The sequence below is a fragment of the Bradyrhizobium sp. Ce-3 genome, assembly GCF_022835695.1.
Classification (GTDB): domain Bacteria; phylum Pseudomonadota; class Alphaproteobacteria; order Rhizobiales; family Xanthobacteraceae; genus Bradyrhizobium.
The window spans coordinates 1-420,063 of sequence record NZ_BQUV01000009.1; the positions used below are offsets into that span (position 1 = coordinate 1).

Genomic DNA, 420,063 nt, shown 5'->3' on the forward strand with positions numbered 1-420,063 from the left:
TCAACCTCGATCCCCGCATGGCCAAGCTCGCCGGCGGCGTCCACCGCCTCGACGGCCAGCTCATGGTCGTCCTCGATATCGATCGCGTGCTCGAACTGGTGCCCGACGCCAAAGCGGCGTGAGTGGGCCGACAGAACTGAAGAACTGAAACATCCCACCGGGGATGAGGAAGTAGAGGTCGCAGATGAGAACCTGTCTTGTTGTCGATGACTCAAGCGTCATTCGCAAGGTCGCCCGCCGCATCCTGGAAGGGCTCGATTTCCAGATCGTCGAGGCCGAAGACGGCGCCAAGGCGCTCGAAGCCTGCAAGCGCGCGATGCCCGAGGCCGTGCTGCTCGACTGGAACATGCCGGTCATGGACGGCTACGAGTTTCTCGGCAATCTCCGCCGCATGCCCGGCGGCGATCAGCCCAAGGTCGTGTTCTGCACCACCGAGAATGACGTCGCGCATATCGCCCGCGCGCTGCATGCCGGTGCCAACGAATACATCATGAAGCCGTTCGACCGGGACATCGTCACCGCGAAGTTCCAGGAAGTCGGGCTCATCTAGAGCATGATCCGGAAAAGTGGGAACCGGTTTTCCGAGAAGATCATGCTGACTTAAGTTTTTACGTTCGATCCGGCGGCAGAAGCCTTCGGCTCAACGGTTGTTGTGCGTCGGGTTGCGTCGCTGGTGAAGTCATGAGTGTTGCGTTGACAAGTTCTGCGGTTCCGACATCGACCCGTTCCGACAAGGTGCGGGTGATGGTCGTCGACGATTCCGTGGTCATCCGAGGGATGATCTCGCGCTGGATCGGCGCCGAGCCCGACATGGAGGTCGTGGCTTCGCTGCGCACCGGCCTCGATGCCGTCAACCAGCTCGAGCGCATCAACCCCGACGTCGCGGTGCTCGATATCGAGATGCCCGACCTCGACGGCATCTCGGCGCTGCCGCAGTTGCTGGCGAAGAAGCGCGATCTCGTCATCATCATGGCCTCGACGCTGACCCGCCGCAATGCGGAGATCAGCCTGAAGGCGCTGTCGCTCGGCGCCGCCGATTACATTCCGAAGCCCGAAAGCACGCGCGAGGCCACCGCCGCGGAGACCTTCCGCCACGACCTGATCCAGAAGATCCGTCACCTCGGCGCCAAGGCGCGGCGCAGCACCGTGCACACCACGGCGAGCCCGCCGCTTGCGCCGCGCACGGGGCTGGCCCCCGTCGCAGCGCCGGCGGCGCCGGCACAGATCGCGCGCCGTTCGTTCGGCCTGCTGCAGCCGAAGGTGCTGCTGATCGGCTCCTCGACCGGCGGTCCGCAGGCGCTGATGTCGCTGGTCGCGGAGATCGGCTCGGTGATCGATCGCGTCCCGGTGCTGGTCACCCAGCATATGCCGCCGACCTTCACCACCATTCTCGCCGAGCACCTGGCGCGCGCCAGCAAGCGGCCGGCCCATGAGGGGATCGACGGCGAGACCATCAGGCCGGGCCAGATCTATCTGGCGCCGGGCGGACGCCACATGCGCATTGCCCGCCACGGCATCGACGCCACGATCGCGCTCGACGACGGACCGCCGGTCAATTTCTGCAAGCCCGCGGTCGATCCGATGTTCACCTCCGCGATCGATGTCTGGGCGGGCAGCATCATGTCGGTGATCCTGACCGGCATGGGCTCCGACGGCATGCGCGGCGGCAAGGATATCGTCGCCGCCGGCGGCAGCGTGATCGCCCAGGACGAAGCCACCAGCGTGGTGTGGGGCATGCCCGGTGCGGCAGTCAATGCCGGCATCTGCGCCGCCGTGTTGCCGCTCAATCAGATCGGATCGAAGCTGGTTCGCGTGTTTGCGGGAGACCGCTCGTGACGCCGCTGGACTATGAGTATCTGCGCAAGCTGCTGAAGGAACGTTCCGGCCTCGATCTGTCCGCCGACAAGCAATATCTGGTCGAGAGCCGTCTGCTGCCTTTGGCGCGCCGGTCTAACCTCGCCGGCATTCCCGAGCTCGTACAGCGGATCAAGGGCGGCGCCGACAGGCTGACGTCGGAGGTGGTCGAGGCGATGACCACCAACGAGACCTTCTTCTTTCGCGACAAGGTCCCGTTCGACCACCTGAAGGACGCGGTGCTGCCGGCGCTCGCGCAGGCACGCGCCGCGCGGCGCGCCTTGCGGATCTGGTGCGCGGCGTCGTCGACGGGGCAGGAGCCGTATTCGATCGCGATGCTGCTGAAGGAAATGACCGCGCTGTTTTCCGGCTGGCGCCTCGAGATCATCGCCACCGACCTGTCGCAGGCGGTGCTGGAGAAGTCGAAGGCGGGGCTGTTCAGCCAGTTCGAGGTGCAGCGCGGCCTGCCGATCCAGCTGCTGCTGAAATATTTCGTGCAGCAAGGCGAGCTCTGGCAGCTCAACGCCGATATCCGCGGCATGGTGCAGCACCGCCAGCTCAATCTGCTGCAGGACATCTCGCATCTCGGCACTTTCGACGTGATCTTCTGCCGCAACGTGCTGATCTATTTCGATCAGCAGACCAAGGCCGCGATCTTCGGCAAGATCGCCCGGATGCTCGAGCCCGACGGTGTGCTGGCGCTGGGCGCAGCGGAATCGGTGGTCGGCATCACGACCCTGTTCAAGCCCTATCCCGACCGCCGCGGGCTCTACCAGCCGAGCGTCGTTCCCGTCGCGCGCGCCGGCGCCGCGGTCCATGCGCTGAAGGCGGTTGCGTCCGCGGCGCGGTGAGGCGGGACACCCCGCTTCATCCCCGTCACCCTGAGGAGCCGCGAAGCGGCGTCTCGAAGGGTCGACGGCCACCAGCCGGGCCGTGCATCCTTCGAGACGCGCTGCGCGCCCCCTCAGGATGACGGGGTGAGAAAAATTACAAAATCGCGTGCGGCAGGAAGCGCGAGGTGTTGCCGGTGATCGGGTTCTCGTCTTCGCGGATCGACAGTCCGCACGGCGTGCCGTTCACCAGCCAGCTGCCGAGCACCGGGTACTGCCCGGAGAAATTCGGCAGTGGCGCCAGTGCCTGGCGGATGAAGCCTTCGGCGCCGTAGGGACCTTGCTCGGCGACCAGCGTGACGCCGGCGCTGACCAGTTCGACATTGGCGCCCTCGCGCGAATAGATCGGCTTGCGCACGAACGAGGTGCCGAGCCGGGCGGCCTGCGGATCGTCCTCGAAATAGGCCGGCAGCAAATTGGGGTGGTTTGGGAACATCTCCCACAGCAGCGGCAGGATGCCCTTGTTGGACAGGATCGCCTTCCACGGCGGCTCGATCCATTGCGTCGGCGCGGCCGAAAGGTTCTTGCCGAATGCGTCGTGAAACATCCACTCCCACGGATAGAGCTTGAAGGCGAGCCGGATCGGGCGTTCGTCGAGGTCGACGAACTGGCCGTCGTCGCGCAGCCCGATCTCTTCGATGTCGAGCAGCGTGGTCTTCAGCCCGGCCTGCGCCGCGGTGTCCTCAAGATAGGCGAGCGTGCCGGCGTCCTCGGCATTGCCGGTCAGTCCGGTGAGATGCAGCGGCTGGGTCGCGCCGATCTTCTTCCAGGCCTCGATCAGCGCCTCATGGATCGAGTTGAACTGGTCGGCGCGCTTCGGGATGATGTTGCGTTGGATCGCCTGTTCGAGCCAGGTCCATTGAAACACCGCGGCCTCGAAGATCGAGGTCGGCGTGTCCGCATTGTATTCGAGCAGCCTGGCCGGGCCGCGGCCGTCGAATGTGAGATCGAGCCGGCCGTAGAGGCTCGGATTGTTACGGCGCCAGCTCGTCGCGATCAGGTCCCAATACGCCTCGGGTATCTTCAGGCGGCGCAGGGTGCGCTCGTCCTTGACGGCGCGTCCGGCGAGCTCGAGGCACATCGCGTCGATCTCGCCGGTCGGCGTCTCGATCGAGCGCTCGATCTCGTCCAGCGTGAAGGCGTAATAGGCGCGCTCGTCCCAGTAACGTTCGCCGTCGATGGTGTGGAAGGTGAAGCCGGCGTTCTCGGCGGTCGCCTGCCAATCGTCGCGCTCGGGACATGCGATGCGTTGCATGAGGGGACCGTGATCTTGAGACGACTCAATCTCGTTGATTTGAGTATGATCCTTTCGGAAAACCGCTACACACTTTTCCGGATCATGCTCTAGCGTCAGCTTCGTGTCAGCTGCCGCCGTGCGAGACATCGCCTTCGCCGTAGCGGGCGATGGTGCGCGGTGCGCCGCCGAAGCCGCCGGAGGGTGACGATTGCACGGGCTTTTTCTTCGGTCGGCGCGCGGCATGGTGACTGCGGGCCTGGCCAGGCGTCACGCCCATCGAGGCTGCGCCGATCGCGATACTTCCCATCAATTTCAGCCATATGCGGCGCGAGCGTTTCATGGACGCGATCCTGCCTTCTGCCTTGTCTGCGGAGCCGCGCCGAGTGTCCATCAGCTGCGATCGCCGGGCAAGCGAAAGCGCGATGACGCATCGATGACACCGCAAGCTGGGTGTCAGCCGCCGCCGAACCCGAATGCATGTGCGAACGATCCGAAGCCGCCGCGGCTCACCGACGAGCTCGACGACGAACTCGACGAGGAGGACGAGCCGCCCGACGAGGAGCCGCTGTAGAAGCTGCTGCGCGACGAGCCGCCGCCGCTGCCGCCCGATCCGGACGATGAACTGCGCGAGGTGCAATCGGCGCCGGGTTGCAGCGGGATCGGCGCAGGAGTGCCCGGTGTGGTGACGCCCGGTGGCGGCTGGATCGGCTGGCAATTCGTCCGCGGCATCAGCGCATAGGCGCTGCCGCCGACCGCAAGCGTGCCCATCACGAGCAGCGCGACATGGTTGGAGCGCTTGGTGGGCGGATCCGGCGGCGGCACCGCCGGCACGACCGGCCGCCGTTTGCCAAATTCCGGGTTCGGTTTGCGCGCCATGGTCAGCCCTATGGCTCAGTAGATCATGCAGGCCGCGTTCAGCGCGCCTGCGGCCAGCGAGGACAGCCCGAGCCAGATCGCCGCCGCCATTTCACCGGCGGCGATTCGCGCCGACAGGTTCGGCACCGGGATCTTCACGATGTAATAGACGATGATCTGCACGATCAGCGCGATGATGCTCCAGATCAGGCAGTCGATCACATTGGCGGAATGCGCGATCGCGCTGACCACCGGCAGCACGAAGCCGAGCAGGCTCAGGCCGAGCGCAATCGCCGCCGCCGGATCGTTGTCGCGGATCAGCTGGAATTCGTCATGCGGGGTAACGCGGGTGTAGACGAAGAGGTAGGCGACCACGGCGATCAGCGCCGTGCAGAAATAGACCAGGAACGCCGGCAGGCCGGCGAGGGATTGCAGGATCATGTCGGGGCGGTCCGGAGTTTGTCGGGATTCGCGCGACGGAGGATTGCACGTTCCTTTGGTCGGTGCATGCAGGGTGCGGGTTCAATCCCAAACAAAAACCCCGCCATTTGCGGCGGGGTCCAGGTCGAAAGCAAAGTCGGGAGGTCAGGCGGGAATGCGCTCGTCGGCCTCGTGCGGCTCGCGCAGCACGTAGCCGCGGCCCCACACGGTCTCGATGAAGTTGCGGCCCTCGGAGGCGTTGGCGAGCTTCTTGCGGAGCTTGCAGATGAAGACGTCGATGATCTTCAGCTCCGGCTCATCCATGCCGCCGTAGAGATGGTTGAGGAACATTTCCTTGGTGAGCGTGGTGCCCTTGCGGAGCGAGAGCAGCTCCAGCATCTGGTATTCCTTGCCCGTGAGGTGCACGCGCTGGCCGCCGACCTCGACCGTCTTGGTGTCGAGATTGACCACGAGGTCGCCGGTCTGGATGACCGACTGGGCGTGACCCTTGGAGCGGCGCACGATCGCGTGGATGCGGGCAACCAGCTCGTCCTTGTGGAACGGCTTGGTCATGTAGTCGTCGGCGCCGACGCCGAGACCCTTGACCTTGTCCTCGATGCCGGCGAGGCCGGAGAGGATCAGAATGGGAGTCTTGATCTTCGAGACCCGGAGCTGCTTGAGCACGTCGTATCCGGACATGTCGGGCAGGTTGAGGTCGAGCAGGATGATGTCGTAGTCGTAAAGCTTGCCGAGATCGACGCCTTCTTCACCGAGATCCGTCGTGTAGACGTTAAAGCTCTCGGATTTGAGCATCAATTCGATCGACTGCGCGACGGCGCTATCATCTTCAATCAGCAAAACGCGCATGCCAGTCCCCTATAGTCGCCGCTCCGGGCGTCAGGTCGGCCGCACTTGCGGCACTCACAAAACGCCTTTGAACAACTGATTCGGATCCTGACGAGATATGGTTAACAAAAACTGATTCCTCGACGCAAGCTCTAACCGTGCAATTTTTGTCGAATCGCCCTAAGATATTGCGTAGAAGAAGCTTTTCCTAACCGCGCTCGTTCAGTTTCCACATTAAGAGCCGGGCCTAACCGACTCTCGCGACTCGCCCTTCTTCTGATGGGCGAGCGACCTCAGTCACCAAAGACAGTGACGCAATGATTAATGATGCGGGTAAACACGAAGTTAAGCGGCCGGAGCAAAATCGTGGAAACTTAAGGTTTTCGCAATGAAGGCGCTCGCGGAGCAGATCGGCGACATCGACGGCGTCAATATTTATGGCCGTGTGGTGGGCGTACGCGGCCTGATGGTCGAGATCGCCGGCCCCATTCATGCGATGTCGGTCGGCGCCCGCATCGTGATCGATGTCGGCGCCGGCCGCTTCATCCCGGCCGAGGTGATCGGCTTCTCCGGCGAGAACGCGGTGGTGATGCCGTTCGGCGGGCTCGAGGGTGTCAGGCGCGGTTGCCGCGCCGTGATCGCCAATGCCGCGAGCCAGGTGCGGCCGTCGCCGGCCTGGCTCGGCCGCGTCGTCAACGCGATGGGCGAGCCGATCGACGGCAAGGGCCCGCTGGTGCAGGGCGCCTCGCCGATGTCCTACCGCAACTCGCCTCCGCCGGCGCATTCGCGCAGGCGGGTCGGGCCGCCGCTCGATCTCGGCGTGCGCGGTCTCAATACCTTCCTGACCTGCTGCCGCGGCCAGCGGCTCGGCATCTTCGCCGGCTCCGGCGTCGGCAAGTCGGTGCTGCTGTCGATGCTGGCGCGCAATGTCGACGCCGCGATCTCGGTGATCGGGCTGATCGGCGAACGCGGTCGCGAGGTGCAGGAATTCCTCCAGGAGGATCTCGGCGAGGAGGGGCTGGCGCGCTCGGTCGTGGTGGTCGCGACCTCCGACGAGCCGGCGCTGATGCGGCGCCAGGCGGCGTATCTGACGCTCGCCATCGCCGAGTATTTCCGCGACGAGGATCAGGACGTGCTGTGCCTGATGGACTCGGTGACGCGCTTTGCGATGGCGCAGCGCGAGATCGGGCTCTCGGCCGGCGAGCCGCCGACCGCCAAGGGTTACACGCCGACCGTGTTCACCGAATTGCCGAAGCTCCTGGAGCGGGCAGGGCCGGGCACCGGCGACGGCACCATCACCGCCATCTTCACCGTGCTGGTCGACGGCGACGATCATAATGAGCCGATCGCGGACGCGGTGCGCGGCATCCTCGACGGCCATATCGTGATGCAGCGGGCGATCGCCGAGCGCGGCCGCTATCCCGCGGTCAACATCCTCAAGTCGGTGTCGCGCACCATGCCGAAGTCGGCCGACCCCGACTTCCTCCCCTTCATCAACAAGGCGCGGCAGGTGATGGCGACCTATGCCGACATGGAGGAACTGATCCGGCTCGGTGCCTACCGGCCGGGTTCCAGCCCGGAGGTCGACGAGGCGATCCGGCTGCACGAGCCGCTGGAGAGCTTCCTGCGCCAGGCCAAGGACGAGGCCACCAGCCTGGGCGACGGCTACCGGCAACTCGCTCAAATCCTTTCGGGTTTGGAAACGGAACGCTAACTTTGTCAGGCCATCATCCCCGGCACACCATAGCTATGCCGGCGGGGCCCAGCGGGGAGCCGGCTCTGTCCCGCGTTCAGATTTGGGACTTCTGGGGAGTATGAGTCGATGAAGTCACGTGAAACGCTGATCCGCCTGAAGAAATTTCAGGTCGATGAAAAGCGCCGTCGAGTTACCCAGATCGAAGGCATGATCGCCGACTTCCAGCGCATGTCCGTCGAACTCGAGCGCGAGATCCAGACCGAGCAGGAGCGTGCCGGGATCAACGACCCCACGCACTTCGCCTATCCGACCTACGCCAAGGCCGCGATCCAGCGCCGCGAGAACCTGACCCGTTCGGCCGACGAACTGCGCGCCCAGCTCGACGACGCCAAGGCGCTGCTGTCGGAGGCATTCGAGGAGTTGAAGAAGGTCGAACTGCTCGACGAGCGCGACCAGGCGCGCGAACGCGCGGAGGAGAGCGCGCGCGAGCAGGCCGACATGGATTCGATCGGCCTGATGCGGGCCCGTCTCGGCGTCATCGCCTGATAACTCGCTCCCTCCGCCGACCAGATCTGAGAGCCCGGGCCGATCGCCCGGGCTTTTTGCTGGGCGCTGTCCACAAGCCGGCGGCTCGGCGGCCCCTTGTTATCCCCGTGTTATCCCCTTGGCGGATCGTGCTGTCCCAAAATATGCTACCACCGGTCCAGACCATGATCGGCGGCGCGGTGGCAATGAAGCGATGGGGGATGCAGGCTTGGAGGGCGCTGGATGCTGACGCCGGCTGAGCTGGTCTGGCTGATCGCCGCCGTCGCCAAGGGGGATGAGGCCGCTTTCGAGCGGCTGTACGCCGCGACCCGCGCGAAACTCTTCGGCGTCGTGCTCCGTATCTTGCGGCGTCAGGACCTCGCCGAGGAGGTCATTCAGGAGGCTTACGTCAAGATCTGGAACAGCGCCGGGCAGTTCAACCCAGCCCTGTCTTCCCCGATCACGTGGATGACGTCGATCGCGCGCAACCGCGCCATCGACGTGGTGCGCAAGCGCGGCGAGGCCTCTCTGGAGGACGAGCCGGCGGCGATGGAAGTCGCAGCCGACCAGCCCGATCCGCTGGCGCGACGGGAGATGACGGAAGAGTTGAAGCGATTGCTGGAGTGCGTCGGCCGTCTGGAGCCGGATCGTCAGAAGCTCGTGCTGCTCGCCTATTACAACGGCTGGAGCCGCGACCAGCTCGCCGCAAAGTTCGAGACACCGGTGAATACGGTGAAGACCTGGCTGCGCCGCAGCCTGATGGATATTCGGGAGTGTCTTGGACTCTGATTGATGGCCACTAGCGAAGACCATATCGCGCTCGCCGCGGAATATGCGCTCGGTACGCTCGATGCCGAGGAGCGCACGCAGGTCGAGACCATGATGGCCATCGACAGCGAGTTCGCAGCCCTGGTGCAGGCCTGGGAGTTCAGGCTCGGGCCGCTGAACCAGATGGTCGGCCTGGTCGAGCCGCGTCCGGTGGTCTGGGACAACATCAAGGCGGCGATCGGCCATGCCGGTGCGGCGCAGGCGCCGCTGGTGCTGCCGGAGACGCCGGCCGCGACGGCGGCGCCGCCGCCGATCACCGACGATCCCGGGTTCGGCTCGGCGTTCGATCCGGAGCCTGCGCAGTCAGCCGAGATCCGGCGGCTACCCGAGGCCCGGCAGCCGCGGGTCATCTTCGACGAACGCAACGTGACGGCGCTGACGGGCCGCGTGAAGCGCTGGCGCGGCATCGCCTCGGCCGCGACCGCGATCGCGGCCGCTTTGCTGGTGACGCTAGGCCTGCAGATCTACAGGCCCGACGCGTTGCCGAATGCGATCCGGCCGAAGCCGCGCATCCAGACCGTCGAAGTGAAGACGCCGGCGCCGGCATTGACGCCGTCGGCGCAGTATGTCGCGCTGCTGCAGGGGCCGAATGGCGGGCCGGCCTTCATCATGACCATCGACGGCGCCAGCAAGAACTTCACCGTCCGCAAGGTCGGCGCCGCGTCCGAGCCCGGCAAGAGCTTCGAGCTCTGGCTGATCTCCGACAAGCTGCCGCAGCCGCGCTCGCTCGGCGTGATCGGCGCGGATGATTTCACCGCACGCCCGGTGCTGTCGGGCTACGATCCCGACGTGATCAACGGCGCCACTTACGCGGTGACGGTGGAGCAGGCCGGCGGCTCGCCGAACGGCCAACCGACCTCGGCGCCGATCTTCACCGGCAAGCTGATCGAGACCGTGCCGCCAGGGTCGGGCTCGACGCCGCGATAGGCTAGTGGACCTCGTCGTCAGAGGCCCCGTCATTGCGAGCGAAGCGAAGCAATCCATCATTCCGCATGCTCGGTGACAATGGATTGCTTCGCTTCGCTCGCAATGACGTGGATAGAACTTGTGCGCCGCCTGTCACCTGCACAGTTGAGCAGCACCATCCGCACAAAAAGAAAACGCCCGTGGGGAGCGGGCGTTTTCGGTAGTCAACTTGGGGGTAGTTGGGGGTCTTAAATATCCACGTAGCGACTTTGGGGGGCTGTAAAGAACACCACGTGAATTCGTGAAACTCTCCTGTTAGCGGACCAGCGACGTGCCCGAGCTCGTGATCGCGACCGGCTTGCCGGCCTTCATGACCCGCGCCGTCTGGGTGTAACCCTCGTCCGACGAATTATGCGCCGAGATGCCAAAACCGGCGACCAGGATACCGGCGACCAAAGCCACCACCACAATCTTCAGGTGCGTCGTACGGTCAGCGCTGTAGATCGAGTGGTTCATGGAAGTCTCCTGCCGCCTTCCTGCTCTCTGTAAATCTGTCGGGTCGGTCTGTTGTCCGGTTCAACGTCTCGTGCCCCGCTAACGTAGGATTTGCCGATTCCGTTCCCTAGAGGGCATCACAAGGGCGTGATGAGACGTGATCCGGCGCGATCTAACATGACCCTTTGGTAACCCGGAACAGCATTAAACGTTTGTAATTTCAGTAGCTTGAATGAGCGCTGGAATGTTGCACCCCAGATGGGGCCGTTCCGGCCTGTTCCACATAAATCAGTTGCCTGTGGCGAGAAAACACAGGCGAAAACGCAAGTGATTTGCGGCCCCTAGAGCGTTTTTCGAGCACAGGGGAGGCCCGGTCCGCGTCAAAGACGACGTGTCAAACGACAACCTGACGCTCCGGTTCCGGCTCAGGCAGAACCGAAACTCCTACACGCTGCCGACGGTCTTCAGGCGGGCACGGGGATGAATCTCGGCCTGCGACAACACGGTGGTCTGCGAGCGGAACCGTTCCACCAGCGAGCGAACGAAGGGCCGGATCGCGGCCGACGTCACCAGCACCGGCGCCTCGCCTTCGCGCGCCGCCTGCTCGAAGGCGTTGCGCACGGCGGTCATGAATTCCGAGAGTTTCGAGGGCTGCATCGCCAGGCTGCGGTCGTCGCCTTGGCCGACGATCGACTCGGCGAACGCCTGCTCCCAGCGCGCCGACAGCGCGATCAGTGGCAGATAGCCGTTCGGCGAGGTGTTCTGCGCGCAGATCTGCCGCGCCAGCCGGGCGCGGACGTGCTCGACCATGGTGGCCGGATTGCGCGAGAACGCCAGCGCGTCGGCGATGCCTTCGAGGATGGTCGACAGATCGCGGATCGAGATCCGCTCGGCGAGCAGCAATTGCAGCACGCGCTGGATGCCCGACACCGTGACCTGGCTCGGCACGATGTCCTTGATCAGCTCGCCTTGCTCCTTCGGCAGGTCCTTCAAGAGCTTCTGCACCTCGCCATACGACAGCAGGTCGGCCATGTTGGTCTTGAGCAGCTCGGTGAGGTGCGTCGACAGCACCGTGGCGGCGTCGACCACGGTGTAGCCCTTCAGCGCGGCCTCTTCCTTCAGGCCGGCGTCGACCCAGGTCGCGGGCAGGCCGAAGGTCGGCTCGATGGTGTGGACGCCGGGCAGCTGCACCTGGTTGCCGGCGGGATCCATCACCATGAACTGGCTCGGCCAGATCTTGCCGGTGCCGGCGTCGACTTCCTTGATCTTGATGACGTAGCTGTTGGCCTCGAGCTGCACGTTGTCGAGGATGCGCACCGCCGGCATCACGAAACCCATCTCGATCGCGAGCGAGCGGCGCAGCGCCTTGATCTGCTCGGTGAGGCGGTCGGTGCCGTCGGGCCCGTTGACCAGCGGCAGCAGCGCGTAGCCGAGCTCGATCTTGAGGTCGTCGATCTTCAGCGCGGCTGCGATCGGCTCTTCCGCGGCGGCAGCGGCGGCGGCCGCGGCTGCAGCCGGGGCGGCGGCTGCTGCGGTTTCGGCCGCCTTCGCCGCCCGCTTCTGCTTGCGCGCGTTCCAGGCGAGCATCCCCGCGCCGGAGCCCAGCGCCAGGAACGGCAGCGTCGGGATGCCCGGCAGCAGCGCCAGCACCAGCATGACGCCGGCCGACATGCCGAGTGCCTGCGGATAGCCGGAGAGCTGGCGCATCAGCGCCTTGTCGGCGGCGCCGGTGATGCCGGCCTTGGAGACCAAGAGGCCGGCGGCGGTCGAGACGATCAGCGCCGGCACCTGGGTGACGAGGCCGTCGCCGACCGTCAGCACGGTGTAGGTGCGGGCGGCTTCGCTGAAGGAGAGACCCTGCTGGGCGACACCGATGATGATGCCGCCGACGATGTTGATGCCGACGATCAAGAGGCCGGCGATAGCGTCGCCGCGGACGAATTTCGAGGCACCGTCCATGGCGCCGAAGAAGCCGCTTTCGTCTTCCAGCGCCTTGCGGCGCTCCTTGGCGGCCTTCTCGTCGATCAGTCCGGCGGACAAATCGGCGTCGATCGCCATCTGCTTGCCGGGCATCGAGTCCAACTGGAAGCGCGCGGCGACTTCGGCGATGCGGCCCGAACCCTTGGTGATGACCACGAAGTTCACGATCACCAGGATCGCGAACACGATGATGCCGATCACGAAGTTGCCGCCCATCACGAAGTTGCCGAACGCCTCGATGACGTGGCCGGCGGCCGCGGTGCCCTCGTGGCCATGGCTCAGGATCAGCCGGGTCGAGGCCATGTTCAGCGACAGCCGCAGCATGGTCGAGATCAAGAGGATGGTCGGGAACGACGAGAATTCCAGCGGCGCCTGGATGAACAGCGAGGTCATCAGGATCAGGATCGAGACCGTGATCGAGACCGCCAAAAAGAGGTCGAGCACGATCGAGGGCAGCGGCAGGATCAGCACCACCAGGATGGTGAGGACGCCAAGCGCCAGCGCGAGATCGCCGCGCTTCAGGATATCGCCGATCTCGCCGAGGCTCGGCAATCCGCTCTTGCCTGCCGTGCCTTGACCCGCCGTGACGTCGACCATGGTAGCCGCTCTCCCCCGCGACTGGCGGCCGCGGCCGCCAAGCGTCTGCGCGACGGCCGCAGGGCCGCCGTTCCGAAAGTGAGGCACCGCGCTGGCGTTCACGGGGATCTCCGCCCGTTAGACGCGTTCGACGACACTCGACTTCACTCGGCAATTCTTGCCGGGTGTATGGTTAGCAAAGGGTTAATAAGTGCCATTTCGGGACCCGCGCAGGACGTCGCAGGCGCCAGGCACGCGGGATTCCCGGCCGGGGGCAGGCGAGACCGTCCGGCCGCTCCGGGGAGAGGGGGCGCGGCTTATCTCAGCGCGCCGAGCACGACGCCCGAGGCAGCGATGATGCCGAGGGTGATGACGCTGGCGCGCCACAGCCATTGCTGCCGGGCGGCGCGCCGGTCGTGGAAGGCCAGCCAGTCTCGAACGAAGCCCGCAGGGATGTCGAACACGACGGCCGGCTCGTTGTGATATGCGTCTCGTGCTCGGAATACATCGTCCGGACCGTCGGGACACCAAGCCGCTCAAGCTCGCAATGCCACTCCCAGGCATGCTTGCCGTTGGTCCAGCGATTCTCGAAGGGGATCACGTGTGATTCCATGACGAGCCTCCTGGCTCACCTGAACCCACCTGATCATTCTAGCCCAAGATTTGGGCCGGCGCGAGGATCGGCGCCGGCCGTCGCGCCGCAATCATGCCGCGGCTCGGGCCCCGTTCCGATCGAATCGGAACGGTGGTCTAGATTGCTGTTTGACGCGTTTTCTTCGCGCGAACCGGTCTCCGCTTCGCTGGAAAACGCGCTAGTTGGCGGACCGTATCCATCTGCGCCAATGCGTCGGCTGGATGTCGAGATGCCTGCTGCTGGCATGATCGACCCATTCGGTGCCGTCCCGGTGGCACGGGAACATGAGCGCGTGGACCATGCCGTCATAGTCGATGACACAGACCTCAAGCTCGCGGTCCGCTGGTGCTGACGCAACGGGTAACCACTCTGCTGGCGACGAATGCATGACGACCCTCCGACAGTTAAGCGCTTCGATCCTTGCTCTTGCGAGCTGCGCGCCATCCGGCGGGATGATAGGTCCGGACGGCGAGCCGCCTATGTGAACCGGCTCGCACTGTAGCAGTTTCTCGTCAGGATGGATCATCGTTCCACGCGCGATATTCCTGGGGCGGCCGGATTGAACTTGCCACAGCCCGGGCCCGACGAAATGCAGATTGAACGTCATGGTCGGGGATATCGGATGCCGCGCCGCACCACCGCATTGAACGGAGCGAAAGCGCTCGTGCGGCACTGCCTTGTCGCAGCCATTTGCATTTGCGCTGCGACGGTCGCAGCCGCCAAGCCGCCCGGCACCGAGGCGGTGATGATCCGCATGATCGCCTGCGACGGCGAGGGTGTCCGGATGGAGGTCTATCTGCCGCTCTCGGTCGATCGCCATATGCGGGGCGGGCAATCGGTGATCGGCTACTACACGCTGGATCTGACCGACGTGAACAAGGGCAAGCCGCTCGAGCCGGTGCGGGTTACGCTCAGTGCCGACGAGAAGACCGTGACCGTCGATCAGTACCTCCGGGGTCTGCCGCCGACCCGCATTCCGGTCGCCGGCGCCACCGTCGACTTCGACCAGCGGTTCGCCAAGCACGCGAAATGCGGCCCGTTCCAGTCGCAGGATCCGAATTTCGGCAATTGATCCGCGGCGCGCCGCCGCGAGCGTCCCCTTGCTGCTGCATGCCTAATCTCTCGGCAATGTGGCTTGACCCCGAGGCAATTGCCGACGAAGTTCCGGCTGCCGTGGCAATTTCTTCTGAATTTTCCCCCGAAGCTACAATATTCATTCCCGACTCGCGCCGGGCGTGGCTCCGCTTGATCGTGGCCGTGGTGATCGGCTCGCTCGGCAGCGTCGGCATGTGGTCGGTCGTCGTGGCGCTGCCGGTGGTGCAGACCGACTTCGGCGCCACCCGCGGCACCGCCTCGCTCGCCTTCACCATGGTGATGCTCGGCTTCGGCATCGGCCAGGTCGTGACCGGCAAGATCAGCGACCGCTACGGCATCGTTGCGGCGATCGGCGCCGGGATCGGCATTCTCGGCCTCGGCTATATCGGTGCCGGCTACGCGCCGTCGATCTGGGCCTTCATCCTGCTGCATTTCGCCATCGGCCTGTCGTCGGCCGCGACCTTCGGCCCGCTGATGGCGGAGGCCTCGCACTGGTTCGAGCGCTACCGGGGACTGGCGGTCGCGATCGCCGCGAGCGGCAATTATGTCGGCGGTACGGTGTGGCCGCCGCTGGTCAATTACGGCATGCAGAGCATCGGCTGGCGCACCACCCATATTGCGATCGGCATCTTCACCGCGGTCGCGATGACGCTGGCGCTCGCCGTGCTGCGCATGTTGATGGGGGCGGCGACCCGGCGCAGCCACGTCAATGCGGCGCCGCCGCGGGTCGATCTGCGGCTTTCCACCAATGCGCTGACCGCGATCCTGTCGCTGGCATCGATCTCCTGTTGCGTGGCGATGTCGATGCCGCAGGTCCACATCGTCGCCTATTGCGGCGATCTCGGCTACGGCGTGGCGCGCGGCGCCGAGATGCTGTCGCTGATGCTCGGCTTCGGCATCATCAGCCGGATCGGCTCCGGCTTCCTGGCCGACCGGATCGGCGGTATCCGCACCCTCCTGATCGGCTCGATCGCGCAGGGCGCAGCGCTGTTGTTCTATCTGTTCTTCGACAGCCTGACCTCGCTTTACATTATCTCGGCGATGTTCGGCCTGTTCCAGGGTGGCATCGTGCCGAGCTACGCCATCATCGTGCGTGAGGCGATGCCGGCCTCGGAGGCCGCGACCCGGATCGGCATCGTGATCTTCGCCTCGGTGTTCGGCATGTCCTTTGGCGGCTGGATCTCGGGCGTGATCTTCGACGCCACCGGCTCCTATGCGGCGGCCTTCACCAACGGCCTAGCCTGGAACCTGCTCAATGTCAGCATCATCCTGCTGCTCCTGATGCGGGCGCGGCAGCGGCTGGCCATCGCATGATCCGGAAAACTGCGCAGCGGTTTTCCGAAGGGATCATGCGCAACCGAGAGCATGATCCGGAAAACTGCGCAGCGGTTTTCCTCGCGACAAGCGTGCGAAGCGTCTGCGCGGGCGTGATTCGCAATCATGATTCGCAAATAGCAGCCTGATCCGGCACGGCGGCGGATTTCGGCGATGCCTCAAATATCGGCCGAGATTCTCGCGATCGCCTTTTCCAGGCGGGTCTTGATCGAATCCATCTTGCCGGTGAGCTGCTGCAACTCCCGCAGATCCAGCTCGGCATAGACGAACTCGTTCAGATCCTTGCGCTGCGAAGACAGGTTCGCCATCTGCTTCTTGGCGTGCTCGGTGAGCGACAGATTCACGACCCTTGCATCCTCGGTCGAGCTCTTGCGGCGCAGAAGGTTCTTCTTCTCAAGCAGTTTCGACTGCGTGACCACGAATGACTGATCGACACGCAGCGCCCTGGAAACCGCACCGACCGGCAGGCCGACATTGCGGTCCTCGGCATTCGCCAGCACCGTCATGATCATCCATTGCGGACCGGTGATTCCGATCATCTTGGCCCAGATGCTGCGCAGCTCCTCGAGGCGGACGCTGGTCGACACGATCTCCCAAGCCAATCGTTCGGCCGCGTCCTGCAGTTTGTCGGTCGATCTGCGCTCGGTCATGGCGTTCCTTAACAAAAATTCATCTTCACAGATATCGAGCGATTTTTGAAGCTGGCCTGACAAAAATGTTGGTCGATGCGTTGCCTGAATGACACATGGGTGCGCAAACATAGAATGACTAACTAATATAAGTTGAATATGTGACCACCCAATTGCATTGTTCCGCCCGTAGATGGGGGGCATCCACCATCTCACGCCTGCAGTGGCCGAGTTGACCACGCGCATCTTGAAAATGGCTGCGGCGCAGCGGTTTTCGGGAAGGGAACGTTTGTCGCTTTGCCAGCAGTGCAAGGCATCACTTGGAGGATAGCATGAAAATCGTTAGGGGCCTTTTGTTGGGCTCGGTGGCAACTCTGGTCGCGAGCAGCGGCGCCATGGCGGCCGACCTTCCGGTCAAGGCCAAGGCAGTCGAATACGTGAAGGTCTGCTCGCTCTATGGTCCGGGCTTCTACTTTATTCCCGGTACCGACACCTGCATCAAGCTGGGCGGCTATCTGCGTGTCGACGTTCTGGCCAACACCAACTCCGACCACACCGGCAACTACGGCGGCGCGGCGGGCGCACAGAACCGCTTCACCAACGGCTATACCTGGCGTTCGCGCGAAGACCTGAACGTCGACACCCGCACCGCGACCGAATACGGCGTGGTTCGTACCTTCTTCGATGCCACCTTCAGCTGGACCTCGGACAATTATGGCGCGGGCGCCGCGGCCGGCTCGACGGTCTACTCGCCGATCGGAACCAACGCTGCGCCGAACAACGCCAGCGCGGGCGGTGTCGCCGCCGGCACGGTCGGCGTCTACTACGCCTTCATCCAGTTCGCTGGCTTCACCATGGGTAAGGCGGTCTCGCAGTTTGCGACGCCGTGGGCCAACTATCCGGGCAACAACTTCGACGGTCTCGTCGGCGGCGGCGGCACGATCACCGGTGTGAACCAGTTCACCTACACCGCGCAGTTCGGCAACGGCGTGTCGCTGGCCCTGTCGGCGCAGGATCAGTCGGCCTACACCCAGGCCGGCGTGCAGAATCTCGGCGCGCTCGGTACCGGCGCTCTCGGCATCTACGGCGCGAGCGACTATGCCGGCACGATCGCTCCGGACCTGATCGCGTCGCTGCGCGTCGACCAGGCCTGGGGTCTGTTCCAGGCGTCGTTCGCAGCGCATGACAACCATGCGGCCTACTACGGCGGCACCGAGTTGACCGGCCATCCGGACGACAAGTGGGGCTGGGCTGGTCAGCTGGCCCTGTCGATCAAGAACATCCCGACCGGACCCGGCGACACCATCAACGTCCAGGGCGTCTATACCAACGGCGCGACGCGCTACAACATCCAGGATCTCTCGGGTGCCGGCGCGTTCACCTACTTCGGCAACACCAACGTTGCCGGTGCCTACCAGAGCATCGGCTTCGGCATCGCGCCGGACAGCGTGTTCGTCACCGGCGGCCAGCAGCAGCTGATCACGACCTACGGCATGCGCGGTGCGTATGTCCACAACTGGAACCCATACTGGAACACCAGCATCTACGGTGCCTGGGCCCAGGTGAACTACAACGGCACCGCCAAGAGCTACATCTGCGGCCCGGGCGGAACGGGTGTCGGCGGATCGTTCGGTGTCCTGATCGGCGCCACCTCGAACCTGACCTCGTGCAATCCTGACTACAGCATTGCTCAGATCGGTACGCAGACCCAGTGGACTCCGGTGAAGAACCTGACCTTCTCGGCCGACTTCACCTACACCCATCTGGATCAGAACTACGCCGGGACGGTCACCTATCCTGGTAGCGCTGCGATCGGCAAGCCGGCCGCTGTCTACTCTCTCAGCAACCAGGATACCTACATGCTGCTGCTCCGCGCGCAGCGCAACTGGTAAGGCCCGGTCGATCCGGACTTGATCGCCAAGCAAAGCCTCGACGGGAAACTGTCGAGGCTTTGATTTTGAAGAAGAGTATTATTGTATGATTTACTAACATTATTCTATCATGTACAAAGCTGGTGCCGGTTGCTCTGCCGGCCATGATGATGAGGAGATATTAGACATCTTCATGAACTAGCCTCCAAAACCTCCGGCAATGCCCTGCCGGAGGTTTTTCATTGAGCGCTGCGCGATCGCGCGATCAGCGCGCATTCAGGCGAATCGAGCGGCCGATGCAGCGCCGCAAGGCCAATCCCGCTCGCGCAGCGCTGACACGCACGGCCTCGTGAAGCCCGGGATCGCAAACCGCCGCGCATCGTGATCTGCGATACCGACGAAGGGACGGCGTCGTCTGGACGGAGTATGCCGTGTCAGTTATATGACTATATCATCTAATTACGCATGATCCGATCAGGAAGCGTCGCTCGGTATGCCGAAGGCAATTGCAAAACCAAGCCGCAGCCGCAAACCTTCGACGGCCGATTTCCAGACCGCGTTCCCCGCGGCTGCTTCAACCCGGCGAATTGCCAAAGCGACCGAACTGCAATTGCAGCGCCTCGCGGGCTGCCTGCATTCGCTGTCATCGCGCCACCATCATCTGACCCAGGGCTATGCAGCGCATGCCGGCATCGCCGGCGTTCAGTACACCATCCTGACCACGATCCGTTATCTCGAGACCAGGGGCGACGTCTTCCCGGTCACCATCGCCGAATACCTCCGCTTGACCAGCGCGGGTGTCACGAAGGCGATCCAGCATCTGACCGAGCTTGGACTGGTGGAGAAGGCCGGCGATCTGGATGATCGCCGCCGCACCAAGCTGACCGTCACCCAAAGCGGCTGTGCCCTGCTGCATTCGCTGTCGCCGATGCAGTCGAAGGTCAACGACGTGTGGCTGGACTGCATGAACGATGAGGAATTCTCGATCTTCCTCGATCTCGTCGAGCGATTCATCAGGTCGAGCGATCGCGCGCTGGCGATGCAGGACTACCTGGTTAAATGACACCGTCCTTCGACGCGCGCGGCCGCTGATTGGCTTGCGCCGCGCCAAGTCTCGGTCACAGTCGAGTGACCGGCAAAGCCCCAACTGTCGCGGCTTCGTGATCGTCCTTGCGTCTCGCAAGCTCGCCACGCGAGACAGGCGAGTCGTGGCTTCGTTCTCAACGCAACCGAGCATTTGCCCGGCAACGATTGCGGCGGCAACGATCAACTGTCAGGCATAAGCGCAACGCATCCCTGCGCCGCCATATCGACGATTGCCGCTGCCGAATTACTTCAATTATATGAAGCAGCATTGGAATAATTTTTTTGGGAGAGCTGGGTGATTGGCGTTTGCGATTTCGGCGCCAATGTCACGCGGCCACCGCAATGGTGCTTCGTCGACGCGAACTGGCGGACTCGTATCATTAACGCGTGCCGGCAGCAGAGCCGGGTGCGAACGAGTTGACGAACCATGCATGATCATCGTGAGGCGCAAGGCGCCGCGTCAAGCAGCGTCGAGTTCGATGACAAGGGCTGGCCTGTCTGGCCGGATCGCGAAGACCTGTCGGCAGAGTTCATCAGGCTGTTGGCCGCGGCGCAGGAGGGCGGTTCGACCGTTTCCGAATGCTGGCTGACATTGAGCAAGATCAACCTCGGTTCGGAGAGCTCATGGTCCGGCGAGTGGATCAAGACCGCGGAACTGAACGAGGCGAGAGCCGAGCTCGCATTGCTGAGCGGCAACATGATTACGGCCCGCCGCAACTGGCTTCGGGCCACGACCTACTTCCACGCGGCCGCAAGGCCTCCCGGATACGCCAATGATCTGTTGAGGCGCGCCGTCGACGGCATGCGGCGCTGCGCGGCCAATTTCCTGAAGAGCCGGGTTCCGGCCGGCCAGGTGCTCTCGATTCCCTGGACCGACGAGCTGTCGCTTCAGGCCTACTACCTGCCGTCGGCGTTTCGCGACGATGGGCCCGTGATCGTCTGCATCGGCGAGCCGGGTTCCTACAAGGAAGAATTGCTCACCAAATACGCCGGCCATGCGGGCGAGCGCGGGCTCTCGCTGCTCGCCGTGGATCTGCTGGGGACGCAGACGGCCCTGGCGCCGGAGCGGCTCGAGGGCCACAAGTTCGAAGCTGCCATGAGCCGCGTGCTGGACTTCCTGTCGGAGATGCCGGGCGTCGATGACACGCGGATCGCCGTCATCGCGGACGCCTGCAATTCCTCGCTGGTCGCCCGCGCGGCAGCCAGCGACGCCCGGTTTGCCGCGGCGGTGTGCGACGCCGGCCTGTGGGATTTGCACGAGAGAAGCTTCTTTCATCGGCAGGCGGGCGACGACGCGCAAATCTGCTGGATTGAGGAAGCCAACGCGATTTCACGCAGCATCGAATGTCCGCTGCTGGTCACTGCCGGTGAAGCCGGCTGGTTGCTGCCGGGTGCCCTGGCCAAATTTGGCGACCAGCTGAGCAGCATGCATCGTGACGCCAGGTTGATCCTGTTCCGGCGTACTGAGACCGCCGCGATGCAGGGGCATATCGACAACCCGACATTGGCCAATGAAGTCATCTTCGACTGGCTCGAAGACCGGCTGGGCCTGCGAAAGGGATTGGCCTGAGTGGCGGAGCCGATCGCTGATCCGATCCTTGCCGTCACACCGACTGGCCGGCCTTGAGCAGCGAGCAGCCGGTGATCTTCAGGCTGCCGTCGGCCTGCCGCTCCAGCGTGTAGAGCGCCTCCCACGCCTCGCCATTGGCATCGACGATATGGACGCGTTGCGCGATCCGGTCGCCCTCGCTCTGCGCCTCGCCGAACTCGAAGCTGCGGTGGCGATAGACCGGCGCGTATTGGTTCTGCACCATCGACATGAAGATGTCGGCCCGCGGAAAGATCTGCCGGATCGCGGGCGCGGCGTAGGAATAGGCCGCCGCGGCGTCGTCGCGGCCGAATGCCTGCTCCTGGGCGCGGATCACGTCCTTGGCGCCGCCGAAATCGTCGGCGCCGGCTGATGAGGCGAGGGCGAACAGAACGGCGGCAATGACGGCGATCGCGCGCATGCGGGGCTCCATCTCGGACACCAGCAGGTACGTATCCTATCACATGCCGGTTTCGGTCGGGACGGTGTTGGCGTGCGGCCTCGCCACGGTCAGCGGATCGAGCCCTTGAAATTGTCGATGTCGGGCGAGGGGCGGGCGGGAAACAGCCGCGCGGTCGAGGAGATATCGAGCCGGCGCTTGCATTTGGCCTCGTCGGCGTCCTTGTTCTCGGTGCCGTCCTTGTTGGAGTAGCGCTTCTTCGCGAACCCATCGTCCTGCCGGTTGACGATCAGCATGGCATGATCGCGCTCGAGCGTGTCAGGGTTCTTGCGCTGCTCGTCGGAGCGGAACGTGCCGCCGCTGATCTTGCCCGTCATCTCGTAGTCGCAGCCGGCCTTCCAGTCGCCCTGGTCCCACTTCCATCCGACAGCCTTCAGCGTGCCGTCCTTCTCGGCGGTGATCTTGATCACGGCGTTGTAGGCGAGCCAGGTGCCGGCAAGCCCGCTGCGCTTGTCGTCAAAGCCGTCGAGCAGCGCCAGCCGTTCGCGCTGCAATCCGTTGACGTGATCGCGCGCGTCGACCGTGAAGTGGACCTGCGAGCTCTGCTTGTTCCAGGCCGGGTGCAGGAATTCCGGGAATTGCTCGGTCTGGCTCTTCACCCAGTTGCGCTGGTCCTCGATCAGCGCGCGCCGCGTCGCCTCGTCGAGCCGCGGCTGCAACGCCTTCCAGGCGCGGTTCAGCCGCTGGTCGTTGTCGGCGAGATCAGGATCGGCGCAGATCTCCTCGTCGGTCGCGGTCTCCGGCCTGGTGCAGTCGAAGGTCGGCGCGACGAACGCGGTGTCGGCCTTGTCGGATGCGGTGTCCTTGCCGGCGGCGAAATAGCTGCCGGTGACCTGCCACATCGACGAGCAGTCGCCGAGCCCGTCAAACTCCTCGTCGTCGATGCTGCCGACGATCCGCAAGGTCTCGCCCTGGCGGCGGAGCTTGATTGATGGCGGCTTGGCGGGGGCGGCGGCCGTGTCTGTCTTGGGCTTGTCGGCGGATGCGTTGGCTTCGATCACCACGGGACTGGAGAGCCAGCCCGTCCCCGAAGGCTTCAACTCGGCGGTCAGCCTGCAACTCCGCCGGCGGTCGCCGCCATAGTCGCCGCGCAGATCGGCGGCGAGGCGATAGGCGCCGCTGTCGGCCGGCGTCAGCGTGATGCTGCCGAAGGCATTGACCCAGGTGCCTGACAGGCCGGGCCGGCCGGACACGATTCCGTCGAGTGCCGCCGCGCGGCGCCGCAACGCCTCGGCAAAGCTCGCTTTCAGCTCGTCCTCGTCGGTATCGGCCAGCACCTCGGCGGCGTCGACGATCATCTCGTTGAACCAGGCCTGGTCGCGCTTCAGCAACGGCTTGACGGTCGCCGGCAGCTTGCCGAGCGCCGTACCGAACGCCTTGTCGATCTGCGCCACCAGCCGGTCGGTGCCGGCCTTCCTGCAGTCGGCGGTCTTGATCTTGTTATCGCCGCCATCGCCGCACAGGCTGATCGCGGTCGGCGCGCTGCTCGATGCGCGCAGATAATCGTCCATCGCAACCGACGGCGCGGAGCCAAGGACCGAGATGGCCGCGACGGCGGCGGCAAGCCGTGGAGAGCAGGGCATCGACGTCATCCGTGAGGCCGAAATCGTCGGCCCTTGCCGCTTGGGTCGTCCGCCGCCCACGCCGGGTTCAAAATGTCGGCGGCGTGCAGGCCGAGATCACCTCGCACGGCTTGGCGCCGATGCAGCGGAAGCGGTGCGGGCGGCGGCTTTCGAAGTAATAGGCATCGCCGGCATTGAGCACCCGCCGCTCGTCGTCGACGGTGACCTCGAGCCGGCCCGAGATCACGATGCCGCCTTCCTCGCCCTCATGCACCAGCGGCACCCGTCCGGTGTCGCTGCCGGGCTCGTAGCGCTCCTTCAGGATCTGCAGCGCCCGGCCGAACAGGCTGTCGCCGATCTGCAGGTAGGAGATCGGCTTCTTGCCGATCTCGGTCAGCTCGTCGGCGCGGTAGAACGCCTTGCGCGGCCGCTCCGGCTCGATCGCGAAGAATTCCGCGAGCCCCATCGGAATGCCGTCGAGGATCCGCTTCAGCGCGCCGACCGACGGGTTCATCTGGTTGGATTCGATCAGCGAGATCGTCGAATTGGTCACGCCGGAGCGCTTGGCGAGCTCGCGCTGCGACAGCTTGTGCCGGGCGCGGATGAATCGAAGCCGACCGCCGATGTCGACGCTCATGGCAATCCCTTTGGAAAATCCGTGTTGCAGGTGTTGCGGATCGAACAAATCTTGGCAGACCGCCTCAACAAGATCAATGGCTTGCCGTGCGACAGAAAAGGACTTGTTGAGTGCCCTGAAGAGTGGTCCGACTAGGTAAACCCAGCCCATGGAGTGCACCGTGACCGTTCATCAGATTCCGAACACCATCAAGACCGATTCGTTCTGGATGCCCTTCACGGCCAACCGGCAGTTCAAGAAGGCGCCGCGGCTGTTCTCCTCTGCCAAGGGCATGTACTACACCTCGGTCGACGGCCGGCAGGTGATCGACGGCTCCGCCGGTCTCTGGTGCGTCAACGCCGGCCATGGCCGCCCGCAGATCGCGGCCGCGGTCGAGCGGCAGCTGTCGACGCTGGACTTCGCGCCTTCGTTCAACATGGGCCATCCGCTGGCGTTCGACTTCGCCGAGCGCCTCGCCGAGATCGCCCCGAAGGGGCTGGATCGGATCTTCTTCACCAATTCGGGCTCTGAATCGGTCGACACCGCGCTGAAGATCGCGCTGGCCTATCACCGCGCCGCCGGCCAGCCGACCCGCACGCGCCTGATCGGCCGCGAGCGCGGCTATCACGGCGTCGGCTTCGGCGGCATGTCGGTCGGCGGCATGGTCGCCAACCGCCGCCAGTTCGCCACCCATCTGCCGGGTGTCGATCACATCCGTCACACCCACGATCTCGCCCGCAACGCCTTCGCCAAGGACCAGCCGGACCACGGCGCCGAGCTCGCCGACGACGTCGAGCGGATGGTGGCACTGCACGGCGCCGACACCATCGCCGCCGTGATCGTCGAGCCGGTGCCGGGCTCCACCGCAGTGCTGCCGGCGCCGAAGGGCTATCTGCAGCGCCTGCGCGAGCTCTGCACCAAGCACGGCATCCTGTTGATCTTCGACGAGGTCATCACCGGCTTCGGTCGCCTCGGCACCCCGTTCGCCGCCAATTTCTATGGCGTCACGCCGGACATGATGACGACCGCCAAGGGCATCACCAACGGCACCGTGCCGTGCGGCGCGGTGTTCGCCAGCCGCCAGGTCCATGACGGGCTGATGGTCGGCCCGGATAACGCCATGGAGCTGTTCCACGGCTACACCTATTCGGCGCATCCGGTGGCCTGCGCGGCCGGTCTTGCCACGCTCGACATCTACAAGGACGAGGGCCTCTTGACCCGCGGCGCGTCGCTCTCGGACTACTGGCGCGATGCCCTGCATTCGCTCAAGGGGCTGCCGAACGTCGTCGACATCCGTAACCAGGGCCTGATGGGCGCGGTCGAAGTCGCGCCGCGCGATGGCGCCGTCGGCGCGCGCGGCTACGACCTCATGGTCGACTGCTTCAACCGCGGCCTCTACTTCCGCATGAGCGGCGACTCGCTGGCGCTGTCGCCGCCTTTGATCGTCGAGAAGTCGCATATCGACGACATCGTCTCGATCCTCGGCGACGCCATCAAGCGCGTGGCCTGATAATTGCTAGCTGGATTGTAGCTAGCTCTACAAATTGCTGTCGCCGTTGCGAAGCAGAGTGGTTTCGCAGCGGCGATTGCGTTTTCGTTGCAGGATGTGAGGAAAAGTGAAGGTCCTGGTTCTCGGCAGTGGCGTGATCGGCGTCACCTCCGCCTATTATCTCGCGCGCGCCGGCCACGAGGTGACGGTGATCGACCGCCAGCCGAAGCCCGCGCTCGAAACCTCGTTCGCCAATGCCGGCGAGGTGTCGCCGGGCTATTCGTCGCCCTGGGCCGGCCCCGGCGTGCCGGTCAAGGCGGTGAAGTGGCTGTTGATGAAGCATGGCCCGCTGGTGATCCGCCCCAAGCTCGATCCCGTGATGTGGCTGTGGCTCTTGAAGATGCTGCGCAACTGCACCACGGCGCGCTACGCCGTGAACAAGAGCCGGATGATCCCGATCGCGGAATACAGCCGCGACTGCCTGCAGACGCTGCGCAGCGAGATCGGCATCAAATATGACGAGCGCGCGCGCGGCACGCTGCAGCTGTTTCGTTATCAATCGCAGCTCGATGGCACCGGCGACGACATCGCGGTGCTGAAGCAATACGGCGTGCCGTTCGAGGTGCTCGACCGCGACGGCTGCATCAAGGCCGAGCCGGCACTGGCCGGCGTGAAAGAGAAGTTCGCCGGTGGGCTGCGCCTGCCGCACGACGAGACCGGCGACTGCCACATGTTCACGCAGGCGCTGGCGCTGGAAGCCGAGAAGCTCGGCGTGCGCTTCAACTTCAATGTCGGCATCGACGGCTTGAACGCCGATGCCACCCGCATCACCGGCGTTGCGACCAGCGCCGGCCTGATGACCGCCGATGCCTATGTGCTGGCGCTCGGCAGCTACTCGCCGCATCTGGTGCGGCCGCTCGGCATCTCGCTGCCGGTCTATCCGGTGAAGGGCTATTCGATCACGGTGCCGATCAAGGATGCGTCGGGCGCGCCGGAATCGACCGTGATGGACGAGAGCTACAAGGTCGCGATCACCCGGCTCGGCGATCGCATCCGGGTCGGCGGCACCGCCGAGATCTCGGGCTATTCGACCAAGCTCTACGCGGCGCGGCGCGCGACGCTGGATCATTCGCTGACCGATCTGTTTCCGCGCGGCGGCGATCTTGCCAAGGCCACCTTCTGGTGCGGCCTGCGCCCGATGACGCCGGACGGGCCGCCGGTGATCGGCGCGACGCGCTTTGCCAATCTGCACCTCAACACCGGCCACGGCACGCTCGGCTGGACCATGGCCTGCGGCTCGGGCCGGGTGCTGGCGGACATGCTGTCAGGGAAGAAGCCCGAGATCGACACCAAGGAGCTGTCGATCAACCGCTACGATTACAGGTTCGGGTAGGTCTCGTCGTCGCACGCGAATGGCTACTCGGCGGCGTTCTTCAACGGCGGTTCGGCATCGTCGTCCCGCTTCGTTGCCGTCCAGCTCGACAGCGCGTTCGAGAATCTGTCGAGATAGAGATACACGACCGGCGTGGTGAACAGGGTGAGCGCCTGGCTCACGATCAGGCCGCCGACCATCGCATAGCCGAGCGGCTGGCGGATTTCCGATCCCGTCCCGGTGCCCAGCATCAGCGGGACGCCGCCGAGCAGCGCCGCCATCGTCGTCATCATGATCGGGCGGAAGCGCAGCAGCGCCGCTTTCCGGATCGACTCATGCGGTGACAGATGTTCCTCGCGTTCCGCGGCGATCGCGAAGTCGACCATCATGATGCCGTTCTTCTTCACGATCCCGATCAGCAGGATGATGCCGATCAGCGCGATCAGGCTGAAATCGAACCCGAACGCCATCAGGATCGCCAGCGCGCCGACCCCGGCCGACGGCAGCGTGGACAGGATCGTGAGCGGGTGGATATAGCTTTCATAGAGGATGCCAAGGATCAGATAGACCACGACCAGCGCGGCCAGGATCAGCAGCGGCACCGAGCTGAGCGATTGCTGGAACGCCTGCGCGGTGCCCTGGAAGCTCGAGCTGAGCGTGGCCGGTGCGCCGAGATCGGCGACGGCGTTCTGGATCGCGTCGGTGGCCTGGCCGAGCGCCACGCCTTGGGCGAGGTTGAAACTGATCGTGGTCGCAGGAAACTGCCCCTGATGGGCGATCGCGAGCGGACGCACCGGAACCGTGGTCCATTTGCAGAACACCGAGAGCGGCACCTCGTCGCCCGTCGTCGGTGATCTGATGTAGAGCTTGTTGAGCGTGTCGAGCTTGCCCTGCAATTCGGGGAGGATCTCGATGATGACGTGATAGCTGTTGAGCTGGGTGAAGTATTGCGTCACCTGGCGCTGGCCGAACGCGTCGTACAGCGTGTCGTCGATCAGTTGCGGCTGGATGCCGAAGCGCGACGCGGTGTCGCGATCGATGGTCATCGTCAGCGTCGTCCCCTCGGTCTGCTGGTCGGTGGCGACGTCGCGCAATTGCGGCAAGGTCTTCATTCTGGCCAGAATCTTCGGCGCCCATTCGTTCAGCTCGGCGAGATTGGCGTCCTGCAGGGTGTATTCGAACTGCGTCCGCGTGGCGCGGCCGCCGAGCCGGACGTCCTGCGACGCCTGCATGTAGAGGCGGGCTCCCTCGACCGCCTCGAGCTTCGGCCGCAGCCGCGCGATGATCTGCTCCGCGCTGGCTTCGCGCTCCTCGCGCGGCTTCAGCGTGATGTACATTCGGCCGGAATTCAGCGCGGTGCCGCCGCCGCCGATGAACTCGGCCATGCTGTCCACCGCGGGATCGGCCCGGACGATCCGGCTGAGCTCCTCCTGATGCTGCTTCATGTCGGCAAACGAGATGTCCTGGGCCATCTCCGACACCGCGTTCAAGAAGCCGTTGTCCTGTTGCGGGAAGAATCCCTTGGGGATGATCACGAACAGATAGACCGACAGCGCCAGCGTCGCGAAGAAGATGCACAGCGTGGTCCGGCTCCAGCGCAACGCCAGATCGAGCCCGCGTTCATAGCCATGCAGCATCCGGTCGAATGCCGCCTCGCTCCATTGGTAAATCCGGCCGTGCCGGGTTTCGCCATGCGCGCGCAGGAAACGCGATGCCATCATCGGCGTCAGCGTCAGCGACACCACCAGCGAGACGAAGATCGCCATCGCCAGCGTCACCGCAAATTCGCGGAACAGCCTGCCGATCACGCCGCCCATCAGCAGCAGCGGGATCAGCACCGCGACAAGCGAGATACTGATCGACAGGATCGTGAAGCCGATCTCGCCGGCACCGCGCAGGGCCGCGGCCAGCGGCCGCTCGCCCTGCTCGACATATCGCGTGATGTTCTCCAGCATGACGATGGCGTCGTCGACCACGAAGCCGACCGCGATCGTCAGCGCCATCAGCGACAAATTGTCGAGTGTGTAGCCGAACACCCACATCAGCGCGCAGGCCCCGAGCAGGGCGAGCGGCACGGTGACGGCTGGGATCACCGTGGCCCAGAAGCTGCGCAGGAAGATGAAGATGACCATCACGACCAGCACGATGGTGATCAGCAGCGTGATCTGCACGTCCTCGACGGCGGCACGGATCGTCAACGTCCGGTCGCTGATGATCTTGATCTTGATGGCGGGCGGGATGGCGGCAATCAGCCTCGGAAGCTGCGCCTTGATCCGGTCGACCGTGCCGATGACGTTGGCGCCGGGCTGCTTGAAGATGACGAGGAACACGCCGCGTTTGCCGTCCGCCCAGGCGGCCTGCTTCATGTCTTCCGGCCCCGCGACGGCCTGGCCGATGTCGCGGATCCGCAACGGGCCGCCGTTGCGGTAGGCGACGATGACGTCATTCCAGTCCTTGGCCTCCGTGAGCTGATCGTTGGCGTAGATCGTGTAGGCGCGGCTCGTGCCGTCGATGTTGCCCTTCGGACTGTCGACGGTCGTGATGGCGATCTGGCCGCGGATGTCCTCCAGCGACAGTCCCTTGGCGACCAGCTTGGCGGGATCGATCTGGACGCGGATCGCGGGCTTCTGCTGGCCGCCGATGAACACTTGGGCGACGCCGGAGATCTGACTGATCTGCTGCCCGAGCTGGGCGTCCACGGCATCGCTCACCCTGATCAGCGGCAAAGTATCCGAGGTCGCCGACAGCAGCAGGATCGGCGAGTCCGCCGGATTGATCTTGCGATAGGTCGGCGGCGACGGCAGGTTCTTGGGCAGCTGGCCGCCCGCGGCATTGATCGCGGCCTGGATGTCGTTGGCGGCGCCGTCGATGTTGCGGTTCAGGTCGAACTGGATGGTGACCGCGGTCGACCCGAGCGAGCTCGTCGAGGTCATCTGCGCGATGCCGGGAATCTGCGCGAATTGCCGCTCCAGCGGCTGCGCGACCGAGGAGGCCATGGTTTCCGGGCTGGCGCCGGGCAGGCTGGCCGAGATCTGGATAGTCGGAAAGTCGACCTGCGGCAGCGGCGCGACCGGCAGCAGCGGATAGGCGACCATGCCGACGAACAGAATGCCGGCCATCAGCAGCGAGGTGCCAATCGGGTAGCGGATAAACGGAGATGAGATGCTCTCGTTCATTTCTGCAATCCAAATGAACGGCAGGCGCATCTTTTCCCGAACGCCGGGAGTCTTGCTCGAAAGCTCGAGCGCGAACGCGCGTTTTCCTCGCCATGGCCAATCGGCAGATCGCGGAGGTGGTCTCCGCGTCTACCTGTTTTTTGCCAGCATACCCATTGTTGCGGACGGCACGCGAATGGAAACGTCGGATGCCCCATTCGACCTTCGTTCAATTGCCGGAATTGGTGCGACCAAAACGTGTCCTTCGTCAAATATATCTGCTTACGATATATTTGTGAGCTGGGGCGCTTCGTTCGATCTTCTTCGCGGCGCAGCGGGGCATTGCGAAAAGCCCGGCACGATGGCCGGGCTGGATCGCAAATATTCATTCCGCATTGGCAATGCCGCCATCTAGCGCGATCGTCGCCGTCTACTCTGTGCGCTTCCGCACATTGCCCGCAGCCCTATGCGGCGCTTATGCCGCGGAGCCCGCAGCGCTCTCGAATTCATATCCCGCCCCGAAGATATTGAGCCCGATTGAAGCGCCTCCGGCGGCAAGCCAGGGCTTGTTCGAATGCGTGAGCGCGAACCGAACAGGTGATGTCATGTCTTCGCTTGAATTTACGACCGGCGACAGGATCCTCGAGCCGATGATCGCGCTGGCCGGCTGCTCGACGCAGCAGTGGATCGTCGTCGCCGGCGCGAAGAGCATGGAATTGATGTTCGAGCTGCACCGGCGCGGCTATGCGCGCGCGGCGGCGTCGGGCAATTGCGGCCGCCCCGCCGGCCAGTACGATGTCGCGCTGGTCGATTGGCGACGCCGTACGCTTCACGCCCTGGAGCCGGCCTTGGACTGGTTGACGAATTTCCTCAGCGCCCGCGCGGTGCTGGTGGTCTGGGTCGACGCGCAGAAGGCCTCGGCCAACCAGAGCCTGCGCGGGGCGCTGGAGCGGCGCGGCTTCGTCGTCGAGCAGGGCATCGTGCATCAATACGGTTGCGCGCTGTCGGCGCGGCGGTCGCAGGCTCACCCGCTGCAGCTTGCGGCCTGACGCGCTGCCGATGGCGCGACCGCGACCGCCGCTGGTCTTGAAGGGAAATCCAGATGTCCAAGGTCCGACGCGCGGTGATCCGCGAATGGATGTTGCTGGCGCGCGAGAGGCGGCAATCCAGCGAACAGGCCGCCACCTTCGCAACGGCGGCGCTGCAGCGCCACGCCCTGCCGCGCAGCCGGCGAGCGCCGCACGCGATCATCATGCGGTGGCTGCGGCCCCGCACTGGGCGACCTTGATTTCAGCGCGACGGCGGGCGACCGGCCTCGACGGCATAGCCCGGATGAGCGACGCGATATCCGGGGCCGCTGGTCCCGCATGTTGCTGCGCTCATGCGAGCTACGATGGCGAGCGTGACGGCTTTGAGGTGACCTTCTTCGCAGGCTTTGCCGTGGCTGCCGCCTTGGCTGGCGGCTGCACCCGCAAGCCGTCGACGAACACATCCAGCAGCCGGAGCGCCGTGGTCTGCCAGCCCGGCTGGTCGTGCATGTAGCACATGCCGATCAACGCACGCAGCACGTCCTCGGCGCTGATGTCGCTGCGGATCGCGCCGGCGGCGACGGCGCGTGCGAGCAGGGTGCCGATCGCCTTGGTCAGGCGATCGAACGAATAGGCGTGCAGCTCGCTCGAGCCGGCCGCGACCAGCGCGAGCGCTGCGACCATGCCCTTCTTGGTGGCGACGAATTGCACATTGGCGCGCAGCCAGCGCCGCAGCGCCGCGACCGGCTCGGGTGCGTTCTGCAACTGCTCGGCCAGGTCGCCGAGCTGCTCGACCTCGCGGCGATAGACCGCCTCATACAGCGCCTCGCGGGTCGGGAAATGGCGATACAGCGTGCCGATGCCGACGCCGGCATGGCGCGCGACGGCCTCCAGGCTCGCCTCGCTGCCGCCGGCCGAGAACACGGCCTTGGCCGCTGCCAGCACGCGCTCACGGTTGCGCACCGCGTCGGCGCGCGGCTTGCGGACAATTTCTGGTGATGACCCGGCCATTCCTTTTTCTTCTCACCCTCCCTTGTAAACGGAGGATGCCTCCGTATATGGCGACCAGCACCGGGCCTGACAAGGCGCGCCGATCATGCATCGGCGGCCACGGGTTCGCGTTGCCTCGATTCAACCCCGACCATACACGGATCGGAGCCCCGCATGAATCTTCCACTCAGTCTCACCATCAACGGCGTCCGCCGGGAAATTGTCCTCGACGACCCCCGCGTGACCCTGCTCGACCTGCTGCGCGAGCGGCTCGACCTCACCGGAACCAAGAAGGGATGTGACCGCGGCCAGTGCGGCGCGTGCACCGTCCTGGTCGACGGCCGCCGCATCAACTCCTGTCTCGCGCTGGCGATCAGTCATGACGGCGCCGAGATCACCACGATCGAAGGCGTCGGGCACGGCGGCGAGCTGCATCCGGTGCAGGCCGCCTTCATCGCCCATGACGGCTTCCAGTGCGGCTTCTGCACCCCGGGCCAGATCATGAGCGGCATCGGCCTGATCCAGGAAGGCCAGGCGGGCGACGATCCCGAGCGGGTGCGCGAATGCATGAGCGGCAATCTCTGCCGCTGCGGCGCCTATCAGGGGATCACCGAAGCCGTGCTCGAGGCCCAATCCAACATGACCGCCAGCAAGCAGAGGCGCTCCGCATGATGAACTTCGATTATGTCAGGCCGGCCAATGTCGCGGACGCGATCGCGGCGGCATCCGAGAAGGGCGCGAGCTATCTCGCCTCCGGCACCAATCTGCTCGACCTGATGAAGGGCGGCGTCAGCCGGCCGAGCCGTCTCGTCGACGTCACGCGGCTGCCCGGGCTCGACCGCATCGAGCGTCTCGCCGACGGCAGCCTGCGCATCGGCACGCTGGTGCGCAATGCCGATCTGGCGCATGACGCCGAGTTCGCGCGCACCTATCCCGCGGTCGCCGAGGCTCTGCTGTCGGGCGCATCCGCCCAGCTGCGCAATGCCGCGACCGTCGGCGGCAATCTGATGCAGCGGACGCGCTGCGCCTATTTCTATGATGCCGGCAGCGCCTGCAACCGGCGCTGGCCGGGCGCCGGCTGCGACGCGCTGCAGGGCGAGAACCGCCTGCACGCGGTGCTCGGCTGGAGCGAGGGCTGCATCGCGACCCATCCGTCGGATTTCTGCGTGCCGCTGGTCGCGCTTGATGCCATCGTCGAGATCGAGGGCAAAAGCGGCCGGCGCGAGCTGCCGCTGGAGGCGCTGCATCGGCTGCCCGGCGAGACGCCGGAGCGCGAGACCGCGCTGGAGCGCGGCGACCTGATCGTCGCGCTGCGGCTGCCGGCCGAGGCGAAAGACTTCGCCGGCCATGCCCGCTACGTCAAGGTGCGCGAGCGGACGTCGTATGCCTTTGCCGTGGTCTCGGCCGCAGCCGCCTTGCGCATCGAGCACGGCAAGATCCGCGAGGCGCGGCTTGGGCTCGGCGGCGTCGCCGCCAAGCCGTGGCGCGCGCGCGAGGCCGAGCAGGTGCTCGCAGGCGCCGCGCCGGATGCAGCGGTTTACAGTGAGGCTGCGCGCGCCGCGCTGTCAGACGCAAAACCGTCCGGCGACAACGCCTTCAAGATCGAGCTCGCGCAGCGCATTCTCGTGCGCGCGCTCACCCTTGCCGCCGCAGGCACGCCGGATCGCATCCCCGCGCTGCCCGGCTCTCCCTTCTCGTCCGTTGCAGGAGCGTAACGCATGACGGTTGAACTCAGTCTGACCCGCGATCCCGCCCATCTCAGGCATGGCTCGAACATCGGCCAGCCGATGACCCGCACCGACGGCGTGCTCAAAGTCACCGGCAAGGCCCGCTATGCCGCCGACAACCATCCACCCGGAATGGTCTATGCCGTGATCGCGACCAGCTGCATCGCGCGCGGCCGCGTCAAATCGCTCGACGTCGCCGCCGCCAAGCGCCATCCCGGCGTGATCGACGTGATGACGCCGGCGCACAAGCCCGAACTGGCCGAAGACCCCGACGCCAAGGGCAATCCGTTCGCCTTCCGCATGGAGCTGTTGCAGAGCGACGCGGTGCGCTACGCCAACCAGGCGATCGCGGTGGTGATCGCCGAGACGCTGGAGGCCGCGACCGAAGGCGCGGCGCTGCTGTCGCCGCGCTACCAGGTCGAGATCGCGCGCGTCGGCCTCGACGCCGGCGAGGCCTATGCGCCGCCGGTGGTCGGCATCGGCAATCCCGCCGAAGTCCGCCACGGCGATATCGATGCCGGCATGGCTGCGGCCGCCAAGCTGACCGATGCGACCTACGAGACCCCGGCGCAATATCACAACGCGATGGAGCCGCATGCGATCGTCGCGGTGTGGGATGGCGACCGGTTGTTCATCGATACGCCGAGCCAGGGCATGGGCTTCGCACAGATGCGCGTCGCCGGCCTGTTCGGCATTCCGCCGGCGAATATCCACATCAACAGCCCGTTCCTCGGCGGCGGCTTCGGCTCCAAGGGGCTGATCTCCGGGCCGCAGGTGCTCGGCATCATGGCCGCCAAGCTGATCGGGCGCCCGGTCAAGCTGGTGCTACGCCGCAGCCAGATGTATGGCCCGGTCGGCCATCGTCCGCCGACCCGCCAGCGCATCCGGATCGGCACCGACGATGCCGGCACGCTGACCGTGATCAATCATGAGGCACGGATCACGACGTCGAGCTTCGACGATTTCTACGAGCCCGCGGCCGACGCCTCGCATACGCTCTACGCCAGCCCCGCGATCCGCACCGCGCATGAAGCGGTGCGCGTCGACACCGGCACGCCGCTGTTCATGCGCGCGCCGGGCGAGGCCACCGGATCGATCGTGCTGGAAAGCGCGATCGACGAGGCGGCGTTCGCCCGCGGCATCGATCCGCTGGAGTTCCGGCTGAAGAACTATGCCGAGGTCGAGCCGACCACCGGCAAGCCATTCTCCTCAAAGGCGCTGCGGCAGTGCTATGCGAAGGCCGCCGAACGGTTCGGCTGGGCGGGGCGTCCGTTGCTGCCGAAGCAGATGCGTGACGAGTACGGCTTCCTGGTCGGCTGGGGCATGGGCACCGCGACGTTCCCGGCGATCATGTTCCAGGGCAATGCGCGTGCCGTGATCCGCGCCGACGGCAGAGGCGTGATGGAGACCGGCGCGCACGACATGGGGCAGGGCGCCTGGACCGCGCTGGCGCAGATCTCGGCCGATTCGCTCGGTCTCGATTTCGACCAGCTGACGTTCCGTTCCGGCAGCTCCGATCTGCCCGATGCCGGCATTGCCGGCGGGTCGGGGCATACCGCAACCGTCGGCGCCGCGATCCACAACGCAGGTGCTGCCGTGATCGCAAAGCTTGCCGAGCTCGCGACCGCGGACCAGCGCTCACCGCTGTTCGGCGCCGGCAATGCCGGCGTGGTGGCGCGGTCCGGGCGGCTGCATCGCCGCGACGATGATGCGCGCAGCGAAAGCTATGCCGACATCCTCGCGCGCGCAGGCATTGCCGAGCTCGATGGCACCGGCAGCGGCGCCGCCGATGCGGCGGCGCAGTCGCAATATGCGATGCATGCGCATGGTGCCGTGTTTGCCGAGGTCAAGGTCGATCCGCAGCTCGGCCAGATCCGCGCCACGCGGCTGGTCGGCGCCTTCGCGGCCGGCCGCATCATCAATCCGTTGATGGTACGGAGCCAGCTCTACGGCGGCATGATCTGGGGCCTCTCGTTCGCGCTGCATGAGGAGGCGGTGATGGATCGTCGTTCGGGCCGCATCCTGAATGCGAACCTCGCCGAATACCATGTGCCCGTGAATGCCGACGTGCCGCCGATGGATGTCATCACGGTCGACGAGCACGATCCGCACGTCAATCCGCTCGGCATCAAGGGCGTCGGCGAGATCGGCATCACCGGCAGCGCCGGCGCCGTCGCCAACGCCGTCTTCCACGCCACCGGCATCCGGGTGCGGAATTTCCCGATCAAGATCGAGGAAGTGGTGATGGGGTTGGCGGGATAGCTTCACCCTCCCCTGGAGGGGGAGGGTCGATAAGCATCGCGCGAAGCAAGATGCTTAGCGGGGTGGGGTGACGGACTCTCCACGCGCGTGCTTCCCGTGGGGAGAGATCACCCCACCCCGGCTCGCATTTCGCTGCGCTCAACGCGATCCGACCCTCCCCCTCCAGGGGAGGGTGGCAGCGGGGGCTTACCCCGCCGCCGTCACGCAGTTCACCCACAGCACCACGGCGTTGGCATCGCGCGCGGGATTGGAGAAGCGGTGCGGCCTGCGGCTGGCGAAACGAAAACTGTCGCCCTGCTTCAGCGTCCAGGTCTCGGTGTCCACCGTCAGCGTCATCTCGCCTGACAGCACGAGGCCGGCCTCTTCGCCGTCATGGGTATAGAACTCGTCACCGGTGTTGCCGCCGGGCTCGAGATGCACCAGGAACAGATTGAGCCGGCTTTCGCTGCCGGCGGGGCTGAGCAGCTGCTTTGAGATTCCGGTGCGCCACAGCTTCAGCTCGGCGCGCTGCACTTCGCGGGTCACGACGCCGCCGGCGCCGTCGTCCCTGGGCGATGCACCGAACAAGGCGGCGATGCCGACGCCGAGCACGTCGGCCAGCGTTGCCAGCACGCGCAGCGAGGGCGACGACAGGCCGCGCTCGATCTGGCTGATGAAGCCGATCGACAGCTCGGTGCGCGCGGCGACCACCTCCAGCGACATCTCCTTCGCGCGGCGCAGGTCGCGGATGCGGCGTCCGACCGCAAGATCCATCGCGGGCTCGGCCGGCTTCCTGGCAGGTTTCTTTTCGAGTTCCTTGGCCGCCTTTTTGCCGGCGCGGCGGGCCGTCGCAGGCTTTGCTGCCGCGCCTTTGCGCATTCTCTTGCCGCCGCTCACGTCAGTCCGCTTCCTTCATGTGCATGAAAACCGCTTGCATTGGCCGCGGTTTCGTGACCACAATTTCATATTGGTGAAAATAGGCCGGAACGGCGTCGCCCGCAACCAAAAGCGCTGACACAGCGGGCGAGACGGCGCCAAGGCCAGCTACGGGAGGTCGTGCGATGTCCTTTCAGCGTCTCGTCCAGGCCGCGGCTGCGGTGCTTGCCCTTGCTGTGAGCGCGCCGTCAGGGGCGCAGCAGGTGCTGAAGGTCGGCTCGACGCCGACCGGCATTCCCTTCACCTTCCTCGACACCAAGACCAATTCGATCCAGGGCATCATGGTCGATCTCGCCACCGAGATCGGCAAGGACGCCGGCTTCACCGTGCAGATCGAGCCGATGCAGTTCTCGGCGCTGATCCCCTCGCTGACCGCAAACAAGATCGACATCATCGCGGCTGCAATGTTCGCCACCGCGGCGCGCAAGGAGGTGATCGACTTCTCCGAGCCGGTCTACACCTATGGTGAAGGTTTGGTGGTGCCGAAGGCCGACACCAAGGCCTATGCCTCGCAGGAGGATCTGAAGGGCACCGTGGTCGGCGCCCAGGTCGGGACTGCCTTCGTCGACGCGCTGAAGAAGACCGGGCTGTTCAGCGAGGTCAAGGTCTACGACACCATTCCCGACATCCTGCGTGACGTGAATGCCGGTCGCCTCAAGGCCGGCTTCGCCGACTATCCGATCCTCGCCTACAATCTGCAGCAGGGCAATTTCGCCGATGTCCGGCTGGTCGACGGCTACAAGCCGGTCACCGTCGGCACGGTCGCGATCGGTGTCCGCAAGAGCGACACCGAGTTGCTCGGCAAGATCAACGCCTCGCTGGCGAAGCTGAAGGCCAACGGCACGATCGCGAAGATCCTGGAGAAATGGGGCCAGAAGGCCAGCGCGTCGTGACGCGCGTGTGCCCGATGTAATCCGTCATCCTGAGGAGCGCGTAGCGCGTCTCGAAGGATGCACGGCCCGGCTGGTGGCCGTCGACCCTTCGAGACGCGCTGCGCGCTCCTCAGGGTGACGGGGACGTATTCGAGCACGTGACCGGACTGGATACATTGAGCTAATGCAAAAATTCTTCCATGACGCCATCGAGTTCGTGCCGATCCTGTTGCAGGGCGTCTGGCTGACCATCGTCGTCACGATCGGCTCGCTGTTGCTGTCGACCGTGCTCGGGCTGATATGGGCGCTGATGCGGGTGTCCGGCATAGGCATCCTCACCGGGATCAGCGCCGCGCTGATCAATGTGATCCGCGGCATCCCGATCATCGTGCTGCTGTTCTACATCTATTTCGTGATGCCGGATTTCGGCATCGCGCTATCGGCGCTGCAGGCCGCGATCATCGGGCTCGGCATTGCGTACTCGGCCTATCAGGCGGAGAATTTCCGCGCCGGCATCGAGGCGATCGACAAGGGCCAGATCGAGGCGGCGCAGACCATCGGGATGGGCTGGTGGCTCACCATGCGCCGCGTGGTGCTGCCGCAGGCGGTCAGGATCATCCTGCCGCCCTACGGCAACATCATGATCATGATGCTGAAGGATTCCTCGCAGGCCTCCACCATCACGGTGGCCGAGCTCGCGCTGCAGGGCAAGCTGATCGCCTCCTCGACCTTCAAGAACACCAGCGTGTTCACCCTGGTGGCGCTGATGTACCTCACCATGAGCATTCCGCTCATCCTGCTGGTTCGGCACTTCGAGAACAAGGCGAACCGCAAATGATCGAGCTCAACGACGTCCACAAGAGCTTCGGCAAGGTCGAAGTGCTGAAGGGCATCACCGCCTCGGTCGCCAAGAGCGAGGTGGTCTGCATCATCGGCCCGTCGGGCTCCGGCAAGTCGACCATCCTGCGCTGCATCAACGGGCTCGAGAGCTACGATCGCGGCGAGATCAGTGTCGAGGGCGCGCGCGTCGACAGCAATGACCGCTCGATCGTCGCGATCCGCACCCAGGTCTCGATGGTGTTCCAGCGCTTCAATCTGTTTCCGCACCGGACCGCACTCGAGAACGTCATCGAGGGCCCGCTTTACGTCAAGAAGGAGCCGCGCGGGCAGGCTGTGGCGCGCGGCCGGGCACTGCTCGCGCAGGTCGGGCTCGCCGACAAGGCCGAGGTGCATCCGCCGAAGCTCTCCGGCGGCCAGCAGCAGCGCGTCGCGATCGCGCGGGCGTTGGCGATGCAGCCGAAGGCGATCCTGTTCGACGAGCCGACCTCGGCGCTCGATCCCGAGCTGGTTGGCGAGGTGCTGTCGGTGATGCGCAAGCTCGCCGATGACGGCATGACCATGGTGGTCGTCACCCACGAGATGGGCTTTGCCCGCGACGTCGCCGACCGCGTACTGTTCATCGACGGCGGCGTCATCGTCGAGCAGGGCGCCGCCAAATCCGTCCTCAACCAACCGCAGCACCCGCGTACTCAGGATTTCCTGCGCCGCGTGCTGCATCCGCTGTGATCAGGTCACCTGCAATGAATGCGCCCGCCCGCCTGAAGCTGCCGCCGAGCCTCTACGCCGACACCGCGGTGGAAGCGACGCCGACACCAGCGCTGACATCGGACAAGAGCGTGCCGGTCGCGATCATCGGCGGCGGCTTCACCGGCCTGTCGACCGCGCTGCATCTTGCCGAGCAGGGCATATTCGCCACCGTGCTGGAAGCGCAGCAGCCGGGCTGGGGCGCCTCCGGCAACAATGGCGGCCAGACCAATCCCGGGCTGAAGCACGATCCCGACCAGATCGAGCAGGATTTCGGCGCCGATCTCGGCCGCCGCATGATCGATTTCTCCTACGGCACCACCGATTTCACACATGAGCTGATCCGCCGCTACCAGATCCCCTGCGAGGCGCGGCAGAACGGCACGCTGCGCGCCGCCTACAATGAGGCCAGCGCCGCCGCGATCGCGACCACCGCGCAGCAATGCATCCGGCGCGGCATGCCGGTAAAGCTGCTCAATGCCGCCGAGATGCGCGCGATGACCGGCAGCGACCGTTACCTCTGCGCCATGCTCGATGCCCGCGGCGGCGATCTGCAGCCGCTGAGCTATGCGAGGGGACTGGCGCGCGCCGCGATCGGGGCCGGCGCCGCCGTCCACGGCGAGACGCCGGCGCTGTCGCTGCGTCGCGACGATGGCCGCTGGCGGATCGAGACCCCGCGCGCAACCGTGCACGCCGACAAGGTGCTGCTCGCGACCAATGGCTTCACCGACGATCTCTGGCCGGCGCTCCGCCGCAGCATCGTGCCGGTGTTCTCGTCGATCGTGGCGACCGCGCCGCTGCCCGATGCCATCGCGGGCGCGATCATGCCGAGCCGGCCGGTGCTCTACGAGAGCGGCCACATCACGGTCTATTACCGCATCGACCAGCACAACCGGCTTTTGATGGGCGGCCGCGGCCCGATGCACTGGATCAGCAAGCCGGCCGACGTCGCCTATCTGATCCGCTATGCCGAGCGGCTGTGGCCGCAGCTTGCGGGCGTCAGCTGGACCCACGGCTGGAACAGTCGTCTCGCCATCACCGCCGATCACTATCCGCATGTCCATGCGCCGGCTGAGAACCTGCTGATCTCGCTCGGCTGCAACGGGCGCGGCGTCGCGCTCTCGACCGCGATGGGCGCCCAACTGGCCCGCCGCTTGATCGGCGGCCCCAAGGCCGAGATCGACATGCCCGTGACCGGCATCAAGCCGATCCCGATGCACGCCTTCTGGCGGGTCGGTGTCACCACGGCGGTGCTGACCGGCCGGGTGCGCGACCGGCTCGGTGTGTGAAGCATTTAACACAATTACAGAATGTGCTGGGCTAATCTGCCGCGTCGGATATATTCGCAGTCTTTACTGAAAGGCTGTTTATGCAGTGCGAGCGATGCGGTCATGCAAACCGGGCTGGCAACGATTATTGTGAAGATTGCGGTGCGCCGTTAGGCCTCAAATGTGAATCCTGTCACCATGTGAACGGGCCCTCCAGCCGTTTCTGCGGCCGCTGCGGGACCGTGCTCGCTGCGGTGGGGGCTCGTCCCGATGCGCCCTCGCAGCGGATGCTGCGTTCGCTCAGCACCAAGGGCGGCGAGCGCAAGAACCTCACTTTGCTGTTTGCCGATATCCGCAACTCGACCAATCTGATCGACAGCCTCGGCGATCCCGAACTCGGGATGCGGCGCCTGGAGCCGGTGCTCGACCTGATGAAGGAGGCTGTCCACCGCTACGACGGCATCGTCAACAAGATCCAGGGCGACGGCGTCATGGCGCTGTTCGGCGCGCCGCCGCGCCCGCATGAGGACCATGCGGTCCGCGGCTGTCTCGCCGCGCTCGCCATGCAGGATTCGGTGGCACGGCTGGCCGATCCCGGCATGCAGATCCGGGTCGGGCTGCACACCGGCGAAGTCGTCGTGCAGACGGTGGAAAACACCATCTACCAGACCTACGACGCCGCCGGCGCCAACGTCCATATCGCGAACCGGATGGAGCAGATGGCCGATGAGGGCGCGATCCTCATCACACGGGACACCTATCTCGGCGCCAGGCAATTCGTCGAGGTCATGCCGCTCGGCATGCAGACCATTCGCGGCATCTCCGCGCCGGTGGAGGTGTTCAAGCTGACCGGGCTGCTCAGCGCGCCCGCCAGCGACGTCTTCCGCAGCGGCCGGCGCCTGACCTCGATGGTCAACCGGACCGAGCAGATGGCGGCGCTGGAGCATGAACTGTCGCGCGCGGTCGGCGGCGACGGCCGGGTCGTCGGCATGGTCGGCGACGCCGGCATCGGCAAGAGCCGGCTCTGCTTCGAGTTCGCCGAAAACTGCCGCCGCAAGGGCATTCGTGTCTACGAAGCCCGCGTGCTGGCGCATGGCCGTGCAACGCCGTTCCAGCCGGTGCTCGAACTGTTGCGCGACATCTTCGGCATCCGCGCCAAGGAGCCGATCGAGACATCCCGGCGCCGCGTCATCGATCGTTTTGCCGAGATGGCCTCCTCGGACCAGGAGCTGCTGGTGCTGCTCGAATTCCTGGGGCTGGCCGATCCGGAGCATCCGGCCCCGAAGCTCGATCCGCGCGCGCTGCGGCTGGCGTTGCTCGATCTGGTTCGCACGCTGGTGCGGGCGCGCCCCGGAGACACGCCGGCGGTCGTCCTGATCGAGGACCTGCACTGGATCGACGCTGCGAGCGAGGAGTTCGTCGAGACGCTGGTCGATGCGATCGTCGGCACCGCGACGTTCCTGGTGGTCAACTTCCGGCCGGGCTTCACCGCGCCCTTCATGCAGCGGTCCCACTACCGCCAGATTGCAATCCCGCCGCTGCCGTGGTCCGATTCGAACGAGCTGCTCCGCGAGCATTTCGGCAAGCATCCCTCGCTGACTTCGCTGAGCAGCAACGTCATCGAACGCGCGCAGGGCAATCCGTTCTTCATCGAGGAGCTTGCCAACTCCGTCGTCGAGCGCGGCAATGTGGAAGGCGAACGCGGCAATTACCGGCTCAAGCATGGTGTCGATGCGGTGCCGCTGCCGGCGACGGTGCAGGCCGTCGTGGCGGCCCGCATCGATCATCTCGAGGAGGTCGCCAAGCAGGTGCTCGAAACCGCAGCCGTGATCGGCCGGCTGGTCGCGATGTCGGTGCTGCGTCCGGTCGCAGCGCTGCCGAACGACGATCTGCTGAACGCGATCGCGCAGCTCCGCCAAGCCGAGTTGCTGTACGACCTGCCGCCCTACGACAAGGGGCTGCTGGCGTTTCGCCATCCGTTGATCCAGGAGGTGGCCTATGCAACCCAGTTGCGGTCGCGGCTGACCACGCTGCATGCGACTGTCGCCAAGGCGATCGAGGGCTTCGACTGGGGCAAGCTCGACGAGTTTGCCGGATTGCTCGCCTATCACTACGAGGCCGCGGGCCAGCCGCTGGAGGCGGTCACCCATTTACAGCGAGCGGCGCGGTGGATCGGCAAGACCAACTCCGCCGAAGCGATGAAGAGCTGGAAGAAGGTGCGCGCGCTGCTGCAGGACCTGCCGTCGTCCGAATATGTCGACCGGCTCAGGGCGATGTCGAGCGGCCAGATCCTCAATTTCGGCTGGCGCGAGGGCATGTCCGCCGAGGAGGTCAAGCCCTACGCCGAAGAGGCGATCAAATACGCACGCGCCGCGGACCCGGTGCACGAGCCGATCCTGCTCGGTGCCTATGGCCGGATCCTGGCCGCGACCGCGGCGGCCGACGACTATGTCAATCTCGTCCAGGGCGCCTTGAAGCTCACCTCCGGCACCGGGGACGTCGGGCGGTTTGCGACGGTCAACGCCATGCTGAGCCAGGCGTTCTTCCTGTCGGGCCGGCTCGCCGAGGCGCTCGACGCCGGGCAGGTCGCGGTGGCGGCCATTGCCGAGCAGGGTGGCTTTCACAACAACGTCACACTCGGCCTCAACCCGAACCAGATTCTCGGCTTCGACGTCGAGCACTGGATCAGGTGTCTCGGCACCAGAATTCTGGTCCGGCTGGGACGCTTCGAGGAGGCCGAGCGGCGGATTGCCGAGGTGCTGCGGGCCGAACCGGAACGCTTCGCGGCCGTCGTGCAGTTCATTCCGCATTTCGCGATGGTGGAGATGGGCTGGAGCCGCGGCCGGCCGGAACTCGCCAAGCCGCACGCGGCGAGGATCGCCGAACTGGCCGAGCAGTCCGGCACGCCTTATCTGCGGGTTGCCGCCATCGCCAGTGCTGGCCTCGCCAGCGGCGCCGCCGGCGACTTCAAGGTCGGCGCCGCCCAGCTTCGGGAGGCGATCGACTTTGCGCGCTCGGCGCGCGCCGGCCTGGAATTCGAGGCCCGCATGCTCGCCGATCTGGCCGAAGCGCTCTATCGCGCGGCCGACCATCACGCGGCCCTGCAAGCGGCGGACGAGGCGCTGATGGTCGCGCGGCGAAGGACCGATCGCATCGCTGAGCTGCATGCGACCGTGCTGCGCGGCCTGATCATCTGCGCCCTCGGCAGCACGTCACATGACGAGCTTGACGAGATTGTCGGCGGCGCTCAGAATTTGCTCGATGTCTCCGGGGCAGTCTACTTCACGCCACAACTCGATCAGCTTCGATTGCACCTCGAGCGACGTCGCTAGACGCGACGATTTTTCATTTCTGGAAACAAAGTATTGAGGGGGTTTTGATGGGACGGATGATTCAAGACGATACGACGCGCGATGTGCTGGACATGCTGAACAAGCGGTTTGGTCCCGGCGGGATCATGGAGATGGTCGAACTGCAGAAGGAGTTCGATATCTTCTCGCCCAGCCACCCGCTCGAACAGTCGTTCCGGCTGATCGGAATCGAGCCGGCGGACCGGATCGAACGGCAGCGCTGGTACACCTTCCTCGGCACGCTGAAGGACTATCCGTCCGACCAGTCCAATGTGAGCGGATACAAGCGGGTCGTTCAGGCGTTCCGGCAGGCGCTCACGCAGGCCCCGTATCTGCCGGTGCTCGTCACCGTCCACGTCATGAAGGAAAACCCGCAGGTGACGTTCGCGGCCGAGGCCAGCATGCCGCTGATCTACTCGACCCAGTCGTACCGGGTGCTGTCGATCCCGACCAAGCCAAGCCAGGTCGCCCGCAAGGAGCTTGCGGCGGCAGCCAAGCAACGGCGCGCCAAGAAGAAGTGAGCAGGAAGTGAGCAATAAATGAGCATCGCAGCGGAGACCGCAGGTTCCGGCGCTGAAGGCGACCGGGCGCGGTTCTCCGACCTGTATGCCAATGTCGAGTCCTACTACAGCGCGCGGGTCGCCAAACACGGCGCCACCCCGCGCGGGGTGGACTGGTCTTGCCAGGCCACCCAGGACCTCCGCTTCGTCCAGTTGCTGAAGCTCTGCGACTTCTCCGCGCCGTTCAGCCTGAACGACATCGGCTGCGGATATGGCGCGCTGTGCGCCTATCTCGCGCGGCGCCACCCGCAGGCCGCGATCGACTATCTGGGGATCGACCTGTCGCTCGCCATGATCAGCCGCGCGCGCCGCCGCTTCTCGGCGCCGGGACGCCGTTTCAAGGTCGGCAAGGCAGGCCCGCGCCGCGCGACCTATTCGGTCGCGAGCGGCATCATGAATGTCAATGTCGGCGGCTCCCGCGCCTCCTGGGAGGTGTTGGTCGCCGAGATGCTGGCCGATTTGCGCCGCGCCAGCCTGCGCGGCTTCAGCGTCAACTTCGTCACCGAGGCCGCAGCCGCGGCGGATGCCAATGCAGCGCCGGTGCAGCTCTATTGCACCAGCCCCGAGCCGTGGATCCGCTATTGCGAACGCGATCTCGGCTGCGCGGTCGAGATGATCGATGGTTACGGAATGAACGAATTCACCCTGCTGGCGCGATGTGGGGATTGCTGATCGCCCGGCGTTCGCGCTTAGTGCGCGGCGGCCTCGCCCAGATGCTTTCTGAAAAACGCGATCGCCTCGGCATGGAAGCGCCGATGAAATGCGGCGCGGTCGAAGCCTGGCGCATCGGTGCAGATATTGGCAAACTTCTCCGTCTCTTTCGGCGTGCAGGGTGCAAGGAAGGAGAAGTGCCTTGCGTCCTTCACAAAATGATAGTCGAGCGGTGACGGTAGCTCGTCCTTGACAGCGGCGGCGCAGCAGCCCGACAGGCCGTCGCCGTTCTGCGCGGGGTCCGAGCTCCACAGTTGCACGGGGACCGTCAGGCCTTTCAGACTCCCGCTTTGGAAAAAGAATACGGGAAATGGATCGACGATGATCGCGGCCTTGATCCTCGGATCACGGACGACCGGCCCGCTCGGAACGAGTCCAGCTTCGAGTTCCTTGCAGGCTCGCAAGCTCGAGGTCTGGCAGGTCGGCAGTCCCTTGCGGAGATCGGGTGTGGCGCCGATCGCGGCGAGACCGGTGTAACCGCCCCATGAGAACCCATAGAGACCGATGCGCTCCGCATCGATGCGCGCCGCGTCGGGCCAGCCTCCGAGTGCGTAATCGATCGCACGCTTGATGTCGGCCGGCCGTTCGACCGTGACGGCAAGGCTGTCGGTGCCGCTGGTGTCGCGCTCGGTATCGGTCGGATGATTGATCGTGAGAACGATGAAGCCGGCATCCGCCAGCGCAGCGGCGGTGTCGTGATGACCGCCTAGCCAGCCGCGCCGTCCATGCGAGATCACGATAAAAGGCAGCTTGTCTCCAACGATCGGGCAGTCATTGACGCCGAAGAACGCTCGGCCGCCGCGGGCATCGATCTCGTGCGGCGGCTCCGCACAGGGATGCCATATCAGCCCTCGGATCGCGGGGCCGTCAGGGCCGGCGGGCACGTCAAAGGTCCGCAGCCCGGCGGCCTGTGCCGCAGAGAGGCCAAGCAACAGCAGCGCGGACAACATCAAGGGAAGATGGCGCATGGCTATCGCTTGCCCGACTTCAAGCCGCTTTCGGAAACAGCGGCCGGAAGAACGACCGTTCGTAGCGCGTGAAGCAGCCCGTCTCCTTTGCGAAGGCGATCGCTTTCTGCACATCCGGATCGGCGGCGGAATCCATGCGGTATTGCTCGTAGGCCGCAAGGCTCGGAAAGCTGAACATCGCCAGCGCGACGTCGCTCGCGCCTTCGGATGGCAGGAAGTAGCCGTGATGGACGCCGCCAAACCGCGGCAACAGGTCAAGCCACATGGCGGCGTACGCTTCGAACTCGGCGAGCTTGCCCAATCTGACCTCATAACGCAGGTAACAGGTAATCATCCCGTAATGCTCCAGCGCATCGTTGACCAAGGCGTCTCACTATATCCCGACGGCGAATTCGCGCCACACAGCGCTGTTGACATCGTGCATTGCGACCCATTCGGATCGTCGTCCTGGCGAAAGCCAGGGCCCGTCACCCCGAATGCGAATTGTTGCGCGAAACTGCGTCCTCAATTTCAACTGTCATCGCCCGGCTTGACCGGGCGATCCGGTACGCCGCGGCCACTAAGCACAGCCGTCTCTGGAATACTGGATCACCCGCTTTCGCGGGTGATGACATCGGGGGTGTTGCAATCGCACCCCATTCTCATCGTCGTCCCGGTCCCGTGCGCAGTCGCGCACTGCGCCCGGACGACGCGGGGAAGCGAGCCGCGCCGTCACCCCTCCGCGATGGCATCGGCCCACGGATGAAACGGCTCGGTGGCGCCGCTGTTTGTGGTGCCGTCGCGCAGCACGACGCTGGGGCAGGCGAACTTCTTCGGCTGGGTCTGGATGCGCGCTTCCTCATAGTCGAAGCGGCTACGCAGCGCGTCACGCACGGTTTGCGGCAGGCGGACATCGCCGATCACCACATTGCCTTCGCTGGCGTCGATCCGCGGCTGGTGGATCGCGGCGTCGAGATCCATGCCGAAATCCATCACGAAGGAGAGCAGCTGCGACACCGCGGGCAGGATGCGGCGGCCGCCCGATGCGCCGACAGCGAGACGGCGGCCATCGGCCGCCTCAGCCACCACCGGCGTGTAGTTGGTCAGGCAGCGCTTGCCGGGCGCGAGCGAGTTCGGCGCGCCTTGCGTCGGGTCGAACCACATGATGCCGTTGTTCATGGTGAGGCCCGTGTTCGGCGTCACGAATTTGGAGCCGAAGGTCGACAGCAGCGTCTGCGTCACCGCGGCCATGTTGCCGTCGCGGTCGACCGCGGAGAAATGCGTGGTGCAGCTCGGCGCGACCGCCTCGGCGCCGAGCGCGCGGCGGCCGTCGACATCGCCCATGTCCTTCAGCCGTTCGCGATAGGCGGCTTGCAGCGCCTCCGCATAGGCCGCGTAGGTCACAGCATCCGGGCCGCCTTGCGCGGGCGCGAGCGCCTGCTGCAACAGGCCGAGGGTGCGCGCCATGGTCGGACCCGCGGTCAGTTCCGGCGTCGCATAGACCGTGCCGCCGCGATAGGGAATTTTCAGCGGCTCGCGCAGATGGGCGCGGAACGCGGCGAGATCGCGCACCGACAGCGTGCCGCCGGCGGCCTGGATATCGTCGGCGAGGCTGCGCGCCAGATCGCCCTCGTAGAAGTCGCGCGGACCCGCCGCGGTGAGCTGCGCCATCGCCGTCTTGAGCTTGTCCTGCGGCATCCGGACCACCGATTTGATGCCCCATTGCGCATTCGGCGGCAGGCCATCCAGCAGATACGCCGCGGCGCTGGCCGGATAGCGCCGCAAGTCGGCAGCCGAGCTTGCGATCATGTCGGTGGTCCACCAATCCACCAAGAGGCCTTCGCCGGCGAGCTTGACGCTCGGCGCCAGCAGGTCCTTCCACGGCATTTTGGCGTGGCGGCGATGCGCCTCCTCCATGCCTGCGACCACGCCCGGCACCGCGATCGAGCCGGGGCCGTGCAGGTTGCGGTCGTCCTTGACCCGCGCCCAGGGGAACAGGTCGGAGGCCGCGCCGCCGGTCAGCGGATAATCCTCCAGGCGCAGGCCGTCGGGCGCGCGCATGCCGTAGTCGATCACCTCGACGCGGTTCTCCTTGGCGCGGTACAGCACCATCGCGCCGCCGCCGCCGGCGCCGCTCATCCAGGGCTCCAGCACGCCGAGGGCAAAGGTGGTTGCAATCACGGCGTCGACGCAATCGCCGCCCGCAGCCAATACCTCCGCGCCGACTTCGGCCGCCTTGCGCGATTGCGCGGCGACGATGCCACCTTTGGCGCTGACGGCGGGCTTGCGGATCACTTGCGAGTTGGAGAACTGGTCGGACATGGCGTTGCTTTCGCTGTTCTTGTTGCGGGCGGGTCGCGTTGGCGTAGCATGCCAAGCAGGGCACTGTCAGTGCAACAACAAGAACCAATTTCAGGGAGCGGAAAATGAGCGGTGTGAAGCGCGAGCGGGACGGCAAGGTCGGGATCCTGACGCTCAACGACCCCGCCAGCCTGAACGCCATGACGCCGGACCTGCTCGGCGATCTCGCGCAGGCGGTCGGCGAGATGAGCCACGATCCCGGCATCCGCGCGCTGGTGCTGACCGGGGAGGGACGCGGCTTCTGTTCCGGGCAGAACCTCAAGGCGTTCCAGTCGCTCGGCGACAACATCTACACCGGGGTGATGAAGCATTACTGGCCGGCGATGCAGGCGCTGCGCGAATGCCGCATGCCGGTCGTGGTCGCGGTCAACGGCGTCGCGGCCGGCGGCGGCTTCAGCCTTGCGATGTCGGGCGACATCATCCTGGCGGCGCGCTCGGCGAGCTTCATCCAGGTGTTCAGCCGGATCGGCCTGGTGCCCGATCTCGGCTCGACCTGGCTGTTGCCGCGGCTGGTCGGACGGCAGCGCGCGCTCGACCTGATGCTGCTGAACGAGCCGCTGTCCGCCGAGCGGGCGAAAGAGTGGGGCCTGGTGCGCGACGTGGTCGATGACGTCAAGCTGCACGACGAGGCGAAGGCGCTGGCCGGCCGTCTCGCCGACGGCCCGACCCGCGCGCTGGTCGCGACACGGCTGCTGCTCGAAGAGAGCGAGCACGCCAGCTATGCCGATCAGTTCCGCCGCGAGATCGAGCTGCAGCAGGTGATCCGCGAGAGTGCCGACGCCAAGGAAGGCCGCCAGGCCTTCGTCGAGAAGCGCAAGGCGCAGTTCACGGGACGCTAGGCCAGCATGCTAACGCATGATCCGGAAAAGTGCGAAGCGGTTTTCCGAAAAGATCATGTGCAAACGAAAGGCTAAAGCGCGATGACGATTCAAACCCAATCTCATCGCGCTTTAGCCGATCGCGATCGCGACCTTGCCGAAATGCGCGCCGCTCGCCATGTGAGCGAACGCGTCCTTGACCTGATCGAACGCGAACACCTTGTCGATCACCGGCTTGACGCCGTGCATGCTGATGCCGTCGCACAGCGCCTGCAGATCCTCGATCGAGCCGACGGTGACGCCCTGCAGCCGCTGCTGCTGCATCACCATCAGCGGCAGCCGGGTGTCGGCGGGGGCCGGCCCGGCAAGCACGCCGATGAAGGCGATGGTGCCGCCAATCTTCGTGGCGCGGATCGATTCGTTCAGCGTGCCGACGCCGCCGACCTCGACGACGAGATCGACGCCGCGCCCGGTCAGTTCGCGCGCCTTCTTGCCCCAGTCCGGCGTGGTCTTGTAGTTCAGCGTGACGTCGGCGCCGAGCTCTTTCAGCCGCGCGATCTTGGCGTCGCTGGAGGAGGTCGCGATGACGCGGGCACCGCACATCCTGGCGAATTGCAGCGCGAACAGCGAGACGCCGCCGGTGCCCTGGGTCAGCACCGTCTGTCCCGGCTTGATGTCGCCGAGCTTGACCACCGCGCTCCATGCGGTGAGGCCGGCGCACGGCAGCGCCGCGGCCTCGACGTCGTTGAGATGTTCCGGCGTGCGCACCAGCGCATGCGCCGGGAAGACGCGATATTCGGTCAGCACGCCGTCGACGCTGCCGCCGAGCGCCGCGCGCATCCGCGTCTCGCTCGGTTCGCCGCCGAGCCAGCTTTCGAAGAAGCTGCCGATCACGCGATCGCCGGGCGCGAAGCTCTTGACCCCGGTGCCGACCGCCTCGACGACCCCTGCGCCGTCGGAGACCGGCACCAGCGGAAACTTCTGGCGCGAGCCGTAGCCGCCCTTGACCGTGAGCAGGTCGCGATAATTGAGCGTCGCCGCTTTCAGCCGCACCAGCACTTCGCCGGGACCGGCCTGCGGAACCGGCTTGTCGACCAGCGCCAGAGCGTCGACGCCGCCGGGGCCTTGCAACTCATAGCATTTCACGGGACGTCTCCTGCTGGATGTTGTGATCTTGGGCCGCGCGCGCGGCGCCGCCGCACATGCGCTCAGCATATGTCAGGCCTGCCGCGCGTGGCCAGAGCGCGCGGTGCGGCCGAGCGAATGGCGCCCATGCCCGAACGGGTTGGCGCCGCCGCGAAATACCGCCGATCTGTGCCGGCGATGCAATGACCGGGCGGAGGTGACCATGGCTGCCTTGCTTGAGACGAAACGCAATGTGATTGCCGCGCTCGCGCGTAGCGTGGCTTACGCGCTGCTGGCCGCTGCACTCATCTGTTGCGGCGGCGCGCTGGCGGCAGACGACAGCCTCTACCGCGCGCAGACCGTCGTCACCGGCCAGGGCGAGCCGAATCGCATCATCGGCTTCGCGGCGTGCCTGGAGGACGTCCTGATCAAGGTCTCCGGTCAACCGATGCTGGCAGGCGACCGCCGGCTTGCCGCATACAAATCGAGGGCCAAAGAGTTCGTCAGCAGTTTCGACTATCACGACCAATATGCCGGCAAGCCGCATCATGACGAGCAGGGCACCCGCGACCGGCCCTACGACCTGACGGCGGCTTTCGACGCCAAGAAGGTCGACGGCATTCTCGGCAGGCTCGATCTCAAGCCGTGGCGATCGCAGCGCCCGGTGCTCGGCGTCTTCGCCGAGATGCAGCACGGTCCGAAGGACACCATCGTCACCTCGGACGGGAGAGATTCCGATTTGCAGCGCGACGCGCTTGCCGCCGCGGCGGTGAAGCGCGGCATGCGCTTCGTGCTGCCGGATGCGTCGGCGCTGACGAACGCCGACGTCACCGCGGCCGGGCTCCTGAAGGTGCCGCCCGCCAGGCTGAGCGCGATCGTGGCGCCGCAGGGCGGCGAGGCCATCCTGGTCGGGCGGCTGGTCTGGGACGACAAGGATCTCGGCTGGGCCACGCAGTGGCGGATGGCCTGGCACGGCCGGGACTACGCATGGCAGTTCCGCGGCGTCACCTTCGATGAAGCCTTCCGCCGCGGCGTCGGCGGCGCGGCGCAGGTGCTGTCGGGCAATGGCGATCCGGCGCGGTCGAGATGAGCTTGCGCGAGCTTGGATCTAGCCGTAGCCGAGCGTTTGCGACGGGTATTCGCCGAACATCGCGCGGTAGTATTGCGAGAAGCGGCCGAGCTCGATGAAGCCCTGCTCGATCGCCACCTTGGAGACGGTGGTCTGCTCCGGCGTGCTCTCGCGCAGGATCGAGCGGATCGCGCACAGCCGCTTGTAGCGCAGGAAAGTCACCGGGCCGACGCCGAACACCTCGTGGAAGGCGCGGTGCAGGCTGCGCCGCGACAGCCGAAGCTCGGTGCAGATTTCGGCGACGTGAACCGGGCGGGTGCCCGCCGCGCGCAGATAGTCCTCGACCTGGCCCACCAGCTTCATCGCCGACGGCAGATAGCTCGATCCGTCAGGCGGCAGCGACGTGACGACCGTCGCCGTCACGCAGTCGATGATGGCGCGCTTCCAGAATTCTGCCGACGCCTCCGACAGCGCATCCGGATAGCGCGCGAGGCGCTCGACGATCTGCGGCAGCCGGTCCGCGGCTCTCATGCCGACGGCGCGGTCTGCGCGAAAATGGTTCTTCGCACTCCATGTTTCGGCATCGGCAAGCCGCGGCTCGCCGCCGAACACGTGGGGCAGATCGGTGAGATCGAAGCGGATGGCCGCATAGGACGACGCGCTGTGAAAGATCCCGTCATGCTCGACCCCCGGCGGAATCACCAGCACGTCGGCCGGCTGCATGTCGAATGCCCAATGCGTGACGCGGTTGGTCGCCTGCAGCAGCATTCCGATGATCAGCTTGGGATCGGTCGAGATGCGCTGGGTGCGCACCCCGACATTGAACGCGCCGATGCTGAGCGAGAAATCGCCGATCCCGACGTGAGACAATGTGCCGCGCAGCTTGCCGCGCTCAAGCTGCATGACTTCGACATGCGAGCCTTTGACGGCGTCGTGGAGTCCCTCGAAGCCGTCAAGCTCGCCAGTGCTAACAGTCAGGTGCTTGCCCATATCCACGCTCACAACGTAGCGCGATTATTCTACAAATACCAAGTGCTTGAAGCCGGTACGAAATATGTCTCGTGCACGACGGACCCAGCCTGATTTGATTCGCATGGCGATATCGCGTTGCGCAATTTCAAACGGGCGGATTTTCGCTTGTTTTTCCGAGAAGGCAAGAACGCCGACGGCACCGGATTGATCGAATTGGGACATCTTTCATTAAGCGTGCACGCCTTGGGGTTGCGATTGGCACAAAGTGCACATGCCACGCCTGGCGCGTTGGGCTATCGTTTGATCTCAAAGCGAAATCGGTCTGTGACAGTGTCCGGTCAAACGGATCACGCGCCGCGAGAGCGGCTGCGCCCGCAGTTGTGCGCGCGAACGGCGAGAGGAGAAAGGGAAGCAGGGCTGACGAATCAACGCTGCCGAAAAGTGCAGCACAGAAAATGGAAGGGCGCGACAATGCAATCGAGCACCACGTTCGGTCATCAAGACCCCAGGGCTACGATCTTCGCCGGGATTTTCCGCGTGGCGGCCGTCGGCGCCGCCGCGATTGTCGCGCAAGCGAGGCCGGCAGCGGGCATGTGCCGGGACTACACCGACCGGTCGCGATCACAGGGCTTCTGGGATTACTGCCCCCGATAATGCGTGAACGGGTGCATCGCCATGTTTCGCGCCGAGACCACCGCCGCTGAACCCGAGCCGGACGACCGCGTCGAGACCGACGACATGGTCTGGATTCCCGGCGGCACGTTCCGCATGGGCTCGGACCATCATTACCCCGAGGAGGCGCCGGCGCATCGGGCGTCGGTCGACGGCTTCTGGATCGACCGCACGCCGGTCACCAACGCTCAATTCCGCGAATTCGTGCGCGAGACCGGCCACATCACGGTCGCCGAGAAGCCGCCCGATCCCGCGCAATACCCGGGCGCGCTGCCGCATATGCTCTACGCCGGCTCGCTGGTGTTTTCTCCGCCGCGCCGGATCCACACCCTGCGCGACTGGAGCCAATGGTGGAGCTTCATGCGCGGCGCGAACTGGCGTCATCCCCAAGGCCCGCGCAGTAGCATCAACGTGCTCGGCAGCCATCCGGTCGTCCACGTCGCCTATGCCGATGCGCTGGCCTACGCCAGATGGGCCGGCAAGGAGCTTGCGACCGAAGCGGAATGGGAGTTCGCGGCGCGCGGCGGGCTCGAGGCCGAGGAATATGCCTGGGGCAATGCCCTGACGCCCGGCGGCAAGCACATGGCCAACCTTTGGCAGGGCAATTTCCCGATGCAGAATCTCTGCGAGGACGGTTTCGACCGGACCTCGCCGGTGACCGCGTTCCCGCCGAACGGCTATGGCGTCCACGACATGATCGGCAATGTCTGGGAGTGGACCGCCGACTGGTGGTCGGCCCGCCACGAGGCCGACGCCGCGAAGCCGTGCTGCATCCCGCAGAATCCGCGCGGCGGCCGCGAGGACGCGAGCTACGATTCCGGCCAGCCCGCGATCAGGATCCCGCGCAAGGTGCTGAAGGGCGGCTCGCATCTCTGTGCACCGAACTACTGCCGCCGCTACCGCCCCGCCGCCCGTCATGCCGAGCCGGTCGATACCTCGACCAGCCATGTCGGCTTCCGCTGCGTGGTGCGGTCATCCGCTGCCGTTTCTCACCCGCCGAAATGAAAGCCTTTGCAATGTAGGGAGTTGGTCATGAGCAACGACGCCGACGACAACAAGCAGAACGGCAAGAGCCAGGCGATCGATCGTCGCAATTTGCTGCTGGGGACGTCGACCCTGGTGGCCGCAGCGACGCTGACGTCCAACGCGTTGGCGCAAGCGCAGAAGGCTGCGCCGGCCGCGAGTTCGGCTCCGGTGGCGGCCTCGGGACGCAAGCCGAACATCCTCGTGATCTTCGGCGATGATATCGGTCTGGCGAACATCAGCGCCTATTCGCACGGCCTGATGGGCTACCAGACGCCGAACATCGATCGCCTGTCGCGCGAGGGCATGATGTTCATGGACTACTACGCCGAGCAAAGCTGCACCGCGGGGCGATCGAGCTTCATCACCGGCCAGGCGACGCTGCGCACCGGCCTGTCCAAGGTCGGCATCCCCGGTGTCAAGGTGGGATTGCAGGCGCGCGATGCCACCATCGCGGAAATGCTCAAGCCGCTCGGCTATGCCACCGGCCAATTCGGCAAGAACCATCTCGGCGATCGCAACGAATTCCTGCCGACCGTGCACGGCTTCGATGAATTCTTCGGCAATCTCTACCACCTCAATGCCGAGGAAGAGCCGGAGAATTTCAACTACCCGAAAGATCCCGCCTTCCGGGCAAGCTTCGGTCCCCGCGGCGTCATGAGGTGCAAGGCCAGCGATCGCGATGACCCGACCGAGGATCCACGCTTCGGGCGCGTCGGCAAGCAGACGATCGAGGATACCGGTCCGCTCACCAGGAAGCGGATGGAGACCATCGACGACGAGACCTCGGCCGCCGCGATCGATTTCATCGACCGCCAGTCCAAGGGCAACAAGCCGTTCTTCTGCTGGTTCAACTCGACGCGGATGCATTTTCGCACCCATGTGCGCGCCGATCATCGCGACCAGCCCGGCATATCGGCGCGAACCGAATATGCCGACGGCATGATCGAGCACGACAATCATGTCGGCCTGCTGCTCAAGAAGCTCGATGACCTCGGCATCGCCGACGACACCATCGTGATCTACACCACCGACAACGGCCCGCACATGAATTCATGGCCGGACGGTGCCATGACCTGGTTCCGCAGCGAGAAGAACACCAACTGGGAAGGCGCGTTCCGCGTCCCCTGCATGATCCGCTGGCCCGGTCGGATCAAGCCGGGGCTCTCGCACGAACTCGTCAGCGGCCTCGATTGGTGCCCGACGCTGCTTGCCGCTGCCGGCGAGCCCAATGTGAAGGACAAGCTGCTCGCCGGCTACCAGGCCGCCGGCCAGACGTTCAAGGTCCATCTCGATGGCTACAATCAGCTGCCTTATCTGACGGGACAACAGGACAAGTCGGAGCGGCCCTACTTCATCTATTTCAACGACGACGCCGATCTGGTCGCGATGCGGTTTGCCAACTGGAAGCTGGTATTCGAGGAGCAGCGCGCGCCAGGTACGCTCCTGGTTTGGGGCGAGCCGTTCACCAAGCTTCGCATTGCCAAGTTCTACGACCTGCATGCTGACCCGTTCGAGCGTGCCGACATCACCTCGAATACCTATTGGGATTGGTTGATGGATCACGCCTACATCCAATATGGCGCGGTGGCGGAGATCGCGAAGTATCTGGACACTTACAAGGACTATCCGCCGAGCCAGAAGCCCGCGAGCTTCTCGGTCGAGGGGCTGATGGAGGACATGCATCGCGCGGTCGATTCCAAGATTCCGAAATAGCCGGCAATGAAGTCGTCGGCCGGCGCCGGTGCCGGCTGGCGCCCGTGACCGTCGCGCCTTTGCAATTGGCGATGCCATCAAGCCGAGACCATCGTAGCGACGTCAATCAATTCCGAGGTGATCCAATGCGAGTAGCCGTAGCCATCATGAAGCCAATCGCTCTTGCCGCGTTCGCGATGGCCTCGACCCTCGCCCCGACCTCGGCGCAGACGACGCCGGAGGAGGCCCGGACAATCGCGCGGGACGCCTATGTCTACGGCTATCCACTGGTCGACAATTATCGTGTTCAGCATTCCTATTTCGTCGACCGTTCCGGTCCGGAATACAAGGCGCCCTGGAATACGCTGTACAACAACGCGCGCGTTTATACGCCCGACGACAAGGCGATCCAGACACCGAACTCGGACACGCCGTACTCCTATGTCGGCGCGGATTTGCGCTCCGAGCCGCTGGTCTTCACCGTGCCGGCCGTGGAGAAGGGCCGGTACTACTCGCTGCAGTTCCTCGACCAGTACACGTTCAATTTCGCCTATGTCGGCAGCCGCGCCACCGGCAACGGTCCGGGAAATTATCTGCTGGCCGGACCCGGCTGGAAGGGTGAGGCGCCCAAGGGCATCAGCGGCGTGCTGCGGTCCGAGACGGATTTCGCGTTCGTGTTGTACCGGACGCAGTTGTTCGGTCCTGACGACATCGATAACGTGAAGAAAGTCCAGGCCGGTTACAAGGTGCAGCCGCTCTCGCAATTTCTCGGCAAACCTGCTCCCGCAGCCGCGGCGGCGATCGACTTCGTCAAGCCGCTGACACCGCAGCAGCAGAAGAGCTCGCCCGAATTCTTCAACGTCCTCAATTTTGTCCTGCAGTTCTGCCCCGTGAATCCTTCGGAGGCCGCGCTGCGGGCGCGATTCGCGAAGCTCGGAATCGTTGCCGGCAAGCCCTTCAATGCCGAACAGCTGGCACCTGACATCCGCCAAACGGTGCAGGACGGCATCACTGATGCGTGGAAGCAGTATGAGGCGGCCGAGAAGAAGATGACGACCGGCGAGATGACCAGCGCCGAACTGTTCGGGACCCGCGCGTTTCTGAACAACGACACCCTCAAGCGCATGACGGGCGCGGTCGACGGTATCTACGGCAATTCGAAGGAAGAGGCGTTCTATCCCGGCTACGCCATCGACGCCGCGGGACAACGCCTCGACGGGACGGCCGGCCGCTATACCCTGACGTTTGCGCCCGGCCAGCTGCCGCCGGTCAATGCATTCTGGTCGCTGACGATGTACGACCTGCCACAGCGCTATCTCGTCGCCAACCCGCTGCATCGCTATCTGATCAACTCGCCGATGCTGCCGAACCTGAAGAAGAATGCCGACGGCGGACTAACGCTCTACGTCCAGCGCGAGTCGCCCGGAGCGGACAAGGAGCAGAACTGGCTGCCGGCGCCGAATGGCCCGTTCGTGATGGCACTTCGGCTGTACTGGCCGAAGGCCGACGCCTTCAATGGCAAGTGGAACCGGCCGCTGCTGCAGCGGGTGGCGGAGGCCACGGTGGGAGCTGCGCAGGCCGCCGACGCGCCGGTTCCGGTCACGGTCGATAATTTCGCCCGCGCTGAATCCGATCTCTATATGAATAACCTCGCCAAGGACGCGGGCCTTGGCAAACTCAGCCACCGCCGCGAGCCGGCCAGCATCGACAAGCAGTCCGTCATCCGGCTCAATCGCGACACGCTCTATACATCCGGGGTGTTCGACCTCGATGCGGGTCCGGTGACGATCACGATGCCGGGCTCCGGAAAACGTTTCATGTCGCTGCAGGTGATCAACGAGGATCACTATGTGCCCGCGGTGTATTACGGTGCGGGAAAACGCACATTGACGCGCGAGAATGTCGGCACGCGCTACGTGGCGGCCGGGATTCGCACGCTGGTCGACCCGAACGACCCGAAGGACCTCGCGCAGGTGCATGCGCTGCAGGACGCCATCAAGGTCGAACAGAAAGCACCGGGCAAGCTGGAGCTGCCGAGCTGGGACCAGGCCAGCCAGAAGAGCATCCGCGACGCGCTTCTGGCGCTGAATGATTATACCGGTGGCTTTGCCCACGCGTTCGGGCCCAAAGGGCAGGTCGACCCGGTGAGACATCTGATCGGGACTGCTGCCGGTTGGGGCGGCAATCCTGATAAGGACGCCTCCTATCTCAGCATCACGCCGACGAAGAACGACGGCAGCACGGTCTACAAGCTCACCGTCAAGGAGGTGCCGGTCGACGCCTTCTGGTCGATCAGTGTGTACGACGCGAAGGGATACTTCGAGAAGAATCCCTACGATGCGTACACGCTGAACAACATCACGGCGAAGAAATCCGCCGATGGCTCGATCGCGATCCAGTTCGGCGGCTGCGACGGCAAGATTCCGAATTGCCTGCCGATCATGAAGGGTTGGAATTACACGGTCCGGCTCTACCGGCCGCGTCCGGAGATTCTGAACGGCAAGTGGAAGTTCCCGGAGGCGCAGGCGACGAATTGAAACGGATGCGAATCCGTTACGGTGTCTTGAACGAGGTGGGGAGGTTCAGATGACAATGGTCGACCGTCACAAGGGCGCTTTACTCGGCGTTGTTGGCGCACTTGCTCTCGCGGCAATGCCGCGCACAGCGCTGGCCGATGCCGGTGGATTGAGCTTCTGGCTGCCGGGCGCGTTCGCCAGCCTGACGGCGGCGCCGGCGATGCCGGGATGGGCGTATGAGACGATCTACATCCACCTCGGCCAAAGCGCCAATGCGGGCAAGAATTTCGTCATCGGCAACCGCGTGCCGGGATCGGTGGTCGCCGGTCTCAATGCCCATGCCGACGTGCTGATCGAAGGCTTCACCTATACCTGGGCGCAGTCCGTGCTGGGCGGGCAGGCGGCGATCACCTTCCTGACCGCGCCGGGAAATATCGGCGTCGGCGTCGACGCGACGCTGACCGGCCCGCGCGGCAACACGCTCTCGGGTGTCGCAACCGACAACCGCACCACGGTCTCCGACGTCTTCTACCAGGGCACGCTGAAATGGAATCAGGGCGTCAACAACGAGATGTTCTACATCTTCGGCAACATCCCGAGCGGGACCTATGACAGCACGCGGCTTGCCAATCTCAGCTTCGGGTTCGTCGCGATCGACGTCGGCGGCGCCTACACCTTTCTCAATCCGCAATCCGGCCAGGAGTTCTCGGTGCTGGCCGGCGTCACCTACAATGGAATGAACAAGGATCTGCAGTACCAGAACGGCATCGACTTCCACGTCGACTGGGGACTTTCGAAGTTCATCGAGAAGAACGTGCATGTCGGCGTCGCCGGCTACTATTTCCAGCAGCTCACCGGCGACAGCGGCGCCGGCGCCAAGCTCGGCGATTTCAAGGGACGCGTCGCCGGTATCGGCCCGCAGGTCGGATTCATCTTTCCGGTCGGCGAAGGCTATCAGGGCTATCTGAACCTCCGCGGCTACAAGGATTTCGCCGCCGAGAACCGCGCCGAGGGATGGACGACCTGGGTGACGTTCCAGCTCTCGACGTCAGCGCCGCAGACGGCGCCGGCGAAGCCGATCGTGCGCAAATATTAGAGCTTCGGTTCTGATTGAACCGAAGCTCTACCTTTGTTTGACGCGTTTTCTTCACGCGAACCGGTGCCCACTTCGCGCGAAAACGCTTTGAAGGAGGCGAGCGACAGACCCGATGAGTGACCTGCGTGCGACCAGCCGGAGGCCGGTTCGTATCGGCTTCCGCACCTCGATCATCACGGTGTTCATCGCCGCCGTGCTGGTGGTCGGGCTGACGCTGGTCTATCTCAGCTTCCGCCGGGTCTCGTCGATCACGCAGATGGCCGCGAGCACCTTCATCGACAAGGTGGGGCAGCTCGGCGCCGACCGCATCGACGCGCAGTTCAAGAACGTGCGCGACAGCCTCGATATCCTGGCGGGACTGCCGGCGATCCAGGAGGCCGACATCGCCGACAACACCAGGCTCTACGGCCTGCTGGCCTCGATGCTGCGCAACAATCCGCAGATCTTCAATCTCTATGTCGGTTATGAAGACGGCTCGTTCCTGGAGATGGACGTCATCGATCGCGCCAAGCCACAATTCCGCACGGCGCTCAATGTCGACGCCGACGCGGTCTACCGCGTCGTCGTGATCGCCCGCACCGGGGCGGCCGCAGCAGCGCCGGTGACGCTGTTCCTGTCGGAAAACCTGATCCAGGTCGCGGAGGTCGCAGGACCCGACAGCTACGACCCGCGGCAGCGGCCCTGGTATGTCGAGGCCTTCAAGGATCGCAAGACGCTGCTCACCGGACCCTATGTGTTCTATGCGACCGGCGAGCCCGGCTACACGCTGCGCATTCCGCTCAGGGAGGGCCGCCGCGGCGTGGTCGCCGCCGATCTCCTGCTCAACCGGCTCGAGGAGATGCTGAGCCGGCAGAAGCTCGGCAAATCCGGGCTGGCGTTCCTGTTCAACGACGCCGACCGCATCGTCGGCCATCCCGAGATGCGCGATCTGATGGCGGAGCGCCGCGACGCGCTGCCCCGGATCGAGGCGCTCAAGCTTCCCGGCCTGGCCGCGGCGATCGCGTCCTGGCGCGGCGACGGCGGCGGCCAGCAGTTCTTCACCGACGGCGACGGGCGGACGCTGGTCGCAGCCTTTCACCGCATCGAGACGGCCGGACCGGCCAACATCCGCCTCGCGGTGATCGCCCCGCTCGACGAGTTCTTTGCCAAGATCATCTCGGAGCGTCGCGCGCTGTTCGCGATCGCGCTCGGCTTCGTGATCGCGATGCTGCCGTTCGCGTTCTGGCTCGGCTCGCTGCTCGCGCGCTCGCTACGCGAGCTGGCGCGGCAGACCGACGAGATCCAGCGCTTTCAGCTCGCCGACCGGCCGCGGATGCAATCGGCGATCGACGAGATCGACGAGCTCGGCCGTTCGGTGTTCACGATGCGCACCGTGGTGCGCAACTTCTCCAGCTTCATTCCGCAGCCGATCGTCCGTCAGCTGATGGCGTCGGGGGCCTCGCTGCGGCTCGGCGGTGTCAGGCGCGAGGTCACGGTGCTGTTCACCGACGTCGCCGACTTCACCGCGAAGACCGAGAAGGCGGACCCGTCACAGGTGATGATCTTCACCTCGCGCTATTTCGCCGCGATGTCGGAGGCGATCATGAAGCACCACGGCACCATCGACAAATTCATAGGTGATGCGGTGATGGCGCTGTGGAACGCGCCGGACGATGATCCCGATCACGTCATTCATGCCTGCGAGGCCGTGCTGGACTGCCTGCAGCGCAATGCCGAGCTGAACAAGGCGTTCCGCAGCGAGGGCTGGCCGGCCTATACCACGCGGTTCGGCCTGCATCTCGGCGACGCCGTGGTCGGCAATGTCGGCTCCGCCGACCGCATGAACTACACCGCGCTCGGCGCCACCATCAATCTGGCCTCGCGGCTCGAGGGGCTCAACAAGAACTACGGCACCCAGGTCCTGGTCAGCGCGGCGGTGCGGGCGCGGGCCGAACACGCCTACGCATTCCGCAGCGTCGACCAGATCCGGCCGAAGGGCTTTGCCGAGGCAATCACGGTCTACGAGCTCTGCGGCGCGCGCGGCGATTGCGAGCAGGCGTTCTGCGCGCGCTGGGAATCGGTCTACGGGTCGATCAGGTCCGCCGGGCCTGCCGCGGCGCTGCTGCGCATTGCCGACTTCCTGGTCGAATACCCCTGGGACGGTGTCGCGCAATACCATGCCGAACGGCTGCGCAATGCGGTTCAGCAGCCGCTGCTCGATCTGCCGGTGCATTGAGATGCAGAGCGGGGCCACACCGTTGTCGTCGAGGATCAGCCGACGGCGTTTGCTCGCCGGAGCGGCGCTGGGGGCCGCGGCGCTCGCTTCACCTGCCATTGCCGGGGACCGGGTTCGGCTGCGGCTCGGCTATCTCCATGTCGTCGCCGTCGACGGCCAGATCCTCACCGGGCTCGACCGCGGCTCGTTCGACCAGCAGGGGATCGATTTCGATCTGGTCGAGTTCAACACCGGCTTCGAGGTGGTGCAGGCGATGGCTGCCGGCAAGCTCGACGTGCTCTCGGCCGGCGGCGTGATCTCGAGCCTGCTGCCGCGCGGCGGTTACACCGCGTTCCTCGTCAACGACATCGAGATCGCGACCGCGCAGCTATGGGTGCGGCCCGACAAGGGCGTGCGCGCGTTCGCGGATCTGCGCGGCAAGCGCATCGCAACCGTCAGGATGACCACGGCCCACATCTTCCTGGATCGCGCATTGCGCGCCAACGGTCTCGCGCCCGCCGATGTCGAAATCGTGAACAGCAACATGTCCGCGGCGGTGAACGCGTTCATTGCCGGCGAGGTGCCGGCCGTCGCGCTCTGGGTTCCCTTCAATATCGTGGTGCGCGACAAGGTGCCCGGCGCCGTCAAGCTGGTGGACGCATCCGCCTACTATCCGCAATCGGCCGTGGTCGGCGGCTGGGTCGCCCGGCAGGAGTACTTTGCGGCCAACCGTGACGTCTTCGCCCGGCTGATCCGCGGCTGGGCGGATGCCAACGACCACATGCTTCGCAACGGCAAGGCCGTGGCCGGCGCGTTGCAGAAGAACCATTATCCGCAGGCATCGGTCGCCGATATCGAGGAGGCGCTGGCGGCGCAGAAGATGTTCTCGTCGCGGGAATGGAAGCGGCTCTACGCCGACGGCAGCGTGGCCAGATGGCTGCAGCAGGTCAGTGACTTCTTCGCGACCGAGGCCACGATCGCGACTGCTGCGCCGGCCACGCAGTATTTCGACCCGAGCCTTTATCTCTCGACGATCTAGCCGTCTCGGGAGCGGCCGCCGGATCGCGCGATGGCGGCAACGCAATCGCGCAGCGTTGGCCGCTAGGCCGCCATCAGATGCTCGAGCGCAACCGCCTGCTCGCGGGTCTGGAATGCGATGGCGGTGTGGGTGAAGCCCGACGAGGCCTGGGTCTGCGCGATGTGATTGAGCACCTCGGTGCCCTTGACCACGTGAAGATCCATCCCGGAATCGGCCGGGAAGATGCCCAGCACGACGTCGTAGGCATCGACGATGGCCTTCAGCGCGCCACCCTTGTCTTCCGACGCGTCGATAAAGATACGAACATCCGCGGCGATACTACGAAGTTCGTCGAAGTCGATCACTGGAAGTCTCCCATACGCAACGCACTGATCGATCCTAGCTGCAACTTGCTTACTGAAACCTAAATTACGCCGGGTTCCTCCCCCGACAACTAACTGCGCGCCGGCGGTCTGCGCCGGGCAATCCGCTTGAGCGGGGCATGGGCCGGCACGGTATCCCCGGACTGATCGGCCATGTGCGGAATGCGGTGCTCGATGTGATCGACGACACGGAAGAAGGCATCCAGCGCCCTGGCATCGAGGCCGGCGGTGAGGTTGCTGTGCCGGCGCAGGATTTCGTCGAGGCTGCGGTCGAGCAGGGCCGCGCCCGAAGCCGTCAGCCGGATCTCGGTCCGGTTTCTCGCGCTGCCCCGGACCGGTGTCAGTTCGATCAGGCCCTTCTTCTTCAGCGACGTCGTCTCGCGGCTGACGACGGCCTTGTCGAGCTGCGCGTTGGTCCAGATGTCGTAGGCGCTCGCGGGCTCATGCTCCCTGAGAAAGGACAGCACCCGCCATTCCGCGAGCGACACGCCGTAGGCCTGCGGGAAGAACGCATTGGCATTGGCGCGCAGTTTCGCGACCAGGCTCGAGAGCACGGTCGGCACGTAACGTTCGAAGTCGATCACCAGCTCCGAGTCCGCGTCCCCTTGCGGGGCGCGGCGTGGGGCAGGGGCCTTGGTGCGGTTGGCGGCAGTGCGGCTTTTCATTCTTTCACGAGTTGAGTGCGCGCGATCAGGACCAGCGCCGCCGCGACGAGGAGAACGCCTGTTACCACGAGGAATCCGGTGGTGAAACTGCCCGAGGCGTCCTTGGCGCGTCCGATCACGATCGGGATCGTCGCACCTCCGATGCTGCCGATGGTGCTGACCAGGCCGATCGCGCCCGGCGCGCTCTGCCGCGACATGTAGGATTGCGGGATGGTCCAGAATACCGCCTGCGTGCCATAGACGCCGACATTGGCAACCATGAAGCCGATGATGATCCAGAGCGGTGATGTCGAAAACGCCGCGATGGCGAAGCCCGCCGCCGCGATCACGAAGGTCATGGCCGCATAGTAGAACCGCTCACCGACGCGGTCGGAGTGCCGCGACAGCACGATCATGCCGATCAGCCCGGCGACCGGCGGGATCGCGGTCACGAAGCCGACCTGTGAGTTCGGCAGGCCGAACGACTTGATGATCTGCGGCAGCCAGGGGAACAGCGAAGCCAGCCCGCAGAACAGGCCGAAATTGCACAGGCCGAACAGCAGCACCATCGGCTTGGTGATGGTCCTGAGCACGCCCTCGGCATGCACCACGCCGGTGGCCTTGGCATCGCGCTCCAGCGCGCCCATCAGCCAGTTGCGCTGCGCCGCCGACAGCCAGCTCGCCTGCTGCGGGCGGTCGGTCAGATAGAAGATGCCGACGATGCCGAGCACGATCGGCGGCAGGCCCTCGAGGATGAACAGCCACTTCCAGCCCGAGATGCCGAACGTCCCGTTCAGCTCGAGGATGGCGCCGGAGATCAGCGAGGCGAAGATGTAGGAGATCGGCACCGCATAGTTGAACATCGCGTTGTAGCGGGCGCGGTAGCTGAACGGAAACCAGAGGCTGAGCAGCAGCATCACGCCGGGAAACAGGCCGGACTCGGCAAAGCCGAGGAAGCCGCGGAATGCATAGAGGCTGAGCGGGCCCTGGGTGAAGGCCATCAGCACCGTGGCGATGCCCCACAGGATCGCGATCCGCGTCAGCGTAATGCGCGCGCCGTATCTGGCGAGGATCAGATTGCTCGGGATCTCGAAAATGGAATAGGTGAAGTACATGATGCCGACCGCGATGCCGAACTTCTCGGCATTGAGCCCGAGCTCCTTGTTCATCTGCAGCGCGGCAAAGGAGATGTTGCCGCGGTCGAGAATGGCGAGGAAATACATCGCCATCACGAACCACATCAGGCGCAGCGCGACCTTGCGGATGGTGCCGCGTTCGATTTCCGGATCGGCGGTCGTACTCGCCGCCTTGTCCATCACGATTTCCGTCATCCCTGCTTCCCCCGATTTTTGATTTTTGAGCGGTTGCTCTATGCCGGCAGGCAGACTTCCAGCCGGTCGCCCGCCACGCGGACGGAATAGGTCCGGATGTCGATCTCGACCGGACTGGTCAGCGCCTCGCCGGTCCTGATGTCGAAGCGGCCCATATGCAGCGGGCATTCGATCTCGCAACCGTCCAGCATGCCGTCGGACAGCAGCGCCTCCGCATGGGTGCAGATGTTGCTGGTGGCGTAGTATTCATTGCCGACGCGATAGAGCGCGATGTGATGGCTGCCGATCTCGATGCCGTATGGCTCGCCCTCGTTCAGCGCGCCGAGCGCGGCAGCGTCGTGCCAGGTTCCTTCGTCCGCCATGTGTCCCCTCAGATGCTGTAGAAATCGAGCACGGTCGGGACGCGGTCATTGACCAGCGTGATGACCTTGCGCGCGATCTTCCAGGTCTCGCCGTCACGCCGCAGCGTGTGTTCGTAGCGTCCATGGCGGAGGTGTTCCCTGGCGACGCGCTGGTCGTAGACATGGACCGAGAACACCGAATGGCAGGTGATCTCGCCGGGCCCGGTCTCCGACGCTTCCAGGTTCGAGATCTGGTGCACGGTGCGCGGCAGCGGCAGCGCGGTGATCGATTTGCGCGATTCGATGCGCGCGATCCGCTCCTCCAGCCCGCGGCGGGCGTCGTGGTAGAGCAGCGAGACCTGCGTACCGGGATCGCTGGTGGTGGTGTATTCGTCGAGCCAGCCCGGCACCCAGAACACGGCATCCTCGCTGTACATCGCGACCCAGTCGGCCCATTCGCCGGTGTCGAGCAGGCGAGCCTCGCGAAAGACGATCGCGGCGGCGATCGCGTGAACGTCGGTGTGTTCGATTGCGTTGCCGGCCATCACGCCGTCTCCCCTGCGGCGCGCTGCAGCAGCCTGCGCCACTCACGATAGCCGGGATGGAAATTGGTCTCGCCGCCAAAGCTGGTGGGGCCGAACGACCATTCGGTTGGGGTGATGCCGAGCTCGCTTGTATGCGCGCTCGCGCCGTGGCCGATGTCTGCTGTGCCGCGCAGATAGCCTTGCGTCGGCGCGGCGGTGGTTGCCTCATAGCCGGTCTGGCAGAATTCATACATCACGTTGTCGTCGGAGCTGGCGAGCCCGGAGGCGTTGAAGAAGTCTTCGTAGTTGCGGATCCGCAGCGTGCGCGCCGCGGCGCTTTCGCCGACCGGGGCGAGGCAATGCGACACCATCTCGGTCTTGTCCGGCGCCAGCGGCCGCCAGGTGCGCACCTGCGCCGACAGGATGTCGATCACCTGCAGGTTCGGGAAAATCGTGAGATTGCGTTGCCGGAGCATCCACTTGGCGCGGGTGCTGCCGACCCGCTGCCGCACGGCGTCGAGCCGCGCCGGATCCATGCCGAGCGGCCGGCCATAGAGCTGCGTGCGCTTGATCGACCAGTTGACGGCATGGCCATAGTCGAAGCTGAAGCTGCCTTGCCCTTCCTGCTCGCCTTCGGGCTCCGCGGTGAATCCGGCGTCGGGTCCGGCGGTGGCGTTGCGCTTCTTCAGGATGTCGACGTAGGAGCTGTGGGTGGTCGCGAAATGGTAATAGTCCAGCCCGTTCTCGAACTGCAGCTTCCAGTTTGCGTCGAACGTGTAGGTGCTGGCCCCGGGCACGAACTCGACTTCACCGCTGTCGCTCTGATCGATGATGAGATCGAGGAAGGCGCGGGTGTCGCCGAGAAACTCGTCCAGCGGCGGAACGTCGGCCGAGAGGCTTGCGAACAGGAAGCCGCGATACGAGCCGAGCCGCGCGACCGGGAGCAGGTCGTGATTCCGGTTCGAGAAGGACGGCGGATATTGCCCGCTGGCTTCCTCCGTCACCGAGATGTTGCGGCCGCCTGAATCGTAGGCCCAGCCGTGATAGCGGCAGACATGGAATTTCTGCCGGCCCTGCTTGAACGGGCAGACGATCGTTCCGCGATGCCGGCAGGTGTTGAGGAAGGCGCCGACCTTGCCCTCGGCGCTCCGCATCACCAGAATGGGATGGCGGCCGATGTGGGTGGTGACGAAGTCGTTGGGCCGCGCGATCTGGGATTCCAGGCCGATGAAATTCCACGTCGCCTCGAAGATATGCCGAAGCTCGGCGTCGAACACCGCGGGATCGGTGAAGATCCGGCGATCGACTTCGAAGATGCGTTCGGCAGGCCGGTCGTCAATGAGCCGGGAAATCTCCCGCAGCCGTGCCGCGTGGTTCTGCGAAGCAGCGTTCATCAGGTCCTCCCTTCGACTTGCCGCCGGCTGTGCCAGGCGGACCGGTTCACGGTTCGCCCGTCCACGGCGGGAACAGCCGGCTTGATCGCCAATCTTGGAATGACTCTATAGTTGTCATGACAACTATGGTCAAGACGGTTGGTCGACCGAAGAGCGTGAGCCGGACGCGAGAGGGCCTGCCCGGTTGCCTGGAGCGGGCGGCGGGATGCAGCGAATGGTGCCCCGCGCGCGGGGCATCAGCGCGGAATGATCAGATCGTTGGCTTGGTGCGGCGTGTTCAGGTCTTGCGCGCCGGCGCAGTCAGGATAATTCCGTCATCGATCAGAGTGCGGCAGATTTTCTTCAAGGCGGCAATCGCTTCACGCGTGGCCCGACTGACCGGCCGTCCGCGCGGCAGCGCCAGGACGCGATCGGCGCGCATCCACGGCAACAGCGCTGCCGATAGCACGCCGGCGGCGACTTCCTGGTGAATGCCGGAGAAGGGCAGCAGGGCATAGCCGATGCCCGATGCCACCATGCGCTTCATCGGCGTGCTGTTGTCGACCCGTACCGCGCAGAGCATGGTCGACGGGAACGGGTTGCGGCTGAGCGGACCAACAGCGGATGGCAGGGCGTCGAACTCCTTGCGGGTCAGCCTGCCGCGCTTCAGTCGCGGATCGCGCGGCGGTCCGATCAGGAATACCTGTTCGAGCATGAGCAGTTCATAGTCGAGGTGATCGTTGGGAGGCGGCGTCGTCACGATCGCCAGATCGAGCTCACCCCGCAACAGGCGTTCGGATGCGTTCTCGGTCAGGCCCTCGCTCAGTTCGAGCCGCACGCGTGGAAACTGCTTCACGAAGGCCTGAGCCAGCGGCGGGTAGAGGATATCGCCGAGGCTCGGCGGCGCGCCGATCCGCACCGTGCCGCTGGGCTCGCGATTTTCCGTGCGCACCTCGGCCTTGATGTCGTCGATGGTGCCAAGCAGCCAGCGGCCGCGCGCGAGCAGCACCTTGCCGGATTCCGTAACCGAGACGCCGCGTGCGCCGCGTTCGAGCAGCGCGCCGCCCAATTCGGCTTCGAGTTCCTTGACGTGGCGGCTGAGCGCCGACTGGGCGACGTTCAGCGTGCTCGCGGCGGCGGCAAAGCCGCCACGCTCGGCGACGGCCACGAAATAACGGATCTGCCGCAGGTCCATGACGGGCGCTCCATCTCAAATCGAGATGGATACCATATCAAACATATTCTTGTGAGATACCAAAAAGAGCGCAGTCTCTCGCCAACGATCAAACGGAGGAGAGACGAGGATGGGCATCGCTACCGATGAGGCACGCCAGACGTCCGTATTCATCGCCGGCGGCGGGCCGGTTGGGCTGGCGATGTCGCTGCTGCTCGATCGCTTCGGCATCGACTGCGTGGTGGTCGAGAAGAGCCCGACCACGACGGATCATCCCAAGTCGCGCGGCTGCTGGGTCCGCACCATGGAGATCTTCCGGCAGTGGGGGATCGAGCAGGCGATCCGCGACCGCGGCCTGCAGGACAATTCCGACATGTTCGTGTTCCTCGACAGCATCGCCGGTCACGAGTTCGGCCGCACCCGTCCCGAGCCGAATGTCGGGCACACGCCCGCCTGGAAGAGCCTGGTCGCGCAGGACGCCGTCGAGGAGGAAATCCTGCGGGTGGTCGAGAAGTCCAGACACGCCACGGTGCTGTTCAACACGGCCTGTGAATCGTTCGAGGAGACCAACAGCGGCGTCAACGTCACGACACGTTGCGAAAAGACCGGCGAGGTGACGCAGTGGACGGCGACCTATTTGATTGCCGCCGATGGCGCGGGCAGCCAGACCCGGCGCAGCGCCGGGATCGAGATGGTCGGGCCCTCGACGCTGGCGGTGATGTCGAACGAGTACTGGCGGGCCGATCTGTCGCGGCTGCCGATCGCACGCGAGGCCGCCGGCTTCATCATCGTCCCAGAGAGGCCGGATCTGCCGCGCGCCGCCATCCTGAACACCAACGGCCGGGACCGCTGGCTCACCGTGACGCAAATCGGCCTGACCAAGGACGATCGCGAGCGGCCATGGACCGACCAGGAGTTCATCGAGATCGCGCGCGGCCATGTCGGCATTCCCGATCTCGACGTCACGCTTTTGAACCGCTCGATCTGGCGCGTCAGCATGCAGGTGGCCGAGACCTTTCGAAAGGGCCGGGTGTTTCTGGTCGGCGACTGCGCCCACCGCTTTCCGCCGACCGGCGGCTTCGGCCTGAACTCCGGCGTGCAGGACGCGCATAATCTCGCCTGGAAGCTCGCCTTCGTGCTGAAGGGCCTTGCGGATGAAAAGCTGCTCGACAGCTATTCCAGCGAGCGCCGCCCGATCGCGCAATCCAATGCCAATTTCAGCTACGGCAACCGGCTGCGCTTCGGGCTGACCGACGACGCCGTGCGGTCGCGCAATCCGGACCGGATCAGGTTCTGGATCAACGACATGGATAATCATTTGCACAGCATCGGGCAGAACCTCGGACACAATTACGAGGAGGGCGCATTGATCCCCGATGGCACCGTCGCGAAGGCGTTGAACTCGCGTTACTACACGCCGACCGATCGTCCCGGCGCGCGCTTTCCGCACATGTGGCTGGAGCCTTCGCGCAAGAAATCCACGCTCGACTGGTTCGACAAGCAGTTCACCGTCGTCACCGGGCCGCTCGGCAGCGAGTGGCTGGAGGCGGGCAAGCAGGTGTCGGAGAAAACCTCTTTGCCGCTGTCGCTGAAGCAGTTGCCGTCAGCCGACCCCGCCGACGGCTTCCAGCTCGGCATGCGCGGCGCCGTGCTGGTGCGCCCCGACGGACATGTGGCGTGGCGGATGCCGTGGCTGCCCTCCGATCCGGCGAAGGAATTGGCCGGCGCGCTTTCAACGCTGCTGCATTGACGGAGGCTCCGATGCAATCGTTCGAATCCAATGGCGTCGTCACGGCCTTCGAGAAGACCGGACGCGGCGAGCCGATCGTGCTGCTGCATGGCGGCGAGGCCGATCATGCGATGTTCGACGGCCTTGCGCCGGTGCTGGCGGCGCATTTCACCGTGATCGCCTATGACCAGCGCGACACCGGCGCCACCAGGAATCCCGCCTCGTCCTATTCGCTGGCCGACCTGGCTGATGACGCCGCGGCCTTGATCACGGGGCTTGGCTACGATCGTGCCCATGTGTTCGGGACCTCGCTGGGCGGCCAGATCGCGCAAGTGCTGGCGGCGCGCCATCCCGGCAGCATTGATCGCCTGATCCTGGGCAGCACCTGGAAGGTCAACAGGAGCCCGCTCGACGTCAATGCGGACGTCTTCCGCACACTCGCGTCCTACCGCGCGGACACCGCCGACAACGCGCCGAAGATCGCCGAGTTCTTCTTTCCGCCGGACTATCTGCGCGCGCGGCCCGAACTGATCGACATCTTCCGCGGCTCGAGCCGCGACGACGGTCAGAAGGCGCGGCGCGGCGGCTTGCTTGCGCAACCTGTCGCCGCCGATCTGACCGGCTTTGATCGCCCGACCTTGCTGCTTGCGGGCGGCGACGACCGGCTGATCCCCAATGCGGAGACATTTGCGCTCGCCCGCGATCTTGCCCGCGCCGAGACGATGACCATCGCGGGCGTCGGCCATGTCGCGTCGATCCAGGCTCCCGAGCGGGTGGCGCAGACGGTGACGGCATTTCTGAATCAAAACAAGAAGGCGGCTTGACAACAACAGGGGGAGACCATGGCAGAGCAAGCGAACGCAGTGCCGTTCGACGAAGCGCCGGTGACGACGCGCTATTGGCTATCGATCATCATCTTCGCCGTTGCCGGCGTGGTCGATTTCTTCGATTTCTTTGTGGTCGGATTTCTGGTCTCGGTGCTGGCGCCGAAATGGCATCTGACGTTCGGGCAAACTTCGATCATGCTGATGAGCGCCGGGATCGGGGCGATGCTGGGCGCGTTCATCGCGGGCGTCCTAGCAGATCGTTTCGGACGCAAGCCGCTGGCGATATCAGGCGTTCTGCTCTGCGGCCTGACCTCGGGCGCGATCGCGTTCATTCCGGAAGACGGCTGGGTCGCATTTGCGATCCTGCGCTTCTTCGTCGGCTTCGGCCTTGCCGCTGGAGCTGCGGCGGCGGTGCCCGCCATCGTCGAGTTTGCCCCGACCCGCCATCGCACGCTGGTCACCAGCCTCGTGGTCGTGCCGGTGGCCTTTGGCGTACTCTCGGCGTCGGTGACGGCAAGCTTCCTGCTGCCTTTGGTCGGCTGGCGCGGCCTGGCGGCGGTCGGATTCCTGCCGATCCTCCTCGCAATTCTCACCATGATCATCATGCCGGAATCGCCGCGCTGGCTGATCAGCAAGGGCCGCGTGCGCGAGGCGCAGGCGAGCATCCGGAAACTCTACCGGGTCGGCGGCGATGAGTTCGCCTTGCCGACGCTGCCGCCGGCGAACCCGGCGACCTTCGCTGATCTGTTCGCCGAGCAACGGCGCTTCTGGCTGACCGTGCTGGTCTGGTTCGGCGCCAGCACCGCGAACTACGGTGTCTTCCTGTGGGGGCCGACCATCGTAGCGCTGCTGCTCGGCGTCGCGCCCCCGGAGGCGGCGAAGATGTTCATCTATGTCAGCCTCGCCGGCGTGCTGGGCCGAACCGGCTTTGCCTTCCTGGCCCATCGGATCGGCCGCAAGCCGTGCGGCCAGTTGATGGGCTACGGCGCCGCGGTGTCGCTGGCGCTCGCCGCCTGGTTTCACAACGACTTCGCCGGCTCGGTACCATTGTTCCTGGTCTTCCTGATCATCGGCGCGTTGTTCTTCGACGGTGGGTTCTCGAACATCGGGCCCTATCCCGCGGAGATCTTTCCGGTCCAGCTTGCGGGCCGCGCGGTCGGCCTTGCCCAGCTCTCGAACGGGGTCGGCAAGATCGCAGGTCCGCTGTGTCTCGCATTGATCGCCGGCGCGGACAATCTCGTGCATCCCAGCGCAACGGCCGCAGCGGTGATGCCGGCGTTCTGCTTTCTTGCCGGCGCGGGCCTCCTGATCGGGCTCGCCTTTACATTCCTCGGCGTCGAGCCGCACGGACGCCCGGTGGCGCTGTTCGGCGACAACGCCGGCGCAAGCACGGCACCGAAGCCGCTCGCGGCGAAAACAGCAACTTGAGACGGAGGGGCATACCATGGATCATGCGCTCGACTCGATCGCAACGGCGGCGCCGTTCGATACGGCGAAGCTCGATCGGCTGATGGACGAGGCGGGGCTTGACGTTCTGATTGCCACCTCGCGTCACAACGTCCAGTACCTGCTCGGCGGATATCGTTTCTTCTTCTTCGACGTCATGGAGGCGATCGGCACCAGCCGCTATCTGCCGGTGTTCGTCTATCAGAAGGGGCATCCGGAGAATTCCATCTACGTCGGCAATCGGATGGAGAAGTTCGAGCATGAGCTCGGACGGATATCGGCACCGATCGTCAAGGCGGGCGCGTGGGGAACGCTCGATGCGATCGGCCTCGCGATCGATCATGTGAGAAAGCTCGGAGGCTCCGCCAAGCGCGTCGGCATCGAGGCCGGCTTCCTGCCGGCCGATGCCAGGGATCATCTGCGCGCCGGCCTTGGCGATGTCGAGCTCCGTGAGGCCCATTTCACGCTGGAACGGCTTCGTGCCGTCAAATCTGCCGCCGAACTGGACCTGATCAGGGAGGCGTCCGAACGGGTCGTCGATGCGATGATGGCCACGTTCAGGGGCTGTGCGCCGGGCATGACCAAGCACGATGTCGTCGCCCGTTTGCGCCGCGAGGAACAGGAGCGCGATCTCGTCTTCGAATATTGCCTGATTGCCGCGGGCAACAGCCATAACCGTGCGCCGTCGAACCAGCGTCTCGAAGAAGGCGACGTGATCTCGATCGATTCCGGCGGAAATTACCGGGGCTATATCGGCGACCTCAGCCGCATGGGCATTCTCGGCGAGCCCGACAGCGAGCTGCGCGAGTTGCTGCAGGAGATCGAGGACATCCAGCAGGTGGCCCGGCGTGCGATCCGGCCGGGCGTCATGGGTGGCGACGTCATTGCGGCGGGCGAGGCCGCCGTGAAAGCGTCTCCGCATCGCGCCGCGCTCGACTTCACCGCACACGGCATCGGGCTCGTCAGTCACGAAGCGCCGCGCCTCACCGCGACCGGCCCGGTGCCTTACGCGCCGTACGACGCCGACCGGCCGCTCGCATGCGGGATGGTGATCTCGATCGAAACCGCGCTGCTGCATCCGGCGCGCGGTTACATCAAGCTCGAGGACACCCTGATCGTCTCCGAGGTGGGCTGGGAGGCGCCCGGCGACCATGGCAGGGGATGGAATTCGGCACGTCTCATGGCGTGACGCGGGCAACGCCAGGGCTGCATCTTCGGCTGGGTCACCGATTCAGCCGCGGTGTCGGAGGTGGTCGCTGGCGGCCTTCGGAATATTAGAAATGTACCCCTGAGTTGCCCGACGTGTCAAGTGGCCCGGTCGACGGCGGCCGCCGCCGGCTACTGTGCATGGGGTTGTTTTCGATATTTTGGCAGCGGCGGTCTTTGCTTCACGCGAGCCTCCGGTCATGCGATGCTTCGAACTGGAAGCAGCGACCGGCTTCGTGCCGTCCGCTCGCCGGGTCGGCGCCGACGATGGTAAGGTGCAACCGATATCGATTGCGTTCCCATCGACAGAAGCGACCCGATGACTGCTGCCGCCAACGCGCTCCGCGACTACGCCCAAAGCATCCTGACCGCCCGTGTCTACGACGTGGCGGTCGAGACGCCGCTCGATCCGATGCCGCGGCTCTCGGAGCGCCTGTCGCGCGCCGTGCTGCTGAAGCGGGAGGATTTCCAGCCGATCTTCTCGTTCAAGCTTCGCGGCGCCTACAACAAGATCGTCAGGCTGCCGGATGCGCAGCGAAGACAAGGCGTAATCTGCGCGTCGGCCGGCAACCATGCCCAGGGTGTGGCGTTGTCGGCGCGCAAGCTCGGCATTCCCGCGACGATCGTGATGCCGCGGACGACACCCGCGATCAAGGTCGAGGCCGTCCGTCGTCTGGGCGGCGACGTGGTGCTGCATGGCGACACCTTCGACGATGCTCAAACCAAGGCCCGCGAGATCGAGGTCGCGCGCGGCCTGACCTTCGTGCATCCGTTCGACGATCCCGACGTGATTGCCGGCCAGGGCACCGTGGGGATGGAGATCCTGCGCCAGCATCCCGACACGATCGAGGCGATCTTCGTGCCGATCGGCGGCGGCGGGCTTGCGGCCGGCGTCGCCGCGTTCGTCAAGTTCCTCAACCCCGCGATCAAGGTCGTCGGTGTGGAACCGGCCGACGCGGCTTCGATGGCGGCGGCGCTCGCCAAGGGTGGCGTCGTCGCGCTGGATCAGGTCGGGCTGTTCGCCGACGGCGTCGCGGTCCGCAAGGTCGGCGCCGAGACGTTCCGGCTCTGCCGCGACCTGCTTGACGAGGTCGTCACCGTCGATACCGACGCGATGTGCGCGGCGATCAAGGATATCTTCGACGATGTGCGATCGGTGGCCGAGCCCTCGGGGGCATTGGCGCTTGCCGGGCTGAAGGCCTATGCCGAGCGCGGCGCGCTCAGCGACGGCAGCCTGATTGCCGTCAACAGCGGCGCCAATCTGAATTTCGACCGGCTGCGAACCATCGCCGACCGCGCCGAGGTCGGCGAACACCGCGAAGCGCTGCTCGCCGTGACGGTGCCGGAGAAGCCGGGCAGCTACCGGCACTTCATCCGCATCCTCGGTTCGCGGGCGATCACCGAATTCAATTACCGCTTTGCCGAGACCACCGCGCCGGCACAGCTGTTCGTCGGCATCGCGCTGAGCCGCGGCGAGGCCGAGAAGCGCGAAGTCATGGAGCTGCTGCGGCGCGAGGGCTATCCGATCCTGGATCTGAGCGAGAACGAGATGGCCAAGGACCATGTGCGCTACATGGTGGGCGGCCGCGCGCCGCTGCTCAAGGACGAGTTGATCTACCGCTTCGAGTTTCCGGAGCGCCCCGGCGCGTTGCTGACCTTCCTCGAGAGCCTGGCACCCGACTGGAACATTTCACTCTTCCACTACCGCAATCACGGCGCCGACTACGGGCGCATCCTGGCGGGAATCGAGGTCAAGCCGCAGGAGCGCACCCGGTTCGTTCAGGCGCTGGACGCGCTCGGTTATCCCTACTGGAACGAGAGCGAGAATCCGGCCTATCGCCTGTTCCTGTCGGCCGAGAAGGCGTGACGCTGCAGGCGGGGGCTGGCGTCAGCGATCGGCGGTCAGTTGCTGGCGATAGCGCTCGGCGTTCCAGTTGAGCAACGCATGCTCGTTCTCCGCCGTCAGATAGTTGACACGCGCGGTCAGCGGCAGGCGGCAGGTGACCAGTGCGAGACAGCTCAGCATGACTTCCGCGCCGTCGCTCGCGTCCTCGCGGAGCAGGCTGCCGATGCCGGGAACGAGGAGCGCCACCGGTGGCGCCAGCCCGTTCGCCGTGCTCCGCGCGATCATGACGTGCAGGCTCTCACGATGCTCCAGCACCGGCAGGCCCGGGCCCAGAAACACGACGTGATCGGGATAGAGCGAGCCGCTGGTCGCGATCGCACGGCTGTAGCGGTCGGTGGCAATGTCGTGGCCGCGCGGATCCTGCGGCAGGCGATAGGTCGTGCCGGCGCAGATCGCCCGGAGCGCGTCATGATCCGCGGCCGGCGCGCCACGCTGCTCCAGCGCGAGACGTTGCTCGACCTCGGCGACCAGCGCCTCCGCCGCGTCGCAGGTTTCTGCGCCAACCACCAGGCCGTGATTGCCGAGGACCAGCACGTCGGCCGCCTCCTGCGCGATCGCCGCGCCGACCGCGCGTGCGAGCGGCAGGCCTGGATGGTGATAATCGAGATAGTGCCAAGCCAGTCCGTCCAGCCGCCGGGCAAACTCGTCGCGGGCATCGGTTCGCACCGCCCATGCGATGGTGTTGACGGAATGGACGTGCAGCACGATCCGGTGCGGCATCAGCGCATGCAGCGAGGTCTCGATCGAGGCGCGCAGCGTCGTTCCGGCATTCGGCGCGAGCGGCACGCGTTCGTCGCCTTGGGCCAGTGCCGCACGCGCCGCCGACAGCGCGACCGGCACGAAGATCTCCCTGTCCTCGGCATCGGCCAGCCAGGTGCCTGACGCCTTCACCCACAGCACGTCGCCGTCCTTGACCGACGAATTACCGCCGGCGCCCTGCACCAGCAGGATGTTGCTGCCGATTCGTGCCGACATCCGGCGCAGTTCGTTGAGCGTTTCAGGCGGTCGCATCGGCTGTTCTCACCAGGTCAGACGGTCCATCGTCCAGTGCGGCATCCGCGCGGCTGCGCCGGCGACAGCCTTGATCGCCTGCGGCAGATCGCTCGCCTGCGACAGCGTCGCACGATGCGCGCCAGAGCCGATCAGCAGGGTCAACATCCCGGTGCTGCGGCCACCGGCAATATCGTGATCGAGGGAATCGCCGATCACGAGCATCCGTTCCGGCGGAGGATGTCCCAACTGATCGCGCGCGGCGGCGAACATCGGCGGATACGGCTTGCCGACGAACAGCACGGTGCCGCCGAGCGATTGATAGAATGCAGCGAGCGCGCCCGGCGCCGGGATCAGCCCCGCGACGCCGAACATCACGAGGTCGGGATTCGCGCACAGCATCGGCAGTCGCCGCGCGGTGGCCGCCGTCAGTCGCGCACGCCAGCGCTCGGGCTCGGCCGCGTCATCGTCGAGCCCGCCGAGCAGGATGAAATCGGCCTCACGGATGTCCGGGACCACCACGAGGTCGGTGCCGTCGACGATCGAGCGGTCGCCGTCGCGTGAAATCAGGAAGCAGGCGCGTCCGAGCTCGGCAAAGGGCGCCTGCTCGCGTGCATGCAGGCCGCGCCAGGTGACCTCGCCCGAGGACAACACGCCGTCATAGGCCTCCGGCGGCAGGCCGAGTGCCGCGAGGCGCCGCTGGTTGCTGCCGGCGCGCTTGCCGGAGTTGGAAAGGATCAGGATGCGCTTGCCGGCCTCACGCAGCCGCGCCACGCAATCCAGCGCTGCGGGGAACACCGCCATGCCTTCATGCAATGTGCCCCATTGGTCGAGCAGCACATGATCGAAGCGGTCGGCGATGACGTGAAGGCCGGCGATCGCGGTCGCATCGGCCGTCATGGCGGACCTCCGTTCAGCGCGAGCAGCGCGGCGCCATAGCTTGCTTCGGTCTGCTCGGCGACCGAGACCGGGACACCGAGCACGCGGTGTCTGATCCTGGTCCATGCATCGTTCTTGGCGCCGCCGCCGATCCCGATGACGCGGCGCAGATCCGGTGCACCGAGCCGCGCCAGCTGGCGGTAGGCGAGGGCCTCGACCGAGGCGATGCCTTCGAGCAGGCCCTGGAAGAAGCGGCAATCCTCCGCCGGGCGCGGCGTGATCCGCGCGGCCAGCGCAGGATCGGCGATCGGGAAGCGCTCGCCCGGTTTTGGCAGCGGATAGTAGTCGAGCCCGGTCGGCGCATCCGGCCTTACATGCGGCGTCAGGCGCTCCATCTCGTCGGCGCTGAAATGCATCAGCAGCGCGGCGCCGCCGGAGTTCGAGGCGCCGCCGGCGAGCCAGCGTTCGCCGAGCCGGTGCGAGTAGACGCCCTGGTCGGCCGCGAAGATCGGCTGGGTCGCAAGCTGCTTCACCACCAGCGTGGTGCCGAGCGAGGTGACGGCATCGCCCGGCTGGTCGGCTCGCGTCGCAATGAAGGCCGCAACGCCATCGGTGGTGCCAGCCGCGACATGGGCCGTGGCGGGCAGCCCGAGCGAGTGCGCGACCTGCGGATCCAGCTCGGAAAACGGCGTTCCCGGCACCAGCACCTCGGGAAGCAGATCGTCGCGCACGCCGAGCTGTTCGAGCCAGGAGGGCCAGGCGCGCGCGACCGGGTCGTAGCCGAGCTTCAGCGCGTTGTTCTCGTCGCTGATGCCATGATGGTTGGCGAGCCGGCCGGCGATCCAGTCGGCCTGATGAACGGCGTGGCGCGCATCGCCGACATAGCCGTCATTCTGAAGATAGAGCAGCTTGGCGAGCGCGCTGCTCGCGCCATGCGCGCCGCTCTCGCGCGGTGCGATCGCCGCCACGCGCGCCGCTTCACGGGTGGCGCGTGCATCATTGTACATCAGCCCCGGAGAGCAAGGGCGGCCGGCCGCATCGACCAGCAGCAGCGTGCCCGACGTGCCGTCGACGACGATGCGCGTGACGTCGCCGAGTGCGACGGTTTCGCCGAGCTTGCGAATGGCCGTCACTGTTGCCTGCCACCACAGCTCCGGGTTCTGGTCGATGGCGTTGCCGTCGACGCGCGGTGCCGGCAGTGCGGCTGATGCGAAGCCGCGGATGCCGGCCTGTGGATCGATCGCGCAGGCGCGGACGCCGCCGGTTCCGACATCGATGCCGAGAAACAAACCTCCCATCCGACTTCACCGCTCTCTGGTGCCTGCGCATCGACGTTGGTTGCGCTGCAGCACGTTTGGGGGATTGACGCCCCGCTCGGCCTCTGCAATTTTTTGCAGGACGTGAAGAAATTTGCAAGCGGACTTTTCCGGACATGGCTACCCCGCCCGACAGGCTGCCGGTGATCGACGGCGAGGCGTCGCTCGCGACGCGCGCGGCGTGGCTGTATTTCGCGGCGGGGCTGACCCAGTCGGAGGTCGCGGACCGCCTCAATATCCAGAGCACCAAGGCGCACCGCCTGATCGCGCGCGCCAGCCGCGAGGGCATGATCCGCGTCTTCGTCGAGGGACCGGTCGCCGAATGTGTCGCGCTGGAGAACGATCTCGCGCAGCGCTTCGGTCTTTCGTTCTGCCGCGTCGCGCCCGATCTCGGCGAAGGCGATTGGCCGCTGAAGGCGCTGGCACTGGAAGGCGCGAGCTTCCTGCGCCAGATCCTGGAGCGCGGCCAGGACAAGGTGATCGGCGTCGGCCATGGCCGCACGCTCGCCGCCGTCGTCGAGCAGATGCCGCAGACCCCGGCGCGCGACGCGCAATTCGTGTCGCTGCTCGGCGGATTGACGCGGAAATTCGCCGCCAATCCGTTCGACGTGATCCACAAGCTCGCCGAACGCACCGGCGCGGACGCCTATCTGTTGCCGGTGCCGGTGTTCGCCAATTCGGTCGCCGACCGCGCCGTGCTGATGCAGCAATTCGGCATCGCCGACGTGTTCGCGCTGGCGCGCAAGGCCTCGCTGCTGTTCGTCGGTATCGGCCAGGTCAGCCGCGACGGCTTTCTGGTGTCGAGCGGCATGATCAGGCCCGACGAGGTCGTCGAACTGAAGCGGGTCGGCGCCTGCGCCGACCTGCTTGGGCATTTCTTCAGCGCGGACGGAACGGTGCTGGACACCGACCTCTCGGCCCGCGCCACCTCGATGAGCATGCCCGATCTCAGGAAGCACCGGATCGTCGCCATCGCCGGCGGCCCGGCCAAGGTGACCGCACTGCGCGGGGTGCTGCGCAGCGGCGTGCTGCACGGCCTCATCATCGACGAGGTGACCGCAAAGGCGCTCGCAACAGACAAGCCGGAGACCACATCCGGCAAGGCAAGAAGCAAGACCCGGAAGGACACATAAAACAAAGCGTCAACAAGGAGAGGAAATACATGTTCGATCGCGAGAAGAATCTGTTCGACTCCTACGCTGCCAAACGCATCAGCCGCCGCGATCTCCTCGACGGCGCCGCCAAGCTCGGCATCGCGGGCATTGCCGCCAACGCCGCCTTTGCCTCCTCGATGTCGAAGGCGATGGCCGCGGATTTCAACTGGAAGGCCCAGAGCGGCAAGAGCGTCAAGCTGCTGCTCAACAAGCACCCTTACGTCGACGCGATGATCGGCGACATCGAGGCGTTCAAGTCGCTCACCGGCATGAACGTCACCTACGACATCTTCCCGGAGGACGTCTATTTCGACAAGGTGACCGCGGCGCTGTCGTCGAAGTCGGACCAGTACGACGCCTTCATGACCGGCGCCTACATGACCTGGACCTACGGTCCGGCGGGCTGGATCGAGGACCTCAACACCTACATCAAGGATCCCGCCAAGACCAACCCGGCCTTCGCCTGGGACGACGTGTTGCCCGGCCTGCGCGCCTCCACGGCGTGGGACGGCGTCGCCGGCTCCGAGCTCGGCTCGGGCAAGGCCAAGCAGTGGTGCATCCCGTGGGGCTATGAGCTCAACAACATCACCTACAACCGCAACGTCTTCGACAAGGTCGGCGTCAAGCCGCCGAAAAACCTCGACGAGATGCTGGAGGTCGCGGCCAAGATCACCAAGGACGCCGGCGGACCTTACGGCGTCGGCGTGCGCGGCTCGCGGTCCTGGGCGACCATCCATCCCGGCTTCCTGTCGGCCTATTCGAACTTCGGCCAGAAGGATTTTGTGATGGAGGGCGGCAAGCTGAAGGCCGCGATGAACACCAAGGCCTCGAAGGATTTTCACGACAAGTGGGTCAAGATGATCCAGACCTCCGGCCCGAAGAACTGGTCGACCTACACCTGGTACCAGGTCGGCACCGATCTCGGCGCCGGCGCCTCCGGCATGATCTTCGACGCCGACATTCTCGGCTACTTCATGAATGGCGGCGACAACAAGGAGAAGGGGCATCTCGGCTACGCGCCGTTTGCGGCCAATCCGGCCGCCAAGGCGCCGACTCCGAATGTCTGGATCTGGTCGCTCGCGATGTCGAGCTTCTCCAAGCAGAAGGACGCCGCCTGGCTGTTCATGCAATGGGCTGCGTCCGTCGAGCATGATCTGTTCGGTGCGCGCAAGATGGACTTCGTCAACCCGGTGCGCGCATCGGTGTGGAAGGACAGTGAGTTCCGCGACCGGATCGCGAAATCCTATCCCGGCTATCTCGAGCAGCACGACATGTCGTCGCCCGGCGCCAAGATCTACTTCACGGCGCAGCCGCTGTTCTTCGACCTCACGACCGAATGGGCCGCCTCGCTGCAGAAGATGGTGGCCAAGGAGGTCAGCGTCGACGAAGGACTCGACAAGCTCGCCGACAGCATCAACCGCCAGCTCAAGCAGGCCGGTCTCGGCTGACCGATCAACTGTGCGGTGCAAATCCCCCGCACCGCACCCATCCGCCGGCTCGGACTCTTGTCCCGTCCGAGCCGGCGGCGTTTGCCAGCGGAGCGCGATCTCTTATCATCATGAGCATGGTCCAACTTCTCCAGACGAACGCGCAGGCAGCGCCGGCCAAGCCAAGGCCGCGCGTGCGTCTGTTGCCCTATCTGCTCAGCCTGCCGGCGTTGCTCGTCTGCGTGGCGATCCTGGTTCCGTTCGTGACCGCGGCGGTCTATTCGCTGCAGCGCTACCGGCTGAACCTGCCCTATCTGCGCGGCTTCATCGGCGCGGGCAATTACATCGACTTCCTGACCGATCCGGCGTTCTGGAATACGCTCCAGATCTCGATCACCTATACGGCGGTGACGGTCGTGGTCGAGCTGCTGCTTGGTCTCGGCATCGCGCTGCTGCTGCGGCGGCCGACCCGCTTCCACAACGCGGTGTCGATCATGCTGCTGCTGCCGCTGATGACGGCGCCGGCGATCGCCGCGCTGATGTGGAAGCTGATGACCAATCCGAGCTTCGGTATCCTGTCCTATTTCGTGGGCCTGTTCGGCGTCACCGATTTCAAATGGGCGTCCGATCCGTCGACGGCGTTGTTCACGGTCGTGCTGGTCGACGTCTGGGTCTACACGCCCTTCATCATGATCCTGCTGCTGGCAGGCCTGCGCTCTTTGCCGCGGCAACCGTTCGAGGCCGCGGCACTCGACGGCGTACCGGCGAGTTTCGTGTTTTTCCGCATCACGCTGCCGATGCTGGCGCCCTACATCATCACGGCGTCGCTGTTCCGGCTGCTCGATTCGATCCAGCAGTTCGATATCATCTATGCGATGACGCAGGGCGGGCCGGGTGACCGGCTGATGGTGTTCCAGGTGCAGGCCTATCTGGAATTCTTCCAGTACACCAATGTCGGCAGGTCGGCGGCGCTGCTGATGATCCTCTGGTTGATCACCAACATCCTGTCCAACATCTTCATCAAGAACTGGCTGCGGTTGCGCGCGCGTGCGCACGGCCACGCGTGACGGGGAGGGGCGCGATGGAACATTCCAGCCTTGCCGGTCGCATCTTCCGCGGCGTGGCGCTCTCGCTGATCCTGATCTTCTTCATGTTTCCGATCGTCTGGATCTTCCTGATGTCGTTCCAGAACAACGATCAGATCTTGCGGATTCCGCCGCGGATCCTGTTCGAGCCGACGCTCGCGAATTACGAGGCGCTGATCTCCGGCCAGCTGCGTACCGCAGCCGGCAATCTGCAGATCTCGTTCATGCGCAACCTGTTCAACAGCGTGGTGCTGTCGAGCGCGGCGGTGCTGCTGGCGCTGCTGCTCGGCGTGCCTGCAGCCTACGCCTTTGCGCGCTTCAAATTCCGTCTCGGCGAGACCATCGCCTTCACGCTGCTGTCGTTCCGCTTCGCGCCGCCGCTGCTCGTGCTGCTGCCGCTCTCGCTGTACTACCAGGAGCTCGGACTCAACGACACCTACTTCGGCATCGTCTGGGTCTATCAGTTGATCGCGCTGCCGTTGATCCTATGGATCGTGCGCGGCTATTTCGAGGATATCAGCCCTGACATCGAGCACGCCTACCGGCTGGCCGGTCACTCCTGGCGCGAGGCCTTCACCCGGATCGCGGTGCCGCTGGCCGGACCGGGGATCGCCGCGGCGGGGCTGCTGTCGTTCATCTTCTGCTGGAACAATTTCGTCTTCGCCCTGATCCTGGCTTCCGCGGACAAGCAGCCGGTGACGGTCGGCGCGCTCGCTTTCGTCACCGCGTCTGGAATCCAGTACGGCCAGATCGCGGCGGCGATCGTGCTGTCGGTGACGCCGACCCTGCTGCTTGCGCTCTATGCGCAGCGCTATCTGGTCGAGGGGCTCTCGCTCGGCGCGGTGAAAGGCTGACCGGATGGCACGTCTCGAGATCAATTCGGTGAGCAAGGCATTCGGTGCGGCACGGCCCGCCGATGGGCTGTCGCTGGCGGTCGAGCCCGGCGAGATCGTGGCGGTGTTCGGGCCCTCCGGCAGCGGCAAGACCGTGCTGCTGCGCATGATCGCGGGCATGTTCGAACCGGACGACGGCGACATTACCGTCGGCGGCCGCTCGGTGGTCGGTGCGCCGCCGGAGCGGCGCGGCATCGGCATGGCGTTCCAGAATTTTGCCCTGTTTCCGCACATGACGGCGCGCGACAATATCGCGAGCGGCCTGCGTGCCGGCGGCAACGAAGTCGCGAGCCGGGTTGCCGCGATCAGCAAGCTGCTCAAGATCGAGCACGTGCTCGGCCACACGCCGCGCGAATTGTCGAACGGGCAGAAGCAGCGGACCGCGCTGGCGCGGGCGCTGATCGGCAATCCGGACGTGCTGCTGCTCGACGATCCCTTGCGCAACGTCGACGCCAAGCTGCGCTACGAGATGCGGCTCGAGCTGCCGAACCTGCTGCGGCGCGGAACTGCCGCGGTGCTCTACGTGACCCAGGACTATCGCGAGGCGATGGCGATCGCCGACCGCATTGCGGTGCTGATCGACGGCCGGCTCGCCCAGGTCGCGACACCGGCCGATATCTATGCCCAGCCGGCGTCGGTCGCGATCGCGCGCCTGTTCGGTGATCCCACCATCAATCTTGCCGAGGTTTCGCCGGTCGCGGAACACGGCATGCTGTCGGCCATGGTCGCCGGCGCCAGGATGCGGGTCGGTGCCGCCGATGGTCTGGCGTCTCTCGGTGCATGCTGGCTGGGCGTCCGGCCGGAGGATCTGGTGGTGTCGTCTGCATCCGCTGACGACGCCATCCCGGCGCGCATCCTCGCGATCACGCCGATGCACGAGAAGGCGGTGCTGCTGCTCCGTCTCGCCGATGGAACGGAATGGCTGGCGGCGCTGCCGCCGGATGCGCCGCAAGGTGCCGCCGACGATGGCGTGTTCGTCCGCTTCGCCCCGGATGCGGCGATGCTGTTCGATCGCGCGACCGGGCTGCGGATCGGGCCGTCGCACCGGCTCAAGGCGGCATAGGAGCGGATGGTCATGGACATGCTCGAGCTTCGAGGCATCGACAAGGTCTACCGCAGCCGCGGCAAGCCGCCGGTGCATGCGGTGCGCGCGCTCGACATGGCGGTCGAGAAGGGCGAGATCGTCGCGCTGTTGGGATCGTCGGGTTGCGGCAAGACCTCGACCTTGCGCATGATCGCGGGGTTCGAGGACGTCTCGGCGGGGTCGATCGCGCTCGGCGGGCGGCGGATCCACGAGCTGCCGCCGGCCCGGCGCAAGGTCGCGATGGCCTTCGAGGGCTACTCGCTCTATCCGCCGCTCACCGTCCGCGAGAACATCGCGTTCGCGCTGAAATCCGCCCAGCTGTCGCGCAGCGAGGTGACGCGTCGCGTCGAAGAGATCGCCCGCCTGGTCGAGATCGAGGACATTCTCGACGGCTATCCGCGCGCGATCTCCGGCGGCCAGCAACAGCGCGTGTCGCTGGCGCGGGCGCTGGTGCGTGACGCCGACCTCTATCTGCTCGACGAGCCGATGGGGCAGCTCGAACCGCAGCTGCGCGCGGTGCTGCGCGGCCGCATCAAGAGCCTGCTCGCCGAGCGCGGCATGACCGCGATCTTCGTCACCCACGACCAGACCGAAGCCAGCGCGCTCGCCGACCGCATTGCGGTGATGGAAGGCGGCGTGCTGCAGCAATTCGCCAGCGAAAAGGAGCTGAAGGGCCGGCCGGCGAATTTGTTCGTCGCGAGCTTCATCGGCGAGCCGCCGATGAACCTGCTCGACGCCGAGGTGACGCGGTCGGATGGCGGCTTTCGCCTGTCGGTCGGAACCGACATGGGCTTCAACATCGGCGGCGCCGGGCTCGACAACGCTGCGGCAAAGGCGCTCGCGGGCACGCCGCAGGTGCGGATCGGGATTCGTCCGCAGAAGGTCGCGGTCGGGACCGGTGACGTCAGGGTCAAGGTCGTCTCCAACCAGTGGCTCGGCGACCAGTCGCATGTCGCCGGCGACTGCGGCGGCCGGATGCTGATCGCGGTGACGCCGGGCCGCGTCGCCGCGCGTCCGGGCGACACGATTCAGTTCGCGCTGGAGCCGCATCACCTGCACATCTTCGGCAGCGACGGAAGCTGCATTCGTCATGCGGAGGTGTCGTGACAATGACCGCCTCCGCAAGCCGCGACGTCATCATCGGCATCGATGCCGGCACTTCGCTGATCAAGGCGGTGGCGTTCACGCTGACCGGCGAGCAGCTTGCCGATGTCTCGCAGCCGAATGCGTATAGCAGCCTGGCGGGCGGCCATGTCGAGCAGGACATGGCGCGGACCTGGACCGATACGGTGGCGGTCATCCGCGCGCTCGCGAAGTCTGTGCCCGACCTGTCCGCGCGGATCGCGGCGATCGCGGTGACCGGGCAGGGCGACGGCACCTGGCTGATCGATGACGACGGCCGGCCGGTTGCGCCGGCGCTGCTGTGGCTCGATTCGCGCGCCGGACGGCTGGTCGAGGAGATCCGCGCCAGCGAGCGCAACGCGGCGCTCTACCGCCGCACCGGCTCCGGGCTCAATGCCTGCCAGCAGGGGCCGCAACTGGTGTGGCTGCAAGCGCACCTGCCCGATACGATTGCCAGGGCGACCACAGCCTTCCACTGCAAGGACTGGCTTTACTTCCTGCTCACCGGCGAGCGCGCCACGGATCCGTCGGAAGCCACGTTCTCCTGCGGCGATTTCCGCAAGCGCGGCTTCGATGCCGAGACCGCGCGGCTGATCGGGATCGCCGAGCTGACGCGCCTGTTCCCGCCGGTCGTCGATGGGGCGGTCATGACGCATCCGCTCAGCGCCGCGGCCGCCATCGAGATCGGCCTGCCGGAAGGCGTGCCGGTCTGCCTCGGCTATGTGGATGTGATCTGCAACGCGCTCGGCGCCGGGCTTTACGATCCGTCGCCTGACGTCGGCTGCACCATCATCGGCTCGACCGGTATGCATATGCGTCTGGTCTCCAGCGCAGATGCGGTGACGCTGAATCGCGAGGCAACCGGCTACACCATGGCGTTCCCGGTGCCGGGTCACTATGCGCAGATGCAGTCCAACATGGCCGCGACGCTGAACATCGATTGGATGCTCGACCTTGCATGCGACCTGCTGGCGGCGGAAGGCGTGACGCGCACGCGCACTGAGTTGATCCGCCGGCTAGACGATCAAGTGCTGCGGGCCAAGCCCGGCGAGGTGCTGTTCCACCCTTTCATCTCGGATGCCGGCGAGCGGGGTCCGTTCGTCGCGCATGAGGCCAGCGCGCAATTCTTCGGCCTGCGCTCGCGCCATCGCTACGGCGATCTGATGCGCGGTGTGATGGAGGGCCTGGCCTTCGCCGCGCGGGATTGCTACGCAGCGATGGGCTCGCTGCCGCGCGACGTCCGGATCACGGGCGGTGCGGCGAAGAGCCGTGCGCTTGGCGCCATCCTCGGTGCCGCGCTGGATTGTGACGTCCGGATCTGCAGCCGTGCCGAGGCCGGCGCGGCGGGAGCAGCGATGATCGCGGCGGTGGCGATCGATGCCTATCCCGACATGCGCGCCTGCGCCGGACAGTGGGTGACGCCGCATCTGAGCGTTCCGCAATCGCCTGACGCAGCGCTTGCAAAGCGCTACGCCAGCATCTTCCCGACCTATCTCGATGCAAGGCTGGCGTCGCGGCCGGTCTGGAAGCAACTTGCCGCACTGCGCGCCGGAGGCGACCATGTCTAGATCCATCGCCATCATCGGCGACCGCTTCATGCTGCCCTCGGTGTTTGCCGACCACATCCGGACCGCCTGCGGCAATGGCGTCCATCTCCGCACCCTGGAGCAGCCCTGGCCGGACGAGCCGATGGAGCACGGCTATGCCGGCTCGAAGCTCGATGGCCTGAAGGAATTCATGGGCCAGCCGGACGAGATCATCGGCTTCATCGGCGATGCCGAGTTGCTCGTTACCCATTTGGCGCCGATCTCGCGCTCGATGCTGGAGCGGCTGCCGAAGCTGAAGTTCATCGCGGTGTCGCGGGGCGGGCCGGTCAATATCGACATGGAGGCGGCGCGCGATCATGACGTGCTGGTGGTCAACACGCCCGGCCGCAACGCGAGCGCGGTGGCGGAGTTCACCATCGGCGCCATTCTCGCCGAGACGCGGCTGATCCGCAGCGGCCATGAGGCATTGCGCGGCGGGGAATGGCGCGGCGATCTCTATCGCGCCGACCGCACCGGGCGCGAGCTCGGCGAGATGACGGTCGGCATTGTCGGCTACGGCGCGATCGGCAGCCGCGTGGCCAAGCTGCTGAAGGCCTTCGGCTGCAAGATCCTGGTCGCCGATCCCTATGTCCAGCTCAGCGTCCAGGACCGCAATGACGGCATCGAGCATGTCGCGATCGGTGAACTGCTCGGCCGCGCGGACGTCGTCACGCTGCACGCCCGGGTCACGCCCGAGACCACCCGCTTCATCGGGCGCGACGCGCTGGCGCGGATCAAGCCGGGTGCGTTCCTGATCAACACCGCGCGGGGGCCGCTGGTCGACTACGAGGCGCTGCACGATGCGCTGGCATCGGGGCATCTCGGCGGCGCCATGCTCGACACGTTCGCGGTCGAGCCGGTCCCTGCGGACTGGCCGCTGCTACGGCTCCCCAACGTCACGCTGACGCCGCACATCGCCGGCGCCTCCGTGCGTACCGTTACCGTGGCCGCCGAGCAGGCGGCCGAAGAGGTTCGCCGCTTCCTGGCCGGCGAGCCGCCGCGCAATCCGTGCTGAAGAGGCAATTCGTGTTGAAGGGAAAGGCAGTCCGTATGACCCGTGAGGAACGACAATTGCGCGAGGCGATCATTGCCAAGTGCCGATGGATGAACGCGTCGGGTCTCAACCAGGGGACATCAGGCAACATCTCCGCCCGCTACAAGGACCGGATGCTGATCACGCCGTCGGCGACGCCCTACGATTCGATGAAGCCGGAGATGATCGCGTCGATGCCGCTCGAGGGCGACTATGGCAGCTGGGAGGGGCCGCTGCAGCCGTCCACCGAATGGCGCTTCCATCTCGACATCACCCGTGCCCGGCCCGATGTCGGCGCCATCGTCCACACCCACTCGACCTATGCGACGGTGCTCGCGATCGCGCGCAAGCCGATCCCGGCCTGCCACTACATGATGGCGGCGTTCGGCGGCACCGATATCCGCTGCGCCGGCTATGCGCGCTACGGCACCAAGGAATTGTCGGATCATGCGATCTCGGCGCTGGAAGGCCGCAACGGCTGCCTGCTCGCCAATCACGGCATGATCGCGCTCGGCGCCAATCTCGACAAGGCGATGTGGCTCGCCGTCGAGCTCGAGACCATCGCGCGGCAGTACTACCTCTCGCTCGCACTCGAATCGCGGATCATCCTGAGCGACGAGGAGATTGCCGACACCGCCAAGGGGTTCTCCACCTATGGCTTGCAGGCGCCGAAGCCGAGCAAGGCCCGCGCCACGGCCAAGGCGGCGCCGCGCCGCGCCGAGAAACGGCGCAGCAGCAAACGATGACGGGCGCTGCGCCGGTCGCAGGCACCGATCACGGGCTGGTCGATATCGCTGTCATCGGTGGCGGCATCAACGGTGCCGGCATCGCCCGCGACGCCGCCGGCCGCGGGCTGAAGGTGCTGCTCTGCGAGAAGGATGATTTCGCCGAAGGTACTTCGTCGCGTTCCGGCAAGCTGATCCATGGTGGGCTGCGCTATCTCGAATATTACGAGTTCCGCCTGGTGCGCGAGGCGCTGATCGAGCGCGAGGTGCTGCTCGCGTCCGCGCCGCACATCATCTGGCCGATGCGCTTCGTGTTGCCGCATTCGCCGGAGCAGCGGCCGGCCTGGCTGGTCCGCACCGGGCTGTTGCTCTACGACCATCTCGGCGGCCGCAAGCAGCTGCCGGCGAGCCGCAGCCTGGACCTGTCGCGGGCGCCCGAGGGCGCGCCGCTACACCAGGAGTTCAGGCGAGGCTTCGAATATTCGGATTGCTGGGTCGATGACAGCAGGCTGGTGATCCTCAATCTGATCGATGCCGCGCAGAACGGCGCGCGCATCCTGCCGCGCATGCGGGCGATGCGTGCACGCCGCGACGGCGAGACCTGGCTGCTGGAGATGCAGGGCGACGATGGCACGACGCAGGTGGTGCGGTCGCGCGCGCTGGTCAACGCCGCCGGGCCGTGGGTTCAGGATGTCATCCAGGGCGTGGCCGGACTGAACTCCGCCCAGAGCGTGCGGCTGGTCAAGGGCAGCCACATCGTGGTGCCGAAATTCTGGGATGGGCCGCAGGCCTATCTGCTGCAAAACACCGATCGCCGCGTGATCTTCGTCAATCCCTATGAGGACGACCTCGCGTTGATCGGCACCACCGACATTCCCTATCAGGGCCGTGCCGAGGACGTCGCGATCGGCGAGGACGAGACCGATTATCTGTTGCAGGTGTTGCGGCGCTATTTCCGGACGCCGCCGCAGGCGAGCGAGATCGTGCATGCGTTCTCCGGCGTCCGGCCGCTCTACGACGACAACGCCGACAATCCGTCGGCGGTGACACGCGATTATGTGTTCGAGGTTCACGGCGAGGGCGCGCCGCCGCTGCTGTCGATCTTCGGTGGCAAGATCACGACCTACCGCCGGCTGGCCGAGCAGGCGCTGCAGCGCCTCGCGCCGTGGTTTCCGAAGCTGTTGCCGGCCTGGACCGCAGCCCGGCCACTGCCCGGCGGCGACATCGGCGGCAGCTTCGACGATTTCTCGAATCGGCTGGCACGCGACTATCCCGATCTGCCGCGAACGCTGGTCCATCACTATGCCCGTCTCTATGGGACACGCGCGCGCGACCTGCTGGGGCCGGCCCGCATCATCGCCGATCTCGGCCGTCATTTCGGCGGTGACTTCTACGAAGGCGAAGCGCTGTATCTCCGCGATACGGAGTGGGCAAAAAGGCCGGCCGACTTCCTGGACCGGCGCACCAAGCACGGCCTGCATCTGACGCCGGCACAGCGGCTCGCGTTCGAGGGTTATATCTCCTGCAGCGCCTGATCGAGCGTCTCGACCAACAGGTCGGTGTGCTCCGAGCCGAATGTAAGCGGCGGACGAATCTTCAGCACATTGGCACCGGGACCGGCGGCGCTGATCAGGACGCCCCGGCGGCGCATCGCGTTGACCAGTTTCGCCGTCTCGGCAACGGCGGGTGCTCCGCCGCGGCGGAGCTCGACGCCGATGAACAGTCCGGCACCGCGAACCTCCGCGATGAGCTCATGCTTCGCGCGCAGCGCGGTGAGCCGCGTGCGCAAATCGGTGCCGGTACGCCTGGCATTCTCGATCAGGCTTTCCCGCTCGATCACGTCGAGCACGGCCATGCCGGCGGCGGCGGATACGGGATTGCCGCCGAAGGTGTTGAAATAGCGCGAGCGGGCGCCGAACTCCTTCAGCAACTCGGGCCGCGCGGCCATCGCCGCGATCGGATGGCCGTTGCCCATCGGCTTGCCCATCGTGACCATGTCGGGAATGACGTCGTGGCGGGCAAAGCCCCACATGCCCTCTCCGCAGCGGCCGAAGCCGGGCTGCACCTCGTCAGCGATGAACAGCGCGCCAGCCGCGCGTGTGGCCTCGACCGCCGGCCGCAGGAAGCCGGGCGGATCGGCGAACACGCCGTCGCTGGAGAAGATCGTATCGACCAGCAGCGCGGCCGGTCGGATGCCGCTGCGTGCCATATCGGCGAATGCGGCACGGACGCCGCTTGCGAAGATCTCGCCTGTTTCATCGCCGGCGGACTGCGGCGCCGGCACCAGCCGGACATGGGGGGCGGTCGGCTCGGGCAGGCCGAGCGACGGCGACAACTCGGCGAGCGCGCCGGTGACGCCGTGATAGGCGGTCCGGGTGACGACGACGCCGGTTCCTCCCGTACAGGTGCGGGCGACGCGGAGCGCCAGATCGTTGGCCTCGCTGCCGGTGCAGGTGAACATCGCCTGGCCGATCTCGGCCGGAAAGGTCGCGAGCAGCCGCTCGGCGTAGTCGAGGATGGTCTCGTGCAAATAGCGGGTGTGGGTGTTGAGCACCGCGGCCTGCCGCGCGATCGCCTCGATGACATGCGGATGGCAGTGGCCGACGCAGGCGACGTTGTTGTAGGCGTCGAGATAGCGGTTGCCTGCGGCGTCGTGCAGCCAGACCCCTTCGCCGCGCACCACATGCACTGGCTGCTCGTAGAACAGCCGGTAGGCGGGCCCGAGCAGACGGTTTCTGCGTGCGATCAGCTCCTGGGTCGAGGTTTCGGCCGGCATTGTGTCACTCTCCCTGGCAGGCACGCTCGATCTGCCGCGCGGCTTCCGTTCGCGTCAGTGTTGCGATCCGGGCGAGCCGGGCCGACGCCTGCCTGTTGTTGCGCAGAATATACCCGCTGTTCTCCGGATAGCGAACGGCCCTGATGTTGCTGATCACGATCGTCATGACCATGCGGGTCGCGATCAGGTCGAACAGGATGCCGCGCTCGCGCGACTCGAGCGGCGAGACCGCGTGATAGGCCGCAACCAGATCGAGCGCCGGCGCCAGCGGATCGTCGCTGTCGGTCACCTGATAGGCCGCCGCGATTGCCAGATCATTGATCCGGGCCGTCGCGGTCAGGTCGCCGAAATCGATGATGCCGCAGACGCGCGTCTGCGAGTCCGCGTCGACGACGATGTTGTGCGGGTTGAGATCGTTATGCAGGGGCTGCCGTGGAAGCTGCGCCAGCACAGGTGCGGCGTCGGTCTCGAAATGGTCGAGGACGCGCGCGACGAGGTCGCGCTGGGCAGGTGGGACCGCGTCGAGCAGCGGCCGCAGTTCGACGGCATGCTGGATGTCCCAGAGCAGCTTGTGGCCGGCTCCGGGATGGACGAAATCGCGCAGCGCAAGGGCGAGCCGCGCCGCGCACTGGCCGACATCGCGGCGCAACGCCGCTGATGGCGGCGCCTGATGCATCGGCGTTCCCGCGAGGAACGTCAGCAGCCGCACCACCCTTGTCGAGCCGTCGTCGAAGCGGATGTCGAGCTCGGCCGCGCCATCCTGCGCCGGAGTGACGCGCGGAATCGGCAGCAGCGGATCACGGTCCGCGACGTGGCGCAGCGCTTCGGTCTGTAGATTGGTGACGGCGCGGTCTTCAGTGGGATTGGCGATCTTGAGGACGTATTCGAGCCCGTCTGGTGTGCGCAGCCGGAAATTCTGGTCCCGCTCGCTGTCGAGCCGGCGGATCTCGGCCGACAGGCCGTAATGCTCGCTGACAAGCTTCTGCGCCTGCGCCTCCGTGATCGGCCCCGCGGCGCGCAGCCCGTCGAGCGGGTGCGCGGCATCGGCGGACGAACGGTTCTGCATCTGACGTGGCTCCGTGTCGCAATCAATAGCCGCGTGCGCGGTCGATCGCATGCGGCGGACGCCGTCCGGCGCGGATCGCATCCGCGGTCGTCGCAAGCGTGGTTGCGACGGCGCTCACACTGACATCGCTGGCGTCGTGCGGGGTGATGGCGATCCGCGGATGATGCCAGAACGGATGCGCCTTGGGCAACGGCTCGGTCGCGAACACGTCGAGCGCAGCTCCTGACAGCTGGCCGCTGTCGAGTGCGGCGAGCAGATCGTCCTCCACCAGATGCTCGCCGCGGCCGACCTGGATCAGGTAGCCGCCGCGGCGCATCCGGCCGAACAGGTCGTGATCGAGGATGTTGCGCGTCTCTACAGTCAGCGGCAGCAGATTGACCAGCACCTCGGTCTCGCCGAGCATCGCGGCAAGCCCGGCCGGGCCGTGGAAACTGCGGCCCGCCGATGAAATGGCCTTGGCGGTCCGGCTCCAGGACATCACGGGAAAGCCGAGATGGGCGAGGTCGACGGCGACGCGACGGCCGATCTCGCCATTGCCGAGGATGCCGACCGGAACGTCCTGCGTGCGTCGTTGCGCGCGGCGCTGCCAGATCCGGTCGCGCTGCTGGGCGCTGAAGGCGGCAAAGCCGCGCTGATGCCCGATTGCATGCCAGGCGATGAAGCCTGACATCATCTGCCCCTGGCCGGGATCGACCACGCGCACCACGTCGACGCCGGGCGGCAGGCTCGGGCACGCCATGATGTTGTCGACGCCGGCGGCGATCGAGCACACCGCCTGCAGGTCCGGATAGCGTGCGAACGCGTCGTCGGGCGGATGCCAGGCCAGAGCGAGACGTATATCCGCGGCCCCGCCGGCATGATCGACCACCTCGAGCTGCGGCGCAATGCGCGCCAGCTCCGCGCCGAAATAGTCGCGCAGATCGAGGCTGCTGCTGATCAGGACGCAACGCATTTGTCAGGCCGCACGCGATGAGGAGATCTGGCCGGGCACCGCGGCGAGCAGCTCGCGGGTGTAGGGATGCTCGGGCGCCGAGAACAGCGCCGCGGTCGGCTTCAGCTCGACGATTACGCCGCGCTGCATCACCGCGATGCGGTCGCAGATCTGCGCCGCCACCCGCAGGTCGTGGGTGATGAACAGCATCGACAGGCCGAGCCGCGCCTTGAGGTCTTCCAGCAGGTTCAGCACCTGCGCCTGTACCGAGACATCGAGCGCCGAGACGGCTTCGTCGGCAACGATGATTTCCGGCTCGAGCGCCAGCGCGCGGGCGATGCCGATGCGCTGGCGCTGGCCGCCGGAGAATTCGTGCGGATAGCGTTCCATCGCGCTGGCGTTCAGGCCGACGAGGCCGAGCAGTTCGGCGGCACGCTGACGTGCGACCGCCGGCTCGGTGCCGTGGGCGATCGGCCCGTCGGCGATGATGTTGCCGACCTTGCGGCGCGGGTTGAGCGAGGCGAACGGATCCTGGAAGATCATCTGGATGCGGCTGCGCTGCTTGCGCAGCGCGCGGCCGGCGATCCGGGTGAAATCGGTGTCGCCGAGCCGCACCGTGCCCTGGTCGGGCTCGATCAGCCGCATCACGAGCCGGGCGACGGACGATTTGCCGGAGCCGGATTCGCCGACCAGGCCGACGGTCTCGCCTTGCAGGATATCGAAATTGACCTGCTTCGCGGCCTGCACCCGGCGTTCCGGCTGCAACCAGCCGCCGCCGCTGACATAGGTCTTGTCGAGGCCAACCACTTCGACGGCCCTGGCGCGATCCGCGAGCGGCGCGCGCGATGGCGGCTGCATCGAGGGCACGGCGGCGAGCAGCGCCTTCGTGTAGGGATGTTGCGGCCGGCGCAACACGTCATCGGCCGCGCCCTGTTCAACCACCTTGCCGTGCTGGAGCACGACGACGCGATCGGCGATATCGGAAACGACGCCGAAATCGTGGGTGATGAACATGACCGCCATGTTGCGGCGGCGCTGCAGGTCGCGGATCAGCTCGAGGATCTGCGCCTGGGTGGTGACGTCGAGCGCGGTGGTCGGCTCGTCGGCCACCAGCACGGCCGGCTCCAGCGCGAGCGCCATCGCGATCATGGCGCGCTGGCGCTGACCGCCCGACAGCTGATGCGGGTAGGCGCGCACCGTGCGTTCGGGTTCAGGCAGGCCGACCTCACGCAGCAGCTGCAACGCCTTCTGCTTGCGTTGCCGCGGCGTCAGCAGATCGTGCGCCTCGAACATCTCGGCGATCTGGTCGCCGATCCGCATCAGGGGATTGAGCGCGGTCATCGGCTCCTGGAACACCATCGCGATATGGCGGCCGCGCAACGCAAGCCAGCCGGCGTCGTCGAGAGTGAGCAGGTTCCGGCCGTCATAGGCGATCTCGCCGGCTTCGCGGCTGATGGTGTCCGGCAACAGCCCCATCAGCGCATGTGCGCACATCGATTTGCCGGAGGCGGACTCGCCGACCACGCAGAGGATCTTGCCGGGCACGAGATCGAAGGAGACGCCGTCGACGGCGTAGGGGCGGTCGGAGCCGGACGGCAGCGCGAGCTTCAGGTTCCTGATCGAAACGGTTGTCGCGGCGGACATGCGTCAACGTCCTTCCTTGTTGAGGCGCGGGTTAAGCGCGTCGTTGAGTCCTTCGCCGATCAGGTTCAGCGCCAGCACCGAGAGCAGGATCGCGACGCCGGGGAACAGCGTGATCCACCAGGCCTGACGGATCACGGTGCGGCCGGCGCCGACCATGTAGCCCCAGGACATCAGATTGGGATCGCCGAGGCCGAGAAAGGAGAGCGAGGATTCCAGCAGGATCGCGGTCGCAACCATCAGCGAGGCCAGCACGATCACTGGCGACAGCGCATTGGGCAGGATCTCGCGCCAGATGATCCAGCTGTGGCTCTGTCCGGTGACGATCGCGGCCTGGACATATTCGCGGGTGCGCAGCGACAGCACCTCGCCGCGGACCAGGCGCGCCACCGGCGGCCAGCTCACGATCGCGATTGCCAGCACGATCGAGACGATCGAGGGCTGCAGGATCGCGACCAGCACGATGGCGAGCGCGAAGCTCGGCACGGTCTGGAAGAATTCGGTGAAGCGCATCAGGGCGTCGCCGATCTTGCCGCCGAAATAGCCGGCCAGCGCCCCGACGGGAATTCCGACCGCAAGCGCGGCCATGGTCGAGACCAGGCCGACCAGCAGCGAGACACGGGCGCCATGGATGATGCCGGCGAGCACGTCACGGCCAAGTGCATCGGTGCCGAGCGGCAGGCCGGACACCGTGAACGGCGGCAGGAACGGCCGCTGCACCATACGCCAGGGCGAGGTGGGAAACAGCAGCGGTCCGAAGATTGCGATCGCGATCGCCAGCAGCAGGATCACGAGACCGATCGCGCCGCCGGGGTTGCGCAGCATGGTGCGCCAGAACTTGCTCATGACGCGAACTCGATGCGGGGATCGACCGAGCGGTAGATCAGGTCGGTGATCAGGTTGAAGGCGAGCACCATCGCCGAGCACACCACAAAGACGCCGAGCAGCAGATTGTAGTCGCGCTGCAGCAGCGCCTCGTACATCAGGCGGCCGATGCCGGGCCATGCGAACACGGTTTCGGTGAGCACGGCGCCGCCGACCAGCGTGCCGGCCTGCAAGCCTGCCAGCGTCACCACCGGCAGCAGCGCGTTGCGCAGCACGTGGCGGCGCTGGATCACGGCGTCGCGCAGGCCCTTGGCGCGCGCAGTCTTGACGAAGTCGTGCCGCTGCACCTCGAGCATCGAGGCGCGGGTCATCCGGGCATAGGTGGCCATGAAGAACAGGCCCATCGTCGTCGCCGGCAGAATCAGATGAGCGCCGACGTCGAGCACATGGGCGAGACCGGTGTAATTGGCGCCGACGGTCTCGTAACCGAAGCTCGGCAGCCAATCCATCGAGACCGAGAACAGAAGGATTGCCATCAGCGCCACCCAGAACAATGGAGTGGCATAGAAGATCAGCGCCAGGATCGTGATCGCGGTATCGGCCCAGGTGCCGGCAAAGCGCGCGGCCAGCGTTCCGAACAGGACGCCGAACAGCAGCGAGATCGCGAATGCGGTGCCGGTCAGCAGCAGCGTCGCCGGCAGCCGCTCGGCGATCAGCTTGGCGACCGGCATCTGCTGGCGGAACGAGAAGCCGAGATCGAGCGTCACGACGCCCTTGACGTAGCGGTAGAGCTGAACCGGCAGCGGCTGGTCGAGCCCGAACTTCTCGCGCAACTGCGCGACGAAGATCTGGTCGCTGGCGCCCGCCTCGCCCGCCATCACCATCGCCGGATCGCCGGGCGCCATGCGGATCAGCATGAAGTTGAAGACCACGATCGCGAGCAGCACGACCACGGCCTTGGCAAGTCGCTGGGCAATGAAAGAGAGCATGGGTGACGTCGTTGCGTTCGAGGAAACGGCAGAAACCGCGGCGCTGGACGGCGCCGCGGCGGGAAGCGTCGTTACTTGTCGAGCCAGGCGTCGCGGAAGCCGTCATTGACGCCGATCGCGGTCGTCACGAGGTTCTTGACGTTGCAGCGGGTGATGGTCGGGAACTGGAGCTCGAGCTGCCAGGCCACCGGCACGTCGTCGGTCAGGATCTTCTGCGCCTTGAGATAGACTTCCTCGCGCTTGGAATCGGGAAAAGCGGTGGCGCCGTCGGCGAACAGCTGATCGATCTCGGGGTTCGAATAGCCCTCGACGTTGTTGAAGGGCGATCCCTTGGAGATCTGGCTCGAGATGTAGTTGCGGCCGACGCCGAGTGCGGGATCGCCATATTGATAGAGATAGGTGAAGGCGATGTCGTAGTCCCAGTCGGAGACCTTCTGGTTCCAGCCCGGCACGTCGGTTGCGATCATCTCGACATTGATGCCGACGTCCTGCAGGTTCTGCTTCACCGCTTCGGCCCAGCGTTGCCAGGTTTCGCCATAGGGCAATGGCAGCAGGCGGACCTTCTCGCCCTTGTAGCCGGCTTCCTTCAGCAACGCCTTGGCCTTGGCCGGGTCATAGTCGTAGGTGGTCACCTTGTCGGTGTAATACTTGATCGTGGAGGCCGACGGGCCAGTCGCGACCTTGGCGAGGCCGTTCCAGATCACGTCCTTGGCGAAGTTGCGGTCGATCGCATACATCAGGGCCTGGCGGAATTTCTTGTTCGCGGTCGGGCCCTGCCGGTTGTTGAGCCACAGCCAGGAGTGTGGGCTGAAGAATTCCCAACCCGCGCCGGTGACGCAGACGTTCTTCAGCTTGGTGAGGCGCGGCACATCGAAATTCTCGACCGAGCCGCCGGGCAGCACGTCGACCTTGCCGGTCTCGAACGCCACCGCGCGCGCGGCGGCGTCGGGGATCACGTGCCAGTAGATCTCGTCGAGATGCGGCAGGCCCTTGATGTAGTAATTCGGATTCTTGACCAGGCGGATGAACGAGCCCTTCTGCCATTCCTTGAACATGAAGGGGCCGGTACCAATAGGCGTGTTGTTCGCCGGATTGGTCTTGTAGTCGGTGCCTTCGTAAATGTGCTTGGGGATCATCGGCAGCGAGCCGACCTCGAAGATGCCGAGGAACGGACCGAACGGCTGCTTCAGCGTGAACACGACCGTGCTGTCGTCCGGCGTCTCGACCTTGTCGAGCTGGGCGAGGTTGCCGCGGGCGCGCGGATGGGTCTGCTTGAGGAAATCGATCGAGAAGGCGACGTCGGCCGAGGTGAACGGCTTGTTGTCGTGCCAGGTGACGCCCTTGCGCAGCTTGAACGTATAGGTCTTGCCGTCCTCGCTGACGTTCCAGCTTTCGGCGAGGCCGGGCAGCGGCTCGAGCTTCGGCGAATAGCGCAGCAGGCCTTCATAGATGTTGCCGGCGATCATCTGGGTCGGGCCGTTCTGGACCAGGCCGACCATCAGGCCCGGCGGCTCCGGCTGGATCACCGCGTTGATCACGCCGCCGGATTTCGGCTCCTCGGCAAATGCCGCGGTGCTCAGGGCACTCGCCAGAAGAAGGCTCAGCAGAACTCGCTTCAACATTTTCAATCTCTCTTGTTGAAATTTCCCGGCGGCGGCGTGGCCTTCCGATGACTAGTTCACGAAATCCGGATCGGTGCGCGCGAGCATGCGCTTGAAGGCCGCCCACTCGCTGTCGGGCACGCCTTTGGTTTCGATGGCGTCATAGAAGGTTGCGTATTGGCCGGCGGTCTTGTGCGCGACCGCATCCGACAGCGGTGCGATCTCGGCGCCGGTGGACTGGATCGCAAGCTGCGCGCGGCAGGAGCGCTCCAGATTGTGCATCAGCTTGAAGGCCTCGGCGACCGAGCGGCCGCAGGTCAGCATGCCGTGATTGCGCAGCACCATCACGAATTTGTCGTCGAGATCGGCGACCAGGCGCTGGCGTTCGTCGAGATCGAGCGCGATGCCTTCATAGTCGTGATAGGCGAGGCACCCGGTGAACTGCATCGACCATTGATTGAGCGGCAGCAGTCCCTGCTTCTGGCAGGACACCGCGACGCCGGCGACGGTGTGGGTGTGCAACACGCAGGCGACATCCGGCCGCGCCGCATGGACCGCGCTGTGGATGGTGAAGCCGGCCGGATTGATGCCGAGCCCGAGCGGGTCGTCGATCACGACGCCGTCGAGGTCGACGGTGACGAGGCTCGAGGCCGTCACCTCCTCGAAGCGCATGCCGTAGGGATTGATCAGGAAGCGGTCATGATTGCCGGGCAGCCGCACCGAGATGTGGGTGTAGATGCTGTCATCGAGACCGAGCCGGTGAATCAACCGGTAGGCTGCGGCGAGGTCGATGCGGAATTGCTGGTTCTGGTCCTTTACGGCGTCGGGCCGCACATGCGTCGTCATCGTTGCTGCTAGTCCCTGTCCGCGGGCCGTTATTGTTGCGCTGCAATGCCCGCGTCACTAAACTGTCGACAATCTAAGGCTTGATCAAGTCTAAACTGTCGACAGTCGGCGATTAAATAATGTACAAGGGTCAAAACGGACCCTTTTGATGCGCACGATTTCCCCTCCTGTCGGCTTGCCGGCCCTCAACGAAACGGACCTGGTTGGCCAGGTCGCCCGGCGTCTGACCGAAGCCATCGTTCAGGGACGGCTGCCGCCGGGATCAAAGGTGGTCGAAGCCGGAATCGCCCGCGAACTTGGGGTGAGCCGCGCGCCGGTGCGCGAGGCCGCACGGCTGCTCGAGCAGCAAGGTCTGCTGGTCGCCAATCCGCGCCGCGGCTTCTTCGTCCGGCAGTTTGCCGCTGACGATATCGACGAGATCTACGATCTGCGTCTCTGCGTGGAGCGTCACGCCGCGGTGCTCGCCGCGCGCAACCTGACGGCAGAGACGCGCGACATGCTGCGCCGGCAGATCGATGTGCTGCACGAGACGGCCGATCTCGACGACCCGGCGCGGCAGGTCGAGGAGGACTATCGCTTCCATCGTCTGATCTGCGAGATCGCCGGCAACCGGCGGATGCTGCGGCTGTTCGACGATCTCGCCTCGGAGCTGCGCATGGTGATCGGCCTGATCGGCCGCCTCTATGACGATCCGCACGAGATCGCGCGGACGCATGAGCCGGTGCTCGCCGCGATCGAGGCCGGTCATCCCGAACGCATCGTCGCGCATGTCGACTATCACATCGGCCATGCCTGGCGCGAAGTCGGGCGGCTGGTGCGCGAGATTCCGCCGTGGCCTGCGGCGGCGAAATAGCCGCGGGTGATGTTGCGATCTTTCTGATTCATCCAACAGGAGTGTCCCGTGAAGGCCGTCTACAGTGATCTGCACCGCAGCCATGATCCGCAGTTCTTCCTGGTCCGCGGCGTGGTCCAGCGCACCACCGAACAGCCCGAGCGCGCCGATCGGCTGCTGGCAGGCCTGAAGGCCGGCAAGCACACGCTGATCGAGCCGACCAGGTTCGGGCAGGGGCCGCGCGCCCGCGTGCACAGCCCGGAATATCTGGGCTTTCTCGCCGAGGCCTGGGATGCGTGGTCCGCGCTCGGCGATGCCGGGCCGGAGATGATCGCGAACATCCATCCGGTGCGCAACGCCGCCACCTATCCGACCCATATCGTGGGCAGGCTCGGCTGGCACACGGCGGATACCGCAGCGCCGATCGGCAAGGGCACCTGGGCCGGCGCCTGCGCGTCGAGCGATGTCGCGGTCACCGCCGCGCAGATGGTGCTCGACGGCGAGGATGCGGTTTATGCGCTGTGCCGTCCGCCCGGCCACCACGCCTATCGCGACATGGCCGGCGGTTTCTGCTTCCTCAACAACAGCGCGATCGCGGCCGAGCATCTGCGCCAGAAGCATGAGCGCGTCGCGATCCTCGATGTCGACGTGCATCACGGCAACGGCACACAGGGCATCTTCTACGAGCGGCCGGATGTCTTCACCGTGTCGATCCACGCCGATCCGTCGTTCTTCTATCCGTTCGTCTGGGGCTATGCGCATGAGCGCGGCGCCGGTCCCGGCCTCGGCGCCAATCTCAACATTCCGCTCGCCAAGGGCACCGGCGACGACGACTACATGAAGGCGCTCGCGACAGCGGAGAGGGCGATCCGTTCCTTCGCGCCGACCGCGCTCGTGGTCGCGCTCGGCCTCGATGCCTCCGAGAAGGATCCGCTTGCGGGTCTCGCCGTCACCACCGATGGCTTCCGGCGGATCGGCGAAGCCCTGGCGCGTTTCGGACTGCCGACGGTGCTGGTGCAGGAGGGCGGCTATCTCTCGGATATCCTCGGCGCCAATCTGACGGCGGTGCTCGGCGGATTCGAAGCCGCGCGTTGATTCCGTGGTGGGCCCGGCAGGACTCGAACCTGCAACCAGACCGTTATGAGCGGCCGGCTCTAACCATTGAGCTACAGGCCCCGCCGCCTTGCGGGCCGCGGGGTGCGGCCGGCAACGGTGCGGGCTCCGTTTACAGGGTGCGTCGGGTTTCGGCAATGCCGGGCCCCGCGCCGCCCCGGTGATCGCGCCTTCAGTCCACCGAGACGCCGGCGAACTCCACGACCTTGCGCCATTTCTCGGTCTCGTCGGCCACCAGTTTGCCGAACTCGGCCGGGGTCATCGGCTTCGGGATGCCGCCCACCTCGGCGAGGCGGGCCACCAGCTTGGGATCCTTCAGGGCCTCGCCGACCGCCTTGTTGAGGGTCTCGATGACCTCCGGCGGCGTTCCCTTCGGCGCCGAGATGCCGTAGAAGCCGACCGCCTCGAAGCCCGGCACGGTCTCGGCGATCGCCGGCACGTCGGGCACACCCGGCCAGCGCTGCGGCGAGGTAACGCCGAGCGCGCGCACGCTGCCGCCGCGTGACTGCTCCAGCGCCGACGGCAGATTGTCGAAGATCAGCTGCACCTTGTTGGAGATGATGTCGGGGAAGGCGATCGCGGATCCCCGGTACGGCACGTGCTGCATGTCGCACTTGGTCATCGCCTTGAACAGCTCGGCCGACATGTGCACCGAGGTGCCGTTGCCCGACGAGGCGTAGGCGATCTTGCCCGGATTGGCCTTGCAGTAGTCGATGAACTCCTGAACCGTCTTCACCGGCATCGCGTTCGAGACCACCAGCATGTTGGTGAGCTGCATGATGCTGGCGACCGGCGTGGTGTCGCGCAGGAAGTCGTAGGGCAACTTCTTGTAGAGCGAGGTCGAGATCGCGTTGTTGGGCGCGACGAACAAGAGCGTATAGCCGTCGGCCGGCGAGTTGATCGCGGCGGCGGCTGCGATGTTGCCGCCGCTTCCGGCGCGGTTCTCGACCACGAATTGCTGGCCGAGATGATCCGACAGCCATTGGCTCATGATGCGGGCGACGATGTCGACCGGGCCGCCGGCGGCAAACCCGATCAGCCAGCGCACCGGACGGTTCGGATAGTCGGATGCGGAGGAGGGGGCAACCGAGGCAAGGCAACACATCAAACCAAGCAACGCGGCACGTGCGAACCGGAACATCGTCTCTCCCGTCATTTTCTTGTGACTGTTGGCTTCATGGTTTCATAAAACGCCGGCTTTGCCTACGACCCCGCCCGTGCGACGATAGTCTTGCTCACGTGCAATGCTTGAGGCTCGGGATGAAATTCGCTGTTATGATTTGCGCCGGCGCGCTGCTGCTCGCGGGCGGCGCGGCGGCGCAAGAGGGGAGCAAGACGATTTCCAAAACCACGATCAGTTTCGCCACGGCGACGCCGGGTGGCGGCTTTCCGCTTTATGGCAATGCCCTCGCCGAGGTGATCAATGCGGTCGACCCGACATTGTCGATCGAGCCGCGCAACACCAAGGGCTCCAACGAGAACATCCCGCTGCTCGAGGCCGGCAGTGTCGACATCGCAACCGTCGCCGGCGAGCCGTCCTATGAGGCCTTCATGGGCATCGGCCGGCCGAAGGCGACCGGGCTGAAGATCCTCACCGCGATGTATTCGAGCCCGGGCATGTTCGTGGTGCGCGCTGACAGCCCGTACAAGACGATCCAGGACCTGGTCGGCCAGCCGGTCGCGTTCGGCGCCAAGGGCTCCGGCCTGCCGATCCTGTCGCGCTACATCCTCGACGGCATCGGGCTGAAGCAGGACGAGGACTTCAAGTCGATCTATCTTGATCGTGCCGGTGACGGCCCTGCAATGGTCGAGGACGGCCGCGCCGCCGCGCTGTGGGGCGCCGGCATCGGCTGGCCCGGCTTCAGCAAGATGGCCGAGAGCGCGACCGGCGCGCGCTTCATCGCGCCGACCGCGGACGAGATCATGCGCATCCGCGCCAAGCACACCTTCCTGAAGCCGCTGACGATCCCAGCCGGCAGCTACCCGAAGCAGACCGCTGCGATCGCCTCGGTCGGCTCCTGGAGCTACATCCTGGTGCGCGAGACCTTGCCCGACGATGTCGCCTATCGGCTGGCGAAGACGCTGCACGGTGTCGAGGCTGACTTCTGCAAGAAGCTCGCCCAGGCTTGCGAGACCACGGCCGTGAACACCGTCGCTGCCGCGCCCGATATCAATCTGATCCACCCCGGCGTGCTGAAATACTTCAAGGAGATCGGGGTGGCGAAGTGACCGCTGCATGGACGCTTTATCGCGTCCATGCAGAGGTCATTCCGGGGCGCGCGAAGCGCGAGCCCGGAATCTCGAGATTCTCGGGTGCGCAAGTGCGCACCATAGTTCGATGCTGACGCATCGCCCCGGAATGACGACCTTCGGTCGTCATTTTTTCACCATCGAACACGCCGGGTCGGGCGGGCCGAACGCGTCCTCGCCCGAGATCTTGGCCAGGATCTTGTAGTAGTCCCACGGATATTTCGACTCGGCCGGGGTCTTGACCTGCACCAGCCAGAGATCGTGCACCATCAGATTGTCCTCGCGCAGCTTGCCGTTGCGGGCGAAGAAATCCTCGACCGGTTTCTCGCGCATCTTGGCCGCGACCTTGAGCGGATCGTCGGTGCCGGCCTCCTTGATCGCGTTCAGATACGCGGTCACCGAGGAATAGACGCCGGCCTGCCACATCGTCGGCATCCGGTTCATCTTGGCGAAATAGCGCTTCGACCACTCACGGGTCTTGTCGTCCATGTCCCAGTAGAACGAGGTGGTCAGCAACAGGCCCTGCGCGGCCGACAGGCCGATCGAGTGGACGTCGGTGATCAGCGCCAGCAGCGCGGCCATCTGCTGGCCGCCGGCGAACACGCCGAACTCGGCGGCGGTCTTGATCTCGTTGGTGTTGTTCGGCGGTCCGCCGGCAATGCCGATGATCTTGGCCTTCGAGGCCTGCGCCTGCAGGATGAAGGACGACAGGTCGGGCGTGGCGAACGGCGGCCGTACCGCGCCGAGCACCTTGCCGCCGTTCTTGGTCACGATCGCGGAGGCGTCCTTCTCCAGCGAATGGCCGAACGCATAGTCGTCGGTGATGAAGAACCAGCTGTCGCCGCCGCGCTTCACCACTTCCTGCGCGGTGCCGACCGCGAGCGCGCGGGTGTCGAACACCCACTGCATCGCGTAGGGTGAGCAGAACTTGCCATGGAAATCGGTGGCGCCGGTCGAGTGTGTGATGAACAGCTTTTTCTTCTCGTTGGCGATGTTCTGCACCGCAAGCCCGACCGCCGAGACCGGCACGTCGACGATCAGGTCGACCTGATCGACGTCATACCAGCGCCGCGCGATGGTCGCGCCGATATCCGGCTTGAGCTGGTGATCACCGACGATCACCGTAACAGGCTTGCCAAGCACCTTGCCGCCGAAATCGTCGACCGCCATCTGCGCGGCGGTGACCGAGCCCTGTCCGGTCGGCGTCGAGGCCGGGCCGTTCATGTCGGTCAGCACGCCGATCTTGACGATGTCGTCGGATACCTGCGCCGATGCCGCCGAAGAGGCCAGCAGCGCCGCTGCGAGCGTCCCGAACATGGCGAGTCTGGAGCCAATGCCGTTCCGATTGAATCGGAACGGCGCTCCAGATTTTTGTTTTGACGCGTTTTCTTCACGCGAACCGGTAGCCACTTCGCTCGAAAACGCTCTGATGGCGTTCATTCTGTCTCCCTCCTGAATTGGCGCATTGGCCATTATGGTTGTGCCGGGCCTCTGGAACCCGGTCATATTGGTTTCTTTTGCAACTACTTTGGGGTCCGCGTCAACGCGCCATCGGTCTAATGGAGGTGCCCCGGCACGGTGCAAGCCGGTTTCCTTCAGGGCCGATTCAGTCCATAGCGGGCCATGGTTACCGCCCAGCGTCGTCCCGCTTCGCTCACCCCGCTCGATGCGGCGCTGGCTGCCGTGCTGCGCGACCTCGCGCCGGTCGAGCCGATCGAGCTGCCGCTGGCTGACGCCCTGCACTGCATCGCCGCCGAGATGCCGGCCCTGCGCACCTATCCGCCGCACGACGTCGCCGTCGGCGACGGCTGGGCGATGCGCGCCAATGATCTGGTCGGCGCGTCCTCCTATGCGCCGCTGCCGCTGGCGGCACTGCCGGTCTGGGTCGAGGCCGGCGCGGCGATGCCGGATGGCACCGACTGCGTGGTCGATGCCGACGCTGTCGACGCCTCCGGTCCGCTGCCGCAGGTGCTCGCCGAAGCCGTCCCCGGGCAGGGCGTCCGGCGTGCCGGCAGCGACATTGCCGCCGGGCGCGCCGTGATCGCGGCGGGTGAGCCGCTGCTGCCGCGCGGTCTGCTGCTCGCGCGCGCGGCAGGATTGGCGCTGGTGCGCGTACGACGACCGCGGCTGCGCATCGTCAACATCGGCAACGGAAAGCTGACCGCGCAACTGACCGCCGACACCGCATGCCTCGCCGGCGCCGAGGTCGTCCCCGCCGAGGCGGCGCCCGATGCGACAGCGATTGTAAGCGCGCTCGACGCCGCCGGCTGCGATCTGATCATCACGATCGGCGGCACCGGCGTTGGTCACGCCGATGCGGCGGTCAATGCGTTGGCGACGCGCGGCGCGCTGATCGCGCATGGCATCGCCCTGCAGCCCGGGCGTACCACGGCGGTCGGCCGGATCGAGGCAACGCCGGTCATAGCCTTGCCGGGCGCGCCGGATCAGGCCTTCGCGGCGTGGTGGGCGATTGCGCTCCCGGTGCTCGACCGCCTGTCGGGCCGGCGCCCGCGCACAACGCTGGCGCTGCCGCTGGAACGCAAGATCGCCTCCGGCGTCGGTATTGCAGAGGTGGTCTTGCTGGCGCGCCGGCAAGACCACTGGGCCGTGCTTGCGATCGGGGACCTGTCGCTCGAGGCCATCGCGCGCGCCGAAGCCCTGCTGATCGTGCCCGGCGGCGCCGAAGGCTTCGCTGCGGGCAGGCTTGTCGATGCCTATATGTTGCGGGAGTGAGTTCCCGAGATGACCCAGACGTTCACGCCGAAACCAAACGCATCCGTCGCGCAGGACCAGTTCCTGACCATCCTGTCGCGCGAGGAGGCGATCGCGCGCTTCGAGGCGGCGCTGTTCCCGCGCCAATTGCCGTCCGAGCGACGGCTGCTCGCCGACGCGCTCGGCCGTGCGCTGGCGGAGGACGTGGTGGCGCCGATCGACGTGCCGCCATTCGATCGCTCCAATGTCGACGGCTTTGCCGTGCGCTCGGCCGATTTGACGCGCGCCGGTGAGGCCGCACCGGTGCAGCTCGCGCTGAACGACGAGATCATTTCGTGTGGCACCGCGCCGACCCGGCCGGTGCTGCCGGGTACCGCGACCGCGATTGCGACCGGCGGCCCGGTGCCGCGCGGCGCGGACGCGATCGTGATGGTCGAGCACACCCAGCCCGCCGGTCATGATGCGATCGAGGTCCGCCGTGCGGCGTCGCCCGGGCAGTTCGTGTCCTATGCAGGCTCCGACATCGCGCGCGGCGAGGCGCTGCTGCGCGCGGGAACGATCATCGGCTCGCGCGAGATCGGCATGCTCGCGGCCTGCGGCATCGCCGAGATTGCGGTCGTGCGCCGGCCGCGCGTTGCGATCCTCTCGACCGGCGACGAGCTGGTGCAGCCGGGCGAGACGCTGCGGCCGGCCGCGATCTACGACACCAATGGCGCGATCGTCACCGCGGCGATTGCCGAGAACGGCGCCGACCCATCGTTCCTCGGCGCGATCGCGGACAATGAGGCGATGCTCGAGGCCGCGATGCGCAAGGCGCTGGCGGACAGCGACATGCTGGTGCTGTCGGGCGGCACCTCCAAGGGCGCGGGCGACGTCTCGCACCGGATCATCGGCAGGCTCGGCAAGCCCGGCATCATCGCCCATGGCGTGGCGCTGAAGCCGGGCAAGCCGCTGTGCCTTGCGGTCTGCGACGGCAAGCCGGTGGTGATCCTGCCGGGCTTTCCGACCTCGGCGATGTTCACCTTCCACGACATGATCGTGCCGGTGCTGCGGCGGATGGCCGGGCTGCCGCCGCGCTCCGATGCCAAGGTGGCGGCGAAGGTGCCGGTGCGGATCGCCTCCGAGCTCGGGCGCACCGAGTTCGTGATGGTGTCGCTGGTCGAGGGCGCCGACGGCCTGATCGCCTATCCCGGCGGCAAGGGCTCGGGCGCGATCACCTCGTTCGCGCAGGCCGACGGCTTCCTGAATATCGAGGCGCTCGCCGACCAGCTGCCGGCCGGCAGCGAGGCCGAGGTGACGCTGTTCACGCCGCATGTGCGGGTGCCCGATCTCGTCATCGTCGGCAGCCATTGCACCGGGCTCGATCTCGTCACCGCGCCGCTGGCACGTGCCGGCCTGGTGGTGCGCTCGATCGCGGTCGGCAGCCTTGGCGGGCTCGCCGCCGCCAAGCGCGGCGAATGCGATCTCGCTCCGATCCATCTGTTCGACGACAAGACCGAGACCTACAACACGCCGTATCTCGCCGACGGCCTCGAGCTCGTGCCGGGCTGGCGGCGCATGCAGGGCATCGTATTCCGCAAGGACGACACGCGCTTCGCCGGCCTGAGCGCCGAAGAGGCGGTGCGCGCCGCGCTCGCGGATCCCGCCTGCATCATGGTCAACCGCAACCAGGGCGCGGGCACCCGCATCCTGATCGATCGCCTGCTGGCGGGCAGCCGGCCCGATGGCTACTGGAATCAGCCGCGCTCGCACAATGCGGTCGCGGCCGCGGTGGCGCAGCATCGCGCCGACTGGGGCATGACCATCGCGCCGGTCGCGGCAGCCTCCGGCCTCGGCTTCATTCCGCTTGCCGAAGAGCATTACGATTTCGCGCTGGTCACCGCGCGCAGGCAACGGCCCGCAGTGCAGGCGTTTCTCGACGCGCTGGCCTCGGATGAGGGCAGGGCGGCGTTGGAGAAGGCGGGGTTCAGGCCGGCGTAGGCGAGATCCGCGACACCCAACACTGTCGTCCTGGCGAAAGCCAGGACGACATCGAATCTGTGGCGCAGCCTGCATCCACAATCATCGTCCCGGCGAAGGCCGGGACCCATACGCCGCGGCTTGTGTTGTGAATGGGACTCGTCGTTTCGCGATCGTACAACAATGACCATTTGTGGTTATGGGTCCCGGCCTTCGCCGGGACGACGGTGAGTTGTGTGGCGCGGTCTGTGAATCATGGCTCCGCATTCTCGCGGCATGCTCCGCCCGAGTTTTGCGGCTCGTTCCGCCCTCTCTCTCAGAGGGCGCAGGGAAAGCCGGGTGCCGATCGCACCCATGGGCCCCGTGCAAAAGGTAGAAAGCACGGGGGTAGGACCACAGGTGTAACCGGAAACAACCCGGCTTTCCCTGCGCGATGGGCTACGGCTTACTTCGTGCTCTCCCCGGCGAGACTGGGCTTGCTTGTCACCGTCTTCGCAACGCGCGACCTGCGCAATCGGAAAAGACACCTGCCACCAGGGCGTCAGGACCACACGACTTCACCGTCCGCGTCATGCGCACTCGTCAGTTGCGCAATTCGCGTCCACCGCATCCCGACCCGCGTTCGTGACGACCGCGAAGCGCCCCTCGTGTCGGGCGAGACGGGTGGACCATACACTGTGTCGCCCTTCGGATAAAACGAAATATTTTTGTGCGCGGTGGTTGACAGGTTTTCGCTGTGTTGCCCGACGGGTAGTTTTGCCGCGCGGCGCGGCTGCGGCTCCGGCTCAGTGCCGCATGGCCATCTCGACGAACTCCAGCACGGAGCGCGGGACCTCGTCGTATTCGACGAAACGGCGCCGAAGCTCGTCGGCAATATCGGTCGTGACGTCGCGCGACCATCCTTCGCTGGTGTTGAAGGCGATGATGCGGACCGGATGGTTGTAATGATCATCCAGCAGACGGCGGATCAGCGTTTTCCGGTCGGTGCCTTCATCGGTTTCGCACCAGGCGCGGCCAAGCCGGCCGAAATCGTTCAGCACCAGATAGGTGTCGTGGTCGATTTGATGCGGCACGATCGACGGTGCGCGAGCCATGCGAGATCCTCCGGCGATAATTTTATCGCGTTCCGGTCGCTCCATGCATTGGAAACTTCGAGGTATATCCGCTGGTAGTCGGACGGCGCGTGAAATGAGACGAAGGCCGCGATGGTTCCTGAGCCCGCCGTCCCGTCGCAAGTGGGCGCAGCTGCTCCCGGGCTTTCCGAAGGCGCTCCACGAGCAGCCCGCCCGATTCGTCAATCCATTGGCGGGGCTGGCATGACATTGCGCCAAGGCTGATATAAGCAGCGTGGACGCTATGGTTTCGGAGACGCGTATGAAAGTGATTGGCCTCGCCGGATGGAGCGGTGCCGGCAAGACCACCCTGCTGTCGCGGGTGATCCCCTATCTGCTCGGCCGGGCCTTGCGGGTCTCCGTGATCAAGCATGCCCACCACGAATTCGATGTCGACGTGCCGGGCAAGGACTCCTGGGTGCACCGGCAGTCCGGCGCGACCGAGGTGCTGGTGTCCTCGACGCGGCGCTGGGCGCTGATGCATGAGCTGCGCGGCGCCCAGGAGCCGCGGCTGCCGGAGCTGCTCGCCAAGATGGCGCGGGTCGATCTGGTCGTGGTCGAGGGCTTCAAGCGCGAGCCGGTCAACAAGATCGAGGTGTATCGCTCCGCCAACGGCAAGCCGCTGCTGTTTCCCGACGACCCGCGCGTGGTCGGGATCGCCAGCGACATCGCCGTCGAAACCACGCTGCCGGTCGCGCATCTCGATGACATCGCCGACGTCGCCGAATTGATGCTGCGCTCGGCGATCCCGGTCGACGATGTGCTCGCTGCGGCTCCGGCCGACAGCTGACCAGGCGAGGGGTGCCGCGTTGACGATGCATGACGGCTTCGCCATGGTCGAACCATGACAACGACAAAGCTCGACCTCACCGGCCTGAAATGCCCGCTGCCCGCACTGAAGACGCGCAAGGCGCTGAAGGGCGTGACCGCGGGAGACTTCCTCGAAGTGCACTGCACCGATCCGCTTTCGGTGATCGATATCCCGGCCCTGATCCAGCAGACCGGCGACAAGGTCGAGATCACCGAACGAAGCGACGTCCGGATCGTTTTCCTGATCGAGAAGGCGAATGGAACGATAGATAATTCAAATGCTGCAGCGCCGCGTACGCGCTAGATCCGGCTTGATATCTACCTTTTGCCTATCGACACCTATTTTCCATTCTGCGCGAATTGATAATGTCCACCGGGTTGTGGAGATGAAGTCGTGCCCTGACCAGGGCACGTGGGGCAGTAGAGGGCAGGCCTAACGTTCAGAGCGCGCCGTGCGGCCGGGCATATCCGGCAGCATCGGGGGTTAGCATTTCCGGAATGCGCGTGGCTGATCCCGGCGCAGGCAGGGAATGGGCGGAGCAATGTGATTGCGCCGCAAAGGGGTGGACACGGGATCGAACACGGCAGAGCGCCTGACGTAATGGCGGCTGCAGGGAGGTTTCAATGACGACGATGAGCAGCGCCGGACGCGTATCGGCTGCAGGCGCAGGTTTCCTCGACAAGGAACACACGATCGCGACCGCCGGCTTCAACCGCTGGCTGGTGCCGCCGGCGGCGCTGTGCATCCATCTGTGCATCGGCATGGCCTACGGCTTTTCGGTGTTCTGGTTGCCGCTGTCGCGCGCGATCGGGTTGACCGCGCCGAAGGCGTGCCCGGACATTTCGCTGGTCCAGGAGCTGTTCACGACGACCTGCGACTGGAAGGTCGCGAGCCTCGGCTGGATGTTCACGCTGTTCTTCGTGGTGCTCGGCGTCGCGGCCGCGGTGTGGGGCGGCTGGCTCGAGAAGGTCGGCCCGCGCAAGGCCGGCTTCGTCGCCGCGCTGTGTTGGTGCGGCGGCCTCGTGCTCGGCGCGATCGGTATCTACTTCCATCAGCTGTGGCTGATGTGGCTCGGCTCCGGCGTGATCGGCGGCATCGGGCTCGGCCTCGGTTACATCTCGCCGGTGTCGACGCTGGTGAAATGGTTCCCGGACCGCCGCGGCATGGCGACCGGCATGGCGATCATGGGCTTCGGCGGCGGCGCGATGATCGGCGCGCCGCTCGCCGACAGGCTGATGACCTACTTCAAGACGCCCACCTCGGTCGGCGTCTGGGAAACCTTCCTCGCAATGGCGGTGATCTACTTCGTGTTCATGATGATCGGCGCTTTCCGCTACCGCCTGCCGCCGTCTGGCTGGCAGCCGGATGGCTGGACGCCGCCGTCCAAGACCAATGCGATGATCTCGACCAAGAACGTCCATCTCGACAACGCGCACAAGACGCCGCAGTTCTGGCTGATCTGGTGGGTGCTGTGCTTGAACGTGTCGGCGGGTATCGGCGTGATCGGCATGGCCTCGCCGATGCTGCAGGAGATCTTCGCCGGCAAGCTGATCGGGCTGCCCAACGTTCCCTTCAACGGGCTCGATACGGCGCAGAAGGCGCAGATCGCGGCGATCGCCGCCGGCTTCGCCGGCCTGCTGTCGCTGTTCAACATCGGCGGCCGCTTCTTCTGGGCCTCGCTGTCCGACAAGATCGGCCGCAAGAATACCTATTACACGTTCTTCGTGCTCGGCATCGTGCTCTACGCGCTGGCGCCGACCTTCGCCGTGATGGGCTCGAAGCTGCTGTTCGTGCTCGGCTTCGGCATCATCCTGTCGATGTATGGCGGCGGCTTCGCCACCGTGCCGGCCTATCTCGCCGACATGTTCGGCACCCAGTTCGTCGGCGCGATCCATGGCCGCCTGCTGACGGCGTGGTCGACCGCGGGCATCATCGGTCCGGTCGTGGTGAACTACATCCGTGAATTCCAGCTGGCTGCCGGCGTGCCGCGCGATCAGCTCTACAACACCACGATGTACATCCTGTGCGGCATGCTGATCGCGGGCTTCATCTGCAACTACATGATCAAGCCGGTCGATCCGAAGTGGCACATGAGCGACGCGGAAGTGGCGAAGCTGCAGGCGGCGACGGCGACCGGCGGCAATGGTGCGACCGGCTCGTTCGGCATCGGCAAGGGCGGTTTTGACGGCAGGGCGGCGCTGTTCTGGCTGTTCGTCGGCATTCCGCTGGCCTGGGGCATCTACATGACGCTGCTCAGCGCGGTCAAAATCCTCTGATCGCGACCAACATCGCCGCGGGTTGCCGAGTCTCGGGCGCCCGCGGCGTTCGCTTTATTCAATGAACAGAAATCGGATTGGGGGATTTCAAAATGTCTTGCACCCGGATTTGCCTTGCCGCCGCGCTGCTTGCCATCGGGCTGCATGCCGCGTCGGCCCAGACTGCGGCACCGGCAGCACCAGCGCCGACCGCCGCCACCACCACGGCCAAGCCGTCGAAGATCAAGCTGACGATGGAGAAGCTAAGGGCGATGAAGGCGCAGTGGCGCGCCAACAAGCCGAAGCTCAAGGCCTGCCGCAAAGAGGTGAAGCAGAAGGGGCTGACCGGCGACGACCGCTGGTTCTATATCTCGGACTGCATGGCCAAGAGCTGACCCCGTCCGGTTCGCCGTCACGGCGTGCGGCTCGGCCGACGAGAAAGCCAACGCGAATATCAAGTCAGTAACGCTGTCGCATTACTGCAAATAAGGTTGAGGCGTCGGACATCGGGAAGGCGTTATGGCTGTGCTGTCCGCATGCGAGAAGGAGTGTCGCGGCGACTACTACACCCAGAAGCAGGCAACACATGGAGGCCTAGCCATGTCACGTCACAACAAGATGCCGCCGATCCCGCCCGCCAATCGCAGCAACAGGGGAACGGGCGGCGAAGCGGACGTCAAGAAGGATACCTCATCGAAGAAGGCGGTCGATAACTTTGCGGAGCAAGGCGACACCGCCAACGTCAAGCAGAACACAACCAACGCCGGTTTTTTCAAGGGGCGTCGGGTCAAGTAGTTGGCCGAAGCACTGCTGGCGTTGAAGAGGGGCGTGATGACTTTCTCTTTGAATCGTCATCGCACTCAATCTTCTTCTTTGAGCATGATCTCGCGCCAATACCTTCGCGTCTGTCGCGAGGGAAAGCCGGTGTCGACTCCTCGAGGTCATCCCCTAACCCGCCGGCGATGGCCTCACTCCGCAGCCGCAGGCGTCGCCTTGGCGGGCTCGAGCGCTGCGGCGATCGCCTCGTCGACGCGTTCGAGCCAGATGAATTCCAGCTTGGCGCGGGCGCCGGCGGGGATGTCGTCATAGTCGCGCTTGTTGCGCGCCGGCAGCATCACCCGGGTGAGGCCCGCGGCCGCGGCGGCAACCACCTTCTCCTTGATGCCGCCGACCGGCAGCACGAGGCCGCGCAGCGAGATCTCGCCGGTCATCGCGGTGTCGCTGCGCACCGTGCGATCGGTCAGCAGCGAGGTGAGGGCGGTGAACATCGCCACCCCCGCGCTCGGGCCGTCCTTCGGCGTGGCACCGGCGGGAACGTGGATGTGAATGTCGTTCTTCTCGAACATGCCGGGGTCGATGCCGAGCTGTGTCGCGCGGCTCTTCACCAGCGTCATCGCGGCCTGCACGCTCTCGCGCATGACGTCGCCGAGCTGCCCGGTGATCATCAGGGCACCGCGGCCCGGCGTGCGCGAAGCCTCGATGAACAGGATGTCGCCGCCGACCGGGGTCCAGGCCAGCCCGGTGGCAACGCCCGGGATGCTGGTGCGCATCGCGATCTCGTTCTCGAACCTCGGTTGGCCGAGCAGCGACACGATGTCCTTCGGCGCGATGGTGACGTGGCTGGTGCTGCCTTCGGCGATCTGCACCGCGACATTGCGCAACACCTTGCCGATCTCGCGCTCCAGATTGCGGACGCCGGCCTCGCGGGTGTAGCTCTTGATGATCAGCCGCAGCGCATCCGGTTCGATCTCGACCTGGTCGGCCTTGATCCCGTTGGCCTCGAGCTGGCGGCGCACCAGATAGCGCTTGGCGATCTCGAGCTTCTCGTCCTCGGTGTAGCCGGCGAGGCTGATCAGCTCCATGCGGTCGAGCAGCGGCCCGGGCACGCCGTCGAGCATGTTGGCGGTGGCGATGAAGACGACGCGCGACAGGTCGAACGGCACGCCGAGATAATTGTCGCGGAACGTGCTGTTCTGCTCGGGATCGAGCACCTCCAGCATCGCGGCCGACGGATCGCCCTGGATGCCGCGGCCCATCTTGTCGATCTCGTCCAGCATCATCACGCAGTTGCGCGCGCCGGCCTTCTTGATGGCCTGGATGATGTTGCCGGGCAGCGCGCCGATATAGGTGCGGCGATGGCCGCGGATCTCGGCCTCGTCATGCACGCCACCAAGGCTGACACGAACGAACGGCCGCGACATCGCGCGCGCGATCGACTGGCCGAGCGAGGTCTTGCCGACGCCGGGGGGACCTAAGAAGCAGAGGATCGGCGCCTTGCCGCCGGGCGCGAGCTTGCGCACCGCGAGATATTCGATGATGCGGCTCTTGATCTTCTCCAGCCCGTAATGGTCCTGGTCGAGGATCTTGCGCGCCTCCGCGATGTCGATCGGCTTCTCGTCCGGCAGGCTCCAGGGCAGGTCGATCAGCCAGTCGAGATAGCTGCGCACCATGCCGGACTCGGCGGCGGCCTCCGGCATCCGCTCGTAGCGGCGCAATTCCTTCTGCGCCTGGCTCTCGGCCTCCGGCGGCATCTTGGCCTCGACGATCGCCTTGGTCAGCTCGGCGACCTCGGCGGCCTTGCCGTCGCCCTCGCCGAGCTGGCGCTGGATGGTCGCCATCTGCTCGCGCAGGATCGCCTCGCGCTGCCGCTCGTCGAACACCGCCTTGGTCTTCTGTCCGATCTCCTGGCTTAGCCTGAGCACCTCGATGCGCTCGGCGAGATGTCGCGAGACCTTGTCCATCCGCGCCACGAGGTCGACGGTCTCCAGGATGTCCTGTTTCTCCGCCGGCTTGATGTCCATGTAAGAGGTCGCGAGGTCGGCGAGTGTCGCCGGCGAGGTCGTGCCCTGCAGCGCGGCGATCAGTTCGGGCGGCGTCTGCGGCAGCAATTGCGCGGCCTCCAGCGCCTGGCGCTGCAGATTGAGGAAGCGCGCCTCGATCTCGGGCGAGGTGGTGGTCGGCTCGGGGATCTGCAGCACGCGGGCGGCGAGGAACGGCGTGCCGGGCAGATAGTCGAGCACGCGCATGCGCTGCACGCCCTGGCAGACCAGATGGTGGGTGTCGTCGGCGCCGGTGATGTAGCGCACGATGTTGGCGACGGTGCCGACCCGGTAAAGCCCGTCCGGGCCGGGATCGTTGGTCTCGGGATCACGTTGCAGCAGGATGCCGATCGGCCGCTGCTCGCGCACCGCCTGCTGGGCGGCGGCGATCGAGGTCGCGCGCGCGATCGTGATCGGGATGATGACGTCCGGAAACAGCACGGTGTTGCGGACCGGGACGATGATCGTCGCGTCGCTTGGGATCGGCGCCGAGGTCGATGTCGGGCTTGAAATGTCTGATGCGGCCATGTCGAAATCCCCTCAGCTCGATTTGCCGAGCCGCAGGCCGACGCAGCCATGCGCGGCAAAGCGGCTGATGGTGTAGCGGCCGGTCGGCAGCGCGATGCGGCGCTCGAAGCGGCCCTGCGGCAGCTCGAGACGGAGGATGCGGGCGTTGCGCAGCTCGGACGGCAAAGTGCGGCGGCCGGAGATCACCAGCGTGCCGCCGTCGAGCGCGGCCTCGACCTCGTCGGGATCGACCCCGGGCAGCGCGACCAGGATCAGGATTTCCTCCTCGGTCTCGATCACGTCCATCGGCGGTTCCCAGCTCGGCTCGCTGGTACCCGCGCGCGGGCGCAGATTGAGGAAGCTCTGGTGCAGTCGCTCGGCGCGGGCGAGCGCCTCGATCGCGTCTGTGAGCATCCAGTTGATCGGATCCTTGGGGCCCATCGGCACTCTCCACGTCGTCTTGGAAGGCGACGTTAGCGGTCTTGCGGCCGACCGTAAACCGGCCCCTCGCGCCGCGGATCGCGGGTCAAATTGTCCGAATTGTTCGCAATTTGCACATGTGAGCGGTGCGCCGCTGCAGGGCCGGACGGTGCGATGCTCGGATTGTTGCCTACAGCCAGCCGGACCGCCTGAACCGCCAGAACAGCCCGCCGCATGCGACCAGCATCAGGCCCATCACGACGAAATAGCTGTACTCCCATTGCAGCTCCGGTATGTATTTGAAATTCATGCCGTAGATCCCGGCGACGGCGGTCGGCACCGCAACGATCGCAAGCCATGAGGCGAGCTTCTTGGAGATCGCCGTTTCCTGCGCCTGACCGACCAGCAGGCTTGCTTCAAACGCGAAGGCGAGCACCTCGCGCAGCGAGTCGATCCGTTCCTGGATGGTGCGGACGTGATCCGTGACGTCGCGGAACAGCGGACGCATGGTGGCGCGCACCATCGGCAGGTCGTCGCGCTCGAGCCTGCGGCAAACCTCCACCAGCGGCCCGACCGCGTTGCGCAGCCGCAGCAGGTCACGCCGCAGCAGATAGAGCCGCTCGATCTGCGCCCGCGTCATCGCGCTCGCCAGCACCTCCGCCTCCATGGCCTCGACCTCGTCCTGGATGGTCTCGAGCACCGGCGAATAGTTGTCGACGATGAAATCGAGAATGGCATAGAGGATGTAGTCCTCGCCCCGGGCAAGCGCGCGCGGGCAGCTCTCGCAGCGTTCGCGGACCGGCGTGTAGGACGTCGAGGCGCCGTGCCGCACCGAGACGATGTAGCCCTCGCCGACGAACAGATGCGTCTCGCCGAACGCGATGCTCTCGCCCTCGAGCTGGGCGGTGCGCGCCACGATGAACAGCGCATCGCCGTATTGCTCGATCTTCGGCCGCTGATGCGCGTGATCGGCGTCTTCGATGGCGAGGTCGTGCAGCTGGAATTGCCGCTGCAGGTTGCTCAGCAGCGCCATGTCGGGCTCGTGCAGGCCGATCCACACCACGTGATCGGGCTTGTTGCGCCAGCTCGCGGCCTCCTCGATCGCGATGTTGGCGATGCGGCGTCCCTCGACATAGACGCCTGCAGCGATCACGCCATCGGAGGGGACGGGACCGGCGCTTGCGACGCTTGGCGATGCGAGGTTCATGGTCTGCACCCTCGGTTATCCGAAAGGCTAGCACCGAATGGGCGCTGGTCAACACGGCCAGAGACGTCGTGTTCCGGCCTGTACGGGCCGGCACAGCCGGTCCCATCGCGGGTCGGCCGATCCTTATGCCGTTCCTATGCCGCGCCGCGGCGTGCCCTCTCGAATTCCTACGCTCTTCCCAGCATCTTGTGGTGTGACGCGGTGCGCTCGCGCGCTGCCAACAGGAAGGTGGGACATGACCTTGCTCCAATTACACGATGTCCGGCCCCAACGTTCAGCCGGAGCCATCCGTCCCGTGTTGAGGCGGACAATCCGGCGGATCGGCGCTGCATTCAGGACCGTCCACCGCGCGATCGCCGCGGCCAAGATCCACCGGCTGCGCAACGAGCTGTTGCTGCATCGCGGCCATGAGGATTGGGCACGAACCCATCTCCATGCCGGCATGCTCGGCGGCGATGCCGAGAGATATCCGCGCCCGCCGGTCGTGCTCGGCGAGAAGTGGGACTACTGACATGAGCGTGGTTTCTTGCATCGCCGCCCTGCTGCGCCGCGCGGCGGAGGGATTTTTCAAATTCCTCGCCTGGATCGGCGAGGAGCCGATCAGCCGCTACCGGCCCGAGGCGCATTACATGCGCGGCCCGGGACCGGCCTGGCGGGCCAAGCATCACGGGCATTAGGAAGCGGATCACGTCGGCGCTTCACCTCGGCGTGTCAGGTGATCGAGCAGGTTCATCGGCAGAGGGAAGACCACGGTCGAGGAGCGCTCGCCGGCGATGTCATGGAGCGCTGCGAAATAACGCAGCTGCATCGCCTGCGGCTCCTGGGCGAGGATCCGGCCGGCTTCGACCAGCTTCTCGGCGGCCTGCTGCTCGCCCATCGCATTGATCACCTTGGCGCGCCGCAACCGTTCGGCCTCCGCCTGCTTGGCGATCGCCCGCACCATGGTTTCGTTGAGGTCGATATCCTTGATCTCGACCGCGTTGACCTTGATGCCCCAGACGTCGGTCTGCTTGTCGAGGGTCTCCTGGATGTCGGCGTTGAGCCGGTCGCGTTCCGCCAGCATCTCGTCGAGCTCGTGCTTGCCGAGCACCGAGCGCAGCGTGGTCTGGGCGAGCTGGCTGGTCGCCGCCATGTAGTCGCTGACCTTGATGATGGCGCGCTCGGGATCGACGATGCGGAAATAGAGCACGGCGTTGACCTTGACCGAGACGTTGTCGCGCGAAATCACGTCCTGCGGCGGCACCACCTGCACCACCACCCTGAGATCGACCTTCACGAGCTGCTGCACCACCGGGATCAGGATGATGAGCCCCGGACCCTTGACCCCGGTGAATCGGCCGAGCGTGAAGATGACACCGCGCTCGTATTCGCGCAGCACGCGCACCGCCTGGGTCAGGAAGATGATGATCAGCAGGGCGATCGCCGCATAGGTGAAATAATCAAGCATCATGCTGTACCTCCTTCGCCGGCGGATGCCGGCGCACGCCGCACGACCAGCGTCAAATCGATGATGTTGGCGACCTCGACCGTCTCGCCCGCCTTGAATGGCTCGCTGCCGCGCGCCTGCCAGCGTTCGCCATTGGTGAAGACGTGACCGGATGTCCCGGACCAGTCGAGCACCTCGGCCGATAGCCCGCGCATCGCTTGCGCACCTGTCCGCAGCGGGCCCCTGCGGGCGCGGCGCAGCGCGCCGAGCACGACCAGGATGAGGCCTGCGAACATCGCCGCGACGATGCCGATCACCGGCCATGACAGGGCGTATCCGGGCGCCTCGATCCGAAACAGCATGGCGGCGCCCAGCACAAAGGCGACGATGCCGCCGAGGCCGATCACGACGGTCGGGTTGAAGGCCTCGATCGCGAGCAGCGCGATCCCGACCAGCATCAGGGCGAAACCGGCATAGTTGATCGGCAGCATGTTGAGCGCGTAGAGGCCGAGCAGCAGGCAGATCGTCCCGACCACCCCGGGCGCCACCGCACCGGGCGACATGAATTCGAAGATCAGGCCGTAGATGCCGACCATCAGCAGAATGAACGCGATATTGGGGTCGGTGATCACAGCGAGCACGCGCGCCACCCAGGAGGGATCGATGGCTTCGATCACGGCGTCCCTCGTCGCCAGGCGTTGGGTCTTGCCGCCGGCGAGCTCCACCGTCCGGCCATCGACCTGCCTGAGCAGGTCGGCCGCGTCACGCGCGGTGAATTCGATGACGTTGGCCTGCAACGCGGCGTTGGTGGAGAGGGTGGCGGCGTCGCGCACCGCCTTCTCGGCCCAGTCGGCGTTGCGGCCGCGCAGTTCGGCGAGGCTGCGGATGAAGGCAACGGCATCATTGGTCACCTTCGCCGTCATGGCATCCTTCGGCTCGGCCGCGTTGCCGTCCTTGTCTTTACCGCCCTTGTCCGGCGTGCTGCCCGGCAGGCCCGGCAGCGGGCCGCCGATCTGCACCGGCGTCGCCGCGCCGATATTGGTGCCCGGCGCCATGGCCGCGAGGTGGGCCGCGTAGAGGATGTAGGTCCCGGCGCTCGCGGCGTGGGCGCCGGAGGGCGCGACGTAGCCGATGACGGGAACGGGCGAGGCCAGCACGTCGGTGATGATCTCGCGCATGCTGGTGCTGAGACCGCCCGGCGTGTTCATGCGCAGGATGACGATCTCGGCGTGCCGCTCGGCCGCCTTGGCGAGGCCGTCCTTGACGTAGCTGGCCGATGCCGGCCCGATCGCGCCGTCGATTGAAATGGTCAGGGCAAGGCGGTTGTTGTCCGCGGCCGTACCGGGACCGATGGAAACAACCAGAGCGACCAGGACGGTCGCCACAACGAGAGCCGCCTTGAGGGTCTGCACGGCAAGCACTCCCTTGCCGTGGATATGGGGCGCCGTTTGGCAACCTCAATATGGCGCGCTGTCACGGACGCGGTGTGGCCGATCCCGTGGTCCGATTCCATTGTGCGTCGCGGCACGCTCAGCGCGCGACAGCCAGATATTCATCGGCTATGTCGGTCATCGCTTGGGCGATCTCGGCCTTCGCCGCGCCGTCGAGCTGGACGATCGGCAGCCGCGTCGCCGGCTGCATGAACCCCAATAGCGCCAGTGCGAATTTCAGGGCGGCGGGGTGCTCGCGCTCGAGCAGCGTCGCGAGCGGCACCAGGCGCTGATGCAGCTCGCGCGCTTGATACAGCCGGCCCTCGCGCAGGTGCCGGGCCACCGCCACGCACAGATCGGGCGCGACATTCGAGACCTGTGAGATGCAGCCATCACCGCCGGCGGCCATATAGGCCAGCGAAACGGTGTCGTCGCTGGTCAGCATCCGGAACGTTGCCGGCAGGCGGGGACGCAGCCGCCTGAGCCGGGCGACGTCGCCACTGCCGTCGCGCAGTCCGATGAAGCGTGGAGTGTGCGCCAGCTCCAGCAGCGTCTCGTCGGCGAGCCCCTTCACCGTCCGCGCCGAGACATCGTGCAGGATGATGGGCAGCGCCGTGGCCGCAGCCACAGCGCGGAAATGCGCCGCCATGCCCTGCGGCATCGGCTTGTTGTAGTAGGGCACGACCGACATGATGGCGTCGGCGCCGGCGGCCTCCGCGGCCCGGGTGAAGGTGACGGCGCGCTCCGTCGCGTTCGACCCGGCGCCGGCGATGATGCGGACCCGCTTGCGCGCCACACTGGCAGCGATGCGAACCAGCTCGGCGCGTTCCGCGGGCTCCAGCGTCGCGTTTTCACCCGCGGTCTCGCCGACCACCAGCGCCGAGGCGCCGGCTGCGATCTGACGCTCGCACAGCCTCCCGAACGCCTCGGTGTCGATCTTGTCCTGGTGGTTGAAGGGGGTCGGAAGATCGGGGATGAAGCCCGACAGCCACGCCGCCGAATCCGCTTTCGCAACCGTCGTCGCAATGACTTGCGCAGTCGCTTTCAGAGTCATGGGCGTGCTCAGGCCACGCGGCTGGCGGGGAGGGACGCGGTCTCGCCGCGCATATCGAGCTCGAGCTCGCGCGACAGCTCGACGATCATTTCGGGATGCTGGCCGTTCTCGAACAGCGCGTATTTGACGGCCTGGGCGCGGTCGACGAACAGGCCGCCATAGAGGCCGTTCTGCTGCTGGGCGACCCACTGGCCGCGGTGGTTGCGGCCGATGAAGACGATGGTGGACGCGGCGCTACACGAGGGAGGTTCGACGAGTTTCACGGTGAGTGTCCTTGAGGTGGAAGTCACGCGACCAATGTCTGATTGGCGGGATATGAAATCGAGCGCGTGCGACCGGCAACTTCATAGGAGCGGCATAGGATTTTGCGGGCCTAGATATGCTGGACGATGCCGGTGCCGAGCGCGCACAGCGCGACATAGGCGGTCATCTCGTCCCAGTGATTGAGATCAGCGGCAAACGGCATCTCGCGCTTCACCAGTCCCGCGAGCGCACAGATCAGTGCCGACATCCACAGCAGCGTGACGATCCCCCTGCCGAAGCCTGCGCCGGCGAACACGGCGAAGCCGATCATGATGGCGAGTCGGAAGCCGAACCGGACCATGACCTGGACCGACTGCAGCTGCTGCGGCAGTTGTTTGATGTTCACGGCCGCGCCGCCGTCAGCCGATACTGTCGACGAACAGCGGCTCATACAGCGAGCGCGGTTCGCGGCGGACGGTCGGCACGCTGGTGCGGTTCTCGGGCGCAGAGATCCGCTGCGCCTCGACGAAGGCAATGATGATCGCGAGTGCGAGATCGGAGTGGTGGGTCTCGATCGACTGGTCGAGCCAGTCGGGCAGCTCGCGTTCGCGCGACAAGGCGCAATGCCACTCGCCCTCGTCATAGACCAGGCGGCGGACCTGCCATTGCGGCAGTTCGAGATCGAGCAGCGCGATCGCGGCATCAGTCCAGGCGCCGGACTGGATCAGGCGCTCGACGCGCGAAGTCTTGCCGCTCTGCCCGACCGACGGAAAGCGCCGGCAGGTCTGGCTGATGATGTCGGCCATGAATTCGGCGGTGACGGCATAGGCGTCGCGCAGCCGTTCGCCGAGGTCGGCCGAGGTGGGGTGGGAAAGCACGGACATGGCGTCATCTCGTCTTGGGTGCGGCCCAAAGATGGTTCAAGGCATTGGCCGCAGGCCCAAAATGGCCGGAGTGCCATTTGAAAACGAGATGAGGCGAAGGGCGGAGATATAGGGATTCCATAAAGATGGGGCGGACCCCTTCACCCTCCCCTGGAGGGGGAGGGTCGCTTCACATCGCGTTAGCGATGCGAAGCGGGGTGGGGTGACGGTCCCTCCGCGTCTGACAGCGCCCGTGTTGAGAGATCACCCCACCCCGTTTCGCATTCCGCTGCGCTCCATGCGAACCGACCCTCCCCCTCCAGGGGAGGGTGACGCAGTAGGCAGCTTTGGGTCGATGTGGTGCGGGACGACGGCGGAGAGCGGGCTGGGCACTTATACGATTCCTATAACGTCCTTATGCGCCACATCTCGAAAACCTATGCCCCGGGTGGCACGTCACCACCATCCGGCGCGGAGCGCTTATACGATCGCCCTGTGCCCTTCGGATGCATAGGAGTTTCTCATGATGGACATTCTGATGGCGGCGCTCGCGATCGGGTTCTTCGCCGCGGGCATCGGCTACGCCTACGCCTGCGAACGGCTGTAACGGAGGCGGCGATGATCTTCGATTACTCGCTTGCCGGCCTCGTCTCGCTTGGCCTGCTGTTCTACCTCACCTACGCGTTGCTGCGGCCCGAACGCTTCTAGGCGGCCGGCGATGCTCACACTCTGCACAATTCTGTTGGCCGACGCGGCGCTGACCGGGCTGCTGCTCGGCGTGTTCGCGTCGCTGCTGCGCTTCGCACCCATTCGAAAGGTTTGACGCAATGACCGTCATCGGCTGGATTCAAATTATTCTGTTTTGCGCGATCGTGGTCGCGCTGGTCAAGCCGCTCGGCTGGTACATGACCCGCGTGTTCAACGGGGAGCGCACCTTCCTCTCGCCCGTGCTGCGCCCCCTCGAGCGCGGCATCTACTGGGTCGGCGGTGTCGACGAGCGGCGCGAGCAGCACTGGCTGACTTATACCGTCGCCATGCTGCTGTTCCACGTCGGCGGCTTCGCCCTGATCTACGGCCTGATGCGGCTGCAGGCGGTGCTGCCGTTCAACCCGGCCGGCCAGGGCGCGGTTGCCGAGGATCTCTCCTTCAACACCGCGATCTCCTTCATCACCAACACCAACTGGCAGAACTACGGCGGCGAGAGCACGCTGTCCTATCTGGTCCAGATGCTGGGCCTGACCCACCAGAACTTCCTGTCGGCGGCGACCGGCATCGCGCTGGCGATGGCGCTGATCCGCGGCTTCACCCGTTCGTCGATGCGCACGGTCGGCAATTTCTGGGTCGACGTCACCCGCTGCACGCTTTACGTCCTGCTGCCGATCTGCGTCGTCTACGCGCTGTTCCTGGTCTGGCAGGGCATGCCGCAGACCCTCGGCGCCTATGTCGACGCCACCACGCTGGAGGGCGGCAAGCAGACCATCGCGCTCGGACCGGTGGCTTCGCAGGTCGCGATCAAGATGCTCGGCACCAATGGTGGCGGCTTCTTCAACGCCAACGCCGCGCATCCGTTCGAGAACCCGACCGCGCTGTCGAACCTCGTGCAGATGATCTCGATCTTCGCGCTCGGTGCGGCGATGACCAATGTGTTCGGCCGCATGGTCGGCAACGAGCGCCAGGGCTGGGCGATCTTCGCCGTGATGGGCATCCTGTTCGTCGCCGGCGTCGCCGTCACCTATTGGGCGGAGGCCAACGGCACCTCGCTGCTGCAGGCCTACGGCCTCACCGGCGGCAACATGGAGGGCAAGGAGGTCCGCTTCGGCATCGTCGCGTCGTCGCTGTTCGCCGTGATCACGACGGCCGCCTCCTGCGGCGCGGTCAACGCCATGCATGACTCATTCACCGCGATCGGCGGCATGATCCCGCTGATCAACATGCAGCTCGGCGAGGTCATCATCGGCGGCGTCGGCGCCGGTTTCTACGGCATGCTGCTGTTCGTCGTGCTGGCGATCTTCGTCGCCGGCCTGATGGTCGGCCGCACCCCGGAATATGTCGGCAAGAAGATCGAGGCCCGCGAGGTCAAGATGGCGATGCTCGCGATCCTGGTGCTGCCGCTGATGTATCTCGGCTGGACCGCGGTCGGCGTGGTGCTGCCGTCGGCGGTGGCCTCGATGGCCAATGCCGGACCGCACGGCTTCACCGAGGTGCTCTATGCCTTCACCTCGGCGACCGGCAACAACGGCTCGGCCTTCGCCGGCCTCACCGGCAACACCCTGTTCTACAATCTGACGCTGGCGTCGGCGATGTTCGTCGGCCGCTTCTTCATGATCGTGCCGGCGATGGCCATTGCAGGTTCGCTGGTCGAGAAGAAGTCGATCCCGGCCTCGGCGGGCACCTTCCCGACCACCGGCGGGCTGTTCGTCGGCCTCGTCATCGGCGTGATCCTGATCATCGGCGGCCTCACCTTCTTCCCGGCGCTGGCGCTCGGGCCGATCGTCGAGCACCTCGCGATGAACGCCAACACCCTGTTCTGATCGAATTGTCCGGAGTGACAACCATGGAAACCACAAGACTGCAGAAACAGGTGACGGCGTCGACCATGCTCGACCCGAAGATCCTGGTGCCGGCGATCAAGTCGGCCTTCGTCAAGCTCGATCCGCGGCTGATGGCGAAGAACCCGGTGATGTTCGTGGTCGAGGTCGTGGCGGCGCTGACCACCGTGATCTTCGTCCGCGACCTCGTCACCGGCAGCGCCAATCTCGGCTTCACCTTCCAGATCATCCTCTGGCTCTGGTTCACGGTGCTGTTCGCCAACTTCGCCGAGGCCGTCGCCGAAGGCCGCGGCAAGGCGCAGGCGGAATCGCTGAAGAAGACCCGTACCGAGAGCCAGGCCAAGCTGCTCACCGGCACCGACCGGACCTACCGCATGGTGCCGGGCACCTCGCTGAAGGTTGGCGACGTCGTGCTGGTCGAGGCCGGCGACAACATCCCGTCGGATGGCGAAGTGATCGAAGGCGTCGCCTCGGTCAACGAAGCCGCCATCACTGGCGAGTCGGCGCCTGTCATCCGGGAATCCGGCGGCGACCGCTCGGCGGTCACCGGCGGCACCCAGGTGCTGTCGGACTGGATCCGCGTCCGCATCACCGCGGCGCAGGGCTCCACCTTCATCGACCGCATGATCAAGCTGGTGGAGGGCGCCGAGCGGCAGAAGACGCCGAACGAGATCGCGCTCAACATCCTGCTCGCCGGCCTCACCATCATCTTCGTGTTCGCGACGGTGACGATCCCGAGCTATGCGGCCTATGCCGGCGGCTCGATCTCGGTCGTGGTGCTGGTGGCGCTGTTCGTCACACTGATCCCGACCACGATCGGCGCGCTGCTGTCGGCGATCGGCATCGCCGGCATGGACCGCCTGGTGCGCTTCAACGTGCTGGCGATGTCCGGACGTGCGGTGGAAGCCGCCGGTGACGTCGATACGCTGCTGCTGGACAAGACCGGCACCATCACGCTCGGCAACCGCCAGGCGACCGCGTTCCGGCCGATCCGTGGCGTCTCCGAGCAGGACCTCGCCGACGCGGCGCAGCTTGCCTCGCTCGCCGACGAAACGCCGGAGGGCCGCTCGATCGTGGTGCTCGCCAAGGAGAAATACGGCATCCGTGGCCGCGACATGCATGAGCTCGCCGCGACCTTCGTGCCGTTCACGGCGCAGACCCGCATGAGCGGCATCGATGCCGGCACCTCGTCGGTCCGCAAGGGCGCGGTCGACGCGATCCTCGCCTATGTCGACGGCGGTTCGTCGCGCGCGCTGGCTTCGGGCAATACGGTCCGCGCGGTCGCCGCGACGATGAGCGCGGAAGCCCGCGAGGTCCAGTCGATTGCCGACGAGATCGCCAAGGCCGGCGGCACGCCGCTGGCGGTGGCCAAGGATGGCAAGCTGCTCGGCGTCGTGCACCTGAAGGACATCGTCAAGGGCGGCATCCGCGAGCGCTTTGCCGAATTGCGCCGCATGGGCATCCGCACCGTGATGATCACCGGCGACAATCCGATGACCGCGGCCGCGATCGCGGCCGAGGCCGGTGTCGACGACTTCCTGGCGCAGGCAACGCCCGAGGACAAGCTCAAGCTGATCCGCGACGAGCAGTCCAAGGGCAAGCTGGTCGCAATGTGCGGTGACGGCACCAACGACGCGCCGGCGCTCGCGCAGGCCGACGTCGGCGTCGCCATGAACACCGGCACCCAGGCCGCCCGCGAAGCCGGCAACATGGTCGACCTCGATTCCAACCCGACCAAGCTGATCGAGGTGGTCGAGATCGGCAAGCAGCTGCTGATGACCCGCGGTGCGCTGACCACGTTCTCGATCGCCAACGACGTCGCGAAGTACTTCGCGATCATCCCGGCGATGTTCCTCGCGTTCTATCCGCAGCTTCAGGTGCTGAACATCATGCACCTGGCGAGCCCGCAAAGCGCGATCCTGTCGGCGATCATCTTCAACGCGCTGATCATCATCGCGCTGATCCCGCTGGCGCTGAAGGGCGTCAAGTATCGCGCGGTCGGTGCCGGCGCGCTGCTCAGCCGCAACCTGATGATCTACGGTCTCGGCGGCATCATCATCCCGTTCATCGGCATCAAGGCGATCGACCTCATCGTCGCCGCTTTGGGCCTGGCTTAACAGGAGCCGTCATTGCGAGCGCAGCGAAGCAATCCATCCGTCCGCGAAGAAAGTGTGGATTGCTTCGTCGCTTCGCTCCTCGCAATGACGGCCTAAAATTCGGAGACACATCATGCTTAGAGAAATCCGCCCCGCCATCCTCGTGCTGGTCCTGCTGACCGCGATCACGGGCCTTGCCTATCCGCTCGCCATCACCGGGATCGCCGGCGTCATCTTTCCGCGGCAGGCGCAGGGCAGCCTGATCGAGAAGGACGGCAAGGTGATCGGCTCCGCCCTGATCGGGCAGGAGTTCAAGGAGGATAAATACTTCCACGGCCGGCCGTCGGCGACGGTCGCGCCCGATCCGAACGATTCCACCAAGACCGTGCCGGCGCCGTACAACGCGGCCAATTCCGGCGGCTCCAACCTCGGCCCGACCAGCAAGGCGCTGAACGACCGGATCAAGGAGGATGTCGAGAAGCTGAAGGCGGAGAACCCGACCGCCAGCGTGCCGGTCGATCTCGTCACGACCTCGGCCAGCGGGCTCGATCCGGACATCTCGCCGGACGCGGCGCTGTTCCAGCTGCCGCGGGTCGCGAAGGCGCGCGGCATGTCCGAGGACGCGGTGCGCGAGCTGGTGACGCAGAACACGCAGGGCCGCTTCGCCGGCGTGATCGGTGAGCCCCGCGTTAACGTTCTTGCGCTCAACCTGGCGCTCGACGCGGCAAAGCCGAAATAGGGGAGTAGGCCCGCTCTCGCAGGATGACTATATTGCGGTATGGCCAATCAGCGCGACCCCGATAAACGACCCTCGCCGGATGCGCTGCTGGAGGCGGCGCGCCGGGAGACCGATCGAGCGGGGCGGCTGAAGATCTTCATCGGCGCCGCCCCCGGCGTCGGCAAGACCTACGAGATGCTTTCGAGCGCCCACGCCCGCCTCAAGGCGGGCGTCGACGTCGTGGTCGGCGTGGTCGAGACCCATGGACGGGCGGAGACCGAGGCGCTGCTCAGGGGTCTCGAAGTGGTGCCGCGGAAGCGGCTGGCCTATCGCGACCAGAGCCTCGAGGAGATGGACCTCGACGCATTGATCGCGCGGCGGCCGCAGCTCGCGCTGGTCGACGAGCTCGCCCATACCAATGCCCCGGGCAGCCGCCACCCCAAGCGTTATCTCGACGTCGAGGAGCTGCTGTCGCACGGCATCGACGTCTACACCGCGATCAATATCCAGCACATCGAGAGCCTCAACGATGTGGTCGCGCAGATCACCCATGTGCGGGTGCGCGAGACCGTCCCCGACTCGGTGGTCGATCGCGCCGATGCGATCGAGCTGATCGACCTCACCCCCGACGATTTGATCCAGCGGCTGAAGGAGGGCAAGGTCTATGTGCCGAAGCAGGCCGAGCGGGCGCTGGAGCATTACTTCTCGCCCGGCAATCTGACTGCGCTGCGCGAGCTGGCGCTGCGCCGCACCGCCGAGCGGGTCGACGAGCAGCTGCTCAACCATATGCAGGCCAATGCGATCCAGGGGCCCTGGGCCGCCGGCGAGCGCATCCTGGTTTGCTTGAGCGAGGATCCGCGCGCCGCCGGTCTCGTGCGCTACACCAAGCGCCTGGCCGACCGGCTGCACGCGCAATGGACCGCGGTCAGCATCGAGACCCGGCGCAGCCTGCAATTGACCGACGAGCAGCGCGACCGGCTGGCCGACACCATGCGGCTCGCGGAATCGCTCGGCGGCGAGGCGCTGACGCTTCCCGGCGTCGGCCGCCGCATCGCCGACGACGTCATCAATTTTGCCCAGGCCAACAACGTCACCCAGATCATCATCGGCAAATCGACGCGCTCGCGCTGGTTCGAGCTGACGCACGGCTCTGTCGTGCACGATCTGGTGCGCCGGGCCGGCAATATCAGCGTCAACGTGATCGCCGGCGACGAATTGCCGGTCGGCAAGGCGGCGGTGCAGACCGCGCAGCGGCAGGAGCCGTTCAATCCGCGGCCCTATCTGATGTCGCTGCTGCTGGCGGCGATCGGGCTCGGCGCGGCCAAGCTGATCCAGCCGTTCTTCGGCATCGAGAATGTCGACCTCGTGTTCCTCACCGCCGTGGTCGGTGCCGCCGCGCGCTACGGCCTGGGGCCGTCGCTGCTGGCCAGCGTCGCGGCGTCGCTGTGCTACAATTTCTTCTTCCTGCCGCCGGTCTATACCTTCACCATCACCGACCCGACCAATGTCGCGGCGTTCTTCTTCTTCATGCTGATCGCGTTCCTGGTCTCCAACGTCGCGGCGCGGGTGCGCATCCAGGCCGATACCGCGATCGGCCGCGTCCGCACCACCGAATCGCTCTACGCCTTCAGCCGCAAGCTCGCCGGCACCGCGACGCTCGACGACGTGCTGTGGGCGACCGCCTACCAGATCGCGCTGATGCTCAAGGTGCGCGTGGTGCTGCTGCTGCCGGAAGGCGGCATGCTGACGGTCAAGAGCGGCTATCCGCCGGAGGACCAGCTCGATCAGGCCGATCTCGCCGCCGCCAACTGGGCCTGGGGCAACGATCGCCCGGCCGGCCGCGGCTCGGACACGCTGCCGGGCGGAAAACGGCTGTTCCTGCCGATGCGCACCGGCCGCGGCCCGATCGGGGTGATCGGCATCGACGACGACCGCACCGGCCCGCTGTTGACGCCGGACCAGCGCCGGCTGCTCGATGCGCTGGTCGACCAGGGCGCATTGGCGATCGAGCGCGTGCTGCTGGTCGAGGACATGGACCGCGTCAAGCGCACGGTGGAATCCGACCGGCTGCGCGGCGCGCTCTTGACCTCGATCTCGCACGATCTCAAGACGCCGCTGGCCTCGGTGCTCGGCTCGGCCTCGGCGCTGCGCGATCTCGGGGCGAGCCTCGACGATGCCCAGAAGCGCGACCTGCTCGCGACCGTGATCGATGAGTCGGAGCGGCTGAATCGCTTCATCGCCAATCTGCTCGACATGACCAAGCTGGAATCCGGTGCGATCGTGCCGAACACCGCGCGGCACGATGTCGGAGAGATCGTCGGCAGCGCGCTGCGCCGCGCCGCCAAGATCCTGGTGCATCACCGGGTGTCGCTGGAGATCGCGGCCGACCTGCCGATGCTGGAGCTCGACGCGGTGCTGTTCGAGCAGGTGTTGTTCAATTTGCTCGACAACGCCGCCAAGTACGCCCCCTCGGACACCACGATCTCGATCCGCGGCGCGCGCGACCGCGATGCCGTGACGTTGCAGATCCTGGACGAGGGCAACGGCATTCCGGCCGCCGAGCTCGAAAGCGTATTCGACAAGTTCTATCGCGCCGAGAAAGGCGACCATGTCCGCCCCGGCACCGGACTTGGGCTCGCGATCTCGCGCGGCTTCGTCGAGGCGATGCGCGGCACCATCCAGGCTGCCAACCGCGCCGACCGGAGCGGCGCCGTCATCACCATCCGTCTGCCGGTTACCGCCGACACCAACGCGCTGGACACTGCTGCATGAACGCAACGCCGATCAAGGTCCTGATCATCGACGACGAGCCGCCGATCCGCAAGCTGTTGCGGATGGGGCTGAGCACGCAGGGATACGACATCCTCGAGGCATCCAACGGCAAACTGGCGCTGGAAATGCTGGGCGAGGGGCCGGCGCTGATCATCCTCGATCTCGGGCTGCCCGATATCCAGGGCCACGACCTTTTGCGCATGATCCGCGGCCGCAACGAGAGCGTCCCGATCGTGGTGCTGTCGAGCCGCGGCGACGAGGCCGGCAAGGTGCAGGCGCTCGATCTCGGCGCCGACGATTATCTCACCAAACCGTTCGGCATGGACGAATTGCTGGCGCGGCTGCGCGCGGCGCTGCGCCACCAGCTGCAGGTGCAGGGCGAGCGGCCGGTGTTCCGCTCCGGCGACCTCTCGGTCGATCTGGTGCGCCGGATCGTCAAGGTCGGTGACAGGGAGATCAAGCTGTCGCCGAAGGAATACGATCTGCTGCGCGTGCTGGTTCAGCACGCCGGCAAGGTACTGACGCATCGTTTCCTGCTGAAGGAATTGTGGGACGAATTGACCGACGCGCAATATCTGCGGGTCTATGTGCGCCAGCTCCGCCAGAAGATCGAGGCCGATCCCGAGCGTCCGCAATTCGTGCTGACCGAGACCGGCATCGGCTATCGGCTGCGCGCGGCGGATTGAGCTGTCTCCGCTGCCATGCCCCGCGAAGGCGGGGCATCCAGTACGCCGCGTCCTATCGGCTCAAGCACTACTGTCTCTGGAATGCTGGGTCGCCCGGTCAAGCCGGGCGACGACATCAAACGGAACTTTCGCTCCCATCGAGGCTTGGTTTCCCCTATTGGGAGAGAGCCATGGCAAGAAAATACTCGCGGAAGGCATCAGGCGATGTCGAGCGTGTGATGAAGAAGCGCAAGGCCGGGACGCTGCGCAGCGGCCGCTCCAAGAAGAAGGTGAAGAGCCGCAAGCAGGCGATTGCGATCGGCCTGTCCGAGGCGCGCGCCAAGGGGAGGAAGGTGCCGAAGAAGGCATCCAAGAAGAAGACGGCGAAGAAGCGCAAGACGTCGAAGAAGCGCAAGGCCGCGAAGAAGCGGTAACGCCTGTCCCCGTCATTACGAGGAGCGAAGCTCAATCCATCCCTCCATGCACTCAGGGAGATGGATTGCTTCGCTTCGCTCGCAATGACGGGGAGAGAGCTTAGCCAGCCTTGCGCGATCGCGCGCTCGAGCGGTGCGCCTTCTTCGCCGCACGGCGATGCGCGGTCGGACGCCGACCGGTGGCGTGCGACCGCCGGGCGCCGCGTTTCCCACTCTTCAGGCTCTGCTGCAGCGCGTCCATCAAATTCACCACGTTGCTCGGCTTCTCCTCGCGCGCCGCGGCCTTGATCGGCTTGCCGGCGGCCTTGCGGCGCACCAGGGCCTTCAGCGCGGTTTCGTATTCGTCCTTGAATTTCGTCGGATCGAAATGCGCGGCCTTGCTGTCGAGGATGTGGCTCGCAAGCTCGATCATGTCCTTGGTCACCTTGGGGCTCTTGATGTCGTCGAAATAGTCGTCGGCATCGCGCACCTCATAGGGGTAGCGCAGTGTGGTGCCGAGCATGCCCTTGTCGAGCGGCTCGATCGCGATCACGTGCTCGCGGTTGGTCAGCACGATCCGCGCCAGCGCGACGCGGTCCTGGTCCTTCATGGCGTCGCGGATCACAGCGAAGGCGTCGGCGCCCGCCTTGCCGTCGGGCCTGATGTAATAGGGGTGGTCGAGATAACGCTTGTCGATCTCGCCCTCGGGCACGAAACTGTCGATGTCGATGGTGTGGTTGCTCTCGATCTGCACCGCCTCGAGCTCGTCCTTCTCGATCTCGACATATTTGCCTTTGCTGACCTCATAGCCGCGGCCCTTCTGGTCGGCCTCGACGACGTCGCCGGTCTCGGTGTCGACCATCTGCTGCTTCAGCCGGTTGCCGGTCTCCCGGTTGATCATGTGGAAGCGAGTCTTCTCGACCGTGGTCGAGGCCGGGTAGAGCGCCACGGGGCACGACACCAGCGAGAGTTTGAGCGTGCCTTTCCAGTAGGCGCGGGGAGCGGCCATGATCGCCTCCAAACAGCTTGAGTTTGGAACTTGAACGGATACCGTAGGTTTTGGTTCCTGAAGGCCGCGCCGAGGCGGCCGCCGCCGTTTGCGCCGAGGCCTGGACGTATCGCTGGGAAATCACGTGCCGCTGAGAAATCTCACCACCTATCGAAAGAAGCGCGACTTCGAGAAGACCAATGAGCCGTCGGGCGAGGTCAAGGTCGCGCCTGGCAAGCAGCGCCGCTTCGTGATCCAGAAGCATGACGCGACGCGGCTGCATTATGATTTCAGGCTGGAGTTCGACGGCGTCTTCAAGTCCTGGGCGGTGACGCGCGGGCCCTCGCTCGATCCGCACGACAAGCGCCTCGCGGTCGAGGTCGAGGATCATCCGCTCGACTATGGCGATTTCGAAGGCACCATCCCCGAAGGCCAATATGGCGGCGGCACGGTGCAGCTGTGGGATCGCGGCACCTGGGAGTCCGACGATCCCGAGCGCGGCTTCAAGAAGGGCGACCTGAAGTTCACGCTTGATGGCGACAAGCTGCACGGCAGCTGGGTGCTGGTGCGGATGAAGAACGACCGCTTCGGCGGCAAGCGCACCAACTGGCTGTTGATCAAACACCGCGACGAATATGCCGTGGAGGGCAACGGCGAAGCGATCCTCGACGAGGACCGCTCGGTTGCTTCGGGACGCTCGATGGCGCAAATCGCAGCCGGCAAGGGCCGGGCGCCGCAGCCGTTCATGCTGGCCAAGGGGAACGGGAAGGGCAACGGCAAGGCCAAAGCCGATGCGGTCTGGCAGTCCAATCACGGCATTGCCGCGGATGCGCGCGTTAGGACCAAGGCGCCGGCGCCCAAGGAAAAGCTGAAGGCGCAAGCGAAGGCGCCGCCAAAGGCGAAGCCGAAGCATGTCGCGGAAATGCCGGATTTCGTCGCGCCGCAGCTCTGCGCCGCGGTCGAGAGTCCGCCCAACGGCGCGGGCTGGTGCCACGAGATCAAGTTCGACGGCTACCGCGTGCAGCTCCGCGTCGAGGGCGGCGAGGCCGTACTGAAGACCCGCAAGGCGCTCGACTGGTCCGACAAGTTCGGCGCGATCGCCAAGGAGGCCGGCAAGCTGCCGGATGCGCTGATCGACGGCGAGATCGTCGCGCTCGACAAGAACGGCACGCCGCACTTCTCGACGCTGCAGGCGGCGCTGTCCGACGGCAAGACCGACCAGCTGATCTACTACGCGTTCGACCTGCTATATGCCGGCAACGAGGATCTCCGCCCGCTGCCGCTCACCGAGCGCAAGGCGCGGCTGCAGGCGCTGCTCGCGGCGCGCAAGGGCAAGAATCCCCTGATCCGTTATGTCGAGCATTTCGAGGAGCGCGGCGACGCGGTGCTGGATTCCGCGCGCAAGCTCGGGCTGGAAGGCATCGTCTCAAAGAAGCTCGACGGTGCCTACCGCTCCGGCCGATCCGACGACTGGACGAAAGCAAAAATCCGCGCCGGCCATGAGGTGGTGCTCGGCGGCTGGAAGGACACCAACGGCAAGTTCCGCTCGCTGATGGCCGGCGTCTATCGCGGCGATCATCTGGCCTTTGTCGGCATCGTCGGCACCGGCTTCGGCCAGGACACCGTTCGCCGCATCATGCCGGCGCTGAAGGCGGCCGCGTCGGACAGGAGCCCGTTCGGCGGCAAGGACGTGCCGAAGAAGACCCGCGACGTGCACTGGCTGAAGCCCGAGCTGGTCGCCGAGATCGAGTTCGCCGGCTGGACCGATGCCGGCAATATCCGCCAGGCGGCGTTCAAGGGCCTGCGCCAGGACAAGCCGGCGCATGAGGTCGAGGCCGAGCGGCCCGTCGTAACCAAAGTGGTGAAGCCGATGGCGAAAGCAAAATCCGGCGAGGTCATGGGCGTCGCGATCTCCCATCCGGACAAGGCGTTGTGGCCGGATGCCGGCGACGGCGAGCCGGTGACGAAGCTCGACCTCGCCAACTATTTCGAGGCGGTCGGCGGTTGGATGATCGGTTACCTCAAGGGCCGGCCGTGCTCGATCGTGCGGGCGCCCGACGGCATCAAGGGCGAGACGTTTTTCCAGCGCCACGCGATGGCCGGCACCTCGAAGCTGCTGAAGCTCGCCAAGGTTTCCGGCGACCGCAAGCCGTATCTGCAGATCGACCAGGTCGAGGGCCTGGCGGCGGTCGCGCAGCTCGGCGGCCTCGAGCTGCATCCCTGGAATTGCGCGCCGGACGCCTATGACACGCCGGGCCGGTTGGTGTTCGATCTCGATCCCGCGCCCGATGTCGATTTCGCGGATGTGGTCGCGACCGCCAAGGACATGCGCCGGCGGCTCACCGCGGTCGGTCTCGAGAGCTTCTGCAAGACCACCGGCGGCAAGGGCCTTCACGTCGTAACGCCGTTGCTCACAGGTGCGAAGGACAAGGTGACCTGGAAGGAGGCCAAGGCGTTCGCGCAAGGCATCTGCCAGTGGATGGCGCAGGACGAACCCGAGCGCTATCTGGTCAACATGTCGAAGGCCAAGCGCACCGGAAAAATCTTCCTCGACTATCTGCGCAACGACCGGCTCTCGACCGCAGTCGCGGTGCTGTCGCCGCGGGCGCGTCCGGGCGCCACGGTGTCGATGCCGCTGACCTGGAGCCAGGTGCGCGGCGACCTCGATCCGAAGACATACACGGTGCGGTCGGTGCCGGCGCTGCTGGCGAAGACCAAGGCCTGGGACGGCTATGACGACGCGGCATCGTCGATCAAGGCGGCGATCAAGAAGCTGGCGGGAAAGTAGCACACGTTCGGGCAAGCTTGTGCCGCTGGCTTAGTCGTCATACCCCGCGAAAGCGGGGTATCCAGTACGCCGCGGCTCATCGGTTCAATCGCTGACGCCTCTGGAATACTGGATCGCCCGCCTTCGCGGGCGATGACAGTCATGGAAGTGGGGAGGGGACAACACGTCCCCACGCGCTACAATCGTCCGAGCAGCAGCAGGATCAGCAGGATCACGATCACGAGGCCGAGGCCGCCGCCGCCATAATAGCCGGTGCCGTAGAACGGTCCGCCGCCAATGCCGCTGAAGCCGCCAAGCAGCGCAATGACCAGAATGATAAGAATGATCGTTCCAAGTGACATCTCAACTCTCCTCAGCCCGCGGGCCTGTTGTCGCTGCCCTTCGGGAGAGGAAACATCCCGTGAGTATGAAGGTTCCGGGTCGGGCGGTGCGATAAACCTGTGCGGTCTTCCGTTTGCGTTGGAACAGAACTACATCAACGGAATCCATGGAGGAGTGCACCGCGATGTCGGCTCCGCTGATCGTCTCGATACCCCACAGCCTCGGCCGCGATGAAGCCATGCGCCGGCTGAAAACCGGTCTGTCGCGCGCGGCGGTCAACATGCCGATGCTGAGCGTCGAGGACGAGCGCTGGGACGACAATCGCATGAGCTTTCGCGTCCGCGCGCTGGGGCAGGTCGCGGCCGGACATGTCGACGTCGAGGACGCGCAGGTGCGGGTCGAGGTGACGCTGCCGTGGCTGCTGCAGCGCTTTGCCGAGCTCGCCCAGGTGGCGATCCAGAAGCGCGGGCAGTTGCTGCTGACCAAGCGCTGACGCGGCGCTTAATCTACGCGTGGGCCCGCCTCGCGGCTTGCCTGGCGCCTGCCGCGGCCTTCGCCTTCAGCACCGCGACCGGCAGTTTGGCGAACAGCGTCGCGAGCTGGATCTTGCTGCCGCCGCCCGGGAGCGCGTATCCGGCCAGCTCGATCTCACCCTCAAAGGCGTCCCCGCGCGGCCAGCTGCGTCCGCCCTGCGTGAACGGCGCAAATGATTTCGCCACCGCGACGATGACCGCCTCGCGGCCATGGCGTCGCGCAAAAGCAATGACATGATCGCGATGCGCCCCGGTTACGGCGAGCGGTTGGTAGCTGCCATTGGTGAAGACGTCCGCTATCTCGTTGCGCAACCGCAGCAGATGCCGCGTCCATGCGAATTTGAGGCGGCCGTCGCGCCAGCCCTCGGCCAGCGCGTCCCAATCCGGCGTCTCCAGCGACGCGAGCAGCGCCGCGCGTCCGGCAAAGTCGACCGGACGTCGGTTGTCGGGGTCGACCAGCGAAAGATCCCAGCTCTCGGTGCCCTGGTAGAAGTCCGGCACGCCGGGCATGGTCGCCTTCAGCGTGATCTGGCTCAGCGAGTTCAGCGCGCCGATCAGCGCCGCGCGTTCTGCCAGCGTACTGAGCGCATCTAGGAATTCGGGTGAGGCCTTGCGGTCGAGGATTCGATCGATGAACGTCTTCACGCCCGCCTCGTAAGCCTCGTGCGGATTGAGCCAGCTGGTCTCCTGCTTGCCCTCGCGCGCCGCCTTGAGCGCATAGGCCTGGATGCGCCCGACCAGCGATGGATCGTCCGGGTCCCAGGCGCCGAGCAGGGCCTGATACAGCATGTATTCGAACGTCGCCGATGGCGCTCGCATCTCGCCATCCAGCACCAGATGCGGCGCGTTCAGCACCTTCCAGCGCGCCACCGCGCTGGTCCATTCGCCGGGAATCTCCGCAAGCGTCATGATGCGGGCGCGGGCGTCCTCGCCGCGCTTGGTGTCGTGGGTCGCGGTCGCCGTCATGCCGTGCGGCCAATCGCGGGCGCGGGCCTGCATCATGGCGTGGAAGGCTTCGGGCGCGATCGCGCCGGCCGCCGGATCGCCGCCGACCTCATTGAGCGCGAGCAGGCGGTGGTAGCGATAGAAGGTGGTGTCCTCCAGCGACTTCGCCATCATCGGCCCGGTGAATTGCTGCACCTTCAGCGCAAATCGCCGCACCCGCGGCGTGCTGTGCGGCAGCCGGCCGGGCTTCAGCAGGTCCATGGTGAGGGCATCGCGCAGGAAGTCGAAGATGCCTTCGTCGGCGGCGAACCAGTCGGCACGGGCGCGCTCGACGGTCTCGCTGATCAGCGCGCGGTCGTGCGCGGTGGGACCGGACGCGGTCAGATAGGTGCGATAGACCGGGAAGTGCAGCACGTAGAGCTCGAGCGCCTGCCGCAGGCTGTCGGCGGAGAAATCGCGGGTCGAATAGTGGCCGCTGGCGATGCGCGCGACGAGCCGCGCCAGCACGGTGAATTCGCTGGTCAGCAAGGTCTCCAGCACGCGGCGCTTGGCCGCGCGCAGCACCGGCGTCAGGTTCGGCGACTGGTTGCTGATCTGGCGCCAGATCTCGTTCAGCGGATCGAGGCCTGCACCGTCGACCAGCACCTGGCTGATCGTGTTCATCCACTCATAGCCGGTGGTGCCATGGACGCCGCTGAATTTTGCGAGCTTCTCGTCCTCGCCGAGGATCTTCTCGATCACCATGTAGAACGGCCGTGCCTTGGCGCCCTGCGCCGAGCGGATCAGGCGGCGCAGCCGCTGGAAGTATTGCGCGGGATCGCGCAGGCCGTCGATATGGTCGAGCCGCAGGCCTTGCAGCCGGTCCTCCGCGATCAGCCGCTTGACGAGGCTGTGGCTCGCCTCGAACGTCGCGACGTCCTCGACCCGGAGGCCGGCCAGCGTGTTGACGTCAAAGAAGCGGCGGTAGTTGATGTCGCTGGAGGCAAGCCGCCAATGGCCGAGCTTGTAGTGCTGGCGTTCCAGCAGATGATGCAATGCCAGCGTCTGGGTTGGCCGATCCTCGCCCGCACGATAGGCATCAAGCCCTCGTTCAATGATCCCGGCACTGCCTTCGATTGATTGGATCGACGCCTTCAGCGCCGGCGCCTCCTTGCGGTTCGGATGACGCAGCCCGCGATACCTGGCGGCGAGCTCGAGCAGCGCGTGTCCGGCAGGACCGTCTTCGGCGCCGGCCTCGCGGACGATGGTCCGCAGCACCTCGCCATAGCGCTCCGGTGCGATCGGCAGGCGGTGCTCGAAATACCAGGCGGAGAAGCTGCCTTCGTTCGCGTCGTAGCGCAGCGCGATCTCGCCGCGTTCCAGCGCCTGACCATAGGACGAGCCGAGGATCGGCAGCAGCACGCCGCCGCGCGCGCGATAGGGCAGCAAGTCCCAGTCGATGTCGAAGGAGACCGCGTGCGGCGACACCGGTCCCCATTCCAGCACGTCGAGCCACCACGGATTGTCGGCGAAATGCACGCCGACATGGTTCGGCACGAAATCCAGGATCAGCCCGAGGTCGCTTTGCTTCAGCGCATTGCTGAACCGCGCAAAGCCGTCCTCGCCGCCGAGTTCCGGATTGAATTTGGTGTGGTCGACGACGTCATAGCCATGGGTCGATCCCTTGCGCGCCTTCATGAAGGGCGAGGCATAGACGTGGCTGATGCCGAGCGCCTTCAGGTACGGCGCCACGGCGGCTGCGGCATCGAAGTCGAAATCGGCAGTGAGTTGCAGTCGGTAGGTCGCGATCGGGATCGCCGGAGGCATTATGCTATCCGATGTGCCAGCGCACCGCCCAGCCGGGGAGGTCACCCGACAACGCGGCGCCCCAGATCGCGGTTCCCTTCGGCATCCCTGCGCCGCTGATATCCCGGTCCGACAAATTGGCCGCGAGCCACAGCGTGCGGCCGTCGCCCATCCGCCAATGCGCGGTCAACAGATCGCCCATAACGCTGTCGCCGCCGAACCGTGCCCCTGGGAGAAGCGGCGTGATCTCGCGCCGGCGCACGGCGAGCAGGTCGCACACCAGCTTTAGCCGCGCGCGGGCCGGGTCGTGGCCAAGCGCCGTCCAGTCGAGCACGGCCGAACGCACCGTCGCCTCGGCAAGCGGGTCGGGAATGTCGTCGCCATATTTGGCATAGGCCCAGGCGAACTCCTTGCGCCGCCCGGCGCGGACAGCGTTGGCGAGATCGCCCTTGAAGTCGCAGAAGAACGGGAAGGGCGTCGTCGCGCCCCATTCCTCGCCCATGAACAGCATCGGCGTGTTGGGCGCGATCAACGTGACCGCCAGCGCCGCCTCGATCGCCGCAGGCTTTGCCAGGCTTTCGAGCCGATCGCCGAGCGGCCGGTTGCCGATCTGGTCGTGGTTTTGCAGGAAGTTGATGAAGCAGGTCGGCGACAGCTCACCGCTCGGTTCGCCGCGCGCCTTGCCGCCCCAGAACTCCGAGACTTCGCCCTGGTAGATGTAGCCCGACGACAGCGCGCGCGCGAGATCCTGCTTCGGCGCCCGATAGTCGCCGTAGTAGCCCTGCCTCTCGCCGGTCAGCAGCACGTGCCAGGCGTGATGATAATCGTCGTTCCACTGGCCGCGGAATTTGCCGTGCGGCGGGTCCTCGGCGGCATCGAGCAGGCTTGCGATGTTGTCGCCGTTCTCCAGCACGAGGTTGATCTGCCGGCCGGTCTCCGTAGCGAGCCGGCCTGCGGCCTTGCTGAAGTCATGCAGGATGGAGATCTCGCCGGCTTCGACGATGGTGTTGACCGCATCGAAGCGCAGTCCGTCGAAGCGATAGTCGCGCAGCCAGCTCACGACGCTGCCGATCGCGAATGCCCGCACCTCGGGCACGCGATAGTCGATCGCGCTGCCCCACGGCGTATGCGCGTCGCTGAAGAAGGCGGGCGCATAGCGGCCGAGATAATTCCCCTCGGGTCCGAAATGGTTGTAGACCACGTCGAGCATCACCATCAGCCCGCGCAGATGTGCCTCGTCGATCAGGGTCTTGAGGTCTTCGGGGCGGCCGTAGGCGCTGTCGGGCGCGTACCACAGCACGCCGTCATAGCCCCAGTTGCGTTTCCCTGCGAAATCCGCCAGCGGCATCAGCTCGAGCGCGGTGATGCCGGTTGCCACCAGATGATCGAGCTTGTCGATCATGGAAAGGTAAGTACCTTCCGGCGTGAAGGTGCCGACATGGGCCTCGAGAACGACGGCCTCGTGCCAGGGGCGTCCGCGCCAGTCGGTCGCGCGCCATTTGAACGCCGTGTGGTCGATCACCTCGCTCGGGCCGAACACGTCGTCCGGCTGGAACGCGGAGGCCGGATCGGGCATGTCGACCTCGTCATCGATGCGGAATTTGTAGCGGGTACCCGCGCGCGCACCCGGAATCTCGGCGACGTACCAGCCGGCCGCATCGCGCGTCAGTGCGTGCGCATCGCGGCTTCGCGTATGCGGCTTGTCGAGCAGCAGGTCGACGCGCCTGGCCGCCGGTGCCCAGAGCCGGAAGCGCGCGCCGTCCGGTGTCAGCTCAGGGCCGAAATGCTGGACACTCATGCGGAGCCTGCAAATGCCAGCACCGAGCGCGGCGGCGCCGTCATATCGGCACCGGACGCAAACTGCTCGGCCGATTGTTTGGCTTTGGTCGTGTTCAAGACCTGCTGCCAGCTCCTGTATTCCGCCATCCTCGGCATCCTGAACACGATCTCCTGCGGCGCGGCATTGAGCACGATAAAGATCGGCGCCTGTCCTGGTTCCATCGGCCCCAGCACGTAGGCCAGGAACCGGCTCTCGGGGAATTTCCAGTCGGATTCCTTCATCTCTTCCGCAGCCGGCGTCAGCCAAATCACGCCATAGCTGCCGTCGGCGCGGCGGCCGTCGAGCCAGCGCTGGCAGCGGATCTGGCCGAAGCGCCGGCGCAGCGCGACGAGATGACCGATGAAATCGATGGCGTCGTCGTCGGTGCCGAGACTGTCCCAGCCGACCCAGCCGGTCTCATTGTCCTGGCAATAGGCGTTGTTGTTGCCGGCTTGGGTGTTGGCGACCTCGTCGCCGGCCAGGATCAGCGGTGTGCCTTGTGCAAGCAGCAGGCAGGCCAGCGCATTCTTCCTGAGCTGGCGGCGCAGCGCGATGATGGCGGGATCGTCGGTCGGGCCTTCATGGCCGCAATTGTTGCTGTGGTTGTCGTTGGAGCCGTCGCGATTGTCCTCGCCATTGGCCTCATTGTGCTTCTCGTTGTAGCTGAACAGGTCGGCGAGCGTGAAGCCGTCATGCACCGTGATGTGGTTGACGCTGGCGCGGGTGGCGCGGTTGTCGTGGTGAAACAGATCCGAGGACGCCGTCATGCGGCCCGAGATATCGCCGATCAGGCTGCCTTCGCCGCTCCAGTAGCGCCGCATCGCGCTGCGGTAGCGGTCGTTCCATTCCGACCATTGCGACGGAAACGCGCCGACCTGGTAGCCGCCGAGACCGAGGTCCCACGGCTCGGCGACCATCTTGGCGGTCGCCAGCACCGGGTCCTGGCGGATCGCGGCGAGGAAGGGATGGTTGCGATCGAAGCCGTTCGGCCCGCGCGCCAGCGTGGTGGCGAGATCGAAGCGGAAGCCGTCGACATGACAGACCTCGACCCAGTAGCGCAGCGAATCCATCACCATCTGCAGCACGCGCGGATGGGTGAGATTGACCGAGCTGCCGCAGCCGGTGAAGTCGTCGTAGAAGCGCGGGTTCTCGCGGTTCAGCCAGTAATAGGAGGCATTGTCGATGCCGCGGAAGCACAGCGTCGGGCCCATATGGTTGCCCTCGGCGGTGTGGTTGTAGACGACATCGAGCAGCACCTCGATGCCGGCGTCGTGCAGCCGTGCGACTGTTGTACGAAACGAATCCAGCGCATTGTCCTGGGCGTAGCGCGCTTCCGGCGCGAAGAACGCGATCGTATTGTAGCCCCAGTAGTTCGACAGCTTCTTCTCGACCAGGATGCGGTCGTCGATCAGGCCGTGGATCGGCAACAGCTCGATGGTGGTGACGCCGAGCCGCTTGAGGTGGTCGATCATCGCCGGCGACGACAGGCCGCCATAGGTGCCGCGCAAATTCGGCGACACGTCCTCACGCTTCTGGGTCAAGCCCTTGACGTGGGCTTCGTAGATGATGGTGTCTTCCCAGGGAATATGCGGCCGGATCTCGCGGCGGCCCCAGTTGAAGGTCTCGTCGACCACCACCGCCTTCGGCATGCCGCGCGCATTGTCGCGCCGGTCGAACGACAGGTCCTCGCGCGCGCTGCCGGTACGGTAAGCGAAATGCGCATCGCTCCACACCAGCCGGCCGGCGAGCCGCTTGGCATAGGGATCGAGCAGCAGCTTGTTGGCGTTGAAGCGGTGGCCGCGTTCCGGTGCGTAGGGCCCTGAGACGCGATAGCCGTAAAGCTGGCCCGGCGAGACGTCGTTGAGATAGCAATGCCAGACGTCCTCAGTGCGCTCCGGCATCTCGATCCGCTCGAGCTCGCGGCGGCCCTGGCCGTCGAACAGGCACAGCTCCACCTTCTCCGCATTGGCCGAGAACAGCGCAAAATTGGTGCCCCTGCCGTCCCAGCTTGCACCGAGCCGTGCGGACGTTCCTCCGGTCAGTCGCATCAATCAGCTTTCCGGTACGAGGAAGATCGCAGCCAGCGGCGGAATGGTCAGGTTCAGCTCGGGCGTGGCGCCCTCCGAGGCACGGACCTCGCCGACATTGCCGACATTGGTGCCGCCGTAATGGGCGGAATCCGAGTTGAACACCTCGTGCCACTTGCCGGCGAACGGCACCCGGACGCGATAGTTGCGATAGACGTTGGGCGAGAAGTTCAGGACTACGAGGCAGCGGGCGCGCTCGGCATTGCCCTTGCGGATCCAGCCGAACACATTGTTGCTGGCGTCGTCGGTGATGACCCATTCGAAGCCGGCCTGGTCGCAGTCGAGCTCATGCAGCGCCGGCAGCGCGCGATACAGCCGGTTGAGGTCGCGGACCACGTTCTGGATGCCGCTGTGCTTCGGCTGTTGCAGCAGGTGCCAGTCGATCGAGTGGTCGTGATTCCACTCGCGCTCCTGGCCGAACTCGCAGCCCATGAACATCAGCTTTTTGCCGGGATGGCCGAACATGAAGCTGTAATAGGCGCGCAGGTTGGCGAAGCGCTGCCAGTCGTCGCCGGGCATGCGGCCGAGGATCGAGCGCTTGCCGTGCACGACCTCGTCGTGGGACAGCGGCAGGATGAAGTTCTCCGAGAAGGCGTAGTGCAGGCCGAACAGGATGTCGCCGTGATGGAATTTGCGGTGGATCGGATCCTTGCCGATGTATTTCAGCGTGTCGTGCATCCAGCCCATGTTCCACTTGTAGCCGAAGCCGAGCCCGCCATATTCGACCGGGCGCGACACCTGCGGCCATGCGGTGGATTCCTCCGCCGCGGTCGTCGCCTGCGGGAAGTGCGCGAACAGCTCGGTGTTGAAGCGGCGCAGGAAGTCGATCGCCTCGATGTTCTCCCGCCCGCCATATTTGTTCGGGATCCAGCCCCCGGCAGGGCGGCTGTAGTCGAGATACAGCATGGAGGCTACGGCATCGACGCGCAGCCCGTCGATGCCGTAGCGATCGAGCCAGAACAGCGCGTTCGACACCAGGAAGTTGGTGACCTCGGTGCGCCCGTAATTGTAGATCAGCGTGCCCCAGTCGAGATGACGGCCCTGCAGCGGATTGGCGTGCTCGTAGAGCGCGGTGCCGTCGAAATTGCCGAGGCCGTGCGGATCGTCGGGGAAATGCCCGGGCACCCAGTCGAGCAGCACGGCGAGCCCCGCGCCGTGGCAGGCATCGATCAGCGCGGCGAAATCGTCGGGCGAGCCGAACCGGCTGGTCGGGGCGAACATGCCGGTCGGCTGGTAGCCCCAGGAGCCGTCGAACGGATGCTCTGATATCGGCAGGAATTCGATATGGGTGAAGCCCATGTCGCTGGCATAGGCCGGGAGCTGCTCGGCCATCTCGCGATAGCTCAGCCACTCGTTGCGGCCCTTGCGGCGCCACGAGCCGAGATGGACCTCGTAGATCGACATCGGCGAGCTCAGCGCGTTGACGCGATCGGGCGCCGGGCGCGGGTGCGGGATCTTGCGCTCGTCGATCACGATCGAGGCGGTCTTCGGGCGCACCTCGGCGGCGAACGCCAGGGGGTCCGACTTCAGCGGCAGGTGCTGGCCGTTGCGACCGATGATCTCGAACTTGTAGTGGTCGCCGACCCGCGCGCGCGGGATGAACAGCTCCCAATAGCCCGGGCCGCGCACCCGCATCGGGTGCCGCCGTCCATCCCAGAAATTGAAGTCGCCGACCACGCTGACCCGCCGCGCATTCGGCGCCAGCACCACGAAGCCGATGCCGTCGACGCCGTCGAGCGTCATCGGATGCGCGCCGAGCGTGTCGTAGACGCGCTGGTGGGTGCCCTCGCCGAGCAGATAGAGATCGAAATCGCTCAGGATCGGCGGAAAGCGGTAGGCATCCTCCAGCTCGACGACGTTGTCGCCGAACCGCGCCCGAAGCTGGTAGCGCGTCGAGCCGTTCGGCAAGGGCCCTGCGAACAGGCCGGCATCGTGGATCCGCGCCAGCGGTGCCGTCTCGCCATGCTCGCCGATCGCCTCGACATTGGTCGCATCAGGCAGGAAGGCGCGCACGACATTGCGATCCCCCTCGGCGTGGAGGCCGAGATAGTGGAACGGATCGGAATGGCGGCCTTCGATGATGGCATAGGCTTCGGCGGGCAGTTTGTTCATGCAACCTCTTGCGGCTGTTGCGCCAGGATCCTCAGCAGGCCGGTGAGCGGCACCCGCAGCCAATCCGGCCGGTTGGCCAGCTCATACTCGATCTCATAGAAGGCTTTCTCAAGCAGGAAAAAGTTGAGCAGGCGGTCGGCCGCCCTGGCCTCAGTGGGCCACAGGCGCTGCCCGGCCATGGTCTCGCGATAGGCGGCCAGCAGGGTGTCCGCGGCCTGGTCGCGCCACCCGGCCAGAGCAAGGCTCAGCCTGCCGCTCTCGTCGGGGGCGACCTTGAGCGCGCGTTCCAGCGCGGCGGTCGCGGCATAGTCGATCGAGCGGATCAGCCCGGCAACGTCGCGCGCCGGCGGTGCCTTGCGGCGCCGCTCGGCGATGGTGCGGCCCGGTCCGCCGTCGAAATCGATGATGAAGACGTCGTCCTTGACCACCAGCAGCTGGCCGAGATGCAGGTCGCCGTGATGGCGGATGCTGAGCCCGTCGGTCTCGCGCGGCAGCAGCGCCTTCAGCCGCTCCGGCAGCATGTCGTGCTGGGCCTGCAATTGATCGGCGAGCAGCCGGTCGGCCTCCTTCAGCGCGCCGCGCCGCTGCTTCAGCGTGTCGAACACGCGCTCGGCGCGCGCCATGATCTCGTCGTTCCAGCGCTGCAGATCCTCAGGTCTGGTCGGCTCCGGCGCGAAGTCCGGCAGGTCGCGATTGCCGGCGAGCGCGATGTGCAGCTCGGCGAGGCGCTTGCCGCTGTGCGACAGGTGGCGCAGGTAAGTCGCATGATCGCCGTTCTCCTCCGGATGTTCGCTCGCCGCCAGCAGGCGCTGCCGCTCGATGAGGCGGTCGAGATGCGATGCGCCGACATTCCAGAGGTCGCCCTGGTTGACGACCATGGCGTGCAGCACCGCGATCGCGCTGCGATTGTCGCCGTCCACCAGTTCGGAGGTGCCGAGCAGGGCGGGCGTGTTGGGGAAATTGACCACTTCGGTGAGGAAGCGGCCCATCTCGATCTCCGGATTGATGCCGACCTCGAGCTTGCGGTAGATCTTGGTGACGTACTCGTTGTCGACCAGCGCGGTCGAATGCGGTTGATCGTTCTCGAACACGCGGATCCGCTCCGGCTGCCGCACCGGGCGGTCGGAGAAGCGGCTGGTCGGCCGGAATTCGAGCTTGAGACCTTGCTCGCCCTCGTCGACCGTGAGGTTTTCCCGCAGATTGCGCAGGAACAGGCCGGTGAAGATCTGGTCGGTCGAGACATCGAGCAGCGTGCCCTCGCGTGCGCCCTGACGGACCGCGGCAAAGGCGCGCGGGTTGTAGCGCTCGCGGTCGAAGCGCACCCATTCGATCTGCATCGGCAGCACGTAGCGGCTGGTGATGCCGCGCTCCGTGGTTTCGAAGAAGATCAGCCAGGGCCGGTTGTCGCCGATGTCGCAGAACGGGATCGCAGACACCAGCGTCGGCTGGATCGCCTTCGCGGAATGCTCCGGGTACCAGCGCGTGCGGGAGAGATGGCCGGGCAGCACGTCGTGCTCGAACACGCCGCGCTCCCGCGCCAGCGAGGTCCAGGTCGAACCGAGCGGCACCACCAGCGTTTCGAACTCCGGCACCGCCCGCGGCTTCACCGGCTCGGACTTGTCGCGCTCCTGCAGCTGGAACCAGTAGAAGCCGTAAGGCGCCAGCGTGATCATGTAGGGCAGCTCACCGATCGCCGGGAAGCGCGTGCGTCCGAGCATCTCGAGCGGAATGCGGTCCTTGAAGGCGGAGAGATCGAGCTCGGTGGCCTGCGCTGAGCGCGACAGGTTGGCAACGCACAGGATCGCCTCGCCCTGGTACTGCCTGACATAGGCGAGCACCGAGCGGTTCTCGGGGCGGATGAAGGTCATGGTGCCGCGCCCGAAGGCGAGCGTCGACTTGCGCACCGCGATCAGCCGCTTGGTCGCCGACAGCAGCGACGACAGGCTGCGCGACTGCGCCTCGACATTGACGGCCTCGTAGCCGTAGACCGGGTCCATGATCATCGGCGCGTAGAGCCGCGCCGGGTCGGCGCGCGAGAAACCGCCGTTGCGATCGGGCGACCATTGCATCGGTGTCCGCACGCCGTTGCGGTCGCCGAGATAGATGTTGTCGCCCATGCCGATCTCGTCGCCGTAATAGATGATCGGCGTGCCGGGGAACGACAGCAACAGCGAGTTCATCAGCTCGATCTTGCGGCGGTCATTGTCCATCAGCGGCGCGAGACGGCGACGGATGCCGACATTGATGCGGGCGCGCGGGTCGTTGGCATAGGTCGACCACAGATAGTCGCGCTCGACGTCGGTGACCATCTCAAGCGTCAGCTCGTCGTGATTGCGCAGGAACAGCGCCCATTGGGCCGCGGCCGGAATGTCGGGCGTCTGCCGCAGGATATCGGTGATCGGAAAGCGGTCTTCCTGGGCGATCGCCATGTAGATGCGCGGCATCAGCGGGAAGTGATAGGCCATGTGGCATTCGTCGCCATGGCCGAAATATTCCTGCACGTCCTCCGGCCATTGATTGGCTTCGGCCAGCAGGATCTTGCCCTTGGCGTAGGCGTCGAGCTCCTGGCGCAGCCGCTTGATGATGGCGTGCGTCTCCGGCAGGTTCTCGTTGTTGGTGCCGTCGCGCTCGCACAGATAGGGGATGGCGTCGAGCCGAAAGCCGTCGACGCCGGTGTCGAGCCAGCGCTTCATCACCTGCACGATGGCGCGCACCACGCGCGGATTGTCGAAGTTCAGATCCGGCTGGTGCGAGAAGAAGCGGTGCCAGTAGAACTGGCCGGCTTCCGGATCCCAGGTCCAGTTCGACTTCTCGGTATCGGTGAAGATGATCCTCGTATCGAGGTATTTCTGGTCGGTATCGCTCCAGACGTACCAGCTGCGCGCGCTCGAATTCGGCGGGCTGCGGCGCGCACGCTTGAACCAGGCGTGCTGGTCGGAGGTGTGATTGACGACGAGCTCGGTGATGACGCGCAGGCCGCGCTTCTTGGCTTCCTGGATGAAGCGCTTGAAATCCTTCATCGTCCCGAAATCGGGATTGATGTCGCCATAGTCGCCGATGTCGTAGCCGTCGTCGCGGCCCGGCGAGGGATAGAACGGCAGCAGCCACAGCGCGGTGACGCCGAGTTCCTGCAGGTAGCCGAGCTTCTCCGTCAGGCCCGTGAAGTCGCCGATGCCGTCATTGTTGCTGTCGGCGAACGCCTTGACGTGCAGCTGGTAGATGATGGCGTCCTTGTACCACAGCTGGTCCGCGGTCTCGGTTGCGATCTTCACCTCGGTGTTGACGGAGGAGAAAACGTTCATGGCGGCTCCTTCAGGCGACACAGCGCAACAGCAACGCGGGATCGCGCGCAGGATCGATACGCAGGCGGATGCCTCCCCATTCGAGCGCATGGCGCTCGCCGGTGACAAGGTCTTCCACGGCGGTGGCGGCGCGGCGATCGTCGCCACGGCCGACCATGACGTCGCCGAGCGGCAGCCAGACCTCACGCGGCTCGGCCGACAATGCAATCGCAGCCGCGATCACATTGCCCTGATCGGCCGCCTCCTTGACGAAACCGATCACGCCGCCATCATCGACAGGGATAAAGCGCAAATCGGCGAATTGTTGCAGGGCCGGGTTGCCGCGCCTGATTTGATTGAGCGCGGCGATATAGGGCTTGATGTTCCCGGCCTGATCCCAGTCGCGGACCCTGATCTGGTATTTCTCGGAATTGAGATAGTCCTCGCCGCCGGGGACCGGCGTGTGCTCGCGCAGCTCGAAGCCGCTATAGATGCCGTAGTTGCTGGAAAGCGTCGCGGCCAGCGCGAGACGCGACTTGAACATCCAGGATTCGCCGCTTTGCAGGTGGAAGGGCAGGATGTCGGGTGTGTTGACGAAGAAATTCGGCCGAAAGAAGTCACGCTCGGGATAGGCGATCAACTCGCCGAGATACTGTTCGAGCTCGAAGCGCTGGGTACGCCAGGTGAAATAGCTGAAGGACTGCGTGAAGCCGAGCTTGGCGAGACCCTTCATCAGTTTCGGCCGCGCGAAGGTCTCCGCAAGGAACAGCACGTCGGCATCGCGGTCCTGCACCTCGCGAATCAGCCATTCCCAGAATGCCAGCGGCTTGGTGTGCGGATTGTCGACCCGGAAGATCTTGACGCCCTGCTGGACCCAGAACAGCACGACGTCGCGCAGCGCGCGCCACAGCGCGGCGGCATCCGCCGATCCGAAATCCGGATTGACGACGTCGTCCCAGCGCTGCGGCGGATGTTCGGCGGCACGCATCGAGCCGTCCGGGCGCCGCTTGAACCATTCCGGATGCGCGGTCAACCAGGGATGATCCGGCGAGCATTGCACCGCGAAATCGAGCGCGACCTCGAGGCCATGGGCATGACAGGCCGCAACGAAGGCGCGGAAATCCTCGAGGGTGCCGAGCTCCGGATGCACGGCATCGTGACCGCCCTCCGCCGATCCGATCGCATAGGGGCTGCCGGGATCGCCCGGCTGCGCGATCGCGGCATTGTTGCGGCCCTTGCGGTGCGTGCGCCCGATCGGGTGGATCGGTGCCAGCAGCACGACGTCGAAGCCCATCGCGGCGATGTCGGGCAATCGCGCAATGCAGTCGTTGAAGGTCGCGTGCGCGCCCGGCATCTTGCCCTGGCTGCGCGGAAACATCTGATACCAGGCCCCGCTGCGCGCCCGCGGCCGGTCGGCGGTCAGGGGGTAGAGCTGCGATCGCATCAGGTCGCGGCGGAACTGGCTGCCCGCCATCGCTGCCTGCAATTCCGGTGCGAGCAGGGCGCCGGGCTCGCCGGTCTGCAGAAAGCTTTCGCACTGCCGGATGATGACCGCGGCGGCCGCCGGCCCGCCGGCCTGGGCCTGGGTCAGCATGCCCGCGCCCTCGATCGCATCCAGCGTGTGGTCGCCGCCGTCGCGCTGCTTCTGCTCGAAGCGGTGCCGCCAGCTTGCGAACGGGTCGGTCCAGGCCTCGATCGCGAAGCTGTAGCGGCCGGGCCGGTCAGGCACGAAGCTGCCGCCCCAGCGGTCGTCGCTGTGCGGCGTCATCGGCGCAGCCTGCCATTCGGTGTCGCCGTCGCGCCGCCACACCAATGCCGCCGATATCACGTCATGTCCGTCCCGATAGATGTCGGCCCAGACCTCGACAGCTTCGCCCGCGATGCGCTTGACGGGGAAACGGCCGCCATCGACCGACGGATAGACGTCGGTGATATGAAAAGTGCCATGGGCACTCTCGACAGGCCGGAGGGTTTTGTTCACGGTGATGCCGCCATTGAAAATGCAAATGACGTCCCGACGCCGGGAAGGAGGCGCGCCAGACCCATATAGAAAGCCGCTCGCCGGGCAATGGTTCCCGGTGGGAACGCCGGATAGGGTAGAGCGTTGAACATCAACTATCCCTTTCCCGTATCTGTACAATTTAGCAACGATCCCGATACCGTTGCGAGCAGGCAGCGTGCCGAATGGACCTTTACGCCAAAGCCCAGACCCTGGGAATCCAGACCGAGTATATCGATGGGAGCGGTCACCGCCGTGTGACAACCCCTGAGGCGCTGACGGCGATCCTCGCGGGGCTGCCGCCCCAGACGCCGCGGCGGATCGTCGCCGATCCCGTGGTCGTCAGAGGCGGCCAGGCTGCGCAAACGCAGCTCGCGGAGGCGGCGCGGCTTCCAGTGCAATGGAAGGTCATGAACGGCACTGCGGTGCTCGCGCAGGGCGAGGCGCATGAACGGAGCGTGACCTGGCCGTCCGGTCTGCCCGAAGGCGTGCACCGCCTGCAGCTCACCGACGCGTCGGGCAGCGAGGAACTGCCGCTGCTGGTGGCGCCGGAGGGCGCATTCGGCGGCGAGTTCGACCGCTGCTGGGTGATCGCGGTCCAGCTCTACGGCGTGCGGTCCGCGCGCAATTGGGGCATCGGCGACTTCACCGATCTGCGGGGCCTGCTCGAATTCGCCCGCCGGCTCGGTGCCGACGGCATCGGGCTCAATCCGCTGCACGCGCTGTTCGACGATCGGCCCGGCGATTGCAGTCCGTATTCGCCGAACAGCCGGCTGTTCCTCAACGCGCTCTACATCGACGTCGAGCAGATTCCCGAATTCCGCATCGATGCCGAGACGCAGGCCGCGCTGGCGCAGCTCCGTGGCCACGATCTGGTCGACTATGTCGGTGTCGCGGCGCTGAAATGGCCGGCGCTGCGCGCGGCGTTCGCGGCCTTCAAGGCCAATCCCGGTCCCGGCCGCAGGCAGGATTTCGAGGCCTATCGCAACGAGCAGGGTGCGCTGCTGTCGCGCTTCGCCTGCTTCGAGGCGATGCGGCACAAGTTTAACACGCCGTGGTGGGAGTGGCCGGACGAATGGCGGCAGCCCAGTGACGCGGCCTGCGCCAAATTGCGGGAGGCGCGCGACTCTGCCGCCGAGGTCGAGTTCGTCGAATTCGTGCAATGGACCGCGGACCGCCAGCTCGGCGCCTGCCAGGCGCTGGCGCACAGGCTCGGGATGCGGGTCGGGCTCTATCTCGACGTCGCCGTCGGCGTGCAGTCGGACGGCTTCGACGCCTGGAATGAGCAGACCGCGATCTCGCGCCATCTCGGCGTCGGCGCGCCGCCGGACCCGCTCAACACCGCAGGCCAGGACTGGGGATTGGCCGGCTTCAACGCCGCAGGCCTCGAACAGCGCCTGTTCGAGCCGTTCAGGCAGATGCTGCGCGCCTCGATGCACCATGCCGGCGCGATCAGGCTCGACCATGCGTTCGGACTGAAGCGGCTCTATCTGGTGCCGCGCGGCTTCGGCCCGGCCAATGGCGCCTATGTGCTGATGCCGTTCGAGGCGCTGCTGGCGGCGACCGCGCAGGAAAGCACAGCCAGCCGCTGCGTCGTGATCGGCGAAGACCTCGGCACCGTGCCGCCCGGGTTCCGCGAGCAGATGAACGGCTGGGGCATCTGGTCCTATCTCGTGATGATGTTCGAGACCGACGACCGGGGTGTGTTCCGCAACGTCGATTACTATCTGCCGAACGCGCTGGTCACGTTCAACACCCACGATCTGTCGACCTATGCGGGCTGGCGTTCGTTCAGCGACCTCAAGACCAAGCGCGCGCTCGGCATCGACCCCGGCGAGACCGACCAGGGGCGCTGGGATGCGCTCGGCCATCTCGACGACGTGCTGCGCCGGCACGACATCCATCACAACGATTTTTGTTCGGTGGTGAGCTTCATGGCGCGGACGCGGTCGCGGATGCTGGCGGTGTCGATGGAGGATCTGCTCGGCATCGTCGAGCAGCCGAACATCCCGGGCACCGTCTACGAGCATCCGAACTGGAAACGGCGGCTGCCGGTCTCGCTCGAGCATCTTTCGTCGGCGATCGACATCGATGCGCTCAAGCGCGCCACCCGCGAGCGGTCGCACGCGGGATAACGCGGAGCACGGCGCGTGGCCTCTCGCATCGAAGATTATGGACTGATCGGCGATTGCGAGACCGCAGCGCTGGTCGGCCGCGACGGCTCGATCGACTGGCTGTGCTGGCCGGCATTCGATTCCGATGCCTGCTTCGCGGCGCTGCTCGGCACGTCGCGGAACGGCCGCTGGCTGCTGGCGCCCACTGGCGAGATCAGGCAGACCTCGCGCCGCTACTGGGACGATACGCTGATCCTGGAGACCCGGTTCGAGACCGAAGGCGGCGTGGTCGCGCTGGTCGACTTCATGCCGCCGCGCGGCAACGCTTCCGACGTGGTGCGTCTCGTCCGCGGCATCAGCGGCCGCGTCAAGATGCACATGGAGCTGGTGATCCGCTTCGGCTTCGGGGTCGACGTGCCCTGGGTGAAGAAGAACCCGGACGGCGAGGGGCTGCTCGCGATCAGCGGGCAGGACATGACCGTGCTGCGCACGCCGGTCGAAACGACAGGCAAGGACCTGACCACGATCGCCGATTTCGAGGTCGGCGAGGGCGACACCGTGCCGTTCGTCCTGACCTACGGCGCGTCGTTTCAGCCGGTGCCGGAGCCGATCGATCCCGCGGCGGCGCTGAAGGACACCGAGGACTACTGGAAGGAATGGTGCAGCCGTTCGACCTATGACGGCAGCTATCAGCGCGGCCTGGTGATGCGCTCGCTGATCACGCTGAAGGCGCTGACCTTCCGGCCGACCGGCGGCATCGTCGCGGCGCCCACCACGTCATTGCCGGAAAAGCTCGGCGGCGCGCGCAACTGGGACTACCGCTTCTGCTGGTTGCGCGACGCCACCTTCACGCTGCTGGCGCTGATGAATTCGGGCTACACCGAGGAGGCGGCGGCCTGGCACAACTGGTTGCTGCGCGCGGCGGCCGGCGCTCCCGCCAACATGCAGATCATGTACGGCATCCTGGGCCAGCGGCGCCTGCTGGAATGGGAAGCCGGATGGCTGCCCGGCTATGAAGGGGCGCAGCCGGTGCGCGTCGGCAATGCCGCGCATGCGCAGCTGCAACTCGACGTCTATGGCGAGCTGATCGACGCCTTCCACCAGTCCCGCATGGCCAAGCTGAAGCTCGACGAGGAGAACTGGTCGCTCGAATGCACCGTCGTCAGTCATCTCGCCGACGTCTGGGACGAGCCGGATCACGGCATCTGGGAGCGCCGCGGCACTCCCAGGCACTACGTGTTCTCCAAGGTGATGTGCTGGGTCGCCTTCGATCGCGCCATCAAGAGCGCCGAACGCTTCGGCTTCAAGGCACCGCTGCTCAAATGGCGGGTGCTGCGCGAGGCGATCCATCGCGACGTCTGCCGGCGCGGCTTCGATCCCGGTCTCGACAGCTTCGTCGAGAGCTACGGCTCAAAACTGCTCGACGCCAGCCTGCTGCTGTTGCCGTCGGTCGGCTTCCTGCCGCCGGACGATCCGCGCATCCGCGGCACGATCGCCGCGGTCGAGCGGCACATGATGCGCGACGGGTTCGTGCTGCGCCACGATCCGCGCGAGGTGTCCGACGAAATCCAGCCGATCGAGGGCGCGTTCCTGGCCTGCAGCCTGTGGCTCGCCGACGCTCACGTGCTGGCGGGAGATCTCGACAAGGCGCAGACCATGTTCGACCGCGTCGTGGCGGTTGCCAACGATCTCGGACTGCTGGCGGAGGAGTACGACTCCGGCGCCGGCCGGCAGACCGGTAACTTCCCGCAGGCATTGACCCATATCGCGCTGATCAACACCGCGCACAATCTCAGCGCCGCCAGGGCCGACGCCGAGAAGCCTGCGGTGCAGCGGTCGACCTGAGGCCCGCTCGCGGGACCGCCGCCAAAATATCGAAACAACCCCATGCAAAGGAGCCGACGGCTGCCGGCGTTCGACTAAAGCGCGATGAGATGAGGTCGAATCGCCATCGCGCTTTAGCTCTATGTTTAAGCAGGATGTTTTCGGAAAACCGCTTCGCACTTTTCCGGATCATGCTTTACGCAGCTTGACACGTCGGGCAACTCAGGCGTACATTTCCAATATTCCGAAATTGTGCAACGGCCGCTCGCCCGCCACGGCGGGGCTTTATTCGACCCAAAATCGGCTCGCGCCGGTTCGTCAGGTGAGGTCGACCGGCGGGTACGGCGTTCCCGGCGGCACTCCGAGATAGAGATACTCGAGGCCGAACTTGGCAGCGAACGCTGAGGCGGTGTCGTCGAGCAGGATTTGGCCCCCTGCGTTCAGATGCAGCTCCGGCCGTGTGAAGCCGTTGAGGGTGAAAGCCGGCAGCGTGTTCTCGTTGACGAACAGATCGTCGAATGTGTGAGATACGTTGCCGAGGTTGGCGAGGTTGCCGGCGAGGTCGCTCACAGCTGCGCCATTGGCATTGAAGCCGGTGATCGCCAGCGGCGCCGTTGGCGGATTGCCGGCCGCCACGACATGGTCGAATACCAGCTTGCTAGCATCGCCGAGCAGGGCGGTGGCCGCGGCATCGAAAGTCGCCGTGCCGCCGTCGTTCAGCGAGAGCGTCGGCGATCCGCCCGCGAGTTTTACCGCCTCGTCGAAATCGAGGGTGAACTGGATCAGCGATCCGGCGGTCTGGGTGCCGCTCGCCGGCGTCGCGGTGATCTCAGTCAATTGGGGCGCGATCGTATCGATCTGCAGGATGCCGGCCGGATTGCCGATCGCACCTGCGAGGTCGGCGTCGTTGCCGGCCTGGTCCTTGATCGAGCCGCCGTCGAGGCTCGAGCCGGTCACGGCGAGATCGGCGGTGTTCTCGCCGGCACCGACGACATACTGATAGGTCAGCGTGCTGCTGCCGCTGCCGCCGACATAATGCGCGACGCCGCCGTCATTGAGCGCCAGCGTCGGGATGCCGGTGACGCTGACGGCTTCGTCGAATGCAACCGCGAACGTGACGATCGAGCCTGCTGCCTCGTGTCCGTCCGACGGCGTGACGGCGACGCTGGCGGCATGCGGTGCGGTGGTGTCGATCTGCAGCGTGCCGGCCGGATTGCCGATCGCGCCGGAAAGATCGGCATCGTTGTTGAACGGGTCCTTCATCGTGCCGCCATTCAGGTCGGAACCGATGACGGCGAGGTCGGCCGTGTTTTCGCCCGCGGCGACCGTGTATTGGTAGGTCAGGGTGTTGGTCCCGCTGCCGCTCACAAACGAGGCGACGCCGCCGTCGTTGAGCAGCAGATGCGGCTGGCCGGTGACGGTCACGTTCTCGTCGAACGTCACCGTGAAGGTCACCACATGACCGGCATTCAGATCGCCGGACCCCGCCGTGATCCCCGTGCCCGAGGTCGTCACCGCGGTGACGCCGGGGCCGCCGAAGATGAAGTCATCGTTGCTGAGGTCGGTCTTCGTCACATTGTCGAGCGTCAGGACGTTGCCGCCGCCGAAATCGATCACCGTGTCGGCCCCGACCGGCGTGGCCAGCGCGAGCACGGCCGTCAGGTCGTGAATGCCCGCCGCCTTGAACGCCCGAAGATCGATCTCGTCGTCGGTGCCTGCGCCGGCGACGAAGTCGGCGATGACGTCGGATCCGGCCCCCGGCTTGAAGACGTAGGTATCGTCGCCGGCCCCCAGGATGATCTGGTCGTTGCCGGCGCTGCCGGTGATGACATCGTTGCCCGCGCCGCCGTCGATCGTCAGCTTGATCGTCGCGGCGCCGAGCCCGGACGCATCGATGATGTCGGCGCCGCCAAAACCGTTGATGGTCAGCGAGTCGTTGGCGGCTTCCTGACCCAGGATCGCGACCTCCGCAGGCAGGCCGTCGACCAGAATGGTCCCGCCGTTTTGGCTCACTATGATCTGATCGACCCCGCCGGTGCCCTCGACCGTCACGGTGTCGGCCGCGCCGTCGCCGGTGCCGCTGCCGGGGGTCGCGGAGAGATCGATGAGGACCTGCTTGACGTCGGTACCGGTCAGGTCGTTGACGGTGACGTGATCCGCTCCGCCGCGGGCAAAGAAGGCAATCTTCTCGATGCCGTTGAGGTCCATGGTGATGTTGGCGACATCACGGGTCAAGCGCACCCGCGTGCCATTGGCCGAGATGTCGATGTTCTCGGCGATGTTGGCGCCATTGAACTGCAGCGTGTCGGTGCCGGCCTGTCCTTCGACCGTGTCGCTGCCGTCGCCGGGATTCCAGATATAGGTGTCGTCGCCGCCGCCGAGCAGCGCGACGTCGCTGCCTTGGCCGCCGGTGACGATGTCGTTGCCGCCGCTGCCGATGATGACGTCGTCGCCGGCGCCGCCGTTGATGGCGAGCGCGATCAAGCCGGCGGCGACGCCGGACGCGTCGATATGGTCATCGCCGCCCAGGCCGTTGATCTGCAGCACGTCGGTCGCGTCCTGGCCGTGCACCACGATCTCTGCGGCAAGGCCGTTGACCAGGATGTCGCGGCCGCTCCCGGTCACGGTGATGGTGTCGGCGCCGGCGGTGCCGTTGGCGATCACGGTGTCGAGCGCGCCGTCGGGGTTGCCTCCCGTGACGGACAGGTCGATCAAAACCTGTTGCACGTCGGTGCCGGAGAGGTCGTTGACCGTAATCGTGTCCGCGCCGCCGAGGGCGTGGATATCGATCTTCTCGATGCCATTGAGGTCCATCGTGATGTTGGCGACGTCGCGGGTCAGCCGAACACGGGAGCCGTTGGCGGAGATATCGAACGTCTCCGCGATATTCGCGCCGTTGAACACCAGCGTGTCGGTGCCGGCCTGTCCCTCGACGACGTCGCTGCCGTCGCCGGGATTCCAGATGTAGGTGTCGTCGCCGGCGCCGAGCAGGGCGGTGTCGTCGCCGCGGCCGCCGGTCACGGTGTCGTTGCCGTCGCCGGCGAGAATGACGTCGGCGCCCTGGCTGCCGATGATCGTATCGTTGCCGTCACCGGCATCGATGGTGAGCGCGAGTTGCCCGGCGGGCAGCGCGGATGCGTTGATGGTGTCGTCGCCGCCGAGTGCGTTGATCGTCAGGGAGTCGTTGGCGGCTTCCTGGCCGACGATGGTGACATCAGCGGAGAGGCCGCTCACCACGACGTCGGAGCCGACCAGCGCGACGGTGATCTGATCCGCATTGCCGGTGCCGACGATAGTCACTGCATCGGCGGCACCGTCGCCACCGCCGCCGGCGGCCTGCAGGTCTATCGTGACGTGCTTGACGCCGGTGCCGCTGAGGTCGTTGACGGTGACCTGGTCGGCGCCTCCCAGCGCCTTGAAGTTGATATTCTCGATGCCGTTGAGGTCCATCGTGATGTTGGCGACATCGCGCGTGAACCGCACGCGGGAGCCGTTGGCCGAGATGTCGATCTTCTCGGCGATATTGGCGCCGTTGAATTGCAGGGTATCGTTGCCGGCGCCGCCCTCGACCGTGTCGCTGCCGTCGCCTGGATTCCAGATGTAGGTATCGTCGCCGTCGCCGAGCAGCGCGGTATCGGCGCCGCGTCCGCCGGTGACGATGTCGTTGCCGTTGCCGCCGATCAAGAGGTCGTTGCCGTCACCGCCGGTGATGGTGTCGTTGCCGTCGCCGCCGTCTAGCGTCAGCGAGATCAGCGCCGCCAGCCCGTTGCCGGCCGTGATGACGTCGTCACCGCCGCCGGCATGGAGAACCAGATTCTCGGTGGTGCTGATGTCGACGGAGAATGGATCGGGGCTGGTCCGGTTGACGCTGACATGGGTGCCGTTGGCAGCGATGACGAAAGTCTCGCCGGTGTCCTCACCGTCGATCATGGCGGTGTCGGTGCCTGCGCCTCCATCCAATGCGACCGGCGGCAGGGCGCCCTGGCTCGCATCGAGTGTGATCGTGTCATTGCCATCCTGGCCGAGGATGTCGATCGCCGTGGTGTTGGCGATGGTGGCCGGTCCGCCGGTGATCGGAACCGCGCCTCCATTGACCGTGATGACGCCCGCCGGGTCGCGGCCCGTGGTGATGGTGTCGTCGGCGGCATCGCCGGTGACGGTGAGGACTCCGGCGGCGAGGTTGGCGGTCACGGCCATGAATTGCACTCCAGCAAAATTTGGCGTGCCCGGGGCCGGACTCGCCGAACTAATGGGATCGGCTGCCTCAGGAAAAATTCCTGGATGCGAGCGGCAGCGAACGAATGTGAGGAAAGTGTTTCGAACTCCTCGATTGGCGGGCGACAGACCAGTATTTCGATAGGTCGAATGGAACCGCGGATTGGTCGGGCGACGGACATCGCCGCGACAAATGGCCGCGTGATCGGTGTGATGCGATCACAGCATCAGAGTGACACGATCGGATGTCGTGGACTGTAACGGCGATCACGCTGCGGCCCGCGTTCGATCACGCGGGGGGCGCTCGTCGGTGGGCGTCAGCGCAGCTGCAGCGCCGTGTCCATGGCGCGCGCGAAACCGTCGCGCTCGTTGGTATCGGTCACATGCGTGGCGCGCGCCTTGACGTCGTCGCTGGCATTGCCCATCGCAAACGAGACGCCGCTTCGCGCGAACATCGGCAGATCGTTTTGCATGTCGCCGATCGTGGCGACGCGCTCGAGCGGCACGCCGAGGCGCTTGGCGATGCCCTCGACGAAAGTGCCCTTGTCGTGGCCCGGGGGGGTGACGTCGAGATAGTAGGTCTGCGAGCGCACCGCGGTCGCATCGTGGCCGACCATCTGCTGCATCTCGACTTCGCAGCGCTGCAGCAGCGCCGCATCGGAGCTCGCGCCGACGATCTTGCAGGCCTGGCCGAGATAGGGCGTGAAGTCGTCGACGATGGTCGGATCGTGCTTGATGGTGTGCTGCTCGTGCGCGGTGTATTCGCCGTCGGGATTGCGGGTCAGCCAGCGGTCGTTGGTGAACAGCCAGATGTCGACGCCGTGGTCGCGCAACAGGTCGACGCAGCGTCTTGCCGCCGCCGCGGGGATCAAATGCTGCTCGAGCGGCTTCAATTGCGGATCGACGATCGACGAGCCGTTGAAGGCGCCGATCGGCAGCGTGATCGCGAGCGGCGCGACCAGGAAACCCATCCCGATGGTCGGCCGGCTGGAGACGACGGTGAAACCGATGCCGGCCTCGTGCAGCCGGCGCACCGCCGTCCTGGCGCCGTCGGTCAAGGTCTTGTCCTTGGTGAGCAGCGTGCCGTCGACATCGGATACGACAAGGGCGATGCGGGTGGCGGTGTGGTTCATGGGCGGCCCAGCTTCAGTTGAGTGACGATGTCTTCGATGATGGCATCGACCGAACGATCGATCGCGACCGTGATCGGGCGTTCGTCCGGCGTCGGCGGCTCCAGCGTCCTGAACTGGCTGGCGAGCAGGCCCGGCGGCATGAAATGGTCCTTGCGCGCGGCGAGCCGCGTCGCGATCAGCTCCTGCGTGCCGTCGAGGAAGACGATGCGGATATCGTCGCGGCCGTGCACCAGGATGTCGCGATAGGCGCGCTTCAGCGCGGAGCAGGCGATGACGGCGCGCTCACGGACGCCGCAGGTGCGGTCGATCTCGGCGGCGATCGCGCGCAGCCAGGGCCAGCGATCCTCGTCGGTGAGCGGCTGGCCGGAATGCATCTTTGCGACATTGCTCGGCGGATGAAAGCTGTCGCCGTCTTCGTAGCGCCAGCCGATCCTGATCGCGAGGCGGTCGGCGATGGTGCTCTTGCCAGAGCCGGAGACGCCCATCACGACCAGTGCGCAGGGGTTTTGCCCGTCACCCAAGAAAGTCACCCAACAAGGTCATCCACGAGTTCCCTCCGGCAGCGCTGCCTGATCGATCAGCCAGACGGTTTCGCCCAGCGATCGTGCGCGGTTTGCCGGCAGGTTCTCGCCTGCGAACAGGCGCGTCAAGATCGCGCGCTTGTTTTCGCCCGCGACCTCGAACAGCATCTCGCGGCAGGAGGCGAGCGCGGGCAGGGTCAGCGACACCCGCGGCACGAACGGCTCGACATTGGCTTTGGGCACCCCGACCACCCAGCGCTGGGTTTCCTCGACCGCCGGGAAGCCGGGAAACAGCGAGGCGGTGTGGCCGTCGGGCCCGATGCCCATCAGCACCAGGTCGAACAGCGGCCGCTTCGGATCGAGCTGCTCGGCGCCGTAGAACGCCATCAGCTCGTTCTCGTAGAGCGCCGCGCTGACATCGGGATCCCTGAGGTCGGCGGTGTCGGTCGCGATCGGGTGGACATTGGCGGCCGGGGCGCAGCGGTCGAGGAAGGCCTGACGCGCCATGCTCATATTGTGCAGCCTGTCCTTGCGCGGCACCAGGCGCTCATCGCCGATGAACCAGTCGATGCGGTCCCACGGAATCCGCTGGCGATAGTCCGGCGTCGCCAGTAGCTCGTAGAGCGCCTTGGGGCTGGAGCCGCCGGTCAGGCACACCGCGATCCGGCCGGGGTTCTGGTCGATCCTGGCGATCACCCGCTCGGCGGCCGTCTTCGCCAGGGCCGCGGGACCCGCGACCGTGATGATTGTGCGCTCGCCGGGCGTGGTCATGTCAGCCGAGCTTCCGCCAGCCGCGGCCGTCGCGCGTCAGCAGCGCGTTGGCCGCCTCGGGGCCCTCGCTGCCGGCCTTGTAGGGCTGCAGGCCGCGTCCGCCGGCGCTCTTCCAGGCATCGATGAACGGCTGCACCGCCTGCCATCCGGCCTCGACGCTGTCGGCGCGCTGGAACAGCAGATTGTCGCCGATCATGCAGTCATAGATCAGCGTCTCGTAACCGGTCGACGGCTCCGCCTTGAAGTAGTCCTTGTAGCGGAACTTCATCTCGACGCCGTCGATGTTGATGGTAGGGCCCGGCACCTTGGTGTTGAATTGCAGCTCGATGCCTTCGGTCGGCTCGGTGGAGATGACGAGGTAGTTCTGCGACAGGCGGTCGACCGCGGTGTCGCGGAACATCGCGAACGGCGCCTGCTTGAACTTGATCGCGATCTCGGTGCGCTTGGTGTTCAGCGCCTTGCCGGTGCGCAAATAGAACGGCACGCCGGCCCAGCGCCAATTGTCGATGGTCAGCTTCAGCGCGGCATAGGTCTCGGTCGAGCTGTCCGGCTTGACATCCGGTGTCTTGAGATAGTCCTCGATCTCGGTGTCGCCGATCCGCCCGGCGCGATACTGGCCGCGCACCGAATTGGACAGCGCCTCCTGCTCGCTCTGGATCTGGATCGCGCTCAGCACCTCGGCCTTTTCCGAGCGCACCGCATGGGCGTCGAAGCGCGCCGGCGGCTCCATCGTCACCAGCGACAGCAGCTGGAACAGATGGTTCGGCACCATGTCGCGCAACGCGCCGGTGGCATCGTAGAAGCTGCCGCGGTGGCCGACGCCGAGCTTCTCGTCGACGGTGATCTGGACGTGATCGATATGGTTGCGATTCCAGATCGGCTCGAACATGCCGTTGGCGAAGCGCAGCACCAGGATGTTCTGGACGGTTTCCTTGCCGAGGTAATGGTCGATCCGGTAGATCTGATGCTCGTCCATCAGCTTCAGCAGCGCGGCATTCAGCGCCCTGGCCGACGCCAGATCGGTGCCGAACGGCTTTTCGACGATCAGCCGCCGCCAGGCGCCGTTCTCCTCCAGCATGCCGGTGCGTCCGAGCTGCTCGCTGATCGGCATGAAGGCGCTCGGCGGCGTCGCCAGATAGAACAGGCGGTTGCCGCCGGTGCCGCGGGCTTGCTCGAGCTTGCCGAGCCGTTCGTTCATGGCATCGAAGGACGCCGGATCGCGCGGATCGGCCTCGATCGAGGTGACGCATTCGAACAGCCGCTTGGCGATCGCCTCGTCCACCGGGCGGGTGGCGAACTTGCGCAGTCCCTGCATCAGGCTGTCGGTCAGCTGCTCGCTCGACATGCCCTTGCGGACGATGCCGACGACGCAGAATTTCTCCGGCAGCAGGTCGCCGGCGGCGAGATTGTAGAGCGCCGGGACCACCAGGCGGTGGGTCAGATCACCGGTGGCGCCGAAGATGATGAAGGAGCAAGGATCGGGTTTTTTCTGCACGTGACCTTCCGCGGTTATCTTCTAGACGCGTTTTCTTCACGCGAACCGGTGCCCATCCCGCATCACGTGCGGGACAGGCCCCGCTTGAAAACGCTTTAAGCCTTCTTCGGCGGCTCCTTGTGGCCGCCGAAACCTGCGCGCATCGCCGAGAGGATTTTCTCCGCGAAGGTGTGGTCCTTGCGCGAGCGGAAGCGCGTGTAGAGCGCGGCCGTCAGCACCTCGGCCGGCACCGCCTCGTCGACCGCTGCATTGACGGTCCAGCGGCCTTCGCCGGAATCCTCGACGAAGCCGGAGTAATTGTCGAGCGTCTGGTTCTGCGCCAGCGCCGAGGCGGTGAGGTCGAGCAGCCAGGACGGGATCACGCTGCCGCGCCGCCAGACTTCGGCGATGTCGGCGATGTCGAGATCGAAGCGATGGTCCGGCGGCAGCGCCTCGATATTGGCGTTCTTCAGGATGTCGAAGCCCTCGGCATAGGCCTGCATCAGGCCGTATTCGATGCCGTTGTGGATCATCTTGACGAAATGCCCGGCGCCGACGGGACCTGCGTGGATGTAGCCCTGTTCGATCCTGGCATCGCGGCCCTCGCGGCCGGAGGTGCGCGGGATGTCGCCGATGCCCGGCGCCAGCGTCTTGAAGATCGGGTCGAGCCGGTCGACCACTTTCTTGTCGCCGCCGATCATCATGCAATAGCCGCGTTCGATGCCCCAGATCCCGCCGCTGGTGCCGACATCGACATAGTGCAGTCCGCGTTCCCGCAGCGCCTTGCCGCGGCGGACGTCGTCCTGCCAGAAGGTGTTGCCGCCGTCGATGATGACATCGCCGGGCTGCATCAGCTTCGACAGCGCCTCGATGGTGGCTTCGGTGATCTTGCCGGCCGGCAGCATCACCCAGGCGGTGCGCGGCGCTTCCAGCTTGAGGACGAAATCCTCCAGCGACGAGGCGCCCGTCGCATTGTCGGCGACGAGTGCCGCGACGGCCTTCGGGTCCTTGTCGTAGACCACGGTGGTGTGGCCCTGGGTCATCAGGCGGCGGACGATGTTGCCGCCCATCCGCCCGAGGCCGATCATGCCGAGTTGCATTGCTCGCCTCCGTCAGTTCAGCGCGGCCGAGATCGCGGCATCGAGCGCCGCCAGCCCGGAGCTGAGATCGCCCTTCAGGTGGACGCGCAGCGCCCGCCGGCCACGCTCGGTGAGCACGTCGAAATCGCCGCGCGCCTGCGCCGCCTTGATCACGCCGAAGCTCGCCTTCTGGCCGGGCACCGCCAGGTCTTCGGTGTCCTCGGTCGTGACCTGGAGGAACACGCCGCTGTCGGGCCCGCCCTTGTAGGCCTGCCCGGTCGAGTGCAGGAAGCGCGGGCCGAACTCGGCACAGGTCGCAAGGTGCCTGGCATCGCGGACCTTCAGCCGCATCGCCTGCATGGCGTCGATGGTGTCGCCGTCGCGCTCGATATAGGCGAGCAGGGCGACATAGTCGCCGCGGCCGGAGCGCGACAGATGCGCCTTGATCCAGGAGTTGAGGTCGCCATTGGCGCCGGCCTTGCGCAGCTCCTCGGCGTTCTGCGCGTCGGTGTAGAGATCGACGCCGTCGACTGAGACCACCGGCTGCTCGGCCGGCAGCGACCCGGTCTTCTCGAATGCCGCCGTCAGCTCGCGGGTCTTGATCTTGGCAGCCTCGACGTCGGGCTGGTTGAACGGGTTGATGCCGAGGATCGAGCCGGCGACCGCGGTCGCGATCTCGAAGCGGAAGAATTCCTGGCCGATATGATCGATTCCCTTCATCACGATGCGGACCACGGGATGGCCGGCGGCCTCGAGCGCGGCGAGCTTCGCCTCATGCGCGGCGTCGCTCTCGGCCTCGGTGCGCAGGTCGATGAAGAAGCGGTCGTTGCCGTAGACCGCAGCGTCGCCGATGGTCTCGCCCTCGATCGGGATCAGGCCCTTGCCGTCCTTGCCGGTCGATTCCGCGATCAGCTGCTCGGCCCAGGCGCCGAAATCGGCGACGTCGGGCGAGGCGAAGATCGTCACCTTGTCGCGGCCTTCGAGCCCGGCGATGCCCATCGCCAGCCCGAGCTGGACGCCCGGGTTTTCCCGCGGCGGCACGTCGGCGCCGCAGGAGCGCACCATGGCGAGCGTATGGCCGAGCAGGCTGCGGAGGTCGATGCCCGCGGCGGCCGCCGGCACCAGGCCGAATGGCGACAGCACCGAATAGCGGCCGCCGATCGCGGGATCGCCGTAGAAGATGCGGGCAAAGCCCTGCTTGATCGCGACCTTCTGCAGCGACGAGCCCGGATCGGTCACCGCGATGAAGCGATGGCCGGCCTTGTCCTTGCCGATCGCCTTGGCGACGCGGTCGAAGAAATAGTCCTTCATCACGTTCGGCTCAGTGGTGCCGCCGGATTTGGAGGAGACGATGAACAGCGTCTTGGCGATGTCGACATACTCCTCCATCGCGCGCACCTGCGCCGGATCGGTTGAATCGAGCACGTGCAGCCGCGGGAAGCCGGATTTGTGCGGGAAGGTCTGGGCCAAGACCTCGGGCCCGAGGCTCGATCCGCCCATGCCGAGCACGACGGCGTCGGTGAAGTTCTGGCCCTTCACGCGCTTGGCGAAATCCTCGTAGTCGGCGACGTCGGCGGAGGCGGCGCTGTTCAGCCAGCCCAGCCATTTGTCCTCGTCATCGCCGGTCCAGACCGACTTGTCCTTGTGCCAGAGCCTGCGGATCTTGGCCGCGGCGCGCCATTCCTCGGTGCTCTTCTCGACCGCCTTCTCGATGGTCGCGCCGAGCGCCAGCTTCTGATGGTCGATGCCGCCGCCGAGTGAGGTCGCGCGCTTGTGGGCCACCGCGCCGTACAGCTTGTCGGCCGCGTCGGCGAACAGCTTGACGCCGTCCTTGACCAGCTCCTCGGTGATCGCATCGAGCGAGATGCCGGACTTCTCCAGCTCCTCCAGCACGTGGCGGGCGTCTTCGACATTCTCCTCGAGGCTGTCGCGGACCTTGCCGTGGTCGCGGAAGGCGTCCAGCGTCGCCGGCGGCACGGTGTTGACGGTGTCGGGGCCGATCAGCTCCTCGACATAGAGCACGTCGCTGTAGTCCTTGTTCTTGGTGCCGGTCGACGCCCACAACAGCCGCTGCGGCTTGGCGCCCTTGGCGGTGAGCTTGTCCCAGCGCGGGCCCGAGAACAGGCGCTTGTAGTCCTGATAGGCGAGCTTGGCGTTCGCGATCGCGACCTTGCCCTTCAGCGCGGCCAGCCGCTCCTTCTCGGAGGGATCGTTGGCGCGGGCGATCTTCTCGTCGAGCTGCTTGTCGACGGCGCTATCGATGCGGCTGACGAAGAAGCTCGCCACGCTCGCGACATGGGAGGGATCGCCGCCCTTGGCGACGTATTTCTCGAGGCCCTTGAGATAGGCCTCCGCGACCTGGCGATAGACCTTCTGCGAGAACAGCAGCGTGATGTTGATGCTGATGCCTTCGCCGATCAGGTGCTCGATCGCCGGCAGGCCCTCCGGCGTCGCCGGCACCTTGACCATCAGGTTCTTGCGGTGGACGTCCTTCCAGAGCCGCTCGGCCTCGGCGATCGTGCCCTTGGTGTCCATCGCGAGATAGGGCGAGACTTCGAGGCTGACGAAGCCGTCGCCGCCATGGCTGTGGTCGTAGACCGGGCGCAGCACGTCGGCGGCATGTTGGATATCCACGACGGCAAGATGCTCGAACAGGTCGGCGACCGAGCGGTCGCCCTTCTTCAGGGCCTGCCCGATCGCCCCGTCATACTCGTCCGAGCTGCCGATCGCCTTCTCGAAGATCGAGGGGTTGGACGTCACGCCTTTGACGCCGTCGGTCTCGATCAGCCGCTTCAGGTCGCCCTTGGCGACGAAGCCGCGGGCGAGGAAGTCCAGCCAGACGGCCTGGCGGTGATTTTCGAGTGCTTTGACGGGGTTCATGGGTGCCTGTTCTCGTTCGATCGAGGGTCGATTTTTGGGTTCCCGGGCAGCTTTCGGGGGCAGGGGCGGATTGTCAACATGGCTGGGGGCCCGGGCGGAATATCAACATTCCCAAGGGATAACGCCATTCACAACAGTTCGATCCCCCAGGAAGCGCGGCGGCGAGCAGACCCTGATCTCGGCACATTTTTATGACGCGTGCGGCGCACGCGCGTGCGTCAGGGCCGCAAATAGAGGTAGCCGCGGGATTGCAGCTCGGCGAGGCGGACCACGCCGCCACGCTCGGCGGCGACGAAGCCGGGAAGCAGGTCCTTCAGGGCGATGTTCTGCGACTTCATGGTGTTGGCGCAGGCGGCGAGCTCGATCCCGTCCCTTGTGAACTGCCCGACATGCCTGGACAGGTCGGGATTGGCGGCTGCTGCATGAAACGCCTTCAGCGCCTGGCCGTGCACCACGAGCGCGATCGTCACGTTGCCGGGACCGCCGACGCCGTCGAGATGGTTCTGGATGTTGCCGATCACGAAATTGACCTTGGCGAGGTCGTCGAGGTGGTAGGCCACCTTCAGCTTCTGCGGCGGAGCCTCGGTGGCGTTCGCCTTTGACGCTGCGAACGCGGCGCCGATCGCCGAGAGCGTGCCCCACAGGATGCTGCGTCGGTGCATGGCGTCCCTCGCGCAATTATTGTTGAACGCGCCAACCTATCACTTGTGGCGGAGTGCGGCGAGTTCCTTGCGGTCGGTCACGAGTTCGGCGCATTCGCGCGAGTCCGCACGATCGAGGCGAAAGATCTTGTCGTCGGCACCGGCGAGCAGCGCTTCGCCCGCGTCGTCGTCGGGCTTGTTGCGATTCCACATCCTGATGCTGGCGAGGCGCGCGATCGCGGACTTGTCGTCTTTCGACAGCGCCACGCTGATACCGCCGCCTTCGCAATCCACGCCGCATTCAAAGCGTATTTCGTGACCGGATTCGGTTGCGAGTGCGTGGTTGCAGAAGCCGCTGGAGTCGAAATTGCCGGAGCGATGGCGGTAGGTGACGCCGAGCCGGAACGAGTAGTTGGTGGTCTCGTCCTCCGGCGCGTCTTCGGCCGACACCAGAAGCTTCATCGTGCCGACCTTCTGCTTCGGATGCTGCGCGAGATGATTTGCATCGTATCGCCGCACGAAGCAGGCATAGGCTTTCGCGCCGGGCGGGCCTGCGAACATCCTGTTGTCGAAGGCGGCCGCCAGGCCCTTGTCGACCGCCTTGTCGACGTCCTCCTGCGCCTGGGCGGTTGACGTCGCGGCGGTGCAGGCTGCGACGGCAAGTGCGACAACGAGAAACGCCTGCTTCATGACCGTCTCGGGAATAGCCCGCGCCTCCAAGGTGTCATCTTTACAGCGCGGCAATGGTGCCGCGCGGAACTGCGCGGGCTCGTTGCCTTAGTCGCGGCGAGAAGGAGGCACGTTCAACGGCTTCTGAATGTTTGTTCATCCGAATCTGTGACGCGCGCATCTTGACGCCAAGGCTGGACAGCCACACGTTTTCAGGGAGCCCAACGTTCATCGCCGGACGGGGAAGTTGCCCCGCTCGGATATCCGCCTCGGAAGCCTGGGCCCCGGTAAACCACGGATGTGGCTGAGGAGTTACAACCGTTAAAAACAGGCTACCAACGGGGGATATTGATGAACCATTAAGCTTCCTGCCTGTTGATAAGGCAGAGGCTGCACGCGCCGTGCATTGCCGAAATGAGTCGGTCGAGTGTCCAATGGACCCAGCGTGCCGACGCTGATTCGATCCTAGGACGCTCTTGTTACGACTCGTGTCAGTCGTGCGGCGATACATATCGTGGAGAGAGGGATCATGTACAACGATTCTTTGTTCAACGCCTTCGCAAGGTCGTTTGAAGCGCGAAGCCAGACCGACATGTCGATGGCCGAGTATCTGGAGTCGTGTCGAAGTGATCCGATGCGATACGCCAATGCGGCCGAGCGGTTATTAGCGGCAATCGGTGAGCCCCAGATGATCGACACGGCCAAGGACCCACGCCTTGGCCGTATCTTTTTGAACCGTACGATCCGGTCGTATCCGGCCTTCGCCGGCTTCTACGGCATGGAGGACACGATCGAGCGCCTCGTCGGCTTCTTCCGCCACGCCGCGCAGGGCCTCGAAGAGCGCAAGCAGATCCTCTATCTGCTCGGACCGGTCGGCGGCGGCAAGTCGTCGCTCGCCGAGCGCATCAAGGCGCTGATGGAGATCCATCCGATCTATGTGCTGAAGGCGGGTGACGAGTTGTCGCCGGTATTCGAGAGTCCGCTCGGGCTGTTCGACCCCGAGCAGCTCGGGCCGATGATCGAGGAGAAGTACGGCATTCCGCGCCGCCGGCTGAGCGGGTTGATGTCGCCCTGGGCCTACAAGCGGCTCGAAGCCTTTGGCGGCGACATCTCGCAATTCCGCGTCGCGCGCATCCAGCCGTCCCGGCTGCGCCAGATCGCGGTCGCCAAGACCGAGCCCGGCGACGAGAACAACCAGGACATCTCCTCGCTGGTCGGCAAGGTCGACATCCGCAAGCTCGAGACCTACGCCCAGAACGATCCGGATGCGTACAGCTACTCCGGCGGCCTCAACCGCGCCAACCAGGGCGTGCTCGAGTTCGTCGAGATGTTCAAGGCGCCGATCAAGATGCTGCACCCGCTGCTGACCGCGACGCAGGAGGGCAACTACATCGGCACCGAGAACATCGGTGCGATCCCGTTCACCGGCATCATCCTCGCGCACTCCAACGAGGCCGAGTGGCAGAGCTTCAAGACCAACAAGAACAACGAGGCCTTCATCGACCGCATCTGCGTCATCAAGGTCCCGTACTGCCTGCGGGTCACCGAGGAGCAGAAGATCTACGAGAAGCTGATCCAGAGCTCCGAGCTGGCAGCCGCGCCGTGCGCGCCGGCCACGCTGGAAACGCTGGCCCGCTTCTCGGTGATGTCGCGGCTGCGCAAGCACGAGAACTCGACGCTGTTCGGCAAGATGCGGGTCTATGACGGCGAGAGCCTGAAGGAATCCGATCCGAAGGCGCGCAGCGTGCAGGAATACAAGGACGCGGCCGGCGTCGACGAGGGCATGGACGGCGTCTCCACCCGCTTTGCCTTCAAGGTGCTGGCCTCGACCTTCAACCACGACACCACGGAGGTCGGCGCCGACGCGGTGCATCTGATGTATGTGCTGGAGATGGCGATCCGCCGCGAGCAGCTGCCTGACGAGACCGAGAAGCGTTATCTCGAATTCATCAAGGCCGACCTCGCGCCGCGCTATGCCGAGTTCATCGGCAACGAGATCCAGAAGGCCTATCTGGAATCCTACGCCGACTACGGCCAGAACCTGTTCGACCGCTATGTCGACTACGCCGATGCCTGGATCGAGGATCAGGACTTCAAGGATCCCGACACCGGCCAGCTGATGAACCGCGAGCTGTTGAACCAGGAACTGACCAAGATCGAGAAGCCGGCCGGCATCGCCAACCCGAAGGACTTCCGCAACGAGGTGGTCAAGTTCTCGCTGCGTTCGCGGGCGCACAATAACGGCAAGAACCCGAGCTGGACCTCCTACGAAAAGGTTCGCGACGTGATCGAGAAGAGGATATTCTCGCAGGTCGAGGATCTGCTTCCGGTGATCTCGTTCGGTTCGAAGAAGGACGGCGAGACCGAGAAGAAGCACGGCGAGTTCGTCGAGCGGATGGTGGAGCGCGGTTATACCGAGCGCCAGGTCCGTCGGCTCGTCGAGTGGTATATGCGGGTGAAGCAGGCCGGCTAATGCACGATCCGGAAAGCCGGCAACGGCTTTCCGTCCCGTCTCGTCCCGTCCAATAAGAATGCGATGCGACTGGTCATGATCGCATCCGGTGAGGCAGATGCAACGTGGTCATGCATATCGTCGATCGGCGGCTGAATCCGGGTAGCAAGAGCCTGGAGAACCGTCAACGCTTCCTCCGGCGCGCCAAGGCGCTGGTGCAGGGAGCCGTCAAGAAGTCGTCGCAGGACCGGGACATCAAGGATGTCCTGGAGGGCGGCGAAGTGACAATCCCGCTGGACGGCATGGATGAACCGCGGTTCCGCCGCGAGGGCGGCACGCGTGACATGGTGCTGCCCGGCAACAAGAAGTTCGTCGAGGGCGACTGGCTGCAGCGCCCGAACCAAAGCGGCGCCAAGGGCTCCGGCGCGGGCGAGGGCGACAGCGAGGACGCCTTCCGCTTCGTGCTCAGCCGTGAGGAGTTCGTCGACCTTTTCCTCGACGACCTCGAGCTCCCGGACCTCGCCAAGCGCAAGCTTGCGGAAACCGAGAGCGAGGGTATCCGGCGCGCCGGTTATGCGACCTCGGGCTCGCCCGCCAACATCTCGATCAGCCGCACGGTGAGCCGGGCACTGGCGCGCCGCGTCGCGCTGCGCCGGCCGCGCAAGGACGACATCGAGGCGCTCGAGGCGGAGCTGGCGGAGTGCGAGGACGAGACCCGCCGCCGCGAACTGCTCACGCTGCTCGAAGGGCTGAAGGCCAAGGTCAAGCGGATCCCGTTCATCGATCCGATCGACATCCGCTATCGCCGCTTTGAGACCGTGCCGAAGCCGGTGGCGCAGGCCGTGATGTTCTGCCTGATGGATGTCTCGGGCTCGATGTCCGAGCACATGAAGGATCTGGCGAAGCGGTTCTACATGCTGCTCTACGTGTTCCTGAAGCGGCGCTACAAGCATGTCGAGATCGTCTTCATCCGGCACACCGACCGCGCCGAGGAGGTGGACGAGGATACGTTCTTCCACGGACCGGCGTCCGGCGGCACACTGGTGTCGAGCGCGCTGGTTGCGATGAACGACATCGTCCGCACCCGCTTCCGTCCCGCCGACTGGAACATCTACGCCGCCCAGGCCTCGGACGGCGACAACATGACCTCCGATAGTGGGCTGACCGGACAGCTGCTGACCGACAAGATCCTGCCGGTCTGCCAGTTCTTCGCCTATCTCGAGGTCGGCGAGGCCGCCAACTACACCTTCGACATGCCGGACTCCTCGCTCTGGACGCTCTATGAACGTCTGCGCAACGAGGGCGAGCCGCTGTCGATGCGCAAGGTGAGTGAGCGCGGCGAGATCTTCCCGGTGTTCCAGGACCTGTTCAAGCGCCGCACCGCCAGTCAGGAAAGGGTATAGGTTGATGGGGTCTTCCGGCGAACGGCTGTTCGAGGGCGCCGACTGGGATTTCCAGACGCTGCAGCGGATTCACGATGCCTGCGAGGAGATCGCGCGCAAGGAGCTCGGGCTCGACGTCTATCCCAACCAGATCGAGGTGATCACCGCCGAGCAGATGCTCGATGCCTATTCCTCGGTCGGCATGCCGCTGTTCTACAAGCACTGGTCGTTCGGCAAGCAGTTCGCCTTCCAGGAAGCGTCCTATCGCAAGGGCCTGATGGGCCTCGCCTATGAGATCGTGATCAATTCCTCGCCGTGCATCTCCTATCTGATGGAGGAGAACACGGCGACGATGCAGACGCTGGTGATCGCGCACGCGGCGTTCGGCCACAATCACTTCTTCAAGAACAACTATCTGTTCAAGCAGTGGACCGACGCCGACGGCATCCTCGACTATCTCGAATTCGCCAAGGGCTACATCGCGGCCTGTGAGGACCGCCATGGCCGCGAGACGGTGGAGCGGACGCTCGATGCCGCGCATGCGCTGATGTCGCATGGCGTCGACCGCTATCCCGGCAAGAAGACGCTCGACCTGCGGGCCGAGGAGAAGCGGGCCGGCGAGCGCCGGCAGCACGAGGAAGCGGTGTTCAACGATCTGTGGCGGACGGTGCCGAACGCCAAGGCCAAGAGCAAGGCGACACTCACCGCCGAGCGCCGCCGCGCGCTGCTCGGCCTGCCGCAGGAGAACATCCTCTACTTCCTCGAGAAGACCGCGCCGCGCCTTGCCCCCTGGCAGCGCGAGCTGATCCGCATCGTGCGTCACATCGCGCAGTACTTCTACCCACAGGGCCAGACCAAGGTGATGAACGAGGGCACCGCGACCTACGTGCATTACCGCATCATGAGCCGGCTGCATCAGCAGGGCCGGATCACCGACGGCAACTTCCTCGAATTCCTGCAGTCGCACACCAACGTGGTGTTCCAGCCCGAGTTCGACGATCGCCGCTATTCCGGCTTCAATCCTTATGCGCTCGGCTTTGCCATGATGCAGGACATCGAGCGCATCGTGAAGACTCCGGAGGACGAGGATCGCGACTGGTTCCCCGACATCGCCGGCAAGGGCGACGTCGAGGGCGTGCTGCGCGAGATCTGGAGCAATTACCGCGACGAGAGCTTCATCAACCAGTACCTCAGCCCGGCGCTGATCCGCCGCTTCCGCATGTTCCACCTGCACGACGACCCCGCGGAAAGCCAGGGCATCAAGGTCGATGCGATCCATGACGAGCGCGGCTACCGCCGGGTGCGGCGCGAGCTGGCGCGGCAATATGATGTCGGTTTCGTCGACGCCAATATCGAGGTCATGGATGTCGATCTCGACGGCGATCGCCGGTTGATGCTGCGTCACACCACCGTGAAGGGCGCGCAGCTCAACGAGACAGACACGCGGCGCGTGCTGCAGCATCTCGCCGATCTGTGGTCCTACGACGTTGCGCTGACTGAAGTCGACGGCACCGACAAGGTGCTGAAGGAATACGTGGTCAGCCCGCGTGCGGCGGCGGTCGCGGCCTGAGGATCACGCTCTCGCGATCGTGAGCGCGGCGCAGACCGCCGCGCGGAATGCTGGTCTTGCTCGGTGAACCTTCGTTTCCATCGAAGGCTCACATCATGAACATCACGGCAACAATCCGGGTTTGCAATCGCATCACGTGCCATGCGCGAACGCGATGCCGTCATGCGGGCATTTCGCGAGGCGTTCTTGGTGATTGCCTGCGCAGGCGCGGTTGATAAGGTGCGCCGCGTCAAGAAAACCAAGAAAAGGATATGCCCTTGTCAACTCGCTCCCGCCTGGCGGGCTTCCTCGCCGTCGCCGCGCTCGCGACTTCGTCGAACTCGCCATCCATCGCAGCCGAAAGCGTCATCAGGATCGGAAACACCGCGCCCTACAGCGGCCCCGCGTCGGCCTACGGCACCATCGCACGCGCCGAGGCCGCCTATTTCCAGATGCTCAACGATCAGGGCGGCATCAACGGCCGCAAGATCGAGTTCGAGAGTCTCGACGACGCCTATTCGCCGTCGAAGACGGTCGAGCAGACCCGCAAGCTCGTCGAGCAGGACGAGGTGCTTGCGATCTTCAGCGCGGTCGGCACCGCGCCGAACATCTCCGTGCAGAAGTACCTGAACATCAAGCATGTGCCGCAGCTGTTCGTATCGTCAGGCGCGACGCGCTGGAACGATCCGAAGCAGTTCCCGTGGACGGTCGGTTTCAATCCGACCTACGAGCTCGAAGGCCGGCTCTACGCAAAATACATCCTGCAGACCAAGCCGGACGCCAAGATCGCCGTCATCACGCCGAACGAGGATGCCGGCAAGGACTATCTGAAGGGCTTCAAGGACGGGCTCGGCGAGCATGTCGGCCAGATCGTCGCGGAGACCACCTACCTCACGACAGATCCGACCATCGATTCCCAGATGGTGACGATGCGCGAGTCCGGTGCCGACGTGTTCTTCGCCGAGGCGACGCCGAAATTCGCAGCGCAGGCGCTGCGCAAGGCGGCGAGCATGGGCTGGAAGCCGCTCACGATCCTGCCGACCGTCTCCAACTCGGTCTCCGCCGTGCTCGAGCCGGCCGGGCTCGAGAACGTCATCGGCGTCGTGACCGGGCTCTATCTGAAGGACCCGACCGATCCGCGCTGGGCCAACGATCCCGCACAGCAGGAGTTCTCCGCCTGGATGAAGAAGTATCAGCCGAATGCGAGCGCGGGCGATCTGTTCAACGTGCAGGGCTACACGGTCGCGCAGGTGATGGCGGCGGTGCTGAAGAACTGCAACGGCGATTACAGCCGCGACAACATCATCAAGCAGGCGACCAATCTGAAGCCGCTCGAACTGCCGATGCTGCTGCCGGGCATCAAGGTGCAGACCGAGCCCGACAACGTGACGCCGATCCGCCAGATCCAGATGGCGCGGTTCGACGGCAAGTCCTGGGCGCTGTTCGGCGACGTGCTGAGCGACAAGTAGCCGGATGAACGCAACCGGGCCTTCCGACAGCGTTCGGAAGGTCCGATCTCAGCCGGTTGGCGGCCACGATCAGCGATAGGTTTCGATCGGTTATAGAAATGCAATTTTAACGCGTGCCGGACCAGTGTGGATCATCGAGACTGCTGGTGTCCGGGAGTGCGTCCAAGCCATGCGACCTGGTCAATATCTGCCTGATGTCGAGATCGGCAATTCCTTCTGGCGAATGCTTGGCCTGTTGTTCGCCGGCGTCGCTCTTACGCTGATTAGCACGGCCATAGTGTTTGATCGTTTTTCCGGCAAAGCGCCCGAGACCGGCACCGTCGTGGCCGGCTATGTCGGTCTTGTTTTCTTTGGGCTCGGAGCTTGCGTCGCTGGCTGGAACCTTTTGTCGCCCAAGACACCAGTGCTTTTCATCACCCGCGATGGCATCCGCGATACACGGTCGTCATGGAAGTTCCTGCCCTGGCAGTCGGTCGAGGCAATCTCCACTTGGCAGGTTCGTCGCGAACAGTTTCTTGTGCTGAAGTTGAGTCCGGCCGCGATGAGCCAATCGGCTACGACTACCACCGGGCGCACGCTGATCGCCCTGAACAAGATGCTCGGGTTGGAGGGCATCCCAATCAGCACCGGCACGCTGGCGGTCAATGCCGACGAGTTGCTCAGGACCTGCAACGCCTATCTCGCCGCCGCCCGCGCGCGGAAGACGAGACCGGTCGTGTTCTCGTCACCGCAAGCTGGCGTTGATCTTGTCGAGCACGGCTGAGCCGGGGCACAGCGCCTGTTCGTCCAGCGTGTTGAGCGGCGTCTCGACAGTGTCGAGATGGGTGTGCAAATCCTCGGCATCCGGATCGACGTAAAGCAGCCCGGTGACGATCTGGCCCTTGGCCGCGTGCTTCTGCAGGAAGGTCTGGGCGCCGAGCCGATCATGCGGATCGTAGTCGGCATCGAGCTTGCGCAGCGCCAGCCTGGAGCCGTCGTGCTGCTCGACCACCTGCACGGTGCCGGGCGCGTAGTCGACGCTGATCGGTTCGCGGCCGACCAGCACGTCGAGCCGGTTCACCGCGTCATTGTGCTCGCGGACATAGTCAAAACTCTTGGTCGAGCCGGCGTGGTTGTTGAAGGCGATGCAGGGGCTGATCACGTCGATGAAGGACGCGCCCTTGTGGCGGATCGCGGCGGCAATCAACGGAACCAATTGCGTCTTGTCACCGGAGAAGCTGCGCGCCACGAAGGTGGCCCCGAGCTGCAGCGCGATCGCGACCAGGTCGATCGCGTTGTCGGTGTTGGTGACGCCCTTCTTGGACTTCGAGCCACGGTCGGCGGTGGCCGAGAACTGGCCCTTGGTCAGGCCGTACACGCCGTTGTTCTCGACGATGTAGGTCATGTTGACGGCGCGGCGGATCGAGTGCGCGAACTGGCCGAAGCCGATCGAGGCGCTGTCGCCGTCGCCGGAGACGCCGAGATAGATCAGGTCGCGGTTGGCGAGGTTGGCGCCGGTCAAGACCGACGGCATGCGGCCATGCACCGAATTGAAGCCGTGCGAATTGCCGAGGAAATAGTCCGGCGTCTTCGACGAGCAGCCGATGCCGGAAATCTTCGCCACCCGGTGCGGTTCGATCGAGAGCTCGTAGCAGGCCTCGATGATCGATGCGGTGATCGAATCGTGGCCGCAGCCGGCGCACAGCGTCGAGATCTTCCCCTCGTAGTCGCGATGGGTGTAGCCCAGCTCGTTCTTCTTCAGGCCGGGATGATGAAACTTCGGCTTTGCGATGTAGGTCATGTCACGGCCTTGCGGAGAGGGGTCACCTTGAGATGATCCTGGTGGTCGCCGATCGAATTGGCGATGAAGCGCGCGGTGATCGGCGTGCCGTCATAGTGCAGGATCGGCACCAGCCTGACGGGGTCGATGCCGTTCTCGTTGACGATCAATTGGCGAAGCTGCGCGTCGCGGTTCTGCTCGACCACGTAGACGAAGTCGTGGTCGGCGATGAAGCTCGCGACGCTGGAGTGGAACGGGAAGGCGCGGATCCGCATGCGGTCGAGCTGATGGCCGCGCGCCTCCAGGATCCCGATCGCCTCGTCCATCGCGGGCGAGGTCGAGCCGAAATACAGCACGCCGTATTTGGTCGGCTTCGCCGCATTGGCCTGCAGCGGCCGCGGCACCATGTCCTGCGCGGTCTCGAACTTGCGCACCAGGCGCTGCATGTTGTCGGCGTAGACCGCGCCTTCCTCGGAATAGCGCGCGTAGCGGTCGCGCGAGGTGCCGCGGGTGAAGTAGGAGCCCTTGGTCGGATGCGTGCCGGGATAGGTGCGATAGGGGATGCCGTCGCCATCGACGTCGAGATAGCGGCCGAAGTCGCGGCCTTCCTCGAGCATCTCCGCCGTCATCACCTTGCCGCGGTCGTACTGCTTGGCGTCGTCCCATTTCAGCGGGCGGCACAGCCGGTGGTTCATGCCGATGTCGAGATCGAGCATCAGGAAGATCGTGGTCTGCAGCCGCTCGGCGAGATCGAACGCGGCAGCGGCGAACTCGAACGCCTCGGCCGGATCTTCCGGGAACAGCAGCACGTGCTTGGTGTCGCCATGCGAGGCATAGGCGCAGGCGATCACGTCGCATTGCTGGGTGCGGGTCGGCATGCCCGTCGAGGGGCCGGCGCGCTGGATGTTCATGATCACGGCCGGGATCTCGGCGAAGTAGGACAGGCCGATGAACTCGGTCATCAGCGAGATGCCCGGGCCCGAGGTCGCGGTGAAGGCCCGCGCGCCGTTCCAGGAGGCGCCGATCACGATGCCGATCGAGGCGAGCTCGTCCTCGCCCTGTACGATCGCGTACTTCGCCTTGCCGGTCTCGCCATCGTGGCGGTACTTCTTGCAGTGGCTGGTGAAGGCTTCCGCCACCGACGATGACGGCGTGATCGGATACCAGGCGCACACCGTGGCGCCGCCATAGACGGCGCCGAGCGCCGCGGCGCTGTTGCCCTCGATGAAGATGCGGTCGCCGACCTTGTCGGACTTCTTCACCCGCAGCCCGAGCGGGCATTTCAGGTTCTGCAACGCCCAGTCGCGGCCGAGATGCAGCGCGTGGACGTTGGAGGACAGCAGCTTCTCCTTGCCCTTGTACTGCTCGCCGATCAGCTGCTCGACCAGCTTGGGATCGAGGTCGAGCAGCGCGCAGAGCGCGCCGAGATAGATGATGTTCTTGAACAGCTGGCGCTGCCTGGGATCGGTGTAGGTCGAATTGGTGATCGCGGTCAGCGGCACGCCGATCACCGTGATGTCCTCGCGGAATTTCGACGTCGGCATCGGCTTGGTCGAATCGTAGAACAGGTAGCCGCCGGGCTCGATTGAGGCGACGTCCTTGTCCCAGGTCTGCGGGTTCATCGCCACCATCATGTCGACGCCGCCGCGGGCGCCGAGATGGCCGTCCTCGGTGACGCGCACCTCGTACCAGGTCGGCAGGCCCTGGATGTTGGACGGGAAGATGTTGCGTGGACTAACCGGCACGCCGTGGCGCAGGATCGAACGCGCGAACAGTTCGTTGGCGGAGGCCGAGCCCGAACCGTTGACGTTGGCGAAGCGGACGACGAAGTCGTTTACGCTGCTGATCGGGCTTTGGACTGACATGTTGATCCCGCTTGAACCATATCGATGAGGTACTTCTGCATGTCCCAGGCGCCGGTCGGGCAGCGCTCGGCACACAGTCCGCAATGGAGGCAGACGTCTTCGTCTTTCACCATGACGCGGCCGGTCTTCAGGTCGCCGGAGACGTAGAGCGCCTGGTCGTGATGCGGCGAGGGCGCCTTCAGGCGCTGCCGCAAATCATCCTCCTCGCCGTTCTCGGTGAAGCTGATGCAGTCCATCGGACAGATGTCGACGCAGGCGTCGCATTCGATGCAGAGCGGCGCGGCAAACACCGTCTGCACGTCGCAATTCAGGCAGCGCTGCGCCTCGCCGAGTGCGAGCTTGAGGTCGTAGCCGAGCTCGACCTCGGCGCGGATGTCCTTCAGCGCGACCACCTTGTCGCGATGCGGCACCTTGAAGCGCTTGTCGGCGGAGATGTCGTTGTCGTAGCTCCACTCATGGATGCCCATCTTCTGCGAGGAGACGTGCACCTCGGGCAGCGGGCGCTCGTTGATGTCCTCGCCGGACAGCATTTTGTGAATGGAAAGCGCCGCATCGTGGCCGTGCGCCACCGCCCAGATGATATTCTTCGGCCCGAACGCCGCGTCGCCGCCGAAGAACACCTTCGGATTGGTCGAGACGAACGTCTTGGGGTCGACCTTCGGCATGTGCCACTTGTCGAATTCGATGCCGCAATCGGCTTCGATCCAGGGGAACGCATTCTCCTGGCCGACCGCAACGAGCACATCGTCGCAGGGGATGGTCTCGTCCGGCTCGCCCGAGGGCACCAGGTTGCGCCGGCCCTTGTCGTCGTATTCGGCCCTGACCTTCTGGAAGGTGACGCCGATCAGCTTGCCGGCGACATGCTTGAATGACACCGGCACCATGTAGTTGAGGATCGGAATGTCCTCGTGGATGGCGTCTTCCTTTTCCCACGGCGAGGCCTTCATTTCCTCGAAGCCGGAGCGGACGACCACCTTGACCATCTCGCCGCCGAGCCGGCGCGCGGTGCGGCAGCAATCCATCGCGGTGTTGCCGCCGCCGAGCACGATGACGCGGCGGCCGATCTTGTCGACATGGCCGAACGACACGTTGGCCAGCCACTCGATGCCGATATGGATGTTGGCGGCGGCCTCCTTGCGGCCGGGAATGTCGAGCTCGCGGCCGCGCGGCGCGCCGCTTCCGACGAAGATCGCGTCATAGTTCTCGGCGAGCAGCTGCTTCAGACTGTCGACGCGCTGGCCGCCCTTGAACTCGACGCCGAGGCCCAGGATGTACCCGGTCTCCTCGTCGATCACGCTGTCGGGCAGGCGGAATTTCGGAATCTGGCTGCGCATCATGCCGCCGGCCTTGGGATCGCCGTCGAACACGGTGCAGTGATAGCCGAGCGGAGCGAGATCGCGCGCCACGGCGAGCGAGGCGGGGCCGCCGCCGACCAGCGCGATGCGCTTGCCGTTCTTCGGTCCGGGCTTCGGCAGCCGATGCTTGATGTCGTCCTTGAAGTCGGCGGCGACGCGCTTCAGGCGGCAGATTGCAACGGGGGTCTCCTCGACGCGCCCGCGCCGGCACGCCGGCTCGCATGGACGGTCACAGGTGCGCCCGAGAATCCCGGGGAACACGTTGGACTGCCAATTGATCATGTAGGCGTCGCTGTAACGCCCCTCAGCAATCAACCGGATGTACTCGGGAACAGGGGTGTGTGCGGGGCAGGCCCATTGGCAATCGACTACTTTATGAAAGTAATCCGGCGCCGAGATATCAGTCGGTTTCATTCCTACCTTTGACCCGCGCGAAAATGCCTGACCGCGCGGCCTTATCGTTGACGACGAACGCTCACGTGGCGTTGTTCTGGTTTTTGAATTGGATCATAGGCTTATCTTATTAGAGCCGTTCCAGAGAAGGCAAAGGCTAAATTGTCCGATCATCAGCTTTCGCGCGGCTGATGCGCGTGTAGCGTTAATCTCGATTGCGTTATGTGGCGGTGCAGCATGAGCGCGCCGCCACATCACGCTGTCACGCGCACGGAAGATCGCTCTTCGCGATATCCCACAACAGCCTGTAGACGCCGCTGGTGACCACGAGCGGCTTCAAGGCAGCGTTGCCGGTAATGCTTGCTGCGGCAGCAGGGACCACGCCGACATCGGTGGCGTCGATCAGGACGAACCAGTCGCCGGCGCCGGGATCGGCCTTGTCGGCGTCCGGCGTCAGCGGCTTCGACAACACGGGATCATTCTCCAGCAGGTGCATCGAGATGATGCCGTCGCGCGCGGCTGGATCGAGTTGCTCCCGCAATGCAGCGCGAAGTTTGTCGGCGCCGTCGGCCGGCGGGCGCAGGCGGATGATACCAAGTGCCGCACCTCGGCCGACGCCGCGGCTGATCGTGATGCGCGCCACGCCGCGGATCATGTTCTGGAAGCGCGCGATGTTGGCCTTCGACCACTCGGTCTGGCTGGCGAGGGCCTTGCGGTAGGCCGGGCTCTCGAGCACGTCGAAGGTCGCGGTCGAATACAGGCTTAGATATTTCGGCTTGCCGTCCTGGGCGACGTAGCGGCGGGCCTCCAGGAATCCGTCGATCGCGACGCGTTCTTCGAGATGCTCGCGGTCGTACCAGCGATTGAATTCAGCTTCGTGTAAGCTGTCGATATCCATCGAGGTCAGCAGCATGCCTTGTCCGGCGATTGGCATCGAGCGCTCCTTTTTTGCCTGTTTTATCTGCACAATATCGCTGACCTGCGCACGCCGGGGAAGCCGGTTCCCGTTTGCCCGAGACCGTGCAGACGGAGGATTGCCACAATTGCTGCCGTGCTGTTCAGCGCCGGTTCACAGAGGTAGCATTTCCATTCGTTTCGCCAACGCTTGAGAACAAAAGGAACGACCGCCATGGCGCGCATTCTGTGGGCATTGATCGTCGGGATGCTGTCGCTCGCGTCGCTTCCCGTCCACGCAGAGGATCAGGAGAAGCGCCTCGCGCTCGTCATCGGCAACGGCGCCTATCAGGCCGGTGCGTTGCAGACCGCGGCCAACGATGCCGGGTTGATCGCACAGACCTTGCAGGCCGCCGGCTTCGACGTGATCGGCGCGCGTGATCTCGACGGCGAGACGCTGCGCAAATCGTTCCGCGACTTCATCCAGAAGGTGCAGGACGCCGGGCCCAATGCGGTGGCCTTCGTCTACCTCGCCGGTTACGGCGTGCAGCTCACCGGCGAGAACTACTTCGTGCCGGTCGACGCCAAGATCGCCCGCGACACCGACGTGCCGGTCGAGGCGATCCGTATCTCAGATTACAGCCATCAGCTCTCGGCGCTGCCGATCAAGGCCGGCGTGATCGTGCTCGATGCGGCGCGCAGCAATCCGTTCGCCAAGGACGGCCAGCCGCTGGCCGGCGGTCTTGCGCTGGTCGATCCGGACCCAAAAATGCTGATCGCCTTCAACTCGGCGCCCGGCACCGTTGCCGCCGACGGTGCGCCGCCCTACGGGCCCTATGCGCAGGCGCTGGCAGAAATGATCCGCGCCGGCGGCCTCACCTTGCCCGAGGTGTTCGACCGCGTTCGCCTGCGCGTCAACGAGATGACCAAGGGCGCCGAGATCCCGTGGAATGCGCAGAAGGTCGATACGCCCTTCATGTTCTTCGAGCGCAAGCCGGATGCGCCGCCGCAGCAGGTCGATGCCGGACTGCGCACCAAGCCGATCCGCGACTTCCCGGCGCAGGACGCCTATGCCGCGGCGCTGGAGCGCGACACGCTGCAAGGCTATGAGGATTATCTGCAGGCCTATCCGACCGATCCGCTGGCCAAGCGGGTGCGCGCGATCGTGGCGGCGCGGCGTGAGGCCATCACCTGGCGGCGCACCTACAACGCCGACACGCCCGATGCGTACTGGTCGTATCTGCGGCGCTATCCGCGCGGGCCGCATGCTTACGACGCAAGGCGCCGGCTCGCCTATTTGTCGGCCGCACTGGAGCCGCCGGCGCAGTTCACGGCGCTCGACTACGACGTGCCGCCGCCGCCGCCCGACGAGATCGTCTATGTCGACCGCCCGGTGCTTTACTACAGCGATCCGGTATTCGCCTTCGCGCCGCCCCCGCCGCCGCCGGTGTTCTTCCTGCCGCCGCCGCCGCCGGACTTCGTCGTGCTGCCGCCACCGCCGCCGCCGATCGGCCTGTTCGTGCTGCCGACGCCGTTCTTCGTGGCGATGCCGGCCTATGTCGCCGCGCCGGCCTATGTCGTGCCGCCGCAGAACAACATCGTGTTCAACAACATCCACAACACGACGGTGATCAACACGGTGATCAACAATCCGAACCCGACGCCGGCGCAGCTCCATGCCGCTGGTGTGACGGCGGCAATGGGCGGCGCACCGGTGACGGCGGCACCGCAACTGCCGGCCGCGGCGATGCAGCGCGCCAATCTGGCGCGGCCGGGCGGTCCGCAAGGCGTGACGCCCGCACAGGGCGCGGCGATGGGCGCACCCGGTGCTGCGCCGAACGCCGCCACCGCGCCGAATGCGATCGGCGCGCCGGGTGCGCACACCTTGCCGGGTGCGAAGAATGGACCGCCGCTGCCGCAATCGGCGACCGCGCCGGCCAATGCGACGCCGCAGCATGGCGCCGTGCAGCCGGGCGCTACACAACCTGGCACCGCGCAACCCGGCACCACGCAGCCTGGCGCAAAGCCGAATGCGGTCACGCCCGGCAAGCCGGCGACCGCCATGGCGCCTGCCACGACGCAACCGGCTGCTCCGGGCAAGCCCGGCCCTGCTCCCGCGACCAACGCGCCGGCCTCGCCGGCGACCGCCGGCAGGCCGGGGCGGCAACAGCTCAACCATGCCGCGACCGCGCCGACTGCAAACGTGAAGCCCGCGACGGCGCCGCCGCCGGCGAACCGCGCGACATCGGCACGGCCGACACCGGCTGCGCGCACGGCACCCGCGCATGCCACAGTATCGCCGCCACCGGTCTCGCGTCCGGCACCGCCGCGTGTCGCAGCGCCGCCACGCGCCGCGCCTCCGCCGCCGCGTGCCGCAGCCGTTGCGCCCCGTCCGGCACCCGCTCCGGCGCCACGCGCTGCGCCGCCGCCACCGAGGCCGGCGATGCAGGCGCAACGTGCAGCACCGCCGCCAAGGCCCGCGGCACCCCGCGCCGCGCCGGCATGCCCTCCCGGCAAATGCAAACACTGAGGGCCTGACACCATGAGCCGGGCAGGTCAGCCTTCATGAGCATCACGGCCACACTCGGATTACGGACTTCAGCGAAACTGGTGATCGGAGCGATCGCGGGGCTGGTGGTTTTCCACCAGCCGGCGCGGGCGGCCGAGCTCACGGCGCAGGATATCGCGCTGCTCGATCGCCTGAGCTGGGGCGTCAGCGCCTCGAGCGCGGCGCATCTGCGCGAGATCGGCACCGAACGCTGGCTGCAAGAGCAGCTGCATCCGGCCAACTCCGTCTTGCCGGCCGCCGTGCAGAAGCAGATCGAGGCGATGCCGGATGTGCATCGCTTCCCGTTCGATATCGCGGTGACCTTCGACCTGCAGGCGAAGTCGGCCAACCAGGTCGCCGACCCCGAGCAGCGCCGGGCGGCGCAGACGGTGTTTCAGCAGGGGATGAACGATCGCGTCAAGCAGGCCGCGGCGCGCACCATCCTGCGCGCGCTGTATGCGCCGGATCAACTCCGCGAGCGGATGACCTGGTTCTGGTACAACCACTTCAATGCGTTTCAGTACAAGGCCATGATCCGCGTGCTGATCGGCGACTACGAGGATCACGCGATCCGCGCCTATGCGCTCGGCAAGTTCCGCACCCTGCTGTCGGCGACGCTGCATCATCCGGTCATGCTGCGCTATCTCGACAATGCCGACAATGCGGCCGGCCACCTCAACGAGAACTACGCCCGCGAGATCATGGAGCTGCACACGATGGGCGTCGGATCCGGCTATACCCAAGCCGACGTCGAGGCGCTGGCGCGGATCCTTACCGGCGTCGGCGTCGATTTCGCGTCGGAAGACCCCAAGGTGAAGCCGGAGCTGCAGTCCCAGCTCGTTCGTGAAGGCGGCTTCGAGTTCAATCCGGCGCGCCATGACTATGGCGACAAGACCTTCCTCGGCCATCAGATCAAGGGCAGGGGTCTCGCGGAGGTCGACGAAGCCCTCGACATCCTCTGTCATCACCCGGCAACCGCGACGCACATCGCAAGGCAGCTCGCCACCTACTTCGTATCCGACAACCCGCCGGACGCGCTGGTTCAGCGCATGGCGCAGACCTTCCAGCAGAGCGACGGGGATATCGCGGCCGTGATGTCGACGCTGGTGCATGCGCCGGAATTCACCGCGACGCTGAAGGATGGCGCCAAGTTCAAGGATCCCGTGCTCTACGTGATCTCGGCCGTGCGGCTCGCTTACGACACCAAGGTCATCCTCAACACGATGCCGATCCAGGGCTGGCTCAACCGCCTGTCGGAAGGACTGTTCAACCACGAGACGCCTGACGGCTACTCGATGCTGTCGACGGCCTGGAACGGCCCAGGGCAGATGATGTTGCGGTTCGAGATCGCGCGCGCGGTCGGCTCGGGCTCGGCCGGGCTGTTCAAGCCGAACGAACCCAATGCCGTCGACCAGCCCGCGTTTCCGCAGGTCATGAACGGACTCTATTTCAGCAATCTCAGGCAGACGCTGAGCCCGACCACGCTCGCCGCGCTCGACCAGGCGGTCTCGCCGCAGGACTGGAACACGCTCTTCCTGTCGTCACCCGAGTTCATGCACTGAAAGGGGAGGTTCGCCAATGAACCGCCGTGAACTGATCAAGGCCTTCGCTGCTTCCGCCTCGCTCACCGTTGCCGGCCGGGTCTGGGCGGCGCCCGCGACCGATGCGCGCATGCTCGTCGTGTTCCTGCGCGGCGCCTATGACGCGGCCAATGTGATCGCACCGGTCGGCAGCGAGTTCTATTACGCCGCGCGCCCGACGCTCGCGGTCGCGCGGCCCGATGCCGGCAATCCGAACGCGGCGCTGGCGCTCGATGCCGAATGGGGCCTGCATCCAAGCTTGCGCGATTCGATCTATCCGTTGTGGGCCAAGCGCGAGATCGCGTTCGTGCCGTTCGTCGGCTGCACCGACGACCTCTCGCGCAGCCATTTCGAGACCCAGGACACGATCGAGCTCGGGCAATCGGTCGGCGGTGGCCGCGATTATCGCTCCGGCTTCATGAGCCGGCTGGCACATGAACTGGCACGGGTGAAGCCGATCGCCTTCACCGATCAGCTGCCGCTGATCTTCCGCGGCCAGGCCCAGGTCCCAAACACCTCGATCGCGAGCGTCAGCAAGCCCGGGGTCGACGACCGTCAGGCGCAGCTGATCAAGGGGATGTACACGCAGGGCAGTCTTGCGAACTCGGTGTCGGAAGGCTTTCGCGTCCGCGACGACGTCTATAAATCCGTCTCCGAGGAAATGGCGGCGGCGAACCGCGGTGCGGTGTCACCGCATGGCTTCGAGCTGTCGGCGCGACGGATCGGGCACCTGATGCGCGAGCAGTTCAACCTCGGCTTCGTCGACGTCGGCGGCTGGGACACCCATGTCGCGCAGGGTGCGGCAACCGGCTATCTCGCCAACCGGCTCGGCGAGCTTGGCCGCGGCCTTGCCGGTTTCGCCGAGGAGATCGGACCCGCGATGTGGCGCGATACCGTCGTGGTGGTGATCTCCGAATTCGGCCGCACCTTCCGCGAGAACGGCAACCGCGGCACCGATCACGGCCATGGCAGCGTCTACTGGGTGATGGGCGGCGGCATCAATGGCGGTCGGATGGCCGGCGAGCAGGTCAAGGTCGCGGAGGCGACGCTGTTCCAGAACCGCGATCTGCCGGTTCTGACCGACTACAAGGCGTTCTTCGGCGGCCTGATCCAGCGCGTCTACGGCCTGCAGCAGGCCAGCATCGATCGCATCTTCCCCGGCATCAAGCCGAAGGATCTGAATTTGGTTTAAGGAAGTTGAGCGGCGGCATTTGCTTCACCTCGCCCCGCGCGCGGGGAGAGGTCGGATCGTATCGAAGATGCGATCCGGGTGAGGGGGACCCTCCACGAGTCCATCTCTCACCGTCGGTGCGGAGCTAGCCCCTCACCCCAACCCTCTCCCCGTAAGAACGGGGCGAGGGAGCGCAATCTCGTCGCGGTTGTTATTCGACCAACGCTCATACGGCTTTCGCGGCCAGATCCGCGATTGCCTTCATCACGGCGTTGCGGATGCCGGGATCGTACAGGATGTGGCCGGCGTCATCGACGATGCGGACCTCGCTGCCCGGCCAGCGCGCGGCCAGTGCGTGCGATGTCGCGGGCGGACACAGCAGATCGTAGCGGCCCTGCACCAGGATGCCGGGAATGCCTTTGAGCCTGCCGGCGTCCTCCATCAGCTGGTTCGGCCGCATGAAGCAATTATTGGCGAAGTAATGCGCTTCCATGAACGGCGTCGAGGGCAGGGCGCCCGATGCCTTGAGGTCAAGCCGGGTCTGCTTCGGCGTGTGCTCCGACAGCACGCGTTCGGTGTCGTGCCAGGCGCGCGCGGCCTGCGCATGCACGGCGGCGTCGGGATCGAGGATCCGGCGGTAATAGGCCGCAAGCGGGGCTGCGCGCTCGTCCTCCGGCAGGAAGTTCAGGAAGTCCTCGTAGAGCGAGGGATAGAAGCGCGGCAGGGCGCGCAGGAACACATCGTCCAGTTCCTCAGCCGTGCCGAGAAACGTCGCGCGCAGCACCAGGCCGCTGACCTGCTCGGGATGCGCTTGCGCATAGGCCAGCGCCAGCGTCGCGCCCCAGGAGCCGCCGACCACCATCCAGCGCGCAAAGCCGAAGCGCTCGCGGATCTTCTCCATGTCGGCGATCAGATGCTGCGTCGTGTTGTGGTCGCGGCTGCCCTTCGGCCGGCTGCGGCCGCAACCGCGTTGGTCGAACAGCACGGCGTGAAAGCGCTCGGGATCGAACAGCCGGCGATGATCGGGCTGGCAGCCGCTGCCGGGACCGCCATGCAGGTAGACCGCGGGGATGCCGCCTTCGCGCCCGACGCTCTCGACGTGCAAATTGTGCCCGTCGCCGACATCGAGCCATTCCGATGTGAGTGGAGCAAAGGGATCGGCGCGCCTGGCAGCCTTGCCGGCATCAGCGTCAGGCGCCATGAGATTTGTCCTGGGATTTGTCCTGAGATTTGTCCTGGGACTTTTCCTCGTCCGTCTCCAGCGTGCCGCCGGCGAAGTTGCGATAGAGGAAGCGGTTCTGCGTGCCGGCGGATTCCTGCTCGGCCTGCTTGAAGATCTCCTCGTGCCGCGGCGACAGTGCGCAGGCCGGGTCGGTGTTGCCGGCATCGCCGGTCAGCGCAAAGGCCTGGCAGCGGCAGCCGCCGAAATCGTCCTCGCGGAATTCGCAGGACTTGCACGGCTCCGGCATCCAGCCGGTACCGCGATAGCGGTTGAAGGCCTCCGAGTTCTGCCAGATCCAGGCGATCGAATGGTTCGAGCGCACGGACTCGAATTCGAGCCCGGTGATGCTCTCGGCGGCGTGGCACGGCAGCACCTTGCCGGCCGGCGAGATGTTGAAGAACTGGCGGCCCCAGCCGCCCATGCATTTCTTCGGCCGCAGCGCGTAGTAATCCGGCACCACGTAGTCGATCGCGAGCGTGCCCTTCAGGCGCACTTGCGCGTCCTCGACGATGCGGCTGGTCTCCTCGATCTGCTCGATGGTCGGCATCAGCGCGGCGCGGTTCTTCAGCGCCCAGCCGTAATACTGCACGTTGGCGACTTCGAGCCGGTCGGCGTCGAGATCGACCGCCATCTGGATGATGTCGGGGAGCTGATGCAGGTTCTGCCGGTGCATCACGGCATTCACCGTCAGCGGCATGTCGAGCTCGCGGGTCCATTTCGCGACCTCGAGCTTCTTCTTGTGCGCGTCCTTCAGCCCTGCGACACGGTCGGCGACGTTGGGCTCGTTGCCCTGAAAACTGATCTGCACATGGCTGAGGCCGGCATCGGCCAGAGCCGACAGCTTGTCTTTGGTCAGCAGCACGGCCGAGGTGATCAGGTTGGAATACAGCCCGACGTCGGACGCATGCTGGACCAGCTCGACGATGTCCTTGCGCGCGGTCGGCTCGCCGCCGGAGAAATGGACCTGCAGCACGCCGAGCTCGGCGAGCTCGCTCAGCACCTTCTTCCATTCCTCGGTGGTGAGCTCGGTCGAGCCGCGGTCGAGCTCGACCGGGTTCGAGCAGTAGGGGCATTGCAGCGGGCAGCGGTGGGTGACCTCGAGCAGCACCGCGAGCGGGATGCCGTAGGTCTCGGCCGCCGAGCGCGTTTGCTCGAGCACCGCGAGCCCGTCGGTCGGGCCTGCCGTCGCTGTCTTGTTGCCGGCGAGCGTGTCAGTCATGCCGTGCTCTCGCGCGCTTCGGTGAGAAAGCCCTTGTCGGCCAGATCCTGCAGCATCGTGATCACGTCGGTCGCGATCGCCTCGCGTGGCGCGGCGTATTTTTCCGCGAGCTGGTCCACCATGTCGGCGACGCTGCGCACGCCGTCGCAAAGCTGCAATACCTCGACCGCGATTTCGTCCGGCGCCAGCACGCGCTCCGGCGCCAGGATCACCCAGACCTGCCGGGTCTCGTCGAATTTCAGCTTGGTATGGCGCGGCAGTTTCGGCCGGCTGGTCTCGCTGACGCTGATGTTGCGGCTGGCCATGATGCTTTGTCTCTAACTTGTCTTCGGCACGAAGGCGCCGGGCGGGATCTGGCCGTCGACATACGCATGATAGAGCGCGTCGAGCTGCACCCACAGCACGTTGGTCTTGAAGATCAGCGCATTGCAGACCGCCTCGCGCTCTGCGGGCGTCTTCGCATGCTGCTTGACATAGTCGAGCGCGAAGCCGGCGTCGCGCGGCGCCTGGGTCAGGCGGCGGCTGAAATAGCTCATGATGTCGGGGTTGACGAAGTCGTAATGCTTCAGCATCCCCGAGATGCGCTCCTCGTGCAGGTTCGGCGCGAACAATTCGGTGAGCGAGGAGGCGATCGCCTCCAGCGGGCTGCGGTCGCGGCAGAAGTGCACATAGGCCTCCACGGCAAAGCGCGTCGCCGGCAGGATGCCTTCGGTGGATTCGACATAGGCGGTGTCGAGGCCGAGGCCTTCGGTCAGCTTCAGCCAGCGCTCGATGCCGCCCTCATTGCCGAGATCGCCGTCATGATCCTCGATGCGGTGGCGCCATTCGATCCGCGTGTTGCGGTCGCGGAAGCGCGAGATCACCATCGCGTCCTTCAGCGGGATCGTGCTCTGGTAATAGTAGCGGTTCAGCGCCCAGGCCTGGACCTGGCCCTTGTTGAGCTTGCCGCCGTGCAGCAGGCGGTGGAACGGGTGCAGGCTGTGGTAGCGCGTCGCGCCGATCGTGCGCAGCGTCGCCTCCATCTCCTCGGCACTGTCGAGCGTGATGCCCTTGCCGATCGAGAGCGCGGTCATTCCGTTGGTTGGCACCACATTCACAGCACGATCTCCGTTCCGTCGGAGGGAATCTGCCAGCCCGCCTGTTCGGCCGCCTTGCGTTCGGCCGAGGTCCCAAGCAGCGCCGGGTTGGAGTTGTTGATATGCAAAAACACTTTTCGTCCGATGTCGAGCCCGGCGAGGCTTTCGATCGCACCCTGATCGCCCGACATCGCGATATGTCCCATGCCCTGGCCGGTCTTGTTGCCAAGACCCGCCGCGATCAGCTCGTCGTCGCGCCACACCGTGCCGTCGAAGAACACCAGGGGCGCGCCCTTGATCCGTGCTTTCAGGTCGTCGGTCACTCGGGCGCAGGCAGCCAGGAAGTAGAAGTATTTGCCGCTGCGCTTGTCCGCAATACGCAGGCCGAGCGTATCACCGACGCCGTCGGCGCCCGCCGGATGCGCCTTGCCCTCGAGATACCAGGCGCCCTTGCCGGGAACCTCGAACGGCAGCACCTCGAGTCCCGACGGCGATCCGTCGGGCAGGGCCGGCTCGAAGGCCTGGTCGACCGCGATCGGCAGGCGGGCGACGTTCTTCTCGCTCAGCACGTTGAAGATGCTGTTGGAGCGCAGGATCGCCAGCACGCGCTCATGGGCGTAGATCGCAAATGGCGAGCCCTCGCGCATCGACAGCAGGCCGGTGACCGCATCGATCTCGCCATTGGTGAGGACGACGCCGGCGATCGGGCTGTGGCGCAGGGCGCCGGGCTTCGGATGCAGCTGCGGCGTCGCGGTTAGTTGCTGGCGCAGATCGGGCGACGCGTTGACGAGGAACCAGTGTGCGCCGTCGCCGCTGACGGCGATCGAGGCTTGCGTGCTCTGCAATTGCGGATGGTCGCTGCGTGCGGTCCTGCACACGGCACAGCCGCAGTTCCACTGCGGAACGCCGCCACCCGCCGCGGCACCCAGGACGACGACACGAAGCATGATCCGTCCCCTGGAGAGCTTTTACTTGGACCCAGAAACGTTACGAGGTGGACCCCGGATTTGAAACACACCCCCGTGTTCGGGAGCGCGTCACGCCCGGATGTCCACCTGCGCTAAAACGCTAAACGTGTATAGGGCGCTGCCGCTTACTTGCGGGTGGCGCACATATACATGTTGATTTCCATGCCGACCGACACTTCGACGATCTTCGGTGCTTTCCAGGCCATTTGGCTCTCCTTGTTGCAACCGGACGAACTTTCCGCCCTGGAGGGTAAACTACTGTGGTTGGAAAAGTTCGCCACTTAAATTTTTCGCAAGGTGGCCCTGCCGACGGACATGCTGCGCTGCAAAAAGCGGATCCGGCCCACTCACAAATTTGTGCACGCCTTTCCCGTCAAAACCCGGTGGCGTCAGACCTTTTTCCTGTTGTTCGCCACACGGCGAATGGTGATCTTGGGTTAAGAGACAGGAGCCCTGCGGTCCTCCCAAGGTCCTGGTGACTAAACTGTGCTTTCCCGTGACGGAAAGCGACTAACCGAGCCGAGTTCGCCGATGCCACGCTATTTCTTCAATACCCGTATCGGCGACGAGCTGATCTCCGATCCCGACGGCGAAATCCTGCGGGATCCGGATCGTGCGTGGGAAATGGCGCGGGCGATGATTCGCGAATTGCTCAAGACCGAAGGCGCCGACGGCGCGCTGCTCAGCGCCGTCATCGAGGTGACTGACGACGAGGGCGAGATCGTGCTGGAGTTTCCCTTCACCGAGGCAATCCTCGATCGCCCGGACCGCTCGATGACGCGGCACTGACGCGCGCCGGCTGGGCCGTCTGGTCACAACCATGCGTTGGCCGATGTCAGCATGTTTCCGATTGCAATTGTCCGGACAAATTCGCAAGACTATGAACGGAAAGCCGAACGGCGCCGCGCGACGTCAATGGCGCAATCAACAACGGCTTCCACCCAGGGGAGATCATCCATGAAAAAACACTCGTTCGCACCGCGCAGCCTGCTGCTCGCGGGCGTCATGCTGGGGGCGTTGACGCTCTCTGCTGCGGCGCAGCAGCCGGCCGCACCGGCGGCAGGCGCCGCGCCCGCCGCGCAGCCGCTGCCGCCGGGCTCGCCCTTGATCGGGCGTCCCGACAATGAAGCGGCCGCCAAGCTCGCCCCGGTGGCACCGCCGCCGCTGCCGTCCGCGCCCGACAAGCTGCCGCTCGCCAAGCTCAAGGTGCCGGCCGGCTTCAATGTCGAGGTCTATGCCGCCGGGATGGCCAATGCGCGCTCGCTGGCGCTCGGCGACAAGGGCACCGTGTTCGTCGGCAGCCGGCTGGTCGACAAGGTCTATGCCATCGTCAACAAGGACGGCAAGCGCTCGGTCAAGGTGATCGCCTCCGGCCTCTACCGCCCGAACGGCGTCGCCTTCAAGGACGGCACGCTGTACATCGCCGAGCTGTCGAAGGTCTCCAAGATCGACAAGATCGAGGACAATCTGGACAACCCGCCAAAGCCTGTCGTCATCTACGACAAGCTGCCGAAGGACGAGGCGCATGGCTGGAAGTTCATCGCGATCGGTCCCGACAACAAGCTCTACGTCCCGGTCGGCCAGCCCGGCAACAACGTGCTGCACGACGCCGACCACGGCCAGATCCGCCGCATGAATCTCGACGGCTCCGGCGCCGAGATCTACGCGCTCGGCGTCCGCAACTCGGTCGGCTTCGACTGGAATCCCGAGACCAAGCAGATGTACTTCACCGACAACGGCCGCGACTGGCTGTCGGAGACGGTGCCGGAAGACGAGCTCAACCGCGTCACCAAGGCCGGCGAGGATTTCGGCGCGCCGTTCTGCTACCAGGGCAACATCATCGACCAGGAGCTCGGCTGGGGTAAGTCCTGCAAGGACTACACCGCGCCGGTCGGCCTGATGGGCCCGCACACCGCCTCGCTCGGCATGCGCTTCTACACCGGCAGCCAGTTCCCGAAGAGCTACAAGAACGCAATCTTCGTCGCGCGTCACGGCTCCTGGAACAAGTCGCAGAAGCAGGGCGGTGACGTCGTCGTCGTCAAGCTGAACAAGGACGGCACCGTGAAGTCGATGGAGCCGTTCCTGACGGGCTTCCTCGAGGACAACAAATATGTCGGCCGCCCGGTCGACGTGATGCTGCTGAAGGACGGCTCCCTGCTGGTCTCCGACGACTGGAACGGCGCGGTCTATCGCGTCAGCTACGGCAAGCCGAAGGTCGCGAACCAATAAGCTGAAACCAGGGATCGGGGGCAGCGCGTGCTGCCCCCGATTTCTTTTTGAACTGCATGCAAGGATGGACCGATGCGTAGGCTCGCAATCGCCGCGGCGCTGGCCGCTCTCAGCTTCTCGGCAAACGCCGAGACCATCCAGGAACGCACTGTCGCGTGCTTTGCCTGCCATGGCGAGCATGGCACGTCGGAAACCGAGAACACGCCGTCGCTTGGTGGCCAGACCGCGCCCTATGCGCTGATCCAGCTGTTCATGTTCCGCGAGAAGCTCAGGGTATTCGAGCCGATGAACGAGATGGCGAAGCCGATGACCGACGACGATCTGCGCGCCTTCTCCGATTTCATCGCCACTCTGCCGAAGCCTGTGCCGCCCACCGATGCCGGCGATCCGGCACGGATGGCGCGCGGCCAGGCCTTGGCGCAGCAGAACCGCTGCAACAGCTGCCACAACACCGATTTCTCCGGCAAGGACAACGTCCCCCGCATCGCCAACCAGCGCGAGGACTACCTCGCCAAGACGCTGGCCGAATACAAGGACAACAGCCGCCACGGCTATGATGCCACCATGGCCGACGTGATGCAGACGGTCACCAAGGAGCAGATCGGCGACCTTGCCTATTACATCGCGCATGTCCGGTGAAACATCAGGCGGCGTGCCGCTGGCCTTGTTCTCCGTCCTCTTCGTTCGAGCATGATCTTTTCGGAAAATCCGCTACACACTTTTCCGGATCATGCTGTAAAACGCCTCCGTCACACGGAGTAGCACATGCAGGATCTCTGGCGTCTGTCGGCAACCGAGCTCGCCGGCCTCATCAAATCGAAGCAGGTATCGGCGAAGGAGGCGGCAGAAGCCGGGCTCGCCCGGCTCGATGCGGTCAACCCGAAGATCAACGCGGTGGTCGATCACCGGCCGGACGACGTGCTGGCGCAGGCCGCATCGGTCGATGCGGCAATTGCGCGCGGCGAGGCGGTCGGGCCGCTGGCCGGCGTGCCCGTCACCATCAAAGTCAATGTCGACCAGGAAGGCTGCGCCACCACCAACGGGCTGAAGGCGCAGCGCGACCTGATCGCCAAGGTCGACAACCCCGTGGTCGCCAATCTGCGCAAGGCCGGCGCGGTGCTGCTCGGCCGCACCAATTGTCCGGCGGTGTCCTATCGCTGGTTCACCACCAATCTCATTCACGGCGACACCAAGAACCCGCGCGATCCCGGCATCACCCCGGGCGGCTCGTCGGGCGGCGCGGGCTCCGCGGTCGCCGCCGGCATCGGCCATATCGCGCACGGCACCGACATCGCCGGCTCGATCCGCTATCCGGCCTATGCCTGCGGCGTGCACGGCCTGCGGCCGAGCCTGGGCCGCATCCCGGCCTTCAACGCCGCACTGCCGGAGCGTCCGATCGGCCCGCAGATCAGCGCGGTGTCGGGCCCGCTGGCGCGCACCGTCAATGACCTGCGCATCTCGCTCGCGGCGATGTCGGCGCCGGATTATCGCGATCCCTGGTATGCGCCGGTACCGCTCGATGGTCCGCCGCGCGAGAAGCGCGTTGCGATGTGCCTCAATCCGGATGGCCTCAACCCGGTGCCGGAAGTCGTCGCCGCGGTGGCCGATGCCGGCAAGCGCCTGCGAGATGCCGGCTGGATCGTCGAGGAAGTCGCCAACACGCCGTCGTTGCGCGAGGCGGCCGAGATCCAGACCCGGCTCTGGCTCGGCGACGGCTATGAGGCGCAGCTTGCCTTCGCCGAGCGCGAGGGCGATCCCGGCGCGCTGGCCTGCCTGCGCGGCGTCCGTGCGCGGGTGCATCCGTTCGATCTGTCGCAGGCGCTGACCCGCCGCGCCACGCTGACGCGCGAATGGTTCGCCTTCCTCGACAAATATCCGGTGCTGCTGATGCCGGTGTCCGGCGAACTGCCGTTCCCCGATCATCTCGATCGCAAGGACGAGGCGTCATTCGCGCGGGTGTGGCACGCGCAGCTGCCGCAGATCGCGATCCCGTTCATGGGGCTGCCGGGGCTCGTCGTCTCCACCGGCCTCGTCGGGCGGATTCCGGTCGGCGTGCAGCTGGTCGCCGCGCGCTACCGCGAGGATCTCTGTCTTGCCGCGGGCGAGGCGGTCGAGGCCGGCGGCACGCCGTCAGCTGCGATCGATCCGGTGAGCTGACATGGCCACGGTTTTCGATTTCACCGCAAAGTCGCTTGCCGGCGACGACATGCCGCTGCGGCAGTTCGAGGGGCAGGTGTTGCTGATCGTGAACACGGCAAGCGCCTGCGGGTTCACGCCGCAATACAAGGGCCTGCAGGAGCTGCACGCCGGGCTGTCGCCGCGCGGCTTTGCCGTGCTCGGCTTTCCCTGCAACCAGTTCGGCGCCCAGGAGCCGGGGACGGCGGCGCAGATCGCCACGTTCTGCGAGACCAACTACGCGGTGACGTTTCCGATGTTCGCCAAGATCGACGTCAATGGCTCGGCTGCGCATCCATTGTACGAACACCTGAAACGTGAGAAGTCCGGCCTGCTCGGGCCGGCGATCAAGTGGAACTTCACCAAGTTCCTGGTCGATCGCGCCGGCAAGGTCGTGGCGCGGCATGCGCCGACCGCCCGGCCCGAAGGATTGAAGAAGGATATCGAGGCGCTGCTATGAGCGACGACACCAACGACCAGTTTCCCGACCGCCTCTCGGTCGACCCGAACAGCCCGTACTACAATGCGGAGATTCTTTCGCGCGACGTCGGCATCCGCTTCAAGGGTGCCGAGAAGACCAATGTCGAGGAGTACTGCATCAGCGAAGGCTGGGTGCGGGTCACCGCCGGGAACGCCAAGGACCGTTACGGCAATCCGCTGACCATCAAGGTGCACGGGCCGGTCGAGCCGTATTTCAGGGACAAGAAGTAACCACCGTCATTCCGGGATGGTCCGAAGGACCAGACCCGGAATCTCGAGATTCCGGGTTCGATGCTGCGCATCGCCCCGGAATGACGTGCCTAACAACTCCGAAGGCAACTCCCAATGTCCGTCCGCATCGTCGACGTCCGCGAGGTCACGAAGCCGATCTCCTCGCCGATCCGCAACGCCTATATCGACTTCAGCAAGATGACCTCGAGCCTGGTCGCCGTGGTCACCGACGTGGTGCGCGACGGCAAGCGGGTGGTCGGCTACGGCTTCAATTCCAACGGCCGTTACGGGCAGGGCGGTCTGATCCGCGAGCGTTTTGCGCCGCGGTTGCTTGAGGCCGATCCCAAATCGCTGCTTGATGCGACCGGCGATAATCTCGATCCGGACAAGGTCTGGTCGACGCTGATGTCGAACGAGAAGCCGGGCGGCCATGGCGAGCGCTCGGTCGCGGTCGGCACCATCGACATGGCGGTGTGGGACGCGGTGGCGAAGATCGCGGGCAAGCCGCTGTTCCGGCTGCTCGCCGAGCGCCACGGCGTGAGCGCCAATCCGCGCGTCTTCGTCTACGCCGCCGGCGGCTATTACTATCCGGGCAAGGACCTCGGGGCGTTGCGCAAGGAGATGCGCGGCTATCTCGACCGCGGCTACAACGTCGTGAAGATGAAGATCGGCGGCGCGCCGCTCGCCGAGGACCGCGAACGGATCGAGGCGGTGCTCAACGAGATCGGCAGCAGCGCGCAACTCGCGGTCGATGCCAACGGCCGCTTCGACCTGGAGACCGCGATCGCTTACGCCAAGATGCTGCGGGAGTATCCGCTGTTCTGGTACGAGGAGGCCGGCGATCCGCTCGATTACGCGCTGCAGGCCGCACTGGCCGAATTTTATCCCGGCGCGATGGCGACCGGCGAGAACCTGTTCAGCCATCAGGATGCGCACAATCTGATCCGCTACGGCGGCATGCGGCCGGACCGCGACTGGCTGCAATTCGACTGCGCGCTGTCCTATGGGCTGTGCGAATATCAGCGCACGCTCGCGGTGCTGAAGACCCATGGCTGGTCGCCGAGCCGCTGCATCCCGCATGGCGGCCATCAGATGTCGCTCAACATTGCCGCCGGCCTCGGCCTCGGCGGCAATGAGAGCTACCCTGATTTGTTCCAGCCCTATGGCGGCTTCCCCGACGGGGTGCGGGTCGAGAATGGCCACATCACGATGCCCGAGCTTCCCGGCATCGGCTTCGAGGGCAAGTCGGATCTCTACAAGGAGATGAAGGCGCTCGCCGATTAGCCGGTGCCGTCCGGCCGACCGGCAGGCTTGAATCCGCTCACAAACTAATTTGAGCGACGCTCAATAAAATGTTGAACGTTGCTCACGCTTCGATATACTCATGCAGCAGAGGCGCCTCTGCCGGGTCACCGGGGAAGGCGCCGGAACCGGCCATGAGGATCGCCGCATGCCATATTCAGCGAAAAGTCTCCGGGAAGCCGCCGATGCCGGAGTGATCAGCGCCGCTGATCTGGACCGGCTGCTCGCCTTCCTGGCAAGCCAGGAAGGACAAGGCCCGGCGGGCGACGCCAGCCCGGCCGCCAAATTCGATGCCGCGCATGTGCTCTGGTACGCCGGCGCATTGATCGTGATCGGCGCCATGGGGCTGTTCTCGACCCTGGCCTTCACCCAAATGGGCGGCCGGGCGCTGACGGCCTGCGCGATCGCCTACGCCACCGCCTTCGCCGTGGCTGGCCACCACCTCTGGTACGGCAAGAATCTGCGGGTTCCCGGCGGCTTGCTGATCGCGATCGCGGTGTCGATGGCGCCGCTCGCGGTCTACGGCATCCAGGACGAGCTCGGCTGGTGGGGCAAGTTCGGCAAGCCCGGAACCGTGCACGACTTCTATGTCTGGGTGAAGGGCAGCTGGCTCTTCATGGAGATCGCAACCGTCGCCGCCGGCGTCGTGGCGCTGCGCTATTACCGCTTCGCCTTCATCGTCGCGATCATCTCGGTCGCGCTGTGGTTCATGTCGATGGATCTGGCGCCCTGGTTCAGCGGCATGGAGTACGCCGATTTCGAGACGCGCCGCCGGGTTTCGATCTGGTTTGGCCTCGCCGTGCTCGCGGTCGCCTGGATCATCGACTATCGCAGCCGCAACCGCGACTTTGCGTTCTGGCTGCATCTGTTCGGCCTGATGGCGTTCTGGGGCGGTATCACCGCGTCCGAAGGCGCGACCGAACTGGGCAAGGCGGTCTATTGCATGCTCAATGTCGGCCTGATCGCGATCGCCGTGATCCTGGCGCGGCGTGCCTATGCGGTGTTCGGCGCCTTCGGCATCTGCCTCTATCTCGGTCATCTCGCCGACGTCGTGTTCAAGGACTCGCTGTGGTTTCCGTTCTCGCTGTCGCTGATCGGAATTGCGGTGATCGCCGCCGGCCTGCTCTACCATCGCAACCAGCGCGCGATCACGGCCTGGATCGATGCGCATCTGCCGGCGGGGCTGCGGCCGCGCTCCGCGACCGCATGATCGAAGCGACGCGATCGTTTAGAACCGCTACAATCTGGAATCCCTACAAGGAGAGCGGCGCGCGAGCGCCGCTCTCCGTTTCCGGGCGCAAAACAGGAAGCCGACAGAAACCATTTGCATCCTTGACTTTTCCAAGCCTGCGCGCGCCGCGCGCAGCACTCGCGGGCTGTCGTCGCGATTTTATTCCGTCGTGACGCAAAAATTTTCCCGGGCGCGTCGTCTGGACGCAGCACGCCTCTCGTCTCTAGAGGACGGCGCATCGCCTTTACGCAAGGCGAGAGTTGCTTGGGGACGGCGTCATGACATCAAGATCAAAAAACAATCGTCGCACGATTTTGCCCGCGAAGCTGGCGCTGCTCACGGCGAGCTATCTCGCCCTGAATGTCCCGCTCGCGACCACAGCCGCGCAGGCGCAGTCTGCGCCGCCACAAGCCGCCGCCTCGGCGCTGCCGCCGGTGACGGTCACCCCGCCGGCCACGCAACGCCGGCGCAGCGCGCCATCGACGTCGCGCAACACCGCCGCCGCGCGTGGCCGGCGCAGCCAGACCGCGCGGCGGATCGAGCCCGCGGCTGCGGCAAAGCCGTTCACGGAATCGCAGGATGCCCGCACCGGCACGTCAGGCTATTTCGCCAACAGCACCTCGGTTGCGACCAGGACCAACACTGCGATCGTCAACATCCCGCAATCGCTCAACGTCATCACCCGCGAGCAGATCCGCGACCAGAACTATCAGGGCGTCACCGACGTCACCCGCTATGTCCCCGGCGTCGCGGTGCATCAGGGCGAGGGCAATCGCGACGAACTCGTGATCCGCGGCGTCGATTCCAGCGCCAATTTCTTCGTCAACGGCTTTCGCGACGACGTTCAGTATTTCCGCGATATGTACAACGCCCAGAGCATCGAGGTGCTGAAGGGGCCGAGCGCATTGACCTTCGGCCGCGGCGCCGGCGGCGGGCTGTTGAACCGCACGCTGAAGGAGGCCGACGGCAACCGGGTCTACGAGGCGACGGCACAGACCGGCTCGTGGGGCGATCGCCGCGTCAGCCTCGATGCCGGGCAGGCGATCAACGAGAATGTCGCAGCCCGGCTCAACGTGTTCTACGAGGGCGCCGATGCGTTCCGCGATTTCAACCATCTCGAGCGCTACGGCATCAACCCGACCGTGACGCTGAAGCCCGACGACAACACCAAGATCAAGCTGAGCTACGAGTATTTCCACGACGAGCGCACCGCCGATCGCGGCAATCCCTCGCAGGGCGTGCCGGGCGGCGCGACCCGCTTCAACCCGACCACGCCGTTCGCGCCGAATGGCGACTTCTCGACCTTCTTCGGCAGCCCGAGCCTGAACACCGCGCAGGCGACGGTGCAGACCGGCATGGCCATCATCGAGCACGACTTCGAGAACGGGCTGACGGTGCGCAACGGCACCATCGCCGCCGACTACCAGAAATTCTACCAGAACGTCTATCCGACCGGCGGCGCGCTGGCCGGCGCGGTCAACCCGGCCGATACCGCCGTCAATCTCGGTGCCTATCAGCACACCACCAACCGCGACAACGTCTTCAACCAGACCGATTTCACCTACAAGACCTGGACCGGTCCGCTATTCCACACCGTCGGCTTCGGTACCGAGTTCGGCCGCCAGACCGGCGTCGACATCCGCAACACCGGCGTGTTCCCGAACGGCACCAACACCATCGTGCAGAATCCGTTCGCGCCGACTTACTTCGGTCCGGTGACGTTCATTCACCATTTCACCGGCACCAACTCCGATGGCGTCACCACGCCGGATTCCAACAGCCGCTATGCGCTGAACATCCAGTCCGGCTATGTCAGGGACACCATCGAGATCTCCCGCGGCGTGCAGATCATCGCCGGCGCCCGGTTCGACCGCTTCGACATGTCGGCGACCGACATGAACACCAACACCAATCGCGGCCGGGTCGACAATCTGGTGTCGCCGCAGGCCGCGCTGATCATCAAGCCGATCGAGCAGATGTCGGTCTACACGGCCTACAGCATCTCCTATCTGCCGGCCTCGGGCGATCAGTTCAGCTCGCTGACCGACGGCACGCTGATCCTGCAGCCGCAGCGCTTCGAGAATGTCGAGCTCGGCATGAAATGGAACATCAATCCGAAGCTGCTGTTCTCGACCGCGGTCTACAATCTGAACCGCACCAACCAGCCGATCCCCGACGGCAACAACCCGGGCTTCTTCTTCCCCTCGGGCAGCACGCTGACGCGGGGCATCGAGGCGAGCCTGACCGGGCATGTCACCGAGCAGTGGCAGTCGTCGCTGGCCTACGCCTACACCGACGCCAGGATCACCGGGGCCACCTCGGCGACCGTCGTTCCCGGCAATCGCGTTCAGCTCGTGCCGTACAATCAATTCGCGTGGTGGAACAAGTATCAGTTCACCCCGATGTGGGCGGCCGCGCTCGGCGTGATCTATTTCGGCGATTCCTTCGCTTCATCCGACGACACCGTGCGGCTGCCGAGCTTCGTCCGCTTCGACGCGGCGGTCTATGCCAAGATCGACGAGACCTGGAGCGTCCAGCTCAATGTCGAGAACATCTTCGACAAGGGCTATTGGGCATCCGCCGATGGCAACAACAACATCTCGCCGGGACAGGGACGGACGGTGCGGCTGACGGCACGGGCGAGGTTCTGAGTGACGGCCATGATCAATGCGGGATGATGGTCTGAGAATTGTAGCGAGTGGCCTCCCCACGCCGTCGCCCTGGCGAAAGCCAGGACCCATAACCACCGGATTCGATTGAGAGTGAAATAGTGGACTCAGCATCGCACAACAACAAGCAGTCGGGGCAATGGGTCCTGGCTTTCGCCAGGACGACGCTGAATACATTCACATTCTCTCACGATGACGGTGTTGGAATGCGAGCGCTCCCTGTCGTTGTTGCAATGACGGGGAGGGAGCGGCGTCCTACCCCAACCGCATGTCCAGCAGCCGCCGGCCTTCGCCCTTGAGCAGCTTCTTCACCGCGCTGGAGGCGATCACCTCGCCGTTGTTGGCGTAGGCCTCGTGGTTCTTCTCGATGTCGTCGAGGCGATAGAGGTAGTTGACCATCACGCCGGCGGATTCGCGCAGGCCCTTGGGCGAGAGGTCGCCGGCCCAGTTGATCCGCTCCAGCCGCGCGCCGTTGCCGAGATGGAAGCGCGCCACCGAATCGATCAGCCGGCCCTTCGGCGTGCGCGCCTTCAGGAAGTAATAGGCGGCGAGCGGCTCCAGCACGGCGCGCAGCTGCGCGGCGAGCTCGGCGTTCTCGAACCAGTCGGGCTTGCCGAGGCTTTCCAGCAGCTGGCGGTCTTCCTCGGTCAGCGGCACGTCGTCGGCCTGCTTGACCCACTGCATGAAGCCCGGCACCGGCGACAGCGTCACGAAATGGTCGAGCTTGGGCAGTTCGCGGCGCAGCTCCTCGACAACCTGTTTGATCAGGAAGCTGCCGAACGAGATGCCGCCGAGCCCACGCTGGGTGTTGGAGATCGAATAGAACACCGCGGTGCGGGCCTTCTCGACCGGCACCGGCTCGCGCTCTTCCGCCAGCAGCGGCGCGATCGCGCCCGGGATGGCCTCGGTGAGTGCGACCTCGACGAAGATCAGCGGCTCGTCGGCCAGCGCCGGGTGGAAGAACGCGTAGCAGCGGCGGTCCACCGGATCGATGCGGCGCCGCAGATCGTCCCAGTCGCGGATCTCATGCACCGCCTCGTAGCGGATGATCTTCTCCAGAATATTGGCCGGCGACGACCAGTCTATCCTGCGCAGCACGAGGAATCCCCTGTTGAACCAGGACGAGAGCAGATGCACCACGTCGCGATCGAGCGCGGCGAGGTCCTTGTTGCCCTTCATCAATGAAAGCAGATCCGAGCGGATCGACACCAGCTCGCCGGTGCCGCCCGGGGCGCGATTGAGCCGGCGGATCAATTCCTGGCGGCGCGGCTCGGAGGCGAAGTGCAGGTCGCTGGCGTCGTCGCCATTGGCTTTGGCGCGCCAGCTCTCGATGGCCTGCGCCAGCCTGGCGTGATCGGGGCCGAAATCGCGGGCCAGCGTCTGGAAGAACGACAGGCGGCCGGCGGCATCGAGGTGATGGTAGCGGTCGAGCACTTCGCGCGCCATCGCGGTGCCGGAGGCCTCGCCGCGGCCGGACAGCAGCGCCTCGCACAGTTCCAGCAGTTCGGACGCATCCTGCTTGTCGTCGGCCGGGCTGGCGCGGCCGAGCAGGACGCGGCCGCGTTCGGAAATCGTCGAGAGCAGGTCGGAGAAGAAGGCGTTGGCCATGAGCAGGTCGTATCCAGCGGGTCGCATTCAGTGAAGCCCGACCTTACACGGGATTTAAGGTCGGCAGAAATGCAATCAAGCGCATGGATCGTACGGAAATATGTCGCGGCGCGACAGCGGTATAATTCGTCGTCGCTGCGCCCGGTGACAAAGCCCGTTCACGTTTTCTCCGCGAATGCGGTCGGTGTCTTGCCGGTAACCTGACGGAACGCGTGGGAAAATGCCGGCACGCTGGCATAACCGAGATCGGAGGCGACCTGCTTGACCGAGACATTCGCACTGGTCGACAGCCGCTCGATCGCGGCCGCGATGCGGGCGCGCTGGCACCAGCTCTTGAACGACAGCTGCGTCTCCGCCGCGAACAGCCGCGACAGCGTCCGCGCCGAGGTGCCGACCGTGCGCGCCAGCGCATCGATCTCGTGATCCCTGGTCGGGTCGGCCAGCACGATGTCGGCGGCGCGACGGCAGCGCGGCTCCTGCGGCAGCGGGATGAAGGTCGCGGAGTCCTCGGCCTGGTGCAGCTCGAGCATCACGAGCCTGATCAACAGATCGGTGCGCTCGCGTCCGCATGACGCGTCGAACAGCGCGAGGATCGCCTGGTGCACCAGCGGCGACACCCGCACCACGAATTCATGGCCGAGGCTGTCGCTGCGCTTTTCGCGCGCGAGCCAGGCCTGGTCGAAATAGAGCGTGCGCATCTCGATGTCGGCGAGCACGTCGATCGCGTGCGGCAAGAGGGCAGGGACCCACACCGCGCGGTCCGGCGGCACCAGCCAGCGGCCCTTCGGCGTGGTCACCTGCATGGTGCCGCTGGCGGCATAGACCAGCTGTGCCTCGCGGTGCATGTGCGGGTCGAGCCGGATGCCCTTGCGGTAGCTGCGCGCGACCATGTGCACGCCGTCGCCGGTGACGCGGCGGTCCTCGTGGAGGGCTCTGATTGGCGGCTCAGCGATAGTCATTGGCGACATCCCGTCAGGACAAGCACCTATAACCTATTTTCGAGCAATGGAAGAATCGCGTGAAGAGACGTGTCTATGAACAGTCCAAGCAATAGTCCTGGCCGGGTGATCACCTTCGTCAACGCCGCCCATTTCATCGACCACTATGCGATGCTGATTTTCGCGGCCGCGGTCATCATCATGGGACCGGCGCTCGGCATGGCCTATTCGGAACTGCTGCCCTACGCGACGCCGGGCTTCATCGCCTTCGGCGCCGGCTCGCTGATCACGGGCTGGCTCGGCGACCGCTGGAGCCGCCGCCACATGATGGTGATCTTCTTCGTCGGCATCGGTCTGTCGATGATCTCGGTCGGCTTCGTGCAGACGCCGCTGCAACTCGGCGCCGCGCTGCTGGCGATCGGCATCTTTGCCTCGATCTACCATCCGGTCGGCACCGCGATGATCGTGTCCTATGCCGAGAAGCTCGGCGCCCAGATGGGGATCAACGGCGTCTGGGGCAATCTCGGGGTTGCCTCGTCGGCGCTGGTCACCGGCGTGATCGGCCAGTATCTCGGCTGGCGCTGGGCCTTCATCGTGCCCGGCACGGTCACCGTGCTGGTCGGCATCGTCTTTGCGATGACGGTGGTGCATGAGGACCGCAAGGGCTCCAGGCAGGCCGCGGCGCAGGCGCGGGTCGCCAAGGAAGACATGTGGCGCGTGGTGCTGTCGCTCCTGATCGTGGTGATCGCGATCTCGACCACGTTCAACGCGGTGACGGTGGCGCTGCCGAAACTGTTCGCCGAACGGCTGGCTGATCTGACCGCGAGCCCGGCGCTGCTCGGCGTGATCGCGGCCGGGGTCTATGTGTTCGGCGCGATGACGCAGTACACGATCGGCAAGCTGCTCGACCGGCATTCGCTGAAGACCGTGGCGCTGCCGCTGTCGTTCATGCTGGCGCCGTTCCTGTATCTGGCGGCGAGCCTGTCCAATCTGCCGCTGATCGTGGTCTCGATCGGCATCGTGATGGGCGCCTTCGGCCAGGTGACGGTGAACGATGCGATGGTCGGCAAATACACCACCGAGGAATGGCGCTCGCGCGCCTATGCGGTGCGCTATTTCGTCGGCTTCACCGCGGCCGGCGCGTCGGTCGGCCTGGTGGCCTGGCTGTACGACCAGGGCGGCTTCTCGATGATGCTGCGCGCCTTTGCCGCGCTGTGCCTGCTGGCGATCGCGGCCGCGATCATCTTGCCGCGCGAGATCCGCACCCCGGCCGCGCAAGGGGGCTGATCCCGCCCCCTTTACGCCGTTTGCCGTGAGCAATGCGCGCCCGCGGGTGCGCTGCTCGGCGCCGGCGGCATCCGTGACCTGGTCACGCTTCAGCAACTTTGTTCCAACCCGCAGCTGTGGTAGCTTTAGCTGGGCCTCGGGGACGAAGGCGTCGGTTGCGCCTCTTTGCACGTATTTTGGAGCAGCCGGAGCGCCATGGGCGAGATTCGCGACTTCAAGTCAGGCCGACCACAGTCCGACAATACGCAGCCTCCGGGCACCTCAATGCCGCGGCGCCTGGCGGCGATCGTCGCCGGCGATATCGCCGGCTACAGCCGGTTGATGCAACTCGACGAAGAGGGCACGCATACCCGCGTCAAGCGGACCTTGCGCGATCTCGTCGAGCCCACCATTGCCGAGCACCATGGCAAGCTGGTCAAGACCACCGGCGACGGCTTCATCGCGATGTTCGATAGCCCGGTCGAGGCCGTCCGGTGCAGCATTGTGATCCAGCAGAACATGATCGGCCGCAACGCGGCGATCGCGCGGGATAACTGGATCGAGTACCGGATCGGCGTCAACCTCGGCGACGTCATCATCGAGCCCGACGACATCTATGGCGACGGCGTCAACGTGGCCTCGCGCCTGGAAGGGATTGCGGCGCCCGGTGAAGTCTTCATCTCGGGCGGCATCTACGAGCAGATCAAGCACAAGATGGTCTGCGGGTACGAATCGCTCGGCGACAAGAAGGTCAAGAACATCACCGATCCGGTCCGGGTCTATCGGGTGCTGCCGGATGCCGCCGCGTACCAGCGGACCCGCCGGCGCCGCGAGTCGATCCTGCTGACGCTGCTCGGTTTGGCGATCGCCGTCATCGCCGGCGGTGTGCTCTGGTACATGCTGGCGCAACCGCGCGGCAAGCCGGCTGACGTGGCGCAGGCGCCTCCGCCGCCGGTGGCATCGCCCGCCGTCCAGCCGCCGGCCCCGAGCCCGGCTCCGGCGCCAAGCCAGGCTGCAAGTCCGGCCCCCAGTGCCACGCCGACGCAGCAGGCGTCACCTGCCCCTTCGGCAAGCCCTGCCGTCACGACGCCGGAGCCCGAAATGGTCTCGCTGCAGGGCGGCAGCTTCTCGATGGGCAGCAATGACGACCCGTCGGAGCGGCCGATCCGCAAGGTGACGGTCAAGCCGTTCGCGATGGGCAAATACCCCGTCACCGTGCGCGAATGGAATGCGTGCGCGGCGGCCAAGGCCTGCGGCTTTACGGCCAGCGGCAAGGACGACGTTCCGGTCACCAATGTGAGCTGGAGCGATGCGAAGCAATACGTGGCGTGGCTCGCCGAGGCGACGAAGAAGGCCTACCGGCTTCCGAGCGAGGCCGAATGGGAATATGCGGCGCGCGGCGGAACGCAGTCGAAGTACTGGTGGGGCGACCAGATGCAATCGGGCCATGCCGGCTGCAAGGATTGCGGCGGCGACGCCGCAGCCGAGCAGCCGGTCAAGGTCGGCAGCTTCAAGCCGAACCCGTTCGGCCTCTACGACATGGGCGGCGGGGTCGATCAGTGGGCCGAGGATTGCTGGCACCGGAATTACCAGGGCGGCCCGGCTGACGGTGCGGTGTGGTCCGGTGGCGACTGCGCCTCCCATGTCATCCGTTCCGGTTCCTGGAAGAATGACGCGCGCTATGTGCGTCCGGCCAATCGCGACAATTACGACACCAATGTTCGCTACCCGACCCACGGTTTCCGGGTCGCGCTGTCTCCCTGAGCGATCGTCCGCAATCGCCAGGTTTCATGGAGGGGCTATGAAAAGTGCAGGCCTGATCATGTTCGCTGCGGCGCTAACGCTGCTCGCTGCCCCGGCCGTTGCGCAAAACAAGCCGGCAGGGAAAGACACCAAACTGTATTTCATCTGGCCGCGTGACGGCGCCAGGCTCAAAAGCCCGTTCGCGTGCCGCTTCGGGCTGCGCAACATGGGCGTCACCCATGCCGGCGACGAGTACCCGAACAGTGGCCATCATCACCTGCTGATCGATGTGGCCGAGCCGCTGAATCCGAATGAACCGATCCCGTCCGACAAATCTCATCTGCACTTCGGCGCGGGCCAGACCGAGACGCAGCTCGACCTGGCGCCCGGCAAGCATACCCTGCAGCTGGTGCTGGGCGACGCCAAGCACTATCCGTTCAACCCGCCGGTCGTTTCCGAGAAAATCACCATCCGGGTCAAATAGACCGATACGGATATCTCCCTTGCGCGAACCGCAGCTTGCGCAAAGCGGTCGCGTGCGGTTTGTTGCGCGCCGCCGGACAGCAAGACCGGCGTGGAGGACGTCCGATGTCGTCTCGACTGCTGCGTCTGGCTGGCCTCGTTCTGGGAGTGATTGTGATGGCCACATCAGCGAACGCCGACGCCTTGAAGGATCAGATCGCGCCGACCGGAAAGCTCCGCGTCGCGATCGCGATCAGCCCGGCAGGCGGCGCGTTCTGGTCGACCAGGACCGACAATGGCTATGCCGGCGTTCCCGTCGATCTCGGCAAGGCGATGGCTGCGCAGCTCGGCGTATCAGTCGAATATGTCGTGCATCAGAATTCCGGCCAGATCACCGACGCGGCGGCGAAGGGCAGCTGGGACGTCACCTTCCTGCCCAAGGATCCCGAGCGCGAAACCAAGATGACGTTCGGGCCGGTCTACGAGGTCGCCGACGCCACCTATATCGTCAGGCCCGGTTCCAAAATCACGAACTTCGCTGCGCTCGACCAGGACGGCGTCAAGGTCGCCGCCGTCAACAACACCACGACCATGCGTGGTGCGATCGCGCATCTCAAGCATGCCAAGGTCACCGGCTATCAGACCTATGACGAGATCTTCCATCTGCTGGAGAACGGCGAGGTGGACGCGTTCGCGCTGTCGCGCGACCAGCTCATGGCGATGGCGAAGAAGATCCCGGGCAGCTGCGTGCTGGACGAGACCTTCAAGCAGACCGTCACCGCGGTCGCGGTGCCGCTCGACCATCCGCTCGCCGCGGCGTTCGTCGCCAAGTTCATGACGGATGCGATCGCCAACGGCACGCTGCGCAAGGCCTATGACGCCAACGGGCTGAAGGACACGCCGGTGCGGACCGGGGTGAAGTGACGTCGCGCGGCGCTGCGCATAGACTCTCTCTCCGTCACCCTCAGGAGCCGCGCAGCGGCGTCTCGATGGGTCGACGGCCACTAGCCGGGCCGTTCATCCTTCGAGACGCGCTTCGCGCTCCTTAAGGATGACGGGGTGGAGATGCGCGCATCCAACGTGGGCGACATCTGGGCATGCTGCATAATTCCGCGCCATCGCGCCGGACGGTTCCGGTGCTGGCTATCTAACTCATTGTATTGATATTGATTTTTGTCCCGTCGGCGCCGTCGCCGCTTGGCACATCCATTGCTTTTGCTTCTATCAGTCAATGACGACTGCCGTTTCTCCGGATGGCCGAAGCCAGTGCTGGCCGAGGTGAGGGGACCAAGGCGCCCGGACCGGGCGCTGCGAGCAATCGTCAACCCCGATCTCCCCGGACGGACGAGCATTTCAACCAACCCGCGTCGCTACCGGCAGGCAGCCGGCGCGGCCAAATTGCGCAAGGGGAATTTACGAATGGCCTATCTCGCACCGTCCGAGTTCGTCACCAAGATGGTCGACGCCGGCGAATCCAAGATCTTCATGTCGACGCGCGACACCGTGATCCGCGCCTACATGGCCGGCGCGATCCTCGCCCTGGCGGCCTGGTTCGCGGTGACGATCAACGTCAACACCGGGCAGCCGATCGTCGGCGCATTGTTGTTTCCGGTCGGCTTCGTCATGCTCTATCTGCTCGGCTTCGATCTGTTGACCGGCGTGTTCGTGCTGTCGCCGCTCGCACTGCTCGACAAGCGTCCGGGCGTCACGCTCGGCGGCGTGCTGCGCAACTGGGGCCTCGTTTTCATTGGCAATTTCGCCGGTGCGCTCACGGTCGCCTTCATGATGGCGTTCGTGACGACGTTCGGCTTCACGCAGGAGCCCGACAAGGTCGGCATGACCATCGGCAACGTCGGTGAGGCGCGAACACTGGGCTACGCGGCGCATGGCGCGGCGGGCATGGCCACCCTGTTCATCCGCGGCATGCTCTGCAACTGGATGGTCTCGACCGGCGTCGTCGGCGCCATGATCTCCACCACGGTGCCCGGCAAGGTGATCGCGATGTGGATGCCGATCCTGGTGTTCTTCTACATGGTGTTCGAGCATTCGGTGGTGAACATGTTCCTGTTCCCGTCGGGCTTGATGCTGCATGCGAAGTTCTCGATCATGGATTACCTGATCTGGAACGAGATCCCGACCGTGCTCGGCAATCTCGCCGGCGGTCTCGCCTTCACCGGGCTGACGCTCTACACCACGCATGTGAAGACGGCGCCGAAGCGCCAGCGCCTCGCGGCTTGATCCTGAGGGGCTTATGGGGCTCTCCTGTCACGGAGAGCCCTATTCGCATCGGGACGGTCGATGCCGCGCGCGCTGAAAATATCGGTCGGGCAATTCTCTGATCAGGGCCGCAAGGACACCAATCAGGATTTCCACGGCGTCCTGATCCCCGACGAGCCGCTGCTCGGCCTGAAGGGCATCGCCGTGGTGCTCGCCGACGGCATCTCCTCGAGCAGCGTGAGCCGCATCGCCGCCGAGTCCGCGGTCAAGAGCTTCCTGACCGACTACTATTGCACCTCGGAATCCTGGTCGGTGAAGACCTCGGCGCAGCGGGTGCTGGAGGCGACCAATTCCTGGCTGCACGCGCAGACCCGGCGCAGCCAGAACCCCTACGACAAGGACAAGGGCTATGTCTGCACGCTCAGCGCGCTGGTGATCCGCTCGACCACGGCGCATCTGTTCCATGTCGGCGACAGCAGGATCTACCGCGTCGCCGGCAACAGCCTCGAGCAACTGACCAACGACCACCGCGTCGTGATCTCCTCGCAGCAGAGCTATCTCGGCCGCGCGCTCGGCGTGAACCCGCAGCTCGAGATCGACTACCAGAATCTCCCGCTTGCGCGCGGCGACACCTTCCTGCTGGTCACCGACGGCATCTACGAGCATGTCTCGGCGCGCCAGCTCGCGAAGACGATCAGGGACGGTGCCGCCGACCTCGATACCGCCGCGAAGTCGATCGTCGCGCAGGCCTATGACAACGGCAGTCCGGACAATCTCACCGCGCAGATCGTCCGGATCGACGAATTGCCTGACGGCGACGCCAGCGAGGTGTTCGGCCAGCCGAGCGAGCTGCCGCTGCCGCCGCTGCTCGAGGCGCGGATGCTGTTCGACGGCTACCGGATCGTGCGCGAGCTGCATGCATCGCACCGCAGTCATATCTATCTCGCGGTCGATGAGGAGAGCGGCGCCACGGTGACGATCAAGATCCCCTCGATCGACCTGCGCGACGATGGCGCCTATCTGAAGCGCTTTGTGATGGAGGAGTGGGTTGCAAGAAGGATCGACAGTCCGCATGTGCTGAAGCCATATCTGCCGCAGCGCAAGCGCAATTTCCTCTATGTTGCGATGGAATATATCGACGGCCAGACCCTGACGCAGTGGATGACGGACAATCCCGCGCCCGCGCTGGAGACCGTGCGCGACGTCACCGAGCAGATCGCAAAGGGGCTGCGCGCGTTCCACCGCAAGGAGATGCTGCACCAGGACGTCAGGCCCGACAACATCATGATCGACAACACCGGCACGGTGAAGATCATCGATTTCGGCTCGACCCGGATCTCCGGCGTTGCCGACGCGGTGCCCGCGGGTGTCGAGGACATTCTGGGCACCCAGCAATACACCGCGCCGGAATATTTCCTGGGCGAGGGCGGCACCGCGCGCTCCGACCTGTTCTCGCTCGGCGTCGTGACCTATCAGATGCTGACCGGACGCTTGCCCTATGGCGCGCAGATCGCGCGGGCCCGGACGCGATCCGATTTCAACCGGGTGGTCTATCGTCCGGCCGCGCATCGCAGCCGCGCGATTCCGAACTGGGTCGACGGCACGCTGGAGCGCGCCGTGCATCCCAATCCGCTGAAGCGCTACGACAGCTTTTCCGAGTTCCTGTTCGACCTGCGCAATCCCAACGCCAAATATCTGACGACGTCATCGACCCCGCTGATCGAGCGCAACCCGGTGCTGTTCTGGAAGTCGACCACGCTGCTGCTGGCGCTGGTCGTCGTGCTGCTGCTGGCTTACGGTGCGCATCATTTGCGGTAGGGGCTCCAAATCCGCCAATCTATCTCCGTCATCCCAGCGACAAAGGCGAAGCCTTTGCGCGGGGATGACGGGGATAGAGTTGGCGATGCCTCGCTAATGCGTCGCGCCCGCCGCAATCGGATCCAGCCCGCTCTTGACCAACGCGTCGTGTGCATCCGATGACGCGAGGAAGCTGATCAGCGCCTTGCCGGCCTCACGCTCCTTCGAGACAACAGCGATCCCGGCGGAGAACACCGTGATCTTCTGCAACGGCTCGGGCAGCGGGCCTATGATGTCGATGCCGGCGACCGGCTTCAGCTCCGAGATCTGTTGCAGGCCGATCTCGGCCTCGCCCTTGGCGACGATCTCGCCGACCGGGGTCGCTGGGATCATCCGCGCCTTGTCCTTCATCTGGTCGGCGATGCCGAGCTTTGCGAACATCTCGGTCGAGACATAGACGCCGCTGGCGCTGTCGGAATAGGCGACCGATTTCGCCGTAAGCAGCGCCTGCTTGACGCTGTCGGCCGAGCTGATGTCCGGCTTCGGCGCGCCGGCTTTGACCGCGATGCCGATCGGCGACTTCACGAGGTCGACACGGCTGTCGGCCACCACCTTGCCCTGCTTGATCAGGTCGCCGAGCGCATAGCCGACCATGATCAGCACGTCGGCCGGCTCGCCACGCTCCAGCCGCACCGGAATCGCATTGGTCGTGGTGCCCATCGACGGCCCGAAGGCGGTCACCACCTTGTGCCCGGTCTTGCGCTCGAACTCCGGCACCAGCGCCTTGTAGGCCGCGGTCAGCCCGCCCGAGATCATGACATGGACTTCGGCGGCGGATGCGGCGGACGTGAAGGCGAGGGCGCCGATCAAGGCGAGCGCGAGGGTACGGAAGGCGGTGGCGCGCATGGAGTTTCTCCCTGGACGATTCTTGGGGCGCGGGGGTCGTCGTGGCCGGGACACTACTGCGCGTGGGGATGCATGGCTAGCCATCCACCGTCATGGCGAGGCGTGCAACGACGGGAGGTAGGAATTCGTAGCCCGGATGAAGCGCAGCGTAATCCGGGGCCGGCTTCTCCGCGGAAACACTTTCCCGGATTGCGCTGCGCTTCATCCGGGCTACGGGATCGCCGTCACGAATTCACATGCACGAAATCGCGCAGCAGCGGGTAGATCTCGGTGTTCCAGCGCTTGCCGGAGAACACGCCGTAATGGCCGACGCCGGCCTGCATGTGATGCACCTTGCGATAGGTGCGCACGCTGGTGCAGAGATCCTGGGCGGCGAGCGTCTGCCCGATCGAGCAGATGTCGTCCTTCTCGCCTTCGACTGTCATCAGGCCCATGCGCCGGATCGCCGCCGGGTTCACCGCGCGGCCGCGATGCATCAGCATGCCCTGCGGCAGCAGATGCTCCTGGAACACGTCGCGCACCGTCTCGATGTAGAACTCCGCCGGCAGGTCCATCACGGCGAAATATTCGTCGTAGAAGGTCTTGATCACCGCGGCCTTGTCGGTCTCGCCCTTGGCGATGTGGTCGGCGAGGTCGATGTGCTGCTTGATGTGGCGCTCGAGGTTCATCGACACGAACGCCGTCAGCTGCACGAAGCCGGGATAGACCTGACGCAACGCGCCCTTGCACTGCATCGGCACGTAGTTGATCAGATTGTCCTCGAACCACTTGATCGGTTTGCTCTTGGCGAATTCGTTCACCTTGGTCGGCAGGACCCTTGTGTCGATCGGCCCGGCCATCAATGTCAGCGACGCCGGCCGCGCCGGATGATTGTCCTCCGACATGATCGCGGCGGCCGCCAGCGCCGAGACCGACGGCTGGCAGATTGCCACCATATGCGCGCGCGGGCCGAGCTGGTCGAGGAAGTCGATCAGATGATCGGTGTAGTCCTCGAGCCCGAAGCGGCCCTCGCTGCGCGGGATGTCGCGCGGATTGTGCCAGTCGGTGATGTAGACGTCGTGGTCCTGCAGCAGCGTCTTCACGGTGCCGCGCAGCAGCGTCGCGAAATGTCCGGACATCGGCGCCACCAGCAACAGCCGCGGCTGCTCCGGTCCGTCCACCTTCCTGAAATGCAGCAGCGAGCCGAACGGCGTCGCGTAGGCGACCTCTTCGGTCACCTGGTATTCCCTGTTGCCTGAGGACACGCTGCCGATGGCGTAGTCGGGACGGGCATAGGTCAGGGTGGAGCGGGAAATCAGCTCGAGCGCGGCGGCGAGCCGGCCGAAGGTCCGGTCGGACGTGCCCCGCGGCACCAGATTGAGATAGCGCAAGGCCGCCGCGGCACCGGTCCGCCACGGTGCCGTGAAGTCCATATGGTTCTGATAGGCCTGGTACAGCATCGACATCATACGCATCCGCCCCTGCCTGGCTCGCTATGCAATATCGACGCCAGAGGCGGGCCGGCTGCCCGGCAAATTGGCACGTGGCTTGCTGCAAAAACGAACGGCTCCGGGCGCGCGGCGGCCGGACCGGCGCGCGGTATCCGGGAGTTCAGGACGCGTTCAGGCGTGAGGATCCGATATGGCGAAAGCGACACTCACCATCAGCAGCAAGAATTACTCGTCCTGGTCGCTGCGCGGCTGGCTGCTGGTGAAATTCGCCGGGCTGGACTTCGAGGAGGTGGTCACCGCACCCGATGACCCCTCGGCGCGGGCCGAATTGCTGCTGCTGTCGTCGTCGATCCTGGTGCCCTGCCTGCGCCATGAAGGCGCGACCGTCTGGGATACGCTGGCGATCGGCGAGTATCTCAACGAGATCATGCCGCATGCCGGGCTGTTGCCGGAGGACCGGATCCAGCGCGCGCATTGCCGCTCGATCTCGGGCGAGATCCATTCCGGCTTCACCACGCTGCGGTCCTCGCTGCCGGTCAACCTCAAGGGGCATTTCCCCGGCTTCAAGATCTGGTCGCGCGCGCAGGCCGATATCGACTGCGTCTGCACCATCTGGCGCGACTGTCTCGGCATGTCGGGCGGGCCGTTCCTGTTCGGCGAACGCCGCACCATGGCGGACGCGATGTATGCTCCCGTCGTGACCCGCTTCATGACCTATGACGTCAAGCTCGACCCGGTGCTCGCGGCCTATGCCGGCACCATCATGGGGATGGGCGAGATGCAGCAATGGATCGAGGCCGCGAAGGCGGAGCCCGCCGACGTCGAGGAGCTCGAGGTCGAATATTAGGCAGCCGCTCGTCCGGCCTGCCCGCGCCGGCGGCTCAAGCTCAAGGCAAGCCTTGCTCAATCGACGTGCCCTCCGCGCCGGGGACGGGCTGTGCGCGGCTTGCCTGCCCGCCAGCCGGCGAACGCAAATATGCGCCTTGCGCCAGATGCTTCGCCGGCAATGCCAGCATATCGCGAGACCCAGCGCCGCGGCCCGACCGGGCTGGCAAGGATTTCGCATAGCAATATTCGAGCTGTGACCGCGACGATGCGACGCTGCCGAAAATTTGGACGCCAAGCCGCGCCGCGATCTCGCGAACACGAGAACCGTGGAGGCTTGAAATGAACCAGCACGCCATCGTCAGCAAATTCTCCCACGTCAAACCCGGCGACACCGACTTCAAGGGCGGAGGTCTGCGCGACTTCTTCCTGTATCGCGACCTTGGCATCGCCGATGCCACCGGCGGGCAGGTGATCTGCCATCTGGTCAAGGCCAATCCCGACATGCCGCCGGAGCAGGGCACCGGCTGGCACAAGCATCTGTGCGATTTCCAGATCGTCATCATGACCAAGGGCTGGGCGCGCTTCATGTACGAGGACAAGGAGACGCTGGTCGAGGCCGGCGACGTCATCCATCAGCGCCCCGGCATCACCCACTATCTGTTCGATTACTCGAAGGACATGGAATATCTCGAGATCGTCAGCCCTGCCGATTTCAAGACCGTGGACGTGCCGCCGGCGACCGAGACGGTGCCGCCGATCACGCCGTGGAAGTGAACGTGAGAGGGGATCGCAAATGTCGTCTGCGGAGGAGTTAACCTTTGTCGTCGGCCGCTGGCTGCGGCCGATCGTCATGCTTCTGTATGTGGTGCGCCGCATCGGACTGATGACCACATCTAGCCGTGAACAACGGAGTACGTTGCTCGATCAGTGATTCGGACGCGGTTCGTTCCATCCGCGTTCCAAATCTTAAAGTCCGGCGCGAGCGCGTCGCGTTTTGAAACAGCGCGCTCGTCCGCCTTCAGGCCGCTCCGGCCTGTTTGAGGCGCGGCATCCGCCAGGCGATGACGTTGACTTCCAGCGGGCCACCGGTTGCGTCATTGCGCCACTGGCCGTCGATGAAACGGCAGGCGAACGGCAGCTGATACGTTCCGCTGTGATCCTCGCAAAGCACTTCCACGCGTTGTTCCGGCGAAGGTTCGCCGTTGCCATCGAATTGCGCCAGACGTTTTTCGCGCGTTGCCATGCGATCTATCTCCACTGCCCAAGGTCGAGCCAAACGGGTCGAACCAAACAAGTTCCGAAGGCCCCCGTCCCCACGAGTAGTCCCCGTAATGAATCAAGCACACCGCTCGAATGCGGTTTCAGTGTGGTATGTCTGCCCGGCTTTCAGCGTCGTGAGCACAAAACTGTGAATGACGCATATGATTGGGGATGCCGATGATCGCTCGTTCCGTTCTTGTCCTGGTTGCGCCGATTGTATTTTGCGTGACTACAACCGTGCATGCGCAGGACGTTCCCGGCATCGAGATCTGCACCGTCGAGAAGACCATGGAGCGGCGCACCAGCTGCCTGCAGAGCAATGTCGATTTCCTGCAGAAGACGATCAGCAAGCTCACAACAGACCATCAGCAGAAGCTCGATGCCGCCAACCGGCAGATCGCGAGCTTGCAGAGCGCGGCGGCTAGCCTGCAAAAGCTCGTGGCCGATCTGCAAGCGGCGCAGCTCAAGCTGACTGAGGACATCAAGAAGAAAGCCGATGCGCCGGCGGCCAAGGATGCGACACCGGCCGCGAAGGACGGGACAAAGTAGGGATCGTCATTGCGAGCCAACGGGTCACGCGAACGCGCGCCCGACGACGGGCTCCGCGAAACAATCCATTCCACCGCGTATGCGGTCCGATGGATTGCTTCGCTTCGCTCGCAATGACGGGGCGGGCGTACTTGCGCCCTCACGCCACCCGATACTTCTCCATCACGTCGCGGTCCGGCTCGTAGCCGAGCCCCGGGCCCTGCGGCACGGCGACGCGGCCGCTGGCGTCGACGTCGATGCGGTCGCCCCACAGGCAGGCAGGGCGTTTCATGAAGAACATTTCGATCAGCCCTGCGTCGCGGATCGCCATCAGATGCAGCGTGGCGAGGAAGCCCGGCCCGAAATAGGGCGAGTGCGGAATCACCTGGACGCCGAACTCGTCGGCGAGCACGGCCACGCGCAAGAATTCGGTGACGCCGCCGACCTTGATCACCGACGGCTGCGCGTGACTGACGGCGCCCGCGGTCATCATCTGGCGGAATTGATGCACGGTGCAGGCGTTCTCGCCGGCGGCGATATCGAGCCGGCCTTCCCGTCGCACCTCCGCGAGCGTCGCAAAATCCTCCGGCGGCCAGACCGGCTCCTCCAGGAACAGCGGCGCCGCCTGCTTGCAGTCGCGGGCGAACTGGATCGCCGCCGGTCCGTCCAGCGGGCAATTCATGTCGACCATCAACGGCACGTCGGGGCCGATCGCCTCGCGCGCCGCAGTGACGGCGGGCACGGTGGTCTCGTGCAGCTTGATCGCGGCGTAACCGAGCTTGATCGCCTTCTTGCATTCGGCGGCGATGTACGCGGGATTGCCGATCCGCATCAGGCTCGCATAGGCCGGGATCGCGCTGCGCTTGGCACCGCCGATCAATTGATGCAGCGGCACGCCCTTCACCTTACCGGCGAGATCCCACAACGCGATGTCGAGCGCCGAGATCGCAAACATCGTGATGCCGTAGCGGCCGAACAGGTGCAGATTGCGCTGGATCTGCTCCATCGCGGCGGGGATTTTGGCGGCGTCGGGCACCTCCAGGCCGCGGGCCTGCGGCGCGATCATTTCGGCCACCGCCATGCAACTCGTCTTCGGGCAGACATAGGCGAAGGCATCGCCCCAGCCGGTCAGGCCGGCATCGGTCGAGACCTCGACCAGCACCATGTCGAGCGCCGAGATCGCGGACGCGCCCTGGCGGAAGCTCGCGGGTCCAGCGTCATAGGGAATGCGGATATGGTGGGCGCGGACGTCGGTGATCTTCATTGTTGTTGTCCTTCCGATCGCAGGACGTGCCTGGAGCCGTATTGGCCGGACAGTTCAGCCTCGAGAAGGCGTCGCTGGGCTCGCCCGGGTTCCGGCCATCCCAAATCTTGCTTGTGACAAGTCTTGCGCGTGATGAGCGTGACAAGTTTTGCGCGTGAATCGTGTCGAAGACGTGGATGCCCGGCGCACGGCCGGGCATCGCAAAGCCCAAAGTTGCGGCAAAAGCTTTAGCTGCTCTTCTCGCCACTCATGACCGGGCCGAACCGCTCCCAGCTTTCGCCCTTGAAGCGCATCAGCTGCAATTGCTCGATCGGTGCGTAATCGTCCGGCCCGGTCTTGATCTTGGTGCCGGGCAGATAGATGCCGATCTCGAAGTTGAGGCTGGCCGCCTGCTTCATCAGGTTCTCTCGGGTAAGGTTGTCGCCGCATTGCCGCAACACCTGCTCCAGCCCCTTGGCGACGCCGTAACCGAACACGGTCGAGGCGTCGTTCTGATCACCCTCGGGGTACCATTTGGTCATGAAGGCACGCCACTCGTTCATGGCCGGATCGTTCTTCCATTCGTGATCCGCCGGATCCTTCAGATACTGGGTCGAGAGGATGTTCTGGCTCGCCTCATAGCCGGCCGGCTTCATCACGCCGCCGATCGAGACCGAGACGTTGGTCAGGAACTGGACCGGATGCCAGTCGAGCTCGGCGGCCTTCTTGATCGCCTGCGCCGCGAATTTCGGCGTCGCGATGTTGACGAAGATGTCGGGGTTGGCACCCTTGATCTGCACGATCTGCGAATCCACCGTCGGCGACGAGGTCTCGTAGGAGGATTCGACGACGATCAGCTTCTTGGCCGCATCGCCGAGACCTTCATGCAGGCCGATCAGATAGTCCTTGCCGAAGTCGTCGTTCTGATAGAGCACGCCGATGGTCTTGCCGGGATATTTATCGAGGATGTACTTGGCGTAGATGCGCGCCTCGACCTGGTAGCTCGGCTGCCAGCCCATGGTCCACGGAAAGTTTTTCGGATCGTTCCACTTGGCGGCGCCGGTGGAGACGAACAGCTGTGGCACCTTCTTGGCGTTCATGTATTTCTGGATCGCCGTGTTGCCCGGCGTGCCCAGCGGATTGAAGATCAACAGCACCTCGTCGCTTTCGACCAGCTTGCGGGCCTGCTCGACCATCTTCGGCGGGCTGTAGCCGTCGTCGTAGGAGACGAAGTTGATCTTGCGGCCGTTGATGCCGCCTTCGCTGTTGAGCTTGTTGAAATAGGCCGCCTCGGTCTTGCCGATGGTGGCGTAGGCCGAGGCCGGGCCCGAATAGGGCATGATGTTGCCGACCTTGATCTCGGTGTCGGTCGCGCCCGGATCGTATTTCTTCTGCGCGCTGGCGGCGCTGGCGACGGCGATCGTCAGCAGCGCGGCAAGCGCCGCAGACTTGGCGCAGTTGGCATAGCTCGAACGGTGGTGATGCATCCTTGTCCTCCCTGACATGCTGGCCGCGGCTCGTGCAGTCTTGATTTTCGGGCAGCTTGATGAGCCGTCGGATCGATGCAACTGCGAGTATGCACGATTGCAACGCTGTTGCCAGCGACGGCTTTGCGGTAAAATTTCGCGGAGCGGAACCAGGGTTTCGCCGCTGCGCAGCAAGGACTGTCAAATGCGCGCGCCGCAGCCATGCATGATGCCGGAGCTTTGCAGGAAGGCCGTCGTCCAATGAATCCAGCCCAGAAGGCGCTCTGGTACATCGAGGGCCACCTCCACAGGTCGCTGACGCTCGACGACATCGCTGCCGTCGCCAGGGTCTCGCGCTTCCATCTGGTGCGCGCGTTCGCGGAGGCGACCGGGTTTTCGGTGATGCGCTACGTGCGGGCGCGCCGCCTCAGCGAGGCCGCGCGCGAGCTCGCGGCCGGTGCGCCCGATATTCTCACGCTGGCGCTGGATGCGGATTACGGCTCCCACGAAGCATTCACCCGTGCGTTCCGCGACCATTTCGGCGTCACGCCCGAAACGGTGCGTGCGACGACGTGCCTGACCAAGCTCAAGCTGCAGGAGCCGATCACCATGATCTCGACCGCTCTCGATCACATCGATCCGCCGCGCATTGAGACGGGGAGGGCCTTCCTCGTCGCCGGGCTCGGCGAGCGCTACAATCACACCAATGACAGCACGGCCGGCATTCCGAACCAGTGGAGCGGCTTCCACCAGCAATCCGCGCATATTCCGCGCCGGGTCGGCATCGGCGCCTATGGCGTCTGCTGCAACGGCGACGACGCCGGCAATTTCGACTACATCGCCGGCGTCGAGGTCGCCGATTTCTCCGACCTGCCGCGCGAGTTCGCGCGGGTCCGGATCCCGGCGCAGAAATACGTGGTGTTCAGCCACGCCGACCACATCTCCACCATCCGCCGCACCGTCAACACGATCTGGAACAGGTGGCTGCCGCAATCCGGCCTGAAGGTCGCGGATGCGCCGAACTTCGAGCGCTACGACGAGAAGTTCGACAAGAACACCGGCAATGGCGGGCTTGAGATCTGGGTGCCGGTGGAGGAGTAGGCGCGCGCTGGTCCGGCAATCTCTGGCGTCGTCCTTGCGAAAGCAGGGACCCATAACCACCGATGCAAGTTGTCGCGCGGCGCTGGGACCACGATCTCCTTCACAATCAAATTCGGTGGCTATGGGTCCCGGCTTTCGCCGGGACGACATTGTGGGTGCGGCGAGCCTAATGCGATCTTGCCAGGCAGAACGCGACGACCTGTTCCAGCGCCGTTTTCATCGGCGAGGGCGGGAACAGTGCCAGCGCGTCGACGGCCATCGCGCCGTAGTGCTGGGCGCGGCTGATGGTGTCTTCCAGCGCGCGGTGCTTGGTCATCAGGCCGATGGCGTGGTCGAGGTCGGCCGATCCGATCTCGCCGCGCTCGAGCGCGCGGATCCAGAACTTGCGCTCGGTGTCGTTGCCGCGGCGGAAGGCGAGCACCACGGGCAGCGTGATCTTGCCCTCGCGGAAATCGTCGCCGACATTCTTGCCGAGCTTGGCGGACTTGCCGCCATAGTCGAGCACGTCGTCGACGAGCTGGAAGGCGATGCCGAGATTCATGCCGACCGAGCGGCAGGCGGTCTGCTCGGCCTTCGGGCGGTTGGCGATCACGGGGCCGACTTCGCAGGCGGCGGCGAACAGCTCGGCGGTCTTGCCGCGGATCACGGCGAGATATTCGTCCTCGGTGGTCGCGGTGTTCTTGGCGGCGGCGAGCTGCATCACCTCGCCCTCGGCGATGGTGGCGGCCGCCGCGGAGAGAATGTCGAGCGCACGCAGCGAGCCGACCTCGACCATCATGCGGAACGCCTGGCCGAGCAGGAAGTCGCCGACCAGCACGCTGGCCTCGTTGCCCCACAGCATCCGCGCGGACAATTTGCCGCGGCGCAATTCGCTCTCGTCGACCACGTCGTCATGCAGCAGGGTCGCGGTGTGCATGAACTCGACCGCGGCGGCGAGCTTGATATGGCCGTCGCCGGAGTAGTCGGCGAGCTGGGCCATCGCCAGGGTCAGCATCGGGCGCAGCCGCTTGCCGCCGGAGGAGATAAGGTGGTTGGCGACCTCGGGGATCATGGTGACTTCGGAGCCGGTCCGCGAAAGGATGGTCGCGTTGACGCGCTCCATGTCGGCGGCGACAAGTCCCACCAGCCCGTCGATCGAAGCATTGGACGGGCTTTCGAAGGGTACAATAACCGCCACGCTGGTCTCCAATTTTGCCGAATTCGCACTATCCTCAGCTATAACAATAGAAACTGCGAAGGTTTGCGGCAAGGCCTCGAAGTTGTTGACATGTGGCGCAAGTGCCGCAAGGCCGGGGCGACAGGAGAGCGTATTTTGCGGGAATTGGTACGGACCAATGACATGGTGCTGGTCTCCGCGATCGGCGCGCTGCTCGACAGCGCTAACATCCATCATCTGGTGCTGGACCAGAACATGAGCATCATCGAGGGCTCGCTCGGCGTGCTGCCGCGGCGGATCCTGGTGCATGAGGACGACAACCAGGAGGCCCGCCAGCTCTTGACCGATGCCGGCCTTGGCCACGAATTGCGGGCCGATGATTAAAGCGTTTTCAAGCGAGGTGGATCCCGGTTCGCGTGATGAAAACGCGTCAAAAAAGGCGTCTTGGGCCGCCGAGATCACCGAGGACGGATTCCTCGGCGGGCAATTGCGGCTGCGGCAGCCCCGCAGCGGCCATCGGGTCGGCCATGATGCGATCCTGCTCGCCGCGGCGACGCCGGCGCGATCGGGCGACCGCGTCGTCGATCTCGGCGCCGGTGTCGGCGCCGCCGGGCTTGCGGTGGCGCGGCGGGTCGGGGGGATCGATCTGGTCCTGGTTGAAATCGACCCGGCATTGGCCGAACTGGCCCGGAATAACGCCATCGCCAACGCGATCAAGGCCGACGTGATCGTGCTCGATGTCGAGGCCGGCGCGTCCGCGTTCGATGACGCCGGCCTCGCGCCCGACAGTGCCGATGTCGTGCTGATGAACCCGCCGTTCAACGATTCCACCAGGCATCGCGCCTCGCCGGATGGCGTACGGGAGCGCGCCCATGTCGCGACCGCGACCACGCTGGCGGCCTGGGTTCACGCGGCGCGGCGGATTCTCAGGTCGAACGGGCAGCTTGCGATGATCTGGCGGGCCGACGGGATCGCCGAGGTGCTGGCCGTGCTGGACCGCGGCTTCGGCAGCCTCGAGATCCTGCCGGTGCACGGCGAGGCGGCGTCGCCGGCGATCCGAATCCTGGTGCGGGCCACCAAGGGCGGCCGGGCGCCGACGCGGCTGCATGCCGCGCTGCTGCTCAATGAAGCGACAGCTGTGCCCAATAAATGGGTGGAGGAGATCTTGGCTGGGAAAGGAGAATTGCCGCTGGCGCGGCGCTGACGGGCAGCAAACCTGCCCGCGTCACTGGCACTAAATTACTGCGAGGCCGTTTCCGACTGGCGGTCCGGCCTCGATGTGAAGTGGATCGCCGTCAGGAGCGTACCGATCAGCATAATCAGCAGATAGATCTTCATGAGTCCCTCTCCGCCGCGAATTGCAACCCCAATGACAAAACCCCAATGGCAAAATGCAAAACGCGTTCCACGGAATCCAATGACAGTGGCGTGATAAAAAGTGGTTAATTCGAGGTAACGGCATGAGTGAACAAATAAGTGATCACCAAGTACATTCCGGAGGACGTTCGGGACTGCTCGATCGTGTGCAGGGAATGTTGCCGGCACGTTTCCGGCGCGGCATGGCCGTGGTGCCGGTGGTGCGGCTGTCGGGTGTGATCGGCGCGGTGACGCCGTTGCGGCCCGGCATGACGCTTTCGGGCGTTGCCAAGATGCTGGAGCGCGCCTTTGGCACGCGTAATGCCAAAGCGGTGGCGCTGGTGATCAATTCGCCCGGCGGCTCGCCGGTGCAGTCACGGCAGATCTATCTGCGCATCCGGCAATTGGCCGCCGAGAAGAAGCTGCCGGTGCTGGTGTTCGCGGAGGATGTCGCGGCCTCCGGCGGTTACATGATCGCGTGCGCGGGTGACGAGATCTATTGCGACCCGTCCTCGATCCTCGGCTCGATCGGCGTGGTCGGCGGCAGCTTCGGCTTCCAGGAGGCGATCAAGAAGATCGGGGTCGAGCGGCGGCTGTACACGGCCGGCAGCCACAAGGCGATGCTCGATCCGTTCCTGCCGGAGAACCCTGATGACGTCGCCCGGCTGAAGACGATCCAGCGCGAGATCCATGCGACCTTCATCAACCTGGTGAAGCAGAGCCGCGGCAGCCGCCTGAAGGCCGCCGACGACGTGCTGTTCACCGGTGAATATTGGGCCGGCGAGACCGCGATCGGTCTCGGGCTCGCCGACAGCATCGGCGATCTCCGCTCCGTCTTGCGGGCCCGCTATGGCGAGAAGGTGCTGACCCCGGTGATCGCGCCCGCCAGCGGCATGCTGTCCGGCCTGCTCGGCCGCAGGGCGCCCGGGGCGGGGTCGCTGGCGCTGGACGGGCTGGCCGGCTTGCCGGACGATCTGATCTCGGCGCTGGAAACAAGGGCGATTTGGGCCAGATTCGGGCTCTGAACACGGGGATTTGAGCGCGCCATTTAGCCCTAAAACCGCGATTGCGGCGCAGCCCGCCTTGCGCAAGAATGGCTGCCATTGGGGGCCTGACAGACGTGAACGACAAGGATCGACCGATGCCGCCGCTGATTGCATTCGCAGGCGTCCTGGGTGGCCTGGCCGTGGTCCGCTGGGCATACAAGACGGCCATTCGGATCAACCAGGAACTGGAAGAGGCGCGATTGTCCCGCGTGGCCGAGGCCTCGCGTGCGAGCGAAATCAAGACCCTGCGCCGCGACCCCGTGACCGGGGCCTATCGCCTGGGCTAGCGCTTGGATCTCCCTCGCCCCGCTCTTGCGGGGAGAGGGCTGGGGTGAGGGGCTGTTTCCGCGAACTCGAAAGACGAGAGTATGCGGAGAGTCCCCCCTCACCCGAAATCCGCGCGTTGCGCGGATTTCGACCTCTCCCCGCAAGCGGGGCGAGGTAAGAGGCCGCCGAAACATCCCCCATCGCCTTGATTCCATTGGCCGCCGCCGATACGGTCCCGCGCGTTTCACACCCCCTCGCGAGATCGATTCCAACGATGGACGCCCTGCCTGACCACATGCGCCCGGAACGTTCGTTCCAGGGCTTCATCCTGGCTCTCCAGCGGTTCTGGGCCGAGCAGGGTTGCGTCATCCTGCAGCCCTACGACATGGAAATGGGCGCCGGCACCTTCCATCCCGCGACCACGCTGCGCGCGCTCGGGCCCAAGCCCTGGAACGCGGCCTATGTGCAGCCCTCGCGGCGGCCCAAGGACGGCCGCTACGGCGAGAATCCCAACCGGCTGCAGCACTACTATCAGTTCCAGGTGATCATGAAGCCGTCGCCGCCGAACCTTCAGGAATTGTACCTGAAGTCGCTGGCCGCGATCGGCATCGATGCCGCCGTCCATGACATCCGCTTCGTCGAGGACGATTGGGAGAGCCCAACGCTGGGCGCCTGGGGCCTCGGTTGGGAATGCTGGTGCGACGGCATGGAAGTCAGCCAGTTCACCTACTTCCAGCAGGTCGCCGGCGTCGAATGCGCGCCGGTCGCGGGCGAACTCACCTACGGACTCGAGCGGCTCGCGATGTATGTGCAGGGCGTCGACCGGGTCTACGACCTCAACTTCAACGGCCGCGAGGGTGCCGAGAAGGTGACCTATGGCGACGTCTTCCTGCAGGCCGAGCAGGAATATTCGCGGCACAATTTCGAATATGCCGACACCGCGATGCTGTTCGAGCAGTTCAAGATGGCGGAAGCGGCGTGCCGCAAATATCTCGCCGCCGGCTGGCGCGACGGCAGCAACATGAAAGAACATCTGATGGCCCTGCCGGCCTACGACCAGTGCATCAAGGCGAGCCACGTGTTCAATCTGCTCGATGCCCGCGGCGTCATCTCGGTGACCGAGCGGCAGAGCTACATCGGGCGCGTGCGCGATTTGGCGAAGGCCTGCGGCGAGGCATGGATCCACACTGAAACGGGCAGGGCGGTCTGATGCCCGATCTTCTCCTCGAGCTGTTCTCCGAAGAAATCCCCGCGCGCATGCAGGCCAAGGCGGCAGACGATCTGCGCCGCATGGTGACCGACAAGCTCGTCGCCGAGGGCCTCGTCTATGAAGGCGCCAAGGCGTTCGCGACCCCGCGCCGCCTTGCGCTCACTGTGCACGGCATTCCCGCGCGCCAGCCCGACTTGAAGTCTGAACGTCGCGGCCCGAAGATCGGCGCCCCGGATGCGGCGGTGCAGGGCTTCCTGAAAGCGACCGGTCTCAAGTCGCTGGATGAAGCCAAGATCCAGAAGGATGCGAAGGGCGACTTCTACATCGCGCTGATCGAGAAGCCGGGCCGACCCGCGATCGACGTCATCGCGGAAATGATCCCGGTGATCATCCGCACCTTCCCCTGGCCGAAATCGATGCGCTGGGGCGCGCGCTCGGCCAAATCGGGCTCGCTGACCTGGGTGCGGCCGCTGCACTCGATCATTGCGACCTTCGGTCTGGAGACCGAGGAGCCCGATGTCGTCAAGTTCGCGGTCGACGGCATCGAGGCCGGGCAGACCACCTACGGCCACCGCTTCATGGCACCTGGCGCGATCAGCGTGCGCCGCTTTGAGGATTACGAGGCCAAGCTGAAGGCCGCGAAAGTGATCCTCGATCCGCAGGCGCGCAAGGACATCATCCTCGAGGACGCCAAGGAACTGGCATTCGCGCAGGGCCTCGAACTGGTCGAGGACCAGGTGCTGCTCGACGAGGTCTCGGGCCTCGTCGAGTGGCCGGTCGTGATGATGGGATCGTTCGAGAAGGAATTTCTGTCGATTCCGGACGAGGTGATCCGCGCCACCATCCGCAACAACCAGAAGTGCTTCGTGGTCAGGGATCCCAAGACGGGCAAGCTGACCAACAAGTTCGTGCTGACCGCCAACATCGAGGCGCCCGACGGCGGCAAGACCATCGTCGCCGGCAACGAGCGCGTGATCCGTCCGCGGCTGTCGGATGCGAAGTTCTTCTACGAGACCGACCTCAAGACCAGGCTCGAGGACCGGCTGCCGAAGTTCGAGCAGATCGTATTCCACGAGAAGCTCGGCACCCAGGCTGAGAGGATCAAGCGGATCGAGCGGCTTGCCGCCGAGATCGCGCCGCTGGTCGGCGCAGATGTCGAGAAGACCAAGCGCGCCGCGCGCCTTGCCAAGGCGGATTTGTTGACCGAAGTCGTCGGCGAATTCCCCGAGCTGCAAGGCCTGATGGGCAAGTACTACGCGCTGGCGCAGGGCGAGGATGCCTCGGTCGCCGCCGCGAGCGAGGAGCACTGGAAGCCGCAGGGGCCGACCGATCGCGTGCCGACCGATCCGGTGAGTGTGGCGGTGGCGCTGGCGGACAAGCTGGACACGCTGGCGGGATTCTGGGCAATCGATGAAAAGCCGACCGGCTCGAAGGACCCGTACGCGCTGCGTCGTGCGGCGCTAGGTGTGATCAGGATCATTCTAGAGAATGGTTTGCGTCTTCGACTCGCAGATATCTGCGGCCCTTCGTTCTGGCAGGCAGCGACAGAAAAGCGTGCGCGCGAGGTGCAAAACGAGACAAAACAGCCGGATGGTACTGAAAGCCCTCGCTTCACAAAATTCGTTGTGCGCGTGGACACGGAGACGTTTGGCAGGCGCTCCGTCCCGGCGGGGGTAGTTGATCTGATCACCTTCTTCGCCGATCGCCTGAAGGTCCAGCTCCGCGAGCAGGGCGCGCGGCATGATCTTGTCGATGCTGTTTTCTCAACGTCTCCGTCACCTTGGTGGAGAGCCGATGCGGCGCGTAGCGCGGGCAAGCTTGACCTCATCGAGACAGCAGGGAGCGAAGCAGCCCTTGATAGTAACCCTCCGCCGGAAGAGGAAATGCAAGACGATCTCCTCATGGTCGTCCGCCGCGTCGAGGCGCTCGGAAAATTCCTCGACAGCGATGACGGCAAGAACCTGCTCGCGGGCACCAAACGCGCCAGCAACATCCTCGCGATCGAGGAGAAGAAGGACAAGCGCAGCTTCGACGGTGCGCCTGATGCTGCGCTCTACAAGCTCGACGAAGAGAAGGCGCTGGCGGCGGCGATCGACCAGGTGAAGGCCGAGGCCTCCGCCGCCGTCGCCAAGGAGGACTTCGCCGCCGCGATGAGTGCAATGGCGAAGCTGCGCCCGGCGGTCGATGCGTTCTTCGACAAGGTCAAGGTCAATGACGACGATCCCAAGGTGCGCGAGAACCGCCTGAAGCTGCTCAACGAGATCCGCGCCGCAACGCGCGCGGTGGCGGACTTCTCCAGGATCGAGGGCTGACCGATGGACCGCGCAACGCTCGCCGCATACGACAAGGATGCGGCGGCGTTTGCGCAGGACTGGCACGACCAGCCGGCACCTCGCGATCTGCAGGAGATCGTCGGGCAATTCTTCCTCAAGGGCGGCGCAACCGCCGACATCGGCTGCGGCAGCGGCCGCGAGGTGGCGTGGCTGAATGCCAACGGTTTTCCGGCCGAAGGGTTTGACGCCTCCGAGGGCCTGCTCGCGGAAGCCCGCACCCGCTACCCGGCGCTGCGCTTCACCCGCGCCGAATTGCCCGACCTCCCCGGTATCGCCTCCGGTAGTTTCGACAATGTGCTGTGCGAGACCGTCATCATGCATCTCGATCCCGCGTTGATCGTGCCGTCGGTGCGCCGGATGTTCGAGCTCGTGAAGCCCGGCGGCGTGTTCTATCTGAGCTGGCGCGTGACCAGAGGCGACGACGCGCGCGATGCGCACGGCCGGCTCTACGCGGCGTTCGATACCGCGCTGGTTCGGGCTGAACTGGCGGCGGCCGTATTGCTGCTCGATGAGGAGGTCGTCAGCGTCTCCTCCGGCAAGGTCATTCACCGTATCGTTGCGCGGAAGCGCGGCTGATCCGACTATCGGAAATATTTAGACACAATTTGCAATTTGTTAACCATGCCCTGCGAAGGTCCTGACGGATCAACGATTTCTTAAGAAATCGCCCCTCGCGCCAATGCAGGGACCGCCCCGATGACCTCGATCGGCACCTCACCCAATCCCTACGCCCAATATGGTTCGGCCTATGCGCGCGCGGCGGCGACGCCCTCGCTGGCGGCGACCCTGTCGGGCGACGGCACCGCCGGCGATCTGTCTTCGTCCGCGACGCCGAACGCCGCGACCAACCTGACGCTGTCGGATGCTGCCCGCGCGCAGCTCGCCAAGGCGCCGCCGCCGGATTTCGCGACCGTCACCAACGACGCGCGCACCACGCTCGACCGGCTCTACACGGTCGCGGGCGTGAAGGCGCCGATCGTCGACGGCAAGACCACGATCGATCTCTCGACCCTGGACCGCCGTTCGCTGTTTGCGATCTCGACCAACAATGGCGGCAAGTTCACGCCCGACGAGCAGGCGGTCGCCACGACCGAACTGAAGCAACGCTTCGACAAGGCACTCGCGCCGTCGCTTGCGACCACGCGCCTGACCGGCGACTACAGCGTCAGCTACAAAGCTGCGCTCGATTATCTCGACGGTGCCAGCGACGAGGAGAAGGCCACCGCGACCTGGGCCAGCCAGCGCGCCGCGGTGCTGAAGGGTGTCCAGGCGACGCAGCAGGATCCGACCACGGCGCCGACGGGAATTGCAGGCGATCCGATCGCGGCCGCGCTGGCGGGGACGACGCCTCCCACGACAACCAAGCCACGCGATTTCAGCAGCGTGGCGAGCGACGTGCGCGCCTTCCTCGATCGGCAGAAGAGCGAGGCGGCGAAGGGCGGCAAGGAGCTGGTGTACGATTCCCGCCGCAAGACCGGACAGCTCGCCGACCTGTCCTCGCTCGACAACCGTTCGCTGTCGGCGATCTCGCTGAACCAGGACAAGAAGTTCTCAGGCGAGGAGATCTTCGCGGCCAAGCAGGAACTCAACACGCGGACGCGTTTGGCCGTGCTCGATGCGCTGAAGCAGAGCCAGTCCGCCGGCGACCCGCGCCAGTTCTCACTCGGCATCCTCAAGCAATATTCCTCGATGAGTGCGGAGGAGCGCCAAGCGGCCAACTGGACGCAGGATTTCCAGGACGCCGCGATCAAGAGCTACAAGTCGACCTCGACGCTGCTCTCGATCCTTAAGTCGTAAGCTGCGCGACATCTGACGACACAACAGAAGAGCCCCGCCTGGAGGGGAGGCCAGGCGGGGCTTTCTGGTCCGGTCGATCTTCGCGCACATCCGCTTGCGCGGCGCCCGGACTGTTCGTTCAGGCGATCGTGCTCAGTTTACGCTACTCGACCACCTGAACGATCCGTCGCGAACGCGGCTCGACCAGCACGGTCTCGCCATTCACGACGGTGTAGCGATACGGCGTCGCGCCGAACCGCTGCGGCACGTCGTACGTGGTCACGCCGGCATCCGGCAGCACGGTGCCGACGATGACGCGATCCGGAACGGTGTAGTTCGGCACGCGCTCGCGCACGATATATTCGCGGAATGCGGGGCGCTGCTCGACGGCAATGCCCTCGTCATCCTCGACTGCAACCGGCGGGCCGCCGCGGACGACGCCAACGGTCTGGGCCTGTGCGGCAACAGCCGGCACCGTGATCGCAGCAGCAACCGCTGCAACGGCAAGTATTCTGTTTCGCATGGCTCGCTCCATTCTTTTCACGCGCGCGCCGGCCTTCGCCGATGCGCACGGCGAGCCAATGCATCGGCCGCGGTGATGTTCCGGAAAACCGCGGCCACATACGCGGCAATTTGGAGCAATTTTCGTGAGTTGCGGGAACTCTCAGGCCGTGCGGACGTCTTGATGTGGGAACCCGCGCAGCGGATAAACTGCCGCTCGATTCGCTCTTCCAAAAACCGCCGGAGAACACTTCAATGGTCATCACCGCTGCGCATCTGCCTGCCATCGTCGCTCTGATCGCAGGCATCCTGATCCTGATCATGCCGCGGCTGCTCAACTACATCGTCGCGATCTACCTGATCTTCGTCGGGCTCGTGGGGATGGGTCTGTTGCGCTGGCTGCACCTGTAGCGGGAAAGCGGGGTTTCGCGGCTTGCGCGGAACCCCTCAAAATGGTGTAAGGCGCGCATCTTCGACCCCTCCTTCCGGATTGTTGTCTGACATGGCCAAAGCCGTCGCGAAGTCCAAGAAAAACGCTGTGAGAACTGCCGAGAAAACAGCAGCGAAATCAAAGCCCTCCGCCGCAGCCCGCAAGGCCGCGCCGGCGCGCAAGGCGCTGAAGAAGAGCGCCCCGAAGGCGGCGCCGAAAGCTGCCCCCAAATCGTCGGCAAAGCCGGCCGCAAAACCCGCCAGCAAGGCCCCCGTGAAGGCGGTTGCGAAGAAGGCGGCTCCGCCTGCGATCAAGGCCGGCAAGTGGGTCTATACGTTCGGTGACGGCAAGGCCGAGGGCCAGGCGACCTTGCGCAACCTGCTCGGCGGCAAGGGCGCCAACCTCGCGGAAATGGCCAATCTCGGCCTGCCGGTGCCTCCAGGCTTCACCATTCCGACCTCGGTCTGCACCTATTTCTACGAACACGACAAGACGTATCCGAAGGAATTGAAAGCACAGGTTGAGAAGGCGCTCGACTATGTCGGCAAGCTCGCCGGCAAGACCTTCGGCGACGCCAGGAACCCGCTGCTGGTCTCGGTGCGCTCCGGCGCGCGCGCCTCGATGCCGGGCATGATGGACACCGTGCTCAATCTCGGCCTCAACGACCGCACCGTCGAAGCGCTCGCCGAGCTCTCCGGCGACCGCCGCTTCGCCTATGACAGCTATCGCCGCTTCATCACGATGTATTCGGACGTGGTGCTCGGCTTCGAGCATCATCATTTCGAGGACATCCTCGACACCTTCAAGGACGGCCAGGGCTACTCGCTCGACACCGACCTCACCGGCGACGACTGGGTCGAGCTGGTCGGCAAGTACAAGGAAGCGGTCGCCAAGGAGACCGGCCACGACTTCCCGCAGGATCCGCACGATCAGCTGTGGGGCGCGATCGGCGCGGTGTTCTCATCCTGGATGAACGCGCGCGCGGTGACCTACCGCAAGCTGCACGACATTCCGGAATCCTGGGGCACCGCCGTCAACGTGCAGGCGATGGTGTTCGGCAACATGGGCGAGACCTCGGCGACCGGCGTTGCGTTCACCCGCAATCCCTCGACCGGCGAGAGCAAGCTGTACGGCGAGTTCCTGATCAACGCGCAGGGCGAGGACGTCGTCGCCGGCATCCGCACGCCGCAGGACATCACCGAAGAGGCGCGCAAGGAATCCGGTTCCGACAAGCTGTCGATGGAAGCCGCGATGCCGGCCGCGTTCAAGGAGCTGACGCGGATCTACACGCTGCTCGAGAAGCACTACCGCGACATGCAGGACATGGAGTTCACGGTCGAGCAGGGCAAGCTGTGGATGCTGCAGACCCGCGGCGGCAAGCGCACCGCGAAGGCGGCGCTGCGCATCGCGGTCGAGCTCGCCAATGAGGGCCTGATCTCGCGCAAGGATGCGGTGACGCGGATCGATCCGGCCTCGCTGGACCAGCTGCTGCACCCGACGATCGATCCCGCCGCCAAGCGCGACGTGATCGCGACCGGCCTGCCGGCGTCGCCCGGTGCTGCCTCGGGCGAGATCGTGTTCTCGTCGGATGAAGCGGCCAAGCTGCAGGCCGACGGGCGCAAGGTGATCCTGGTCCGCATCGAGACCAGCCCGGAAGACATCCACGGCATGCACGCGGCCCAGGGCATCCTGACCACCCGCGGCGGCATGACCTCGCACGCGGCGGTGGTCGCGCGCGGCATGGGCAAGCCCTGCGTCTCCGGCTGCGGCACCATCCGCGTCGATTACGGCCGCGGCACCATGAGCGTGGGTACGCGCACCTTCAAGACCGGCGACGTCATCACCATCGACGGCTCGGTCGGACAGGTGCTGGCCGGCCGCATGCCGATGATCGAGCCGGAACTGTCCGGCGAGTTCGGCACGCTGATGGGCTGGGCCGACGAGGTCCGCAAGCTCGGCGTCCGCGTCAACGGCGACACGCCCGATGATGCGCGCACCGCGGTGAAGTTCGGCGCCGAAGGCATCGGCCTGTGCCGCACCGAGCACATGTTCTTCGAGGAGACCCGCATCCGCACCGTGCGCGAGATGATCCTCTCCGAGGACGAGCAGTCGCGCCGCGCCGCGCTGTCGAAGCTGCTGCCGATGCAGCGCGCCGACTTCGTCGAGCTGTTCGAGATCATGAAGGGCCTGCCGGTCACGATCCGTCTGCTCGATCCGCCGCTGCACGAGTTCCTGCCGCACACCCAGGCCGAGATCGAGGAAGTGGCGCGCGCCATGAACACCGATCCGCGCAAGCTCGCCGACCGCGCCCGCGAACTGTCCGAGTTCAACCCGATGCTCGGCTTCCGCGGCTGCCGTCTCGCGATCGCCTATCCGGAGATCGCCGAGATGCAGGCGCGCGCGATCTTCGAGGCCGCCGTCGAGGCCGGCAAGCGCACCGGCAAGCCGGTCGGTCTAGAGGTGATGGTGCCGCTGATCGCGACCAAGGCCGAGTTCGATCTGGTCAAGGCGCGGATCGATGCGACCGCCAATGCGGTGATGAAGGAAACCGGTGCCAAGCTGACCTACCAGGTCGGCACCATGATCGAGCTGCCGCGCGCCTGCCTGATGGCCGGCGAGGTGGCGGAGACCGCCGAGTTCTTCTCGTTCGGCACCAACGACCTGACGCAGACCACTTACGGCATCAGCCGCGACGACGCCGCGAGCTTCCTCGGCACCTATGTCGCCAAGGGCATCCTCGAGATCGATCCGTTCATCTCGGTGGATCGCGACGGCGTCGGCGAGCTGGTCAAGATCGGCGTCACGCGCGGCCGCAAGACGCGGCCGAACCTCAAGGTCGGGATCTGCGGCGAGCATGGCGGCGATCCCGCATCGGTCGCGTTCTGCCACGAGGTCGGGCTCGACTATGTCTCCTGCTCGCCCTATCGCGTGCCGATCGCGCGTCTCGCCGCAGCGCAGGCCGCGCTCGGCAAGGAGATCGCCAGCCAGGCGTAAGCGATCGATCGGTTCAGAGAATGCAAATGGCCGGGACGATGTCCCGGCCATTTTGTTTGTTGAGCGGTGCCGGAAGACATCGTCATTGCGAGCGAAGCGAAGCAATCCATCTCACCAGGAAGAGCTGTTCACTCACCACTCTCCGCCGTCATCGCCCGGCCTGTGCGCAATTGCGCACATGGACCGGGCGATCCAGTACGCCGCGGCCTCTCAGCTCAAGCATTGCAGCCTCTGGATTACTGGATCACCCGCTTTCGCGGGTGATGACAGCGAACGGCATATGCAGACCGATCGACTGCTTCGCCGCGAGCGCTCCTCGCATCGACGGTGCAATTGGCGGTCACCGCCTGCAACACTTCGTTCACCATCCGCGTTGACCTCTTGTTTACGACTTTCATGCGCCGCGCATTTACCAAGGCGCGTGATGCAGTGCGCGAAAGCTCCGCGATCGCTTGAGTGTAGCGCGCGGGCAACGCCGATTAACTCCGCGGCAACCTAAACAAGTTAGCAACGGCAAAGGTCGAATTGCGCGGATGTACCGCGTTCGATTGCACTCAGTAAGCGTTGCGTGAGCGTACGATGTTTGTGTCGCGTAACCAGCCGAAGGGCGCACGTCTTGCGCTCTTCGGTCTCGGTCTCAGCATCTTCGCCTTGATGCCGACCGAGCTCGGATATCAGGATATTGCCTCGCTCCTGGCCCGGCAGCCCGGCGTCGCCGAGCGCTGGCAGAAGCGCGTGTTCTCCTCCGCGGTCGGCTCGATCCAGGTCGCGACCTACAGCTTCGGCCGTCCGATCGGAACCTCCGTGCCGCAGGATCCGCAGATCCTGCTCGCGAGGCTCGACAGTTCGAGCGTCGATGTCACCGGCACGGTGACGCGCAATCCGATCACAGCAGTGCCGCCGCGCTACCAGGCCTCGGACTTTCCCAAGGTCGATCGCACCATGAAGGGCGATCGTCTCGCGGTCAGGCGGCCCGACCAGGCCGATCCCGCAGAGCCCGCAAGCCCGGCTCCCGCGAGCGAGGATCCGGCGACGTCGAATTCGTCGGTCAGGGGGATGAAGACCGCCACCGCGCCGGCCGACAGCGCGCCGCTCGATCCGGAATTGCAGGAGGCGCTGCGCGCCCCGCCACTGCCGCAATATGCCAAGCCGTCGCCGCAGCAATACGACGTGTCGATGTCGCTCGAGGCCAACCCGCTCGACGACCTGAAGCCGGCGCCCGCAAAGCCCGCCGCGGCGCCCGCCGACACGGCGCGCGAGCGCGATCCATTTGCATTCAAGACCGCCAGCCTGTTCTTCGGCTCGTCGCTCGGCACGCCGGAGAATCTCGAGCGCTGGCAGCCCGGTGAGGCGCCGGTGGTCGTGACGCCGGCAGCGCAGCCCGATCCCGACATGAAGGTGATGGCCTCGCTGCCGGTCGATGCCGACGGTCCGGTCAAGGCCGGCGAGATGGGCGAGAGCATCGCGCCGAAGGGCGAGGTCAATGCCGACGACCAGCACACCAAGACGCCGGCGGAGCGGCTCGGCCTGTTCGACGAGAAATCGCGCGCCAAGTCGGAGAAGTGCCTGGCGGAAGCGGTCTATTTCGAGGCGCGCGGCGAAGCGGTGCGCGGCCAGATCGCGGTCGCCCAGGTGGTGCTGAACCGCGCCTTCTCCGGCAAGTATCCGGAGACGGTGTGCGGCGTGGTCTACCAGAACAAGAACCGCCACTACGCCTGTCAGTTCACCTTCGCCTGCGACAACACGCCAGACGTCGTCCGCGAGCCCGACATGTGGGACCGCGCCAAGAAGATCGCGAAGGCCATCCTCGACGGCAAATTGTGGCTGCCGGAGGTCGATCGCTCGACCCACTACCACGCCTATTGGGTGCGGCCGTCCTGGGTCAGCGAAATGAAGAAGATGTACAAGTTCGGCGTCCACACCTTCTATCGCCCGCGCGCCTGGGGCGACGGCAGCGACGCACCGAGTTGGGGCAATCCGGCGGAGACCGCCAAGATCTCGGCGCAGCTCGCCGAAGCCGCCCAGAGTTCGGCCGAGCGGGCCAGCGCCAGGCGGTAACCACCTCCCCTTGAAAAGGGGAGGTCGCTTTGCTCGTCAGAGCAAAGCGGGTGGGGATCATCTCTGTCCGCTTGCAGCGTAGTTTGCGGCTGACCCCCATCCCGACCTTCCCCCCTTCAGGGGGAAGGGGAAGACGGCACGCCCCCGGAATGACGCTCATCATGCTCTCGGATTCTGCAAGGCAGCTCTGCGGGCGAATATTTTTCTCCGCTCCCTCTTGGGATCTTCATGCAGCTGCATTAACTCCCGGTAATGTTTGGCGGGGTCGCTCCCCGCGCAGCCATTGCGGGGGGAAGACAACATGGCCGTGACCACCGGGGATCTGCGACCGACATCCGCCACCTGGCGCACGCCGCTCGTGATCATCGTCTGCGGCTGCGCGATTGCGCTGCTGAGCTTCGGCCCGCGCTCCAGCCTCGGTTTCTTCGTGCAGCCGATGAGCCATGAATTCGCCTGGGGCCGCAACGTGTTCGGCCTCGCGCTGGCGCTGCAGAACCTGCTGTGGGGTCTCGGCCAGCCGATCGCGGGCGCGATCGCCGACCGCTTCGGCCTGCTGCGCGTGATGGTCGTCGGCGCGCTGCTCTACGCTGCCGGCCTGCTGTTGATGCGCTATTCGACCACGCCGCTGTCGCTCGATATCGGCGCCGGCGTCCTGATCGGCTTCGGCCTGTCGGGCTCCTCGTTCAACCTGGTGCTGTCAGCGTTCAGCAAGTTGTTGCCATCAGCGCAGCGCGGCATCGCGCTCGGTGCCGGCACCGCGGCCGGCTCGTTCGGCCAGTTCCTGTTCGCACCGTTCGGCGTCGCGATGATCGACAATTTCGGCTGGCAGACCGCGCTATTGGTGTTCGGCGCATTGATGCTGCTGATCGTGCCGCTGTCGCTCGCGCTGTCGACGCCGCCGGCGGAGACGGCGGATGCCGCGCCCGCGGATCAGCAATCGTTCAAGACCGCGCTCGCCGAGGCCTTCGGCCATCGCTCCTATGTGCTGCTGGTGCTCGGCTTCTTCACCTGCGGCTTCCAGCTTGCCTTCATCACCGTGCATCTGCCGGCCTATCTCGCCGACCGCGGCATTCCGGCTTCGACCGGCGGATGGGTGATCGCCGCGATCGGCCTGTTCAACATCATCGGCTCGCTCAGCGTCGGCTGGCTGCAGAACATCTTCCCGAAGCGCTACATCCTGTCGGTGATCTATTTCACCCGCGCGCTGTCGATCATCGCCTTCATCTCGTTTCCGATCACGACCTTCTCGGCGATTGCATTCGGCGCGATCTCCGGCCTGACCTGGCTCTCCACGGTGCCGCCGACCTCGGCGCTGGTGGCGCTGATGTTCGGCACGCGCTGGTTTGCGACGCTGTACGGCTTCGCCTTCGTCAGCCATCAGGTCGGCGGCTTCCTCGGGGTCTGGCTCGGCGGCCTCGTGTTCGAGGCGTACGGTTCCTACACCCCGATCTGGTGGCTGTCGGTGGTGTTCGGCGTGCTGTCGGCGCTGATCAACCTGCCGATCGTCGAAAAGCCCGTCGTGCGCCCGGTTGCGCAGCCCGCCTGATGCTCTTTGTAGTGAGCATGATCTCCGCGCAAACGCGTTCCGCGTTTGTCGCGAGGGAAAACCGGTTTCCACTTTTCCGGATCATGCTCTAAACACTCCCCGAAACCAAGATTACGGGGAGTGCTCATCGTGGCAACGTTCAAGGCAATCAGGATCGACAAGGCGGACAAAGGTACCACCGCCGCACTCACCCAGTTCGACGAGGCCGAGCTGATGGACGGCGACGTCACCGTCCGGGTCGAATGGTCGACGCTGAACTACAAGGACGGCCTCGCGCTGACCGGCAAGGCGCCGGTGGTGCGCCGGTTCCCGATGATCGCCGGCATCGATTTCGCCGGTACCGTCGAGCAATCCAGCCATCCCGACTGGAAGGCGGGCGACAAGGTCGTCTGCAACGGCTGGGGCATGGGTGAGACCCATCTCGGCGCCTATGCGGAGAAGGCCCGCGTCAAGGGCGACTGGCTGGTGCGGCTGCCGGACGGCATTTCGGCCCGCGACGCGATGGCGGTCGGCACCGCCGGCTATACCGCGATGCTGTCGGTGCTGGCGCTGGAGAGGCACGGCCTCACCCCGAAGAGCGGCCCGATCGTGGTGACCGGGGCTGCCGGCGGCGTCGGCTCGGTGGCGATCGCGGTGCTCTCGAAGCTCGGCTACCATGTCATCGCCTCGACCGGGCGGATGTCGGAGGCCGAATATCTCAAGGGACTCGGCGCCAGCGAGGTGATCGACCGCGCCGAGCTGTCGGGTGCGCCGAAGGCGCTCGCCAAGGAGCGCTGGGCCGGCGGCGTCGACAGCGTTGGCTCCACCACGCTCGCCAACCTGCTGTCGATGACCAGGTATGGCGGGGCGATTGCGGCCTGCGGCCTGGCGGCCGGTATGGACCTGCCGTCGTCGGTCGCGCCCTTCATTTTGCGCGGTGTGTGCCTTCTCGGTATCGATTCAGTGATGTGCCCGATCGAGCTCAGGCGAACCGCCTGGCGTCGCTTGGCCAGCGATCTGGACAAGGCGAAACTGGCTGATATCACTCACGAAATCGCCTTGGACGAAGTCATGCCCTATGGCGCCAAGATCCTCGGCGGCGAGGTCCGCGGCCGCATCGTGGTAAAAATAGTCTGAGGACGTTCAGACTTTACCAACCAAGCTGCTCCAATGTTGCCACGGTTGGTATGGTAAGCAGCGGGTAAAGAGAGTTGCAGCGTGATCCCGGGGGGCCGGGTTACCCCGCGCAGACGCTAAGGCGCGTCGGTTGCGGGGATCATGCTCAAGGAGCGGGTGCCCGCGCTCGTAAGTGGAGTAGCTCATGCTTGCGCGTTTGGTGTTGGGGGCCGTCACGGCCGGAGCGATGGTCGTGCCGGCATTCGCGGGCATGATGAACGCCGATGAGGCCCGCAGGTTCGTCGCAGGCAAGGTGTTCGCCTTCACCTGTTTCGATGGCACCCGCGGCGCCGGCCGAATCCTCGACGACCTGGGCGCGGCAGGCTCGATCCAGTTCTCCGGCTCCGGTCCGATCCGCCATGTGCGCCTGCCCGGCAATACGCTGCAGATCCGCGGTCAGAGCGTTTGTGCGTCGCTGAAGGGCATTCCGTTCGAACCGTGCTTCAATCTCGACAAGCAGGATGACCGTACGTTCCGCGGTTCGGTCTCCGGCATGGGCTTCGCCTATTGCGATTTCCATCACCAGGGCGGCCAGCAGATGCTGATGGCGCGCGCCGCGGCCCGCCCGCGCTCGCTGCATCCGCGCACCCGATCAGCGGATGCCTCGCAGACCGAAGTGTCGCGCGTTGAGACGCCGCAGGTCAGCAGCTCGAAGCTCGAGCCGGTCAAGGCCGAGCCTGCGAAGGCCGAGAGCGCCCCGGAACTGCGCCGCTCCACCGACTAGAGCCTATCCGTTCCGATTGAAGCGGAACGGGGCTCCAGATTCTTGTTTTGACGCGTTTTCTTCACGCGAACCGGTATCCACTTCGCTCGAAAACGCTCTGACGTCTCATCTGCGCGCTAGCGGGAATAGCTGCCGAGCCGTAGTCATACGGATGGCGGTCTCCACGCGTTGATCGCTACTCAATAGCCTAGCGTTCGCCGCGAGGCGGGATGGTGGGGACACCGATTTGAGTAGTCATATGGCGCAATATTTTTTTCGTATCAGTGATGGCAATTACGCCGGTGCGTCCGACCACGCGACGGAGTTCGAGAGCCGTGACGTGGCCTGGGCCGAGATGACCAAGGTGTGCGGTAATTTCCTTGGCAGCATTTCGCGCAACATGAAGCAAGACAGCGAGTGGCACATGGAGCTGCTCGACGAGAGCCGCAAGCCCGTGTTCAGGATTCGTCTGGTCGCCGAATCCGTCGACTGAGGCGCTCGCTTCAACAAACTCTAAGCCTCCGCCTGCGGCACGGGCGAAGCGGCCCGCCTGCGGAACAGGATGCGCTGATACAGCCAGCCGATCGCGACCAGCACGATGCCAAGGCACATGAACGACAGCGCCCGGTACACTCCGGTGAGCGTCGACATGTCGACCAGGAACGCCTTCAGGATCGTCAGCCCGATCACCGCAGCCGACGCAAGCCGCGCCCGCTGCGAGTTGACGACGATGCCGATGCCGAGCAGCGCGACGCCGAACATCAGCCAGGCGATCGAGTAGGTGTATTGCTCCGCGCCAGTGGTGCCGCCGCGTGCCAGCACCGGCCCATGATAGAGCCTGCGAATCTCGAGCGTCACATAGGCGAGCGCAAGCACCAGCGCAGCGGCCGCGATGGTGTTGGCGTAGCTTGCCGGACGATGGCCGGCCACCGCATAGGACAGCAATAGCGCCAGCACGGCCGGCAGCGCATAGCCGAGCAGCAGCAGGTTGAAGAAGCCGCCGCCGACGTCCTGCGCCCACAGCATCGGGTTCTCCAGAAACAGCAGCCCGAACAGGCTGGCAAGCCCGGCGAACGCGGTCAGCAGCACCGCAGCGACATTGTGCACGATGCTGCCGCTGCGCAGCCGCAGCCGTTCCAGTCCGATCGCCATCGCAAGCGTCACACCGACCTGCAGCGCGACCTCAGTCAGCCCGGCGCTGTCGTAATAGACGTCGCCGGCATTGACCGCATGCCGGATCTCCATGAAGGCGAGCAGCACCGTGAACAGGATCGCGGCTGACTCGACCATGCGAAGCGGGACGTCGTCGCCGTTGCGGCGCAGAAAATGACTGCCGGCCCAGAACGACAGCGCCGGGACGCCATAGCCCCACAATAGCCAGTTGAAGATCGGTGTGGTGCCGACCGCATCGCCCGCGATCCGAGGGTCGTAGCCGATGCGCAGCACGACGATGCCGGCCAGGATCGCGGCGAGCCAGCGCAGGAACGGGATCGGCCGCTGCACCGACAGCCACGCTGTACCCATCGACACCAGCGCCAGCGCGATGGTGAGCCAGCCCTTGTCGAGCGCGAAGGTGAGTGCCAGCGCCAGCGCGGCGAGGGCGCCGGTCGCCGACAGCGCGATCGAGGGCGACTGCTCCGGCCGCTCGCCACGCCGGGTCAGCGCTTCGGTCGCGGCGGCATAGACCGCTGCGAGCAGCACGGCGAGGACCGCGAACGGAATCGAGCGGTCGAGATGCGCGATACGCGCATACAGCGCAACCAGCAATGCGATCGGCGTGAAGACGGCCGCAGCGGCCCAGGTCACCGTGATCTTGGTCGTGGTGAAACGGAATTGCGCGAGGAAACCGGCGATGCCGAAGGCGGCTGCGAAGATCGCCGCGGTGACCAGATGCAACGAGACCGAGCCATCGGTCGCGGACGGGCCGATGCCCGGGATCGCGCCGCCCGGCAGCACCAGCATGTCGACGTTGCGGCGCACCGCCCACTCGCCGAACACCACGAAGACAAAGGCCGACGCGGCGCCGATCGCGCCGGCGGAAGCGGGCGCGCGCCAGGCGACGAACAGGCTGCCCGCCGTCAGCAGTGCGAAGCCGATCATCGCGATGTCGGCGTGCGCGCTGTTGAGCACGATCAGCATCGCACCGAACAGATAGGCCGCGAGCGAGCCGGAGGAGATCGGTTCGATTTCCTCACCATCGCCGTCGGGACCGAACATGAAGCCGCAGACCACCAGCAGCGCAGCCAGCACGAAGCCGGCGATGGCATGGAAGACGTGCGGCGCGATCATCTCCGGGCCGCATTGCAGGCATGGGAAGGTCCACAACAGCGCGAAGGCGATCGTCGTGACCGCAAGCCAGCGCCACAGCCGAATGCGCGCGAGCCCGAACGCCGCCGCGGTGACGATCGCAAGATAGATATAGAGCGACCAGAAGTCGGGCTTGTCCGAGGAGACCAGGATCGGCGTGACGAACGCGCCGACGATGCCGAGCCCGGCCAGCGCAGGCCCGTGCAGCAGCGCCGCGGCGAGCGTGCCGAGCGCGACCATGCCGAGCAGGATGAAGGCGGTTGCCGGCGCGAGGAAATCATATAGCGCGTAGGCGGCGTAGACGGTGGCGAAAGCGACCGCGGTGCCGGCCGCGGTGAGGATCGCCGGAATGTTGGCGATCGGCAGCGCCGCGATGTTGGAGATGCTTTCCTGGCGCCGCGTCCATTCACCGGCGCCGAGCAGCGCCAGCGCGAACAATCCGCCGAGCAGCGTGCGCACGCCGGGGCCGAGCAGTCCGGCCTCGATCGAGTAGCGCACCATGAAGAAGCCGCCGAGCGCGAGCGTCAGGCCGCCGATCCACACCACCCAGCGGGTGCCGAGCGTCTCCTCGAAGCCCGGTGCAGGCTGCGGCGGTGCGGGCGGCCCTGGCAGGGGCGGCGGCGTGGCAGCGTCAGCGGCCGGCTCGTCCGGTGCGCCGGGCGCGGTCTCCGGGAGCGGCGGCGGCGCGATGGGAGGTGCCGCGGGCAAGGTCTGCTCGAACGCCTCGAACGGCGCCAGCGGCGGCGGCATGGCCGTCCGCGCGGTGGCCATGCCCGCGGCCTCGACCACATCCAGCCGGCGCTGCAGCACCGCGATCTGGCCCAGCGCCTTGCGCGCGAAAATAATCGCGACAATGGCGATGACGAGCGTCAGGAAATCGAACGGCGAATCGAACATCGGGCCTCCGGCAAAGCGCGCCGGACCATCGGCCAGCCGGCCGCCCGTCGCAACCTAGTAGTGCCGTTGGGAGGACCGGAAGTTCAAGCCACCGGGCTTGGCACGTGGGTGCTAGTCCAGATCGATGCGGAAGGGCCGGCCTTCGACGCTCATGCTGCCGGGACCCATCGCGTCGAGCGCGCGCAGCATCCGGCCCTCGCGCCCCAGCGCCTTGTCGGCGAGGCTGACGATCAGCCGGTTGGGCGCTGCGATCGGCGAGGCCGCGCGGATCAGCCGGGCGATGGACATTTCGTCGCGGTGCGGATTGAGCGCGCAGACGGTGGCGAATGCGCTCGCGGTCGAACGGCTGATGCCGGCGTAGCAATGCACCACCATCGGCGCGCGGCGATCCCAGCCGCGCACGAAGGCCAGCACGCGCTCGATATGCGTCTCGTTCGGCGCCACGAACCCGTCCATCTGTTCGACGATGTCGTCCATCGACACCTTCAGATGGTTGGCCGGAAGCACGGAGGGCGGCCGCTGCACCTGGTCGACATTAGCCATCACGGTCAGCACATGGCTGGCGCCGGTGGCACGAACCGTGTCGGAGAGCGCGGCAAGCGAGCAGACGTGAAGCATGATGGTCCTTGGCTATCGGTATGCCCGATTATAACGGCTGCTCCCGGGTGGGCAAAGCCGCGCGGCGCCATGCCTGCTGTTCGTTTTGCGGCGCAACCGGCGGCGCGTCTCGGTGCCGCCTATGACCCGTGCAAGGTCTTGAAGCGCTCGAGGAACTGCTTTTCGGCCCGCGCTGCGGTCCAAGGCGTCAGATAATCGCGCTCAGTCGCCTCCGGCAATTCCGGGTCGCGACCGAACAGCCGCTTGGCTTCGGCCTGCGAAAATCCCGCCAGATGCGTCGCCTCGAGATAGGCGGCGCCGCGATCGGCGGCCTTGATCTGCTGGGTGATCTCGTCCGCCAGCACCGCAGGCAGGCCGAAGCGGATATGGATCGCCGACAGCAGCCGCTTCTCCACCGCCTTGTATTCGCCGGCCAGCACCGCCTTGAACGGCGAGATCATGTCGCCGATGACGTATTCCGGTGCGTCATGCAGCAGTGCGGCGAGCCGATGGCTGATGTCGACGCGCGGCGTCTGCTGGCGCATCACGGCTTCGACCAGCAGCGTGTGCTGCGCCACCGAGAAGATGTGCGCGCCGGAGGTCTGGCCATTCCAGCGCGCGACCCGCGCCAGGCCGTGGGCGATGTCGGCGATCTCGATGTCGAGCGGCGAGGGGTCGAGCAGGTCCAGCCGGCGTCCCGACAACATCCGCTGCCAGGCGCGGACCGTCACCGTCGAGTTGCGCGCGGTCATTTCTTCTTGAGTCGCGGCGTACGGAGCTTGCCGCTGCAGGTCTGGTGGCAGAAGCAGGTGACGAGGTGATCGTTGACCATGCCGGTGGCCTGCATGAAGGCGTAGACGATAGTGGGACCGACGAATTTGAAGCCGCGCGCGCCGAGCTCCTTGGAGACCTTGATCGAGACCGGCGTCGAGGCCGGCACGCTCGCGGTGGTCTTGAACAGATTGACCTTCGGCTTGCCGTCGACGAAGTCCCACAGGAATTTCGAGAAGCCGGGGCCCTTCTCCATGATCTCGAGATACGACTTTGCGCTCGCCACCGTGCCTTCGATCTTGGCGCGGTTGCGGACGATGCCGGCGTCGTTCATCAGCGCATGCACCTTCTTGTCGGTGTAGCGCGCGATCTTCTCGGGCTGGAAATCGTCGAACGCTTTGCGAAAATTCTCGCGCTTGCGCAGGATCGTGATCCAGGACAGGCCGGCCTGGAAGCCATCGAGGATCAGCTTTTCATAGAGCGCGCGGTCGTCATATTCCGGCACGCCCCATTCATTGTCGTGATAGGCGACATAGAACGCGTCCTCGCCCGGCCACGGGCAGCGCGTCTTGCCGTCGGGATGCAGTTGCGCGGTACGGCTCATGCGACGGTCTGCTTGGGTGTGATGCGAACAGCGTTCGGGTCGGCGAGATGCAGCGCCAGGCCGCCCGCTGTCAGCGGCAGGCCGGCGTCGAGCGCATCGGCGACGCGGTCGATGCGGACCAGCGCCAGGCCGCTCTCGCCGGCGGTCGAGCCCATGGTGCCGACCTGCTTGTCGCCGGCGAGGATCGTCGCGCCGGTCTCAGGCGCGGGGCCGTCGAGCACGACCTTCACGGTACGCGTGCGCGCCGTGCCGCGATGCTGCATGCGTGAGACGACCTCCTGGCCGACATAGCAGCCCTTGTCGAAATCGACGCCGTGCAGGTGGTCCATGTTGGTCTCGTGCGGGAAGGCGTCGCCATACATGAAGTCGAGCCCGCCGCGCGGCACGCCGGTCGCGATCCGATGCGCCTCATAGGCGCTGCTATCGACGAGATCGGCGCCGATCAGGTCAGCGAGCTTCTGCTTCAGGTCTTCCGGGATCAGGATACGCCAGCCGAGCGCGCTGTTGCGCGGATCGGCGAAAGCGAGATCGGGTGTCGCGGCCGGCTCGCCATCCCAGGCCGCCAGCACGCCGAGGCTGTCGGAGAGGTTCTCGACCACGACCTTGGCGCGCAGCTTGTAGAAGCCGAGCTTGTCGGCGAGCCCCTTGGCGAGCGCGCGCGGCGCATCGATTAGGAAGCCGCCGCCATGGCCAGCCGGCACCTCGGTGATCAGAAAATCGACGATGATCTTGCCCTGCGGCGTCAGCAGCGCGCCGAACCGGGCCTGTCCCGGCTGCAACTGTTCGACGTCGGTCGTAACGAGGCCGTTGAGGAAGTTACGGGCGTCTTCGCCAGAGACCTTGATCACGCCCCGATCTGGAAGAAACGCTGCTTTCATTCGCAAAATTGGCTCTTTTTCCAAGTTCCTTGGGAAACGCGGTTCTCGCGGATATCCCCAGCCAAGCTAAGGCGCTACAGTGCGCCGAACAAGGCCCGCGCGACACCCGAAAGCGGGCGCCGAGGACCGATGAATCAGCATTTTGACACCATTCTAAAATCCGGCACCGTGGTCAATCAGGACGGCGAGGGCGTGCGCGATATCGGCGTCACCAATGGCCGCATCGCCGCGATCGGATCGCTCGGCCAGGCCTCGGCCGGCGAGGTGATCGACTGCAAGGGCCTGCACATCCTGCCCGGCGTGATGGACACGCAGGTGCATTTCCGCGAGCCCGGCCTGACGCAGAAGGAAGATCTCGAGACCGGCTCGCGCAGCGCCGTGATGGGCGGGGTGACCGCTGTGTTCGAGATGCCGAACACCAATCCGCTGACGGTCACCGAAGAGGCGTTCACCGACAAGATCAAGCGCGGCCACCATCGCATGCATTGTGATTTCGCGTTCTTCATCGGCGGCACCCGCGAGAACGTGCAGGACCTGCCGGAGCTGGAGCGCGCACCGGGCTGCGCCGGCGTCAAGGTGTTCATCGGCTCCTCCACCGGCGCGCTGCTGGTCGAGGACGACGAGAGCCTGCGGCGGATCTTTCAGGTGATCCGGCGTCGCGCCGCGTTCCACGCCGAGGACGAATACCGCCTCAACGAGCGCAAGCCGCTGCGCATCGAGGGCGATCCGCGCTCGCATCCGGTGTGGCGCGACGAGACCGCAGCCCTGATGGCGACCGAGCGGCTGGTCAATCTCGCGCGCGAGACCGGCAAGCGCATCCACGTGCTGCACATCTCGACCAAGGAAGAGATCGTCTATCTGCGCGACCACAAGGATGTCGCCTCCTGCGAGGCGACGCCGCATCACCTCACGATGGCCGCGCCCGAATGCTATGAGCGGCTCGGCACGCTGGCGCAGATGAACCCGCCGGTGCGTTCGGCCGATCACCGCGCCGGCATCTGGTACGGCATCGAGCAGGGCATCATCGACGTGCTCGGCTCGGACCACGCGCCGCATACGCTGGAGGAGAAGCAGAAGACCTATCCGGCCTCGCCGTCGGGCATGACCGGCGTGCAGACGCTGGTGCCGCTGATGCTCGATCACGTCAACGCCGGGCGGCTGTCGTTACAGCGCTTCGTCGATCTCACCAGCGCGGGTCCGGCGCGGCTGTTCAACATCGCCTGCAAGGGCCGCATCGCGGCGGGCTACGATGCCGACTTCACCATCGTCGATCTGAAGCGCAGCGAGACCATCACCAACAAATGGGTCGCCTCGCGCGCGGGCTGGACGCCCTATGACGGCGTACGGGTGCAGGGCTGGCCGGTCGGTACCTTCGTGCGCGGCAAGCGGGTGATGTGGCAAGGCGAACTGACGACGCCGTCGACAGGCGAACCGGTCCGGTTCCTGGAGACGCTGAAACCGTAGAGGGGGTTACTGCCGGGCGAGCGCCAGCGAGAACTCGCCGTTGCGCACCCGCGCGGCGAGGCCCTCGGCGAACTTCGCCACCGCGTCCTCGCCATAGGTGCCGACCAGTTCGGCTAGCGCTGCGAACAGGCTCGCCTGCGCCAGGCAGTCGCCATCGACGCCGTCGTGACGCGCTTCCGCCCAGGCCTCGTTCAAATAGCCCAGCGCGGCCTGCTTCTGCTCGTGATCGGGACGCGGATCGTCGTGATGATGGGGGAAGGACGCTGGATGGCGCATGAAACTCTGCAAAAATGTATGCGCGCGGTCCGAGGAGCGAACCACTGCGACGTGCGAGATGTACCACGCATGCGGGTACCGCCTAGCCCACATCTTTCGAAAAGGTTAACGGCCGCTTCGGCATTTAAAGGGGAATTCCTGGTATCCCCGCCGCGATCAGCCAAATGAGCTGTGGATATGGTCCAGCACCGCGCGCGGCGAGGCGCACAGATGGCTGGCGCCGGCCTCGGTCAGCTCCTCCGGCGTACCGTAGCCATAGGTGACGCCGATCGCGCGGACGCCGTTTCGCGTCGCCCCGATCACGTCATGACTGCGGTCGCCGATCATCAGGGCGCGCGCCGGATCGGCTCCGGTCCGCTGCAGCGCATAGGCCAGCAGGTCGACCTTGTTGACCCGGGTTCCGTCGAGCTCCGAGCCGAACACATGGTCGAAATAACCGCTGAGGCCGAAATGGGCGATGATCCGGGTCGCGAACACATGCGGCTTCGAGGTCGCCACGAACATCCGGCCCGGCCGCCCGCGCAGCTCCGCCAGCACCTCGGCGATATCGGGATAGACGGCGTTCTCGAACAGCCCGACATCGCCGAACCGCTCGCGGTAGAGCTCGACCGCGCGGTCGGCAAGCTCCTCGCCGCCGAGCAGCATCGCAAAGCTCGCCCTTAAGGGAGGCCCGATGCACCAGGTCAGTTCATCCTGCGACGGAACCGGGCGGCCGAGCTTTTCCAGCGCATACTGGATCGAGCCGGTGATGCCGGGCTTCGGGTCGGTCAGGGTGCCGTCGAGGTCGAAGAAGATCGCGCGGTCAGTTGGCATAGCGGGCCGTCAGGTCGCGGGAGATCTTCGAGCCTTCCTCGATGTAGCGGCGGATCGCCACCGTGGCTGCGGGGGTGCAGGTCCGGTAGGTCTGCTGGAAGCCGTTATAGCCGCGGTTGAAGCCCGCAACCATGCGGGCGCGGCGGTCGCCGGACGGGGTCTCGGCATCGATCAGCGCCTGCATCTCGTTGCGCCATTTGGCGCCCTCGTTGGAGCCGCAGATGCCACGGAGATAGTGCAGGGCACCGAGGATCTCGGCCAGCCGCTGCAGGTCGCCGTCGAACGGCGCAGCCGCGTCCTGCGCCCGGGCGGGCGTCGCAAGGCATGCCGACATCAGGATCACAACGGCGAGAAAGGCTTTGGTCATCAGGGGTTCCGGAACGGCCGTGGTATGCCCCCTCAATGCGCCCGAGGCAAGGCGGCAGAGGCCGCCCAAGCGCCCCAAAAGGGGCCTCAGACCAGCCGCCGGGCGGCCGCAATCACCTCATGGAGGCCGCCGGTGACCTTGAGGTCGCCGATCTCTTCCGGCGCCAGCCATTTGAAATCGTCATGCTCGTCGTTGAGGACCGGCTCGCGCGAGGCCCAGCGCGCCGCGAAGCTCATGATCAGATAATGACCGGTGCCCGGACCGGTCGGCAGCACCTCGCGCCAGCCGGCCAGGCCTAAGATCTCGACCCGCAGCCCAGTCTCCTCGTCGATCTCCCGGTGCAGGGCGGTGTGCAGCGTCTCGCCGAACTCGACCCGGCCGCCGGGCAGCGAATAGAAGCCCTTGCCCGGCGAGCGGGCGCGGCGGACCAGCAGCACCTTGCCGTCGCGGAAAATCACGCCGGAGACGGCGAGCTGCGGGCGGGTCGGGGGTTCGGGAGAGGTCAAGGCAATCGGCAACCGGTTTCAGGAGCATGATCCGGAAAAGTGGGGACCGGTTTTCCGAAAAGATCATGCTCAAGCAAGGAAATTCCATCTTGCCCGATATCTCAGGCGCTCGCCATGATGCTGTCGACATCGGCCTCTGCGGCGCCGTTGATGATGCCGGCGGTCTGCATCACCAGCGGCTTGACCCAGACGATGGCCTGCTCGGCGAGCGCAACCCGGCTCTTGTCCTGATGCAACTGCCGCATCGCGGCGCCGACCTCGGTCAGGATCCTGGTCATGCTGGCGGTGAGCTGGTCGAATTCTACCCGGATCCGGGCATCGGCGGTCTCATAGGATTCGATCGCCAGGTCACGCGCCTTGAAATTGGATGCGGTGAAATGCTCGGCATAGGACAGCGGCTGCCATTCCAGGAAATCGTCGGCGCATTCCGGCAGGTCCGGCACCATCTCCAGCAGCATGATGGCTTCGTTGAAGTGATTGAGGTAGTCGGTGGCAAGCCCGGTGCGGGGATTGATGTTGGCGGCGCGCAACAGCGCCGCCCGGGCCTCGTCGGGGTACGTCGGTCGCGGGGAGGAGCCCGCTATGGCGGCCGTTGAGGTCATTGATCGCAGTCTTTAACGGTCCAAGTTAAGGCAGAATAAACGGATACCACTCTGGACGGAATATGTGCGGACGCTTCGTCATAACCTCGCCGCCGGCGGCCTTGCGCGAGATGTTCGGCTATATCGAGCAGCCGAATTTTCCGCCACGGTATAATGTTGCGCCGACCCAGCCGATCCCGGTGGTGCTGCTGCAGAATGGCGGCCGGCATTTTCAACTGATGCGCTGGGGCCTGATCCCGTCCTGGGTCAAGGACCCCCGCACGTTCTCGCTGCTGATCAACGCGCGCTCCGAGACGGTGCGCGAGAAGCCGGCGTTCAAGAACGCGATCAAGCGCCGCCGCGCGCTGATCCCGGCCGACGGCTATTACGAATGGCAGGATGCCGGCGGCCGCAAGCGGCCGTTCTTCATCCATCGCCGCGACGGCCATCCGCTCGCCTTCGCCGCGCTCGCCGAGACCTGGATGGGCCCGAACGGCGAGGAGCAGGACACGGTCGCGATCGTCACCGCGCCGGCGAGCCCCGATCTCGCGCAGCTGCATCACCGCGTGCCCGTCACGGTCCGGCCCGAGCAATTCGCGCGCTGGCTCGATTGCCTGCCCAACGACGTCGACGACGTGATGCCGCTGCTGAAGGGACCCGATGTCGGCGAGTTCGCCTGGCACCAGGTGACGATGCGGGTCAACGCGGTTGCCAACGACGACGCGCAATTGCTGCTGCCGATGACCGCGGAGGAAATCGCAGCGGAGGATGCACCGGCGCCGAAGAAGGCAGCAGTGCGCAAGACGCCGGTGCGGGAGGATGACGGGCAGGGGTCGTTGTTTTGAGGGCTGGCTGAGGAAGAGCGATGCGCGGTGAAGACAGCGCGCTGCTCTCTCCACATCGTCGTCCCGGCGAAGGCCGGGACCCATAACCACCGCATTTGCTTGTGAACGGGAACGCGGCCCCAGCGTCGCGCGTGCGCTCTTTCCACTCGTCATTCCCAGGTGCGCGGTTGCGCACCCGAGGGCTCGCGCCAAGTGGCGCGCCCCGGAATGACGCCATCACCCCTTCACGTGCGCCACGCCCTCGATCTCGATCAGCATCTTCGGATTGGGCAGCGCCAGCACCACGCAGGTGGTGCGCGCGGGATAGGGCGCGGGGCCGAACGCACCGGCATAGAGTGCGTTCATGGTGGCGACGTCGCTGGCGCGGGTCAGCAGCACGTTGACCTTGACGAGATCGCGCATCGTCGCGCCCGCCTCATCCAGCACGCGCTTGAAATTGGTGACGACATTGGCGAACTGCGCCTCGAAGCTGTCCGGCAGCTCGCGGTTGGCGTCGAAGCCGGGAATGCCGGAGATGAACAGCAGATCGCCGACGCGGGCGCCGAACGAGAGTGGCGGCGCCTGGACGCCGGGCGGAGGAGGGAAGTGCTTGATTGCAGTCATGAGGTCACCCGTCTGCGCGAGATGGAAGTGGATGGTCTTCGGTACGCGGCGCCGGCGTGCGGCGGCGCCAGAGATTCTTGCCGAACAGATTCTGGCCGATCATGCCGGCCAGCATCGCGACGACGAACACCACGATCGGCAGCGACAGCCCGGCGAGATTGACCAGTGCCGGCCCGGGGCAGATGCCGGCGAGGCCCCAGCCGATGCCGAACAGCACGGCGCCGCCAACCAGCGGCGCATCGATGTCGTTGCGGTCGGGCCAGAGGAAGTGCGCCGAGAAGGCCGGCGCGGTGCGCCTTCGCGCGATCGCAAAGCCCGTCGCTGCGACCGCAACCGCACCCGCCATCACGAAGGCGAGCGTCGCATCCCAGGCGCCGAACAGATCGAGGAAGCCGAGCACCTTCTGCGGATCGGTCATGCCTGATATCAGCAGGCCCGCGCCGAAGATCAGGCCGCAAACGAAGCTTGCGAGAACCGGCATCGCTAGCCTCCGATCCCGTGCCTGACGATCGCGACCGTCGCGATCGCCGCCGCCATGAAGATGAACGTCGCCGCGATCGAGCGGCCCGACAGCCGCGCGAAGCCGCAGACGCCGTGGCCCGAGGTGCAGCCATTGCCCATCCGTGTGCCGAACCCGACCAGAAGGCCCGCGATCGCGACCACCACGAGGCTGGCATTCATCGCCGGCCGCGGCAGCGGCGCGCCGAACAGCGCCGCAATCAGGGGCGCTGCGATCAACCCCGCGATGAACGCGATGCGCCAGAGGCGATCGGCGGTATCGGGCTGGAGCAGGCCGCCGACGATGCCGGTGACCCCGGCGATTCGCCCGGTCAGCAGCATCAACACCGCCGCGGCGAGCCCGATCAGCGCGCCGCCGAGAAGGCCGGAAAGTGGGGTGAAATCGTGCATCGATGCCGGTCCCTGTTGCGCAAACTCCTCAGCGCTGGCGCAAAGCGGTGCGCGCACATGCGCCGATGGTCGCGCGACCATGTGGGCGATGATAGTCTCCGCGCCAACATGAACAAGCGCAATCCCGCGTGTTTTGCCGGCATTTCGAGGTGCCGCCGCCCGGTCGGATTGCCGCGATTCGATCTGGAGAACTTCCCATGAGATTGTCGTTCGTCACCCGTGCCGCGCTGCTCGCGCTGGCGCTGCTCACCGGATCGTCCGCCGCGCTGGCTGACGAGGGCGCGGTGACGCTCGTGATCTTCAAGGGCGGCTGGGTGTTCGGCGGCTCGGCCGGCAAGGGCGTCCTGACCTTCCACGGCCAGACCTACGGGCTCACCGCCGGGGGGCTGGACTACGGCCTGGTGTTCGGCGGCTCGCAGACCACGTTGCAGGGCAAGGTGCGCAACATCCGTCGCGCCCAGGACATCGCCGGCGTCTACGCCGCGGCCGGCATGGGCGTAGCGCTCGGCGCCGGCGTGCGCGGCATCCTCCTGACCAACCAGAACGGCGCCGTGCTCGAATTGAGCGGCAAGCAGGTCGGGCTGATGGCCAATGTCGACCTCAGCGGGCTGGCGATCACGTTGAAGGAGTGAGGGCATCGTCATTCCAGGGCTCGCGCTAAGAAGCGCGCCCCGGAATGACAGAGATGTCTACGTGATCCACCTGGCCAGCTCGCGCCACGGCTGCAGGCTCCAGTGCCCTGACGCCGCGCCCGATGGCGACGGCAGCACGAACACGTCGGGGAATCCGCTCGTCGGCGGCTGCCGCCCCAGCGCAAGCGCGCTGGTCGGCCTTTGATAGAACAGGCTCGCCGCCTTCCTGCTGGTGAAGGCGATGGTCTTCGGCCGAAACGTTTCGATCTTCGTCCTGAAGCCGATCACGTCGAACGATTGCAGCGCAATCTCATGATCCATCCCGGCGCCGGTCTTGGAGAGATCGGTGAAGCCGATGCCGAGCGCGAGCAAGGCTGCGAACTCGTCGGGCCGATAAAGCCGCGGCGTGATGCCGGCCTCGTGCAGCGCGCGCCAGAACCGGTTGCCGGGATGCGCGTAGTAATGCCCGACCGCCGCCGAGCGCGTGCTCGCGGCGGTGCCGACGAACACCAGGCGCAGATCGGCGCGGAGCTGGTCGGGCAGGCGGTGGAGGTGGGTGTCGGGCAGCTCGCTCATCCGGGCTATTGCCTACCATTTCCGCCACTGCCGTTCTATCATTCGGCGATGACCCGCGACGAATTGGCCGCCGCCTACACGGCATCTGGCCGCCACTATCACAACCTCGCACATATCGAGGATTGCCTTGCGGCGCTCGCGCGTCTCGACGGCCTGTCTGCGGCCGAGCGCGAGATATTGTCGGAAGCGATCTGGTGGCACGATGTCGTCTACGATGCGACCCGGCCCGACAATGAGGAGTTGAGCGCGCAGCTCGCCGAACGGCATGTCCGCGCCGAACTCAGCCATGAGGTCGGCCGCCTGATCCGCCTGACCAGGACGCACAACGTTGAGGCCGGCGATCGTCTCGGTGCGATCCTGATCTCGATCGACCTCAGCATCCTCGGCGCCGAGCCCGCCCGCTACGATGCCTATGCGGCGGCGATCCGTCAGGAGTTCATCCATGTCGGCGATGCCGATTATCGCGCCGGCCGCGCCAGGGTGCTGCGCCACTTCGCCGAGCGTCCGGTGATCTTCCCCGATGCCGGCTTTGCGGCGACCCATGACCGCCGCGCCCGCGACAACCTCGCGCGTGAGCTCGCGTCGCTGGGCTGAGGGGCTCCAACCGCATACGGCCTGCCTCCGCAGGGCGCATTGCCAAAATATCGAAAACAACCCCATGCACAGTAGCCGGCGGCGTGCCGGCATTCGACACGGCCACTTGACATGTCGGGCAACTCAGTGGCATTATTCTATTATTCCGAAGTGACGCAGGCGCGCCTCACCTCGCGCCTTGGGACATGCCCTGCCGCAAGCGGGGCGAGGTCGCGGCTCGATTCCCGCGATCTCATCAGGCGCTAACGCACCGGCTCCTTGATCTCGTCTTCGGCCGTGACCGCCTGCGCCGGCCCCGTCGCGCGCACCATCAGGAACCGTCCCGAGAACGCCGTGCCGCGGATGCTCCAACGGCCGTCGATCTCGGTCGCGTCGGCGTTGACGGCGCCTTCATAGTGGACCGTGTCATAGCCGTAGCCCGGTGGTTCGTAGCGCTTGACGAACGAGACGGCGCTACCGGAGCGGTGACCGGCGAGCGACGCATTGTGGGTGCTGAGCGGGCAGCCCGGCATCACGCAGGGCTCGGTCACGCTGCCGCCGAGCGCGCCGCCGGCGTCGATCAGCGTCGCCAGGAACGTGACCATGCCGCTCGGCTGCATGTAGCTGCCGTCCCAGACGCCGGTGAGATTGTCGGTCATGTCGCCTCAACTGCGTAGCCCGCATGAGCGTAGCGACATGCGGGACGTCTGCAGCGATGTGGCGCTTGCAGCGCCTCGACGCAAGTTGCGCCCGCTCGCATGCGGTTGCCTGCGCGCGCAAAACGGTCTGTAATCCCGCCGAACAGATCAAGAAGAATTTGGGAGCTGACATGACGGGAGAGGCGAAAACCCATTACGAGGTGATCGTGGTCGGCGCCGGCGTCGCCGGCATCTACCAGATCAAGCGGCTCGCCGATCTCGGCATCGACGCCACCGTGCTGGAAGCCGCGCCCGATCTCGGCGGCACCTGGTACTGGAACCGCTATCCCGGTTGCCGCTTCGATTCCGAGAGCTACACCTACGGCTTCTCGTTCTCGCGCGAGCTGCTCGACGAGTGGCACTGGAAGGAACGCTTCTCCGGCCAGCCCGAGAATCTGCGCTACCTCAATCACGTCGCCGACAAGTTCGACCTGCGCAGGCACATGCAGTTCAACTGCAAGGTCGAGGCGATGCAGTTCGATGAGGCGCGCGACCTCTGGCAGCTCAGGCTCAGCGACGGTCGCACCCTGACTTGCCGCTTCGTCGTGCTGGGGATCGGCCTGCTTTCGGCGCCGACCATGCCGCGCGTGCCCGGCATCGAGGATTTCAAGGGACTTTCCTTCCACACCTACTATTGGCCGCACGAGCCGGTCGATCTCAAGGGCAAGAAGGTCGCCGTGATCGGCACCGGCGCCACCGGCATCCAGCTGATCGGCGAGATCGCCGACAAGGTTGGCGAGCTCACCGTGTTCCAGCGCCGGCCGAACTGGAGCGCACCGCTGAATAACTCCGAGATCTCGGAGGCCGAGATGGCCGACATCCGCGCGCGCTATGACGAGATCTTCGCCGCCTGCGCGCTGACGCCGGGGAGCTTCGTGCACGGCCCCGACAAGCGCGGCTTCTACGAGGTGAGCCGCGAGGAGCGGCTTGCGCTGTGGGACAGGCTCTACGACGAGCCCGGCTTCGGCATCTGGCTCGCGAACTTCCGCGAGATCTTCATGGATGAAGCCGCCAATGCGGAGCTGTCGGAATACATCGCGGGCCGCATCCGCCGCCGCGTCAATGATCCCAAGGTCGCCGAGAAGCTGATCCCACGGGATCACGGTTTTGGCGTGCAGCGCCTGCCGCTGGAGACCAGGTATTTCGAGGCCTACAACCGCGACAACGTGCATCTTGTCGATCTCAGCGAGACGCCGCTGATCCGCGTTACCGCATCGGGCCTGCGCACCACGGCGGGCGACTACGACTTCGACATCATCGTCTACGCCACCGGCTTCGACGCCATCACCGGCGCCTACGACCTGATCGACATCAGGGGCATCGGCGGCGAGCGCCTCGCCGACAAGTGGAAACACGCACCGTCCACCTTCCTCGGCATGCTCGTGCACGGCTTCCCGAATTTGCTGATGCCCACCGGCCCGCAAAGCGCCTCCGCCTCGACCAACTTTCCGCGCGGCATCGAGAACGGCGTCAACTGGTGCACCAACCTGCTGCAACACATGTGGGACCGCGGCCTGACCCGCGCCGACGCCACAGAAGAGGCGCAGCAGCGCTGGACCGCGCATGTCGCCAAGATGTACGAGATCATGCTGATGCGCAAAGCCAAGTCGTGGTTCACCGGCTACAACTCCAACGTGGCAGGGCACGAAGAGGGGACGGTGCGGTACTTCGTCTACAACGGTGGGACGCCGAAGTTTCTGGGGATCATCAACGGGGTGGCGGCGGAAGGGTATCGGGAGATTGAGTTTGGGAAGAGGGCGGGCGGTGAAGCCCGAGCGAAAGCTGCTGTCGCGTCGGCATCGTAGGGTGGGCCAGCGAAAGGGTAGCTCATCATCTCTCGCCGCTAATCGGTGGGTTACGCCTTCGGTCAACTCACGCTACGGATTTCTCATTCGGGCTACGCTTGCTCGATAATGTATCGGTCCAATCGTCACGGGTAGAGTCTTGAAATCGCATGAATGCAGGATACGCCGACGTTCTGTACTAACCAGTTATAAGTCTGCGAGTTCAAATTAGTCGTGGCCCAGACGAGATTGTGTCCAATTGTATTGCGTGTTTGAGCGCAGCTATAGATGGCTTGATCAATGTCCATATTTGGAGCAAGGCTCGCAACCACCGTATCGAATTGTTTCGCTCCTGCTCGGATCGGGCTGCGGAGCCGAAGCTGACTTTTGTAGTGGCTGAGAGCCTTATTCATGTTCGAAAAATTCGGAGCACCCGGCGCACTTTTCAGCAAGCTTTCGAACAGGACACATCCGCGGAATAAATGTAAAAAGAAGGGTTCGCGCGAGCCTTCTGCAACGAGCTCGAACTGCTTCGCGCGATAGTCACTTTCTGCCACGAATGAGATGAATGCTGTGAGAAGCGTCCGAAGATGAGGCGGACCATTTTTCAAGATCCTCTCGAAAAAACGAGTGCGGAGATCGGACAAGCCGATGGCTTCGTGCAAATGCCGGTTTTGATACTCGGCTAGCAATGCTTGGGTTTGCGCTTCGATTTGAGCAATGATCCCACTCGCAAGAAGATCTTCTTTTGGCGCATGGAGAATTTGGATGAACCGTAGGGCCGGTGTGTTGAGATCGCCTTGGTGATAGCGTAGGTCGGCTTCGGCGGCGGCATCGAAATAAAGGCTGGCCGACGTGTAGTCATGACACGCGAAGGCCGAGTAACCGAGGATGTAAAACGGCGTTCCTTTGTGATCTTTATGGTATTGCTGATCGCCAACGGCAAGACGTCGAGCAGCGAGATAGGCGAGGCCTTCCTCAACTGCCTTCGCTGGCTTGTCATTATCGACGAGGTCTCGATAAGGAGCGCTGGATTCGAAATGTTCAGGCATTTTGCTTCCCGTCTATTGCTGCCAATTAGTGGGTCTGTTGAATTTATCTACCTCACCGGAAAGAGTATTCCGCAGCTACGGAGCCGTGCCATCCGAATGAGTTCGAACGAGCAATTGCATTTTTGAATACGAGTCTAGACGAAAGAGGCCGGGCTATGCCCGGCCTCCACGTTTTCGATGGATGCCCGGGTCAAGCCCGGGCATGACGGGCGGTGAGCGCGATGCCTCACAACACCCGATTGCTCTCCTTCACCTTGTCCGCGTCGAGATACAGGTTCTCGCCCATCTCCTTGAACTTGGCGCTCATCGTCGCCATGCCGTCTTCGATGGTGCCTGACATCGACGCCCCGACGCCGGTCGGGTCGTTCAGCGTCGCGGCGTAGTCGCGGACGTCCTGGGTGATCTTCATCGAGCAGAACTTCGGGCCGCACATCGAGCAGAAATGCGCGACCTTGTGGGCTTCCTTCGGCAGGGTCTCGTCGTGGAAGTTCTTCGCGGTCTCGGGATCGAGGCCGAGGTTGAACTGGTCCTGCCAGCGGAAGTCGAAGCGGGCACGGCTGAGCGCATCGTCGCGGAGCTGCGCCGCCGGGTGGCCCTTGGCGAGATCGGACGCGTGCGCCGCGATCTTGTAGGTGATGACGCCGACCTTGACGTCGTTGCGGTCGGGCAGGCCGAGATGCTCCTTCGGCGTGACGTAGCAGAGCATCGCGCAGCCGAACCAGCCGATCATCGCCGCGCCAATGCCCGAGGTGATGTGGTCATAGCCCGGCGCGATGTCGGTCGTCAGCGGTCCCAACGTATAGAACGGCGCTTCGCCGCACTCCTTGAGCTGCTTGTCCATGTTGATCTTGATCTTGTGCATCGGCACATGGCCGGGGCCCTCGATCATGACCTGGCAGCCCTTGTCCCATGCGATCTTCGTGAGCTCGCCGAGCGTCTCCAGCTCGGCGAATTGCGCGCGGTCGTTGGCGTCGGCGATCGAGCCGGGGCGCAGGCCGTCGCCGAGCGAGAACGAGACGTCATACTTGCGCATCAGGTCGCAGATCTCGTCGAAGTGGGTGTAGAGGAAGCTCTCCTTGTGATGCGCGAGGCACCACTTCGCCATGATCGAGCCGCCGCGCGACACGATGCCGGTGACGCGGTTGGCGGTGAGGTGGATGTAGGGCAGCCGCACGCCGGCGTGGATCGTGAAATAGTCGACGCCCTGTTCGCACTGCTCGATCAGGGTGTCCTTGTAGAGCTCCCAGGTCAGCTTGACGGGATCGCCTTCGCACTTCTCCAGCGCCTGGTAGATCGGCACGGTGCCGATCGGTACCGGCGAGTTGCGCAAGATCCATTCGCGGGTGGTGTGGATGTTACGGCCGGTCGAGAGGTCCATCACGGTGTCGGCGCCCCAGCGGATCGCCCACACCATCTTGTCGACCTCTTCCTCGACCGACGAGGTCACCGCCGAGTTGCCGATATTGGCGTTGATCTTGGTCAGGAAGTTGCGGCCGATGATCATCGGCTCCAATTCAGCATGGTTGATGTTGGAGGGAATGATGGCCCGTCCCCGCGCGATCTCGTCGCGGACGAATTCCGGGGTGATGAAGGCCGGCACCGCGGCGCCGAAGCTTTCGCCGTCGGCAAGCGCAGCCTCGGCGCGCGCGAGCTGCTGCTTGCGGCCGAGATTCTCGCGCTCGGCGACGTAGATCATCTCCTTGGTGATGATGCCGGCGCGGGCGAATTCGAGCTGGGTGATCTTGTGGCCGTCGAGGCCGCGCAGCGGCTTGTGGTGCGCGGTGAAGGCCTTGGCGGCGTGGGATGCGCCGACATTGCCGTTGTCCTCCGGCTTGATGGTGCGGCCGTCATATTCCTCGACGCCGCCGCGCTGCTTGACCCAGGCGAGCCGATTGCGCGGCAGGCCGGAGTTGACGTCGATCGTGACGTCGGGATCGGTGTAGGGACCCGAGGTGTCGTAGACCGGCAGGTTCGGCTCGCCGGCGCCTTCGGACAGGATGATCTCGCGCAGCGGCACGCGGAGGTCGGGCGCGCTTGCGGGCGTCGCGAAGATCTTGCGCGAGGCGGGCAGCGAACCGGTGGTGACGGCGGGGAGCGTGGTGTCGGGGTTGGAGCGGATGTTCATGAGGGATCCTCCTTTTAGTTCGTTGGCAGCGCTGCGCGCGAGTTGAGTACCGCTGTCATCCCCGCGAAAGCGGGGAGCCAGTATTCCAGAGGCCGCGGCGGGATACGGAGACGCCGCGGCGTACTGGATCGCCCGGTCAAGCCGGGCGATGACGGCAGGGTGTGTGGAACGAGAGTGTGCATCACGCGGCCTCCGCGCTGAGGCCGAGCCATTGCCGCACCCGCGCGTCCGGGTCGGCGTTCTGGGTGACGTCGCTGACGACGGCGATCGAATCCGCGCCGGCGGCGAAGATCTCGGCGGCGTGCTCGAACTTGATGCCGCCGATCGCGACAAGGGGGATCGTGCCGATCCGCTTCTTCCATTCGGTGATCTTCGGGATGCCCTGCGGCTCGAACCGCATCGATTTGAGCGTGGTGAAGAAGATCGGGCCGAGCGCGACATAGTCGGGCTTCGCGGCGAGCGCGGCGGCGAGCTCGGCATCGTCATGGGTGGAGACGCCGAGCGTCAGTTTTGCTTTGCGGATTTCACCGAGGTCGGCTTCCGCGAGGTCTTCCTGGCCGAGATGCAGATGCTCGGCGCCGGCCACGATCGCCGCGCGCCAGTAGTCGTTGACGACGAGTTTCGTGCCCGTGCCCTTGGTCACGGCCAGCGCATCGCTGACGATCTGCAGCGCCCCGGCATCGTCGAGCTCCTTGGCGCGGAGCTGGATGGTGCCGACGCCGAGCTTGGTCAGTCGCTCGACCCAAGCAACGCTGTCGACGACGGGATAGAATGGATCAGGATACGGCATGCCAGAACGGGGTCCCAACGACAGGGGTGGAGGGGGAGGCGAAGTCGCGGGCTTCCATCAGCCCGGCTTCGTAAGCGGTGCGGCCGGCCTCGACGCCGAGCCGGAAGGCATTGGCCATCGCAACGGGATCGGCGGCTTTCGCCACCGCGGTGTTGAGCAGCACGGCGTCGTAACCAAGTTCGAGCGCCTGCGCCGCATGCGATGGCGCGCCGAGGCCGGCGTCGACCACCAGCGTGATGTCGGGCAGGCGGTCGCGCAGCAGTTTGAGCGCATCGCGGTTGGTGATGCCCTTGGCGCTGCCGATCGGCGCGGCCCACGGCATCACCACCTTGCAGCCGGCCTCGACCAGGCGCGAGGCGACCGAGAAATCCTCGGTGCAATAGGGGAACACCTCAAAACCGTCCTTGATCAGGATGGCGGCGGCCTCGACCAGGCCGACCACGTCGGGCTGCAGCGTGTCGTTGTCGGCGATCACCTCGAGCTTGATCCAGGGCGTGCCGAACAATTCGCGCGCGAGCTTTGCGGTGGTCACCGCCTCCTTGACGCTGCGGCAGCCCGCGGTGTTCGGCAGCACGGTGACGCCGAGCTCGCGGATCAGCGACCAGAACGCATCGCCGGTCTTGCCGCCCGCGGCTTCGCGGCGGAGCGACACCGTGACGATGCTGGCGCCGGAGGCGCGGATCGCATTCTGCATGATCGCGGGCGAGGCATACAGCGCCGTGCCGATCAGCAGGCGGGAGGGGAAGGATTTGCCGTAGAAATTCACCATGTCCGTGGTGTCTCCTCAAATCAATCTGTCGTCCCGGCGAAGGCCGGGACCCATAACCACGACTGGCAATTGTCGGATGGAACGTCGCCCCGCGTGCCTCAATGAAGGGCCGCGGAGTATGGGTCCCGGCCTTCGCCGGGACGACGTGGGAAGAGAGCCTGCATGAAACGTCATCCCATCACCCTCCCTGCCGCGGTGTGATGATCTCGATCTCGTCGCCGGCTTTCAACGCGGTCTCGGCCCAGCGGCTCTTCGGCACCACGTCGTAATTCAGCGCGATCGCGAAATGCGTGCCCTCGTAGTCGAGCTCGGCCAGCAGCGCATCGACACTGGAAGCCGCAATCTCCCGCTGCTCGCCGTTCACGATCACGCGCATTGCATCACCTCATTGTCGATTTCGCCGCGCGACAGATAGGCAAGCGTCAGCTCGGCCAGCGCCGGCGCCAGCAGGAAGCCGTGACGGTAGAGTCCGTTCACCGTGATGCGTTCCTGCTCGATCCTGATTTTCGGCAGATTGTCGGGAAAGGCCGGACGGAGCCCGGCGCCGAATTCGACGATCCGCGCCTCGCCGAACGCCGGATGCACGACATAGGCGGCCCCGAGCAATTCCAGCGCCGAGCGCACGCTGACGCCGTTATCCTCGGCCTCGATCGAGGTCGCGCCCAGCATGAAGCGGCCGTCGCCGCGCGGGATCACGTAAAGCGGCCAGCGCGGATGGATCAGCCGCACCGGGCGCAACAGCTCGACCTCGGCGGTCTCGATGACGATCATCTCGCCCTTGACGCCGCGCAGCGTCGGCTCGCGATCGCGCGCGGCGAGACCGCGGCAGTCGATGACGAGACCATCGAGATCCTCAACCTCGGCGTCGCTGCCGAACTTGATGGCGCCGCCGGCCCTGGCGATCGCGGCATGCAGCCGCGGCAGCACGCGGCGCGGCTCGACATGGCCTTCGTCGGGATAGAACAGGCCGTCACGGAAGCGGCCTTCGAGCGCCGGCTCGAGGGAGCGGACGCCCTCGGCGTCGAGCCGGCGATGACCGGACGTGAGGCGGGCGAAGCGCTCGAAATCGGCGCGGTCGCGCGGATGCGTCACCACCAGCGAGCCGTTGAAGGCCGTTTCCGGAACATGCTGCCGCCACAGCGCGAGCGAGCGGATGCCGAGGCGGGTGATGACGGGCTCGGCGGCCTCCTCCTCGCACCACGGCGCGAGCATGCCGCCTGCCCAGTGGCTTGTGGATTCCGTCATCGCCGCGTCACTGCGCTCATGCAGGGTGACGGCACGTCCGGCCTCTGCGAGCAACAGCGCATGCCAGGCGCCGGTTATGCCTGCGCCGATGATGGAGACGGGGGAATCCCCCCGCGGTCTTGACGTCTGATACATCCCTGTCCCTTCGCCGGCATGACCCGGATCAGGTTCAAAGGGTCACCGCGGTCCCGAACTGATCGCCTGATGGCGAAGTCCAAGCTTGCGGTATCTCAGCTCCTCCTTCGGAGCACCCCTCGGAACGGCTCTAATGTAGGCTGATGGGCGGATGTGTCAACTTGTATGCCAGGAATCGCAACCGGCGGGCGCGCGGTGGTGCCGCACCCACTCACACGAGGTTGCTCGTGGAACGATCGCGTGATGCACGGGCGTCGAGGGGGCTGGGCTGCGTCATGACGTCAGCGGCGTGCTGACGCGATCGGCCTATTTTTCGGCCTGTTCCGGCTTCGGCCCGGCGGTATCCGTCGTCATTTGCTCTTGCCCGGCGAGCACCTTCGGCGGTGCACCCGAGCCGCCATGCGTCGCTTCCTTGAGGTGCCCGCCGCGCTGCCGCTTTGCGACGTAGTAATACCCGCCCGCGAAATAACGCACGGCTCGGTCGTGATCGCCATTGGCGGCGCGATAGGCGCCGGCGAGGTATTTGACGCCGTATTTGAGGTTGGTCCCGGGGTCGCGCAGACCCTCGGCGGTACCGGTGTAGCCGAGGCCGCGCGCGGTGCCGAGCTTGATCTGCATCAGCCCGATGGTGCCGCCGCGTCCGATCAGCTGCGGATGGTACTTGCTCTCGCGCACGATGACGCGATGCACCAGCTCTTCCGGCACCAGATTGGCCTGGGCCTCCGCCGCCACCATGGCTTCATATTGCGCGCGCGATTGCGCCTGCGCGCCGGCGCAGGACGCAAGCAACGCGATGGCGGCAAGGCAGCTAAGGGTCTGAACGGTCTTCATCTCTGATACGCCCGGGTGATCAAACGCGCGTCGGTTCTGCGGTCTCATTGGTACGGCGAGCGGGCAGGAATGTGGCAAAACCTTCGCATCGGCGAAGGTTCTGCGTCCGCGATTGTCCGGATGCTGGAAGCGGGCGACGCGATTGCGCGATGCATGCTTCAAATTGTTCGCTTCAATCGTCGCAGCCGAGAATTGTCATCGCCGCTGATTCCAGCCGTCAACTCTCTCGACCGATTTTGCCGCACGCTATCCACAGCGGTTTTTCGTGCAAACGACTCGATGAAGGTTTACACTCCATCGCACGACAGCGCGCGTGTTCAGTCAGCACGTCTGTCCGTTCCTAAGCAGGCAAAAAACACCATTCGGGAGATGCGCCATGGTCCGTCAGGACACCGGCTATATGCCTCGCGAAAATCCCTGCGCGCAATGCGGCAAGCCGATTGCTCGGCCCGATTGGGTGGAGCACAGCGAAGGCCGCACGTCCTATCTGTGGAATTGCCGCGCCTGCAATTACCGCTTCGAGGCCGTCGCGATCTACGACACAGCGCAGCTGACGCCGCTGGCCGCCTGACGCCTTGATCGCGGATGTAATCGCGCACCAGCCCTGTCGCCGGTCAGCTCCGGCTGATCAGGCCGCGGATTTCTGCAACGGCTGCTGCCGCGTCGGCAATTCGATCCGGACCACCAGCCCGTGCGGCTTGCGATCGTGCAGCGACAGCGTCCCGCCATGCGCGAGCACGATGGCGTTGGCGATCGACAGGCCGAGGCCGAAGCCTTCGGCCTCGTCCATGTTGCGCGCCTGGTCGCCGCGCACGAACGGCTCCAGCACGGTCGCCTTGTGGGCGTCGGAAATGCCGGGGCCGTCGTCCTCGATGTCGACGACGAGGCGGTCGGGCTTGGCGTCGAGGCGGACGGTCACTTCGCCGCCGAAGCGGGCGGCATTGTCCACCAGATTGGTGATGCAGCGATGCAGGTCGGCGGGCCGCGCGGTCGCCATCGCGTGCTGCGGGCCCTCGTAATTGACCTTGTGGCCCATGTCGACGAACTGGTCGGTGACGAGGTGCAGCGTGCTCGCGATGTCGACAAGCGTCATCGCCTCGAGCTTGCGGTCGTTGCGCAGGAACGACAGCACCGATTCCAGCATCGAGCGCATCTGGTCGAGGTCGCGCAGCATGCGGTGGCGATTGGTCTCGTCCTCGATGAATTCGGCGCGCAGCCGCATCCGCGTGATCGGCGTGCGCAGATCGTGGCTGATCGCGGCCAGCATCTTGGTGCGGTCGTCGATCAATGCGGTGATGCGCTCGCGCATCCGGTTCAGCGCCTTGGCCAGCGAGCGGATCTCCTCGGGGCCGCGCTCGGGCAGCGGTGCCGCGGCGCCGTTCAGGCTGAAGGTCTCGGCCGCCTTGACGAAGGACGACAGCGGCGCGGTCAGCGCCCAGGCCGCCCACAGGCCGAGCAGGGTGACGCTGATGACGGCGAACAGCACCGTCATCATCCACGGCCCGCCCCAGAACGGCCGCATGTGCTGATCCGGCATCAGGTTCGCGGCGAACATCGCGCCGTCGGGCAGCCGGATCGCGACGCGGCGGACGTCGTTGTCGTGCGGCGTGCCGCCTGCCTCGCGCGGCAGCGAGAAGACGCGATAGCCGGCACCGAGCCGGCGCAGCGCATGCAGGCTCGGCGTATCGGTTTCGGTGAGCGCGCCGGCGTCGGCCGGCAGCTCGCCGATCGCAAGCTGCGGGAAGGCACGGGCGACGTCGGCCAGGAGCCGCGGCCGCTCCGACGCCGGGGCGTGCCCGAGCAGCTGCGCGGTGGCAGCGAGCTGGGTGTGCCAGCGATCCGAAGGCTCCAACCTGTCCGGGCGATGGATCAGGAAGGTGGCGGTGATGATCAGGTGCAGCGCGACGATCGAGACGACGACCAGCGCCGCCATCTGGGCGCCGATCCCCCGCAGACTCACCACGCGCAGCAGCTTCATGATCAGTTGTTCGTGGCGGAAACCGCCTCCACCCTCGGCGTGAACACATAGCCGCCGGAGCGCACCGTCTTGATCATGGTGGCTTCCTGCGGATCGGGCTCGATCTTGCGTCGGATACGGCTGACCAGCACGTCGATCGAACGCTCGAACGAGCCGGCGCTGCGGCCCTGCGTCAGGTCGAGCAGGCTGTCGCGCGACAGCACGCGGCCGGGCCGCTCGCAGAAGGTGCGGAGCAGGTCGAACTCGGCGCTGGTCATGGCAACGCGGGCGCCTTCGGGGTTGCGCAGCTCGCGCAGGCGGATGTCGATGCGCCAGCCGAGGAAGGTCAGCGTGGTCGCGCCCTCGATCGCGCTGGCGTTGCGCGCGGCGGCCTGCCGGCGCAGCACCGCGTTGATCCGTGCCAGCAATTCGCGCGGGTTGAACGGCTTCGCCAGATAGTCGTCGGCGCCCATCTCGAGGCCGAGGATGCGGTCGACGTCCTCGCCGCGCGCCGTCAGCATGATGATCGGCGTCTGCGACTCCGCCCGCACCTTGCGGCACAGGCTGAGGCCGTCCTCGCCGGGCAGCATGACGTCGAGCACCAGCAGATCGACGCGGTGGTCGGTCATCGCCTTGGCCATCTCGCGGCCGTCGGAGGCGGTCGTGACATGACAGGAATTGGTCCGGAGATATTTTGCGATGAGGGACCGCGTCTCGCGATCGTCCTCGACGACAAGGATATTGGGAGCAGCCTGGGTCATACCGGTCTTTTTGTCCGTGATTCGGGGAAAGCGGCTCAGGAATTTTGTTTCAGTGTATTTCTGAAGTCTTGCCCAGCCGGTCGAGTTAAACAGGTCGGCGATGGGGAGAAAAGTTAGCGTTCTGTCATCAAGCTAATTCTTTGAAATTCGGGCCGAACTCCGCCGGCCGAGGCCCCCTGAGGCCGGCGCGGGCGGGGCCGCCGGAAAAGGGAAGGTTGGCTGTCATACCGGACTCGGAACCGGTTTCCCCGGCGCCGCGTTGTTTCCCTTTCAGGCCAGGAGGGAGAGATGGCTGTCGACGTCAGGACCAGACCGCATCAGCTGATTGCCAGCGACCGGGTCGAGGGGACGGCGGTGCGCCGGCCCAACGGCGACATGATCGGCCATATCGAGCGGCTGATGATCGACAAGGTGTCGGGCAAGGTGTCGTACGCGGTGCTGAGCTTCGGCGGCTTCCTTGGCATCGGAACCAATTTGATCCCGCTGCCCTGGGGCCGGCTGCACTACAACCCCAAGTTCGAGGCCTACGAGCTCGACATCGAGGACGACGAGCTGAAGCGCGCGCCGTCGTTCCGCGCCGACAAGGAATTCGATTGGGGCGATCGCTCGCAGGAAGTCGAGCTGCATCGCTTCTACGGCGTGCCGCCTTATTGGGGCGGCTTCTGATCGCGCGGTGAGCGGCGCGCATGATCGACGCATGTCGCTGATGCGGCTGCGGCCGCCGGCTCGTGCAGCGCGGTTCGCCGGGACGACTTAGTGAGCCAAGCATCGTCACATCCGGGATTGCGCGTCCGGCGCAGTCGTGAGGCTCAACCGCAGCCTAGTGGAAAGCCGGCGATCGCTTTCGTCAACCACCGCAGCGTTCCACGCGTCGGAAACCTCCACGGCGTTTGCCGCATCGTTCCATACGTTCCCAAGCCGCGGGGCGGCTTTTGAGCGCAGGTTGAATAGGAACGGTCGCGGACATCACGGGTTTTCCCAGCATCGATTTTGCGAACTGAGGAGAGCGCATGATGTTGATCAAATCCATCGTTGCCGGCGTGGCCGGCTCCGCACTGCTTGCGACCGTTGCGTTTGCGCAGGCACCCGCCGACAAGGGCGACAAGATGGCTCCTGCGGCATCGACAGCGGCCACGTCGCCGAGCACGTACAAGGGCGACTGGCGCGCCTCGAAGGTCGTCGGCCTCAGCGTGTACAACGACAAGAACGAGAGCGTCGGCTCGATCAATGATCTCCTGATGGACAAGGAAGGTGCCATCAAGGCCGTCGTGATCGGCGTCGGCGGCTTCCTCGGCGTCGGCGAGCATCTGGTCGCGGTGCCGCTCGACAAGGTGAAATTCGTCAACGAGCCGGTCGCCTATACCGGCGCCTCGAATACCGGCAGCACGACCAAGTCGACGACCACCACGGGCGCGGCGCCTGCGGCGGCGTCCTCGAAGCCGAATCCCTGGTACCCGGATCACGCGGTGTTCAGCGCGACCAAGGATGAGCTGAAGGCGATGCCCGAGTTCAAGTATTCGGCCGAGTAACGGATATCGCGTTGCGTGAGGGACAAGCGCGCCCGGCTGTGCCGGGCGCGTTCATTTGCGCGGACGATGCCGGCAATCGGATCGCGTCGAGGATGCTTATGTTAGCCAGCGGGGGACGGGCAGCCTCTTCCTGCGCAGGAAATCCGGATTGAAGAGCTTGGACTGGTAGCGCTGGCCGCCATCGGCGAGGATGGTCACGATCGTCTTGCCCGGCCCGAGATCGCGCGCCAGTCGCATGGCGCCGACGATGTTGATCGCGCTCGAGCCGCCCAGGATCAATCCCTCGTGCTCGATCAGGTCGAACAGCACGGGCAGCGCCTCCTCGTCGGTGATCTGGTAGGCGATGTCGATCGGCGTGCCGTCGAGATTCTTGGTCACGCGGACCTGGCCGATTCCCTCGGTGACTGAATCGCCCTCCGCGATCAGCTCGCCTTTGGTGAACCAATTGTAGAGGGCGGCCCCCATCGGATCGCTGAGCGCAATTTTCACGTTGGGATTGCGTTCCTTGAGCGCGCGGGCGATGCCGCCCAGCGTCCCGCCGCTGCCGACGGCGCACGTAAAGCCGTCCACCTTTCCGTTGGTTTGCTGCCAGATCTCGGGACCGGTCGTGCGGTAGTGTCCATCGCGGTTGGCGACGTTGTCGAACTGGTTTGCCCAGAACGCGCCGAGTTCTTCGGCGAGGCGGCCGGAATAGCGCGCATAGTGGCCGGGATTGGAAGAGGGCACGGCGGGCATCAAGCGCAGATCGGCACCGCATAGCCGCAGCATGTCTATTTTCTCCTGACTCTGGGTGTCAGGCATCACGATGACGGAGCGATAGCCGCGCACATTGGCCACAAGCGTGATGCCGATGCCGACATTGCCGGCGGTGCCCTCGACGATCACGCCGCCCGGCCTGAGCAGGCCGCGCCGTTCCGCGTCGTCGATGATGGCCAGAGCCGCACGATCCTTGATCGAGCCGCCGGGGTTGAGAAATTCGGCTTTGCCGTAGATGTCGCAACCCGTGGCATCCGACGCCCCACGGAGCCTGATCAGCGGCGTGTTGCCAATCGCCTCAAGAAGACCCGACCGAACATTCATCGCGCGCCGCCTTTCGTTTCCTCGGGTAGTTTACGCGAGGCTGATTGGTGCGTTGATGCTGTTCTCACGGCGATCTGGATGACATCCCTATCGTTCGGGTTGCGATATCAGTGATCTTATTCTCCGCCGGTGGAAAGTCATGCGCCCGAGCGGCCTCCAACGTCGGCTCTCGCCAGAGCGGGATGACTCTCCTTCGAATCGTCATCCCGCTCTAGGAGCGCGCCGCGCGATATTCGGCTCGCGTGACCAGCCAGTCGGCCGCCGCCTTGAGATCAGGCTCCGCTCCCAGTCCCGGACCATTCGGCAAAGGGAAGAGCCCGTCCTGCACGCGCGGGAAGGGGTGCGCCAACGTCTCCCGTAGCGGGTTCTCCATCACGTCGTGCTCAAGCAATCCGGGACCTCCGACCGCCGCGAGCACCTGCGCGGCGGCGAGCAGGCCGACGCCGCTGCCGAGCCAATGCGGGCAGTAGGACCGTCCCGCCTGCACGGCACGCCGCCCGACCGCATAGGCGCCGGTCACGCCGCCCCATTTCAGCATGTCGGGCTGCACCACGCCGTGATTGCCGTTGGCGATCAGCGCTGCGAATGCGTCGTATCCCATCACGTTTTCCCCGCCCGCCAGGGGAACTGGAGAAAGCGTCGCAAGCTCCGCCCATTCGGCGGCGGGGCGGTCGGCCGCAAGCGGCTCCTCGATCCAGCCCAGGCCGAATGCGCCGAGCCGCGGTACGGCGCGGCGGGCCTCGCTGAGATCCCAACCCTGGTTCGCGTCCACCATCAGACGCTCGCCCGAGCGAAGGTCCCGCGTGATGTTCGAAACGACCGTGGTGTCGGTTTCGGTACCGAATGCGACCTTGACCTTGAACGCACGGAATCCGGCGTCGCGACAGCGAGCGACCGTCTCGGCCGCGGTATCCGGATTGAGGCCGCTCGCATAAGCCGGCACCGTATCGCGCGCGGTGTTGGCGGCGAGCGCGGCGCGCAGCGATTGCCCGGCGCGCCGTGCGACAAGATCCCAGAGCGCGAGATCAAGCCCTCCGAGGCACGCCGCGAACGGACCCGGCTCGGCGCCCTGCAGCGCCCAACGGTGGGTGCGTGCAGTGAGGGTGTGCCAGGCATCCGCAGCATCGAGATAGGTTCCGGCAAGCGCCGCCGGACAGATGACGGTCTCGAGCAGCCGCATCTTGTTATCGGCGCTGTAGGGCGGGAAGTTGCACCAGACTTCTCCCCAGCCGTGCGCGCCGTCGGTGTCTTCGACGCGGAGTAACAGCACGCTGCGTCGTGGAATGCTGCCAAACGAGGTTTTGACGGGCTCGCCGACTTCGGCGCGAAACAGAAAAGCCTCGATGCGGGCGATGCTTATGGTCATTTTGCCTGTTCCTTTCGACGATCGTTTCGCTGTCGCGACACGGTAACTTCCGGTTCAAATCTCAGCTTCGCTCTAGTCCAGGTGTCGCATTCATCCCACCGATGAAGCGGCGGCTCACGATGACCGGCGCCAGCACCGCGGCGACGAACGAGAGAGCCGCGAGAAAATAGAGCCCCGCCTCATAGCTTTGAGTGGTTGCCCTGATCCAGCCGATGACATAGGGCCCGACGAATCCGCCCAGGTTTCCGATCGCGTTGATGAGCGCGATACCGGCAGCCGCGGCGTTGCCGGACAGAAAGGTCGATGGCAGAGGCCAGAACGGCGGCTTGGCGCCGTAGATGCCGATCGCGGCAACCGCCATGACGGCCACGGCGAGCAGCGATCCGGACATCGTGCCGGCCGCCGTCAATCCGAGCGCCGTGAGCGCGAGTGCGGTGCAAAGCGTCCATCGGCGTTCACCGTAGCGATCGGAGATGAAGCCGAATGCGAGGATGCCGAGTGTTCCGAAGATGTAGGGGACCGAGGTCATGATCCCGGTCTGCATGTCGGTCAGACCCAGACCTTTGAGGATTTGCGGCAGGAAGAATGCGAGGCCGAGATTGGCCGTGGTATTTGCGAACCAGATGAAGGCGAGCGCAAGCACACGTGGATCGGCCAGCGACTGCAGCACACTCAAGCCATGGATCGCGATCGTGCGCTCCTCGTTGTCGATCGTATTCTGCAGTCGGGTGCGCTCCTCGGTGCTCAGCCATTTGGCCTTGGCCGGGCCGTCGGGCATCACCTTCAGAAAGACGAGGCCGGTCAGCGCCGTCAGCAGCCCTTCGAGGATGAAGAGCCACTGCCATCCCTTCAGGCCTGCCCATCCATCCATCTGGAGGATCGCCGTCGAGATCGGCCCGCCGAGAGCGAGCGAAACCGGCACCGCCACGATGAAAGCTGCGATCACGCGCGCGCGGTATTGCTGCGGAAACCAGTAGGTCAGATACAGGATTACCCCGGGGAAGAAGCCGGCTTCGGCGGCGCCCAGCAGAAAGCGCATCACGATGAAGCTGACCGGTCCCTGCACGAGCGCCATCGCCGCTGCGATCAAGCCCCAGGAAATCATGATGCGTGAGATCCACCGCCTTGCGCCGACCTTTGCCATCGCGAGGTTGCTCGGGATCTCGCAGATGAAGTAGCCGAGGAAGAAGACGCCTGCACCAAGCCCGTAGAAATAGGGCGAGATGCCGATATCCGCATTCATCTTCAGGGCGGCAAAGCCGACATTGACCCGATCGATATAGGCGAGAATGTAGGAAACGAACAGCACCGGCATCAGCCGAACGAAAGCCTTCCTGATCGCGCTGTCGGCAACCGCGTCGGACATTCTCGCTCCCGTATCGTCGCTCCACCGGCGCATGGCCTGACGTTCGCCGCCCGGACCGTTCGAGCGGCGCTTCGTCCAGCGGCGAGCAGCGCGCTGGACCAGACCGGATGAGAGGCCTTATCCGTCAGCGCCGAGCAGGAAAAATGGTTTGTTGAGATGGCGCCATCTGAAAAGGAGATGGCTCGGGCTGCCGCGCCGTTGATCGCACAACGGCACGGTGCAACGCACCGCGCTGGTTCGGCGGCGTTACAAGTTGGGCCCCGTCTCAGGCTCTCGAAAAAGCATGACGTGCGAGCGGATCGATCGTGCGATCGTTGCTGCCGTCACCAGCCCAGTTCACGCAGGTAGGCGGCGCGGGCGGCGACGCCGGTGTGGGTGAAGTCGGTGAACACCCCATCGACGCCGAGACGGAAGAACTTCAGGTATTCGAGAGCGGGATCGCCGCGATAGTCGGCGGCGAGATATTTCTTCTCGTTCCGGAACGTGAAGACGTGCACGAACAGGCCGAGCTTGTGCGCGTCGGCAATGACGCTGGTGGCGTCCTGCGTCGAGGCCTCGGCCGTCGATCCCTTGTAAGGCTTGCCGTCGGCGGTGTTGTCCTTCCAGGGCGAGATCTTGTAGGGGACGATATAGGCCTTCCACGGGCCGATGCCGTCGGCATAGGTCTTGATCTCCGCGAGACCCTCAGGCGTGAGCATCGCGTCGAAGGTGCGGGCATCACCCGCAACCGTCCAGTCGTAGGGACGGGAATTGGCGATGTTGTTGAGCAGCACCTTGCCGGTCTTGAAGTCGACGCCGTTGCCGTCGATGAGCTGGACCTGCCGCGTCTCCAGCCCATGGCTGCGCATGTATTTCAGGCTGCCGGGTTCGAAGCTCTGCACGATGATCGGAGCGTCCTTCGCGTTGAGGCCGTTCTCCTTGATCATCTTGATCAAGGCATCCTCGAGCGGATGGCTGCCGGGCGCGCCGCAGCCATTGGCGATCGCCTGGGCATTGTTCCAGGTCGGGTTCTTGGTTTCCGGATAGACCGAGATCGTGCGCCCCGTCGCCTTGCTCTTGGCCTTGGCGATGTCGATGACGTCCTGGAAGCTGATGATCGGAAACTTGCCGTTGAACAGCTTTGGCCGTTCGTTGGCTGCATCATAGGTGGTGCCGGCGATCCACTCCCTCAGCTCGTCCATGGTGAAATCGGTGATCGACCAGTCGTTGGTATGGTCGTCGCCGTCGACGATCAGCGCCTTCAGCACCGATTTCGGATCGGCCGGGTCGACGAGATCGGTGGGATATTCAGCCGGACCGCTGGTCGGTGTCTGCGCCCACTTCACCTTGACGGCAACGCCCGGCGCCGTGCGCTTGCGTCTGGCGACGTCCGCATTGGTCTTCGCCACCTCGGCGACGTTGGTGTTGTCGCCGAGCCACGGATTGTGGCGGGCCACCAGCACGCAATCCTTGGTCAGATGCAGGTCTTCTTCAAGCGAGTCGGTGCCGAGGTCGGCGGCCAGCTCATAGGAGGCCTCGGTCTCCTCGGGCACCAGGCCCGGTACGCCGCGATGTCCGATCACGAGCGGCTGCTTGCCGTCGACGGTCAGGAAGGGTTTTGCGCCCGATGGCGCCGCGCCGGTCTGCGCCGACACCATCGACGATGAGAGGACGACCAACGCCGCCGCGCCGAGCAGCATCGCTCCAACATGCATCTTTCGTCGTGAACGAATCTGCTTCACGCCAAGTCTCCATCTTTTGCGTAGCGCGCCAGGCCGAATGCCAGAAGGCCTGACAAGGCCGACGCTGTTGTGTTCTTGTCTCAATCTCCTGACAAGCGGATGACTGGGGCAGGCGGCAAACGCTGGCGTCGCGGACAAAGTTTTCGAGATGCGCGTTCGCCGCCGGTGTGCGCCCCAACGCTCGATCCGGACGGGGATGCCGGAGACCTCCCGGGTCCGTGAGCACACAGATATTTGAAGGCCCGCGCCCGAATAAATCGCATCCGATTAAATCGGAATACTTGAAGACCGGTCGTGCCGTGCCTTTATCAGGCGCGAACGAATTAATCGCATGCGATTTAAATCGCGGGAGCGTGATCATGACCACCAGGATTTCTCACCTCGCCAGGACGTCCAGAACCAGGACGTTTAAACCCATCGCGCTGGCGGCAGCGCTGTCGGCCGTCGCGGTGACGGCCGCCTCGGCTCAGGCCGCGATCTCGGAACCGGCCGCCTACCAGGCGCTGTATCCCTATCGCGACGTGCTCAACAACGGCGCGCCGACGCCTGCGGCCAGGCTGGTGCTCGAGCCGCCGGCCGTGCTGCAGGCGCTTCAGGCGCAGGAGAGCGGCATCGGCGTGGTTCAGGTGCCGCACCGCAGTGCGCATCGTGCCCGGCGCTGAGGGCTGAAGAGGCTACCGAAAAGAAAAGAGGATGCGGACCGATCGATCCGCATCCTCTGAGCTCAGTGTTCTGTAGTCGCCGCGGCGCAGATCGACTGCGTCGGCGCTCCGCCAGCTAGTTCGACTTCACCAGCGGGCAGCCGCCCTTGTCGAGCGGACGGAAGGCTTCGTCGCCAGGTACGGTCGCGATCAGCTTGTAGAGATCCCACTCGCCCTTGGATTCCTCGGGCTTCTTGGTCTCGAACAGATACATGTCGTGCACCATGCGGCCGTCGATGCGGATATGGCCATTCTTGGCGAAGAAGTCGTTGACCGGCGTCTTGCGCATCTGCTCCATCACCTTCGGCGCCTCGTCGGTGCCGATGGCCTCGATCGCCTTCAGGTAATGCATGGTCGCCGAATAGAGGCCGGCCTGGATCATGGTCGGCATGTGGCCGACCTTTTCGTTGAAGCGCTTCGAGAAGGCGCGGGTCTCGTCGTTCATGTCCCAGTAGAAGGCGTCGGTGACGATCAGGCCCTGCGTCGCCTTGAGGCCCAGCGCGTGGGTGTCGGTGATTTCCATCAGCAGAGCGATCATCTTTTGCCCGCCTTGGGCGAGGCCGAACTCGGCGGCCTGCTTCAGGGCGGTGGTGGTGTCGCCGCCGGCGTTCGCCAACGCCACGACCTTGGCCTTGGAAGCCTGCGCCTGCAACAGGAAGGACGAGAAGTCCGGCGAGTTCAGGGGAGCTCGTACCTCGCCGAGCACCTTGCCGCCGCTCTCCTTGACGACGTTGGCGGCGTCACGTTGCAGCGCCATGCCGAAGGCGTAGTCGGCAGTGACGAAGAACCAGGTATCCTCGCCGCGCTTGACCATCGCCTTGCCGGCGACGTTCGACAGCGCGTAGGTGTCGTAGGTCCAGTGCACGGTGTTGGGCGAGCAGGCGGTGCCGGTAATGTCGGAGGAGCCGCCGCCGGAGTTGATGTGGATCTTGTTCTTCTCGCGCGTCAGCGCCGAGATCGGCAACGCGACCGAGGAGGTCGGCACGTCGAGGATCGCATCGACCTTGTCGTTGTCGTACCAGTTGCGCGCGATGTTGACGCCGACGTCGGGCTTGTTCTGGTGATCGGCCACCACGACCTGGATCGGCTTGCCCTTGACCTTGCCGCCGTAGTCGGCGACCGCCATCTCGACCGCGGCGACCGAGCCCTTGCCGGTGGCGTCTGCATAGAGGCTCGACATGTCGGTGAGCACGCCGAGCTTGACGACATCGTCGGAGATCTGGGCGCGAGCCGCCGTGCCGGAGGCCGCAAGCGCGAGGCCGGCCGCTGCCGCGGCCAAGAGCGATTTCATCGTGTTTCTCTCCCTGATCTTTTCCTTGGGGGTTGCTTCCACGAGGCACCTTCTATCCGGTGCGGCAACCTGTCGCAAAGACGACTTTCTGGGCATGCGGCGGACCAATCCTCTCCCTCTCCCCGCTCTTCGCGGGGAGAGGGTTGGGGTGAGGGGCCTTCTCCACGAGTGGCAATTGTCGTGAGACCTGTACCCCCTCACCCGGATTGCTTCGCAATCCGACCTCTCCCCGCAAGCGGGGCGAGGTAAGAGAGCAATCCGCTCGAGCAGCGCCCTACAGCGCCGGCAGCGCGGTGACGGCGGCCTTGATGGTGCCGTCGGTCTCCACGATCACCCGGAGCGTCTTCGAATCGAACGCGATGTTGGCAAGCCGGATGCTGTTGACGTCGGCGTCGACGCGGATGCCTTCCTCGTTCTTCTGCAGGTCGGCGATCGCGGCGGCGATCTTGCGCTGTGCGTTGGTCGCGAATGGCTTGAGGTCGACCACCAGCCGGTCGGCGAGCGCCTGCTGCAGATGCGGGATCGCGGCGCGCGCGGCGGCGCCGAGCAGGCCGAACGCGGCTTCGGACTCGACCGCCAGCTCGACGTCGGTCAGACGCAGGGTCTGCGCCTGCTGGTCGAGCCGCGGCCGGCCCCAGATGTGCACGGTCGCCTCGGCGCCCAGGCCGAAGAAGCTCTTCTTCTCCTTGGCGTGCACCAGGAGCGAGATCAAAAGCCGGTCGCCGGAGGCGGCAATGCCGGCGCTCTTGACGGTCACGTCGACCGGGCCGGAGCCGTCCTCGGGGAACGTCTTGCCCTTCAGCTGCGCCTCGACGAGTTGCGTCAGCGTGGTGAAGGACAGGTCGACCGGCAGCGCGACCGCGACCTGGCTCGGCATCGGCGGAACGATCGAGAGCTTGTCGGGGAACGGACAGTTCGGGGTGGTCTGCGTCTCCGTGATCCGCGTCTCGGCCTCGATGCCCATCGTCAGGATCACCGACGACGCATCGACCTTCGGCTGCGCGGCGATCGCGCGGGTCGGCCGCAGCTCGAGCCACATCGGCGGCATCGAGGCGGTGCCGCCGGTGCCTTGCAGCGGCATCGAGCGACAGGCCTTGACCCATTGCGCGCGGGCGCTGTTCTGGAACACCGGGTCGTTGTGCAATCGCGTCTCGAGCGCGGAGATCTGGTCGGCGACCGCCTTGTCGATGACGGGCTTGACCTGCGCCGGCACGCTGATGCGGACGCCGGCCGCCGACAGGCTGGTGTCGCCGAGATTGACCTGCGCCTGCAGGTTCGGCTCGATCCGCCAGGATGCGCCGAGCTTCGGCCGCGCGGTCAAGGTGACGCTGCCTTTGATGTCGGCATTGGCGTTGATGTTCTTGATGTTCACCGCGCCGATCTGCTTGGCGACATTGCCGCCGAGCAGGCTGCCGAGTGCGTTGCTGACCGCGCCGGTCGCCTGTGCCGACAGCGAGCCGGTGACCTTCAGCGTCCCGCTGATCGGGGTCGTCAGCGTCAGCACGTCCTGCGCGCCGGTGGCGGCGATCGGTCCGCGCGAGGCGGTCCAGCCGATGTCGGCGTTTTGCAGGATCTGCTGGACCGGGTTGTCGGCCTTGCCGCCAAAGGTCTTCGGTGCGCCGCGTTCGGCGGCGTCGCGGATCGCCGACAGCGCGACCGAGACCTGCGCCACGATGGTCGACGAACGCGCCGCCGGCGGCAGCGGCGGCAGCTGTGCGAGCGGTGGCGCCTGTACGGTGACACCAGGCGCCAGCCAGTCCATCGCCTTAAGGCTGATCGCGAACGAGACCAGCACCACCGTGAGCCCGAGCGCGATCGTTCTTGGATGCATCGGTAGACGCATCGTCCCCCCGGATGAAAATCAACTTTGACGGGTTGTACAGGCCCCCCGACGAGGGCGCCAGTGTGGCGGGATCACGCTGCTTCGGGGGCGGACGCAGGCTGCATGTCGGGGGTCACCTGGACGTTAACGATTGTGAACGCGACAACGGCCCCGGTGGGGAGCCGGAGCGTTATCTGAGCCTTGGAGGAGGCTTCTTGGAGCAGGCTGCTTGGAGCAGGCTTGGGGAAATCGGTTAAGTCAGCGGACGGCCGAGCCGAGGTCGGCGCGGCGGTCGGTCATCGGCAGCACGATCACCTTGGTGCCGACGTTGACCCGCGAATAGAGGTCGGAGACGTCTTCATTGGTGAGGCGCAGGCAGCCCGAGGAGACGCGGGTGCCGATCGTCTCCGGCGCGTTGGTGCCGTGGATGCGGTACACGGTGCCGCCGAGATACATGGCGCGGGCGCCGAGCGGGTTGCCGGGGCCGCCCGCCATGTGGCGCGGCAGATAGGGCTGGCGGGCGATCATTTCCGGCGGCGGGGTCCAATCCGGCCACTCCGCCTTCTTGGTGATGGTCTGGGTGCCCGACCAGGTGAAGCCGTCGCGGCCGATGCCGATGCCGTAGCGCATGGCGTGGCCATTGCCGAGCACGAGGTAGAGATAGGTGTGCGGGGTATCGATGATGATGGTGCCCGGCGCCTCGCGCGTCGGATAGGCGACGACCTGGCGACGCAGACGGGCGGGCAATTCGACGGAACGGTCTTCCTCCTGTGCCTGCGGCATCGACTGCACCGGCGGCTGCACGGCCTCGGTCGGCGGTGTCAGGATGAAGGGAAACATCGGCAGCGGCGCGGCCGCGGCGGTGTTCGAGAAAGCAACGGCGCCAATCGCCAGCGCACCGGAGGCGGCGGCAGCGAGACGTGCGTTCAGCTTGACTGAATTGAACATTGTCGACCCCTGTTGTTTGCGCCCTGCGCGCCAGTTCCGGCGCGTCGTTGGGTCAAACCAGTACAGGTGAGGCGTTTCAGGACGTTTGCACGAAATCGCCAAAATGGTTTCGTGCCGTTAGGGAATTGTTTCGTCCGTGTTTCGTCGCAGGGTTAAGGGAGGGTTGCCGCGCTGCTGCGGCATGAAGGGCAGATGATCCTCCTGAAGACATCCTACGCGCGCATCCTCGGCAGGCCCGGCCGGTCGCCGTTGAGCACGGCGCGGCGGTCGGAGACGGCGTGGTGGAATTGCTCGAGCGTCAGCCCGATCACCGAGAGGTCGCCTTCCTCGATCGCGCCGTCGTCGTAGCAATCGAGCGCCTCGCGCAACAGCGCATCCGCATCGCCCTGCATCGCCGCGAGCTGTTCCGCCGTCTCGGCGCCGCGCACCCGCGAGATCAGCGTCAGCAGATTGTCGCGGTGGGTGATGTAGTGCTCGCGCTCGTCGCGCTTCATGTAGTGGCGCAGCCAGGCGCCGGCCGAACCGAGGCCGGAGATCAGCAGAATGCCGCCCCAGATGTAGTCGGAATATTTCTCGAGGAAGGTGCGCTCGGTGCCGTCGATATAGGCGGCCGCGCCCTGATGCGCCGGCAGCGCGGCGTCCTTGTCGGTGTCCGGTTTCTCGATCTTGGCCGCCGCCGGCAGGTCGCGCGCGACCTGGAGCCGCAGCGTGAACAATTGCCGGTCGAGCGCGCCGACGGTCGCGTCCTCCAGCGCATGCTGCGCGATGACCAGGTGATTGACGCCGACGGTCTCGACCTTGTCCTCGGGGCGCGCCGGCGACGACGAGAAGATGCTGCCGGCGATCTCTTCGGACTCGTAACGCGGGTGCTTCTGCGCGATCGCTTCCGAGACGTCGACCGGGAGGAACACCGGTTCGCCGCGCGCGGCCGCCGTCGCCGTGATCGCATCCGCGGTCACCTTGCTGTCGAGCGGGCCGACCGTCATGTAGGCGTCGAGCGAGGGATCGCGCGCGAGGTCGGCGATCTGGTTGGTCTTGAACTGGCTGACCGCGACCTTGTCGGGGTTGACGCCGGACTCGGTCAGGATCACGCGCAGCAGCGTGACGTTGGCCTGCGTGCTGCCGACCACGCCGACCTTGTGGCCGGCCAGATCGTCGATGCTCTTGATCTTCGCGGACCGCCGCTTGCCCTTCGCGCCCGAGGGCGCCCACAGCACGACGACATTCTTGCGCAGGATCGCAACCGACTCGGCGCTCGCCGGCAGATCGAGATCGCCGCGCACGACGGCGAGGTCGACCTTGTTCGCGGTGAACAGCGCGATGCTTTCGGCAGAGCCCTGCGTCGTCACCGGCTTCAGCCGCACCGAGCTGGCGTCATGCGTAAAGGCCTGCGCGAAGCCCTGGATCAGTTTGACGTCCTCGCTGCCGGTCGGGCCGACCGCGATCGTGAGCGTCACCGGACGTAGCGCGTAGAACAGCACGCCGGCGGCGAGACCGAACACAAGCATGCCGGTCGCGAGGATCAGGAGCGACGAGTTTCGCCGTCTGAGCCTGCGGCGCGTGGTGCCGGAATTTTCACTCTGCTCTGACATCTGATTGTCACGTTACACGAAAAACCGGCCATTTGCCGTGAAAATCAACCTAACATTTCGATGACGTCATACGTTTGAAACATCCATGTCAGAACGTCGTGCGAGCAGAATCAAGATTAACGATTTGGATCTCCTGCGATGCGCATACTCGTTGCGACCGATGCCTGGCATCCGCAAGTCAACGGCGTGGTCCGGACGCTGACGTCGCTCGCGCGCAGCGCGGCGACGCTCGGCGCCGAGATCGAATTCCTCACCCCCGACGGGTTCCGGTCGGTCGGCGTGCCGACCTATCCGGGGCTGCGCATGGCGCTGCCGAACCGGCGCGAGATCGCGCGCCGGATCGAGGAGGCCGCGCCCGACGCGATCCACATCGCGACCGAGGGACCGATCGGCTGGGCGGCGCGCGGCTATTGCCAGCGCAACAAGCTCGCCTTCACCACGTCCTATACAACGCGCTTCCCGGAATATGTTTCGGTTCGGACCGGCATTCCCGACAGCGTCGGCTACGCCGTGCTCCGGCACTTTCATGCCGCCGGCTCGATGACGATGGTCGCGACCGACTCGCTGCGTACTGAACTTGCCGAGCGCGGTTTCCGCAGGCTCGGCTTCTGGACCCGCGGCGTCGACACGAAAATCTTCAATCCGGACCAGCCGGCCATTCTCGATCTGCCGCGGCCGATCTTCATGACGATGGGCCGCGTCGCGGTCGAGAAGAATCTCGACGCCTTCCTGTCGCTGGACCTGCCGGGCTCCAAGGTCGTGGTCGGCGACGGCCCGCAACGGGCGGCATTGCAGCAGAAATATCCCGGTGCGATTTTCCTCGGCGAGAAGAAGGGCCAGGACCTGACCTCGCATCTCGCCGCCGCCGACGTCTTCGTGTTCCCGAGCCTGACCGACACGTTCGGCGTCGTGCAGCTCGAGGCGCTGGCCTGCGGCACGCCGGTCGCGGCGTTCCCGGTCACCGGCCCCAAGGACGTGATCGCCAATCATCCGATCGGCGCGATCGACAACGACCTGCGCGCCGCCTGCCTGCGCGCGCTGAACATGTCGCGCGCCGACTGCCGCAATTTTGCGTTGGAGCGTTCCTGGGAAAACAGTGCGCGTCAGTTCATCGGCAATCTGGCCACGTTGCAGCCGAGCCGCGCGCCGCGGCCCGCCCGCCGCGTCGCCGGCCGCAGTGCGGTTCCGAATTAACAGCTCAATCGAACGAAAGACGAGAGACTCTCTATGGCTGAAATCATCAAGCTGGGCGCCGACCGTTCCATGGACTTCGACCGCGAGACGGTCGAGCAGGCCTATGACCGCTGGGCGCCGATCTACGACCTCGTGTTCGGCGGTGTGTTCAGCAAGGGCCGGCAGGCTGCGATCCAGGCCACCAACAAGATCGGCGGCCGTGTGCTCGAGGTCGGCGTCGGCACCGGCATCTCGCTGCCGCTCTATGGCCAGAACGTGCGCGTCTTCGGCACCGACATCTCCGAGGCGATGCTGGAGAAGGCCAAGAAGCGGGTCACCGAGCAGGGCCTCAAGAATGTCGAGGGCCTCGCGGTGATGGACGCCGAGAAGCTCGAATTCCCCGACAATTCGTTCGATGTCGTGATGGCGCAGTATGTGCTGTCGGCGGTGCCGAACCCGGAAGCCGCCATGGACGAGTTCGCCCGCGTGTTGAAGCCGGGCGGCGAGATGATCGTCCTGACCCGCGTCAGCGCCGATGCCGGTGTGCGCCGCTTCATCGAGCAGAAGCTGCAGCCGGTGGTGCGCCCGCTCGGGTTCCGGACCGCCGAATTCGCCTGGTCGCGCTACACCAAGTGGCTGGCCGGCGCACGCGGGATGGAGCTTGCCGAACGCCGCCTGATCCCGCCGCTCGGGCATTTCTCGCTGGTCCGCTTCCGCAAGGCGGACGTCGCCAAGGCGGCGTGAGCGGCAGCCAGGGCAGGCGGTCCAGCCCGCCCGCCGGTCCTCCCGGGTGAGGTCGCGCACGACGCGCGCCAAAGTCGGGAGGCTACGATCTCCTCGGCCTTATCCCCCGCAAATTTCGCAGGGGATGAGGCAAAACCCTGCTCCGGTTGCGTCAAGGCGTCGCTCCGCATTGTCATATGTCATTATGATGATGTCACACGCGATACATCGAATCCCTGTAAATCCTGTCCCGAAAGATGTTGGGGGAACCAATGATCAAGAACTTTCTGCAAGAGCTGCGTACCCAGCGCTGGGATGACCATCGCTTCTACCATCACAGCCGGATCAACCAGAGCCTGCACTTCGTCAGCGCGCTGAGCTTCGTGTTCGCCTATGTGATGCTGTTCTTCGATCCGGTCGTGTCGGCGCTGGTCGGCTGGCTGGTCTCGATGACCTCGCGCCAGGCCGGTCACTTCTTCTTCGAGCCGAAGGGCTATGACCACGTCAACCAGGCGACCCACGAGCACAAGGAAGACATCAAGGTCGGCTACAATCTGCAGCGCAAGGTCGTGCTGATGGCGATCTGGGCGCTGTCGCCGATGGTGCTGTACTTCGATCCGACCCTGTTCGGCCTGTTCAAGCCCTGGGTCACGATGGGCGACTTCACCCGTCAGGTCGCCAAGATCTGGCTGGTGGTCGGCATCGGCGGCCTCCTGTTCCGCACCATCCATCTGTTCTTCATCCGCGACGTCGAGACCGGCCTCGTCTGGATGACCAAGATCGTCACCGACCCGTTCCACGACCTGAAGCTCTATCACAAGGCGCCGCTGTTCCTGATGAAGGGCGAGCTGATCGATCCGGGCCTCGAGAAGCACGTCAGGCACGCCTGATCGTTGCTCCAATATCTTTTCGATATGCGTCATGCCCGGGCTTGTCCCGGGCATCTACGTCTTGGGACCAGAGCAGAGGCTCGTTTTGAATAGCTTCATCGGCGCTCTCGCTTCACCTCGCCCCGTGTGCGGGGAGAGGTCGGATTGCATCGCCAGATGCAATCCGGGTGAGGGGGGCTCACCGCGAGTCCGTCTGCTACCGGTTTTGTGGAGGCAGCCCCTCTCCCCAACCCTCTCCCCGCAAGAGCGGCGCGAGGGAGCGCGAGAGCGGTGGTTGCCCTCAGCGCCCGAACCTCACGGCGACCATCTCTTTCAGGATCTGCCGCTTGATGTTCTTGTTGGTGAGGCCTTCCTGGTGCCACCACCAGCCGTCGCGCTTCATCTTCTCGGCTGCCGCAACGAAGCGATCGCTGACCTCGGCGAAGTCGGCATCGGTGTAGTTCAGGGTGAAGATCAGCCGCCCGGTGCCGACCCAGCTCAGCGCCAGTCCCTCGGCCCGCAGATAGTATTGCAGCATCCAGTTGTAGCGGGACGGCTCGGTGTAAGAGACCGTCCAGATCGACGAGATGTTGCCGACGCGAACCGGCAGGCCCCGTTCGGTGAGACGGTCGTTGAGCGACTTGGCGCGGCCGTTCCAGGTCTCGTCCAGCCCGTTATAGATCGAGCGGAAGTTCGGGCTGGCGAGCCGGCTCAAGAACTCGTCCATCGCCGTCATCACATAGGGATGCGAGTTGAAGGTGCCGCGGGCGAAGCAGATGTCGGCCGGGCGGTCGTCGCGGAAGCGCCGCATCAGATCCTTGCGGCCGCACACCACGCCGACCGGAAGTCCGCCGGCCAGGCTCTTGCCGTAGGTCGCCATGTCGGCCTTGACGCCAAAATACTCCTGGGCGCCGCCGGCCGCGAGCCGGAAGCCGACGAACACCTCGTCGAAGATCAACACAATGCCGCGCTCGGTGCAGACCTCGCGCAGCTGCTTCAGCCATTCGGTGTAGGCGGCGCGGTCGTATTTCGAGGAGCGCGAACTGTCGACCAGCGCGGAATCGCCGGGCGCGTTGGAATTCGGATGCAGCGCCTGCAGCGGATTGACCAGCACGCAGGCGATGTCCTTCCGCGTCCGCAGCACGTGCAGCGTCTTCTCCGACATCTCGGCGAGCGTGTAGGTCTCGTGCGGCGACACCGGATTGCCGACGCCGGGCTGCACCTCACCCCACCAGCCGTGATAGCTGCCGGCGAAGCGAACCAGGTGCGTGCGCTTGGTGTGGTAGCGCGCGAGCCGCACCGCCTGCATCACCGCCTCGGTGCCGGACATGTGGAACGAGACCTCGTCGAGGCCGGAGAGCTCGCACAGCCGCTTGACGTTGTCGGCGATGACCGGGTGGTAGGGGCCGAGCACCGGGCCGAGCGCGTGCGCGCGCTTCTCGCCCTCGGCGATGCACTCCTTGTAGAAATCGTTGCCGAAGATGTTGACGCCGTAGCTGCCGGTCAGGTCGTAGAACTGGTTGCCGTCGAGATCGGTGACGGTGACGCCGTCGGAGGCCTGCACGAAGGACGAGGTGCCGAGATGCTCGCGCACCAGGCGGCTGTACTGGAACGGCACGCGGTAGGATTCGGTGAACTGCAGGTCGGAGATCCGCTCCGTCACCTCGGCGGTCAGCGCGCGGCCCTTGGGGTAACGATCCCCGTAGAGGCCGGCGAGGCGGAAGAAGCCGTCCTGCCGCTGCATCGCGACGTCCTTCGGCGCTCCGTCGGAGCGGAAGAACTCGTCGATGTCGAATTCGTATTTGGGGACCATGCGCGCGACCATTTTGGACATTTTGGAATGTCCGGTCAGCGAGCGGTGCTTGGCACGCGACAGCGCGATGCGGGCCTGAATTTTGGGGAAAGCTGCGGCGGCGCCGGCAAGGGCGGCGGCGGACAGCGAGAGAATCGGAAGGGATGTTTCCATGACAGAAGCGCTAGCCTCGGCACCTAACAGATTCATGACAGTCAAGGGCCTGATCTCGGCATTCACCCAGCAGGAAGACCTCAATTTCCTGCTCACCAACCGGATTCCGCGGGCGGCGCTGACCCGCTTCATGGGCCGGTTCTCCAAGGTCGAGAACCCCCTGGTGCGCGACGCCTCGATCGCCTGCTGGAAGCTGTTCTCCGACCTCGATCTGTCGGAAGCGAAGAAGACCGAGTTCAAGAGCCTGCACGATTGCTTCACCCGCGAGCTCAAGCCCGGCCTGCGCCCGGCGGCGGCCGATCCCGCCATCATCGCGAGCCCGTCGGATGCGATCGTCGGCGCGCATGGGCGGATCGAGGACGGACAGTTGTTCCAGGTCAAGGGCGCGCCGTATTCGCTGCTCGATCTGCTCGGCGATCCCGCGCTGGTGGAGCAGCACCGCAACGGCCGCTTCGTCACGCTGCGGCTGACCTCCAGCATGTATCACCGCTTCCATGCACCGTATGACCTCGCCATCGACAAGGTGACGTTCATTCACGGCGACGTCTGGAACGTCAATCCGATCGCGCTGAAGCGGATCGAGCGGCTGTTCTGCAAGAACGAGCGTGCGGTGTTGCGCGGAAAGCTTCCAGGCGGCGAGGCGCTGACGCTGGTTCCGGTCGCGGCCATCCTGGTCGCAAGCCTCCGCCTGCATTTCCTCGACATCACGTTGAACGCGCAGTCGCGGGGCCCGGTAGATTTTCCCTGTGACGCGCATGTGAAGAAGGGCGACGAGCTCGGCTGGTTCGAGCACGGCTCGACCATCATCGTGCTTGCGCCCGGTAATTTCGAATTCTGCGAGAATGTCGCGGAGGGAACGCGGATCAAATGCGGCGAGCCCTTGTTGCGAAAGCCCTCACTCTGATCTCGCGTTTCCGTCGCGCTCATCGATTGAGCATGAAAACCGGTTTCCACTTTCCCGGATCATGCTTTAGAATAGCCACGATCGTCGTGCGACGATCGTAAATCGCAAACCTGATGGACACGAGATGGCGCGGACGCCTGTTCTGGCGGCGGGAGGCATTGTGCTGCGGCGGGAGTCACCGCCGCGCTTCGCCGTCGTACGCCTGCGCAAGCGCAATGAGTGGGTGTTGCCGAAGGGCAAGCTCGACGATGGCGAGACGCCACGCGACGCTGCCGAGCGCGAGGTGCTGGAGGAAACCGGCCACGACGTCGAGGTGCATGAGTTCTTGGGCACGCTGGTCTATGATTCCGGCGGGCGCTCGAAGGTGGTGCATTACTGGCGCATGGATGCCGGCGGCAAGCCGGTGCGCGCCTTGATGAGCGACATCAGGGAGGTCGACTGGCTGCCGCTCGATGCGGCGCTCGACCGCCTGTCGCGCGGCTATGAGCGCGCGTTCCTGGAGAATGTCGGCCCGATCGCGCTGCAGGCGGCGGCGGATGCCGAGCGCGAGCGGCGCGCGCGGTTGCGCCTTGCCGCGGCGGAGCGACGCCGTGCGCGGATTGCCGCTGAGGAGCCGGTCGCTGAGGCGCCCGTGGTCGCTGAGGCGCCCGTGGTCATTGAGCCCGCCCTGGATGCCGAGACGCCGATCGTCGTGGATGTGCTGGAGCCTGTCGAGCCGCCAGTCATGGCCGAGACGTCCGATACCGCGGCAGAGGCCGGATCGGATCAGCCGGCGATCGCGCCGGAGCAACCCGCGCCGGATGCCGGCGAAGTGGTCGAGGCCGCGCCTGCCGTGGAGCCGGCGGCGTCCGAACCGCCGCCGTCACCGGCGCGCGAGATCGAACCCGTGGCCGCCGCCGTCCAGCCCGTCCCGCGCAAGAATCTGATCGAGCGCGTGCGTGACTGGCTGCGTCGCGCGGCGTGATCAGCCGCACATCTGACGGCGTGCGGTCGGCTGCCAGGCGTCGATGTCACGCTGCAAGGCAAGGCACTCGGCAACCCGCTTGGGCGAGCCCAGTTCATTGGCCAGCAGCTGCGCCGCATGGATTTCGGCCATCGCGCCGCGAACGTCGCCACGCTGCAGCTGAAGCCTGCAAATCTGGAGCCGTAGCCGCACGATCTGAACCCGTCCCTCGATGCTGGACCACAGCTGGCGGGCGAGATGGAGATGCCGCATGGCTGCTTCATGATCCTGCCGGGATAGCGCGAGGATCGCCTGCGCCTCGTTGGTGAGCGCGCGGATCGAGGGCATCGGCCAGCGATCCGGACTTCCGGACAGTTCGCAGATCAGTGCCTTCGCCTGACCGGCCCGATGCGTGTGGGCCGCGACCAGTGCCAGATGCGCGAGCAGGATTCCGCGCCGCTGCAGCGTCCACCAGGTCTTGCCGATCAGGCTCCGCTCCAGACCTGCATAGGCGGCTTCCGCTTCGCCTCTTGCGAGCAGCAGCATGGCGCGGCCCGGCTCCGGGCACCAACCCAGCGTGTAAGCCCGGTCATAGGCTTCGAGCGCCGCGTCGTCATCGCCGATCGCCGCCAGAATATCGCCCAGCACCCGGTTGGCATCGCCCATCGACCATGGCGCATCGCTGGTCAGGCGCGCGAGCGCATCCTGAATGCGAGCCAGCGCTTCGTCGAGCGAGCCCCTGATGCCGAGCACCTCGGAGCGATGCAGCTGGCATGAGCCGGTCAATTCCATGCCGCTGCCGGAACAGAAGTTCTGGTAGCTCCGCGTCCACTGGTCGGCCCGTGCCCAATCTCCGAACATCCGGGCGGCCCAGAGAATGTTGCAATAGAGGTTGCCGCCCATGATCGGGTCCAGATTGCCGCTGGACAGTGCAACCGCGGCGGCATGGTCCTGATCGGCGAGGCCACCATGGGTGTCGCCGAGGCACAGCCGATAGAAGCCGCGATAGGCCAGGCTCAGCGCCTCGACGTTGAGCTCATCCTTGAATCTGACCGACATGTAGGCCGCGTCGGCCAACGCGAGTGCCTGTTCCGGCTCGCCATCGAACGCAGCCAGCTTCGACTTCATCCACAACACCAGGGCTGCGGTGGCGGGATCGTCGAGCGTTGAAGCCCAATCTTCCGCGCGCGCGAGCCAGCCCTTTCCGATCGCGGCCTGGCCGCTCTCGAAATGCAGGCCGGAGAGGGCGATCGCATCGACCGCGGCGCCTGCAGCGTCACCGGCCTGGCTGCGCGCCGCGACCGCGCGAACCAGGATCGGAATCGCCGCCGCGGCCCTGCCGAGGCATTGCAGGGCAAGCGCCCAATTGTGCAGATCTTCAGCGGTGAGCTGGCCCCCTTGATCCGCGCTCGCGAACAGGGTGGCCGCTTGCAGCCATAATTGTCCGGCGGCCGCGCGTCGGGCGTGTCCGATTGCACCGACGGCGCCACCGACCTCCTTATGGTCGACGCGTTCCAGCTGCCGGATCTCGGATTCGAGGAAGAAGCGATAGCCTTTGGCCGGCAGATTTCGGATCGCGCCGTCCATGCCGCCGCTGCGCAGCGCGGCGCGCAACGCACTCACCGCACGCTGCAGCGAGTTGTCGGTGACCGTCACATCGGGCCACACGGCTTCGAGGAGTTCTTCCTTGGAGATGACCCGGTCGCGGTGCTGAACAAGATAGACCAGCAGATCGAACACGCGCGGCTGCAATGCGACCTCTTGGCGCGCGCACAGCAGCACGCGCCCAGCTTCATCAAGCTCGAACAGTCCAAATGAAAATGCCATGTGTATAGGTCCGCGCCTGGCGGAAAAGGTTCAGGCAAAGATCAGACAATGATCAGTCCGCGGTAAGGACAGTCGGCAGCGTCAGCGCCTATAGCTCATCATGGCCCGAGATCATCGTGGCTTGCTGTTCAACCGCTGCAACCGAGGAGAACTTCCGATGGAACTCTATGTCATTCGCCGTCCGAGCGCCTGGGCAAACATGAGCGAGCTGGAACTCGCCGGCGCACTGTCCGCCAAAATCGGCGATGAGCAGATGCCGGGTCGCGTCCGCTGGATCCGCAGTTATGCGGTGCATGAGGCAGATGGCCGCATCGGCACATTCTGCATATACGAGGCGCGCGACGGCGACTCGATCCGGGAACATGCGCGCTGCGTCGGCATGCCGGGCGAGGAATTCTACAAGGTCGCGACAACCGTCGTGATGCGTGCTGATCCCGTCGAACCGCCCATTGCAGCCGAGTGACGCCTGCGGGGCGTCGCATGGCGCATCCCGGCCAAGCCGTCGTCCGGGGCGCCATCACAATTCGATCAAGGAAACGATTATGTCGATCTTTTTCATGGAGTCCGTTTCAAGTCCGGTACGAAGACATTTATCCATCCTGCTCTTGCGCATCCGCCGGATCGTCAATCAAACCGTCGCAGGCATGCTCGCACACCGCGAGCGGCAGGCAACTCGCTTGATGCCGCGCGAGCCCGGCGACCGGCGGCCGAAGGCTGCCGGCAACCGCTGCTCGCGCCCGATCATTCGAAGCGCCGTGCTCGGGCTGATGATCGCAGGTCTGTCCTCACCCGTGTTCACGCGAGCGGAGGAGCCTGCGGTTCGGGAGCGTCATACAGCTCCGGCACAGCAGGCCGTTTGGTCTCAGCGCAGCAAGCATGGCTGCAGGCATCGCTCGGATTGGAGCATGGTTGCCGCGTCTCAGATTCCGGTCCTGCTCGACCGTCGCACCTAGTTCGCAGCACATTGAAGTCATTGCACCGCATGACGCCGTTTTGGCGCAGCGCGCGGACTTCAGGCGAAGCCAGTGGCTTCGCCGCGAGCCGCACGTCATTTTCAAAGGAGATACAGATGAACGTTCAGACCGAAATTCCAACCGTCGATCTCGCAGCGGTCAAGGCGCGCCAGCAGGCCACCTGGAGCTCGGGAGATTACGCGATCGTCGGCACCACGTTGCAGATCGTCGGCGAAACCCTCTGCGAGGCGGTCGACCTGCGCAGCAATCAAATGGTGCTCGACGTCGCCGCCGGCAACGGCAACGCGACGCTGGCCGCGGCGCGGCGCTTTGCCGACGTGGTCTCGACCGACTATGTCGCAGCGTTGCTCGAGCGCGGCCGCGAGCGGGCGGCCGCGGAGCGTCTGCCGGTCACGTTCCAGCAAGCGGATGCGGAGAAGCTGCCGTTTGCCGACGCGAGTTTCGACGTCGTGCTGTCGACCTTCGGCGCGATGTTCACCGCCGATCAGCAGCAGGCTGCGAATGAACTGCGCCGCGTCTGCCGCATCGGCGGCAAGATCGGCCTTGCGAGCTGGACGCCGGAGGGTTTCATCGGCCAGGTGTTCAAGACCATCGGCAAGTATGTGCCGCCGGCGCCCGGCGTGAAGTCGCCCGCGCTATGGGGCACCGAGGCCCATCTCGGCGCCCTGTTCGGGCCGCAGGCCAAGGTCGATGCCAAGCGCAGGCACTTCAATTTCCGCTACAAATCGCGCGAGCATTTCCTCGAGATCTTCCGCACCTATTACGGCCCGGTGCTGAAAGCCTTCGGGGCGATCGATGCCATCAAGCAGCAATTGCTCGCCACTGACCTGTTCGCGTTGATGGATCAATTCGACGTCGCGAAGGACGGGACGCTGGTCATTCCCAGCGAATACCTCGAGGCTGTGATCACCAGGCAGCGCTGAGCGGCCGAACGCTGTTCGTCGAAACGGATGTGGCACCGGCATTTCTCGCCGGTGCCACATTTGTTTCGGCTATTGACGCTTGTCTCTGCGTGCCGGCTTCGCTGGGCGCGGCGGCGGTGCGCGCCGTTGCTGGAAGGCGGGACGCGCCTGTACCGCCGGCCGTTGCAGGCCCGGACGCGCGCCCGGTGCAGCCTGCTGAATGGCAGGCCGCGGCTGACCGGGCGCCTGCGGCACCGGCTGCGCGGTGCCCTGCCGCGGCACGCCGGGTTGACCCGGCTGAGTCACTGGTTGTCCTGCTGGTTGTCCCGGCTCACGCACGCCGCCCGGCTGCTGGGTACGGCCCGGCGGCAGGCCGCCTTGGCGTGCCGGCGGCTGTTGTCCGGCGGGCTGGGTCGCGCCGCCCTGGCGCGTGGGTTCTTGGCGTGTGGGCTCTTGGCGTACCGGCTGTTGTCCCGCAGGCGTCTGGACGCCGGGCGCGTGCGGCAAGGTCGTGCCGCCGGGCTGGCCGGGCAGCGCGTGTTGTGCGCCGCCTTGCTGCTGCGTGCCCGGCTGCTGCTGCGAGCCCTGCCGCCCCGGCGTGCCCGGCTGCTGCGGCTGGCCGGGACGGTTCGGCTGACCGGGCTGCTGCAATTGACCCGGACGGTTCTGCCGACCCGGCTGTTGCGGCGTGTTGCGGTTCTGACCCGGCAGGCCGTTCTGGCGCTGCTGGTTGGGCTGCACCGGCTGGCCGCGGTTCGGATAGGGCGCTGCCGGATTGGCTCTGCGGAAATCGGGATTGGCGCGACGGAAGTCGCGCTGCTCGGTCACGACCTGGCGGCCCAGCGTCTGCGCCGAATGCACCGCGCGCACGAAGCCCTGGTCTCGCGTCACCTGTTGCGGCGAGATCGTCAGCGGTACCGCGGCGAAGCGGGCGCCGCCGGCGCCGGGGCGAATCGCAAAGCCGCTGGCGCCGCGCGTCAGCACGCCGAGCGAGGCGCCGCTGCGGTCGTTGACCTCGATGCGGCCGACATGGCCGTCGGCGTCGGGATAGAGCTTGATGCCGACATTGTTGCTGGTCGCGGTGGCGCCTTCGGGCACTTCGACGAGACCGGTGGTGCCGCGGATGCCGAGCGTCGCGGTCGGTGTCGAGATCTTCATGTCGCCGGTCTTGGCGACGGCAGCGGCGACGAACGCCGCCGTGCCCTTGGCGACGTTGAACAGCGCGCTGTTCTGCGCGCCGCCGTCCTCGTAGACGTAGTTGTCGATCGTGATCCTGGCGTTGGCGCGCAGGTTGAAGGTGGTGCCGTCGTTGAAGGTGATGCCGAGCGAGGAGGTCGCCGAGGTGGCGACGTCGTCATTGGCAAAGATGTCGTCGCGGATCTGCAGCGGCGTCGTGGTGTTGTTGCGCGTGACGGTCGCGGTTCCGGTCAGCGTCGCGACGTTGCCGATCGGCTCGGGCGCTGCGGCCTGCGGCGTGGCGGGCGCCGGAGCTGCGGGCGCAGCCGGTGCCGGCGTCGAGGGTGTCGCGCCCGGCGCCGGGGCGGTCGAGGGCGCCGGCTGCGCTTGCGCGAGCTGCGTCAGCTCCGGCGCGGCATCGGCCGTTCCTTGCCAACCGATCGTGACGCCGACACCAAGCAGAAGCGCGAAGAGGAAGGTGCGGCGCATCACCATCGATTCCCGGGAGAAATTGGGGAGGGGCAATTGAGCCGCGTCAGGCTGAATGCCGAATGAACGGTCCTGCCTTGTTGTCATGGCGGACCAAAACGATCAAGCACCACGCTCCGTTGCCGGAGGCGCGGTGCCTGGTCGCCGTTGGGGTTTTGCTTAGCCGCGCTTGTGAGGAGTGATATTGAGTGGCTTCGCCGGCTTGGCCGCAGGAGCGTAGCTCGCGGGCTGCGCTGCCGTCGCCGGGGGCACGTAGTGGAACACCGCCTTGCAGCCGTCGCTGAGCAGCGCGCGCTGGCGGATCATGCAGGCCGTGACGCGATCGACGTCGGGGATTTCCGAGCTGCACAGCCGCATCGCATCGGCTGTGCACATCTGCTGCTGTTCGTCGGTGTAGGCGTAGGACGCCGAGGTCAACAGACCGAGCGTGAACGCGGTTGCCGCCAGCAGTTTGCCGTGACGAAGCGCGGAAGCGGTGAAAGCCATGATGTCCCCCTCGTGATCGCGCCGACGCAGCGCGTTGTCCTGCGCATCACTAGGGAGGTTCGGTTTCGGGAATTCTTCGTGCGCACGGCGAAATGGTTTCGTCGCGCGCCGGTTTGTTTCGTCAAGCACTCGTGGACGGGGTGAGGTCCGCCATTGCGGCAGCGCGGGCCGCCGGAGCCCCTTCGAGCGCGAGCACAGCCTCGCGTTGGGCCTCGGGCATGGCGCGGATGCGGCGCCGCGCGGTGAAGCGGAGCGCGGCAAAGCCGCCGACAAACACCACGATCTTGCTGACGATGCCGAAGATCGGCATCACGACAGCCCATGTCGTGATCTCGCAGGTCAGCGCGACGAAGGCGTTCACCGCGGCGGAGACGAACATCAGGGCCGACCAGGCGTAACCGACCTTGACGGCGACATCGGGCACGACGGTCTGTGCGATCGCGGGCAGATAGCGGTTCAGCCAGCCCGGCTTCAGCATCACGACGCCGACGATGGCGTAGATCACGCTCGGCTTGAACAGCACGAAGCGCGGGTCATGGGTGAGCAGGGTGGCGGTGCCGGCGGTGACGACCAGGAACAGGCTGAGCCATTCCATGGTGTCGATCCGCTTCCCCCGCACCATCTGGATGCCGATCTGCGCGACACCGAAGGCGATGCCGAGGCCGACCGCGAGCGCGGTGTTGTGCGTCAGCAGGAACAGCACAAGAAATACGAGCGTCGACGCCAGGTCGAGCGCCAGCAGCCTTGCCGCGGTGAGGAAGTGCTTCATCGATCGTCGAGCTCCGCTTGCCAAGTCACGTCGTCAAGTCACGTCGTCAAGTCACGTCGTCATGTGACGCCTTGGCGCGATCCGCGCCTGTGTCGGCACAGCCAGGCAGATTGTCGGGCCGCAAGCCTATCGATTTCTGAAATCGAGGAGCGAATTCTCAGTTTGGACGGCCGATTTCCGGCGGATCGTTCGCGGCGGGCCCGGTCATCGCCCTGCGGCGATACTCGGTCGGCGTCACCCCGGTGTCCGCCTTGAAGGCGCGGTTGAACGGCGCCAGCGACTGGAATCCGGCATCGAGCGCAATCGTCAGCACCGGCACCTCGGCCTGATCGGGATCGCCGAGCGCCGCCTTGGCCTCGTCGAGGCGATAGCGGTTGACGAAGGCGTTGAAATTCCGGTGGCCGAGCCCGTCATTGATCAGGGTGCGAAGCCGGTATTCCGGTAGGCCGAGCCTGACCGCGAGCACGCCGATGGTCAGCCCTTCCTGCCGATAGGTTCGCTCGGTCGTCATCAGATGCTTGAGCTGATTGAGCGACGCGCGATCCTGAGGCGACGGGCCGTCGGGTTCTGACGGTCCGCCGGCCCGTCCGGCCGGGCCACCGGAGCCTGGTCCGGCGACAGCCGGCTGGCTCTCGGGCGGATCGAACAGCATCATCCAGATCGACATCAGCGCGAAGGCGCCAAGGCCGAGCGCGCCGCTCAGGCTGATGGACCGGTTCGGTATGGCGGCCAGTCCGGCCGCGGCGGAGAACATCATCTGCAGGCCAATGCCGATCACCAGCGCGATCAACAGCCGGCCGCGTGCCGTTGTCACGGCGGTGTGCCAGCCCTTCGCAATCTGGCTGATGCCGAGTACGGCGAAGGTGATCGTCGCCAGCCCCAGCACGCGGCCGCACGTCCACGCAGCATCGGGCCAGATCATCCAGCCGTTGTAGCTCACGAGGCCAAGGCCGGCGTGCAGCATCCAGACCGCCGCATGCCAGGGCCGCAGGGCAAACTGACCGTCGAATATGGTGCGCGCCCACAGCCAGAAGATCACGGGAGAGCCCATCGCGAAGGCGACGAACGGAGAGCTCCAGCCGAATGACGTTGCGGGAAAGAAGGGTGCAGTCGAAATCGCGTAGGCCGCGCCCGCGACGCCCATGGCGGCGCCAAGGTTCGCGGCGCGATGCACTGCCGCATGGCGCAACAGCAGCACCGCGCAAACCACCAGGAACAGCGCGACCACCGCGCCCCGGAGGCCGAGTTCAAGAGCCGTCATCGCCATCGCAAGCCGCCCGCAGGTTCAACCAACCCCGACATCGCCATTCTTATAGCGCGTCCGGAGGCTCACATGAAGCGACCGCCGGACCGGCAGTCACCTGGACGCCGCCGCCCATGCACAAACCCGCTGTCGTCCCTGCTCTCGCAGGGACGACAGCTGAGATGAGGTACGCCAAGCGGTTCATTCTCGGAGATCGAAGGCCTAGCTGACCCGTTTCCAGGTCTGGCCGCCGCAGAACATGCCGCCGAAGGCGCAGCCCTGCACGCGCATCGCATTCGGGCCCTTCATCGCGATCGTCGAGTCGTAGTTGCGGCCGGAGTCGGGATCGTGGATGCGGCCGCTCCACTTGCTGCCGTCGGGCTTCATGTTGATCAGGATGCGTTCGTTGCTCTTCTCGGAATAGCCACAGAGGTTGGCGCCGCAGGCCTCGACGCGGACATTGCCCTTGTTCTCCTCGGTGGCCCAGACGCCGATCGGTCCGGCCTGTGCCGCAGCAGGCGCTGTGGCAATTGGAGCGGCTTGCGGCGGCGGCGCTGGCTGGGCGGCGATCGGGGCCGGTGCGGCAGGGGCGGCTTCGACCGGCGCGGGGGCTGTGGTTGCGACCGTTGCCGGCGGCGCCGGGGGCGGCGCAGGCGGCGGGACCGCGGCAGCGACGGGCGCGGCCGGCTGCGGCGCGGCGGCCTGAACCGGTGCAGGCGCCGGAGCGGGCGCAGGACGCGGGGCGGGCGGCGGCGAACTCGTCGCGGCGGTATCGTCATCATCGTCGGACTTCGAGCCGAGATTCTTGCTGATGCCGCCGATCGTGCCGTTATAGCCCGGCGCCGAGATGCGGATGCAGGACAACGCGCTGCAATTGCGCGGCGCCTCGACATGGATGCGCTGGCCGTCGATCTGGAAGGTGATGCCGGTGCCGCCGGCATGGGCTGACGTGGTGGCCATCAGCAGCGCGGCGATCGCAACGAGCTTCTTCATCTGAGGTCTCCGTGGCGTTGAGCGGGTGTATCGATTGCTCCGGACGCTACGCGGCCTCGGGGGCGGGTTCTGTGATGCGGATCACGCTGATGGACCCTGGACGAGAGTGGTTCGCCACGGTGACCGAGATCACTGCACCGTGAGCACCGCGCCCTTAGGCGTCATCGCATGTCCTGGAGGCTTCGATGAAGCGCTGCTGTCTGCTTGTCGCGCTGCTGCTGTTCGTGCCGTTCGCCCATGCCGGCGAGGGCATCTCGTTCTCGATCGGCGGTCACCGTATCCATCTCGGGTCCGCACGCTGCCGCGCGCCGTCCTGCGTCCAGGTGTCGGGCGCGGCCAGGCGTGACGACGGCGGCGACAACGGCCGCACGCTCAAGCCGGTGCCCGCGCCCGCGGCGCCGCCGGCGATCCCCGCCGCGACATCCGCCAGCACTGCACCGGCTGTCGTGCCGGCCGCACCTCCCGCACCGCCGCCGCGCGTGATGACGGTGCAGCCGCCGCCGGTCGCAGCTCCGCCTTCACCGCCGGCCGCGGTGCCTGCGCGTCCCGCGCCGCCGGCAATGCACGCCGCGCGCGAGGCCGACGAACCGGACGACGGCCCGATCGGCGACTGGCAGACCGAAACCGATAGCCTGGTGCGCGTTCGTCTCTGTGGCAACGCGCTGTGCGGCTATGCGCTCGACAGGACCACGCGCGATCTCGGCGAAGCGGTGCTGATCAACATGAAGCCGAACAAGGACGCGCGCTGGAGCGGCAGCGTCTACAGCCAGGACAGCGGCAAGGTCCGCTATGGCGCGATCGAATTGAGGGGCGCGAACCAGATGCGGGTCGAGGCTTGCGCGCTCGGCCGCTTCTACTGCCGAGGCGCCGACTGGATCCGCGTCTCGCGCTCGCGGCCGCGCGCGATCACGCAAGGTCCACCTCAGACGAGGCCGCGCTCCTGAACGGGCGGATGTCCGATTTGTAATTGAGCGGCCTCGAACCGAACGCCCCGCCGCGCGCGACCGATAGAGGTCAACGCTCTGTTCGCGCGCGATGGAGGCAAACATGAAACCCCTGAGTCTGACCGTGCTGCTGCTGGCCGGCAGCGTCGTTGCCGCCCATGCCGACAACGACATCTACACCAACATGTTGAAACAGAAGCGCGGCGACGACGCGCTGCATGCCGACGCCGCGCTCTGCGACGCGCAGTTCGGCGCACCGCAGAACGGCACGCCGACGTCGCGGCAATACAAGAGCTGCATGCGCGGTCGCGGCTGGCGCTTCAGCCACACCATTCGCGAGCCGCGCCGGCGCGACGACGGCTATCCCGATCCTGACAACCCCGGCCTCGTCTGCCACGACTTCACGATCGCCGGCATCACCGGCTCGAGTTGCTCGAATTTTTGAGGTGATGGTGAGGCACTCTCTGATCCGTCACCCCGAGGAGCGCGAAGCGCGTCTCGAAGGGTCGACGGCCCCGCTGGTGGCCGTGCATCCTTCGAGGCTCGCAAGAGCTCGCACCTCCAGCGACAAAGGCGAAGCCATTGCGCGGGGATGACGGGGTGGTTAGCCAAACGAAGCGCCCGGCGGGGGCGGCCGCCGGGCGCTGAACTGATGGCCTGTCGAATGACCTAGAACACGCCGAGAATGATGGCGCCGACAAAGGCTAACGCGATGTACGCGGCCACAATGCTCAGCTTGCTCAGCAGAGGACTCGCGAAATCCATTGGGAAACTCCCTCGGTTCACAACGCTGCCCGCATTAACGCCAAAGCTAGCAACTGGTTCCCGGCCGAAAAAGTCAGTCTTGCTGCCGGGCTCGCTGTTCCGAAGCCATGCGGCATTGCGAAGCGCGGCGCAAACCGCCGCCGAATCAAGGTGTTGACGCGCGCGGAAATTTATTCGCCGGCGGCGTGATTGGGTATGCGTCGCTGGTCCCGCATCCAGTCCGATCACACCAGGGATATGATAGCATCATTGATCGATACGACCTGAAGCTGTTTCGACTTGTCGGACGCAGAGTGTCGAACGCCAGATCATTCTCAATCCCGACGAGAGCGGAGCGATGATGATCACCTCGCTCCGCTGCGAACGACGGAGCACGCGTTGAAGTCGGTGACGCATCAAGCTCTGCGCGGAAGGAGCGTGCTGCCCTTCCGGGTTCCAGCGCATGGTAAAAAATAGCTGAAACCAAACAGTCGAAATGCGTTGAAGAGTCTTTAATCAAATTCGCAGAACCTCCGCGCCATGACGCGTGGAGTTCGTTTGTATCTCGTCGGCTCCCTTGTCCTTGTGTCGCTGGCTGGTTGCGGGCGCGGTCTGTTTCAGACTGCCGAGCGTGAACCGTGGCGGGCCGAGGCCGAGGCCGCATGCCTGAAATCCGGCGCGGTCAAGGAAGGCCCCGACCTCGTCCGCATCGATCCGATTTCCGGCCCCGGCGTCTGCGGCGCCGAGTTCCCGCTCAAGGTCGCAGCCCTCGGCGAAGCCAGTTCGGCGTATGGATTTGCCGACGACAGCCTGCGTCCGCCGGCGTCGGTCGGCAACCAGCCGCTCTGGCCGATCAATCGCCAGCCGAGCCCGCCGCCCGCGCAGGCGCCGTATTCCGATCAGGCCGTCGGCCAGCCGAACTATGGCAGCCAACCGAACGGACCGGTGTCGCTGTCCGCGCCAGGCGTGCCGCCGCAGCAGGACGAGATCGACCTGCCGCCGGAAGGCTCGCCCGCCGCACAAGGCGAGCGACCTTATTATCCCGGCCTGCCCTCCAATCCGCAGCGCGATGGCGCGGCCGCGCCTTATTCACCCGCGCCCTATTCGCAGCAGCCCCGCGACGCGGCGCAGCCGCCGCGGCTCGGTCCGTCGAACGGCAATCCGGTGATGGCGGTCGGCCCGGTCGCGGTGAAGCCGGCGGCAACGCTGGCGTGCCCGATCGTCTCGGTGCTCGAGCGCTGGCTCGCCGAGTCCGTGCAGCCGGCGGCGCAGCGCTGGTTCGGCGCGCGCGTCGTCGAGATCAAGCAGATCTCGGCCTATTCCTGCCGCGGCATGAACGGCAATTCGCACGCACATATTTCCGAGCACGCCTTCGGCAACGCGCTCGATATCGCAGCCTTCACGCTCGCTGACGGCCGCCGCATCTCAGTGAAGGATGGCTGGAAGGGCCTGCCGGAAGAGCAGGGCTTCCTGCGCGACGTCCAGGCCGCCGCCTGCCAGCAATTCACCACGGTGCTGGCACCTGGTTCCAACGTCTATCACTACGACCACATCCATGTGGACCTGATGCGCCGGGCCAGCCGGCGGCTGATCTGCCAGCCCGCCGCCGTCTCCGGCCAGGAGGTCGCGGCACGTGCCGGTGGCCGTAACCCCTATGCAACGCGCGAACCTTATGTCACAGGATCGCTTGGCGGCAGAAAGCCGGCTCCGCGGGGTAAAGCGGGGGTCAACGAAGAAGACGAATTCGCCGACGAATAGGGACGCGTCTGATACCCGTATTATTACTGGGGATGCCGTGCAAACGGTAGCCACTATTTGCTGCATATGCTCGCTGAACCGGGCGCACCCGGCTGTTTCTGGGGGATAGCTTTGCAAGACGTGCCGATCATTCTCGTCATCGAAGACGATCGTGATCTTCAGATGATGGTGGAGGACGCCCTGAGGGACGGCGGCTACGAGCCGGCGATCGCAGGCTCGGGCGAGGAAGCTCTGACGCTGCTGAAGGCGTTCCGAACCAAATACAGTGCGCTGGTCACCGACATTCGTCTGCTCGGCCGGCTCGACGGCTGGCGCGTGGCGCGCGGCGCCCGCGAGATCGATCCGTCGTTTCCGGTGCTTTACATCACTGGCGGCGGCGGCGACGAGTGGCCGACCCGAGGCGTGCCCGACAGCGTGCTGCTCAACAAGCCATTCTCGCCCGACGAACTGGTCGCGGCCGTCACCAAGCTGCTCAAGAACGGCGCGCCGGCCTGACGGCTGGTTCGATCCGCCCGCCGCGCGCGACGGGCCGTTGGCGGCAGGCGCTTATTCCGTTTTTATAAGATCTCGTCGCGGTTCTCCTCGAATTCCTACGTTCTCGCGCGCATCTTCGCGCTCAGGCATCGATGCGAACAGACTTCGCAATCGCCGGAGGACGAAGATGACGAGCTATCGCGCATACATCGTCGGACCGCACAGCCGACCAATCGGCGTGGTCAACGTGGATTGCACCGACGACGATCAGGCCATCACATCGGCCAGCCGTCTGGTCGACGGACACGACGTCGAACTGTGGCTGATGGACCGCCCAGTGGCGCGGTTCGACGCCGGGTCGAAGCAGATATTCAGGAAGTAGTGCGACATCGGGCTGCGAGCTTGCTGTCGCGCTGTGTGATCACCGGTGATAGACCTTGCGTCGGGTCAGGTCATCAACGGGATATCGGTCATGACAGCAGAGAAGGTCGCACTCGTCACCGCGGGCGGCAGCGGCATGGGCGCGGCGGCGGCGCGGAAACTTGCCGCCGACGGCTTTCGCGTCGCGATCCTGTCGTCATCGGGCAAGGGCGAAGCCTTGGCGAGCGAGCTCGGCGGCCTCGGCTTCACCGGCTCGAACCGCTCGAACGATGATCTGAAGCGGGCCGTCGACGGCGTGATGGCGCGCTGGGGCCGCATCGACGCGCTGGTCAACAGCGCCGGCCACGGTCCGCGCGCCGGCGTGCTCGAATTGACCGACGAGCAGTGGCACACCGGCCTCGACGTCTATCTGATGAACGTGATCCGGCCGACGCGGCTGGTGGCGCCCCACATGCAGGCGCAGAAATCGGGCGCAATCGTCAACAACTCGACCGCCTGGGCCTTCGAGCCGAGCGCGATGTTTCCGACGTCAGCGGTGTTTCGCGCCGGGCTCGCCGCGTTCACCAAGCTCTTCAGCGACAGCCACGCGGCCGACAATGTCCGCATGAACAATGTGCTGCCGGGCTGGATCGACAGCCTGCCGGCCACCGACGCGCGCCGCGACAGCGTGCCAATGAAGCGCTACGGCAAGGCCGAGGAGATCGCGGCAACCATCGCTTTCCTCGTCTCCGATGGCGCCGGCTACATCACCGGCCAGAACATCCGCGTCGATGGCGGGTTGATGCGGTCGATTTGATCGAACCGTGATCCGTCATCTTGAGGAAAAGTGAGATTGTGATTCACAAGCGACACCAAATATTCGGTGTCGTCCCGGCGAAAGCCGGGACCCATACTCCGCGGCGGATATTGTAGACGGACTCGTCGTTCCTCCGACGAACCACGACCATCGGTGGTTAAGGGTCCCGGCTTTCGTCGGGACGACGTCGAAGTGTGTGGCGCCGTTCGTATCCGTTGCGTCACCACAACCTTCGCCACCACTTGCGTCCACACGCTACGCATCCTGTGTCAGACCGCGCGCGTCACAATTGCGGCGACCTCAGATTGCGTTTGTCGTGATGACAAACTGAAAGCGCAGGGCTAGCCTTCCGTCAAATCAAAACAACCGGGAGGAATGGCATGGCAGACGCAGCAGTTGCAGCACGCGCTTCGGACTCCACCCAGAGCGGAACCACGCAGCAAGTCGACGTCGCGGTCGTCGGCGCCGGTTTCGCCGGTCTCTATCTGCTGCATCGGCTGCGCAAGGCGGGCTTCTCGGCGGTCGCGCTGGAAGAGGGCGCGGATGTCGGCGGCACCTGGTACTGGAACCGGTATCCCGGCGCGCGCTGCGATATCCAGACCATCGACTACAGCTACACCTTTGATCCCGAGCTCGATCAGGCCTGGACCTGGTCGGAGAAATACGCGACGCAGCCGGAAATCCTGCGCTATCTCGGCTTCGTCGCCGACCGCTACGATCTGCGCCGCGATATCAGGTTCGGCACCAAGGTCACAAAGGCGACATGGGACGATGCGACGTCGCGCTGGCTGATTGCGACCAGTAACGGCGCCAATGTCTCGTGCCGCTATTACATCATGGCGACCGGCTGCCTGTCGTCGCCGAAGCCGCCGGAGATCGACGGCGTCAAGGACTTCAAGGGCGAGATCTATTTCACCGGCCGCTGGCCGCATCAGGGCGTCGATCTCAAGGGCAAGCGCGTCGCGGTGATCGGCACCGGATCGTCGGGCATTCAGTCGATCCCGCTGATCGCCGAGCAGGCCGCGCAACTCACCGTGTTCCAGCGCACGCCGAACTTCGCGCTGCCTGCGGGCAATGGTCCGTCGCCGGAGGACCGCAAGACCTATTTCGAGAGCGACCGCGCCGCCTATCGTGAGCAGGCGCGCTTGTCGATGGCCGGCGTGCCCTATCCGCAGCAGACCGTGGTGAGCTGGCAATTGAGCGACGCCGAACGCCGCGAACGGTTCGAGAAGGCGTGGGCGGCGGGTGATCTCGTCCACATCCTGACCCAGCTCTGGGCCGACCAGGCCGTCGATGTCGACGGCAACAAACTGGTCGCCGATCTGATCCGCGAGAAGATCGGTGCCGTGGTCAAGGATCCGGAGACGGCAGCGGCGCTCGCGCCGCACGATCATCCGTTCGGCGCCAAGCGTCCCTGCCTCGATACCAATTACTACGCGACCTACAACCGCCCCAACGTGACGCTGGTCAATCTGCGGCAGGAGCCGATCAAGGGGATCACCGCCAGCGGCATCTTCACCAACGGACGCAAGTTCGATGTCGACGTCATCGTGTTCGCCACCGGCTTCGACGCGATGACCGGTGCGATCATGGCGGTGCACCCGATCTCCGGCCGCGGCGGCAAGTCGCTGTCGGATGTTTGGGCGCACGGACCGCAAACCTATCTCGGCGTCACCGTCGCGGGCTTCCCCAATCTGTTCATGATCACCGGTCCCGGCAGCCCGTCGGTGCTGTCGAACATGGCTGTCTCGATCGAGCAGCATGTCGACTGGGTGGTCGACCGCATCGCCGCGTTGCGCGACGCCGGCTTCACCACGATGGAAGCGACCGACACCGCGCAGGCCGGCTGGGAACGGCACATGGCCGATTGCGCGACGCTGACGCTGCACCGGCTCGCCAACACCTGGTACACGGGCGCCAACGTGCCCGGCAAGCCGCAGGGCGTGATGCCTTATACCGGCGGAGTCGGCCCGTATCGCAGCATCTGCAACGAAGTGGTCGGCCGCGGCATGCTCGGCTTCAGGCTCTCCGGTCCCGGCGTTGCCGAGCAGTGCAATGACGGCGAGGTGGTGCGGCTGCAGCCGGATGTGCGGCTGGTGCTCAACCTGCTCGGCGAGATGAACCTACCGCCGCTCGAGACGATGGGCGCGCAGGGCGCACGCGACTTCCTCACCGAGTTCAACAACGGCCGTCCTGCCGGCCGCCCGGTCGGCGAGGTCGGCAGTGGCATGCTGCAGGGCGCGGACGGTCCGTTGCCGTACAAGCTCTACCGGCCGGCAACGCCGGGACCGCATCCGATCGTGGTATATTTCCACGGCGGCGGCTGGGTGCTCGGCGACGAGATGTCGGACGATCCGTTCTGCCGCGACCTGTGCCGGCGCACCGGCATGGTCATCGTCAGCGTCGGCTATCGCCACGCGCCCGAGCATCGCTTCCCGGCGGCGGCCGAGGACGGCTATGCGGCGACGCGCTGGATCGCCGCCCACACCGCCGAGCTCGGCGGCAAAGAAGGGCCGCTGCTGGTCGCGGGCTGGAGCGCCGGCGGCAACATCGCGGCCGTGACCTGCCAGCTCGCACGCGATCGCGGCGGGCCCGAGATCGCAGGCCAGCTCCTGATCTGCCCGGTCACCGACTCCTCCTTCGACCGGCCGTCCTATGTCGACAACGCCGCCGGCTACTTCCTGACCCGCGGCCTGATGTTCTGGTTCTGGGACCTGTACTGCTCGCCGGCCGACCGCACCGATCCGCGCGTCGCGCCGTTGCGCGGCAAGCTCGAAGGGTTGCCGCCGGCGTTCATCGCGACCAGCGAGTTCGATCCGCTGCGCGACGAGGGCATCGCCTATGGCGATGCGCTCGCGAAAGCCGGCGTCAAGGTCGAGCAGCTCAAGGCGCAGGGCCACTTCCACTCGTCGTTCGTGATGGTCGATGTCATCATCACCGGCGTCAGTGGCCGCGTGAAGATGGCGCAGGCGCTGCGCCGCTTCGCCGGACTGCCGGAGGAATTGGAGCAGGGCAGTGCCGCGCCGCAGATCAACGCGGCGGCGAATTAGACGGGGGTCTTGCGCCGGGTGAGGGGGAGTCTCCACGAATCTGTCTGCTGCCGTGGACGCGGAGAGAGCCCCTCACCCCAACCCTCTCCCCGTAAGAACGGGAAGAGGGAGCGTAGCGTCGAGCGCTAGCCCAGCTCGAACGTCGTGACGCCGAACACGCGATCGGTCCGCAAGGGTGGGATCGTGCCGGTGTACATCCGCGCGGTCTCGAACACCGGTGACAGTCCGAGGCCTTGCGCCAACGCGACGGCGTCGCGGTTGACCGCGGGGACGTCGAGGAAAATCTCGCCGCTGCCGACGCTTTCGAGCAATGCCGAGAGGATAGCTTCGGCGCCGGCGCGATCATCGGCAACGAGCGGCCCGATCTTGCATCCGGCGCGGCACGGACGGATCACGCCCCAGCCGGCCAACCTGCCGTCACGCATCAGTGCGCGCCCGGCATGTCCCGGTGTATTGATCCAGGCGCGCAGGAAGGCCGGTCGCGGCGCCGGAAACACCGTGGCGTCATCGGCCTCGATCAGCGCCATCGGCAGATCGGCCAGTGGGACGATGCCGGCATTCGGCGCTGGCGGTGCGGCGACCGTGCCGCCGTAGCGCACATTGGCATACGCGAGCGCAAAGCCGGACTTCTGGTAGTTCGCCTGTTGCGCCACCACGCCGTCGAGCCCGATCACGCGCGGACCCGCATGCGCGATCGCCGCATTCCAGATCTTCAGGCCATGGCCGCGGCCGCGCAGATCCGGACGCACGATGTAGAAGCCGAGAAATGCAAACCGCCCGTCGTAGTTGACGCAGGAGATCACCGCGGCAGGCTGTCCGTCGAGCTCGCCGATGAAAAATCCCTGCGGGTCCTCGGCGGCAAAGCACGCGGTATCGGCGAGGCCGGGATTCCATCCCTCCGCCGCGGCCCAGTCCACCGCAAGCGCGATCTCGTCGGGCCGCATCTGCCGGATGCTCAGTTGGCTCATCGAAGACAATCTCGTCCGCTGGAACTCATCGATCGGGTCCGTTGTCTATGGCCATGACAATACGCGTGCGGACTGCGGCTGCCCACAGACTGTGACCTGACGCATGCAAAATTTTCGACGAATTCGTCTAACAATTTATGGTTTTGTCATAGTTAGAAACACGTTTGACTTGAAGTTGCCGCAGGCCTAACAATCCCGCCCGCAGCCGCGGATGTCGGGACGCGGCGTGCATCAATCCCAGATTGGGCGGCGGTCGCGTCGCCAATGTCGGAATCGGAAATCACCGTCAGCAGAAAGGATCGCATCGCGCGTCGGCAAGACAACTGAACGGAATTGGGGACGTCTTTCATTTCACCCAAAACGGAGTTTTTCCATGACTCAAGTTGTTAATTTGTCCGGTAATCCAGATATCGATGGCATTCTCTGGGGATGGGAGTGGGGTTCGGGCGGCGCGCAGAATCTGACGTTTTCGTTCCCCACCAGCACGGCCGAATACGGCTACCAGGAAATCGACAATTTCGGCGCGTTCACCGCGGCACAACAGACGGCGGTGCGCACCGCGCTCGCCAATATCGCAAGCTTCACCAACCTCACCTTCACCGAGACGACGGCCGCCGGCGCCGTCCTGCGCTACGCCAACGCCGACAAGATCGATTACACCGACGACAGCACTGTTGCGTCGCATACCGGGCTGCACGTTCCCGGCAACTCGCCCGGCACTGCGGAGGCCAATCCGCCTGAGCTGGGATTTGGCGGCAACCCGCCGTTCTCCGCGCCGTTCGCGCAGGGCGATGCATGGTTCACGACCGGCGGCTACACCAATCCGGCGCTGGGCAGCTTCCAGGATGCCGCCGGCATCATGCACGAGACCGGCCATAATCTCGGATTGAAGCACGGTCACGTCACGCAGGATGGACACGGCGTGACCTTTCCCGCGCTGCCGGCCGATCACAATTCCTACGAATATTCTGTGATGACCTACAGCCAGTTTCCTGGCGACAACGCGACCAATGGCGATAACGCGCCCGACCATCCGACCACCTATATGCAGGATGACATCGCCGCGCTGCAGTACATGTACGGCGCAAATTACGGCGCCACCGCGCATAACGGCAACACCACCTACACCTGGAGCTCTTTCACCGGCCAGGAGTTCATCGACGGCGTCGGCCAGGGCGCGCCGCAAAGCAATTACGTGCTGATGACGGTGTGGGATGGCGGCGGCACCGACACCTACGACTTCTCGAACTACACCACCAACCTCTCGGTCGATCTCAATCCCGGCGCCTGGACCATCCTCGACACCAGCGCGGCGCACGCGCAGCGCGCCGATCTCGGCAATGACGGGGCAGGCGGTGCGGAATACTTTGCGCGCGGCAACATCGCCAATGCGCTGATCGATCCGAAAAACCCGACCGAGACCGCATCGTTGATCGACAACGCCGATGGCGGCTCGGGCAACGACTCGATCACCGGCAACGCCATCGACAACGTGCTGCGCGGCAATGGCGGCAACGACACGATCGACGGCGGAGGCGGCACCAACACCGCCGTCTACAGCGGCAACCGCCTGCAATATATCGCGACCCTGCTTGGCAGCGGTGCGATCCAGATCGCGGACCAGCGCGGCGGGGCACCGGACGGCACCGACACCGTGACCAATGTCCAGAACTTCCAGTTCGCCGACGGCACGTTCAACGAGACCGAGCTCCTGAACCGCCCGCCGGTGCTGGCGCCCGATCCGGGATCGCCGCATCCGCTGACCGAATTTTCCGACACCACCAATTCGGCGTCGCTGCAGGAGCTGCTCGGCACGATGACGTTCACCGACGCCAATGTCGGCGACACCCACACCGCAAGTGAAACGCTCGATTCCGCGACCTGGTCCGGCGGCGCCATCGTTCCGCTCGCGACCGAGACGGCGCTCGTCGGTGCGCTGACCGACTCGATTGGCACAGACGGCACCAGCGGCACGCTCAATTGGCAATTTGATCTGGCGGATCGCAACCTCGACTTCCTCGCGACCGGCGAGACGCTGACCGTGGTCTACGACGTCACGGTGGCCGACCATCACACCGGCTCCAGCGTCAGCGACAGTTCGACCCAGCAGGTGACGATCGTCTTCACCGGCACCAATGATCCGGTGTCGGTGGTCCCGGCACTGTCCAACCTGACCGGGACCATCAGCGAATTGCCCGGCGTCACCGGCAGTTCGACGCCGGACGCGACCTCCGGCGCGATCGCGTTCACCGATCCCGATCTCAATGATCGGCCGACCCCGACGATCAATACCGCCGGCGAGACGGTGACCTGGAAGGACGCGACGCACGACTTCACGTCGGAGCTCACGCCGGCCCAGATCGCCTCGCTCGAGGCGGCCTTCACGATCACGCCCGAGGCCGGCAACACCAACGCGGGCAAGATCGACTGGAGCTACAGCATCACCGACAGCACGCTCGACTTCCTGTCGGTCGGCGAGACTCTGACCGTCACGGTGCCGGTCATCATCGACGACGGCCATGGCGGGGCGGTCACGCAGGATGTCGTCGTCACCATCAACGGCGCCAATGACGCGCCGATCGCGGTCGCCGACAGCAACGGCACGGCCAAGAAATCGACGCTGACGGTCGACGCGTCGCACGGATTGCTGTCCAACGACACCGATCCTGACATCCACGATCAGGGTCACCTCGTGGTCAGCGCCGTCGAGGGGGCGGCGGGCAATGTTGGGCACACCATCGCGGGCACCTACGGCTCGCTGACGCTGAATGCCGACGGCAGCTACGTCTATGTCGCCAACAAGGGCGGCTTACCGTCGCAGATCGTCGCGCAGGACACGTTCGACTACACCATCGCCGATCCGCATGGCGCGACGGCCTCATCGACACTCAGCGTCGTCGTGTTCAATCCCGGCGTCGACTACCAGGCGGGAAGCCACACCACGCTGTACGGCGGCAACGGGCAGGACGTGCTCGACGGCTCGGCGGGGCACGACGTCATGTTCGGCGGCAACGGTCCCGACGTCCTGATCGGCGGCGACGGCGACACGCTGACCGGCAACAACGGACCGGACACTTTCCTGTTCCGCCCGCATTTCGGCACCAACGTGATCACGGATTTCGATCTGCACACCGACGTCGTGCAGCTCGATAAGTCGATCTTCGGCAGCGCCAACGACATGCTCGCCAATCATACCGTCAATTCCGCCGCCGGCGCGGTTATCACCGACGCCTTCGGCGATACGATCACCTTCGCTGGCATCAGCGTGGCGCAACTGCAGGCGCACATCGAGGATTTCCATCTGGTCTGAGCCGGATGGAGGCGTTGTGCCGCTTGATTCACAAGACCGCCCGCCGCAATCTGGTTGCGGCGGGCGGATGATCAGGAAATTCGAATGAGATGGCGTTGGCCAGCCTTTGCTCTCGCCGCAAGCGTCCTTGGCGTGACAGACATGACCGTGACGACACAGATGAATGCAACCGCTGCGCTTTCCGCATCGCCGGCCTCAGGCCGCGCGCCGCTCGAGGTGACCTTCACCGGGGCAGGCCCCGGAATGGCGGAGGGCGTGGTCGTGCTCGATTTCGGCGATGGAAAGACGGACGACACGATCTCATCGATCCGCGGCTTTACCCGCACGCATGTCTATCGCGCGGCGGGATCGTACACGGCCGTGCTCAGGAGCGGCGCCTATGGCGGTCAACGCCCGGCGGTGCTGAGTGAAATCGGCCGCGTAACGATCGTCGTGGATTAGGTTCTCACAACGCGGGTCGAGCGCCGCGCAGTCTCATCAACCAGCCTTCGGCCGGTACGCCGCGAAGAACACCCGCGTCGCGCTGTCGACGACATCGGCGATCCGCTCCGGCGAGGGCGACGGCCGGGCCTGGAAGATGAACGCCTGGAACAGCGTCGCCTGGCACATCTGCATGAACTGCCAGGCCGCGAGCTGGGTGTCGTCGATCTCGAGTTCGCCGAGCGCGGCGCGCGCCTCGAGATAGGCGGCGAAGCGGTCGACGGTGTGGGCAATGACGTGGGTGTAGAACCGGCTGCCGAGCTCGGGCATCCGCTCGGCGATCGCCATCACGGTGCGGAGCGCCGAGCCGCCGCCGGGCCGGCACAGCACCGCGACATAGGCGCGGCCGAATTCGGGGAGGGTGGTGTCGACGTCGCGGGCCGGATCGAAATTGAAGGCGACCTTGCCCTGCTCGAGCTTCTCCTCCTCGACGATCGCCGCGAACAGTCCGGCCTTGTCGGGGAAATAGACATAGAGCGTGCCCTTGGAGACCCCTGCGGCGCGGGCGATCTCGCCCATGCTGGCGCCGTCAAAGCCGAGCTCCAGGAATACCTTGCGGGCGCCATCCAGGATCTGGCGGCGTTTCGACGATTCCTCGTCGCCGGCGACGGACTGGAGCGAGGTTCGGGGTGCTGCAACCATTGATTTAGCTTCTCAGGAAAGAACTCAACCCAAAGTGGGAAAGGGGAGAATCGAAGCTTTATAATCTATCGGGCGGGAATATAGATTGACCGAACCGTTCGGTCAATGGTATCCGTTGGTGACGTTGCGGCCCGCATGGCCGTTATTTCGCCATGGCGGACATCAAGATTTTTTTGTGGGAGCCTCGGCTATGGCCGCAGCACGGGATCACGCTGCACGCATTGTTCGTTCCGAGCCTGAGATGGCCGGCGACGCGATGGCGCGCGACGCATCGGCGGATCTCGGCGAGCAGGACCGCGCCGACGAAGCCAAGGGACCTGCTGACAAGGGACCAGGCGACAAGCGTCAAGTGGAAGCGCCGCCCGCTTCCGCGCCCGAGCAGCCGGCAACGGCCGCCGCAGCCGCGGCGCCGAAATCCGGCAAGCGCAGATTCGTGTTGATGGGCATCGTGGGCCTGCTCGCGATCGCGGCCGCGAGCTACGCCGCCTACTACCTGATGGTCGGGCGCTTCTACGTCTCGACTGACGACGCCTACGTCCGTGCCAACAACACCATGCTCGGCGCGCGCGTCGCCGGACATATCGCGGCGATCCTGCCCGGCGACAACACGCTGGTGCGGGCAGGCGACGTGATCTTCCGGATCGATGACGGCGACTATCGCATCGCGGTCGACGCCGCACGGACCCGGATCGGGACCCAGCAGGCGACCATCGATCGGATCGGCCGCCAGGTCGCGGCCGCGGTGAGCTCGGTCGAACAGGCGCAGGCGCAGCTCGTCTCCGCCCAGGCCGGCCTGAAGCGCGCCGATCTCGATTACGATCGCCAGCAGGCGCTGAGCACCAAGGGCTTTGCCTCGCGCGCCACCTTCGAAGTGTCGGAAGCCGGCCGCGACCAGGGTGCCGCGGCGGTGCGCTCGGCGCAGGCCGCCTATGATGCCGCCAAGGACAATGTCGAGGTGACCAGGGCGCAGCAGGCCGAGGCCCGCGCCCAGCTTGCCGAGTTGCAGACCCAGCTCGCCAGGGCCGAGCGCGATCTCGAATTCACCAATGTCCGCGCCCCGGTCGACGGCACCTTCTCCAATCGCCTGGTCAACACCGGCGATTACATCAATGTCGGCCAGCGGCTCGGCAATGTGGTGCCGCTCGACGGCGTCTTCATCGACGCCAACTACAAAGAGACCCAGCTCAAGCGCATCCGTCCCGGCCAGCGGGTGACGATCAAGGTCGACGCCTACGGCTTCCGCAAGTTCAGCGGCATCGTCGACAGCATCTCGCCGGCGGCGGGCTCGGTGTTCACGCTGCTGCCGCCCGACAACGCCACCGGCAATTTCACCAAGATCGTGCAGCGCCTGCCGGTCCGCATCCGCGTGCCCAACAGCGTCGCCAGGCAGGGCATGCTGCGCGCCGGCATGTCGGTCTACACCACGGTCGACACGCATGAGGGGGCGGCCGATGCCGACGCCGATACCGACCTCGACGCGCCGATGATGATCCATCCGCAGTGATGTCTTGAAGCTTCGGACGCTGTCCGAGGCTTGGAGCTTGATGAGCCCATGGCCGACGCGACCACTGCCTCGCCCGCGATGATGACCGGTGCCCCGGAGTCCGAGCGCATCCAGCCGAAGCGGCTGGTTGCCTTCGTCATCATGGTGTTCGGCATGTTCATGTCGATCCTGGACATCCAGATCGTGTCGGCCTCGCTGTCGGAGATCCAGGCCGGCCTGTCGGCGTCTTCGACCGAAGTGTCGTGGGTGCAGACCGCCTATCTGATCGCCGAGGTGATCGCGATTCCGCTGTCCGGGTTCCTGTCGCGCGCGCTCGGCACGAGACTACTGTTTGCGATCTCGGCGTTCGGCTTCACGGTATCCAGCCTGCTGTGCGGCTTTGCCTCCTCGATCGAACAGATGATCCTGTGGCGCGCGCTGCAGGGCTTTCTCGGCGCCGGCATGATCCCGACGGTGTTCGCCTCGGCCTACATGATCTTCCCGCGCACCAAGTTCTACATCGTGGCGCCGATCATCGGCCTGGTCGCGACGCTGGCGCCGACGGTCGGACCCACGGTCGGCGGTTACATCACCGATCTGATGTCGTGGCACTGGCTGTTCTTCATCAACATCGTGCCTGGAATCTTCATCACCATCGGTGTGCTGGCGCTGATCGATTTCGACCAGCCGAACTTCGCGCTGCTCGAGCGCTTCGACTGGTGGGGCCTGATCTTCATGGGCGGCTTCCTCGGCTCGCTGGAATATGTGCTGGAGGAAGGCCCGCAATATGAGTGGCTGCAGGACACCTCGGTGGCGGTCTGCGCCGCCATCGGCTTCGTCTCGGCGATCCTCTTCTTCTGGCGGGTGCTGACCGCGGAAGAGCCGATCGTCGATCTCTATGCCTTCTCCAACCGCAACTTCGCGGTCGGCTGCGTGCTGCAGTTCTGCATCGGCATCGGGCTCTACGGCCTGACTTACGTCTATCCGCGCTACCTCGCCGAGATCCGCGGCTACAGCGCGCTGATGATCGGCGAGACCATGTTCGTCTCCGGCGTCACCATGTTCCTGATGGCGCCGGTCATCGGCCGGCTGATGCAGAAGGTCGATCTGCGCTACATCATCGCGTTCGGCCTCGTCACCTTCGCGCTCGGCTCCTGGCAGATGACCTGGATCACCCGCGACTATGATTTCTACGAGCTGCTGCTGCCGCAGATCCTGCGCGGCATCGGCATGATGTGCGCGATGGTGCCGACCAACAACATCGCGCTCGCGACCCTGCCGCAGGACCGCGTCAAGAACGCCTCCGGCCTGTTCAACCTGATGCGCAATCTCGGCGGCGCGCTCGGGCTCGCCGTCATCAACGAGGTGCTCAACGACCGCACCGACCTGCACATCTCGCGGCTGCAGGACCGCGTCACCTGGGGCAACACCACCGCGGTCGAGACCCTCAACAATTTCACCCAGCGCTTGCAGGGCATGGGCGACGCCACCCTGATGGCGATGAAGCAGCTCTCGCAGATCGTGCACCGCCAGGCCGCGGTGATGGGCTATGGCGACGCCTTCTTCATGCTGTCGCTGTTCTACGTCGCGCTCAGCCTCCTGGTGCTGCTCGTCAACAAGCCGCCGTCGATGACCGCAGGCGGCGGCGACGCGCATTGAACGCATCGTTGCACCCGATCGCGGGAATAAGCGTTGCGTGATCGACACATTGACGCACTCACGCGCTTGTCATCTTGCCAAGCGCGCGTGATGCATTTATAAGCAGCACATCGTTTCACGAACCGGGGAGATGCACATGATGTCGTTTGTTTCGCAGACCGTGCGCCCGCGTTCGATTCTGCTGGGCGTGTTCGCGCACTAGGTCCCAGCGCTGATCGGGCCTGATCCCCGATCAACCAAACTTCCCAACACCTTATCGACAATTTCAAGCGATATCCGCGGCCGGAGTCCGTCCGCACGTCGCCTCAGATGGAGCCGGCCGGCGCGACACGAGCGTGGCCGGAATGTGCCATGAGCTCTCTCAATACCAAGCGACCGGCCGCAATCCGGATCGTCTTGCCATTCGTGTTCCGCCATTGGCTGGAGCAACCATACCGCGCCACTGCCGTGACCGCCGGATTCCTCGGCGCGACCGCGGCCGACCTGTTCATGCCGGTGTTTTCCGGTCATCTGGTCGACGCGCTGACCGCGGGGGCGACGGACGCTGCCGCGCGCCACGCGGCGATGCTGGCGTTCGGCGCCATCGTCGGGCTCGGCGCGCTGTCGCTGCTGCTGCGGCTGCTCGGCATCCAGACCATCGTGCCGTTCACGCTGAAGACGATGTCCGATGTCGGGCAGCAGGCCTTCATGCGCGTGCAGCGCTTCTCGACCGACTGGCACGCCAATTCGTTCGCCGGCTCCACCGTGCGCAAGGTCACGCGCGGCATGTGGGCGCTCGACCTCCTGAACGACACCATCCTGATGGCGCTGTTGCCCTCGGTCGTGGTGCTGCTCGGCTCGATGATCCTGCTCGGCGTGCACTGGCCGCAGCTCGGCGCTGTCATCGCGGTGGGTTCGGTGATCTATGTCGCGATGACCATGGTGTTCCAGGTGCGCTACGTCGCGCCGGCCGCGCGGGTCTCCAACGCGTGGGACACCAAGGTCGGCGGCACGCTGGCCGATGCCCTGACCTGCAACGCGGTGGTGAAGTCGTTCGGTGCGGAAACGCGCGAGGACATGCGGCTGGACGGCGTCGTCAGCCGCTGGCGCCGGCGGGTGCGGCGGACCTGGCTGCGCTACAACCACACCTCGACGGCGCAGCTCGTGGTGCTGTTGTGCTTCCGCGCCTCGGTGATCGGCGGTGCGATCCTGCTGTGGGCGGCCGGCCGCGCCACGCCGGGCGACGTCACCTATGTGCTGACCAGCTACTACATCATCCACGCGTATCTGCGCGATGTCGGCATGCACATCAACAACCTGCAGCGTTCGGTGAACGACATGGAAGAGCTGGTGCAGATCCATGGCGAGCCGCTTGGGATCGTCGATGCTGACGATGCCAGGGCGATCGACATCCAGGGCGGCCGCATCGTGTTCGACGACGTCACGTTCCACTATGGCGGCCATCGCCGGCCGCTCTATGACGGGCTATCGGTCGACATCGATGCCGGCGAGCGCGTCGGCCTGGTCGGGCGCTCCGGCTCCGGCAAGACGACCTTCGTCAAGCTGGTGCAGCGGCTCTACGACGTCACCGGTGGCAAGATCCTGATCGACGGTCAGGATATCGCCAGGGCGACGCAGCAATCGCTGCGCAGCCAGATTGCGATCGTGCAACAGGAGCCGATCCTGTTCCACCGCACGCTGGCGGAGAACATCGCCTACGGCCGGCCGGGCGCCAGCATGGCGGCGATCGAGCAGGCGGCGCGGCTTGCCAATGCGCACGACTTCATCATGCGGCTGCCGAAGGATTACGGCACGCTGGTGGGCGAGCGCGGCGTCAAGCTGTCCGGCGGCGAGCGGCAGCGCGTTGCGCTGGCACGCGCCTTCCTGGCGGATGCGCCGATCCTGATCCTGGACGAGGCGACCTCGAGCCTCGATTCGGAGTCCGAGGCGCTGATCCAGCAGGCGATGGAGCGGCTGATGAAGGGCCGGACCTCGATCGTGATCGCGCACCGGCTGTCGACCGTGCGCAGCATGGATCGCATCCTGGTGTTCGATCGCGGCGAGATCGTCGAGCAGGGCACGCATGAGGTGCTGGCCGCACGGCAGGGCGGCATCTACCGCGGCCTGTTCGAGCGTCAGGCCACCGAGTTCGGCCAGGCGGCGGCGGAGTAGCGAACGACAGCGCGTGGCCGATGGGCGGTGTCCCGTCGGCCGCGCGCTGCCGGCTATTTTGGCGCGAGCCCGTTCCACACCAGCGCGACGCCGGACAGAAACAGCAGCACCAGCACGATGTCGGAAAAATTGCGGTCGCTCAGTGCATGATAGAGCCGGGCGCCGAGCCAGGCGCCGAGCAGCGTGCCCGGAAACGCGCAGGCCACGAGCCAGATCAGCTCTGTTTTCACCAGGCCGCTGGCGATCTGGACGAGCAGCGCGGCCGCCAGGATCGTGAAGTTGAAGATCTGGAACACGCCGCGGCGCTGCTGCTTGCCCCAGCCGCGCACGCTCGCCCACAGGATCGGCAGCGGGCCGGACAATCCGGCGAGCCCGCCGAGGATGCCGCCGGCAAATCCGATCGCGCCGTCGGCCCATTTGCCGCCGAAGGCGATCGACATCGGCTTGCGCTGCACGAACAGCAGGGTCGGGAACACCAGCAGGAAGACACCGATCGTCAGCTTGAACACAGCGGGGTCGGCGCGGGCGATCAGCAAGATGCCGATCGGCACCCCGGCGAGGCCGCAGATCACGAACGGCCAGACCAGGCGGAAATCGATGCTCTTCCAGATCGACGGCAGCGTCGACACCTGCGCGATCACGGAGCACACCAGCACCAGCGGCACCGCAAGTGTCGGCGGCAGCACGTAGAGCCAGATGCCGAGCGCCATCAGGGCGGTGCCGAAGCCGGCGAGGCCGGAGACGAAACCGCCGGCAAGCGCGCCGAAGAACAGGATGGCGTAGCTCGCCGGGTTCATCCTCAACTCGTTCTTATGATCGTTGCCGCGACGTTTACACGACGCGGGCGGTGGGTACACTTCTAAATCGCCGCTCATCAACGATAATCGGAATGAAAGCATGCCTGAGACTTTGCCCATGACTTCAGATTCGCCGGCGAACTCGCAAAAAATCTTTCTGGTCTGTCACGGCGCCTGGTCGGCGGGATGGGCGTGGAAGAAGGTGCATCCGCTGATGCAGGCAGCCGGACACCGGCTGGTCACGCCGAGCTACACCGGGCTCGGCGAGCGCGCCCATCTCGCGCATCAGGGGCTCGACCTCGAGGCGCACATCCAGGACATGCTCGGGGTCATCTCATATGAAGACCTGCGCGACGTCGTGCTGATCGGCCATTCCTATGGCGGCATGGTCGCGACCGGCGTCGCCGACCGGGTGCGCGAGCGGATCGCGCAGATCGTCTATATCGATGCCTTCGTGCCACGCGACGGTCAGTCGCTGTTCGATCTCAACGAGGTGGCGATCGACAAGATGCGGGAGGCGGCGCGCAATGGCGACGGCTGGCGCATCCCGCCGATGCCGCCGCCGCCGGACACGTCTGCGGCCGACGTCGAATGGCTGAGCGCGCGCCGGGTCGCCATGCCGATCAGATGCTTCGAGCAGAAATTGGCGTTGAAGCATGGCGAGACCAGCCTGCCGCGCAGCTACATCTACGCCACACGCATCACGCCTGAGGATACGTTCGGCCCGTTCGCAAAGCGCGCGAGAACCGAAGCCGGCTGGCGTTACCTGGAGATCGACGCCAGCCATTCACCGAATGTGACGGCGCCGCAGGCGCTGACGGCGATGTTGCAGAAGATCGCGTCCTGACGAGCCGTCATTCCGGTGCGATGCGGAGCACCGCGCCGGAACCAATCAGGGGCGCCCGTTTGCCCGGGGCTCATGCACCACGCGCATCGCGCACGGCCTGAGCGACTTTCGTTGCCTGCGACACGCGTCCGATCTTCGCGCCTGCAATGATCTTTCGCCGGCGTTCGCTCGGCTTCGACGCCATGCCTTCGCTTGCGGTGGCTCCAGCCGACGGACGGGTGGTGAAGTTCGCGGTCCGGTGCAGCGCGAGGGCCTTTCGGGCGGCTTCGACATGTGCCGTCCGGGCTGCCAGATTGTGCTGACGCCTGAGCTCGGTATTGACCCGCTTCAGCGCCGCCGCGAACACCTGCTTTCGCTCGGAAGCATGCTTGGCGGTTCCCGGAAAGCTCGTCCCGCGCGCCTCGGCCTTGCCGCGGCTCTCGCGCTGCTTGTGCCGGCCGACCGTTCGCTCCTTGTCGCGCATCTTGCGCAGGCGGGGGCGCATCGCCTCCAGTTCGGTCACCTCGACGCCGTAGATGGCGGGATGATGCGTCAGGCGGATTGCCTCGTACTCTTCGTGGCTGAGAATGCTGCGCTCGAACTTGCAGGCGACCGACATACCGTTCCTCCTCTTGATTTCTTGAATCTCGGGTAGAAGGCGACGTCCAGCTCCGGTCAATCATAGCGCGAATGCCGCTGGACGGCCAATCTGACGCTGTCCTGCCCGAATGGCGCTTTGATCGCAGCGATCGATCGCTGTGCGAGAGTGTCAACGCACAGAGGCTGCTACTTTTCCGCGTCGTCGTCCTTGAGCCGGATGCCCTCGGTCCGCAGCGCCGTAAACAGAGCCGCGATATCCTCGGGCTCCATGTTGTTGGGGCACATTCCGTTGAGTTGCTCGGTCGTGATCGTGCCGGTGTTCCTGGCGATATCTCGTGCCTTCGCCATGATCTTCTGAAGGTCCATCTGCGATCCTCCGCGAGGGCCACACTCTACGCTCGTCACCCCATTATGTCGCCTTTTAAGAAACGTGCGCTGACGGCGGCGCTGACGCGATTTGGTTCGGTGTCGCGGCGCGATGAGGCAACGTGCTTCGAAGTCCGCCATCGGAACCAGACGGTGCCCGTAACTTTGTCTCGCATGTTCCGCCGAACCGCGACATAATCGGCGTCTCGCGTGCTGGTGAACATGGCCTCATGAACCGCAGCCCCGTGCTCGTAGACCTGGCGCTCCAGGGTGGAGGATCGCATGGCGCGTTCACGTGGGGTGTCCTCGATCGGCTTCTCGAAGAATCATGGTTTCAGATTGCGGGCATATCCGGGACATCGGCCGGAGCGATGAATGCTGCCGTGCTGGCGGACGGTTGGGCCGCGGGCGGCGCCGCGGGTGCACGCCAAGCGCTTGAAAAATACTGGCGAAGCGTCTCACGCGCCGCCGCATTCAGCCCGTTGCAACGTTCGCCGCTCGACCGTCTGATGGGGCGCTGGTCGCTCGACAGCTCTCCGGCCTATCTCTTCACGGATCTGATGTCGCGGATGCTCTCACCCTACGACCTCAATCCTCTCGGCTTCAATCCGCTGCGCGACATCTTGAACGACAGCATCGATTTCGAACGTCTTGCGCGGGCACCGATCAAGCTGTTCGTCACCGCCACACGCGTCCGCACCGGGCGCGGGCGGATTTTCCGCAACGCCGAGATTACCACGGAAGTCCTGCTCGCGTCGGCCTGCCTGCCAACGATGTTTCGTGCGATCGAGATCGATGGCGAGCCCTATTGGGACGGCGGCTATGCGGGCAATCCCACGGTTACGCCGCTGGTCCGCGAGACCGACGCGCACGACACCGTGGTGGTCCAGATCAATCCGACCGAGCGGCTGGAGCCGCCGCGCACGGCCGCCGACATTCTCAACCGGCTCAACGAGATCTCGTTCAATTCGCCGCTGGCAAAGGAGCTGCGGATGATCGCGTTGCTTCGCCAGGTTGCCGACCCCGGCACCGGAGAAGGCGCCCGCTGGGCGCGGATGAAAACGCATCGGATCAAGAGCGACATGCTGGCGACGTTCGGTTCGTCATCCAAGCTCAATGCGGAATGGGCATTCGTGACCAAGCTGCACGAGGAGGGGCGGCGTGCCGCCGGCGAATTCCTCGACGCGCATGGCGCCGATCTCGGTGAGCGCTCGACCGCCGATCTTGATGTTCTGCTGGCGGAGTGCTGAGGGCCATGGGTCTACTCGGCATTCTGGTCGGGCTTGGACTGCTGGTCTGTCTCGCTTTCCGCGGCTGGAGCGTCCTGCTGCTCGCGCCGCTCTGTGCGCTGGTGGCCGCAGCCTTCGGCGGCGAGCCGTTGCTTGCCAACTGGACGCAGACCTTCATGGGGAGCGCGTCGGATTTCCTCGCGCAGTTCTTTCCGATTTTTCTGCTCGGCGCCGTGTTCGGGAAGCTGATGGATGACAGCGGCGCGGTCGGCGCGGTCGCCGGCTTCATCTCCCGATGTCTGGGCGAACGCCGCGTCATCCTCGCGGTCGTGCTCGCCGGTGCGCTGGTCACCTACGGCGGTGTCAGCCTGTTCGTCGCGTTCTTCGTCATCGTTCCGATGGCGCAGTCGCTGTTTCGCACGGCAGGGATTCCGCGTCGTCTGGTGCCGGCGGTGGTTATTCTCGGAACGTCGACCTTTACCATGTCGGCGCTGCCGGGCACGCCGTCGATACAGAACGCGATACCGATGCCGTTCTTCGGCACGACCCCCTTTGCCGCACCGGGCCTCGGCGTCGTCGCATCGGTCATCATGCTGGGCGTCGGGCTGTGGTGGCTGCTCCGCGCAGAGAAGGCAGCGCGCCGCGCAAATGAGGGCTATGGCGATGAGCCGCCGGTCTCGGAGAATGTAGCCGACGACGAGCTGTTGCGCGAGCGGGCGACGACGGCGCGAGAGTTCGACCCCGCGGAGATCCGCCACGGACATCACAGCGCCGCCGCAGTCCCGATCTTCAACGCCTTGCTGCCCCTGATCGTCGTCGTCGCAGTCAATCTGCTGATGTCGCTGGTCGTGTTGCCCCGGCTTGATTTCTCGTTCCTGGCCGAACAGCGGTGGGGAAATACGTCACTGGCCGCCGTGGCCGGTGTCTGGTCGGTCGTGGTGGCGCTGGCGGCAGCTATCGTCACGGTCATCCTCTGCAACTGGACCCGGCTGCCCGCGCTGCGCCGAACCATGGATGCCGGTGCCAACGCGTCGGTCCTGCCGGCGCTGAGCGTCGCGAGCCTGGTTGGATTCGGCGCCGTGATTGCCTCGCTTCCCGCGTTCGGCGTGGTGCGCGACTGGGTGTTGCGAATTGAAGGCGGTCCGCTGGTGTCGCTCGCCGTCGCGACGAACATCCTCGCCGCGCTGACGGGGTCGGCTTCCGGCGGCTTGACGATCGCGCTCGATGCGCTCGGACGGACCTATATGGATCTTGCGGCGGAGGCGGGTATCGACCCCGGCCTGCTGCATCGCGTCGCGGTGATCGGCTCGGGAACACTGGACATTCTGCCTCACAACGGCGCGGTCGTGAGCCTGCTCGCGATCTGTGGGCTCAAGCATCGCGACAGCTATATCGACATCGTCATGGTCGGCATTGCGAGTTCTGTCATTGCTCTCGCAGCGGTGATTGCGATCGGCACCGCATTCGGGTCGTTCTGACGCAACAGGATGGGGCGGCTCGCCCGGCCGCCGGCGTGCGGAGCCAGAATGATGCTGCTCTGAAAGTGGCGAAGGGCCCGGCGTGTTGCGCCGAGCCCTTCATGGACCATCTTCAAGACGCGTTTTCTTTACGCGAACCGGAAATCCACTTCGCTCGAAAACGCTTTAGAGTATCAGCCGGCCTGTAAGCCGGGTTCTGTAGGGCACCATTCTTGCGAATGGTACGCGACGGCCATTCCTCTGGGACAAGGTTTGCACCTTGCCTCGGGCAACCTACCCGGACAGCGGGCCTGACATCGCCCTGCGGTGTTATCGCGCATGCGCGAACTAACCGCGTTGCCGTCCCTATTCGGTTTTGCTCCCGGTGGGGTTTGCCATGCCGTCGCCGTTGCCGGCAACGCGGTGCGCTCTTACCGCACCTTTTCACCCTTACCCCGCGAAGCCCAAGGGCGAAGCGGGGCGGTTCGTTCTCTGTGGCACTTTCCCTGGGGTCGCCCCCGCCGGACGTTATCCGGCACCGCATGTCGATGGAGCCCGGACTTTCCTCTCCCGCGGCCTTTCGACACTTGCGGGAGCGGCCGTCCGGCCGACTGACGGCTTACGCATGGGGGTTTTCGCTCGATCCGTCAAGCGGATAACTGGCCGCCAGGGCGGCGAAAAATAATCTATCCTGGCGATGTCGTTTGGCCTGTCGCCCGTTCGACTGGGTGTCGGCGATCCAGCCGATCAAGAGGAGAGACGAGATGCAATATTTGCTGCTGATCTACCGGAGCGACGCGCAATACGGCCACATGACCGCCGACGAACGCAAAGCCCTGTCGGCGGAGTACGGCGTCTACACCCAGTCCATCATCCAGAGCGGCCACTTCAAGGCCGGTGACGGGCTGCAGCCGGTGTCGACCGCAACCACCGTGCGGGTTCGTGACGGCAAGACGCTGACGACCGATGGGCCGTTCGCGGAAACCCGCGAACAGCTCGGCGGCTATTATCTGGTCGAGGCCAAGGACCTCGACACCGCGCTCGGCCTCGCGGCGCGGATTCCCGGTGCCAGGGACGGTTCGATCGAGGTCAGGCCGGTGATGATCTACGACAACCCGCGATGACGCCGTTGTCGCATCATCAATGCAGCGGCCGCGTCGTCTGGCGCGGCCGTTGAGCAACGACGGATGGCCATGACCCCGAGCCAGATCGAAAAAGTGTTTCGCGACGAGGCGGGCCGGGCGCTCGCCACGCTGATCCGGCTCGTCGGCGATTTCGATCTGGCCGAGGATGCGCTGCAGGATGCCTTTGCAGTGGCGCTCGCGCGCTGGCCGATCGGCGAATTCCCCGCCAATCCGCGCGCCTGGCTGGTCAATGTCGGCCGCAACAAGGCGATCGACCGCGTCCGCCGTGCCGTCGCCTTTCGCGGCAAGCAGCAGGAGCTGACGCATCAATTGTTGTTGGATGCGGAGGGCTCGCCCGAGCCCGCCGATGCGACGCTCGACGACGATATGTTGAGGCTGATCTTCACCTGCTGCCATCCGGCCTTCGCCGCCGAGGTCCAGGTCGCGCTGACCTTGCGCACGGTGTGCGGGCTGACGACGGTCGAGGTCGCCCGTGCATTCCTGGTGAGCGAGGACGCGATGGCGCAGCGCCTGTTGCGCGCCAAGCAGAAGATCAAGCTCGCCGGCATTCCCTATCAGGTGCCGGAACGCGAGGCGCTGGAGCCGCGGCTGTCAGGTGTGCTCGCGGTGATCTATCTCGTGTTCACCGAAGGCTATGCGGCGACCGCGGGCGAGGATTTGATGCGGCCCGATCTCGCGCGCGAGGCGATCCGGCTGGCGCGGCTGCTCGATGCGCTGATTCCGGCGCGCGGCGAGATCAAGGGCCTGCTGGCGCTGATGCTGCTGCACGATGCGCGCCGCGCCGGCCGCCAGACCGCCGGCGGCGACATCGTGCTGCTCGAGGAACAGAACCGTTCGTTGTGGGATTTCCAGCAGATCGCCGAAGGCGTGAGGCTGGTCGAGGAGGCGCTGCGGATGCCGGGCCGGCCGCAATCCTACGCGGTGCAGGCCGCGATCGCCGCGCTGCATGCGCGTGCACCGAGCTATCGGGATACCGACTGGCCGCAGATCGCCGGTCTCTATGAGGTGTTGCTGCGCATCAGCCCGTCGCCGGTGATCGAGCTCAATCACGCGGCCGCGGTGTCGATGGTCGACGGCCCGGCGCGCGCGCTCGATCTGATCGACGCGCTGGACGCCCGCGGCAGCCTGAAGGGCTACGACCAGCTCCCCGCGGTGCGCGCGGATCTATTGCGCCGCCTCGGCCGCACGGACGAGGCGCGGCAGGCCTATCTCGCGGCCACTGCCGCGACGCAACTCGAGCCGCTGCGGCGGCTCTACGCACGCCGCATCGCGGAGATGGGGTGACACCTCCATCTCGCGCGTGGCTCGCGGCGGACCTCTTACACCAGGTGCCGCACGTGGACTGTGTTCAGTAACCCGTCTTTGTCTTGGCGCCGGTCGATTGCCCGGTCGTCGTTCCAGATGACATGCCGGTCGTAGTGCCGGGCGCCATCTTCTTCTGCGCATGATGGACCTTGTGGGTCTTGTGCATGGCCGAAGTGGATTTGCCTTGGGTCGTCATGGCGGCTGCCGGAGCGGCGATCAGGCCAACGGCGACAGCTCCTGCGATGAGTGCTTTGAACATGGACGAATCTCCACTCAGAGCGCCCCAACGAAGAAGACGGCACGTGGTGAAAAGTTCCAATTTGCGCGCCCGCATTTGGCGGGAAATGTTTTTGCGCGAGCTTGCCTCTCCGCGTCATTGCGAGGAGCTCGCGACAAAATTGCAAAGCAATCTTGCGCTGGAGCGACGAAGCAATCCATTCCTCCCGAGAGGAAGTATGGATTGCTTCGCTTCGCTCGCAATGACAGTGGACGGAGCTTTTACTTCGGCTTCGCTGCGGCCTGCGCCGCCGCATCCGGCGGCAGGCTCTCGAGCAGCGCGTACAGCGTCGCCATGGTGGAGCGGTCGGCGATCCCGTCGACGCGCTCGGGGCGGAAGTGGCGCTGGAAGGCGGTGACGACCTCCATGGTCGGGCCGTCGAACTTGCCGTTGGTCGGGATGTTGTAGCCGTAGCGCTGGAATGCGGCCTGCATGTTGGAGACGGCATCGCTGATCGCGCCGAGCTGCAGCGCGTCGCCGCGCACGATCGGCGCCGGCTGCACCCAGTGCCCGACACCGGAATTGGCCAGCGAGTGCCACGGGAATTTCTCGCCCGGATCCTTCTTGCGCCCCGGCGCCACGTCGGAATGGCCGAGCACGCGGTGCGAGACCACCTTGCGGCGAAGCATGATGCCGCGGCACAGCGCGATGACGGCAGCGATCTGGCGCAGCGGGAAGTCGGGATAGCCCCAATCGTGGCCGCGATTGACGATCTCGACGCCGATCGAGCAGGAGTTGATGTCGTCCTCGCCGGCCCAGGCGGCGACGCCGGCGTGCCAGGCGCGCTTGCTCTCCGGCACGCATTGCACGATGCGGCCGTCCTCGAGCACGATGTAGTGCGCCGAGACCTCGGTGCCGGCGGTGCAGAGCTGCGCGATCGCGCCCTCGACATCGGGCATGCCGGTATAGTGCAGCACGATCATGTCGGGCTGTCGGCCATTGGCGCGATCGCCGAAATTGACCGACGGGATCACGTCGGAGGCGATCGAGGAGTCGGGCGTGAACGTCCTCACGTCGGCCACGCCCTTCGGAACGGGAAGGACGCGCTGACGCTTCGAATCAGCATTGCCAGACGAGGACGAACCAGAAGCCATACGAATCACTCAAACCCGAACCGTGAGAAAGCATTTTGACATATGGATAAACAAATAGGCGTTTACTATTCCTTTACCGTGTGGGCCGCGCAATCGGCCCTGCCGGTTCCAGGCTGCGCATGATGCGCCGCGCAAGATGTCCGGCGCGAGCGCCGAGGGTATCACTCGAATGCGGATCAAAGTCGCGCGATTCCGCCAACCGATCATCAACGTTTTCTTAACGTTAAGTGCCGTTACTGAGAGGTGAAGTGCCGAACCGGTTTCGGGGGACGGCCCAAGGACGCTGAGCCCCGCTGTTTGCGCGAAATCCCATGGAAACCCTCCCAATTCCGGTCGGATATCAGGTTTTGCGGCCGAGGACGGGAGTTGGCGCTGGGGTTGCGCGGCGATTTCTTCAACGGAATGCTCGGACAGGGCGCGAGGATTCGAGACGCAATGAGCCGGCGCGCAATCAGCTTGCATGCCAGTTACGCGGCCCCAATGGGGGACCGCGCATGAGCGAGCGTGCGCCGCGTCACATTTCAGTGCTGGGCCGCGAGGCGGTCGCCTATCTCGCTCCGCGCGCCGGCGGCATCTATGTCGACGCGACCTTTGGCGCCGGCGGCTACAGCCGGATGATCCTCGACGTCGCCGATACGCGTGTCGTCGGCATCGATCGCGACCGCACCGCGATATCAGGCGGCTTCGACCTGGTCGACGGCGCCGGCGGCCGGCTGACGCTGGTCGAGGACCGCTTCTCCAATCTCGCCGAGGTCTGCGCCTCGCAGGGGGTGGATCAGGTCGACGGCGTCGTGATGGATGTCGGCGTCTCCTCGATGCAGCTCGACCGGGCCGAGCGCGGCTTCTCGTTCCGCCTCGGTGGTCCGCTCGACATGCGGATGGCGCAAAGCGGGGTGACCGCGGCCGACGTGGTCGCGACCGCCTCCGAGAAGCAGCTCGCCGACATCATCTATATCTTCGGCGAGGAGCGCCATTCGCGCGGCGTCGCGCGCGCCATCGTCGCCGCGCGCAAGGACGCGCCGATCACGACGACCGAGGCGCTTGCCGACATTGTCGCGAAGGTCGTGCGCGCCAAGCCGAACGAGATCCATCCGGCGACACGGACCTTTCAGGCGCTGCGCATCTTCGTCAATGAAGAGCTCGACGAGCTGCATCGCGCGCTCGCTGCGGCCGAGCGCGTGCTGAAGCCGGGCGGCCGGCTCGCCGTGGTCTCGTTCCATTCGCTGGAAGACCGCATCGTCAAGAATTTCCTCGCGGAGCGCGGCAAGGTCGCCGGCGGCTCGCGGCATCTGCCCGAAGTGGCGCAGACCGCACCGAGCTTTCAGATCCTGACCAAGCGTCCGGTGACACCAGGCGAAGCCGAGATTGCCGCCAATCCCCGCGCGCGTTCCGCAAAACTCCGCGCGGCCGAACGCACTGCGGCGCCCGCGCATGCGGACGATGACCTGCCGTCCTGGCCGCATCTCGCCGACCTGAAGCGGGGAGGCTGACGATGCGGCTTCTCCACCTCCTCGTCATCGGCATGCTGATCTTCGCGGCGTCGTATGTCTACCGCATCAAGATGGAATCGACCGCGCGGGTCGAACGCGTGTTGCAGCTCAACGCGGAGATCCGCGAGCAGCGCAACGCGATCGCCTCGTTGCGCGCGCAATGGGCCAAGCTCGATGCGCCGCTGCGGCTGCAGGGCCTTGCCGAACGCCATCTGCCGCTGAAGCCGATCAACGCCAACCAGTACGATTCCCTGAGGAACCTGCCGGAGCGGCCGCCGAGCTTCACGCGGCCCGGTTCGCGCGATCCGATCGGCGCGATGATCGACACCATCGAGGCCGCCGCCGCGCCCGACAGCACCACCGGATCGATTGACAAGGCGGCGACCGACCAGCCGGCCGCCGACCAGCCCGCGCCCGAAGAGTCCGAGCAGGGCGGGGGAGATCAGCAATGACGGGACCTGCCATGACCGATCCGGCACCCGCCAACAAACCCGCCGAGCCGTGGCGCGCGCGGCTGATCCGCACGCTGCTGTATGGCAAAAATGTCGACCGTGCCGCCAAGGCGCGCGCCCGCGTCGGGCTCGCCATCCTGGCTTTCGCCGCCGTCTATTGCGTGCTGGCCGGTCGGCTGGTGCTGTTCGCCGTCGGCGCCGACAGCCATGGTGCGCGGCGCACCGCATCGCAGGACGCGATCGCAACCGCCAGGCCCGACATCACCGACCGCAACGGCGAAATTCTCGCCACCGACGTCAAGGCGCCGAGCCTGTTCGCCGAGCCGCGCCGCCTGATCGACAAGGACGAGGCGATCGAGCTCCTGACCGCGGCGTTGCCCGATCTCGACACCAGCGAGGTGCGGGACCGTCTGTCGTCGCGCAAGGGCTTCGTCTGGCTGAAGCGCGAGATCACGCCGAAGCAGCAGAACGACATCCACCGCCTCGGCCTTCCAGGCGTCGGCTTCCTGCGCGAGAACAAGCGCGTCTATCCGACCGGCAACGAGGTCGCCCATCTGATCGGCCTGGTCAACATCGACAACCAGGGCATCGCCGGCATGGAGAAGTGGCTGGACAACAACGGTCTGGCCGATCTGCATCGCGCGGGCTTCGCCACCGACCGGCTGCAGAAGCCGGTCGAGCTGTCGGTCGACCTGCGCGTCGAGCACGCGCTGCGCGACGAACTGATCAAGGCGAAGGAGAAGTTCAAGGCCAAGGCCGCCTCGGGTCTGGTGTCGAACGTGCGCACCGGCGAGATCGTGGCGATGGTGTCGCTGCCGGATTTCGATCCGAACAATCCGAAGGAGGCGCACGATCCGGACCGCATCAACCGCCTGACCACCGGCGTCTACGAGATGGGCTCGACCTTCAAGGCGTTCACGCTGGCGATGGCGCTGGACAGCGGCCGGTTCGACCTCAACTCGATGTGGGATGCGCGCGGCCCGCTGCACTATGGCAAGTTCGCGATCCATGACGATCACAACATGGGCCGCATGATCAACATGAAGGAGGTGTTCTACTATTCCTCCAACATCGGCGCCGGGCGCATTGCGCTGGCGATGGGCGTCGACGCGCACAAGGCCTTTCTGCGCAAGATGGGCCAGCTCGAGCGGCTGCGCACCGAATTGCCGGAGAGCGCCTCGCCGATCGTGCCGAAGAAGTGGGGCGAGCTGAACACCGTCACCATCTCGTTCGGTCACGGCATCGCGGTGGCGCCGCTGCAGGCGGTGATGGGCATCGACGCGCTGGTCAATGGCGGCTACCTGATCCCGCCGACCTTCCTGAAGCGCACCGAGCAGGAGGCGATGGCGCTCGCCAAGCGCGTCATCAAGCCCGAGACCTCGGACAAGATGCGCTATTTGATGCGGCTCAACGCCGAGATCGGCACCGCCAAGAAGGCCGACGTCAAGGGCTACTATATCGGCGGCAAGACCGGCACCGCCGAGAAGGTGATCAACGGCCGCTACGCCAAGAAGCGCGTGCTGAACGCCTTCACCGCGATCCTGCCCGCCGACAATCCGAAATACCAGCTCCTGATCATGCTCGACGAGCCGCAGCCGCTGAAGGAGACCTACGGGTTCATCACCTCGGGCTGGAATGCGGTGCCGACCGGCGGCAACGTGATCGCCCGAATTGCGCCGCTTTTGGGCGTCGAGCCGCGATTCGACCTGCCGCCGTCCGACCGCCTTATTCTTGCGGCATCCAGAACAACCCAGTAAGGCGTATAATCGCAGCATGATCCGGAAAAGTGCGTAGCGGTTTTCCGGACCAGATCATGCTCAGACAATGGCGCCAGAACGGCGCCGGCCAGACTGGAAGATCATGAGACTTCGCGACCTCTTCAGCGCCGATGCCACGATCGATCCAAGTGCCGACGCGGTCGCCGTCGGAGGGCTTGCGGTCGACAGCCGTGCGGTGAAGCCGGGCGACCTGTTCTTTGCGCTGGCCGGCAGCAGGACCGATGGCGCGCGCTTCGTCGATGCGGCGATCGCCGCGGGTGCGGTCGCGGTCGCCAGCGACCATCTGCCGCAAGGCCATGCCCGCGTTCCGTTCGTCATCACCCCCAATCCGCGCCGCGCGCTGGCGCTCGCTGCCGCCAGATTTTATCCGCGCCAGCCCGCCACGATCGCGGCGGTGACCGGCACCAGCGGCAAGACCTCGGTCGCCGCCTTCACGCGCCAGATCTGGCAGCGGCTCGGTCACTCCTCCGCGAGCATCGGCACCATCGGCCTGGTCTCGGACAAGCGCACCGTCTATGGCTCGCTGACCACGCCCGATCCGATTGCGCTGCATCGCCAGCTCGACGAGATCGCCGGCGACGGCGTCACGCATCTGGCGTTCGAGGCCTCCTCGCACGGCCTCGACCAGTATCGGCTCGACGGCGTGCGCATCGCGGCCGGCGGCTTCACCAACCTGTCGCGCGACCACATGGACTATCATCCCGACGTCGCGCACTACCTCAATGCAAAGCTCCGTCTGTTCCGCGATCTCGTCGCCGATGGCGGCGCTGCCGTGATCTCAGCCGATCATGACTGCTCGCGAGAGGTGATCGATGCAGCGCGGGCGCGCAGCCTGCGCATCATCACGGTCGGCCGCAATGCCGACGCCGCGGAGGGCATCAAGCTCACGGACGCTGCGATCGAAGGCTTTGCCCAGAAGCTTGTGATCGAGCACCACGGCCGCAAGCACGCGATCCGGCTGCCGCTGGTTGGCGAATTCCAGATCGAGAACGCGCTGGTCGCGGCGGGGCTTGCGATCGGCACCGGCAGCGCCGCCGATGACGTGTTCGGCACGCTCGAGCATCTCGAAGGCGCGAAGGGCCGGCTTGAATTCGTCGGCGAGCACAATGGCGCGCCGATCTTTGTCGACTACGCGCACAAACCCGATGCGCTCGCCAAGGCGCTGCAGGCGCTGCGGCCGTATGCCAAGCGCAGGCTGGTCGTGATCTTCGGCGCCGGCGGCGACCGCGACGCCGGCAAGCGTCCGATCATGGGCGCGATTGCTGCCGAGAATGCCGATCACATCATTGTCACCGACGACAATCCGCGCAGCGAGAAGCCGGAGGCGATCCGCGCCGCGATCATGGCAACGGCCACGGGCGCGCGCGAGATCGGCGACCGCGCCGCCGCGATCCGCGCCGGGATCGCCGGTCTCGAGCCGGGCGACGCGCTGGTCGTGGCCGGCAAGGGCCACGAGGTCGGACAGATCGTCGGCAGCACGACGCTGCCGTTCAGCGATCATGAGGCGGTCGCGAATGCGCTAGGGCATGATCCGGAAAAGTGTGCAGCGGTTTTCCGAGAAGATCATGCTCCAACAAAAAGCTAGAGGAGGGCGCATGAGCACGATGTTGTGGACCTCGGATGCGATGGTGCAAGCGATGCGCGCCGCCACGCAAGGCGCGCTGCCCGAAGGCATCACCGGCCTTTCGATCGACAGCCGCACCATCGCGAAAGGCGATGCGTATTTCGCGATCAAGGGCGACGTCCATGACGGCCATGCCTTCGTCGAGGCGGCGCTGAAGGCCGGCGCCGCGCTTGCGGTGGTCGAGGCCGCGCAACGCGAAAAATTTCCCGCCGATGCGCCGCTGCTGGTGGTCGATGACGTGCTCGCCGGCCTCGTCGAGCTTGCGCATGCCTCGCGCGCGCGGCTCAACGCGCAGATCATCGCGGTGACCGGCTCGGTCGGCAAGACCTCGACGAAAGAGGCGCTGCGCCGCGTGCTGTCGGCGCAGGGCGAGACCCATGCCTCGGTCGCCTCGTTCAACAATCACTGGGGCGTGCCGCTGTCGCTGGCGCGCTGTCCGGCGAGCACGCGCTTTGCGGTGTTCGAGATCGGCATGAACCACGCCGGCGAGATCACGCCGCTGGTCAAGATGGTGCGGCCGCACGTCGCGATCATCACCACCATCGAGCCGGTGCATCTGGAATTCTTCGCGGGCCTCGAGGCGATCGCGGATGCCAAGGCGGAGATTTTCGCAGGGCTGGAGCCCAATGGGGCGGTGATTCTCAACCGAGACAACGGACAATTCGCGCGGCTAGAGAAACAGGCGAAGAAGGCCGGCATCTCGCGCATCGTCTCGTTCGGCACCGACAAGCGCGCCGAGGCGCGGCTGCTCGACCTCTCGCTGCACGCGACCTGCTCGGCGGTGCACGCCGATATTCTGGACCACGATATCACCTACAAGATCGGCATGCCGGGCCGCCACATGGCGATGAACTCGCTCGCGGTGCTCGCCGGCGCGTCGCTGCTCGGCGCCGATATCGCGCGCGCGGCGCTGTCGCTGTCGCAGCTCGAGGCACCGACCGGCCGCGGCCTTCGGCGCACGCTCGAGGTCGGCCATGGCGAGGCGACGCTGATCGACGAGAGCTACAACGCCAACCCGGCCTCGATGGGCGCAGCCCTCAACGTGCTCGGCCAGGCACAGACCGGACCGCACGGCCGCCGCATCGCCGTGCTCGGTGACATGCTCGAGCTCGGGCCGACCGGACCCGACCTGCACCGCGGCCTCAACGAGGCCGTGACCGCCAACCGCATCGACCTCGTATATTGTTGTGGTCCGCTGATGCGGAATCTGTGGGATGCCCTTTCCACCGGCAAGCGGGGAGGCTATGCCGAGAGTTCGGCGGCGCTCGAAGCGCAGGCGGTCGCCGCGGTCCGTGCCGGTGACGTCATCATGGTGAAGGGCTCGCTGGGATCGAAGATGAAGCTCATTGTCAGCGCGCTGGAAAAACGCTTCCCCGACAAGGCCGCGCACGAAGAAGCGGTATAGGACTCCTTGAATGTTCTACTGGTTAATCGAACTGTCCAACACCGTTCCGGGGTTTGGGGCATTCCGCAGCGCACTAAACGTGTTTCGCTACATCACGTTCCGCACCGGCGGCGCGATGGTGACCGGCGCGCTGTTCGTCTTCCTGTTCGGGCCCTGGATCATCGATCATCTGCGGCTGCGGCAGGGCAAGGGCCAGCCGATCCGCACCGATGGTCCGCAGTCGCATCTGATCTCCAAGAAGGGCACGCCCACCATGGGCGGGCTGATGATTCTATCCGGGCTCGTGGTGTCGACGCTGCTGTGGGCCAACCCGCTCAATCCCTATGTCTGGATCGTGCTGGCGGTGACGCTCGGCTTCGGCTTCGTCGGCTTCTATGACGATTATCTGAAGGTCACAAAGCAGTCACATAGCGGGTTTGCCGGCAAGCTGCGTCTCCTGATCGAGGCGGTGATCGGGCTCGCCGCCACCTATGCGCTGGTCCGGCTCGGGCGCGACGTGTCCTCGACCTCGCTCGTGATTCCGTTCTTCAAGGACCTCGTGATCAATTTCGGCTGGTTCTTCGTGATCTTCGGCGCCTTCGTGATGGTCGGCGCAGGCAATGCGGTGAACCTCACCGACGGCCTCGATGGTCTTGCGATCGTGCCGGTCATGATTGCGGCCGCGAGCTTCGGCATGATCTCCTATCTCACCGGCAACGCGGTGTTCTCGGATTATTTGCAGATCAATTACGTCGCCGGCACCGGCGAACTGGCGGTGCTGTGCGGCGCGGTGTTGGGCGCAGGCCTCGGCTTCCTCTGGTTCAACGCGCCGCCGGCCTCGATCTTCATGGGCGACACCGGCTCGCTCGCGCTCGGCGGCATGCTGGGCGCCACCGCGGTCGCGGTGAAGCACGAGATCGTGCTCGCCGTGATCGGCGGCCTGTTCGTGCTGGAGGCGGTTTCGGTCATCGTCCAGGTCACCTCGTTCAAGCTCACCGGCAAGCGCGTGTTCCGGATGGCGCCGCTGCACCATCATTTCGAGCAGAAGGGCTGGACCGAGCCGCAGATCGTGATCCGGTTCTGGATCATCTCGGTGATGCTGGCGCTCGCCGGCCTCTCCACCCTCAAGCTGCGCTGAGCGTTACCATGATCCCGGTCACCTCCTTCGCAGGCAAGACGGTCGCGGTGTTCGGGCTCGGCGGCTCCGGGCTCGCGAGCTGCCAGGCGCTGAAGGCCGGTGGCGCCGAGGTGATCGCGGCCGACGACAATGCCGACAACGTCGCCAAGGCGGCGCAGGCCGGCTTCACCTCCGCTGATCTGCGCACGGTGTCGTGGACGAATTTCGCCGCGCTGATCCTGACCCCCGGCGCGCCGCTGACCCATCCGGCGCCGCACTGGAGCGTGCTGAAGGCGCGCGAGGCGGGTGTCGAGGTGATCGGCGACGTCGAACTGTTCTGCCGCGAGCGGCGCCGTCACGCGCCGAACGCGCCGTTCGTCGCCATCACCGGCACCAACGGCAAGTCGACCACGACCGCGCTGATCGCGCACCTGATGCAGGTCGCCGGCTACGATACCCAGATGGGCGGCAATATCGGCACCGCGATCCTGTCGCTGGAGTCGCCGCGGATGGGCCGCGTCCATGTCATCGAGATGTCGTCCTACCAGATCGACCTCGCGCCGTCGCTCGATCCCTCGGTCGGCATCCTGATCAATATCAGCGAGGACCACATCGATCGCCACGGCACGCTGGCGCATTACGCTGCGGTCAAGGAGCGGCTGGTCGCTGGCGTGCAGCAGGGCGGCACGTCGATCGTCGGCGTCGACGACGGCTGGTGCCGCGACATCGCCGACCGGCTCGATCGCGCCGGCAAGCGCGTGGTCCGCATCTCGGTGAAGAACCCGTTGCCTGACGGTCTTTATGTGGAGCACGAGACCATTGTGCGTGCATCGGGCGCGGCGCGCAGCGAGATTGCGCGGCTCGGGGGCATCGGCTCGCTGCGCGGCCTGCACAATGCGCAGAACGCGGCCTGCGCCTCGGCCTGCGCGCTGGCGATGGGGATCGCGACCAACGTGTTGCAGAACGCGCTGCGCAGCTTCCCCGGCCTCGCGCATCGCATGGAGCAGGTCGGCCGCCGCGGCAACGTGCTGTTCGTCAACGACTCGAAGGGCACCAACGCGGATGCCGCCGCGCATGCGCTGTCGTCGTTCGCCGACATCTATTGGATCGCCGGCGGCAAGCCGAAGGCCGGCGGCATCACCGGCCTCACCGAATATTTCCCGCGCATCCGCAAGGCCTATCTGATCGGCGAGGCGGCGGCCGAATTCTCCGGCACGCTCGGCGACCGCGTCGCGCACGAGATGTCCGGCACGCTCGACGTCGCGATCGCCAGCGCCGCACGCGACGCCGAAGCGTCGGGATTAGCCGAAGCCGTCGTGCTGCTGTCGCCGGCCTGCGCGTCGTTCGATCAGTACCGCAATTTCGAGATCCGCGGCACCGCCTTCCGTGACATCGTCCAGGCGCTGCCCGGTGTGAAGCCGGTGGTGTGACGATCACGTAGGGCAGATTAGCGTGCGCGTAATCCGCCGTTCGGTGCCGCGCGTCGAGCGGCGGATTACGCCTTCGCTCGGTTCCCGATTTCACCTGTCATCGCCCGGCTCGACCGGGCGATCCAGTACGCCGCGGCCTTTCGGATTGAACTCAGACCTCTCTGGAATGCTGGATCACCCGCTTTCGCGGGTGATGACTGACGTCTTGAATCGCGAACCATCCTCACATGCCTGCTTTCGCAGGGACGACAGCTGTGCAAGGGGAGCCAAATCGGCCTCCCTCAAAAGTTACCCAAGCCGTTAACCCCTTGGAAACCATCCTGCGCCACGAATGGACGTTACCTCTGCCATCTGGGGACGCCCATGCTCGCCCGTGACCAACGCACCCCGTTCTCGGACTGGTGGTGGACCGTCGACAAGCTGCTGCTTGTCGCGATCGCCGCGTTGATGCTGGCCGGCGTCATCCTGTCGCTGGCGGCGAGCCCGCCGGTGGCGACCCGGATCGGGCTCGATCCGTTCCATTTCTTCAACCGCCACGTCATGTTCCTGGTGCCGTCGCTGATCGTGCTGATCGGCGTGTCGTTCATGACGCCGCGGCAGATCCGGCGCACCGCGCTGATCGTGTTCGCGGTGTCGATCGTGCTGATCGTGCTCACCCTGCTGATCGGGCCCGAGGTCAAGGGCTCGCGGCGCTGGATCACGTTGCTCGGCGTCAACATCCAGGCCTCTGAGGCCGCTAAGCCCGCCTTCGTGATCGTCGCGGCCTGGCTGTTCGCGGAATCCACCAAGCGGCCGGAGATGCCGGCGACCTCGATGGCGCTGGTGCTCCTGATGACGCTGGTCACGTTGCTGGTGATGGAGCCCGACTTCGGCCAGACCATGCTGATCCTCACGGTGTGGGGCGCGCTGTTCTTCATCGCCGGCATGCGGATGATCTGGGTGTTCGGGCTCGCCGGCGCCGCCGGTGCGGGCCTGTTCGGCGCCTATCTGCTGGTGCCGCACGTCGCCGGCCGCATCAAGCGCTTCATGAATCCGGCCTCCGGCGACACCTTCCAGGTCGACACCGCAATGGAAGCGTTCTGGAACGGCGGCTGGTTCGGGCTCGGACCCGGTGAGGGAATTGCAAAACGCAGCCTGCCGGACAGCCACACCGACTTCGTGTTCGCGGTCGCGGCCGAAGAGTTCGGCATCATCCTCTGCCTGATGCTGGTCGCGCTGTTCGGCTTCATCGTGATCCGGACGCTGACGCGCGCCTATGCCACCGAGGACATGTTCTCGCGCTTCGCGGCGTCGGGGCTTGCGATCCTGTTCGGCGTGCAGGCCACCATCAACATGGCGGTCAATCTGCAACTGATCCCGGCCAAGGGCATGACGCTGCCGTTCATCTCCTATGGCGGCTCGTCCTTCGTCTCGCTCGCCTATGGCGTCGGCATGATGCTCGCGCTGACGCGGCAGCGGCCGCGCACCGAGATCGAATCGATGGAAGGCGCCAGCGCTCAGCGCGCCTACGCGTAGGTGATCCTTGTCGTCATTGCGAGGAGCGAAGCGACGAAGCAATCCATCCGTCCGTTGTGCGGGCCGATGGATTGCTTCGCTTCGCTCGCAATGACGGAGTAAAAGGCGGTCATGGACAACGCGCCCTTGATTCTGCTGGCGGCCGGTGGCACTGGCGGCCATCTGTTCCCGGCCGAAGCGCTCGCCGTGGAGTTGATCCGGCGCGGCCTGCAGGTCCGGCTCGCGACCGACGGCCGCGCGCTGCGCTATTCCGGCCTGTTCAGTCGGGAGAGCATCGACCTGGTGCCGAGCGCGACCGTACGCAGCCGCAATCCGATCTCGCTGGCGCAGACCGCGCTGATGCTCGGTTACGGCACCCTGGTCGCCGCCAAGCTGGTGCGCCGATTGAAACCTGCCGCCGTGGTCGGCTTCGGCGGCTACCCGACCTTGCCGCCGCTGATGGCAGCGCGGATGCTCGGTGTTCCCGGCATCATCCACGATGCCAACGCGGTGCTTGGCCGTGCCAACCGTTTCCTCTCCGGCCGCGTCAACGCGATCGCGACCTCGCTGCCCGGCGTGCTCGATCGCGACCCGGCGCTTGCCGGCAAGGCGACCACCGTCGGCACGCCGATGCGGCCTGCGATCCTTGCCGCCGCAGCCGTGAAATACACGCCGCCCGAGGTGGACGGTCCGCTGCGCCTGCTGGTCGTCGGCGGCAGTCAGGGCGCGCGGGTAATGAGCGACATCGTGCCGCCGGCGATCGAACAGCTTGCGCCGGCGCTGTGGAGCCGCCTGATCATTACCCAGCAGGTGCGCGAAGAGGACATGAACCGGGTGCGCGGGGTCTACGACCGGCTCAAGATCAATGCCGAGCTCGCGCCATTCTTCGCCGACCTGCCGGCGCGCCTGGCGTCGAGCCAGCTCGTGATCTCGCGCTCCGGCGCCGGCACCGTCGCCGAGCTTGCTGCGATCGGCCGGCCCTCGATCCTGGTGCCGCTGCCGGGCGCGATCGATCAGGACCAGTTCGCCAATGCCGGCGTGCTGTCGCAGGCGAACGGCGCGTCGCGCATCGCGCAGAGCGACTTCACGCCGGAGCGGCTCGCCGCCGAAATCTCGGCCTTCGCCGCCGAGCCCGCGAAATTGACCGCGATGGCGGACGCCGCGCGCGGCGTCGGCCGGCTCGATGCTGCCGAGCGGCTGGCCGATCTGGTGACGAAAGTGGCCGGGATTTGACGCGCCAATCCGGCAGGACGCCGGGGGAGACTTGATCATGACGGGTCTTTTGATCCACTCCGTCTCGGAATTCTCGGACCTGATCCTGGAAGCGCTGCGGCTGGCGGATGCACGGGATATCGTCGAGATTGGCGCCGAGCATGGCGGCATGTCGACGCTGCTCGCCGGTCACTGCCGGGCGTGCGGCGGCCACTTCACCAGCATCGATCCGGCGCCGAAGCGCGAATTCCTCGATTGGGTGGCCGCCAATCCGGATGTCCGTCACGTCGCGAAGCCGAGCCTCGATGCGTTCGGCGAGCTGGATGCCGCCGACGCCTGGATCGTCGATGGCGACCACAACTGGTACACCGTCTATCACGAGCTCAGGCAGATCGAGGCGATCAGCCGCCGCGCCGGCAAGCCTGTCCTGGTTTTCCTGCACGATGTCGGCTGGCCCTGCGGGCGGCGCGACATGTATTACGCGCCCGAGCAGATTCCGGCCGCGTATCGCCATCCGCACAGTTTCAATGCCGGTGCCACGCTGGATCGCCCGGCGCTGGTCGAGGGGCGTGGATTTCGCGGCGCGGGCCTCGCCGCATTCGCCAACATGGCCGGCGGCGCGCGCAACGGCGTGATGACCGCGATCGACGACTTCCTGGCGGAGGAGCTGGCACAGGGCAGGGAGTTCGGCTTTGCCGAGATCCCCGCCGTGTTCGGCCTGGGCGTGCTGTTCGACATGAACGCCGCCTGGAGCGCACGGCTTGCCGAGCTCGTGCTGCCCTATCACCAGAACAAGCTGCTGCGCGTGCTCGAGAGCAACCGCCTGCGCAATTACCTTCGCGTCATCGAGATGCAGGATGAGTTCGCCGCGCGTGCCGTGCGGCCGGGAGCGGCGTAGCCGGCGGGCCGGGATGGGGATGTCCGTGACGTCAGATCGCAACCGCCGGCCGGTAGCCGACAACAGCGACATTTCCGCGGCCGAAGCGCCGAAAAACCCCTTGTCACAGCGGGGAAAAGCGGGGCATCCAATAGTCCGCGCCGCCACGATGCGGCGCCCAGAGAAGCCAGATCGTCCGTACAGCAGCGCAGCGCGCACCAGGCGGATGATGATGTCAGGAACCGGATCATGAGACTGCCGCGCGAGATCGGACCCATTCACTTCGTCGGGATCGGCGGCATCGGCATGAGCGGCATCGCCGAGGTGCTGATCAATCTCGGCTACACCGTGCAGGGCTCCGACGCGTCGGACAATTACAACCTCGACCGTCTGCGCAAGAAGGGCGCCAAGGTCTCGGTCGGCCACGCCGCCGAGAATGTCGATGGCGCCGATGTCGTCGTGGTCTCCACCGCGATCAAGCGCGACAATCCCGAGCTGATGGCGGCGCGCGCGCGGCGCATTCCTGTGGTGCGGCGCGCCGAGATGCTGGCGGAATTGATGCGGCTGAAGAGCTGCGTCGCGATCGCCGGCACCCATGGCAAGACCACCACGACCACGATGGTGGCGACGCTGCTCGACGCCGGCGGGCTCGATCCGACCGTGATCAATGGCGGCATCATCAATGCCTATGGCTCCAACGCGCGGCTCGGCGCCGGCGACTGGATGGTGGTCGAGGCCGACGAGAGCGACGGCACCTTCCTCAAGCTGCCGTCCGATGTCGTCATCGTCACCAACATCGACCCCGAGCATCTCGATCACTTCAAGACCTTCGAGGCGATCCAGGACGCGTTCCGCAATTTCGTCGAGCAGGTTCCGTTCTACGGCTTCGCCGTGATGTGCACCGATCACCCGGTGGTGCAAGCGCTGGTCGGCAAGATCGAGGACCGCCGCATCATCACTTACGGACAAAATCCGCAGGCCGATGCGCAGCTGATGGATCTGACGCCGATGGGCGGCGGCTCGAAATTCAAGGTGGCGATCCGCGATCGCAAGTCGGGCGCGACGCACGAGATCGCCGACATCATGCTGCCGATGCCGGGGCGCCACAACGCATCGAACGCGACGGCGGCGATCGCGGTCGCGCATCAGCTCGGCGTGTCCGACGACGTGATCCGCCAGGCCATGGCCGGCTTCGGCGGCGTCAAGCGGCGCTTCACCAAGACCGGCGAATTCAACGGCGTGACCGTGATCGACGATTACGGCCATCATCCGGTCGAGATCGCCGCGGTGCTGAAGGCGGCGCGGGAATCCACCAACGGCAAGATCATTGCCGTGGTGCAGCCGCATCGCTACACCCGCCTGCAGTCGTTGTTCGACGAATTCTGCACCTGCTTCAACGATGCCGATGCGGTCGTGGTCGCCGAGGTCTATCCGGCCGGCGAGACGCCGATTGCAGGCATCGACCGCGACCATTTCGCCGCCGGCCTTCGCGCCCACGGCCATCGCAACGTTGTCCCGCTGCCGAACGCGGGTGAGCTTGCCAAGATCGTGCACAGCCTCGCCAAGTCCGGCGACCTCGTCGTCTGCCTCGGCGCCGGCAACATCACGCAATGGGCCTACGCACTGCCCGGCGAATTGAAGGCGCTGGGGTGACCGTGACCTTCCCCGACATCACGCCCGACCTGAAAGCCGCGATGCCGGAGCTGCGCGGGCGGCTGCTGGCGAACCAGTCGCTGGCCGAGCTGACCTGGTTTCGGGTCGGCGGCCCGGCGCAGGTGCTGTTCACGCCCGCGGATGAAGACGATCTTGCTTACTTCCTGAAGCACCTGCCGCAGGAATTGCCGGTCTATGTCGTCGGTGTCGGCTCCAATCTGATCGTGCGCGACGGCGGCATGCCCGGCGTCGTGATCCGGCTCGCGCCGCGCGCGTTCGGCGAAACCAGCGCGGCCGGCGATGTCGTCACCGCCGGTGCAGCGGCGCTCGACAAGCGCGTGGCTGAGACGGCGGCGGCTGCGAGCATTGGCGGCATGGAATTCTTCTTCGGCATTCCCGGCACGGTCGGCGGTGCGCTGCGGATGAACGCCGGTGCCAATGGCGGCGAGACCAAGGATGTGCTGGTCGAGGCCTCCGGCGTCGGCCGCGACGGCACCAAGCACACGTTCGGCAATGCCGAGATGAAGTTCGTCTATCGCAACAGCGGTGTCGATCCGTCCATCATCTTCACCTCGGCGCGCTTCCGCGGCACGATCACCGACGCGGGCGCCATCCGCGCCCGCATGAACGAGGTGCAAACCCATCGCGAGACCGCGCAGCCGATCCGCGAAAAGACCGGCGGTTCGACCTTCAAGAACCCGCCCGGCAACAGTGCCTGGAAGCTGATCGATGCCGCCGGCTGCCGCGGCCTCAAGGTCGGCGGCGCGCAGGTGTCGGAGATGCACTGCAATTTCCTGATCAACACCGGCAACGCCACCGGCCACGACATCGAGACGCTCGGCGAGACGGTGCGTGACCGGGTCAAGCAGACCAGCGGAATTGAGCTACACTGGGAAATCAAACGGATCGGAATGACGGAAGGCGAGCAATAGGCAAAAGAACATGCAAGTGACCATTCTGTTCGGCGGCACCAACAAGGAGCGGCTGGTCTCGGTGGCGAGCACGCAGGCGCTGCACCGCGCATTGCCTGATGCGGAGCTCTGGTTCTGGGACGTCGACGACACCGTGCATGCGGTGACGTCGGAAAAATTGCTCGGCCACACCCGGCCCTTCGAGGTCGATTTCAAGCCCGACGGCCGCGGCATCGCGCTCGAACAGGCGCTCGACAAGGCGGGCGCCGAGCAGCGCGTGCTGGTGTTCGGCCTGCACGGCGGACGCGCCGAGAATGGCGAGTTGCAGGCGATGTGCGAGATGCGCGGCGTCGCGTTCACCGGCTCCGGTTCGGCGTCGTCGCATCTGGCGTTCGACAAGCCGTCGGCGAAGCGGTTTGCGGCGATCGCGGGCCTCAACGCGCCGCAGGGCATCACGGTCGAAGAGATCGATGATGCCTTCGCGAAGCACGGCAGGCTGATCGCAAAGCCCGCCAAGGACGGATCGAGCTACGGGCTGATCTTCGTCAACGCCAGGCAGGATCTCGTCGCGGTCCGCAACGCGGCCAAGCATGAAGACTATCTGATCGAGCCGTACGTCGCGGGCGTGGAGGCGACCTGCGGCGTGCTCGAACAATCCGACGGCACGGTGTTCGCGCTGCCGCCGATCGAGATCGTGCCGGGCGAGGGCGCCTTCGACTACACAGCCAAATACCTTCTGAAGTCGACCCAGGAGATCTGCCCCGGCCGTTTCGCGCCCGAGGTCAGCGCCGCGATCATGGATCACGCATTGCGGGCGCACCGCGCGCTGTCCTGCTCCGGCTATTCGCGCAGCGATTTCATCGTCTCGGCCAATGGCCCGGTCTACCTCGAGACCAACACGCTGCCCGGCCTCACCGCGGCGTCACTTTACCCTAAGGCCTTGAAAGCACAGGGCATCGCCTTTGCGGACTTCCTCAACGACCAGATCGAACTCGGCCGCCGCCGCGTCAAGCGTTAAGGCCGGCGGGGCAGGGAACCCGCCCGGCTCGGCCGGATGGAACCCGGCGCTGTTGCTAAAATGCTAACGGGTTCGCGGCAAAGTACTCAAAGCGTTGATCAAAATACACTCCAGGCCGAACTCATTTACCGTTTGTTTACCAGGAAGCCCGAAGGTTAACGCTGGCGGCGCATGTAGCGCTTGGCTGCCGGGGCGTGAGCTGTCGCGGATTACCGCTTCGAGGATCGCAACCAGGGAACAGGGGGCCACTCTTATCCCACCGGTCTTGCCGAGTCGTGATTTGTGCCGGGACCCGCGGGGTTTGCGGGCACAACATGTGACGAGCTCGTGCAATGGATGGTGCAGGACGCCTCACTCGATCGCTGCGATCGCTGGGGCCCCAAGCTGACCTGAAAGCAGCCGCTATTGGAGCGGCAGTGCTGCTGCGCGAGTATGTCAGCGCCCATCTCGCGCGCCGCAGGCAGCGTCCCGTGAGGCGGCCGCAAGTCATCATCGATCGCGAGCCGCCGAACCGCTACATCCTGCTGGTCGAGCGCTACCTGCCGCGCCGCATTGGCCTGGTCGCGACGCTCGCGATCCTGTTCGGCAGCCTGGGCTTCGGCATCGTTCGCGGTGGCCATCTCGAGGAATTCACCACCGCGCTCAGCGACACCCGCAACGCGCTGGCCAATTCCGCCGGCTTCCGAATCACCACCGTCGGCATCAACGGCCGCAAGCAGCTGAGCCAGGACGAGGTGCTTGCGATCGGCGGCGTCAACGGCCGCTCGTCGCTGCTGTTCCTCGACGCCGATACCGTCCGCGCCAAGCTGAAGGCCAATCCCTGGATCGCCGACGCCACGATCCTCAAGCTCTATCCGGGCCGGCTGCAGATCGACATCGTCGAGCGCACCGCGTTTGCGCTGTGGCAGCAGAACGGCCGCCTGTCGGTGATCGCCTCCGACGGCGCCGTGCTCGAGCCCTACGTCTCGCGCCGCTTCCTCAATCTGCCGCTGGTCGTGGGCAAGGGCGCCGACGTCAGAGCGCAGGATTTCCTGGCGCTGCTCGACCGTTACCCGCAGGTGCGTTCGGTGACCAAGGCCGCGATCTTCGTCGGCGAGCGGCGCTGGAACCTGCGCCTCAAGGACGGCCTCGACGTCCGCCTGCCGGAGAACGACGTCGGCAACGCGCTCGCCGCGCTCTCCAGGCTCGACAAGGACGAGAAGCTGTTCTCGCGCGACATCGTCGCCGTCGACATGCGGCTGCCCGACCGGCTGATCGTCCAACTGTCCGAGGAAGCCGGCAAGGCGCGCGACGAATTGTTCAAGGACAAGAAGTCCAAGAAGAAGCCGGGTGACTCCGCATGACCGGCCTCGATCGCAACCTGACCCCGAAGACCCGGCCGATGCAGAAGCGCACCGCGATGGTGGCTTCGCTCGACGTCGGCTCCAGCAAGATCGCCTGCATGATCGCGCGGCTCAAGCCTTCGCCGCCGAACGAGGCGCTGCGCGGCCGCACCCATGCGGTCGAACTGATCGGCTACAGCCAGATCCAGTCGCGCGGCGTCAAGGCTGGCTCCGTGGTCGATCTTGCCGAATGCGAGAAGGCGGTGCGCCATGCCGTGGCGCTGGCCGAGCGCATGGCCAAGGTCCGTGTCGAATCCGTCCTGCTGTCGGTCTCCGGCGGCCGGCTGCATGGTCAACTGGTCGAAGCCGCGGCCGATATCCGCGGCGGCTCGGTGACCGCGGACGATATCAGCCGCGTCACCTCGGCCGGCATGCGCCACGCCGCCGGCGCCGGCCGCACCGTGCTGCACGCACTGCCGGTCGGCTACGCGCTCGACGGCGTCAAGGGCATCCGCGATCCCAGAGGCATGGTGGCGCGCCAGTTCGGCGTCGACATGAATGTGGTGACGTCGGATGCCACCGTCGCCAAGAACCTGATGCTGGTGGTCGAGCGCTGCCATCTCAACGTCGAGGCCATGGCGTCGAGCCCCTATGTTGCGGGTCTGTCGGTGCTGACCGACGACGAAGCCGATCTCGGCGCCGCCGTCGTCGAGATGGGCGCGGGCTCGACCACGATCGCGACCTATTCCGGCGGGCGTCTGGTGCACGCATCCGGATTTGCGCTCGGCGGGCAACACATCACGATGGATCTTGCGCGCGGCATCGGCGCGTGCATTGCGGATGCCGAGCGAATCAAGACCTTATACGGCACGGTGCTGACCGGCGGTTCGGACTCGCGCGAGCTGATGTCCGTTCCCACTGCAGGCGACGATCGGGAGACTCCGCAAATCGTGTCCCGCGCCACGATCGCAAACATCGTCCGGCATCGCGCCGAGGAGATTTTCGAAATGGTCCGTGACCGGCTCGCGGATTCCCCCTTTGCGGCAGAGCCGAGGGCGCGCGTCGTGCTGAGCGGCGGCGCATCGCAGCTCACCGGCACCGTCGAGCTTGCCACCCGTATTCTGAACCGTCAGGTCCGCATCGGCCGCCCGCTCGGTTTCGGCCGGCTGCCGAACGAGGCGAAGGGTGCCTCGTTCTCGGTGCCGACGGGTCTCTTGGTCTACCCGCAATACGCTCACCTTGAACATGTCGAACCGCGGCGCACGCGGCAGCTCAGGACAGGGACAGACGGTTACTTCGGAAAGGTCGGACGATGGCTTCGCGAGGGCTTCTGATGACCGCACCCCGGCTCATTGCATTTTCACCAGCTCCCGCGGCCAGCGGCCGGGACGAACCAACGCGCGCATAATCGAGAGAGGCAACCATGGCACTCAATCTGACACCCCCTGACATCAGCGAGCTGAAACCGCGGATCACCGTCTTCGGCGTCGGCGGCGCGGGTGGTAATGCCGTCAACAACATGATCACCGCCGGGTTGCAGGGCGTCGACTTCGTCGTCGCCAACACCGACGCACAGGCGCTGACCATGTCGAAGGCGCAGCGCATCATCCAGATGGGCACCCAGGTCACCCAGGGCCTCGGCGCCGGTTCGCAGCCCGATGTCGGCGCTGCGGCCGCGCAGGAGGTGATGGACGAGCTGCGCGACCACCTGACCGGCGCCAACATGGTGTTCGTCACCGCCGGCATGGGCGGCGGCACCGGCACGGGTGCTGCGCCCGTGATCGCCAAGGCCGCCCGCGAGATGGGAATCCTCACCGTCGGCGTGGTGACGAAGCCGTTCCACTTCGAAGGCCAGCGCCGGATGCGCACCGCCGAGCACGGCATCTCCGAGCTCCACAAGGTGGTCGACACGCTGCTGATCATCCCGAACCAGAACCTGTTCCGGGTCGCCAACGAGAAGACCACCTTCGCCGACGCCTTCGCGATGGCCGACCAGGTGCTGTACTCGGGCGTCGCCTGCATCACCGACCTGATGGTCAAGGAAGGCCTGATCAACCTCGACTTCGCCGACGTCCGCGCCGTGATGCGGGAGATGGGCAAGGCGATGATGGGCACCGGCGAGGCCACCGGCGAGAAGCGCGCGCTGACCGCCGCCGAAGCCGCGATCGCCAACCCGCTGATCGACGACTCGTCGATGAAGGGCGCCCGCGGCCTTCTGATCTCGATCACGGGCGGCAAGGACCTCACGCTGTTCGAGGTCGACGAAGCCGCCACCCGCATCCGCGAGGAGGTCGATGCCGACGCCAACATCATCGTCGGCGCCACCTTCGACGAATCGCTCGATGGCGTGATTCGCGTCTCGGTGGTCGCAACCGGCATCGAGCAGGCCGCGATTGCGTCCCGCGCCCAGGCGCCTGCCCAGCAGTCGGGCGGCTCGCCCGAGAGCCGGCTGGCCGATCTGACCGCCCGCCTGCGTGCCGACAATCAGCGCATGGCCGAGCGCGCCCAGAAGCTGGAACCGCCGACCGGCGTGACGGTTGCGCCGATTGCAGCCGCACCCCAGCAGCGTCCGGCCGTCGAGCGCGCCGCGCTCGCGGCGATCGCTGCCGCGGTTGCCCCGGACAGCGCGCCGGCTCAGGCGCCGATGCAGCCGGCCTCCTATGGTGACGTCACCGTGCGCCCGATCGCCCAGAAGCCGACGCTGTTCCCGGACCACGAGGCGGCCCGGGCCGAGCAGCACGAGCCGATGCCGCCCGAGACCTTCATCCCGCAGGCGGCGGAGCGGTCGCCGGTCCGTGCCCCGCGGATGCCGAAGTTCGAGGACCTGCCGATGCCGGCGCAGGCGGAAATCCGCCAGGCCAGCGGCGACGGCGAGGCGGAACACCCGCAGAAGACCCGGCTGTCGCTGCTGCAGCGGCTGGCCAATGTCGGCCTCGGCCGCCGCGACGAAGAGACCGAGCCGCCGATCGCGGCCCGTGCCTCCGGTCCGGCGATGCCCGCGATGCCGGCGCTGCCCGAGCGCAAGCCGGCCCGCAGCGTCGCCCAGCAGATCTCGGCGAACGAATCGCCGGTATCAGAATATGCGAAGCGTCCGGCCCCGCAGGGATTGGACGCCCATGGCCGCCAGGCCCCTGTTGCCCCCGCGCCACAGGGCGACGACCATCTTGATATCCCGGCCTTCCTGCGCCGGCAGGCCAACTGAAGTTTGTTACAACCTTGGCGACGATGAAGGCCTCGGCGGGGAACCGCCGGGGCCTTTTCCTTGTTCTGGGCAGCCGGTTGCGGTTCGCAAACAAACAACTGATTTTAAATGATTAATTATTCTTTCGGTGGTCAGATGGCGGGCCGCCGAGGGCCGTTTTCGCTGCCGCAATTTGGTTAACCTTGGGCACGAATGCGGCAGAGGTGGGGTAACAATCGGTAAACAAGCGTGAGTTGGCGCGCTTTAGGGCAATCACTATGGTCTGCCCGGACTTGGGGAGCTCAAGCGAGTCGGCCTTGGGGAAGTTTGGCCACTTGAATTGAGCGAAGTCGGGTAGTGGGCATTATCGAATGAAGTTCAGCCGTCAGACAACGCTTCGGTCGCAAGCCACCGTGACGGGCGTAGGCGTTCATTCCGGTCTTCCTGTTAGTCTCACGTTGGGACCTGCACCCGTTGATGCAGGTCTTATTTTTGTCCGCACCGGTCTCGACGGTGCCGACCGCGAAGTTACCGCCACCGCCGACGCTGTGATTGCTACCGAATTCGCGACGGTGCTGGGTGACCGCGAAGGGCCGCTGGTCTCGACCGCCGAGCATGTGCTCGCCGCGCTGCGCGGCATGGGCGTCGACAACGCCACGATCGAGGTCGACGGAGCGGAAGTTCCGATCATGGACGGCAGCGCCGCAGCGTTTGTCGCAGCCATCGATCAGGCAGGCATCGTGACCCAGCCCGCCGTCCGTCGCTTCATCCAGGTGTTGAAGCCGGTGCAGGTCAAGATCGGCGATGCGATGGGCGAGCTGCGCCCGTTCGCCGGCGGGTTCCGCGCCGAAGTCGAGATCGATTTCACCAACCAGGTGATCGGCCGCCAGACCTTCTCTTTCGATCTGTCGCCGGAAGGCTTCCGCCGCGAGGTCTCGCGCGCCCGTACGTTCGGCTGCATGAGCGACGTGGCACGGCTGTGGGGCGCAGGCTTCGCGCTCGGCGCCTCCTTCGACAACACCGTGGTGTTTGACGAGGCCCGCCTGCTCAATGCCGAGGGCCTGCGCTACGCCAACGAGTGCGCCCGCCACAAGGTGCTCGACGTGATCGGCGATCTCGCGCTGGCCGGCCTGCCGCTGCTCGGCAGCTATCGTTCGGTCCGCGGCGGTCACAAGCTCAACAACGCGGTGCTGAAGGCGCTGCTGGCCGACCGCAGCGCGTGGCGGGTGGTTGAATCCGAAACCGCGCGGCGGCCGGTCCGTGGCCATGTCGAAGCCGGTGCAGGCACCGTGGGCGGTCTCGTCGCTCCGGCCTATGGCCCGGACGTATCCTGATCGCCAAGTCCCGATCGTCAAGTCCTGATCGCCGCGCCGGTCAGGTCCAATTTCCGTAATAACCACAGCAGGCTGTGCGCTTCGTCGGGTCGCCTTATTCCCGGCGGATTGGCTCCGTATTCGGTTGGTCCACGGTCATTTTTCGGTTAAACAGGCCTGCGTTTGCGAGTGACGGCGGCCAGTGGCACGAGAATTATTGCATCCATGACCGCGGTTCATGGGTGGAGTGGGGTCGCCGTTAACCGCATCAAAGGCGTCAGGTTTTACAATTCATGTCGGCAATGCGTATGGCGCTCGAACCACGCTTCTCTTCTGACGTCTCCGGCCTGACCAAGGCCGCGCGCACGCTGCGTTTCGCGGCGGGCCTGATCGTGCTGGCGTTGCCGCTCTCAGGCTGCGGCACCGGTGCGCTGTGGGACAAGTTCATGGCCAAGGACGACACGTTCGTCGATGAGCCCGCGGACAAGCTCTACAATGAGGGCTTGTACATGATGAACGAGAAGAAGGACCTGAAGGCCGCTTCGAAGAAGTTCGAGGAAGTCGACCGTCAGCATCCGTATTCGGATTGGGCCCGCAAGTCGCTGCTGATGTCGGCCTATTCGTACTACCAGGCCGGCGACTACGACAGCTGCATCGGCTCTGCCACCCGTTACGTCACGCTGCATCCCGGCAGCCCGGATGCCGCCTACGCCCAGTATTTGATCGCGGCATCGCATTTCGACCAGATCCCGGACATCTCGCGCGACCAGGGCCGCACCGAGAAGGCGATCGCGGCGCTCGAAGAGGTGGTGCGCAAATATCCGACCTCGGAATACGCCACCCAGGCCAAGGCCAAGATCCAGGCTGCGCGCGACCAGCTCGCCGGCAAGGAAATGGCGGTGGGGCGCTATTACATCGAGAAACGCGACTTCACTGCCGCGATCAACCGCTTCAAGACCGTGGTCACCCAGTACCAGACCACCCGCCACGTCGAAGAGGCGCTGTACCGGCTCACCGAAGCCTATATGGCGATCGGTATCGCGGGCGAGGCGCAGACCGCCGCCGCGGTGCTCGGGCACAATTTTCCAGACAGCCGCTGGTACAAGGACGCATATAATCTAGTAAAGTCCGGCGGTCTCGAGCCGAGCGAGAATCAGGGATCCTGGATCAGCAGGACCTTCAAGAAGATAGGTCTCGGCTAGGAATTGTCCTCGCATGCTGGCCCGTCTGTCGATCCGTGACATCGTCCTGATCGAACGACTCGATATCGAATTTTCCCGTGGCCTGGCGGTGCTGACCGGCGAAACCGGCGCCGGCAAATCCATCCTGCTCGATGCTTTCGCGCTGGCGCTTGGCGGCCGCGGCGATGCCGGACTGGTCCGCCATGGTGCCGAGCAGGGGCAGGTCACTGCCACGTTCGATGTCCCGAAGGGGCATCCGGCGGCGAGGATTCTCGCCGAGAACGGCCTCGAGGATACCGGTGAAATGATCCTGCGCCGCGTGCAGCTCGCCGATGGCCGCACCCGTGCCTTCATCAACGACCAGGCGATCAGCGTGCAGACCCTGAAGGCGGTCGGTGCGGTTCTGGTCGAGATCCACGGCCAGCACGACGAGCGCGCGCTGGTCGACGCCTCGACCCACCGCCAGCTGCTCGATGCCTTCGCCGGCCACGAGAAGGACGTCGCGGCGCTGGAAGCGCTGTGGGATGTCAGGCGGACCGCCAGCACCGCGCTCGAAGAACATCGGGCCGGCATGGAGCGCGCCGCGCGCGAGGCCGACTATCTCCGCCATGCCTCCCAGGAGCTGAAGACGCTGGCGCCGAAGGAGGGCGAGGAGACCGAACTTGCCAATCGCCGCACCACCATGATGCAAGGCGAGAAGGTCGCGACCGATCTGCGCGAGGCGCAGGAGGCGATCGGCGGCTCGCATTCGCCGGTGTCGGCCCTGTCGGCCGCGGTGCGGCGGCTGGAGCGGCGTGCCGCCAATGCGCCCGCGCTGATCGAGCCGGCGGTGAAGGCGATCGACATCGCGATCAACGCACTGGAGGAGGCCGACCAGCACCTCCACGCCGCGCTGGCGGCGACCGATTTCGATCCGGCCGAGCTCGAGCGCATCGAGGAGCGGCTGTTCGCGCTGCGCGCCGCCTCGCGCAAATATTCGACGCCGGTCGATTTGCTGGCCGCGCTGGCGGCGCAATACGCCGGCGACGTCGCGCTGATCGATGCCGGCGCCGACCAGCTCAAGAAATTGGAAGCGGCGGCCGCCGAGGCCGACAAGCGCTATGCTGCGGCCGCGGCAAAACTGTCGGCGGCGCGCAGCAAGGCGGCCGAGAAGCTCAACAAGGCCGTCAATGCCGAGCTCGCGCCGCTCAAGCTCGAGCGCGCGAAGTTCATGACCCAGGTCGAGAGCAACGCCGCCGCGCCGGGGCCACAGGGTATCGATCGCGTCGAGTTCTGGGTGCAGACCAATCCGGGCACCAAGCCGGGGCCGATGATGAAGGTCGCCTCCGGCGGCGAGCTGTCGCGCTTCCTGCTGGCGCTGAAAGTCGTGCTGGCCGATCGCGGCTCGGCGCCGACTTTGGTATTCGACGAAATCGACACCGGCGTCGGCGGCGCCGTGGCGGACGCGATCGGTACGCGGCTGGCACGCCTCGCCGGCAAGGTGCAGGTGATGGCAGTGACGCACGCGCCGCAGGTCGCGGCTCGCGCCAGCCAGCACCTTCTGATCTCCAAGGATGCGCTCGACAAGGGCAAGCGGGTCGCGACCCGCGTCAACGCGCTCGCCGCCGACCATCGCCGCGAGGAGATCGCGCGCATGCTGGCCGGCGCCGAGATCACCGCCGAGGCGAGGGCCGCCGCGGAACGGCTGCTCAGGGCGGCGAGCTAGTAATGGCGAAGATGAAAAGATCTGAAAAAAATGTCACTCTTCCAAAGAAGCGAGGCTTGTCGGGCGCTAAGAAAATGCTCGACGAAGTTCTTAAGGTTCAAACCCGCAAAGAGGTAAAATACATTTCGCTCTTGGTCTATGCAGCTGTTCAAGTCTACGATCGCGCGATAGTGGAGGAGTCTCTCGATAAGCTTCCACAAAAGGTTCAAAGCGAATTATATTCTGTTTTCGGCAAAATTTTTTGGAACGAGTTTGAGAAAAATGACATCATCGCCATACAAAACAATATTAATACGCTGCAAAACAAGATTGAGGAATCAACATTTTTGCTCCCATTTATGGAGCACTTGGCCCAAAATCTAAAAGACTGGGACTCGCTTTATCATTCGGGCAGTGGGTCGAACGTCCCTGACGCAGATTATGATGTTCTGAAGCGATTCTATGATTTTTTGAGTCAACTCCACCCGGACTACGACGACAAGATAAAATATTCGAAGTCTGTCGGCGCCGCACCCGCGCGCGGCTTTGCCAAGGTGCAGCACGCCGTTCCGATGCTGTCGCTCGGCAACGCCTTCAGCGACGAGGACGTCACCGAATTCGTCGAGCGCATCAGGCGCTTCCTCAAGCTCGATGCCGATCACATCCCGGCGCTCGTCGCTGAGCCGAAGATCGACGGCCTGTCGCTCTCGCTGCGCTATGAAAATGGCGAGCTGGTCCGCGCCGCGACGCGTGGCGACGGCTTCACCGGCGAGGATGTGACCGCGAATGTCCGCACCATCAAGGATGTTCCGCACACGCTGAAGGGCCGCAATGTTCCGGCGGCCTGCGAAATGCGCGGCGAGGTCTACATGCTCAAGAAGGATTTCCTTGAGCTGAACAAGAAGCAGGCCGCGGCTGACGACACGATCTTCGCCAATCCGCGCAATTCGGCGGCGGGCTCGCTGCGTCAGAAGGACGTGTCGATCACCGCGTCGCGGCCGCTGAAATTCTTCGCCTATACCTGGGGCGAGATGAGCGAGCGGCCCGCCGACACCCAGCACGGCATGCTGGAGTGGATGGACAGAGCCGGCTTCGTCGTCAATCCGCTGATCACGCTCTGCAAGAGCGTCGAGGACGTGCTGAAATTCTACAACAAGATCGGCGAGGAACGGGCCTCGCTCGGCTACGACATTGACGGCGTGGTCTACAAGGTCGACCGCCTCGACTGGCAGGAGCGGCTCGGCTTCGTGTCGCGCAGCCCGCGCTGGGCCATCGCGCACAAATTCGCGGCCGAACAGGCGACGACGATCCTCAAGGGCATCGATATCCAGGTCGGGCGTACCGGGGCGATGACGCCGGTCGCGCGGCTCGAGCCGGTCACGGTCGGCGGCGTCGTGGTGTCGAATGCGACCCTGCACAATGAGGACTACATCAAGGGCATCGGCAACGACGGAAATCCGATCCGGGATGGCGTGGATCTTCGCGTCGATGACACCGTCGTGGTGCAACGCGCCGGCGATGTCATCCCCCAGGTCGTCAGCGTCGTGTTGGACAAGCGGCTGAGCAGCGCGAAGCCGTACAAGTTCCCGGACACCTGCCCGGTCTGCGGCAGCCATGCGATCCGCGAGGAGGGCGAGGCGGTGCGCCGCTGCACCGGTGCGCTGATCTGTCCAGCGCAGGCGGTCGAGCGGTTGAAGCATTTCGTGTCGCGGCTTGCCTTCGACATCGACGGTCTCGGCGAGAAGCAGATCCAGGAGTTCTATGAGGACGGGCTGGTGAAGTCGCCGGTCGACATCTTCACCCTGCGCGAGCAGGACGAGCGCTCGAACAACAAGCTGATGGAGCGTGAGGGCTACGGCGAGACCTCGGTGCGCAATCTGTTCGACGCGATCGACGCCCGCCGCAACATCGAGCTGCACCGGTTGATCTTTGCGCTCGGCATTCGCCATGTCGGTGAAGGCAACGCCAAGCTGCTGGCGCGGCACTACCACACGATCGAGAATTTCCGCGAGGCGATGCTGGCCGCCGCCAAGGGCAGCAAGGACGAAGAGAACACCACCGAGGCCTACCAGGACCTCAACGATATCGACGGTATCGGCGAGATCGTCGCAGATGCGGTGGTCGAGTTCTTTGCCGAGCCGCGCAACGTCAAGGCGCTCGGCGAGTTGTTGCGCGAGATCGAGGTGAAGCCCGCCGAGCAGCCGCGCAAGAGCTCGCCGGTCTCGGACAAGACCGTGGTGTTCACCGGCTCGCTGACCAAATTCACCCGTGACGAGGCCAAGGCGATGGCAGAGCGCCTCGGCGCCAAGGTCGCGGGCTCGGTTTCAAAGAAGACCGATTACGTCGTCGCTGGCGAAGAGGCGGGGTCGAAATTGACCAAGGCGCGCGAGCTCGGCGTTGCGGTGCTGACCGAAGACGAGTGGCTGAAGCTGATCGAGGAGTGAGGTGCGCAGCGGCGCCGCAGTCTCCACTGTCGTCCTCCGCGGAAGCGGGGGACCCAGTATTCCAGAGGCAGTCATTGCTGAGCCGATAGGCCGCGGCGTACTGGATCCCCCGCTTTCGCGGGGGATGACGAGGCGAGAGCGCGGTACGAGCGCCCCTCACATCATCCCCTGCTCATCCTCCTCCGCCTGTGCGATCAGCTCTTCGCTGACCACCACGTTCCGCCGCGGCACGATGAAGATCATGGTGCAGGCGCAGGCGATCGAGATCGCAAAGATCGCCGAGGTCAGCGGCAGCGTGGTGGTGGAGTGGCCGCCGAGATAGGCGCCGAATTGCGAGATCAGCGCGCCGATGCCCTGCTGCAGGAAGCCCATGGCGCCGGAGGCGGTGCCGGCGGCCTCGGGGCGGATGCTGATGGCGCCGGCGGCGGAATTGGCCATCACGAAGGCATTGGCGATCATCACGATCATCTGGGTGCCGAACAGCCAGAGCGGGGCCTGGTTCAGCCCGGCGAAACTCCAGATCAGGTTCAAGAGACTGCCGCCGAGCTGCAGCGCGAGCCCGAACCAGATCAGCTTCTCCAGCGAATGCCGCGGCGCAAACCGCACGCACAGCAAATTGCCGACGAAGTAGCCGAACCCCGTCATCGCGAACCACGCGCCATATTCGGCGCTGCTGCGGCCCATCTGGGTCACCACGATATAGGGGCCGCCGCCGGCGAAGGCGAAAATGATCTGTGACGCCAGCACCTGGCACAGGAGATAGCCGACAAAGGCGCGACTGCGCAGCAGCTTGCCGAGGTCGCCGCGGAAGCTCGAACTGTCGACGCGCTCGCGGCGGGTCTCCGGCAGCGCCAGCGCGATGAAGATCGTCACGGTCAGCGACGCCGCGGTGATGAAATAGAGGATCGCGCGCCAGCCGAACGTGGTCTCCAGCAGGCCGCCGGTCAGCGGGCTCACCATCTGCGCGATCATCAGCGCTGCGACCACGAGGCTGATCATGGCCCCGACCCGCTCGCGCGGATAGAGATCGCGGATGATGGCGCGGCTGATCACCATGCCGCTGGCACCGCCGAGCGCCTGGAAGAAGCGCGCGGCGATCAGCTGCGGCAGGGTCTCGGCGAAGACCGAGCCGATGCCCGCGATCACCATCAACCCGAGACCCGCCAGCAGCACCGGGCGACGGCCGAATCTGTCGGACAGCGGCCCCATGATGAGCTGCGACAGCGCGATGCCGACCATGTAGAGCGACACCGTCATCTGCGCGATTCCGATGTCGCGGCCGAAATCGGTCGCCAGCACGGGTAGCGCCGGCACCAGCATGTAGAGCGAGATCGGCGCGACGCCCGTCATCACGACGAGCATCAGCAGCATGACCTTCGATGTCGCGATGTTATTTGTGGCCGCGCCGGGCGGCTTGCCCATCACGCCGTGCATTCAGGTCCGATCCAGCATTGTGGAAAGACTGTAGCGTGCCCGTTCGCGCGGAATACGGGTGTTTCGGCATACGCCCATGCATTTCGGGCGGCGTGCCGATGGAGTTTCGTCTCGCGCAACAAGCGCCGCCGTCGTCAGCCACAGATTCCACTGTCGTCCTCCGCGAAAGCGGGGGACCCAGTATTCCAGAGGCGGCGGTTGTTCAACAGAAGGGCCGCGGCGTACTGGATCCCCCGCTTTCGCGGGGATGACACTGCGTGTGAGGAGAAGGTGACCGTAAACGCGACGCCGGCTACGTCAGCTCCGCCGTCGCCTCGTCGAGCCACAGCTTGGTGGCGTTGTCGTCGAGATGCGGCCGCACCACCCGCGCGACGCGGGCGTGGTAGTCGTTGAGCCAGGCGAGCTCGCTTTGGCTCAGCATGCTCGCCTCGATCAGGCGGCGATCGATCGGCGCCAAGGTCAGCGTCTCGAAGGCGTTGACCGGTTTCTCGGCGCCGGCAATGTCGGTGCCGATCACGAGTTCGAGGTTCTCGATCCTGATGCCGTAGGCGTCGGTCTTGTAGTAGCCGGGCTCGTTGGACAGGATCATGCCGCGCTTCAGCGGCGTGGTGCCGAGCTTCGAGATCCGCGCCGGCCCTTCATGGACGCTGAGATAGCTGCCGACGCCGTGACCGGTGCCGTGCTCGAAGTCGATCCCGGCCTGCCAGAGATATTGCCGCGCCAGCGTGTCGAGTTGCGCGCCGGTGGTGCCGTCGGGGAACACCGCGCGGGCGATCGCGATATGACCGCGCAGCACGCGGGTGAAGCGGTCGCGCATCTCGTCGGTCGGCTGGCCGATCGCGATGGTGCGGGTGACGTCGGTGGTGCCGTCCTGATATTGCGCGCCGGAATCGATCAGCAGGAGGTCGCCGGGCGCGATGCGACGGTTGCTCTTGCGCGTCACCCGGTAATGCACGATCGCGCCGTTCGGCCCGGTGCCGGCGATGGTGGGGAACGAGACATCCTTCAGCGCGCCGGTCTGGCGGCGGAAGGTCTCCAGCGCCTCGACGGTGTCGATCTCGGTGAGGTGGCCCGAGGGGGCTTCGCGGTCGACCCAGGCGAGGAAGCGCACCAGTGCCACCGCATCACGCTGATGCGCCGTGCGCGTGCCCTCGATCTCGGTGCTGTTCTTGACCGCCTTCAGCAGGCTGACCGGATCGCTGCTGCGCACCGGCTTGCCGCCGGCGCCTGCGATCAGGCGGCTCAGGGCATCCGCGGCCGTCGCGCTGTCGAGCGCGATCGAGGCGCCGCCCTTGGCGAGCTCGGTGAGTTTTGGCGCCAGCGCAGCCGGCTCCTCGACATCGGCCGACTGCTCGAGATGGTCGCGGGTCGAATTGGACAGCTTGCGGTGATCGATGAACAGCAGCGGCCGGCCGTCCTTCGGCACCAGCGCGTAGGACAGCGGCAACGGGGTGTGGGAGACGTCGGCGCCGCGGATGTTGAAGGCCCAGGCCACCGCGTGGCTGTCGGAGAGCACCAGCGCGTCGACACCGAGCTTGTTGATCTCGAGCCGGATGCGCTTCAGCTTCTCGGCCTCGATCTCGCCGGAAAACTGCGCGCCGTGGATCGAAACCGGGCCGAGCGGCGGTGCCGGCCGCTCGTGCCAGATCGCATCGAGGGGGTTGCTGTCGACGGCGACCAGCTCGGCGCCGGCCTTGGCGCAAGCCGCCGCCAGCCGTTCGGCTGCCGCAGAAGTGTGCAGCCAGGGGTCAAATCCTAGGCGGTCGCCGGCCGAAAGATGCCGGGTCAGCCAGTGCTCCGGCGGCGGCTCGACCAGCGGCTCGACCTGCCAGGCCTTGCGGTCGACCTGCTTGCCGGCCTGCAGCGTGTAGCGGCCGTCGACAAACAGGGCCGCTTCCTTGCTCAGCACGATTGCGAGCCCGGCCGATCCGGTGAAGCCGGTCAGCCAGGCCAGCCGTTCCTCGGACGCGGGAACGTATTCATTCTGCTGCTGGTCGGCGCGCGGAACCACAAATCCGGTCAGCTTGCGCCGCGCCAGTTCCTCGCGCAGCGCGCTCAGGCGAGCGGTCAGCGCGACGCCGCCTTCGGGCTCTTCGAATGTCTGGAAATGGGCTTCGAACATCGCCTTCGCACTCTCTTCGGATTCAGCATGGTCCTCGTGCAAACGCACGCAAGGCATGACCACATTTTTGGCATAACTTGTGCTTGAAACATGGCATAGTGGAAATGACCTGACGATGTCCACCGTCGTTGGTCAAGCGTACGGGGAGTGTCCAGGAGTGTCTCAACTCAACGGTGAGGAGATGCACGATGCCTGCATTCACGTTTGAGAAGATCTCGCCGCCGGCCCCCCGCGGTCCGATCGCGCCGGTCGAGCAGAAGCAACGTGGCGTCATCGTCCAGATGCTGGACCGCCTTGCCGAGGCGCGTGCCAGGCGCTCGGCAGGTCACGGCCGCGCAGCCGGTCAGGACAAGGTTGAGACGGCCGGCCGCGATTCCGAGCCGTCGGCGTAGCACGCCTTCAATCGTCGTGACGCTGGCCGAGATACACGCCCCGGTCCCGGTCTTCATACTCCAGAGGATACGATCCGCTGAGCCAGCCACGCTCGCGACTTTCGCTGCGCAGCCGCGGCCGGCTGTCATGACGCCCGATCGCATAACCGCGATAGGGCTCGCCAGCATGGCTGCGGTCGCCGACGAGGCGGATGCCGGTGCCTTCATTGGCGACCGCCGGAGACGCGACGGCGAACATCGCCGCAATGATGAAGGCGCCAACCGTACGTTTCATGCCGATGGTCTCCTCTGCAGGTATCACGGACCAACGCTTGATGATGCCTGCCGTTGCAAGGCTCTGACAAAGGCTCTGATCCGCACCCCTTGACGACTATTCCAGGTCCGACGCCTTGGCCACGGTCACGTTGACGACCCTGGTGCCCTCGAGTTCGCGCACGATCCGCTCATCGGGACCGACGATGCCCAGATCGAATTCGCGCTCTGCTGTCAGGAGCGTCATGCGCTGACCGACGATGACGACGACGGTCATGTCGAGCGCCTCGCCGGAAATAGCCCATTCCCTCAGCTCGCCGCGAAACGGCTCCCTGCGCCAGGCGTCGGGGAAGCCGGGATCACACCTGACCTCGAGACCGTCGTCGGAGGTGGTCAGGACAAGCTTCGATCTGGAGGGCTTCCAGTGCTCCTCCAGGAGTGCGTTGACCAGCCAGACGCAGCTGAACGCGCGACACTCCGCCGGCCGGCTCGGATAGGTCCGGCAGCCGCCTCCCGGCTCGCAATGCGGACACCAGGCGTTGGCGGGCTTTGCCAGCTCCTCGATCGCCATCACCTTGCAGCAGAGCGTGCAGTCGCCGCACTGTCTGCCGGCGGCGGTCATTGCATCTCACCGCACCGAGCGCAGCAGCAGGCTGCTCCAGCCCTCGATCCTCAGATGCCGCAGCGGCACCAGTCCGCGGGCGCGATAGGCGGCGATCACGGCCGGCGCCTGGTGCGTCAGCAGGCCGGAGAGAATGACCTGCGCCGACGAGGCGAGGTGGCGCGCCATCGGCCCAGCCAGCTGCCGCAGCGGATTGGCGAGGATGTTGGCGAGCACGAGGTCGAAGGGACCATCCTCGGCAAAGCGCGGCGCTGCAAATCCGGTGGCACGGATCACGTCCACCAGATGGCCGGCGCCGTTGAGCCGGGCGTTCTCCTCGGCGACCCGGACCGACGGCGGGTCGATGTCGCTCGCCAGCACCTTGCCGTGCAGCGCCCTGGCGGCGGCGATCCCCAGCACGCCGGTCCCGGTGCCGAGATCGAGCACCCGGCGCGGCTGATAGGCCTTCAGCACGTGGTCGAGCAGCAACAGGCAGCCGCGCGTGGTGCCGTGATGGCCGGTGCCGAAGGCGAGCGCCGCCTCGATCTCGATTCCGAGCTTGTTGGGCGGGATCCGGTGCCGGTCATGCTGGCCGTGGACGATGAAGCGGCCGGCTGCGACCGGGACGAGGTCTTCCAGACTGGCCTTGACCCAGTCCTTCGCCTCCACGGTGTCAAATACCAAAGTCGATGCGACATTCTGTCGCATCACCACCTGTCCAACGAGCTCCTGGAGCAGGGCCTGGTCCGGCGCCTCGGCGAAGTGGACGGTGACGTCCCAGCGGGCGTCCGGCCGTTCAAAGGCCGCAAACGCCGCTTGATCCTCGAAAAACATCTCGGAAAGCGCGTCTACCACGCGCTTTGCGGTCTGTTCATCGGGAAGGGTGAGGCTGGCGCGGTGCGTGGACGGGGTCATCGGAGGCCGGTAGCGCGGTTTTTGTTAAAATTTCAACCGGGATTCAATCGAATATCGCGAGAATTGATAGGTTCCCGATTTAGTCAACTTTAGATTTTACCGTAGTAGTACCGGTTCCGGAGCAGGAACTGACTGCTCCAATGGCATCACAACCAAGGGCAGGGCTGCAATGAAGGCTTTTATCGTTAGATTTTTGCGGAATGAGTCCGGCGCAACCGCCATCGAGTACGGACTGATTGCGACCGGCATCGCGATTGCAATCATCGCTGCGGTGAATGGCGTCGGCACATCGTTGAGCGGAACGTTCAGCACGATTGCCGGCTCTTTGAAGTAATTTTCGCAGACGGCGTTCTCGAGCAGGCACCGGGCAACGACGCCCGGTGTTTTCTTTTCAACCGGTTGTCCACAGCGTCCCGCGCAGCTTGTCGACAAGATATCGGCCGTGTTGTCCCCTGACTTGTCAGCCGCTGTTGCACAGGCAATTGACAGGGATGCTCACCGGCTTTCGCACCAGCGGACACCCGGTCTGACCACAGCCGACCCACAGTTCCTCAACAGACCTGTCCACAGCTTGTCGCGCATCGGCGCGCCGGCAGCGCTATGCGAACAGCGCGCGATGGTCGGCGAGGATGGCCCGCGCGGCGTTGTGGCCGGGTGCGCCGGTGACGCCGCCGCCGGGATGGGCGCCGGAACCGCAATGGTAGAGACCGCGGAGCGGCCCGCGGTAGTCGGCATGGCCGAGCATCGGCCGCGCCGAGAACAGCTGGTTCAGCGTCAGCGCGCCGTGAAAGATGTCGCCGCCGAGCAGGCCGAATTGTCGCTCGAGATCGAGTGGCGACAGGATCTGGCGGCCGACCACGCTGCTTGCAAAGCCGGGGGCGTAGCGGTTGACGGTCGCAATCATCAAATCGGCGACCTCCTCGCGATGGTCGTCCCAGGATTTGCCGCCGGGCAGTTGCGGCGCGACGTGCTGGCAGAACAGGCTCGCAACATGCCGGCCCGGCGGGCTTAGGCTGTCGTCGAGCGTCGAGGGGATCAGCACCTCGACAACCGGCGCGCGGCTCCAGCCGAATTCACGCGCGTCGCGCCAGGCGCGGTCCATATAGCCGAGGCTTGGCGCGATGATGATGCCGGCGGTGAGGTGATCGCCGGGGCCGGGCAGCGCGCTGAACGAGGGCAGGGCATCGAGCGCCACGTTCATCCTGAACGTGCCGGAGCCGTTCTGCCATCGCGAGATGCGCGCGAGGAATTCGCGCGCCAGTGCGCCTGCCGGCACCAGGCGTGTGTACAGCAGCTTCGGATTGACGTTCGAGACGACGTATCTGGCGCGGATGGTCGTGCCATTGTCGAGGACGATGCCGGCGGCGCGATCCTTCTCGACGATCACCTCGCGAACCGGTGCATCGGTCTCGATCTCGACGCCATGGCTGCGTGCCGCGCTGGCCATCGCCTGGGTGATCGCGCCCATGCCGCCGATCGCATGGCCCCAGACACCCTTCTTGCCGTTCACCTCGCCAAAGGCATGATGCAGCATCACATAGGCCGAGCCCGCCGCGTAGGGACTGGCATAATTGCCGACGATGGCATCGAAGCCGAACAGCGCCTTGACGAGGTCGTTCTCGAAGCGCTCGTCGAGCATGTCGCCGGCCGAGCGCGTGAACAGGTCGAGCAGATCGCGCTGCTGTTCCAGCGACAGCCGCCGCAGGATGTTGGCGGTGCCGAGCGCGTTGAAGGCCTCGCTGATGGCGCCGATGCCGAAACCCTCGACGAGGTTCGGCGGCGCGCGCAGCACGAATTGGCGCAGCACGTCGGCGATGGCCTCGAGTTCCCCTGAGAACACGCCGATCGTGTCCGCGTCGCGTTGGCTGAGCTTCGCGACCGATTGCTGGGTGCGGCCTTCGCCGGTCAAGAGGTAGCTGCCGTCGGACGCGGGCAGGAAATTCTGGGCGCGCCGTTCCACGATCCTGAGGCCGTGATCGGCAAGCTTCAGGTCAGAAATGATTTGCGGGTTGAGCAGGCTCACCGTGTAGGCGGCGACCGAATTGCGGAAGCCTGGACAGAACTCCTCGGTGACCGCAGCGCCGCCGACCACCTTGCGGCGTTCCACGACCTTCACGCGCAGCCCCGCCATCGCAAGATAGGCCGCGCAGGTGAGGCCGTTGTGCCCCGCACCGATGATGACGACGTCTGTTTCGTTCATGTCCGCTTCAAGATGCAGTGATTAGAGCATGATCCGGAAAAGTGGAAACCGGCTTTCCCTGGCGACAAAGGTGAAGCCTTTGCGCCGAGATCATGCTCAAACAGGATTAACGTGCTGTGCCGCCGCGGCGCCGTGTCGTCAAGTCCGCGTGACCGCGGTTTCTTGTCCGTGATACTGCCGTATGATCGATTCCAATCCTCCGGTGCGGTGCCGCCGGACCGTCCGCCTCCGGCGCCCGCCGGGTCCATGCCGGAGCTTTCATGACATCTGAGCCGTCCGCCTCGCGAAACCGGCTGGTGCTGGTTGTCTACACCGCCGCGATCTTCGTCAGCGCCCTGTTGCTGTTCTCGGTGCAGCCGCTGTTCACCAAGATGGTGCTGCCGCGGCTCGGTGGCTCGCCGGCGGTGTGGTCGGTGGCGATGGTGTTCTTCCAGTCGCTGCTGCTCGGCGGCTACGCCTATGCGCATCTGTTGATGAAGCTGAACAGCCGTGTCGTGCCAGTCGCGGTGCATCTGGTGCTGCTGGTCGTCGCGCTCGCGACCTTGCCGCTGTCGATCCGGAGCGGCTGGGGCGAGCCGCCGACCTCGGGCTATGCGATCTGGCTGCTCGGCCTGTTCGTGGTCTCGATCGGCCTGCCGTTCTTCGCGCTCGCCGCCAACAATCCGCTGCTGCAGGCCTGGTTCGTGCGCACCGGCCACCCCAACGGCCCCGATCCGTATTTCCTCTACGCATCCTCGAACATCGGCAGCTTCCTCGCGCTGTTGTCCTATCCGGTGCTACTCGAGCCGATGTTCACGTTGCGCACCCAGAACCTGATCTGGACCAGCGGCTATGGTCTCCTGATCGTCCTGATCGCAGGCTGCGGCGTGCTGCTGTTGCGATCGCCGGCGGACGCCGGCGCACGCAACATGCAGGTCGACGATGCCGATGCGCCGGCGCCGTCATGGTCGCTGCGGGCGCGCTGGATTTTCCTCGCCGCGGTGCCGTCCGGCCTCTTGATCGCGGTGACGGCGCATATCTCGACCGACGTTGCGGCCGCGCCGCTGCTGTGGGTGCTGCCGCTGTCGCTGTATCTGTTGACCTGGGTGCTGGTGTTCCAGTCGCGGCCGCTGCTGCCGCACAAATGGATGCTGCTGTTGCAGCCGCTGGCGATCGCCGGCGTCGTGATCCTGCTTGCGGTCGGCGGCGAGCAGAACCTGCTGCTCACGCTCGGCGGCCATCAGCTCTGCTTCTTCATCATCGCGATGGCCTGCCATGGCGAACTCGCACGCACCCGCCCGGCCGCGAAATATCTCACCGGCTTCTACGTCGCGCTGTCGTTCGGCGGCATGATCGGCGGCCTGTTCGCGGGGCTTATTGCGCCGTTCACCTTCTCATGGGTCGCCGAATATCCGATCCTGCTGGCGCTCGCGGCGCTGTGCCGTCCGCCCGGCGGCGCCGAGCGGCTGCCGCGCTGGAGCGCCTGGTACTGGCCGTTCCTCGCGGTGCTGGCGGTTGGGCTGATCGCGCCGAGCTATTCGGCCGGCGACATCTTCAACTGGCTCGACGACCACCGAGTGTGGGTGATCGGCGCAGTCGGCGTGCTCTCGGCGCTGCTCGCGCTCGCACTGAATGCCAATCGCTGGAAGATCTTCGCCACCGTCGCCGTCGCGCTGGTGGTGCTGCGCGCCTATCCGTCCGACGACGGCCGCGTCGAAACCGTGCGCAGCTTCTTCGGCGTGCACAAGATCGTGGTGACGCCGAACGGGCAGTATCACGTGCTGATGCACGGCACCACGATCCACGGCGCCGAGAAGTTCAAGAACGACGACGGCACGCCGGTCACCGGCAGACCGGAGCCGATCAGCTACTACCACAAGGATGGCGGCATCGGGCAGGCGATCACGGCGATCCGCGAGCGCAAGGGCGCGCCGCTGAAAGTCGCGGTCATCGGCCTCGGTTCGGGAACGCTGACCTGCGCGTCGCAGCCGGGCGAGGACTGGCGCTTCTTTGAGATCGACCAGTCGATGGTCGATACCGCACGCGACCCGAAATACTTCACCTACATCCAGAACTGCGAGCCGAACCTGAAGCCGGTGATCGGCGACGCGCGGCTGACCTTCGCCAGGGAGCCGGACGGCGTCTACGATCTCATCATCGTCGACGCCTATTCGTCGGACGCGATCCCGATCCATCTTGCGACCGAAGAGGCGATGGCGATCTACAAGCAGAAGCTGGCGCCACAGGGCGCGGTCGTGATGCACGTCTCCAACCGTCATCTCGAACTCGCCAGCGTCGTGGTCGGCATTGCCGACGCCAACGACATGAAGAGCTGGGTCTACAGCGAGGATTCCGGGCGCGACAACGAGTACATCTTCTCGACCTCGGTCGTGGTCTCCGCGCGCGAGGACGCCGACGTCGGCAAGCTCGCATCATCAGACGTCTGGACCGAGACCGATGCCAACGAGAAGCAGCGGGTCTGGACCGACGATTATTCGAACGTGTTGGGCGCGGTGTACCGGCGCCTGCGCGACGGCGAGCAGTAGCCTCGATCGGTCTTGCTCTAGCGATCCGCTCCCAGCAGCCTTGCGATCTGGGGCTTGACGATTGCGGCGAACAGTCCGGGATCGTCGAAAGCGCGCGCAGAGAGCATGGCGCCATGGACCGACGCCATTAGCATCTGCGCCTCCTCGTCCGGCCGCTTGCCCAGTCGGAACAGGTGCTGTTCCGCGCCGGCCTGCAGCACCGATGTCAGCCATCCCGCGAGATGTTGGAAATGGCCGCGGACGCGCGAGGCGACTTCGTCCGGCAACGCCGGCATCTCGCCGGCAAGCATCGCGCAGACGCAGAACGGCAGCGAGGCGTCTTGAATGCACCCCTGCCAGAAGTTCACATAGGACTGCAATTGGTCGGCGGGGTCGGCGGACTGCTCCCGTAGAGACCTCAGGCCCAGTTCCGTCTCCCGCCGGTAGCGATCGACCAGCGCCGAAGCCAGCTCGGCCTTGGTCGGGAAGTGGTGATGGATGCTCGCCTTCCTGATGCCGATCGCTTCCGCGATGTCGGCATAGCTGAAGCCGTTATAGCCGCCGGCCACGATGAGGGACTGCGCGACGTCGAGGATGCGGTCCGAGGTCGAAATCATTGGGTTCATAGCGGCGCCTACCTTCCGGTAGGTAAGTTGTCAAGCCGGTGCCGCGCGCCTGTTCGACACAAGAAGGTGTCCCGTCGCCCGATTGACCCGACATGTTTATCTACCTACTAGTAGATAGATAAACATAGGAGGTACTCAATGCAAAGCCGACTTTCGGCCCAATCCAGCTGGCTGCAATCCTACTATTTCGGGCGCGCGATCTTCTCGATCGCCTGGGTTGCCGCCGCCGTTCTCTTCAGCGGGCAAGCGGGCCCTGCCGCGTTGCTGCTCGTGATCTACCCGGCATGGGACGCGATCGCCAACCTTGCTGACGCGCGGGTCAATGGCGGGCTGATCGCCAACCCGTCCCAGGCATTGAATGTCGCGGTCAGCGCCATTACGGCGATCGCCGTGATCGTGGCTGCCGGCCACAACACCTATGCCGTTCTGGCGGTGTTCGGGGTTTGGGCGATCCTCGCCGGCGTGCTGCAATTGTCCACTGGCATCAGGCGCTGGCGCCACGTCGGCGCGCAATGGGCGATGGTCCTGAGTGGTGCACAGTCGGCACTGGCCGGCGGCTACATGATCAGCCGATCGGTCGGCACCGCAGCGCCGACGATTCTGGACGTCGCGCCCTATGCGGGATTCGGCGCGTTCTATTTCCTGCTTTCGGCGATCTGGCTGGTTGCCAGGGCCCATCGCAGCGCACGTGCGTAGGCGCTGCCCGGCAGCATCGGAGCGCGCGTCGACGTCAACGCGATCGCTATTTCTGCTCCGGTGCTGTCGCTGTCGCCGTCGTCGCGGATGCGGGTGTCGAGGCGGCGAGCAGCGGCATCGTCGGCGTGGTCGTGCCGGCGTCCTCGTCGAGGAATTGTTCGACGCCGGCCTGGATCGACGACTTGGCGCTGTCGGGGCCGCGATCGCTGAGGTCGTTGTGATGGAATTCGGTTCGCACCACCTTGATACCGAGCCGCGCACAGGTCTCGTCGTCGGGCACGACGCCCGGGTCGGCCTTGAACACCGGATCGCGGGAGCGGAACGAGAGAATCTTGATCTTGCCGTCGGTGATGAAGGGGACGCGCAGATTGTCCAGGGTCACGACCTTCTTGACCAGGTCGGGATGCTGCTTGGCAAAGAACATCGAGATGTCGCCGCCGTTGGAATGGCCGATCAACGTCAGCGCGCGATAGTTGGCGTTCGGATAGCGCTTCTTGAGCTCGTCGATCGCATACATGATGTTGAAGACGCCGCGATTGTATTGCATGCGGCGGCCGACATATTCCTCGCCGACCATGGTTACCATCGGCGCATCGGTGTCGAGATCGTGCTGGATGCTGACCACGAGGTAGCCGCGTGACGCGAACAAATTGGTGAGGAACGAGTACTCGGTGTTCTTGACGGTGTTGCCGTGGCTCAGGATCGCGACCGGCAGCTCGATCATCTCGGCCATCGCCTGCATTTGCCGGTCGCGCCGGACCGCCACCTCGACCGTGACGTCGCGGTCGTTGCGCAGCACGTCGTGGAACGTCAACGTCGTGTGGCTGATCGCCCATCTGTCCGTCGTGAAATAGCCGGCCATCGCCACGATGCACAGGCAAAGGACAATGATGCCCCGTTTCATGTCGACCTCTGATACTGCGTCCGTGACCCGCGCTTCTCGCCCTGACGTCATCGGGCATTCCGCGTGAATCGGCCTCCAGGGGCCGAGCGGGGCACTTTTGCCGCCGAATATCGGGCTAATTTTACAATCAGATGACGGCGCGACGACGGGCCACGGCGCACGCCGGCGCGGGCCTTTTTCGATGGTCACAAGCCGGTGAGGGGGGCGTGAACCGACGGCGCGCGGCCTGCGGAGCCGTCAGTGGATCAGGTCAGCGCTCTCGATTTTTGACACGTTTTCTTCACGCGAACCGGCACCCATCCCGCATCACGTGCGGGACAGGCTCGCGCTCGAAAACGCTCTAGTCCTGATAGCTGTTGCCGTAGAAGTTGCGCTGCTGCTGGTAGTACGGCCGCGGCTGGTAGGCGCCTTGCGGCGCCACCGCGTAGCCCTGATTGCCGTAGTATTGTTGCTGGCCGTAGGCCTGCGCGTCGTAGACCCGGCGGCTCGACGGCGGCGCCGGGTAGCGTTGCGCGGTCGAGCTGCCGTCGGCCGGATAGATGTAGCCGTCATCGGGGCGGGGCTGCGCTGCCGGATATTCGCGCGGCTGCGGTGTCAGGACCACCGGGTCGCCGGCGGCGGCGGTGCCGTACTGCTCGTCCTGCTGCGGTGCGCGGCGCGCAACGGCGGTGCCGTTGCGTCCACGCGGAGTGCGCGCCAGCGCGACCTGCGCCGAGCCGGTCAGCGTCACCGTGGTGTTGAGCACGCCTTCCTTCTGGACCAGGGCGTAGAGCGTCGACGCGTTGTCGCGCGACAGCCGCACGCAGCCATGCGAGGCCGGCGTGCCGAGGCGGTTCACCGAGTCGGTGCCGTGAATCGCGTGCCCGATCTTGGTGAAGAAGATCGAGTGCGGCATCGGCGCGTCGTCGAATTCCTTGGAGTAGTGATCCTCCTCCATGCGGAACGCACGGAAGGTGCCGTTCGGCGTTTCGCGCGACGGGATGCCGCTCGAGACTGGCCAGTGATAGCGCGCGACGCCGTCAACCGCGACGGTCATCTGCTGGTTGTCCTTGTCGATGGTGATGTCGACCTTGGCCTGCGCGGCGCTGGCGGTGAAAAGCATCACGGACGTGAACGCAATGAGGAACGAACGCATTTTGTTACCCTTGGCCTCCAGGCCTGATCGCAAAGCCGTGGCTCTCCGTCCCCGGCAACCAATATGCCCGGAATCCGAACTTGGTTCCAGTGGCGGACCTCGCGCATCGTTAATCCCGCACGAGGCGCAAACAAGGCCGAAGCCGGGCCGGCCTGTCACGCTGGACTGACATTTTCGCGAGCAGGCGGCGGCGACAGCCCCACGGCCACGCAACCATTTGGCCGCATGGGCGTTTCACAATCCCGCCCAGCGGCGCATTCGCGCCGCGCATCAAGGAATCCAGATGAACAACACCAAGGTTAAGACCGCGGCCGTCGCTCCCGCCGGCCTCTCCGCGCGGCTCCTGCTTGCGGCCGCAGCCCTCGCTTTGGCGCTGGTGACAGTCCCCCATGCCGGCCATGCCCAGGGCATCGTCCGCGGCGCGCATGAAGGCGCCTATGAGGGCAACCGGGCCGCCGGTCCGATAGGCGGCGTGGTCGGCGGCGCCGTCGGCGCCGGTGTCGGCGGCGCCATGGGTGCGGTCAAGGGCGTGTTCGGTATCCCGGATCGCGGCTACCGCCGTGGCCACCGCTGCCGCGGCTATTATCGCCACGGCCATTTCCATTGCTATTGAGGCAGCGCGTAGCCCGGATGGAGCGCAGCGAAATCCGGGGGCCGGTCTCGCCAGATTGCGAGACTGTCCCGGATTACACTGCGCCTCATCCGGGCTCCGAGACCTCCTGAAGCTTGGTCAGTTCTTCAGCCGGTAGCCGGTCCTGAAGATCCAGGCCACGATCACCATGCAGGCGATCAGGAAGCCCGCGGTCATGCCGAGGCTGAGCCCGACGCTGACATCGGCGATCTCGTAGAAGCTCCAGCGGAAGCCGGAGATCAGGTAGACCACCGGGTTGAACAGCGTGAGTGTGCGCCAGCCCGACGGCAGCATGTTCACCGAATAGAAGCTGCCGCCGAGGAAGGTCAGCGGCGTCACCACCAGCATCGGGATCATCTGCAGCTTCTCGAAGCCGTCGGCCCAGATGCCGATGATGAAGCCGAACAGGCTGAAGGTGACGGCGGTCAGCACCAGGAAGGTCAGCATCCAGACCGGATGCTGGATATGCAACGGCACAAAGAGCCCGGCGGTCGCCAGGATGATCAGGCCGAGGATGATCGACTTGGTGGCGGCCGCGCCGACATAACCGATCACGATCTCGAAATAGGAGATCGGTGCCGACAGGATCTCGTAGATCGTGCCGGCGAATTTCGGGAAGTAGATGCCGAACGACGCATTCGAGATACTCTGGGTCAAGACCGACAGCATCACGAGCCCCGGCACGATGAAAGTACCGTAGCTGACGCCCTCGACCTCGGTGATGCGCGAGCCGATCGCAGCGCCGAACACCACGAAATACAGCGAGGTCGACACCACCGGCGAGACGATGCTCTGCAGCAGCGTGCGCCAGGTGCGCGCCATTTCGAACAGGTAGATGGCCTGGATTGCGCGGTAGTTCATGGCGCCCTCACGATGCTGACGAAGATGTCTTCGAGGGAGCTCTGTTTGGTATCGAGATCGGAGATCCGGATGCCTGCATTGCGGAGATCGTTGAGCAGGCTGGTGATCCCGGTGCGGTCGCCCTTGGTGTCGTAATCGTAGGTCACTGCGTGGCCGTCGTCGGACAGTTCGAGATTGTAGGCGGCAAGCGCCGGCGGAATGGCATCGAGCTTGTGCTGCAATTGCAGCGTCAGCTGCTTCTTGCCGAGCTTCTGCATCAAGGTCGCCTTGTCCTCGATCAGGATGATCTCGCCCTTGTTGATGACGCCGATGCGGTCGGCCATCTCCTCGGCTTCCTCGATGTAGTGCGTGGTCAGGATGATGGTGACGCCGGACGCCTGCAGCGTGCGGACCACTTCCCACATGCCCTTGCGCAGTTCGACGTCGACGCCGGCGGTGGGTTCGTCGAGGAACAGGATCTGCGGCTCGTGCGACAACGCCTTGGCGATCATCACGCGGCGCTTCATGCCGCCGGACAGCGTGATGATCTTGTTGTCCTTCTTGTCCCACAGCGACAGGTCCCTCAGCACCTTTTCGATATGGGCGGGGTTCTTCGGCTTGCCGAACAGGCCGCGGCTGAAGCTGACCGTCGCCCAGACCGATTCGAAGGCGTCGGTGTGCAGTTCCTGCGGAACCAGCCCGATCATCGACCGCGCCGCGCGATAGTCCCTGATGATGTCGCGTCCGCCGATAGAGATGCGGCCCTCGCTCGGATTGGCGATGCCGCAAATGATGCTGATCAGCGTGGTCTTGCCGGCGCCGTTCGGCCCGAGCAGCGCGAAGATCTCGCCGCGATTGATGTCGAGATTGATGCCCTTCAGCGCCTTGAAGCCGGAGCCATAGGTCTTTGAAAGATTGGATACGGAAATGATCGGCGACATGGAGGATCGGAAGCGTGAGGGAGGGGGCGCGCGCGGATTGAGGCCCGGGCTGGCGCATGATGCGGGTTCAGCCCAGATAGGCACGCATATTCCGTTCTGCAATCACCTGTCCGGGCAGAAAATTCGTTCTGCAGTGTGGCGGAAGAGCCGCTCTAGTGCCTCTTCGCCGGTTTCGCCGGCTTCTTGGCGGCCGCCGCCGGGGCGGGGTGCGCGGGCGGCGCGGCTTCGGCGAGCTTGCCGACCAGCATGATCTGCACCTGGTTGTTGACGGGCGCATTGGGTTTGGCTGGGTCGAGCAATTGCTCTTCGCCGAGCCCGACCGACTGCAGGCGCTTCGGCGTGATCTTGAAGGTGTTGACCAGGATGTCGCGGATCGCGTCGGCGCGCCGCTGGCTCAGCAGCACGTTGTTCTCGCGCCGTCCGGTCGATTCGATGTGACCGACGATCAGGAAGGTGTAGGGCAGCAGCGAGGACTGCGTCAGCGCATCGGCGATGCGCCCGACGGTCTGGTAGGAGTCCGGCAGCACGATCGGCGTGTCGACGTCGAACTGGATATCGGCATTGAACGTCGGCAGCTTGGTCAGGTCGGGAGCGATCGGCGGACGCTTCGAGGGCGGCGGCTCGTTCTTCGAGCGCGACTTCGATCGTTCGGCCGCCTGCTGGCGCAGCGCCGGGACATCGATCTCGGCGTCCGTCTCATAATGATTCAGCTTGGCGATGATGTCGTCGCGCGTGATGGCGGTCTGCGCGTGCACCGATGGCATCGCCAGCAAGACCAGCGTGCCGAGCAGGCCCAAAAGTCCAATGTCGCGCAAGCCGCGCACCGACCGGCGCATCATTGATACCCCGCGTCGTTGATCGCCTGGGTGCAATTGCGGCTGAGGCCCTTGGCGCTGACCAGGCAGGGGACCGATTTGCTGGTCTCCTTGGTCGAGCCGCCGCAGACCTTGACGATTTCGCGGGTGCATGCGTTCGCGACGGTAACGCGCGCCGCGATCCGCTTCTGGATCGCATCGAGGGTGGAGAAGTAGCTCTCCTTGCACTGCGGCGATATCACGTCGCGGTTGCGGGACAGGCATTCCTTGAGGCGGTTGGAGTCGAGATTGACGCCGCGGCAGTTCGCGGTGATGTCGGCGCCGCAGGCCTTGGCGAGCTGCGCCGTCGAATCGCCAAAGCTCATCGTCTCCGCGACCGCCAGCGACGGCGCAGTGAGCGCGACAACGAAAAGGAAAAACCCACCCCGGACCATGGGGCCATCTCAACCCATGAATTCAACTGGGGTCAAGGGCTACGAACAGGGAAGGCCGCCAGGGACGGCCACTATGTCACGCCCGTTGCACAAAGCTGTCGACCACCTTCTTCTCGCCGGCCTTTTCGAAGGCGATGGTCAGCTTGTTGCCGTCGATCTTCACCACGTGGCCGTAGCCGAATTTCTGGTGAAACACCCGGTCGTCCAGCGAAAATTCCGACGTGGTGCCGGTGGATTTGGCCACCAGCTCGCCCTCGATGACCATCGGGCCGCGCTTGGTGCGATTGAAGCTTTCAGAGGAGGCATCGCTTCGCGAGCCTGTAAACGAGGACTGCCGCTCCTCGAAGCCGCCGCTGCGTCCCCCGCCGCCGCGATTGCGGTTGGCCTGGGCGCGCTGCCAGCCCGGGGTCGAATAGCTCGAGCCGAATGATTCGAGGTTGTCGAAGCGCGAGGCGCCATAGCCGCCGCTGCCGCCCCAGCCGGATCCGCCCTTGGATTCGGTGATCTCGACATTGTGCGCCGGCAGCTCGTCGAGGAAGCGCGACGGGATCGTGGTCGACCAGGTGCCATGAATGCGGCGGTTGGTCGCGAAATAGATCTTGGCGCGGCGGCGCGCGCGGGTCAGTCCGACATGGGCGAGACGGCGCTCCTCCTCGAGCCCGGCGCGGCCCTGTTCGTCCAGCGTGCGCTGGCTCGGGAACAGGCCCTCCTCCCAGCCCGGCAGGAACACGTTGTCGAATTCGAGGCCCTTGGCCGAGTGCAGCGTCATCAGCGACACCGCCTCGTCGCCGGCCTCGCCGTCGCGGTCCATCACCAGCGAGATATGTTCGAGAAACCCTTGCAGGTTCTCGAATTCCTCCATCGAGCGCACCAGCTCCTTGAGGTTGTCCAGCCGGCCCGCGGCGTCGGCCGAGCGGTCCTTCTGCCACATCTCGGTGTAGCCGCTCTCGTCGAGTACGATCTCGGCGAGCTCGGTGTGCGAGGTGACCTCGCGCTGGGCGCGCCAGCGGTCGAACTGCATCACGAGGTCGCGCAGGGAGCCGCGCGCCTTCGGCTTCAGCTCGTCGGTCTCGACCACGGCGCGCGCCGCCTCGAACAGCGGAATCCGGCGCTTGCGGGCGTGGTCGTGCAGCAACTGCACGGTGGCGTCGCCGAGGCCGCGCTTGGGCACGTTGACGATGCGCTCGAAGGCGAGATCGTCGGCCGGCGAATTGATGGTGCGCAAATACGCCAGCGCATCGCGGATTTCGGCGCGCTCATAGAATCGGGGACCGCCGATCACCCGGTAGGGGAGGCCGAGCGTGACGAAACGGTCTTCGAACTCGCGCATCTGGAACGAGGCGCGGACCAGGATCGCGACGTTGTTGAGGTTTTCACCGGCGCGTTGCAGCTCCTCGAGCTCCTCGCCGATCGCACGGGCTTCCTCTTCCGAATCCCAGGAGCCGGTGACGGTGACCTTCTCGCCGTCGACATCCTCGGTGCGCAGCGTCTTGCCGAGCCGGCCTTCATTGTGCGCGATCAGATGCGAGGCTGCGGCCAGGATGTGGCCGGTGGAGCGGTAGTTGCGCTCGAGCCGGATCACCTTGGCGCCGGGGAAGTCGTGGTCGAAGCGCAGGATGTTGTCGACCTCGGCGCCGCGCCAGCCATAGATCGACTGGTCGTCGTCGCCGACGCAGCAGATGTTCTTCGGCGGCGCCAGAGCAGATGACGCCGCGGGCTGCGCCGCCGGTTGCCCGGCCGAGGCGTCTTCCTTGTCGAGCGGTCCAGGAATCACCGCCGAGAGCGGCAGGCCCGGCCGTGACGGCGCCTGCGACAGCAGCCGCAGCCACAAATACTGCGCGACATTGGTGTCCTGATATTCGTCGACCAGGATGAACTTGAAGCGGTTTTGGTACTGCCGCAGCACATCAGGGTTTTCGCGGAACAGCCTGATGTTCTCGAGCAGGAGGTCGCCGAAATCGGCCGCGTTCAGGATCTTCAGCCGTTCCTGATAGGTCGCGTAGATCTTGCCGCCCTTGCCGTTGCCGAACGAGGCGGCCTCGCCCGCCGGCACCTGCGACGGCGACAGCCCGCGGTTCTTCCAGCTGTCGATCAGGCCGGCCAGCATCCGCGCCGGCCAGCGCTTGTCGTCGATGTTCTCGGCCTGCAGCAGCTGCTTCAACAGCCGTACCTGGTCGTCGACGTCGAGCACCGTGAAGTTGGATTTGAGCTGCACCAGCTCGGCATGGATACGCAGGATGCGGCCGCCGATCGAGTGGAAGGTGCCGAGCCACGGCATGCCCTCGACCGCCTGGCCCAGCATCTGGCCGAGCCGCAGCTTCATCTCGCGCGCCGCCTTGTTGGTGAAGGTCACCGACAGGATCTCGTGCGGCCGCGCGCGGCCCTGGCTCAGGATATGCGCGATGCGCGTGGTCAGCACGCGCGTCTTGCCGGTGCCGGCACCGGCCAGCACCAGCACGGGGCCGTCGAGCGTCTCGACCGCCTCGCGCTGTTCCGGATTGAGGCCGTTGAGATATTGCGGAACGCCTGCCGCGGCCCGCGCACGCGCGGCGATGCCGCCAGCCACCGGCTGGTGCTCGGGAACGCCGTCATGGGGCAATTTGCTCGGTTCGGTCATACGCGAATCGTCTCGGCCCCACGATGGCACCGCGGGACGGTGAAGGGGAGCCTTCTTAACAGGGATTGAGGGGCATATAGGGCCTGATCGGCCGTTTTGACAGGTTTTATAACGGCCGACAGGAACGGTTTTGGCGGCAGTGACAAGCAGCCCGGTTCCTGAAATCGGCGAAAATTTCGCGGTTTCGTACGCAGGAACCAGCGTTTCCCCGCGCGATTGTTTCAACAAATGCGGCGCGGGGTCAACGCCGGCGCGAGGATACGAAGCGGAGATTGGATCATGCTGAGCTGGGTCGTCACATTCCTGGTCATCGCCCTGATCGCGGGCATTTTGGGCTTTGGCGGCATCGCCGGCGCCTCGATCGAAATCGCCAAGGCGATCTTCTTCATCGCCGTTATCCTGTTCCTGGTGACGGCGGTGCTCGGATTGGTGCGCGGCCGCACAAGGGTCTAGGCGAGAATAGTCACTTCGAGGGCATCGCCACGTTGCGGCCGATGCCCTCGGGACGCGGCACATCCGCATAGCTCTCCACGATCGCTTGCGCGCGGGCTTGGATATCGGGCGGGAACGGCGCCACCTTGCGCGCCTCCATGTCGATGTGCAGCGTGAGGTTTTCCGAGGTCGCCGACAGCCAGCCTTCGGTGCCGTGGCGCAGCTCCTCGAACGTGTGCAGCCGCTTTTCGTCGGCGCCGAGCAGGAACACCGAGACCTGCACGGGATCGCCGAGACGAATCTCCCTGAGATAACGGACGTGGCACTCGGCGGTGAAGGTCGAGCAGTGCCGCGCCTTCATGTAGGCCGGCCCGATGCCGAGCTGCAGCCACATCTCGTCGATGGCGCGGTCGAACATCACGTTGTAATAGGCCATGTTGAGATGGCCGTTGTAATCGATCCATTGCGGCTCGATCTGCATCACGGACGACTTGAACGGGGCTGATGGAAGCGGCATCTCGCTGGCGGTCACTGAAGTCGTCTCCCATCCCGGTCTGTTGGCGTCTGAGCATGAACTTTTTTCAAGTCAGGCTCTCTTGACCCCTTATACAAGCTTTGCCACGGTCGGCTAAAGCCGGGAGGAAATTTGACGTGGCGACAACGATTTCGAGCAATGTGACGCGACCTGAGCCGCAAGCCCTGAAGCGCGCGATCGACGCGCTGGCGGCGCGGTTCGGCAACCGGCTCGTCACATCGCAGGCAGTGCGCGAACAGCACGCCCATACCACCACCTGGTTGCCGACCCAGCCGCCGGATGCGGTGGTGATGGCGCAGGAAACCGCCGACATCCAGGACGTGGTGCGAATCTGCGCAGCCAACCGCGTGCCCGTCATCGCGTTCGGCACCGGAACCTCGCTCGAAGGCCAGGTCAACGCGCCCGCCGGCGGCGTCTGCATCGATCTGCGCGACATGAACAAGGTGCTCGCGGTGCATGCCGAGGACCTCGACTGCGTGATCCAGCCCGGCGTGACGCGCAAGGCGCTGAACGAGCATCTGCGCGACCAGGGCCTGTTCTTCCCGATCGACCCCGGCGCCGACGCCTCGCTCGGCGGCATGACCTCGACCCGCGCCTCCGGCACCAACGCGGTGCGCTACGGCACCATGCGCGAGAACGTGCTGGCCCTGAAGGTGGTGCGCGGCGACGGCGAGATCATCACCACCGGCACGCGCGCCAAGAAGTCGTCGGCCGGCTACGACCTGACGCATCTGTTCGTCGGCGCCGAGGGTACGCTCGGCATCATCTCCGAGCTGACCATCCGCCTGCGCGGCATTCCCGACACCATCGCGGCCGCGGCCTGTTCGTTCGAAACGGTAGGTGGCGCCTGTCAGGCCACCATCCTTGCGATCCAGACCGGCATCCCGGTGGCGCGGATCGAGCTGCTGAACGCCGAGCAGGTCAAGGCTTGCAACAACTATTCGAAACTGTCGTTGCCGGAGACGCCGCTGCTGCTCTTGGAATTCCACGGCAGCGAGGTCGAGGTCGCCGAGCAGTCGAAGAATTTCCGCGACATCGCCGCCGAATGCGGCGGTGGCGACTTCACCTGGACCACCAAGCCCGAGGACCGCACCAGGCTGTGGCAGGCGCGGCACGACGCCTATTGGTCGGTCAAGGCGCTGCGCCCCGGCGACAGCATCGGCGTCGTCGCGACCGATGTCTGCGTGCCGATCTCGCGGCTCGCCGACTGCGTCACCGAGACTGAGGACGATCTGAAGCGGCTCAATCTGCTGTCGCCGATCGTCGGCCATGTCGGCGACGGCAATTTCCACTGCTCGCTGGTCTGCGACATCAACGACAAGGGCGAGATGGCGCGCGGCGAGGAGTTCATGCATCGCCTGGTCGAACGTGCACAGGCGATGGGCGGCACCTGCACCGGCGAGCACGGCATCGGCCAGGGCAAGCAGAAATATTTGAAGGCCGAACTCGGCCCGGAGGCGCTCGACGCAATGCGGGCGCTGAAGCTCGCCCTCGATCCGCAGAACATTTTCAATCCCGGAAAGATCGTTCCCGCCAGCTGAGGCGTCTCACGCAGCGGAGGATTCATCAGCGCCCGCGGCACCTTTTTGCCCGCTGTGTGTGACGCACTGTGATCACGGCCGCTCGCTCCGGGCGCGCGTCGTGCGATGCGGCCGGTTTGGTGTGACCTCCGCGCCATAGTTCGCCGCTTGCTCGGCGTCGCGCAGACTCCGCCATTCACAGGTTGCACCAGGGACAGCTATGCTTGCCGTGCTTCGAGGTACGGCGATGTGGTTGTTCAACAAGGCCAAGCGCAAGGACATCTGGGACGATCCGGTCGCACAGCCGCTCGGCGATATCGAGGCTGCGCATAGAATCCGTGCGATCTGCCGCGATGCGGCCGGCTGCGCCGAGGCGATCGGCTCACCCGGCAAGCGCTCGCCGACGCAGCAGCAGGTCGAGCGCGATCGCTACGAGCGCGCCGCCAAGGCCGCGATGGAGACCGCGATGAAGATCTCCGACGAGCTGGTGCGCGATTCCGCGGTGCGCGAGATCGTCGGTCTCTGCATGAAGGCCAACAACATCAAGACCGGTCGGGCGCTGTTCCGTGCCATCCACGCAGGCTCGATCAAGGCGGAGGTGCTGAAGGAGCATCCGACGCTGGAAGAGGGGGCTTGAACGGGATGGGCTGGATTTCGTAGCCCGGATGAAGCGAAGCGAAATCCGGGACGATCCTTCAATGCGCGAGGAATCCCGGATTGCGCTTCGCTTCATCCGGGCTAGGGACCTAATCTATGCCTGCCCGCCGAGCGTACGCACCGCTTCATCGACGCTGTGGAAGACGTGGTCCCGCTGCAGCACCTCGTAGAGATCGAAGCGCTCGAATGCGTTCTGCGCGCGCTCGGATTCGAGCCGCGCCACCGCCACCGTCACGCCGTCTTCGCGGCACTCGCGAAACAAATCGCGCAGCGCCTGCGCCGCCGTGAAGTCGATCTCGATCATGCCGCTGGCCTCGATCACCAGCAGCTTCGGCTTGGGTGTCGCGTGGCCGATGGTCTTGAGCACGCCGCCGTGAAAACCTTCGGCGTTGAGGAACGACAACGGCGCCTGCAGGCCGACCACGGCAATGCCGGGCTTGCGCTCGCCGGTGACGTGCGGACCCGCCGGCCACCAGATCGTGGTGCCGGGCACGTGGACGAATTCCACCAGCTGGCCGCGCGTCGTGGTCCAGATGCCGTGCAGCAGCGACAGCGCGATGCCGACGGCGACGCCTTGCTCGATCGGCAGCACGATGATCGCGGCCGCCGTCGCCACCACCAGCAGGAATTCGTAGAACGACTGGCGGTAGATCGCGACGATCTGCTTGACGCGGATGATGCGCAGCGCCACGAACAGCAGGACGCCGCCGAGCGCGGCGTCCGGCACGTGCTGCAGCAGCGTCGCGCCGAAGGCGAGCAGCGCGAGCACGATGGCGGCGGCGAACAGGCCGGCGAGCTGGGTACGGCCGCCGGTCTCCGACACGATGCCGGTGCGCGGCGGACTGGCATTGACCGGGAAGGCGCCGAACAGGCCGGCGAGCAGGCTGCCGGCGCCGGCGCCGAGAAAGTCGCGATCGACGTCGGCCGGCTTGTCCGGATCGGAGAGGAACGAACGCGTCGTTGCCGCGGTCTGCACCATGACCACGATGGCGATCAGGATCGCCAGCGACAGCAATTTGATCCATCGCTCCGGCGCGATGTCCGGAAGCGACGGCTTCGGCAGCGACCCCGGCACGATGCCGACCACCTTGACGCCCTTGCTTTCGAGATGGCCTGCGATCACGGCGATGGTGGCGACGACCAGACCGATCAGCGCGCCCGGAATACGTGCGCTGACCTTTTCCGATCCGGCAACCAGCGCCAGCACGCCGAGGCCGATCGCCAGCGTGTAGGCATTGGTCTGGCCGATCTTTTCGGTGAGCACGCCGAGCTTGTAGAGCGTCGGCCCGTCCGGCGTGGACAGGCCGAGCACTCCGGGCAGCTGCGAGACCAGGATGTGGACGGAAATGCCGGCGAGGAAGCCGACCGTCACCGGCGTCGACAGCAGATTGGCGATCCAGCCGAGCTTGAACAGGCCGCCGGCGATCATGATCGCGCCGACCATCAGCGCCAGCGCCATCGCCAGCGACTGATAGTCGGGTGTACCTGCGGTCGCCATCAGCGCCAGGCCGGCCGCGAAGATCGGTGTAATCGTGGAGTCGGCGCCGCAGGACAGGAAGCGGTTGGCGCCGAACATCGCAAAGCCGAGCGAACCGGCCATGAAGGCGAAGAAGCCGATCTGCGGCGAGAAGCCGCCGAGCCGGGCGGTCGCCATCTGCTCGGGGATTGCGATCGCGGCGAGCGTCAGTCCGGCGATCAGATCACCCGGCAGGTCGCTCGGCTTGAACGCCCTGAGCGAGCGGAAGATCGGCCAGTTGGCGCGTGTCGGATGAACGTCGGCCATCGGTCTCCCACGTGGACTGCGGCGATTCTCAGATAGTCTGACATCGCGCCGGCAAAATCCAGTGGAGTTGGGCTCTGTGCAGCCGCGAGGGTCAGCGGCTAGTGCGGACGCACTTGTGTAATTGCCTTGCGGATCACCGCCAGCGGCGCGCCGTCGTCGAATTCGACGCCGTCGCCTTGCAGCGTGACGCCGAGATCGCGCCACAGTGCGGCGAGGTCGGGCGTTACCGCCTTCGACCCCCATTCGCTGTGCAGCCGCTCCAGCACATCGACGCCCACCGCCTTGTCGGCGGTCGCGAGCACCCGCCCGATCGGCCACTCCTTTTCATGGTTGCCGCCGGCGGCGAGCACGCCGCGCATGGCATCCTGCAGCCCGAATTTGTTGCCGGTGCGCTTGCGGATCTCGACATCCGCGAACAGGCAGAACATCGCGCCGCCCCAGTATTTGCGGCCCCAGGTGTCGGTATTATCGAGGCCCTCGTCACCGTTCTGCGGCAGGCCCTTGGGCATGTCGCGCAGCATCGCCTGCCAAACTTCCTGTGCGGTGAGGTCGCCGGCCTGCACGCGTGCGACCGGCTCGACATAGACCGCGAGCCCTTCCGACAGCCAGGCGTAGCGGTCGTCGAGGTCGGGCAGGGCAGTGTGTACCATTTCGTGGACGATCACCCAGTCGCGCTTGAGATCGTCGGCGCCGGCGTCGCGGCCGATCGGCAACCGGATGGCGGCGCCGCGGTAACCCCACGTGGTGCCGCCGCGCACGCGTGCGCCGTCGACCGGGACCAGCAGTAGCCGCAGCGAGCTGACGGGAAACCGGCCGTAGTAGATCGAGACCGCCCGGGCGGACGCCTTGATCCAGTCGAATATCGTGTCCTTGGGCAATGTCATGTCGCCGGGGGCGAAGGCGACATGGATGGTGCCGCCGGGAACGTCGAGATCGGTCTTGGGCAATTTGTCGAAGGCGTCGTAGGGCATGCCATTGCCGCGCATGAACTCGGACTGCGCCTCGACATGACAGGACGCGATGCCGAGGATGATGGCCGCGATGAGCATCGCCGCGGCAATCACGCGATATGTCGAGATGCCTTTCATCACGACCTGCCGCGTCCCTATTCGCGAATGGATGCCGCCGTCAGAAGTCCCGCCGTGATCCAGCCATGCAGATAACCGGCGCCACGCGCCGCGGTATTGTCGGGATCGGCATAGGTCGCGAGCATCTCGCAGAGCACGCCGAACGGAATGCCGTTAGAGGCTTCGTCCCACATCATCGCCTCCTCCGTCGGCAGCTCGCGGAACATCGGCGTTGTGTCCTGTCGCCAGATCAGCAGGCGTACGGGTTCGGCGAGCGTCTCCGCTTCGGGCGGCGTCTCGTCGTTCTTCAGTGCCATCCAAATCGCGGCGGCATTGGTCGACAGATCGATCCTGGCCGTGCTCGGATGCGGGGCGAACACCAGATCGTTCCACTGCTCCGGAGCAAAGCCGGCCATTGTCTCCAGCGCCAGCACCGCACCCTCGCGGGCATCGAAGGCGTCGTTCAATGCTTTCTCCAGTCCAGCAAGGTCGGCGAGCACGGGATGGCTGCTGTAGGGCTCGGTGGACCTCAGGAAGTCCGGCAGCCCTTGCGAGAACCAGCGCAGGTTCGGGTGCTCGGACGGTCGTGCCTTGACGTAGGCATGGCCCATCTCGTCGAACATCTCGTCGCCAAGAAAACGATGCAGCAGCTCGTGGTCGTTACGCATCGCCTCGACCAGCCGCGAGCCGTAGGCGTAACGATAGACGCCGAACAGCGTCTCGCGCGTCTCGCGCGGACTGTCGAGGATTTCGGCCAGAATGCTGTCGTCGCCGGCGAGGATGGCGCGCTGAAAAACGCTCTGCTGGCGCGCGAAGTCGCTCACGCGGACGCGCTCGCAGGCAGAACCTTCCCGGCGATCTCGCGGGTCCGCTTCACCTCCACCAGCAATTCGTCGAGCGGCGGGATGTTGTCATCGCGCTCGATCATGGTCGAGACCCGGCCGAACCGTTGCAAAGCCGCGGCATAGAGATCCCAGACGTCTTCGCACACTGGATGATCATGGGTGTCGATGATATGCGTTCCCATGTGGCTGTGACCGGCCATGTGAAACTGCACGACGCGGTCGGCAGGAATGCCGTTGAGGAAAGCCATCGGGTCATAGCCGTGATTGAAGGCGCTGACATAGACGTTGTTGATGTCGAACAGCAGCCAGCAGCCGGAGCGGCGCGACAGTTCGGAGAGGAATTCCCACTCCGTCATCTCGGAATTGTTGAACTGCACATAGGTCGAGACATTCTCGAGCACGATGGCGCGGCCGAGGAAGTCCTGCACCAGCTGTACCCGGCTCACCACATGATCGAGCGCTTCGCTTGTATAGGGGATCGGCAGCAGATCGTGCAGGTTCTTGCCGTGCACGCCGGTCCAGCACAGATGGTCGGACACCCATTTCGGCTCGACGCGCTGCGCTAGGTCCTTCAGGCCCTGCAGATAATCGAAATTCGGCGGCGCGGTGGAGGCGATCGACAGCGAGACACCATGCATGACGACCGGATAGCGTTCGCAGATGCGATCGAGGATGCGCAGCGGCTGGCCGCCGGGCAGCATGTAGTTTTCGCTGATCACCTCGAACCAGTCGATCGGCGGATTGCCGCTCAGGATCTCGTCGTAATGCTGGGCGCGCAGCCCGAGGCCGAAGCCGAGGAACGGCGGCTTGGCCGATTGCAGCGGGCGCTCTGCGAGCACCGACTTGTCCGGTGACCTGCTCGCAACGTTCATGGCGGCTCCGCGCTTCTGGCGTCCGGCTCACGGCGCCCAACTTCAGAAAACTATCATGGAAACGAGGCCCGGCCTACACCGGGCCCCGCTTGGTCCGATACGTTCACCCGGCCTTGAACTTGCCCTTCGCCGCGGTGCAGTCGGCCTTCGTCATCTCCGCAAAGCCCTGGCCCTTGCAGGCATTCTGGCCCTTGCAGGCATGATTGCCGCCCTTGCAGGCGCTCTGGCCCTTGCATGCATTGGCGCCAACGCATTTGCCTTCGCTCGCAGCGTAGGACTGCGTCGACACCACGGCTCCGGCCAGGAAAAGCGTGGCCGCTGCGGCGGCGAGTGTCGCACCGGACTTGGTGGTAAGCTTCATGAGCGTCTCCTTGTGCAAGATGGTTAAAGGTGCGCCGCCCGCAAACCGTGTGAGTTGGCCGGAAGCTGCGCCCAGGGATAGCTACGGATATGGTCCGCTTTGGTTACCCGTGCCGGGATCATTTTATCCGCGCCTTGGAGTGAAAAGGCCCGGCGTGAAAGGCCCGGCGCGGTCGCCGGGCCTTTCTTGGGTGGATGCGATCAGCCCTTGACGAACTTGCCGCCCATCGCGCTGCACTGCTTTTCGGAGCTCAGCGAGAAGCCGGTGCCCTTGCAGGCGTTCAGGCCCTTGCAGGAATTGGCGCCGCCCTTGCAGGCGCTCTGGCCCTTGCAGGCATTGCCGGCCATGCACTTGCCCATGGCGGCATTCGCGGGCGTCGAGGTGGTCGAAACCACGGAGCCGGCGAGGAACATGGTGGCCGCAGCGACGGCGAGCGTTGCGCCGGACTTCGAACTCAACTTCATGACGATCTCCTCGGTGATTGTTTGAAAGCAATAAACGTGGCGCCGTCAGCATCCGACGATCGTTCGATCCCGGACCACACAACGGATGGACAATCGGAGAACAATCAGATCGCAGGGGCGTCCGCGGCGCGGTGCTTCCCGCGATTTGAGTGCTCGTCCAGGATCAGCTACGGGGTATCGGGCGATTTGGTTACAGCGTTTCAAAAGAAAATTTTGTTTGGTCCGGGTCTGACGCCCGGTCCATGTCAAACACCGCCGGTCAAAGAGTATTTCATTGCGCCAGGACGAACGATTTGCTGCATTGCACTGTCGGCATTTTAATCAGTTTTGCGCGGCGCGTGCCGGCTTCAGCTTCGCCATTTGCGCCACGTTCGCCTGCAACTCCTCGGCGCTGAACGCCGGGAATGAGCAGATGCGGTTGCTGCAGGCGAACGCCGCGGGTTCGCCGAGATCGGGATAGTCGACGTCCGGGTTGGGCAGCTTGCCCTCGCGGAGATCGAGCCATTCCAGCCGCTTGTAGCGGGCGGGCAGGGCGCGGGCGATGGCATGCAGGGCCTGCGCGCGACCGTCATCCTTGTGTCCGACGATCGTCAGATGCGTCGGTTCGAGCGCGAGTTCGTCGTCGGCGAGCAGCACGCCGGGCAGCGGGCGCGGCATGTCCGCCGACGCCGCGCTGAGGTAACGCATGGCATGCGAGGCCAGCGCGCGGGTGCGTTCGTCGCCATAGTAGCGGTTGAGCATGTTCATGAAGCGCGCGACCTGGATCTGGTCGTCGATCAGCTTGGCCGGTTTGGCGAACACGCCGGCTGTGCCTTCCGACGTCTTGGAGGTGAAGAAGCCGCCGGCCTCGTCACGGAAGCTGGCAATGGCGTCGCCCGCCTTGCTTGCCGCCGTCAGCCAGTCGCGATTGCCGGTTGCGGCGTAGAGATCGAGCAGGGCCTGTCCCATCGCGACGGTGTCGCCGAGGAAGGGGCCGCCGCGATCCTTGTCGCCGTGGCGGAAGCCGCCGTCCGGAAGCGCGCGATCGGCGAGCACCCATTTCGCCGAGCGTTCGGCGATGTCGAGGACCTTCGGATCGTTACTGACGTCGTAATAGGCCACGAGGCCTGAGATCGCCCAACCGTTCTCGCGGGCATAAAGGTTCTTGTCGATGCGGGGCAGGCCGAGCGCGCGGCGCTCGGCATCGGCCAGCGCGTAGTATGTGTGGCCGTCGACGTCGTGATTGAGATCGGCATCCTGGCTGACATAGAAGGCGCCGTCCGGACCGAGCAGAAAGCCGGTCAGATAACGTTCGACGTCGCGCGCGGCGGCGAGATATTTCGGGTCCTTCCATTGCGCATAGGCCTGGCTGTATTGCCGCAGATATTGTGCCTGGAACGAGATGATCTTCTCGAAATGCGGATGGCTCCAGGTGCCGCCTTCCGAATACTGGAACACGCCGCCCCACACCGGATCGATCAGCGCGATCGCGGCATCGAGCGTCTGCCTTGCGCGCCGTGTCGCCGTCGAGTCGCCGGCTTCGGCGCGGCTGATCGCAAGGTCGAGGCTGTCGGCGTCGATATATTTCTGGTTCTCGCCCCAGCCGCCGAGCTTGTCGTCGTAGGATTCATCGAACGTTCTGATCAGCCCGGCGCGTTGCGCCTTGCCGAGGAAGGCGGATGCGGCGGGCTTGATCTCGAAGGCTTCGCCCACCGACGGGCCCGGAGAGGGATCGTCGATGATCGCCTTGAGGAGCGCCTGCATCCGCTCCGGCTCGATATAGCCCCTGATCTTGGCGATCTCGCTGCCGTCAGGCGCGAACACGATGGTCGCGGGCCAGCCCCAGTCGCCGTAGCGGCTCGAGAGATCGGGATTGGCATCCTGGTCGACGCGGACCGGGAGATACTTCGCCGCAAGCAGCTCCTGCACCTTCGGGTCGGCGTAGGTCGTCTTCTCCATCACGTGGCACCAGTGGCACCACACCGCCTCGAGATCGAGGATGACGAAGCGCTGCTCGGTCGCGGCACGCGCGAACAGATCGTGGCTCCAGTCGCTCCATGCCGGGCCGTCCGCCGCGCCTGAGGGCGATGCGCTCAATGCCACGAGCATTGCGATGGTGCGGACAAGTCTCATGGCGTGCTCCCGAGGGCGAGGGTCGTTTGAGCTACGCGGCCGTCCGGATCGGGGCTCGCAAGCTCACGGGATTGTGAGCCAGCCTCGCGGGTTACCCTCAGGTCGGCGCCTTCTGGTCCTCGGTCGCGTTGACCAGCAGGCGGTCCAGCGAGGCGGCACCGGGACCTGCGATCGCAAGCCACATGAAGGCGGCGAAGTAGGTCGCTTCCTCAAACCCGAGCAGTGTCTCCAGCGAGTCAACGTCGCCCCATTTCGCCGACTTGATGGCGACGATCATCACCACCGCGAGCATCGCGGCGGGGATGCGGGTGAACAGGCCGACGATCAGCATCGCGCCGCCGAAGCATTCGACGCCGGACACGAAGGGGGTGAGGATGGTCGGGAAGGGAATGCCCCAGCCGACGAAGTTCTCCGTGACCTGGGCGAGGTTGGTGAGCTTGCCCCAGCCGGCCAGCATGAAGGTGTAGCCGACGATGATCCGCATGATCAGCGGCCCGGCCCAGGAAAAATGCGAGGCGATCCGTGCCGGCAGCAGAATCAGCAGGTTGACGATGGAATTCATGCGAAACCCTCCCAATATTCCGCCACGCAGCCTGTGCCGGCGTTCGGTGCGAACGCAGAGGGCACGAGCCAAAAGCTACGGCCGCGTCATGGTGGGAGTTTCGCCTGATATGGCGGGCTTGTTACGCCATCAGCCGATATTTTGCAGCGCCGGGAAGGTTTCCAGCAGCCAGACGCTGACACCGGACACCGCGCCGGTCAGGAAGCCGATGCCGGTGATCACCATCAGCACGCCCATCACCCGCTCGACGGTGTCGAGATGGCGCTTCATCCGCGCGAACAGCGAGGAGAACTGCTTGACCATGAAGGCGGCGAGCAGGAACGGGATGCCGAGCCCGGCGGAATACACCGCGAGCAACCCGGCGCCTTTGGTCACCGTGGCCTCAGCGGCCGCAATCGAGAGGATCGCCGCGAGGATCGGCCCGATGCACGGCGTCCAGCCGAAGGCGAACGCCAGCCCCATGACATAGGCGCCCCACAGTCCGATCGGCTTGGGCGCGGTCAGCCGGCCCTCGCGCATCAACAGGCCGATCCGGGTGATGCCGAGGAAGTGCAGGCCCATGATAATGATGACGATGCCGGCCAGGATCGAGAGCTCGGCCGACCAGGCGCGCACCAGCCCGCCGACGATGGACGCGCTGGCGCCGAGCGCGACGAACACGGTCGAGAAGCCGAGCACGAACATCAGCGCCGCCGTCATCACCGCGCGCTTGGAGGCCGCGGTGGCGCCGTCCTGATTGACCTGCTCGATGGTCGCGCCGGTCAAATAGATCAGATAGGGCGGCACCAGCGGCAGCACGCAGGGCGACAGGAAGCTGACTAGACCGGCGATCAAGGCGGCCGGGATCGTGACGTCGTGCATCAAGGAACCTTCTGGAGTAGCTGGCTTGTCTTGGCGTGTACGCAGCCAACAATCCAGAAGTTTCGTCGCAGATGCATTCAACTATGGTCACAGGCCCGTGTCCGGAAGCTGCGTTGCGTCCCGCACTGGCGAAACAATCGCCGATATGTTCCGTATTGCGGTAAAGCAACCGCTGATCCGGACCTCATCGATGCGCATCGGCATCCGCAGTGCCATCTCCGCCCTCGTCCTGACCTCGATCGTGGTCAGCGCCGTCGGCGTGCATCTCTTGTGGTGGCGCACCGCACAACGGGTGAGCCAGACGCTGGCCGACACCATCAACGACCAGATCGTCTCCGCGGTCGGCGACGAGCTGCAGTCGATCACGACCGAAGCGCGCTCGTCGATGACGGCGGTGCGGACGCTGTTGACCGAGAAGGTGCTGGACGCCCGCGACGCGCGCAAGCGGCAGTTCGTGTTCCTGTCGCAGCTGCAATCGCAACCGACCATTTCGTGGGTCGCATTCGGCTGGCCGGACGGCGGGTTTTTTGGTGCCCACAAGCTTGGCGACGCCAGTGTCGAGATGCTGACCATCTCGCCCGATCGCAAGCTGCGGGCCGACCAATACGACTATGCCGGCATCGACATCAAGCCGAAGGGCAGCACCGTCGAGGATGCCAAATACCTGGTGACGGAGCAGCGCTGGTTTCGCGATGCGATCGCAGCCCGCGACCAGCAATGGTCGACGCTGACGACGCTGCCCCGCGGCGAGCGGTTGGCCGCGATGCTGGCGGTGCCGATCGACGTCGACGGCGAGCGCACCGGCGTGCTCGCCATCATCATCGAACTGACCCGGGTGTCGAACTTTCTGTCGCAGCTCACGGTCGGCAAGTCCGCGGGCGCCTTCCTGCTCGACCGCGACGGCGGCGTGATTGCGTCTCCGGATCAGGACGCCGACGAACTGAATGCGCTGAAGACCGACCACCCGCTGCTGTCGGTTGCGGTCGCCGCGATCAGGCAGGCCGGCAAGGCCTACGATCCCGGCGAGGGCGAGGCGTTCCGCTCCCAGGTGACGCGGGACGGGCAGGCCTATCAGGCGGTGCTGACGCCGATCTCGTTCCCGGGTTGGTCGCTGGTGACGGTGGTGCCGGAATCCGAATTCCTCGGCCCGGTGCGAATGACGATCCGTAACCTCTTGATCGGGCTCGCGGCGCTGATCGCGGCCGCCGGACTGTTGTCGGCCTGGCTGGCGCAGCGCCTGATCGCGGGGCCCCTGATCAAGGTGGTCGGCGAGATCAGGCATGTCGAGCGCTTCGACCTCGACAAGGTCGAGCGGCATCCGTCGCGCCTTGCCGAGATCGAGAACCTGTCGGGTGCGATCGGCGACATGGCGCAGGGGCTCGCCGCGTTCCGCAAATACATTCCCGCCGACCTGGTGCGGCGGCTGGTCAGCGACGGCAATGGCGCGCGGCTCGGCGGCGCCGTGCGGCCGATGAGCGTGATGTTCATCGACCTTGCCGGCTTTACCGGTATGTCGGAACGGCTCGGCGACCGCATCATCCCTTTGCTGTCGCACTATTTCGACGTCGTCTCCGCAGCGATCCAGCACGAGAACGGCACCATCGACAAGTTCATCGGCGACGCGGTCATGGCGTTCTGGGGCGCGCCAGCGGCCAATCCGGACCATGCCGCGGATTGCTGCCGGGCGGCGCTCGCCTGCCAGCGCGCGGTCGAAGAGGCCGGCCTCGCCGACGACAAGGGAGAGGCGGTCAGGATCCGCATCGGCATCAATTCCGGTGAGATGCTGGTCGGCAATATCGGCTCCGAGGTGCGGCTCAACTACACCGTGATCGGCGACGCCGTGAACATTGGGAGCCGTCTCGAAGGCACCAACAAGGTCTATGGATCGACCATCATCATCGGTCCGGAGACGCGGCGTCTGGCCGGTGACCGCATCGTCGTCCGCGAACTCGACCGGCTGGCCGTCTATGGTCGCGCCGGCGGGCTCGAGATCTACGAGTTGATCGCAATGGCCGACGAGGGCGAGATCGCGCGCGACTGGATCGCGTTTTACGAGGCCGGATTGTCGGCCTGGCGCGCCGGCGATTTCACCGCCGCGATCGCGGCCTTCGAGCGGTCCGTGCAACTCCGCGGCACAGATGCGGCCTCGACGCAGATGATCGCGCGATGCCGGCATCAACTCGCGAACCCCAGCGATGAGGATTGGGACGGCACCACGGTGGCGCGGTCGAAATAGCGGGTTTGCGCAGCGGCGCGTGCAAGCCGCCGTGAGGTTGCGGCAACACCGCGAGCTTGGCTGTTTGACAGCTTGAATCGAGGGGCATCGTCACCGTCGTCCCGGCCTAGTGCGCAATTGCGCACGGGGGCCGGGACGACGATGGGGAGAGAGGTGCGGGCTCATCACCGCTTGCGCGTGCTTCTGCCCGCCGGCGTCTCGAACTCGCGGCCGCGAATCCGCACCAGATCGTCGGCGGAATGCGCCAATAGCACCACCGTGGCGGCGCGCGCGGCCTCGGCATCGCCGGCCACGATCGCATCCAGCACCGCGCGGTGCTCGATCAGCGCCCGCGGACGGTGCGAGCCGGGGGCGGCGATCGTAAAGCTCTGGCGCAGCGTGATCTCGAACATCTGGGCGATCGGCCAAAAGAACTCGTTGCGGGTCGCAAAATAGATCGCCTGGTGGAATTTGATGTCGGCGGTGATGAAGTCCTCGTTGGTCCTGGCCGCATCCATGCCGTCGCAGCCGGCGCGGATGCGGGCGATGTCGTCCTCGAGGGCATGGATTGCCGCCAACGCGGCCGCAGCGGGTTCGACCGCGGAGCGCAGCTGGAACAGCTTGGCCAGATAGCGATCGATCTCCGCGGTCTCGAGATGCCAGCGCAGCACGTCGGGATCGAGCTGATTCCACTGCTCGGGCGGCCGCACCCGCGTGCCGCTCTTCGGCCGCGACTCGATCAGGCCCTTGCCGGTCAGGGTGCGGATCGCCTCGCGCACCACGGTGCGGCTGACATCCATCATCTCGCAGATCTGCATTTCCGGGGGCAGCGTCTCGCCGACGCCGATCTCGCCGCGCACGATGCTGCCGCCGACCCGATCGGTGACCTGGCTGTGCACACTCCGGCGCAACGCGTTGGATGTCTGGAACATCGGAAGCCTCGCTGCGGTTGGTGCCCGCGCCGCCGCGCTCTTGCACAACCGTTTCCATTTTGTCATACATTATGACAAAAGCGCTGCCAAGCTCACGCCAAGAGGGCAGGCGGCCAAGAGCGGCCAACAGAAGACAAAAGCGATCCGTTCCTGGGGAGGAGCACCATCATGACGTCGAACCGCGTGAGCCGCCGCATCGTGCTGCAGTCGTCGGTCACCGCTGCCGCATGGCTTGCCGCCGCGCCCGCCATCATCGGCCGCGCCGAGGCCGCGACCATGAAGATGCGCTGCTCGTCGTCTCTCCCCAACGATCCCAAATACGCCAACGGCCGCGTCTACTACGACAATCTGGTCAAGAGCCTGAAGGCGAACGGGCTCGGCGAGCAGGTCGAGGTCACCTTCTTTCCCGACAACCAGCTCGGCCAGGAGATCGACGTCATCAACTCGGTGAAACTCGGGGTGATCGACCTGATGGTCTCGGGCTCGTCGATCTCGGCGAATCTGGTGCCGCTGGTCGGCACCTTCGACCTCGGTTATCTCTTCACCAGCTACCAGCAGCAGACCAAGGCGTTCGATGCCGGCGCGGCGAAGCCGATCGAGGATGCGCTGCTCAAGGGCGGCAATATCCGCATCATCGCCTGGGCCTATAATTTCGGCGCACGCAGCGTGTTGTCGAAGAAGCCGGTGAAGACGCCGGAAGATCTCGCCGGGTTGAAGATTCGCACGCTGCCCAACCCGATCATCACCGAATGCCTGCGGCTGATGGGCGCGGCGGCGACGCCGCTGGCGTTCGGCGAGATCTATACGGCTCTGCAGGCCGGCGTGCTCGACGGCCTCGAGCACGATCCGCCGACCATCCTGGCCAGCAAGTTCTACGAGACGTCGAAGAACTACGCGCTGACCCAGCACATCTTCTCGCCGCTCGCGGTCTATTTCAGCGACACCACCTTCAACCGCATGGCGCCCAAGCTGCGCGAAGGCTTCCTCGACGCCGCGAACAAGGCTGCGGCCGAGACTCGCACCCACGGCCTCGCGGTCGAGAAGGAGGCGCTGGCGTCGCTGGCGGAGAAGGGCGTCACGGTGGTCGAATGCGACAAGGAGGCGTTCCGCAAGCGCGTGCTGCCGCAGACCGATAATTTCATCAAGGCGCGGCCGGAGGCGAAGGCCGTGGTCGATCTGATCCGCGCCACCCAGGCCTGAGGTCGGCATGTCAGTCGCCGCAGTCGCGACGAGAAGCAGCACTGATCGGATCACGGCGCCGCTGCTCGCGCTCAGTGATGCGATCGCCGCGATCCTGCTCGCCGCCGATCTCGTGGTGGTCTGCGTCTCGGTGCTGGCCCGCTTCCTGTTCAATGCGCCGGTCGAGTGGTCCGACGACGTCGCCCGCGGCCTGATGGTCGGCTCCAGTTTCTTCGGTGCGGCGAGCGCGCTGGCGCGCAGCGAGAATCTCGGCGTCGCCTTCTTCGTCGACATGCTGCCGCCGGGCGTGCGTCGCATCGTCGACGCGGTCGGCGCGCTGCTCGTCACCATCATCGCCGCTTACGTCGCGTTCAACGCCGTCAAGATGGGCTGGCTCACCACCGGCCAGACCTCCGGTTCCGGCCTGCCGCTGGAGTGGACGTTCTATCCGATGGGAGTCGGCGCGGCCTTCATGACGGTGTTTGCGTTCGAGACGTTCTGTGGCCGGCCGCTGCGCGACATGGTGGCAGGGATCGTAGCGACCGCCGTCATCGTCGGCCTTTATCTCGCCTGGGATGCGCTCGCACCATCGTACGTGCCGTCCTCGCAGACGTTCATGCTGATCGGCTTCTTCCTCACGCTGTTCGGCGGACTGCCGATCGGCTTCGCGCTGGCGCTGGCGGCGCTGATCTTCATCTGGGTCGAGGGCACGCTGCCCGGCGTGATCTTCGCCCAGCAGATGGCGCGCGGCATCGACAATTTCGTGCTGCTGGCGATCCCGTTCTTCATCCTGGTCGGCTATCTGATGGAAGCCAACGGCATGTCGGTCCGCTTGATCGAGCTGCTGCAGCGCGCGGTCGGGCGGATGCGCGGCGGGCTCAACGTCGTGATGGTGATGTCGATGGTGTTGTTCTCGGGCATCTCAGGCTCGAAGATGGCCGACGTTGCCGCCGTCGGTTCGGTGCTGATCCCGGCGGCGCGCCGCTCGCGGCAGAACCCGGGCGGGGCAGTGGCGCTGCTTGCCGCTTCCGCCGTGATGGCGGAGACCATTCCGCCCTGCATCAACCTGATCATCCTCGGCTTCGTCGCCAATCTCTCGATCGGCGGGCTGTTCGTCGCCGGCATGCTGCCGGCCGCACTGATGGCGCTGGCGCTGATCGCGGTGTCGATCATCTTCGGCAGGCGTCCCGCCGCGAACGTGGAAGCCGAGCCGCGCGCCGCGGTATCGGGCTTGTGGACCGGCGCGATCGCCTCGTTCGGGCTGATCTTCATGATCTTCTTCGGCTTCAAGAGCGGCTTCGCCACCGCGACCGAGATCTCGGCCTTCGCCGCGGTGTACGCGATTGCCGTCGGCAGCCTGCTGTTCCGCGAACTCGGCGCGAGGAGCCTCGCACATTGCTTCGTGCAATCGGCCGTTCGCTCGGGGCTGGTGCTGTTCATCGTCGCCGCGGCGCAGTCGCTCGCCTTCATCCTGACCTTGCAGCAGGTGCCGCATGCGGTCGGCGAACTCATGCTGGCGATCTCGGGCAGCCATGGCGTCTGGCTGTTCATGCTGCTGTCGATCCTGGTGCTGGTGGTGATGGGCTCGGTGCTGGAAGGCGCCGCGGCGCTGATCATCTTCGGCCCGCTGCTGCTGCCGGTGGCCGTCAAGCTCGGCATCGATCCCCTGCATTTCGGCGTCGTGCTTGTGATCGCGATGGGGCTCGGGCTGTTTGCGCCGCCACTTGGTCTTGGCCTCTACGGCGCCTGCCTGATCGGCAATGTGCCGATCGAGCAGACCATCAAGCCGATAGCAGGCTATCTCGGCCTGCTGTTGCTGTGTCTGCTGGTGATCGCCTTCGTGCCCGCCATCAGCACGGCCTTGCCGCATGCGCTCGGTTATTAGGGGAACAGACGCGTGAAGGTGCTGCTCGCCCATACTCCGCAGATGCGCCGCGACTATTACGGCGAGCGCAGCCTGAACGGCCTGCGCGCGGTCGCCGACGTCCGGCTGCACGAGGGTGACGAAGCGCTCGATGCGGCGGCGCTGGTCGCGGCTGCGGCGGATGTCGACATCATCGTCGCCGACCGCATGACGCAAGGGTCCGGCGAAATCTTTCCGCGTCTGCCGAAACTGCGCGCCTTCGTGCGCTGCGCGGTCGATATCCGCAATATCGACGTGGCTGCGGCGACCGCCGCCGGCGTGCTGGTGACGCAGGCGAGCGCCGGCTTCGTCCAGTCGGTCGCCGAGCTCGCGCTCGGCTTCATGGTCGATTTGTCGCGCGGCGTCTCGCGGGCGACCGCGGACTACCACGCGGGCAGGGCGCCCGAGGCGGTGATGGGCCGCCAGCTGGCGGGCAGCACGATCGGCATCATCGGCTATGGCAGCATCGGGCGCTATCTGGCCGGGATCGCCAAGGCGCTCGGCATGACCGTGCTGGTCGCTGATCCCTTCGTGACTATTGAAGATGCGGCCATCGCGCAGCTGTCGCTCGACGATCTGCTGGCGCGCGCCGACTACATCGTCTGCCTGGCGATCGCCAAGGCGGAGACCGAGAACCTGATCGGCCAGGCCGCGTTGGCGCGAATGCAGCCGCACGCGTTCTTCATCAACCTGTCACGCGGCAACCTCGTCGACGAGGCGGCGCTGGCGGTTGCGCTGCGCGATGGCCGCATCGCCGGCGCTGCGTTGGATGTCGGCCGCGCGCCGGACCAGATGCCGACGCCGGAACTCGCAGAGCTCGGCAATGTGATTGCAACGCCGCATGTCGGCGGCCTGACGCCGCAAGCCATCGAGCATCAATCGTCGGAGACCGTGCGCCAGGTTGCAAAGATCATCGCCGGAGAGATCCCCCTTGGCGCGGTTAATCCCGAGCACTGGACGCGGCGACCGCGGCCATGAAAGTTCGGCTGATCGCAATGTTGTCGGAAGGGCTGGACAAGACCTGCACATCCAGCTCAAACTTGAGCTTGTAAAACCGCGGCCAAGAACACCTGAGAGCGCGCGGACAATCAATCAACGGACGTCCCGCAATCAACGACGGGCGCCGAGAGGGAAACAGGGAGTGCATCACATGGCCATTTCACGCCGTGACGTTTTATTGGGCAGCGCCGGCGCACTCGGCGCAGCATCGTTCTCCTTCCCCGCTCCTGCGATCGCACAATCGGAACCGATCAAGATCGGTTGTCTCGCGGCGATCACCGGCCCGAGCTCGGCGCCGACCGTCGGCTTCAATCGCGGCGTCAACTTCGCGGTCGATGCCATCAACGGCGCCGGCGGGGTAAAAGGCCGCAAGATCGAGCTCGTGATGCGCGACACCCAGGGCGACCCGACCAAGGCGGTGAACGCGACGCAGGAATTGATCAGCCAGGCCAAGGTTCACGCGATCTGGGGCCCGCTGAATTCGGGTGAGGCGCTGGCGACGACGCCGATCATGGCGCGCGCCAAGATGCCTGACCTGCATCCTTGCGTGGTCGAGACCCTGATCGATCCGGTCAAGTTCCCCAACGCATTCCGCATCGCGCCGTCGAACAATCAATGGGACGACGCCGTGCGCAATTATTGCCTCAAGATCCTCAAGGTGAAGAAGGTCGCCGTGATCGGCGACACCACGGGCTATGGCGTCACCGCGGTCGGCGCCTCGGTCGCTGCGTTCAAGAAGGACGGCGCCGAAGTGGCCTATCAGGCCAACGTTGACGCCACGCAACCCGACATGACGCCGGACATGCTGCGCGCCAAGAACGCCGGCGCCGAGGCGATCGTGGTGTGGAGCGTCTCGACCGGCATGGAGGCGCGGATGTTCAACACCCGCGCCGCGATGAACTGGGACGTTCCCTTCGTCGGTCACCCCTCGATGGCGTCGGGCGAGCTTGCGAGCCTGGTCGCAAAACCGGAGAATTGGAAGAAGGTCTATGCGATCGGCTACAAGAGCTGCAGCTATGACAGCGCCGGCAAGCTGCCGCCGAAGAGCGAGGATCTGGTCGCGCGGCTGACCAAGGCCAATATCGCGCTGAACGATACGCTGCTGTGGTGGGTCGCGGGCGGCATTGACTGCATCGAGCTGATCGCCAAGGCCGTCGCGGAGAGCGGCTCGACCGACAGCGCGGGCATCATCAAATACTGGAATTCGCTGTCGACCTATCCCGGCTATTTCGGCAATTACCGCTTCTCGCCGACCGAGCATAACGGCTATCTGACCGAAGAGATCGTGATGTCGGAATCCTCCACCGCCAGGAACGGCACCTTCGCGCTGGCGCCGGGGTATACGTAAGCGGCAAGGGCACAGCCGATGCTGGCCTCGATGCTCACCTCGATCCTTGCATCCGGTCTCGCGGCGGGCGCGATCTACGCGCTGGTCGGCGTCACCTACAACACGATGTTCTCGACCTCGCGGGTGATGAGCTTCACCGCCGGCCAGCTTGCGATGCTGGGCGGCGTGTTCGGCTCGATGTTCACGCTGAAGCTCGGCCTGCCGATCGTGGTCGGCTTCGTGCTGACGCTCGCATGCTGCGCGGTGATCGGGATCATCACCGAATTCGTCGCGGTGCGGCCGGTGCTCAAGAGCCTCGACCAGCATCTCTACGTGCTTTCGACCTTGGCGGTCGCGCTGATGATCCAGCAGGTCACCGCGATCAAATGGGGTACCGAGCCGCAGCCGTTCCCGCGCATCGCAGGCTTCGGCGAGGGCGTGCTGGATGAAAAGTTCTGGCTGCCGGTCGTTGCCTGCGCCGTCACCATCATCGGTCTCGAATATCTCTACCGCCGCACCCTGGTCGGCCGCGCGTTCCTGGCGATCGCGGAGGACAATTTCGCGGCGCGCGCCCTCGGCCTGCCCGAGCGCAATCTGCGCGTCGCAAGCTACGCGCTCGCCGGCGTGGTCGGCGGCATCGCCGGATTCTCCGGCGGGCAATTGCTGCTGGCCTTCTTCGCCAACGGCGCGCTGCTGAATTTCTACGGCTTCGTGCCGGTGGCGCTCGGCGGGCTCGGCAACAACAGGGGTGCGATCATCGGCGGTCTTGCGCTCGGCCTGTTCCAGCAGGCCGCGAACTTCCTGGTCGGCGGCATCTTCTCTTCGGTCGCGGTGTTCACGCTGTTCATCGTGGTGCTGCTCGCAGCTCCCCAGGGGCTGTTCGGCAGCTCGACCGCGCGGAGGGTGTGATGACCTCGGTCGCAGCCGCTCCGCCCCGAACCGACAGCGGCGCATGGCGCACCGCATTGCCGCACCTCCTGCCGTTCGTCGGCATTCTGGCGGCGGCGGTGCTGCTGCCGTTCGTCAGCAACGACTATTGGGTGCTGATCGGCACGCGCGCCGCGATCTACTGGGTGCTGGTGTCGGGGCTCAACCTCGTGGTCGGTTTTGCCGGCCACCTCGCGATCGGCTATGTCGCGCTGCTGACGCTCGGCGCCTACGCGACCAGCGTGCTGGTCGCCGGCAATGTGATGCCGGCGATTCCGGTGTTCGCCGCCTTGCCGATCGCAGGCCTGATCGGCGCGATCTTCGGCGTCATCGTCGGCCTGCCGGCCTTGCGCCTGCGCACCTTCTACTTCGCGATGTCGACCTTGGGGTTTGCGACCATCGTGACGCAGATCGCGTTGGCCTGGCAGAGCGTGACCGGGGGCGGCATCGGCATCACCGGCCCCGAATTCCCGGCGCCGTTCAACACGCCGTGGGGCTTCTACGGGCTCTGCATCGGCTTCGCCGCGTTCACGACCTGGATGAGCGCCAACATCGCGCGCAGCCGCTTCGGCCGTGCCCTGATCGCGGTGCGCGATGCCGAGGTCGCCGCCGAGGCGAGCGGCATCTCGAAGCCGAACATGCTGATCGCGATCTTCCTGTTCGCCGGTGCGCTGGCGGCTGTCGCCGGTGGACTGTTCGCGACGCTGCAGACCTACATCACGCCCGATGCGTTCACCTTCGATCTCTCGGTATTGTTTTTCATCGCGATCCTGATCGGCGGCCGCGGCTCGATCCTCGGGCCGATGCTCGGCACCATCATCCTGACCATCCTGCCGGAGATCGCGGCGCCGCTCGCGGCATGGTCGACCTTCCTCTACGCAGTGCTGCTGCTGCTGATCGTGCTGGTGATGCCGGGCGGCATCGCCGCGCTGCTCGATTTCCGCAATCGCCGCCCGCTCGCCAGCAACCGCGCCATCGTGCCGCGCCCGGCCGCGCTCGCCGACATCGTGCGCCGCCGCGACGGTGGCAAGGCGCTGCAACTGCGCGGCATCGCGCTGAGCTTCGGCAATGTGAAGGCGATCGACGGCCTCGACCTCGATGTCGCGCCCGGCCAGATCCACGGCCTGATCGGCCCGAACGGCAGCGGCAAGACCACGACGTTGAACGTGATCTCCGGCTATTACGCCGCCAAGGCCGGCACCATGACGCTCGGCGATGCGAGGTTGCCTGCGGGGCAGCCGGTCAGGCGTGCCGCCGGCGGCATCGCACGCACCTTCCAGACGCCGCGCGTGATCGGCGAAGCCTCGGTGCTCGAGAACGTCATGATCGGTGGCTCGATCGAGGGCAGGGCGAATTTCGTCGAGGCGATGCTGGCGCTGCCGCGCAACGGCGCTGACGAGCGCATGCTCGCCGCCAAGGCCCGCGCGCTGCTCGGCGTCGTCGGCCTCGAGGCGCTCGCCGATGTGCGCGCTGATCGGCTGCAGCACAGCGAGCTGCGCTTCATCGAGATCGCGCGCGCCTTGATGCTCGACCCGGATTTCCTGCTGCTCGACGAGCCCGCGGCGGGCCTCTCCAACGACGAGATCGAGCGGCTTGCCAGCCTGATCAAGGCGGTCTGCGCCCGCGGCACCGGTGTGCTGCTGGTCGAGCACCATGCCGATTTGATCTTCGACATCTGCCACCAGGTCACCGTGCTCAATCTCGGCCGCATCCTGGCGGCGGGAACGCCGGCGGAGATCCGGATCCACAAGGAGGTCGTGAGTGCTTACCTCGGCGGCTGAACCTCTGCTCAGCGTGAGCGCGCTGCAATCCGGCTACGGCAAGATCCGCGTGCTGCACGGCATCGACATGACGATCGCGGCCGGCGAGGTCGTCGCGCTGCTCGGCCCCAACGGGGCCGGCAAGACCACGCTGCTGCGCGCGATGTCGGGACTGTTGCCGGTCAATGCCGGGCAGGTCCGGTTCGGCGGCCGCGACATGACCAACGCCACGCCGCGCGATGCCGCCCGCGCCGGGCTCGTGCATGTGATCGAGGGACATCGCGTGTTCACGCAGATCTCGGTCACCGACAATCTGCTGCTCGCCGGTTACGACCTGCCGCGCGCCGAGCGTGCCGTGCGTATCGAGGAGGCGCTGTCATTCTTTCCCGAGATCGCCGAGAAGCGGCATGAGCGCGGCGGTGCGCTGTCGGGCGGGCAGCAGCAGATGCTGACGGTGGCGCAGGGCCTGGTCCGTCGGCCGCGGCTCTTGATGCTCGATGAGCCGTCCGCAGGACTGTCGCCGGTGCTGGTCGATCGCGTCCTCAACGTCATCGGCCGGCTGCGCGAGCAGGGAACTTCGGTGCTGCTGGTCGAGCAGTTGCTCGAGAAGGCGCTGGCCTGCGCCGATCGCGTCTACGCGCTGGTGCAGGGCGCGATCGCGCTGGAGGCTGTGACCGGCGAAAGCGACCTCGCGCACCGGCTCGAGCGCGCCTATTTCGGCCATGAAAGCCACGCGCTGCAGACTTAGCGGATGCAACTTGTGTACTCAGCGGCCGATTGCCGGCAACTTGTGATCGGGTGCAGCCGAGGCTGCCGTGATGGCGCAATCTGCACGTGCGTCATAAAATGGCACGACAGCTGCAAGCGGCTTTGCTAAGCTTCGAGGCGGTACCGGATTATAGAGCGTTTTCGCGTTTGATTTTAAGGCTTGTTGCGGTTGCCTGCCTCTGCAGCTCTCTTCAAGAGGCCTACGATGCAATGTTTGCGTTGCGGTTGTCAGAACAAGGCGACCAATGAGTATTGCGAAGGGTGCGGGGCCTCTCTCGGAATTGCCTGTGAAGCTTGCGGCCACCTGAACAGAGCGAGCAGCCGCTTTTGCGGAAAGTGCGGTGTTGCGCTGGCCGCGGCGCTCGACGCGACCCACAGTCAGCCATCGCATGAGCATGCGCTGAGGAGCCTGCACGCCAAGGGCGGCGAGCGTAAGCGCCTCACGATCCTGTTCGCCGACATCAGCAACTCGACCGGCATCATCGACAGTCTCGGCGATCCCGAGTTGGGCATGCGCCGCCTGCAGCCGGTGCTCGATCTCATGAATGAGGCGGTGCATCGCTACGGCGGCGTCGTCAACAAGGCCCAGGGCGACGGCGTCATGGCGATGTTCGGCGCCCCGCGGCCGCATGAGGACCACGCCGTTCGCGGCTGTCTGGCGGCGCTGGCCATGCAAGACGACGTCAAGCGCCTGCATGACATGGACCTGAACATCCGCGTCGGCGTCCACACCGGCGAGGTCGTTTTCCAGGCCATCGAGCACGGCATCTATCAAACCTACGACGCGGCCGGAGCCAACGTGCACCTCGCCAGTCGGCTGGAGCAGCTTGCCCAGCCCGGGAGCATTCTGATTTCGCGGGAAACCTACGCGGTCGCGAAGCAATTCGTGGAAGTGGAATCGCTTGGTGAACAGACCATTCGAGGGCTCGCCGCCCCGGTGGAGGTGCTCAGGCTGAGGGGCCTGCTGCATGCGCCGTCGAGCGGCGTGTTCCGAACCGGAAGACGGCTCAGTCCGCTCACCGGCCGGACCGACGAGTTTGCGGCGCTGACCGCCGAGCTCGAGCACACCCGCAAGGGCGATGGCCGGGCGGTCGGCGTCGTCGGCGAAGCCGGCATTGGCAAGAGCCGCCTTTGCTTTGAATTTGCCGAGAATTGTCGCGGCAGCGGCATCCGTGTCTATGAGGCGCGGGTGCTCGCGCATGGCCGTGCGACACCGTTTCAGCCGGTGCTGGCGCTGCTCCGGGATATCTTCGGCCTCCGCACCAAGGAAGAGTCGCTGGAGGTCTCGCGCCGCCGTGTGCTCGATCGGTTGGCGGCGATGCCGGTCTCCGATCATCTGGCGCCGGTGTTGCTGGAGTTCCTCGGCCTGGCCGATCCGCGGCATCCGGCGCCGAAGCTCGATCCCAAGGCCCGCAAGACCCAATTGCTCGATTTCGTCGGCGAGCTGGTGCGCTCTGCGCCGCGCGACAACGTGACCGTCGTCCTGATCGACGATCTGCACTGGATCGATCCGGCAAGCGAGGAGTTCGTGGAGGCGCTTGCCGACGCGGTGGTCGGGACCACGACCATGCTGCTGGTCAATTTCAGGGCCGGGCTGACCGCGCCGCTGATGCAGCGATCGCATTACCGGCAGATCAACATGGCCCCGCTCGGAGCCGCCGAGGCGCAATCGATCTTGCGCGACCATTTCGGTTCCGACCCGTCGCTGGCGCTGCTGAGCAGAAACATCGTCGAGCGCGCGCATGGCAATCCGTTCTTCCTGGAAGAGCTGATGAACGCGCTGGTCGAGCGCGGCGACTTCGAGGGCGAGAAGGGTGCCTACCGGCTGAAGGGCGGCATCGACACGATCCCGCTTCCGACGACCGTGCAAGCGGTGGTGGCGGCGCGCATCGACCGCCTCGACGAACGCGCCAAGCGTGCCCTCGAGGTCGCGTCGGTTGCCGGGCGCGAGATTTCGCTGCCGGTTCTCGACGCCGTTGCCGGACTGGAGCAGGCCGAATTGCTGGAAGCCGTCGGACATTTGCGGCGCGCAGAGCTGCTCTACGACGTGCCCCCGTTCGAGCAGCGGCTGATCGCGTTTCGTCATCCGCTGATCCAGGAGGTCGCCTATCTGTCGCTGCTGCACGAACGGCGCCGTGAGCTTCACGCAGCCGTCGCGCAGTCGATCGAGAAACTGTTCAAGGACCGCGCCGAGGAGCGGGCGTCGCTTCTCGCCTACCATTGGGAGCACGCCGGCGAAGATCTGAAGGCCGCGCAGCAGCACATGCGCGCGGCGGTCTGGGTCGGCGCCAACGATCCCAGCCAGGCGCTGCGCAGCTGGAAGAAGGTGCGTGAGCTCTTGATGCACCAGCCGCCGTCGCAAATGACCGACTATCTGAAGATGATGGCCTGCGGTCAGATCGTGAATTTCGGCTGGCGCGAGGGAATTCCGGCCGCGGATGCCCAGGTCTATTTCGAGGAAGCCCGCGGCCTTGCGCTCGCGATCGGCGATCTGCGCGCCAACACGCTGATCCACGCCGCCTATGGCCGGATCCTGGCCAATGGCGGCTCGGCGGACGAGTATGTCGACCGGGTGCTGGAAGCCAAGGCGCTCGCCGACACCGGCACCGATACCAGCGTCCAGGTCACGCTGAAGGCCATCCTGTGCCATGCGCTGCGGCTCTCCGGTCGGATGTCGGAGGCGCTGCAGATGAACATGGAGGCGGCGGCACGCGCCTCGGAGATCGTCAAGACCGACCGCGAGACGCTCGGCTTCGACGTCGAGATCTGGCTGACGGCGATGCGCGGGCAAACGCTCGTGATGCTGGGGCGCGGCTCCGAAGCCCGACCGCTGCTCGACCACGTGCTGCAACTGGATGGCAGCCAGGTCGATGCCATTCACTATGTGATTCCGAGCCTCGCTTATGTCGACCTGGCGTGGTCCGAAGGCGATGTCGGATTGGCCCAGCACCATGCCGATCGCGCCTTCGCGCTCGCGATCAAGAGCGGGAATCCGTATCTGCGGGTCTATGCCCAGGCCAGCCGCGGCCTGTCGCATATGGTGGCGGGCCGGATCACGTCATCGATCGAGGATCTGACCGCCGCGCTCGACTTCGCGCGAACGCGCAGGGCCGGCCTCGAAAACGAAGCGCGGATCCTGGCGGATCTGGCCAATGCATATCGGCAGAAGGGTGATGTGGCCGCGGCATTGTCCGCCGTCGACGAGGCCATTGCGGTCGCGGTCGAGCGGCACGCGCGCATTCCGGAATGCCTTGCCCGATCGGTCCGGGCCGATCTGTTGCTGCGCTCGGGCCGCAGCGACGAGGCCGCGGAGGGAGCCAGGGAGTTGGATTGCGCGACGACGTTGCTTCACGAGACCGGCGCGAAGATCTTCGCGCCTTTTGTCGCCGCCGCCGGTAAGGCGGTCAAATCGATCCGAAGTTCGAACGAGGCCAACAATATTTGACACAATGGAGCGCCTTGATGGGGACGACAACGGCCCCTTGTCGAGGCGGTGAAATCTTTAGACCGAGCTGAGCGACGAGCGAATTATTCTGAATCCCCGGATGATTTCATGTTGTTCGCGAATACCACCGGCGAACCGGTCAGCGATGCGAGCGCCCGCGCATGCCGCGGCGAGCTGCTTTGCGCCATCCTGTCCGATTTCAGGCATGCGTTTCCCGATCTGCTGTTCGAGCTCGACGAGGGAAGCGCCACCGTCAATGCCCAGGCCTTCATGCGTCGCAGTCACCGCGTCGTTCGCATCTATGGCGGATTGGCCTATCACGCGGCGATGAACGCCGACGGCCTGGTCTTTGCCCTGCTTCACGAGGTCGGACATCATCTGTCCAGAGGTGGCCGGCTCGCCGCAAACGCCGAGCTCGGTTGCGAGTGCGCGGCGGACCGCTGGATCCTCGCCAAGGGCGCCGCCCGGCTGAGAGAGCAGACCGGGCGGACGTTCTCGATTGCGCGCGCGGTCTCGCGCATCGAGCAATTGACCGAGCCTGTCGCCCGTGGCCGGACGCCCCGCAAGCGCGGTTCAGGCGTGTGTTGGGCCGATCACTGGCCGACACGCAAACATATTCTGGTTCGACCGGAAGCCGCGCCGGCTATTCCGCGGTGCTATCTGTCGCAGTTGTTACGTCTGAATCAAATTGCACAAAGGGAGAAGACAAATGGGTGCGCTACTTCCCGTCGGCAGCGGTCCCGATGCTGAAATCGTGGACCGCCTGAACGAGCTCTTCACCGGCAAGGATCTGGCTACTCTCCGCAAGCACAACAAGAAGGAAAAGCTGTTTGATCCGAGCCACCGATTGCGGCGCGTGGCATTCCGCATCGGTGCCTATCCGAGCAAGGATTACGGGAAGGACGACGCCAAGCGGAAATGGTTCTTCTTTCTCCATCATGTGCTGCCTCCGGACACCCAGGATGCGATCAAGCGGATCCTGGGCGATGCGATGACCCGAACCGCGATCAAGGCGGTGAAGTTCTCGGTCGAGGAAAACAGCGTGGTGACCCATCCGCATCTGTTTCCGAGCAACAATGAGCCGCTCGCGAACTACCTGAATGCCGCTGGCACGACGTATCTGGTCCATCTGGTCGTGCAAGGGCCGATGGATGACAGCGCCGAAGATCCGCCCGGCGACAACGATCCTGACAACGGGGAACAGCCGATCACCTGGCCCGAGCTTTCGCTCCGCAGGCCGACGTTCGGGCGGACCAAATCAGGCGGCGGGAAGGGCGCCGGCAAGAAGAAGGTCGCTGGCAAGAAGAAGGCCGTCAGCAAGAAGAAGGCCGGCAAAAAGGCCGCCAAGCGTCCGCGCAAGCGTTGACGAGGGGATCGTAGCGGTCGATTGTGGCGGCGAGGGTCGACGGATGCGTCGACCCTTCTGTCTCCAGGTCGTCTGTCCCCAGATTGTCGCGACATGTCGCCGTGACATCCGGCTGGTGGCAGCGCCTGCTGCCGGCCGCCCAAAGTCCGCTACGGTGCCGTTGCAGCCTGTTCCGTTGCGGAAAGAATGCTGCGCCCGATGCGTTTCCCCTTTTTCTACGGCTGGATCATCGTCGCGGTGACCTTCGTCACCATGGCGATCGGCGTCAACGCACGGACGGCGTTCTCGCTGTTCTATCCGCCGATCATCTCCGAATTCGGCTGGGAGCGCGGCGTCACCGCGGGCGCATTCTCGTTCGGCTTCGTCGCCTCGGCGATCGCGAGCCCGATGATCGGCCGGCTGATGGACCGCAGCGGGCCGCGCGCGGTGATGGAGCTTGGCGTGTTGCTGATGGGCTCCGGCCTGCTGCTGGCGCCGTTGACCACGCAACCCTGGCATCTCTATCTGACGATCGGCGTGCTGGTCGGCTCGGGCAGCGTCTGCCTCGGCTATTCCGGGCAATCGCTGTTCGTGCCGAACTGGTTCATCCGCCGCCGCGGACTTGCAATCGGGCTCGCCTTCGCCGGCGTCGGCATCGGCTCGGTGACGTTGCTGCCTTGGGTCCAGCATATGATCGAGCACACCGGCTGGCGCACCGCCTGCACCGCCATGGGCATCGTGGTGCTGGTCGTGCTGGCGCCGATCAATCTGCTGCTGCACAAGCGGCCGGAGGACATCGGCCTGCAGCCTGACGGCGATGCCGCGCCGACGGCGACGTCGGCGAGGCCGGCATCGAACATCGTCGACCCCGTGTGGGCCGGCACCGACTGGACGCTGTCGCGTGCGCTGCGCACCGGGCGGTTCTGGTGGATCGCGATCGGGTATTTCTGCGGCCTGTACATCTGGTACGCGGTGCAGGTGCATCAGACCAAATTCCTGCTCGACATCGGCTTCAGCTCCAATGTCGGGGTCTGGGCGCTTGGTGTCGTCAGCCTGCTCGGCATTCCCGGTCAGATCTGGCTCGGGCATCTCTCGGATCGCATCGGCCGTGAATGGGTATGGGCGATCTCCTGCTTCGGCTTCGTGATCTGCTTCGCAGCGCTCGCCGCCCTGAAATGCTGGCCGAGCATGGCGCTGATCTATCTTATGGTGTTCACCCAAGGGGCGCTCGGGTACGGCCTGACATCCGTGATGGGCCCGGTGGTGCTCGAGATATTCCAGGGCAAGCATTACGGCAGCATTTTCGGCACCGTGATGCTCGCCGCGCTTGCCGGCGGCGCTGCCGGCCCCTGGATCACGGGCCAGCTCTACGACCTCTCGGGTAGCTACACGAGCGCGTTCCTGCTCGGGATCGCCGTCAGCCTGCTGTCGGCGTTCGCGATCTGGCAGGCGTCGCCGCGCAAGGTCCGCGCGGTCGCCGGACAAATGCACAAGGCCGCCAGCGCGGCCTGAGGCTGGAACGCGAACCGGTCGCCGCTTCGCTCGAAAACGCTCTATCGGGCGGACGAGACGCCGATCGCGCGCTGCAGGTCGGTGATTGCGCGCAGGAAGCTGTCCGCCGGTGTGGTCTCCGGATCGATCAGGCGGTGCAGCCGGAAGCCGTCTTCCAGCGCCAGCACGATTGCGCCGGTCCATTCCGGATTGAGGGCGCCGTTCCGGCCGCCATTCTTCCCCGCGGTCGCGACGATATCCGTGATCAGCTTGCGCCGCGCGCGGAGCCGTTTTGCCAGTTCGGGCCGCCGCTTTTCGGCGCGTGCGACAAACAGGATCATCTCCATGTGCAGGAGCGGGGAGCGGCCGAGCGGATCCTGCCGGCTGCGATCCATGGTCCGCAGCGCCTCGATGAAATCAGCAAGGTTCTGGTGCTGGGCCAGCAGGTCGAGACATCGCCTGATCGATTGATCGACGTGATCCTCGAGCATCGCGATGATCAGCTCGTCCTTGCTCTTGAAGTTGGAATAGAAGGCGCCGCGGGTGAAGCCCGCCGCGGCCGCGATCATCTCGATGCTGGCGCCGCCGATGCCCTGTTCCTCGAACACCTGCGCCGCCGCCTCGAACAGCTTTTCGCAGGTGTCGTCCCGCGTCGGTCTGGTTCGTACCCTTGACATCGGCGCATTTTAGGGCACAATGCAACTCGATACAAGAGTGTATCGAGTTGCATTCATAATGAGAACAGCCGCACCGTAATCGAGCGGCCTTGAGGATGACACCAGGGCGCGCCAGAGTGCAGGCACCGGCGCAGCGAACGAACGAGGTCACCATGAACGAGCAAGTTCAGCCGGCCAGCGGCGAGCCGCTTTTCAACCCACTGGCGCCCGAATTCATTCGCAATCCCTACCCCTATTATGAGCGGCTGCGCCGCCTCGATCCGATGCATCTCAATGCGCATGGCGCCTTCGTCGCCAGCCGTCATGCCGAGGCCAGCCTCGTGCTGCGCGACAAGCGGTTCGGCAAGGATTATGTCGAGCGCTCGATCCGCCGCTACGGCCCCAAGATCATGGACGAGCCGGTCATGCGCAGCATGGGCCACTGGATGCTGCAGCAGGATCCGCCCGATCACACCCGCCTGCGCGGTCTCGTCGTCAAGGCCTTCACCGCGCGCCGGGTCGAGGACATGCGGCCGCGCATCCAGCATGTCGTCGACGACACGCTCGACCGCATCATTCCGCAAGGCAGGATGGACCTGATCGAGGATTTCGCCTTCCGCCTGCCGGTCACGATCATCTGCGACATGCTCGGCATCCCGGAGGAGCATCGCGAGGCCTTCTACAACGGCTCGCGCGACGGCGGACGCCTGCTCGAGCCGGTGCCGATGACGGCCGAGGAGATCAAGCAGGGCAACGCCAGCAATGCGATGGCCGCGATGTATTTCCATCAGCTGTTCGAGCTGCGCCGCAAGCAGCCGGGCGACGACCTCACCACCCAGCTGGTGCAGGCCGAGGAGGATGGCCAGAAGCTGACCAACGAGGAGCTGACTGCCAACATCATCCTGCTGTTCGGCGCCGGCCATGAGACGACCGTGAATCTGATCGGCAACGGCCTGCTCGCGCTGTTCCGCAATCCGGACCAGCTCGCGTTGCTGAAGGCCAATCCCGGCCTGATCACCAACGCGATCGAGGAGTTCCTGCGCTACGATTCCTCGGTGCAGCTGACCGGCCGCGTCGCGCTGGAAGACATCGAGGATCTCGGCGGCAAGCGCATCCCGAAGGGCGAGAGCGTGCTCTGCCTGCTGGGCTCGGCCAATCATGACGAGGCCGTCTACCCCGATCACCCCGAGCGGCTCGACATCCGGCGGCCGAACGTGAAGCCGCTGTCGTTCGGCGGCGGCATCCATTTCTGCCTCGGCGCCCAGCTGGCGCGGATCGAAGCCGAAATCGCGATCTCGACGCTGCTGCGCCGGATCCCCGATCTGCGGCTCGATGACGCGGAAAATCCGGAGTGGCGGCCGACCTTCGTGCTGCGCGGCCTGAAGCGGCTCCCTGCGAGCTGGTAACGTTCCCGCGGGGCGCGGCGATCCCGCGGCGAGGCCGGCGCACGCAGGCTTGAACGGGAAATCTACCATCTGCCCGAAGTCGCAGCGGTAATGCCGCTGTGACTTCGCCATACTTGTCTCTATATTTGGGCTGCTCCGGTCGATGGTTCAGCATAAGGAGGCTGCCGCGGAGCGGGCTCAAAGGGAGACACCGTGCAGACGACGCTGCTCGGCCTGGCAATCGCGTTCATTCTTGCACTGGTCGCTGCGCTGGTCGGTCCGTTTTTCGTTGACTGGAACCAGTTCAGGCCGCAGTTCGAGGAGGAGGCGTCCAAGATCATCGGTGCGCCGGTTCGCGTCGCCGGCAATCTCGACGCGCGTCTGCTGCCTGCGCCCTCGCTGCGGTTGAAGACCGTCACCGTCGGCGGCGCCAACGACCTCGGCAAGGTCCGGGCCGCCAATCTCGATGTCGAGTTCAGCCTGAGCTCGCTGATGCGCGGCGAGGTGCGCGCCAACGAGCTCACCATCAACGGCATGTCGCTCGATCTCGGGCTCGATCCGAAGGGACGGATCGACTGGTCGCCGTCGAGCGGGACCTTCAACCTGGCTTCGCTGGCGATCGACCGGCTCAATCTGACCGGCCGCGTGGCGCTGCATGATTCCGCCAGCCGCAGCACACTCGAGCTGAACGACATTGCCTTCAGCGGCGATGTCCGCTCGCTCGCCGGCGCGGTCCGCGGTGACGGCAATTTCATGTTCGACGGCAACCGCTATCCGTTCCGGCTCTCCTCGGGGCAAAGCGCCGATGGCGGCGGCACCCGCCTGCACTTCAACATCGATCCCGGGCAGCGGCCGGTGTCGGCCGATCTCGACGGCATCCTGACTTTCGAGGCCCGCGCGCCGCGCTTCGAGGGGAGCGTAATCCTGGCGGGCACGCCGGGCCAGCGCGGGGGCAGCGACACGCCGCCCTGGCGGATCGCTGCCAAGGTGAAATCGGATTATTCGGCTGCGCGTCTCGACCAGATCGAAGTCAGCTATGGCGCCGAGGACCGTGCGCTGAAGCTCGCGGGTAGCGGCGATCTCCGGTTCGGCGCGACGCCGCTGCTGCGCGCCTCGCTCACGGCGCGGCAACTCGACGGCGACAAGTTCGCCGCCAAGGATGGCGGCAAGGACGGCGCCAAGGATGGCGGCAAGGATGGTGGCAGCGGCAATGTCGAGCCGGTCCGCGTGCTACCGGCGATGCGCGCGGTGTTGTCGGGGCTTCCGCAAAGCCCGATACCGGCGCAGGTCGAGCTGACGTCCGAGCAGATCATGCTCGGCGGCCGTCCATTGCAGGATATCTCGGCCGAGCTGCAATCGGATGCGAAATCATGGACCGTGCGCCGGCTGGAGTTTCGCGCGCCGGGATCGACGCGGGTCTCGATGAGCGGCGCCAGCGCGCAGGGTGGGACTTCGAACAGCTTCAAGACCGCGCTCAACATCGAATCATCAGATCCGGACGCGCTGATGACCTGGCTGCAGGGCCGCGGCGACATCGCCTATCGCAGCCAGAAGCCGCTGCGGTTGCGCGGCGACGTCACGGTGTCGCCATCAGGCTTTTCGATCGACGCGATGAAGGCGGAGATCGAGGGCGGCGCGCTCGAGGGCCGCGTCGCGGTTACGCATCGCGAGGCGGCGAACGGCTCGAAGGTCGAGGCGCAGTTGAAGGCGGAGCGGCTCGATCTCGACGCCACCGCGGCCTTCATCCGCTCGCTGGCCGGCCCGCAGGCCGAATGGCCGGACGAGGCGCAGCTGACGCTCGACGTCGGGCGCGCGATCTCCTCGGGGCAGGAATTGCGGCCGTTGCTGGCGAAGATCAACTACAGCCCAAAGAGCATCGTGCTCGAACGCGTCAAGATCGGCCAACCCGACAATGTCACGCTGGACGGTGGCGGCAATTTCGACCGTGACAGTTCGACCGGCAAGCTCGCGGTCGACGCGACCGCCGCATCGCTCGGCCGGCTGACGGCCGTGGTTCAGCCGTTCGCACCGGTGCTTGCCGTGCGGCTTGGCGCGCTTCGCGCCGATGCCGGTCCGGTCCGTGCCAAGCTCGCGCTCGAGCTGGGCAAGGGCAAGGCTGCCGATCGCGTCAGCGCGCGCGCGACGCTGGATCTCGATACGCCGCAGCTCAAGGGCAATAGCGTGATCTCGGCGTCGCCGCAGGTCGCTGCGATCCGCTCGCTCGATGTCGACGCACTGCGTGGCAACGAGGTTACCGCGGAGGCAAAGGTGTCGGCCGGCGACGGCAATGCGCTGCTGGCGCTGCTTGGGCTTGACCGTGCGGTCGCGGCCGGTGCCGGCCCGACGCAGTTCGAGGGCACCGTGACCGGGGCGTGGCAGGCGCCGTTGCGGCTCAAGGCGCGGCTCTGGGGCGCAGGGCTCGACGCCGATGCCGAAGGGACCGTGGAGCCCTGGACCAAACCTTCGACCAAGGATGGGGCCAGCACCGCCAAGTCGAGCGTCAGCCTCCGCGTTCGCAGCGCCGACATCAGTCCGCTGCTCAACCTGAAATCCTCCGACCCGGCAGCAAACATCCGCCTGTCGTCGCGTTTGACGCTGGCGGGCGACCGGCTGACCTTCGACGATCTCGACAGCATCGTCGCCGGCTCGCGGCTGCGCGGCCGGCTGGCGCTGACGCTCGCCGATCAGAAGAGCGTCGACGGCGAAATCGGCCTCGATCAGATCACGCTGGCGCCGATTTTTGCGGCAGCGATCGGCGCGGCCGGTCGCGACGCGACGGAGCCAGTCGGCCAGGGGCTGACCAGCGCCTGGCGCGGCAAGGTCTCGTTCGAGGCGCTGCACGGCTTGCTGCCGGGCGGCGCCGAGCTGCAGCCGGTCAGCGGCACCATCAGGTCGGACGGCCAGTCGCTGACCTTCGACGGCATCAAGGGCAAGATCGGCGGCGGCGAGGCGATCGCCTCCATCGATGCGCGACAGGGCGTCAATGGCTTAGCCTTGAATGCAAATGTGCAGCTGTCCAAGGTCGACAGTTCGGCCTTGCGCTATCGCAGTCTCGCAATGCCCAAGGGACAGGCTTCGATGCAGATGACGCTGTTGACGCAAGGCCGCAGTGCCTCGGCGCTGACCGGCGCGATGTCCGGCAGCGGCGTCGTGACGCTGGAGGGGGTGAGCCTTCCGGGTCTCGATCCGCGCGCGTTCGATGTCGCGATCCGCGCCAGCGATTCCGGGCAGGCGACCGACGATGTCAGGCTGAGACAGATCGTCGAACCGGCGCTCGCCGCAGGTACGCTGTCGATCGCCTCGGCACAGATTCCGTTCAACATCCGCGATGGCCGGATCCGGGTCGGCGCGACCACGCTGGCGGCCAACGGCGCCAACGCCATCGTGTCCGGCGGCTACGACATTCCGGCCGACCAGGCCGACATCCGCGCTGCGCTGGCGTCGACACAGGTGGGCAACGCCAACAGCCGCCCGGAAATCCAGCTGCTCGCGGTGGGCACGCCCGACGGGTTGACGCGCAGCATCGACATTGCGGCGTTGTCGTCGTGGCTTGCGGTGCGCGCGATCGACCGGGAGACCAGGCGGCTCGATGCGATCGAGCGCGGCGAGCCGGTGCCACCTCCGACCCCGGCAGCGCTCCCGCCTCCGGTCGGGCCGGCGCCTGATGCGTCCAGCCCAAATTCGGCCGCAGCGCCTTCTGCCAATCTGCCGGTGCCCGGGCCTGATCCGCGCCGTGTGCCGCCGAAGCCCAAGATCGTCGCGCCGCGGCCGCCGATTGTCCCGCCGGTTGCGACTGCGCCGCCAGTTGCGCCGCCTGCGCCGGTTGCGAGCCAACCCCAGGTCGCGCCACTACCACCGCCGATCGAGGTCAAGCCGGTGCCTGGCGCGGCCAGGTCGAGGCCGCTGCGACCGCCGTTGTCGCTGACGCCGCAGGTCGCCAATCCGCCGCCGCGGCCGGCGATGCAGAACTAGACATCAGCTCACGATTGGTGGTGCTGGAGAATATTGATCAGCCGGCCGAAGGGATCGCGGACGAAGAAGCGCCGCACGCCCCATGGCTCGTCCGCCGGACCGTATTCGATCGCGATGCCGGCGGCCCGCATCCGGCGCAGGGCTTCATCGAGGTCGTCGACCTCGATCGAGAGATCAGGCACAGGCGTGCCGGAGCCGCCTTCGGACGCGAAGCTGATTTGAACCTGCATCGTTTCGGATGAGCCGTAAGTCGAAACCCAACCGAAATCCATCAGCAGCTCGAGGCCGAGGATGTCGCGATAGAACGACGCCGCTGCCGCAATGTCCGATGCGGCAACGTTCGCGACGATGCGGTTGACCTTCATGCTGAAGTCCACGCAGCGAACGACCGTCCGGATCGACGGTCGGAGAGGGCCGTCAGGCCTGCTGGCGCGTGTCGACCTGTTGCGGCCTGACATCCGTCGGCACGGCCGGCGTGGCGCGCGAGCGGAAGTAGTCGAGCACGAAAAGCCGGATCGCAGAGGACAGATTGCCCTGCTGACGGTTGCTGTCGATCTCGCCGACCAATTCCGACAGCGTCATGTTCCGCAGACCGGAAATTTCCTTCATGCCGTTCCAGAAGGCTTCTTCGAGGCTGACGCTGGTCTTGTGTCCAGCGACGACGATCGAACGCTTAACGACGGGAGACTTCATGATGCGTCTCCACTTTCGATACGCTGCTGGTTCAGGAGGTGCTGATCGAGCACGCGCGTGTTGCGCTCGCCGAGAAATTCATCACGCGCTCGCTCGGCCTTGGTGCGACCGAATAGCGCACGATTGGCTTCGGCCTGCTTGGCCGCTTGTTCGCGCTCACCGCGCTTCTTGAATCGTTTCAGGTTGACCACGTCGCCCATGCTCGTCGTCCTTATCGTCCCCAGAGCGGAATTGGTGATGCATCGTGACGAAAGCAAGAGCGACTGCACTACGCGCCCGGCTCGATATCCATCCCGAATCCCCGTTTGATGCTTCTGATAGCATCAAAGAATCCGTTTCGCTCTGCGAAAACTAGACGTCTGTACCATGCGCCAGCGCAGAGCTGATAGGCAACGCGCCTTAGTCTTTAGGCGTTATGATCCATAATCATATCACGCGCGCTGACCGTAATTATCCGGACATTGCGCGCCGTTCATTCACCCCGGGTGTGTCATTTTGTCCGGCTGCACGAGGCGATCAAATTCGTCGGCAGACACAAATCCAAGGCGCAAAGCCTCTTCCTTCAACGTCGTTCCGTGTGCGTGTGCCGACTTGGCGACCTTGGCCGCGTTGTCGTAGCCGATCTTCGGCGCGAGCGCGGTGACCAGCATCAGCGAGCGCTGCATCAGTTCGTTGATGCGCTTTTCGTCGGCGCGTATGCCGACAACGCAATGCTCGGTAAATGAGCGGACAACGTCAGACAGCAACTGAATGGAATTTATCATACAATATGCCAACACGGGCTTGTACACGTTGAGCTCGAAATGGCCCTGGCTGCCGGCGACGGTGATCGTGGTCTGATTGCCGAACACCTGGCAGCAGACCATGGTCATGGCTTCGCACTGGGTCGGGTTGACCTTGCCCGGCATGATCGACGAGCCCGGCTCGTTCTCCGGCAGGATCAATTCGCCGAGGCCCGAGCGCGGGCCCGAGCCGAGGAAGCGGATGTCGTTGGCGATCTTGAACAGGCCGGTCGCCACCGAATTGATCGCGCCGTGCACCAGCACATAGGCGTCGTTGGAAGCCAGCGCCTCGAACTTGTTCGCAGCGCTCGTGAACGGCAGCTTGGTGATCTCGGCGACATGCCTGGCGAAGGCGTTGGCGAATTCCGGCTTCGAGTTCAGGCCGGTGCCGACGGCGGTGCCGCCCTGCGCCAGCGGGAATAGCTCCTTCACCGCGGTGCGCAGCCGCGCGATGCCGCTCTCGATCTGCGCGGCGTAGCCGGAGAATTCCTGGCCGAGCGTCAGCGGTGTCGCGTCCTGGGTATGTGTACGTCCGATCTTCACGATCCTGGCAAACGCATCCTGCTTCTGATGCAACGCCCGATGCAGCTCGGTGAGGGCAGGGACCAGGTCGGCGATGATGCGCTCGGCCGCTGCGATATGCATCGCGGTCGGGAACGAGTCGTTCGACGACTGGCTCATGTTGACGTGATCGTTCGGATGGATCGGCTGCTTGGCGCCGAGTTCGCCGCCGAGCGTCTGGTTGGCGCGGTTGGCGATCACCTCGTTCACGTTCATGTTGGTCTGCGTGCCCGAGCCGGTCTGCCAGACCACCAGCGGAAAATGATCGTCGAGCTTGCCCTCGATCACTTCCCTGGCGGCGCTGATGATGGCGTCGGCGCGGCGCGCATCGAGCTGGCCGAGTTCGCGATTGGTCTCGGCCGCCGCGAGCTTGACGATGGCGAGTGCATGAATGATCGCGAGCGGCATCCGGTCGTGGCCGATCTTGAAATTCTGCCGCGAGCGCTCCGTCTGCGCGCCCCAGTAGCGATCGGCGGCGACGTCGATCGGACCGAAGCTGTCGGTCTCGCTGCGGGTGGCGGCGTTGGATGGTGTGGTCGATTGAGCCATGGATGCTCTCCGTTGCGTCATCAGAACGTGGTCCGGCGCTGTGCCGGCTTTCCGCTGCGGCAAGGCGAAAGCCGCCGCGCCAAGGCACGTTCATGCAGAAGATAGTCCGGGATGACGATCTGTCATCCCGGCCCTCGCAAGCATCCTACAAGGTCGAGGCGTGATCTGGGTTTAGATTATTTCTTGCGGAAGCGGTCCAGCCGCACGACCTCGGCGCCTTCGCTGGGCTTCGCGGGCTCCTCGTCGGTCTCGGCCGTCTCCGGCTCTACCGTCGCGCGAGCGGCCGGTGCGGGAAGCGGAGAGGCAGGCGCCGCGGCGGGAGCGGCTTCCTCGGACAGCGCATCCGAGACATCGAACCGCAGATCGAACGGTGCAGATGGATCGAGGAAGCGCGTCACCGCGGCAAACGGCACCGTCAGCCGCTCGGGGATCCCGCCGAACGACAGGCCGACCTCGAAGCGGTCTTCCGTCACCACCAGGTCCCAGAACTGGTGCTGCAGGATGATGGTCATCTCCTCCGGATATTGCGCAAGCAGCCGTGACGACAGCTTCACGCCATCGCCGTGCGACAGGAAGGTGATGTAGAAATGGTGCTCGCCCGGCAGGCCATGTTCGGCGGCGTCGGACAACACCCGGCGCAGCACCCCGCGCAGCGCATCGCGCGCCAGCACGTCATATCGGATGTGATCGGTCGCCATAGTGATCCTGTCGCTTCGAAAATGACCAGCGGGGCGCCGCCGGATGATCCGACTCGCCGTTTCGGCCATGCTACCCCGCCGGGAGCCGGAAATCAGCAGGCCTGGCAGCTGATAATGCGGGCGGACGCCCGATCGGAAATAAAGTGGAGGCTTCTGTTGCCAGGTGCCTCCGAACCCCGCCTAACGGAGCTTAACCCGTTAGGACTTTAAGATGGTCTTTCAAACTGCGTTACGCAGCCTGAGCAACCGGAGCAAAGTTGTCGTTGGCAACTATTGCATTAGCCCGATAACGGCGGAACCATACCGAGAAAAAACACGCCCTTTACGCCCTCGTCGATCCTATTTCGCCCCCGCCAAAAGCCACCGAAACAACGGCTTGGGATGGGTTTTGGTGGAGGCGCCGGGTACCGCCCCCGGGTCCGAATGGTTTATTGCGACGGCCATTTATTTCCATAGCCGGCGAACCGGCACCCCCAATATAGGCGGCACGAACGAAGAAAAATAGAGCCGATTCAGGCTTGTTCAGGTGTGAAAACACGCCGATTTGGGTTGGCCGGCGTCCAGAGGCCGTTCTAGATTTTGGCCATGCCCCCGGAATCCCCGCCGGTCGCCACCCCGGCGCCGGATGCGTCCGCCCCATCGCCGCCCCACCAGCCCGGCCTGTTCGAGCTGTTCCTGGCCTTTGCCAAGATGTCGCTGGCCGGCTTTGGCGGGGTGCTGGTCTGGGCCCGGCGGTCGATCGTCGAGCAGCACCACTGGATGACGCCGGAGGAGTTCAACGAGACCTTCGCGCTGTGCCATTTCCTGCCAGGTCCGAACATCGTCAATCTGTCGGTGGTGTTCGGCGCCCGCTTTCGCGGCGTCGCCGGCGGCCTTGCGGCCTTCGCCGGGCTGGTCGGGCCGCCGATGGTGATCGCGACCGTGCTTGCCGCGCTCTACGCCCGCTACGGCGATATCGATATCCTGCGCCGGACCCTTGCCGGCGTCGCCTGTGCGGCGGTCGGGCTGCTGTTCGCGGTCGTCCTCAAGATGATGATGCCGCTGCTGAAGCGGCGTGATGTCACAGGCCTCGTCATTCTATCGGCGGTTTTCGTCGCGATCGGGCTGATCCGGTGGCCGCTCCAGATCGTGCTGCTGGTGGCGATCCCGCTCAGCATCGCGACGACGGTCCTTGCGCGCCGCATGGTGAAGGCATGAGCTCGGAGTCCAACCCGATCGCGGCGCTGGTCTGGACCTTCGGCCTGATGTCGCTGTTTGCGGTCGGCGGGGCCAATTCGGCGATCCCCGAAATGCACCGCGCCGCCGTCGACGTGCATCACTGGCTGACCGACAAGCAATTCGCCGACGTGTTTGCGATCTCGCAGCTCTCGCCGGGACCCAACGTGCTGATCGTGACGCTGATAGGCTATTCTGTCGCAGGCGTCGCCGGGGCGTTGGCTGCGACGGTTGCGATGTGCGGGCCGACTGCGCTGCTTGCCTATTATGTGAGCCGTTTCCTCGATCGTTCGCGCGAAGCGCGCTGGCCGGCGATCATTCAGGCTGCATTGGTTCCGCTGTCGATCGGCCTGATGGCCGCGTCCGGCCTGATCGTGGCGCAGACATCAGACCAAAGTTGGATCGCGGTGCTGATCACCATTGCCGCAGCCGCGCTTGCTTTTGCGACGCGGATCAATCCCCTGTGGATGTTGCTTGCCGGAGGTCTCTTGGGTTTTGCTGGCGTTGTCTGACGAAAATCGCTAGCAAGGCTTTCGGTCAACGCACCACAAGCCAAGCCATTCAAGCACAACGGGCGGGACAGCCCTGACGGGGGAAGCGAAGTCATGAGCGATACGCCAAGCGAGGCGCCGGTCAAATCGATCTTGCCGGAATGGGTGCGCGGTCCGCAGGACTTTGTCGGCGGGCTTGCCATGATGGCGGTTGCGCTGTTTGCCTTGTGGGCCTCCAGCGATCTGCAGGGCATGCACGGATTTTCGTTCGGTGCCGGAACCGCGCCACGCATGTTCGCCGTGCTGTTGCTGTTGCTCGGCGGCGCCGTCGCGCTGATGGGAGTTCTGAAGGATGGCCCGCAGATCGCGGCCTATTCCTGGCGCGGCCCGCTGTTCGTATCGGCGGCAATCGTGTTCTTCGCGGTCGCGATCCGTCCGTTCGGGCTCGTCGTCTCCGCCTTTGCCGCCTTCCTGATCGCAGCGCTCGGCTCGCATGAGACAAGATGGCTCGAGGCCATCATTGTCGGTGGCTGCCTGACACTCGGCTGCGCGCTGCTGTTTCCTTATGTGCTGGGACTTCCGATGCCGATGTTCCCGCGCTTCCTGATGCAGTGAGGGCGTGATGGAACTGTTTGCCAATCTCGCCCACGGTTTCGTGGTCGCGTTCTCGCCGATCAACCTTCTGATGTGCCTGATCGGTGCGCTGGTCGGCACGCTGGTCGGCGTGCTGCCGGGCATCGGCACCATCGCCACCGTCGCCATGCTGCTGCCGATCACCTTCGGCCTGCCGCCGGTCGGTGCGCTGATCATGCTCGCCGGCATCTATTACGGTGCGCAATATGGCGGTTCGACCACCTCGATTCTGGTCAACATTCCCGGTGAGGCGACCTCCGTGGTCACCGCGCTCGACGGCCACCAGATGGCCAAGCAGGGCCGCGCCGGTCCGGCGCTGGCGATCGCCGCGATCGGCTCGTTCTTCGCCGGCTGCGTCGCAACCGTGTTGATCGCCGTGCTCGGCGCGCCGCTGACCAAGCTCGCGCTGGCGTTCGGTCCGGCCGAATATTTCTCGCTGATGGTGCTCGGCCTGATCTTCGCGGTGGTGCTCGCCAAGGGCTCGGTGCTGAAGGCGATCGCGATGATCGTGTTCGGCCTGCTGCTGTCGATGGTCGGCTCCGACATCGAGACCGGCGCCTCGCGCATGGCCTTCAACATTCCCGAACTCGCCGACGGCCTTGGCTTTGCCACCGTGGCGATGGGCGTGTTCGGCTTTGCCGAGATCATCCGCAACCTCGACCACGGCGCGGAGATGGACCGCAATCTGGTGCAGCAGAAGATCACCGGTCTGATGCCGACCAGGAAGGACCTCGTGGACTCCGCGCCGGCGATCCTGCGCGGCACCGTGCTCGGCTCGATCCTCGGCATCCTGCCGGGCGGCGGCGCGGTGATCGCGTCGTTCGCCGCCTATACGCTGGAGAAGAAGCTGGCGAAGGATCCGAAGCGGTTCGGCCGCGGCGCGATCGAGGGCGTGGCGGCGCCGGAAAGCGCCAACAACGCCGCGGCGCAGACCTCGTTCATCCCGCTGCTCACGCTCGGCATCCCGCCGAATGCGGTGATGGCGCTGATGGTCGGCGCGATGACCATTCATGGCATCGTGCCGGGCCCGCAGGTGATGCAGAAGCAGCCTGATCTGGTCTGGGGTATGATCGCCTCGATGTGGATCGGCAACCTGATGCTGATCATCATCAACCTGCCGCTGGTCGGCATCTGGGTTCGCCTGCTGCGCGTGCCGTACCGGCTGATGTTCCCCTCGATCGTGGTGTTCTGCGCGATCGGCATCTACTCGGTGAACAACGCACCGGTCGACGTCGTGCTCGCAGGCGCGTTCGGTCTGGTCGGCTACTGGCTGATCAAGCACGATTTCGAGCCGGCGCCGCTGCTGCTCGGCATGGTGCTGGGCCCGCTGATGGAGGAGAACCTGCGCCGTGCACTCTTGATCTCGCGCGGCGACTGGAGCGTGTTCCTGTCGCGGCCGCTGTCGGCGGTGCTGCTGGCGATCGCCGCGGGTCTCTTGGTGCTCGCCGTGCTGCCGGCCTTGCGTGCCAAGCGCGACGAAGTGTTCGTGGAGTCCGAGGGCTAGAGCAAATTGCCGCGCCTGCGTCGGGGCGCCGCAGGCGGAAGTCGAATCGACACTCGATGTCGTCTCATGAAATGAAAATGCCGGCCGATTTGGCCGGCATTTTTATTGGTCAAACGATCACCGGGAGGAATTGAGATGATGTCCATTCGCTCGCTTGCGGGCGCATGCCTTTCGGCATTTGCCGCGCTCGGCGCATTCGCCGTGCCGGCATCCGCGCAGAATTATCCGACCCGCACCATCACCATGATCGTGCCGTTCGCAGCCGGCGGTCCGACCGACGTCATCTCGCGCATCGTCACCGCGCACATGGCGCAGACGCTCGGCCAGAGCATCGTCATCGAGAACGTCGTCGGCGCCGGCGGCACCACGGCGACGACGCGCGCCGCACGCGCCGCCAATGACGGCTACACGCTCGTCACCGGACATATGGGCACGCATGCCGCGTCGGTGCCGCTCTATCCGAAGCTCGCCTATCACCCGGAAAAGGATTTCGAGCCGGTCGCGCTGCTTGCCGGCACGCCGATCCTGATCCTTGCGCGCAAGGATTTCCCGCCGAAGGATCTGAAGGAATTCGTCGCCTACGTGAAGGCCAATGCCGAGAAGGTCAACGCTGCGCATGCCGGCATCGGCTCGGTCTCGCACGCCTCCTGCGAGCTCTTGAACTCGATCCTCGACGTCAAGCCGGTCGGCGTGCCCTTCAACGGCACCGGCCCGGCGATGAACGCGCTGGTCGCCGGCCAGGTCGACTACATGTGCGACCAGATCGTCAATGCGGTGCCGCAGATCAACGCCGGCACCATCAAGGCCTATGCGGTTGCGACCCCCGAGCGCAATCCGTCGCTGCCGAACGTCCCGACCACGACCGAAGCCGGCCTGCCGGCCTTCCAGGCCCAGGCCTGGAACGCGATCTTCGCGCCGAAGGGAACTTCGCCCGCGATCATCGCCACGCTGAATGCCGCGGCCATCAAGGCGCTCGACGACGACAACGTGCGCAAGCGCCTGCTCGAGCTCGGCAGCGTGATCCCGGCGCCCGCCAACCGCACCCCGGAGGCGCTCGCGACCCTGGTCAAGAGCGAGATCGCGAAGTGGACCCCGGTGCTGAAGCCGGCAAGTTAAGGCAGCGCGATCAAGTGGATAGGGCAGGGGCGGAACGCGAGTTCCGCCCCTTGTCGTTTGCCGGGGGAGTGTTCATTTTTCAGGGTATAATCGGTGCGTTCAGCCGAATCAGCGTGTCGACCGGCGGCCCTGGCCGCTACATTCGCCGTTCTCTCGAAGCTCCGAAAAGACGCCAAGAAACCCGTCATGAACCAGTATCACGATCTGCTTGAACGCATCCTCGCCGACGGCGCGGAGAAGCATGACCGCACCGGCACCGGGACGCTGTCGATCTTCGGCCACCAGATGCGCTTCAACCTGTCGGCCGGCTTCCCGATGCTGACCACCAAGCGGTTGCCGCTGAAGGCGATCGTGCACGAGTTGCTCTGGTTCCTGGCCGGCGACACCAACATCAAATATCTCAACGACAACGGCGTCACGATCTGGGACGAATGGGCCGACGCCAATGGCGATCTCGGCCCGGTCTACGGCTCGCAATGGCGCTCCTGGCCGGCGCCCGACGGCCGCAGCATCGACCAGATCACGAATGTGATCGAGATGATCAAGCGCAACCCGGATTCGCGGCGGCTGATCGTCAGCGCCTGGAATCCGGCCGAGGTCGACAAGATGGCGCTGCCGCCGTGCCACTGCCTGTTCCAGTTCTATGTCGCCAACGGCAGACTGTCCTGCCAGCTCTATCAGCGCTCCGGCGACGTCTTCCTCGGCGTGCCCTTCAACATCGCCTCCTACGCGTTGCTGACCATGATGGTCGCGCAGGTCACCGGCCTGAAGCCCGGCGATTTCGTGCACTCGCTCGGCGATGCGCATCTCTACTCGAACCACCTCGAGCAGGCGCGGCTGCAATTGACGCGGCCGACGCGGCCGTTGCCGACGATGGCGATCAATCCCGATGTGAAGGATATCTTCGCGTTCCGTTACGAGGACTTCAAACTCGAAGGCTACGACCCGCATCCGCACATCAAGGCCGAAGTCGCGGTCTGATGTCGCTTACCATCCGCCGCGCGCGGCCCGATGAGGCCGGACTGGTGTTTTCGCTGGTCCGCGAGCTCGCCGACTACGAAAAGCTGCTGCACGAGGTCCACGCCAGCGAGGCCGATATCGCCGAGGCGCTGTTCGGCGCCAACCCGCGGCTTTACTGCGACATCGCGGAATGGAACGGCGAGCCGGCCGGCTTCGCGGTCTGGTTCGTCAACTTCTCGACCTTCGCCGGCCGCCACGGCATCTACCTCGAAGATCTCTTCGTGCGGCCGGCGCTGCGCGGCAAGGGCATCGGCAAGGCGCTGCTGGTGCACCTGGCCAAGCAATGCCTCGCCAATGGCTGGTCGCGCCTGCAATGGGCGGTGCTCGACTGGAACGCGCCGTCGATCGCATTCTACAAATCGCTCGGCGCCGAGCTGATGGACGAATGGACGATTTGCCGCGTCTCCGGCGAGGCGCTGTCGGCGCTCGCGAAAGGAGCACGCTGATGGAGATCGTGCTCGTCGTTGCGGTCGCCGAGAACGGCGTGATCGGGAAGGACAACGCCATTCCATGGCGGCTCAAATCCGATCTGCGACGCCTCAAGGCGATCACGCTGAACAAGCCTGTCGTGATGGGACGCAAGACCTTCGAATCCCTGCCCAGGCCGCTGCCCGGACGCACCAACATCGTGGTGACGCGCGATCCGAACTACCGCGCGCGCGGCGCCATCGTCACCAATTCGTTCGAGAACGCCCATGCAGTTGCGCTTGGTGACGCGCTGCGGCGTTTCGCCACTGAAATTGCAATCATCGGTGGCGCGGAAATCTATGCGCAGTGGATGGGCATCGCCGACCGGCTTGAGATCACCGAGGTTCACGCCCGGCCGGACGGCGATACACGGTTCGACAAAATCGATGCGAAGGCGTGGGAAGAGGTCGCGCGGGTCCGAAATCCGGCAGGTCCGGATGACAGCGTCGACTTCTCCTATGTGACATATCGTCGGCGCGGCCGGGGTTAACCAATGTTTGCATTGACAATTATGGCCCGGCGCATAGCTCGTCGGGCCAGGAAGCTTGCGTTGTAAGGGCCTGAGCGGTCCCCTATAACCGGGCCGGACATTCGAGGCCGGGCGTCCCGCCCGGACTTGCCGAGGAGATCTTTGATGCCGTGGAAAAATCAAGGCGGGGGGCCATGGGGCTCGGGTCCGAAAGGGCCGTGGGGCACGGGTCCGCAGTCAGCCGGGCCAAGGCCGCCGGATCTTGAGGATCTGCTGCGGCGCGGCCAGGACCGCCTGCAGCAGTGGCTGCCCGGCGGTCATTTCAGCGGCATGGGTATCGCGCTGGTCGTGGTCGCAGCGCTTGCGATCTGGTTCGCGACCGGAATCTTCCGCGTCCAGTCCGAAGAGCTCGGCGTCGTGATGCGCTTCGGCAAGTATGACCGCGATGCACAGCCGGGCCTGCGCTATCACCTGCCGTACCCGATCGAGACGGTGCTGCTGCCGAAGGCGCTGCGCGTCAACACGATCTCGATCGGCATGACCCTGATCGACGATCCCGCACGGCGCGGCCGCACCATGCGCGACGTGCCGGAAGAGAGCCTGATGCTGACCGGCGACGAAAACATCGTCGACGTCGACTTCACCGTGCTCTGGCGCATCAAGCCGGGCGGCGCCGGCGCCTATCTGTTCAACATCCAGAATCCCGAAGGCACCGTGAAGGCGGTGGCCGAAAGCGCGATGCGTGAGGTGATCGGCCGCTCGCAGATCCAGCCGATCCTGACCGGAGCGCGCAACGTCACCGAGCAGAACGTCCAGGAGCTGATGCAGAAGACGCTCGACACCTACAACGCGGGCATCCAGATCACGCAGGTGCAGATGCAGAAGGTCGATCCGCCGGCGCAGGTGATCGACGCATTCCGCGACGTGCAGGCGGCGCGCGCCGACCTCGAGCGCAAGCAGAACGAGGCGCAGACCTATGCCAACCGGATCGTGCCGGAAGCGCGTGGTCGTTCCGCGCAGATCCTGCAGGCCGCGGAAGGCTACAAGGAGCAGGCGGTCGCCGAGGCCAAGGGCCAGAGCGCGCGCTTCCTGAAGGTCTATGAAGAGTACAAGAAGGCACCCGACGTGACGCGCGAGCGCATCTATCTGGAGACCATGGAAAAAGTGCTCGGCAGCTCCGAGAAGCTGGTTTACGACGGCGGCCAGGGTCAGAACATCGTGCCTTATCTCCCGCTCGGCGAGCTGACGACGCGGCGTCCGCCGGCCGCACCGGCCACGACCGGCCAGCAGGGAGTTACCCGATGAGGTCCCCTGTCACAGGTATTGTCTCCCTGATCCTGCTCTTCATCGTGCTCGCCGTCGGCTACAGCTCGATGTTCACCGTGCAGCAGACCGAGCAGACCATCGTCCTGCGGTTCGGCGAGCCGGTCGACATCGTCACCGAGCCCGGTCTGCACTTCAAGGCGCCGTGGAATTCCGTGATCAACGTCGACAAGCGCATCCTCGATCTGGAAAACCCGTCGCAGGAAGTGATCGCTTCCGACCAGAAGCGGCTCGTGGTCGACGCCTTCGCGCGCTATCGCATCAAGAATGCGTTGCGCTACTACACCAGCGTCGGCTCGATCCAGGCCGCCAATCTGCAGTTGACCACGCTGTTGAACGCGGCGCTGCGCCGCGTGCTCGGCGAGGTTACCTTCATCACTGTGGTGCGTGACGAGCGCGAGAAGCTGATGTCGCGGATCCGCGAGCAGCTCGACAAGGAGGCCGACGGCTACGGCATCGAGGTCGTCGACGTCCGGATCCGCCGCGCCGACCTGCCGGAGCAGAACAGCCAGGCGGTGTATGACCGGATGAAGACCGAGCGTCAGCGTGAAGCCGCCGAGTTCCGTGCCCAAGGCGACCAGAAGGCGCAGGAGATCCGCTCGAAGGCCGACCGCGAAGCGACCGTGATCGTCGCCGAGGCAAACTCGACCGCCGAACAGACCCGCGGTGCGGGCGACGCCGAGCGCAACCGCCTGTTCGCCGAGGCCTATAACAAGGACAAGGACTTCTTCGCGTTCTATCGCTCGATGACCGCCTATGAAAACGGCCTCAAGCCGAACGATACGCGTTTCCTGTTGCGGCCGGACTCGGATTTCTTCAGATACTTCGGCAGCGCAAGCGGCAAGCCGCCTGAGGCGGCCGCCGCGCCGAAACAATAACGTCGTGACCTGAATATCGGGACGTAAACATCACGATCCGGCGGCGATGCGGATAACGCGTCGCCGACGCTCAAGAACAACAAGCATCGAGCGGGAGGTTGCTATCCGATGAGGTCAATAGCGTTCGGCGACTTCCTCATCGGGCTGGGAATCCTGTTCGTGCTCGAAGGCATCCTGTTCGCGGCGAGCCCCGCCTGGATGCGCCGGGCGATGAAGAGCGCGCTGGCCACCCCTGACAACATCCTGCGCATCGTGGGCATCGGCTCGGCGGTTGCGGGACTTGTCCTGATCTGGGCGGTGCGGCGCTGAGCATTGCCTGTTCCGTCGCCGAGATCGCGCCGGAATGAACATAATCGTGAGCCTCTCGCAGCCGGTTTTTCGCCGAAATGCCCGGCTGAGATGCTTGCGCCATATGCCCGTTCGGGCGCACTCTGTAACCACGGGCGCACACCTGCGACCACGGGCGCATACCTGCGACCAAGCTAGTTTGAACCCGTTTGCCTGGAGAGACTCCGACATGATCGCTGCCAGACCAGCCCTGAGCCGTCGCCTCCGCATGATGGGAGCCGCGATCTCGATCGGTGCTGCGAGCATGCTGAGCTCCGTGCCGGCGTTCGCGCGTGGTCCCGAGAGCATTGCCGACACGGCCGAGAAGGTGATCGACGCCGTCGTCAATATCTCGACATCGCAGACCATCGAGGCCAACAAGGGCGGCGGTGCGATGCCGCAACTGCCGCCGGGCTCGCCGTTCGAGGAATTCTTCGACGACTTCTTCAAGAACCGCCGCGGGCCGCCGGGCAAGGGCGGCGACAAGAGCGGTGAGTTCCAACCGCGCAAGACCAACTCGCTCGGCTCGGGCTTTATCATCGACACGTCGGGGATCGTCGTCACCAACAACCACGTCATCGCCGACGCCGACGAGATCAACGTCATCATGAACGACGGCACCAAGGTCAAGGCCGAGCTGGTCGGCGTCGACAAGAAGACCGACCTCGCGGTGCTGAAGTTCAAGCCGCCGAAGCCGCTTACGGCGGTCAAGTTCGGCGACAGCGACAAGATCCGCCTCGGCGACTGGGTGGTGGCGATCGGCAACCCGTTCAGCCTCGGCGGCACGGTGACCGCGGGCATCGTCTCGGCCAAGAACCGCGACATCAGCCAGGGCCCGTATGACAGCTACATCCAGACCGACGCCGCCATCAACCGCGGCAATTCCGGCGGTCCGCTGTTCAACCTCGATGGCGAGGTGATCGGCGTCAACACGCTGATCATCTCCCCGACCGGCGGTTCGATCGGCCTCGGTTTCGCGGTGCCGTCGAAGACGGTGGCCGGCGTCGTCGACCAGTTGCAGAAGTTCGGCGAGCTGCGCCGCGGCTGGCTCGGCGTCCGCATCCAGCAGGTCACCGACGAGATCGCCGACAGCCTCAACATCAAGCCGGCGCGCGGCGCGCTGGTTGCCGGCATCGACGACAAGGGCCCGGCCAAGCCGGCCGGCATCGAGCCCGGCGACGTCGTCGTCAAGTTCGACGGCAAGGACGTCAAGGACCCCAAGGACCTGTCGCGCATCGTCGCCGATACCGCGGTCGGCAAGGAAGTCGACGTCGTCATCATCCGCAAGGGCAATGAAGAGACCCGCAAGGTCACGCTCGGCCGGCTCGAAGACAACGAGAAGGTTCAGCAGGCGAACGCCAAGCCGAAGGACGACACCGCCGAGAAGCCGGTGACCCAGAAGGCGCTCGGTCTCGATCTGGCGGCACTGAGCAAGGATCTGCGCACCAAGTACAAGATCAAGGACAGCGTGAAGGGCGTCATCGTCACCGGCGTCGACAGCAACTCCGATGCCGCCGAGAAGCGTCTGTCGGCCGGCGACGTCATCGTCGAGGTGGCGCAGGAGGCGGTGTCCAGCGCCGCCGACATCAAGAAGCGTCTCGACCAGCTGAAAAAGGACGGCAAGAAGTCCGTGCTGCTGCTGGTCTCCAATGGCGACGGCGAACTGCGGTTCGTCGCGCTCGGGGTGCAGTAGGGCGCGCTGACGCCTCACCGTCACTGTCATCCCCCGCGAAATGTTTAGCCCGGACAGATCACTGACGGGTGTTCGGAGACATAGCTGACACATCAACTTGGCTGGATTGGTCCGATTCGGGAGGCCGTCCATGCC

General features: G+C 65.5%; 367 protein-coding genes, 1 tRNA gene, 2 other RNA genes, 3 pseudogenes and 1 riboswitch. Of the genes and pseudogenes, 207 read left to right on the plus strand and 166 right to left on the minus strand.

Features of this window, described 5'->3' with window-relative positions:
* The 4 genes and pseudogenes from BRSPCE3_RS27610 to BRSPCE3_RS27625 all read left to right on the plus strand — a co-directional run.
* Positions 1 to 122 (plus strand): annotated as a pseudogene (locus BRSPCE3_RS27610) (chemotaxis protein CheW); the annotation flags it as partial.
* A 62-nt stretch (positions 123 to 184) separates the two neighbouring features.
* Complete coding sequence (locus BRSPCE3_RS27615; protein ID WP_018273268.1) at positions 185 to 550, plus strand: PleD family two-component system response regulator; 366 nt, start codon at positions 185 to 187, stop codon at positions 548 to 550.
* A gap of 131 nt (positions 551 to 681) precedes the next feature.
* On the plus strand, positions 682 to 1,836 hold the full coding sequence (locus tag BRSPCE3_RS27620) for a chemotaxis response regulator protein-glutamate methylesterase (protein WP_244069505.1): 1,155 nt from the start codon (positions 682 to 684) through the stop codon (positions 1,834 to 1,836).
* On the plus strand, positions 1,833 to 2,705 hold the full coding sequence (locus tag BRSPCE3_RS27625; RefSeq protein WP_244069506.1) for a protein-glutamate O-methyltransferase CheR: 873 nt from the start codon (positions 1,833 to 1,835) through the stop codon (positions 2,703 to 2,705). The genes BRSPCE3_RS27620 and BRSPCE3_RS27625 overlap by 4 nt, the downstream gene beginning before the upstream one ends.
* Before the next feature lie 136 nt (positions 2,706 to 2,841).
* Here the strand turns inward: BRSPCE3_RS27625 and BRSPCE3_RS27630 are convergent, their stop codons facing one another.
* The 5 genes from BRSPCE3_RS27630 to ctrA form a co-directional block, all read right to left on the minus strand.
* A complete protein-coding gene (locus BRSPCE3_RS27630) occupies positions 2,842 to 3,999 on the minus strand; it encodes a glutathionylspermidine synthase family protein (RefSeq protein WP_244069507.1) in 1,158 nt (385 codons plus the stop codon).
* Positions 4,000 to 4,105: 106 nt separating this feature from the next.
* Positions 4,106 to 4,321, minus strand: coding sequence for a hypothetical protein (locus BRSPCE3_RS27635; RefSeq protein ID WP_244069508.1), 216 nt, complete (start codon positions 4,319 to 4,321; stop codon positions 4,106 to 4,108).
* A 113-nt stretch (positions 4,322 to 4,434) separates the two neighbouring features.
* Positions 4,435 to 4,857 (minus strand): hypothetical protein, encoded by a 423-nt coding sequence (locus BRSPCE3_RS27640; RefSeq protein WP_244069509.1) that lies wholly within the window; start codon positions 4,855 to 4,857, stop codon positions 4,435 to 4,437.
* 15 nt (positions 4,858 to 4,872) lie between these two features.
* On the minus strand, positions 4,873 to 5,277 hold the full coding sequence (locus BRSPCE3_RS27645) for a DUF350 domain-containing protein (RefSeq protein ID WP_244069510.1): 405 nt from the start codon (positions 5,275 to 5,277) through the stop codon (positions 4,873 to 4,875).
* Positions 5,278 to 5,421: 144 nt separating this feature from the next.
* Complete coding sequence (gene ctrA, locus BRSPCE3_RS27650; protein WP_016848562.1) at positions 5,422 to 6,123, minus strand: response regulator transcription factor CtrA; 702 nt, start codon at positions 6,121 to 6,123, stop codon at positions 5,422 to 5,424.
* Between the two features lie 367 nt (positions 6,124 to 6,490).
* Here ctrA and fliI point away from each other — a divergent pair, with 367 nt between their 5' ends.
* The 4 genes from fliI (at position 6,491) to BRSPCE3_RS27670 (ending at position 10,078) form a co-directional block, all read left to right on the plus strand.
* Positions 6,491 to 7,816 carry a flagellar protein export ATPase FliI gene (gene fliI, locus BRSPCE3_RS27655; protein WP_244069511.1) on the plus strand — a complete coding sequence of 442 codons (1,326 nt, stop codon included), beginning with the start codon at positions 6,491 to 6,493 and terminating at the stop codon, positions 7,814 to 7,816.
* A gap of 108 nt (positions 7,817 to 7,924) precedes the next feature.
* On the plus strand, positions 7,925 to 8,344 hold the full coding sequence (gene fliJ, locus BRSPCE3_RS27660; RefSeq protein ID WP_016848565.1) for a flagellar export protein FliJ: 420 nt from the start codon (positions 7,925 to 7,927) through the stop codon (positions 8,342 to 8,344).
* A 222-nt stretch (positions 8,345 to 8,566) separates the two neighbouring features.
* Complete coding sequence (locus BRSPCE3_RS27665) at positions 8,567 to 9,112, plus strand: sigma-70 family RNA polymerase sigma factor (RefSeq protein ID WP_244069512.1); 546 nt, start codon at positions 8,567 to 8,569, stop codon at positions 9,110 to 9,112.
* A 3-nt stretch (positions 9,113 to 9,115) separates the two neighbouring features.
* Positions 9,116 to 10,078 carry an anti-sigma factor domain-containing protein gene (locus BRSPCE3_RS27670; protein ID WP_244069513.1) on the plus strand — a complete coding sequence of 321 codons (963 nt, stop codon included), beginning with the start codon at positions 9,116 to 9,118 and terminating at the stop codon, positions 10,076 to 10,078.
* A 294-nt stretch (positions 10,079 to 10,372) separates the two neighbouring features.
* On the opposite strand, the gene BRSPCE3_RS27675 is transcribed toward BRSPCE3_RS27670, so the two are convergent.
* The 3 genes from BRSPCE3_RS27675 to BRSPCE3_RS27685 all read right to left on the minus strand — a co-directional run bounded on the left by BRSPCE3_RS27675 (position 10,373) and on the right by BRSPCE3_RS27685 (position 13,572).
* On the minus strand, positions 10,373 to 10,573 hold the full coding sequence (locus tag BRSPCE3_RS27675) for a hypothetical protein (RefSeq protein WP_229188127.1): 201 nt from the start codon (positions 10,571 to 10,573) through the stop codon (positions 10,373 to 10,375).
* Between the two features lie 423 nt (positions 10,574 to 10,996).
* On the minus strand, positions 10,997 to 13,129 hold the full coding sequence (gene flhA / locus BRSPCE3_RS27680; protein WP_244069514.1) for a flagellar biosynthesis protein FlhA: 2,133 nt from the start codon (positions 13,127 to 13,129) through the stop codon (positions 10,997 to 10,999).
* A 296-nt stretch (positions 13,130 to 13,425) separates the two neighbouring features.
* Positions 13,426 to 13,572, minus strand: a complete 147-nt coding sequence (locus BRSPCE3_RS27685) for a hypothetical protein (RefSeq protein WP_244069515.1) — start codon at positions 13,570 to 13,572, stop codon at positions 13,426 to 13,428.
* 792 nt (positions 13,573 to 14,364) lie between these two features.
* Between BRSPCE3_RS27685 and BRSPCE3_RS27690 the strand changes: the two genes are divergently transcribed.
* Complete coding sequence (locus tag BRSPCE3_RS27690; RefSeq protein WP_244069516.1) at positions 14,365 to 14,814, plus strand: hypothetical protein; 450 nt, start codon at positions 14,365 to 14,367, stop codon at positions 14,812 to 14,814.
* Between the two features lie 137 nt (positions 14,815 to 14,951).
* Positions 14,952 to 16,151: an MFS transporter gene (locus tag BRSPCE3_RS27695; protein ID WP_244069838.1), complete on the plus strand. Its 1,200-nt coding sequence runs from the start codon at positions 14,952 to 14,954 to the stop codon at positions 16,149 to 16,151.
* Positions 16,152 to 16,330: 179 nt separating this feature from the next.
* Here the strand turns inward: BRSPCE3_RS27695 and BRSPCE3_RS27700 are convergent, their stop codons facing one another.
* Positions 16,331 to 16,822 (minus strand): MarR family winged helix-turn-helix transcriptional regulator, encoded by a 492-nt coding sequence (locus tag BRSPCE3_RS27700; protein ID WP_244069517.1) that lies wholly within the window; start codon positions 16,820 to 16,822, stop codon positions 16,331 to 16,333.
* A gap of 311 nt (positions 16,823 to 17,133) precedes the next feature.
* Here BRSPCE3_RS27700 and BRSPCE3_RS27705 point away from each other — a divergent pair, with 311 nt between their 5' ends.
* From BRSPCE3_RS27705 to BRSPCE3_RS27715, 3 genes are all read left to right on the plus strand, one after another.
* Positions 17,134 to 18,693 carry a porin gene (locus BRSPCE3_RS27705; protein ID WP_244069518.1) on the plus strand — a complete coding sequence of 520 codons (1,560 nt, stop codon included), beginning with the start codon at positions 17,134 to 17,136 and terminating at the stop codon, positions 18,691 to 18,693.
* 472 nt (positions 18,694 to 19,165) lie between these two features.
* A complete protein-coding gene (locus BRSPCE3_RS27710) occupies positions 19,166 to 19,735 on the plus strand; it encodes a MarR family winged helix-turn-helix transcriptional regulator (protein ID WP_244069519.1) in 570 nt (189 codons plus the stop codon).
* A 564-nt stretch (positions 19,736 to 20,299) separates the two neighbouring features.
* Positions 20,300 to 21,328, plus strand: coding sequence for a dienelactone hydrolase (locus BRSPCE3_RS27715; protein WP_244069520.1), 1,029 nt, complete (start codon positions 20,300 to 20,302; stop codon positions 21,326 to 21,328).
* 34 nt (positions 21,329 to 21,362) lie between these two features.
* Here BRSPCE3_RS27715 and BRSPCE3_RS27720 read toward each other — a convergent pair whose 3' ends face one another.
* The 3 genes from BRSPCE3_RS27720 to BRSPCE3_RS27730 all read right to left on the minus strand — a co-directional run bounded on the left by BRSPCE3_RS27720 (position 21,363) and on the right by BRSPCE3_RS27730 (position 24,005).
* Positions 21,363 to 21,767 carry a DUF4864 domain-containing protein gene (locus tag BRSPCE3_RS27720; RefSeq protein ID WP_244069521.1) on the minus strand — a complete coding sequence of 135 codons (405 nt, stop codon included), beginning with the start codon at positions 21,765 to 21,767 and terminating at the stop codon, positions 21,363 to 21,365.
* A gap of 89 nt (positions 21,768 to 21,856) precedes the next feature.
* Positions 21,857 to 23,389, minus strand: a complete 1,533-nt coding sequence (locus tag BRSPCE3_RS27725; protein ID WP_244069522.1) for a lysozyme inhibitor LprI family protein — start codon at positions 23,387 to 23,389, stop codon at positions 21,857 to 21,859.
* Positions 23,390 to 23,456: 67 nt separating this feature from the next.
* The gene (locus BRSPCE3_RS27730; protein WP_050383744.1) at positions 23,457 to 24,005 is read right to left on the minus strand and encodes a cupin domain-containing protein; all 549 of its coding nucleotides are present in this window, start codon (positions 24,003 to 24,005) and stop codon (positions 23,457 to 23,459) included.
* 148 nt (positions 24,006 to 24,153) lie between these two features.
* Here BRSPCE3_RS27730 and BRSPCE3_RS27735 point away from each other — a divergent pair, with 148 nt between their 5' ends.
* Together BRSPCE3_RS27735 and BRSPCE3_RS27740 are read left to right on the plus strand one after the other, a co-directional pair.
* Positions 24,154 to 25,494 carry an aspartate aminotransferase family protein gene (locus BRSPCE3_RS27735; protein ID WP_244069523.1) on the plus strand — a complete coding sequence of 447 codons (1,341 nt, stop codon included), beginning with the start codon at positions 24,154 to 24,156 and terminating at the stop codon, positions 25,492 to 25,494.
* Between the two features lie 106 nt (positions 25,495 to 25,600).
* Entirely contained in the window at positions 25,601 to 26,866 is a 1,266-nt protein-coding gene (locus BRSPCE3_RS27740) for a D-amino acid dehydrogenase (protein WP_244069524.1), read from the plus strand.
* 23 nt (positions 26,867 to 26,889) lie between these two features.
* On the opposite strand, the gene BRSPCE3_RS27745 is transcribed toward BRSPCE3_RS27740, so the two are convergent.
* Positions 26,890 to 30,021 (minus strand): multidrug efflux RND transporter permease subunit, encoded by a 3,132-nt coding sequence (locus tag BRSPCE3_RS27745; protein ID WP_244069525.1) that lies wholly within the window; start codon positions 30,019 to 30,021, stop codon positions 26,890 to 26,892.
* On the opposite strand from BRSPCE3_RS27745, the gene BRSPCE3_RS27750 reads away from it, so the two are divergent.
* From BRSPCE3_RS27750 to BRSPCE3_RS27760, 3 genes are all read left to right on the plus strand, one after another.
* A complete protein-coding gene (locus BRSPCE3_RS27750; protein WP_244069526.1) occupies positions 30,008 to 30,415 on the plus strand; it encodes a hypothetical protein in 408 nt (135 codons plus the stop codon). The genes BRSPCE3_RS27745 and BRSPCE3_RS27750 overlap by 14 nt on opposite strands.
* A gap of 190 nt (positions 30,416 to 30,605) precedes the next feature.
* The gene (locus tag BRSPCE3_RS27755; RefSeq protein WP_244069527.1) at positions 30,606 to 31,049 is read left to right on the plus strand and encodes a hypothetical protein; all 444 of its coding nucleotides are present in this window, start codon (positions 30,606 to 30,608) and stop codon (positions 31,047 to 31,049) included.
* A 53-nt stretch (positions 31,050 to 31,102) separates the two neighbouring features.
* The gene (locus BRSPCE3_RS27760; protein ID WP_244069528.1) at positions 31,103 to 31,288 is read left to right on the plus strand and encodes a hypothetical protein; all 186 of its coding nucleotides are present in this window, start codon (positions 31,103 to 31,105) and stop codon (positions 31,286 to 31,288) included.
* A gap of 100 nt (positions 31,289 to 31,388) precedes the next feature.
* Here the strand turns inward: BRSPCE3_RS27760 and BRSPCE3_RS27765 are convergent, their stop codons facing one another.
* On the minus strand, positions 31,389 to 32,039 hold the full coding sequence (locus BRSPCE3_RS27765; protein ID WP_244069529.1) for a TetR/AcrR family transcriptional regulator: 651 nt from the start codon (positions 32,037 to 32,039) through the stop codon (positions 31,389 to 31,391).
* A gap of 153 nt (positions 32,040 to 32,192) precedes the next feature.
* Here BRSPCE3_RS27765 and BRSPCE3_RS27770 point away from each other — a divergent pair, with 153 nt between their 5' ends.
* From BRSPCE3_RS27770 to BRSPCE3_RS27780, 3 genes are read left to right on the plus strand one after another with little or no spacing between them, the layout of a single operon-like run.
* On the plus strand, positions 32,193 to 32,690 hold the full coding sequence (locus tag BRSPCE3_RS27770) for a (2Fe-2S)-binding protein (RefSeq protein WP_244069530.1): 498 nt from the start codon (positions 32,193 to 32,195) through the stop codon (positions 32,688 to 32,690).
* A complete protein-coding gene (locus tag BRSPCE3_RS27775; protein ID WP_244069531.1) occupies positions 32,687 to 33,733 on the plus strand; it encodes a xanthine dehydrogenase family protein subunit M in 1,047 nt (348 codons plus the stop codon). The genes BRSPCE3_RS27770 and BRSPCE3_RS27775 overlap by 4 nt, the downstream gene beginning before the upstream one ends.
* Positions 33,734 to 33,736: 3 nt before the next feature.
* Positions 33,737 to 36,007 carry a xanthine dehydrogenase family protein molybdopterin-binding subunit gene (locus tag BRSPCE3_RS27780; protein WP_244069532.1) on the plus strand — a complete coding sequence of 757 codons (2,271 nt, stop codon included), beginning with the start codon at positions 33,737 to 33,739 and terminating at the stop codon, positions 36,005 to 36,007.
* 186 nt (positions 36,008 to 36,193) lie between these two features.
* Here BRSPCE3_RS27780 and BRSPCE3_RS27785 read toward each other — a convergent pair whose 3' ends face one another.
* Complete coding sequence (locus BRSPCE3_RS27785; protein ID WP_244069533.1) at positions 36,194 to 36,865, minus strand: cupin domain-containing protein; 672 nt, start codon at positions 36,863 to 36,865, stop codon at positions 36,194 to 36,196.
* 182 nt (positions 36,866 to 37,047) lie between these two features.
* Here BRSPCE3_RS27785 and BRSPCE3_RS27790 point away from each other — a divergent pair, with 182 nt between their 5' ends.
* The 7 genes from BRSPCE3_RS27790 to BRSPCE3_RS27820 all read left to right on the plus strand — a co-directional run bounded on the left by BRSPCE3_RS27790 (position 37,048) and on the right by BRSPCE3_RS27820 (position 45,228).
* Positions 37,048 to 37,815, plus strand: coding sequence for an ABC transporter substrate-binding protein (locus BRSPCE3_RS27790; RefSeq protein ID WP_244069534.1), 768 nt, complete (start codon positions 37,048 to 37,050; stop codon positions 37,813 to 37,815).
* 163 nt (positions 37,816 to 37,978) lie between these two features.
* A complete protein-coding gene (locus BRSPCE3_RS27795; RefSeq protein ID WP_244069535.1) occupies positions 37,979 to 38,632 on the plus strand; it encodes an amino acid ABC transporter permease in 654 nt (217 codons plus the stop codon).
* Complete coding sequence (locus BRSPCE3_RS27800) at positions 38,629 to 39,360, plus strand: amino acid ABC transporter ATP-binding protein (RefSeq protein WP_244069536.1); 732 nt, start codon at positions 38,629 to 38,631, stop codon at positions 39,358 to 39,360. The genes BRSPCE3_RS27795 and BRSPCE3_RS27800 overlap by 4 nt, the downstream gene beginning before the upstream one ends.
* A gap of 14 nt (positions 39,361 to 39,374) precedes the next feature.
* Positions 39,375 to 40,667 (plus strand): FAD-binding oxidoreductase, encoded by a 1,293-nt coding sequence (locus tag BRSPCE3_RS27805; RefSeq protein ID WP_244069537.1) that lies wholly within the window; start codon positions 39,375 to 39,377, stop codon positions 40,665 to 40,667.
* A gap of 80 nt (positions 40,668 to 40,747) precedes the next feature.
* Positions 40,748 to 43,978: an adenylate/guanylate cyclase domain-containing protein gene (locus BRSPCE3_RS27810; protein ID WP_244069538.1), complete on the plus strand. Its 3,231-nt coding sequence runs from the start codon at positions 40,748 to 40,750 to the stop codon at positions 43,976 to 43,978.
* Between the two features lie 47 nt (positions 43,979 to 44,025).
* On the plus strand, positions 44,026 to 44,517 hold the full coding sequence (locus BRSPCE3_RS27815) for a hypothetical protein (protein ID WP_244069539.1): 492 nt from the start codon (positions 44,026 to 44,028) through the stop codon (positions 44,515 to 44,517).
* Between the two features lie 18 nt (positions 44,518 to 44,535).
* Positions 44,536 to 45,228 (plus strand): trans-aconitate 2-methyltransferase, encoded by a 693-nt coding sequence (locus BRSPCE3_RS27820; protein WP_244069540.1) that lies wholly within the window; start codon positions 44,536 to 44,538, stop codon positions 45,226 to 45,228.
* Between the two features lie 17 nt (positions 45,229 to 45,245).
* On the opposite strand, the gene BRSPCE3_RS27825 is transcribed toward BRSPCE3_RS27820, so the two are convergent.
* The 3 genes from BRSPCE3_RS27825 to BRSPCE3_RS27835 form a co-directional block, all read right to left on the minus strand.
* A complete protein-coding gene (locus tag BRSPCE3_RS27825) occupies positions 45,246 to 46,349 on the minus strand; it encodes a dienelactone hydrolase (RefSeq protein WP_244069541.1) in 1,104 nt (367 codons plus the stop codon).
* A complete protein-coding gene (locus tag BRSPCE3_RS27830) occupies positions 46,255 to 46,569 on the minus strand; it encodes an NIPSNAP family protein (RefSeq protein WP_244069839.1) in 315 nt (104 codons plus the stop codon). Before BRSPCE3_RS27830 ends, BRSPCE3_RS27825 begins: the two co-directional genes overlap by 95 nt.
* 377 nt (positions 46,570 to 46,946) lie before the next feature.
* Entirely contained in the window at positions 46,947 to 48,536 is a 1,590-nt protein-coding gene (locus BRSPCE3_RS27835) for a gamma-glutamyltransferase (RefSeq protein WP_244069542.1), read from the minus strand.
* A 104-nt stretch (positions 48,537 to 48,640) separates the two neighbouring features.
* Here BRSPCE3_RS27835 and BRSPCE3_RS27840 point away from each other — a divergent pair, with 104 nt between their 5' ends.
* Positions 48,641 to 49,414, plus strand: a complete 774-nt coding sequence (locus tag BRSPCE3_RS27840; protein WP_244069543.1) for an enoyl-CoA hydratase-related protein — start codon at positions 48,641 to 48,643, stop codon at positions 49,412 to 49,414.
* A 111-nt stretch (positions 49,415 to 49,525) separates the two neighbouring features.
* Here BRSPCE3_RS27840 and BRSPCE3_RS27845 read toward each other — a convergent pair whose 3' ends face one another.
* On the minus strand, positions 49,526 to 50,539 hold the full coding sequence (locus tag BRSPCE3_RS27845; RefSeq protein ID WP_244069544.1) for an NAD(P)-dependent alcohol dehydrogenase: 1,014 nt from the start codon (positions 50,537 to 50,539) through the stop codon (positions 49,526 to 49,528).
* A 202-nt stretch (positions 50,540 to 50,741) separates the two neighbouring features.
* Here BRSPCE3_RS27845 and BRSPCE3_RS27850 point away from each other — a divergent pair, with 202 nt between their 5' ends.
* Positions 50,742 to 51,608 (plus strand): DUF2066 domain-containing protein, encoded by an 867-nt coding sequence (locus BRSPCE3_RS27850; protein WP_244069545.1) that lies wholly within the window; start codon positions 50,742 to 50,744, stop codon positions 51,606 to 51,608.
* A gap of 18 nt (positions 51,609 to 51,626) precedes the next feature.
* Here the strand turns inward: BRSPCE3_RS27850 and BRSPCE3_RS27855 are convergent, their stop codons facing one another.
* On the minus strand, positions 51,627 to 52,577 hold the full coding sequence (locus BRSPCE3_RS27855; protein WP_244069546.1) for a helix-turn-helix domain-containing protein: 951 nt from the start codon (positions 52,575 to 52,577) through the stop codon (positions 51,627 to 51,629).
* A gap of 117 nt (positions 52,578 to 52,694) precedes the next feature.
* Between BRSPCE3_RS27855 and BRSPCE3_RS27860 the strand changes: the two genes are divergently transcribed.
* The 8 genes and pseudogenes from BRSPCE3_RS27860 to BRSPCE3_RS27895 all read left to right on the plus strand — a co-directional run bounded on the left by BRSPCE3_RS27860 (position 52,695) and on the right by BRSPCE3_RS27895 (position 62,794).
* Positions 52,695 to 53,213: a hypothetical protein gene (locus tag BRSPCE3_RS27860; protein ID WP_244069547.1), complete on the plus strand. Its 519-nt coding sequence runs from the start codon at positions 52,695 to 52,697 to the stop codon at positions 53,211 to 53,213.
* 21 nt (positions 53,214 to 53,234) lie between these two features.
* Entirely contained in the window at positions 53,235 to 54,236 is a 1,002-nt protein-coding gene (locus tag BRSPCE3_RS27865; RefSeq protein WP_244069548.1) for a formylglycine-generating enzyme family protein, read from the plus strand.
* 27 nt (positions 54,237 to 54,263) lie between these two features.
* Positions 54,264 to 55,970: an arylsulfatase gene (locus tag BRSPCE3_RS27870; RefSeq protein WP_244069549.1), complete on the plus strand. Its 1,707-nt coding sequence runs from the start codon at positions 54,264 to 54,266 to the stop codon at positions 55,968 to 55,970.
* Positions 55,971 to 56,116: 146 nt separating this feature from the next.
* A pseudogene (locus BRSPCE3_RS27875) lies at positions 56,117 to 57,484 on the plus strand (DUF1254 domain-containing protein); the annotation flags it as partial.
* Positions 57,485 to 58,486: a DUF1254 domain-containing protein gene (locus tag BRSPCE3_RS27880; RefSeq protein ID WP_375709976.1), complete on the plus strand. Its 1,002-nt coding sequence runs from the start codon at positions 57,485 to 57,487 to the stop codon at positions 58,484 to 58,486.
* A gap of 49 nt (positions 58,487 to 58,535) precedes the next feature.
* Positions 58,536 to 59,561, plus strand: a complete 1,026-nt coding sequence (locus BRSPCE3_RS27885; protein WP_309296338.1) for a transporter — start codon at positions 58,536 to 58,538, stop codon at positions 59,559 to 59,561.
* 112 nt (positions 59,562 to 59,673) lie between these two features.
* Positions 59,674 to 61,776 (plus strand): adenylate/guanylate cyclase domain-containing protein, encoded by a 2,103-nt coding sequence (locus BRSPCE3_RS27890; RefSeq protein WP_244069550.1) that lies wholly within the window; start codon positions 59,674 to 59,676, stop codon positions 61,774 to 61,776.
* Positions 61,777 to 61,810: 34 nt separating this feature from the next.
* Positions 61,811 to 62,794 (plus strand): ABC transporter substrate-binding protein, encoded by a 984-nt coding sequence (locus BRSPCE3_RS27895; protein WP_244069842.1) that lies wholly within the window; start codon positions 61,811 to 61,813, stop codon positions 62,792 to 62,794.
* 62 nt (positions 62,795 to 62,856) lie between these two features.
* On the opposite strand, the gene BRSPCE3_RS27900 is transcribed toward BRSPCE3_RS27895, so the two are convergent.
* From BRSPCE3_RS27900 to BRSPCE3_RS27930, 7 genes are all read right to left on the minus strand, one after another.
* Entirely contained in the window at positions 62,857 to 63,138 is a 282-nt protein-coding gene (locus BRSPCE3_RS27900) for a hypothetical protein (RefSeq protein WP_244069551.1), read from the minus strand.
* A gap of 89 nt (positions 63,139 to 63,227) precedes the next feature.
* On the minus strand, positions 63,228 to 63,821 hold the full coding sequence (locus BRSPCE3_RS27905; protein WP_244069552.1) for a MarR family winged helix-turn-helix transcriptional regulator: 594 nt from the start codon (positions 63,819 to 63,821) through the stop codon (positions 63,228 to 63,230).
* Entirely contained in the window at positions 63,818 to 65,131 is a 1,314-nt protein-coding gene (locus BRSPCE3_RS27910) for an MFS transporter (protein WP_244069554.1), read from the minus strand. Before BRSPCE3_RS27910 ends, BRSPCE3_RS27905 begins: the two co-directional genes overlap by 4 nt.
* Positions 65,132 to 65,169: 38 nt before the next feature.
* Positions 65,170 to 65,493 carry a non-heme iron oxygenase ferredoxin subunit gene (locus tag BRSPCE3_RS27915; protein WP_244069555.1) on the minus strand — a complete coding sequence of 108 codons (324 nt, stop codon included), beginning with the start codon at positions 65,491 to 65,493 and terminating at the stop codon, positions 65,170 to 65,172.
* Between the two features lie 8 nt (positions 65,494 to 65,501).
* Positions 65,502 to 66,017, minus strand: a complete 516-nt coding sequence (locus BRSPCE3_RS27920; RefSeq protein WP_244069556.1) for an aromatic-ring-hydroxylating dioxygenase subunit beta — start codon at positions 66,015 to 66,017, stop codon at positions 65,502 to 65,504.
* Positions 66,017 to 67,390 carry an SRPBCC family protein gene (locus tag BRSPCE3_RS27925; RefSeq protein ID WP_244069557.1) on the minus strand — a complete coding sequence of 458 codons (1,374 nt, stop codon included), beginning with the start codon at positions 67,388 to 67,390 and terminating at the stop codon, positions 66,017 to 66,019. Before BRSPCE3_RS27925 ends, BRSPCE3_RS27920 begins: the two co-directional genes overlap by 1 nt.
* A gap of 277 nt (positions 67,391 to 67,667) precedes the next feature.
* Positions 67,668 to 68,564, minus strand: a complete 897-nt coding sequence (locus BRSPCE3_RS27930; protein WP_244069558.1) for a LysR family transcriptional regulator — start codon at positions 68,562 to 68,564, stop codon at positions 67,668 to 67,670.
* A gap of 109 nt (positions 68,565 to 68,673) precedes the next feature.
* Here BRSPCE3_RS27930 and BRSPCE3_RS27935 point away from each other — a divergent pair, with 109 nt between their 5' ends.
* The 5 genes from BRSPCE3_RS27935 (at position 68,674) to ilvA (ending at position 75,618) form a co-directional block, all read left to right on the plus strand.
* Positions 68,674 to 70,293, plus strand: a complete 1,620-nt coding sequence (locus BRSPCE3_RS27935; protein WP_244069559.1) for an FAD-dependent monooxygenase — start codon at positions 68,674 to 68,676, stop codon at positions 70,291 to 70,293.
* Positions 70,294 to 70,304: 11 nt separating this feature from the next.
* Positions 70,305 to 71,096 carry an alpha/beta fold hydrolase gene (locus BRSPCE3_RS27940; RefSeq protein WP_244069560.1) on the plus strand — a complete coding sequence of 264 codons (792 nt, stop codon included), beginning with the start codon at positions 70,305 to 70,307 and terminating at the stop codon, positions 71,094 to 71,096.
* Positions 71,097 to 71,114: 18 nt separating this feature from the next.
* Complete coding sequence (locus BRSPCE3_RS27945; protein ID WP_244069561.1) at positions 71,115 to 72,527, plus strand: MFS transporter; 1,413 nt, start codon at positions 71,115 to 71,117, stop codon at positions 72,525 to 72,527.
* A 16-nt stretch (positions 72,528 to 72,543) separates the two neighbouring features.
* Positions 72,544 to 73,734: a Xaa-Pro peptidase family protein gene (locus BRSPCE3_RS27950; RefSeq protein WP_244069562.1), complete on the plus strand. Its 1,191-nt coding sequence runs from the start codon at positions 72,544 to 72,546 to the stop codon at positions 73,732 to 73,734.
* 336 nt (positions 73,735 to 74,070) lie between these two features.
* Positions 74,071 to 75,618, plus strand: a complete 1,548-nt coding sequence (ilvA, locus tag BRSPCE3_RS27955) for a threonine ammonia-lyase, biosynthetic (RefSeq protein ID WP_244069563.1) — start codon at positions 74,071 to 74,073, stop codon at positions 75,616 to 75,618.
* Positions 75,619 to 75,639: 21 nt separating this feature from the next.
* On the opposite strand, the gene BRSPCE3_RS27960 is transcribed toward ilvA, so the two are convergent.
* From BRSPCE3_RS27960 to BRSPCE3_RS27970, 3 genes are read right to left on the minus strand one after another with little or no spacing between them, the layout of a single operon-like run.
* Positions 75,640 to 76,668: a class II aldolase/adducin family protein gene (locus BRSPCE3_RS27960; RefSeq protein ID WP_244069564.1), complete on the minus strand. Its 1,029-nt coding sequence runs from the start codon at positions 76,666 to 76,668 to the stop codon at positions 75,640 to 75,642.
* Between the two features lie 9 nt (positions 76,669 to 76,677).
* Positions 76,678 to 77,547: a TIGR01459 family HAD-type hydrolase gene (locus BRSPCE3_RS27965; protein WP_244069565.1), complete on the minus strand. Its 870-nt coding sequence runs from the start codon at positions 77,545 to 77,547 to the stop codon at positions 76,678 to 76,680.
* The gene (locus BRSPCE3_RS27970) at positions 77,544 to 78,824 is read right to left on the minus strand and encodes an FGGY-family carbohydrate kinase (protein WP_244069566.1); all 1,281 of its coding nucleotides are present in this window, start codon (positions 78,822 to 78,824) and stop codon (positions 77,544 to 77,546) included. Before BRSPCE3_RS27970 ends, BRSPCE3_RS27965 begins: the two co-directional genes overlap by 4 nt.
* Positions 78,825 to 78,958: 134 nt before the next feature.
* On the opposite strand from BRSPCE3_RS27970, the gene BRSPCE3_RS27975 reads away from it, so the two are divergent.
* The 10 genes from BRSPCE3_RS27975 (at position 78,959) to BRSPCE3_RS28020 (ending at position 90,486) form a co-directional block, all read left to right on the plus strand.
* Positions 78,959 to 79,975: a sugar-binding transcriptional regulator gene (locus BRSPCE3_RS27975; RefSeq protein WP_244069567.1), complete on the plus strand. Its 1,017-nt coding sequence runs from the start codon at positions 78,959 to 78,961 to the stop codon at positions 79,973 to 79,975.
* Between the two features lie 29 nt (positions 79,976 to 80,004).
* Positions 80,005 to 81,444 carry an extracellular solute-binding protein gene (locus BRSPCE3_RS27980; RefSeq protein WP_225645743.1) on the plus strand — a complete coding sequence of 480 codons (1,440 nt, stop codon included), beginning with the start codon at positions 80,005 to 80,007 and terminating at the stop codon, positions 81,442 to 81,444.
* 116 nt (positions 81,445 to 81,560) lie between these two features.
* A complete protein-coding gene (locus tag BRSPCE3_RS27985) occupies positions 81,561 to 82,490 on the plus strand; it encodes a carbohydrate ABC transporter permease (RefSeq protein ID WP_244069568.1) in 930 nt (309 codons plus the stop codon).
* Positions 82,491 to 82,504: 14 nt separating this feature from the next.
* Positions 82,505 to 83,362, plus strand: coding sequence for a carbohydrate ABC transporter permease (locus BRSPCE3_RS27990; protein ID WP_244069569.1), 858 nt, complete (start codon positions 82,505 to 82,507; stop codon positions 83,360 to 83,362).
* Positions 83,363 to 83,366: 4 nt separating this feature from the next.
* Positions 83,367 to 84,464, plus strand: coding sequence for an ABC transporter ATP-binding protein (locus BRSPCE3_RS27995; protein ID WP_244069570.1), 1,098 nt, complete (start codon positions 83,367 to 83,369; stop codon positions 84,462 to 84,464).
* 12 nt (positions 84,465 to 84,476) lie between these two features.
* Positions 84,477 to 85,592, plus strand: a complete 1,116-nt coding sequence (locus tag BRSPCE3_RS28000; RefSeq protein ID WP_375709969.1) for an ABC transporter ATP-binding protein — start codon at positions 84,477 to 84,479, stop codon at positions 85,590 to 85,592.
* Between the two features lie 2 nt (positions 85,593 to 85,594).
* The gene (locus BRSPCE3_RS28005) at positions 85,595 to 87,175 is read left to right on the plus strand and encodes an FGGY-family carbohydrate kinase (RefSeq protein WP_244069571.1); all 1,581 of its coding nucleotides are present in this window, start codon (positions 85,595 to 85,597) and stop codon (positions 87,173 to 87,175) included.
* On the plus strand, positions 87,168 to 88,208 hold the full coding sequence (locus BRSPCE3_RS28010; RefSeq protein WP_244069572.1) for a 2-hydroxyacid dehydrogenase: 1,041 nt from the start codon (positions 87,168 to 87,170) through the stop codon (positions 88,206 to 88,208). The genes BRSPCE3_RS28005 and BRSPCE3_RS28010 overlap by 8 nt, the downstream gene beginning before the upstream one ends.
* A 35-nt stretch (positions 88,209 to 88,243) precedes the next feature.
* On the plus strand, positions 88,244 to 88,972 hold the full coding sequence (locus BRSPCE3_RS28015; RefSeq protein ID WP_244069573.1) for a class II aldolase/adducin family protein: 729 nt from the start codon (positions 88,244 to 88,246) through the stop codon (positions 88,970 to 88,972).
* Positions 88,969 to 90,486 (plus strand): glycerol-3-phosphate dehydrogenase, encoded by a 1,518-nt coding sequence (locus BRSPCE3_RS28020; RefSeq protein WP_244069574.1) that lies wholly within the window; start codon positions 88,969 to 88,971, stop codon positions 90,484 to 90,486. Before BRSPCE3_RS28015 ends, BRSPCE3_RS28020 begins: the two co-directional genes overlap by 4 nt.
* Here the strand turns inward: BRSPCE3_RS28020 and BRSPCE3_RS28025 are convergent.
* From BRSPCE3_RS28025 to BRSPCE3_RS28060, 8 genes are all read right to left on the minus strand, one after another.
* Positions 90,465 to 91,727 carry an aspartate aminotransferase family protein gene (locus BRSPCE3_RS28025; protein WP_244069575.1) on the minus strand — a complete coding sequence of 421 codons (1,263 nt, stop codon included), beginning with the start codon at positions 91,725 to 91,727 and terminating at the stop codon, positions 90,465 to 90,467. The genes BRSPCE3_RS28020 and BRSPCE3_RS28025 overlap by 22 nt on opposite strands.
* Positions 91,728 to 91,731: 4 nt before the next feature.
* Complete coding sequence (locus BRSPCE3_RS28030; protein WP_244069577.1) at positions 91,732 to 92,793, minus strand: phosphotransferase; 1,062 nt, start codon at positions 92,791 to 92,793, stop codon at positions 91,732 to 91,734.
* Positions 92,794 to 92,815: 22 nt separating this feature from the next.
* Positions 92,816 to 93,745: a glyoxylate/hydroxypyruvate reductase A gene (locus BRSPCE3_RS28035; protein ID WP_244069578.1), complete on the minus strand. Its 930-nt coding sequence runs from the start codon at positions 93,743 to 93,745 to the stop codon at positions 92,816 to 92,818.
* Between the two features lie 3 nt (positions 93,746 to 93,748).
* Positions 93,749 to 95,368: an ABC transporter ATP-binding protein gene (locus BRSPCE3_RS28040; protein WP_244069579.1), complete on the minus strand. Its 1,620-nt coding sequence runs from the start codon at positions 95,366 to 95,368 to the stop codon at positions 93,749 to 93,751.
* A gap of 3 nt (positions 95,369 to 95,371) precedes the next feature.
* Complete coding sequence (locus BRSPCE3_RS28045; protein ID WP_244069580.1) at positions 95,372 to 96,211, minus strand: ABC transporter permease; 840 nt, start codon at positions 96,209 to 96,211, stop codon at positions 95,372 to 95,374.
* Positions 96,208 to 97,179: an ABC transporter permease gene (locus BRSPCE3_RS28050; RefSeq protein WP_244069581.1), complete on the minus strand. Its 972-nt coding sequence runs from the start codon at positions 97,177 to 97,179 to the stop codon at positions 96,208 to 96,210. Before BRSPCE3_RS28050 ends, BRSPCE3_RS28045 begins: the two co-directional genes overlap by 4 nt.
* 71 nt (positions 97,180 to 97,250) lie before the next feature.
* A complete protein-coding gene (locus BRSPCE3_RS28055) occupies positions 97,251 to 98,801 on the minus strand; it encodes an ABC transporter substrate-binding protein (protein WP_244069582.1) in 1,551 nt (516 codons plus the stop codon).
* A 51-nt stretch (positions 98,802 to 98,852) separates the two neighbouring features.
* Complete coding sequence (locus BRSPCE3_RS28060; protein ID WP_244069583.1) at positions 98,853 to 99,626, minus strand: class II aldolase/adducin family protein; 774 nt, start codon at positions 99,624 to 99,626, stop codon at positions 98,853 to 98,855.
* Between the two features lie 148 nt (positions 99,627 to 99,774).
* Here BRSPCE3_RS28060 and BRSPCE3_RS28065 point away from each other — a divergent pair, with 148 nt between their 5' ends.
* Together BRSPCE3_RS28065 and BRSPCE3_RS28070 are read left to right on the plus strand one after the other, a co-directional pair.
* Positions 99,775 to 100,479, plus strand: coding sequence for a GntR family transcriptional regulator (locus tag BRSPCE3_RS28065; protein ID WP_244069584.1), 705 nt, complete (start codon positions 99,775 to 99,777; stop codon positions 100,477 to 100,479).
* A 48-nt stretch (positions 100,480 to 100,527) separates the two neighbouring features.
* The gene (locus tag BRSPCE3_RS28070; protein ID WP_244069585.1) at positions 100,528 to 101,553 is read left to right on the plus strand and encodes a histone deacetylase family protein; all 1,026 of its coding nucleotides are present in this window, start codon (positions 100,528 to 100,530) and stop codon (positions 101,551 to 101,553) included.
* A 5-nt stretch (positions 101,554 to 101,558) separates the two neighbouring features.
* Here the strand turns inward: BRSPCE3_RS28070 and BRSPCE3_RS28075 are convergent.
* Positions 101,559 to 101,634, minus strand: a tRNA-Ile gene (locus BRSPCE3_RS28075).
* A 109-nt stretch (positions 101,635 to 101,743) separates the two neighbouring features.
* A complete protein-coding gene (locus tag BRSPCE3_RS28080; RefSeq protein WP_375709970.1) occupies positions 101,744 to 102,712 on the minus strand; it encodes a tripartite tricarboxylate transporter substrate binding protein in 969 nt (322 codons plus the stop codon).
* 119 nt (positions 102,713 to 102,831) lie between these two features.
* On the opposite strand from BRSPCE3_RS28080, the gene BRSPCE3_RS28085 reads away from it, so the two are divergent.
* Positions 102,832 to 103,800, plus strand: coding sequence for a TAXI family TRAP transporter solute-binding subunit (locus BRSPCE3_RS28085; protein ID WP_244069586.1), 969 nt, complete (start codon positions 102,832 to 102,834; stop codon positions 103,798 to 103,800).
* A 147-nt stretch (positions 103,801 to 103,947) separates the two neighbouring features.
* On the opposite strand, the gene BRSPCE3_RS28090 is transcribed toward BRSPCE3_RS28085, so the two are convergent.
* Positions 103,948 to 105,138, minus strand: coding sequence for an ABC transporter substrate-binding protein (locus BRSPCE3_RS28090; protein ID WP_244069587.1), 1,191 nt, complete (start codon positions 105,136 to 105,138; stop codon positions 103,948 to 103,950).
* Between the two features lie 306 nt (positions 105,139 to 105,444).
* Here BRSPCE3_RS28090 and BRSPCE3_RS28095 point away from each other — a divergent pair, with 306 nt between their 5' ends.
* Entirely contained in the window at positions 105,445 to 106,554 is a 1,110-nt protein-coding gene (locus tag BRSPCE3_RS28095; RefSeq protein WP_244069588.1) for a molybdopterin-binding protein, read from the plus strand.
* Positions 106,555 to 106,563: 9 nt separating this feature from the next.
* Positions 106,564 to 108,513: a molybdopterin biosynthesis protein gene (locus tag BRSPCE3_RS28100; protein ID WP_244069589.1), complete on the plus strand. Its 1,950-nt coding sequence runs from the start codon at positions 106,564 to 106,566 to the stop codon at positions 108,511 to 108,513.
* 764 nt (positions 108,514 to 109,277) lie between these two features.
* Here the strand turns inward: BRSPCE3_RS28100 and BRSPCE3_RS28105 are convergent.
* On the minus strand, positions 109,278 to 109,631 hold the full coding sequence (locus tag BRSPCE3_RS28105; RefSeq protein ID WP_309296339.1) for a hypothetical protein: 354 nt from the start codon (positions 109,629 to 109,631) through the stop codon (positions 109,278 to 109,280).
* A 235-nt stretch (positions 109,632 to 109,866) separates the two neighbouring features.
* Here BRSPCE3_RS28105 and mobB point away from each other — a divergent pair, with 235 nt between their 5' ends.
* From mobB to BRSPCE3_RS28130, 5 genes are all read left to right on the plus strand, one after another.
* Complete coding sequence (gene mobB / locus BRSPCE3_RS28110) at positions 109,867 to 110,394, plus strand: molybdopterin-guanine dinucleotide biosynthesis protein B (RefSeq protein ID WP_244069590.1); 528 nt, start codon at positions 109,867 to 109,869, stop codon at positions 110,392 to 110,394.
* A gap of 54 nt (positions 110,395 to 110,448) precedes the next feature.
* Positions 110,449 to 110,718 (plus strand): sulfurtransferase TusA family protein, encoded by a 270-nt coding sequence (locus tag BRSPCE3_RS28115; protein WP_244069591.1) that lies wholly within the window; start codon positions 110,449 to 110,451, stop codon positions 110,716 to 110,718.
* A 320-nt stretch (positions 110,719 to 111,038) separates the two neighbouring features.
* Positions 111,039 to 112,691, plus strand: coding sequence for an OFA family MFS transporter (locus BRSPCE3_RS28120; protein WP_244069592.1), 1,653 nt, complete (start codon positions 111,039 to 111,041; stop codon positions 112,689 to 112,691).
* 92 nt (positions 112,692 to 112,783) lie between these two features.
* Positions 112,784 to 113,065, plus strand: coding sequence for a hypothetical protein (locus BRSPCE3_RS28125; RefSeq protein ID WP_244069593.1), 282 nt, complete (start codon positions 112,784 to 112,786; stop codon positions 113,063 to 113,065).
* A gap of 124 nt (positions 113,066 to 113,189) precedes the next feature.
* Positions 113,190 to 113,465 carry a hypothetical protein gene (locus BRSPCE3_RS28130; protein WP_244069594.1) on the plus strand — a complete coding sequence of 92 codons (276 nt, stop codon included), beginning with the start codon at positions 113,190 to 113,192 and terminating at the stop codon, positions 113,463 to 113,465.
* A gap of 173 nt (positions 113,466 to 113,638) precedes the next feature.
* Here the strand turns inward: BRSPCE3_RS28130 and lon are convergent, their stop codons facing one another.
* From lon to corA, 3 genes are all read right to left on the minus strand, one after another.
* Positions 113,639 to 116,017, minus strand: coding sequence for an endopeptidase La (gene lon / locus BRSPCE3_RS28135; RefSeq protein ID WP_244069595.1), 2,379 nt, complete (start codon positions 116,015 to 116,017; stop codon positions 113,639 to 113,641).
* A 12-nt stretch (positions 116,018 to 116,029) separates the two neighbouring features.
* The gene (locus tag BRSPCE3_RS28140; protein WP_244069596.1) at positions 116,030 to 116,437 is read right to left on the minus strand and encodes an Hsp20/alpha crystallin family protein; all 408 of its coding nucleotides are present in this window, start codon (positions 116,435 to 116,437) and stop codon (positions 116,030 to 116,032) included.
* A 169-nt stretch (positions 116,438 to 116,606) separates the two neighbouring features.
* The gene (corA, locus tag BRSPCE3_RS28145; RefSeq protein ID WP_244069597.1) at positions 116,607 to 117,623 is read right to left on the minus strand and encodes a magnesium/cobalt transporter CorA; all 1,017 of its coding nucleotides are present in this window, start codon (positions 117,621 to 117,623) and stop codon (positions 116,607 to 116,609) included.
* Between the two features lie 295 nt (positions 117,624 to 117,918).
* Between corA and BRSPCE3_RS28150 the strand changes: the two genes are divergently transcribed.
* Positions 117,919 to 118,134: a hypothetical protein gene (locus BRSPCE3_RS28150; protein WP_244069598.1), complete on the plus strand. Its 216-nt coding sequence runs from the start codon at positions 117,919 to 117,921 to the stop codon at positions 118,132 to 118,134.
* Position 118,135: 1 nt separating this feature from the next.
* Positions 118,136 to 118,300, plus strand: a complete 165-nt coding sequence (locus tag BRSPCE3_RS28155; RefSeq protein ID WP_244069599.1) for a hypothetical protein — start codon at positions 118,136 to 118,138, stop codon at positions 118,298 to 118,300.
* A gap of 8 nt (positions 118,301 to 118,308) precedes the next feature.
* Here BRSPCE3_RS28155 and BRSPCE3_RS28160 read toward each other — a convergent pair whose 3' ends face one another.
* The 6 genes from BRSPCE3_RS28160 to BRSPCE3_RS28185 form a co-directional block, all read right to left on the minus strand.
* On the minus strand, positions 118,309 to 119,073 hold the full coding sequence (locus tag BRSPCE3_RS28160; protein ID WP_244069600.1) for a slipin family protein: 765 nt from the start codon (positions 119,071 to 119,073) through the stop codon (positions 118,309 to 118,311).
* A complete protein-coding gene (locus tag BRSPCE3_RS28165) occupies positions 119,070 to 120,461 on the minus strand; it encodes a nodulation protein NfeD (RefSeq protein WP_244069601.1) in 1,392 nt (463 codons plus the stop codon). The genes BRSPCE3_RS28160 and BRSPCE3_RS28165 overlap by 4 nt, the downstream gene beginning before the upstream one ends.
* Before the next feature lie 118 nt (positions 120,462 to 120,579).
* Complete coding sequence (gene dapA / locus BRSPCE3_RS28170) at positions 120,580 to 121,533, minus strand: 4-hydroxy-tetrahydrodipicolinate synthase (protein WP_244069602.1); 954 nt, start codon at positions 121,531 to 121,533, stop codon at positions 120,580 to 120,582.
* Positions 121,534 to 121,541: 8 nt separating this feature from the next.
* Complete coding sequence (locus BRSPCE3_RS28175; protein WP_244069604.1) at positions 121,542 to 121,796, minus strand: hypothetical protein; 255 nt, start codon at positions 121,794 to 121,796, stop codon at positions 121,542 to 121,544.
* 110 nt (positions 121,797 to 121,906) lie between these two features.
* Positions 121,907 to 122,182 carry a hypothetical protein gene (locus tag BRSPCE3_RS28180; protein ID WP_244069605.1) on the minus strand — a complete coding sequence of 92 codons (276 nt, stop codon included), beginning with the start codon at positions 122,180 to 122,182 and terminating at the stop codon, positions 121,907 to 121,909.
* Between the two features lie 13 nt (positions 122,183 to 122,195).
* A complete protein-coding gene (locus BRSPCE3_RS28185) occupies positions 122,196 to 122,660 on the minus strand; it encodes a hypothetical protein (protein ID WP_244069606.1) in 465 nt (154 codons plus the stop codon).
* A 597-nt stretch (positions 122,661 to 123,257) separates the two neighbouring features.
* Here BRSPCE3_RS28185 and BRSPCE3_RS28190 point away from each other — a divergent pair.
* The 7 genes from BRSPCE3_RS28190 (at position 123,258) to BRSPCE3_RS28220 (ending at position 131,873) form a co-directional block, all read left to right on the plus strand.
* Positions 123,258 to 123,347 (plus strand): K(+)-transporting ATPase subunit F, encoded by a 90-nt coding sequence (locus tag BRSPCE3_RS28190; protein ID WP_016846764.1) that lies wholly within the window; start codon positions 123,258 to 123,260, stop codon positions 123,345 to 123,347.
* 119 nt (positions 123,348 to 123,466) lie between these two features.
* Positions 123,467 to 125,170, plus strand: a complete 1,704-nt coding sequence (gene kdpA, locus BRSPCE3_RS28195) for a potassium-transporting ATPase subunit KdpA (RefSeq protein WP_244069607.1) — start codon at positions 123,467 to 123,469, stop codon at positions 125,168 to 125,170.
* A 23-nt stretch (positions 125,171 to 125,193) separates the two neighbouring features.
* Positions 125,194 to 127,305, plus strand: a complete 2,112-nt coding sequence (gene kdpB, locus BRSPCE3_RS28200) for a potassium-transporting ATPase subunit KdpB (protein WP_244069608.1) — start codon at positions 125,194 to 125,196, stop codon at positions 127,303 to 127,305.
* 112 nt (positions 127,306 to 127,417) lie between these two features.
* The gene (locus tag BRSPCE3_RS28205; RefSeq protein ID WP_244069609.1) at positions 127,418 to 128,023 is read left to right on the plus strand and encodes a K(+)-transporting ATPase subunit C; all 606 of its coding nucleotides are present in this window, start codon (positions 127,418 to 127,420) and stop codon (positions 128,021 to 128,023) included.
* Positions 128,024 to 128,062: 39 nt separating this feature from the next.
* Positions 128,063 to 130,774 carry a sensor histidine kinase KdpD gene (locus tag BRSPCE3_RS28210; RefSeq protein WP_244069610.1) on the plus strand — a complete coding sequence of 904 codons (2,712 nt, stop codon included), beginning with the start codon at positions 128,063 to 128,065 and terminating at the stop codon, positions 130,772 to 130,774.
* A complete protein-coding gene (locus BRSPCE3_RS28215; protein WP_244069612.1) occupies positions 130,771 to 131,460 on the plus strand; it encodes a response regulator in 690 nt (229 codons plus the stop codon). Before BRSPCE3_RS28210 ends, BRSPCE3_RS28215 begins: the two co-directional genes overlap by 4 nt.
* Before the next feature lie 170 nt (positions 131,461 to 131,630).
* Positions 131,631 to 131,873: a DUF6496 domain-containing protein gene (locus tag BRSPCE3_RS28220; RefSeq protein WP_244069613.1), complete on the plus strand. Its 243-nt coding sequence runs from the start codon at positions 131,631 to 131,633 to the stop codon at positions 131,871 to 131,873.
* A 100-nt stretch (positions 131,874 to 131,973) separates the two neighbouring features.
* Here BRSPCE3_RS28220 and BRSPCE3_RS28225 read toward each other — a convergent pair whose 3' ends face one another.
* Complete coding sequence (locus BRSPCE3_RS28225; protein WP_244069614.1) at positions 131,974 to 132,861, minus strand: Ku protein; 888 nt, start codon at positions 132,859 to 132,861, stop codon at positions 131,974 to 131,976.
* Between the two features lie 124 nt (positions 132,862 to 132,985).
* Here BRSPCE3_RS28225 and ligD point away from each other — a divergent pair, with 124 nt between their 5' ends.
* On the plus strand, positions 132,986 to 135,628 hold the full coding sequence (gene ligD / locus BRSPCE3_RS28230; protein WP_244069615.1) for a DNA ligase D: 2,643 nt from the start codon (positions 132,986 to 132,988) through the stop codon (positions 135,626 to 135,628).
* Positions 135,629 to 135,804: 176 nt separating this feature from the next.
* On the opposite strand, the gene BRSPCE3_RS28235 is transcribed toward ligD, so the two are convergent.
* The gene (locus BRSPCE3_RS28235; protein WP_076865768.1) at positions 135,805 to 135,969 is read right to left on the minus strand and encodes a DUF3309 family protein; all 165 of its coding nucleotides are present in this window, start codon (positions 135,967 to 135,969) and stop codon (positions 135,805 to 135,807) included.
* Positions 135,970 to 136,133: 164 nt separating this feature from the next.
* Between BRSPCE3_RS28235 and BRSPCE3_RS28240 the strand changes: the two genes are divergently transcribed.
* Positions 136,134 to 136,442 carry a polyhydroxyalkanoic acid system family protein gene (locus BRSPCE3_RS28240; protein ID WP_244069616.1) on the plus strand — a complete coding sequence of 103 codons (309 nt, stop codon included), beginning with the start codon at positions 136,134 to 136,136 and terminating at the stop codon, positions 136,440 to 136,442.
* A gap of 13 nt (positions 136,443 to 136,455) precedes the next feature.
* Here the strand turns inward: BRSPCE3_RS28240 and treY are convergent, their stop codons facing one another.
* Genes treY through BRSPCE3_RS28270 form a run of 6 tightly spaced genes read right to left on the minus strand, consistent with a single transcriptional unit; the run spans position 136,456 to position 150,492 of the window.
* Positions 136,456 to 139,233 (minus strand): malto-oligosyltrehalose synthase, encoded by a 2,778-nt coding sequence (gene treY, locus BRSPCE3_RS28245; protein WP_244069618.1) that lies wholly within the window; start codon positions 139,231 to 139,233, stop codon positions 136,456 to 136,458.
* Between the two features lie 4 nt (positions 139,234 to 139,237).
* Positions 139,238 to 141,010, minus strand: coding sequence for a malto-oligosyltrehalose trehalohydrolase (gene treZ, locus BRSPCE3_RS28250; protein ID WP_244069620.1), 1,773 nt, complete (start codon positions 141,008 to 141,010; stop codon positions 139,238 to 139,240).
* Positions 141,007 to 143,079, minus strand: coding sequence for a glycogen debranching protein GlgX (glgX, locus tag BRSPCE3_RS28255; RefSeq protein ID WP_244069622.1), 2,073 nt, complete (start codon positions 143,077 to 143,079; stop codon positions 141,007 to 141,009). Before glgX ends, treZ begins: the two co-directional genes overlap by 4 nt.
* 3 nt (positions 143,080 to 143,082) lie before the next feature.
* Positions 143,083 to 145,230, minus strand: coding sequence for a 1,4-alpha-glucan branching protein GlgB (gene glgB / locus BRSPCE3_RS28260; protein ID WP_244069624.1), 2,148 nt, complete (start codon positions 145,228 to 145,230; stop codon positions 143,083 to 143,085).
* The gene (gene treS, locus BRSPCE3_RS28265) at positions 145,227 to 148,532 is read right to left on the minus strand and encodes a maltose alpha-D-glucosyltransferase (protein WP_244069626.1); all 3,306 of its coding nucleotides are present in this window, start codon (positions 148,530 to 148,532) and stop codon (positions 145,227 to 145,229) included. The genes glgB and treS overlap by 4 nt, the downstream gene beginning before the upstream one ends.
* Before the next feature lie 10 nt (positions 148,533 to 148,542).
* Positions 148,543 to 150,492: an alpha-1,4-glucan--maltose-1-phosphate maltosyltransferase gene (locus BRSPCE3_RS28270; protein WP_244069627.1), complete on the minus strand. Its 1,950-nt coding sequence runs from the start codon at positions 150,490 to 150,492 to the stop codon at positions 148,543 to 148,545.
* A gap of 203 nt (positions 150,493 to 150,695) precedes the next feature.
* Here BRSPCE3_RS28270 and malQ point away from each other — a divergent pair, with 203 nt between their 5' ends.
* Both malQ and BRSPCE3_RS28280 read left to right on the plus strand, forming a co-directional pair.
* Positions 150,696 to 152,645 (plus strand): 4-alpha-glucanotransferase, encoded by a 1,950-nt coding sequence (malQ, locus tag BRSPCE3_RS28275; RefSeq protein WP_244069629.1) that lies wholly within the window; start codon positions 150,696 to 150,698, stop codon positions 152,643 to 152,645.
* A gap of 15 nt (positions 152,646 to 152,660) precedes the next feature.
* Entirely contained in the window at positions 152,661 to 154,469 is a 1,809-nt protein-coding gene (locus tag BRSPCE3_RS28280) for a glycoside hydrolase family 15 protein (protein ID WP_244069630.1), read from the plus strand.
* A 297-nt stretch (positions 154,470 to 154,766) separates the two neighbouring features.
* Here the strand turns inward: BRSPCE3_RS28280 and BRSPCE3_RS28285 are convergent, their stop codons facing one another.
* From BRSPCE3_RS28285 to BRSPCE3_RS28325, 9 genes are all read right to left on the minus strand, one after another.
* Positions 154,767 to 158,645, minus strand: a complete 3,879-nt coding sequence (locus BRSPCE3_RS28285) for a calcium-binding protein (RefSeq protein WP_244069631.1) — start codon at positions 158,643 to 158,645, stop codon at positions 154,767 to 154,769.
* A 335-nt stretch (positions 158,646 to 158,980) separates the two neighbouring features.
* Positions 158,981 to 159,796 (minus strand): HAD family hydrolase, encoded by an 816-nt coding sequence (locus tag BRSPCE3_RS28290; protein WP_244069632.1) that lies wholly within the window; start codon positions 159,794 to 159,796, stop codon positions 158,981 to 158,983.
* Positions 159,793 to 160,281, minus strand: coding sequence for a gluconokinase (locus BRSPCE3_RS28295; protein WP_244069846.1), 489 nt, complete (start codon positions 160,279 to 160,281; stop codon positions 159,793 to 159,795). The genes BRSPCE3_RS28290 and BRSPCE3_RS28295 overlap by 4 nt, the downstream gene beginning before the upstream one ends.
* A gap of 54 nt (positions 160,282 to 160,335) precedes the next feature.
* A complete protein-coding gene (pgl, locus tag BRSPCE3_RS28300; protein WP_244069633.1) occupies positions 160,336 to 161,088 on the minus strand; it encodes a 6-phosphogluconolactonase in 753 nt (250 codons plus the stop codon).
* Position 161,089: 1 nt separating this feature from the next.
* The gene (gene zwf / locus BRSPCE3_RS28305; protein ID WP_244069634.1) at positions 161,090 to 162,583 is read right to left on the minus strand and encodes a glucose-6-phosphate dehydrogenase; all 1,494 of its coding nucleotides are present in this window, start codon (positions 162,581 to 162,583) and stop codon (positions 161,090 to 161,092) included.
* 95 nt (positions 162,584 to 162,678) lie between these two features.
* Positions 162,679 to 163,662 (minus strand): phosphogluconate dehydrogenase (NAD(+)-dependent, decarboxylating), encoded by a 984-nt coding sequence (gene gnd, locus BRSPCE3_RS28310; RefSeq protein WP_244069635.1) that lies wholly within the window; start codon positions 163,660 to 163,662, stop codon positions 162,679 to 162,681.
* 12 nt (positions 163,663 to 163,674) lie between these two features.
* The gene (locus tag BRSPCE3_RS28315; protein WP_244069636.1) at positions 163,675 to 166,521 is read right to left on the minus strand and encodes a bifunctional transaldolase/phosoglucose isomerase; all 2,847 of its coding nucleotides are present in this window, start codon (positions 166,519 to 166,521) and stop codon (positions 163,675 to 163,677) included.
* Between the two features lie 218 nt (positions 166,522 to 166,739).
* Positions 166,740 to 167,183, minus strand: a complete 444-nt coding sequence (locus BRSPCE3_RS28320; protein ID WP_244069637.1) for a DsrE family protein — start codon at positions 167,181 to 167,183, stop codon at positions 166,740 to 166,742.
* Between the two features lie 39 nt (positions 167,184 to 167,222).
* Entirely contained in the window at positions 167,223 to 167,852 is a 630-nt protein-coding gene (locus BRSPCE3_RS28325; RefSeq protein ID WP_244069638.1) for a hypothetical protein, read from the minus strand.
* Between the two features lie 508 nt (positions 167,853 to 168,360).
* Here BRSPCE3_RS28325 and BRSPCE3_RS28330 point away from each other — a divergent pair.
* From BRSPCE3_RS28330 to BRSPCE3_RS28350, 5 genes are all read left to right on the plus strand, one after another.
* Positions 168,361 to 170,304 (plus strand): PrkA family serine protein kinase, encoded by a 1,944-nt coding sequence (locus tag BRSPCE3_RS28330; RefSeq protein WP_244069639.1) that lies wholly within the window; start codon positions 168,361 to 168,363, stop codon positions 170,302 to 170,304.
* Between the two features lie 110 nt (positions 170,305 to 170,414).
* Positions 170,415 to 171,686 (plus strand): YeaH/YhbH family protein, encoded by a 1,272-nt coding sequence (locus BRSPCE3_RS28335; RefSeq protein ID WP_244069847.1) that lies wholly within the window; start codon positions 170,415 to 170,417, stop codon positions 171,684 to 171,686.
* A gap of 4 nt (positions 171,687 to 171,690) precedes the next feature.
* Positions 171,691 to 173,235 (plus strand): SpoVR family protein, encoded by a 1,545-nt coding sequence (locus tag BRSPCE3_RS28340; protein WP_244069640.1) that lies wholly within the window; start codon positions 171,691 to 171,693, stop codon positions 173,233 to 173,235.
* 251 nt (positions 173,236 to 173,486) lie between these two features.
* Entirely contained in the window at positions 173,487 to 174,683 is a 1,197-nt protein-coding gene (locus tag BRSPCE3_RS28345; RefSeq protein WP_244069641.1) for an ABC transporter substrate-binding protein, read from the plus strand.
* Between the two features lie 169 nt (positions 174,684 to 174,852).
* Complete coding sequence (locus BRSPCE3_RS28350) at positions 174,853 to 175,446, plus strand: STM3941 family protein (protein WP_244069642.1); 594 nt, start codon at positions 174,853 to 174,855, stop codon at positions 175,444 to 175,446.
* Here the strand turns inward: BRSPCE3_RS28350 and BRSPCE3_RS28355 are convergent.
* The 4 genes from BRSPCE3_RS28355 to BRSPCE3_RS28370 all read right to left on the minus strand — a co-directional run bounded on the left by BRSPCE3_RS28355 (position 175,408) and on the right by BRSPCE3_RS28370 (position 180,989).
* Positions 175,408 to 176,463: a 2-oxoacid:ferredoxin oxidoreductase subunit beta gene (locus BRSPCE3_RS28355; protein ID WP_244069643.1), complete on the minus strand. Its 1,056-nt coding sequence runs from the start codon at positions 176,461 to 176,463 to the stop codon at positions 175,408 to 175,410. The two genes, BRSPCE3_RS28350 and BRSPCE3_RS28355, sit on opposite strands and share 39 nt — an antisense overlap.
* Positions 176,460 to 178,307 (minus strand): 2-oxoacid:acceptor oxidoreductase subunit alpha, encoded by a 1,848-nt coding sequence (locus BRSPCE3_RS28360; RefSeq protein ID WP_244069644.1) that lies wholly within the window; start codon positions 178,305 to 178,307, stop codon positions 176,460 to 176,462. The genes BRSPCE3_RS28355 and BRSPCE3_RS28360 overlap by 4 nt, the downstream gene beginning before the upstream one ends.
* Positions 178,277 to 180,076 (minus strand): FAD-dependent oxidoreductase, encoded by a 1,800-nt coding sequence (locus BRSPCE3_RS28365; RefSeq protein ID WP_244069645.1) that lies wholly within the window; start codon positions 180,074 to 180,076, stop codon positions 178,277 to 178,279. Before BRSPCE3_RS28365 ends, BRSPCE3_RS28360 begins: the two co-directional genes overlap by 31 nt.
* A 241-nt stretch (positions 180,077 to 180,317) precedes the next feature.
* Complete coding sequence (locus BRSPCE3_RS28370; RefSeq protein WP_244069646.1) at positions 180,318 to 180,989, minus strand: DUF4286 family protein; 672 nt, start codon at positions 180,987 to 180,989, stop codon at positions 180,318 to 180,320.
* Between the two features lie 195 nt (positions 180,990 to 181,184).
* Between BRSPCE3_RS28370 and BRSPCE3_RS28375 the strand changes: the two genes are divergently transcribed.
* Genes BRSPCE3_RS28375 through BRSPCE3_RS28385 form a run of 3 tightly spaced genes read left to right on the plus strand, consistent with a single transcriptional unit; the run spans position 181,185 to position 186,269 of the window.
* Positions 181,185 to 183,479 carry a caspase domain-containing protein gene (locus tag BRSPCE3_RS28375; protein ID WP_244069647.1) on the plus strand — a complete coding sequence of 765 codons (2,295 nt, stop codon included), beginning with the start codon at positions 181,185 to 181,187 and terminating at the stop codon, positions 183,477 to 183,479.
* A 35-nt stretch (positions 183,480 to 183,514) separates the two neighbouring features.
* Entirely contained in the window at positions 183,515 to 185,059 is a 1,545-nt protein-coding gene (locus BRSPCE3_RS28380; protein ID WP_244069648.1) for a DUF1800 domain-containing protein, read from the plus strand.
* 16 nt (positions 185,060 to 185,075) lie between these two features.
* Complete coding sequence (locus BRSPCE3_RS28385; RefSeq protein WP_244069649.1) at positions 185,076 to 186,269, plus strand: DUF1501 domain-containing protein; 1,194 nt, start codon at positions 185,076 to 185,078, stop codon at positions 186,267 to 186,269.
* A gap of 205 nt (positions 186,270 to 186,474) precedes the next feature.
* On the opposite strand, the gene pip is transcribed toward BRSPCE3_RS28385, so the two are convergent.
* From pip to pqqA, 6 genes are all read right to left on the minus strand, one after another.
* Entirely contained in the window at positions 186,475 to 187,449 is a 975-nt protein-coding gene (gene pip, locus BRSPCE3_RS28390) for a prolyl aminopeptidase (protein WP_244069650.1), read from the minus strand.
* Positions 187,439 to 188,689: a pyrroloquinoline quinone biosynthesis protein PqqE gene (gene pqqE / locus BRSPCE3_RS28395; RefSeq protein ID WP_244069651.1), complete on the minus strand. Its 1,251-nt coding sequence runs from the start codon at positions 188,687 to 188,689 to the stop codon at positions 187,439 to 187,441. Before pqqE ends, pip begins: the two co-directional genes overlap by 11 nt.
* Entirely contained in the window at positions 188,686 to 188,994 is a 309-nt protein-coding gene (gene pqqD, locus BRSPCE3_RS28400) for a pyrroloquinoline quinone biosynthesis peptide chaperone PqqD (RefSeq protein ID WP_244069652.1), read from the minus strand. Before pqqD ends, pqqE begins: the two co-directional genes overlap by 4 nt.
* A 12-nt stretch (positions 188,995 to 189,006) precedes the next feature.
* Complete coding sequence (gene pqqC / locus BRSPCE3_RS28405) at positions 189,007 to 189,762, minus strand: pyrroloquinoline-quinone synthase PqqC (RefSeq protein ID WP_244069848.1); 756 nt, start codon at positions 189,760 to 189,762, stop codon at positions 189,007 to 189,009.
* 20 nt (positions 189,763 to 189,782) lie between these two features.
* Positions 189,783 to 190,712, minus strand: a complete 930-nt coding sequence (gene pqqB / locus BRSPCE3_RS28410) for a pyrroloquinoline quinone biosynthesis protein PqqB (protein ID WP_244069653.1) — start codon at positions 190,710 to 190,712, stop codon at positions 189,783 to 189,785.
* A gap of 146 nt (positions 190,713 to 190,858) precedes the next feature.
* Positions 190,859 to 190,939 carry a pyrroloquinoline quinone precursor peptide PqqA gene (gene pqqA, locus BRSPCE3_RS28415; RefSeq protein WP_035635412.1) on the minus strand — a complete coding sequence of 27 codons (81 nt, stop codon included), beginning with the start codon at positions 190,937 to 190,939 and terminating at the stop codon, positions 190,859 to 190,861.
* Between the two features lie 325 nt (positions 190,940 to 191,264).
* Here pqqA and BRSPCE3_RS28420 point away from each other — a divergent pair, with 325 nt between their 5' ends.
* The 9 genes from BRSPCE3_RS28420 (at position 191,265) to BRSPCE3_RS28460 (ending at position 201,032) form a co-directional block, all read left to right on the plus strand.
* Positions 191,265 to 191,522 carry a DUF6894 family protein gene (locus tag BRSPCE3_RS28420; RefSeq protein WP_016839844.1) on the plus strand — a complete coding sequence of 86 codons (258 nt, stop codon included), beginning with the start codon at positions 191,265 to 191,267 and terminating at the stop codon, positions 191,520 to 191,522.
* A 168-nt stretch (positions 191,523 to 191,690) separates the two neighbouring features.
* Positions 191,691 to 192,962 (plus strand): sorbosone dehydrogenase family protein, encoded by a 1,272-nt coding sequence (locus BRSPCE3_RS28425; protein WP_244069654.1) that lies wholly within the window; start codon positions 191,691 to 191,693, stop codon positions 192,960 to 192,962.
* A gap of 72 nt (positions 192,963 to 193,034) precedes the next feature.
* The gene (locus BRSPCE3_RS28430) at positions 193,035 to 193,601 is read left to right on the plus strand and encodes a c-type cytochrome (protein ID WP_244069655.1); all 567 of its coding nucleotides are present in this window, start codon (positions 193,035 to 193,037) and stop codon (positions 193,599 to 193,601) included.
* Between the two features lie 126 nt (positions 193,602 to 193,727).
* Positions 193,728 to 195,119: an amidase family protein gene (locus BRSPCE3_RS28435; protein WP_244069656.1), complete on the plus strand. Its 1,392-nt coding sequence runs from the start codon at positions 193,728 to 193,730 to the stop codon at positions 195,117 to 195,119.
* A gap of 1 nt (position 195,120) precedes the next feature.
* Positions 195,121 to 195,597 carry a glutathione peroxidase gene (locus tag BRSPCE3_RS28440; RefSeq protein WP_244069657.1) on the plus strand — a complete coding sequence of 159 codons (477 nt, stop codon included), beginning with the start codon at positions 195,121 to 195,123 and terminating at the stop codon, positions 195,595 to 195,597.
* A complete protein-coding gene (locus tag BRSPCE3_RS28445; protein ID WP_097675239.1) occupies positions 195,594 to 195,848 on the plus strand; it encodes a DUF3297 family protein in 255 nt (84 codons plus the stop codon). The genes BRSPCE3_RS28440 and BRSPCE3_RS28445 overlap by 4 nt, the downstream gene beginning before the upstream one ends.
* A gap of 114 nt (positions 195,849 to 195,962) precedes the next feature.
* Positions 195,963 to 197,132, plus strand: a complete 1,170-nt coding sequence (locus BRSPCE3_RS28450) for a mandelate racemase/muconate lactonizing enzyme family protein (RefSeq protein WP_244069658.1) — start codon at positions 195,963 to 195,965, stop codon at positions 197,130 to 197,132.
* 166 nt (positions 197,133 to 197,298) lie between these two features.
* The gene (locus BRSPCE3_RS28455) at positions 197,299 to 198,360 is read left to right on the plus strand and encodes a hypothetical protein (protein ID WP_244069659.1); all 1,062 of its coding nucleotides are present in this window, start codon (positions 197,299 to 197,301) and stop codon (positions 198,358 to 198,360) included.
* Between the two features lie 299 nt (positions 198,361 to 198,659).
* Positions 198,660 to 201,032, plus strand: coding sequence for a TonB-dependent siderophore receptor (locus BRSPCE3_RS28460; RefSeq protein ID WP_244069660.1), 2,373 nt, complete (start codon positions 198,660 to 198,662; stop codon positions 201,030 to 201,032).
* Between the two features lie 273 nt (positions 201,033 to 201,305).
* Here BRSPCE3_RS28460 and BRSPCE3_RS28465 read toward each other — a convergent pair whose 3' ends face one another.
* Positions 201,306 to 202,658 carry a malonyl-CoA decarboxylase gene (locus BRSPCE3_RS28465; RefSeq protein ID WP_244069661.1) on the minus strand — a complete coding sequence of 451 codons (1,353 nt, stop codon included), beginning with the start codon at positions 202,656 to 202,658 and terminating at the stop codon, positions 201,306 to 201,308.
* A gap of 158 nt (positions 202,659 to 202,816) precedes the next feature.
* Positions 202,817 to 203,617 carry a helix-turn-helix domain-containing protein gene (locus tag BRSPCE3_RS28470; RefSeq protein ID WP_244069662.1) on the minus strand — a complete coding sequence of 267 codons (801 nt, stop codon included), beginning with the start codon at positions 203,615 to 203,617 and terminating at the stop codon, positions 202,817 to 202,819.
* Between the two features lie 75 nt (positions 203,618 to 203,692).
* Between BRSPCE3_RS28470 and BRSPCE3_RS28475 the strand changes: the two genes are divergently transcribed.
* The 6 genes from BRSPCE3_RS28475 to BRSPCE3_RS28500 all read left to right on the plus strand — a co-directional run bounded on the left by BRSPCE3_RS28475 (position 203,693) and on the right by BRSPCE3_RS28500 (position 211,102).
* Complete coding sequence (locus tag BRSPCE3_RS28475; RefSeq protein ID WP_244069663.1) at positions 203,693 to 204,883, plus strand: MFS transporter; 1,191 nt, start codon at positions 203,693 to 203,695, stop codon at positions 204,881 to 204,883.
* Positions 204,884 to 205,078: 195 nt separating this feature from the next.
* Positions 205,079 to 206,626 (plus strand): SUMF1/EgtB/PvdO family nonheme iron enzyme, encoded by a 1,548-nt coding sequence (locus tag BRSPCE3_RS28480; protein ID WP_244069664.1) that lies wholly within the window; start codon positions 205,079 to 205,081, stop codon positions 206,624 to 206,626.
* A gap of 58 nt (positions 206,627 to 206,684) precedes the next feature.
* Entirely contained in the window at positions 206,685 to 207,089 is a 405-nt protein-coding gene (locus BRSPCE3_RS28485) for a DUF4399 domain-containing protein (protein WP_375709971.1), read from the plus strand.
* Positions 207,090 to 207,244: 155 nt separating this feature from the next.
* Positions 207,245 to 207,991, plus strand: a complete 747-nt coding sequence (locus tag BRSPCE3_RS28490; RefSeq protein ID WP_244069666.1) for a transporter substrate-binding domain-containing protein — start codon at positions 207,245 to 207,247, stop codon at positions 207,989 to 207,991.
* A 495-nt stretch (positions 207,992 to 208,486) separates the two neighbouring features.
* Positions 208,487 to 209,305: a formate/nitrite transporter family protein gene (locus tag BRSPCE3_RS28495; protein ID WP_050629990.1), complete on the plus strand. Its 819-nt coding sequence runs from the start codon at positions 208,487 to 208,489 to the stop codon at positions 209,303 to 209,305.
* A gap of 60 nt (positions 209,306 to 209,365) precedes the next feature.
* Positions 209,366 to 211,102, plus strand: a complete 1,737-nt coding sequence (locus BRSPCE3_RS28500; protein WP_244069667.1) for a bifunctional protein-serine/threonine kinase/phosphatase — start codon at positions 209,366 to 209,368, stop codon at positions 211,100 to 211,102.
* A gap of 93 nt (positions 211,103 to 211,195) precedes the next feature.
* Here BRSPCE3_RS28500 and BRSPCE3_RS28505 read toward each other — a convergent pair whose 3' ends face one another.
* The gene (locus BRSPCE3_RS28505; RefSeq protein ID WP_244069668.1) at positions 211,196 to 211,987 is read right to left on the minus strand and encodes an extracellular solute-binding protein; all 792 of its coding nucleotides are present in this window, start codon (positions 211,985 to 211,987) and stop codon (positions 211,196 to 211,198) included.
* Between the two features lie 224 nt (positions 211,988 to 212,211).
* The gene (locus tag BRSPCE3_RS28510) at positions 212,212 to 213,435 is read right to left on the minus strand and encodes a polyhydroxyalkanoate depolymerase (RefSeq protein WP_244069849.1); all 1,224 of its coding nucleotides are present in this window, start codon (positions 213,433 to 213,435) and stop codon (positions 212,212 to 212,214) included.
* 172 nt (positions 213,436 to 213,607) lie between these two features.
* Between BRSPCE3_RS28510 and BRSPCE3_RS28515 the strand changes: the two genes are divergently transcribed.
* The gene (locus BRSPCE3_RS28515) at positions 213,608 to 214,264 is read left to right on the plus strand and encodes a glutathione S-transferase (RefSeq protein ID WP_244069669.1); all 657 of its coding nucleotides are present in this window, start codon (positions 213,608 to 213,610) and stop codon (positions 214,262 to 214,264) included.
* 320 nt (positions 214,265 to 214,584) lie between these two features.
* Positions 214,585 to 215,019, plus strand: coding sequence for a cupin domain-containing protein (locus BRSPCE3_RS28520; protein WP_244069670.1), 435 nt, complete (start codon positions 214,585 to 214,587; stop codon positions 215,017 to 215,019).
* 244 nt (positions 215,020 to 215,263) lie between these two features.
* Here BRSPCE3_RS28520 and BRSPCE3_RS28525 read toward each other — a convergent pair whose 3' ends face one another.
* Entirely contained in the window at positions 215,264 to 215,488 is a 225-nt protein-coding gene (locus tag BRSPCE3_RS28525; protein WP_244069671.1) for a hypothetical protein, read from the minus strand.
* Between the two features lie 194 nt (positions 215,489 to 215,682).
* On the opposite strand from BRSPCE3_RS28525, the gene BRSPCE3_RS28530 reads away from it, so the two are divergent.
* Entirely contained in the window at positions 215,683 to 216,054 is a 372-nt protein-coding gene (locus BRSPCE3_RS28530; RefSeq protein ID WP_244069850.1) for a hypothetical protein, read from the plus strand.
* Positions 216,055 to 216,193: 139 nt separating this feature from the next.
* On the opposite strand, the gene BRSPCE3_RS28535 is transcribed toward BRSPCE3_RS28530, so the two are convergent.
* Positions 216,194 to 217,297 carry a mandelate racemase/muconate lactonizing enzyme family protein gene (locus BRSPCE3_RS28535; RefSeq protein WP_244069672.1) on the minus strand — a complete coding sequence of 368 codons (1,104 nt, stop codon included), beginning with the start codon at positions 217,295 to 217,297 and terminating at the stop codon, positions 216,194 to 216,196.
* 227 nt (positions 217,298 to 217,524) lie between these two features.
* On the minus strand, positions 217,525 to 218,763 hold the full coding sequence (locus BRSPCE3_RS28540; protein ID WP_244069673.1) for an ABC transporter substrate-binding protein: 1,239 nt from the start codon (positions 218,761 to 218,763) through the stop codon (positions 217,525 to 217,527).
* A 240-nt stretch (positions 218,764 to 219,003) separates the two neighbouring features.
* Between BRSPCE3_RS28540 and BRSPCE3_RS28545 the strand changes: the two genes are divergently transcribed.
* The gene (locus BRSPCE3_RS28545) at positions 219,004 to 219,843 is read left to right on the plus strand and encodes an AraC family transcriptional regulator (protein WP_244069674.1); all 840 of its coding nucleotides are present in this window, start codon (positions 219,004 to 219,006) and stop codon (positions 219,841 to 219,843) included.
* A gap of 166 nt (positions 219,844 to 220,009) precedes the next feature.
* Here the strand turns inward: BRSPCE3_RS28545 and BRSPCE3_RS28550 are convergent, their stop codons facing one another.
* Positions 220,010 to 221,020: a polyprenyl synthetase family protein gene (locus tag BRSPCE3_RS28550; protein ID WP_244069675.1), complete on the minus strand. Its 1,011-nt coding sequence runs from the start codon at positions 221,018 to 221,020 to the stop codon at positions 220,010 to 220,012.
* Positions 221,021 to 221,155: 135 nt separating this feature from the next.
* Between BRSPCE3_RS28550 and BRSPCE3_RS28555 the strand changes: the two genes are divergently transcribed.
* The 8 genes from BRSPCE3_RS28555 (at position 221,156) to BRSPCE3_RS28590 (ending at position 229,008) form a co-directional block, all read left to right on the plus strand.
* A complete protein-coding gene (locus BRSPCE3_RS28555; RefSeq protein ID WP_244069676.1) occupies positions 221,156 to 221,383 on the plus strand; it encodes a DUF2007 domain-containing protein in 228 nt (75 codons plus the stop codon).
* Complete coding sequence (locus tag BRSPCE3_RS28560; RefSeq protein ID WP_244069677.1) at positions 221,376 to 222,203, plus strand: tRNA1(Val) (adenine(37)-N6)-methyltransferase; 828 nt, start codon at positions 221,376 to 221,378, stop codon at positions 222,201 to 222,203. The genes BRSPCE3_RS28555 and BRSPCE3_RS28560 overlap by 8 nt, the downstream gene beginning before the upstream one ends.
* 256 nt (positions 222,204 to 222,459) lie before the next feature.
* On the plus strand, positions 222,460 to 223,380 hold the full coding sequence (locus BRSPCE3_RS28565) for a S49 family peptidase (protein ID WP_244069678.1): 921 nt from the start codon (positions 222,460 to 222,462) through the stop codon (positions 223,378 to 223,380).
* 116 nt (positions 223,381 to 223,496) lie between these two features.
* Positions 223,497 to 223,688: a hypothetical protein gene (locus tag BRSPCE3_RS28570; RefSeq protein ID WP_244069679.1), complete on the plus strand. Its 192-nt coding sequence runs from the start codon at positions 223,497 to 223,499 to the stop codon at positions 223,686 to 223,688.
* Between the two features lie 254 nt (positions 223,689 to 223,942).
* Entirely contained in the window at positions 223,943 to 224,878 is a 936-nt protein-coding gene (locus BRSPCE3_RS28575) for a glycine--tRNA ligase subunit alpha (RefSeq protein ID WP_244069680.1), read from the plus strand.
* On the plus strand, positions 224,878 to 227,190 hold the full coding sequence (glyS, locus tag BRSPCE3_RS28580; protein ID WP_244069681.1) for a glycine--tRNA ligase subunit beta: 2,313 nt from the start codon (positions 224,878 to 224,880) through the stop codon (positions 227,188 to 227,190). Before BRSPCE3_RS28575 ends, glyS begins: the two co-directional genes overlap by 1 nt.
* A gap of 3 nt (positions 227,191 to 227,193) precedes the next feature.
* Positions 227,194 to 227,787 (plus strand): bifunctional 2-polyprenyl-6-hydroxyphenol methylase/3-demethylubiquinol 3-O-methyltransferase UbiG, encoded by a 594-nt coding sequence (locus BRSPCE3_RS28585; protein WP_244069682.1) that lies wholly within the window; start codon positions 227,194 to 227,196, stop codon positions 227,785 to 227,787.
* A 120-nt stretch (positions 227,788 to 227,907) separates the two neighbouring features.
* Positions 227,908 to 229,008 carry a hypothetical protein gene (locus tag BRSPCE3_RS28590; RefSeq protein ID WP_244069683.1) on the plus strand — a complete coding sequence of 367 codons (1,101 nt, stop codon included), beginning with the start codon at positions 227,908 to 227,910 and terminating at the stop codon, positions 229,006 to 229,008.
* A 142-nt stretch (positions 229,009 to 229,150) separates the two neighbouring features.
* Here the strand turns inward: BRSPCE3_RS28590 and BRSPCE3_RS28595 are convergent, their stop codons facing one another.
* The gene (locus tag BRSPCE3_RS28595; protein ID WP_244069684.1) at positions 229,151 to 229,510 is read right to left on the minus strand and encodes a DUF1236 domain-containing protein; all 360 of its coding nucleotides are present in this window, start codon (positions 229,508 to 229,510) and stop codon (positions 229,151 to 229,153) included.
* Positions 229,511 to 229,743: 233 nt separating this feature from the next.
* Between BRSPCE3_RS28595 and BRSPCE3_RS28600 the strand changes: the two genes are divergently transcribed.
* The 7 genes from BRSPCE3_RS28600 (at position 229,744) to BRSPCE3_RS28630 (ending at position 238,867) form a co-directional block, all read left to right on the plus strand.
* Entirely contained in the window at positions 229,744 to 229,899 is a 156-nt protein-coding gene (locus BRSPCE3_RS28600) for a DUF3096 domain-containing protein (RefSeq protein ID WP_083992077.1), read from the plus strand.
* Between the two features lie 91 nt (positions 229,900 to 229,990).
* On the plus strand, positions 229,991 to 232,912 hold the full coding sequence (gene ppdK, locus BRSPCE3_RS28605; RefSeq protein WP_244069685.1) for a pyruvate, phosphate dikinase: 2,922 nt from the start codon (positions 229,991 to 229,993) through the stop codon (positions 232,910 to 232,912).
* Positions 232,913 to 233,491: 579 nt separating this feature from the next.
* Positions 233,492 to 234,970: a cell wall hydrolase gene (locus BRSPCE3_RS28610; protein WP_244069686.1), complete on the plus strand. Its 1,479-nt coding sequence runs from the start codon at positions 233,492 to 233,494 to the stop codon at positions 234,968 to 234,970.
* A gap of 301 nt (positions 234,971 to 235,271) precedes the next feature.
* The gene (locus BRSPCE3_RS28615; protein ID WP_244069687.1) at positions 235,272 to 236,516 is read left to right on the plus strand and encodes an MFS transporter; all 1,245 of its coding nucleotides are present in this window, start codon (positions 235,272 to 235,274) and stop codon (positions 236,514 to 236,516) included.
* 129 nt (positions 236,517 to 236,645) lie between these two features.
* Complete coding sequence (locus BRSPCE3_RS28620; protein WP_244069688.1) at positions 236,646 to 237,632, plus strand: MDR family oxidoreductase; 987 nt, start codon at positions 236,646 to 236,648, stop codon at positions 237,630 to 237,632.
* Between the two features lie 184 nt (positions 237,633 to 237,816).
* Positions 237,817 to 238,395 carry a hypothetical protein gene (locus BRSPCE3_RS28625; protein ID WP_244069689.1) on the plus strand — a complete coding sequence of 193 codons (579 nt, stop codon included), beginning with the start codon at positions 237,817 to 237,819 and terminating at the stop codon, positions 238,393 to 238,395.
* 238 nt (positions 238,396 to 238,633) lie between these two features.
* Positions 238,634 to 238,867, plus strand: coding sequence for a DUF6894 family protein (locus BRSPCE3_RS28630; RefSeq protein WP_097675207.1), 234 nt, complete (start codon positions 238,634 to 238,636; stop codon positions 238,865 to 238,867).
* Between the two features lie 20 nt (positions 238,868 to 238,887).
* Here BRSPCE3_RS28630 and BRSPCE3_RS28635 read toward each other — a convergent pair whose 3' ends face one another.
* From BRSPCE3_RS28635 to BRSPCE3_RS28655, 5 genes are all read right to left on the minus strand, one after another.
* A complete protein-coding gene (locus BRSPCE3_RS28635) occupies positions 238,888 to 241,578 on the minus strand; it encodes a DUF2339 domain-containing protein (RefSeq protein WP_244069690.1) in 2,691 nt (896 codons plus the stop codon).
* A gap of 111 nt (positions 241,579 to 241,689) precedes the next feature.
* Positions 241,690 to 242,196, minus strand: a complete 507-nt coding sequence (locus BRSPCE3_RS28640; RefSeq protein WP_244069691.1) for a tyrosine phosphatase family protein — start codon at positions 242,194 to 242,196, stop codon at positions 241,690 to 241,692.
* A gap of 119 nt (positions 242,197 to 242,315) precedes the next feature.
* Positions 242,316 to 242,927, minus strand: a complete 612-nt coding sequence (locus BRSPCE3_RS28645) for a YfbR-like 5'-deoxynucleotidase (RefSeq protein WP_244069692.1) — start codon at positions 242,925 to 242,927, stop codon at positions 242,316 to 242,318.
* Entirely contained in the window at positions 242,924 to 243,550 is a 627-nt protein-coding gene (locus BRSPCE3_RS28650) for a DNA-3-methyladenine glycosylase I (RefSeq protein ID WP_244069693.1), read from the minus strand. The genes BRSPCE3_RS28645 and BRSPCE3_RS28650 overlap by 4 nt, the downstream gene beginning before the upstream one ends.
* Entirely contained in the window at positions 243,547 to 244,428 is an 882-nt protein-coding gene (locus BRSPCE3_RS28655; protein WP_244069694.1) for a folate-binding protein YgfZ, read from the minus strand. The genes BRSPCE3_RS28650 and BRSPCE3_RS28655 overlap by 4 nt, the downstream gene beginning before the upstream one ends.
* 129 nt (positions 244,429 to 244,557) lie before the next feature.
* Between BRSPCE3_RS28655 and BRSPCE3_RS28660 the strand changes: the two genes are divergently transcribed.
* Positions 244,558 to 245,892 carry a dihydroorotase gene (locus BRSPCE3_RS28660; protein ID WP_244069695.1) on the plus strand — a complete coding sequence of 445 codons (1,335 nt, stop codon included), beginning with the start codon at positions 244,558 to 244,560 and terminating at the stop codon, positions 245,890 to 245,892.
* Between the two features lie 6 nt (positions 245,893 to 245,898).
* Here BRSPCE3_RS28660 and BRSPCE3_RS28665 read toward each other — a convergent pair whose 3' ends face one another.
* From BRSPCE3_RS28665 to BRSPCE3_RS28685, 5 genes are all read right to left on the minus strand, one after another.
* Positions 245,899 to 246,168 carry a hypothetical protein gene (locus BRSPCE3_RS28665; protein WP_244069696.1) on the minus strand — a complete coding sequence of 90 codons (270 nt, stop codon included), beginning with the start codon at positions 246,166 to 246,168 and terminating at the stop codon, positions 245,899 to 245,901.
* A gap of 156 nt (positions 246,169 to 246,324) precedes the next feature.
* Positions 246,325 to 246,981 carry an HAD family hydrolase gene (locus BRSPCE3_RS28670; protein ID WP_244069697.1) on the minus strand — a complete coding sequence of 219 codons (657 nt, stop codon included), beginning with the start codon at positions 246,979 to 246,981 and terminating at the stop codon, positions 246,325 to 246,327.
* The gene (locus tag BRSPCE3_RS28675) at positions 246,971 to 247,348 is read right to left on the minus strand and encodes a TIGR02301 family protein (protein WP_244069698.1); all 378 of its coding nucleotides are present in this window, start codon (positions 247,346 to 247,348) and stop codon (positions 246,971 to 246,973) included. The genes BRSPCE3_RS28670 and BRSPCE3_RS28675 overlap by 11 nt, the downstream gene beginning before the upstream one ends.
* Before the next feature lie 86 nt (positions 247,349 to 247,434).
* Positions 247,435 to 247,854 (minus strand): NUDIX hydrolase, encoded by a 420-nt coding sequence (locus BRSPCE3_RS28680; protein ID WP_244069699.1) that lies wholly within the window; start codon positions 247,852 to 247,854, stop codon positions 247,435 to 247,437.
* A 101-nt stretch (positions 247,855 to 247,955) separates the two neighbouring features.
* Complete coding sequence (locus BRSPCE3_RS28685; protein ID WP_244069700.1) at positions 247,956 to 248,456, minus strand: hypothetical protein; 501 nt, start codon at positions 248,454 to 248,456, stop codon at positions 247,956 to 247,958.
* Positions 248,457 to 248,518: 62 nt separating this feature from the next.
* Here BRSPCE3_RS28685 and BRSPCE3_RS28690 point away from each other — a divergent pair, with 62 nt between their 5' ends.
* A complete protein-coding gene (locus BRSPCE3_RS28690) occupies positions 248,519 to 249,280 on the plus strand; it encodes an SOS response-associated peptidase (protein ID WP_244069701.1) in 762 nt (253 codons plus the stop codon).
* A 216-nt stretch (positions 249,281 to 249,496) separates the two neighbouring features.
* Here BRSPCE3_RS28690 and BRSPCE3_RS28695 read toward each other — a convergent pair whose 3' ends face one another.
* The 3 genes from BRSPCE3_RS28695 to BRSPCE3_RS28705 are packed head-to-tail and all read right to left on the minus strand — an operon-like array spanning position 249,497 to position 250,873.
* Positions 249,497 to 249,883 (minus strand): RidA family protein, encoded by a 387-nt coding sequence (locus BRSPCE3_RS28695; protein ID WP_244069702.1) that lies wholly within the window; start codon positions 249,881 to 249,883, stop codon positions 249,497 to 249,499.
* 4 nt (positions 249,884 to 249,887) lie between these two features.
* Positions 249,888 to 250,364, minus strand: coding sequence for a DUF6691 family protein (locus BRSPCE3_RS28700; protein ID WP_244069703.1), 477 nt, complete (start codon positions 250,362 to 250,364; stop codon positions 249,888 to 249,890).
* 2 nt (positions 250,365 to 250,366) lie between these two features.
* On the minus strand, positions 250,367 to 250,873 hold the full coding sequence (locus BRSPCE3_RS28705; RefSeq protein WP_375709972.1) for a YeeE/YedE family protein: 507 nt from the start codon (positions 250,871 to 250,873) through the stop codon (positions 250,367 to 250,369).
* A gap of 116 nt (positions 250,874 to 250,989) precedes the next feature.
* Here BRSPCE3_RS28705 and BRSPCE3_RS28710 point away from each other — a divergent pair, with 116 nt between their 5' ends.
* Positions 250,990 to 251,424 (plus strand): hypothetical protein, encoded by a 435-nt coding sequence (locus BRSPCE3_RS28710; protein ID WP_244069705.1) that lies wholly within the window; start codon positions 250,990 to 250,992, stop codon positions 251,422 to 251,424.
* A gap of 57 nt (positions 251,425 to 251,481) precedes the next feature.
* Here the strand turns inward: BRSPCE3_RS28710 and BRSPCE3_RS28715 are convergent, their stop codons facing one another.
* Positions 251,482 to 252,000, minus strand: a complete 519-nt coding sequence (locus BRSPCE3_RS28715; RefSeq protein ID WP_244069706.1) for a mismatch-specific DNA-glycosylase — start codon at positions 251,998 to 252,000, stop codon at positions 251,482 to 251,484.
* A gap of 48 nt (positions 252,001 to 252,048) precedes the next feature.
* On the opposite strand from BRSPCE3_RS28715, the gene BRSPCE3_RS28720 reads away from it, so the two are divergent.
* Positions 252,049 to 252,594: a phosphohydrolase gene (locus BRSPCE3_RS28720; protein WP_244069707.1), complete on the plus strand. Its 546-nt coding sequence runs from the start codon at positions 252,049 to 252,051 to the stop codon at positions 252,592 to 252,594.
* A gap of 242 nt (positions 252,595 to 252,836) precedes the next feature.
* Here the strand turns inward: BRSPCE3_RS28720 and BRSPCE3_RS28725 are convergent, their stop codons facing one another.
* Entirely contained in the window at positions 252,837 to 253,232 is a 396-nt protein-coding gene (locus tag BRSPCE3_RS28725) for a hypothetical protein (protein ID WP_244069708.1), read from the minus strand.
* A 170-nt stretch (positions 253,233 to 253,402) separates the two neighbouring features.
* Here BRSPCE3_RS28725 and BRSPCE3_RS28730 point away from each other — a divergent pair, with 170 nt between their 5' ends.
* On the plus strand, positions 253,403 to 255,076 hold the full coding sequence (locus BRSPCE3_RS28730; protein WP_244069709.1) for an NAD(P)/FAD-dependent oxidoreductase: 1,674 nt from the start codon (positions 253,403 to 253,405) through the stop codon (positions 255,074 to 255,076).
* Between the two features lie 125 nt (positions 255,077 to 255,201).
* Here the strand turns inward: BRSPCE3_RS28730 and BRSPCE3_RS28735 are convergent, their stop codons facing one another.
* From BRSPCE3_RS28735 to BRSPCE3_RS28765, 7 genes are all read right to left on the minus strand, one after another.
* Positions 255,202 to 256,107 carry a hypothetical protein gene (locus BRSPCE3_RS28735; RefSeq protein ID WP_244069710.1) on the minus strand — a complete coding sequence of 302 codons (906 nt, stop codon included), beginning with the start codon at positions 256,105 to 256,107 and terminating at the stop codon, positions 255,202 to 255,204.
* A 226-nt stretch (positions 256,108 to 256,333) separates the two neighbouring features.
* Positions 256,334 to 258,232, minus strand: coding sequence for a phosphomethylpyrimidine synthase ThiC (gene thiC, locus BRSPCE3_RS28740; protein WP_244069711.1), 1,899 nt, complete (start codon positions 258,230 to 258,232; stop codon positions 256,334 to 256,336).
* Between the two features lie 181 nt (positions 258,233 to 258,413).
* Positions 258,414 to 259,022, minus strand: a complete 609-nt coding sequence (locus tag BRSPCE3_RS28745; RefSeq protein WP_244069712.1) for a thiamine phosphate synthase — start codon at positions 259,020 to 259,022, stop codon at positions 258,414 to 258,416.
* Entirely contained in the window at positions 259,009 to 259,791 is a 783-nt protein-coding gene (locus BRSPCE3_RS28750) for a thiazole synthase (protein WP_244069713.1), read from the minus strand. The genes BRSPCE3_RS28745 and BRSPCE3_RS28750 overlap by 14 nt, the downstream gene beginning before the upstream one ends.
* A 178-nt stretch (positions 259,792 to 259,969) precedes the next feature.
* Entirely contained in the window at positions 259,970 to 260,167 is a 198-nt protein-coding gene (gene thiS, locus BRSPCE3_RS28755; protein ID WP_028332603.1) for a sulfur carrier protein ThiS, read from the minus strand.
* The gene (locus BRSPCE3_RS28760; protein ID WP_244069714.1) at positions 260,158 to 261,171 is read right to left on the minus strand and encodes an FAD-dependent oxidoreductase; all 1,014 of its coding nucleotides are present in this window, start codon (positions 261,169 to 261,171) and stop codon (positions 260,158 to 260,160) included. The genes thiS and BRSPCE3_RS28760 overlap by 10 nt, the downstream gene beginning before the upstream one ends.
* Positions 261,159 to 261,301: riboswitch (TPP riboswitch) on the minus strand. Its footprint overlaps the gene before it by 13 nt.
* Positions 261,302 to 261,477: 176 nt before the next feature.
* Positions 261,478 to 262,002, minus strand: coding sequence for a lytic transglycosylase domain-containing protein (locus tag BRSPCE3_RS28765; protein WP_244069715.1), 525 nt, complete (start codon positions 262,000 to 262,002; stop codon positions 261,478 to 261,480).
* Between the two features lie 376 nt (positions 262,003 to 262,378).
* Here BRSPCE3_RS28765 and BRSPCE3_RS28770 point away from each other — a divergent pair, with 376 nt between their 5' ends.
* The gene (locus tag BRSPCE3_RS28770; protein ID WP_244069716.1) at positions 262,379 to 262,573 is read left to right on the plus strand and encodes a hypothetical protein; all 195 of its coding nucleotides are present in this window, start codon (positions 262,379 to 262,381) and stop codon (positions 262,571 to 262,573) included.
* A 57-nt stretch (positions 262,574 to 262,630) separates the two neighbouring features.
* Here the strand turns inward: BRSPCE3_RS28770 and BRSPCE3_RS28775 are convergent, their stop codons facing one another.
* Together BRSPCE3_RS28775 and BRSPCE3_RS28780 are read right to left on the minus strand one after the other, a co-directional pair.
* Positions 262,631 to 263,980 carry an ATP-binding protein gene (locus BRSPCE3_RS28775; RefSeq protein WP_244069717.1) on the minus strand — a complete coding sequence of 450 codons (1,350 nt, stop codon included), beginning with the start codon at positions 263,978 to 263,980 and terminating at the stop codon, positions 262,631 to 262,633.
* 2 nt (positions 263,981 to 263,982) lie between these two features.
* A complete protein-coding gene (locus BRSPCE3_RS28780) occupies positions 263,983 to 264,720 on the minus strand; it encodes a response regulator (protein ID WP_194459583.1) in 738 nt (245 codons plus the stop codon).
* Between the two features lie 288 nt (positions 264,721 to 265,008).
* On the opposite strand from BRSPCE3_RS28780, the gene BRSPCE3_RS28785 reads away from it, so the two are divergent.
* Positions 265,009 to 265,386, plus strand: a complete 378-nt coding sequence (locus BRSPCE3_RS28785) for a PRC-barrel domain-containing protein (RefSeq protein ID WP_244069718.1) — start codon at positions 265,009 to 265,011, stop codon at positions 265,384 to 265,386.
* Between the two features lie 347 nt (positions 265,387 to 265,733).
* Positions 265,734 to 266,249 (plus strand): PRC-barrel domain-containing protein, encoded by a 516-nt coding sequence (locus tag BRSPCE3_RS28790; RefSeq protein ID WP_244069719.1) that lies wholly within the window; start codon positions 265,734 to 265,736, stop codon positions 266,247 to 266,249.
* 96 nt (positions 266,250 to 266,345) lie between these two features.
* On the opposite strand, the gene BRSPCE3_RS28795 is transcribed toward BRSPCE3_RS28790, so the two are convergent.
* The 4 genes from BRSPCE3_RS28795 to BRSPCE3_RS28810 all read right to left on the minus strand — a co-directional run bounded on the left by BRSPCE3_RS28795 (position 266,346) and on the right by BRSPCE3_RS28810 (position 271,782).
* Positions 266,346 to 267,329 (minus strand): cysteine synthase A, encoded by a 984-nt coding sequence (locus BRSPCE3_RS28795; protein ID WP_244069720.1) that lies wholly within the window; start codon positions 267,327 to 267,329, stop codon positions 266,346 to 266,348.
* Between the two features lie 211 nt (positions 267,330 to 267,540).
* On the minus strand, positions 267,541 to 268,695 hold the full coding sequence (locus BRSPCE3_RS28800; protein WP_244069721.1) for a mandelate racemase/muconate lactonizing enzyme family protein: 1,155 nt from the start codon (positions 268,693 to 268,695) through the stop codon (positions 267,541 to 267,543).
* 61 nt (positions 268,696 to 268,756) lie between these two features.
* A complete protein-coding gene (locus BRSPCE3_RS28805; RefSeq protein WP_244069722.1) occupies positions 268,757 to 270,061 on the minus strand; it encodes an MFS transporter in 1,305 nt (434 codons plus the stop codon).
* A 323-nt stretch (positions 270,062 to 270,384) separates the two neighbouring features.
* Positions 270,385 to 271,782 (minus strand): glycerophosphodiester phosphodiesterase family protein, encoded by a 1,398-nt coding sequence (locus BRSPCE3_RS28810; RefSeq protein WP_244069723.1) that lies wholly within the window; start codon positions 271,780 to 271,782, stop codon positions 270,385 to 270,387.
* A gap of 359 nt (positions 271,783 to 272,141) precedes the next feature.
* On the opposite strand from BRSPCE3_RS28810, the gene BRSPCE3_RS28815 reads away from it, so the two are divergent.
* Complete coding sequence (locus BRSPCE3_RS28815) at positions 272,142 to 272,444, plus strand: hypothetical protein (RefSeq protein WP_244069724.1); 303 nt, start codon at positions 272,142 to 272,144, stop codon at positions 272,442 to 272,444.
* A 115-nt stretch (positions 272,445 to 272,559) separates the two neighbouring features.
* Here the strand turns inward: BRSPCE3_RS28815 and BRSPCE3_RS28820 are convergent, their stop codons facing one another.
* The 4 genes from BRSPCE3_RS28820 to BRSPCE3_RS28835 all read right to left on the minus strand — a co-directional run bounded on the left by BRSPCE3_RS28820 (position 272,560) and on the right by BRSPCE3_RS28835 (position 278,136).
* A complete protein-coding gene (locus BRSPCE3_RS28820) occupies positions 272,560 to 273,774 on the minus strand; it encodes an ABC transporter substrate-binding protein (protein WP_244069725.1) in 1,215 nt (404 codons plus the stop codon).
* A gap of 274 nt (positions 273,775 to 274,048) precedes the next feature.
* Positions 274,049 to 275,617, minus strand: a complete 1,569-nt coding sequence (locus BRSPCE3_RS28825; protein ID WP_244069726.1) for a DUF4403 family protein — start codon at positions 275,615 to 275,617, stop codon at positions 274,049 to 274,051.
* Positions 275,618 to 275,854: 237 nt separating this feature from the next.
* A complete protein-coding gene (locus BRSPCE3_RS28830; protein ID WP_244069727.1) occupies positions 275,855 to 276,544 on the minus strand; it encodes a L,D-transpeptidase in 690 nt (229 codons plus the stop codon).
* Between the two features lie 212 nt (positions 276,545 to 276,756).
* Positions 276,757 to 278,136, minus strand: a complete 1,380-nt coding sequence (locus BRSPCE3_RS28835; protein WP_244069728.1) for a TAXI family TRAP transporter solute-binding subunit — start codon at positions 278,134 to 278,136, stop codon at positions 276,757 to 276,759.
* A 138-nt stretch (positions 278,137 to 278,274) separates the two neighbouring features.
* Between BRSPCE3_RS28835 and BRSPCE3_RS28840 the strand changes: the two genes are divergently transcribed.
* From BRSPCE3_RS28840 to BRSPCE3_RS28850, 3 genes are all read left to right on the plus strand, one after another.
* Positions 278,275 to 279,330 carry a glycosyltransferase family 1 protein gene (locus tag BRSPCE3_RS28840; RefSeq protein ID WP_244069729.1) on the plus strand — a complete coding sequence of 352 codons (1,056 nt, stop codon included), beginning with the start codon at positions 278,275 to 278,277 and terminating at the stop codon, positions 279,328 to 279,330.
* 33 nt (positions 279,331 to 279,363) lie between these two features.
* Entirely contained in the window at positions 279,364 to 280,053 is a 690-nt protein-coding gene (locus tag BRSPCE3_RS28845) for a methyltransferase domain-containing protein (protein ID WP_244069730.1), read from the plus strand.
* 251 nt (positions 280,054 to 280,304) lie between these two features.
* Complete coding sequence (locus BRSPCE3_RS28850; protein ID WP_244069731.1) at positions 280,305 to 280,922, plus strand: hypothetical protein; 618 nt, start codon at positions 280,305 to 280,307, stop codon at positions 280,920 to 280,922.
* A 280-nt stretch (positions 280,923 to 281,202) separates the two neighbouring features.
* Here the strand turns inward: BRSPCE3_RS28850 and BRSPCE3_RS28855 are convergent, their stop codons facing one another.
* The gene (locus tag BRSPCE3_RS28855) at positions 281,203 to 282,867 is read right to left on the minus strand and encodes an aminotransferase class III-fold pyridoxal phosphate-dependent enzyme (protein WP_244069732.1); all 1,665 of its coding nucleotides are present in this window, start codon (positions 282,865 to 282,867) and stop codon (positions 281,203 to 281,205) included.
* 34 nt (positions 282,868 to 282,901) lie between these two features.
* Between BRSPCE3_RS28855 and asd the strand changes: the two genes are divergently transcribed.
* Together asd and BRSPCE3_RS36190 are read left to right on the plus strand one after the other, a co-directional pair.
* Positions 282,902 to 283,771 (plus strand): archaetidylserine decarboxylase, encoded by an 870-nt coding sequence (gene asd / locus BRSPCE3_RS28860; protein WP_244069851.1) that lies wholly within the window; start codon positions 282,902 to 282,904, stop codon positions 283,769 to 283,771.
* Between the two features lie 124 nt (positions 283,772 to 283,895).
* On the plus strand, positions 283,896 to 284,735 hold the full coding sequence (locus BRSPCE3_RS36190) for an NUDIX hydrolase (RefSeq protein WP_244069733.1): 840 nt from the start codon (positions 283,896 to 283,898) through the stop codon (positions 284,733 to 284,735).
* Here the strand turns inward: BRSPCE3_RS36190 and BRSPCE3_RS28870 are convergent, their stop codons facing one another.
* Positions 284,736 to 286,541, minus strand: a complete 1,806-nt coding sequence (locus BRSPCE3_RS28870) for a winged helix-turn-helix domain-containing protein (RefSeq protein WP_244069734.1) — start codon at positions 286,539 to 286,541, stop codon at positions 284,736 to 284,738. It lies immediately after the preceding gene.
* Positions 286,542 to 286,698: 157 nt separating this feature from the next.
* Here BRSPCE3_RS28870 and BRSPCE3_RS28875 point away from each other — a divergent pair, with 157 nt between their 5' ends.
* From BRSPCE3_RS28875 to BRSPCE3_RS28885, 3 genes are all read left to right on the plus strand, one after another.
* Positions 286,699 to 287,004, plus strand: coding sequence for a nickel-binding protein (locus tag BRSPCE3_RS28875; RefSeq protein ID WP_244069735.1), 306 nt, complete (start codon positions 286,699 to 286,701; stop codon positions 287,002 to 287,004).
* Positions 287,005 to 287,083: 79 nt separating this feature from the next.
* The gene (locus BRSPCE3_RS28880; protein ID WP_244069736.1) at positions 287,084 to 287,494 is read left to right on the plus strand and encodes a hypothetical protein; all 411 of its coding nucleotides are present in this window, start codon (positions 287,084 to 287,086) and stop codon (positions 287,492 to 287,494) included.
* A 116-nt stretch (positions 287,495 to 287,610) separates the two neighbouring features.
* A complete protein-coding gene (locus BRSPCE3_RS28885; protein ID WP_244069737.1) occupies positions 287,611 to 288,438 on the plus strand; it encodes a class I SAM-dependent methyltransferase in 828 nt (275 codons plus the stop codon).
* 69 nt (positions 288,439 to 288,507) lie between these two features.
* Here BRSPCE3_RS28885 and BRSPCE3_RS28890 read toward each other — a convergent pair whose 3' ends face one another.
* The 5 genes from BRSPCE3_RS28890 to BRSPCE3_RS28910 all read right to left on the minus strand — a co-directional run bounded on the left by BRSPCE3_RS28890 (position 288,508) and on the right by BRSPCE3_RS28910 (position 293,573).
* On the minus strand, positions 288,508 to 290,082 hold the full coding sequence (locus BRSPCE3_RS28890) for a FecR domain-containing protein (RefSeq protein WP_375709973.1): 1,575 nt from the start codon (positions 290,080 to 290,082) through the stop codon (positions 288,508 to 288,510).
* 159 nt (positions 290,083 to 290,241) lie between these two features.
* Entirely contained in the window at positions 290,242 to 290,568 is a 327-nt protein-coding gene (locus BRSPCE3_RS28895; RefSeq protein ID WP_244069738.1) for a hypothetical protein, read from the minus strand.
* A 121-nt stretch (positions 290,569 to 290,689) separates the two neighbouring features.
* The gene (locus BRSPCE3_RS28900; protein ID WP_244069739.1) at positions 290,690 to 291,337 is read right to left on the minus strand and encodes an inner membrane-spanning protein YciB; all 648 of its coding nucleotides are present in this window, start codon (positions 291,335 to 291,337) and stop codon (positions 290,690 to 290,692) included.
* 157 nt (positions 291,338 to 291,494) lie between these two features.
* Positions 291,495 to 292,604, minus strand: a complete 1,110-nt coding sequence (locus tag BRSPCE3_RS28905; protein ID WP_244069740.1) for an AraC family transcriptional regulator — start codon at positions 292,602 to 292,604, stop codon at positions 291,495 to 291,497.
* 198 nt (positions 292,605 to 292,802) lie between these two features.
* Positions 292,803 to 293,573, minus strand: coding sequence for a DUF2147 domain-containing protein (locus BRSPCE3_RS28910; RefSeq protein WP_244069741.1), 771 nt, complete (start codon positions 293,571 to 293,573; stop codon positions 292,803 to 292,805).
* A 185-nt stretch (positions 293,574 to 293,758) separates the two neighbouring features.
* On the opposite strand from BRSPCE3_RS28910, the gene BRSPCE3_RS28915 reads away from it, so the two are divergent.
* The 7 genes from BRSPCE3_RS28915 (at position 293,759) to BRSPCE3_RS28945 (ending at position 301,720) form a co-directional block, all read left to right on the plus strand.
* A complete protein-coding gene (locus BRSPCE3_RS28915; RefSeq protein ID WP_244069742.1) occupies positions 293,759 to 294,517 on the plus strand; it encodes a DUF2147 domain-containing protein in 759 nt (252 codons plus the stop codon).
* Between the two features lie 103 nt (positions 294,518 to 294,620).
* Positions 294,621 to 294,962: a hypothetical protein gene (locus tag BRSPCE3_RS28920; RefSeq protein ID WP_244069743.1), complete on the plus strand. Its 342-nt coding sequence runs from the start codon at positions 294,621 to 294,623 to the stop codon at positions 294,960 to 294,962.
* Positions 294,963 to 295,801: 839 nt separating this feature from the next.
* Positions 295,802 to 297,019 (plus strand): extensin family protein, encoded by a 1,218-nt coding sequence (locus BRSPCE3_RS28925; protein ID WP_244069744.1) that lies wholly within the window; start codon positions 295,802 to 295,804, stop codon positions 297,017 to 297,019.
* 111 nt (positions 297,020 to 297,130) lie between these two features.
* Positions 297,131 to 297,514 (plus strand): response regulator, encoded by a 384-nt coding sequence (locus BRSPCE3_RS28930; RefSeq protein WP_050403215.1) that lies wholly within the window; start codon positions 297,131 to 297,133, stop codon positions 297,512 to 297,514.
* Between the two features lie 166 nt (positions 297,515 to 297,680).
* Entirely contained in the window at positions 297,681 to 297,875 is a 195-nt protein-coding gene (locus BRSPCE3_RS28935) for a hypothetical protein (RefSeq protein ID WP_244069745.1), read from the plus strand.
* 90 nt (positions 297,876 to 297,965) lie between these two features.
* Positions 297,966 to 298,670: an SDR family oxidoreductase gene (locus BRSPCE3_RS28940; protein ID WP_244069746.1), complete on the plus strand. Its 705-nt coding sequence runs from the start codon at positions 297,966 to 297,968 to the stop codon at positions 298,668 to 298,670.
* Between the two features lie 380 nt (positions 298,671 to 299,050).
* Positions 299,051 to 301,720 (plus strand): alpha/beta hydrolase fold domain-containing protein, encoded by a 2,670-nt coding sequence (locus tag BRSPCE3_RS28945; protein ID WP_244069747.1) that lies wholly within the window; start codon positions 299,051 to 299,053, stop codon positions 301,718 to 301,720.
* Positions 301,721 to 301,845: 125 nt separating this feature from the next.
* Here BRSPCE3_RS28945 and BRSPCE3_RS28950 read toward each other — a convergent pair whose 3' ends face one another.
* A complete protein-coding gene (locus BRSPCE3_RS28950) occupies positions 301,846 to 302,688 on the minus strand; it encodes a GNAT family N-acetyltransferase (protein WP_244069748.1) in 843 nt (280 codons plus the stop codon).
* Positions 302,689 to 303,061: 373 nt separating this feature from the next.
* Here BRSPCE3_RS28950 and BRSPCE3_RS28955 point away from each other — a divergent pair, with 373 nt between their 5' ends.
* Both BRSPCE3_RS28955 and BRSPCE3_RS28960 read left to right on the plus strand, forming a co-directional pair.
* Positions 303,062 to 305,998, plus strand: coding sequence for an Ig-like domain-containing protein (locus BRSPCE3_RS28955; RefSeq protein WP_244069749.1), 2,937 nt, complete (start codon positions 303,062 to 303,064; stop codon positions 305,996 to 305,998).
* 141 nt (positions 305,999 to 306,139) lie between these two features.
* Positions 306,140 to 306,439 carry a PKD domain-containing protein gene (locus BRSPCE3_RS28960; RefSeq protein ID WP_244069750.1) on the plus strand — a complete coding sequence of 100 codons (300 nt, stop codon included), beginning with the start codon at positions 306,140 to 306,142 and terminating at the stop codon, positions 306,437 to 306,439.
* A gap of 36 nt (positions 306,440 to 306,475) precedes the next feature.
* Here the strand turns inward: BRSPCE3_RS28960 and BRSPCE3_RS28965 are convergent, their stop codons facing one another.
* Positions 306,476 to 307,120 (minus strand): TetR/AcrR family transcriptional regulator, encoded by a 645-nt coding sequence (locus BRSPCE3_RS28965; RefSeq protein ID WP_244069751.1) that lies wholly within the window; start codon positions 307,118 to 307,120, stop codon positions 306,476 to 306,478.
* A gap of 241 nt (positions 307,121 to 307,361) precedes the next feature.
* Here BRSPCE3_RS28965 and BRSPCE3_RS28970 point away from each other — a divergent pair, with 241 nt between their 5' ends.
* The 3 genes from BRSPCE3_RS28970 to BRSPCE3_RS28980 all read left to right on the plus strand — a co-directional run bounded on the left by BRSPCE3_RS28970 (position 307,362) and on the right by BRSPCE3_RS28980 (position 312,413).
* A complete protein-coding gene (locus BRSPCE3_RS28970) occupies positions 307,362 to 308,624 on the plus strand; it encodes an HlyD family secretion protein (RefSeq protein ID WP_375709974.1) in 1,263 nt (420 codons plus the stop codon).
* A gap of 48 nt (positions 308,625 to 308,672) precedes the next feature.
* Entirely contained in the window at positions 308,673 to 310,262 is a 1,590-nt protein-coding gene (locus tag BRSPCE3_RS28975) for a DHA2 family efflux MFS transporter permease subunit (protein WP_244069753.1), read from the plus strand.
* A 351-nt stretch (positions 310,263 to 310,613) separates the two neighbouring features.
* Positions 310,614 to 312,413, plus strand: a complete 1,800-nt coding sequence (locus BRSPCE3_RS28980) for an ABC transporter ATP-binding protein (RefSeq protein WP_244069754.1) — start codon at positions 310,614 to 310,616, stop codon at positions 312,411 to 312,413.
* A gap of 53 nt (positions 312,414 to 312,466) precedes the next feature.
* Here BRSPCE3_RS28980 and BRSPCE3_RS28985 read toward each other — a convergent pair whose 3' ends face one another.
* Positions 312,467 to 313,210, minus strand: coding sequence for a sulfite exporter TauE/SafE family protein (locus tag BRSPCE3_RS28985; protein WP_244069755.1), 744 nt, complete (start codon positions 313,208 to 313,210; stop codon positions 312,467 to 312,469).
* Positions 313,211 to 313,328: 118 nt separating this feature from the next.
* Here BRSPCE3_RS28985 and BRSPCE3_RS28990 point away from each other — a divergent pair, with 118 nt between their 5' ends.
* Entirely contained in the window at positions 313,329 to 314,057 is a 729-nt protein-coding gene (locus tag BRSPCE3_RS28990; RefSeq protein WP_244069756.1) for an alpha/beta fold hydrolase, read from the plus strand.
* Between the two features lie 70 nt (positions 314,058 to 314,127).
* Here BRSPCE3_RS28990 and BRSPCE3_RS28995 read toward each other — a convergent pair whose 3' ends face one another.
* Positions 314,128 to 314,655, minus strand: coding sequence for a hypothetical protein (locus BRSPCE3_RS28995; RefSeq protein WP_244069757.1), 528 nt, complete (start codon positions 314,653 to 314,655; stop codon positions 314,128 to 314,130).
* 167 nt (positions 314,656 to 314,822) lie between these two features.
* Entirely contained in the window at positions 314,823 to 315,002 is a 180-nt protein-coding gene (locus BRSPCE3_RS29000; RefSeq protein WP_244069758.1) for a hypothetical protein, read from the minus strand.
* Positions 315,003 to 315,232: 230 nt separating this feature from the next.
* Here BRSPCE3_RS29000 and BRSPCE3_RS29005 point away from each other — a divergent pair, with 230 nt between their 5' ends.
* Both BRSPCE3_RS29005 and BRSPCE3_RS29010 read left to right on the plus strand, forming a co-directional pair.
* Positions 315,233 to 316,252 (plus strand): patatin-like phospholipase family protein, encoded by a 1,020-nt coding sequence (locus BRSPCE3_RS29005; RefSeq protein WP_244069759.1) that lies wholly within the window; start codon positions 315,233 to 315,235, stop codon positions 316,250 to 316,252.
* A gap of 5 nt (positions 316,253 to 316,257) precedes the next feature.
* Positions 316,258 to 317,709 (plus strand): GntP family permease, encoded by a 1,452-nt coding sequence (locus tag BRSPCE3_RS29010; RefSeq protein WP_244069760.1) that lies wholly within the window; start codon positions 316,258 to 316,260, stop codon positions 317,707 to 317,709.
* Positions 317,710 to 317,878: 169 nt separating this feature from the next.
* On the opposite strand, the gene rnpB is transcribed toward BRSPCE3_RS29010, so the two are convergent.
* Positions 317,879 to 318,303, minus strand: an RNA gene (rnpB, locus tag BRSPCE3_RS29015) — RNase P RNA component class A.
* Positions 318,304 to 318,452: 149 nt separating this feature from the next.
* Here rnpB and BRSPCE3_RS29020 point away from each other — a divergent pair.
* Positions 318,453 to 318,812 (plus strand): YciI family protein, encoded by a 360-nt coding sequence (locus BRSPCE3_RS29020; protein ID WP_244069761.1) that lies wholly within the window; start codon positions 318,453 to 318,455, stop codon positions 318,810 to 318,812.
* Positions 318,813 to 318,881: 69 nt separating this feature from the next.
* Positions 318,882 to 320,117 (plus strand): RNA polymerase sigma factor, encoded by a 1,236-nt coding sequence (locus tag BRSPCE3_RS29025; RefSeq protein ID WP_244069853.1) that lies wholly within the window; start codon positions 318,882 to 318,884, stop codon positions 320,115 to 320,117.
* A gap of 64 nt (positions 320,118 to 320,181) precedes the next feature.
* Here the strand turns inward: BRSPCE3_RS29025 and BRSPCE3_RS29030 are convergent, their stop codons facing one another.
* Both BRSPCE3_RS29030 and BRSPCE3_RS29035 read right to left on the minus strand, forming a co-directional pair.
* Positions 320,182 to 320,397 (minus strand): hypothetical protein, encoded by a 216-nt coding sequence (locus tag BRSPCE3_RS29030; RefSeq protein ID WP_244069762.1) that lies wholly within the window; start codon positions 320,395 to 320,397, stop codon positions 320,182 to 320,184.
* 239 nt (positions 320,398 to 320,636) lie between these two features.
* Positions 320,637 to 321,509 (minus strand): N-acetylmuramoyl-L-alanine amidase, encoded by an 873-nt coding sequence (locus BRSPCE3_RS29035; protein WP_244069763.1) that lies wholly within the window; start codon positions 321,507 to 321,509, stop codon positions 320,637 to 320,639.
* 494 nt (positions 321,510 to 322,003) lie between these two features.
* On the opposite strand from BRSPCE3_RS29035, the gene rsmH reads away from it, so the two are divergent.
* The 21 genes and pseudogenes from rsmH (at position 322,004) to ligA (ending at position 349,074) form a co-directional block, all read left to right on the plus strand.
* Positions 322,004 to 322,999, plus strand: a complete 996-nt coding sequence (gene rsmH / locus BRSPCE3_RS29040) for a 16S rRNA (cytosine(1402)-N(4))-methyltransferase RsmH (protein WP_244069764.1) — start codon at positions 322,004 to 322,006, stop codon at positions 322,997 to 322,999.
* A 2-nt stretch (positions 323,000 to 323,001) separates the two neighbouring features.
* Entirely contained in the window at positions 323,002 to 323,451 is a 450-nt protein-coding gene (locus BRSPCE3_RS29045; RefSeq protein WP_244069765.1) for a hypothetical protein, read from the plus strand.
* Between the two features lie 11 nt (positions 323,452 to 323,462).
* Complete coding sequence (locus BRSPCE3_RS29050) at positions 323,463 to 325,208, plus strand: penicillin-binding protein 2 (protein WP_244069854.1); 1,746 nt, start codon at positions 323,463 to 323,465, stop codon at positions 325,206 to 325,208.
* A gap of 103 nt (positions 325,209 to 325,311) precedes the next feature.
* Positions 325,312 to 326,814, plus strand: coding sequence for a UDP-N-acetylmuramoyl-L-alanyl-D-glutamate--2,6-diaminopimelate ligase (locus BRSPCE3_RS29055; RefSeq protein ID WP_244069766.1), 1,503 nt, complete (start codon positions 325,312 to 325,314; stop codon positions 326,812 to 326,814).
* A gap of 10 nt (positions 326,815 to 326,824) precedes the next feature.
* On the plus strand, positions 326,825 to 328,258 hold the full coding sequence (locus tag BRSPCE3_RS29060) for a UDP-N-acetylmuramoylalanyl-D-glutamyl-2,6-diaminopimelate--D-alanyl-D-alanine ligase (protein WP_244069767.1): 1,434 nt from the start codon (positions 326,825 to 326,827) through the stop codon (positions 328,256 to 328,258).
* 10 nt (positions 328,259 to 328,268) lie between these two features.
* Entirely contained in the window at positions 328,269 to 329,375 is a 1,107-nt protein-coding gene (gene mraY / locus BRSPCE3_RS29065; protein WP_028332550.1) for a phospho-N-acetylmuramoyl-pentapeptide-transferase, read from the plus strand.
* 8 nt (positions 329,376 to 329,383) lie between these two features.
* On the plus strand, positions 329,384 to 330,784 hold the full coding sequence (murD, locus tag BRSPCE3_RS29070) for a UDP-N-acetylmuramoyl-L-alanine--D-glutamate ligase (RefSeq protein WP_244069768.1): 1,401 nt from the start codon (positions 329,384 to 329,386) through the stop codon (positions 330,782 to 330,784).
* Between the two features lie 363 nt (positions 330,785 to 331,147).
* Positions 331,148 to 332,299, plus strand: coding sequence for a putative lipid II flippase FtsW (ftsW, locus tag BRSPCE3_RS29075; RefSeq protein WP_229200586.1), 1,152 nt, complete (start codon positions 331,148 to 331,150; stop codon positions 332,297 to 332,299).
* A gap of 111 nt (positions 332,300 to 332,410) precedes the next feature.
* Positions 332,411 to 333,511, plus strand: coding sequence for an undecaprenyldiphospho-muramoylpentapeptide beta-N-acetylglucosaminyltransferase (gene murG, locus BRSPCE3_RS29080; protein WP_244069769.1), 1,101 nt, complete (start codon positions 332,411 to 332,413; stop codon positions 333,509 to 333,511).
* Positions 333,512 to 333,548: 37 nt separating this feature from the next.
* The gene (locus BRSPCE3_RS29085; RefSeq protein ID WP_244069770.1) at positions 333,549 to 334,388 is read left to right on the plus strand and encodes a class I SAM-dependent methyltransferase; all 840 of its coding nucleotides are present in this window, start codon (positions 333,549 to 333,551) and stop codon (positions 334,386 to 334,388) included.
* Positions 334,389 to 334,616: 228 nt separating this feature from the next.
* Positions 334,617 to 336,020, plus strand: a complete 1,404-nt coding sequence (murC, locus tag BRSPCE3_RS29090) for a UDP-N-acetylmuramate--L-alanine ligase (RefSeq protein ID WP_244069771.1) — start codon at positions 334,617 to 334,619, stop codon at positions 336,018 to 336,020.
* Between the two features lie 2 nt (positions 336,021 to 336,022).
* The gene (gene murB / locus BRSPCE3_RS29095) at positions 336,023 to 336,952 is read left to right on the plus strand and encodes a UDP-N-acetylmuramate dehydrogenase (protein ID WP_244069855.1); all 930 of its coding nucleotides are present in this window, start codon (positions 336,023 to 336,025) and stop codon (positions 336,950 to 336,952) included.
* Positions 336,953 to 336,962: 10 nt separating this feature from the next.
* On the plus strand, positions 336,963 to 337,949 hold the full coding sequence (locus tag BRSPCE3_RS29100) for a D-alanine--D-alanine ligase (RefSeq protein ID WP_244069772.1): 987 nt from the start codon (positions 336,963 to 336,965) through the stop codon (positions 337,947 to 337,949).
* 71 nt (positions 337,950 to 338,020) lie between these two features.
* Positions 338,021 to 338,342 (plus strand): annotated as a pseudogene (locus tag BRSPCE3_RS29105) (D-alanine--D-alanine ligase); the annotation flags it as partial.
* Positions 338,282 to 339,292 carry a cell division protein FtsQ/DivIB gene (locus tag BRSPCE3_RS29110; protein ID WP_244069773.1) on the plus strand — a complete coding sequence of 337 codons (1,011 nt, stop codon included), beginning with the start codon at positions 338,282 to 338,284 and terminating at the stop codon, positions 339,290 to 339,292. The pseudogene BRSPCE3_RS29105 and the gene BRSPCE3_RS29110, both read left to right, overlap by 61 nt.
* Complete coding sequence (ftsA, locus tag BRSPCE3_RS29115; RefSeq protein WP_244069774.1) at positions 339,289 to 340,605, plus strand: cell division protein FtsA; 1,317 nt, start codon at positions 339,289 to 339,291, stop codon at positions 340,603 to 340,605. Before BRSPCE3_RS29110 ends, ftsA begins: the two co-directional genes overlap by 4 nt.
* 89 nt (positions 340,606 to 340,694) lie before the next feature.
* On the plus strand, positions 340,695 to 342,473 hold the full coding sequence (gene ftsZ / locus BRSPCE3_RS29120) for a cell division protein FtsZ (protein ID WP_244069775.1): 1,779 nt from the start codon (positions 340,695 to 340,697) through the stop codon (positions 342,471 to 342,473).
* Positions 342,474 to 342,823: 350 nt separating this feature from the next.
* The gene (gene lpxC / locus BRSPCE3_RS29125) at positions 342,824 to 343,786 is read left to right on the plus strand and encodes a UDP-3-O-acyl-N-acetylglucosamine deacetylase (protein WP_244069776.1); all 963 of its coding nucleotides are present in this window, start codon (positions 342,824 to 342,826) and stop codon (positions 343,784 to 343,786) included.
* 272 nt (positions 343,787 to 344,058) lie between these two features.
* Positions 344,059 to 344,967: an outer membrane protein assembly factor BamD gene (locus BRSPCE3_RS29130; protein ID WP_375709975.1), complete on the plus strand. Its 909-nt coding sequence runs from the start codon at positions 344,059 to 344,061 to the stop codon at positions 344,965 to 344,967.
* A gap of 13 nt (positions 344,968 to 344,980) precedes the next feature.
* Positions 344,981 to 346,651 carry a DNA repair protein RecN gene (gene recN, locus BRSPCE3_RS29135; RefSeq protein ID WP_244069778.1) on the plus strand — a complete coding sequence of 557 codons (1,671 nt, stop codon included), beginning with the start codon at positions 344,981 to 344,983 and terminating at the stop codon, positions 346,649 to 346,651.
* A 2-nt stretch (positions 346,652 to 346,653) separates the two neighbouring features.
* Positions 346,654 to 349,074 (plus strand): NAD-dependent DNA ligase LigA, encoded by a 2,421-nt coding sequence (gene ligA / locus BRSPCE3_RS29140; protein WP_244069779.1) that lies wholly within the window; start codon positions 346,654 to 346,656, stop codon positions 349,072 to 349,074.
* A 156-nt stretch (positions 349,075 to 349,230) separates the two neighbouring features.
* Here the strand turns inward: ligA and BRSPCE3_RS29145 are convergent, their stop codons facing one another.
* Together BRSPCE3_RS29145 and BRSPCE3_RS29150 are read right to left on the minus strand one after the other, a co-directional pair.
* Entirely contained in the window at positions 349,231 to 350,508 is a 1,278-nt protein-coding gene (locus BRSPCE3_RS29145; RefSeq protein ID WP_244069780.1) for a multidrug effflux MFS transporter, read from the minus strand.
* Between the two features lie 292 nt (positions 350,509 to 350,800).
* Complete coding sequence (locus BRSPCE3_RS29150; protein WP_244069781.1) at positions 350,801 to 352,630, minus strand: aminopeptidase P family protein; 1,830 nt, start codon at positions 352,628 to 352,630, stop codon at positions 350,801 to 350,803.
* 188 nt (positions 352,631 to 352,818) lie between these two features.
* On the opposite strand from BRSPCE3_RS29150, the gene BRSPCE3_RS29155 reads away from it, so the two are divergent.
* Entirely contained in the window at positions 352,819 to 353,022 is a 204-nt protein-coding gene (locus BRSPCE3_RS29155) for a hypothetical protein (RefSeq protein WP_244069782.1), read from the plus strand.
* Positions 353,023 to 353,029: 7 nt separating this feature from the next.
* Here the strand turns inward: BRSPCE3_RS29155 and BRSPCE3_RS29160 are convergent, their stop codons facing one another.
* The 3 genes from BRSPCE3_RS29160 to BRSPCE3_RS29170 form a co-directional block, all read right to left on the minus strand.
* On the minus strand, positions 353,030 to 353,296 hold the full coding sequence (locus BRSPCE3_RS29160) for a hypothetical protein (protein WP_244069783.1): 267 nt from the start codon (positions 353,294 to 353,296) through the stop codon (positions 353,030 to 353,032).
* A 96-nt stretch (positions 353,297 to 353,392) separates the two neighbouring features.
* Positions 353,393 to 353,896 (minus strand): hypothetical protein, encoded by a 504-nt coding sequence (locus BRSPCE3_RS29165; RefSeq protein ID WP_244069784.1) that lies wholly within the window; start codon positions 353,894 to 353,896, stop codon positions 353,393 to 353,395.
* 6 nt (positions 353,897 to 353,902) lie between these two features.
* Positions 353,903 to 354,790 (minus strand): 50S ribosomal protein L11 methyltransferase, encoded by an 888-nt coding sequence (locus tag BRSPCE3_RS29170; protein WP_244069785.1) that lies wholly within the window; start codon positions 354,788 to 354,790, stop codon positions 353,903 to 353,905.
* Between the two features lie 169 nt (positions 354,791 to 354,959).
* Here BRSPCE3_RS29170 and BRSPCE3_RS29175 point away from each other — a divergent pair, with 169 nt between their 5' ends.
* Positions 354,960 to 355,124, plus strand: a complete 165-nt coding sequence (locus BRSPCE3_RS29175) for a Flp family type IVb pilin (RefSeq protein ID WP_244069786.1) — start codon at positions 354,960 to 354,962, stop codon at positions 355,122 to 355,124.
* A 264-nt stretch (positions 355,125 to 355,388) separates the two neighbouring features.
* Here BRSPCE3_RS29175 and BRSPCE3_RS29180 read toward each other — a convergent pair whose 3' ends face one another.
* Positions 355,389 to 356,990 carry an NAD(P)/FAD-dependent oxidoreductase gene (locus tag BRSPCE3_RS29180; protein ID WP_244069787.1) on the minus strand — a complete coding sequence of 534 codons (1,602 nt, stop codon included), beginning with the start codon at positions 356,988 to 356,990 and terminating at the stop codon, positions 355,389 to 355,391.
* Between the two features lie 260 nt (positions 356,991 to 357,250).
* On the opposite strand from BRSPCE3_RS29180, the gene BRSPCE3_RS29185 reads away from it, so the two are divergent.
* The gene (locus BRSPCE3_RS29185; RefSeq protein ID WP_244069788.1) at positions 357,251 to 359,515 is read left to right on the plus strand and encodes a spermidine synthase; all 2,265 of its coding nucleotides are present in this window, start codon (positions 357,251 to 357,253) and stop codon (positions 359,513 to 359,515) included.
* 17 nt (positions 359,516 to 359,532) lie between these two features.
* Here the strand turns inward: BRSPCE3_RS29185 and BRSPCE3_RS29190 are convergent, their stop codons facing one another.
* Complete coding sequence (locus tag BRSPCE3_RS29190) at positions 359,533 to 360,120, minus strand: TetR/AcrR family transcriptional regulator (RefSeq protein WP_244069789.1); 588 nt, start codon at positions 360,118 to 360,120, stop codon at positions 359,533 to 359,535.
* Between the two features lie 138 nt (positions 360,121 to 360,258).
* Here BRSPCE3_RS29190 and BRSPCE3_RS29195 point away from each other — a divergent pair, with 138 nt between their 5' ends.
* Complete coding sequence (locus BRSPCE3_RS29195) at positions 360,259 to 360,816, plus strand: DUF308 domain-containing protein (RefSeq protein ID WP_244069790.1); 558 nt, start codon at positions 360,259 to 360,261, stop codon at positions 360,814 to 360,816.
* A gap of 46 nt (positions 360,817 to 360,862) precedes the next feature.
* Here BRSPCE3_RS29195 and BRSPCE3_RS29200 read toward each other — a convergent pair whose 3' ends face one another.
* Together BRSPCE3_RS29200 and BRSPCE3_RS29205 are read right to left on the minus strand one after the other, a co-directional pair.
* A complete protein-coding gene (locus BRSPCE3_RS29200; RefSeq protein ID WP_244069791.1) occupies positions 360,863 to 361,720 on the minus strand; it encodes an alpha/beta hydrolase in 858 nt (285 codons plus the stop codon).
* Positions 361,721 to 362,060: 340 nt separating this feature from the next.
* Positions 362,061 to 362,855 carry a L,D-transpeptidase gene (locus tag BRSPCE3_RS29205; RefSeq protein ID WP_244069792.1) on the minus strand — a complete coding sequence of 265 codons (795 nt, stop codon included), beginning with the start codon at positions 362,853 to 362,855 and terminating at the stop codon, positions 362,061 to 362,063.
* 283 nt (positions 362,856 to 363,138) lie between these two features.
* On the opposite strand from BRSPCE3_RS29205, the gene BRSPCE3_RS29210 reads away from it, so the two are divergent.
* Positions 363,139 to 363,468 (plus strand): hypothetical protein, encoded by a 330-nt coding sequence (locus tag BRSPCE3_RS29210; protein WP_244069793.1) that lies wholly within the window; start codon positions 363,139 to 363,141, stop codon positions 363,466 to 363,468.
* Between the two features lie 117 nt (positions 363,469 to 363,585).
* On the opposite strand, the gene BRSPCE3_RS29215 is transcribed toward BRSPCE3_RS29210, so the two are convergent.
* From BRSPCE3_RS29215 to BRSPCE3_RS29235, 5 genes are all read right to left on the minus strand, one after another.
* On the minus strand, positions 363,586 to 364,347 hold the full coding sequence (locus tag BRSPCE3_RS29215; RefSeq protein ID WP_244069794.1) for an ABC transporter permease: 762 nt from the start codon (positions 364,345 to 364,347) through the stop codon (positions 363,586 to 363,588).
* The gene (locus BRSPCE3_RS29220) at positions 364,344 to 365,267 is read right to left on the minus strand and encodes an ABC transporter ATP-binding protein (protein ID WP_244069795.1); all 924 of its coding nucleotides are present in this window, start codon (positions 365,265 to 365,267) and stop codon (positions 364,344 to 364,346) included. Before BRSPCE3_RS29220 ends, BRSPCE3_RS29215 begins: the two co-directional genes overlap by 4 nt.
* 152 nt (positions 365,268 to 365,419) lie before the next feature.
* Positions 365,420 to 366,106, minus strand: coding sequence for an OmpA family protein (locus BRSPCE3_RS29225; protein ID WP_244069796.1), 687 nt, complete (start codon positions 366,104 to 366,106; stop codon positions 365,420 to 365,422).
* Positions 366,103 to 366,516: a hypothetical protein gene (locus BRSPCE3_RS29230; RefSeq protein ID WP_309296340.1), complete on the minus strand. Its 414-nt coding sequence runs from the start codon at positions 366,514 to 366,516 to the stop codon at positions 366,103 to 366,105. Before BRSPCE3_RS29230 ends, BRSPCE3_RS29225 begins: the two co-directional genes overlap by 4 nt.
* Positions 366,517 to 366,592: 76 nt before the next feature.
* On the minus strand, positions 366,593 to 369,133 hold the full coding sequence (locus BRSPCE3_RS29235; RefSeq protein WP_244069798.1) for an ATP-dependent helicase: 2,541 nt from the start codon (positions 369,131 to 369,133) through the stop codon (positions 366,593 to 366,595).
* Between the two features lie 279 nt (positions 369,134 to 369,412).
* Between BRSPCE3_RS29235 and BRSPCE3_RS29240 the strand changes: the two genes are divergently transcribed.
* Complete coding sequence (locus tag BRSPCE3_RS29240) at positions 369,413 to 369,586, plus strand: DUF1328 domain-containing protein (protein WP_074128779.1); 174 nt, start codon at positions 369,413 to 369,415, stop codon at positions 369,584 to 369,586.
* Positions 369,587 to 369,596: 10 nt separating this feature from the next.
* On the opposite strand, the gene BRSPCE3_RS29245 is transcribed toward BRSPCE3_RS29240, so the two are convergent.
* On the minus strand, positions 369,597 to 370,082 hold the full coding sequence (locus BRSPCE3_RS29245; RefSeq protein WP_244069856.1) for a thioesterase family protein: 486 nt from the start codon (positions 370,080 to 370,082) through the stop codon (positions 369,597 to 369,599).
* Positions 370,083 to 370,216: 134 nt separating this feature from the next.
* On the opposite strand from BRSPCE3_RS29245, the gene BRSPCE3_RS29250 reads away from it, so the two are divergent.
* Both BRSPCE3_RS29250 and BRSPCE3_RS29255 read left to right on the plus strand, forming a co-directional pair.
* Positions 370,217 to 371,641: an FAD-binding oxidoreductase gene (locus tag BRSPCE3_RS29250; protein WP_244069799.1), complete on the plus strand. Its 1,425-nt coding sequence runs from the start codon at positions 370,217 to 370,219 to the stop codon at positions 371,639 to 371,641.
* A gap of 226 nt (positions 371,642 to 371,867) precedes the next feature.
* The gene (locus BRSPCE3_RS29255) at positions 371,868 to 372,257 is read left to right on the plus strand and encodes a hypothetical protein (RefSeq protein WP_244069800.1); all 390 of its coding nucleotides are present in this window, start codon (positions 371,868 to 371,870) and stop codon (positions 372,255 to 372,257) included.
* A gap of 114 nt (positions 372,258 to 372,371) precedes the next feature.
* Here the strand turns inward: BRSPCE3_RS29255 and BRSPCE3_RS29260 are convergent, their stop codons facing one another.
* The 9 genes from BRSPCE3_RS29260 to BRSPCE3_RS29300 all read right to left on the minus strand — a co-directional run bounded on the left by BRSPCE3_RS29260 (position 372,372) and on the right by BRSPCE3_RS29300 (position 381,204).
* A complete protein-coding gene (locus tag BRSPCE3_RS29260) occupies positions 372,372 to 374,060 on the minus strand; it encodes a SulP family inorganic anion transporter (protein WP_244069801.1) in 1,689 nt (562 codons plus the stop codon).
* Between the two features lie 98 nt (positions 374,061 to 374,158).
* Positions 374,159 to 375,148, minus strand: a complete 990-nt coding sequence (locus tag BRSPCE3_RS29265) for a hypothetical protein (RefSeq protein ID WP_244069802.1) — start codon at positions 375,146 to 375,148, stop codon at positions 374,159 to 374,161.
* Between the two features lie 17 nt (positions 375,149 to 375,165).
* Positions 375,166 to 375,951: a DNA-binding domain-containing protein gene (locus BRSPCE3_RS29270; RefSeq protein WP_244069803.1), complete on the minus strand. Its 786-nt coding sequence runs from the start codon at positions 375,949 to 375,951 to the stop codon at positions 375,166 to 375,168.
* Positions 375,948 to 376,844, minus strand: coding sequence for a DUF692 domain-containing protein (locus BRSPCE3_RS29275; RefSeq protein WP_244069804.1), 897 nt, complete (start codon positions 376,842 to 376,844; stop codon positions 375,948 to 375,950). Before BRSPCE3_RS29275 ends, BRSPCE3_RS29270 begins: the two co-directional genes overlap by 4 nt.
* A 103-nt stretch (positions 376,845 to 376,947) precedes the next feature.
* The gene (locus BRSPCE3_RS29280; protein WP_021077200.1) at positions 376,948 to 377,205 is read right to left on the minus strand and encodes a hypothetical protein; all 258 of its coding nucleotides are present in this window, start codon (positions 377,203 to 377,205) and stop codon (positions 376,948 to 376,950) included.
* 200 nt (positions 377,206 to 377,405) lie between these two features.
* Entirely contained in the window at positions 377,406 to 377,669 is a 264-nt protein-coding gene (locus BRSPCE3_RS29285; protein ID WP_244069805.1) for a hypothetical protein, read from the minus strand.
* Positions 377,670 to 377,990: 321 nt separating this feature from the next.
* Positions 377,991 to 379,781: a thioredoxin domain-containing protein gene (locus BRSPCE3_RS29290; protein WP_244069806.1), complete on the minus strand. Its 1,791-nt coding sequence runs from the start codon at positions 379,779 to 379,781 to the stop codon at positions 377,991 to 377,993.
* A 97-nt stretch (positions 379,782 to 379,878) separates the two neighbouring features.
* Positions 379,879 to 380,343, minus strand: a complete 465-nt coding sequence (locus tag BRSPCE3_RS29295; RefSeq protein WP_244069807.1) for a DoxX family protein — start codon at positions 380,341 to 380,343, stop codon at positions 379,879 to 379,881.
* A gap of 129 nt (positions 380,344 to 380,472) precedes the next feature.
* A complete protein-coding gene (locus tag BRSPCE3_RS29300) occupies positions 380,473 to 381,204 on the minus strand; it encodes a cytochrome c biogenesis CcdA family protein (protein WP_244069808.1) in 732 nt (243 codons plus the stop codon).
* 190 nt (positions 381,205 to 381,394) lie between these two features.
* Between BRSPCE3_RS29300 and BRSPCE3_RS29305 the strand changes: the two genes are divergently transcribed.
* The gene (locus BRSPCE3_RS29305; protein ID WP_244069809.1) at positions 381,395 to 383,440 is read left to right on the plus strand and encodes an adenylate/guanylate cyclase domain-containing protein; all 2,046 of its coding nucleotides are present in this window, start codon (positions 381,395 to 381,397) and stop codon (positions 383,438 to 383,440) included.
* Positions 383,441 to 383,604: 164 nt separating this feature from the next.
* Here the strand turns inward: BRSPCE3_RS29305 and BRSPCE3_RS29310 are convergent, their stop codons facing one another.
* A complete protein-coding gene (locus BRSPCE3_RS29310) occupies positions 383,605 to 384,351 on the minus strand; it encodes a FadR/GntR family transcriptional regulator (RefSeq protein ID WP_244069810.1) in 747 nt (248 codons plus the stop codon).
* 168 nt (positions 384,352 to 384,519) lie between these two features.
* Between BRSPCE3_RS29310 and BRSPCE3_RS29315 the strand changes: the two genes are divergently transcribed.
* The 11 genes from BRSPCE3_RS29315 (at position 384,520) to BRSPCE3_RS29365 (ending at position 399,516) form a co-directional block, all read left to right on the plus strand.
* Positions 384,520 to 385,551, plus strand: coding sequence for a TRAP transporter substrate-binding protein (locus BRSPCE3_RS29315; RefSeq protein ID WP_244069811.1), 1,032 nt, complete (start codon positions 384,520 to 384,522; stop codon positions 385,549 to 385,551).
* Between the two features lie 7 nt (positions 385,552 to 385,558).
* Positions 385,559 to 387,415: a TRAP transporter large permease subunit gene (locus BRSPCE3_RS29320; protein ID WP_244069812.1), complete on the plus strand. Its 1,857-nt coding sequence runs from the start codon at positions 385,559 to 385,561 to the stop codon at positions 387,413 to 387,415.
* A gap of 12 nt (positions 387,416 to 387,427) precedes the next feature.
* A complete protein-coding gene (locus BRSPCE3_RS29325) occupies positions 387,428 to 388,411 on the plus strand; it encodes an NAD(P)-dependent oxidoreductase (protein ID WP_244069813.1) in 984 nt (327 codons plus the stop codon).
* A gap of 172 nt (positions 388,412 to 388,583) precedes the next feature.
* Positions 388,584 to 389,780 carry an ABC transporter substrate-binding protein gene (locus BRSPCE3_RS29330; RefSeq protein ID WP_244069814.1) on the plus strand — a complete coding sequence of 399 codons (1,197 nt, stop codon included), beginning with the start codon at positions 388,584 to 388,586 and terminating at the stop codon, positions 389,778 to 389,780.
* 18 nt (positions 389,781 to 389,798) lie between these two features.
* A complete protein-coding gene (locus BRSPCE3_RS29335; RefSeq protein WP_244069815.1) occupies positions 389,799 to 390,668 on the plus strand; it encodes a branched-chain amino acid ABC transporter permease in 870 nt (289 codons plus the stop codon).
* Positions 390,668 to 392,467 carry an ATP-binding cassette domain-containing protein gene (locus BRSPCE3_RS29340; protein WP_244069816.1) on the plus strand — a complete coding sequence of 600 codons (1,800 nt, stop codon included), beginning with the start codon at positions 390,668 to 390,670 and terminating at the stop codon, positions 392,465 to 392,467. Before BRSPCE3_RS29335 ends, BRSPCE3_RS29340 begins: the two co-directional genes overlap by 1 nt.
* Entirely contained in the window at positions 392,448 to 393,194 is a 747-nt protein-coding gene (locus BRSPCE3_RS29345) for an ABC transporter ATP-binding protein (RefSeq protein ID WP_244069817.1), read from the plus strand. Before BRSPCE3_RS29340 ends, BRSPCE3_RS29345 begins: the two co-directional genes overlap by 20 nt.
* Before the next feature lie 225 nt (positions 393,195 to 393,419).
* Positions 393,420 to 396,659 (plus strand): adenylate/guanylate cyclase domain-containing protein, encoded by a 3,240-nt coding sequence (locus BRSPCE3_RS29350; RefSeq protein WP_244069818.1) that lies wholly within the window; start codon positions 393,420 to 393,422, stop codon positions 396,657 to 396,659.
* A gap of 108 nt (positions 396,660 to 396,767) precedes the next feature.
* Positions 396,768 to 397,409 (plus strand): hypothetical protein, encoded by a 642-nt coding sequence (locus tag BRSPCE3_RS29355; RefSeq protein WP_244069819.1) that lies wholly within the window; start codon positions 396,768 to 396,770, stop codon positions 397,407 to 397,409.
* Complete coding sequence (locus BRSPCE3_RS29360) at positions 397,369 to 398,025, plus strand: hypothetical protein (RefSeq protein WP_244069820.1); 657 nt, start codon at positions 397,369 to 397,371, stop codon at positions 398,023 to 398,025. Before BRSPCE3_RS29355 ends, BRSPCE3_RS29360 begins: the two co-directional genes overlap by 41 nt.
* 198 nt (positions 398,026 to 398,223) lie before the next feature.
* The gene (locus tag BRSPCE3_RS29365; RefSeq protein WP_244069821.1) at positions 398,224 to 399,516 is read left to right on the plus strand and encodes an MFS transporter; all 1,293 of its coding nucleotides are present in this window, start codon (positions 398,224 to 398,226) and stop codon (positions 399,514 to 399,516) included.
* 41 nt (positions 399,517 to 399,557) lie between these two features.
* Here the strand turns inward: BRSPCE3_RS29365 and BRSPCE3_RS29370 are convergent, their stop codons facing one another.
* Positions 399,558 to 400,172, minus strand: a complete 615-nt coding sequence (locus BRSPCE3_RS29370; protein WP_244069822.1) for a TetR/AcrR family transcriptional regulator — start codon at positions 400,170 to 400,172, stop codon at positions 399,558 to 399,560.
* Between the two features lie 152 nt (positions 400,173 to 400,324).
* Between BRSPCE3_RS29370 and BRSPCE3_RS29375 the strand changes: the two genes are divergently transcribed.
* The gene (locus BRSPCE3_RS29375; RefSeq protein ID WP_244069823.1) at positions 400,325 to 401,557 is read left to right on the plus strand and encodes a cytochrome P450; all 1,233 of its coding nucleotides are present in this window, start codon (positions 400,325 to 400,327) and stop codon (positions 401,555 to 401,557) included.
* Positions 401,558 to 401,749: 192 nt separating this feature from the next.
* A complete protein-coding gene (locus BRSPCE3_RS29380; RefSeq protein ID WP_244069824.1) occupies positions 401,750 to 405,508 on the plus strand; it encodes an AsmA-like C-terminal region-containing protein in 3,759 nt (1,252 codons plus the stop codon).
* Positions 405,509 to 405,516: 8 nt separating this feature from the next.
* Here the strand turns inward: BRSPCE3_RS29380 and BRSPCE3_RS29385 are convergent, their stop codons facing one another.
* From BRSPCE3_RS29385 to ssrA, 6 genes are all read right to left on the minus strand, one after another.
* On the minus strand, positions 405,517 to 405,873 hold the full coding sequence (locus tag BRSPCE3_RS29385) for a VOC family protein (RefSeq protein ID WP_244069825.1): 357 nt from the start codon (positions 405,871 to 405,873) through the stop codon (positions 405,517 to 405,519).
* 52 nt (positions 405,874 to 405,925) lie between these two features.
* The gene (locus tag BRSPCE3_RS29390) at positions 405,926 to 406,201 is read right to left on the minus strand and encodes a ribbon-helix-helix domain-containing protein (protein WP_021077181.1); all 276 of its coding nucleotides are present in this window, start codon (positions 406,199 to 406,201) and stop codon (positions 405,926 to 405,928) included.
* Positions 406,198 to 406,401, minus strand: coding sequence for a DUF4169 family protein (locus tag BRSPCE3_RS29395; protein WP_244069826.1), 204 nt, complete (start codon positions 406,399 to 406,401; stop codon positions 406,198 to 406,200). Before BRSPCE3_RS29395 ends, BRSPCE3_RS29390 begins: the two co-directional genes overlap by 4 nt.
* A 276-nt stretch (positions 406,402 to 406,677) precedes the next feature.
* Positions 406,678 to 408,093 carry a class II fumarate hydratase gene (gene fumC, locus BRSPCE3_RS29400; protein WP_244069827.1) on the minus strand — a complete coding sequence of 472 codons (1,416 nt, stop codon included), beginning with the start codon at positions 408,091 to 408,093 and terminating at the stop codon, positions 406,678 to 406,680.
* A gap of 176 nt (positions 408,094 to 408,269) precedes the next feature.
* A complete protein-coding gene (locus tag BRSPCE3_RS29405; protein WP_244069828.1) occupies positions 408,270 to 408,791 on the minus strand; it encodes an SspB family protein in 522 nt (173 codons plus the stop codon).
* A 142-nt stretch (positions 408,792 to 408,933) separates the two neighbouring features.
* Positions 408,934 to 409,299, minus strand: a transfer-messenger RNA (tmRNA) gene (gene ssrA, locus BRSPCE3_RS29410).
* A 77-nt stretch (positions 409,300 to 409,376) separates the two neighbouring features.
* Here ssrA and BRSPCE3_RS29415 point away from each other — a divergent pair.
* The 12 genes from BRSPCE3_RS29415 to BRSPCE3_RS29470 all read left to right on the plus strand — a co-directional run bounded on the left by BRSPCE3_RS29415 (position 409,377) and on the right by BRSPCE3_RS29470 (position 419,928).
* Positions 409,377 to 409,988 carry a chromate transporter gene (locus BRSPCE3_RS29415; protein WP_283843177.1) on the plus strand — a complete coding sequence of 204 codons (612 nt, stop codon included), beginning with the start codon at positions 409,377 to 409,379 and terminating at the stop codon, positions 409,986 to 409,988.
* Positions 409,985 to 410,518: a chromate transporter gene (locus BRSPCE3_RS29420; protein WP_244069829.1), complete on the plus strand. Its 534-nt coding sequence runs from the start codon at positions 409,985 to 409,987 to the stop codon at positions 410,516 to 410,518. The genes BRSPCE3_RS29415 and BRSPCE3_RS29420 overlap by 4 nt, the downstream gene beginning before the upstream one ends.
* A 93-nt stretch (positions 410,519 to 410,611) precedes the next feature.
* Positions 410,612 to 411,112, plus strand: a complete 501-nt coding sequence (locus tag BRSPCE3_RS29425; protein WP_244069830.1) for a tripartite tricarboxylate transporter TctB family protein — start codon at positions 410,612 to 410,614, stop codon at positions 411,110 to 411,112.
* Between the two features lie 7 nt (positions 411,113 to 411,119).
* The gene (locus tag BRSPCE3_RS29430) at positions 411,120 to 412,634 is read left to right on the plus strand and encodes a tripartite tricarboxylate transporter permease (protein WP_244069831.1); all 1,515 of its coding nucleotides are present in this window, start codon (positions 411,120 to 411,122) and stop codon (positions 412,632 to 412,634) included.
* 135 nt (positions 412,635 to 412,769) lie between these two features.
* Positions 412,770 to 413,750: a tripartite tricarboxylate transporter substrate binding protein BugD gene (locus BRSPCE3_RS29435; RefSeq protein ID WP_244069832.1), complete on the plus strand. Its 981-nt coding sequence runs from the start codon at positions 412,770 to 412,772 to the stop codon at positions 413,748 to 413,750.
* 186 nt (positions 413,751 to 413,936) lie between these two features.
* Positions 413,937 to 414,731, plus strand: coding sequence for a thymidylate synthase (locus BRSPCE3_RS29440; protein ID WP_244069833.1), 795 nt, complete (start codon positions 413,937 to 413,939; stop codon positions 414,729 to 414,731).
* Positions 414,731 to 415,216 carry a GNAT family N-acetyltransferase gene (locus tag BRSPCE3_RS29445; protein WP_244069834.1) on the plus strand — a complete coding sequence of 162 codons (486 nt, stop codon included), beginning with the start codon at positions 414,731 to 414,733 and terminating at the stop codon, positions 415,214 to 415,216. The genes BRSPCE3_RS29440 and BRSPCE3_RS29445 overlap by 1 nt, the downstream gene beginning before the upstream one ends.
* Positions 415,216 to 415,728, plus strand: coding sequence for a dihydrofolate reductase (locus BRSPCE3_RS29450; protein WP_244069858.1), 513 nt, complete (start codon positions 415,216 to 415,218; stop codon positions 415,726 to 415,728). The genes BRSPCE3_RS29445 and BRSPCE3_RS29450 overlap by 1 nt, the downstream gene beginning before the upstream one ends.
* A gap of 144 nt (positions 415,729 to 415,872) precedes the next feature.
* The gene (gene hflK, locus BRSPCE3_RS29455) at positions 415,873 to 417,012 is read left to right on the plus strand and encodes an FtsH protease activity modulator HflK (protein WP_244069835.1); all 1,140 of its coding nucleotides are present in this window, start codon (positions 415,873 to 415,875) and stop codon (positions 417,010 to 417,012) included.
* The gene (gene hflC / locus BRSPCE3_RS29460) at positions 417,009 to 417,908 is read left to right on the plus strand and encodes a protease modulator HflC (protein ID WP_244069836.1); all 900 of its coding nucleotides are present in this window, start codon (positions 417,009 to 417,011) and stop codon (positions 417,906 to 417,908) included. The genes hflK and hflC overlap by 4 nt, the downstream gene beginning before the upstream one ends.
* Positions 417,909 to 418,016: 108 nt before the next feature.
* A complete protein-coding gene (locus BRSPCE3_RS29465) occupies positions 418,017 to 418,217 on the plus strand; it encodes a DUF2065 domain-containing protein (protein WP_050421088.1) in 201 nt (66 codons plus the stop codon).
* Positions 418,218 to 418,425: 208 nt separating this feature from the next.
* Positions 418,426 to 419,928 (plus strand): Do family serine endopeptidase, encoded by a 1,503-nt coding sequence (locus BRSPCE3_RS29470; protein ID WP_244069837.1) that lies wholly within the window; start codon positions 418,426 to 418,428, stop codon positions 419,926 to 419,928.
* The last annotated feature ends 135 nt before the right edge of the window (positions 419,929 to 420,063 follow it).

Bases quoted from the DNA above. Each gene is read 5' to 3' on its own strand.
- BRSPCE3_RS27615 (WP_018273268.1), top strand. From the start codon at position 185: ATGAGAACCTGTCTTGTTGTCGATGACTCAAGCGTCATTCGCAAGGTC.
- BRSPCE3_RS27620 (WP_244069505.1), top strand. From the start codon at position 682: ATGAGTGTTGCGTTGACAAGTTCTGCGGTTCCGACATCGACCCGTTCC.
- BRSPCE3_RS27630 (WP_244069507.1), bottom strand. From the start codon at position 3,999: ATGCAACGCATCGCATGTCCCGAGCGCGACGATTGGCAGGCGACCGCC.
- BRSPCE3_RS27635 (WP_244069508.1), bottom strand. From the start codon at position 4,321: ATGAAACGCTCGCGCCGCATATGGCTGAAATTGATGGGAAGTATCGCG.
- BRSPCE3_RS27640 (WP_244069509.1), bottom strand. From the start codon at position 4,857: ATGGCGCGCAAACCGAACCCGGAATTTGGCAAACGGCGGCCGGTCGTG.
- BRSPCE3_RS27645 (WP_244069510.1), bottom strand. From the start codon at position 5,277: ATGATCCTGCAATCCCTCGCCGGCCTGCCGGCGTTCCTGGTCTATTTC.
- ctrA (WP_016848562.1), bottom strand. From the start codon at position 6,123: ATGCGCGTTTTGCTGATTGAAGATGATAGCGCCGTCGCGCAGTCGATC.
- fliI (WP_244069511.1), top strand. From the start codon at position 6,491: ATGAAGGCGCTCGCGGAGCAGATCGGCGACATCGACGGCGTCAATATT.
- fliJ (WP_016848565.1), top strand. From the start codon at position 7,925: ATGAAGTCACGTGAAACGCTGATCCGCCTGAAGAAATTTCAGGTCGAT.
- BRSPCE3_RS27665 (WP_244069512.1), top strand. From the start codon at position 8,567: ATGCTGACGCCGGCTGAGCTGGTCTGGCTGATCGCCGCCGTCGCCAAG.
- BRSPCE3_RS27670 (WP_244069513.1), top strand. From the start codon at position 9,116: ATGGCCACTAGCGAAGACCATATCGCGCTCGCCGCGGAATATGCGCTC.
- BRSPCE3_RS27675 (WP_229188127.1), bottom strand. From the start codon at position 10,573: ATGAACCACTCGATCTACAGCGCTGACCGTACGACGCACCTGAAGATT.
- flhA (WP_244069514.1), bottom strand. From the start codon at position 13,129: ATGGTCGACGTCACGGCGGGTCAAGGCACGGCAGGCAAGAGCGGATTG.
- BRSPCE3_RS27690 (WP_244069516.1), top strand. From the start codon at position 14,365: ATGCCGCGCCGCACCACCGCATTGAACGGAGCGAAAGCGCTCGTGCGG.
- BRSPCE3_RS27700 (WP_244069517.1), bottom strand. From the start codon at position 16,822: ATGACCGAGCGCAGATCGACCGACAAACTGCAGGACGCGGCCGAACGA.
- BRSPCE3_RS27705 (WP_244069518.1), top strand. From the start codon at position 17,134: ATGAAAATCGTTAGGGGCCTTTTGTTGGGCTCGGTGGCAACTCTGGTC.
- BRSPCE3_RS27710 (WP_244069519.1), top strand. From the start codon at position 19,166: ATGCCGAAGGCAATTGCAAAACCAAGCCGCAGCCGCAAACCTTCGACG.
- BRSPCE3_RS27720 (WP_244069521.1), bottom strand. From the start codon at position 21,767: ATGCGCGCGATCGCCGTCATTGCCGCCGTTCTGTTCGCCCTCGCCTCA.
- BRSPCE3_RS27725 (WP_244069522.1), bottom strand. From the start codon at position 23,389: ATGCCCTGCTCTCCACGGCTTGCCGCCGCCGTCGCGGCCATCTCGGTC.
- BRSPCE3_RS27730 (WP_050383744.1), bottom strand. From the start codon at position 24,005: ATGAGCGTCGACATCGGCGGTCGGCTTCGATTCATCCGCGCCCGGCAC.
- BRSPCE3_RS27735 (WP_244069523.1), top strand. From the start codon at position 24,154: ATGGAGTGCACCGTGACCGTTCATCAGATTCCGAACACCATCAAGACC.
- BRSPCE3_RS27750 (WP_244069526.1), top strand. From the start codon at position 30,008: ATGCTCTCGTTCATTTCTGCAATCCAAATGAACGGCAGGCGCATCTTT.
- BRSPCE3_RS27745 (WP_244069525.1), bottom strand. From the start codon at position 30,021: ATGAACGAGAGCATCTCATCTCCGTTTATCCGCTACCCGATTGGCACC.
- BRSPCE3_RS27755 (WP_244069527.1), top strand. From the start codon at position 30,606: ATGTCTTCGCTTGAATTTACGACCGGCGACAGGATCCTCGAGCCGATG.
- BRSPCE3_RS27760 (WP_244069528.1), top strand. From the start codon at position 31,103: ATGTCCAAGGTCCGACGCGCGGTGATCCGCGAATGGATGTTGCTGGCG.
- BRSPCE3_RS27765 (WP_244069529.1), bottom strand. From the start codon at position 32,039: ATGGCCGGGTCATCACCAGAAATTGTCCGCAAGCCGCGCGCCGACGCG.
- BRSPCE3_RS27770 (WP_244069530.1), top strand. From the start codon at position 32,193: ATGAATCTTCCACTCAGTCTCACCATCAACGGCGTCCGCCGGGAAATT.
- BRSPCE3_RS27775 (WP_244069531.1), top strand. From the start codon at position 32,687: ATGATGAACTTCGATTATGTCAGGCCGGCCAATGTCGCGGACGCGATC.
- BRSPCE3_RS27780 (WP_244069532.1), top strand. From the start codon at position 33,737: ATGACGGTTGAACTCAGTCTGACCCGCGATCCCGCCCATCTCAGGCAT.
- BRSPCE3_RS27785 (WP_244069533.1), bottom strand. From the start codon at position 36,865: ATGCGCAAAGGCGCGGCAGCAAAGCCTGCGACGGCCCGCCGCGCCGGC.
- BRSPCE3_RS27790 (WP_244069534.1), top strand. From the start codon at position 37,048: ATGTCCTTTCAGCGTCTCGTCCAGGCCGCGGCTGCGGTGCTTGCCCTT.
- BRSPCE3_RS27795 (WP_244069535.1), top strand. From the start codon at position 37,979: ATGCAAAAATTCTTCCATGACGCCATCGAGTTCGTGCCGATCCTGTTG.
- BRSPCE3_RS27800 (WP_244069536.1), top strand. From the start codon at position 38,629: ATGATCGAGCTCAACGACGTCCACAAGAGCTTCGGCAAGGTCGAAGTG.
- BRSPCE3_RS27805 (WP_244069537.1), top strand. From the start codon at position 39,375: ATGAATGCGCCCGCCCGCCTGAAGCTGCCGCCGAGCCTCTACGCCGAC.
- BRSPCE3_RS27810 (WP_244069538.1), top strand. From the start codon at position 40,748: ATGCAGTGCGAGCGATGCGGTCATGCAAACCGGGCTGGCAACGATTAT.
- BRSPCE3_RS27815 (WP_244069539.1), top strand. From the start codon at position 44,026: ATGGGACGGATGATTCAAGACGATACGACGCGCGATGTGCTGGACATG.
- BRSPCE3_RS27820 (WP_244069540.1), top strand. From the start codon at position 44,536: ATGAGCATCGCAGCGGAGACCGCAGGTTCCGGCGCTGAAGGCGACCGG.
- BRSPCE3_RS27825 (WP_244069541.1), bottom strand. From the start codon at position 46,349: ATGTGCAGAAAGCGATCGCCTTCGCAAAGGAGACGGGCTGCTTCACGC.
- BRSPCE3_RS27830 (WP_244069839.1), bottom strand. From the start codon at position 46,569: ATGATTACCTGTTACCTGCGTTATGAGGTCAGATTGGGCAAGCTCGCC.
- BRSPCE3_RS27835 (WP_244069542.1), bottom strand. From the start codon at position 48,536: ATGTCCGACCAGTTCTCCAACTCGCAAGTGATCCGCAAGCCCGCCGTC.
- BRSPCE3_RS27840 (WP_244069543.1), top strand. From the start codon at position 48,641: ATGAGCGGTGTGAAGCGCGAGCGGGACGGCAAGGTCGGGATCCTGACG.
- BRSPCE3_RS27850 (WP_244069545.1), top strand. From the start codon at position 50,742: ATGGCTGCCTTGCTTGAGACGAAACGCAATGTGATTGCCGCGCTCGCG.
- BRSPCE3_RS27855 (WP_244069546.1), bottom strand. From the start codon at position 52,577: ATGGGCAAGCACCTGACTGTTAGCACTGGCGAGCTTGACGGCTTCGAG.
- BRSPCE3_RS27865 (WP_244069548.1), top strand. From the start codon at position 53,235: ATGTTTCGCGCCGAGACCACCGCCGCTGAACCCGAGCCGGACGACCGC.
- BRSPCE3_RS27870 (WP_244069549.1), top strand. From the start codon at position 54,264: ATGAGCAACGACGCCGACGACAACAAGCAGAACGGCAAGAGCCAGGCG.
- BRSPCE3_RS27885 (WP_309296338.1), top strand. From the start codon at position 58,536: ATGACAATGGTCGACCGTCACAAGGGCGCTTTACTCGGCGTTGTTGGC.
- BRSPCE3_RS27890 (WP_244069550.1), top strand. From the start codon at position 59,674: ATGAGTGACCTGCGTGCGACCAGCCGGAGGCCGGTTCGTATCGGCTTC.
- BRSPCE3_RS27905 (WP_244069552.1), bottom strand. From the start codon at position 63,821: ATGAAAAGCCGCACTGCCGCCAACCGCACCAAGGCCCCTGCCCCACGC.
- BRSPCE3_RS27910 (WP_244069554.1), bottom strand. From the start codon at position 65,131: ATGACGGAAATCGTGATGGACAAGGCGGCGAGTACGACCGCCGATCCG.
- BRSPCE3_RS27915 (WP_244069555.1), bottom strand. From the start codon at position 65,493: ATGGCGGACGAAGGAACCTGGCACGACGCTGCCGCGCTCGGCGCGCTG.
- BRSPCE3_RS27920 (WP_244069556.1), bottom strand. From the start codon at position 66,017: ATGGCCGGCAACGCAATCGAACACACCGACGTTCACGCGATCGCCGCC.
- BRSPCE3_RS27925 (WP_244069557.1), bottom strand. From the start codon at position 67,390: ATGAACGCTGCTTCGCAGAACCACGCGGCACGGCTGCGGGAGATTTCC.
- BRSPCE3_RS27930 (WP_244069558.1), bottom strand. From the start codon at position 68,564: ATGGACCTGCGGCAGATCCGTTATTTCGTGGCCGTCGCCGAGCGTGGC.
- BRSPCE3_RS27935 (WP_244069559.1), top strand. From the start codon at position 68,674: ATGGGCATCGCTACCGATGAGGCACGCCAGACGTCCGTATTCATCGCC.
- BRSPCE3_RS27940 (WP_244069560.1), top strand. From the start codon at position 70,305: ATGCAATCGTTCGAATCCAATGGCGTCGTCACGGCCTTCGAGAAGACC.
- BRSPCE3_RS27945 (WP_244069561.1), top strand. From the start codon at position 71,115: ATGGCAGAGCAAGCGAACGCAGTGCCGTTCGACGAAGCGCCGGTGACG.
- BRSPCE3_RS27950 (WP_244069562.1), top strand. From the start codon at position 72,544: ATGGATCATGCGCTCGACTCGATCGCAACGGCGGCGCCGTTCGATACG.
- ilvA (WP_244069563.1), top strand. From the start codon at position 74,071: ATGACTGCTGCCGCCAACGCGCTCCGCGACTACGCCCAAAGCATCCTG.
- BRSPCE3_RS27960 (WP_244069564.1), bottom strand. From the start codon at position 76,668: ATGCGACCGCCTGAAACGCTCAACGAACTGCGCCGGATGTCGGCACGA.
- BRSPCE3_RS27965 (WP_244069565.1), bottom strand. From the start codon at position 77,547: ATGACGGCCGATGCGACCGCGATCGCCGGCCTTCACGTCATCGCCGAC.
- BRSPCE3_RS27970 (WP_244069566.1), bottom strand. From the start codon at position 78,824: ATGGGAGGTTTGTTTCTCGGCATCGATGTCGGAACCGGCGGCGTCCGC.
- BRSPCE3_RS27975 (WP_244069567.1), top strand. From the start codon at position 78,959: ATGGCTACCCCGCCCGACAGGCTGCCGGTGATCGACGGCGAGGCGTCG.
- BRSPCE3_RS27980 (WP_225645743.1), top strand. From the start codon at position 80,005: ATGTTCGATCGCGAGAAGAATCTGTTCGACTCCTACGCTGCCAAACGC.
- BRSPCE3_RS27985 (WP_244069568.1), top strand. From the start codon at position 81,561: ATGGTCCAACTTCTCCAGACGAACGCGCAGGCAGCGCCGGCCAAGCCA.
- BRSPCE3_RS27990 (WP_244069569.1), top strand. From the start codon at position 82,505: ATGGAACATTCCAGCCTTGCCGGTCGCATCTTCCGCGGCGTGGCGCTC.
- BRSPCE3_RS27995 (WP_244069570.1), top strand. From the start codon at position 83,367: ATGGCACGTCTCGAGATCAATTCGGTGAGCAAGGCATTCGGTGCGGCA.
- BRSPCE3_RS28000 (WP_375709969.1), top strand. From the start codon at position 84,477: ATGGACATGCTCGAGCTTCGAGGCATCGACAAGGTCTACCGCAGCCGC.
- BRSPCE3_RS28005 (WP_244069571.1), top strand. From the start codon at position 85,595: ATGACCGCCTCCGCAAGCCGCGACGTCATCATCGGCATCGATGCCGGC.
- BRSPCE3_RS28010 (WP_244069572.1), top strand. From the start codon at position 87,168: ATGTCTAGATCCATCGCCATCATCGGCGACCGCTTCATGCTGCCCTCG.
- BRSPCE3_RS28015 (WP_244069573.1), top strand. From the start codon at position 88,244: ATGACCCGTGAGGAACGACAATTGCGCGAGGCGATCATTGCCAAGTGC.
- BRSPCE3_RS28020 (WP_244069574.1), top strand. From the start codon at position 88,969: ATGACGGGCGCTGCGCCGGTCGCAGGCACCGATCACGGGCTGGTCGAT.
- BRSPCE3_RS28025 (WP_244069575.1), bottom strand. From the start codon at position 91,727: ATGCCGGCCGAAACCTCGACCCAGGAGCTGATCGCACGCAGAAACCGT.
- BRSPCE3_RS28030 (WP_244069577.1), bottom strand. From the start codon at position 92,793: ATGCAGAACCGTTCGTCCGCCGATGCCGCGCACCCGCTCGACGGGCTG.
- BRSPCE3_RS28035 (WP_244069578.1), bottom strand. From the start codon at position 93,745: ATGCGTTGCGTCCTGATCAGCAGCAGCCTCGATCTGCGCGACTATTTC.
- BRSPCE3_RS28040 (WP_244069579.1), bottom strand. From the start codon at position 95,368: ATGTCCGCCGCGACAACCGTTTCGATCAGGAACCTGAAGCTCGCGCTG.
- BRSPCE3_RS28045 (WP_244069580.1), bottom strand. From the start codon at position 96,211: ATGAGCAAGTTCTGGCGCACCATGCTGCGCAACCCCGGCGGCGCGATC.
- BRSPCE3_RS28050 (WP_244069581.1), bottom strand. From the start codon at position 97,179: ATGCTCTCTTTCATTGCCCAGCGACTTGCCAAGGCCGTGGTCGTGCTG.
- BRSPCE3_RS28055 (WP_244069582.1), bottom strand. From the start codon at position 98,801: ATGTTGAAGCGAGTTCTGCTGAGCCTTCTTCTGGCGAGTGCCCTGAGC.
- BRSPCE3_RS28060 (WP_244069583.1), bottom strand. From the start codon at position 99,626: ATGACGACGCATGTGCGGCCCGACGCCGTAAAGGACCAGAACCAGCAA.
- BRSPCE3_RS28065 (WP_244069584.1), top strand. From the start codon at position 99,775: ATGCGCACGATTTCCCCTCCTGTCGGCTTGCCGGCCCTCAACGAAACG.
- BRSPCE3_RS28080 (WP_375709970.1), bottom strand. From the start codon at position 102,712: ATGTTCCGGTTCGCACGTGCCGCGTTGCTTGGTTTGATGTGTTGCCTT.
- BRSPCE3_RS28085 (WP_244069586.1), top strand. From the start codon at position 102,832: ATGAAATTCGCTGTTATGATTTGCGCCGGCGCGCTGCTGCTCGCGGGC.
- BRSPCE3_RS28090 (WP_244069587.1), bottom strand. From the start codon at position 105,138: ATGTTCGGGACGCTCGCAGCGGCGCTGCTGGCCTCTTCGGCGGCATCG.
- BRSPCE3_RS28095 (WP_244069588.1), top strand. From the start codon at position 105,445: ATGGTTACCGCCCAGCGTCGTCCCGCTTCGCTCACCCCGCTCGATGCG.
- BRSPCE3_RS28100 (WP_244069589.1), top strand. From the start codon at position 106,564: ATGACCCAGACGTTCACGCCGAAACCAAACGCATCCGTCGCGCAGGAC.
- BRSPCE3_RS28105 (WP_309296339.1), bottom strand. From the start codon at position 109,631: ATGGAGCGACCGGAACGCGATAAAATTATCGCCGGAGGATCTCGCATG.
- mobB (WP_244069590.1), top strand. From the start codon at position 109,867: ATGAAAGTGATTGGCCTCGCCGGATGGAGCGGTGCCGGCAAGACCACC.
- BRSPCE3_RS28115 (WP_244069591.1), top strand. From the start codon at position 110,449: ATGACAACGACAAAGCTCGACCTCACCGGCCTGAAATGCCCGCTGCCC.
- BRSPCE3_RS28120 (WP_244069592.1), top strand. From the start codon at position 111,039: ATGACGACGATGAGCAGCGCCGGACGCGTATCGGCTGCAGGCGCAGGT.
- BRSPCE3_RS28125 (WP_244069593.1), top strand. From the start codon at position 112,784: ATGTCTTGCACCCGGATTTGCCTTGCCGCCGCGCTGCTTGCCATCGGG.
- BRSPCE3_RS28130 (WP_244069594.1), top strand. From the start codon at position 113,190: ATGGCTGTGCTGTCCGCATGCGAGAAGGAGTGTCGCGGCGACTACTAC.
- lon (WP_244069595.1), bottom strand. From the start codon at position 116,017: ATGGCCGCATCAGACATTTCAAGCCCGACATCGACCTCGGCGCCGATC.
- BRSPCE3_RS28140 (WP_244069596.1), bottom strand. From the start codon at position 116,437: ATGGGCCCCAAGGATCCGATCAACTGGATGCTCACAGACGCGATCGAG.
- corA (WP_244069597.1), bottom strand. From the start codon at position 117,623: ATGAACCTCGCATCGCCAAGCGTCGCAAGCGCCGGTCCCGTCCCCTCC.
- BRSPCE3_RS28155 (WP_244069599.1), top strand. From the start codon at position 118,136: ATGAGCGTGGTTTCTTGCATCGCCGCCCTGCTGCGCCGCGCGGCGGAG.
- BRSPCE3_RS28160 (WP_244069600.1), bottom strand. From the start codon at position 119,073: ATGATGCTTGATTATTTCACCTATGCGGCGATCGCCCTGCTGATCATC.
- dapA (WP_244069602.1), bottom strand. From the start codon at position 121,533: ATGACTCTGAAAGCGACTGCGCAAGTCATTGCGACGACGGTTGCGAAA.
- BRSPCE3_RS28185 (WP_244069606.1), bottom strand. From the start codon at position 122,660: ATGTCCGTGCTTTCCCACCCCACCTCGGCCGACCTCGGCGAACGGCTG.
- BRSPCE3_RS28190 (WP_016846764.1), top strand. From the start codon at position 123,258: ATGATCTTCGATTACTCGCTTGCCGGCCTCGTCTCGCTTGGCCTGCTG.
- kdpA (WP_244069607.1), top strand. From the start codon at position 123,467: ATGACCGTCATCGGCTGGATTCAAATTATTCTGTTTTGCGCGATCGTG.
- kdpB (WP_244069608.1), top strand. From the start codon at position 125,194: ATGGAAACCACAAGACTGCAGAAACAGGTGACGGCGTCGACCATGCTC.
- BRSPCE3_RS28205 (WP_244069609.1), top strand. From the start codon at position 127,418: ATGCTTAGAGAAATCCGCCCCGCCATCCTCGTGCTGGTCCTGCTGACC.
- BRSPCE3_RS28210 (WP_244069610.1), top strand. From the start codon at position 128,063: ATGGCCAATCAGCGCGACCCCGATAAACGACCCTCGCCGGATGCGCTG.
- BRSPCE3_RS28215 (WP_244069612.1), top strand. From the start codon at position 130,771: ATGAACGCAACGCCGATCAAGGTCCTGATCATCGACGACGAGCCGCCG.
- BRSPCE3_RS28220 (WP_244069613.1), top strand. From the start codon at position 131,631: ATGGCAAGAAAATACTCGCGGAAGGCATCAGGCGATGTCGAGCGTGTG.
- BRSPCE3_RS28225 (WP_244069614.1), bottom strand. From the start codon at position 132,861: ATGGCCGCTCCCCGCGCCTACTGGAAAGGCACGCTCAAACTCTCGCTG.
- BRSPCE3_RS28235 (WP_076865768.1), bottom strand. From the start codon at position 135,969: ATGTCACTTGGAACGATCATTCTTATCATTCTGGTCATTGCGCTGCTT.
- BRSPCE3_RS28240 (WP_244069616.1), top strand. From the start codon at position 136,134: ATGTCGGCTCCGCTGATCGTCTCGATACCCCACAGCCTCGGCCGCGAT.
- treY (WP_244069618.1), bottom strand. From the start codon at position 139,233: ATGCCTCCGGCGATCCCGATCGCGACCTACCGACTGCAACTCACTGCC.
- treZ (WP_244069620.1), bottom strand. From the start codon at position 141,010: ATGAGTGTCCAGCATTTCGGCCCTGAGCTGACACCGGACGGCGCGCGC.
- glgX (WP_244069622.1), bottom strand. From the start codon at position 143,079: ATGCGACTGACCGGAGGAACGTCCGCACGGCTCGGTGCAAGCTGGGAC.
- glgB (WP_244069624.1), bottom strand. From the start codon at position 145,230: ATGAACAAACTGCCCGCCGAAGCCTATGCCATCATCGAAGGCCGCCAT.
- treS (WP_244069626.1), bottom strand. From the start codon at position 148,532: ATGAACGTTTTCTCCTCCGTCAACACCGAGGTGAAGATCGCAACCGAG.
- malQ (WP_244069629.1), top strand. From the start codon at position 150,696: ATGGACCTTTACGCCAAAGCCCAGACCCTGGGAATCCAGACCGAGTAT.
- BRSPCE3_RS28285 (WP_244069631.1), bottom strand. From the start codon at position 158,645: ATGGCCGTGACCGCCAACCTCGCCGCCGGAGTCCTCACCGTCACCGGC.
- BRSPCE3_RS28290 (WP_244069632.1), bottom strand. From the start codon at position 159,796: ATGAACCACACCGCCACCCGCATCGCCCTTGTCGTATCCGATGTCGAC.
- BRSPCE3_RS28295 (WP_244069846.1), bottom strand. From the start codon at position 160,281: ATGGGCGTCTCCGGCTCTGGCAAGAGCACCATCGCCGACCGCCTCGCG.
- pgl (WP_244069633.1), bottom strand. From the start codon at position 161,088: ATGACCACGCCCGGCGAGCGCACAATCATCACGGTCGCGGGTCCCGCG.
- gnd (WP_244069635.1), bottom strand. From the start codon at position 163,662: ATGCAACTCGGCATGATCGGCCTCGGGCGGATGGGCGGCAACATCGTC.
- BRSPCE3_RS28315 (WP_244069636.1), bottom strand. From the start codon at position 166,521: ATGAACCCCGTCAAAGCACTCGAAAATCACCGCCAGGCCGTCTGGCTG.
- BRSPCE3_RS28320 (WP_244069637.1), bottom strand. From the start codon at position 167,183: ATGCACCGACGCAGCATCCTGTGGGGCACGCTCTCGGCGATCGGCGCC.
- BRSPCE3_RS28325 (WP_244069638.1), bottom strand. From the start codon at position 167,852: ATGAAGCAGGCGTTTCTCGTTGTCGCACTTGCCGTCGCAGCCTGCACC.
- BRSPCE3_RS28330 (WP_244069639.1), top strand. From the start codon at position 168,361: ATGTACAACGATTCTTTGTTCAACGCCTTCGCAAGGTCGTTTGAAGCG.
- BRSPCE3_RS28335 (WP_244069847.1), top strand. From the start codon at position 170,415: ATGCATATCGTCGATCGGCGGCTGAATCCGGGTAGCAAGAGCCTGGAG.
- BRSPCE3_RS28340 (WP_244069640.1), top strand. From the start codon at position 171,691: ATGGGGTCTTCCGGCGAACGGCTGTTCGAGGGCGCCGACTGGGATTTC.
- BRSPCE3_RS28345 (WP_244069641.1), top strand. From the start codon at position 173,487: ATGCCCTTGTCAACTCGCTCCCGCCTGGCGGGCTTCCTCGCCGTCGCC.
- BRSPCE3_RS28350 (WP_244069642.1), top strand. From the start codon at position 174,853: ATGCGACCTGGTCAATATCTGCCTGATGTCGAGATCGGCAATTCCTTC.
- BRSPCE3_RS28355 (WP_244069643.1), bottom strand. From the start codon at position 176,463: ATGACCTACATCGCAAAGCCGAAGTTTCATCATCCCGGCCTGAAGAAG.
- BRSPCE3_RS28360 (WP_244069644.1), bottom strand. From the start codon at position 178,307: ATGTCAGTCCAAAGCCCGATCAGCAGCGTAAACGACTTCGTCGTCCGC.
- BRSPCE3_RS28365 (WP_244069645.1), bottom strand. From the start codon at position 180,076: ATGAAACCGACTGATATCTCGGCGCCGGATTACTTTCATAAAGTAGTC.
- BRSPCE3_RS28370 (WP_244069646.1), bottom strand. From the start codon at position 180,989: ATGCCAATCGCCGGACAAGGCATGCTGCTGACCTCGATGGATATCGAC.
- BRSPCE3_RS28375 (WP_244069647.1), top strand. From the start codon at position 181,185: ATGGCGCGCATTCTGTGGGCATTGATCGTCGGGATGCTGTCGCTCGCG.
- BRSPCE3_RS28380 (WP_244069648.1), top strand. From the start codon at position 183,515: ATGAGCATCACGGCCACACTCGGATTACGGACTTCAGCGAAACTGGTG.
- BRSPCE3_RS28385 (WP_244069649.1), top strand. From the start codon at position 185,076: ATGAACCGCCGTGAACTGATCAAGGCCTTCGCTGCTTCCGCCTCGCTC.
- pip (WP_244069650.1), bottom strand. From the start codon at position 187,449: ATGGCGCCTGACGCTGATGCCGGCAAGGCTGCCAGGCGCGCCGATCCC.
- pqqE (WP_244069651.1), bottom strand. From the start codon at position 188,689: ATGACTGACACGCTCGCCGGCAACAAGACAGCGACGGCAGGCCCGACC.
- pqqD (WP_244069652.1), bottom strand. From the start codon at position 188,994: ATGGCCAGCCGCAACATCAGCGTCAGCGAGACCAGCCGGCCGAAACTG.
- pqqC (WP_244069848.1), bottom strand. From the start codon at position 189,762: ATGACCGCGCTCTCGATCGGCAAGGGCATCACGCTCGACAGTGCCGAG.
- pqqB (WP_244069653.1), bottom strand. From the start codon at position 190,712: ATGCTTCGTGTCGTCGTCCTGGGTGCCGCGGCGGGTGGCGGCGTTCCG.
- pqqA (WP_035635412.1), bottom strand. From the start codon at position 190,939: ATGGCCTGGAAAGCACCGAAGATCGTCGAAGTGTCGGTCGGCATGGAA.
- BRSPCE3_RS28420 (WP_016839844.1), top strand. From the start codon at position 191,265: ATGCCACGCTATTTCTTCAATACCCGTATCGGCGACGAGCTGATCTCC.
- BRSPCE3_RS28425 (WP_244069654.1), top strand. From the start codon at position 191,691: ATGAAAAAACACTCGTTCGCACCGCGCAGCCTGCTGCTCGCGGGCGTC.
- BRSPCE3_RS28430 (WP_244069655.1), top strand. From the start codon at position 193,035: ATGCGTAGGCTCGCAATCGCCGCGGCGCTGGCCGCTCTCAGCTTCTCG.
- BRSPCE3_RS28435 (WP_244069656.1), top strand. From the start codon at position 193,728: ATGCAGGATCTCTGGCGTCTGTCGGCAACCGAGCTCGCCGGCCTCATC.
- BRSPCE3_RS28440 (WP_244069657.1), top strand. From the start codon at position 195,121: ATGGCCACGGTTTTCGATTTCACCGCAAAGTCGCTTGCCGGCGACGAC.
- BRSPCE3_RS28445 (WP_097675239.1), top strand. From the start codon at position 195,594: ATGAGCGACGACACCAACGACCAGTTTCCCGACCGCCTCTCGGTCGAC.
- BRSPCE3_RS28450 (WP_244069658.1), top strand. From the start codon at position 195,963: ATGTCCGTCCGCATCGTCGACGTCCGCGAGGTCACGAAGCCGATCTCC.
- BRSPCE3_RS28455 (WP_244069659.1), top strand. From the start codon at position 197,299: ATGCCATATTCAGCGAAAAGTCTCCGGGAAGCCGCCGATGCCGGAGTG.
- BRSPCE3_RS28460 (WP_244069660.1), top strand. From the start codon at position 198,660: ATGACATCAAGATCAAAAAACAATCGTCGCACGATTTTGCCCGCGAAG.
- BRSPCE3_RS28465 (WP_244069661.1), bottom strand. From the start codon at position 202,658: ATGGCCAACGCCTTCTTCTCCGACCTGCTCTCGACGATTTCCGAACGC.
- BRSPCE3_RS28470 (WP_244069662.1), bottom strand. From the start codon at position 203,617: ATGACTATCGCTGAGCCGCCAATCAGAGCCCTCCACGAGGACCGCCGC.
- BRSPCE3_RS28475 (WP_244069663.1), top strand. From the start codon at position 203,693: ATGAACAGTCCAAGCAATAGTCCTGGCCGGGTGATCACCTTCGTCAAC.
- BRSPCE3_RS28480 (WP_244069664.1), top strand. From the start codon at position 205,079: ATGGGCGAGATTCGCGACTTCAAGTCAGGCCGACCACAGTCCGACAAT.
- BRSPCE3_RS28485 (WP_375709971.1), top strand. From the start codon at position 206,685: ATGTTCGCTGCGGCGCTAACGCTGCTCGCTGCCCCGGCCGTTGCGCAA.
- BRSPCE3_RS28490 (WP_244069666.1), top strand. From the start codon at position 207,245: ATGGCCACATCAGCGAACGCCGACGCCTTGAAGGATCAGATCGCGCCG.
- BRSPCE3_RS28495 (WP_050629990.1), top strand. From the start codon at position 208,487: ATGGCCTATCTCGCACCGTCCGAGTTCGTCACCAAGATGGTCGACGCC.
- BRSPCE3_RS28500 (WP_244069667.1), top strand. From the start codon at position 209,366: ATGCCGCGCGCGCTGAAAATATCGGTCGGGCAATTCTCTGATCAGGGC.
- BRSPCE3_RS28505 (WP_244069668.1), bottom strand. From the start codon at position 211,987: ATGCGCGCCACCGCCTTCCGTACCCTCGCGCTCGCCTTGATCGGCGCC.
- BRSPCE3_RS28510 (WP_244069849.1), bottom strand. From the start codon at position 213,435: ATGATGTCGATGCTGTACCAGGCCTATCAGAACCATATGGACTTCACG.
- BRSPCE3_RS28515 (WP_244069669.1), top strand. From the start codon at position 213,608: ATGGCGAAAGCGACACTCACCATCAGCAGCAAGAATTACTCGTCCTGG.
- BRSPCE3_RS28520 (WP_244069670.1), top strand. From the start codon at position 214,585: ATGAACCAGCACGCCATCGTCAGCAAATTCTCCCACGTCAAACCCGGC.
- BRSPCE3_RS28525 (WP_244069671.1), bottom strand. From the start codon at position 215,488: ATGGCAACGCGCGAAAAACGTCTGGCGCAATTCGATGGCAACGGCGAA.
- BRSPCE3_RS28530 (WP_244069850.1), top strand. From the start codon at position 215,683: ATGATCGCTCGTTCCGTTCTTGTCCTGGTTGCGCCGATTGTATTTTGC.
- BRSPCE3_RS28535 (WP_244069672.1), bottom strand. From the start codon at position 217,297: ATGAAGATCACCGACGTCCGCGCCCACCATATCCGCATTCCCTATGAC.
- BRSPCE3_RS28540 (WP_244069673.1), bottom strand. From the start codon at position 218,763: ATGCATCACCACCGTTCGAGCTATGCCAACTGCGCCAAGTCTGCGGCG.
- BRSPCE3_RS28545 (WP_244069674.1), top strand. From the start codon at position 219,004: ATGAATCCAGCCCAGAAGGCGCTCTGGTACATCGAGGGCCACCTCCAC.
- BRSPCE3_RS28560 (WP_244069677.1), top strand. From the start codon at position 221,376: ATGATTAAAGCGTTTTCAAGCGAGGTGGATCCCGGTTCGCGTGATGAA.
- BRSPCE3_RS28565 (WP_244069678.1), top strand. From the start codon at position 222,460: ATGAGTGAACAAATAAGTGATCACCAAGTACATTCCGGAGGACGTTCG.
- BRSPCE3_RS28570 (WP_244069679.1), top strand. From the start codon at position 223,497: ATGCCGCCGCTGATTGCATTCGCAGGCGTCCTGGGTGGCCTGGCCGTG.
- BRSPCE3_RS28575 (WP_244069680.1), top strand. From the start codon at position 223,943: ATGGACGCCCTGCCTGACCACATGCGCCCGGAACGTTCGTTCCAGGGC.
- glyS (WP_244069681.1), top strand. From the start codon at position 224,878: ATGCCCGATCTTCTCCTCGAGCTGTTCTCCGAAGAAATCCCCGCGCGC.
- BRSPCE3_RS28585 (WP_244069682.1), top strand. From the start codon at position 227,194: ATGGACCGCGCAACGCTCGCCGCATACGACAAGGATGCGGCGGCGTTT.
- BRSPCE3_RS28590 (WP_244069683.1), top strand. From the start codon at position 227,908: ATGACCTCGATCGGCACCTCACCCAATCCCTACGCCCAATATGGTTCG.
- BRSPCE3_RS28595 (WP_244069684.1), bottom strand. From the start codon at position 229,510: ATGCGAAACAGAATACTTGCCGTTGCAGCGGTTGCTGCTGCGATCACG.
- BRSPCE3_RS28600 (WP_083992077.1), top strand. From the start codon at position 229,744: ATGGTCATCACCGCTGCGCATCTGCCTGCCATCGTCGCTCTGATCGCA.
- ppdK (WP_244069685.1), top strand. From the start codon at position 229,991: ATGGCCAAAGCCGTCGCGAAGTCCAAGAAAAACGCTGTGAGAACTGCC.
- BRSPCE3_RS28610 (WP_244069686.1), top strand. From the start codon at position 233,492: ATGTTTGTGTCGCGTAACCAGCCGAAGGGCGCACGTCTTGCGCTCTTC.
- BRSPCE3_RS28615 (WP_244069687.1), top strand. From the start codon at position 235,272: ATGGCCGTGACCACCGGGGATCTGCGACCGACATCCGCCACCTGGCGC.
- BRSPCE3_RS28625 (WP_244069689.1), top strand. From the start codon at position 237,817: ATGCTTGCGCGTTTGGTGTTGGGGGCCGTCACGGCCGGAGCGATGGTC.
- BRSPCE3_RS28630 (WP_097675207.1), top strand. From the start codon at position 238,634: ATGGCGCAATATTTTTTTCGTATCAGTGATGGCAATTACGCCGGTGCG.
- BRSPCE3_RS28635 (WP_244069690.1), bottom strand. From the start codon at position 241,578: ATGTTCGATTCGCCGTTCGATTTCCTGACGCTCGTCATCGCCATTGTC.
- BRSPCE3_RS28640 (WP_244069691.1), bottom strand. From the start codon at position 242,196: ATGCTTCACGTCTGCTCGCTTGCCGCGCTCTCCGACACGGTTCGTGCC.
- BRSPCE3_RS28645 (WP_244069692.1), bottom strand. From the start codon at position 242,927: ATGACCGCGCGCAACTCGACGGTGACGGTCCGCGCCTGGCAGCGGATG.
- BRSPCE3_RS28650 (WP_244069693.1), bottom strand. From the start codon at position 243,550: ATGAGCCGTACCGCGCAACTGCATCCCGACGGCAAGACGCGCTGCCCG.
- BRSPCE3_RS28655 (WP_244069694.1), bottom strand. From the start codon at position 244,428: ATGAAAGCAGCGTTTCTTCCAGATCGGGGCGTGATCAAGGTCTCTGGC.
- BRSPCE3_RS28660 (WP_244069695.1), top strand. From the start codon at position 244,558: ATGAATCAGCATTTTGACACCATTCTAAAATCCGGCACCGTGGTCAAT.
- BRSPCE3_RS28665 (WP_244069696.1), bottom strand. From the start codon at position 246,168: ATGCGCCATCCAGCGTCCTTCCCCCATCATCACGACGATCCGCGTCCC.
- BRSPCE3_RS28670 (WP_244069697.1), bottom strand. From the start codon at position 246,981: ATGCCAACTGACCGCGCGATCTTCTTCGACCTCGACGGCACCCTGACC.
- BRSPCE3_RS28675 (WP_244069698.1), bottom strand. From the start codon at position 247,348: ATGACCAAAGCCTTTCTCGCCGTTGTGATCCTGATGTCGGCATGCCTT.
- BRSPCE3_RS28685 (WP_244069700.1), bottom strand. From the start codon at position 248,456: ATGACCTCAACGGCCGCCATAGCGGGCTCCTCCCCGCGACCGACGTAC.
- BRSPCE3_RS28690 (WP_244069701.1), top strand. From the start codon at position 248,519: ATGTGCGGACGCTTCGTCATAACCTCGCCGCCGGCGGCCTTGCGCGAG.
- BRSPCE3_RS28695 (WP_244069702.1), bottom strand. From the start codon at position 249,883: ATGACTGCAATCAAGCACTTCCCTCCTCCGCCCGGCGTCCAGGCGCCG.
- BRSPCE3_RS28700 (WP_244069703.1), bottom strand. From the start codon at position 250,364: ATGCCGGTTCTCGCAAGCTTCGTTTGCGGCCTGATCTTCGGCGCGGGC.
- BRSPCE3_RS28705 (WP_375709972.1), bottom strand. From the start codon at position 250,873: ATGGTCGCGCGACCATCGGCGCATGTGCGCGCACCGCTTTGCGCCAGC.
- BRSPCE3_RS28710 (WP_244069705.1), top strand. From the start codon at position 250,990: ATGAGATTGTCGTTCGTCACCCGTGCCGCGCTGCTCGCGCTGGCGCTG.
- BRSPCE3_RS28715 (WP_244069706.1), bottom strand. From the start codon at position 252,000: ATGAGCGAGCTGCCCGACACCCACCTCCACCGCCTGCCCGACCAGCTC.
- BRSPCE3_RS28720 (WP_244069707.1), top strand. From the start codon at position 252,049: ATGACCCGCGACGAATTGGCCGCCGCCTACACGGCATCTGGCCGCCAC.
- BRSPCE3_RS28725 (WP_244069708.1), bottom strand. From the start codon at position 253,232: ATGACCGACAATCTCACCGGCGTCTGGGACGGCAGCTACATGCAGCCG.
- BRSPCE3_RS28730 (WP_244069709.1), top strand. From the start codon at position 253,403: ATGACGGGAGAGGCGAAAACCCATTACGAGGTGATCGTGGTCGGCGCC.
- BRSPCE3_RS28735 (WP_244069710.1), bottom strand. From the start codon at position 256,107: ATGCCTGAACATTTCGAATCCAGCGCTCCTTATCGAGACCTCGTCGAT.
- thiC (WP_244069711.1), bottom strand. From the start codon at position 258,232: ATGAACATCCGCTCCAACCCCGACACCACGCTCCCCGCCGTCACCACC.
- BRSPCE3_RS28745 (WP_244069712.1), bottom strand. From the start codon at position 259,022: ATGCCGTATCCTGATCCATTCTATCCCGTCGTCGACAGCGTTGCTTGG.
- BRSPCE3_RS28750 (WP_244069713.1), bottom strand. From the start codon at position 259,791: ATGGTGAATTTCTACGGCAAATCCTTCCCCTCCCGCCTGCTGATCGGC.
- thiS (WP_028332603.1), bottom strand. From the start codon at position 260,167: ATGCGCGTGATCGTGAACGGCGAGCAGCGGGAGATTGCGGCTTCCAGT.
- BRSPCE3_RS28760 (WP_244069714.1), bottom strand. From the start codon at position 261,171: ATGTATCAGACGTCAAGACCGCGGGGGGATTCCCCCGTCTCCATCATC.
- BRSPCE3_RS28765 (WP_244069715.1), bottom strand. From the start codon at position 262,002: ATGAAGACCGTTCAGACCCTTAGCTGCCTTGCCGCCATCGCGTTGCTT.
- BRSPCE3_RS28770 (WP_244069716.1), top strand. From the start codon at position 262,379: ATGGTCCGTCAGGACACCGGCTATATGCCTCGCGAAAATCCCTGCGCG.
- BRSPCE3_RS28775 (WP_244069717.1), bottom strand. From the start codon at position 263,980: ATGAAGCTGCTGCGCGTGGTGAGTCTGCGGGGGATCGGCGCCCAGATG.
- BRSPCE3_RS28780 (WP_194459583.1), bottom strand. From the start codon at position 264,720: ATGACCCAGGCTGCTCCCAATATCCTTGTCGTCGAGGACGATCGCGAG.
- BRSPCE3_RS28785 (WP_244069718.1), top strand. From the start codon at position 265,009: ATGGCTGTCGACGTCAGGACCAGACCGCATCAGCTGATTGCCAGCGAC.
- BRSPCE3_RS28790 (WP_244069719.1), top strand. From the start codon at position 265,734: ATGTTGATCAAATCCATCGTTGCCGGCGTGGCCGGCTCCGCACTGCTT.
- BRSPCE3_RS28795 (WP_244069720.1), bottom strand. From the start codon at position 267,329: ATGAATGTTCGGTCGGGTCTTCTTGAGGCGATTGGCAACACGCCGCTG.
- BRSPCE3_RS28800 (WP_244069721.1), bottom strand. From the start codon at position 268,695: ATGACCATAAGCATCGCCCGCATCGAGGCTTTTCTGTTTCGCGCCGAA.
- BRSPCE3_RS28805 (WP_244069722.1), bottom strand. From the start codon at position 270,061: ATGTCCGACGCGGTTGCCGACAGCGCGATCAGGAAGGCTTTCGTTCGG.
- BRSPCE3_RS28815 (WP_244069724.1), top strand. From the start codon at position 272,142: ATGACCACCAGGATTTCTCACCTCGCCAGGACGTCCAGAACCAGGACG.
- BRSPCE3_RS28820 (WP_244069725.1), bottom strand. From the start codon at position 273,774: ATGAAATCGCTCTTGGCCGCGGCAGCGGCCGGCCTCGCGCTTGCGGCC.
- BRSPCE3_RS28825 (WP_244069726.1), bottom strand. From the start codon at position 275,617: ATGCGTCTACCGATGCATCCAAGAACGATCGCGCTCGGGCTCACGGTG.
- BRSPCE3_RS28830 (WP_244069727.1), bottom strand. From the start codon at position 276,544: ATGTTCAATTCAGTCAAGCTGAACGCACGTCTCGCTGCCGCCGCCTCC.
- BRSPCE3_RS28835 (WP_244069728.1), bottom strand. From the start codon at position 278,136: ATGTCAGAGCAGAGTGAAAATTCCGGCACCACGCGCCGCAGGCTCAGA.
- BRSPCE3_RS28840 (WP_244069729.1), top strand. From the start codon at position 278,275: ATGCGCATACTCGTTGCGACCGATGCCTGGCATCCGCAAGTCAACGGC.
- BRSPCE3_RS28845 (WP_244069730.1), top strand. From the start codon at position 279,364: ATGGCTGAAATCATCAAGCTGGGCGCCGACCGTTCCATGGACTTCGAC.
- BRSPCE3_RS28850 (WP_244069731.1), top strand. From the start codon at position 280,305: ATGATCAAGAACTTTCTGCAAGAGCTGCGTACCCAGCGCTGGGATGAC.
- BRSPCE3_RS28855 (WP_244069732.1), bottom strand. From the start codon at position 282,867: ATGGAAACATCCCTTCCGATTCTCTCGCTGTCCGCCGCCGCCCTTGCC.
- asd (WP_244069851.1), top strand. From the start codon at position 282,902: ATGACAGTCAAGGGCCTGATCTCGGCATTCACCCAGCAGGAAGACCTC.
- BRSPCE3_RS36190 (WP_244069733.1), top strand. From the start codon at position 283,896: ATGGCGCGGACGCCTGTTCTGGCGGCGGGAGGCATTGTGCTGCGGCGG.
- BRSPCE3_RS28870 (WP_244069734.1), bottom strand. From the start codon at position 286,541: ATGGCATTTTCATTTGGACTGTTCGAGCTTGATGAAGCTGGGCGCGTG.
- BRSPCE3_RS28875 (WP_244069735.1), top strand. From the start codon at position 286,699: ATGGAACTCTATGTCATTCGCCGTCCGAGCGCCTGGGCAAACATGAGC.
- BRSPCE3_RS28880 (WP_244069736.1), top strand. From the start codon at position 287,084: ATGTCGATCTTTTTCATGGAGTCCGTTTCAAGTCCGGTACGAAGACAT.
- BRSPCE3_RS28885 (WP_244069737.1), top strand. From the start codon at position 287,611: ATGAACGTTCAGACCGAAATTCCAACCGTCGATCTCGCAGCGGTCAAG.
- BRSPCE3_RS28890 (WP_375709973.1), bottom strand. From the start codon at position 290,082: ATGCGCCGCACCTTCCTCTTCGCGCTTCTGCTTGGTGTCGGCGTCACG.
- BRSPCE3_RS28895 (WP_244069738.1), bottom strand. From the start codon at position 290,568: ATGGCTTTCACCGCTTCCGCGCTTCGTCACGGCAAACTGCTGGCGGCA.
- BRSPCE3_RS28900 (WP_244069739.1), bottom strand. From the start codon at position 291,337: ATGAAGCACTTCCTCACCGCGGCAAGGCTGCTGGCGCTCGACCTGGCG.
- BRSPCE3_RS28905 (WP_244069740.1), bottom strand. From the start codon at position 292,604: ATGGCGATGACGGCTCTTGAACTCGGCCTCCGGGGCGCGGTGGTCGCG.
- BRSPCE3_RS28910 (WP_244069741.1), bottom strand. From the start codon at position 293,573: ATGAAGAAGCTCGTTGCGATCGCCGCGCTGCTGATGGCCACCACGTCA.
- BRSPCE3_RS28915 (WP_244069742.1), top strand. From the start codon at position 293,759: ATGAAGCGCTGCTGTCTGCTTGTCGCGCTGCTGCTGTTCGTGCCGTTC.
- BRSPCE3_RS28920 (WP_244069743.1), top strand. From the start codon at position 294,621: ATGAAACCCCTGAGTCTGACCGTGCTGCTGCTGGCCGGCAGCGTCGTT.
- BRSPCE3_RS28925 (WP_244069744.1), top strand. From the start codon at position 295,802: ATGACGCGTGGAGTTCGTTTGTATCTCGTCGGCTCCCTTGTCCTTGTG.
- BRSPCE3_RS28935 (WP_244069745.1), top strand. From the start codon at position 297,681: ATGACGAGCTATCGCGCATACATCGTCGGACCGCACAGCCGACCAATC.
- BRSPCE3_RS28940 (WP_244069746.1), top strand. From the start codon at position 297,966: ATGACAGCAGAGAAGGTCGCACTCGTCACCGCGGGCGGCAGCGGCATG.
- BRSPCE3_RS28945 (WP_244069747.1), top strand. From the start codon at position 299,051: ATGGCAGACGCAGCAGTTGCAGCACGCGCTTCGGACTCCACCCAGAGC.
- BRSPCE3_RS28950 (WP_244069748.1), bottom strand. From the start codon at position 302,688: ATGAGCCAACTGAGCATCCGGCAGATGCGGCCCGACGAGATCGCGCTT.
- BRSPCE3_RS28955 (WP_244069749.1), top strand. From the start codon at position 303,062: ATGACTCAAGTTGTTAATTTGTCCGGTAATCCAGATATCGATGGCATT.
- BRSPCE3_RS28960 (WP_244069750.1), top strand. From the start codon at position 306,140: ATGACCGTGACGACACAGATGAATGCAACCGCTGCGCTTTCCGCATCG.
- BRSPCE3_RS28965 (WP_244069751.1), bottom strand. From the start codon at position 307,120: ATGGTTGCAGCACCCCGAACCTCGCTCCAGTCCGTCGCCGGCGACGAG.
- BRSPCE3_RS28970 (WP_375709974.1), top strand. From the start codon at position 307,362: ATGGCCGGCGACGCGATGGCGCGCGACGCATCGGCGGATCTCGGCGAG.
- BRSPCE3_RS28975 (WP_244069753.1), top strand. From the start codon at position 308,673: ATGGCCGACGCGACCACTGCCTCGCCCGCGATGATGACCGGTGCCCCG.
- BRSPCE3_RS28980 (WP_244069754.1), top strand. From the start codon at position 310,614: ATGAGCTCTCTCAATACCAAGCGACCGGCCGCAATCCGGATCGTCTTG.
- BRSPCE3_RS28985 (WP_244069755.1), bottom strand. From the start codon at position 313,210: ATGAACCCGGCGAGCTACGCCATCCTGTTCTTCGGCGCGCTTGCCGGC.
- BRSPCE3_RS28990 (WP_244069756.1), top strand. From the start codon at position 313,329: ATGACTTCAGATTCGCCGGCGAACTCGCAAAAAATCTTTCTGGTCTGT.
- BRSPCE3_RS28995 (WP_244069757.1), bottom strand. From the start codon at position 314,655: ATGTCGGTCGCCTGCAAGTTCGAGCGCAGCATTCTCAGCCACGAAGAG.
- BRSPCE3_RS29000 (WP_244069758.1), bottom strand. From the start codon at position 315,002: ATGGACCTTCAGAAGATCATGGCGAAGGCACGAGATATCGCCAGGAAC.
- BRSPCE3_RS29005 (WP_244069759.1), top strand. From the start codon at position 315,233: ATGAACCGCAGCCCCGTGCTCGTAGACCTGGCGCTCCAGGGTGGAGGA.
- BRSPCE3_RS29010 (WP_244069760.1), top strand. From the start codon at position 316,258: ATGGGTCTACTCGGCATTCTGGTCGGGCTTGGACTGCTGGTCTGTCTC.
- BRSPCE3_RS29020 (WP_244069761.1), top strand. From the start codon at position 318,453: ATGCAATATTTGCTGCTGATCTACCGGAGCGACGCGCAATACGGCCAC.
- BRSPCE3_RS29025 (WP_244069853.1), top strand. From the start codon at position 318,882: ATGACCCCGAGCCAGATCGAAAAAGTGTTTCGCGACGAGGCGGGCCGG.
- BRSPCE3_RS29030 (WP_244069762.1), bottom strand. From the start codon at position 320,397: ATGTTCAAAGCACTCATCGCAGGAGCTGTCGCCGTTGGCCTGATCGCC.
- BRSPCE3_RS29035 (WP_244069763.1), bottom strand. From the start codon at position 321,509: ATGGCTTCTGGTTCGTCCTCGTCTGGCAATGCTGATTCGAAGCGTCAG.
- rsmH (WP_244069764.1), top strand. From the start codon at position 322,004: ATGAGCGAGCGTGCGCCGCGTCACATTTCAGTGCTGGGCCGCGAGGCG.
- BRSPCE3_RS29045 (WP_244069765.1), top strand. From the start codon at position 323,002: ATGCGGCTTCTCCACCTCCTCGTCATCGGCATGCTGATCTTCGCGGCG.
- BRSPCE3_RS29050 (WP_244069854.1), top strand. From the start codon at position 323,463: ATGACCGATCCGGCACCCGCCAACAAACCCGCCGAGCCGTGGCGCGCG.
- BRSPCE3_RS29055 (WP_244069766.1), top strand. From the start codon at position 325,312: ATGAGACTTCGCGACCTCTTCAGCGCCGATGCCACGATCGATCCAAGT.
- BRSPCE3_RS29060 (WP_244069767.1), top strand. From the start codon at position 326,825: ATGAGCACGATGTTGTGGACCTCGGATGCGATGGTGCAAGCGATGCGC.
- mraY (WP_028332550.1), top strand. From the start codon at position 328,269: ATGTTCTACTGGTTAATCGAACTGTCCAACACCGTTCCGGGGTTTGGG.
- murD (WP_244069768.1), top strand. From the start codon at position 329,384: ATGATCCCGGTCACCTCCTTCGCAGGCAAGACGGTCGCGGTGTTCGGG.
- ftsW (WP_229200586.1), top strand. From the start codon at position 331,148: ATGCTCGCCCGTGACCAACGCACCCCGTTCTCGGACTGGTGGTGGACC.
- murG (WP_244069769.1), top strand. From the start codon at position 332,411: ATGGACAACGCGCCCTTGATTCTGCTGGCGGCCGGTGGCACTGGCGGC.
- BRSPCE3_RS29085 (WP_244069770.1), top strand. From the start codon at position 333,549: ATGACGGGTCTTTTGATCCACTCCGTCTCGGAATTCTCGGACCTGATC.
- murC (WP_244069771.1), top strand. From the start codon at position 334,617: ATGAGACTGCCGCGCGAGATCGGACCCATTCACTTCGTCGGGATCGGC.
- BRSPCE3_RS29100 (WP_244069772.1), top strand. From the start codon at position 336,963: ATGCAAGTGACCATTCTGTTCGGCGGCACCAACAAGGAGCGGCTGGTC.
- BRSPCE3_RS29110 (WP_244069773.1), top strand. From the start codon at position 338,282: ATGGATGGTGCAGGACGCCTCACTCGATCGCTGCGATCGCTGGGGCCC.
- ftsA (WP_244069774.1), top strand. From the start codon at position 339,289: ATGACCGGCCTCGATCGCAACCTGACCCCGAAGACCCGGCCGATGCAG.
- ftsZ (WP_244069775.1), top strand. From the start codon at position 340,695: ATGGCACTCAATCTGACACCCCCTGACATCAGCGAGCTGAAACCGCGG.
- lpxC (WP_244069776.1), top strand. From the start codon at position 342,824: ATGAAGTTCAGCCGTCAGACAACGCTTCGGTCGCAAGCCACCGTGACG.
- BRSPCE3_RS29130 (WP_375709975.1), top strand. From the start codon at position 344,059: ATGTCGGCAATGCGTATGGCGCTCGAACCACGCTTCTCTTCTGACGTC.
- recN (WP_244069778.1), top strand. From the start codon at position 344,981: ATGCTGGCCCGTCTGTCGATCCGTGACATCGTCCTGATCGAACGACTC.
- ligA (WP_244069779.1), top strand. From the start codon at position 346,654: ATGGCGAAGATGAAAAGATCTGAAAAAAATGTCACTCTTCCAAAGAAG.
- BRSPCE3_RS29145 (WP_244069780.1), bottom strand. From the start codon at position 350,508: ATGCACGGCGTGATGGGCAAGCCGCCCGGCGCGGCCACAAATAACATC.
- BRSPCE3_RS29150 (WP_244069781.1), bottom strand. From the start codon at position 352,630: ATGTTCGAAGCCCATTTCCAGACATTCGAAGAGCCCGAAGGCGGCGTC.
- BRSPCE3_RS29155 (WP_244069782.1), top strand. From the start codon at position 352,819: ATGCCTGCATTCACGTTTGAGAAGATCTCGCCGCCGGCCCCCCGCGGT.
- BRSPCE3_RS29160 (WP_244069783.1), bottom strand. From the start codon at position 353,296: ATGAAACGTACGGTTGGCGCCTTCATCATTGCGGCGATGTTCGCCGTC.
- BRSPCE3_RS29165 (WP_244069784.1), bottom strand. From the start codon at position 353,896: ATGACCGCCGCCGGCAGACAGTGCGGCGACTGCACGCTCTGCTGCAAG.
- BRSPCE3_RS29170 (WP_244069785.1), bottom strand. From the start codon at position 354,790: ATGACCCCGTCCACGCACCGCGCCAGCCTCACCCTTCCCGATGAACAG.
- BRSPCE3_RS29175 (WP_244069786.1), top strand. From the start codon at position 354,960: ATGAAGGCTTTTATCGTTAGATTTTTGCGGAATGAGTCCGGCGCAACC.
- BRSPCE3_RS29180 (WP_244069787.1), bottom strand. From the start codon at position 356,990: ATGAACGAAACAGACGTCGTCATCATCGGTGCGGGGCACAACGGCCTC.
- BRSPCE3_RS29185 (WP_244069788.1), top strand. From the start codon at position 357,251: ATGACATCTGAGCCGTCCGCCTCGCGAAACCGGCTGGTGCTGGTTGTC.
- BRSPCE3_RS29190 (WP_244069789.1), bottom strand. From the start codon at position 360,120: ATGAACCCAATGATTTCGACCTCGGACCGCATCCTCGACGTCGCGCAG.
- BRSPCE3_RS29195 (WP_244069790.1), top strand. From the start codon at position 360,259: ATGCAAAGCCGACTTTCGGCCCAATCCAGCTGGCTGCAATCCTACTAT.
- BRSPCE3_RS29200 (WP_244069791.1), bottom strand. From the start codon at position 361,720: ATGAAACGGGGCATCATTGTCCTTTGCCTGTGCATCGTGGCGATGGCC.
- BRSPCE3_RS29205 (WP_244069792.1), bottom strand. From the start codon at position 362,855: ATGCGTTCGTTCCTCATTGCGTTCACGTCCGTGATGCTTTTCACCGCC.
- BRSPCE3_RS29210 (WP_244069793.1), top strand. From the start codon at position 363,139: ATGAACAACACCAAGGTTAAGACCGCGGCCGTCGCTCCCGCCGGCCTC.
- BRSPCE3_RS29215 (WP_244069794.1), bottom strand. From the start codon at position 364,347: ATGAACTACCGCGCAATCCAGGCCATCTACCTGTTCGAAATGGCGCGC.
- BRSPCE3_RS29220 (WP_244069795.1), bottom strand. From the start codon at position 365,267: ATGTCGCCGATCATTTCCGTATCCAATCTTTCAAAGACCTATGGCTCC.
- BRSPCE3_RS29225 (WP_244069796.1), bottom strand. From the start codon at position 366,106: ATGATGCGCCGGTCGGTGCGCGGCTTGCGCGACATTGGACTTTTGGGC.
- BRSPCE3_RS29230 (WP_309296340.1), bottom strand. From the start codon at position 366,516: ATGGTCCGGGGTGGGTTTTTCCTTTTCGTTGTCGCGCTCACTGCGCCG.
- BRSPCE3_RS29235 (WP_244069798.1), bottom strand. From the start codon at position 369,133: ATGACCGAACCGAGCAAATTGCCCCATGACGGCGTTCCCGAGCACCAG.
- BRSPCE3_RS29240 (WP_074128779.1), top strand. From the start codon at position 369,413: ATGCTGAGCTGGGTCGTCACATTCCTGGTCATCGCCCTGATCGCGGGC.
- BRSPCE3_RS29245 (WP_244069856.1), bottom strand. From the start codon at position 370,082: ATGCCGCTTCCATCAGCCCCGTTCAAGTCGTCCGTGATGCAGATCGAG.
- BRSPCE3_RS29255 (WP_244069800.1), top strand. From the start codon at position 371,868: ATGTGGTTGTTCAACAAGGCCAAGCGCAAGGACATCTGGGACGATCCG.
- BRSPCE3_RS29260 (WP_244069801.1), bottom strand. From the start codon at position 374,060: ATGGCCGACGTTCATCCGACACGCGCCAACTGGCCGATCTTCCGCTCG.
- BRSPCE3_RS29265 (WP_244069802.1), bottom strand. From the start codon at position 375,148: ATGAAAGGCATCTCGACATATCGCGTGATTGCCGCGGCGATGCTCATC.
- BRSPCE3_RS29275 (WP_244069804.1), bottom strand. From the start codon at position 376,844: ATGAACGTTGCGAGCAGGTCACCGGACAAGTCGGTGCTCGCAGAGCGC.
- BRSPCE3_RS29280 (WP_021077200.1), bottom strand. From the start codon at position 377,205: ATGAAGCTTACCACCAAGTCCGGTGCGACACTCGCCGCCGCAGCGGCC.
- BRSPCE3_RS29285 (WP_244069805.1), bottom strand. From the start codon at position 377,669: ATGAAGTTGAGTTCGAAGTCCGGCGCAACGCTCGCCGTCGCTGCGGCC.
- BRSPCE3_RS29290 (WP_244069806.1), bottom strand. From the start codon at position 379,781: ATGAGACTTGTCCGCACCATCGCAATGCTCGTGGCATTGAGCGCATCG.
- BRSPCE3_RS29295 (WP_244069807.1), bottom strand. From the start codon at position 380,343: ATGAATTCCATCGTCAACCTGCTGATTCTGCTGCCGGCACGGATCGCC.
- BRSPCE3_RS29300 (WP_244069808.1), bottom strand. From the start codon at position 381,204: ATGCACGACGTCACGATCCCGGCCGCCTTGATCGCCGGTCTAGTCAGC.
- BRSPCE3_RS29305 (WP_244069809.1), top strand. From the start codon at position 381,395: ATGCGCATCGGCATCCGCAGTGCCATCTCCGCCCTCGTCCTGACCTCG.
- BRSPCE3_RS29310 (WP_244069810.1), bottom strand. From the start codon at position 384,351: ATGTTCCAGACATCCAACGCGTTGCGCCGGAGTGTGCACAGCCAGGTC.
- BRSPCE3_RS29315 (WP_244069811.1), top strand. From the start codon at position 384,520: ATGACGTCGAACCGCGTGAGCCGCCGCATCGTGCTGCAGTCGTCGGTC.
- BRSPCE3_RS29320 (WP_244069812.1), top strand. From the start codon at position 385,559: ATGTCAGTCGCCGCAGTCGCGACGAGAAGCAGCACTGATCGGATCACG.
- BRSPCE3_RS29330 (WP_244069814.1), top strand. From the start codon at position 388,584: ATGGCCATTTCACGCCGTGACGTTTTATTGGGCAGCGCCGGCGCACTC.
- BRSPCE3_RS29335 (WP_244069815.1), top strand. From the start codon at position 389,799: ATGCTGGCCTCGATGCTCACCTCGATCCTTGCATCCGGTCTCGCGGCG.
- BRSPCE3_RS29340 (WP_244069816.1), top strand. From the start codon at position 390,668: ATGACCTCGGTCGCAGCCGCTCCGCCCCGAACCGACAGCGGCGCATGG.
- BRSPCE3_RS29350 (WP_244069818.1), top strand. From the start codon at position 393,420: ATGCAATGTTTGCGTTGCGGTTGTCAGAACAAGGCGACCAATGAGTAT.
- BRSPCE3_RS29355 (WP_244069819.1), top strand. From the start codon at position 396,768: ATGTTGTTCGCGAATACCACCGGCGAACCGGTCAGCGATGCGAGCGCC.
- BRSPCE3_RS29360 (WP_244069820.1), top strand. From the start codon at position 397,369: ATGGGTGCGCTACTTCCCGTCGGCAGCGGTCCCGATGCTGAAATCGTG.
- BRSPCE3_RS29365 (WP_244069821.1), top strand. From the start codon at position 398,224: ATGCGTTTCCCCTTTTTCTACGGCTGGATCATCGTCGCGGTGACCTTC.
- BRSPCE3_RS29370 (WP_244069822.1), bottom strand. From the start codon at position 400,172: ATGTCAAGGGTACGAACCAGACCGACGCGGGACGACACCTGCGAAAAG.
- BRSPCE3_RS29375 (WP_244069823.1), top strand. From the start codon at position 400,325: ATGAACGAGCAAGTTCAGCCGGCCAGCGGCGAGCCGCTTTTCAACCCA.
- BRSPCE3_RS29385 (WP_244069825.1), bottom strand. From the start codon at position 405,873: ATGAAGGTCAACCGCATCGTCGCGAACGTTGCCGCATCGGACATTGCG.
- BRSPCE3_RS29390 (WP_021077181.1), bottom strand. From the start codon at position 406,201: ATGAAGTCTCCCGTCGTTAAGCGTTCGATCGTCGTCGCTGGACACAAG.
- BRSPCE3_RS29395 (WP_244069826.1), bottom strand. From the start codon at position 406,401: ATGGGCGACGTGGTCAACCTGAAACGATTCAAGAAGCGCGGTGAGCGC.
- fumC (WP_244069827.1), bottom strand. From the start codon at position 408,093: ATGGCTCAATCGACCACACCATCCAACGCCGCCACCCGCAGCGAGACC.
- BRSPCE3_RS29405 (WP_244069828.1), bottom strand. From the start codon at position 408,791: ATGGCGACCGATCACATCCGATATGACGTGCTGGCGCGCGATGCGCTG.
- BRSPCE3_RS29415 (WP_283843177.1), top strand. From the start codon at position 409,377: ATGCCCCCGGAATCCCCGCCGGTCGCCACCCCGGCGCCGGATGCGTCC.
- BRSPCE3_RS29420 (WP_244069829.1), top strand. From the start codon at position 409,985: ATGAGCTCGGAGTCCAACCCGATCGCGGCGCTGGTCTGGACCTTCGGC.
- BRSPCE3_RS29425 (WP_244069830.1), top strand. From the start codon at position 410,612: ATGAGCGATACGCCAAGCGAGGCGCCGGTCAAATCGATCTTGCCGGAA.
- BRSPCE3_RS29430 (WP_244069831.1), top strand. From the start codon at position 411,120: ATGGAACTGTTTGCCAATCTCGCCCACGGTTTCGTGGTCGCGTTCTCG.
- BRSPCE3_RS29435 (WP_244069832.1), top strand. From the start codon at position 412,770: ATGATGTCCATTCGCTCGCTTGCGGGCGCATGCCTTTCGGCATTTGCC.
- BRSPCE3_RS29440 (WP_244069833.1), top strand. From the start codon at position 413,937: ATGAACCAGTATCACGATCTGCTTGAACGCATCCTCGCCGACGGCGCG.
- BRSPCE3_RS29445 (WP_244069834.1), top strand. From the start codon at position 414,731: ATGTCGCTTACCATCCGCCGCGCGCGGCCCGATGAGGCCGGACTGGTG.
- BRSPCE3_RS29450 (WP_244069858.1), top strand. From the start codon at position 415,216: ATGGAGATCGTGCTCGTCGTTGCGGTCGCCGAGAACGGCGTGATCGGG.
- hflK (WP_244069835.1), top strand. From the start codon at position 415,873: ATGCCGTGGAAAAATCAAGGCGGGGGGCCATGGGGCTCGGGTCCGAAA.
- hflC (WP_244069836.1), top strand. From the start codon at position 417,009: ATGAGGTCCCCTGTCACAGGTATTGTCTCCCTGATCCTGCTCTTCATC.
- BRSPCE3_RS29465 (WP_050421088.1), top strand. From the start codon at position 418,017: ATGAGGTCAATAGCGTTCGGCGACTTCCTCATCGGGCTGGGAATCCTG.
- BRSPCE3_RS29470 (WP_244069837.1), top strand. From the start codon at position 418,426: ATGATCGCTGCCAGACCAGCCCTGAGCCGTCGCCTCCGCATGATGGGA.